The organism is Nocardia sp. NPDC052316 (assembly GCF_044547795.1).
Taxonomy (GTDB): Bacteria; Actinomycetota; Actinomycetes; order Mycobacteriales; family Mycobacteriaceae; genus Nocardia.
Map to the genome: position 1 here is coordinate 230,253 of NZ_JBIUBB010000002.1, position 461,373 is coordinate 691,625.

Genomic DNA, 461,373 nt, shown 5'->3' on the forward strand with positions numbered 1-461,373 from the left:
CGGAGGCGATGCTGCCCGCGCTGCCGTTGATCAGATAACCCTCGACATCGGCGGGTACGTCGGTGAGCCGGGCGCCGTAATCGTGGTACATCACGCCCGCGAAGACGCCGGTCTTACTGCCGCGCAACGACATCGGATCGATCCCTGCCCGCTCGAACAGCTCCCAGGAGGTTTCCAGCAGTAGCCGTTGCTGCGGGTCCATCGCGAGCGCCTCGCGCGGCGAGATCCCGAACAGGTCGGGGTCGAACTCCGCCGCGTCGTACAGGAACGCGCCCTCGCGCGGTGCCGCCGGATCCCAGCCGCGGTCCGACGGCATCGTCGAGACCGCGTCACCGTCGGCGGACACGAACCGCCAGTACGCTTCCGGCGTACTGCCTCCGCCGGGGAACCGGCAGCTCATCGCGACGATCGCCACCGGGTCGTCGGCGTGCTGCCCGGTGGGTGCGGTGTCCGGCGCTGCGTCCGCGCGCCCGTACAGCTCCTGTTCGATGTGCTCGGCGAGCGCGGTCGGGCTCGGATGGTCGAAGACGACGGTGGCGGGCAGGCGTAGTCCGGTCGCGTTGTTGAGGCGGTTGCGCAGTTCGACCGCGGCGAGCGAGTCGAAGCCGAGGTCGCGGAACGCGCGCGCCGACGGCACCGCCTCCGGGGTGCCGTGCCCGAGCACCGCTGCGGCACGGGCCCGGACGAGCTCGAGCAGCGCACCGGCCCGCCGGTCGGCGGGGAGATCGGCCAACGGGTGGGCGTCGTCGTCCGGCCGCGCCGCGGCGCGCCGCACCGGCACGCGGACCAGATCCCGCAGCAGCGGCGGGATCGCGCCGCCAGCGGCGATGAGCGTCGCGGCCTCTACCCGAACCGGAACCAGCGCTGCGTCTTCGTGTTCGCCACTCCACGCCGCGTCGAAGAGCGCGAGTGCGGACTCCGTCCGCATCGCACCGATACCGAGCCCGGCCAGGCGGCGCAGATCGGTGTCGGTCAGCCCGGAGGTCAGTGCGCTGCGCTCGTCCCACAACCCCCATGCCAGTGACACGGCAGGCACGCCGCGCTGCCTGCGGTAACGGGCGAGTGCGTCGAGGAACGCGTTCGCCGCCGCGTATCCGGCCTGCCCGGCGGAGCCGAGAACACCTGCGGCCGAGGAGAACAGGACGAAGCGGCGCACGTCGTGCCGCTCGGTCAACTCGTGCAGGTGCACCGCGGCGTCGACCTTCGGGCGCAGCACCGTGTCGAGCTGCTCGGTGGTGAGCGACTCGATGAGGCCGTCCGCGAGCGCTCCCGCCGTGTGCACTACCGCGGTCACCGGGTGCGTGGTCTGCAGCTGTTCGAACAGCCGGGTGAGCTCGTGCCGGTCGGCGACGTCGCACGCGACGATCTCCGCCAGCGCACCGGCGGACCGCAGCTCGGCGAGCAGTTCGGTAGCACCGTCCGCACGCGGACCCTGCCTGCTGACGAGCACCAGGCGGCGCACACCGTGTTTGTCGATCAACTGTCGTGCCACCAGCCTGCCGAGCGTGCCGGTGCCGCCGGTGATCAGGACGGTGCCGTCGGGATCGATGGGCGCGGCGGCCGCGGTGGCCTCGCTCGCGGGAACCAACCGGGGAAAGCGGGGACGGCCGTCGCGCACGGCGATCTGGGGCTCGCCGCCGGCGACCGCGAGGGGCAGCCGCTGATACGAGGTGTCGGCGTCGTCCAGGTCGGCGAGGACGAATCGGCCGGGATGCTCGGTCTGCGCCGACGCCACCATGCCCCAGACGGTGGCGAACCGGGTGGCCGCGGGATCGTCCGGCAGCACCCGCACCGCGTGCCGGGTGACCAGCACGAGCTGTGAATCATCGAACAACGGTTCGGCGAGCCAGTGCCGCAGCAGTTCCGACACCCGCAGCGCTTCGTCGCGTGCTGTCGCGGCCGACGGCTCGGTGTGTTCGTCGGGTCGCAGGTCGAGGCGGGCGAAGACCAGGCTCGGTAGCTCTGCGTCGTCCTCGTCGAAGGCCGCGGCGAGCGCGGTGAGTTCGGCCGCGTTCGATACCTCGACGTGCGAGACGATATCCGCGGGTACCACCGAGGCAGGCGCGAACACGCTCCACTCGACGCGCAGCAGCGTGTCGGTGCGTCCCGCGCCGAGTCTGGTGAGCCCGGCGAGGTCCACCGGTCGCAGCACCAGTGCCTCGGCCTCGGCGATCAGCACGCCAGCGGCGTCGGTGATCGACAACCTGGCCTCGGTGCGCGACACCGTCTGCAGGTGCACGAATGCCGCTGTGGCACCGGTCGTGTGCACGCTGAAGTTGCGCCACTCGAACGGCAGCACCGACGGGGCGCCCTCGCGCAGCGGGGTCGCCAGCAGCACGGTCTGCGTTGCCGCGTCGAGCAGCGCCGGGTGCAGGGTGAACCGTTCAGCGGCCGAATGTTGTTCTTCGGGCAACGCTATCTCGGCGAATACGTCACGGCCGGAACGCCATACGGTGCGCAGGCCCTGGAATGCCGGACCGTAGGAGTAGCCGTGCCCGGCGAAGCGTTCGTACACGGTGTCGATCGGCACGGGTTCGGCGCCTGGGGCGGGCCGGGCGGTGGACGTCGCTGCGGCCGGGCGGCCCGAGCGGGTCAGTGTGCCGCCTGCGTGCAGGGTCCACGTGTCCCCTTCGAGCACGTCCTCGGGCCTGGCATGCACGCTGACCGTGTGGCGGCCGTCGCCGGTAGACGAGACCCGCACGCGCAGTTGGCTTCCGCCGTGCTCGGGCACCACCAGTGGCGTGGTGAGGGTGAGCTCCTCGACGAGGTCACAGCCGACCTCGTCGCCCGCCCGCACCACCAGCTCGAGCACCGCCGTACCCGGCAGCAGCAGCACACCCGCGACGGCGTGGTCGGCGAGCCACGGGTGGGTGTCGAGCGAGATCCGGCCGGTGAGCAGAACTTCCCGCCCATCCGGGTGGTCGACGCGTGCCGAAAGCAGCGGGTGGTCCAGCGGCGTCTGCCCGGCGGCCACGAGATTCGCCGCGCCGGTCGCCTGCCCTTCCATCCAGTAGCGGGTGCGCTGGAACGGGTAGGTGGGCAGCGGGATCGACCGTGCGCCGCGCAGCTGTGCGGCCCAGTCGACGTCGATGCCGTTGGTCCACGCCGCCGCCGCGGCGGTGAGCAACCGGGGGAGGCCACCGTCGGCACGGCGCAGCGTGCCGATCGCGGTGACCGCGGGCCCGGATTCCGCGAGGGCTGGAACCAGCACGGGGTGCGGGCTCGGCTCGATGAAGACCGTACGGTTCTCGGTGAGCAGGGTCTCGACCGTGGGGTGGAACAGCACCGGTTGCCGCAGGTTACGGAACCAGTAGTCGGCGGTGAGTTCGGTGCCGTCGAGCGGGGTTCCGGTGACGGTGGAGTAGAAGGTGATGTTGCCGGCACGTGGACGCACCGGTCCCAGCGCCACTTCGAGCTCGGCGCGGATGGCCTCGACGCCGGGCGTGTGGGACGCGTAGTCCACCGGGATGCGGCGCAGCCGGACCTCGCGCTGTTCGAGGGTCGACAGGAGCTGCTCCAGTTGCTGTCGCGGTCCGGCGACCACGGTGGCTTGCGGCCCGTTGCGGGCCGCGATGCCGACCTCGGGATGGTCGGCGAGGACATCCTCGACCGCCGCGGCGGACAGGGCGATGGAGGCCATGCCGCCGTCTCCGGCGAGGCGCTCGCCGATGATCCTGCTGCGCAGGGCGACGATGCGGGCGGCGTCGTCGAGGGACAGAATGCCTGCGACGGTGGCTGCGGCGATCTCGCCTTGGGAGTGGCCGATGACGGCGGCCGGTTCGACACCCAGCGCGCGCCAGGTATCAGTGAGGGCGACCATCATCGCCCACAGCGCGGGTTGGACGACGTCGACGCGGTCGAGCGCGTCGGTGCCGGCGCGCAGCACGTCGATGAGGGACCAGTCGACGAATGGTGCGAGTGCTCGTTCGCAACGGGCGATGGATTCGGCGAATTCTGCTGTGGTGTCGAGTAGTTCGGCGCCCATGCCTGCCCACTGCGAACCCTGTCCCGGGAAGACGAACACGACCTTGCCCGCGGCATCGGCGGCGCCTTCGACAACGTTGTCGGCCGGTGTTCCGTCGGCGAGTGCGGTCAGCCCGGCGAGCAGCTGTTCGTGGTCATCGCCCACGATCACCGCGCGCCGGTCGAGCACGGCTCGGGTGGTGGCCAGCGACCACCCGATATCGACCGGGTCCCGGTCGGCGACGGCCAGCAAGCGCCGTGCCTGATCACGCAGTGCCGCAGGCGTTTTCGCGGAAAGCGCCCAGGGCATCGCGACGGGCTCGGGGCGTGCGGTCGCTGGCTCGTCCGCGACGGGCGGCTCTTCGAGGACGACATGCGCGTTGGTGCCGCTGACGCCGAAGGAAGAGACCGCCGCGCGGCGGGGGCGCCCCTGGTCCGGCCACTGCTGATCCTCGGTCAGCAGCCGGACCTGCCCGGCAGCCCAGTCGATCTCGGGGGCGGGCTCGCCGACGTGCAGTGTGCGCGGCAGCACGTCGTGGCGCATGGCCATGATCATTTTGATGATGCCCGCGGCACCGGCGGCAGCCTGGGTGTGGCCGATATTGGATTTGACCGAGCCGAGCCACAGCGGTTGCGTGCGGTCGCGCCCGTAGGCCGCCTGCAACGCCTCCGCCTCGATGGGATCGCCCAGCCGTGTTCCGGTGCCATGGGCTTCCACGACATCCACGTCGGCGGGCCGCAGCCCGGCGTTGGCGAGGGCCTGGCGGATGACGCGTTGCTGGGCTGGACCGTTCGGCGCGGTGAGCCCATTGGAGGCCCCGTCCTGGTTCACCGCGGACCCGCGTACGACGGCGAGTACCGGCAGACCGCGGCGGCGGGCCTCGGACAGCCGAGCAACCAGCAGCATGCCGACGCCCTCCGCGGCGCCGAATCCGTCGGCATCGCCTGCGAAGGCTTTGCACCGGCCATCCGGTGAAAGCCCCTGCTGGCGGCTGAATTCGGTGAACATGTGCGGCGTGGACATGATCGCGATACCGCCGGCCAGTGCGGTGGCGCATTCACCGCGCCGCACCGCCTCGGCGGCGAGGTGCAACGCCACCAGCGACGACGAGCACGCCGTATCGATGGTGACGGCCGGGCCTTCCAGCCCGAAGGTGTAGGAGATGCGGCCCGAGGCGACGCTGGGGGTTGCCCCGGTCAGCAGATAACCCGCCAGCTCCTGCGGTGGCTCGGCGACCCGGGTCTGATAGTCGTGATAACTCATGCCGACGAAGACGCCGGTATCGCTGCCGTGCAACGACATCGGGTCGATGCCCGCGCGTTCGAAGGCTTCCCAGGTGGTCTCCAGCAGCACCCGTTGCTGTGGATCCATCGCGAGCGCCTCGCGCGGCGAGATCCCGAACAGCGCCGCATCGAAATCGGCCGCGTCGTAGAGGAATCCACCGCGTCCCGTGACCGAGGTGCCCGGCCCGCCCGGCACCTCGGACAGCAGCCGCCCGAGGTCCCAGCCGCGGTCGGTGGGCAGATCGCCGATCGCGTCGCCGCCGTCGGCGACCAGTCGCCACAGATCCTCCGGCGAGTCGATCCCGCCCGGATAGCGGCACGCCGCCGCGACGATCACCACCGGGTCGTCGTCGCCTGCTGCCGCGAGCGTGGGGCGTGCCTCGGTTTCGTCCGCACCGACGAGTACGGACTCGAGATAGCGCGCGACCGCGCCTGCCGTCGGGTAGTCGAACACCAGGCCCGACGGCAGCCGCACATCGGCCTCCGCGCCGAGCCGGTTGCGCAGCTCTACGCCGGTGAGCGAGTCGAATCCCAGTTCCTGGAACGGTTTCTCGACCTCGACGTCGAGCGGGTCGGCATGCCCGAGCACGGCGGCGATCTGTGCGCGGACCACCTCGAGCACCGCCGCCGACCGCTGCTTCGGCGGCAGTGCGCGGACCCGCGCGGCCAGCCCGGAGCCGGTCTCGTCGTCCCGGCCGCCCGCACCCGCGTCCAGTTGCGCGCGGACCTCGGGCAACTCTTCGATCAGTGGCCGCCTGCGTGCCTCGGTGTAGGCGAGGAAGAAGCGGTCCCAACGGACATCGGCCACCATGACGGTCGCCGGGTCCGATGCCGTGCCGCGCAGGAGCAGCGCCAGCGCGCGGTCGGGCGCCAGGGGCGGCACACCGTGGCGGCGCAGCCGATCCTCGACGTCACCGACCGCGGCCATGCCGTCACCTGCCCACGGGCCCCACGCGTAGGAGGTGCCGGGCAGGCCGAGGCCACGGCGATGTTCGGCGAGTGCGTCGAGATAGGCGTTGCCCGGCGCGTAGCCGCCCTGCCCCGGAATGCCGAGCACGCCGGAGATCGACGAGAACAGGACGAATTCGTCCAGCTCCCGACCCGAGGTGAGCTCGTGCAGATGCCGCGCGCCCTCGGCCTTCACCCGCAGCACTCGGTCGAGCTGGTCGACGGTCAGGGCATCGACCACCGCGTCGTCGAGCAGCCCGGCGGCGTGGATCACCGAGGTCACCGGGAACCGCGCCAGCAGCTGTGCCACCGCTTCCCGGTCGCCCACGTCACACGCCACGATGCTGACTTCGGCACCGAGGGAACGTAATTCGGCCGACAGCGCGTCCACGCCCGGTGCCTGGGCCCCGCGGCGCCCGGCGAGCACGAGATGGCGCGCGCCCTCGGCGGCGAATCGCCGAGCGACCTGTGCGCCGAGCGCACCCGTGCCGCCGGTGATGAGCACCGTGCCCCGTGCCACGGGCGCTGCCGCGGCGGGTGCGGCCGCGGCATGCGCCAAACGTCGTGCGAAGACACCGGATTCGCGGATGGCGACCTGATCTTCGGTGCGCTGGGTCAGCACCGCGAGCAGCCGCTCGATCGCCCGATCGTCGGGCGCGGCGGTGACGTCGACGAGCCCGCCCCAGCGTTCTGGCTGCTCCAGCGCGACGACGCGACCGAGCCCCCACACCTGGCTCTGCGTGGGGTGACGCAGGTCGTCGGTCCGGTGCACCGCGACCGCACCCGATGTCAGGATCCACAGCGGCGCTTCGACTCCGGCGTCGGCGAGCGCGTGAACCAGCGTCAGCGTCGCCGCGGTGCCCGTCGGAACGGCGGCGCTGCCCGGGGTCGGCGCCTCGTCGAGCGCCAGCAGGGACAGCACCCCGTCGACCTGATGCGGAATGTGCTCACGCAGTGCGGTGCGATCGGTGGTGCCCGGCCGCAACTCGACCACCTGCGCGCCGCCCGCACGCAGCGCCGCACGCACCGCCGGCGCCCAGGCGGGTTCGTGCGCGGCGGGTGGGGCGATGACCAGCCACGTACCGGTCGGCCCTGCACCGGTGATCGTGGCCGGTGTCCAGCGGACCGAGTACCGCAGGGCGTCGAGATCCTTGTTCGCTCGGCGTGATTCGCGCCAGCGCGCCAACGCCGGTGTCGCCTGTGCGAGCCAGTCCGGCCGGTGCTCGGCCAGACCGAGCATCGTCGCGACCGTGTCGGTGTCGTCGGACTCGACCGCCGTCCAGAACCCGGTCTCGTCGGACTCGGTGGCCACGGGAAGCACGGCGCTGTCGAGCCAGTAGCGGCTGCGCTGGAAAGGATAGGTGGGCAAAGGGATTCGGCGGTCCCCAGCAAATTGCGAGTGCCAGTCGACGGGGCCACCGTGTACCCAGACCCGGGCGGCTGCGGCGAGCAGATCGGCGCGCGAGCCCTGGTCGCGGCGGAGTGTCCCGATCGTGCTGACCGCAGTGTCGACCGCGTCCGCGGTGTCCTGGATGGCCGCGGTCAGGACGGGGTGTGGGCTTGGTTCGATGAAGGTGGTGTGGGTGGGCAGCAGGGACTGGACCACGGGGTGGAACAGGACGGTCTGGCGGAGGTTGCGGAACCAGTAGTCGGCGGTGAGTTCGGTGCCGTCGAGCCGGGTGTTGGTGACGGTGGAGTAGAACGTGATTCGGCTCTGTCGCGGCGCGACCTGCGCGAGCGCCGTGTCCAGCGCGGCGCGGATGCCGTCGACATGGGCGGTGTGTGAGGCATAGTCGACGGGGATGCGGCGCACCCGGATCCCGTTGTGCTCGAGGGTGGCGAGGAGCTCAGCCAGCGGCTGCTGCGCTCCGGCGACCACGGTGGATTGCGGCCCGTTGTGGGCGGCGATGTCCAGGCCGGGATGGTCGGCGAGCAGATGCTCGACGTCCTCGGCGGGTAAGGCGATGGCGGCCATGCCACCCTGTCCGGCGAGGTACTCGGCGATGATGCGGCTGCGTAGGGCGACGATGCGGGCGGCGTCGTCGAGGGTGAGGATCCCCGCGACGGTGGCGGCGGCGATCTCGCCTTGGGAGTGGCCGATGACGGCCGACGGCTCGACGCCGAGGGCGCGCCAGGTGTCGGTGAGTGCGACCATGACGGCCCACAGCGCGGGTTGGACGACGTCGACGCGTTCGAGTGCGGTGGCGTCGGCGCGCAATACCTCGGTGAGCGACCAGTCGACGAATGGTGTGAGTGCTTGTTCACAGCGGGCGATGGATTCGGCGAATTCCGGTGTGCTGTCCAGTAGTTCGGCACCCATGCCTGCCCACTGCGAACCCTGGCCTGGGAAGACGAACACGATGTCACCCGCGGCCGCCGCCGTGCCGCGGGCGAGCCCGGGATGCGGTCGTCCCGCGCTCAGCGCGGCGAGCGCCTCGGCGCGTTCGGTGGTGTGTGCGCCGAATACGGCGGCACGCGATCCGAAGACAGGACGGGCGGTCGCGAGCGTGGCACCGACCGCGATCGGATCGGCTGTTCCCTGCTCCTGCAGGTGTTCGCCGAGCCGCCGTGCCTGGGCGCGCAGCGCGGCGTCGTCGATGGCCGAAAGCAGCCATGGCCCGTCGAACTCGCCGTCGGTGGTGCCGTCCGCTGGATCGGCCACGGTGACCTCGGCGTCGGCCGGTGACTCTTCCAGCACCACATGGGCATTGGTGCCGCTGATGCCGAAGGACGAGACACCGGCGCGTCGTGGCCTGCCGAGTCCGGGCCACGGCTGCTGCTCGGTCAGCAGCCGGACCGCGCCCGCGGACCAGTCGACGTGGGTGGTCGGCTCGTCGATGTGCAGGGTGCGCGGCAGGACGCCGTGCCGCATGGCCATGACCATCTTGATCACGCCCGCGACACCGGCCGCGGCCTGGCTGTGGCCGATATTGGACTTGATCGATCCGAGCCACAGCGGCTGCTCTCGGTCCGCGCCGTAGGTGGCGAGCAGCGCTTGGGCCTCGATCGGATCGCCCAGTCGTGTTCCGGTGCCGTGCGCCTCGACCGCGTCCACGTCCGCGGGGCGAAGTCCGGCGCCGGCCAGTGCCTGCCGGATAACCCGTTGCTGCGACGGGCCGTTGGGCGCGGTGAGGCCGTTGGAGGCGCCGTCCTGATTGATCGCCGAGCCGCGCACTATCGCGAGCACCGGATGGTTGTTGCGCTCGGCGTCGGAGCGGCGTTCCACGAGCAGCAGACCGACGCCCTCGGCCCAGCCGGTGCCGTCGGCGCTGTCCGAGAACGCCTTACAGCGACCGTCCGGCGACAACCCGCCCTGCCTGCTGAACTCGACGAAGATGCCGGGCGAGCTCATGACGGCAACGCCGCCGGCCAGTGCCATCGAGCATTCACCGCGCCGCACCGCCGCCGCGGCGAGGTGCAGGGCGACCAGCGACGACGAGCATGCCGTGTCGACGGTGACGGCAGGCCCTTCCAGTCCCAGCGCGTAGGCCACCCGGCCCGAGGCCACGCTGCCGGTGGTCCCGGTCAGTCGGTGGCCGTCGGTGCCGTCGGACGGTTCGTGCAAGCGCGGACCGTAGTCCTGCGCCATCGCACCGACGAACACACCGGTGTCGCTGCCGCGCAGCGTCTGCGGGTTGATGCCGGTGCGTTCGAGTGCCTCCCAAGCGGTTTCCAGCAGCAGCCGCTGCTGCGGGTCCATGGCGAGGGCCTCACGTGGTGAGATGCCGAAGAACGCCGCGTCGAAGTCGGCTGCGTCGTAGAGGAAACCGCCTCGGGAGGTCACCGAGGCGCCCGCGCCGTCGAGATCCCAGCCGCGGTCCGCGGGGAAGGCGCCGATCACGTCCCGCTCGGTGGCGACAAGCCGCCACAGGTCCTCCGGCGAGGAGACGCCGCCCGGGTAGCGGCAGGCCATGCCGACGATGACCACCGGATCGTCGTCGCCTGCCTCCGCCCTGGCGGGCGCGACCGGGTCGGCGGCGGCCGTGCCCCGCACCCGTTGCTCCAGATGGACGGCCAGAGCCAGCGGTGTCGGATAGTCGAAAACCGCCGTTGGCGCCAGGCCGACCCCGGTCGCCCTGGCCAGGTCGGCGCACAGCGTCGCGCCGACGATCGAGGTCAACCCCTGCGACCGGAACGGCGCGGTGTCCTCGACCGCGCCGGGAGTGCCGAGACCCAACGCCACCGCAGTGTGCCTGCGCACCATGTCCAGCAGCACAGCGCGCAGGTTCTCGGTGCCCGCTTCGCGCAGGCGCAGCGCCAACGCCGACATGTCCTGTGCCACCGCGGCATCGACGGTGTCGAACCAGTGGCGGGTGCGCTGGAAGGGGTAGGTGGGCAACGGGATCCGGCCGGTGCCGCCGAGCACCGTGGTCCAGTCGATCCCGACCCCGGCGGACCAGGCCGCGGCGGCCGAGGTCAGTAGCCGAGCGCGGGTGCCCTCGTCGCGTCGCAGGGTGCCGATCGCCGCGACCGGCACCGCGGCCGCCTCGGCCGTTTCCTGAACGCGCACGGTGAGCACCGGATGCGGGCTGGGCTCGATGAACGCCGTGTGCCGCCGTAGCAACGCCGTCACGACCGGCTCGAACAGGACCGGCTCGCGCAGGTTGCGGCACCAGTACGCCGCCGTCAACGCGGAGCCGTCGAGCAATCCGCCGGTGACGGTGGAGTGGAAGGCGATGTCCCCGGTGCGCGGCGTGATCGGCCCGAGGGCATCGAGCAGTTCGTCGGTGACGGCGTCGACGTGAGCCGAGTGCGAGGCGTAGTCGACAGGCACTCGTCGCACCCGGACGGCGAGGCTCTCCAGCTGCTCGAGCAGTCGTTCGAGCGGTTCGGACGGGCCGCTGATCACGACCGAACGCGGCCCGTTGAGCGCGGCGAGACCTACCTCGGGGTGATCGCCGAGGACCGAGCGTAGCTCGTCTGCCGACAGTGCGACCGTCGCCATGCCACCCCGGCCGGCGAGGTGCGTGGCGATGATCCTGCTGCGCAACGCGACCACTCGCGCTCCGTCGGAAAGGGAGAGGATGCCCGCCACGCAGGCAGCGGCGATCTCGCCCTGCGAGTGGCCGACGACGGCGGCCGGGCGCACGCCCAGCGATCGCCACGTGTCCGACAGCGCGATCATCACCGCCCACAGCGCGGGCTGCACCACGTCGACCCGGTCCAGCGACGCGGCGGGTCCGATACCGCGCAGCACGTCGGTGAGTGACCAGTCCACGAACGGCGCGAGAGCGTTCGCGCACCGGTCGATCGATTCGGCGAACACCGGTGCGGCGTCGAGCAGTTCGGCCGCCATGCCGACCCACTGCGAACCTTGGCCCGGAAAGACGAATACCGGGTCGCCGGTACCGGTGGCCCGCCCGACCGACACCGAGGCAGCGGGCTCGCCCGCCGCCAGCGCGGCGAGCCCGTCGAGCGCGGCGCCGACGGCATCGCGATGGGGCGCGAGCACCACGGCGCGGTGCTCGAACCGGGAGCGGGTGGTGACCAGCGACCGGCCCGCGTCGAGCAGGTCCGAACTGTTCTCGAGCACGGCGGCGAGCCGGGTCGCCTGCGCCCGCAAGGCCGCCGCACTGGCGGCGGACAGTACCAGCGGCACCGGCGCCTGCGTGGCGGCCGAGTCATCGGTCCGTCGCACCGGCACCGGCGGTGGCGCCGACACCGCGACGTGGCAGTTGGTGCCACCGATACCGAACGAGCTCACCCCGAATACCGCCGAGGCGTCCGGCATCGGCTCGGTGGCCGTCTGGACCCGCAGATTCAGCTCGTCGAGCGGGATCGCCGGGTTGGGTGTGCGGAAATCCGCGGTGGGGACGAGTGTTCCGGCGCGCACGCACAGCGCGGCCTTGATGAAACCGGCGATTCCCGCCGCGGCCTCGAGGTGGCCGATATTCGACTTGATCGAGCCGACCCGCAGCGGGTTTCCCGCCTCGCGAGCTGCCCCGATCACCGCACCGAGCGCGGCGGCCTCGACCGGATCGCCTGCCGCGGTGCCTGTTCCGTGCAGCTCGAGGTGGGCCACCGTGGCTGGGTCGATACCCGCGTATCGGTAGGCGGCCCGGATCGCCGCGGCCTGCCCCTCGACGGTAGGCGTCGAAAGGTGATCGCCGCCACCGTCGTTGGTCACGGCGCTGCCGCGGATGACGCAGTAGATGTCGTCGCCGTCGGCCAGCGCCGCGGCCAGCGGCTTCAGCACGACGGCGCCGCCGCCCTCGCCCTGGGCGAAACCGTTGGCGCGCGCGTCGAATACATGGCACCGCCCGTCCGGGGACAGCGCCCCGATCCGGTGCGCGGCGATGGCGTGGTGCGGGGTGAGCCGCAGGTTGACACCGCCGGCGATGGCGAAGGAGCACTCGTCACGGCGCAGGCTCTCGGCGGCGAGGTGGACGGCGACCAGCGACGAGGCCTGTCCGGCATCGACGATGAGACTGGGTCCCTTCGCCTGCAAGAAGTACGACACGCGATTGGCCACGATGGAGCGCTGGGATCCGGTGAAGGTGAACGGGGTGATCGTGTCGGCGCCTCGGCCGCGCACGAGGGTGGTGTAGTCGTCCCCGGCGACGCCGATGAACACACCGGCACGGGTGCCCGACACGGATCGATCCGGAATTCCCGCGTCCTCCAGCGCTTCCCAGCTCAGCTCCAGCATCAGCCGCTGCTGCGGGTCCATCATCGCGGCCTCCGGGGGCGACAACCGGAAAAACTCGGCATCGAACCCCGCCACGTCGTCGAGGAAGGCGCCGCGCCGGATGATGTCTGCCTCGGCATCGGACACGCCCGCCAGTGCGTCGGATGCCCACCGCCCGTCCGGAACCGGTGCCTCGACGACGGTTCCGGACCGCAGCAGCGACCACAAGGCGTCCGGGCTCGCCGCGCCGGGAAACCGGCAAGCGATTCCGACCACAGCGATGTCACCGTCGATGGGCAGCGGCATCTACTTCCCCCTTCGTGGGTTCGTGTCGACTCCGAGATCGATCGTGTCGTCTCCCGGTCGGCGGCACGGCGGCGTAATTCGAATGAAGAATTACGCCGCCGGGGCGAAAGCGGAGATTCGACGCGGTGTTTCGCGTCGAAACGTCGAGCACCGATCGACCGGTACTGGCGGACCGGTGAGAGTTGTCTCTTTCTAATAATTTCTACTGAATACGGACCCGTCGGTAAAGTGGACCTTCGTACACGCAAATTGGGCTGTGTACAAAAGTTCAATTACATTGTCCCAAGGTCCAATTCGTGGGAATTCCGACGTGCGCCTCGTCACCCGAGCACGCGAGACCGCAGCGCCGCACCGAACTCGCCGTAGGGGTAGCCGCTCGGGCACGGATCGCTGGCCTCGGTCAACCGCGCGATCTCGTCGTCATCGAGGGTGAGGTCGCGGGCCGCCAGGTTGCTCGCCACCTGTTCGGCGTTGCGGGCGCCGAGCACCACGCAGCTGACGCCGGGCCGGGCGGCGACCCAGGCCAGTGCGACGACGGCGGGCGTGACGTTCCTGGTGACGGCGATATCGTGCAGGATCTTCAGCACTTCCCAGGTGCGGTCGCGCGCGACGTGGGTGCTGTAGAGGGCCGCGACGTAGTTGTCGTGCATCATCCCGCGGTCGAGGTGCTCGCCGAAGCGGGAGCCCGCGGGGCGGTCGTGCGCGGAGTACTTGCCGGTGAGCAACCCGCCGGAGAGCGGGGACCAGGCCAGCAGCCCGAGGCCGTTGGCCAGGCCTGCGGCGATGATCTCCCATTCGACCTCGCGGCACAGCAGGCTGTACTGCGCCTGGTACACCACCGGCCCGATCAGGTTGAGCGCCTTGGCCAGGTCGACGGCCTTCTGCAGTTGCCACCCGGTGAAGTTGGACACCCCAATGTACTGGATCTTGCCTCGGCGCACCGCGTTGTCCAGGAAGGTCAGCGTCTCCTCCAGCGGAGTCAGTGGATCCCACGCGTGCACCTGGTAGAGCGGTATGGAGTCGACACCGAGCTTGGTGAGCGAGGTGTCCAGCGCCCGTGTCAGGTTGTGCCTGGTGTTGCCCCATTCGTTCATCGCGGCGCTGGTGGTGTACCCGCCGCCCTTGGTCGCGATCAGGACGCGCTCGCGGATCTGCGCGGGTTGCTTGCCGAACCAGCGGCCGACGATCTCCTCGGCGCGCCCGCCGGTGTAGCCGTCCGCGGTGTCCACCAGCAACCCGCCGGAGTCCACGAAAACATCCAGCGCGCGGCCCGCTTCGGCCTCGTCGGTGGAGTCGCCGAATGTCGCGGTGCCGAGCGCGAACACCGACGTGCCGACGCCACTGGCACCGAGTAGTACGTGCTTCATCTATTGCCACCTCGCTGGCCTGTGGTCACGAGCAAACGTTTTCATCCTCGCCCAAATGTGCGGCACAGTTGAATTGAACTTTCGTACAGCAACCGTCCGAAATGCACAAAGGTTCAATTCACACCCGGGTTTCGTTGCGGTACTAACGAATTGATGTGCAGCGCACCTTCCACGGGATCCGAGGATGAGAATGTCCGATAAAGTGCCGGAAGTCGACTACGACCACCATTCGGCCGAGTACGCCCGTGATCCATGGGCGGCCAACATTGCCTTGAATCGCCGAACGCCGGTGGCCTACAGCAGGAACCACGGTGGTTTCTGGCTGGTGACCGGCTACCAGCAGGTGTCGCAGGTCGCGCACCAACCGCAGTTGTTCTCCTCGGCGCACGAGCTGCCCAACACGCCGGGCAGGCCGCAGGGGACCGTCGTGCCCGCTTCCTCGTTCCGCGGGTTGCCGCTCGAGCTCGACCCACCCGAATTCCTGGAGTGGCGTAAGGCGTTGGCCACCTTCTTCTCGCCGCAGGCGGCGCGACGGTTGCGCCCCCGCATCGAGCAGTTCGCCACGTGGTGTGTGGATCAGCACATCGAAAGCGGCGAGATCGATCTCGTAATGGATCTGGCGAACCCGGTGCCCGCACTGATCACGCTCGATCTCGTCGGGTTGCCGATGGACGACTGGCGGTTGTACGCCGACGTCGTGCACGCGCTGGTCTATACGCTGCCTGGCACACCGGAATTCGCGCGGGTCGAGGCGGGCTTCGCGCAGCTCATCGAGACCGTGCGGGAGCTGATTCCGCAGCGGCGCGCCGCGCCGGGTGACGACCTGCTCAGCTTTCTGACCCAGCTCGAGATCGACGGCGTCAAGATCTCCGACGAGGACATCGTCGCGGTGTGCAACGCGGTCATCCCCGGCGGGGTCGACACCACGACGGCGCTGCTCGCCTCGACCCTGGACTATCTGGAGCACAACCGGACAGCGCGGCAGCGGCTGATCGACGCACCCGAGCTGATCCCGGCGACCTGCGACGAGTTCCTGCGGTACTACACCCCCGTCATGGGTGTCGGCCGCACCGCGACGGCGGACACCGAGATCGGCGGCTGCCCGGTCGGCAAGGGCGAGCGGGTCCTGTTGTCCTGGGCCGCCGCGAATCTGGATGCACAGGTCTTCCCGAACCCCGACGTCATCGACCTGGATCGGGACGCCCGCAAGCAGGCCGCGTTCGGCATCGGCATCCACCGGTGCATCGGACGGCACATCGCCCGAATGGATTTCGAGGTCGTCATCGGCGAGGTGCTGCGGCGGATGCCCGACTACCGAATCACCGCGGCCGAGAAGTACCCGACCGTCGGGCAGATCAACGGGTTCGTGCGCATGCCCGCGCGTTTCACCCCTGGCCCCCGGATCGGCGCGGAAGTCGCAGGCGCCGGCGCATTACCGACCCTGTCGCACTGACCCGAGACGAGGAGAACCATGAATCAGCAGCAGCGAACGCTGCGCCTCGGCGCCTGTATCGATGGCCCCGGCGGCCACATCGCGGCCTGGCGGCACCCGCAGACCCCCGCCGACGCGCAACTCGACTTCGCATTCCATCGGCGCAACGCCCAAGCGCTCGAACGAGCCGTGTTCGATGCCATTTTCGTCGCGGATGTCGTCGCGCTGTGGGGTACGGATGTGCAGCACCTGAGCAGGACCGCCCGCAACGAACACTTCGAGCCGCTCGCCCTGCTCTCGGCCTACGCCGCGACCACCGACCACATCGGCCTCGTCGCGACCGCGACCACCACTTACAACGAACCCTACGATCTGGCACGGAAATTCGCGTCCCTCGATCACCTCAGCGGTGGCCGGGCGGGCTGGAACGTGGTGACCTCCGCCGCGCCGTGGGAATCGCGCAACTTCGGCTTCCCCGAACACATGGAGCACGATCTGCGCTACGCGCGTGCGGACGAGTTCATCGCGGTGACGAACCGGCTGTGGACCTCGGGCCTCGAGCCGATCGAGCACAGCGGACAGTTCTTCAGCGTCCCCGGCCCGCTCAACGTGTCGACCTCGCCACAGGGACGGCCGGTGATCTTCCAGGCGGGTGCGTCTCCGGTCGGCCGCGCGTTCGCCGCCCGGCACGGCGAGGTGATCTTCACCCGGCATACCCGGCTGTCCGACGCCCAGGAATTCTACGCGGACTTGAAGGCACGCGCCGCCGGAAACGGCCGCAGCCCCAACACGATCCAGATCTGGCCCGGATTGCAGCCGATCGTCGCGAGCACCGAGGCCGAGGCCAAGGATCGACTGCGGCAGCTGCAAGAATTGATGCCCGACATCGTCGCGCTGCGCGCGCTGCAGGCGCAACTCGGTGAGGTGGACCTGACCGAGTACCCGCTGGACGGCCCGGTACCGGAGCTGCCCGTCACGAACAACTCGCGCAGCACCGCCCAGCGCTGGATCGACCTCGCCCGCAGAGAGAACCTGACCCTGCGCCAGCTGTCGGTGCGCACCGCAGGCGACATCGTCGCGGGGACCCCCGAACAACTCGCCGACCATATGGAGACCATGTTCACCCAGGGCGCGGCGGACGGATTCCTTGTCGACTTTCCTTCGTTGCCGAGTTCCCTGGACGACTTCGTCGAGCACGTCGTGCCGGAGCTGCGCAGGCGGAAGCTGCTGCGCACGTCCTATGTCGATGGCACGTTGCGTGACAATCTCGGCCTGACCGAGTCGGCGCTGGCAGGTGCGCGATGACCCTCGTACTCTTCGCGCAGTTGACTACCGCGGGCAGCGGCGGCGGCAATGGTCGCGCGACCTTCGCCCACGTCTGTGAATGGGCGCGCGCCGCGCAGCGCGCGGGAATCGACGCGCTGCTGTTCGATGACGGCCAAGACGTCCAGCCTGCGGGGCAAGGGGCCTTCGAGGCAGGCACGCTCGCCGCCGCACTGGCCGCCGCCACGGACGGCATCGGCCTGGTGCCGTCGATCTCGACCGACCAGCTCGCGCCGTATCACGTGGCCCGCTTACTCGCGACGATCGACTACCTCAGCGGCGGTCGCGCGGGCTGGGAAATGGCCGCGCCCGCCGCGGGGCTGGCCAGGGCCGAGGAATTCGCCGAGGTCGTCTGCGGCCTGTGGGACAGCTTCGCCGATGACGCGTTCCTGCGCGACCGCGAATCCGGCGTCTACTTCCGGCCGGAGCGGTTGCGCCCGCTCGACCACAAGGGCGCGCACTTCGACGTGGCCGGGCCGCTCAACATAGCCCGCCCGCCGCAGGGACATCCGGTGCTGGTACGCCGGGCCGACAGTCCCGAGGCCGCCGCACTCGCGGGGCGGGTGTCCGACATCGCCGTCGTGCCGGTCGATCGGGCCGACGACGTGCGCGAGATCGCGGACACGGTAACCGAGTCGGCGCAAGCGGCCGGTCGACGGCGCGGCGACGTGCTGATCCTGCTGGAGCGCTCGACGGCCACACCCGTTGAGCACCTGATCCGGTTGGCCGGATCAGGTGTCGTCAACGGCTTCAGCTTGGTTGCCTCGCAGCATGATTCGGCGGAAAAGGCGTATACCGACATGCTGGAGATCGCCGCCGCCGTTCGCCGTCGCTCACCAGGCGCCTCGGACACGACACTGCGGGCACGGCTCGGCTTGCGTCGTCCCCTCGGTAAATGGAGCGCGGCGTGACGACCGCTAGACCACCTCAGACAGGAGCGAATCACCCATGAGCGCATATCCGAATCTCCGCGGCAAGGTCGCCGTGGTCACCGGCGGAGCCTCCGGGATCGGCAAGGGCATCGCCGAGCAACTCATCACCGAGGGCATGCAGGTGATCATCGCCGACATCGAGCGCGATGCGCTGGCGCGGACCGCAGCCGAGATCGGTGCGGTCGGCATCCATACCGACGTCAGCGAGGTGGACAGCGTGCGGGCGCTCGCCAAGGCGGCCACCGACCGGTTCGGCACCGTGCACGTCGTCTGCAACAACGCGGGCGTAGGGCCGATCGGCCGGATCGCCGATCTCACGATCGAGGACTGGCAGTGGATGCTCGGGGTCAATCTCTTCGGCGTCATCCACGGCGTGCAGACCTTTCTACCGATCTTGCGGGCCAACGAGGACGGCGGCCACATCGTGAACACCGCCTCGATATTCGGGTTGTTCGCCCAGCCGCCGTTGGCGGCCTACGCCGTCAGCAAGTACGGGGTCGTCGCGCTTACCGAGGCACTGGCCGGCGAACTCGAGCAGGACGGATCGAAGGTCGGCACGACCGTATTGTGTTCGGCCACCGTGCAAACCAATGTGGCCACGAGCACCCGCAACCGGCCGCAGCGCTATGCGAGCGGGGGACTGAGTGACTTCGAGATGACCGAGGAGGAGTACCGGGCACAGCGTTGGCTGGCTCCCGAGGAGGTCGGCGCGATCGTGGTCGGTGCGGTCAAGCGCGGTGACCTCTACGCCGTCACCCACTCCGAGTGGTACGCCCCGATCGAGCAACGGCACAAGGAGATCGCCGCGGCCTTCGAGCGGGCCGCCGCGTTCGGCCCCGAGGTCGACTCGGCGACATAGCAAACAGCAAGAGGGGCGCGGCTTCGATGAAGCCGCGCCCCTCTTGCTGTTCCGGTGATCGTCAGCCGCGCGTGGCGGTGATGAACAGATAACCGTTCTCCGGTGTGGCCGCCGCGCGGCGCATGAAACCGGTGAACTCGTCGAGCTCCTGCTCTGTCGCGTGCACCAAGAATTCAGCACGCTTCTTTTCTACGGCGTCGGCGAGCACGATTCCCGTGCGATTGACCTTGTCGGTGATATCGGTGATCTCGACATCGATGAAACCGTTCGCGGCCAACTGCTCGCGATATTCCTCGGCGGTGCCGAGGGAGTGGATCTTATAGGTGGTGCGAATATGGTCGAGGACGACCTTCCCCTCCGGGCTGACGGGCCCGCGCTCCACGACATCGGCGATCGCCAGCCGGGCGCCGGGGCGCAAGACGCGGGCGGCCTCGGCCAGCACGCGACCGCGGTCCGGCATGTGCAGCATCGACTCCAGCGCCCATGCGGCGTCGAAGGAGCCGTCGGGGAACGGCATATCCATCGCGTCGGCCAACCGGAACTCGGCGCGGTCGGCGAGGCCGAGCTCGGCGACGCGAGCCTGCCCCTGTTCGGCCTGCACCCGGCTGATCGTGATGCCGACGACGGAGACGTCGCGTGCGTTGGCCAGGCGCAGCGTCGGATTGCCGTTGCCACAACCGATATCGAGCACGCGTTGACCGGGCTGGGCGTTCAGGCCCGCGATCATCAGATCGGTGAGCCGATCGGTTGCCACCTCGATGGGGCTGTCCTCGTCGGAATCGTTGTCCCAGTAGCCATAATGGAGATTGGCACCCCATAGCTCGTCGAGCTTGCCTTCCAGACTGAACTTGTCGGTTCCGTCGTAGAAGCTGGCCACATCGTCGGTGCTGACTGTCATCGGTGACTTCCCGTTCGGTTGCGGATTTTCAGAGGTCTTCTCGAAGTGCCAGGGCGGCATTGGGGCAGAGCCGGACGACCCTGCGCACGGTCTCGACGCGCGCGGGATCGGGCTCCGGCTCGGTGACGACAACACGGCCGTCGTCGCCGGAGTCGAAGATGTCGGGGGCCGCGCGCAGGCAGTGCCCCGCGCCGATACAGCGGTCCTGATCCGCGATGATGCGCATGCGGCGTTACCAGGTGACCGGGAACTCGTCCAGGCCGAAGATCGCGGCGTCATATTTGAACGAGAGGTCCTCGACCTGCGCGTTCAGCCGCAACGTGCTGACCCTCCGGAACAGTGTCTCGTAGGCGGTCTCCAGCCAGGCGCGGGCCAAATTCTGGCCGATGCACTGATGAACGCCGTACCCGAACGCCAGGTGATTGCCGGAGCCGCGGTGGATGTCGAACTCGCCGGCCCGGTCGAAGGCCCGTTCGTCGTGGTTGGCCGAGGCGCACAGCGCGAAGACCGCGTCGCCCGCCCTGATCACCTGATCGCCGACCGCGATATCCCCGACGGCGATGCGGCCGAAGGTCGGCCCGTCCGCGACCGAGTGGTACCGCAGCAGTTCGTCCACCGCGTTCGGCCACAGCGCGGGGTCGGCGCGCAGCTCGGCGAGCTGCGCGGGGTGCCGCAGCAGGGTGAGGGTGCCGAGCATGATCATGTTCGACGTCGTCTCGTGCGCCGCGATCAGCAGCTGCAAGACCATGCCGACGGCGGCGTTATGGGTGATCTCGCCGGTCGCGACCCGCTGGACGACCAGCCTGCCGATGAGATTGTCGCCCGGTTCCCGCTCGGCTCGGGTGATGGCGGCGTCGACGTAGGCGCGCAGCTCCGCGACCGGGGCCAGCATGTCCTCGGACGCCTCGATCTTGCGAGTCCGCACCCGAGACTGGAAGAACCGGTGGTCGTCGTAGGGAACGCCGAGGAGCTGGCAGATGCCGAGCGAGGCGACCGGCAACGCGAACGCCTCGGCCAGGTCGGCAGGGGGACCGATGGCGAGCATGGCGTCCAGCAGCTCGTCGATCATCGCTTGCACGCCCGGCCGAAGCGCCTTGATGCGCTTGAAGCTGAACTCGGGGATCAGCATTCGCCGGTAGACATCGTGCTCGGGCGAGTCCATGTTGAAGAACTCGCCCTCGAACAATTGATAGCGCTCGGCATCCGGATCCGAGGTCAGCTCGGGAAATCCGGGCCGGGTGATGTCGGTACTGATGTGTGGACTGGCCAGTACCTGCTGCACCTCGGCGTACCGCGTCACCACCCACGCAGGCTGCCCGTTGGGCAGTCGCACGCGGGCGAGTGGCCCCGCTTCGCGCAGCTCGGCGTATTCCGTTGCCGGAGCGAACGGACATTGCCGTCGCATCGGGAAGCTGCGTACCGCAGTCTGATTCTCACCGAGCGTCGTCACTGCGCTGTCTCTGGTAACTCTGCAACCGCTGTCGACATATTCGCAGTCTCGCGCACATCGATCTCGCGTTTGAAGTGAACCTTCGTACATTAAACCTTTGTGCGATGCACGAAGGTTCACTTTACGCCCGGCCCGCGGCGCGTTTAGAAATAGTTTGTTGCTGCCCAGGATTGACGGGAGAATTGGCGTGACCGAGACGAGTAGCCAGACGCGATCGGCCGTGGTCGACCAGCGATATGTCACGCAGTTCCGGGAAGACGGTTTCACGCACGTCCCGAATGTGCTGACCCCGGAGGAAGTAGCACAGTACCGGGCGGCGGCGCTGGCGGAGATCGAGCGCAGTGGCGTGGTGGCCGGCATGGGCATGAAGGTCGGTGTGACGGCGGTGCGGATCACCAAAGACGCGTTCCGCAACAACGACGTGCTGCGCGGCCTTGCCCGTCATCCGCGGGTCGGCGCGATCGCCGAGCAGCTGTCCGGTATCTCGTTGCGGGTATGGGGCGGTGAGACGTTGGTCAAGTCACCAGGGGACGCGGCGCCCACCACGTGGCACGATGATTTGACGCTCGCGCCGTTGGATGGCCGGTTGCTACTGAACGCGTGGATCGCCTTGGTCGACGTCCCGGTCGAGCGCGGCTGCATGACGTTCATCCCCGGCTCGCATCGGCGACCGGAACCGTTTCGCGCCCCGTTGACCGCTGCGCAGGAGAACCCCGAATCTTATTTGTTCGATACCTATCCCGGACTCACCTGGGATCGACGGGTCACCGTCCCGCTGCGCGCCGGCGACGCCACCTTCCACCAGTGGCGGACCGGACATACCGCGGGCGGCAACACTTCCGACGCCGACCGCGTCGCATTCATCACCACCTACACCGATGCGGAGGCGACCTACCGGCCGCATCCCGGCCACCAGTGGGCCGATCTGGAGGCAGGCCAGTTGCCGCCCGACGAGATCTATCCGCGGGTTGCGGACTTCGCGTGAGCACAACGATTTTCGAGGGAGAATAGTGCAGCACGCGGTCGTGACCGGGGCGACGAACGGGATCGGCGAGGCGATCGCGCGTCGCCTCGCCGGCCCCGGCCGGACGCTAACGCTGGTGGGGCGCAGCGATTCTCGGCTCCGGGCGGCTCGAGACCGGATCCAGGCGGCCGTCCCCGGCGTCGAACTCGTTGTGGAGCGAGCCGATCTGGCGGAGCTCGGCCAGGTGCGCGAGCTGGCGGACCGACTCTCGGCCGGGCCGCCACCGGACGTGATCGTCAGCAACGCCGCAGTGGTGACCTCGGTGGACCGAATGACCTCCGACGGTCTGCCGAGGATGCTGACCATCAATTATCTGGCGCCGTATCTGCTGCTGCGTACCTTGACCTCGGTGGTGGAGCGCGCCAGGGTGATCGTCATCGCGTCCGACCCGGTACTGCTCGCGCACGAGCCGGTCGACCTGGACGACATCCTCTGCGCCGACACCGGGCGTCTCGGCGAGCACACCGGCCTGTGGCCTTATTACGTGTACGCGCGCAGCAAGAACATGAACACGATGTTCGCTTATGCGCTGGCGCGGCGCCTCGCCGGGACCGACGTCACGGTGAACGTCTGCCACCCCGGCACGATCGCCGGTACCGGCCTCGGCGGGGAAGCGCCCGGGCTCGGCCCGATCATCGTCCAGGCGCACGCCGATGGGATTCTGCCCCAGCCAGGCCCGCAACCCGGTGTCGGGGAGTGGGAGCACGGCCGGTCCGACCCCGCGGCGCTACCCGGCCCGGACGTCGGCGCGCGGATCCCGGTATGGCTGGCCACCTCGCCCGAGGTGGCTGGCGTGTCCGGCCGTTTCTACGTGGACCGCGCTCCCGTCGAGACCGCGTCGCACACTACCGATCCCGAACGCTGCGACCGGCTGTGGCGGGAGAGCGCGGCACTGGTCGGTCTCGCGCCGTGAAACCCGCTGTCGATCAACTGGATCGGCCCCACAGTCCCGCACGGATCTCGGTCGGGGGGAGCCAGTGTCGGCCGGGGTCGAACGGTTCGAAGTCGGCGGTGATATGCCGGATGAGTCGAGGCAGCGCCGGATGCCTGTTACGCCGGTGCCACAGCATGGAGTGCGGGTAGCCGGGGGTCGGCTCCACAACTGGGATTCGGCGGATATCGGGGTGCCAAGGCACGCGCAATCGTTCGCCGGAGAACATGTAAAGGTCCGATGATTCGGCGATCTCGTCGAGCATGTGGTCCAAGCCGAAGTTCGGTCCGCCGGTGTCGATCGTGAGCCCGAAGTCCGCGGTGAGATCGTCGTAGTACTGCGCCCATTCGCTGCCCGGCTCGTTGCCGGGCATTCGGGCGGTCGAATCGACGAGATCGACGAGCCTGACCTGGCGCCGCTCGGCGAGGCGGTGCCCGGGGCCGACCAGGATGTGCAGGGGTTCGAGATAGGCCGGTATGTGGTCGATGTCGGGGTCGAGCGCGCCGACCACCCGCGCGAAGGCGACGTCGATCGTGCCGTTGACCAGGGCGGAGCGCCCGCTGCGCAACCCGGGGGAGGTCACGATGTCGATCTCCACGTCGTGGTGTGTCTCGTGGAACGTCCGGACCAGTTCGGTGGCCGCGAGCCGGGTTCCGAGCACGTCCACCCGCAGCGGTCGGCTGCGTCCCCGTAGCGAGGCGGTGGCCTGGTCGGCCAGCGCGATGAGGGACCTGGCGTGAGGCAGGAAAGCGGCGCCGTCCTCGGTCAGGCCGCTGCCGTGCCGTGAGCGGTGGAACAGTGTCGTACCCAGCGCGGCTTCCAGTTTCGCGATTCGTTTGGAGACCGCTTGCTGTGTCAATCCCAGTTGGTCCGCGGCCTCGCCGAAGTGCTGGTGGTCTGCGATGACGACGAAGGCTCGGACCGCGCCGAGGTCCAGTTCCAACCCTGCTCCTTTCACAACAGCCTGGTGTCGGCCTGCCTAGTCGGTTGTTGGACTTGGGCCGTCCAATCGGGTCAAATGGATAGAACCTGGACGACAGTACAAGAAGGGCCGGGTGTGGCCGAAACCTGGCCCCGCCTGGTCATTCCGAGGAGGCGCGAATTCTACATTCAGCTGGAATGGATCGCCACTGCGGCCGGGAGCCGGTGGCTTGCTGAGCGCCGTGAGCCAGACTCGGGACGCTCGTGTGTGCGAGAGGCGTTGTTGGATAACGACTTCGGAGTCATATAGCTCGTATCGGGTCGTGGAGATCAATGATCTTGTGGCGCAACGTATTCAGATCGTGAGGGTAGTGGAGGTGGGGGTTATCGAGCATGAAGCCCGTTGCGGCAGAACCGTTGTCGGCGATCCGAACTTCCGGTTGGAAGAAACTTCGCGGCTCGATTAGTATCGCCGGGAGGTAGGATGAATCTGGTTGGATCGACAGCGAGCGAGGGAGTCCACGAGTCGGGAGTTGAGAGCGGCTAATTGTAGATTTTCTGCGGGCACTGTGATTTTTTTGCTGCCTTCGAGCACGTTGTAGAGCCATTGTGGGGCCAGCTGTCACCGCAGGAGAAATGATAGTAGCGCGTTTCTCTTGGATAACGCGGAAGTCGGGGCGGGTCGATGAACCCGTGGCAGCCAGGGGAGAATTTTGATGTCTGAAGAGCTCGAGCAGGGAACGTTGGTCGAAGATTGTTCGATCGAGGTCGCTCCTCCGACATGGCACGATGAGACTGCGCGTGCGGCATTGCTGTCATCTCGGGAGATCCAAGTATTCCGGCTGCTCGGCAGTGGTAGATCCAACCGAGCCATCGCCGGTCAGTTACAGATCACCGAACGTACGGTGAAGGCGCATGTCGCGCGCATCATGGCAAAGGTCGGTGTCGAATCGAGACTGCAGGCCGGCCTGGTCTCATACGCCTATCAGCTCGCGCAGCAGGGGCGCGAGACATGCCACGCCGTGGGGCGGCGATGCGGGTGCAGCTATACGTCGAATATGCCGGGCCACCTCGGATCAGCTGTCTGCTGAACGCGATTCGCCGCGGCGCGGTGGTATCCCGACGACCGGGCAACCATCGCGCCGCGGCGTCATTTCATGCCGACTGTTCGCGGATCGCGGTAGTCGCGTCGGCGATCAGGGCGGCAATACAGTTCGCGTTGCGGAAATTTCGCACATTGACGCTGGATTGCGGTATGTCGCAACCGAACTCGGCGCGGATGAAGCTGATCAACTCCATCGTGTTCACCGAATTGAGGATGCCCCAGTCGAGTAGCGGAGTTGTGGCGTCCAGATCGCTGGCCGGATCGTTATCGAGAAACCGTTCGTGAATGAACGCCAGCAGTCGATCGGTCAGTTCGGCCTGTGTCATGGTGTTGTACTCCTTGTGCATTCGGTTCGGATCGGTGCTTGTGCTCGGGTGCCGCTGCGAGCAGCGCGGCGCGGTCGGTCTTTCCGGTCCGAGTTCGCGGCAGCGACGGCACGATGCACACCTCGTCCGGGACCATGTAGCGCGGCAGAGTTGCGGCACTGTGCCGCTTGATCTCCAGCACGCTGAGCCGGTGCTCCGGACGCGGCACCAGGAACGCGATGAGGCGGGCGTCGATGCCCGCGCCGCGCACCGCTGCAACGGCTTCGGCTACCGCAGGGTGCGCGGTGAGCGCGGTTTCCACCTCGCCGAGCTCGACCCGATGACCGCGGACCTTGAGCAGCTGGTCGCGGCGGCCGAGATAGTCGAAGGATCCATCGTCGAGTACCCGCACGATGTCCCCGGTGCGATAGACGCCGTGCTGTGGCTCTTGTCCCCAGTAGCCGAGCATCACCGTCGGGCCCTCGACGATCAGCTCACCGTCCTCGCCGGATTCGGCCACCGTGCCATCGGGCCGCTCGGCCCAGACCTTGTCGCCGCAGGTGGCCTGGCCGATCGGCACCGGCCGGTCGCGCAGCAGATCGGCGTCGGTCACCTCGTGACCGGTACACACATTGGTTTCGGTCGGCCCGTACAGGTTCAGCAGCCGCGCCCCCGTCCAGGACCGTAGGTCGCGTACCTGGCCGATGGGGAACGGCTCGCCCGCGAAGAGCACTGCGCGTAACGACGGCGGGGCGGGGGCATCGAGCATTCCGCCATCGCGCATCATCAGCGTGAGCACGGAGGGCACCGAGTACCAGACGGTGATCTGCCGGTCGTGCAGGAACTCGGCGAGTTGTACCGGGGCATAGGCGAGTTCGGCGGGGATCAGATGCACCGAGGCGCCGACCGCGAACGCCGCATAGAGATCGAGCACGGACAGGTCGAAGGTCAGCGGTGCATGGTTGGCGAACCTGTCGTCGGGTCCGGCCGCCAGCGTGGTGACGGCCCAGTCCACAAAGGCGCGGGCATTGCCGTGGCTGATGCACACGCCCTTCGGCGCACCCGTCGAGCCGGATGTGTAGAGGATGTAGGCCAGATCGGACGGCGCGGTGTCGACAGCTCCATCGACCGCGCCGTCCGGTACGGGCAGCTGGGCCGACAGATCGAGCCATGCCGTGCCCGCGGGGAGATTCGGGACGGGTGGGAACGCGCTGCAGACCACCGCTACGCCGCAGTCGCCTGCGAGCGCCGTCACCCGGCTCTGCGGGGTTGCGCCATCGGCGGGCACATAGGCCGCGCCGAGGCGCAGGGCCGCGAGCATCGCGGCAATGGTAATGGGGGACTTGTCCTCCCAGACAATCACCCGGTCGCCACGGCCGACGCCGAGCTGGGCCAGCGCACCGGCCAGCCCGGCCGCGGTCCGGTCGAGTTCCGCGTAGCTCATCGCAGCGAGCGGTCCGGCGACGGCCAGCCGATCCGGATACCGGGCAACCGTGTCGAGGAATCCATCGAGCAGGTTCACAGGCCCATCTCCCGTGCGATGATGTCGCGCTGAATCTCGGTGGTTCCGGAGAACAATCGTGCGGGCACCGAGTCACGCAGGTATCGCTCGACGCCACCGGCGACGAGGTAACCCTGCGCGCCGAAGATCTGAATCGCGTCGAGACTGTTGGCCACCGCTGCCTCGGATACCGCGACCTTGGACAGCGCGGCGGCGGCGGTTTGCTCGCCGGCACCCTGATCGATCAGCCAGCATGCCCGATACATCAGCAGCCGGGCGCTCTCCAGTCGCTGCTTCATCGTCGCGATGCGATGGGACACGGCCTGGAATCTGGCGATCGGTCTGCCGAACTGCCGCCGTCGGCGGGCGTGCGCGACGCAGCGCTCGAGCTGATCGTCCATCATGCCGATGTATGTGGCGAACAGGCAGGCGCGTTCCCAGGTCATGGCGTGGGCGAAGATCGCCGAACCCTGCCCTTCACCGCCGAGCAGGTAATCCTCGGACACCCGGCAGTCCTGGAATCCCACCCGCCCTGCCTGACAGCCTGCCAGCCCCATCTTGGCGAGCGGATCGCCGAGGTGGATGCCAGTGTGGCCGGCGGGTACCGCGAAGGCCGAGATTCCGAGGAAGCCGCCGTCCGGAGCCGTGGTCGCGTAGGTCACGAGCACGTCGGCGGCGGGTCCGTTGCTGACGAACGATTTCTCCCCGTTTATCACGTACGCGTCGTGGTCGCGGTGCGCGGTCACGGCAAGCCTGCTGGTATCCGAACCTGCCTCGTCTTCGGTGATGGCGTTGGCCGCCACGAGTTCTCCGGCGGCCAGGCCCGGCAGTAGCTCGCGGCGCAGGCGCTCGGCCCCGAAATCTCGAATGGCCACGGCGCCAGCGAGCAGATGGGCCGACACCCCGAAGACGAGTCCGGTGTCCGGACACCCACGACCGAAGGCGGCCAGGGTCAGCGCGGTGTCGAACGCGCCGAGACCGCCACCGCCGTACTCGGCCGGGATGCACAACCCGGTGAGCCCTAGGGCCGCAGCCGTTTTCCACTTGTCCGCAGCGGACGCGGCATCGTCTGCCAGTCGATCGCGAGTCTCATCCAGGACCGCCTCGTATCGCTCCAGCTGTGCGGCAGTCAGCGCAAAATCCATCTGTGTCCTCGTAACGAATTATCGGAACCGGCGTCCGGAATGGGTTTCTGAAGAACGGCAACAAAGCAGGACCCCTCGCAATCTTGCGCAATGGAGATCTTGTATTCAATTGTCCTTTCGGACATGAACCTTTGGTCTAGTGCGTTGGTTCACTTTAAGCCGATGTGCAGAAAGTCTAGAAATAGCGGGAGTGGTCCATGAGCGTCGCCTACCATGCGAGCTCTGAACGGAAGCGGGTGTGTTCATCGTGGGTAATATATTTCTCGCCGGAGTCGGTTGTGTGCTGCCGCCCGAGGTGCAGGCCGCCGAAGCGCTGGCGGCCGGGGTCTGGACGAAGCGCGACGCCATCGATACCGAACAACTCGCGGTCACCGTTGCGCAGGACGATCAGTACTCGCCCGACCTCGCGGTGGAAGCCGCACGTCTGGCGCTCGGGCGAGCCGGGCGCTCCTCGGCGAACATCGCTCTCGCGCTGCACTGCATGATGCTCACTCCCGGCGGCAGGCTCTGGCATGGTGCGCCTTACGTCCATCGACGGCTCGGCGCGCCGACGGGCCGGTGCCTGGCCAGTGATCTCGACGCCGGATGCGATGGCATGCTCGTCGGCTTGGAACTTGCGTGCGCCTACCTCGACGCCCGCGCTGAGGACGACCTCGCACTTATCACCGCAGGCGATTGCTGGCGTGCGCACGAGGTCGATCGATGGCGCACGTCGAACAATCCATTCGGTGACGGCGCGGCCGCCGCGGTGGTCTCGCGGGCAGGCGGGTTCGCGCGTATCGCGGGTATCGCGTCGTTCAGCGATCCTGAGTTGGAGCCCATCGGGCGGGGTATGAACCCATTCTCGCCCGAGCGTGAGCAACTCACCGGGCCGGTATATCTGCGCACGCGGCACGAAGAGATCGTCGACGGCGAACGCATTTGGAAGTCGGTCGCCGACGACGTACGCGGGGTAGTCTCCTCGGCCACCGGCGAGGCTGGTATCAGCTTGTCCGACATAGATTATGTCGTCTGCCCGTTTCTGGGGAAACAGTTGACGACGATGCAATTTCTCGAGCCACTGTCCCTCGATCTGAGTATTACCCCGTGGGAATTCTCGCGCCGCGTAGGGCATATCGGTCCGGCGGATCCGATGGCAGGCTTGGACTACCTCGTCAACACCGAGCGGGTGAGCTGGCGCTACATCCTCCTGTTGGCGCACGGGCTCGGCGGAACAACCACGGCGGTAGTCCTCGAATCCACCGGGTCCGGCCAGTGAGCGCACGCCGCGGCCATCGCTCCGGCGAGCGGTCCCTCGGCCGGGTACGGACCACATGCCCGGCATCTGAGTGGCCACGTCTTCGGATCGCCGAGGTGTTGCTCGGCGATCAATGGCGGGCAGCGCGGGCGAGTCGCTCTCGTTAGCCGGAGTGGTCGGCTGCGGCCAAGGGCCGCAGCATCTTTCGGGCAACCCACATTTCTCGCGCGTAGCTCATTCGGCGACGGCACCTGTATTCCCCACTCGTCATCTGGGGTTTCACCGAGCCGATGCCGCGGCTTAATCTCCGCCCATCGGGAATTCATCCGTCCCTTTGGAGGAGCCGATATGTCCCGTATCTTCCGTCGCTCGTATCGAGGGGTTCGGTGTGTGCCGGACTCGGCGGTCCGGCGGCGACCGGTCGACTCGATCCAGGTGCCCGGCCGCGAGCCGGTCGGCGTCCTGTGTGCGGGCGCGTCGGGTATCGGGACAGGCGAAGTCCGCGTCGGGGACTGCAGACAACCTCGTGCCGCGCGCAATGCGGTGGCCGGCGGTTGTGCGAGAGACAAGGGAAGTCCATGAGCAGAGTACGCAATATTCTGGCATCTATTACCGCGGTGACGGTCTGCGGTTTTTCGACGCTGGCCCTGAATCCGGCGACGGCGAGCGGCCAGGATGACTCGCCCTACTACTGGGAAGTTCCGGTGCCGACCCAGGCGCAGAAGGACATCATCGAGGAGGCCGGTATCGAAATGGTTCCGGCGGGTCCGGGGCAGGTGACCATCGCCGCGGACGAGGCGACGGCCAAGGCACTGCGGGAACGCGGACTTCAACCGAGAAAGGGTGCGCCGGTATACAAGTCGTTACCGCAGGAGCGAAAAGCTCCTGACCCCACGTATTACGGCGGTTATCACACCGCGGCGGACCTGCTCAAACATGCCTCGGATGTGGCGGCGAAATACCCGGGCATCGCCCAGGTACACAACATCGGCAAGAGCTGGAAGGCCGAGCGCGGCACCGGCGGCCACACCATGAACGTCATCTGCCTGACCGGCATCGCGAAGAAGGCCACCGACCAGGAGAAGGCGGCGGCCGCCAAAGCGACGGTCGCACCGAACGGCTGCGCGTTGTCGCCCACCGCCGCCACCAAGCCGCGCTTCCTGCTGACCGCGCAGATCCACGCCCGCGAGCTGGCGACCGGCGAACTGGCCTGGAAGTGGATCGACTTCCTCGCCAACGGCTACGGCACCGACAGCACGGCGACCTCGATCCTGGACAACACCGAGATCTGGGTGGTTCCGGTGACCAACCCGGACGGGGTCGACGTGACGGCCAGCGGTGGGAACCGGCCGAAGATGCAGCGTAAGAACGTCAACAACACCCAGACGCCCTCGTCCTGCTCGGTCGTCGACGGGTCGGGCAACGGTCCGGGCGTGGATCTGAACCGCAACTTCACCATCCGCTGGGGCGGCGATTCGCGCAACCCATGCTCGCAGACGTTCCAGGGTCCGCGCGCCGCCTCCGAACCGGAAACTCAAGCGGTGCAGCGGCTTTACGCGAGCCTGTTCACCAATCAGCGCCCCGCGGGCAGCCGGGATGTTCCGGATACCGCCAAGGGAATCGTGATCGATCTGCACGCGTACGGTAATTACGGCATCATTCCGAGCGGTGCGACCACGAAGAACGCCGGCCAGTTGCGCGCGTTGGCCAAGAAGATCGTTCCCGGATTCATCGTCGGCACCTCCGAAGAAACCGTCGGATACTCGACCACCGGAACGACCGACGATCAGGCGCACGGCGCATTGGGACTGGCCGCCCTCACCATCGAGATCGGCCCGAACAATTCGTCGTCCTGCGGCGGCTTCATGCCCCGCTACTCCTGCGTGAACGACACCTTCTGGCCGCAGATCAAGCGGGCGTTCACCACCGCGGCGCAATCCGCGGGCGCACCGTACAAGCAAACACAGCCGAGCCCCGCTGACAACCAAATACAGCAGAGTCCCGCAGGTAACTGATTGCATTCCGCGCGCCGACCTGGTCCCTGGTGGCCGGGTCGGCACTCGGCTGTTCGGGCTCGATACAACCCACGAGCCGCGCAACCGATCGCGAACCGGCGGACCTGGCCGACCGCGCGGTGACATTGGTAACTGGACCGATTTTTCCTACCGGAATACTGATAGCTTGTGCTGGCCATGCTTGCGCCATGCGTGCGATCTCGGTCCGGTGGTCGTCGTTGCCGGTCATTTCGTCGCCGATGTAAGGGCGGTATCGTGATGGCCAACAGCCGCTTGTCATCTCGGCCCCGGTGGCAATACCGGGTTGATTACAACTGGGTGGTCGATTTTCTCGAATACCATTCCGTACTCGGCCGGATCAAAATCGTGATCGGCGCGGGCGGCATGCTGATGCTTGTGAACGCCATGCTGATGGTTATCTCGCCTTCCGGTGTGCGCGGCGGGGCAGGCACCGTGGTGACCACGGCTTCCGCGGTTATCGGCGGTTTGTGGGCGGTGCGCTGGTGGGCGTTGCCGTGGCCGCGGGAGTCCGAATCACTGGTTTGGATCGGCGTCATCGATGGCGTCATCACCGTCGACAGCATGTTCGTGCAGGATCGGGTGCTCGGTGCTTTGGGGATCATCATGCTGGTCGCGACCGGAAGCTACGTGGCGGTCTTCCACAGTCCGCGAGTCCTGGCCTTGAGCGTCGGCTGGTCGTTGCTATCGATCGCGGTGTTGTCGGCCACGATGGTGTTCGGCACTGGACGGTGGCGCGGCGATATCGCGCTGGGTGTCGCCGTCGTAGTGGCCAATCTCGCCGTGATGGGGGTCGTGCTTCCGACGGTGCAACTGTCCCATTGGCTGCTGCGGATGGACGCGCTGTCCGACCCACTCACCAGACTGCTGAACCGGCGTGGCCTGGACTCGCACTGGTCGCAGGGCTACGGATCCGCCGGGCGCGCAACGGGTTACGCGATAGCGCTGGATCTGGACCGATTCAAATCGGTGAACGATAGGTTCGGCCACCCGTTCGGCGACGAGGTGTTGCGGCGGACAGCGGATCGGCTGCGCTCGGCGGCCGACTCCGACGCCCTCATCGCGCGCACCGGCGGCGAGGAGTTCGTGGTCGTCGGCCGGGTGCGCGACGCGCCCGCCGCCGTGGTCGCCGAGCGGCTGCGCGCTGCGATCGCGACGATGCCCGGACTGCCGATCACGATCACCGCCAGCGTCGGCGTCGCGGTCTTTGCGGCGGCGCGGCCCGATGGGCTACCGGCCCCATATCGTGTGCTGCGCGCCGCGGACGCGGCGATGTATCGCGCAAAGCGCCTGGGCGGCAACACTGTTGTCCGCACCGAGGTGAGCTGCCAGGGGTACGACACCGCGCCGGAGCCCGACCCGAGCTGCTTCGCGGGGGCAGGCGCCGAGGTTTCCAGGCTCACTCGACCGCGACACGAGCAGCACCGCCGATCCTGAACCTCGTACGGTCTACCCACGAGGAATGGATAACAGCGATGACAGCAGCGTCCGACGACGTCAGGCCCGCCTCCGCGGTCGACAACGGTCGTGCCGGACCACCCGGCTCCGCCGAGGTGGCGCAACTGAACGACCTGCTCGATCATGTCCGAGCCAACGCCTTGCGCCTGCAAGCCGAGTTCGGTGTCCCGCCGAGCGTGCTGCGCATTCGCGCGGGGGAGGTCACGGTCGAGGCCGAGTGGCCGCAAGCTTCCGCTCCTGACCTGGGAGTCGCTGCGCACCAGCATGTTTCGATCTCCACCGAGGGTGAAGAAGTGGTGGATTCGCGTCATCTCGTGCGCGCTCCCTCCGTCGGCGTGTTCTACCGGGCTCCCAAACCTGGTGCCGCACCGTTCGTTTCGGTAGGCGACCACGTCGAGCCGAACACGCAGGTGGCGATCGTCGAGGTCATGAAGCTGATGATCCCGGTGCACGCCGGCGTCGCCGGACGGGTGGCCGAGGTACTGGGCCCGGAGGGTGGCCCGGTCGAGTTCGACGAGCCGTTGTTCGCCATCGAACCGGATGTGGCCACCGCCTGAGCACTTCGTTCAGGCGGTGGCCACGGGGAGCTCAGGCAGGCACGATGGCGACGACGCGAGTCCAGCCCGCGCCTGCCCCGCCCACCGGTATCGGGAAGCACGCGATGGTGAACCCGGTGGCGGTGGGCAGCTCCGCGAGCTGTGCCAGCTTCTCCAGTTGCAGATATTCGCGTTCCCGCCCATAGACATGGGCGGGCCAGAGCGCGCGGGGATCGCGGCTCCGGCGGTACTCGTCGATCATTTGCCGCATCGGCCGGTCCAGGCCCCAGGCATCGATGCCGATCACCCGAATGCCTTGCTCCACAAGGAATTGCGTACCTTCACCGCTGAGGCCCGGATAGTGGTCCAGATAGGCCGCCGTACCCCAGAAGCGGTCGGCGCCGGTCCACAACAGCACGATCTCGCCGGGCGAGAGTTCGTGGTCGATGCGGTCGAGCGCGGCCGCCAGATCCGCCGGGGTGATCGCCTCGCCCGCGGGCACGGCGCGCAGGTCCAGGCGAACGCCGGGACCGTAGCACCACTCGAGCGGCACCTGATCGATGCTGCGGGCCGGCCTGCCCTCGCAGAGCGGACCGTAGTGCAGCGGTGCGTCCATGTGGGTTCCGGTGTGCGTGGTCAGCGTGACGGTCTCGTTGGAGATCGCCATTCCGTCCGGAAAGTCCTCGGGCGCAAGCCCGAGGACGGTCGCACCGCTGCGATGATCGAGCAGATCGATCTTCACCGGCGTCGCCTCGCTCGGCGCGTCCCGGAGCACCACGCTCAGATCGATCAGGTGAGTCATGCTGCGGTCCCGGCCGATTCCACGGTGATCCGCTCCGCCTCGGCCTTGACCGCGGCCAGATCGGCGACGCTGTTGCGCTCGACCGCGGCCTGCAGCATCTCGTCGGCCTCGGCGTAGGTGTACTTCCCGGCGACCAAGCCGTCCACGGGTTCGCGCGCCACGAAGTCGTGGGTCAGCACCAATTGGGTGCGGTCGGCGTCCAGCGGCAGCGCCCGCCACTCACCGCCCATGTGCCCCATCAGCGGCGCCTTCTCCAGCTGCTGGTAGGCGATGACGTGCCGGTCGGCGTCCAGGTCGCGGCGGGAGACCCACGACTGGTTCGCCCCGCTCACCTCGACGACGAGCCGGGCGATCTGGTGCGTGGGCGACTCCTCGAGGATGGTGACCTGCTGGGTCGGCGGGAAGATCTCGGCGTACCCCTCGACATCGGCCAGGACGCCCCAGACGACGTCGACCGGCGCCCCGACGGTGACTGTGTGCTCGGTGTGGTGCATGGTGGCTCCGTTCGTCGGTGTGCGGCGGGCGAGGAGATCCTCGTGATTGGCGTAGGCGGCGTCGTAGGTGATCTTCGAGCGCCACTGGGAGATGAACCCGTGGACGTGCGGCAGTTCGGAGAAGGTGCGCAGGTCCGCGATGGTCCGGCAGGAGAATTGGGCGATGGCGTCGGCGGTGACGCCCTGGGCGCCGTCGTCGACGGGCAGCCGGATGTGCGGGCCGTGGCCGAATTGTTCGATCAGGTCCGAACTTTCGGCGAGCGCGCGTAGTTCGGTGAAGAACTGTTCGCGGTCCTGTTCGCTGACCGAGTTCGCGAAACGGTAGATGATTGTGTGGATTATCAAGCGAGCCTCCGCTGGTCGAGTGCTGTCACGCTCGATCGTGCGCGGGCCGGCTCGAGGTTCACTCGTACGTGAGTGGAAACGGCGCGGCGGACACCGGCTTGTCGGCCGACCACCACAACCCCTCACGCGCTGCGTACGGAGCGCTCCGTACGCAGCGCCGCGGTGGTCGGCCGGCCGAGGTGCCATCGGTCCTGCCGCACCGAACGCCGACGGTAGTCCCGCCGTTACGCACCAACAGGTGCCTAACGGCTTGGCAGGCTGGGAATCATGACGACGCCTGCCGATCCCCGGTACTCCTCGTCCCACAACGCGGTCGCGGACCGTTGCCCGCCTTGGTTGGTGGCCCATCTGTTCGGCAACTCCTGGCTCACGGTCACGGCGTACACGCTGCGCGACGGGCCGATGCGCACGGGCCAGCTGCGCCGCAGCATCGGCGGCATCAGTCAGAAGATGCTCACGCAGACGCTGCGGCGGATGGAAGACATGGCGCTGGTCGAACGCCGCCGTTATCCGGAGGCCCCGCCGCGCGTCGAATACCAACTCACCGAGGCGGGGAAAGAACTGCTGCTTCCCATTTTCGCGTTGGGTGCGTGGGCGCACCGCCACGGTGATGCGGCGCGCTCCGCGATGGCGGAACATCCCGCCGGGCGGTAAACGCCCGGCGGGATCGCTGCTAGTAAGCCACCCGGTCCTCGGTGAGCAGTTCCTGCTGGATCGACTGGAGCTCCGCGGTAGGCCGCACACCCAATTCCGCGTCGAGTACCTGCCACAGATCGCGATACGCCGCCAACGCTTCCGCTCGGCGGCCGCACTTGTGCAGCACCTTTATCAATTGGGCGTGCAGATTTTCGTTGAGCGGATTCTCCGCCACCAGTAACCGAAGCTGCGGAATAAGTCCTCGGTAATTACCCGTGCGCTGCTTTATTTCGATATCGAGTTCGAGCGCCGTGAGTCGGACTTCTTTCAGATAGGTGACGTAGGCGTCGAGTACCTGGCCCTTCGGAATACCGACCAAGAACGGCCCGCGCCACAATTTGCGAGTGATATCCAAATGGTCGATCACCGATTCCACATCGCCCTGTGCATATGCTTTCGTGGCTTTGTCGACGTGCGCGATGTACGCGCGCACGTCGACCGACTCGTCGGCCACCTCGATGGCGTACCCGGACGGCCTGGTGACCAGGGTGTCCTTGCCACCCGACAGTGCCGCGAACATCTTGCGGGCGTGGTACACGTAGGTTTGCAGGGTGGTGAGCGCGCTGCGTGGCATGTCTTCGCCCCAGAGTTCCTCGATCAAGGAATCCACGCTCACCGTCTCGCCGTTCTGGATCAATAACAAGCCGAGTAGTTGGCTTATTTTCGATTGTGTCAACAGGATCGGCCCTTCGTCGGCGACGATTTCGAACTGGCCGAGCAGCTTGAACCTCATTTTCCATTCCCCCCCGGGGTGTCGGACATGCGTCAAGACGGTCAACGTCGCGCTGGTCGTAGCTGACCGTTGAATGTGTTCGATCCAAGAGTACGCCGCGCCCCGGCCGCGACGACTCCAATGACACCGAGTCGACGAGGATTTATCGCTCGTTTCAACCCGAATCGTGTCGCTCGAATGCTATCGCGGCTATTCTCGACGCCCCAAGCCCTGACTTCTGTGGTCGGCACCTATCGGTGCTCAACGATAGCCCGAGTTTCACATTTCGGTTCGGTTACATAATACCTATCGTCCGAAAGGCGCATGTCCTATTTATCTGATTCGGCAACGCAAACCGTGCCGTAATGCGGCGATCTGGTCGCGTATCATGCGTTGCGACACGGCTGCGTGCGCCAGTCCGATCGAGGCGTGGAAAGTGCCGAGGTAATGCACGATCTCGGTCTTCGTGCCTGCCTGAATCAAGCGGTGCGCGAAGGAAATTCCCTCATCGCGCAGCGGGTCGTACTCGCAGACTCCGACGAACGTGGGCGGCAACCCCGAAAGGTCAACGGCCCGGGCCGGCGCCGCGTACTCCGACGGCGGACCGTCGCCGAGGTAGTGCCGCCAGCACAGGGTCAGTGCGGTGCGGTCGAGCATCGGGGTGTCCACGAAGGACCGCGCGGAGACGGTGGCGAGCCGGTCGTCGAGCTGGGGAAACAGCAGGTACAGGAACGCGATTCGGGGACCGTGCCGGTCTCGCGCGAGCAGCGCGACCCCCGCGGCCAGCCCGCCGCCCGCACTGAAACCGCCGACCCCGATCCGGTGCGGTTCCACCCCCAGTTCCGCTGCCTGCTCCGCGGTCCATGCCAGGGCGGCGTAACAGTCGTGCAGGCCCGCCGGGAACGGATGCTCCGGCGCGAGCCGGTACTCGGGGGACACCACGACCGCGCCGACCTGATCGGCGATCCGGGACGCGAAGGTCTGCGCGGTATCCAGATCGCCGGTCACGAAGCCACCCCAGTGCGGAAATATCAGGGCGGGCAGGGGTTCCGGCCGGTCGACCGGACGATAGATCCGCACGGTCACCGGGCCTGCGCCGGGCGGGCCCGGTATCGGCCGGTCCACGATCGCCACCCGCGACCCGGCCTCGTAGCCGGGCTGGCGAGCCATCACCGCGCGCAGTGCGGCGCGGGCGGCCACCGGATCCGAGTAGTCGAGCGGTTTCAGCTGCGGCACCGACGGTGCCAGCTCAGGGTCGAAATCGTAAGTCACCGGCCCACTCCCGTCATCCGTCGCCAGCACAACAGGCGTCGCCCGGTCCGGCCGGACGCCGCGGGCGCCACCGCGTGCAGAGTCAGCCGATCATCGGCCAGCTCGGCGTCGCGGTGCTGCACGGTCCCGACCAGGTAGTCGTGCGAGCTGACCAGCACCCGGTGGCTCACTTGCCTGCCGGACAGCTCCCAGGTGCCCGCGTACCCCATGAAGCCTGCGCCGGTCCCCGGCGAGCGCATCATGGACACCGACATATGACCGTCGGGTGCGTAGAAGAGCAGGCCGCGCGGGTCGGCGCCGAGCGGCCCCTCGTGCACGCCGCCGTCGTCGCCGATACTGCGATAGGCCTCCAGCCACCAGGTGCCGATGAGGTCGTCCGCGCGCATCCCGCTCACCCGCCGACCGAGGACGACGTCATCAGGATTTCATCGACCAGCGCGGTGGTGTGCGTGGCCGACCGGAAGCGCTCGTGGTCGAGCACCTCGGCGAGGAACGGTGCGGTGGTGCGCAGCTGTGGGCCCGACATCCGGAATTCGTCCAGCGCGCAACGCATTCGGGCGATCGCGCTGTCTCGGTGTGGTGCCCACACGATCAACTTGGCGAGCAGGGAGTCGTAGCTGGCCGGCACCACATACCCCGGGTAGACATGGGTATCGACCCGCACGAAAGGCCCACCGGGCGGCACGAATTCGGTGATGGCGCCGGGCGCGGGGGCGAAGCCGTGCGCGGGATCCTCGGCGTTGATCCGGCATTCGATGGCGCAGCCGGTGGGTACCACATCGGCCTGGGACAGGCCGAGCACGCCACCCGAGGCGATGTCGAGCTGGGCGGCGACCAGATCGATGCCGGTCACCATCTCGGTGACCGGATGCTCCACCTGAATCCGGCAGTTCACCTCCATGAAGTAGTAGTTGCCGTCGGGTGCGAGCAGGAATTCGAAGGTGCCCGCGCCGACATAGCCCGCGGCCAGCGCCCCGTCCACCGCCGCGCGGCCCATCCGCTCTGCCAACCCGGTCGGCAGCTCGGGCGCCGGGCTCTCCTCGATGAGCTTCTGGTGTCTGCGCTGCACGGTGCAGTCGCGCTCGCCGAGGTACACGCCGTTGCCGTAGCTGTCGCAGAGCACCTGTACCTCCACGTGCCGGGTCTGCGGCAGGTACCGCTCGACGTAGACGCGGCCGTCCCCGAACAAGGCCTGGGCGACCGCCTGCGTGCGATGGAAGGCCTCGTCGAAGTGCTCGCCGTGTTCCACCACGGTCATTCCGCGTCCGCCACCCCCGGCGGACGCCTTGATGATCACGGGAAACCCGATGCGCGTGGCCAACTGCCGGGCCGACGCGTGATCCAGCGGCTCGATACTGCCCGGCAGCAATGGAATTCCCACGTCCGTCATCAGTGCCCGTGCGGACGACTTGTCGCCGAGCTTGTCCATCACCGACGCGGGCGGGCCGATCAGGGTGATGCCGAGCGACTCGCAGGCCTCGGCGAAATCGGCCGACTCGGACAGGAATCCGTAGCCGGGATGGATCGCGTCGGCGCCGGTCTGCTCGGCCGCCTGCAGCACGGCGGCGGCGTTGAGATAGCTGCGGCCCGGGGGAGCGGGACCGATCTGGACCGCCTCGTCGGCGAGCCGGACCACCGATGATTCCCGGTCCGCGGTCGAATGCACCGCGACCGTGGCGATGCCGAGCTCGCGGCAGGCCCTGGCGACCCGCACCGCGATCTCCCCGCGATTGGCGATCAGTACCTTGCTGAACATTTTCCTACCTCCGCCTGGCCCAGTCTTCGATGTCGGCCAGCTCGGTCTCCACCGCGACCGAGGCGCCGAAGCCGCGGAAGCGGGCCCGTCGAGCCAGCCGCAGCTGTGTCGGTGCCAGTCCGTCCAATTCGTGCAGCGCGGCGAGCAATGCGGACCGGAGTGTCGCGGCGGCCCGGAGTGGGTCCGCGCCGACACCGCCGTCCGGCTCCGGCAACACTCCGTCGACCACGCCGAGCCGCAGCAGTTCCCTGGCGTTGAGGCGCAATGCCTGTGCCGCCGCGGTCACGGCCGTGTCGTCCTTCCACACGATGGCCGCGCAACCCTCGGGACTGATCACCGAGTACACGGCGTCGGAGAACATCAGCACGCGGTTCGCGACCGCCAGTGCCAACGCGCCGCCGCTGCCGCCCTCGCCGATGATGACGGCCACCACCGGCACCGACAGGGTGGCCATCAGCCGCAGGTTCTCCGCGATGGCCACCGCTTGGCCGCGCTCCTCGGCGTCCGCGCCGGGGTACGCACCGGGTGTATCGATGAGCGTCACGATCGGCACGCCGAGTTTGTCGGCCATGCGCATCAGCCGTGCCGCCTTGCGATAGCCGGCGGGCGAGGCCATGCCGAAGTTCCGCTCGGCCAATTCCGTTGGCGTGTGACCTTTCTGGGTGGCCAGCACCATGACCGGCAACCCGTCCAGGCGTGCCGTTGCGCCGATCAAGGCCGGGCACTCGCCGGAGATCCGGTCGCCGTGCAGCTCACGGAAATCTTCGAAGGCGTACCCGAGATAGTCCAGCCCGGTAGGTCGATCGAGTGAGCGTGCCTTGCGTACCTGGTCCCACGGGTAGGCGTGCGGCAGCTGATCCGGGTCGGTCACTATCGCGGACGAGGGATCGGCGGGCCGGGCAGTGCGTTGGGGTCTATCACCGGAGCCGTTCAGCCGCAACAGGTTTCCCAACTCGGCGCGCAACTGTGCCCTGGGCACGATCATGTCGATGAAGCCACGCTCGAGCAGGAACTCGGCGGTCTGGAAGTCCGCAGGGAGCTGTTGGCGGATGGTCTGCTCGATCACCCGCCGTCCGGCGAAGCCGAGGCGGGCACCTGGTTCGGCGATGATGACGTCCCCGAGGGTCGCGAACGAAGCCGCTACGCCGCCGAATGTCGGATCCGCGATCAACGAGACGCACAGCCCGCCCGCCCGGTCGAGGTCGCTCAGGGCCGCACTCGTCTTGGCCATCTGCATCAGTGACAGTGCGCCCTCCTGCATCCGCGCGCCGCCCGAGGAGGTGACCAGCAGCAGCGGAACGCGTTCGGCCAGCGCGGTCTCGATCGCCAGGGTGATCAACTCGCCGACGGCGGTGCCGAGGCTGCCGCCGAGAAACCGGAAGTCCATCACCGCCGCGATCACCGGTTGGTCGTCGATGGTCAGGCGCGCGCAGAGCACGGCCTCCGCCATGCCGGTCTGCGCCTGGGCGCGAGACAGCCGCTGCCAGTAGGGCATCGTGTCGACGAAGCCGAGCGGATCGGTATTGGTCATCTCGAACGGCAGCACCGTGAATCGGCCCTCGTCGGCCAGCTGCGTCAGCCGTGCACGGGCGGTGACCGGGAGATGCGCGGCACACTCCGGGCACACGTGCAGATTGCGGCGCAACCGCCTGCCGTAGATCGGTGTCTTGCAGGCGCGGCACAGCACCCACTCGACGTCGGGCGCCGGATCGCGCTCGGCGACCGGCGGGTTCATGACGGTTTCGGTCATCGTGATTCCTCACGGTCGTCGATCACCTGATGGGAGAAGGCGATTGCGGCCGACTCGACCTGCAACGCCTGATGCCCGGCCACCGAGTTGATGTCGCGCCAGAAGCGCTGCACGGGGTGGCCCGTGGCCTGGCCGCTGGTGCCGACCGCGCGCAGCAGCCGGTTGGCGACCCCGACGAGCATGTCGGTCGCCACCGCGACGTCGCGCCAGTTCCGCATGGTCTCGTACGGCGTGATCGGTGGGGCGTCGGCGGTCGCCGCGGCGCGGCCGAGCAGCAGTTCGGCCGCCTCGATCTCGGTGCCCGCGCGGGCCAGCGTGACGTCGTGGGAGGTGCGGTTGAACGTCGGCATGCCGGGCAGGGCCTGCCTCGGCTGGTTCGCTGCGGCGCGGATCTTCGGGGTGACGTGGTCGAGCCAGCCCCGCAGCGCACCCTTCGCCGCGCCGAGCACGGGGTCGGCGAACATCATGGTGGTGGCCTGCATCGGGACCGAATGACACGGCGCGGCAGAGTCTTTCGCACGCCCGGCGAACAGGTCGGCGCGCGCGATGGTGCGCGCCTCGGGGACGAAGACGTCCTCGACGATCACCATATTGCTGCCGGTCGCCGCCATCCCCATGTTGCGCCAGGTGTCCACCGTCCGCATCGCGGCGCGGGGCACCGCGAGCACCCTTGGCTCCGGCTCGCCGTCGCCCGGCACCAGCGCCGTGAGCATGCCCCAATCGGCGTAGTCGATCGCGCTCACGAACGGCCAGGTGCCCGACAGTCGATAGCCGCCGGGGACGGGCTCGGCGGTGCCCGAGGGCGACAATGCCGCCACCAGGAGGGCATCCGGTCCGTCGGCCCAGATCTCCCGGTAACCCGCGGTGGGCAGGTGCGCCGCCATCCGCGAGGTGTGCGCGGCCAGCGAGGCGCACCACGCGGTCGCGGTGCAGCCGGTGCCCAGCGTGGCGACCGCCTGGCCGAGCTCGGCGAAGGTGCCCATCGTGCCGCCACACTCGGCGGGCACGAAGTGGCGCGGAAAGCCCGCGACGACAAAGGATTTCACCACATCGGGAGCCAAGCGCCGATTCGCCTCCGCGGTCGTGGCTTCGGCGGCCGCCACGGCCGCGACGTCGTGCGCCGCCGACAGCAACAAGGTCGAGCTGTTCTCGGACTCTGACATGAATTCTCCTCGGCTCAGGGGCAGTTCGGTGGGGTAGTCCCGTTTCGGCCGACCGCCCCGAGGGCGACCGGTACCACGGAGACCACGGTCGCAGCGGCGAGTCGAGATCCGCTCGATCCGCGCTGGGGCACTCGGCACCAGCCGGATTCGACCGGAATCCGAGCGGGCCACGCGACGCTGAGCGTCATGAATCCGGCGATCACCGCGGCCGACGACGAGTTGCGTGCGTTTCTCGACCATGCGGAACTTCCAGCGATGCTGATGACCGTTGCCCACCTCACCGGCGATCTGTCCGTGCTGCGCGAGGACCTGCGCGCACCGGGCTGGCTGTTCGCGCCGCAGGGCGGCCTGACCGACGCCAAGCAGGCGCAGGCCAGACAGCTCGCCTTCGCGGCGTTACGGCGGCTGCGCGACGAGGGCCTACCCGCGGCGCCGCCCGACTCGGCGCTGCTGCGGGCGATCACCACCTGGGCCATGGGTTCGGACACCTCGGACCTCATCGGACTGCTCACCGAGGAGATCGCGTTACCCGAGCACGACCCGAAGGCGCCGCGCTGGGCCGCGGGCGCGGGTACGGGCCCGTTCAGCGTGGCGATCGTCGGCGCGGGTTTCAGCGGATTGCTCGCGGCGTACCGGCTCGCCCAGGCCGGCGTCGATTGCGTGATCTACGAGAAGAATTCGGAGGTCGGCGGCACCTGGTTCGAGAACTCCTACCCCGGCTGCCGCACCGACGTGGCCAGCCACCTGTACAACTATTCCTTCGCGCCCAAACCCGATTGGCCCGAACACTTCTGCACGCGCGACGTGGTGCTCGACTACCTGCGCACCTTCGCCCGGGAACACGGCCTCACCGAACGCATCCGGTTCGCTACCGAGGTTCGCGAGATGGCCTGGGACGACCGGGAAATGGTCTGGCAGCTGACCACCCGAGGCCCCGACGGCGACGATTCCGTCCGGCACAACGCGGTGATCTGCGCCGTCGGGCAGCTGAACCGCCCGCGCCTGCCGGACATCCCGGGCCGCGACGAATTCACCGGCGCCGCCTTCCATTCGGCGGACTGGGACCACTCGGTGGACCTCACCGGCGCGCGGGTCGCCGTGATCGGCACCGGGGCGAGCGCCTATCAGCTCGTGCCCGCCCTCGCCGGTACACCCGCGGAAATTACTGTGTTCCAGCGCAACCCGCCGTGGCTGCGGCCGACCCCGCACTATCACGACACGCTGTCCGAAGGCGCGCAGTGGCTCTTCGCGCAGGTGCCGTACTACCTGCAGTGGTACCGCTTCTGGCTGTTCGCGCCGGGGCTGCGGGGGATCCTGGAGGGCTGGATCGTCGACGAAGACTATCCGCCGAATGAGCGCGCGGTGTCCGCGCGCAACGAGGAGTTGCGGGCGTCGTTGTGGCAGGCGATGCGGGCTCAGCTCGACGATGCGCCCGAGCTCGTGGACAAGGTGATCCCTAGGTATCCGGTCGGCGCCAAAAGAGTGCTGCGCGACAACGGCCGCTGGCTGGCGACGTTGAAGCGCCCCGATGTCCGGCTCGTCTGCGACCCGATCGAGCGGATCACCCCCACCGGCGTGGTCGCGAACGGAACCGAGTTCGAAGCCGACGTCATCATCTACGCCACCGGTTTCCGCGCCTCGGAGTTCCTGCTGCCGATGCGGGTCGCCGGCCAGAGCGGGGTCGACCTGCACGAGATGTGGAACGGCCAGGCGCGGGCCTATCTCGGCATCACCGTGCCGCAGTTCCCGAACCTGTTCTGCCTGTACGGACCGAACACCAACCTGGTCGGTCAGGGCGGCAGCATCGTGTACTTCTCCGAATGCGGCACGACCTACATCCTCGACGCGATCCGGCTGCTCCTGGCGAACGGGAAACGCGCGCTGACGGTACGCAAGGACGTGCACGACGCCTACAACGCGCGGGTCGACAACGGCAATCGCCATCGCGCCTGGCAGCGGACGACGGTGGGCGGCTGGTACAACGAGAACGGCCGCTCGGCGGTGAACTGGCCGTTCACCGCCCGCGAGTACTGGGCCCGCACCAAACGGGTGAATCCGGCGGATTACGATCTCCTGTGATCGAAACCCGCCGGAACACCAGCGCCTTCTAGTCGGGCAGGCGGATCGAGAACGAATGCCGGAACACGTCATTGGGGTCCCACGTGCACTTGGCTCGCTGCAGCCGGTCGTAGTTGTCACCGAACATGAAGGTCGGCCAGGCGACACCGGACTGGTTGAACCGGTCATCGAAGATGTCCGGATCCGGCGAGTTGATCTGGCAGCCCTCGTAGCGATCACCGGGCACCGGATATCCGCCCGTCGACGCGAACGTCTGACCGTAGATATCCCGAACCCAGTTGATGTGCATGTCGTCGTCGCCCGGTTCGGTCCAGTAGGCCTGGAACCACGCGAAGAAGGCGGAGTCCCGTTGGAACACCGGCGTTTCCTTCGGATCGAACGAGTTGACCTTGCCGCCGGCGATCGCGCCGAGCTGCAGCACCGCCGCGCCGGGTGGCGGGGCCTGGTAGTCGGAGCGGGTCATGTTCCGGTAGATCGCCGCGATCTGCTCGTCGGTGAAGTTCTCCCGGAAGTAGGCTGCCTTGACCGTGCTGCGCAACGTCGCGTTGGTCATCACCGTCGGGTTGCTGGTGTCGACCGTCTCGGTGGACGCCCACCACCCCAGCCTGCGGCGGGGGAACGGGCCCGTGATGCCGGTCCCCGCGGTGACGGTGGCGAGGTAGTCGTCGAGCAGCTTCTCCGCGCCGGGCACGGTCGCGTCGACCTGGGTGAGCATCCCGATGCCGCCGCCGGACACATGCCCGACGAAGATCATGCCCGCCAGCTCCCGGCCGGGGGAGTCGGGATGCTTGTTGTCCACATGCCATTGCCCGTGGTTACGGATCAGGTTCGCGAACTTCTCCTCGTCCAGGACCGCCCACGGAATGAACTGCGTGTGGATGAGAACTTCCGTCGGTGGCTGCGGCAGTTGCATCTCCGGATCGTCGCCGAAGGCCTCGCGCGAACGGAACCAGAACCGGGTGATCACGCCGAAGCTGCCGCCGCCGCCCCCCGAACACGCCCACCAGAGATCGTTCAGCGCGCCCGTGTCGTCGCGGCACGCGACAACCGCCCTGGCACAGCCTTCGGCGTCGACCACGACGATCTCGACCGCCTCGATCAGATCACTGACATTGCCGTGCAAGCGCGACAGCAGCCCGTGGCCGCCGCCGGTCGCGTGACCGGCGATGCCGGTCGACGGACATACGCCGCCCGGCAGCGTGACACCCCAACCGCGGAACAGCGTTTCATAGATTTCCATGAGCAGTGCGCCGCTCTCGATCGCGAACGCGCAGCGGTCCCGGTCGTAATAGATGGCGTTCATCTGTGACATGTCGAGAATGATCTCGGCCTCGGCGTGGTAAACGAGATCGCCATACGAATGGCCGCCGCCACGAATGGATATTCGTTTGCCGGAGTCGACCGCCTCCTGGACTGCTCGCACCAGCTGTTCGGTGTTACCGACCAGCCAGACCGATTCCGGTGCGGCGACGAATCGCCTGTTCCATCCGACGACCATTTGTGGATAGCGTTTGCTGTCGGGCGTGATGATCACCGGCCCGAATTCTGTTGCGGTCGACATGATTTCCTGCACAGCACCCTCCCGTAATGCTCGCATAAAACATCCGGCGTCCGGCCGATCGGTCGCGGACGCCAAGGCACAGAAAAGAAATCCATCCCCTTGCGGTGAGGTTATCGCCGGGCCGGGCGGGCCGACAATCGCTCGAAGGTACGGGTTCGGCTACTCGACCGGCTAGTACTGCCGGCCGCGCGTGCGTGTGAGGATGAGAGGGCGAACAGGTTCGAACGTCGGCAAGGGAGGGCCATGCAATCGAACAGCACGACCGTGGTGGGGGAAGACGCGCTGGCGCGGCAGAAGCGGCTGGTCAGCGATTTCATCCGGCTGTTCTACAACGAGAAGAACTTCGACCACGCCGCCGAACTGCTCAGACCGGATTTCGTCAACCATCATCCTGGCGTGGGAGTGGGCAGGCAGCGCACCGTGGACACCTTCCGAAAGGAGGTCGGTGATCCGTTTCCGGAGTTCACATTGACGATCCGCCGGATGGTGGCCGAGGACGACCATGTGTGGACGCACGGCCTGGTGCAGCTCGAACCGGACGGCCCCGTCGCGATCGTGGTCGACATCTGGCGCATCGAGGACGGACTGCTCGCCGAGAAGTGGGACGTGCATCAGGGTGTGCCGGAGGGCTCGAGCGTCGCGGAGATGCTGTCGGACTGGCCGTCATGATCTAGGCAACGCCGCGGTCGGAAAGCCGAGGGATCGGGCGATGGCCGCGGCCTCGCCGCGCGAGCCCGCGTTGAGCTTCTTCAAGATCCGCGCCACATGGAACTTCACCGTGTGTTCGCTGATGTGCAGGTCGCCGGCGATCGCGCGGTTGCGGTGACCGAGCACGAGGTGGCGCAGCACGTCGACTTCGCGCGGATTCAACGTGCTGCGCAGGTCGGAGCGCGGTATCTCGCGGACCAGCAGCGGCAGCCGGATGGAGACGGTGGCACCCCAGCCGGGCACCGCGTCGAGTTCGAGCGACCCGCCGAGCACGGTGACGCGATCGGTGACCCGGTGCGGGGTGAACGACTCGACGGTGAGCGTGCCAGGCCCGTCATCGCGGATCGTCATCAGCAGTTCGGTGTCGGCCAGGTCCCAGCACACCCGGATCCGGCTGATCCCGTCCTGCGCGAGCATGGACAGCACGCAGCCGCGCGCGACCGTCCTGGCGATCTCGGTGACGTGCGAGGGAATGTGGCGCTGGCCGCCGTCGAACGCCGAGTATTCGAGGGTGACGCCGCCGTAGTGCGAGAGCATCCCGAGCATGTCCGACAGCCGGGTGTAGGCGCGGTCGGCCCGTTCCTCGCCGAGGATGTCGGCGACCCGGTCGACGTCGTCGACCGAGCGGTGCCGGATGATCGCGGAGACCGCGATGTCGACGGCGGTTCTGCGGGCCGTCGCGTCGTCGAGATCCCGGGCCCGCAGGGCGGCCAGCAGCGTGGACAAGGTGGCGGCGTGCTCGTCGGCGAGGTCGGCGATCGCGCGGACCCGATCGCCGCCCGCGAGTAGCCCCGAGGACTCGACGGGGGCGACGGTCTGGATCAGGTCGCGGATGCGTGCCGTGGTCAGGTCCCAGAGCTGCTGCACCGTTTCGGTGGTCGCCGCGGGCGGCTCGGCGTCACCGTCGGTGACGACCGCGAGCAACGCGCCCGCGGAGTTGGGCGGAGACGCCGCAAAGGCGAGCACGTCGCGGGGCGCACCGGCCAGCACCGCGCGCCCGAACCTCGGCGTGCCGACGTCGACTTCCCGTGCCAGCGCCGACATTTCGGTCGTGCTGACGCACTCGGTGAGCTCGGCGTCGCCCGTCGCCCACAGCGGCGATTTCGGGCAGTCGCCGGTGAGCATGATCAGCGCGCGATGGTCGATCAGCTCCAGGAGAATGGTCGACAGCGTGGCCAGAATTCCGCTCAGTGGCGCACGCATCAATTCGTTCGCCGACGCCAAGGCCCTTGCCGAATTTCCCCAAGCCCCGCCTGCCATAGGCCCGAGAATACGTCGCTCGGCCACGGGTGTCGCCGGTATCACCGAGCCGCGACCGAGCTGTGCTCGACCGGGACTCGAGTCGGGCCGCTCAGCATTACTTCCGACATCAACCCTGGAGAGAGGTCGTGTTGAGCAAGATGACCATGATCACCGAGCCCGTTGGTTCCGTGCGATGACCCCCCGCGTGGTGATTACCGGAATAGGGGTACGCGCCCCTGGCGGCAACGGCGTCAAGGAATTCTGGAACCTGCTGACCGAAGGTCGTACGGCTACCCGGCGAATTTCGTTCTTCGACCCGTCGCCCTACCGCTCCCAGGTCGCCGCCGAGGCGGATTTCGACCCGGTGTGGGAAGGCTTGAGCCAGCGCGAGATCCGCCGGATGGACCGGGCCACCCAGTTCGCGACGGTCTGTGCGCGGGACGCGGTGGCGGCCAGCGGGCTGGACTTCGAGTCGATCGACCCGCATCGGGTCGGCGTCACCCTCGGCAGCGCGGTCGCCGCGGCGACCAGCCTGGAACGCGAGTATCTCGTGCTGTCCGACTCCGGCCGGAACTGGCTGGTCGACTACGAGTGGCTGTCCCCGCACATGTTCGACTACCTGGCGCCCAGCGTGATGCCGGCGGAGGTGGCCTGGACGGTCGGGGCCGAGGGTCCGGTGTCGTTGGTCTCCAACGGGTGCACCTCCGGACTGGACTCGGTGGGCCACGCCTGCCAGGTGATCCGCGAGGGCAGCGCCGACGTCATGCTCGCCGGTGCCACCGACACCCCGATCACGCCGATCGTCGTGGCGTGCTTCGACGCGATCAAGGCGACGACGACCAACAACGACGACCCCGAGCACGCGTCGCGTCCATTCGACCGCTCCCGCAATGGATTCGTGCTCGCGGAGGGCGCGGCGATGTTCGTGCTGGAGCGGTACGAGCACGCCCGGCGGCGCGGCGCGCACATCTATGCCGAGATCAGTGGGTACGCCAGCCGGTGCAACGCCTACCACATGACCGGCCTGAAGACCGACGGCCGCGAGATGGTCGAGGCCATTCGTGCCGCCTTGGCCGAGGCGCGGATCGACGGCACCACCATCGATTACATCAACGCGCACGGCTCGGGCACCAAGCAGAACGACCGGCACGAGACGGCGGCCGTCAAGCGCGCGCTGGGCGAGCACGCCTACCGGACGCCGGTCAGCTCGATCAAGTCGATGGTCGGGCATTCGCTGGGTGCGATCGGTTCGGTGGAGATCGCCGCGTCCGCGCTGGCGCTCGAGTACGGGGTGGTGCCGCCGACGGCGAACCTGCACGAGGCCGACCCCGAGTGCGACCTCGACTACGTGCCGCGCGTCGCGCGCGAACTCGACGTGCGGACCGTGCTCACGGTGGGCAGCGGGTTCGGCGGATTCCAGAGCGCGATGGTACTGCGCCGCCCGGACGGAACGAGCCGATGACCGCCGGCCACCCCGTGGTGACGGGGATCGGCGTGGTCGCGGCGAACGGCCTTGGGCTCGAACAGTTCTGGGACGCGACATTGCGCGGCGTCAGCGGGATCGATCGGCTGTCCCGGTTCGATGTGACGCGCTATCCGGTGCAACTGGCCGGCGAGATCACCGGTTTCGACGCCGCGGACCACCTGCCCGACCGGTTGCTGCCGCAGACCGACATCTCGACCCGGCTGGCGCTCGTCGCGGCCGACTGGGCGCTCGCGGACGCCGAGCTGAAGTCCGGCGAACTGGTCGACTACGACATGGGCGTGGTCACCGCGAACGCCTGCGGCGGTTTCGAATTCACCCACCGGGAGTTCCAGAAACTGTGGTCGCAGGGTCCGCAGACGGTGAGCGTCTACGAGTCGTTCGCGTGGTTCTATGCGGTCAATACCGGGCAGATCTCGATCCGCAACGGTATGCGCGGCGCGAGCAGTGCCCTGGTCGCGGAGCAGGCGGGCGGACTCGACGCCATCGGTCACGCACGGCGGACCATCCGGCGCGGGACGCCGTTCGTGGTGACCGGCGGCGTCGACTCGGCGCTCGATCCCTGGGGCTGGGTTTCCCAGATCGCAGGCGGGCGCCTCAGCGACGCCACCGATCCGGACCACGCGTACCGGCCGTTCGATTGCGCGGCACAGGGTTTCGTGCCGGGGGAGGGCGGAGCCATCCTGCTGCTGGAGGATCCCGATGCGGCCATGGCTCGTGGCGCGAACCACGTGTACGGCGAGATCGCCGGGTACGCATCGACTTTCGATCCGCCGCCGGGTTCGCCGCGGCCGCCGGGTCTGCAGCGCGCTGCCGAGCTGGCGCTCGCCGACGCGGGTGTCACGCCCGCCGAGGTGGACGTCGTCTTCGCCGACGCGGTAGCCCTGCCCGATGCCGACCGGGCCGAGGCAACGGCCATCGCCAACATCTTCGGCCCGCGCGCGGTGCCGGTAACCGCGCCGAAAACCCTGACCGGGCGGCTGTATTCGGGCGGTGGACCGCTCGATATCGCCGCGGCGCTGCTCGCCATCCGGGACGGCGTGCTCCCGCCGACGTGGGGCACGCACGACGTGCCCGACGACTACCTGCTCGATCTGGTGCGGCAGGTGCCGCGGCCGGCTCGGGTCTCGACCGCCCTAGTACTCGCCCGCGGCCAGTGGGGTTTCAACTCGGCCGTGGTCGTACGGCAGGCGAGCGGCTGGCCCGCCCGTCCCGCCGTGTCCGAACACCATTCACCTTCAGAGGAGACATCATGCGCAAGATAATGACCATTGCGGACCTGCGACGCATCCTGATCGCCAGTGCGGGCGAGCCGGACCGGGCCGTGTCCGACACCGATTTCGCGGACACTCTTTTCGAAGACCTCGGCTACGAATCGCTGGCGCTGATGGAGTCCGCGGCCCGGATCGAGCGGGAGTTCGGCGTCGGTGTGCCCGACGATCGGCTCATCGACCTGCGCACGCCGGGTGAGTTCGTCGCACTCGTCAACGAGGCCGCCTCGGACGCGGCGTAGGCGGCCGTCTTCATGCCTGTCACGACCGACACGACCGCGCTCTTCCGCGAGGTGATGGCTCGCTACCCGAGCGGCGTCACGATCGTCACCACGACCGACGGGCCCCGGCCGGTCGGCTTCACGGCCAGTTCGTTCTGTTCGGTCTCCGCACAGCCGCCGCTGGTGCTCGTCTGCCTGGCGCGGAATGCGAACTGCTACCCCGTTTTCGCGCGTGCCGACCGGTTCGCGGTGAGCATCCTGGCTACCAGCCAGGGTGCGCTCGCGAGCCGGTTCGCCGGCAAGAACGGCGACAAGTTCGGGGCGGGCGGTTTCCTGCCGACCGCGCGCGGCGGGCTGGTGGTTGCCGACTGTGTCGCCGCGCTGGAGTGCACCGTCCACGACCGGCGCTCCGCCGGGGATCATCTGATCATGGTCGGTGCGGTGGAACAGCTTTCCGCGCCGAGCGAGCTACCGCCGGCCGTCTACTGCGACCGCAGGTTCGCCGACTTGGTGTAGCACGAGCAGCTCCGGGACGGCGACGACTCGCTGCGCCGGATGACCCTGTACGACGGGCGCCCGGCCTGGGTCGTCACCAAGCACGAGACCGCCCCGTCGACCGACTGACCCTGCGCCCGGCTCGACAATCCACGGCGTCAACGGCCTCGTCGAAGTGCTCGACCCCACCGCCGTTGACGAGCCCGCGGTTCGCGAGGCAGTCGATCTCTGCCCGTCCGGTGCTCTAACGTTGACGGGGTAGACCGCATTCGGCGGAAGTGCCGACCATCGGTCTGGGGGCTTGCGCGGACGGCACCCGCTGGCAATATTGAAAAGTATGATTTTCGAATATTTTGGGCGTTTAGCCAGGGTGGGAACCCGATGATCCGTACCGCGATCCGGTGGTTCCTTGTCGTCGGAATCGCGTCGTGTCTACTGTCTGTCGCGACGCCCGTTGCCCAGGGAGAGCCGGGGGAATTGGTTGCGACGCAGCCTTTTCCGGCCGCGTGGGGCGATGGTCACATCGTCACCTATCGCACCGAAGGTTCCGATGGTCGCCCGGCGCTGGCGCGTGGACTGCTGATGTTGCCGCAGGGACCCGCCCCCGTGGGTGGCTGGCCGGTTATCTCCTTCGATCACGGGGCGGGGGGCCTCGGTCCGACCTGTGGCGCCTCGGTCTCGGCCACCGTGCCGGTGGATGTGCGGTACTTCCGCAGGCTCAATTCCCTTGGCTACGCGGTTGTTTCCACCGACTACCTGGGGATGAGTCCGGTGGCCGAGCAGGTGCACCCATACCTGCACGCGCGCACCGAGGCGACCGCCACCATTGATATCGTCCGTGCCGCACGGCAATTCACCGATACCGTCGCGAAAAGCTGGGCGGTGTTCGGGGTGTCGCAGGGCGGTCACGCGGCGCTGGCCACCGCCCGCCGGGCGTCGACGTACGCGCCCGAGCTCGACTTCCGCGGCACCGCGGCATTGGCGCCGGGGTCGCAGCTCGAGTACCTGTTTCCGCTCGCCGGACCCTACATTCCGCGGTCGCCACTGCTGGACAATTCGATAGCGGGCGCGTCGGTGCTGCTCATTGCCTTTCTGGCCGGAATGTGGGCCACCGACCCAAGTTTCGACCTGACCCCCTACCTGACACCCGTCGGTGCCCGGGTGCTGACCGAGATGAGAACTGCCTGCCAGGACCGGTGGCCCGCGATCATCGGCGGGCACGGGCTCGGTGAGTTGCTGGCGCGTCCGCTGTTCGAGGAGCCCGCCCGGCGCGCGATCGGCGACTACGTCGCGATACCGGCCGACGGATACCGGCAGCCGATCTTCCTCGGGCACGGAACCCGCGACGTCGCGGTACCGCCCATGCTGACACAGGCATTGGCGAACGAATTCGCCATAGCCGGAACAGAATACGAGTACCGCACCTTCGACACCGATCATGCGGGGATCATGGGCCCCGGATTCGACGCCGGGGTGGAGTTCATGCAGCGGATACTTCCGACCGGACGGTAGTCCTCGGCAGGGGCCATGCCGACTGCGGCCTCGCGGTTGCCAGCGGTCTCGTGCTGTGGTCGCCGGTCCCAGGGCAGCGGTGCGGACCAGGGCAGCGGTGCGGACCAGCGCGGCACGGTGCCGCCGCCGGGTCCCTTGTCGATGCCGAAGGTGCCGCTCGGTGTAGCGCGCTGCGCCGGTTGACCCTCGTCGAGGGTCGCCCAGCGCAGTGCCGACGGCGTAGTCGGCTCGTCCGTGCCGGATCAGTGGGCGGGGCGGGCGATGATGACGGGGCAGTCGGCGCCGTGCAGCACCGCCTGGCTGACCGATCCGAGGGTCATGCCCGCGAAGCCACCGCGGCCGTGGCTGCCGACGACGAGCAGTTGGGCTTCCTCGGCCGCCTCGAGCAGCCGCTTGGCGGGCCTGGCCTCGGCGACCAACCGCAGGACCGCTACGTCGGGGTACTTCTCGGCATAGCCCGCCAGGCTTTCGGCGAGCAGTTCCTCGGCTTCTTGCTGCATGTCGTGGCGGGGAATGTAGCGGTTGAACTCGGACCAGGTGAGGACGGCGGTCAGCGTCACCCGACGGCGCGCGGCCTCGTCGAAGGCGAGGTCGAGGGCGAGCGCACTGCTGGGCGAGCCGTCCACGCCGACCACCACGGGACCGCGGGCGGGCGGTGCGGGTTCATCGGGGATGACGGCGACCGGGCAGTGCGCGTGCCGCGCCACCGAGGTACTCACCGAGCCGAGCAGCCCGCGACGGAACGCGCCGAGGCCGCGGCTGCCGACGACAACCAGCCGCGCATCCTTGGAACGGTCGCACAGCACCGGAATCGGCGGGGCCTCGGCCACCACGGTAGTGATGTCGATGGACCGAAGGGGATCGGCTGCGGCCCTTGCGGTTTCCGTCGCGGCGGCGACCGCGGCGGCCCCCGCCGTTCGGTAAGTGTCGTAGTCGAACTGATCGAAGGCGAGCCCGGGTCCGAAGTCCATCGGCGCACCGATGGCGTAGACGATATGCAAGGGCGCGCCGTGCGTGGCCGCGTCGAGCGCGGCCCAGCGCACCGCCTCGGTAGCGGCGGTCGAGCCGTCGGTGCCGACCAGGATCGGGGGATTGATGCTGTTGGTAGACATCTGAATTCGCGCCTCTCTGCCTGCGGATCCGTCGTTTTCGATACCCGTAGGTTAGGAATGCGGCACGTCCCGGCACTGCTGGCGTTGGTCCCGAATCGAGAGGTCTTAGGGCAGCGGTACCCACCGGTGCGGCGCGCCGGACACCATTTCCGTCGAATGCACGCACGTTTGCGCGCACATCTGCAAGCGCAATACGGCACTCGGAGTGTCAGACTCGAAGCGTGAACGCAGATCGAGCCCAGGTACGTGAGGAGCAGGCGGACCTCCGTGCCGTCACGAACGTCGCGGATGTGCCCACGGTGCTACGGCGGATGCTGGGGCTGCGACTCCAGCAGCTGCGCAAAGAACTGGGCCTGACCCAGCTGGAGGTCGCGCGCGCGGTGTTCGCCTCGGCACCGAAGATCAGCCGTATCGAGTCCGGCATGGTCGGACTCGATCATCGCGAATTGACCGCGCTGCTGCGGCATTACGGCCTCACCGACCCCGAGGAGCACGACCGATACCTGTCGCTGGTGCGGCTCGGCAATCAGCCTGGCTGGTGGCACCGCGACAGCGATTCGCTGCCCAAAGGATTCGAGCTGCTGAACCTGGAGGCGGCCGCGCGCACGATCCGCTGCTACGAGCCTGCGGTGGTCCCTGAGCTGCTGCAAACCGCCGACTACGCCAGGGCGGCGATCCGACTGCGCTACCCGGATCTGCGGGAGCGCGAGATCGATCGACTGCTCGCTGTGCGACTTCGGCGGCAGCGGATTCTCGACCGGGCCGACCCGCCGTACCTATGGATCCTGGTCGAGGAGAGCGCGTTACGTCGGCGGATCGGCGGCGCCGAGGTCTGGCGCGATCAGCTCGCGCGGCTCGAGCAGCTGATCAGCGCGGACAACATCTGTGTGCAGATCGTCGGCGACGAGGTCTTCGGTCAGGCGGTCGCGGGCAGCGCGTTCGTGTACATGCGTTTCATCGAACGGCAGTTGCCCGACGTGGTGTGTGTCTCGCAACCGACGAGCACCTTGTACCTGGAGAGCCCGGCGGACATCGCCCGCTATCTGGATATCGCCGAGGTGCTCGCAATCCAGGCCGCACGACAGAGCGAGACGATGGAACGTCTACGGGCATTGCGGTCGCGGCCGAATGGGCGAGCGAGCAGTGGGGAGCAGGCATGAGCTCTATTCCGCCTCTGGAAGATCACACCTCCCAGCCTTCGGCGCCACGGCCGGCGGGTCCGCCTTGGCCGGAGTTGGCAGCCGCTGTCGTGCTCGCGGCACCGGTGGGTCTGCTGACTGATTGGCCGACCGCGGTGGAGGTTCTGCTCACCATTTTTGCGGGCATGCTCAGTGTCCGTCAGGTATCCGGCCGCCGTTGAGGCACAATGCTGAGACAGTGCTGGCACGGTTCCTGCCGGGTCTCCGGCAATTCGATGGCTACCAGCGGGCGTGGCTCAGGTCCGACCTGGTCGCCGGTATCACCGTGGCCGCGTATCTTGTTCCGCAGGTGATGGCGTACGCGACGGTCGCGGGGCTGCCGCCGGTGGCGGGGCTGTGGGCGGTGCTCGGGCCGCTGGCCGTGTACACGTTGCTGGCTACCTCGCGGCAGCTGTCGGTGGGGCCGGAGTCGACGACCGCGTTGCTCACCGCGACCGCGCTCGCTCCGCTGGCCCTCGGCGACCCCGATCGGTATGCGGCGCTCGCGGCGGTGCTCGCGCTGCTGGTCGGCGCGGTGTGCCTGCTCGCCGCGGTCGCCCGGTTGGGGGTGCTGGCGGATCTGCTGTCCAGGCCGGTGCTGATCGGGTATCTGGCGGGCACCGCGGGGATGATGATCGCCAGTCAGCTCGGGCGGGTCAGCGGGGTGCCGGTGAGCGGGGAATCGATTGTCGCGCAGTTGCATTCGTTCGTGACCCAGCTGGACCAGTGGCACTGGCCCACCAGTGTGCTCGCGACCGCGGTGCTGAGCGGGCTGTTGGTGCTGGCCTGGCGTGCGCCTCGGGTGCCTGGCCCGCTGCTCGCGGTGCTGCTCGCCACCGGGGTGGTGGCGTTGTTCTCGTTGCAGCGCTATGGCATTCGGGTCGTCGGGACGATTCCCGCGGGTATCCCGGTACCGGGGCTGTCCGCGGTCCCGGTGGCCGATGTGGCGGCGCTGCTGCTGCCCGCGATCGGTATCGCGGTCGTCGGCTTCTCCGACAATGCGCTTACCGCACGGGCTTTCGCCGCACGCAACGGCTATCGCGTCGAGGCGAACACCGAATTGGCGGCGCTCGGTGCGACCAATGTGGCGGCCGGGGTGCTGCACGGCTTCCCGGTGAGCTGCAGCGGCAGCCGCACCACGATCGCGGACGCGATGGGCGCGCGCACCCAGCTGTACTCCGTTGTCGCGCTGGGCAGTGTGCTCGCGGTGCTGCTCGGTGCGCGCGATGTGCTGGCGGCGTTTCCGTCGGCGGCGTTGGGGGCGTTGGTCATTTACGCGGCGTTGCGGTTGATCGATCTGGCCGAGTTCCGGCGGATCGCCCGATTCCGGCGCAGCGAGCTGATTCTTGCGCTCGGTACGGTCGCCGCCGTGCTGGCGCTCGGCGTGCTCTACGGGGTGCTGGTGGCGATCGCGCTGTCGACGTTCGACCTGCTGCGCCGCATCGCCCGCGCGCACGATGCGGTCCTCGGCTTCGTACCGGGGTTGGCAGGCATGCATGACATCGACGACTATCCCGGCGCGAAACCCGTTCCGGGACTGGTGATCTACCGCTACGACGCCCCCCTGTGCTTCGCCAACGCCGAAGACCTCCACCGCGGAGCACTCGCGGCGGTCGAGTGGTGGAGCGAGCACGGCGGCGAGCCGGTGCGCTGGTTCGTCCTCAACGTCGAGGCCAACGTCGAGGTCGACCTCACCGCCCTCGACGCCGTCGAACAGCTCAGGGCCGACCTGGCCGCGCGCGACATCGTCTTCGCGATGGCCAGGGTGAAACGGGATCTGCGCGACGACCTGGACGCCTTCGGATTGACCGCCGCGATCGGCGAACACCACCTCTATCCCACATTGCCGACGGCGGTGGCCGCCTACGAGGCCGATCAGGAGAAGAGGCCGCCCGCAAGGTGACCAGGCCGCACTTGTGCTGGTTCAGCCCGTCGGGCCCTTGACAACTCGCTTCGGTAAGCGAAAACTTACGGTTCGTAGAGACTTACCAAGCAGGAGACGAATGGAGTGCGCTCGCCGATCGCATGCGACGCACGATTGTGGAGCGCCTGGCCGAGAAGCCGCAGGCGGTCGGTGAGCTCGCGCGGGACTTGCCGATCAGCCGCCCTGCGGTGTCCCAGCATTTGAAGGTGCTCAAAGACGCGGGGCTGGTGCTGGATCGGGCCGTCGGGACGCGCCGGATCTACCAGTTGAATCCGGACGGGATAGGCGCGCTGCGTGCGCAACTCGACCGGTTCTGGGGTCGAGCCCTCGCGACGTATCAACAGATAGTCGACGAAGATCAGGAGAAGTCATGACCCAGACCGAGGCCGAGCCGGTGCAGTTGCAGATCGTCGTCAACGCACCATTGGCGCGTGCGTTCGCGCTGTTCACCGAGCGCTTCGACGCGATAAAGCCGCGCGAGCACAATCTGCTTGCGGTCCCGATCGTCGAGACGGTGTTCGAGCCGCGAGTCGGCGGGCACATCTATGACCGGGGCGAGGACGGCAGCGTGTGCCGGTGGGCGCGGGTGCTGGCCTACGAGCCGCCGAACCGGGTGGTGTTCAGCTGGGATATCAACGGGCGCTGGGAGATCGAGACCGACCCGGACAAGACCAGTGAGGTGGAGGTCCGGTTCATCGCCGAGGACGCGGAGCGCACGCGGGTTGAGCTCGAACACCGGCATATCGAACGCCACGGTGACGGGTGGGCGGCGGTGCGCGCCGGCATCGGCGGCGAAGGTGGCTGGCCGCACTACTTGCAGCGCTACGCCGAGGCTGTCGACGGGGCTCGCGGCTGACCCGGCTACGCCGCGTACGACCACTCTCGGGCCTGCGTTCGGTGCGGGCAGTTGCCGGTACGGGCGGGCCGCGGCTGGGCGGTTGCCGCGGCCCGCTCGATCAGCGTGCCGGTCGGCGGTCCATGCCGGGCAGGGTCCTTGGTCCCGTGGCGACCGGACCAAGGTCTCCGAAAGCGGGATGGATGTTCAGCCACGTCGCGTGGTGAACACGTCGGTCAGCGGGCGCCGCGGGGTCGGGGGCGGTTCGTGGTCATCCGGGGCCGTGCCGACGCGGATGACGACCTGCGGCAGGCCGCCATGGGCGGTGAGGGAGGCCAGCAGTCGGCGTCCGGCGGGTACTTCGGTGACGTGGGTGAGGGCGCAGGTGTTCAGCCCGGCGGCCGTGCACTCGAGCAGCACCACCGACAGCGCTTCCCCCGTGTGCAGCCACTGCACGGCGGAGTCGCCGGTCGAGCTGAGCACGACGAGTTGCGCACGGTCGGTGAGTTCGGCGCGGCGCATCGAATGCGGCACCGGCGGAAACGCCCGGCCGACGCCCACCCTGGCGAACTCGGCCTCGGAGACCATGGACGTCGGTGGGATGCCCTCCGGCATCTCGCGATGCCCGGTCCACCACTGCAATTCGGCCTGGTACTGCATGTCGTAGCGGCGCAACGCGGCCGACTGCGCCGAGGCGGTGGACAGCCGGGCTCGCGCGCTCTCGTCGAGCACGTCGAGCTCGATCTTGTGCGGCGACAACAGCTTTCGCAAGGAGTGCACGATGTCGTCCCAGCGTTGCGGCGCGAGCATCGGCAGCCGATCGGTGTAGCGGCGCTCGATCGCCTCGGTGCGGGCGCGGATCCCGTCGGGCGGGTCGGGCCATGGCCGGAACTCGATGGTCGCCAGGTGCTGCGGCTGCGCGGGGTCGGGCAAGCGCACGGTGTCGGTGTGCCAGTGGTAGGCGGCGAAGGCGCTGCGCAGGTGGTGCAGCCCGGCGCCGCAGCTGATCAGCTGCTGGCGCCGACGCGGATCGGTGGCCAGGAGTTGGCGGTCGGTGTCGGTGTAGAGGCGCAGTCGGGCTCCGTCGAACACCCAGCGCCACGGCTGCGTGTTGTGCACCGACGGCGCGCGGCAAGCGAGCCGCAGTGCTGCCAGCATCGTCGGGCGATCCGGCACCTCGGGGTCGTTATCGGTCATACCACGAGTTTCGTCGGGGTCCCTGTGCCGCCGATATGGCCTTTGCGCAGCTGATTCGGGGACCTCTGGCCCCAGTTCCGGCGAGCGCTGCCCGGGTGCGGTCGGCAGGGTCATTGTGAGGCAATCGGACCCTAGGGTCTCGGGACCTTCGGCCCTGCCCGCCCGTCGCACGCGGTGGTGACATGGGAGCCGCCGGAAGCCGGTCGAGCCGAGGGCATTCCGCCGCATTCCTCGAAGTGAAGGGTAGGGAACACTGTTGCCGCGCGATCTGACACAACGCGAGATCCTGACCGACCTCGAACCGATGGCCGAGGACTGTGTGCACCGGCACCTGTCGATGACCAAGGACTGGCAGCCGCACGACTACGTGCCCTGGGACGAGGGACGCAATTTCGCGGAGTTGGGCGGGATCGATTGGGAGGCAGGGCAATCACGGCTCAGCGAGGTCGCCAAAGCCGCGATGGTGACGAACCTGCTCACCGAGGACAACCTGCCCTCCTATCACCGCGAGATCGCCGAGAACTTCTCCCGCGACGGTGCCTGGGGCACCTGGGTCGGCCGCTGGACCGCGGAGGAGATGCGGCACAGCACCGTGATCCGCGACTACCTGGTGGTGACCCGCGGCGTCGACCCGGTCGCGCTCGAGCAGGCCCGAATGATCCATATGACGCACGGCTTCGCCTCCGGCGCCACCGCCGCCGACGTGGCCAGCGGCGCGGGCTTCCTGCATTCGGTGGCGTACGTGAGCTTTCAGGAACTCGCCACCCGCGTCACCCACCGCAACACCAGCCGGGTCTGTAACGACCCGGTCGCCGACCGGATGCTGCAGCGCATCGCCGCCGACGAGAACCTGCACATGATCTTCTACCGCACCATCTGCGGCGCGGCCCTCGACCTGGTCCCGGATCAGGCGATCGAGGCCATCGACGCGATCGTCCGGAACTTCCAGATGCCCGGCGCGGGCATGCCGAACTTCCGGCGCAACGGCGTCCTGATGGCCAAGCACGGCGTCTACGACCTGCGCCAGCACCTCGAGGACGTGCTCTCGCCGGTGCTCCGGCAATGGAACATCTTCGGCCGCACCGATTTCACCGCCCGCGGCGAGCAGGTCCGCGAGCGCCTCGCCGCCTACCTCGACGACCTGGCGACGGTGAAGATCCCGAAGTTCGAAGAGCAGCGCGACCGTTCGCTGGCCCGCGAGCGCGCGCGAGCCTGAGGCGGCGCTCGGCCTGGGGCGCCCGCCGTGATCGTTGAGCAGAACTACACCCCGCGTTGCCGAGTTGTCGCTTGTTGGCCCGGGGTGGGCTCGATGAAGATCATGGTGCGCCAATCGGCGTCCGTGATGTAGGTCACGAGTTGGGTGCGGTTAATTCCGCGGCGAGCCGCTGTCTGTATGGGTGAGCGCGCAGGACATCGCCGCGGTAACCAGTTGCTAGGAAGGTAAGACGTTGGAGAAGATCACCACGCCTGGGGGAGTCGAGCTGGCCTTCGATCGTATCGTCGGCGGTGACGCCGGAACGGTCATTCTGATCGGCGGGGCTTTCAGCTACCGCGCATTCCCCAAAATGGTTGAGCTGGCCGAGAAATTGGCCGAGCGCTATGGATTGACGGTGGTGAATTACGATCGGCGCGGACGGGGCGACAGCACCGATTCGCCCGGCGTGTACGACGTGGTGAACGAGATCGAGGATCTGGCCGCGCTGATCGAGGCGGTCGGCGGCGACGCCGCGGTGTTCGGTTGGTCCTCGGGCGCCGGTTTGGCGCTGTCGGCGGCGGCCTCGGGGCGGGTGCCCGGCATCACGAAGGTGGTCGCCTTCGAGCCACCGTTCGTGACCAACCGCGAAAACTTTGTGCCACCAGCGGATCTCGCGGACCGACTGCACGCGATGATCGCCGCTGACCGGCGGGCCGAGGTGGTGCGGTACTACATGACCAAGGGGATGGGCATGCCCGCCTTCATCGCCGCGATGATGCGCCTCACCCCGTTCTGGAAGCACCTGCTCGCCACCGCCCCGGCCACCGCGCACGACTGGGCGATCATGGGCCGCTTCATGCGCGGCGAGGCGCTGCGCCCGGCCGACTGGGCTGGCGTCGACGTGCCCACGTTGGTTATTTCCGGCGGCAAGAGCGAGGCCTTGTTGCGCACCGCCGCCCGCGCCATCACTGAAGTGCTGCCGAATGCGCGGCACGTGGAGATAGCCAAGCTGAGCCACAACCCGAATATCGAACTCCTGGTCCCCGTTTCGGGTGAATTCCTCGTCGGCGCGAGCCGATTCGTGGCCTGACTCAGCGGCCTGTTTCCCACCACACCTTTTCCGACGGAGCTTTGTCATGCCCGAAAACACCGGACTTTTCTTTCCACGCGACGGCGTCGCCTTATCGTTTGCCGCCCTGACCGCAGTGGCCTTGGCTGCCGTGCTCGTCACCGGCTGCGACAGCGCCGAGGCCACCGACCGCGCCGTCACCTCGGCGGTCCGCCCCGTGACCGACCGGGCGTCCGCCGACGGTAAAGGCCAGTACGCCGCGGTCAACGGCGGTCGGCTCTATTACGAAACCCACGGCACCGGCCAGCCGTTGCTCCTGTTGCACGGTGGTCTCGGCACCGGTGAATCCACTTTCGGCGCAATGATTCCCGAGCTGGCCAAGACCCGCCGGGTCGTCGCGGTGGACATGCAGGCGCACGGCCACACCCCCGACTTCGCACGACCGTTGTCGTACGAAGCGCTGGCCGACGATGTCGCGGCCCTGATCAATCATCTGCAACTCGGCAAAGCCGACCTGCTCGGCTACTCGCTCGGCGGCGGCGTCGCCCTTCAGGTTGCTGTCCGCACCCCGGATCTGGTCGACCGGTTGGTCATCGCGTCGGCCCCTTTCCGTTCCGACGGCTGGGTACCCGAGACCCGCGCGGGCATGGCCGCCATGAATCCGGATGCGCTGCGCGAAACTCCGTTGTTCCAGCTCTACAGTGGGATCGCGCCGGACCCGGCGGGTTGGCACGCTCTGGTCACCAAGACCAGGGACCTGCTCACCAAGGACTACGACTGGACGCCTCAGCTGGCGCGGGTCCGAGCATCCGCGCTCGTCCTGACCGCCGAGACCGATGCCTTGTACCGCGACCACGCCGCCGACATGGTCGCCCGGCTCAATACCGGTAAGGCCGCTTCTCGACTGGAAATCGTGCCGGGCACAACACATTACGACATCATGTACCGCGCGGATCTGTTGCTGCCGTTGATCGGCACCTTCCTCGACACCGCCCGATAACCGTCCACCGGCGAGCCGCGACTGATACCTCGGTCGCGGCTCTGCTTGTTGCATCGTCGGCGCGCCAGGCCGATCACCCCAGCACGGCCGCCTCGGCGATGGTCTCGAGGAAGGGGTGCACCAGTGGGTTCTTACCCGCGGCCGGCCACATCAGGCCGTAGTCGATCGTCGCCGCGTCGTGGAAGGGCACGAAGACCACGCCCGGCCGGGAGTGGAATCGGGCCGCGCGCAGCGAGACGGTGCTGACGCCGACCCCCTGGCTGACGTGCACGAGAACCTCGGGCCAGAAGTTCGTCGCCGGTCCCTGCCGGATCGGACGCCCCAGCGGCGTGTGGCGCGGGAAGTACCGGTCCATCCAGTAGCTCGGGATGAGTTCGTCGGCGAGGGTGACCAGGGTGGCGTTGGCGAGATCCTCCATCGATACCGATTTCCGCGTCGCGAACGGATGATCCTCGGGCACCATCAGCGCACGCGGTTCGGCGAACACGACCGGCCCGGTCTTGATGTCGGGTTCGGCGATCGGGAACTCGGTGAGCTGGAGATCCACTGCGCCCGAACGCATCCGGCCGAGCGGGTCGGTGAGCTGGATCTCCTCGATGTCGACCACCGTGTCCGGGTAGCGGATGCGGAACATCTCCGCCGCCCGCACGATCAGGTTCCCGCACCAGGGCGCGGAGAACCCGACCGTGATGGCCCGTTGGGCGCTGTTGCCCTTGCTGGCCGCGGTGACGCTTGCCGAAATCTGGTCGTAGGCCGGGCGCAGTTCGTCGCGCAGTTGCTTGCCGAGTGGGGTGAGAGTGACGGTGCGGCTGTTGCGTTCGAACAGCGGTGCGCCGATGCGCCGTTCCAGCTTGCGAATCGTCTGACTGATCCGGCTGGTCGTCACGTGCAGACGTTCTGCGGTCCTACCGAAGTGTAATTCGTCGGCGAGCGTGAGGAAGGCCTCCAGCTCGAGGCGTTCCAGCATGCGTCTTCCCTCGTATCGTTGAGCGAGGCTCAACGTAGCATGCTCGATTCGGCTCTTGCACTATGTGCTGCGCCATGATCGACCAGGAACTGTGCACCGGCACCGGGCCGGGAATGACCAGCCGATCGGCGGTAAACCGCAAGCTGCCGGCAGTGCGTTCCGGAGCTTTGGGGGGAGGTGGCGGATCGAGGGCGTGCGTAGCGTAAATCGGCGTGGATATGGCCTTTTCGGGAACGCGGGTTCGTAAGATTTGGCTGCTCGCGGGCGTTGCCTGGTTGGTGCTCGGCGGGTGTGCGGGCTCGGCGGAGGACGGGTTTGTCGCGGATATTCGGGCCGATAGCAATCGGGACGGTGTTGTCGACGGACACGATGTCGGTCGGATCGACAAGGGCGAGTGGACCGCCGAATTCGGAGCTGTTCTGTTGCCGAATATCGGTGATGTGGCGCGGCGGTGTCCGTCGAGCGGGAGCGGAGTTTCCGACGATGAACTCGCGGGCTGTCACGACGCGGCCGATGATGTGGCGCGTGCGCCCGATTGTCTGGCGCCGATGGTGACCATGCCGTTCGGTCGGGCGGCGGAGGGGGCGACCGGGCGGGTGGCGGCGGTGGGTGCCGGGGCCGAGAAGATCCGGATTTTCGTGCACCGTGCGCAGGCGTGGGTGCTGCTGGGGGCGGGCGCGTCGCTGACCGAATCCGAACTGCGGCATGGCGCGACCCTGGGGATCGATGCGCGGGACGTCGTGCGTGATCGGGCGGTGTGGGACGGGTCCGTCACCGTTCGCTTCACCGTCCAGCGCGGTGATCGAACGGTGACCGATGAGGTCGCCCTTCGTGTTGCGCCGGTTGTCCTTCATCACCACAACCAGAGCGTCGAGACACTGCTGGTGTCGGAGAGCGGTGACGACGAAAGCCACGCCCGGTTCGTCGAGGATTTGGCTGCGGCGGCGCGTGCCAGTGGGCTGAACGCGCCGCCGGTCCGGATGAATACCACCGATACCTGGGGCCAGGACTTCCTGGAGTTCGGCTATGCGTCGATGCCCAGTCGGGGCGGTAAGAGTATCTCGATCCGCATCGCGATCCGATCTCCGCAACCCGAACGCGAAGGTGGCCGTGCGGTTTTCGACCTGCGCGGCCCCGGCGTGGGAGCGATTCAACTCGGTGGAGTCGGTAGCGACCATGTGGACGGGTTCGGAAATGTCGAGACGATACCGCCGCACACGCACGCGGGCCGCGAGTTTCCGGCAGGTCGAGTGATCCTCGGCACCGGCAACGTGGACAACCCGGCCGCGACAAGCGTGGTCTTGCAGAAGTTCTTCACCGCACAGCAGATTCAGCCGCCGGTGGTTCTGGACGCCGCATGGCTGATCGTCGGGCACGTCGATGAATTCGTCCAGTTCCTGCCGACGGCGTCCGGTCGCGGGTGGCGGCCCGCGGTTACCGATCCTCGGCGCGGTCTGCAGATCCTGCGTGACCAGCAACGAGCCGGGCATGGCGGCGCGCAGGCTTTGTCGCGCCCCGGTGTCTCCGATCGGACCATCGACGACATGCTGGCGGACCAGAAATTCGTCGCCGACAACGAACGCGCGGCGCAGAAGATCGAAGCGAACGTGGCGCGGTTGCATCAGGAGGCCGGGCTGAAACCCGAGGAGTTCGTGCGAATCCCAGGGCTCTACAAAGGCGGCGACATACCGGAAGCACCGGACGCACTCACGAGCTTCTACCCTGGCGCGGTCAACGGTGTCCTGATGAACTCGTCGAACTACATTGCCGCCCGGCAGTGGGGCCCGATCATCGACGGACGGGACGTATTCGAAGCCGCGGTGACCGAGGCGTACCGGTCCGCCGGAATCTCGGTGCACTACGTCGACGAGTGGGAGGCGTTGCACGAGGGCGGTGGCGAAATCCACTGCGGGACGAACGTCATGCGTCAGCTAGGCAGTCCGTCGGCTAGGTGAAAACTACCGACGCGAACATTGCGCCGCCCCCGTGACGATGGGTGCATGGCAAGACGACAGTACCTACCCATCCCGACCGGTCACCCGTCATGAGCCCGCAGGCCCCAGCCGACCGGCCGGAAAGAACAGCTTGTCGGGGGATACGCCCGAATAAGCACTGCCACTTAACGTTAGAGCCCGGTGATCAGCCGCACGGACTGCCCTCCGTTGTCGCTGTCGGGTGGCACGGCCGATCACCGCACAGGTCCGCCGGTCTCGGTTATCGCTCGCCAGGCACCAATCCCTCGACCCTGGCCCGAGACCGGCGGACCGATTCCCGCCCCGCCACCGCGACCAGCGCATGGCCGCACCACCTCTGGAGATGTATTGCGCACCGCAGAACGGGAACTCGTATCCTTCCGCACCTCGGCGATACTGCCGATCGTGTTCTTCCTCCCGCCGCTGGTCAGCTTCGCGGTCGCGCCGGGAGCCGTCTGGGCCGAGTATCCGGGCATCCTGTTCCATCTCGCGATTCTCGTGCTGATCGCGCGGATGGACGCCCCCGAATGGGCCAGGGCAGCGGGTTACGGCTGGATCGTGACCGATGTGGTCACCGGCGTGCTGGTGATCAACGAGGTACCCGAGGACATCACCTGGCCGGTCCGCCTGGGCGGGCACATTCTCGCGGGCGTGTGGATGATCGCGGCGTCGCTGCGCGCCGAGTCGACGGCTGTCCGGGTCGTCGGGGTGCTCGTCGGCGGTTGGCTCGCCCTCTACAGCTTCGGCAGTCACTACCTGCCCCGGCCGTTCCTGTACCCCGCCAGCATTCTCACGGTGGTCTGGCTCGGGCTGCTCGCCGCGTACTACCGGCCCGTCCGGCGGGCCGACCCTACCGCTGGGTGAAGTGGGCCAGCGTGTTGATGACGCGTTCCGCGATATCGGCAGGCCACGGAAATGAGGGTGCGGCGGCGTGCTGGTGGGCGAGCCCGTGCAGGCCGAGCCAGAGCGCTACCGCATCCGCGGCGGGGTCGTCACTGGCGGCGTCGCCCGCGGCGACGCAGTCCGCGAGGCCATCGGCGAGCAGTTGCATGCTCGTCTGGCCGAGGGTGGCCACGTCGGCTGCGGTCACCGAGGACTCGTCCAGATCGGGCACCCACAGTCCGCCGAACATGGTGCGGTAGCGCCCCGGGCGGGCGCGCGCGAACTCCAGATAGCCATGACAGACGGCCAGTAATCGCGCGCGAGGCGTGTCGTCCGCGGCATCCCTGGCGGTGCGCAGCCGCTCGTCCAGTTCGGCGAAGGCGTTCTGCACCACGGCCAGCATGATGGCCGGCTGATCGGGGAAGTGGCGGTAGATCGACGGGGCCGCGATCCCGGCGCGGCGCGCGACCGAACGCAGGGTGATGGCGTTTTCCTCACCGGTTTCGTCGAGCAGTGCGACCGCGGCCGTCACGATCTCGTCGCGCAGTCGAGCGCCCTCGCCGCGGGGGTTGCGCGTGCGGGCCGGGGTCGCGACCTGGTTCTTTCCCATACCGTCAGCTTACATCACAAAACTTACAGCTGTTATCTCTTGCGCAAACTATGGTTACAACCGTAGCCTTACACTCGTTAGCTCAACCGATCCGGAACGGACCACCTCATGGAAAACAGCACCGCCACCACTACCGTCACCGCGGTCGTCCTGCCGGGCAGGGTCGAGCCCGACGGCTTGCAGGTCACCCGGCGCGGACTCGCCGCACCCGCCGCCGGTCAGGTCGTGCTCGGCATGGAGGCGACGGGCGTCTCGTTCGCCGAGCAGCAGATGCGCCGCGGCAAGTACTTCGACCAGCCGCCGTTCCCCTTCGTGCCCGGCTACGACGTGGTCGGCACCGTCACCGCGACCGGTCCAGGCGTGGACACCGCGCTGATCGGGCGTCGGTTCGCCGTGGTCACCAAGGTCGGCGCCTGGGCCAGCGCCCTGCTGGTCGATGCCGCGGATCTGGTGCCGGTGCCCGACGGCGTGACCCCGGCCGCCGCCGAGACCGTGGTGGTCAACGGTCTCACGGCCTGGCAGCTGCTGCATCGGTCGGCCGAAGTGCGTTCCGGCGCAACGATTGTCGTGCTCGGCGCGAACGGCGGCGTCGGCTCCACGCTCGTACAACTGGCCCGCCATGCCGGAATGACGGTGATCGGCACGGCCGCGCCACGCCACCACGCGGCGCTGCTCGAGCAGGGCGTGCACCCGGTCGACTACCGCGACCCCGAAATGTACCGCCGGATAAGGGAACTCGCGCCCGACGGGGTGGAGGCGGTGTTCGACCATGTCGGCGGCGCTGGGGTGGTCGAGTCGTGGCGGCTGTTGCGCCGCGGCGGAACGCTGGTCTCCTACGGCACCGCGTCGACGAAAGACGTGGACGGCAATTCGCAGCTGCCGGTGCTGAAGTTGTTCCCGCGGTTGCTGATGTGGAACCTGCTGCCCAACGGTAAGAGCGCGCGCTTCTACAACCTGTGGGCGGGCCAGCGGCGGCGCGACGCCTTCCGTAGCCGGCTGCGCGAAGACCTCACCCAGGTGCTGCGGCTGCTCGCCGACGGCGTGCTCACCCCGCAGATCGCCGCGGAATTCCCACTCTCCGAGGCGAGTTCGGCCTTGGCGTTGGCGGAGTCACGCACCGTCGCGGGGAAGGTGGTCATCGTGCCGGACGCACGCCACTCCTGATTCCGCCCGCTCCCTTTCCCACTTCGTGCGTACCCGCACCGACACCTCGAAGGCTCCAGCCATGACCACCTATGTCGCCACCTCGATCCCCACCGTCCCCGCCGTCACCCGCAGCGGTGACGTCGACAACCGCGCCACCTACATCAGTTTCGGACTCGCCTACCTTGTCGGCCACGGTGCCGCCGCGCTCTCCCGAGGTGACAGCCCAGTGGTCGCCCTGCCCGGGTGGTTGCCGATGACGCTGCTCGGTCTCGGTTTCCTGATCGGCACCGTCTGCGCCACCCGCGCCGCCCTGCACGCCCAGCGCGGCGCCGACAAGGCCGAGGTGCTCGGTGGAAAACTCCTCGGCCTGTCCTGGGCCGTGGGTTTCGGGGCGCTGATCCTGGCCATCACCGGCCTCTCGTCCACGCTGGCCGTGCCCGAACTGCAAACCTTCCTGTGGCCCGCCGGCTCCGGACTCGTCGTCGGCCTGCTCTACCTCGGCGAGGGCGCCGCGCGCCGCAACGTGCTGCACTACGGCCTGGGCGGCTGGCTCGCGCTGATCTCCACCGCCGCACTGTTTTTCAGCGTCCCCGGCTTCTTCGGGATTCTCGCTGTCGCCGGTGGCGGCGGCTACGCGGTGGCCACCGTCCTCGAGTTCCGCCGACGCGGCCGCCGCTGACCACCACACGCCAACCCCCGGCACCTGGCCGGGGGTTGCCCATGCGGTCATCCGATCAGGCCGGCGCCGACCCCTCGCTGAGCCGAGCCAAGTCGGCGACCAGCCGCTCGGTCAGCGGCATCGCCACCGAGTGTTGCCGCGCGATACGCAGCAGCGCCCCGCCGATCGCGTCGAGCTCGAGCGGCCGTCCCGCCTCTGCGTCGCGTTGCATCGATGATTTGGCCTCCGGCGGAAAAGCGTCGTAGAACCGCAGGGCCGCATCGACATCGGCGGGCACGCCCGCCGCGTTGCTGAGCGCCGCGACTTCCGCGACCAGGTCGACCAGCTCCGCGCGGTGCACGGTCCGCATCTCGCCGACGGGACACTTGTGATGGGTGGTCATCAGGGCGAATGGTGCGAGGAAGAACAGCTTCCCCCAGAGCATGGCGGCTTCGTCCGCGCGGGTCGCCGCCCGCACGCCCGCGCCGTCGAGCACCGTGACCAGCTCGTCGAGCCGCTCGGCGGGCGTGGCGGCGCTCGCCAGATCGATCTCGACGAACGGGCTGCCGTGCTCGACGATCCCCGGCGCGACCCGCGTCGACGCGACCCGGATCACGCCGGGCACCACCAACTCCGGGCGATACCGCGCACGCAGCGCCGCCGGATGCTCGATCCCGTTGAGCAGCGGTACCACCAGGCCGTCCCCGAGCGCGGCGGGCGACACCCGGTCCAGAGCCGCGCCGAGGACGTTCTGCTTGACCGTCACCAGGCACACGTCGACCGGCTCGCGTAACTCGGTGTCCGCCTCGGCCCGCACGGTGAAGTCACCGAACATCCCACTGCGCACCTGTATTCCGTGTTCCCGGACGGCACGCACGGTTTCTTCGCCGCCGAGGAACGTCACCCGATGCCCGGCCCTGGCCAGCAACGCACCTACCAGCCCGCCGACACCGCCCGGGCCGAGTACTGCCACACGCCACGGTCGCCCTGTATTCATCGCGTCCTTTCGTTGGTAGCGGGGAACCAGATGTCCTCGGCGGCCAGATCCGCGATCCGGTACTTGCCGAGCGCGCTGATCAGGAGCCGCAGCTCCAGCTCGAACGCGACCAACAGGTTCGTCAGTCCATGATCGGCATTCTCGTCGGCGGCCACCAGCGCCGCCCGGCCGAGTCCGACGGCGGAGGCGCCGAGGGCCAGGCATTTCACGACTCTGGTTCCCTCCCAGCATCTTCCGGACACCAGCAGACTGTTCCCCTGCCGGTCGCGGCCGGCGACCCGGCGCAGACACTCGGCCAAGGGCAGGCCGACGTGCTCGAGAAAACCGTGCGGCGCCCAGCCGGTGCCCGCCTCCGCGCCGTCGACGGTCACCGCATCGGCGCCCGCCGCCCAGGCGACCTCGGCCGCGTCGCCCACATCCCGGGCAGGCGGCAGCTTCACCCAGATGCGGCAGCGCGGATAGTTGTTGCGCATCAACCGAATCTGTTGCCGCAGGATCTCCGGGGTGAAGGTGCCGGGGGTGGCCGAGCGCAGCAACGGCGCCGCCGCGCCGTCGTAGATATCCAGCATGTCGTACTGCGCCGACAGGTGCGCGGCCCGATCCGGGGGGAGCAGGGTCATGCCGCCGAGTCCGGGCTTGGCGCCTTGACCCACCTTCAACTCGAAAGCCAGGCGCCCGCTGGTCAGTAGCTGCTCACTCGCCGGATCGCTGTACACCAGGTTCCATACCTCGGCGTCGGCGTCCTCGGTGCTCTGCTGGACGATCACCCCACCGGTGTCCTCGGCGGCCATCTTGGTGTACTCGGTGAGCCGACGCAGCAGCGAGCTCTGCTCCTCGTCCGCCATCCGCCCGTAGCCCGACACGGGCACGATGTTCTCGCCGATCACCATCGGCACGCCGGCGGCACCGGCTTGCCCGGCCACCGCGACACCGAGGTCGCCGTCGGCCACGGCGGTGGACCCGAACGCCGAAACATACACCGGCAGTGTCGATCGCAGGCCGCCGATGGTGGTGGAAAGATCGACGTCACCGGCCAGCGGTTCCCTGCCCAGATCGAACATCATCTCCGCGCGCAGCGGCACGAAGACGGGCGGCACCAGCCGCGCGTGGTCGATCGCGTCCATGAAGTCCGGTGCGGCTGTCGGTTGACCCTGCCCGAACAGGGTGGAGCCGTACCGCACGTTGTCGGGGAACACCGAACCCGCCGCCGTCCGCGCTCGCGCGCGCACCTCGCGCTCGGGGAATCCGGGAGCCGACAGCACACTCATGGCCGCGGCTCCCCCGGAATCTTGGGGTAGGCGCTGGCCTGCCAGACCGCGTCCAAGCCGCCGAGGAACCGGGTGAACCGCTCGACGCCGAGGCCGAAACCCGCACTGGGCGAGAGGCCGTCGCGGGCCAGGGTGAGGTACCACTCGTATTTGGCCGGATTCTCACCGGTTTCCCGCATGCGGGTCAGCAGCGTGCGGTAGTCCGACTCGCGGGCGCTGCCGCTCATCATCTCGCCGAAGCCGCCGGGGAAGATCAGGTCGAAGTTGCGCAGCGTGCCCGGTTCGTCGGGGTTCTCGCTGTCGTAGAAGCCGCGCGAACCCTTGGGGTAGTCGGTGATGAAGAACGGGCGGGTGGCGGCCGCGGAGATGATTTCCTCACCCTGCCAGTCGATCTCGGTGTGCTCGCGCTGGTCGTGCCCGAGCTCACGCAGCTGCGCCACCGTCGCCGAGTGCCGCTTACGGTCGTAGGGGCCGGCGAGCACCTGCTTCAGCTGTTCGAGGTCGCGGTCCAGGATCTCCAGTTCGCGCTGGGCATTGCTCAGGACGTGCTCCACCGCGTATTTCGTCAGCCGCTCGGCCACGTCCATCGCGTCTTCGCGCGAGCCGTTCGCGATCTCCACATCGAGCTGATGGAACTCCGCGAGGTGCCGATGCGTCACCGCGGTCTCCAACGGTTCGAGTCGCACATTGGCGGCCACATGGAAGATCTTGTCGAACGCGAGCAGCGAGGCCTGCTTGTAGAGGATGCCGCTGGTCATCAGTTTGTAGCGGTGGCCGTAGTAGTCGATGTCGACCTGTTTCGCGCCGCGCGCCCCAGGGTCGGTCACCGGACCGATGATGGGCGGCAGCAGCTCGGTGAAGCCCTCTGCGGTCAGAAATTCGCGCGCGGCGGACAGGAATCGTGCCTGCACCGTCAATGCCGCGACGGTTCGTTTCGACGTGAGATGCGCACGCGGTAGTGGGGGCGCGGATCCGGTCGGTTCAGTCACTTCAGGCAAAGTTCGATCCGTTCAATAGTCGTGCGAGGGCGGTCGAATTCCGGGGCGCGGATATTCGCCGTCGGAGATATCTGGACGAGCCGATCGTGCCGCCCGATATTCGTCGATCCCTCGAATGCAATTGGTCTACTATCGACTAACGTATCTATCCACGTTAACTGTTCTCGCGTGATCGACGCGAATACGCGGTAACTGGTGGGAAACTATTGCTTGACGGCCTTCGTCGAACCCCCCTAACCTGTCGAACTGTGCTGCTAACGCACTGGTAGCGGCCCTATTCTCCCTCGTTGCGGCGAGGTCGTCCACCCCCCGAATGGGGGGTATTACGGTTGTGAAGATCGTTTAGCAGCTCTGTTCGATACCCCCGATAGGGGTTGCCGAACAATGGTGTTAACAGCGCGGTGCAGGCAGCTTATACCCCTTTGACAGCGGCGGGAAGTCGATGTAACTTTGCCTTAACAGGGCAGGGGGAGTTGGACGGGGTGCGACTTTCCATTGATGCTGAGAATCTTCTACTGTCTCCGTCGCGATAACTGGAAGTGGATCCCGAGAAAATGAACTACGACCGTACGAACTTCGCCCCGCTCTCGCATTCCCGAGTCGAGCCCGGAGAGCTGAGGTTCCACTGGTGCGCGCCGCTGGACAGTGGCCAGCAGAAGGCCACGGAGAAGTATCGAGTCGGCGAGCTCGACTTCGACGGGATGGTCGACTTCTGCCAGGAGGCCGACACGCTCGGCGTCGACTCGCTGCTGATGGGGATCGCCGACTACATGCCCGACCCGCTGCCGATGATCGGCGCGCTGGTCCGGGAGACCGAGAACGTCACCTTCATCCTGGCCTACCGGCCCGGCCTGTTGTCGCCGACCTTGTTCACCCAGGTCGTCAACACGATCTCCTGGATGTCGGACGGGCGCATCGCGTTGAACCTGGTGGCAGGCATCTCGCCGGCGGAGCAGGCGGGCTACGGCGATTTCGTCGCCCACGACGGCCGGTACGCCCGCACCCAGGAATTCCTCGATATCTGCCACCGGTTCTGGGGTGGCGAGAAGCCGCTGTCCTACGAGGGCGACCACTACGTCATCAAAGAGGCCGCGCTCGGCTTGGGCTACAAGGGCGGCGGGCGGCCCGAGATCTACTTGAGCGGCGCGTCGGAGATCGCACAGGAGACCGCCGCCATGTACGGCGACTGCTGGTTGCGCTACGGCGACACGCCGGAGGGCATGGGTGCCGCGGCGCGGCCGGTCCTCGACAAGGGCACCAGGGTCGGTACCCGAATGCACGTGCTGGCCAGGGAAACTCGCGCGCAGGCGCTCGCCGATCTCGCCGCCATGCAGGAGAACCCCGACGAAAAGCATCGCGAGTGGGTCGCGCAGGTGGTCGCGGCGTCCGACTCCGAAGCCGTGAAAACCTCCTTCCGGCTGGCCGAAAAGGCCGCCGACGACTGGCTCTCGCCGATGATCTACTCCGGCTTCGTGCCCTACCGCGGCGGGCCCGCGCTGTGCGTTGTCGGCAGCTACCAGGAGGTGGCCGACTACCTCTACCAGTACAAGGCGGCCGGGATCAGCGAGTTCATCTTCTCCGGTTGGCCGACCCGCGACGAGATGCGCATCTTCTACACCCATGTCCTGCCGCTCATCCGTGAACGCGAGAGACGGCTGGGATGAGGCAACGGGCGGTGGCTCGGCGCCGGGGGAAAGCAGTAGGCGGAGCCGACGGGGTGGGTGAGCCCAGCAAGAAGCCGACAGGCGGAGCCGAGGGGCTGAACCGGCTCAGCGTGCTGTTCGCCACCGGCGTTCTGCTCGGACTGGTTGCTGAACAAGTGGTGCTGTTCGCGGTGCCACTGTTGATCTTTCACGACACCAAGCAGGTCTCCACCCTCGGCTTCGCGTTCGCGCTGGAGTGGCTGCCCGCCCTCATCGCCTACCCGTTCGCAGGCATGCTCGCCGACCGGGACGGCGGCGCCAGACTGTTCACCCGCGTCGCGACGATGCGCGCGCTGATCCTGGTCGCCGTCGTGCTGGTCTGCGTTCTTCGGCCCGGTTGGCTGGTGCCCGCCTTGATGACCGGTGGCGCGTGCCTCTCGGTGTGTGTCGCGCCCATCCGGATGTCGATCGAAAGGATGGTGCCGCAGCTGGCCCGCGACTCCCAGATCGCCACCGTGCAGTCCCTGGTGCAGAACATGGAGTTGCTCGCCATGGCGCTCGGGCCCGCGCTCGCGATCGTCGGCGCCGCCTTGCTCGGCAAACTGCCGCTCCTGCTGGTCGCCGCCGCCGCGTTCGGCATCAGCGCGTTGACCTGGCTGCCACTGCCGCGGCCGAAGGTGCGGGCCGCCGTCGGCTGGGTGGCCCGGGAAGTGCTCGCGGAGTTGGCCATCGGATGGCAACTCATGGTGCGGATCCGCCCCGTTCTGCTGCTCGGCATCCTCAACTTCACCATCAACCTGGTGGTCGGCGTGCTGATCGTCTCGAACGCAGCCCTGGTCACCGACGTTTTCAAAGCACCCGACTCGGCCTACGGTCTGCTCAACGCGGCCGTCGGCGTCACCGGGCTGCTGAACCTCTTGCTGATGCCCGCGCTGCTCCGGCGCGTCGGTGTCGGGCCCATCGGGGTGACGGGATTCTGGCTGATGTGCGCCGCGTTCCTGATAGCCGCTCTCGCACCGTCGTATTGGGTCTACGCCCCCGCCTTTGTCGCGATGCTCGTCGGCGACGCGCTCTACAACATCTACAACCGCACCCAGCGGGTGAAGGTGATCCCGATCGAGCATCTCGGCAAGGTGATGGGGCCGTTCTATCTGCTCAACCTGTTGTCCTATCCGATCGCGGGCCTGCTGATCGGTGGTCTGGGCGCCACCATCGGCCCGCAACGGCTCGCGCTGTGGCTCGGCATCATGCTCTGCCTGTTCGGCGCGGTTTTCCTGCCGTTGACGATGGCCAGTTTCCGAAAAGCCTTGCTGGCCCGCGAGAACGCTAACGTTGAGGTCGTGACATGAACGTTCGTTTCCGGTGCGTGCTGAGCACCGTGGAGTCCGATTCCCATCTCTGGAATCTGGTGTACCTGCAGAAGTTGCTCGAGGAGAACGGCGCCTCGGTGCACAACCTCGGGCCGTGTACGCCGGTCGAGAGCGTGGCCGACGCCATCCGCGCGGACCGGCCCGACCTGCTGGTCGTGTCCAGCGTCAACGGCCACGGTTTCCACGGCGCGCGGGTGCTGCTGTCCGGCCTGCGCGAACGCGGGCTCGAGGTGCCGTGTGCCATCGGCGGCAAACTGACCACCGCGGTCTCCGACGACGACCGGGTCCGCCGCGAACTGCTCGACCTCGGCTACACCGACGTGTTCCTCGGCGACGACGCCATCGCGCGCTTCCGCGGTTTCCTGCGTTTCGGTCTCGCCCAAGGGTTTTCGGCTTGGCGCGCGGACCCGGCGCTGATCACGCCGTGGGACAGCGAGAACTCCGCGACCCGAGAGGTGTCCTGATGCATATCGTCATCGTCAACCGGTGGCCACGTTTCTTCGACGGGACTCGCTGGGACAACGAGCTCACCCGCTACGAGGAGTTCATCGACCACGACGCCAACCAGGTGAGCTACGTGGTGGACGGTCCCGGTGCCGAGGGCGTGCTCGCCGACCCGGCGAAGATCGCCTGCCAGGTGCGGGTCGGCGACGTCAACGACGTCGCGGCCCTCGGCGCGGCCGTCCTGGAGATCACCGAGCGGGTCGGACCGGTGGACGAGCTGATCGCCCTGTCGGAGTTCACCCTGGAGATCGCCGCCAAGGTCCGCGAGGATCTCGGCATTCCCGGACCGACCCGCGCGGAGGTCGCCGTCTACCGCGACAAGGTACGGATGAAGCAGGTGCTGGACGAGGCGGGAATCCGGGTGCCGCGCTTCGATTCCTGCGTGCGCGCCGAGCAGGTGCGCGCGTTCGCGGCGTCCTGCGGCTATCCGCTGATCCTCAAGCCGGTCGCCGCGGCCGCAAGCATCGGGGTGCGCCGGGTGGACAACGCCGCGGAACTCGACGCCGCGCTGGCCACTATCGACCTCGGCGACTACGAGATCGAGGAGTTCATCGCGGGGGAGATCTACCACGTGGACGGTTTCGTCGATGACGATTCCCGCATCACGTTCCAGGCGACCTCGCGCTACATCAACGACTGTCTGTCCTTCACCCACGGCGCTCCGCTCGGCTCGGTGCTGATGAGTCCGTCGCCGCGCCGGACGCTCATCGAGGACTTCTCGCAACAGGTCGTCACCGCACTCGGCCTGCGCCGCTTGCCATTTCACCTCGAGGTGTTCATCACCCCGGCCGGTGATCCGGTATTCCTGGAGATCGGCGGCCGAGTGGGTGGTGCCGAGGTGCCGCACCTGATCTACCGGGTCTTCGGCGTCAACCTGTACGAGATGTTCCTGCGGGTGCTCTCCGGCGGCCAGGTGCCGCCCGTGCCCGACCTCATCGACTCCTCCGGGGGTTGGCTGATCATGCCCAAGTCCGCCGCGCAGGCCGAGCGGGTGCTTCGGGTCTCCTCCATGCGTGACCAGGTGCCGATCGTCTGGCGCGAGCTGCTGCCCGAACCCGGGCATGTGCTGGCGCCGGGCGGCGCGTACGACGCGCTGCATCGTGGGCGCTTCATTCTGCTGCACGAGGATGAGCACGTCGTCGAGGCCGGCATCCGAAAGATCATCGAGAACTTCGACTTCGAGGCGGAACCGCTGTGAACACTGCCCATGATGCCAACGACGACCGGACGCGCTACGAGCAGCTGATCGGCTTCCTCACCGAGGAGGAGCGACTAGGGGTGGCCGCCGTCGGCGACAAGTTGGTCGAAGCCGCGGGCGGCCGCCGCAAGCTCGCCGACTACAAGGTCATGGTGGCCTACGGCGGCGGCAAGGACAGCACCTACGTCGTCGCGTTCGTGCGTGCCGTGCAGTTGCGTCTGCAACTCGCGCACGGCAGTACCTTCCTGATGCGGGTCGCGAACATGCGCCATGCCGGTGTGGTCGGCGCGGTGATGGAGAACATCGACCGGGTGTACGCGGCGCTGGGCCTGCTGGATGACGAGCGGGCCGAGCTGCTCACCATCGACCACACCGAAATTCGTCGCTTCCGGGTCGATCTGCCGCTGCCGGAGAAGCTGGTGGCCATCAACCGGCTCGACGTGCTGATGAACGGGCACCGCTCGGCCGGCGACGGCCGCCCCACCTTCTGCAACAGCTGCAATCTTGCGGTCGCTGACTTCTACGGCCGCGCCGCGTGGTGGCGCGGCGGGGTCGACGCGATCATGACCGGCGACTCCCGCCGGGAGCAGGCCCTCTACGCCGCGTGGATCCTGCGGCTGGCCAAGGGGATCGGGATCGACGTGCAGCGCAAGGGCATGACGTTCCGGGATCTGCTCGCCGCGCTGCGTGGCGTCGGCGACGCGTACTTCCGCGAATTGTTCGGCGACGACCGGCACGAGCCCGCCGAACGCGAGGTCGCGGTGGGGGACCGGTCGGTGCAGCCCACCTTCGTCTCCATCTACGACCTGGTGAGCTACCGGGTGCACGACCACTGGGATCTGATCGTCGATTTCCTCGGCTTCCGCTTCGACGACCTGGCCTTCAGCTTCACCGAATCCGACTGCGCCAATCCGACACTGATGGCACATTTGCGCGGACTGCGCGTTGAATACGTGGAGGGGCGCACCTACGCGGCGGGCATCACCGAGTACCTCGAGTTCGCCGAGACGATGATGCGCAAGAAGGAGATGCCGGACCGGCTCATCGATCTCGCCCTGGCCCGCTACGACTCGCCGGAGAAGATCGCCGAACGGCGCGCGGTGGCGAGTGCCTACGCCGAGAACGCCTTCGGGTTGAACGAGGACGCGTTGGTCGCGATGGTGTTCTCGCCGTTCACCGACAAGGGCGCGCGGCTGCCGCAGTTCATCGAACGCTGCCACCCCGAGTGGCGCGACGAGATCCCGGCCTTGCACGCCGCGCTGCTCGCCGAGGAGGGCAGCGACCATGCCGCCGCCTGGCTGGCGGAGGTGTCGGGGCTGTCCATCACGCACCTGCGCACCCTCTATCGCAGCTCACTGGTCGACTTCGCGGCCGGGGACACCGTGATGGCCAGGGTGCGGGCCGGTGATCCGCACAAATCTCAGGTGCACACCGTCGACGCGCAGTCGGGACTGCCCACGCTCGAACTGATCTCGGGTCGGTGACGTGGCAGGATTTTTCGACAGTTTTGTGGCGGACCGGGCCGCGGCGGGGCAGCTGGTCGTCCAGCCGCGGATGGGTTTCGGCAGCCTCGCGGCGATGCGGTCCGGTCTCGCCAGGGTCGCGCACCTGGATTTTCCGGTGATCGGCACGATCACGCTCGACAGCTACACCCGCGTCGGCGATTACCGGACGCCGCTGGAACGCCTCGCCGTCGGGGAGGAGTTGAACGGGTACCCGCTGGTCTCGCACTCCGTGGCGGACACGAAGCAGGTGCTCGACGGCTTGTACGGGCCGACGTTTCCGGTGCAGGCGCGCCACGGCACCGCCCTGCCGTTGCGCGTCTTCCAGCGATTGGTCGAGGTCGGGCTGGATGCGACCGAGGGCGGCCCGGTCTCGTACTGCCTGCCCTACAGCCGGTTGCCGCTGCGCGACGCGGTCGCGGCGTGGTCGGAGAGCACGCGGTTTCTCGCGGGGGAGACCGAGTTCGGCCACATCGAAAGTTTCGGCGGGTGCATGCTCGGTCAGCTGTGCCCGCCGTCGCTGCTGGTGGCGCTGGCGGTGCTGGAAGGCTGCTTCTTCCGCCAGCACGGCCTGCGCTACATGTCGCTCAGTTACGCGCAAGGTACGCTCGCCGAGCAGGATCGCGGCGCGCTGCGTGCCTTACGGACCCTGGCCGCCGCGTACCTCGGCGACGTGACCTGGCACGTCGTGTTCTACACGTACATGGGACTTTTCCCGAGGACAGCCGACGGCGCGACGCGGCTCATCCGCGACAGCGCGCGCCTGGCCATGGCCACCGGCTGCGAACGGATGATCGTGAAAACGGTATCGGAGGCGTGGCAGATTCCCTCCGTCGCGGAAAACGTTGCGGCACTGCGCATCGCGGCGGAGGAGGCCGCCGGGCCACTCGATCCGGCGTCCCCGGCCGAGGCGCAGTACTTCACGGAGGTCAACGACGAGGCGCGGATCCTGATCGACTCGGTGCTCGACCTCGACGCCGACGTGGGCAAGGCGTTGCTGAAGGCCTTCGCCACCGGCCTGCTCGACGTCCCGTTCTGCCTGCACACCGACAATCTCGGCGCCACCACCTGCGTCATCGACGAACAGGGCGCGCTGCGCTGGGGGTCGCTGGGCCGGCTGCCCTTGCCCGCCACCGCCGGTCGCGACGATCTCGCCCGGCTCGGCTCCGACCAGCTCTACGGGATGCTCGACCACGTCGCGAACAGCTATGACAGCAGGCTGGTCCCGTGACTACCCCGAGGGGATCTTCGATGTCCGAAGCTGATTCGCCCACCGTCGTGCTGGTGGACGCGTTCTCCACCGGAGCGCTGCTGGCCCGCCAGGCGCGCAGGCACTACCGGCTGATCCACGTCCGGTCCCGCGCCAACCTGTCCGCGACGTTCGCCGCGAGCCTGCCCGCCGAGTTGTTCGACGAAGACCTCTCCTACGCCGACCAGGCCGACGACGTGCTGCGCCGACTCGCCGAACTGGCACCGGTCGCGGTGATCGCGGCCAGCGAGTTCGGCGTGGAGGTGGCCGACGAGATCGCGGCGAAACTCGGGCTGCGCGGCAACGATCCGGCGCTGTCGTATGTCCGGCGCGACAAGTTCCAAATGGTGGAGGCCGTGGCCGCCGCCGGCCTGCGCACCGCACGGCAGCGGCGCGGCACCGATGTGGCGACGCTGCTGGACTGGCGGCGCAAGGCCGGCCTCGGACGCACCGTGGTGAAACCCCTCGACAGCGCGGGCTCCGACGACGTGTTCATCAGCGACTCCGAGGCCGAGATCCGCGCCGCGGTCCATGCCATCATCGGCAAGACCAACCTGATGCTGCGCACCAACGCCGCTGTGCTGGCACAGGAATACCTCGTCGGCGACGAGTACATCGTCAACTCGGTCAGCCGCGACGGCAGACACTGGTTCACCGACGCCTGGATCAGCCACAAGGTCACCGTCCGCGACAACCGCAGAATCTACGACTACGAAGACCTCCTGTCCCCGACGGACCCGCGCTGCACCGAGATCCTCGACTACGTCTCGGGCGCCCTCGACGCACTGGGCATCGCGAACGGCCCAGCCCACACCGAACTCATCTACACCGCCGCAGGCCCGGTGCTGCTGGAAACCGGCGCCCGCATCTCCGGCCTGGCCAACCCCGCCGCCCTCGACCGCTGCACCGGTGTGAACCAGGTCGGCCTCACCATGGACTGCTACCTCGGCGAGGGCCGGGCCCTCGCCGCCCAACCCCCGGTCTACACCCGCCACGAACACGCTCGCTGCGTGAATCTCATTGCCCACCGCGAACTCCCGCTACCCGCCCAACTCCTGCGAGCCGAACTCGAACAACTCCCCGCCATCGAAAGCATCCGCTTCCGCATCGCCGACCAAGCCACGACCCGACCCACCGTCGACCTCAACTCTTCCCCGGGCGTCGTCTTCCTCGTACACCAGGACCCCGCCGAAATAGACCGCTCCTACTTGAAACTCCGCCAACTCGAACACGACCTGTTGTAGTCGCGGGTCGGCTCGCAGCGCCGGATTCCGAAGCGGCTCAGGTGATTACGTGCGGGCCGCCAAGGGGAGACGGGAGCGGCACTTCGCTGGAGTGGGGACCGATCAAGAGTTGTTTGATGATCTTGCCGGTCTCGCCGCGGGGGAGCGAGGGGAGGAAGGTGACGTCGCGGGGGACGGAGAAGCGGCTGAGGCGGTGGCGGATGTAGGAGCGGATCATGTCCGAATCCAGGCCGGAGTCTTCGCGTTTCACGACGAAGGCGGCGAGGCGCTGGCCGAATTCCTGGTCCGGGACGCCGACTACGGCGACCTCGCTGACCTGGGGGAGATGGGCGAGGGCCTCCTCGACGGGGCGGGGGAAGACGTTCTCGCCGCCGGAGATGATCATTTCGTCGTCGCGGCCCGCGATGAACAGGCGTCCGGCGACGTCGAGATATCCGAGGTCGCCGGTGTCGAGCATGCCGTCGGACTCGGCCGGGGGCGCCGAACTGACGTAACCGTCGAACAGCATGTGGTTGCCGACGTAGATGTTTCCGGTGACACCGATCGGTACCGGGCGCCGATCCGGGCCGAGCACCGCGACTCTGGTGCCCAGCGGCGGCTTGCCCGCGGTGGTCGGCGCGGTCCGCAGGTCGTCGGGGGTGGCGATGGTGGCCCAGGATACTTCGGTGGAACCGTAGACGTTATAAAGGATTTCACCGTAGACGTCCATGAAGCGCAGCACCGTCGCGCCGGCCAGCGGGGCGCCGCAGCTGACGACCGCGCGCAGGCTCGACGTGTCGTAGCGGGCCCGCACGGCGGTGGGCAGATCGAGGATGCGGTTCACCATGGTCGGCACCACGATCATGCTGGCGACCCGGTGTTCGGCGACGAGCCGCAGGCACTCCTCGGCGTCGAAACGTTCCGGCAGTACCACGGTCGCGCGCAGTGGCGTACTGATCTGCAGTCCGGCCAGCCCCCAGGTGTGGAACAGCGGCGCGGGGATGAGCATCGGCTGTTCCATGGGCAGCGGAATCCGCGACAGCAGCGCGGCGATGGTGGCGAAGCCCTTGGGTTCGGGGCGGCGCGCGCCCTTCGGCGTGCCGCTGGTGCCCGAGGTCAGCACGATCAACCGTCCCGGCCGGGTCGGGCGGTGAAAGTCCCGCTCGCCCTGCGCGATCAGATCGTCGATGGTCTTGCGGTGCGGCACCGGCGGGTGGCCGTCGGTGTTGAAGCGCGCCAGATCGGTGTGCAGGTAGCAGACCAGCTGCTCGAGGTCGCCGTCGACGAACAGCGCGGCGATCCGGTGCCGCTGCACGATGTCCTCGATCTGCCTGCCGGACAGCCCGACGTTCAACAGCGCCACGTCGACGCCGAGTTTGCCTGCGGCGACCATGCATTCGACCATGCCTGCGTGGTTGCGCGAGAGCAGACCGACGGTGTCGCCGAAGCCGAGGTCCAGCCGCGCCATCGCACCGGCCAGCGCGCTGGTGCGCGCGTGCATCTCGGCGAAGGTGCGGGTGCCGGAACCGTCGATCACGGCGATGCGATCCGGATCGTAGGCCGCGGCCGCCGCGTAGCCACCGGCCAGGTTGAAGCCCCACTTCGCCAGGGAGCGAGCCTGTTTCACGCCGATCGCGAGATTGGTGGTGCGCCCGACACCGACGGTGACCATCTGCTTGGCCACGCTGACCTGCCTGCGCAGCGGGGCGTTCTCGGCATTGACGATCGTCGAGGTCCGCGCGCCACGGATGACATCGACCGCCCGCCGCAGCCCGCTTTTCACCCACGCCACCACGGCGGCGTTGGACTGCTCGGCGATGTGCGGATGCCACCGGCCCGGCGCGAACACGGTGACGACGACCTTCGTACGCTCCTCCTCGCCGCGTAGCTTGACCGACACGAAGCTGCCGGTCCCCGGGCACTGCAACTCGAAGCTCTCGTACCAGCGCCACACGGTCAGCCGCAGCTGGTGCGTGCGGATACCGGACTCCGCGGTGCCGATGCGCACCTGTGCGATCCGGCTGTCCGGTCCGGTCTCCACGAGCTCGCAGGCGCCGATGCCCGCGAACAGCCGCGGGTAGGTCTGCGGTTCGAGCAGCAGATCCCACAGCGCCTTACGGGCGACCGCGAAGTCGGCGCTCACATCGATGACGTCGGTTACCAACTCACGCACTTCTCGTCGGCCGGTTCGAACAACTCGGGGCCGGCGGGTGCCCCTCGATTCGCCGGTCACCCGTGCGGCCGATGCGTCAGCGAACCGGCAACCTGCAATCGACCCCAGTATGAGACGCGACGGCGATGTTGCCCACCATTTACCGCTACATTGTGCGCCGCACCCATCGGGGGCCGACCTGGATGTGAACTCGCCCAATTCGCCACGGTCCCCGGCCGGTGCGTCGGTCTATCCGGATCATCGCGCGCACGTGGTGACCGGCCGCAGGTTCAGCCGGTGCGCGATGAGCTGGATGGCGGCCCGGATGGCGATGGTGTGGTCTGGGTGATCGAGGTCGTGATACAGCTTCAATTGCGCCGGCGGAAGGGTGATCTGAGCATCGGCAGCGTGCGCGAGCCAGTGCCTGCGCGCGGTGCCGCCGGTGGTGGCCAGCGCGATCACCGGGATGCCGAGCTCACGGGCGATGGCCGCTTCTTCGGCGGTGCCGTTGCCGCCGCCGAAGAGCAGAGCGAGCCGGGCGCGGCGCAGCATGATGTAGCGGGCATGGGTCGGGGTGGTGTCGAGGTGGCTGATATCGCCGAGCGGCCGGTAAACCGGGCCCAGCCGAGTAGACGTGGTGCGGACGAAGAGCGTGGTTCGATCGGAGGAGTAGGTCCGGTTGTCGCGCAACGACTCTGCCATGGCGTAGCTGACGTCGGCGCCGACGTGGGACCCACCGGCGAGCAGATTGATCGGCAGCGTGGCGAGGGCTTTGCCGAGGTCGGTTGCCACAGCTTCGGCTGCGGCACCCTGGTCGGTATATCGGCCGCCGAGGAAGACCGGCGGTGCGTTCTTGACCTGGTAAGCCTTGTCCAGCCGAGCGGCGAGCTCGGTCAAGATGCCGCGGCGGCGGCGTTTGAAGAGTTCGTCGGAGAAGCCACGATCGTGCTCGCGCACGTACTTGCAGCGTTGGGTCACCGACTTGCCTTCGAATTCCGCGACCGTGGCCAGGATCGCTTCGGCGATGCGCCGGTTGATCGGGTCCTTGATCGCGGCGATCTCGGTACGTAGTTGCGCGACAACCCATTCGGCGAGATCCGCGCGGAAGGCGGGGTCCTCGTGCACCCGCGAGCCTGCCAGCTCGACCAGCACGTCCGGCCTGATCAGCATGGCTTCCGCGGAGAGACGGCGCGCGTTCACGCCATAGCTTTGCAGGGCGAGGTGCAGCGGCGAATCGGTCATGCTGGCCATGATGGTGCGCGCACGGCCCCGCGTGAACTGATCCCCCAACTTCGACACCATCTTTTCCGCGCCCCGGTTCGTAAGGTCGACACCGGCGGAAGTTCCAGAACGGACGGTTCCAATTGGGCCGGTAACCACGTTCAGCAGAAAGGAAGTGGTACGCAATGGCCAGCCACCGCAAGGAGATCGAGCCGTACAGCCGACAGTTCGCCGTGCTCTCGGCGGCCGCCGTCGCCGTGGCCTGGTATCTGGTGTTGCGGTCGAAGCGAATTCGTCGGTAAGCGGGGTCAGTAAGCGAGTTGAGCGGTGAGCCAGCTGCGGAAGGCGGGGTAGTCGGCTTGCGTGGTGATCCAAGCGAAATGGCCTTCGGGGTCGAGACTCATTCGAGCGTCGTCCCCCAAGGAGATTCGCCTGCGGGTGAAGTCGACGAAAGGTAGTTGTAGCGCGGTGGCCAGAGCGAGCGGGTCGTGCTGCATGCTGCTGGGGTGGAAGGTGTTGAACCAGCGATCCAGATGCGTATGTAGCAGACGAGCCCATTCGGGTGCGTGCGCCGCCGCGAGCAGCCGATAGGTGTCGGAGCCGGAGTTGATGGCGATCTCCTCGGTAAAAGTGATATCGGAGAGCACAAGCAGCAGATCGGCGGCGGTGGCGACCACCGAACGGGCGGCGGCCGGGTCAAGCCGGAAGTTGTGCTCGGCTCTGGTGGGGTCGCGGTAATTGATCGCACCACCCATTTGCGTGATCACCAGCCGATCGACGAGGTCGGGCGCTTCCCGTAGGACGGTGCTGAGGTTGGTGAGCGGGCCCATGCCCACCCAGCGCACCTGCCGGTCGGTGCCGGCACACACCTTGCGTACCGCGTCGAGCACATCCGTCGACTGGGCGGGGACGTCGTCGGGAACGAGCCCGTCGACCACGTAGTAGAGCGTGTTACCCAGATCGGCGCCTGCGACGACCGGCACGTCGTACCTGCCGTGCAGGTCGAGCAGGTGGCGGGCGAATCGCGCGCGCCCACCGTTGTTCTCGTCGGTGGTGAGCACCAGCGCCAGTTCGGGCAGGGTGCGCGCGGCACAGGTGAGCGCGACGGCATCATCGGGGTCGCCGCCGATATCGGTGTCGATGATGATCGGCGTGTGCTGCACCCGAGGCGGGGGCGGGCCACCGGCGCGGAGCTTCGCAGCGAGCGGGCCGTAGCCGAGGTCGGCGTAGCGGTCGGCGAAACCGAGCAGGGCCGACCACATCGACTCCAGGGATTCTCGGGTTTCGTCGGGGTCGGTGTCACCCATGGCTGGCTCCTGTCGACGGATCGGTGCGGCGGTGCACGAAGGCCTCTTTCGCTTCGAGCGAGCCGAGTTGCTGGTAGTCGCGCCAAACCTGGGTTGCGTCGGAGTCGTCGAGTCCGCGGTGTTCGATGGCGGTGCGCAGGTTCCCGACGAGGTTCTTGTCGGTCCGGCGGACGAAGGAATCGCACAGCTGCGCGAACGCCGGGTCGGTGTCGCTGTCACGTGTCACCCATGATCGCACTTGGCGCAGGAAAGTCTCCGACTTAGTTGCCAGTTCGTTGTGCCAGTCGCCGCCCGCGCGACGCAGCGCGGCGATGTCGCTCGCATAGTGGCTGACGGCGAATTGGTTGATCTCCATCACCGCCAACCGCACATTCGCATCGACATAGTCCCGGGCGACGTCGAGCGGGTTGATCTGATCCAAGGGCGGCGACTCCAGTTCCTGGGCCGGAATGTGGTCGGGGCCGAACCGGACCGCCTTGGAGTAGGGGCCGCGCAGAATGTGCTCGATGGCCAGCACCGCGTCCTTCTCGGCCAAGATCGCGGCGGGATCGTCGGCGGGATCGGCGCTGCCGCCGTCGACGGATTGGTGCAGGGCATACCCGGTTTTACTGCCCGGGTGCGGGTCGTTCGGCGACTCACCGCAGATCAGGTAGCGGCCGCGGAAGGTGATATCGGGGTAAGTGGCCGACAGCAGTTCTTGCACTGTGCCTTTGAAACTGCTGTCGACCAAGATGACGGTCGAGCCGGGGGTGCCGACGGGTAATTCGCGCAATTCGAGGTAGCGCGTCAGTCGGGCTTTGGCGCCGGGGATATCGGCGGGGTCGACATCGTCTCGGGCGCTGCGGAACTCCTCGATGGCCTCGAAGGTCTTGCCCGCGTTGCGCTCGAGGTCCTGCACGGCCGAGTCCGCGAGACACCGCGATACCGTCACTTCGGTGCAGTTGGTCTCGAAGAATTCGCGATCCAACTCGTAGGCCGCCAAGGCGATGGGGTGACCGTCTCGGCCGAGATAGGCGACGACGGCGTCCGGTGTCGCGGCGAGATCCTTCTTGCAATCTTCGAGGATGTCGATCGTGTGGCGGACGACGAATGGCGCTTGGTAGTCGAAGACCACTTCGTAGGCCTTTTCTACGGCGGCCCGGCCCTCGGGAGTGTCGACCTGGTGCCGGGCACAGACCGCGTCGACGGCCGCGGTACGTCGCTGTTCCGGTTCGATCACCTCAGGGCCGGCAGGAATGTCGTATTGTGCTGGGGCGCTGTCGGATTCGAGAGCTTTCGGGTCGATGTCGGGACCGCGAGGTTGATTGGTGACAATCCGTTCGGCGGGGTCCGGCCCGGCCGGTTCGGCGTCCACGTCGGCCGCGTTCTGCTCTTCGGCGAGTGTCATGCGGTGGTTGTCGGTGGTGCGCGGTTGCTCGGGAGCTGGTGTCCGAGTGTGCTGTTCGGCTTCGACGTGCCGCATGTGTTCGGCGTCGGGACCGCGGTGCTCGGCCGTGCCGAGGTCGCTGTGCTCGGGTGTTGTCGTGGCGCCGGGGTCGTCGGCGGGGTGGTCGCGCGCGTCGATGCTCATCGGATGTCCTGAGGTCCAGGGCTGTCGGCGGCGTCCAACAGCGCGAGCGGCCATGCGGTGGACAGGTGCAGATGCGGAGTGGCCGCGCGGAGGCGCTGCGCGGCGGTCGCGGCGTGGCTGAGGCGAGCGATGGTGGCGGCCAGCAAGGTGGGCTCGGGTCCGGTGACGATGCGGCGATCGGCCCAGGTGTCGGGGTGGCTGTGCAATGCGCGGAGTTGCTCGTGCGGTGTGCTGCCGGTCAGGACCAGTCCGCGGTCGACCCAGTCTGCGGTGGCCGGGTGCGGGTGGTCCGCCGGTAGTAGCGGGTCGTTCAGCGCGCGTTCTACGTCTGCCCATCGGTATGGCCCTGCCTGCCAGCATGTTTCGGCTGGAGCGCAGCGGCCGTCGGCGCCGTAGACGGTGGCGAGGGCTTTGCTGGTTAGGTGGTGGCTCAGGTCTTCGGGCGGGAAATACTCGCGCAGGCCGGTGTATCGCAGGTCGATACCGGAGCGGACACGGAATCCGACGGCCTCGGTGAGCAGCGCCCGTGGGTGGGCGTGACCCAGCGCGGCCAGCCATTCGGTGTCGGGGGTCGGCGGCGGGCGTCCGACGAGATGCGCGAGCAGCATGAGCTCTATCCACAGGGTCAGGGGCGGGTCATCGGCGATGCGGTGGGCTCGGTGCAGATCCCGCAGTAACAGTGGTTGCCCGGCCGGGGTGGGGGATAGTGCGAGTGTTGGTGCCTGGCACCGAGCCTCACGATGCTGACCGAGCGGCACCGCGATGCGCACCGGCCGGTCCATGCCGTCGCCGAAGACCACCCCGTGCCCGGCGGGCAGCGAGACGACGTGGCGCGACTGGGCCGGGGCCAGGTTCATGGTGGCGCCGACGAGGTCGCGGTCCTCGGTGGCGGGCAGGCGGTGCAGGATCTTGAGCGCGGTGTTCTTGACGACGTCCGGGGTGATCTTGGTGGGGATCTGTTCGGCGACGATGATGCCCTCGCCGTAGGCGCGTATCTCGGCCAGCAGTGCGGCGAACAACTCGACCGCGTGCGCGGCGGGCGTGCCGGGTTCGGCCCGGCGGAGCAGCCGATGGGCTTCCTCGACCACCGTGACGTGGCGAAGTCGAGAGCCGTTGGCCGCGCGATGAACTCGCAGATGTTCGAAGAGGCGGATGAGCACCGCGCCGATGAAGAAGGCTTTGTCGGCATCGTTGCCGATGTCCTCGATCTCCAGGACGACGTTGCGCCGCAACAGATCCGCGATATCGAGGCGGTAGCCGCCCTCGAAAAACCGGCCAGGGGTGCCGAGCCGCAGCGCGCTGAGCCGGACGTCGATGAAACCACGGACGTTGTCGGTGATCTCGCGGCCGTAGCCGATGCCGTCCACCACCGTCAGTGCGGCCGTCTGTAACTCGGTGAGGGTCGGATATTTCGGGGTGACCCCCGGCCGACCAGCGGCGCTGAGGACGGTGTCCCAGCCGAGGTCGGTGTAGCAGCGCGCCAACGCGTGCGAGAGCACCTGGGGGAAGGGTTCGACCGCGTCGAAAGCGGCCAGGAACAGCGCGCGCACCAGGTCGATGTGGGTCTGCAGTGGAAAGCCCGACTCGGGTTCGAGCGGGTTGAGCCCGACGGGGACGGCGTCGGGGTCGCCGGGGCGAACGACGTTGACCGGGGCGCGGATGCGGCCCGCCATCCCGGCGTACTCGGCTTTGGCCGGTTCGATGACCAGCCACGGCACCCCCGCCGTGTGCAGACCTTCCAGCAGATGCCGCACGGTTTGCGACTTGCCCGACCCGGTGGCGCCGGCCACGAAGCTGTGCCGATTCAACGTGTCGAGGCCGACCCGGAACCGGCCCACCGGTTGATCGGCGTCGTCGAGGATCGCGCCGAGGTCGACCTCGCCGTCGCGTTCGGGGGTGAGGTCGAAGCGGACGCGTTCCACGGCTCGAATCCCCGGCAGTTCGCGGCGCGGCGGGCGCGCCAGCGCGGCCAGCAGTTCGCCGCAGGCGAGGAACGGGGATCCGAACCCGGCCGGGTCGGTGGGAACGGCGGTGGCCCAGGTGTCGGCCAGGCTCGCGATGCGTGAGTGCGGCTGGAGTACGTACGGCAGGGCATCGAGATCTGCCGCACTGCACAACAGTCCGGCCGCCCGGCGGGTGCTGAGCTCATCGGCGCCCCCGACGAGAACATGCACGGCCCACATGCCCGCCGCGCGGGCGCGGGCCAACTCGCGGTATCGGAACTCGCCGCGCTGCAACGCGATTCGATCGGGCTCGGAGTTCTCGCGGGCGCGCAGGCGCGGCAGCCGCACCTCGAGGTCGGCCAGCTCGGCGTCCACGGCAGCGCAGCTGAGCGGCTGCGCGACGGTGAGCCAGACGAACTCGCCCGGCAGATGCGCGACGTAGTCCTCGAAACACCCACGCCCCTGGCCGGCTCGGGTCTGCGTACCCGCCTCCTGGACGGACAGCGAATCCGGCCGCCCACCACAGCGCAGCCACGTCGGCACGCGCGCCCACTCCCGCAGCACCGAATGTGCCACGCGGGCAGTGCTTCCCGGCGGATACATCACCGCAACGTCGCCATCCCCGGCGAGCACGGGCGGAAACCGCGGATTGCCGCCGACGAGGAAACGCAGCCGATGCTCGCCGGCCCGGCGGTCCCACGCGACCGCGAGCCCGGCATCCGGTGCGGCGGCGAGCAGTTCGCCGTGGGCGGCGGTGAGCGCGGCGAACAGCGCGGCCTCGGCACCGGCCTGCGCGCCGTCGTCCTCGGACATCGAGGGAATCGGCGTGGTCAGTAGCTGATGGAAACCGAATCCGGGTAACGGGGTCATGGCGGGCCGCCGTTGCGCTGGAGCGGCTCGGCCGCGACCCGATTCAGCAGCGCGATTCCAGGATTGCAATCCCCGGCCACCACCCGCCGGGTACCCGAGCCCGTCTCCACCAGGATGAAAGCGGTCGCCGGTAAGGACTGGAAGGTGGTCGGTTCGATCGAGTACTCGTAGGCGCGGGCGTAGGTGCGGCCGGTCGAGGTGGAGTCCGACCCCGACCAGCTCGTCGTGCTGGACCAGGTCGCCGCCCGCGACACCGAATCCGAGACGCTCACCGACGTGCCGGAGTAGCCCTCGGTCGTGGTGGCGGTCAGTGAGTCACCGCTGGTGTCGGACACGCCCGCGGTGAAGCTGCGACCGATCTGATCGGAGAGCTGCGACAGTACGAATCGGTGCCCGCGCCCGACGTAGTCCGCCGCAGCGGCCGCCTCCGCCGCGTTGCCCATCCGCATCAGGATCGAGGCGCTGTCGGAACCGCCGAGCAACTGGGTGAGGTCGCCGCGCAGATGTTCGACGAGCACCACCAGGCGCACGCCCGCGCGCCGCGCATGCCGGGCCAGCGCTTCAACCCCGGCCAAGCCGAGGTGATCGGCCCCGGCGACGACCACCACGCTGCCGGGACCGGTGTGTTCACCGCAGCGCAGACCGTGCAGTACCCGGTGGAACACCACCCGGTCCAGCAGATCCTTCCGTCGCGCGTTGGCGTCCTCCGTCGCGATGATCCGCAGCCCCGTCGCGGGCCACACCGGCATACCGGTCGCGGGGTCCGGTGTGCCCTCGTCCAACAGGCTCAACAGGCCGCCGAGGAAACGCAGTTCTTCCCGCGCGGACTCCGCCGAACCGACCACGTCGAGCAGTCGGTTGACTCGGCGGATCTCTTCACCGGATAACGTCGCCTCGTGCTCGGAGATGCTGCGCAACAATCGAATTCCCGCGGCTATCCGGCCGAAGGTCACCGGGCGCACCAGGTTCGCGGCCACCAATTCGACTAGTTCCGCGGCCAATCCGCGCGACTGGGCCGAGCGTGCGTCCGAATCCCGCAGGGTCGTCACGGCTTCGGCGACGACCTCGCCGACCTCCGCCGGTGCCAGTCCCGTGAGCAGATCGACGCCACCGCCCGGCAGCACGGCGACCGACACGGGATGAGCACACGCCCGGCCCAGCGCCGCCAACTCGACCGCGACCCGCTGCTCGGTGAAGTCGAGCACCAGCATCCGCGCGCCGGTGGCCAGCAGCGACGCACCGAGGGTGCCGAGCAGGCTCGCCCAGCCGTCGGCGGTCCCGCCGAACACGTCCACCCGCGCCGATTCCCGGCCGAGCCGCAGCGGATGCCACAGCACCGTCGAGGAAACGCGAGACCGCTCGCGGCGATCGTGCTCGGCCACCCGCGCGACCCATTCTTTGTGCGCCGCTTCATATCTCGCGATCTCGGCAGAACGCCAGGACTGGTATGCCCGCCGCGCCGCCGAATGCCGCACCATCGTCTGCGCGCACCAGCCCGCCGACGCGAGCACGCCTGCGGGCAGCACGACCGGCCACAGCGCGAACCCCCACGCCGCCGCCAGCACCGTCGCCCAGGCCGATGCCGCCGCGCCGACCCCGAAGCGGACCGGCAATCGCCGGGTCTGCTCGTGTAACCGCCGCAACTTCGCCGGGGGCGGCTGCTCGGCCCAGCGCGGCGCGCACTCGCGCACGGGGCTGGGCGCCGGTGGCGCGGGGACGGTGAATTCCCAGCCCCAGCGCTCGCACGGCACCGAAAGGCGCACCGCGAGATCGCGATTGTCGATTGCCGGTAACCGATCCACGACAACCCCCAACCTAAGGCGTGGCGTAAACCGAATCGTCGCCACAGAATACCGGCCGGTGCGCCGACAAGTATGCCTATGCGGTTGAATTAGTGTGGGGCAGCGCCGGTTTCATCGGTAGGGTGCTTGCGATAGGCGGTACTTCACATCACGGATCGGTAGCGTTCGTTCGCGCGTAGATCGGTGACAGCCCCCGATGCCATTGCCCGACCGGTGCACACGCAGCTGTATTTACACCTAATCCGCGTTGTCTCAGCACAATCGACGCGGCGAGAATCACGCCTCGGCGACCTTGACGATCACCTCCAGCAGGTCGTTCAACGTCTGCCGATCGGTCGTCGGTGACATGAGCGCGGCGCGCAAATAGGGACGGCCACCCAGCGCGAAAGACGAGAGATAGAACCGACCGTCCTGGATCAGCCGCGCCCGCAATTCGAGCTGCCGGTCGCCCCAGGGCTCATATCGGAAGCAGAGAATATTGCTCTGCGGCTGATACGGCGCGGTGAAATCGGCACGCTCCTGAATGAGCTCCCACAAATCGGTGGCGAGGCCGTATTGCCGCTCGATATAAGAGCGCAGGGAGGCTTCACCGCGATAGGCCAGGGTCAGCAGGATCTTGAGACCGAGCGGCGCCTTGGAGGTTTCGAAGGTGTACTGCCCGGGGTCGACGTCTTCGGCCTCGGGTCGATACAGATAACTCGCGTCCTGCTTGAACATTGTGTCGAGATAACGCTTTTCGCGGAACAACACCCCGGTGCACAGCGCCGAGGTCCGCAGCATCTTGTGCCCGTCCCACACCGTGGAGTCGGCCCGCTCGATGCCTGCCAGCAGGCCGCGGTGGCGCGGCGAGATCAGCGCGGCGGCGCCGTGCGCGCCGTCCACGTGGAACCACAGGCCGTTGGCCTCGCAGAACTGCGCCACCTCGGCGATCGGGTCGTACAGGCCCGTTCCGGTGGCGCAGCCGTTGGCCACCACCGCGACCGGACGCTTACCCTGCGCGCGCACCTCGGCGAGCGCGGGCTCGAGCTCCGCCGGATCGATCCGGCCCAGTGCGTCGGTGCGCAGCGGGTACACGCCGCGTTCGCCGAGCCCCATGACGGCGGCGGCCTTGCGCACGGAGTAGTGACTGGTCGCCGGGGCGAAAATGACGAGATCGCCGGGGTTTCCGTCCCGCCACGCGGTGGCGTCGGCGTGCGAACGGGCGGCGAGCAGCGCGGTCAGGTTGCCGAGCGTGCCGCCGTTTGTCATCGCCCCGAGCCCGGTCGCCCCCCAGCCGACGTGGTCCAGCATCCACCGGCACACCGCCCGGTCCACCGCCGCGGCCGCCGGGGCGAGCTCGTACACCAGCGGAATGTTGTTGGTCATCGCCTGGAGCAGGTCGGCGACCACGCCGGGGGTGTCCGACGGCGCGATCTGATGGGCCATGTATCCCGGGTGGTGGTGGCCTGCCGAGATATCGCTGTAGGTGGTGACGAACGACAGCAACTCCGGCAGCGTCATCCCACCTTCCTCGACCCACCGGCGCAGCTCCAGCCGCTTGGCGACCGTATCGATGTCGGCCGAGGAAACGACCTCGCCCGCTCCGGTCCTTGCCGTCTCGATATGGGCGGCAAGGGTTTCGAGGACCGCCGTCCCGACTTCTCGCACATCGTCGACCAAATCGACATGAGACATGATGGATCCTCTCTGGACTAACTCGGGAAGCTCGCCTGGCCCACGTCGGCGAGCGCGCGTCGATCAGCGCGCGGCCGTCCCCACCGGGTCGTGGTCGCCGTCGATGTCGCGCATCATGATTCGGTCGATATCGACCTCGGGCACCTGGAAGTCGTTGATCAGGAACTCCTCCATCAGCAGCACGCTGAGCAGGTGTACGTACGCGTCACCGAACGGGTACGGCACCCGCGGCGCCTCCGACGCGCGCACCTGCTCGACGAGCCGGTCCACCGCCTCGGGCACCAGGAACCCGACCCGGCGAATCGCGCTGGGGGACAGGATGTCCGACACCCAGTCGGTGCCGTCGGGCAGCAGCGCCTCGGCACCGGGCAGCCGCATCCCGAACTTCGGCCGGTTGACGATCCCGTGCGGCAGCCGGTCGGCATAGGCCTCCCGCAGAATGTGTTTCGCGCGGGCGCCGTTCAACTTCCACTCGATGGGCAATGACGCCGCGTACTCGACGACGTTGGAGTCCATGAAGGGATACCGGCCTTCGACGCCGAAACCGGTTCCGGCGCGGTCGCCAAGGCAGGTCATGCCGTAGCCGATCAGGAAGGTGTGCATGTCCACCAGCATCGATCGGTCGATGGCCGGTCGTTGATCGAAGTCGGGGAAGTCGGCGCGGAGCCTGCCGAGCAGCACGGCGTGGTCGTCGAAGACGTCACCCGACGCGTCGATGAGCTGGTCGACGGGCTCGGTCTCGAAGCGCCGCAGATGCGCACCGAGGGTGAAATCGCGGTCCGATCGATCCGCGTAGAACCGAAGGATCGCGGCGGCGTTGGTGGCGTCGCTGTAGCGCATGTCGTTGAGCGCCAGCTCCAGCTCCTCGGCCGCGCCGGCGAATGATCCACCGCGCAGACAACGTTCGAGAATCATCGCCTCTTTGGCCACGTCGTATCCGGCGAAGAGCTCGTCCGAGCCTTCGCCGCCGAGGATGACGCGCACCCCGGCCAGCCCCACCTGCTCGGCCATCACGCCGTAGGCCACCGGCGCGGTGAAATGCAGCGGCTGCTCACACTGCCGGACCACATGCGGGAACCGCTCGCGGACCTGTGCCCGCGTCACCGGTATCCGAGTGTGCTTGCTGCCCAGCCGATCCACCATCGCCTGCTGGTACGGCGACTCGTCCACCGGGCTGTCCGCGGCGTCGATGGAGAATGTGGTGAGCGGCTCGTCGATCAGCTCGTTCATGACCGAGGAGACGACCGCGGAGTCGATGCCGCCGCTGATGTAGGTGCCCAACGGGTAGTCCGTGCGCAGGCGCAGCCGGATCGACTCCTGAATGACCTCGCGAAGCCCGACCTTGGCCTCTTCGAAGGACTTCGGGGCCGGGATCGCGTTCTGCTGCGCGATGCCGTGGTAATACTTCGTGAGCTCGGGGCGGCCGTCGCGGACGGTCAGTATGTGCCCGGGCGGGATCGCGTCGATGCCGGTGAAGCAGGTCTCGCCGGGGACCGGGCTCCAGTACCGCATGGCGCGGCGCACCTTGTCCGCGGCGAGTTCACGGGGTACTTCGGGGAACGCGAACAGCCCTTTGACCTCGGAGGCGAAGTAGCAGGTGCCGTTGCGCTCGGTGTAGAACATGGGGCGCTCGCCGAAGCGGTCGCGGCCGAGGATGAGCTGCCGTTCCCATTTGTCGTAGAAGACGAAGCCGAACTGCCCGTTGAGGCGCAGCAATGCGTCCTTTCCCCAATAGGCGAGGGAGTGCAGCAGCACCTCGGTGTCGGAGTTCGTCTTGAAACGCACTCCGTAGCTTTCCAATTCGCTGCGCAGCTCGATGTAGTTGAACACCTCGCCGTTGAAGCCCGCGATGTAGCGATTGTCCGGGGTCACCATGGGCTGCTGGCCGAGCCTCGGGTCGATGACCGAGAGGCGGACCGTGCCGAGAGTGAAGGACGAACTGTCGTACAGGCCCACTTCGTCCGGGCCGCGATGGGCGATCGCCCGAATGCCCCGCCGTACCAGATCCAGTCGCTGGTCTCTGCGTAATCCGCTGTCAATGAATCCGACCACACCACACACGGGTCTATCTCCTGTTTTCTCGAGAATTACGGGGCATCGCCGACTACACCGAATCCAGATACCGGGCGCGCTCCCCATCGGTCACTTCGCGCTGCGCCGCCGCCGCCTCGCTGCGCGCCACCCGGCACAGGTTCTCCACCGTCGCCGCGCCGAGCGCGCGCCTGGCGAACTCGCTCTCGCCGAACAGGTTCGCGGCCGCCCAGATGTTCACCGGCAGGGGTGGATACTCATCCGAGACATAGGAATTCGCCGCGGGCGGTGGCGGTTTCAGGTCTTCGGTGACGCCGGCCAGGCCCGCGGTGAGCTGGGCTGCGGCGAGCAGGTAGGGGTTGGCATCGGCCGCGGCGATGCGCGTCTCCACCCGGGTGCCGCCCGCGTCGCGGACCAGGACGCGCACCGCCGCGCACCTGTTGTCCACACCCCAGGAGAGGTTCGTCGGCGCGAACGAGTGGTCGGCGACGCGCTTGTAGCCATTGGGCGTCGGGACGGACACGAGCTGTAGCTCGGCGGCGTACTTCAGGAGCCCGGCCACGTAGTTGTGACCGATGCCGCTCAGCGTGCCCGCGTCCCAGAACGCATTGTCTTTCCCCTTGCGCCACATGCTCTGATGGATGTGCAGGCCGCTGCCGGAGAGGTCGCCGAACGGCTTGGCCATGAAGCTCGCCCGGAATCCGTGCCGGGGTGCCAGTTGCTTCACGGCATAGCGGAAGAAGAGCAGCCCGTCGGCCGCGGTGAGCGGGTCAGACGGGGTGAGGTTGATCTCGACCTGACCCGGCGCGTACTCGGCCCCGCACGCCTCGACCTCGACATCGGCGCTGAGCAGAGTCTGGCAGACGTCGTCGAGAAACGGCTCCAGGTAATGATTGTCGTGCAGACTGTAGACCGGGTTCCGGTCGCCGTGGGGGCGCAGCGTCTGCGCGTCGAGTGCGTAGAACTCGCTCTCCATGGCGATGTAGGGCGAGAGTCCGGACTGCTCGAGCTCGGCGACGGCCCGGCGCAGTACCTCGCGCGGCGCTACCGTGGCCGGTTTGCCCGCCGCGTCGACGACGTCACAGAAGACCAGGGCGGTCCGCTGCTTCCACGGCACGAGTCGCAGCGTCGCCGCATCGGGGCGCAGGAATATATCGGGGTAGCCATTGGACCAGCTGTAATCGTCGGTCTGGATGACCTCCATCTGGTAATCCCAGGCCAATACCGCCGAGGACAAACCGACCCCACCCGAAAGGCCACTGGTCAGAAATGTTTCGACCGGGATTCTCTTCCCCCGGATAGCGCCTGTCATATCCGGCGTGGCGAGCTCGACCATCGTGATCGAATGCTCTTTCAGGAATTGCTCTACCGCTTCCATATCGATCCTCTCACCCCCCGGCGGCGCGACCCCCCTGGCCACTTCAAAAAGTGTGGACTCAGGTGACCTCGGCGATTCGGATCGGCCCGGCCCGCGACCTCGTCCCGTCCCCGGCGGACCCGCCAGGCAGGCGGCGGGTAGCGCCCCGCCGCGCCGACCGACCCCGAACCGGCTTGGCGCGCAACGTATCCCCACCGCGCAGCGTCGACATCTCGTGCGGCTCCCTCGGGTGCGCGACCCGTTCCAGCATCAGGTTTCGACCGGCATCGTCGCGCATCGGCTCAGTCTGGCAGAGCCGTCCGCCATCCGGCATGCCCCGGATGGGGGGTTGAAATCCGGGCGGCAACCCCTGATCTTGGAGAAAACGAGATAGCATCCAGATCTCCCTGAAAGTCACCCATTTCGTGTGGGAAATATGGGAAGCGAACACCGTGACTGAAGTTTCACCCCGTGTCGGCACCGTCGCCGACCCGATGCGCGCGCCCGGGCCCACCGGCTTGGCCGCGTTCCGGGCCATGGCGCAAATCCGCAACGATCCCTGCCTGGCCTTCCAGAGCCTCATCGAGCAGTACGGCGATGTCGTCCGAATAGACATCTCGGGTGGGCATTTCTTTATCGTCAACGATCCCGAGCTCGTCGAAACCGTCTTCGTGGGACGCCAGAGCAACTACGTCAAAACCCTCAATGCCAAAGTGGCGGCGATGGCGTTGGGCAATGGGCTGCTGACCAATGAGGGCGACGCCTGGACCAGGCAGCGCCGGATCATGCAACCGCTGTTCGCCCGCCGTCAGCTGGATCGCTTCGCCGAGTACATGATCACCGCGGCGGACCGCTCGTTGCGGCGCTGGGAAACCCGGCCCGACGGGGATCAGCTGGACGTCTCCGTCGCCATGAACGCCTTGACGCTCGACGTGACCGCACCCGCGCTCTTCGGTAGCGATCTGTCCGAGGACGCCGCGCACGTGCACGAGGCGCTCGTCGAGATCCTGCGCTGCGTCGGCAAAGCCATGACCTCGCTGCTCACCTGGTTGCCTGCCCGGCTGCCAGGCGTCACGCCCGATATGGCGCTGCGGCTGCAGGCCCCACGCTGGCGCAAGCTGGACGCCGCGGTCGCTGTGCTCGATGACGTTGTCGCGCGGCTCATCCGGGAACGACAGGCGAACCCGCAGGACGACCGGCACGACCTGCTCGGCCTGCTGCTCGACGCGCGCGACGAGAAGGGCGCGGCGGCCATGAGCCCGCGCCAGGTCCGCGACGAGCTGGTCACCTTCTTGCTGGTCGGCCACGACACCACCGCCTACTCGCTGGCCTGGACCTTGATGCTGCTGTCCAACAATCCCGAGGCGCGCGAACGGCTCATCGCCGAGGTCGACACCGTGCTCGGCGACCGCCGCCCCACCCCGGCCGACCTCGACGAGTTGCCGTGGACCTCCGCCGTCATCGAAGAGGCGATGCGCCTGTATCCGCCGTCCTGGCTGATCGAACGGCAGGCCGCCGCCGACGACGTGCTCGGCGGCTACGCCATCCCCGCCGGGGCGACGGTGTACGTGGCGTCCTACCTGTTGCACCACGACCCGAAATCCTGGCCCAATCCGGAAGGTTTCGACCCGCGCCGTTTCCTGCCGGAGAACAAACAGTTCGTTTATCCGGCAACCGGTGCGGGGAGCCCGAAACCCCGTTCGCGCTATGCCTATCTGCCATTCGGTGCGGGCCACCGCCAATGCATCGGGCTGGGTTTCGCGCGCATTCAAGCCAAACTCATCCTCGCCATGCTCACCCAGAACTACACCTTCGACCTCGCGGCAGGTGCGCGGGTCGCGCCCGAGCACACGCTGACCCTGCGGCCGCGCGACGGATTACCCATGGTCTTGCGGCGTAGAACCCGCACCGAGTCGGTGTAGGCCGATCATCGCGCTTGCCCCCTCGCAGGCGCGAACCGGTAGTGCGCTACCTCAGCTATTGAGGTAGCGCACTACTCATGTGCGCGCCCGCCGAACGGAGGATGCTGAAAGCTGCCGAGAAATCTTGCCGGTGGTGAGCGTGTTTCGGCAGGCAAGGAGTGCGCCATGGACATTCGGCGAACCATAATTCTGGTCGTGGCGGCGTTCGCGTCGGCGGCGGCCTGCAGTACCTCCATACCCGACCGAGAGCCGGCAAATACGACGGCACAGCGGACGTCGGAGACGGCGACGGTCCCCGGAGCACCGGGACGACCCGAAAAGACCAATGCCGGAAATGTTCCCGGCGCGCCCATCCGCATTCCGGCATTCACCGAGCTGCAAGGACTTCCGCTCGTCACGGTCCGTGATCTGGCGCAGACGAGGATCGCCAGGGAATGTGATGACTGTGTGCGCATCGCTACCGCCGTGGACAGCACCGCCACTCAGTTCAGCGTGTGTCAGTACGTCTCCTTCCGTGGCGGGAAGGCGGACCCGACGCCGAACGACGAGTCGCCGAACGGGTCGGTGCTGCTCACTCCGGGCTCGACCCTGACGCTCGTCACCGGTCCGAGCGCCCCGCAGCAACTTCCTTGCGGCACCGAGGGGTATCTGCCCAAGACGTCGGTGACCGACGATCCCGACCCGACCACCGGGCCCACGCCGAGCACCGCGCGCCCGACCAGCAAGCCCCGTGTCACACCCACCGGCTGAGCAGCCACCGGCCCCGGCGGGGTCGGCGTTCGACGGATTCACTCAGGTCGCGAAGTCCATCGGACAGTTCGTCGCGCCGACGACGCTGCTGACGGCTCTGCTGTTCTTCTTCGGCTGGAACCACGTCTACCGGTTCTTCCACTACTTCGGCGTCGACTCCACCACACTGGAACCGAGCATCCGCGAGTACCTGATGCGCACGGTCGACGCACTGTTCGTGCCGCTGATCGTGGTCGGTCTGCTCTGCATGGCCGTGCTGTGGGGCTATACGGCCCTGCCGAACTCGGTGCGCGAACGCAGGCCCGCGTGGTGGCTCAACGCCGTGATCACGGTGCTCGCCGTGGCGGTGCTGCTGAACGGGGCGTCCCGGGTGTTCGTCGTGACTCCGTTGAACGACGGGCTCTGTGTCGCACCTGTCTCGATCATCGTCGGAGTGTTGGTGCTGTGGTCGCTGATAGTGCTGCGCCGCAACAGGTTACGTGCTCAGTTGCCGGAGACCGCGCCGCCGCGATCGCAGGCGGCCGCGGTGACGGAGTGGGCCATCCTGTTCGCCGTGATCGGTATCAGCTTGTTCTGGATCGCCGCCGACTACTCCATCGCGGTCGCCCAGACGCGAGCCAGCGAGTGGGCCGCCCAACTACCGAGCAGCGCCCAGGTCGTCATCTACAGCGAAAAGGACCTGCACCTTTCCCGATCGGACGTCCACACGACCCGCTGCGACACCGATCCGGCCGCAGGCTCCGCCTACCGGTTCCGCTACGACGGCCTGGTCCCGCTGACCCGCATCGGCGGCCACTACGTCCTGGTTCCCCGAACCTGGACGCCCGGCAACGGCGCCGCGATCGTCCTACCCGCATCGCCCCCCGGCGCGATCCGCTTCGAGTTCCGCCTCGCCGGTGACTCCCCGTCCCCAACCTGCTGAGGCCGTCGGCCCGCCTCGGTGCGGGCCGGTCAGCCCCGCAGCCCGCGGAATGCGTGTCTGATCTCGGAGACCAGCAGATCCGGCTGTTCCATGCCGGGGAAGTGGCCGCCGCGATCCAGTTCGTGCCAGCTGTGCAGGTCGGGGTAGCGGCGTTCGGCCCAGCGGCGCGCGGTCGGCCACGGGTCGGCGGGGAACAGCGAGCAGGCGGTGGGGGTGGTCACCGGCTGCGCGTTCTCCGCCGCCGCGGTGCGCGGCACCCAGCGCAGCGCCTCCCAGTACCAGCGGGCGGTCGCCGCGCCGGTGCCGGTCAGCCAGTAGAGCGCGATGTTGTCGAGCTGCCGCGAAAGGGATACGCCGCCACCGGCTTCGGGGCGGGTATCGGCGTAGGCGGTGAACTTCTCGCCGAGCCACGCGGCCAGTCCGGCGGGGGAGTCGAGGAGCGAGTAGCCGAGGGTCTGTGGTCGGGTGCCCATCAGCATCCCGAAACCGTAGCCGTCGGACATGTGTCGGTCGCGCCGGTCGAGCATGCGCTGTTCGGCCGGGCTCGCCGTGCGCCGGTCCTGCGGCAGCGGCGCGGCCACCGGCGTCGTCAGGTGCAGACCGACGATGCGGTCGGCGGCGATCCGCGCCAGCTCGGTACTGACGAAAGCACCCCAGTCACCGCCGTGTGCCCCGAAGCGTCGATAGCCGAGCACGGTCATCAACTCGGCCCAGGCTTGCGCGGTGCGGCCGGGGTGCCAGCCCGGCTCGCGCGGCCGGTCGCTGAATCCGAAGCCGGGCAGCGCGGGCACCACCAGGTGGAAGGCCTCGCGTGCGGAACCGCCGTGCGCGACCGGGTCGCTGAGCGGGCCGAGCACCTGCTCGAATTCGAGCATCGAGCCGGGCCAGCCGTGGGTCAGCACCAGCGGCAACGCGGCAGGCTCCGGGGAGCGCACATGCCAGAACGCGATGCCGAGACCGTCGAGAACCACCCGATAGAGCGGAATCGCGTTCCACCGGGCCTCTGCGGCGCGCCAGTCGTGCGCGCGCCAGGCGTCGAGCAGCGTCATCAACCGCGCCAGTTCGAACCCCTGCGCCGCGTCCGGCACGGTCTCGCGTTCGGGCAGTCGGACCCGGTCCAATCGGGTACGCAGGTCTGCTAATTCGTGCGCATCGATGTGCACGGTGTAGCGCTCGACGTGCGGCACTATGGTCTCGCCCGGCAGATATCGGTCACAGCACCAACCGTAGGAGCGGACCGTCGCCGACCCAACGCGCCAGATTGCCGGATACCGGTCGAGAATTGCGATCCGCCGGGGTGCGCCGCGTGGCCGCACGAAACCGATTCGGCGAGATCTCCAGCCAACTAGGAGTTCAATGGGACCATGCGTACCGGCGGCGAGCCCGACCACGACTACCTCGAGGCAGTCGAGCGGGTGGTCGGCGCGGGCACGCCGCTGGGTACCGGTGGCTTCCGGTTCTGGTTCGCCGACCGCCGCTGGGAATGGTCCGACGAGTTGGCCCGCATGCACGGCTACCGCCCGGGGGAGGTGGAGCCGACAACCGAATTACTGCTGGCCCATAAACACCCCGACGACCGCGATCGAGTGGAAGCCGCGCTGGTGACCTCCGTCGAAGACGACACGCCCTTTTCGAGCACTCATCGCATCATCGACACCGACGGGGCGGTGCGCCAGGTGATCGTGGTTTCGGAGCCGATGCACGATGCGGCCGGAAAGACCATCGGCACGGTCGGCTTCTATGTGGATGTCACCGAGACGCTGATCGGGCGTCCTGGGGGGCTGGACACGGTTCGGCCGGAGGCCACGCCCGACGGAGCCGAGCACGAGGCGAACAACCGCGCCGGCTTCGACGTCATGCTGCCCGAACTGCTCAGTGCCCGAGCGGCGATCGAGCAGGCCAAAGGCGTGCTGATGGTGGTCTATCGGATCAACGCCGAACAGGCGTTCCGAGTACTGCGCTGGCGTTCCCAGGAGACCAACACCAAGCTGCGGGTCCTCGCCGAACAACTGATTTCCGGACTGAACCGGGTCCCGGCCGCCGAGGCATCCATGCGCTCCCGCATCGACCACCTGCTATTGACGGCCCACAAGAAGCGGCACTCCGCATCCACCTGATTCGGCTGCGACGGTAGCCGAGGGATCGCTACCGGGGCCGCAGCGTCGGCTCGCCCGCGTTCCCGGTGGGTGCGGACATGACCTTGTCCTCGGCGGCGTCCGCGAATTCCCGTCCCGAAGTTGTTGTACGTCAACGGTAGTGCCGTCTCGCGGGGCACGACCGGTGACGGCATCGACGCGGTAGTGGGGGCAAACGCCGGGTGTGCCCGGGAACCGACCGGGTATGTGCGGTAGGGGGGGAACCGGAGTTCAGAACGTGCGACGCGTGCCGCCCCTCGTTCTCGCCCTGCGGCGGCGGCCGCTGTCGGCATCGACCACGGAAGGAAGAGGATTATGACAACTCCCACTCCGCTACCGGAGGACCGGGCGGGCGCACCGCTTCGAGCGGTGGTGACCGGCTCCGACTCCGGCATCGGCGCGGCGATCGCGGTCGCACTGGCCGGCGGCGGCGTCGATGTCGGGATCACTTATCACGAAGACGCGCAGGGCGCCGAACGCACCGCGGCGGAGGTGCGCGAGCGTGGCGCCACCGCGGCGGTCCGGCGGCTCGACCTGGGCGATCTGCCGACCGCGGCCGCGGTGATCGATGAATTGGCCGACGAGTTGGGTGGCATCGATGTGCTGGTGAACTGCGCGGGTACCGGCACCGCGCAACGGGCCATGGAGATGGATTTCGATACCTGGCGCCACGTGCTCTCGGTCGATCTGGACGGTGCGTTTCTCTGTGCGCAGCGCGCCGCCCGCCGCATGATCGAGGCGGGCCGGGGCGGCCGGATCATCAACATCACCAGCGTGCACGAGCACGCACCCCGGGTCGGTGCGGCGCCGTATTGCGCCGCCAAGGCTGGCCTCGGCGCGCTGACCAAGGTGCTCGCACTGGAACTCGCCGAACACGACATAACCGTCAATTCGGTTGCTCCCGGCGAGATCTCGACGCCGATGACCGGCCAGGACGATGTCGACCCGCGCACCGAATCGCGGCCGGGCATCCCACTGAGCCGTCCCGGTCACGCGAAGGAGGTAGCGGCCGTAGTGGCCTTCCTCGCGACGCCCGCGGCCGGATATGTCACCGGCGCTTCGTATGTGGTCGACGGCGGACTGCTGCTGATGGGTCCCCAGGCTGGCACCATCCTGACCGACGAGAAGTGGCGGTCGCCGTAAAAAGCGAACCGGCACAGCGACCGGGCTGCCGAATCGGATCGGTGCGTCATCCGCAGTGGTCAGCAGGTAGGCCGGACCCCGCCGGCGAGCCGTAAGGTGCTGCCTACCAAGATCTTTCGACAGAAAATTCGCCCTAGCGATGTTTCAGCAATGCGCGGCCGGGCACCCGGCAGATGAGCCAACCCTGAGGCTCGAACGTCGATCGGAAAGGAGAAACGCAATGGCAGACTCCAACAACCCGGGACAGTTCGGCAACCGGGCGGATACCGAGCAGCAGGCCAGCAAGGGCGGCCAGGCCAGTACCGGTAGCTTTGGCGACAAGAACAGCGCCGATCCGTCGGCCGCCGGTAGGAAGGGTGCCGAGGCTCAGCCCACCGAGGCCAAGGCCAAGGGCGGCCAGCACAGCGGTGCGAACCGCTGACAGGCCCCTGGCTCGATACGCCGACAGCCCCCGCTGAGCAGGTGCTCAGCGGGGGCTGGCTGCTGTTTGATCAGGCGGGTCGGCGTTCGGCGGCCGCCTCGATCGACGGGTAAGCGGGGAACAACAGGAACGCGCCGGTGACGTCGAGCGCCCGCTGCACGGCGGGATGGTGAAAGACCAGCCGCAGGTCGAGGCCGCGCGGCGCGGCACGATGCTTGATCTCGACCAGTTCGCACGCGACGCTCAGCGAGAGGAACTCGACCTCGCGTAAATCGAGGATCACCGCTCCCTCGTCCAAGGAGCCGAGCGCTCTGGCAATTTTTTGGCGCAGGCCGGGTATGTGGGACGCGTCCAGATCTCCCTGTGCGGTGACCACAGCGGTATCGGAACTACTGGCGCGGCGGCGACTCACCTCACCGATGGGCAGCGGCAGCTCGTTGGCTACTGCGACGGGTTTCGGCTCGGCCATGGTATTTGTCATCACTAACCCCTTGCGTCCGAGGCTTGCACTAACCACTCGTCCTGGCTGCGGGCGTACGCGGTGGGCAGGTGATGAATGAACACACCGCCGCGTGGCGGGCGACCCGCACATGGGACGCTACGGCTGGCTGTTCAACCTCTACCGGTTTACCACGACGGCTCGGTGCTGTCTACCGCCCGAGACGTTCCGAATCGTCGGCTGACGCCCGGCCGCCGCCCGGAAGGGGGCGAAGCCGGGTGTATTCCTCGGGTTGCGGCGTCCGGTCAGAACGCCGGGGTGACCGCGGGGGCGACCTTCGGCGGGTCCAGTTCGTAGATGGCATAGGCGGCGCGCAGTACCGGTTGGGCGACGTTGCGCACCCGGATACCGCCCGGTGTGGTCCCGCGTTCGGAGCCCGCGTGCGCGTGGCCGTGCAGTGCCAGGTCGGCGCCGTTGTTGTCGATCGCTTCGCCGAGCAGGTAGGAACCGAGGAACGGGTAGATCTCCCTCGGTTCGCCGTGCAGCGTATCGCTGACGGGGGAGTAGTGGGTGAGCGCGACGGTGACGTCGGTGGACAGCCCGGCCAGCGCGTCGGCCAGCGAATCGGCGAGTGCGACGGTGTGACAGGAGAAGTCGCGCATCTGGCGCTCGCCGAAGATGCTCGCGCACTTGCCCGCGAAGCCGCCGCCGAACCCTTTGGTCCCGGCGACGCCGAGCGTCCGGCCGGAAATGGTATAGGTGGCGGCGGTACCTTCGAGCACGGTGACGCCGTGGTCGACAAGCAGCTTGGTGATGTCGTCCTCGGCTTCGCTGTGATAGTCGTGGTTACCGAGCACGGCGACCACCGGCACGCCGAGATCGGCGAACTCGGCGGCCACCACCTTCGCCTCCTCCACCGTCCCGTGGCGCGTCAAATCGCCTGCGAGGAGCAGGATGTCGGCGTGCTCGGGCAGCTCGCGCAGCGTAGGCCGCCACAGCCCGTGTGAGTCGACGCCGAGATGTACATCGCCTACGGCGGCTATTCGCATGCGGCTCAACCCCTTCCGGTGTCCGTCGAACCGAGCGCCTCGCTGTCGGCCGGCGCGCCGGGACGGGTGACGTGCACGTCGTTGTGGATCCGCGCTTGCGGAAGCTGTTCGCGCACTATCGTTTCCAGCTGTTGTTTGCGTTCCTCGGTACTGACCTCGCCGCCGAGGACCACCACGTCGCCGCGGATGGTCACCCCGATGCCGAGCTCCGCGGTGCGCGGATCCTCGGCCAGGGCTCGGCGCAGATGCGCGACAAGGTATTGCGGCTGCTCCATCTATTTCACCTTTCCGGTGTCGGTGATACCGAGATCGTCGAGCAGCCCGAGAAACGCCCGCGCGTAAGGCGACTCTGCGGTCTGGCGCCGCGCTTCGGCCCAGTCGACCTGTTCTCGTAGGTCGCGCGCGATGTGCAGCAGCGGAGCGAAGTCGAGGCGGTGTGCGTCGAAGACGAGCAGCTTGTCCACCATGAGATCGGTGCCGCTGACCACCGGCGCGGAGGTCGGTCCGATGCGCATGGGCGTTGCGCGGTCGAGCAATTCGTCGGTGACGTCCCGGTAATTGGGTCGGTAGATCACGTCGATCAGGACGTCGCCGTCGTAGACCTTGCGCAGCCAGTCCTCGGGGGGATCGCAGACCCGCAACCCGGCCTCGGCCAGTGTGCGTACCGCTTTCGCGCAGTCCTCGGGTTTGACGAAGATATCGACATCGTGCTGCGAGGCGGGCCCGCCGCGTGCGTACACCGCGCAACCGCCTGCCACCGCGAACTTGATGTCCGCCTCGGCCAGCGCGTTGACGGCACGGGTCAACGAATGCAGCAATTGATCGATCGTGGCGACCATGATCGGGCAATACCCGGTTACCAGTCGACTATTCGGCGGAATCGAGCGCGCGTGCTTCGCCGGACAACAGGCCAGGCAGCAGCGTCGCACCCGCTGTCGCCGCGACGGCCGACCCGGTCGCGATCGTCCAGCCGAACGGCCCCAACGGCGTGCAGCCGAAGTAGGTGCACAGTCCAGGTGTCATGACCACCGCGCCGAGGACGCCCGCGCTCGCGGCGGTGGTCAGCCACACCAGGGGACTGCGGTACCCGGAGACCAGGGTCTGCCCCAGCTGGGTGCCGATGAGCGCGACCAATCCGATGGTCGCGGCCCGGCGTTCGGTACCGGTGTAGCGGCCCAGCGTCCAGGCGACGGAGGCGCCGGTGGCCGTTGCGATGCCACGGGTGGCGATGGTCCTGGTCAGGTCGTTGCCGAGCTCGGCGCGCGGAATCTCGCTGAGCTGCGCGGACCGCTCGCGGACCGCCGCGGCGCTGTCGGCCGGATCGATGCCGCGGTCGTCGGGCGAGAGCGCCAAGGCCAGCGCCGGGAACATGTCGGTGAGCATGTTCACCAGGAGGAACTGGCGGGTGCCGAGGGGGCCTCGGCCGCCGACCGCGGTGCCGAACAGGGTGAACGCGACCTCGCCCGCGTTACCGCCGACCAGCACGCCGACGGCATCGGTGATCCGCCGCCACATGCCGCGACCCTCGACCAGCGCGTGCAGGATCGCGATCGGGTCCGGGTCCGTCAGCACCAGGTCGGCGGCGTTGCGCGCGGCGGTGGATCCCTGTGCGGCCAAACCGATTCCGATGTCGGCGCTGCGAATCGCGGCGGCATCGTTGCCGCCGTCGCCGGTCATCCCGACGACGTGACCGTTGCGGCGCAACGCGGTGACGATGCGCACCTTCTGCTCCGGATTCACCCGAGCGAACACCGTGCTGCGCTCGATCAACTCGGCTTGCTCGCGGTCGTCGCAGCGGTCCAGGTCGGCGCCGGTGACCACGGTGTCGACGGCGATGCCAAGCTGGCGCGCCGCCGCGGCGGCGGTCACCGGATGGTCGCCGGTGATCATCCGGACACCGATGTTGTTGTCCTGCAAGGCGGTGATCAGCGGCAGCGTCTGCGGGCGCGGGGTGTCGGCGATGCCGAGGAAGCCGAGCAGCGTGAGCTCGCCGACCGCGCCCGCCACGTCGTCGGGCTCGGTGGCGAGATCGCGGCGGGCCACGGCCAGCACGCGCAGGCCCTGTTCGGCCAGATCGCGCACGGTCGCCTCGGCGCGCTCCCGCAAGTGTTCGGACAGGGCGATGGTGTCGCCGTTGCGCACCTTGGTGCAGCGCGGCAGCACGACCTCGGGCGCGCCCTTGACGACCAACCGCAGCCTGCGCTCGGTGTTGCCCAGCGCGGCGGCATACCCGCGATTCGAATCGAAGGGGATCGCTTCGATCGGGTGCCAGCGCCCGTCGTCGAGGATCTCCGCCGCTTCGAGTACCGCGCGATCGGTCGCGTGGGTCACCGGACCCTCGTTCGGGTCGGGGCAGGCGCGCGCGGCCGCGCGCAGCAGCCTGCGCGCCTCCTCGGCTTCGGCGCCGGGCTCCCATTGCTGGTGCAGGTCGGCGAGTTTGGTCAACCGCAGCCGCCCCTCGGTCAGGGTGCCGGTCTTGTCGAAACACAGCGTGTCGACCCGGCCGAGCGCCTCCACCGTGCGGCTCGCCCGCACCAGCACGCCGTAGCGGGACAACCGCCGCGTTGCCGCGAGTTGCGCCACCGTGGCGACCAGCGGCAGCCCCTCCGGTACCGCCGCGACCGCGACGGCGACACCGTCGGCGATGGCCGCGCGCAACTCCCGGCCGCGCAGGCCGCCCAAGACGCTCACGATCGCACCGCCGGTGAGCGTCAGCGGCAACGCCCGATCGGTGAGTTGGCGCAATTGTGCTTGCACGCCGCCCTTTTCGGGCGGCACCGCACCGGCGGTGGCCCGCCCGACCTGGGTGTCGGCGCCGACGGCGACCACGACGGCCCGCCCGCGGCCGTTCACGACGGTGCTGCCCTCGTAGATCATGCAGGCCCGGTCGCTGGGTCCGGCCCCTGGTGTGGCCCCCAGCTGCTTCTCCACCGTGACCGATTCACCGGTCAGCCCGGATTCGTCCAGCTCGAGATCGTCGACGTCGAGCAGCCGCGCGTCGGCGGGCACCACCTCACCGGGGCGGACGGCGATGACGTCGCCGACCGCGAGCAGGGTGGCGGGCAGCGTAGTTTCGCCCGGGTCGGGCTTGTCCACGTCGGCCCGGTCGATGACCTGCGCGGTGAGGCTTTCTCGATCGAGCAGCGTGTGCAGGGCCGATTCGGCGCGCTGGCGCTGCCTGGCCGAGACGACCGCGTTCACGGTGAGGACCGAGGAGAGCAGGATCGCGTCGGACGGCGAGCCGAGGATGGCGGTCGCGGCGGCGCCGACGCCGAGGATCGGGGTCAACGGGTCAGCCAATTCGGTGCGCAGGTGGCGCAGGAACGAGGTGGTGCGCGTCAAACCGCCGAACCAGGAGTCTTGCTCGGCCGGGGACGACGCGGCACGCTCCGCCGAGGCGGGCGGCTGCGGTAGTCGAGCGAGCACCTCCTCGGGTTGCAGTGCGTGCCAAGGCAGCAGCACCGACGGTGACGGCAGTGCCGGTGCGCGCATCATGCGGAACCCGGCCAGTGATCCGTTCAGCAGGCCCGCGAAATGGGCCGCCGCCATCGGGGACACCTGGGCCCGCCGGGACGGCGACACCGCGAGCAGCAATCCGCCGAGGGCGGCTGCCGAGAGCGCGAGGGACCGGCCCTGGGCGCTGACGTGGCGCGCCGGTTCGATCGCCCCCAGTATTCGTTCGACCTGACTCAGCTCGCGACACAACGCATCCGCGGTCCACGGCGCCCGCTTGCGGCTGTGCCCGGTATCGAGCAGTCCGATGGCCACATCGGACCAGGCGAGTGCTTTGTAGGCGTGGGCGCTCACCGTGGCGACCACGTGACCGTCGCGCTGCAAGTCGTGCACGATTTTGCTCAACGAGGTCGAGGCGGAGACGAATTGGTCTACCCGGGAACGCAACTCCGCGGCGTCGGCGCTCGCGGCGAGGGTGACGCGCAGGCCCGCCTTGCGCGCCGTGGTCAGCAGCGAGTGTGCTCGCGGGTCGAGTTCACGGCCGATCAGGACGCTGCCGACCGTGCGGTCGCCCGCACGCAATTCCCGCAGGGCCGGGCGGATCGTGGCGCCCCGATCCGGATTTCCGCTGTCGGCGTGCACCAATCGCAGCTCGTGCTTGCGCGCTCCTCCGTTCCGTTCGGGCGCGGTGGGCTCGGACGAGGAGTGCGGGGGCGACCAGAGCAGCCGCTGGGCGGCACTCCAGACGTCGGCGGTGGACCAATCGGCGTCCGCGGACTCGGCATCGAGCACCACCCGACGCGAGGTGAGCAATGCTTCACCGTCCACGACGAGCGCGGTGAGGCGGTCGAGTCGTCGCCACGCGGTGGGGTCGAGCGTCAGCACGCCCGCACGGGCCAGCAGCGTGGTGAGGGTCGCGGCGTAGGCCTCGCGGCAGGCGCGCGCGGCCTTCGGCGCACCGAGGGCGAGCGCGTTGACGGCATCGCCGGCATTGCCGAGGGTGGCAATGGCAGTGGCGCCCACCACCATTGCCGATCCCGTCTCGTCGGCGACCCGCTCGAGCGGGCCGGGCGGCAGCTCGGCGGGGCGGGTGTAGGGCGGCAGTGGCTCCGCGACGCCAGGGTTGTCGTGGTGCAGCAGCTGCGGCTCCCACCCGCGCCAGCTGACCCGGCGCGCGACCGCCTCGGTCAGCAGCATGGATCGTTGCGCCGCGTCGAGCAGCAGTGTCGGGATCCCGTCCGGCGCGCTCTCGCCGAGGGCGGTGCCGAGGGCCGAGACGAGTGTCAGCACGAGATCGGTGCGTGCTCGCCCCAGCCGCTGCTCGAGTTGGTCGCGCACCCGCGGCTGTGTCTCGGCGATCGAGGCGAGTGCTCGCGCCGCGCGCAACGGCGGACGCAATGGTGGCGCGACCCCGGCCAGCGAGATCGCGACGGCACACAGATCGCCTGCCACCTGAATTGCCGCCGCTACCACCGGTTCTCGGTCGCCGGGATAGTCGACCGCGCTGTCCCAGTCCTGCTCGTCGACCTCGGTGTCGTGCTCGATCCGGTCCACCGTGGCGAGCAGTTCCGGCAGATCCGCCGCGCCGCGGGTCAGGGTGGCGACCACTCGTCCGGTCACCGCGTTCACCTGCCACCAGCGCACGCCGCCGAGGCTTTCCAGCCGCCGCTCCAGTGCACGGGCGACGGTGGCGCTGCTGCCGCCCGCCAAGCCGCGGACCTCGATGGTCGCGCGCCTACCGTGCACGGCGACACGTCGCCGGGTGCGTTTCAGATGCGGGTCGACCAGCGCTGCCACATCGTCGCGCAATTGGCCAGGGTCGGGCACATCGAGGAGTTGCCCGGCCTCTGCCGCTTTGCCTGCCACCGTCTCGATGGCTTGTAACGGCGCGGTGGCGAGCTGGGTTGCCGCGCCGATGGCCAGCAGCCCGCCCCGGCGCACCGCGCCGGTCACCGCGGCCGCGGGCGCCTCGATCCACCAGGCAGGTCGTAGATGACGTGTCGATAGGCCCATAACGGGCAGCTACCCGGCAGGTTGCCCGGTAAACAAGACCGCAGTTGTGCTCGCGGAGAACAGGGTTGGGCGGATGCCGGAGCGCGCCCGTGCGGAACAGTTTCTCCGGCGGCATACGGGGTAACGTCCGGGCATGACCTCATCGACCGACGGCCGGGCTACTCGGCTTGGTTTGCCGGACACCATCTCGGTCGCGCTGTTCGATCTCGACGGGGTCCTCACCGATACCGCGTCGGTGCACCGGCGGGCGTGGACGACAGTGTTCGACGAGTACCTCAGGCACCGCTGCGGACCGGACTTCGTGCCGTTCACCGAAGACGACTATCTGCGCTACGTCGACGGGCGCCCACGCGCCGACGGCGTCCGCGAGTTCCTGCGGTCCCGAGATATCACCCTGCCGGAGGGTGCTCCGGCGGACGAGCCGGGAAATACGACGGTGCACGCGCTCGGCAATCGTAAGAACAGCGTGCTGCTCTCGCTGATCGAGCGCGAAGGTGTCAAGGTTTACCCGAGTTCGGTCGACTACGTGACCGCCGTCCGGGCGGCCGGACTGAAGGTGGCCGTGGTGACCGCGTCCGCCAATGCCGTTGCGGTGCTGGAGGTCACGGGCATCGCCCGCAGCGTCGACGAGCGGGTCGACGGCAACGATGTCACCAGGCTCGGACTCCGGGGTAAGCCTGCCCCCGACGGATTCCTCGAGGCCGCAGCCCGGCTGCACGTAAAGCCCGAGCAGGCAGCGGTTTTCGAGGACGCGGTCGCGGGAGTGGCGGCGGGCCACGCGGGCGGCTTCGGGTTCGTCGTCGGGGTGGACCGCGTCGGTGACGGCAGGCACGGGCCGGAGTTGACGGCGGCGGGCGCCGACGTCGTCGTCCAGGATCTGGCGGAGCTGAAGGAGTAGGCGGATGGCTGCGGACTGTCGCGGTTTCGAGGTGGATCCATGGCAATTGCGCTGGTGCGGGCTGGATGTGGACGCACTGCGCCGGACCGAGTCGATCTTCGCGTTGTCGAACGGTCACCTGGGTCTGCGCGGCACGTTGGAGGAGGGGGAGCCGGTCGGCGAGCCGGGCACCTACCTCAACGGCTTCTACGAGAAGCGCCGATTGCCTTACGCCGAAGTAGGTTACGGATACCCGCAGCAGGGGCAGACCGTGGTGAACGTGACCGACGGGAAGATCATCCGGCTGCTCGTCGGCGACGAGCCGATGGACATGCGCTACGGCCACGCCGACGCGCACGAGCGGGTGCTGGACTTCCGCTCCGGAACACTGCGCCGCAGCACCGTATGGACCTCGCCCACCGGCCAATCCGTGCGGATCAGGTCGGAGCGCCTCGTCTCGTTCACCGAGCGTGCGCTGGCCGCCATCCGCTATGAGGTCGAACCGCTCGACGAGGATCTCGATCTGGTGATCCAATCGGATCTGCTCGCCAATGAGCCGGTCGTGGCGCGCCACGGTGATCCCCGGTTCGCGGCGGCGCTGGATCGCCCGCTGGTGGCCGACTTCGCGGCCGCACGGGATTTCCATGCGGTGCTCGCGCACCACACCAGGGAATCCGGACTGCGCATGGCCGCGGGGATGGATCACGAGCTGGCCGTGCGGGCCACGCCACGGTGTTCGGTGCACACCGAGGACGACCTGGCCCGGCTGACGATCGCGGTCGACGTCGCACGGGGCGAGACGGTGTGCGTGACCAAGTACTTCGCCTACGGCTGGTCCAGCCAGCGGTCGACCCCCGCGCTGCGCGCCCAGGTGGAAGCGGCGCTCGCGGCGGGATTGGAGACCGGCTGGGACGACCTGCTGGCCCGCCAACGCGCCTACCTCGATGATTTCTGGGCCAGCGCGGATATCGAGATCGACGGCGATCCCGAGATGCAGCAGGCCGTGCGCTTCGCGCTGTTCCATGTGTTGCAGGCCGGGGCACGCGGCGAGACCCGTGCGATACCGGCGAAAGGGTTGACCGGCCCCGGCTACGACGGCCATTCCTTTTGGGACACCGAAACTTTCGTGCTGCCCGTGCTCACCCATACGGTGCCCGCCGCGGCGGGCGACGCGCTGCGCTGGCGGCATTCGACGCTCGCGCTGGCGCGGCAGCGAGCCCGCGAACTCGGCCAGACGGGGGCGATGTTCCCGTGGCGATCGATCAATGGTGAAGAGGGCTCCGGCTATTGGCCGACCGGCACCGCGGCGGTGCACGTCAACGCCGACATCGCCGACGCGACCATCCGCTATCTGGCCGCGACCGGCGACGAGCAGTTCGAAGGGGACTGCGGGGTAGAGCTTTTGGTGGAGACCGCCAAGTTGTGGGCGGTGCTCGGGCATCGGGATTCGGCCGGGACCTATCGGATCGACGGTGTCACCGGGCCCGACGAATACTCCGCGCTGGCCGACAACAACATCTATACGAATCTGATGGCCCAGCGGAACCTGCGCGGCGCGGTGGCCGCGTGCGAGCGCAGGCCCGAGGTGGCGCAGCGGCTCGGGGTCACCGCGGGCGAGCTCGATCGCTGGCGCGACTGCGCCGAGCGGGTGGCGATGCCGTACAACGACGAGCTCGAGGTGCACGAGCAGTCGGAGAATTTCACCAGCTACATGCGCTGGAATTTCGCGGATACCCCCGCCGAGCGTTACCCGCTGCTGCTGCACTATCCGTACTTCGATCTGAACCGTAAGCAGGTGGTCAAGCAGGCCGACCTGACGCTGGCGATGTACCTGTGCCCCGACGAGTTCACTCCCGAGCAGAAGCTGCGGAACTTCGACTATTACGAGGCGCTGACGGTCCGTGACTCCTCGCTCTCCGCCTGCGTCCAGGCCATCATGGCGGCGGAGGTCGGTCACCTGTCGCTGGCCTTCGACTATTTCGTCGAATCCGCGCTGACCGATCTGCACGATCTGCATCACAATGTGGCGACCGGATTGCATATCGCCTCGCTCGCGGGCACCTGGAGTTGTTGCGTCGCCGGTTTCGGCGGCATGCGTGAATGCGATGGCGAATTACGTTTCGCCCCGCGCCTTCCCGACAACCTGGACCGGCTCGCCTTCCGAATCCTGTGGCGCGGCAGCCGAGTATCGGTGGTCATCACCCGCGACACGGCGACCTACTCTCGATTGTCCGGTGACCCCTTCACCTTTCGCCACCATGGTGTACAGCACACGCTGGACGGGACACCGCTGGAGTTGGGCATACCGGACCTCCCGAATGTGTCGAAGCCCGAACCGCCGGCCGGACGTGCCCCGTACCGCCGGGATTAGCGGATCTGTCGGTGTGAATTGCCGGGCCGATCGCACCCTCGGCCGCCGTGCGGCTCGGCTCGGCAATGGGACCCCGACGTAGCCGTCGCCCGGCTGCTGTCAGAGCTCGTGTTCGGGGCTGTGGTCAGGGCCACCAGCATGGCAACGGAGCCGGTGGTGAGAATTGCGGATCTTCGCATCGGAGTAAGTCTTTCGCGTCGGGTCATCCGTTGGCGGCGGGGTGCAGGGCTTCGACGATCGCTCGAGCGGATCGGGCGACGAGCGGGTCGTCGGCGGGCGCGTGTTCCTCGGTGTTGATCGACAGTACGGTGATCACGATCGGCGAGTCGCTGGCGGGCGGCCAGGTCACCGCGGCGTCGTTGGTGAGCCCGTAGTCGCCGCCGCCGGTCTTGTCTCCGGTCTTCCAGTCCTGCGGCAGTCCGGCGCGGATCCGGTTCAAGCCGGTGGTGCTGCGCAGGAGCCATTCGATGAGCTGTGCGCGCTCCGGCGCGGGTAGCGCGTCGCCGGACACCAGCGCGCGGTAGTCGGCGGCGAGCGCGGCGGCCGTGGTGGAGTTGTGCTCGGGGTTGGTGTCCCCGCTGTTGCTCAGTGGTTCCCAGTCGTCGAGGCTGGTGACCGTATCGCCGAGCGTGCGAACGAATTTCGTGATGGCAGTAGGGCCGCCGAGCAGTTTCAGCAGCTCGTTGGTCGCGGTGTTGTCGCTCTTCTCGATGGCGGCGGCGGCCAGCTCGCGCACCGTCATGCCGCTGTCGACGCGCGTCTCGGTCACCGGCGAGTACTTCACCAGATCGTCGGCGGTGAAGTGGATGACCGTGTCGAAATAGCCGTCGGCCAGTGGATGGTCGCGCAGCAACGCGGCCACCGCCAGCGTCTTGAAGGTCGAGCCGATCGGAAACCGTTCGTTCTCCCGGTAACCCAGAAAGACACCGGTCTTCGTGTCGACGGCGAAGGCACCGACTCGGGCGTGGTGCGCGGACTCGAGATCACGCACCTGAGCGGTCGCCCGCGCGGCCGTGGCGGCGTCGGGCACCCGGGTTGGCTCGGTCGCGGATTCCGGCAACGAGCACGCGCCGACCAGTGCGACTGCCGTGATCGCGACTGTCAGCACACCGATTCTGGACCTGGCTGTCATGAGTGTTCTCCTTGGAAAATGGCTCTTCGATGGGGCGAGACGGAGCATGGCACTCACTCATTCATGCCGTCCAAGGCTGCACGACGCTGATTAATGCCGAACTGGCATACTGGCTCGTCGTGGATATGGTCGAAGCCTGCCGAGCGTTCGTGGTGGTCGGCGAGTACGGCAGTTTCACCGACGGTGCCGCCGTGGCGCGTATCCCGCAGTCGGTGGCCAGCAGGCGCGTCGCGGCCTTGGAGCGCCGTTTCGGGGCGCGACTGTTCAACCGGTCCACTCGCGCGGTCACCTTGACCTCGTTCGGCCGCGAGGTGCTGCCCTCGGCCAAACGACTGGTCGAACTCGCCGACACCTTGGATCACCACGCCGAACGGGCCAAACTGCGGCCGTTTCGGATGGCGGTGCCCACGATTTGCAGTCCACTGCAGCTGGCTCGGCTGATCGCCGCTGGGCGGCGCACCGGGCTGAATCTGGACCTGCACGCGGCCGATCCGGGAGAGCGCGCGGAGTTGCTCCGCACGATGGAGGTGCGGGCGGCCTTGGTGGCGATTCCGCCCGGGGAGGGCGGTTGGCGGGTGCCGCTGGGACTGGCCGGTGACGCCGCGCGGAAAAGCCGGGCACTGTATGTGGAGTCGCTGCGGCCGAGCCGCGCCGACCGGGACGCACCCCGACGCCGCATCTGGGTGCAGCCGGAAGACGATGTACCGCACATTCGTGACCCGCTCACGCGGCTCGGTGCCGCGGTGGGCTTGCAGCCCGCGCAGGTGCTGGTGGCGAACTCGTTCGCAGCCGCGGCGGCGGACGCGCTCGCAGGCACGGATCTGCTGCTCTGCTCAGCGAGTCAGGCCGGTGAACTCAGCTTGCCTTGGCTGCCGATCGGTGAACTCGCCGAGCTGGCTCGAGGCTACCGGCTCGTCACCGGTTTGAGCGAGGACACGCAGCGAACACAGTTGCTGCCTGCCGCCGAGATCGGCCACTGCCTCGGCCAACCGGATACCGATGGCTGAGGGTGCTGAGCCAACAGACAGGATGTGAGGGTGGGAGTGGCTGAGATTGTGCTGGCGGCGCGCGAGGACTTGGACAGCGCGGGGCTGCGCGGTTCCTTTTTGGTACGCGACCTCGACACCGGCGACGAACTCGGCATCGACCCCGACACCGAGTACCCGTCCGCATCCCTGGTCAAGGTGCCGCTCGCGGTCGCCACGCTCGAACGGGTTGCCCGCGGCGAACTCGATCCGACGACGCCGATCGTGGTGCAGCCGGGCCGCGTGACGGCGCCCGGCCCGGTCGGGATTACCAAATTCCGGCATCCCGCCACCATCGCGCTGGCGGATCTGCTCTATCTCACCCTGTCGATCAGCGACAATGCCGCCGCCGACGCGCTGTTCGGGCTCACACCACCGGCGGCCGTGTCCGCCGAGATGGCTCGGCTCGGCATCGAGGGCATCTCCGTCCGTCACCTGCTGGACGAGCTCACCCGCACACCGACCGAGATGTTCGAACCAGACCACGCCCACCTGGCCCATACCCTCGCGATCACCGCGACCACGGCCGGTCGCGGGCACCCGGTCCCGCAGCTCGACATCAGCCGAGCCAACACCGGCTCGGCACGCGCCTTCGTCGCACTGCTGCAGAAGATCTGGCGGCCGAGCAGCATCCGTCCCGAGGCCGCGGCGCAGGTCCGCCGACTGATGGGGGAGAACATGCTGCGCAACCGGCTGGCCCCCGACTTCGGCTGCGACGCGTCCCGATGGTCGTCGAAGACCGGCACCTTGCTCAACCTCCGCCACGAAATCGGCGTCGTCGAGCACGCCGACGGCCAAGCCTTCGCCGTCGCCGCCCTCACCGAATCCACCGTGCCCGCGACCGCCCAACCCGCCGCGGAGGCGGTGATGGCCGGCGTGGCCCGGCGGCTGCGCGACGAACTTCGACGGAGGTAGCACCCCCGGACCGCCGACGAGAAGTGGGACGGGCGTAAGAGTTTCGTGCGATGCTCGGAGCATGACATGGTCGGTTCTCGGTGGTTTCGTACTTGCGGTGGCACTCGCGGCGATGGTGCCCGGTCCCACTACCGCGCTGGTCATTCGGCGCAGCGCGCTGGGTGGCGCGCGGGCGGCGGTGCCGATCATCGGCGGCATGCAGGTCGGGTTGTACGCGTGGATCGCGGCCTCGGCGTTCGGGCTCTCCGCGCTGGTGGCCGCCAGTGACGTGGCGTATGTGGTTATTCGGATCATCGGTGCGGCCGTGCTGATCTACCTCGGTGTGCAGGCGTGGCGGGCGGCGCGCAATCCGTCCGGCGAGGCGCTGGTCGATGAGGACGCAGTCGGGGCGAAGCCGTGGCGGGCCGCGGGCATCGGCATGCTGACGAACCTGACCAACCCGAAGGTCGCGGTGTTCGCCTTCGCGTTCTATCCGCAATTCGTTGCGCCGGAGGCGAATATCCTCGCCACCACGCTGCTGCTCGGGCTGCTCCACCTCGTCATCGACGCCACCTGGTTCATCACGGTCGCCGTCTTCGTCGGCCGCGCACGCGCGTTCTTCGCCGAGACCCGAGTGCGCCAGTGGCTGGAGCGCATCACCGGTACCGTGCTGGTGGCGCTCGGCGTCCGCCTCGCCGTCAGCGAGGTCTAGCGGCGAACTGCCGCACCGCCGCTCGGGATCCGCACCGACTCCAACGCCCCGTATCGGGTGCGGGTCCCAAGCGGCGGTGCGGGTATGTGGGGGTGGGGGCTCCGCATAGAGTGATGCGGTGGCTGTTGTTGTGGGCGTCGTCGTGTTGGGGATTTTCGGCGGGCTGCATTGGTATGTGTGGCGGCGGCTGGTGCGGGATACGACGGTGCGTGGATCCGTGGGGCGGCGGGTGGGGACGGGGGTGCTGATCGCGGGGCCGGTGTTGCTGGTCGGTGCGTTCGTGGCCGAGTCGGCGGGGATTCCGTTTCTGCTCATTCAGATCATTGCCTGGCCTGGGTACCTGTGGGGTGCGCTGTTCATCTATCTCGTGTTGTGGCTGCTGGCGGGGGAACTGGTGCGGCCGTTGGTCCGCCGGTGGAGCGCCCGGTCGGACAGTTCCGCGAGCAGAACGCCGGAGGACGTGCTGATCGCCGCGACCGGGGGAGCGGATGCCGCGCCTCGCGATGAGCCGGAGGTGCCGGTTTCGCGGCGGCTGTTCGTTTCTCGCGCGGTGGGTGGTGCGGCGGCGCTGGCTGCGGTGAGTACCGTCGGCTACGGCACGCACAGCGTGTTGTCCGGTCCGCAGGTGAAACGCCTGACGATCCCGCTCGCGAATCTGCCGCGCGCCGCGCACGGCTTCCGGATAGCCGTGGTCAGCGACATCCATCTCGGCCCGATTCTCGGTCGGGGATTCGCGGAACGGGTGGTCGAGACGATCAACGGCACCCAGCCGGATCTCATTGCCATCGTGGGTGATCTGGTCGACGGCAGTGTCGAACATCTGCGCTCGGCGGTGGAGCCACTGGCCCGGCTACGCGCACGGCACGGCGCGTATTTCGTCACCGGGAACCACGAATACTTCTCCGGCGCGGAGCAGTGGATGGACCACGTGCAGGAACTCGGGCTGCGTCTCCTGGCGAACAGTCGCACGGAGTTGCCGTTTTTCGACCTCGCCGGTGTCAACGACATTCAGGGCAAACGCATCGGGCAGGGGCCGGATTTCGGTGCGGCACTTGGCAATCGCGACCTCACGCGCACCGCGGTGCTGCTCGCGCATCAGCCGGTGCAGATCCACGACGCCGTCGAGTTCGGCGTGGATCTGCAACTGTCCGGCCACACCCACGGCGGGCAGGTCTGGCCGGGCAATTTCCTTGCGGAACTGGCCAATCCGACCGTCGCCGGGCTGGAGCGCTACGGCGACACGCAGCTTTACGTCACGCGTGGGGCGGGTGCGTGGGGCCCACCGGTCCGGGTGGGCGCACCCTCCGACATCACCGTGGTGGAGCTTGCCTCGAAACAGGCCTGACCGTCCGTCAGGAGTCGAGCAGATACTGGGCGACGATGTAACCGGAGTTACCGGAAACGCCCGCACCGGGCCAGGTTCCCGCGCCGAGCACATACAGATTGGGCACGAAGGTGCGATGACCCGGCGCCGCCGCGATGGGCCGCAGGGCGAAGCTCTGCGCGAGATCCTGGGCACCGCCGTAGGGGTCGCCGGGACCGCTGTTGGGGTTGAACGCGGCCAGCGTGGCGGGGGTGATCATCGACCGGGCGACGATCGTTGCGGTCAGTCCAGGGACATGGCGTTCGACAACCTCGAGCACCCGGTCGGCGTAGCGGTTCACCACTTCGGCATTCCAGGTGCCGTCGGTGGTTATCAGCCCCGCCGCGTCACCGCGCGGACGGGTGGGGACATCGGTCACCTGGATGCGCAGCACGCTGGTGCCCTCGGGCGCGCGCGTCGCATCATGCGCGGTCGGCGAGTCGATGGTCATCGTCGGCCACGCGGGGAGCAGCCCGGCCCGGGCCTGGGCGACGTGCAACGACAGCCCGTCGAGTGAATCGGTGAGGAACGGCTGCCCGATCCGCTCGAAACGCTTGTCCGCCCAGGGAATCGGCGCGGAGGTGGCGAGGTGCAGCTGGAAAAGCCCGGTGCCGTAGCGGTAACGCCGGGCCTGCGCCAGAATGTGCTCGGGCACTTGCGTTTCCGCGAGCAGCCACTCGTAGAGCTGGTCCGGGTTCACCGAGGCGACGACGCTGTTCCTGGCCCGGTACGCGCTGCCGTCGGAAAGTTGAACCCCCACCGCGCGCCCGTCGGCCACCCGGATCCGGGTGACGGTGGCGCCGGTCTGGATGACACCGCCGTGCTCGGTGACGATGCCTGCCAGCGCCTCGGCCAGTTTGCCGATGCCACCCTGGGGGATCGGCATGCCGCCGCCGGTGAAGCCGAGCGGGAAGATGGTGGTCCAGAACGCGCCGCCCGCGTCGTCGGGCCCGTGGCTCACGTGCGCCGGCCACGAGCCGAAAAGGCTGCGCATGGCCGGAGATTCGATCTCCGACACGGCCGAGCGCGCACTGTCCAGCGCGAGTTCGGCCACCTCGGACCAGCCTTTGCCGTCGCGCACCAGCTGGGCGAGCGTGGCACGGGCCGCGTCGGAGGTCAGATCCTGACCCATCAGACCGAACGCCGCACCCGTCGACGGTCCCAGGGCCGAGATGATCTCGGCGACCGCGGAACTGTCGCCCGGATGCAGCCGGTCGGCCTCCTCGGCCAGCGCCACGGGGTCGCGCGGGAAGACCGCGGTGGTGCCGTCCTCCAGCGAAACCCCGGTCGGAAACTCGGGTTGCAGGATCTCCAGACCTTGCTTCCGCAGATCCGGGCCGAGGTCGCGCCACGCCGGGCCGCTCGTGAACAGGGGCACCGCGGACGAGAACGGATCGTAGATCACCCCCGGCGCCAATTCGGCGCTGCGGACGAACCCGCCGACCCGATCGTTGCGGTCGATGACGAGGACCTCGTGTCCGGCTCGGCTCAGATAGGCCGCCGCGACCAGCGCGTTGTGGCCGCCGCCGACGAAGATGTGGTCGAAATTCTGCATGCCGTCAGTCGACCAGCCCGCCGTGGCGGCGTCGATAGCTCTTGTCGCTGAACGGACCGGGACCGGCGGGTGGCTTGGTGGCCGTCACGATCTCGAACGGTCCGGGCAGCACCTCGACGTCCCGGAAACCGATCTCGCCGAGCATGCCGCGGTAGTCGGCCACCTCCCGCAGCATGCTGGTGCAGCTGTCGACGCCGATCAGGAAGTAGGACCAGAAGAATTGGCGGGCGAGCCGCTCGGCATCGCGGAACTCCTCGCAGATGAGCACCCGCCCGCCCGGCGGCAGCGCCTGATACGCCTTGGCCAAGAGTGCCCGCGCCTGCGGTCGCTGCCAGTCGTGCAGCACCCGGACGAAGGACAGGATGTCGTACCCGGTGGGCAGCGGTTCGGCCAGGAAGTCGCCGCCGACGAACCCGAGCCGGTCGCCGCTGCCCGACTCCGCCCGCGTTCGGTCCACCAGGGAGCGCACCGCAGGCAGGTTGTAGACATCTGCCCGCAGTGTGGGGTTGTCCCGCAGCAGACGCGCGGCCAACGTGCCGTCACCGCCGCCGACATCAAGCAAACGCGTCTCGCCGCTCCACAACTCGGCGTGTCTTCGAAATGTCTCCGCGATGGGGCCGATCCCGGCCGCCATGCTGTGTTCGAAGCCGGCGACCTGTTCGGCGCTGTCGAGCGGCCAGGTGAATGCGGTCGGCGGCATGCTGAGCTCGCCGCGGAGCACGTCGGGCAGTTTGCCGTAGAGCGTGCGCCACGGGTAGCTGTCCCGGTCCCGCTCGAGCGAGTCCGGGCCGAGCACCTCGGCGACCGCGTCGTGTACCCCCTCGATCGCGTGATACTCGGTGTCCCGCAACACATCCGACGATACTCTCGTGACGAGGCCGAGGCACTCGAGACAGTCGAGCAGCTTGTACAGGCGCACCGGCACCAGTTCGAATCGGTCAGCCAGATCGCCCAAGCGAGCAGGCCCGGCATCCAGCGCTGCCAGGACGCCCATTTCCCACGCGGTCCGCACGGCGTCAATAGCTTTGTCGCCGTTGAACAGCAGGCTCATCAGCGCACGGGGCGAGAAGGCGAGCTCGCTCATCCGCGCAAGGCCTTCCGTTCGGCGACGAGCGCATCCATGAAGGCGTCCACCTCGTCGACGGTGTTGTAGATATGCGGCGCTACCCGCAGCCCCTCGCGCCAGCTGCACACCATGCCGCGTTCGGCCAGCCGCTTCTTCACCATCTCGTCGCCGGGAAAGCACAGGCAGACAACCCCACCGCGCTGATCGGGCGCGGACGGCGTGCGTACCGGGATCCCCGCATCCACCGCCCGCGCCATGATGCGATCGGTACAGCGCAGCGAATGCGCGCGGATCGCGGGCACGCCCACCGCCGCGAGCAGGTCGAGGCCGACCCGAGACATCATGGCGGTCAACGGAATCGGTGTGCCGCCGGCGAGCCGCCGCGCATCCGGGGCCCAGTCCTCCGCTGGCCGGAAAGTGAGCGGATCGCGACCGGCGAACCACCCGGTGGCCGCGGGCCGCAGTGTCGGCAGCAGGTCGTCCCGCGCGTAAAGAAATGCCGTATGCGCCCCGCAAAGCCATTTGCCCGCACCACCGAGCACGAAGTCGACCTCCAGCGCCCGCAGGTTCAGCGGAACCACTCCCACTGTCTGAAATGCGTCCGCGATGACGAGCGCGCCCATCCGATGTGCCTGCGCGACAATGCGTTCGAGATCGAGGACCGCCCCCGTGGTGTAACTGCCGTGCGCGACACAAACGAGCAGAGTCCGCTCGTCTATCGCCGAAAGCACCGCATCGGTGTCGAAATCGGCCATCACCCGTTCGGCGCCGTACTTCGCGAAGCCCTGCCACAGGAACGGCACGGTGGGGAATTCCCGGTCGGTGGTGACCACTCTGTTGCGCTCGCCGCGGAAGTCGAAACAGGTGGCGAGCCTGCCGAGCAGCGTGGTCAGGTTCGTGTCGGTCACCACCGTTCCCGCTGGGGCACCGAGGAATTCGGCCAGCACACGAAGGTAACCGTCCAGTTCGTCCAGCCAGCCACCCCATGCGTCGTCGCGCCAGGTGCGCATGGTCGCCCAGTAGCGACCGAGCACCTGCTCGACGCCGCGCGGTAGCGCACCGGTCGAGTTGCTGTTCAAATAGACGCAGGTCTCGAGCACCGGGAATTCCGCACGCAGCGAGTCGATCCGCAGCTCCTTGTTCATCGGGCCGTCGACCTCCGCGCCGCACCCGGCGCGTAACCGCCCTCGCGCCGCCAGCTCTCGGTCAGCTCGCCCCTGACCTGCCACAGCGCCCGGAACAGCGGTTTGGTCATCCGGCCCGTCAGCACCCTGGTCGGCACGCCGTCCAGGGCATTCACCCCTTGGCCGACGCCGATCGTCCGGCGCACCAGCATGAAGTGGGCGACGAGCCACAGCTGGAAACGCTCATCGAAGTCGACCAGCATCTCGCAGAGGCGTTTGAGATCGGACTGCGCCCCCGCGCCATACGCCTTGGCGAGTTCGACGCCGCGGCGACCGAGCAGCCGATCCAGCGCCGCGGCAACATATTCGGCCGCGGTGAGCACCGCGTTGTAGCCGGGCGACTCCTGCCCGCTGCCCTTGCCGAGGCTGCGCCGGATCACCTGATAGGTATCCGGCGTCATGGTTTCCAGAACCCGCAGTTCCCGCGCGAGGCAGTCGGCGATGCGGTTCGCCCGATCCAGCAGCGCGGCCGCCGCCCACAGCGCGTCGCGGTCCAGCTCCTCGACGACCCCGGCGAGCTCATGCGACAGGAGCTTGAGCCAGACCTCCTGCGCCTGGTGCACGATCTGGAACATGAGCTCGTCGGAGTCGGTGAGCTCGTCGACCGTCGTCTGCAACGACAACAGCTCGGGCGTGCGGAGATAGACCTCGTAGTCGGTGGTGCCGTCGCCGACCCAGGTCTTCAAGACCGTGTTGAAGATCGGTTTGGCCAGCGCTTCGCGCAGCTGGTCCGCCGCGGTGCCTTCCTGCATCGTGGACAAGGCGTTGCCTCCTGGCGACTCGTCGCCGTTGATTGTTCGCAACGGTTGTCACCCCAACGCCGGTATCCGGCGACCGCCAACCGAAATGGTCGGAGGCCACGGTGGCACACCGGCGTCGGCGCAGGCATCGTTTCGGTCCGGCCAGCGGATCAGGCGAGGCCGAGCAGCTCGGGTTTGCTCGCCCGGGTGCGCAGGCTCGCGGCCGGGTCGTCGACCAGGCGCCGGTTGCGCAGGTCGAGCAGCGCGCTGACACTGCTGATCTCGGCGACGAGCGTCCCGTCCGGCTTGCGCAGGACATGCTCGACCCGGTGCGTCTTACCCGTGCCCCAGACGAAGGCGCACGACACGTCGACCTCGTCGTCGCCGCGCAGTTCGTGGTGGTAGCGCAGGGTGGTTTCGAGGTTGATCGGGCCGAGGCCGTCGGCGAGCAGCTTGTCGGGGGAGAGCCCGGCCGCCTGCGCACAGGCGAAGCGGGATTGGTCCGCGTACTGCAGGTAGACGGTGTGGGCGACATGATGCTGGGTGTCGAGTTCGTAGCTGCGGACGGCGAATCGGATGGTGAACGGCTCGGTGGTCATGGGTGCCTCCTCGGCATCGTGCTGGATGGGGACTGGTGACCGCGCGGTCACGCGGCGTACATGGCGGCGATGAGCTCGGCCTGCTCGGCATGCACGACCGAGCGTTTGACCTTGCCGGTCGAGGTCAGCTCCCCGCTGCGGTCGGTCCACGGCCTCGGCAGCACCCGCCAGGCCTTGACCTGTTGGAACGCGGCGAGCCGGGCATTGGCCGCCGCGACCGCCGAGCGCACCTCCGCGAGCACCACCGGATGCGCGGCCAGTTCGGCCGGGCCGCCGGCGAGGCCACGCGCCGCCGCCCACGCCGTCACCACGTCGCCGGCCAGGGTGAGCACGGCGACCAGGTGCGGTCGCCGATCGCCGAAGACCAGGGCCTGCCCGATCAGCGGGTGTTCCTTGAGCAGGTTCTCCACCGCGGCGGGCGCTATGTTCTTGCCGTTGGTGGTGATGATGATTTCCTTTTTCCGGCCGACCAGCGATAGGAAGCCGTCGGCGTCCAGCACGCCGAGGTCGCCGGTGCGCAACCAGCCGTCGCTGTCCACCAATTCGGCTGTCTGCGTGGGTAAGCCGAAGTAGCCGGGGGTGCGCGCCGCGCCGCGGACCTGGATCTCGCCGTCAGGAGCGAGGCGCAGTTCGATCCCCGGCAACGCGCGCCCGACCGTGCCCAGTTTGAAGGCGACCGGGTTGTTGCCGGTGACCGCGCCGGTCATCTCCGTCATGCCGTAGACATCGAGGATGAGCAGTCCCAGCCCCGCGAAGAAACGCGAAACCTCCAGCGGCAAGGGCGCACCGGCGCTCATCGTGTACAGCACCCGGTCGAGCCCGAGCTGTGCGCGCAAGCCCGCGAGCACCGCCGCGTCGGCCGCCGCGAACTTCTCGGCCGTCGCCGTGGTCGGCGACCGTCCGTACTGCCGACTCGCCACGTAGGCGCGCCCGGCCCGCATCGCGTCGGCGATAGCCGCGGTGTCGGTCTCCCGCGCGAGCCGCGCCTGGACGACAGCCATCATCTGTTCCCAATCCCGGGGCACGCCACGGAAAATGTGTGGGCGGGCCGCCCGCAACACGGCGGGCAACTGGGCCAGGTCGGCGCAGAAATGGGTGTGCGACCCGCGCACCACCGGCATGTACAGGTTGAACATCCGGGTGGACACGGCCGTGAACGGAATATGGGACACCTCGGTGCTGCGCGCCGCGGACGCGGCCGCCGACGAGACGGCCTCCTGGTAGAGCGCCATCCGATGGGTGATGATCACGCCTTTCGGATTACCGGTGGTCCCCGAGGTGTAGAGCAGGGTGAGGGTGCTGTCGGGAGTCAGTGCCTGCCAACGCTCATCGATCGGTGCCGTAGCCAGCCGCTGCCGCCCGATGCGCAAAAGCTCAGGCCAGCTGAGGAATTGATCGCCGGGTGGACAAGCCGCCGCGTCCACCACGATCACCTTGCGCAGCCCAGGCAGGTCGGCCAGCACCGGCAGCCAGCGGTCGAGCTGTTCCTGGCCGTCGAGGACGGCGAACTTCGCGCCGCAATCCCTTGCGACATAAGCGATCTGGCCGGCGCCGAGACCGTCGTGGACGGTGCTTGGGACGCCGCCCGCATGCACCGCGCCGAGGTCGGCGAGGACGTGCTCGGTGCGATTTCCCATCGCCAGGACCGCCACGTCGCCGGGTGCCATCCCCAACTCGGCAAACCCCGCGGCAACCTCCAGTACCCGCTGCCGCGTCTGGCCCCACGTCATGGTCGAACCGTGCTGGGTGAACGCGGGCAACTCGGCATGGTGGCGTGCCGTGTCGGCGAGGGCGTCGCAGATCGTCCTGCCCGCGATCGTTCGCTCGAACTCCGCCCGTTGCGCCGCCGCCTGCGCGCCGCCGACCACCGGACTACTCAACAACTTCATGAGTGAGAACCCTGCGCAGCCCCCGAGCGGGATACCAAGAGTCTCGCGACACTGGTGTTGGCAACACCTGGCAACCGTTTGCCCGATGATGGATCATGGGCCGGTGCCTGTGACCGCCCCTTCCGCCCGCCGTACCGAGCTCGCGGCCTTCCTGCGTAGCCGCAGGGACCGCGTCACGCCCGCCGATGTCGGCATGCCGCCCGGATTGCGGCGCCGGACACCGGGTTTGCGGCGGGAAGAGGTCGCCCTGCTCTCCGGGATCGGTGTCACCTGGTACACCTGGCTGGAACAGGGCAGGCCGATCAATGTCAGCGGCCGGGTGCTCGACGCGATCGCCGACACCCTCCAGCTGAGCGATCCCGAGCGTGAACACCTGTACCACCTGGCCGACGTGCCGATCGCCGCGGTCGCGACCAGCGCCGCCCGGATCACCCCCACCGTGCAGGCGATTCTCGACAGCATGTCCGGGTTCCCGGCCGCCGCGCTGAACAGTCGCTGGGATCTGCTCGGCTGGAACACCCCGTGTGCGGCGTTGTGGCCGCGGCTGACCGCGCCGGACAGCTCACGCAACGTCCTGTGGGAGCTGTTCACCACCCCGGAGTGCTGCCGGCGCTTCGTGAACCGGGACACCGGATTGCCGCACATGGTGGCCTCGTTCCGGGCCGCGTTCGGCCAGCACCTCGACGACCCGTCGTGGACCGAACTGATCCGCAGGCTCGCGGCGGCCAGTCCCGAGTTCGCGCGGCTGTGGGCCACCCACGATGTGGCGACACCGCCCAGCGCGGTCATGACCTACCGGCACGCCGCGATCGGCGACCTCTCGTTCTCGCTGACCCGCCTCGACCTCACGGCAACACCCGAGACCCTTATCACCGTGTGGACCCCGGCCGACGCGGAGAGCAAGCAGCGGATGGACTGGCTGCTCGCGCACCCGGACGCCCCCTCGGTGGACCACACCCACTGAGGGGGCCGAAGGCGCACCCTCTCTCGGGATCCGCACTGGTTGCGGGCCCCCGGAGTGGGTGCGGATCCCGAACGTGAGTGCGGATCCCGGAAAGGGTGCGGGACCCGGGAGAGGGTGCGTCTTTCGGGGGAACCTGGGTGGTATCCGAGTGGCGTGCGCACTGTGGGCGTCGGTAGCGGTTAGGGTGGACGTGCCCATGCGGACGTGGCGGCGTCCCTGGGTGAACGGGGAAGTGGCCCGCCCGGCCGGAGCTTCGAGTTCCAGCCGGGCGGGCCACACACCGGATACCGCGCGTGGCCCGCGTCAACAGAGATCATCTGGGTATTGGACGAAGATGGCCCTCGCACTCAAACGGGCGGTGAGCACACCGCTGCTGTACTTCTTCATTCTCGGCGACATTCTCGGCGCCGGTGTTTACGTGCTGGTCGGTGCGGTGGCCGGCAAAACGGGCGGTGCGATCTGGCTGCCGTTGCTCACCGCGCTGTTGCTCGCGACCCTCACCGCCGGTTCCTACGCCGAGCTCGTCACCAAATTTCCGCGTGCGGGCGGTTCGGCCCACTACGTGACCACCGCTTTCGGGCCTGCCGCCGGATCGCTCGTCGGGTTCTGCATGCTCGCCGCCGGGCTGGTTTCGGTGGGCGCGCTGGCCAGGGCGTTCGCCGGGGACTATCTGCAAGCGCTGGTCTCGCTGCCGTCGATGGCGGTCGTGGTGGTGTTCCTGGCGGCGCTTGCCGCACTCAATATTCGCGGGATCAAGGAATCGCTGCGCGCCAACGTGGCGGCGACGCTGGTCGAGCTCGGTGGGCTCGTGCTGATCATCGGTCTCGGGGCCTGGATCATCGTGCGGGGCGACGCCGACCTGGATCGGCTCACCCAGGTCGGCACCGCCGAGCACGGCGCGTTCGGGGCGGTGCTGGCGGGCACGGTGCTCGCGTACTACTCGTTCGTCGGCTTCGAGACATCGGTGAATCTGGCCGAGGAGGTTGAGCAGCCGCGAAAGTCCTATCCCACAGCGCTATTCGCGGCGCTGCTCACCGCAGGCGTCGTATACGTGCTGATCGGGATCGTCGCGAGCGCGAGTGTGCCGACGGAGCAGCTGAGCCAGTCCAGCGGACCGCTGCTCGAGGTCGTCCGCGCGGCAGGCGCGATACCGGACTGGGTGTTCAGCCTGATCGCGCTGGTCGCGGTCGCCAACGGCGCGCTGTTGACAGGCATCATGTCGTCCCGGTTGGCCTATGGCATGGCGCGTGACGGGTTGCTGCCGCCGGTGCTGAGCCGGATTCTGGCGGGCCGCCGCACCCCATGGGTCGCGATTCTGGCGACCTCCGCGGTGTCGCTGCTCCTCGCACTGACCGGTGAAGTCGATTCGCTGGCAGCGACATTGGTGCTGCTGCTCCTGATCGTCTTCTCCTCGGTGAACGCGGCGGTGCTGGTGCTACGGAAGACCGAGGGCGAGGCGGACCATTTCCGGATCCCGACCGCGGTCCCGTGGCTGGCGCTGGCGTCGTGTCTGTTCCTGTTCACCCGGATCGAGGGTGAGGTCTGGGTGCGCGGTCTGATCCTGGTCGGCATCGGCGTGCTGCTCGCCGCCGTCAACGCGGCCCGTGCGCGCCGGGGCGATCTGGTGCTGCAAGGTCAGGACCGGTAGGTCACGGCGCCGAACTCGATAGGGCAGTGCCCGATCCGAGTTCGGCGCCGTCACCGGATAACGGACGGGGGATTTAGTGGTTCAACTCGCCCGACGACTGCGCTTGCGGTGGCTGGTATCGCAGAGTGGGTAGTTCTTCGAACGTTTGCAGAGGCACAGCGCCACCTGGAAGCGATCGCAGTCGATCCGGGTGCCGTCGGCGGTGACGATCTCCACCGGCCCTTCGATAAGCGCCGGTCCGTCCTCGGTAAAAGTTATTCTCCGCCGGTCACTTCCGGGTCCTGTCGGCACGGATCACCACCAATTCCTCGTCCTGTTGCCCCGGTCGGATCAGTCCTTCGTCGACGAGATGATCGCTACATTGTCGCATCACAGGCCCGAACGGGATCGTCGTGCGCGCGACCGCCGCGGCTTTCAATCCGCCGTGCCGCAGCTGCGTAATGGTCAGATCCGGGTCGGCGACCATCGAGTGCACAATAAGCGCAGTGCCGTTGGGGGCCAAGAGTTTCGGGGCCGCCGCACAGAGCCGGTCCAGGAACGACCGGCCGTCCTGCCCGGCATTCCAGGCTCGCGCACGGCCCCGCGGGGGCGGTCCCTGACGAACCGGCACATACGGGGGATTGGCGAGCAGAACATCGAATCGGCGATGTCGGAGCATCGCTTCGAAGTCCCCGCGCAGTACCTCGACGTCGATGCCGCGCAGCCGGCAATTGAGCCAGGTGGACATGCTCGCCCTGCGCGAGATGTCGACCGCGGTGACCGAGGCGGCCCCCGCCAGGCCCGCGTGTACGGCCAGCGCGCCGGTTCCGCTGCAGATATCGACCACCCGCCCGCCGGGGGGGAGCGCGGCATCGGCCAGCGCGGCGGCCAGCAACCACGTATCTGTCTGCGGTCGGTAAACACCCGGGGTGCGTATCAACATCACCTTCGGGCAATGCCCGCCCGCGACGAGATCAATCACGATCAGCTAGCGGTTCGCGCAGCGAAGTACGATCCGCGCGCCAGCATCCCAGCACATGGTCGGCGAACCGGTCCTCCAGCATGTTGGTCACCTGAATCCCCAGCACCACGGACTCGCGTAACTCGGGCTCGCGGTCGAGCAGATCGGTGATCACCTCGCGCATCACCTGCTCGTGTACCGCGTCGGCTTCGACGTGTTCGTTGTAGAACAGCGTGCAGGCCGGGTCGGAATCCCAGCGGCCCAGCGCCTGCGCCATCCGGCGCGAGCCGGGCGGGGAGGTGATCTCCACGGTCGCGAAGTGCCCTACGAGCGCGCCACGCCAGGCGCGATGCAGGCCGAACAGCGACATCATGTCGACCAGCGCGAGCATCGGCGCCGGCACGATATCGAGGTAGTGCAGATAGTCCGGGTTCAACCCGGCACCGGCCAGCAGGTCGGCGTAGAGCTTGGCGTGCACGCGCTCGCCGCGCCCGCCGCCGTACTCGTCGAACTCGACCGCGACCAGCGACGCCTTGGCCTGACCACGCAGCCGCGGAATCACCCACGCGTACGGATCGGCCTCCTTGTGGTGGTAGATCGAGCGGTGCACGAAGTACTCGCGCAACTGCCACGGCTCGCCCTCGTCCCGCAGGAACGCGCTGACGCCCGACTCCTCGACCGGAGTCACCAGTAACTGCTCGAGCTCGGCGTCCAGATCGATCCCGCCGGGCACGTCCGCTCGCAAGGCGCGCAGATAGCGCTGCTCCATGGTCGCGCGCAGGGCGAGCAGCCCAGGATCCCACTCCCAGCCGTCGTCGACCCCCTGATAGCCGTAGTAGTGCAGTTCGTAGCAGGTGTGCAGGGCGAGCTGGAAGTCCTCGCCGTACGGGTCGACCTCGGGCAACGTCGGCACCGCACTGCCGGGAGCGCCGGCGAGCACATCGATGATCCCGGCGGACAGCTCGCCGCGCGGCGCAGGTAAAGCACCGACCTCGGTGTGGTGAGAGGTAGTCATGATCTCGAGGTACCCCCGATCCAGCACTCGACGCGCAACTTCGCACACTCCGGGGCATCGGGCTCGTCACACACCACCCCGCGGCGACAGCGGAACAAGCGGGCCGCCGCCGGCCCCCCAGCTCGTTTGTGGCGACCGGCCATGGGCATACCGCCAGTGCTGGTGAGCTCCGAGTGGGTACGTGATACGGACTGCCGCCGGGGGCGGAGGCGGACGATAATGACTGTATCGCAGGCGAAATTGCTCTGTTGCGCGGATTGAGGTGCTGTGATGGCGGACAGGGGTCCCCCCGAGAATGTCGCCGAGCAACTATCGGCCGCTGACGCCCACGCGTCCGGCTTGTTGCGGTCCAGGCAGGCCGTGTACAGCGCGCTCGCGCGGCTCAGCTCGTCGGCCGCCGCCGAGATCGTCGCGTCGACCGCCCGCAACACGGAGGCCGGCTGAGCCATGTCGCAACCTGGTGCAGATGGATACCGAGACCAGTTGGCCGCGGCGTACCGGGCCAGCCAGCTGACCATCAATGAACTGTGGCTGCGGTACTTCGCGCTCGGCGGCATCATCGGCCGGATGGAGATGGAGGCTTACCTGAGTGGATTGATGGAGGTTCCGGCACTGCAGCACGACATGCTCGCACTCGCGATCAACGAGCGGCTCGACGAAATCGCCCCCGTCCGAGCCCCTTACCGGCCCGTGGACCTATCCGAGGACGCCGACCGGGAAACCTCAGGGCCTGCGGCGAACCCCCTCACCTCGCAGCAACCACAGTCCGAGCCCGACAGCGAGAATCCGTGATCCGTGCGGCCTGGTGCGGCGACGGCGGAAGCCTCGTCGATCCCGCCGCGGTGGCCGAGCTCAGCAGGTGGTCATCGCGTCCCGGACCATGGTGAGGTGATGCTGAATGGTCGGTGCGGCGTCGCGAGCCAGCCGCGTTACCCGCTCGTCGGTGCCCAGCTCCATCTGGCGAGCTCCGGCCTGCAGCGACTGGACGTGGAAGCGCTCCTGCATGCGCAACCAGGACAGGTCGAAGTCGCGCCCGAACCGCATCCCGGTATCCCACATCTGCTGGGACTGTTCGGCATTCGGCGTCAAGGGCAGTGGCACGCCGTTGGGTAGCGCGACCGCAGCGCCCATGGCGTCGAGACGGATGTGGTCGGCGACCAGCATGGCGCCGATCGCGCGCACGGCCGGACACTCACCTTCTTGCCGCGCGAGTGCCCGCTCGCGCCCGAGGTATGCGACGCCGGCGCCGCGTCACCGAGGGGCGGGAGCGGGGCGAATTCCCAGCGCACGTGCTCGACTATCCCCTCGAGCGAGCCGGGTGAATACGCCGATGTGGTTTGCACGCTCGGCGGCAGGGTAGGCGGTGGACGACTCGCATACCGCGTTTCCCGAGGAGGACCGATGCCACGCTCGCTTGCCCTTCAAACGGAAACGGAACTCGGTGGCGCGCTGAGCGTTCTGACGCTGCAACGCCGTGATCACCAACGGTTGGACCTGCTCCTGGACCGGTCGCGGGACCGGCTCGACCAGTTGTCGCGACGCGCACCGGCACCGCTGGCGGCCGGATGTCGTGGCGCGAGCCGAACACTGGCCACCGTGGCCGGTGCCGTCGAACACATGCCGCCGCTGCGCCGCGGCGAACATCCGAGCACGCGAACCTGATTCACCGACGGACCTCGAAGGAGTCCAGATGAGTTACATCGATAAGGCCAAGGAACAGCTGACAGATCTGGTTGGCAAGGTTATCGACTCCGGCAGTAGCAGCGGCGGCGCGCAGACGGTCACCATCAACCGTCCGCGGGCCGAGGTCGAACAGTTCTGGCGTGACCCGGACAAGTTGTCGCGGGTACTCGGTGACCTTGCCGAGGTCCGTGCGACGGGACCGTTGAGCTACGAATGGATTCTGCACCGCCCGGACGAGGAGTCGGTCACCTGGGATACCACGGTGGAGACGGAGGAGAACGGCCTGCGTTTCGTGCGCAGCACCGGTAACGGTGACCCGTCCGAGGGCGCGGAGATCCGGGTGACGTTCCGGGACGCCCCGCGCGACCTCGGGACCGAGGTAACCCTGCGGGTGAAGTCGCCGCTGCCCGACTTGCTTACCGGCGCAGCAACATTCAAGGCGCTGTACCGGGCTCGTGCACTGATGCAGACCGGTGAGCTGCCCACCCTCGCACACAATCCGAGCGCGCGTGCGGCCGCGCACTGACCTGGGAGACGACAAATGCGTGCACTGTGTTGGAACGGCGTCAACGAACTGGCGGTGGAGACCGTCGACGATCCGTCATTACTCAATCCGCACGACGTCATCGTGCGGGTAGGGCTGACCACGACCTGTGGCTCGGACCTGCATTTCATCGACGGCTATCTGCCCGGCATGCGCGAAGGCGACGTGTTCGGGCACGAATTCATGGGTGAGATAGTCGAGGTGGGCAGCGCGGTCACCGCGCGCAAAGTCGGTGACCGCGTGGTGGTTCCGTCGTTCATCGGCTGCGGGTCGTGCTGGTTCTGCGAGCACGAACTGTGGTCGTCGTGCGACACCACGAACCCGAATGCCGAACTGCAACAGCCGATCCTCGGGTATCCGACCGGCGGAATCTACGGCTACACCCACCCGTTCGGCGGCTATCAGGGTTCGCACGCGCAGTACGTGCGCGTGCCGTTCGGCGACGTCAACTGCTTCACCATCCCCGAAGGCATCACCGACGAGCAGGCCCTGTTCCTCTCCGACGCCGTGCCGACCGGCCTGATGGGCGCGGACTTCTGCGATATCGCACCCGGTGACACCGTCGCGGTGTGGGGCAGCGGCGGGGTCGGCCTGATGGCCGGGCACACCGCGCGTCTGCTCGGCGCAGGACAGGTCATCGTCATCGACCGCTACCCCGAGCGATTGGCGCTGGCGCGCAAGCAGTTCGGCGCCGAGACCATCGACTACACCGCGGTCGACAGCGTGCCGGCGGCGGTGCGCGAAATGACCGGCGGCCGCGGCCCGGACGCCTGCATCGAGGCGGTCGGGATGGAAGCGCACGGCACGGGACTACAGCAGATCTACGACCGCGCGAAGCAGTTGCTGCGGCTGGAGACCGACCGCGCGACGCCGCTGCGCGAGGCGATCATCGCCTGCCGCAAGGGCGGCATCGTCTCGGTGCTCGGCGTCTACGGCGTGACCGACAAGTTCCCGATGGGTGTGGTGACCAACAAGGGGCTGACGATCCGGTCGTCGCAGCAGCACGGCCAGCGCTACGTGCCACGGATGTTCGACTACATCCAGCAGGGTGATCTCGATCCGTCCTACCTGATCACCCACGACATGCCGCTGGAGGACGCGGTACGCGGGTACGACATCTTCAAGAACAAGCGGGAAGGCTGCATCCGGGCGGTATTCCGCCCATGACCGAGAATCAGCGCCGCTTGGGCGGTTACGCGGCGACGATGACGCTCTACGCGTTCATCGTCGCCGCGGTCGCACTGTTGGGCAGGGTGACCGATCGGCAACTTCCGCGCGCCATGACGGCGCGGGACCTGATCACCACCGCCGCTGCCGCACATAAACTGTCTCGCACGGTGACCAAGGCCGCCGTCACCAGACCCCTGCGGGCCCCGTTCACCGAGGAGACCGAGGACACCGGTGGTCCCGGTGAGGTAATGGAGCAGCCGAAGGACGACGCGGGCATCCAGCACAGTTTCGGCGAATTGCTGAGCTGCCCTTTCTGTTTCGACGTCTGGGCCGTCACCGCCTTCACCATCGGCCACGTCTTCGCGCCGCGGGCAACCCGCCTGCTGGCCGACGGCATGGCCACCCTGGCCGGCGCCGACTTCCTGCACCTCGCCTACGCCAAAGCCCAACAGTTGGCCGAAGGTTAGACGTACCCGCGGCCCGGCGAGGCCGGCCGATCGTCCGCGGCCGCGAATTGATTGCTCATGTATACCCCTTTCGCGAGCCGTACACCCTGTTCGCGCGGGATGAGCGCACGTGCGGATTTCTACTGTGCGGCGGCGACGGAAATCTGTCGGTAGGGCGCGAAAACCGTGTTTAGGCAAGGGATTCAGCGGTAGACGCGTCGAGAAGGGGATTACTTTCACGGCTGGAGGCCCGACATGTTTCGACATACCGACCATTTACAGTTCGACGTCAAACCGGAGAAGCCGGACCCGGTGTACGCGCGTAAACTGCAGGAGCTCATCGGCGGCGCCTTCGGTGAGATGACCGTGACGATGCAGTATTTGTTCCAGGGCTGGAACTGCCGGATGCCCGGCAAGTACAAGGACATGATCATGGATGTGGCGACCGAGGAGATCGGTCACGTGGAGATGATCGCGACCATGGTGGCCCGACTGCTCGAGGGCGCGCCCGCGACCCATGCCACGCAGGCGGCGATGGGCGATCCGGTGGTCGCCGCGGTGCTCGGCGGGATGGACCCGCAGCAGGCGATCGTGTCCGGTGGTGGGCCGGTGCTCGCCGACAGCAACGGTGTGCCGTGGAACGGCCGCTACATCGTGGCCAGCGGCAATCTGCTCGCCGATTTCCGCGCGAACGTCACCGCCGAGTCCCAGGGTCGCATCCAGACCGCACGGCTGTACCACATGACCGACGACCCGGGTGTGAAGGACATGTTGAAGTTCAACCTGGCCCGCGACACCTACCACCAGAATTTGTGGCTGTCGGCGATCGCGCAGCTCAAGGCGGACGGTATCGAGGACACGATCACCCCGAACGCGCTGTTCGACGAGGAACACTCCGAACACGCGACCAGCCTGTGGCATCTGTCCGACGGCGTTGCGGCCGATCAGGGCATATGGGCACACGGCACCGCACCGGACGGGGTGCACAAGAACGGCTTCATTCCCGACCCGGTTCCGTTGGGGGACAAGGCTGCTCCGCCGCCGCCGGACCCGCAGCTCTACGTCACCTACGACGGCTCGCAGGGCAAGCCGCGCTCGACCGAGATGGGCACCCAGGCGGGTCTGCTCGGCAAGATCAAAGACACGTTGGATCCCGACAAGCCCTGATAGCGGCGCATCGACGCGGCGACCGGCTGCGGTATCACATCGTGGCCGGCCGTCGGCTATTCGTCGCCGCCCCGCTTGCCGACGAGTTCACCGCTGCGCGTGAGGTATTCGGCGACCTCGGCGAGCTTGGTGTTGGTGTGCTGGCTGGCCCGCACCAGCAGGGCGAACGCTTGGACGCTTGTGAGCTTGTAGCGCTCCATCAGAATGCCCTTGGCTTGGCCGATCAGGTCGCGGGTGCCCATGGCCTGGCTCAGGTGCGCTCGCTCCTGAGCGTCGGCCATCGCTACCGCCGCGTGTGTCGCGAACAGCAGCCCCACCTGCTCCGATTCGTCGGTGAAGGCCTCGGCGTGGCGGGAGTACAGGTTGAGCGCGCCGAGATCGTCGCCGGTGACGTAGAGCTGGAACGACAGCATGCTGCCGATCCCGAGCTCCCGCGCGCGGGCGGCGAAGCGCGGCCAGCGCCGCTCCTCGGCAGTGTTCGGCAACCACACGGTGTGCTTTTCGTACAGCACGTCCAGGCAAGGACCCTCCTGGAAGTCGATCTGTACTTGGTCCACCTGATCGACCACCTCGGCGGATGCCGCAGGCGTGCTCATGGTTTCGCGACCTCGCACCACCGACAACCCCGCGTATTCGGCGCCGGGGACCGTTACTACCGCCGCATCGACGATGCCCTGCAGGGTCTCCTCGACGCTGCCTTGTTCCTGAAGGAAGCGCGCCAGATCGCCCAAGTGCAGGGCGAGTTTGTCCAGTCCCTCGACGCCGACGGCGCTGTCCGTCACCGATGCGTGCGGCGCCGACCCGATCCAGCCATCCTGCGCGTCAGCCGTCACCTCTACAACCGTCCCGTCGGGAGAAGCATTTGTCCTGAGCTTGTCATGACGAGTTCCTGTTCGCGTGGCATATCGTACGCGCTCGGCACACTCGGCTCACGGACATGGTGTGCGGGTCGCCCGCACGTGCGAACGACCCGCATCCGTCCGAATTACTGGCTGTATTCGGCGCCTCTGGCCCACACGCGATGTTCAGGAAGCAGCGCGGCGATCGCGTCGAATGCCGCGGCAACGGTCTTGGTCGCCGCGACACCGGCGGAACTGTCCGAGATACCGGCGGCACGGAGGGCACCCGCTCCGTCGGGGGTGTAGGCGATCCCCTTGAGATGGCGATGCGCCTCCTGCAGAAGCAGGGTGAGGCGCAGGTCGTCCACGGTGCTCGCGATGACGAGCGCGTCGAGCTCGATGGAGCGGACGGTGTCGAGGGTGCGCGAGACCGTCACTTGCGTTCCACCCCTTTCGAGTTCGCCGCCGTGCGGTGCGATCACCAGCGGAGTCATCGACTGCGCGGAGATAGTGGCGACGGTGGCGGCCAGGTCCTTCAGGTCGGCCGTCTCGTCGGCGACGATGCCGATGATCCGGCCGTCGGTCGGCCACTTACCGCCGAGCTGGGAGAGCGCGGGCGACACCGTCACCTTGACCTTCTTGTTCGCCTTGCCCGCGGGAAGCGGCAGGCCGAGCCCTTCGGCGACGGTCTGGGCGAGCCGCTCGTCGATCTGCCGCAGCACCGTCACGGCGCGCAATTTGATCGCCTTCTCGTAGCACTTGCCCAACTCGAAGGTGTACGCCTTGGCGACGTGCGCCTGCTCGACCGGCGACAGGCTGGCGTAGAAGAGCCGAGCCGAGCTGAAGTGGTCATCGAAACTCTTCGGCGCCGCGCGCACCTTCTTGCCCGCGACCGCCTCCGGGTACTCGATCAGGGCCGCATCCTTGTTTCCGGCCAGGAAGGGGCAACCGCCGTCGAGGCTGTTCGGGCGGTACGGCGCGACGCCGGAATGTACGGCGCTCTGGTGCATTCCGTCGCGGAACATGTCGTTTGTCCCGACGTGCGGACGGTTGATCGGCAGCTGCGCGAAGTTGGGGCCACCCAGGCGCGAGATCTGGGTATCGAGGTAGGAGAACAAACGGCCCTGCAACAGCGGGTCGTCGGTGTGGTCGATGCCGCGCACCAGATGGCCGGGGTGGAAGGCCACCTGCTCGGTCTGTGCGAAGTAGTTCGTCGGGTTGGCGTTGAGCGTCATCGTGCCGATGACCTGTACCGGAGCCAGCTCTTCCGGAACGAGCTTGGTGGGGTCGAGCAGATCGATGCCTTCGAAGGTCTGGTCTTCGGTGTCGGGGAACACCTGCACGCCGAGATCCCACTGCGGGAAGGCGCCTGCCTCGATGGCGTCGGCCAGATCGCGGCGGTGCATGTCCGGATCGACACCCGCGGCGATCTGCGCCTCTTCCCAGAGCAGCGAGTGCACACCGAGTTTCGGCTTCCAGTGGAACTTCACCAGGACGGTCTTGCCGCGCGCGTTGATCAGCCGGAAGGTGTGGACCCCGAAGCCCTCCATCATGCGATAGGAGCGCGGGATGCCACGGTCGGACATGTTCCACAGGGTGTGCGCGGTGGCCTCGGTGTGCAGCGTGACAAAGTCCCAGAAGGTGTCGTGCGCGCTCTGGGCCTGGGGGATCTCCCGGTCCGGATGCGGCTTTCCCGCGTGGATGATGTCGGGGAATTTGACGCCGTCCTGGATGAAGAACACCGGGATGTTGTTGCCGACGAGGTCGAACACGCCCTCGTCGGTGTAGAACTTGGTGGCGAAGCCGCGGGTGTCGCGCACCGTGTCGGCCGAACCGCGCGAGCCGAGCACCGTGGAGAACCGCACGAAAACCGGCGTCTCCTTACCCTTCTCGAACAGCGACGCACAGCAGATCTTCTCCGCCGCTCCGTTGGCCGCGAACACCCCGTGCGCAGCCGCGCCGCGGGCGTGCACGACCCGCTCGGGGATGCGTTCGTGGTCGAAGTGGGTGATCTTCTCGCGCAGGTGGTGGTCTTGCAGCAGTACCGGCCCGCGCGGCCCGGCCTTGAGCGAGTGGTCGGTATCGGTCAGCCGTGCGCCCTGCGCCGTGGTGAGGTAGGCGCCCTGCTGTGCCATCGCCTCGACGGGTGCCGTGACCGGCGCACCGGTCGGCGTACTCAGTCGCGGCGCCGCCTGGTCCGGCTTCGGCGGCAGCGGCTCGTGCGGCTGGGTCGGCTCGGTCACCGAGGCGGCGGCGACGGCGGGCGCTCCGGGCACGACGGGCGGCGTTTTCGACTTCGAGCGACGGCTGGATCCGGGCATTCGACGCACCTCCTAGGGCGAGCGGGCACAAAGGTCTCTCGCGAGCGGCTTGCCCAGCTGGCCTCGATGCAAACAGCCCTGGTCGGTCGGTCTCTGATCCGCCGCTCAGTTCGCGGGCAGAATCGTCGCGGCCGGTGCGGCGGCGACGGCCGGCGCGGCGGTGACCGCTTCGGCGGTGGTCGCGGGGTAGTAGTCGGCCGTTTTGGTGCCTGCGATGAAGTCGTCGGACCAGCCGCGCGCGAGCACCTGCAGGACCGAGGTGTTGGCCACGTCGGGGGTGCCGCACAGGAGGTTGCCCATCGAATCCGAGCTGGTGCCCTCGGCGTCGGTGTGCAGACCGTTACCGAGCCGGATGCCGAGGAACGGGCGGTTCAGGCGTTGCTGCACGGCGTCGGTGCCGTTGCCGAGGTTGTTGCACAGCGACGGTTGCGCGGCGATCGTGAGGATCGGCAGATCGGTGGGGTCGAGGTCGGCCAACGCGCGGTCGGTGTTGTCGCCGAGGAACGACTTCACCGGGTCGAGCAGCACCAGTCCGCGCAGCCGGTGCCACGTGTCCGGGTAGGCGACGTGCAGCCGGTGCGCGACGAACTCGACCGCTTCCGCGCCCGCGGAGTGCCCGACGAAGACGAAGTCGCGCGGCAGTTGCGGGGGCGGCCTGCCCGCGTCGGCGGCCGCGGCCGCGAGACTGCGCGACAGTGCGCCGTCCGGGTGTGCCGCGGTGCCGAACAGGTTCGCGACATTGTCGAGGAAGCGGGTGTTGTCGCCGAGATTCTGCAGCGTGCACCCGGCGAGATCGATGAAGGGCAGCGCGGGGGCGAAGACGAGATAGCCGCCCGCGGCAAAGGTGGTGGCCAGTTGCGCGACATTGCTGTGCGTGCGGGCGAAGCCGTGTTGGATCCAGACCATGCCCTTCGGCACGCCGGTCGGTAGATACCAGTCGACGCCCTGATGCAGAGTGGTTGCGGCGCAGGGAATGTCGACAACACCGGGCAGCCTGGACAGCTCGGCGGCGGCGGCCGGTGCGGCGGTGGCGCTGAGACAGGTGACGATGGCGGCAGCGGCGGCGAGGGCCGGACCTCGGAAATTCATGGCGACTCCAACGGCAATGCCCAGGGTGTTTCCCTTGATGGAATGGCGTTTCTTAGCCGTTGGTGTTCATTAGCACCTACATCGGGACGGCTGTCAAGCGGCGGAATGGCTTTGGGTGGAGGGGGATCGATGCTGCACGATGCTGGTGCCCGCCTTTTCCTGTTTCTCTGAGAGAAACTATGTTTCGAACTGTTGACCGGATGAGCAGCGCCTGGTTACTGTGAATCGGTGCTCGACTCTGGCCGCGGTCCCGGTGCTCGGCCCACCCGAGCCGCGCGGGTGCGATCCGCGCTGTACGTGCCCGGCAACCGGCCGGAACTGTTCGGCAAAGCATTGGCCGGTCCTGCGGACGTGATCCTGCTCGATCTGGAAGACGCGGTACCGCCGGCCGACAAGAACGCGGCGCGCGCGGCGGTGTCCGCCTGGTTGCGCGAGGTAGCCGTTGCCGGGCAACAGATCTGGGTCCGGGTCAACGCCGGTGCTGTCGGGCAAGCTGATCTGGCGGCGGTAGCACTGCCCGCGGTGTCGGCGGTCTGCCTGGCGAAAACCGAGACGGTGGACCAGGTCCGGGCCGCCGCCGAGGTGCTGGGGGAGTACGAGCCGCGGCGTGACGCCATCAAAATCTGTCCGCTGCTGGAGAGCGCGGCCGCCGTACTCGACGCCCGCGCGATCGCCGCGGGCCCACGGGTGGCCCGCCTCCAGCTCGGCGAGGCGGACCTGCGGGCCGAGCTGGGTATCGAACCGAGCGCCGACGACCGCGAACTGCTGGCCGTGCGCGCTCAGGTGGTACTAGCCAGTGCGGCGGCGGGTATCGCGGCACCGCTGGGACCGGTCAGCACCGATTTCCGGGACCCGCAGCGGTTACGCGAATCCACGTGGGCGTTGGCGCGCATGGGTTTCCGTGGCCGCGCCTGTATCCATCCGGCGCAGCTCCCGGTGGTCAACGAGGTATTCACGCCAGCGGAGGACGAGTTGGACCGTGCGCGAGCGCTGGTGGACCGCTTCGAATCCGCGGCGGGCGGGGTGCTGCTCGACGAGGCAGGCAGAATGGTGGATCTGGCCGTGATCCGCCAGGCTCGCCGCCTACTGGAAGGCTGAAGTACATCCCGATGGGTTCCCTGTGATCGTTTCGGCGCTCTTCCTGCTGCTCGCAACTGGGCATCTCGTCCTCGCGCTGTTCGGTGTATCGCGGATCCGCGCCGGTGCTGCTCGGATGTTCCTGCTGCCCACGGTGTTGTGTACGGCGCTGTGCTACGACAACGCCGTGCTCGCCTTGGGGAGCACGATAGGTGAGGGGCGCCCACTCGAGCTGCTGAGCGTGCCGCGCTTCGTACTGCACGCGATCCTGACCCCGTTGCTGGTGCTGTGGGCCCGCGCCGCGATGGATAGCGCGGACATCCCGGTGGTGCGACGGCCCGGCGTTCGACGCGCGGCGGTTGGCCTGACCGTAGCGCTCATAGCGGTCGGGAGTCTGCACGTCCTTCAGCTCGACTTGCGGCCCCGGTGGTGGGCGGGCGCGCTGCGCTATACGGGCGCTACCGGCTCCGCTGCGACGGCACTGCCCGCGATCATCGCAGGCTTGGCCGTGCTCGCGGCAGGCATAGGCCTGTGGCGCCGACATCGCTACCGCCTGCTCTTCGCGACGTCGGCGGTCATGACGCTGGTCGCCGGAGCCGCGCCCGTCATACCAGTACTCGGCAACGCGGGCGAGCTCGTCCTCTCGGCGGGTCTGCTCGGCACCGCGGCCTGGCTCCGGCGGCGCGACGAGGACCGCTCAATGGTCCCGCAGTAGCGATCCCGCGCCCTCGATCCGGTCCCGGATACTGTTGTCGCGCAGCGCCATCCACCAGGTCGCGGCGTTGATGGCGATCACCGGTTTGCTCAACCAGCGTTCGGCCTCGTCGGCCAGGCGCACCATGGACAGATTGGTGCCGCACTGGACGAGGGCGTCGATATCGTCGCTGTCCACCTCGCGCAGCGCGGCCCGCAGGTCGCTCTCCGACACATGGGCGATGGATACCGCGGTGGGGCAGCGCAATCCCTTGATCGCGGCCACCTCGAAACCCAGCTCGCCGAAGAACCGGACGACATTCGCGTCACCGATCGGCTGGTAGGGCGTCACCACGCCGATCCGCTTCGCGCCGTTCAGCGTCAGCGCGCGCCTGCACGCCTCCGCGCCGGTGGCGACCTGCAGCCCGGTCGCGTCCTCGATCTGCCGCACGAACTTCTGGTTGCCCGCCACACCGCCCCAGAACGTCTCGGCCGACATGCCCATCACCATGTAATCCGGCTCGCAGGTCAGCACCCGCGCGCAGGTCGCGTCCATCTCGGCGCGGATCTGTTCGAGCAGCCGGTCCATGCCCGCGTCGTCACCCATATTCTGGTCCCGGATGTGGATGCGACCGAAATGCGCGGTCACCCCCGGCACCCCCATGCGCGCGAAATCCGGCTCCACCACGGTATTCGTCGACGGAGCGAGCACCCCGAACTTGCGCCGCCAGCCCAAAACGTCAGGCATAGAACATCTCCCAATCGCTACGATGTGTCGTGCTCATTCGGCGAACAGATCGCGCCGCCGGAACGGGGCGGTGGCGAAGCGGCCGAGCACCTTCGGTGTGGTGAGCCAGCGGACGTGCGCGCCGTTGCGCGGGTGCGCGACAGCGCGTTCGGCCAGCCACGGCGCCACAATCTCGACCCGGTCGGCGAGAATGTTGAAGATCCTGCGGGCCTTGGCCAATTCGTCTGGATCGGCGTAGCCGTGGGTCAGCAGGTCGGTGACGACCATACCCGGGCTCAGCAGACCCACGGAGACACCGGTGGGCACCTCCTTGGCCAGTGCCTCGGTCAGATAGGTGAGTGCTCGCTTGCTCGCACCGTAGACCGACAGTCCGGGTACCGCGCGGCCGTCGCTGCCGAGACCCTCCATATTCCACACGTGCCCGCCGCCCGCCTCCGCCATGCCCGCGATCGCGACGGCGGAGCCGTTGAGCGCGCCGATCAGGTTGGTGTCGAACACCTTCCGGACATCTTGGGCGGGCAGCTCCCACATCGGCGTCCGGGTGTGCGTGATACCCGCGTTGTTGATCCAGACATCGACGCGGCCGAAGCGGGCGACGGCGGCATCCCAGAGACCTTGCAGCTGAGCGCGATCGGTGACGTCGGCGGCCACCAGCAGCGCTGCATCGGACAGTTCGGTCCGGAGCTTGTCGATCCGCTCGGTATCGGTGCCGCACAACGCGACTCGCTGTCCCCGGTCGAGCAGCGCCCTGGCCAGACCGAGCCCGAGGCCGCGGGTGCCGCCGGTGACCACGACGGTGCGGCTCGCGGGCGCGCTCATGACCGCTCCAGCACGCCGTGCAGCACCGCGCTGAGGCTGTTGTGTTCGAACAGTTCGTAGACCACGGCGAGCTCGGTGCCCGCGCCCATCCCCGGTTCGGCGTCCATCATGAATTCGCGGCCGTTGAGCTTGCCGCCGTCGGACAGGTGCAGCACCGGATAGTTGGCCCGGCCGTAGGCGGTCGCGTTGCCCCAGGCGCCGGGCCCCTCGTGGAACGAGCGGACGCCGTCGCGGCGCACCGTCGCCTCGAAGGTGCGGTCGAGCGCGCCGCTCCAGGTGACGCGGTGCTCGGCGGTGAGCAAGCTCAGTGGCGTCACGTCGAGGACGATCCGCACCGTGCCGCGCGGCTGCTGGTCGGCGCCCCACAGTTCGCAGTCACCGGCGTAGCGGCAGTCATCCTTCGTCGGCAGGACAAAAGGTGTAGCCCCACAACGGGTCTCGTGCTCAATGAGGTCGTCTCTGCGTGCGGTGTCGCGGGTGTAGACGCCATTGAACACACCGATCATCGCCGGCCCCTGGTACAGCACCGAGGAGTACACCTGCGTATCACCGAGGGTCTGGTTCCACGTGTTCAACCCCACCTGCCAGCCGGGGCCGTAATAGTGCGCGTCGACGAAGCCGCCGTACGGCCTGCCCGCACCGTAGAAGTCGGGTCCGGTGTAGAGCCGGTCGTTGTCGGAGTCGACCACCCCGAAGGCGAACGGCGCGCCGAGGGCGAACCGCCCGGCCATGTCGCCGCCGCCGGTGAGCCCGCCGTCCATGTAATAAGTCGTTGTCCCGTCGGCGAAGACCGAGGAGCGGCGGATGTCCTCGAAACCGCGCCAGACCCCGTCGGCGGCGAACAGCGATGGCCTGCCGACCCATTCACCGGCAATGCGCTGCTGCCACCGGCTCGGCGCCGCGGCGGTCATCCGAGCAACTCCGCTCGCACCCGCTCGGCCTGCTCGTCACCCAGCAAGCCGGCCACCTGCGCCCACACCGGATCCACCTCGGGGCTGAACAAATTCGCGCGGTTGGTGCGGTCCCGGGCGGCGGTATCGCCGGTGACCGCCGGAACTCCCTTGTCCACCAGGGTGAGCCAGTGCTGCAGATAGCCGTCGACGGTGCCGTCCAGTGCGCGGAAGGCGGATTCAGTGGCGCGGCACACGACCATCCACGGCGACATCATCGCCCGTTGCCGCGGTCCGATCGCCGCAGCCGATACCCCGTCGAGCTGCCACGCCGCCTCCAGCAGCGGGGTGAGCGGCAGGTACGCGGCATCGAGGTAGGCCAGCTGCACCGCGAGGTCGGTACGGGGAATGAGATCGAGGTGCATGGCGTGATAGTGCGCCGACCGCACCGAGTCCAGGGTGAAGTGCGGAACGGCCGAATCCGCCGGGGTGAAGGCGAAGATCATGTGGCTGTCCAGGCCGATGGCGGGGACAACCAGATCGACGGTGACGACCTTGTCGATCGGGCCGCCGCGCAATACCCGCAGCCTGCCGACCGGGTCGGGCGACATCGTGCTGGTCAGCGCGAGATCGTCGGCGGTGGTGAGATCGAGCGCGGCGCTCAGCGTCCGCAGGGTGCGTTCGCTGAGTTCGGTGGGCAGGCTCATCGCGGTGTTCCTCCGTTGCGGGCCTTGTGCACCCAGGCCTGGTCGAGTTCGGGATTGTCGCGCCGCGCGGGCGAGGCGATGACGGTGGCGGTGCGGCGTGGCCCGTCGCCGGTGATGATGTCGTCGGCACCGAGCCACCAGCCGTCCTTGATCAGCTGGGCCCGCCTGCGCCGGTAGGCGATCTGCAGCGCGTCGCTGCGCACATGCAGTTCGTCGGCGAGATCGAACGGCAGCAGCTCCGGGCGCTGCGACTCGACCACCGGCTTGTCCTGCAGCAGAATGTCTTTGATTCTTCGGCGGGTGTCGGCGTCGGCCCAGCGGCCGGTGAAGAAGTTCCGGTAGCCGAGGATCTTGATCAACGTACGGTCCTGCGACAGCGGGATGTTGAAGTCGTAGAGCAGCAGATCCCCGATGGGCAGCCGTATGTGCAGCTTCACCAGGTTGGGCAGGTACCAGCCGTTGGTCACCGTCACGAACTCCGGGCGCGGCTTGTTCCTGGACAGCATGCCCCAGAGCCCGCTCGGTGGCGGGGGACTGAGCTGGATGTCGGCCTCCGCGGACCAGTCGTCCTTGCGGACAGTGAAATTCGGGATCTCCGGCTTGTCCGGATTGCCGAACCTGGTGCCGTGGACGAACGGCGTGTGCGAGGCGTCGACGACGTTTTCGAAGGTGCGCTCGTAGTTCGCCGCGACCTCCATCTCGAACTGCACCATCCGGAAGGCCGGGTCGTCGTGCACCGGGATCTCGGGGATCGGCGGGCGCTCGTGCTCGGGCAGATCGCCGAGGAAGGCCCAGACCATGCCGTACCGCTCCTGCGTCGGGTAGGCGTCGACCCTGGCCTTCTTCGGAATGAGCCGATCCGCCGCGTTCGCCGGTATCCGGACGCAGGCGCCCTCGGCGTCGTACTGCCAGCCGTGGTACGGACAGGCGATACAGTCGCCGGTGACGGTGCCCATCGAGAGCGCACCACCGCGGTGCACGCACAGATCCGACAGGCACACCGCCGTACCCGCGGTGGTGCGATACAGCACGAAGTCCTGGCCGAGGCAGGTCACCTTTTTCGGGGTTCGGCCGACCTGGTCGGCGAATTCCAGGGCGTACCAGAAGTTTTTCAACATTGTTCGCGCTCCGCTAGGTGGGGCCGCAGCACCTCCGCCGCGACGTAGTCGGCGAGTTCGGTTCGGGCCGTTGCCGAATCGTGCAGGTGTGCGTGCAGGAAACTGGACGTGAGGCGGGCGAACGGTGCCAGCGCGTCCACGTCACCCGGCCCGTCGAGGAAGGCCCGTGCCGCGGTCGGGTCGGCGTCGGCGATCCCGAAGTGGTTGGCCTCCGGGATGATTGCGAGCAGATGGTCGCCCGGCGGCAGCGCCTCGTCGAATGTCCTGGCGACCGGGTCGGGCCGGTGGTCGCCGTCCTCGCCGTACCGGTCGGCGCTGCCGTTGATGACACCGTCGTTGGTGCCGACACCGAGCAGCACCGGGCAATTGACCTGAGCGGGCAGCACGGTGCCCGCGGGCCAGCCGAGCATGGTCGCCACCATCGTGTGCGCGCCCCACGCGAAAACCGCACCGACCGAGGGGAAGAAGCGCGCCGACTGGAGCACCACGGTCCCGCCCGCGGAATGCCCGCCGAGCGCGATGCAGTCCAGATCCAGTGCCCCGCGCAACGGGCCGTCGCTGTTCAACTCGGTGAGCGCGTCGAGGATCGCGCCGATGGTCGGGCAGGTCGGGCGGGTGCCGTAGGCGTCGGGCCTGGCCGCGTCCAGATCGACTCCGACCGTCAATCCGCGCAGGCCGCCGAACAATTCGGCGACCCGATCGAAAGTCACCACCACGAAACCGGTCTCGGCGATGGCGGTGGCGAACCGGCGATAGGCGTCCTGCCCGACATTGACCCCGGACAGGAAGACCACCACCGGATACGGTGCGGCCGCCGGATCGGCGGCGAAGACGCCGGTGAGGCGCTCGTGGTCGGAGCCGGTGGCGATCGCGGGGTAATAGACCTTCAGATGCGCGGTATCGAACGGCGCGTCACCCGCGGTGCGCGCCGACCACCAGAGCGAACGAACAGTGCTCATGACCGTGCCTCGCCGACACTCGACGGTGCTGCGCCGCTCGGCCGTGGCAGCACGCGGTCGCCGCCCCAGAGGCCACGCACCAGGCGCTGGGTGAGTTCGGCGCCGAACATGCGCTCGCCCATCACATTCGCGGGATCGCGTTCGGCGATATTGCGGCGGACCGCCAGGTCACGCGCCGCCAGGGCCGCCTGCTCGTCGGCGGGCACCGGCGCGGCGGCGTCGACCCAGCCGAGCCACTGCTCGACCCGCGCGCCGAGCAGCGCGGCGACGGTCTCCCGATTGGCCCGATGCGGCGGGAAGGAGTAGCAGTACGCGGTGGGCGACAGGCTGCCGCGGATGAACCCCGTGCGGCTGGTGAACCAGGTGAAATCGGGGTGCTCTTCCTTGAACGCCAACCACGGTGCGTCGTTCTCGGCGTAGTAGCTGTCGAAGTAGTCGCCGTCGCCGACCAGATCGCCGCGCGGCACCGCGTCGACATAGAACCAGCCCTCCGGCCACAGCAGCAGCGCGATGCCCAAATGCGGCACCCGCACCTGCGGTCCGAGCCACACGGTGAGGTGCAGGTTGACGAAACCCGTTGCCGGGTCGCCGATCCAGGAATGCACCAGCCAGTCGATCTCGGGTCCGGTGTAGGCGGCCAGGCTGCCGGACGGGCCGGTGGCCGGGTCGCCGTAGCTGTCCAGCTCGTCGGTCGACGGATCCCTGGTGAGGTCGAAGCGTGCGGCGATCCGAGATTTCAGCCCGCTCAACAGGTCTCGCCATTCCTGAAAGGTCTCGGTGACGTCCGTTCTGGCCGTCTCGTCGACCAACTGCTCGACGTGTCGGACTGTTTCACTCATCGTCGCTCCGGGTTCTGTCGTCACTGTGCTTCTGTCGTCATGGCGTAGAGCGGGTGCCGCGGCCGCCCGTCCAACAGGTCGGTGCCCCTGGACACGGCGCGGTTCACGGCCTGCGCGGGACGCACGGTCGCGCACACGCTCGGCGCGCCGGGCGGGGCCTCGGTCACGATGGGGTGGCTGATCACGCCGGTGAACGGCCCGCTCCACGCGGTCCACAGGGTGAAATCGGGGCTCAGCGCGTAGATCCCGCCGACGAGTCCGCCGCGCTCGTCGCTGCCCGCGGCGACGATGTTCATCCTGTTCTCCGCGGCGCGCTCGGCCAGGCCGAGGGGCAATTCCCATGGTTCGGTAGGGGAATACGGCACGGCGACGACGTCCACGTCCTGAATCGCGGCCAGCCGGAAGCTCTCCGGGAACAGCGCGTCGTCACCGACCACGAGTGCCATTCGGCCCCAGGGCAACTGGAATACGGCCAGCGCGCTGCCCTGCCTGGTCAGCCACGGATGACGGTTGGTCGGGTGCAGCTGCGGCTGGCAGCCGACCACCCCGTCGGCGTCGACCAGCACGCCGTGGTGCGCGCCGCCGGTACGCACGCTGAGCACCGCGTGTGCGGTGCTACCGCGCAGCGCCCGTACGACGTCCGGGACCGGCACCGCCGCGAGTTCGGGCAGCACGATGAGGTCGACGCCGTCGGCCGCGAGCTCGGCGACCAGCCTCGTGTCGGCGATCGCGAGCGCGGCCGACAGCGTCGGCGACCCGGCCGGTGCGCGCCGGCCTAGTGGTGCGCTCGTCAGCGGGGCATAGAGCTCGGGCCTGCGCGCGGCCAGGATGTCGGTGCCGTCGGGCCTGCGTTTGTCGTCGGCCAGCGGCACGTCGATATCGGCGACCACGATCGCCTCGCCGGTGACCGGCGCCATCGCCACCGCCCTGCCGTCCGGGCCGACGATCTGGCTTTCGCCCGCCCCGTGCAGGCGATCCGGTGGCACGCCGAGCCGGGCGGCGATCTGCGGTAGCTGCGCGGCGGGCAGCAGCGGCCCGACCTTGTTCGCGGCGATTACCCACACCTTGTTCTCGGCGGCCCGCACCGGTATGTGCAGGCTCGCCTCGTCGATCGCGAACGAGTTGAGACTGTTGAGCAACAGCTGCGCGCCGCGCAGCGCCAGCGATCGGGTGACCTCGTTGATGACGCCCTCCATGCAGGCGTACATGCCGATGCGGCCCAAAGGCGTGGCTATCACCGGTGATTCGGCCGTGCCCGGGTCGAGATAGTCGTTCTCGGCGCCCATCAGGATCTGCTTGTCGGACTCGCCGAGCAGCGCACCGTCCGGCCCGAACAGCAGACCGGTGCCGGTGGTGCGGCCGTCGGCCCGCGCCACCGTCACGCCGATCTTCACGTAGCAGCGGTGCCGTCGCGCCCGCTCGGCGACGGCGGTGAGGAAGGTGTCGCCGAGCGTGCAGGCCATTCGGCGCGCATGCGTCCGATCGTCGTACCAAGATAGATGGTTACAGAATTCCGGCAGCACAACGAGTTCGGCCGCCGCGTCGGCGGCCTGGTCGATCAGGCGAAGACAGGCGTCGAGGTTGACCGCGACGTCGGTGCCCGCAGCGAGTTGTGCGGCTGCGACTCGGGTCATGGACTCGACCCTTTCGTTCATTGCGTTTCGTAGGACGAAACGCGGTTTCCAACTTGTTCCGATTCTGTACCCCGGCAAAGGATCTGTCCAGGGGTGGCGAGACATTCGCCTTGACACTGCCCGACGTCGCGGGCACGATATGGCAATCGTGAAACTGCGTTTCCCTCAGTGGAACGCGAGTGGAGGTTGCGGATGACGAGGCATCGCCCATCCCTCGGTAATGCGGACAGCGGGCGCCCGTCACCGTCGCCGATCGACCACGCCCACCACCCGCGATACGGCGCGCGCCGGACCGTGCGTCTCGGTGCGGCAGTGCTCTGCGCGGTCGCGGCGGGGCCGGTGGCGGGCGGTCAGTTGGTGCTGCTCGGCAAGCCCTTCGGTGGACTGCTCGGAGTGCCAGGGGCGGTGGTCGGTTATCTGGTGCTCGCCGCCGGGGTGCTCGGACTACTCGCCGCGGCGCTTTGCCTGTGGCGGTTGCCGCTGTCTCTCGGAATGACAAGCGCGAGTGGGAGTCTCGCTGGCATCGCGGCAGTCGTGGCGGGTCTTGTCGACACCGTCGCGGTGTTCACGATCGCGGTGCTCGTCGCTGGTGCGGCGACGGGCCCGCTGCTTCTCGCCGCCCGTGCCCTCGCGGCCGAGTTCGGTCGCGGAAGCTTCGTCCTTCTCCATGGGGCGGCGGCAGGGGGAGTAGCCGTCGCCGCATGGCTGAGTGGCCTCTACTACGAGAAGCCCAATACGGGCGTGCTCATCGCGGGCGCGCTGACCGCAGTCCTCGGCGTGGCCGCCGGACTGGCCGGGCTTCGCGACGCGGGTGCTGTCCGAGTGGGAGAGAACTCTGCTCCTGCTAGGCCGGTCGTATTCGGATATGTCGCAATAGGACTCGTGGTGGGGGGCACTGTGCTGCCCGCGCTGCATCTATTGCTGTTCCGGTGGAATGAATTCGGTGCCGAGCAACTCGGCTGGCTCGTGGTCGCGGCCGCACCAGCGGTGGTGGTCGTCGCGTTGCCCGGCCGTCGACCCGCTGCCGTGCCGGTGCTGCTGATCCTGGCGGCGGGCGGGGCATTGCTCGTGGTGACAGCGCCGGGGCCGGTGCCGTTGACCATCGGGCTTGCGGTGACGCTGGCAGCCGCGGCCCGCGCGATGACCGCGCTAGATGAGCTGGTCCGGGAGACCACGCCGCACGCCGTGGGTTTGTGCGCACTTGTGGTAGCGACCGCGGGATTGGCGGGACTGGGTCTGGTCGATCTGCTCGCCCGGCTCATCGGCATGGGGTCGGCGCTGACCGTCCTCGGTATGGGCGTCCTCATCGCGGCGTGGCTGTCCGGCCGACCCGACCGACGCCTGCTGCCCGGCACGCGCGAATCGTCCAGCGAAAGAGGTGCGCCATGAGAAGTTTCGGTACGACGGCTCGGGTAGCGGTGACACTCGCGCTCAGTGGCTGGCTACTCGGTGCTCCGGCGATGGCGTTCGCCGATGAATCGGCGGCGATCCGGGTCGACGCCACCACGGAGCTGACCGATGGCCAGCGAATCACCGTGAGTGGCAGCGGCTTTCGCGCCGGTCTCGCCGCCGTCGCGGTGGGCATGTGCAAGACGGGCTTCAGCAACGGACTGAAGGACTGCGACTTGTCCGGCGGCGCGACGTTCGTCAATATCGGCGCGGACGGCGCCTTCGGCCCGCTGACGCTGACCGCGCATCCCCGATTCCACGAGATCGACTGCACCCTGCAGCAATGTGTGATCGCGGCCGCGCCCCTGCCCGGTACCGAACCGCCGGCCGTCGTAGCGGCGAACTCGGCTGCGGTGCCGGTAACTTTCGCGGGCGCGCGACAACCGGCCGCCCCGGCATCCGTGCCCGCCGCGGCCGCGCGCTCCGACACCGATATCGAAGGTCCGTCCACCGTGCTGTGGACGGCCACCGCCGGCCTGCTCGTGCTCGTCGCCGGTTTCGCCCTCGCCGATCGGCGGCGACTGTGAAATCCCTCAGGAGGAAAATGTGAAGCTCATCGGTACCCGGCCCAGGACGCATGGGATGCTCGCCGGACCACGCCTCGTGGCGCTGGCCGCGCTCACCACGGCCGGGCTGCTCGGCGGCGCGCCGACCGCGCTGGCCGCCCCGACGCTCCAGGTGAGCCAATCCACGGGACTCGCGGTGGGTCAGACCGTCACGGTGACCCTGAACGGCCTGCCCGCCAATATGGCGGCGGTCGCGGTCGGCCAATGCAAACCGCGGATCGCGGGGCCGGGGGACTGCAATCTCACCGGTTCGATGATGGGCGCCGCCGACGGGCAGGGCAGTTGGCAACCCACCGGGGACAAACGGGCCATCACGCTCGTCGGAGCGGTCGGTGGCACCGACTGCACCGCGGCACCGGGTGCCTGCACGATCAGTGTCACCAGCCTGACCAACGCTACGGAGATCATCGCCTCGGTACCGTTGACCTTCGGGCCGCCCGCGGAGACTCCGAAACCCTCTGCTGCCGCGAGCGATACCGCCGAGAGCGACGACTCCGACAGCAACACCCCCATCATGGCGGGCATCGGTATCGCCGCGGCGGTGCTCATCGCGGCCGCCGTGGTGCTCGTCGCGCGTCGTCGTCGTAGCTGACCGCAGCGGGTGGTCCGGGGCATGCGCAAGTCGTCCCGGGCCATCCGCTGCGATCATTCGGGCCGGTGCGGCTCCGCGGACGCGCCCGGATAAGCACCGGCGGGTAGACCGGTTCCGCCCGCGCGGAAGGGGCCGGGTGCGTGCGTGACGGTCGGCTGGACGTACTCGCACAGACCTTCCTGCGCGTATTCCCGGCCGAAGCCGCTGTTCTTGGTCCCGCCGAACGGGGCGCGCAGCGACATGCCGGTGCGGTTGTGGGTGTTGATGAAGGTGAAGCCCGCTTCGATGCGCGCGGCGACGGCGAAGGCCCGGTCCTCGTCGGCCGACCAGACCGATGCGGCCAGCCCGAGCTCGGAATCGTTGGCGCGCGCGAGGACCTCGGCCTCGTCGCGGTAGGTGAGGATCGGTACCGCCGGGCCGAACTGCTCCGTGCGGACCAGATCCGCGTCGTCGGGCACCCGGAGCGCGAGTACCGGATCGAGGAAGTACCCCTCGCCGGTCGGCGCGCAGGCGAGCGGGACGATCAGCGCACCGAGGTCCCTGGCGTCGGTGACCAGCCCACGCACCCGTTCGGCGGCGGCCCGGGTAACGACCGGTCCCATGGTGACGGTTTCGTCGAGCGGATCTCCAACCAGCAGGATGCGTTGTGCCGCGGCGATATACGATTCGACGAACTCGGCGAGCCGGGTCTCGGGCACGTACAGCCGCTTCGCCGCCATACACACCTGCCCGGCCGTGGCGAACGAGGCGAGGACGAGACGCTCGAAATCCGCCGGGGTCAAGGCGAAGTCGTCGAGGAATATCGCCGGATCGTTGCCGCCGAGTTCGAGCAGCACCGGCGTGATCGCCGCGCCCGCCGCCGCCGCGATCGCGCGCCCGGCGTGCGCACCGCCGGTGAACGCGACCTTACGCACCAGCGGGTGGGCGATCAGCGCGTGCACCGTGTCCGGGCCACCGTGGATCACCGTGGTGGCGGGCAGCAATTCGGCGGCGGCGGTAATGGCCAGCGGTGCCAGCGGTGACGGTTTGAGCACGACCGCGTTGCCCGCGGCGAGGGCCGGACCGAGCTTGAGCATGGACAGAATGATCGGCGCGTTCCACGGCGTGACCGCGGCGACCACGCCGAATGCCCGCGGCGACACCACGACTCGACCTTGCGCGTCATCGACGGTTCGGGCCCCGAGCACATCGGCCGCGTGTGCTCGCACCCACCGCAGATAGGTGGCGGCGAAACCGATTTCACCCCGGCAATCGGTGACGGGTTTACCGGTCTCGCGCGCCAGCAAGGTCGCCAGTTCGGCCGTGCGGGCATCGAGGGCGTCGGCGGCGCGGCCGAGCGCGGCCAGGCGAGCTTCCAGCGGTTGTCGCGACCATTCACGAAAATGCGAGTGCGCCTCGCGTACCACGGCATCGACCGCGTCCGGCTGGGTCGCGGTCACCGCTCCCACGATCTCGCCCGGCCGCGCCGGGTTCTCGCGTTCGATCCTCACGGCCGGATCTCCAACGAGTCGAGCAGACACGCCCGACGCAGATAGGTGCGGGCCGCCACCGGATCGGCGGCCAGTTCACGCAGCTGCTCGCGGTGGCTCGCCGCGTCGCCGCGCAGCCGGTTCCAGTTGTCATGGCTGGTGCGTTGCACGTGGTCCACGGCGACTCGATGCCGGTGCGCGGCAACCTCGTCGAGCCGTGCCTCGGGTCCGCCCTCGACGACATCGGCCAGCGCGGACGCGAGTTGGACGGCGTCGTGGATGCCGCTGTTCATGCCGAGCCCGCCGAGCGGATTGTTGACATGGGCAGCGTCGCCGATCAGCAGGACCCGGCCGTGCCGGAACCTGCCGGCGACCCGCTGATGTACCCGATAGAGCGTGGCGTGCGCGATCTGCCACGGTCTGCCGAGATCCGCGACCGCGGTCAAACGCTCTGGCAGCCTGCGTAATTCGAGGTCGTCGTCGCTGTCGGCGGGTGTCGGCAGCAGCACCCGCCAATGCTCCGGCGTGCGCAGCAGCACCAGCCATTCCGCGGGATCGAAGACGTAGTTGATCGGCGCGATACCGGGCAGCGCCTGCGCCAGATCCTCCTCGACCGACGCGACCAGGAAGCGTTCCGGATAGGTGCTGCCACCGAATTCGACACCGAGCCCGTGCCGGACGGCGGAGTGCGCGCCATCGGCACCGATCACCCAGTTCGCGCGCACCGGGCCCTTGGCCGTCCGCAGCACCACGGCATCATCAGTGCTCAGCAAGCCGTCGACGCGGTAGCCGAACCGCACGTCGGCGGCGCCGAGGGCATCGAGCAGCAGGGGAGTGAGTTTGCTCTGCTCGCATTGCACCCGGAACGGGAAGGGGGTGTCCGCTGCCAGCACGGTGAGATCGAGCGTGGCGATCTCACCGCCGCCGCGTTCGCGGTATTGGAAGGTCGAGGCGACGATGCCCCGGTGCAGCAGCGGATCCAGGACACCGAGGTCGCGCAGCATCTCCAGGGTCGGCGGATGAAATGTGGACGCGCGCGACTCGGTGGCCAGCTCCGTGCCCTGCTCCAGCACGGTCACCCCGATCCCGCGGCGGGCCAGGGTCAGTGCGGCCGTGAGCCCGACCGGCCCGGCACCGACCACGACGACCGTCGGCGTGCTCATGACGTGTGCAGGGCGAAGCGCCCTTCGACGCCGACGACGCGCGCGCCGGTGAAGAAGCGCAGCGTCTCCGCCGTGCCCTCCTCGCCCAGGCCGGACAGTCCCCACGCGGGCCGCGGCGTCATCAGGTGCAGGCTCATGATCGAGGAGCCGTTCACCTTCACCTCGCCCGCCCGGATCTGCCGCGCGACGCCGAGCGCCTGGTGCTCGTCGACGCCGCAGACGTAGCCCTCCAGGCCGTAGGGCACGGCGTTGGCCAGCGCTACCGCCTCCTCGGTCCGGCGGTAGGTGGCGACACCGGCCACCGGGCCGAACACCTCGTCGCTCAGGTCGCCGTCGAGCAGCGTTGGGGCGAAGTAGTTTCCGTCCTCCGGAACGGCGCCGAAGCTCCGTGTGCCGCGTGCGTCGAGCGAAGACCGCAGCTGCTGAACGTGTTTCGAGTGCACCAGCGGGCCGAGCTCGGTCCGCGGATCCATCGGCGGCCCGACCCGCAGCGCCGCGAGGCGTTTACCGATGCCGTCGAGCAGCTCGTCGGCCCGGTCGGCAGGCAGGATCAATCTGCCGAGCGCCCGGCACCATTGGCCGTTCAAGGTGGTCAGCAGCTCGGCGGCCATCCGCGTCGCGGCATCGGGATCGGCATCGGGCAACACCACGAGCGGATTGTTGCCGCCGAGCTCCAGCTGGCATGGGCGCAACATCGCGGCCGACGCCGTGGCGACCGAACGTCCGCCGGCCAGCCCGCCGGTGAACGAGATCGCCTTGATCCGGGACGCGGCGACCAGCTGCGCACCGACTTTCGCACCGCCCTGCACCAGCTGGAACATGCCCGCTGGCACGTGCTCGGCGATCACCTCGGCCAGCACCACCGAGCTGTAGGGCGCGAGTTCGCTGACCTTCAGGATCACCGGACAGCCCGCGGCGAGCGAGTTGGCCACCTTGTGTGCGGCCATGGGGGCAGGCGCGTTCCACGGGACCAGGCACAGCGCCGGTCCCAGCGGCAGGCGGAGCACCTCGACGCCGTCGCGCTCTTGGCGCAATACGCCGGACCGGATCTGCTCGGCCGCGAGCCGGAACGAACCCGACACGATCGGTCCGAGCAGGGTGGTCTGGGCCAGCGGGACACCGGTCGCGCGGGCATCCAGTTCGGCGATCCAGGCCAGCCGTGTTTCCAGGGCATCGGCGATCGCGTCCAGCACGGCGGGTTCGACACGGCCGGAGGCGGTTTCGGCGCGGCCCGCGGCGGTTTCGGCGACCGCGAGCGCTCGCTCGACCCGGTCGGTGGCGGTGGCGACGGCCCTGGCCACCGGCGCCGCGGTGGCCGGATCCTCCAGCGCGACACCGAGATCCACCGACGGCGTGCCCCACTCGCCGTCGATCAGGTCGGCGATGGCGGGTAGTTCGGTACTCACCGGCCCGCCTCGGCCGGTGCGGTGGCGAACAACTCGTTCGCCTTGGCGTCGGTGACGATGCGGGCCACCTCGAGCATGCCGCGCTCGGCCGGGAAGGTCATCACCAGGCCCATCGCCAGATCGCGCAGCGCGCGCCCCGCTACCCCGCTCATCGCGGCGGCGGAGGTGCCGCCCGCCTTGAAAGCGCCGAGTGCCACCTGGAAACAGGCCTCGGTCACCGCGCCCTTGCCGAGGCGCCACTGGGTGAACACCTCCTGCTTGGGCTTGAACGGCGGCTCCGCGGTCTCCACCGTCAACTGATAGCGCAGCCAGAGATACGCGGTCTGCAACTGCTTGGTCATCTCGCCGATGAGCACCTGGTGCACCGGCGAGGACGCGATCGGCTCGCCGGTGTCGGCGAAGGTCTTCGCGGTCGCGGTGGCCAGCATCTCGTCGTAGACGTTCTGCGCGCAGCCGGTGTAGACCGCCGCGATGGCGAGTTGGTTGCCGACGAAACTGCCTCTGCTCATGCTGAGCATCTTTGTGAACGCGCCGGGCACGGCCAAGGCCTCGTCCTGCGGAATGAACACCTCGTCGAGCCGGATCCCGTTGTTGGCGGTCGCGCGCATGCCGAGGCCGTCCCAGGGGGCGCGCACGTGCACGCCGGGCGCGTCGCGGGGGACGAAGAAGGTCGCCAGCCCCTCGGCGGTGTCGTAGCCCTCGATCTTGGCCGAGGTGAGGTAATAGTCGGCCACGCCGGTCGCGCAGCCGAATGACTTCTCGCCCTGCAGGATCCAGCCGTCGTCCACCTTGCGGGCGGTGGTGGCGATGGTGATGTTCGCGGCGGCGGTCTTGATCGCCTCGGAGGCGAAGTTGGCCAGCCAGCAGCCGTCGGCCATCCGGGTGAGCAGCTTCTCGGCGAAGGCTCGCACCACGGGGATCTCGTCGTCGGCGAACAGTCCGGCGTCGATCGCCTCCAGTGGGAGCAGACCGCGGGATGCGCTGGTGTTGTGGAAGAAGTAGGCCAGCGCGGTGGACGGGCAGGCGGTGCCCATGGCGTAGGTGGCCGCGGCCAGATCGCGCAGCGTGCCGCCGAGTCCGCCGAACTTCTCCGGTACCACCAGCCCGAGCAATCCGGCGTCGCGGAGCAGGTCGACGTGGGTGGGGGGAAAGGCGCCGAGCCGGTCGGCCTCCTCGGCGGCGGCACGCAGCGCGGGTAGCACAGCGTCGACCCGTTGTGCGCGTTCGCGTTCGGCGTCGGTCATATCTTCGACGAGTCGTGCACCGATCATCGGACCATCCTCTAGCGGTCTGTATTGCCGTTTCGATAGTCGAAACATTGTTACGCACACGGTAACGCCGAGTATCGGCGGCACGCAAGCCGTGATGGGGATGGTGTTTCCCATCGGGAAATCCACCGCCTACACTCGAGGCGTGTCCGAAACCGAATCCGACAACCAGAGCCGGTCGATCGCGGCGGTCGAACGCGCCATGGATGTGCTGTTGCTGTTCGGCCGCAGCGGCAGGTCCGACCTCGGCGTCACCGAGATCGCCACCGAGCTCGGCATCACCAAGGCCGCGGTGCACCGCATCCTCACCGCGCTGCGCAATCGCGACCTGATCGCCCTCGAGCCGACCACGCGTCGCTACGCGCTCGGCCACGCCGCCATCGCGCTCGGCCGGGCTTACCTGGCGCGCACCGATCTTCGAGTGATGGCCGCGCCGGAACTGCGCAGGCTGGCGTCGGTGACCGGGGAGACCGCGACGCTGTCGATCCGGCGCGGCGACACCCGAATGTACGTGGATCAGGTGGTGCCGGACCAGGAACTGCGCATGGAGGTCGCGCTCGGGGTGCCGTACCCGCTCTACGCGGGCAGCTCCTCCAAGGTGATCCTGGCGATGCTGCGCAAGGAGGAGATCGACGAGTATCTGAGCAGGCACGAGCTCACCGCGTTCACCGATGCGACGATCACCTCGGTCCGGAAACTGCGCACCGAGCTGAACGCCACGAAGAAGCGCGGCTACGCGATCTCGATGGGGGAGCGCCAGATCGGGGCCGCGTCGCTGGCCGCGCCGATCCTCGACCACGACGGCGGCGTGGTGGCCGCGATCAGCGTGTGCGGGCCGCTCTCGCGGTTCCAGCCACGGATGGACGAGTACGTGCCGATGCTGCTGAAGGCGGCGGGCGCGGTATCCGCTCAGCTCGGCTACACGCCGTAACCATCGCTCACAGCGCGGCACCGGGCTTGAACACGCCCAGTGCCGCCGCGGCGAGCACGCTGCCCCAGATCAGCCACACGTACGGCAGGCAACCGTCGACGCTGCGCCGCAAGGTGCGCTCGACGGACTCGCTGGAGCCGGTGCTCATCAGTGCGCCGAAGGCGGGACCGAAGGGGCGCAACGTCATTCGAATGCCGAGCCCGGCCGCGATGGCGAGGGTGTAGAGCAGGATCTTGCCGCCGAGCCAGCGTGGATTGGTGGTGACACCGAACGGCTCGTGCACCAGCAGGGCATAGAGGCCTGCCCCGGTCATCGCGGTGATGACCGCGAACCGCAGGCCGAGATCGGCTCGGCGCACCGCGGCGAGTTGCCCGTGCGTGCGGTGCGCGAGCGCGGTGAGCGTCAACCACACGGCGGCGAAGATCCACACCGCCGCGACGAACCACCAAGGGAACAAATCGATTCCGAACGCGCTGGCACCGTGTGGCTCCAGCGCCATCAAGGTGATGCCGCTGGGCAGGAACAACACCAGACAGATCTTCGGCGCGAGATCTAGTCCGCTCATGATGGCCAGCGCGGTCGCGCGCGCGGGTGGGGTGAGCGCTGGATTGATGACGAACCGGCTGGAATAGAAGACGCCGAGATCGCCGCCGAGCCAGCATACGAACAGCACCAGGTGCAGCATGATCCACCAGCCGTGCAGGTGTGGGCCCATGGGAATCCTTTGTCCGCTAAGCGAGTTCCGCGCCGGCGGCGGTCTCGGGGGTGTGGTGCCTGCCGCCTGCCGCCGAGCGCAAGACCGCCAGCGCCTCTGTGCGGCTCAGCACGTCGGCGTACTTGATGTCCAGGTCGAGCAGATTGGCTTCGTGCAGGGCGGTAGTGCGGTCGCCGCAGGCCTCGGCGACGACGAGCGGGCGGAAGCCGTGCTGGAGCGCGTCGGTCGCGGAGGCGCGCACACACCCGCTGGTGGTGAGGCCGACGATGACCAGGGTGTCGATGCGGCGGGCGGTCAGCAGCGCGGCCAGCGGGGTGGCGTGGAACGCGCTCGCGTACTGCTTGGTGATCACCGAGTCGCCCGGGACCGGTGCGGGATCGGCGAGAAAGTCGCCGAGTGGGTTGCCCGCCTCGAATACCCGCAGTACCGGCACCTTTCGGCGGAACAGCCCGCCGTCGGGGCCGCCGGGCTCGTAGCGCACCCGAGTGAAGATCACCGGCAGGCCGGATTCCCTTGCCTGGCCCACGATTTCGGCGGCCACGCGCACCGCGTCGGCCACCGGCGCGTAGAGCGGCGAGTCCTCGGTGACGTAGGCGGCGCAGACATCGATCACCAGCACGGCGGGGGAGTCGCCCGCCCCTAGCCGCGCGCTGTAGCCGGAGCGGCGGTACTCCCCGGATCGCTCGGTCACCGGGCGGTTCTCAGATGATGCCATCGGCGGTGAGCTGTTCGATCGTGTCCGGGTCGAGGCCGAGCAGTCCGCCGTAGACGTCCTGGTTGTGCTCGCCGAGCGCGGGCCCGGGATGGCGTACCGCGCCGGGCGTCTCGCTCAACTTCGGGAAGACATTCTGCATCGGCAGCTCACCGAACTCCGGATGGGCCAGTCGCACAATGGCTTCGCGGGCGGCGAAGTGCGGGTCGGCGAACATGTCGCGCGCGGTGAAGATGCGGCCCGCGGGCACGCCCGCCGCGTGTAACCGGTCGAGCAGGTCGCCGGTCTCGATGGTCGCGGTCCAGCCGGCGATCAGTTCGTCCAGCTCGGCCATCCGCGCGCCGCGGGCCGTATGGGTGGCATACCGTTCGTCGGTGGCCAGTTCGGGACGGCCCATGACCTTCACCAGCCGGGCGAAAACGGTGTCCTGGTTGGCGGCGACGAGGATCATTTCCCCGCCCGCGGTGGGATAGACGTTGCTGGGAGCGACATTCGGCAGCACCGCGCCGGTGCGCTCGCGTTGATATCCGGTCACCGCCCACTCCGGCAGCAGGGACTCCATCATCGCCAGCACCGCCTCGTAGATGGCCGAGTCGACCATTTGGCCGCGCCCGGTCCGCGTGCGGTGATGCACCGCGGCGAGGGTGCCGATGGTGGCGAATACGGCGGCGAGTGAGTCACCGAGGGAGATGCCGGTTCTGGCCGGGGCGTGCTCGGGATCGCCGGTGACGTAACGAATGCCGCCCATGGCCTCGCCGATGGAGCCGTATCCGGCCCGAGGGGAGTACGGTCCGGTCTGGCCGTAGCCCGTTACCCTGGTCATGATCAGCTCCGGATGGTCCGCCCGGAGTCGGTCGAACCCGAGGTTCCAGCGCTCCATGGTGCCGGGCCGGAAGTTCTCGATGACGATGTCCGCACGGTCGATGAGCCGACGCGCGAGCCGTTGACCGGCCTCGTCGCGAAGGTTGCAGGTCACCGACTTCTTGTTCCGGGCGACCACCGGCCACCACAGCGATTTACCCTGCGACTGTTCCCGGCCCCACTGCCGCATCGGGTCGCCGGTGCCGGGTGCCTCGAGCTTGATCACCTCGGCGCCGAGATCGCCGAGCAGTTGACCGCAGAACGGTCCGGCCAGCAACTGCCCCATCTCGACTACCCGCAGATCGGCAAGCGGCCCTGTCGGTTTCGTCGCCTCGACTGCCATGTGGCGGGTCTCCATCCTGTTGCACCCCGAAGGTTCAAAGTGGATACAATGTATCCCTCAGTGGAACAAGGCCGCAAGGTGAGTTGGAGGATCTGTGAACGTCACGCTGGTCGAGGTCGCCCCGAGGGACGGCTTGCAGAACGAGCCGGAGATCCTCGCCGTCGCCGACAAGGTCGCGCTGGTGCGGCGCAGCGTCGATGCGGGATTGCGGCGGATCGAGGCGGTGAGCTTCGTGAATCCCCGGCGGGTGCCGCAGATGGCGGATGCCGAGGCGGTCATGGCCGAGGTGCCTCGGCTCGACGGAGTGTCCTATGCCGGACTGGTATTCAACGAGCGCGGTCTGGACCGCGCGCTGGCGGCGGGCGTCGATGAGATCAATGTTGTTGTCGTCGCTACGGATTCGTTCAGTCAGCGCAATCAGGGGTGTTCGACCATGGCAGGGGTCGAGCGGTGGGCGGAGCTGGCGGCCAGGGCGCGCGCGGCCGGGCTGCTGCGCACGGTGACCATCGCCGCCGCGTTCGGCTGCCCGTTCGACGGGGAGGTACCGGAGTCGACTGTGCTGGAGCTGGTCCGCCGCGTCGCGGAGGCGGATCCGGACGAGATCGCGCTGGCCGACACCATTGGGGTCGGGACGCCGGATCGGGTGCGCGCACTGGTGACCGGTGCGGCGGCGATCGCGCCGACGGCCACCCTGCGTTGTCATTTCCACAACACCCGCAACACCGGCTACGCCAACGCCGTCGCGGCGTTGGATGCGGGTGTCCGGGTGCTCGATGCCAGCACCGGCGGCATCGGCGGGTGCCCGTTCGCGCCAGCCGCGACCGGCAATATCGCCACCGAGGACCTGCTGTACACCTTGGCTCGGATGGGCATCGAGACCGGCGTGCGGATCGAGCCGGTCATCGAAACCGGCTCGTGGCTCGGCGAATTGCTCGGTAAGCCGGTGCCCGCCTTGCTCGGCCGGGCCGGGCTGTTCCCGGCGCCGTCACGTCCGCAGCAGTGACATCAGCTCGTCCAGGTCTCGGTGTTCGGCGAGGCCGAACACCACCCTGCTGATCCGGTCCGCGCGATCTGCCGAAAGCGTGCGCTCGGTATTCAGCCGGAACTTGGTGGCGAGCTCCGCCTCGGACAGGGGATTGCCCGGCCCGCCCCGATTGCTCTCGACCCGCTCGGTGCGGACGCGGCCGTCGGTCAGCCACGCGGTGAGCACGGCCGGAAATTGGTGCGGGAATATGGCATCGCAGCGTGCGTCCGCGACACAGGTGACGCGGGCGGCGAGGGCGAGTCGCTGCGGGTCGGCGGCCGCGGCGTCGGTGAAATCTTCGTGGAAGACACCGAGACCACCACCGCCGAGTAGTGCGGCCGCGACGGTGTAGGGGCCGGAGAAGGCGGCGTGGTAGCCGGACTGCGGGCGGGTCTTCTCCGCGGGCGGCTCACCGATGGTGCGCAGCACAGCCGTTGGTGCGCCGAGTTCGAGGCGGACGATGTCGGCGGCGGTGATGCCCTCGGCCCGCAGCCGCAGCGCCGCATCGATCCCGGCGTGGGTGAAGTGATTGCAGGGGTAGGGCTTGAACACCACCTTCGGCAGCTCCCAGTGCTCGCCGAGGCCGTCGAGGATCGCGGCCGGATCACATTGGTCGCCGCAGAACGCCTGGAGTAGCCCGAATCTGCCCTCGAAGACGGTCGGCGGGCCGGTCAGTCCGGCGCGGGCGAGCCCGGCCGCGGTGACGGCGGCGTGCGCGGCCCAGCCGCAGTGCACCCGCTTCACGGTGCCGCCGGTTCGGTTGGCTTCCAGCAGCCCCGACCCCATGCTCGCCGCGATGGCGATCGCATGCGCGATGGTGTCGGCGTCGGACCCGGCGAGCATGGCCGCGGCCGCCGCGCCACCGAGCGCGCCGCAGATGGCGGTCGCGTGCAGGCCACGCTCGAAGAAGATCGAATTACCGAGCGCCGCATCGTAGCCCGCCATACCGACGCGCACCGCGAGCTCGATCCCGACCGCGACGGCGTCGAGTAGTGCGCCGCCGCCGGCGTTCCCGGCTTCGGCGGCGGCGAGGGCGGCCGGGACCACCGTCGCCGAGGGATGCAAGACCGACGGTAGGTGGGTGTCGTCGAAATCCAGTGCGTGCGCGAGGGTTCCGTTGAGTAGCGCCGCACTCGCGGCAGGCCGTCGACCGGGGAGCCCGAGCGCCGTAGCGTGCGGCGTGCCGCCCCATTCCTCGACAACGGTCCGCACCGCATGGACGGCCGGTGTGTCCAGTGCGGCGAAGCTGTTCCCGAGCGCGTCGAGCACGCGCTGGGCGGCGTTCGCGCGCAACGCGGGACCGACGCCGTGGTCGCGGGCGGACGCGGCGAAGGCGGCCAGCCGGCCCACGATGGTTGACTCGTTCATCGGCTGACCGCCGCGAGCGGACGGATGGGGGAGCCGGTGCCGCCCACGATGCGTAAGGGCGCGAGCAGGAACGTGAATTCACCGAGCCCGCTCGTCGCGAGCTCCTCCAGTGCCAGGTGTTCCATGATGTAGATGCCGGATTCGACCAGCAGCACCCGGTGCACGGGTAGCACGCTGTGCCCGGCGCCGGGCGGAATGCACTCGTAGGCAGTGGTATCCGAGCCGGTCGCCACGACCGCGCGCGCGGCGAGCCACTGTGCCCCGGTGACCCCGACCCCTGGAACGCCGGTCTCCTTGCCCAGGTAGGCGTCGGGTTCGTCGAACAGTCGCGACCATCCGGTGCGGATCAGCACGACGTCACCGGCCGCCACTTCGATCCCCGCCTGCCTGGCCGCGTTCTCGAGGTCGGTCACTGTTATCTCGTAACCACCAGGGAGAGTAGCGGTTTCGTGTGCGGCGGCGATGTCGAGCAGCACGCCGCGGCACAGCAATCCTGGTAGGTGCTCGGCGCCGTGTGTGGTGAATCGGCCGCCGCGCTGGGCCTCGTGTGCGTCGACGCCGCCGTGCAGCGCGCCGTGCTGGCTGACGTGGCTGAGCGCGTCGATGTGGGTGCCGACATGCCCGCCGGTCACGATGATCTCGTTGGCGGCCGAGCCGCCGTCCGGGCGCACCAGGTCACCGTGTCTGCGCGCCAGCGTCATCCGGAAGCCGGGGTGGTTCGGTGAGCACGGCATGCCGGTGAAGAACGGCTGGCCGAGTTCGATCAGGCGGACGCCGCCGCGCACCGCCGCGAGCAGCGGATCAATGGCGGTCGGCCGGTGGGTGGCCGGTGGGTGCGTCATCGGATCACCCCGGCGGCACGGAGCTCGGCCCGTTCGTTCGCGTCGACGCCGTAGCGCGCCAGCACCTCGTCGGTGTGTGCGCCCAAAGGTGGACCGGTCCACCGTATCTCGCCGGGCGTCTCGGAAAGTCGGAACAGGATGTTCTGCATGCGTACGGTGCCGAGCTCCGCGTCCGGTAGCGCGGTGATCGAGCCGAGCGCTCGATACTGGGGATCCTCGAGCACATCGGCGGCCGTGTAGATCGGGGCCACCGCGGCCTCGGCCTTCTCGAAGGCGCGCACCACCTCTTCGGTACTGTGCCGCCCGATCCAGCCGCCCACCGCCGCGTCGAGTTCGTCCGCGTGCCTTGCTCTTTCGGTGCCGGAGGCGAACCACGGCTGATCGATGAGGTCGGGGCGGCCGACCAACCACAGCACCCGCTCGGCGACCGACTGCGCGCTGGTGGAGACCGCGACCCAGCCGCCGTCGGCGGTGCGATAGGTGTTGCGCGGCGCGTTGTTCGAGGACCGATTGCCCATGCGTGGCGGCAACTCACCCAGCTGGTCGTAGGCGATGATCTGCGGTCCGAGCAGCGTGAGGATCGGTTCGATGATGGCCAGGTCGACCTCTTGGCCGGTGCCGTCGCGGTCTCTGGCGCGCAGCGCCGTCATGATCGCGAAGGCCGTTGTCAGCGCGGCGATTCCGTCGGCGAGACCGAACGGGGGCAGGGTGGGCGGCCCGTCCGCCTCGCCGGTCACGGCGGCGAAGCCGCTCATCGCCTCGGCCAGGGTGCCGAAGCCGGGGCGCCGCGCGTACGGCCCGATCTGGCCGAATCCGGTGACCCTGGCCAGCACCAGCCGTGGGTTCAGCGCGCGCAGTTCGGGGTAGCCGAGTCCCCAGCGTTCGAGGGTGCCCGGGCGGAAATTCTCGATCACCACGTCCGCCTCGGCCACCATCCGCCGGAAGATCTCTTGGCCCTGCGGCGCACCGAGATACAGCGTGACGGACTTCTTGCCGCGGCCGAGCATCTTCCACCACAGGCCGACGCCGTCGCGCTGGGCACCGTGGCTGCGCACCGGATCGCCCTTCGGGTGCTCGACTTTGATGACGTCGGCGCCGAAATCGGCGAGCAGTGTGCCTGCCAGGGGACCGGCGAACAGCGTCGCCACGTCGAGCACTCTGATTCCGGCCAGCGGTTGCGTCATCGCCAACTCCTTAGTGCCGCGACGCGTTTCGCTCAGCGAAACACTGATGCGCCGATCGCGGCATTGACTACCAGCGCATGCTACTGCGATGATCGCCAAAATGGTAACTGCGTTTCGCATAGAGAAACTGGAGGGCTGCCGTGCCCGCGACCGAACTGCTGATCCGCAACGCCGGGGTGGTCCGTCCCGGCGACCCCGCGTCGGACGATCCCGCCCGCGCTGACATCGCCGTCTCCGACGGCCGGATCGTGGCGATCGGGCAGGACCTGTCGGCCGACGACCAGACGCGCATCGTCGACGCGGGCGGGCTGCTCGCCTTCCCCGGCGTGGTCGACGCGCATCAGCACTGGGGCATCTACCGCGATCTCGCCGACGACACCGCGAGCGAGAGCCGCGCGTGCGCACAGGGCGGGGTCACCACCTCGCTGACCTACATGCGCACCGGCCGCTACTACCTCAACCGCGGTGGACCATATCGGGAATTCCTGCCCGAGGTTCTCGACCGGATGGCCGGGCGATCCCACGTGGACTACGGCCTGCACCTGGCGCCGATGACCGCCGAGCACATCGAGGAAATCCCTGACCTGGTCGAGGAATTCGGCGTCACGTCGTTCAAGATCTTCATGTTCTACGGCGGCCACGGCCTGCACGGCCGATCCTCGGATCAGTCCTCGTTCCTGATGATCCCGCCGGACGAACGCTACGACCTCGCCCATTTCGAGTTCGTGATGCGCGGCATCGAGCGGGCCCGTGCGCAATCGGGCCAGCCGCTGTCGCTGTCGCTGCACTGCGAAACCGCCGAGATCATGGCCGCCTACACCGCGCTGGTCGAGCGGGACGGCACCCAAACCGGCCTGCGCGCCTACAGTGCCTCGCGCCCCGCGCATTCCGAAGGTCTGGCGATCACCATGGCGTCCTATCTCGCGCACGAGACGGGCCTGGCCGATATCAACCTGCTGCACCTGTCCTCCGCGAAGGCCGTCGCGGCCGCACTGACGATGGCGCAGGCCTTCCCGCACGTGAACTTCCGCCGTGAGGTCACCATCGGTCACCTGCTCGCCGACGTCGATACCGCGCACGGCATCGGCGGCAAGGTCAACCCGCCGTTGCGCGAGCGCGCCGACGTCGAAGCGCTGTGGCAACACCTCCTGGCGGGCGAAATAGACTGGGTGGTCAGCGATCACGCGTGCTGCCGCGACGAAGCGAAATTCGGGGCCGACCGCGACGACGTCTTCCTCGCCAAATCCGGTTTCGGCGGCGCCGAATACCTCCTGCCCGGTTTGATCGGCGAAGGCCGGAAGCGCGGCCTCTCCCTACACCGCATCGCCGAACTGACCGCCACCAACCCCGCCCGCCGCTACGGCCTCACCCGCAAGGGAACACTCGCCGAAGGCTACGACGCGGACATCGTCCTAATAGACCCCGCCGCCCGCTGGACCGTCCGCGCCGCAGACTCCGAATCCGCCCAGGAATACACCCCGTTCGAAGGCTTCGACATGACCGCCAAGGTCACCGACGTCTTCCTCCGCGGCACCCAGATCGTCCGCAACGGCAAGGTCCACAACACCCCCCACGGCCACTACCTCCACCGCACCACCCCCTGACCCCCACCTCTCTCGGGATCCGCACCATGTCTCGGGATCCGCACCCATTAGGGGTTCGCCCAACGAGTGTGGCTCCCGAGAAGAGGGTGCACCTATCCGCTGGGGGCTACTGGTAAGTGGGGGTGGGCCATTGGCCGATAGAGCGGGAGCGGACGGGCTCGACGGGGCGGGGGGAGAGGCTGTGCGGGACGTCGGGGCCCCAGTTGGTGGGGTCGCCGGTGATCTCGATCTTGGCGTTGTCGGTGTACCAGTCGACCAGGTCGGCGTCGGAGCGGACGATCCAGGTGCAGCCTTGCTCGGCGTCGGCGGTGAAGTCGCCGTGGCGGATGAGGGCGGGGCGCCAGAAATAGGTTCCTGGCCACATCTTTCCGAAGTTGTAGTCGAATCCGCCTGCCAGGCAGTAGGCCTCTTCGCTGCACGGGTGATGGGCCAGGGGGGCCTCGCGCCAGCCGGGCTTGGCCTTGATGAGACGGGTGTAGAAGCCGGTTTCCGCGTCGCGGTGTAGAAGCTTGATGTAGAGGCCAGGGACGGGTGTGCCGCCCAGATCGAAACGCATGGGACTGCCGTCTTTGACATCGATCCACGGCATCGCGGCGGTGTCGAGCACGACAAGTCGCTGGTCGGCGCGCACGAAGTCGCGGTCGGTGTCGGCCGGCTCGAATCCCCAGTCGCCGCCTTCGCGGAACAGCAGGATCTCGGTGCCCGCGGCGACGGAGAGTTGCGGCGTCCGAACGCCTTTGGGCGCCGACCAGAAGCCCTCGGCGCCGAGCTCGGTCTCGCCGATGGTGACCCGGCCGGACAGGACGAACCATTCGGTGTCGGCGCTGTGCACGCCGGCGGGGCGGGACCAGTCGCTGAGGAAACGGACCTTCAGTGAGGCCGAACCGTCCTCCTCGTCGTAGCTGAGGTTGCGCTGCTCGGCGCTGCCGGTGGCGTGCTGGAACTCGGCGATGTGCGGGATCAGATCGCGGTCGTCGATGAGTTCGACATGTGGACGCATGGGTCCTCCTGGGACGAGCGGTAATTCCGATACGGAATGTACTGCTTATCAATAAGCAAAACAAGATGTATCGTTTATTGCGTGAGCAAGCCAGGACGCCCCGCAGGCCCCGCCGCGGACACCGAAGAGATCGTGCTGACCGCCGCCTTGGATCTGCTGCTGACCGAGGGCGGGACCGCATTGACGCCGCAGCGGCTGCACACCGTCACCGGCGTGGCCCGCACCACCATCTACCGGCACTGGCCGACCCCGAGGGACGTCCTCGCCGCCCTCATCTCCGTCGCCCCGCACCCGGCGGCGCGGCCGACCGGCGACCCGGTGGCAGACCTGCACGCGGAAGTGGACCTGCTCTGTGATCGACTGCGCGACAAGCCCGTTGCGGCCTTCCTGCGCGCGCTGGTCACCGCCTCGTCCACCGATCCGGAGTGCGCGCCTTTGCGCCGGCGCTATGTGCTCGACCTGTTCGCCCCCGTGCATCGGTCGATCCGCGCGCTCGGCCTCGATGCCGAGTCCGACATCGAGGAGGCGGCCACGGCGATCGTCTCGCCGCTGCTCGTGGACGCGCTGCTGCTGGACCGAGCCGTCGATCGGCAGCGAGCCCACCGCGCCGTCGACGATGCGCTGACCCGGATCGCCGACCCGATTCGCTGACAAACCCACCGCACGCCAAGGAAATACGCAGATGACCAATGCCGTCGGCTACCGCGCCGTCTTCGGGGTGATCGTGCCGAGCACGAACACCGTTGTCGAACACGACTATTGGCGGGCCGGGCTACCCGGCATCGCCTACCGCGCCGGATCGATGTACATCCCGAACCCGGTGATGGGCAGCGACGCGGACTTCCAGGCGCTGCTCGGCCAGATCCGCGCCTCCATCGATACCGCGGTACGCGATGTGCTGACCGCCGAACCCGATCGAATGGTCATGGGCATGTCCGCCGAGACGTTCTGGGGCGGCGTCGCGGGCAACGCGGCCTTCGAGCAGCGCCTGCGCGAGCGCACCGGATTGCCGGTGACCACCGGCGCGAGCTCCTGCCGGGCCGCCCTGCGCGCACTGGGCTGCCGTCGGATCGCGGTCTTCTCGCCGTACCAGCCGATCGCCGACATCGAGGTCGGCCGGTTCTTCACCGAGGCAGGCTTCGACGTCGCCGCGATCACCGGCCTGCGCTGTCCCACCGCACCGGACATCGCCCGCGTCGACGCCGACCGAATACGCGCGACCGTCGCGTCGATCGACGGGCCCGACGTCGAGGTCATCGTTCAGGTCGGCACCAACCTGTCCTTCGTCGCCCAGGCCGAGCAGCTCGAACACGAACTCGGCAAGCCGGTCGTCGCCATCAACGCCGCCACCCTGTGGCACGCGCTGCGCGAGCACGGCCTCGACGATCGTGTCGAGGGCGCCGGACAGCTACTGCGCGAACACTGAGACCAGTGGGTGCCATGTCCGGGTCGCCGGGTCGTAGGCGATGTGCCCCGAGGCGGCGAAGCTTTCCAGCCACCCGAGCATCGGCCAGCGCCCCCAACGGCGGTGAAAGACCGTGGCATTGCTGAGAATATCGGCGAGGTGCTCGATCGGCGGATCCGAGACGGGATGGTGCTGGTGGTAAGCGTCGGCACCGCCGGCCCAGCGCAGCCGGGCACCGATGGCGGCGGCCTTGTATGCGAAGTCGGTGTCTTCGCCCCCGTAACCCCGGTAACGCGTGCAGAAGCCGCCGATGCGACGCCAGGTATCGGCGGTGAGTGCGAACGACAGCGACCAGAACAGGTCGAAATCGCTGTTGTCGAAATAGGTGCCCGCGGGCGGGTCCGGTCGCGCGGGGTGTGGGTCACGGTGCTGGGGCAGGGTGGGCAGGTGGTATCCGCCCGGCGGCGCAGGCGGCAGATAGGTCACCGGTCCGCACAGCAGCAATGGCTCGGCGGTCGCCAGGCTCCGGTACCGATCGATCATGGCCGGATCGGGAATGCAGTCCACGTCGAGAAACACCAGGAGTTCGGCGCCACGGGCGATGGCGGTCCGTGCGCCGAGATTGCGGGCGGCGGCCAATGGCAAACGCGCGTCGCGCACGTCCATCCAGACGCCGTGCGCGTGGTGCTGCTCGGCGAGCGCCATGGTCTCCTGGTCGCCCATGGCCACCACCACGTGCTCCTCCGGCGGCCGTGAGCTCATGGCCAGTCCGCGAATCTGATTGCGCAGGTGCGCGTTTCGGCGCGCCGCCACGGTGATGACGGCGGTCCTCACGCGGCGGTCCTGGTGCCGGTGGCGATCCGGTTGATCACAGCGGCGGCGCGGGCCGCGGCACTGTGGGTGTCCCACCGCCGCCACCGGCCGGTGTCCAGCCGCCGGGCCGCTTCGATCAAACCTGGCCACTCCTCGACCGCCGGGCAGGTCTCGGCGGTTACCGCCATCCCCGCCGCCGCGAGAGCGGTTGCGGTGTCGTGCTGTTCATCGAACGGCCGATCCGCCGGGATCAGAATCGCGGCTTTGCCAGCGGCGGCGATATCGGCGACGGTGCCCTGTCCGGCATGCGAGATGACGACATCCGCGGCACACAGCCGTGGCCAGAGATCATCGACCCAATCGTCGATACCTGCCGTCCGCCAACGGTATTGCGGATGGCGATCGGCGCATTCGCGAATCATCGCCGGAGTGAAGGAGCTCCCGCCCGCACCGGCGAGCACCAGCACGGTCGGCCGACCGGCCCCGCCATGCCGAGGCAGCGGTGTCCGTCCCGCGAATCTGCTTATGCCGCCGACGTAGTGGGTCTTGTGCGCATAGGGGCGCAGCCAGCGCGGCTCGTACACCGCACGCGGCCACGCGGCAAGCAGACCATCGGCGATCCGGTGCACCAGTTCGTGCGGGGCATCGGTGCGGGTGCCGGGCAGCGCCATGGTGAGCACGGGGACGCCGTGCAGCCTGGCCAGCAACGCGACCTCCACCGACACGTCCACCACGAGCGCGTCGGGCTGCTCGGCGGCGATCCACCGCGCGATCTCGGCCATCCGATCACGCAGTCCCGCATCGGCTTTGGGCACCCAGTGCAACGCGCCGAAGGCGGTGGGATCGGTGACGACGGGTGCCGCGTTGTCGGCGGGGAGCGCGACGACGCGAGCGAACGCGGTGTCGTCCTCGATCGGCAGGGAGGTCAAAGCGGTGACGGGACTGTCGAGTTCGGCGCAGATGCTCAGCGCGCGGATGAGGTGCCCGGCGCCGTGATGGTGAATGTAGTAGCCGATCATGCCGCGCCCCGGTGCGTTGCGGTGGACGCGGTGGCGATGAGCTGGTGGTAGCGCTCCAGGTACGCCGCCACCATCGCGTCCAGACCGCAGGAGGTCGCGGCCCGGCTCCGTGCGTGCGCGCGGGAGAGCGTGGCGGCCTGCGCCGCGCCCTCGGCCAACGCGCCGACGTCACCGGGCGTGACCAGCCTGCCGCAGTCCGGCTCCACGATCTCCGGGATGCCGCCGCGCGCGAACGCCGCGACCGGGGTGCCGCAGGCGAGTGCCTCGGCGACGACCAGCCCGTACGGCTCGTCCCACAGCGGGGTGACCAGCGCGGCCGCGCAGGACCCGACGAGCCGCGCGAGCGCCGCCTGATCCAGATGGCCGTGGTAGACCGTCTCCCGGCCGAGCCGGGGTTCGATGCTCTCGCGGAAGTACTGTGCGTCGCTGACCGGCCCCGCGAGGTGCAGCCGCCGTCCGGTGCGGCGCGCGGCCGCGATGGCCAGATGCGCACCCTTCTCCGGGGTGAGCCGCCCGAACCACACCAGGTCGGCACCGCCCGGCCCGGTCGGCCATGCGGACAGGTCGATGCCGTTGGGCACCACGTCGACTCCGCGCACCACGTGCGCCCAGGACTGGGCGGTATACCTGCTGACCGCGACGAACGCGGAACCGATGCCTTTGCTGACATCGAGGGCCGACTCCAGCCATGGCGTCGGGGGCGTGTGCAGGGTGGTGAGCATCGGCACGCCGAGAATCGGTGCCATCGCCACGGGCAGGTAGTGCAGGCTGTGATTGTGCACCACGTCGAACGAGGTCGGTGCGGTCGCGCTGAGATCGGTCATCACCGTCAGGTACGCGTGGTGATCGGCGAGGAACTGCCGCGGTGGCATCGAGGAATCGGTGCTCGCCGTGGCGCTCGGGCTGAAGGCGCGCACCCGTAATGTCGCCTCCGCCGCGTCCTGATCGCTGCCGTCGGCGGCGAACAGCGTCACGCGGTGACCGCGGGATTGCAGCGCACGCGCCAGATGCCACACGTGTGCCTCCAGCCCGCCGGCGAACGGTTGCCGGATCGGATGCCGATTCGAGGCCAGCAAGGCGATGGAGAGTTGTTCGGTGCTCATCGCGCCAGCACCCGTTCATAGATACCGCGGTGTGCCGCAGCGAGTTCGGTGCGCTCGGCCCGCCGCGTCGGCCAATCGGCCCGCGGCGCCCGATCGTGGTAGACCGCGCGGACCGCGCGATCCAGCGACTCGGCATCGAAGTGCGTCTCGTCGAAACCGAAGACCGCGCACGGCCGCTGCTGGTGGTAGAAGCCACAGCTCGGCGCGATGACGGCGGTGCCGAGGTCGTAACAGGCTTCCAGCCAGCCGGAGTGGGTGCCGAACCGATACGGCAGCAACGAGGCCGACAGCGAGGAAAGGTACTGCCACAGTTGTGCATCGGTGAAGTACTCGTGCACTCGAACGTCGACACCGGGCCGGCGGCCGAAGTCGACCAAGGCCGCGCCGGTGTCCGGGTCGTACCAGTGGTTGCCCGGCTCGAACAGTTCGTCGTGCACATCGATCCGCAGCACCGCGCCGGGCAGACTGCGGATCGTCTCGGCGAGGACCTCCAGCACCGGCAGGGGATCCATGTTGGCGCGCAAGCTTTTCGCGTGCACACCGAGCACGAACTGTTCGACGGAGCGGGGTGTCTCGATCAGTTTGCGCTGCACGACATGTGGATGGCTCAGGACTTGCGGTGTTCGGCCCCAATGCCTTTCGAGCTCCGCCGCCGCACCCGGTGTCAACGTGATCACTTCGTCGGCGGCGGGGACCAGGACGGCCAACTGTTCTCGATGCCCGCGAGGGTCGGGTTGGTGCGGATTTCGCAGATCGTGCGCCGTGTAGATCAGCGGCTTGCCGTGCTCGCGTAGCTCGCCGACGATGTCCGCCAGCACCTCGGGCTCGACCGCGTCGAAGCCGAAATGGATATGGAAGACGTCGAATTGGTGCTGGTGGCGGCGGATCCATTGCGGGTCGAGCATGACCGGCGGCCACCACCCACCCGGCACGGTGCGCCCGTCAGCGGGCCGAGGGTCGGGCAGCCGCACCACCCGGTCGGCCTGATCGACGGGGGACAGGTGCCGGACGTAGACGTGGGATGCGGGCACCGAGGCGATGCGCAGTGTGCGACGCGGCGCGGCGAGCGATGCGTTACCGGTGACGGTCCGGGTCATCTCGGCTGCCGTCCGGATGTCGCGGGGCCGTCTCCCTGGTGGCGAATCAGCCGACTACCTCGCTCGATCTGCATGCCGAACCCACCTTTCACTGATCATGAACCGCGTCCTCCGGACCTACCCTGGCCGTCGGACCCCAAACCCGGCCCGATCCACAGCCGCGTATCGTGCGTTGTCGGCCGTTGCGGGCATCCTGTTTTCGCGGACGTCGGCGCCATCGCCTCGGCGGGAATCGAGACCAGAGTCGAGGGCAGCAGCTCCGGTGGCGGCTTCCGCCATGGCGTCGACAGCGGCTCCCTGTTCACCGGCATCGGCACCTTGTGCGCGACCGCGGTGCGGCTGACGGGGGCGGACGGTGCTGCGGTGGCGGTGCTGAGCTCGCCCTCGCAGGCAAGAGAACTCCGCTATGCCCCCGCTCAGCAGATAGATGAATTGCAGCGTCGAGCCGGCCGTCGAACTCAGCGAACTCGAAGAGCGTGCGGCGGCCGAGGTTGAGTTCTCGCGCACCGAGGTGTACATCGCCGCGGGCATGGTTGCGGTGCAGCTGGCGGTGCCTTCCGACGAAGGACTGGATCGGTTGCGCGCCTGCGCTTATGCGCAGCGGCGTTCCCGCACGGCCGTGGCCGCCGATATCGTCGCGCGACGCCTGCCCCTGCGGGGCAACCGCAACCGGATCGAAGGTGCGCAGCGACGGACGCTGCGGTGGTCCTACTCGATGACCGCAGCGGCACCGATGCGGCTGCCCGCCTTGATCTCTTGCACTCCTTTTATCGCAGTGCTACAAAAAATCTGTGTCTGGGAATGTAGGTTATCTAGTCGATGTTATAAAGAACGAGTTAGATCTACCCCAGGTGGGGCAAGACGAAAGGGCGTGCGAAACAAGCTCGTAGGGGGTGTGCAGCGATGGCCGACCATGATCTGATAACCGACGACCTCGCGACGGGCCTGACGGAGCTGACCCGGACGCTGGTCGCGGCGCGCGATATCGAGCAGGCGTGGGATCAGGTCGCCACCATCGCCGCCCGGATGGTGCCCGAGCAACCGATGGCCGGTGTCACGTTGAGAATGGGTGAACACGTCCAACTGGTAGCCGCCACCGATGCGCCCGTGGCGCGGATCGAGGAAGCTCAGCAACGAAGCGGGCGTGGTCCTGGCCTGGAAGCCCTGGATACCGCTGCGCCGGTGTCGGTTCCCGATATCGGCGCCGAGCGGCGCTGGGCAGAGTGTCGTGCGGAAATGCTGGCCGAGGGCATCCGGTCCCTGCACTGTGAGCCGTTGATCGCAGACGGCCCCCCGATCGTCGCGCTGAATTTCTACTCCGCGATCCCGCACGCGTTCGATCGGCGGGCCCGTCAATTGATCACGATCATCGCCGCGGTCGTCTCGGCGGCGACCGCCGCCGCGCGGCAAGCGGAGTTGAGTGAGCAGCTGCGTGCGGCGCTGGCCTCGCGGTCGGTGATCGACCAGGCGTTGGGCATCATCATGGGTCGCGAGCGCTGCACCCGCTCGGCCGCCGTGACGGTCCTGCGCGATGTCTCGCAGCGGCGCAATACCAAACTGGCGGTCGTCGCCGCCGACGTCATTCGCAGCTGTACCGGCGCCGATCCCGAGGACCTGCATTTCAACGAATCCGGACGGCCGCCCGTGCCGCCGGGTCAACGGACGGGTGCACAGCGTCTCCGGTGAAAACCGTGTGCCATGCCCCGACGCTACCGCAGTAAACGTCGGGGCGCCGGCCCCTCCGCCGACGTCTGATATTGCTTGCAGTGCGGCGAAATCGACGGTAACCCTACAGCTTTCATGAGGTACTCACGGTGCGTCGTGCTGGGTGTCCTCGTTGTCGGCCGCCCCGTCGGGGCCCGGCCGCAGCAATGCCTGCATGTCTTCACCTCCTTACCCTCGTCGGAGTGTGGCTCAGGCAGTCGGCTCGCCGCCCGCCCGCGGTAGCCCGGCGGACATGGATTCGCCGCGCGCACGGCCGTTTTCCTCGCGAACAGGCCGGAAACCGGCGTGCCGCTGATTCAGCAGAGCCATCACCTCCGCCTCGGTGACCTCGGGCAACTCGCGGTACCACGGCCGGATCGACCAGGACATAGCCGGCGTTTCCAGGCAGACGATGTCGTCGGCGACACCGCGCAGCGCACGCAGCACGCGCGGAGAACCGAGCGGCGCGGCCACCACGACCCGTCGCGCACCGCGGGCCCGCGCGATCGCGACCCCGGCCCGGGCGGGGGCCGCAGAGGTCACCCCGTCGGTGACGACGACCGCGGTGGCGCCGTCGAGAGCGATCGCGCCGCATTCGCCGCGGTAGCGAGTGACGGTGTGCCGCAACCGTTCGCGCGCCTCGCGTTGCACCGCGAGCTGTTCGGGATACGAAACGAGCGCGCGGGCGATGATCTCCTCATCCAGCACGCGCGCGTCGTGCTCGCCGAGGGCGCCGAACACCAGCCACGGCTGGTACGGGACCGTCAGTTCGCAGACGATCGCGATATCCCACCGTGCCCGCAACGCGCCGGCCACCTCGTGGGCGACCACGACGCCGCCGTTGCCGACGCCGAGCAGTACCACATCGTGGCCGCGTAAATGCCGCAGTTGCTGCGCGAGTCGGCGGCCTGCCGCACGACGATCGAGAAAAGACATAGTGCTCCCAAGTCCGGCGTTACAGGGGGTAAGCCACTCTTCGGGACTCGGAAACAGCACCGAACTCTACGCCGCGCAACCGGGTGGACAAACATGTTTCACAACATTTGCCGGGAAACGGCGAAAATCGGGTCGGCTGGCACGCATTCACGCGGCGGCAGCACGTTCGGGCAGGTGAAAGGCGGCTGCCGCGAGCGTGTCCGGTATGTCCTCTCGGTCCGAGCCCGGTGGGCTGACGGGTTGCCGGTATGCACGCCAGGCCTATCGATCTCGACGGCCCCGGTTCGGCAGCAACCACGACGTCGGAGTTCTGCGCCCAAAGCTTCAGGCGCACAAAAATATCCAGGCCGGCCCCGGAAAGGGACCGGCCTGGACTCGACTACAGATCAGGCGAGATCGAAGCGATCGTTGTCGACCACCTTGACCCACGCCGCGACGAAGTCGTTCACGAACTTCGCCTCCGCGTCCTGCTGGGCGTACACCTCGGCGACCGCGCGCAACACCGAATGTGACCCGAAGACAAGATCATTGGCGGTGGCGGTCCACTTCGTCTGACCGGAGGACCGGTCGACACCCACGTAGACGTTCTCCGCCGAGTCGGCGGCCTTCCATTCGGTGTTCTGGTCGAGCAGGTTGACGAAGAAGTCGGTCGTCAGCACGCCCGGCCGCTCGGTGAACACGCCGTGCTCGGTGCCGCCGTAGTTGGCGCCGAGCGCACGCAGGCCACCGATCAGCACCGTCAGTTCCGGCGCGGTCACGTCGAGCATGTACGCGCGATCGAGCAGCAGCCGCTCCAGCGGCGCCTTCTCGCCTGCCCGCACATAGTTGCGGAAACCGTCGGCGCGCGGTTCGAGCACCGCGAACGACTCCACATCGGTGCTCTCCTGCGAGGCGTCCGTGCGGCCCGGCGCGAACGGCACCGTGACGTCGTGGCCCGCGTCCTTGGCGGCCTTCTCGACCGCCGCGGATCCGGCGAGCACGATCAGGTCGGCCAGCGAGACCTTCTTGCCGCCGGTCGCCGAACCGTTGAAGTCCTGCTGGATCTGCTCGAGCACCGGCAGCACCTTGGCCAGCTCGGCGGGCTCGTTGACCTCCCAGTTCTTCTGCGGCTCCAGCCGAATCCGGGCACCGTTGGCGCCGCCGCGCTTGTCGGTGCTGCGGAAGCTGGCCGCCGAGGCCCACGCGGTCTTCACCAGCTGCGCGACCGAGAGCCCGGACTCGAGGACCTTGCTCTTCAGCGCCGCGATGTCCTGCTCGTCGATGAGCTCGTGATCGACGTCGGGTACCGGATCCTGCCAGATCTGCGGTTCGGGCACCCACGGTCCGAGGTAGCGGCTGACCGGTCCCATGTCGCGGTGCAGCAGTTTGTACCATGCCTTGGCGAAGGCCTCGGCCAGCTCCTCGGGGTGCTCCAGCCAGCGGCTGGTGATCTCCCGGTAGATCGGATCCTCGCGCAGGGCCAGGTCCGAGGTCAGCATGGTCGGCTTGCGGGCGGGACCGTCGAACGGATCCGGGATGGTCGCCTCGGCGTCCTTCGCCGTCCACTGCCACGCGCCTGCGGGGCTCTTGGTCAGCTCCCACTCGTGGCCGTAGAGGTTCTGCAGGAAGCCGTTGCTCCACCTGGTCGGGGTCGAGGTCCAGACGACCTCCAGCCCGCTGGTGATGGCGTCCCCGGCCTTGCCGCTGCCGTGGGCGCTCTTCCAGCCGAGGCCCTGCTGCTCGAGCGGGGCGGCCTCGGGCTCGGGGCCGACCAGGTCGGCGTTGCCCGCGCCGTGCGTCTTGCCGAAGCTGTGCCCGCCGACGATCAGCGCGGCGGTCTCCTCGTCGTTCATTGCCATGCGGCCGAACGTCTCTCGGATGTCGCGCGCCGAGGCCACCGGATCCGGCTGACCGTTGGGGCCCTCCGGGTTCACGTAGATCAGGCCCATCTGCACGGCGCCGAGCGGGCCGGACAGCTCACGGTCGCCGCTGTAGCGCTCGTCGCCGAGCCAGGTGTCCTCCGGTCCCCAGAACACCTCTTCGGGCTCCCAGATGTCGGGGCGGCCGAAGCCGAAGCCGAAGGTCTGGAACCCCATCGACTCCAGGGCCACATTGCCCGCGAACACCAGCAGGTCGGCCCAGGAGATCTTGTTGCCGTACTTCTGCTTGACCGGCCACAGCAGGCGGCGCGCCTTGTCCAGGTTCGCGTTGTCGGGCCAGCTGTTCAGCGGCGCGAAGCGCTGCGCGCCCTGCCCGCCGCCGCCGCGGCCGTCGGCGATGCGGTAGGTGCCCGCCGCGTGCCAGCTCATCCGGATGAACAGGCCGCCGTAGTGGCCGTAGTCGGCGGGCCACCAGTCCTGCGAATTGGTCAGCACCGCGGCGACGTCGGCCTTCAGCGCGTCGACGTCGAGCTTCTTGAATTCTGTGGGGTAGTCGAAGTCCGCACCCAGCGGGTTGGACTTGGAGGAGTGGGCGTGCAGCACCGAAACATCGATCTGCTCCGGCCACCAGTCCTTGTTGGTGTGCGGACGACCCTCCTTGACGGTCGGCGACGGAATCGCCGGGTTCTCACTCTCGCTCGCGCTTCGAGTTTCGGTGTCCGGAGTGGGCGGACGGCTTTCGGATGACACAGAATTCCTTCCTGATCGAGTTATCTGGGCTGTGGTCAGGGGCGGGGTAAGGCGGTCGGTGACGCCGAGCAATCGGGGCACAGACCCCAGTAGATGACCTCGGCCTCGTCGATCGAGTAGCCGTGGTCGTCGGAGGCGGTCAAGCACGGTGCCTCGCCGACGGCGCAGTCGACATCGGCGATGGCCCCGCAGTTGCGGCACACCACGTGGTGGTGGTTGTCGCCGACCCGCGTCTCGTACCGCGACACCGAGCGCGACGGCTGGATGCAGCGGAGCAGACCTGCGGCGGTGAGCGTGTGCAACGAGTCGTACACCGCCTGGTGCGACACCGTCGCCAGCTGCGCGCGCACCGCGCGAATGATCGAGTCGGTGTCGGCGTGCGGATGGTCGTGCACCGCGGTCAGCACCGCGACGCGGGGAGCTGTCACGCGCAGCGAGACTTCCCGCAACATCTGCTGGAACTCTGTGGCCGTCGTCACGTCGGAGAGTCTTGTCCCTTTTCTGGAATGAGTCAAGCATTTGTTTCGCGATCGAGGATCGACCGGATTGGGGCGGCCGATACCGGGTACGCGCCGAATGTCAGTCGTTCGTCGGATCGGTCGGAGGTTATTGCTGTGTCGGAGCAGGGAAGCGGGCCCCGCGAGGGTGTCGAAGGTGTCGTCGAGGACGTGAAGGGCAAGGCCAAGGAGGCGGCCGGCGTCGTCACCGGCGACGAGAACCTGAAGGGCGAGGGCCGAGCCCAACAGGACAAGGCCGAGTCCGAACGGGAAGCCGCGGCCAAGGAGGCGGCTGCCGAGAAGGCGCGCGCCGAAGCCAACGTCGACGAGGCCAGGCAAGCGAGCCATCAGCACGACGGTCAATAGCGGGTACGCGCACACGCGGCTGGCAGACAGGCGGATTCGCCTGTCTACCAGCCGTTTTCGGGTCTTCGGGGGGCTGGGTCGGCAATGCGCCGCGGGCGGACGGAAGCACACTGTTTGCCCGGTCGCTCGGCGGGCATCTTCCCGAGCATGGAAACTCCAGCGACGGTCGGTGTCGAAGAGGAATTCTTGCTGGCCGATCCGGACACCGGCGCCCCCGTCCCGAAGAACATCGAAGTGGCCCGCACCGCCGAGGACGTCGGGGTGCAGTTGCAGCTCGAACTGACCAGTTGTCAGGTAGAGACCAGCACGGGGGTGCACTCGGACACCGCGGCGCTGCTGAAGGAACTCGGCCAACTGCGCCGTGACGTCGCGGCCTGCGCCGAGCGCAACGGTGCCCGCCTGCTCGCCGTCGCGGTGCCACCCACCGTGCCCGAGCAGTATCCGATCACCGAAACACCCCGCTATCAGCGCATCGCGCGCGAATTCGGGATGATCGCCCGTGAGCAGGGGCTGTCCGGTTGCCATGTGCACGTGGCGGTCCCGGACCGCGAGATCGCGGTGCAGGTCAGCAACCACCTGCGGCCCTGGTTGCCGGTGTATCTGGCAATGACCGCGAATTCGTCCATCTACCGCGGCTCGGAGACCGGGTATGCCAGCTGGCGCAGCATCCTGTGGCGGCGGTGGCCGAGCGCTGGCCCGCCGCCGTACTTCGACTCGCTGGACGACTACGAGAGCATGGTCGAGATGATGCTGTCCAGCGGCAGCATCATGGACCGGAAAATGGTCTACTGGGACGTCCGTCCGTCGGAATCCTTTCCGACCGTTGAGGTTCGGGTGAGTGACGTCCCCGCCACGGTTGCCGAAACCGCGTTGCTGGCCACCCTGGTCCGGGCCACCGTGCTGACCGCACTTGCCGCCATCGAGGAGGGCCGCACCGCACCTGACGTACCCGCGGAGGTGCTCCGCGCCGCCTACTGGAACGCCGCGCGCTCCGGCCTCGACGGGGAGGGTCTCGACCCGCGCACCCGCCGCGTCGCGCCCGTCCGCACGTTGATCGCCGGACTGGTCGAACACACCCGATCTGCCCTCGACGAGCTCGGCGCGTACCCGTTCGTGACCGACACCCTCGCCGAGTTGTCGCAGCGCGGCAACGGCGCCCGCCGCCAGCTGCGCGCCCTGCGCACCCGTGGTGAAATCACCGACGTCACAGCCGAACTCGCGACCGCGACACTGGAAGGTTGTCAGTGACCGTGGCGGCGGGCGCGCCGGGCCGCAGACTCAGGGTGTTTGGGCCGGGCGACGCCGGTTACCACCCAGTAGAGACGGATGCTTCCGGCTCACTGCACGGATCGGAATCGACCCGGCGATCCGGGTGCTCCAGCGCCTCCGATCGCCACGTAGACGGGAGAATTCATGACCAACCAGGACGTTATCGCGCAGCTCAAGCAGGACATCACCACGGCCGAAGACGCTGACGACAAGGCCACCGCAGACCGGCTGCGTGGGGAATTGGCGGAGGCGCAGCGGGCGGCTGGTGGGGGCGAGGCCGACCGATCATGATGGTGTCGATTACCGAGGTCTAGTCATGGCTTTCGATCTGACCCCCACCGCGGCCCAGCACGACCTGGCCAAGCGGGCACACGAGTTCGCGCAGGACTGCATCAGGCCGGTGGCGCAGCACTACGACCAGGCCCAGGAGTTCCCGTGGCCGGTCCTCGAAGAGGCCGCCGAGCGGGGGTTCTACAGCCCGCTGTTCTATCGCGATCTCATCGGCGACCCCACCGGCCTTTCGCTGCCGATGTTCATGGAGGAGCTGTTCTGGGGCTGCGCGGGTATCGGGTTGGCGATCGTGATGCCCGCGCTGGCCCTGTCGGCCATCGGCCAGGCCGCCACACCGGAGCAGATGTTGCAGTGGGCGCCTGAATGTTTCGGTACGCCAGGGGATTTGAAGCTTGCCGCGCTCGCCATCTCCGAGCCCGAGGGCGGCAGCGATGTGCGCAACCTGCGCACCAGGGCCGTCCGCGACGGGGACGACTGGATCATCGACGGCCACAAGATGTGGATCGGCAACGGCGGCATCGCCGACGTGCACGTGGTGAACGCCGTGGTGGACGAGGAACTGGGGCATCGCGGGCAAGCGCTGTTCGTAGTTCCGGGCGGCACACCGGGTTTGCAGCTGGTTCGCAAGTTGGACAAACTGGGTTGCCGCGCCTCGCACACCGCGGAATTGAAGTTCGACAACGTGCGCGTGCCCGCCGACAACTTGCTAGGTGGCATGGAGAAGCTCGAACACGTGCTCGCCAAGCGGCGCGAGGCGGCCCGCGACGGCGGCCGATCGGGTTCGGTGACGCTCGGTACTTTCGAGCAGACCCGCCCGATGGTGGCCGCGCAGGCGCTCGGCATTGCCAGGGCCGCTTTGGAATACATGACAACCTATGCGAATCGGCGCGAAGCATTCGGCGCGCCGATCATCGACAATCAAGGCGTCTCGTTCCCCATCGCCGACCTGGCCACCCAGATCGACGCCGCGCGGCTGCTGACCTGGCGGGCGTCCTGGATGGCGGCCAACGGGGTGCCCTTCGAGCGCGGTGAAGGCTCGATGGCGAAGCTCGCCGCCAGCGAGGTCGCCGTCAGAACCACCGAACGCGCCATCCAAACCATGGGCGGCTGGGGGTACATCACCGACCACCCGGTGGAGAAGTGGTACCGAGATGCCAAGCTGTACACCATCTTCGAAGGCACCAGCGAGATCCAGCGCATCGTCATCTCGCACGCGCTCGGCGCGGTCGACGGCAGACCGCCGCTGCACGTCGACCTGGAGCCCTCGGGTGGGCCGCTGAACAAGATGTTCGGCCGCGGCACCGAGGTGCGCGGCAGGGCGGCGGCCTCGGCGCTGAGCATGCGCGACCACGTCCCGGGGCCCATCCTCAAGGCCGCGCTGAAGATCCTGCGCCCGCCCCGCTGACTAGGTAAACACCGTTTGATATCCGCGGAAGCGGGAATCGCGAAGACACATCCCGCCCGACTACCGGAGGTCCTTGCTCATGGCAGTGTCGCGCACCCGCCCGAACGAACCCGCCCTCATCGACAATGTCCCCGGCGTGCTCTTGACGCTGCTGTTGCTGATCGTGCTCGGCGCCCTCGTCCTCAACTACACCCTCACCGCCGCCATCCCGTACTGAGTCGCTCAGTCCAGGCAGAATTCGTTGCCCTCGGGGTCGGTCATCACGATGTGGCCCGCCTCGAGCGGCGGTTCGGGGTCGTGGCGCTGAACCCGCTTCGCGCCCAGCGCGACCAGCCGATCGCATGCCGCCTCCAGCGCCGCCATTCGCTGCGCACCCTGCAACCCGGGTGCCGCGCGGACATCGAGATGGACGCGGTTCTTGGCTACCTTGTCCTCCGGCACCTGCTGGAAGAACACTCGCGGGCCCTGCCCGTCCGGATCCTCGATGGCCGATCGGGTATTGCGCTGCTCCGGCGGCACCCCGACCCGCGCGAGGAACTCGTCCCAGGCCGCCAGCGGGTCGGCATCGGCGGGCAGCTCCACCCCGGGTGGCCCGGGGTGGACGTAACCGAGCGCGTCGCGCCAGAAGGTCGACAGTGCCCGCGGGTCGTGCGCGTCGAAGGTGATCTGGATCTGGCGGCTCATCGGGTCGCTCCGTTCAGGGTCGGTTCTGGTTCCAAGCGAAGGTGTCTGCCTCCACGCGACTATCCTGACACCCCTAGCGGACAGAATCGGTCCGCTATTGCGGACAGGCTGGGGGAGTGCGGATGGCAGGCGATGCCGAGCGGGGGACGACCGAGCGGGTGCTGACGTTGCTCGGCCTGCTGCAACAGCGACCGGTGTGGACCGGTCCCGAACTCGCCGCGCGACTCGGCGTCACAGCGCGCACGGTCCGGCGCGATGTCGAACGGCTGCGTGCGCTCGGCTATCCGGTGCACGCCGACCAGGGTGTCGGCGGTGGTTACCAACTCGGTCCTGGACAGGACCTGCCGCCACTGCTGCTCGACGACGAGGAAGCGATAGCCACCGCGGTGTCACTGCTCGTCGGCGCGGGTGGCGCGGTCACCGGCGCGGGCGATGCCACGCTGCGGGCGTTGACCAAACTTGATCGGGTGCTGCCCACTCGGCTGCGACACGAAGTGCGTGCGCTGGCCGCAGCCGTGGAGTCGTTCGACATCGGTTATCCGCGAGTCGATTCCGAGGCCCTGATGACGTTGGCCCGCGCCTGCCGGGACGAGGTCGAGGCCGGCTTCGACTATCCGTCCGGGGGCCGGACGCGACGGCGGCGAGTCGAGCCCTATCGGCTGGTCGCCTCGGACCGGCGCTGGTATCTGCTCGCCTACGACCTCGACCGCGCCGACTGGCGCACCTTCCGCGTCGACCGGATGACCGACGTGGCCGCCCGCACCTGGCGGTTCCGTCCGCGCGCCGTCCCGGATGCGGCGACCTACGTGCAGGAGGGCGTGGCGAGCCGGGTGTACGCACACCAGGCCCGCTTTCTGGTGCACGCGGCGGCCGACACTGTGCGAGCGCAGGTTCCGGCGTCGGCGGCCGTAGTGCATCCACGCGGCGACGAACACTGCGAGCTGATCAGCGGCGCCGCCAGCCTCGACTTCGTGCTCATGCACGTGCTCCTGCTCGGACACGACTTCGAGGTACTCGACCCGCCGGAGCTGGCGGCGCGCTGCCACACCTTCGCGCGGCGACTACGCGCGGCCGGTACCGAGCCAGGCCCGGTGTCGAAGGGCTCGGTGTCGAAGGGTTCAGCGACGCCGCCGCCAGTTCCACGAACGCGCCCCGGTGCCGACGCCGGCTAGGTGCAGTGCGACGAGCAGCAGTCCGAGGGTGGTGAGGGTGCCTGCGGTGATCTCGTCACCGAGGGTGGCATCGGTCAGATCGAACAGCAATGCGAGCCCGAACGCGACAGCGGCGGCAATGGCCATCATGGTGAACCTCCTGTAATGCCAAGGAATTACCCACTGTTCGTCCGCGCAACCATTGCTGTTCCGGAATTCTCGAAGAACTTCTTAACGACATTAAGAACGACCCTGCGGACAATTCACGGTTCGGGAATTTGTTTTACCGTGGTCCGGATCGCCCAGCCGAGAGACCGTGTGCAGGAGTCAGTGATGCGTTCGTCCAAGCGCTATGTGGTCACCACGCTGGTGACCGTCGGCGTTGCCGTGGGTTCGTCCGGCGTCACCGCCGTGGCGCACGCCGAACCAGACACGTGCGCAGCAACATTCAACCTGTTCATCCCCGGCACCTGGGAGACCGACGAGGATGCCGACCCGGCGCGGCCCGTCGGCATGCTCGCGCCGATCGCGGAGGCCATCCAACGCCAGCAGGGCCCGAGGTCCGAAATCTATTTCACGCCATACATGGCCCGCGCCTTCGACAACGGATACACCTACGCCGACAGCAAGAACACCGCGCTGGAGAACGCGACCGCCGCGCTGCGGGACTACGGAAGCCGCTGCCCCACAGCGCGATTCACCATCAATGGCTACAGTCAGGGTGCCGACGCCGCAGGCGACCTGGCCGCCGCCATCGGCAACGATCGCGGCCCGGTGCCCGCCGATCGCGTGCTGGCCGTCGGCCTGCTCGCCGACCCCGGCGCCGGCACGCCGGGCGAGACGATCGTCGGGCCGGGTACCGCGGGCACCGGCATCGCCGACCCTCGGCCGCAGGGCATGGGCAAACTCTCCGGCCGGGTCACCTCGATCTGCGACCCGAAGGACCTGTACTGCTCGATCCAGAAGAGCGCCAACCCACTGCTCGGCGCGCTCGGCTCGATCCTGAGCAAGGCACTCAGCGGTGGTGCGCCGCCGCCGGACGCGAATTTCCCGATCGGCGCCGCGCTGACCTCGGACTTCTCCAAGGCGGACCTGCCAGGACTCGCGGGTACCGTGGCCGGTCTGACCGCAAACCTCGCTGCCCCCGCCGGGGTCGATCTGGCCCAGGTCCGCGGCAGTGCGGAGAAGTTGCTGGACACCCTCAATCCGCTTGTGGACCTGATCGATTCCGGCGCGGCCAACCCGGCGGCCACGGCTCAACTGGTCGCCGCGCCGACCGGTACCCCCGAGCGCGCCGCGGGGGAGGTGTTGACTCAGCTCGACCAATCGGACCTGCCGGGCGCCGTCGCGGCCATGACCACGATCGCCGACACCGCGACCGAACTGCTGGACAACGGCGTCGGCACGCTGCGGCCGAATTCCCCCAAGGCCCGCTCGCTGCGCGCCGCGGCCAAGTCGGTCCGGCGCGAGGTCGCGCCGCTGGCCGCCGCCTCGCCCGAAACCCTCGGCGCCGCAACAAGAGTCCTCGCGCTGCTCAAACCAACCGTGCTGGTCGACCAGGCGCTCGACGTCGCCGCCGACGTCACCACGTTCGACTTTCCCCGCATTCTCGACAACCTCATGCTGCTGCCGCAGAAGATCGTCGCGATGGACGCCGAGGGCGCGAACCAGGTCGCCGCTGAGCTGAACGACCAACTGCAACCCTTGGTGAAACTCGTGGGGACCGTTGACCTGAAGTGGATCTCGCAGGTGCTGTCGGTGATCCCGGACGCACAGGGCTTCACCGAGATCGCGGCGCAGGTCACCTCGATCCTGTCCACCTTCGACATCACCCGGCTGGTGCAGATCATCGGCCGGATCCAGGACGTCGCCTGGTCGGTGCTGACCAAACTGGTGCCGCCGCCGGGGCAGGCGCCCGACCTGGCCGGCGCGGGTGTCGCACTGTCCGGCCTGCTGCCGATCGGGGCCGACTTGGCCGCGGCCACAGTCGATCTGCTGACCGGCAAGGCGCAGCAGGCGCCGCCGGTGGTGCTGGGCAGGCGGGCCGACACCCCGGCCCGGACCATCGCGGAGCCGGGTCCCGACCTCGACGACCTGACCGGCCCGCTCACCCGGATCACGAGCTTTCACGACATCAATCTGGTCAACCTCATCGTCGACGGGCTCAGTGCCGCAAACTTTGTCGCGTCCGGGGCGCACGTCAACTACGGATCCCTGGTTGTCGACGGCGCCGGTCGCAACGCGGTGCAGTGGCTCGGCGACTGGATGAACCAGCGGATCGGCCACGTCAAATAACACCCGAAAGTGGCTGCCGGACTGCGGGTTACCCCGCCGCGCCGACTACCCCACGACCTGACCCGGCTGCCTGCTCTCGAACGCGCCCGGCGTGAATCGCGGTGCGCCGACCGATGTTCGGCGTTCCGCGGTGCGATCGGTCGCGTGCAACAGAGACTTCGCGGGCGCCCAGAAGCGCAGCAGGGTCTGTTCGTCGGGGACGTCGGCGCCACGGGCGGTCGGTTCGCCTGCCGGTTCGCCGCTGTTGTCGGTGAGCCGCTGGGCCGCGAGCACCAACTCGGCGACCATGCGAATGTTCTCCTGGTCGTCCTCGATGACGCTGGACTCGATCAGCTCGTCTACGGCGGTGGGCAGCGGCAGCACGTAGCGGGCGACGATCTCGGCCGCGTCGTGGATCTCCATCCGGCGGCGGTGCAGCCGCTCCTGAGGCGAAACGTTCCAGTTGTCCGCCCACTTCAGCTGGAAGACGACCTGCGGCGCGGCGGCCGTCAGGTCCCGCCACAGCGGGTACACCCGGCGCGCGGCGCGCGATTCCCGATCCAATCGCAGCAGTTGCACGACGGCCTGCACCGAGGACGGCAAGAACACCATGATCAGCGCGCTGAAGAAGAACAGCCCCGGCTCGCCGGTCGCGAATCCCTCGGCCACCATGTTGTACGCGTTGTCGGTGAACGCGCTGCCCGCTCCGGCGGCGTCCAAGGCCACCGAGACCGCGATCAAGCATGCGGGCAGCGAGCTGGCGATACCGAAAATGACCAGGGCCGCGACGGTGATCCGTTCCCGCAGCGTGGTCGTCTGCCACATCGTGCCCCTGGTCTTCAGCACGTAGTAGTAGGTCGAAACGATAACGGGCAGAGCGGAATACAGTCCGATGTAGACGCCGTAGCGCCAACCGCCGTACTCCGCGATGGAGGACATCCCGCTGGCTCGGGCGGGTGCGCTCAGCAGCAGGAATGCCAGGCCGATCGCCACGGACGTGCCGATGACGACCTTGAACTGGATCCGGTACCGTACCGGCCCGTTCTCGTGCAGCAGCGCCATGCCGAGTCCGCAGGCCCAGGCCGTGACGGTCAGCCAGTGCCAGGTATCGAACACGGTGGGCAGGCCGCCGGGGACGATCCGGGAGATCGGGCGCGCGAAGAGCGGCTCACGCAGGATGGCCGCTACCGCGTCGAAGCCGAGCAGGATGTTGATCATGCGGCCGAACACCGAGGTGTGCAGGGTCAGCGAGAGCCGGATCAGGGCGATGACCACGATGAACAACGTCGCTGAGACGGTGACCCCCGCGGGTAGGCTGTCGTGCGGCCACATGCGTCACAACTCCTTCAACATCGGGTCGCGGCGTGGTCCGACGGTCCTGGCACGGAAGCCGATCAGGGTCGCCAACAGTTCGGCTTCGTACTCCTCGATGGAGGCGTAGCTGGATACTCCGCGCGCTGCGCGGACCGTGGTGAGGTCGATGTCGTGATTCAGCGCCACCCCGCTCGTCAGTGTCGACCATTCCACCGCGGAGATCGACGTGTCCTGTCCGTGGTCGAGCAACATATGGCTGACCTCATGCAAAGTTACGTGCAGTTCTACCGCCGGGTCGGCGGATTGCCGAAGAAAGATCACGTCGTAGTCCTTGCACGCCAACCACAGTCCGCAGAGCCCGACCGGCGCGGTCGTCGGCAGGAGTAAGCGCACGATCCGCCGCCCGCGCATGCGCTCGACACAGGCGATGAACTCTTCGATGGTCCAGTCCGCGGGCAGTTCGAGCCGGTCGACCACGGCTTGCAGGCGGGCGCGGGTGGAGATCTTGCCCCTCGGTTTCCAGGTGAGGGCGGCGACTTTGCGCCGGATCAGTTTCAACATCGCACCTGCCTCCTCGTCCGAGCGAGGCGGTGCGCGTCGGTGATGTCCGGCTCGTCGGCATAACCGCTGGTACGAGCTGTTACGTCCGCGTCGAGGCCGGTGGAATCGAGAACGTATCCAATCACGACTTCCTCCCCCCGAGCACCTGTGGAGATCTGATCTTGCTCACCACGCGGACAGCGGCCTCATTGCCGCCGGCGCGGTGTCGTTCGCCGAAGTCATCCAGTTCAACGGTTCGTTGAAGCCATCGGTTCAACGGGGGCACGACGTTATCCATTGTTCCGAATTGTCTTCAGGGGCCGGCATGTCGACACGCGTCGACTCGTCGTCATCGGCTTGCCGGGCTCGCCTATACCCTACCTGGCGCTGCGGCCCTGGGTAGGGGGTGTTTTTGGGACACGAATCGCAAACTACGCATGTGACCTGCATGGATACCGGCGGACGGCAATGCAAGATCGAACATAGGGGGAGGCGGGAATTCGGTTCCCCGCGGCTGCGCTCGCCCGCGCGCAGCAGTTTCGGCGACGGCGCCAACGCCCGGATGATCACAAGGGCGAACAGTACCCGTTCGCACGTCGAAAGATCCTGCTGTCGAACATGTTTCGGCGGACCCCGCGCCACATCGATGGCAGCGGAGCCTGGCCAGGGCTTATCCAACGCATGGGAGCCGCGGTGCGTGCGTCCGCGGCCGGCTTCTTCGCAGGCTTACGTCTCCGGGGTGTCGTCTCGCTCGGATTCGTGCCCCGGGTGTCCGGGGTCGGCGGTATTTTGCAGCGCCTGGAGCAGCCGATCGATCGCGGTCTTCGGGAAGACCAGCTGATACCCCTCGGTGTGGCTGCGTGCGCGCTTCAGTTCGATGCCGAGCCGGTCGAGCTCGGTGACGAGATCGACGACCGACCGATGTTTGCGGGCCAGATTCTGGAGTGCGCTGACGCCGCTCTCGACGTCGTCGTCCACCACTGGTGCGGCGGGCTGCTCCTCGGCGGGCGGTACGAGCGTGCCGCCGTGATACAGCGCCGCGGTCGCACTCCCGGCCGGCAAACCCAGGGCTTCGAGTGCTCTGTTGTACTTCGCCTCCGTGGTCGCGCTTATCGTGTCGACTTGCCCGCTTTCGATCCGGGACTGAACATTCCGCGTAGGACCTCCCAGGTCATGGATGAGCTGGTGTGTTACCAGGTCATCAGGAAGATTTCGCTGCCGGAACGCTTTCAGCTGCCGTCCGAACCGCTGTCCAGCCGACTCGACTTTATTACGCTTCACGGTCTCGCTGGCGCCCAATTCGTCGCCCATGGGAAGCATCGTACCACTTGTTTGCGCAGAGCTGGTCATCATGCACACCTGGCGCGGCGTAGCTCGGTCTCGGTGTGCCGCAATAGTAAGACCGTGCCCTTACGGCACGTGTCGGCCCCGAATAGCGTCCACGACGATGCGCATCGGGGCCGCTGCGACGCACATCGATGCACACGGATGTATTGACATGAGTGGTTGTGGTCGTTAAATTCTGTCCATGAGTGCGGATCTGGGCACTTGACGTGAGGTGGGCACCGATCATGTGGACGTTCAGCGCGACGAGAACTACTCCCGATGACCTGATGCCTGCCTGCGCCGACCAGTCCTACCGGCTCATCGACCACGACGCGTCGCATGCTCGGCGTCTGTTCAGCTCGAGCCGACCATCGCACGATCGTGGATCGCGTGCTCACTCTGTTGTATTGAGTTCGGCCAACGATGTCGGTGCCGCTGCTTGCCGCAGCCGACGGGATATGGCCGATACCGGGTTCGGTAACGGCCGGGAATGCGCAACCGCCCGGCCGGCGACCGAAAGTCATTCGAATGGCGACCATCTCGTTGCAACAGTCATGTTCTTCGAGGGGGGAACATGACCGCCGGTGATCAATCAAGCCTGTCCGATATCGCCTCGCACACGGGATCGATGCCGCCAGTGCGTGCATCGCCACTGCCCAGCGGGTGGTCGATATAAATCCTGATCGGCTCGCGGGCAACAAATGGCGTTGCCCGCGATGTCGATAGTTGTGTGGTTACAAAACGAAGGTAATGCGATGGAATCTGTGCACAGCTCCTCGATCGAGGCCGAGTCGACCGCGCACGAGGGCATAGCCGTCGTGGGAATCGGTTGCCGGTTTCCAGGACAAATTTCCGATGTGAGCGACTTCTGGCAACTGCTGCTCGACGAGCGGGATGCGGTCCGAGAGGTCCCCGAGGACCGGTGGTCCGGCGCTGCCTTCTACGACCGCGATGCGGCCAGGCCCGGTCATCTGCGCACGCGATCGGGCGGATACCTCGACGACGTCAGTTCGTTCGACGCGCAATTCTTCGGCATCACACCACACGAGGCCGCGCGGATCGACCCGCAGCAGCGCCTCTTCCTCGAAACGACCTGGGAAGCCTTGCAGGACGCGGGCATCGTCCCGGAAAACCTGGCGGGCACCAAGACCGCTGTCTACGCGGGCGTCTCCGGCCACGATTACGGCATCATCCAGCTCAACCCGGAGAACCGCTACCTCATCGGCGGCCACACGATGACCGGTGTCACCAACTGCATCGTGGCCAACCGCGTCTCCTACCTGCTCGACCTGCGCGGGCCGAGCATGACGGTGGATACCGCGTGCTCGTCCTCGCTCATCGCAATCCACCTGGCCTGCCGCAGCATTCGCTGCGGTGAGGCGACGATGGCGATCGTCGGCGGCGTCAGCACGCTGCTCATCCCCGAGGCGACCATCGGATTCAGCCAGGGCACCTTCCTCTCGCCGGAGGGCCGGTCCAAGTCGTTCAGCGAGAACGCCGACGGCTACGTGCGCAGTGAGGGCTCGGGCACCATCGTGCTCAAGCCGCTGTCCGCGGCCATCGCCGACGGCGACCGGATCTACTCGGTGATCCGCGGCAGCGCGACGAACCAGGACGGCCGCACCAACGGCATCTCCGTGCCGAGCGAAGAAGCGCAGGCGCAGATGATCGAGGACGCCTGCCGCGACGCCGGTGTCGCGCCAGCCGACATCAGCTACGTCGAGGCGCACGGCACGGGCACCTCGGTCGGCGACCCGATCGAGGCCCGCGCGCTCGGTAAAGCCTTGGCGCCGGGGCGTAATGGGCACGGCCCCTGCATCGTCGGCGCGGTGAAGTCGAACCTCGGCCACCTCGAGTCGGCGGCTGGCATCGCGGGCGTCATCAAGGCGTGCCTGGTGCTCGCCAACGGCGAGATTCCGGCGAACCTGCACGCGGCGGTACCGAACACCTCGATCCCGTTCGAGGAGCTGGGTCTGCAACTGGCCCAGTCCCGGCAGGCGTGGCCGAACGGGCGCCCGCGGCTGGCCGGTGTGAACTCCTTCGGGTTCGGCGGATCCAATGCCCACGTGATCCTGGAGGGCCCGCCGGAAGGCGTGGCGAACGAGCAGCCGGATGCGGCAGCTGCGAACGCGGACACGATGACCGAGCGTTCGGCGACCGACGTGGCCGAGCCGGTGCTGTTCGCGCTGAGCGCCAAGACCAAGGACGCGCTGCGCGCCTACGCCGACAGTTACGCCGACTTCCTGGCCGAGCCCACCACGAAGCTGTCCGCCATCGCGGCGACGCAGGCGAAGACGCGGGCGCACTACGACCATCGGCTCGCCATGGTGTGTTCGTCCACCGACGAGCTACGCGACGCGCTGCGTGAGGTGGCGCGGGGCGCGTCGCCCGAGGTGCTGCGCACCGGCGTGAAGGCGCCCACCACAACGAATATCGCCTTCGTGTTCTCCGGCCAGGGCCCGCAGTGGTGGGGCATGGCGCGCGAACTGCTCGCCACCAACGCGGTGTTCCGCCAGACCGTCGAGCGGGTCGACGCCGAGCTGAGCAAGTACGCCGACTGGACCGTCACCGAGGAGCTCGGTCGCGACGAGGCCGACAGCCGGATCGGGGAGACGTTCATCGCCCAGCCCGCCGTCTTCGCGGTGCAGCTCGGGCTGGCCGCCGTGTGGCAGAGTTGGGGCATCGTCCCCGCGGCCGTGGTCGGGCACAGCATCGGTGAAGTCGCCGCGGCGTGTGTGTCCGGAGCGTTGTCGTTCGAGGACGCGGTGCGCGTCATCTTCCACCGCAGCCGGGTACAGCAGCAGGCCTCCGGCAAGGGCAAGATGCTCGCGGTCGGCCTGACGCACAGCGAGGTGGAGGAGCGGGTCGCCGGGTATCGCGGGCGGGTCGCCATCGCGGCGCTCAACGGCCCGCAGTCGGTGGCGCTGGCCGGTGATCCGGACGCGCTCGAGGAGATCGAGCGCGAGCTGAGCGCCGAGAAGATCTTCTGCCGCATGCTGCAGGTCAGCGTGGCCTTCCACAGCCACCACATGGATCCGCTGCAGGACGAACTGATCTCGTCGCTGGAAGGTCTCACCTCCGGCCCGGCGACCATCCCGATGTACTCCACGGTCTCCGCGGACATCGTGCCGACCGGTGGACTCGACGCCGAGTACTGGTGGCACAACGTGCGCGAGCCGGTGCGGTTCGCGCCCACCATCGATCGCCTGATCGAGGATGAGCACCTGGCATTCGTGGAGCTCGGCCCGCACCCGATCCACGCGACCGCCATCTCGGAGCTGCTCGCGCAGCGCAACGTCGAGGGCGTCGCCGTCGCCTCGCTGCATCGCAAGCAAAGCGATCGCGTCACCCTGCTGTCCTCGCTGGCCGCGTTGTATGCCGCCGGGTTCGACCCGGCGTGGGGCGCCCTGTTCGACGGAGCCGGCGAGCGCGTACCGGTGCCGTTCTACCCGTGGCAGCGTGAAACCTATTGGGTGGAGACGCCTTCGGCGCGCGAGCGGCGCTTCCCGTCGCTGTCCCATCCGTTGGTCGGTGACCAGGGCCGCGTCGCGGACGAGCCGGACAAGCACGTGTGGGAACTGGTGCTCGACCCGGCCGTGTACCCCTGGCTCGACGACCACCGGGTGCAGGGCCCCATCGTCTTCCCCGGCGCCGCCTACCTGGACATGGTCCTCGGCTGCGCGGAAGACGCGTTCGGGCCCGGCCTGTACTCGCTCGAGGACGTCGAGTTCCGCCGCGCGCTATTCGTCTTCGACGACCGCCCGGCCCCCGTCGTCCAGGTGGTGCTGACCCAGTCGATGCACTACTCGGTGTACAGCCGCCAGGACGGCGACAAGGACTGGACCCTGCATTCGGTCGGCACGCTGCGCCGCGGCGCCCCCGCCACCGAACTGCCGGTGCCGTTCGCCGAGCTCGAGGCGGAGTGCCCGCTCGAGATCGAGCCCGCGAAGGTCTTCGCCAAGCTGCGCAACAACGGCCTGATGCTGGGCCCGACGTTCAAGGCGATCACCAAACTCGGCTACGCCGAGCTCAAGTCGCTCGGCCGGATCGATACCCCCGCGGCCCTCGAGGACGAGGCGCCCCGGCACGCGATTCATCCGGCGGTGCTCGACTCGTGCTTCCAGTCGCTGTCCATCTCGATGGGCAACGACCCGAACAACGAGGACAAGACGCTCTACCTGCCGGTCGAGGTGAAGCGGCTCAGCTTCTACGCCAAGGCCAGCGGTCGGGTGTACTGCTACGGGCGCGCGCAGGTCAGCGAAGACCCCGCGTACTGCCACGGTGATCTGTGGATCGTCAACGAAGACGGAACGCTCGTAGCGGAACTCGAAGGTTTCCGCGGCAAGTCCATCACCACGACCACCGAGGACAGCGACGCGCTGCTGCAGTGGCTCTACGAGTTCCGCTGGCATCAGGCGCCGGTGCGCACCAAGACCCGCCTGCCCGGCGCGCTGCCCTCGGTCGAGGCCCTCGACACCGCCGTCGAGCCCCTGGTCGACGAGCTGCGGTACTGGTCGGTCAACCGCGAATACCACGCGGGCACCGAGGCGGTGATGGACCGGCTCTGCATCGGGTACGTGACCGAGGCGTTCTACCAGCTCGGCATGGACCTCACCGCGGGCAGGCGTTTCACCCTCACCGAGCTCGCGACCGAGATGGGCGTGCACGACAAGCACCACCGCTACCTCGCGCGCCTGCTGGAACTGCTGTCCCAGCACGGCATCACCGAGAAAGACGGTGACGCATGGCGGCTGCTTGTCGTGCCCGAGCGGTTCGACACCGCGGCCGAGCTCGCCAGGCTGAAGGAACAGCACTCCGAATGCGAGCCCGAACTCGCCGTGCTCGGCCGCTGCGGCACCGACGTGGCCGCGGTGCTGCGCGACGACGTGAACCCCATCGAGCTGATCTTCCCCGAGGACGAGTTCCAGTCGGTCGCCGACCTGTACGGTCCGTCGTTCTCGTTCGGCAAGGCCAACCGCATCGTCAGCAAGGTCGTCGCCGAGTGCGTCGCCGCGCTGCCGAGCGACCGGCCGATCCGGGTGCTCGAGATCGGCGCGGGTACGGGTGGCACCACCCCCTACGTCCTGTCCGAGCTGCCGCCGGAGCGTGCGGAGTACGTGTACTCCGACATCACGCAGCTGTTCCTCGGCAAGGCGCGGCATCGCTTCAGCGACTACGACTTCATCGACTACCGGGTCCTCGACATCGAGCACGACATCGAGGGCCAGGGCTTCGACCCGCACTACTACGACATCGTGGTGGCCTCGAATGTCGTGCACGCTACCGCGAGCCTGACCGCCACTTTGGAGAACGTGCAGCGCCTGCTGACCTCGCAGGGTCTGCTGCTGGTCGTCGAGGCGACGGTGCCGCCGCACTGGGTCGACCTGACCTTCGGCATGACCGAGGGCTGGTGGAAGTTCAGCGACCACGACGTGCGGCCCGACTACCCGCTGATGCGCGAAGCGAAGTGGCGGGAGTTCCTGCCGAGCATCGGATTCGAGGGTGTGCAGATCTTCTCCGATATGGCGACACCGGAGGAGACCGGCAACGCGGTGATCCTGGCGCGCACCCAGGCCATCGACCTCGCGCCGCACCAGCCGCGCATCGATCCGGCGCCCTGGGTCGTGCTCGCGGACGCCGACGGCGTCGGCGAACGCTACACCGCGCTGCTCGGCGAGGCAGGCGCGTCCGGCGTAATCGTCACGCGCGGTGCCGAATTCGAGCAGGTCGACGCGCGTACCTTCCGCGCCGACCCCACCAGCAGCGCGGATCTGCAGCGCGTGTTGGAGCAGGTGCGGGCCGACGCGGGCGATGTGGCCGGCGTGCTGCACCTGTGGAACCTGGACTTCGCGGGGACCGAGCTGACCACCGAGCTGCTGTCCGCGGTGGAGAGCGACGGCGCCTACAGCGTGATCGCGGCGGCCCAGGCCGTCGAGGAGCTGGACTGGGTGCAGGCCCCACGGCTGTGGGTGGCCACCTCGGGCGCCCACGTGCTGGATCGAGCGGAACGTGTTGCGCTGAGCCAGGTTCCGAGCTGGGGCATCCTGCGCGTGACGCTGAGCGAGCACAGCAGTCTGCGTGCGAAGATCTTCGACTTCGACCCGGCCGCGTCGGCCGAGCAGCGGGCCACCCAGCTCTTCGATGAGCTGCTGCACGTGGACGCGGCGGACGAGGAGATCGCCTTCCGCGGCGAGACCCGGTTCATCGACCGCCTCGAGCATGTCTCGCTCGCCGAGTTCGAGGCCTCGGTCGCGACTCCGGCGAAGGTATCGGACGAGACCCCGTTCGCGTTGGCGGTGCCCGCCGAGCCGGGAGTCGAGCAGCTGCGCTACGAAAGGCAGGAGCTGCCTGCCCTTTCCAGCGGCGAGATCGCTATCCGGCCACTGGCCACCGGTCTGAACTTCCGCGACATCATGCTGACCCTCGGCCTGCTCTCGGCGGGTGCGACCTACGGCGGGTTCTACGACAACAACCTGGGCGTGGAGTGCGCAGGCCTCGTCACCGAGGTCGGACCCGACGTGACCGGAATCGCGGTGGGCGACCGCGTGGTCGCCTTCGCCCGCGGCTGCTTCGGCAACCTGGTGGTCGCCGATGCCCGGCGGGTGTACCCGGCACCGGCGAGCCTGTCGGATGTCGAGGCCGCGACGCTGCCGATGGCGTATCTCACCGCGTGGTACGCGCTGGTGGAAGTGGGCAGGCTGCGCGCGAGCGACCGGGTGCTGGTGCACGCGGCCGCGGGCGGCGTCGGCCTGGCCGCGGTGCACATCGCGCAGTCGTTCGGCGCGACGGTCGTCGCCACCGCTGGCAGCGAGGAGAAGCGGGATTACCTGCGCTCGTTGGGCATCGAGGACGTGTTCGACTCCCGGTCGCTCGACTTCGCCCAGGAGATCCGGCAGCGCTACGACGGTGTCGACATCGTGCTGAATTCGCTGCAGGGCGAGACGATTCCGAAGAGTCTCGAGCTGCTTCGCCCCCGCGGCCGCTTCCTCGAGATCGGCAAGAAGGACATCTACGACAACTACAAGCTGGGTCTGAAGCCGTTCGGCAACAACCTGAGCTACTCGGCGATCGACATCGACCGGCTGCTCGGCGAGGATCCGGCGCTGTGCCGCGAGGCGATGACCAAGGTCATCGAGGCGGTGAACGCGGGCACCCTGCCCGCGCTGCCGCACACCGATTTCGACGCGACCGAGGTGGCCGCGGCCTTCCGGTACATGGTCACCGCCAAGCAGATCGGCAAGATCGTCGTCGAGTACCGGCCGGACACCGAACTGCTGGTGCACCCGACCTCCGACGGCGCGGAGACCTTCGACGCCGACGGCACGTACCTGATCACCGGTGGTTACAGCGGTTTCGGTCTGCGCACCGCCGAGTGGCTGGTCGAGAAGGGCGTCCGCACGGTAGTGCTGGTCGGCCGCCGCGGCCAGATCGACGAGGAGAACGCGGCGCCGATCGAGGCGATGCGGGCCCAGGGCGTCAACGTGGTGCTCGAGCGGGCCGACGTGTCCATCGAGGCCGAGGTCGAGGGCCTGCTCGAGCGGATCGCCGCGCTGCCGCCGCTGCGTGGGATCTACCACGCCGCAATGGTTCTCGCGGACGGACCGCTGGCGGGCATGACCGAGGAGCAGTTCCTGCGCACCGTGCAGCCCAAGGTCGACGGCGCGTGGCACCTGCACAACCACACCCGCCACCTCGCGCTCGACGCGTTCGTCATGTACTCGTCGATGAGCTGGAACGTCGGCACCCCCGGCCAGGCGAACTACGCGGCGGCCAACGGGTTCCTGGAAGCCCTTGCCACGCACCGCCGTGAGCTCGGACTGCCCGCCCTGACCGTGAACTGGGGCGCCCTCGCCGAGGTCGGGTTCGTCGCACGCAACAAGCTCGACACCCTGGCCCGGCTCGGCTGGACGCCGATCCTGCCGGACCACGCGCTCGACTTCGTCGGTCGGTGCCTGGCCCAAGGTGTCACGCGTACCAGCGTTTTCGGGGTCAACTGGGCGAAGATGAACCAGGTCATGCCGATCATCCGCAGCTCGCCACGGCTGGCTCATCTCGCGCTGGCCGACACCGTCGGCACCGCGAGCGCGGGCGGCACCGAGGGCCTGCGCGCCGAACTGCTCGAACTGGAAGAGGACGCGCGCCAGCCCAGGCTGGTCGAGGCCTTGTCCCAGCAGATCTCGCGGATCTTCGACATGCCGATCGACCGTCTCGCGCACGACGTCGCGCTGACCGACCTCGGCATGGACTCGCTGATGGCGGGTCAGATCCGCAACGCGCTGGCCAAGCACCTCGACATCGACTTCCCGACCATGGGGCTGATGCGCGGACCGACGCTCATCGAGCTGTCGAACGAGGTCCTCGCCCAGGTCTTCGGCGAGGCGACCGGTGTGCTGCCCGCAGTGGCGGAGAACGCGGGCCCGCAACGCTGGATCCACACGGTGAAGGGCCGGTCGAGCACCGCGTCGCTGCGCGTGTTCGCCCTGCCGTTCGTCGGTGGTGGGGCCTCGGTCTTCACGCCGTGGCCGAACTTCCTGCCCGACACCGTCGAGGTGGTGGGCATCCAGTACCCGGGCCGCGAGGATCGGGTCAACGAGGTCCCGATCGACTCGATGCCCGAGTTCATCGAGGAACTGGCCGACGCCATGTTGCCGCACCTGGACCGCACCTTCGCGATCTACGGGCACAGCATGGGCAGCCTGCTGGCCTACGAGCTCACCAAGTACCTCGAGCAGAACTACGCCGAGGTGCCGCTCAAACTGATCATCGGCGGCTGGCCCTCACCCGCCCTGGTCGAGAGCTACGTGCGGAACCTGAAGCACATCCGCGACGGCTTCGACATGGACCGGGAATCCGACAGCCGGGTGCTGCAGGTGTTGCGCGACAACGAGCTGCTCACCATCCCGGTCGAGGACGAGGCCTCGGTGAAGCCGATGATGCCCGCGGTGCGGGCGGACCTGAAGATGCTCGGCGACTACCGCTTCGAACACGGTGTCGCGTTGCGGGCGCCGATCACGGTGCTGCGCGGTGCGGAGGACCACCTGTTCGAGGCCGACCAGCTGCAAGGCTGGGAGAAGTTGACCAGCGGCAGGTTCGAACTGAAGACCGTGCCCGGCGGCCACCTGTTCATCCAGAACCCGAGTTCCCAGGTGATGCGGACGATCGCCGACGAGCTGTCCGCCGACGACGCCTTCCCGTCCTTCACCAGCCTTTTCGAAGAGCGCTGACCAGCTCGAACGGAGTAGAACGATGAAACCGATCGAACGATACGACGTGGTGGTGTGCGGCGGCGGCCTGGCGGGGTTGACCCTGTCGCGCCAGCTCAAGCGGACCATGCCCGACCTGACGGTGCTTGTACTGGAGCGGACCGCGGGCGACATCCCGGACGGGGCCTACAAAGTCGGTGAGGCGACCGTCGAGGGCGGCGCGCACTACTTCACCGAAAAGCTCGGCCTCACCGGATATTTCAACAAGCAGCACCTGCACAAGCTCGGCCTGCGCCTGTTCTTCGGTGACCAGCACGGGCCGTTCGAGAACCGGCCCGAGATCGGGGCGCGACGGTTCCCGCGGGTGCCGTCCTATCAGGTCGACCGCGGCATCTTCGAGCGGGATCTGCGGCGTGGCGCCAAGGATCTCGGCATCGATCTGATCGAGCAGGCCAAGGTGACCGAGATCGACCTGGCCGACGGCGAGGACGATCATGTGGTCACCTACGAGGTGGCCGGCGAGGGGGAGCGTTCGGTGCGTACGCGCTTCGTCGCCGACGCCTCGGGTCGCGGAAAGCTGTTGCAGCGCAAGCTCGGCCTGAGTGCGCCGAGCCCGCACAAGATCAACGCGGCCTGGTGGCGCCTGCGCGGCGAATACGACGTCGAGGTGATGGCGGACGCGAAGAACCCGAGCTGGTATCCGAAAACCCAAGAGCGCCGGTGGTTCTCCACCAATCACCTGATGGGCACCGGGTACTGGGTCTGGATGATCCCGCTGGCCTCCGGCAACACCAGCATCGGCATCGTGACCGACGAGCGCATCCATCCGTTCAAGACGTACTCGACGGAGACGAAAGCCAAGCAGTGGATCGCCGAGCACGAGCCGACACTGGCGAAGTTCACCGAGAACGCCGAGCTGCTCGACTTCCTGGTGCTGCGCAACGCGAGTTACGCCTCGACGCAGGTCTTTTCGCACAATCGCTGGGCCTGCGTCGGTGAGGCGGCGGTCTTCCTGGACGCGTTCTACAGTCCGGGCTCGGATTACATCGCCTACACCAACACCATCACGACCAGGATGATCGAGCTCGACCGCAAGCGGGCGCTGACGGCCGACGTCGCGCAGACCTACAACCGGCTGCTGCTCGAGGATCTGTGGCCGAACTACCTGCAGATGTACAACGACAACTACCAGATCTTCGGGCACGCGCCCGCGATGTTCACCAAGGTCATGTGGGATACGTCGTTCTACTGGGCGCTGCCTTCGCAGATGTTGTTCCGTGACCTGCTCACGAACACCGACGCGGCGGCGGAGTTCCACCCCATCGCGCAACGGTTCCTCGGCATCCAGACGCGCATGCAGGCGAATCTGCGGGCCTTCGCCGCACAGGCCCCGCAGCCGGACAAGTACCTGTTCGTCGAGTACAGCAAGGTACCGATCTGCGCCCAGCTGCACCTGGATCTGCTCACCGACAAGACGCCCGAACAGACCTTCCGCGATATGCGCGGCAATGTCGACCGGCTGGAGGCGTGGGCGGACTCGTTCGAGCAGGAGATCGCCGCGAAGGTGGATCTGCCCGCACCGCAGGCCGAGCCCGCGTTGCAGGCATCCGTCCAGTAAGCGTTCGTCCAACGACACCGCGGAGGCGGGAATTTGACGCAATTCGAGGAGCGGGCCGCGACTGTCACCGGTGGCAGTCGCGGGAGAACCACTTTGCCGCCATGGCGGCAAGCGGTTCGCCGGCCGTGTCGAAACCATGGGAGGGCGCGTAGCGTGCGAGTTGCTCATTTCGCGAACACGAGGTCACTGTGTCGCTGACCCACCGCATCCGGTCCTACGGAATCCTCACGCGGGGCCTGCTCGAAGGGGCAGGCTCGCACCGCACACTGGCACTCGAGCTCGAGCGTCGCAGCGGGCAGCCGGGTCAGGCGGCGCGCCCCTTCCTGCTCTACGGCGACCAGCAGTTCGATTACGCGCAGGCCAATCGTCTCGTCAACCGGATCGCCCACGCGTACCGGGCCAACGGCCTGCGCAAGGGCGACGTGCTCGCGCTGCTGATGGAGAACCGACCCGAGTTCGTCTGGCACTACCTGGCGGCCGGAAAGCTCGGCGTGGTGGTGGCTTTCGTCAATACACGGGCCCGGGGCGACGGGCTCGTGCACGCCCTCTCGGTGTGCGGGGCGAGCCACGTGATCGTCGGTTCGGAGTGCCTGCCCGCGTTTCTGGCGGTGCGCGACCGGCTGGCCGACGAGCTGCTCGACCGCTGCCGGGTGGACGAGGACGTGCAGGTACCCGTCTCCGACGCAACGGGTCTGGCCCGATTCGAGCCGAGCGCGTCATCCGACGATCCGGCGGAGACGACCCAGCTCACCCTGGCCGACACCGGCGCGTACATCTTCACCAGCGGCACGACCGGACTGCCCAAGGCCGCGGTGATGAGCTACGCCCGGTTGACGACCGTCGGGCGCGTCACCGGCGCGCTGGCCTGGCGGCTCGAACCCGGGGACGTCGTCTACAACTGCCTGCCGATGTTCCACACCAACGCGCTGGTGATCGGTCTGTCGAGTGTGCTGACGCACGGAGCGACGCTGGCGCTCGGCCGCCGGTTCTCGGCGGGGACGTTCTGGCACGACATCCACCGCTTCGAAGCGACGGGCTTCAACTACATCGGCGAGATGTGCCGCTACCTGGTCAACACCCCACCCGACGACCGCGACCGCGGCCATCGGGTGCGGGTGATGGTCGGGCAAGGGTTGCAGTCCGATGTCTGGGCCGCGATGCAGGAGCGGTTCGAGATCCCGCGGATCGTCGAGATGTACGCCTCGACCGAGGGCAATATCGCGACCATCAATCTGGCGGGCACGGTCGGCTCGGTCGGCAAGCTGCGCCTCGGCGGCAAGCTGGCGAAGTGGGACTTCGAGCGCGACGACTTCGTTCGCGACAACGGGCGGCTGGTCGAGTGCGGACCAGGTGACACCGGGGTGCTGCTCGGTCCCATTCGCAAGCGCACGCCGTTCGGCGGCTATCGGGACGAAAAGGCCACCCGCGCAAAGGTGGTCACGAACGCCTTCCGCGAAGGCGACGCGCTGTTCAACACCGGTGACGTGTTCCGGATCGACGCCGAGAAGAATCTGTTCTTCGTCGATCGGTTGGGTGACACCTTCCGCTACAAGGGCGAGAACGTGTCGACCACCGAGGTGCAGGAGCAACTCGTCCGGTTCCCCGATATCGCCGCCGCCAGCGTGTACGGCGTGCCGATACCGGGCCGCGAAGGGCGGGCGGGCATGGCGGCGATCGTGCTCGCCGACGGCGCGCGCTTCGACGGCGTGGCGCTCGCCGCGTACCTCGATGCGGCGTTGCCCCCTTACGCACAGCCGATTTTCCTTCGCGTGTGCGCCTCGCTGGAGACGACAGCGACCATGAAGCTGGCCAAGATCGCCTTGCAGCGTGCGGGTTTCGCGCCGCGCGAAGGGGAGACCATCTACGTGCGTGACGCGGGGGACCGCGCCTACACCGAGCTCACGCAGGAACGCTACGAAGCACTTGTCAGGGGGCATCAGGGGAATCGAACCCAGAAAAGAACCGAGGTGCCATGACCGTAGAAGGAACTTTCGACGCGGACGCCCCCGCCGCCGAGCCGATCGTCGTCCAGACATCGGGGACCGGCCCCCCGGTTGTGCTGGTGCACGGCGGCATGCCCGCTCCGATGACCTGGGCCGCGCAGCAGGAACTCGAGGCCGCCTGGTCGCTGATCGTGCCGAACCGGCGCGGCTTCATGCCGAGCCCCGCCGCGCCGTCGCAGGACTTCCTCGCCGACGCAGACGATTTGGTGGAGCTCATCACCGACGTGCCCGGCGGCGTGCACCTCGTCGGCTTCTCCTACGGCGGTCTCGGCGCGTACCTCGCGGCCGAGCGCCTGCCGCACCTGGTGCGCTCGCTGACCCTGATCGAGGCGCCGTTGTGGAACGCGGCCCCGGAGGACGAGGCCGTGCGTGCGCTGGCCGACCTGGCCGACCGCTTCGCCGCGAGCCCGGACGACGTCGCGGCCGAGGACGAGTTCCTCGCGCTGGCCGGGGTGAACCAGGAAATGCTGGCCGGGGTGGGCGAAGACGTGCGCCAGGCGATCGAACTGGGGCGCAGGCTGCGTTCCCCCTGGGAGGTCAAGCCCCGGTTCGAAACGATCACCGACGCGGGAATTCCCACGCTGGTGTGCTCGGGCGAGCACAATCCCGCGCTGGAGCGGCTGTGCGATGCCCTCGCCACACACCTTGGCGCACAACGGATCCGGCTGCCCGGAGCCGAACATGCCGTGCAACACGCGCCCGGATTCAACACGATATTGGCAACATTTCTGACAGCCGCGGAACAGAGCCGTGGCCATGGAGCAGGAGGCACCGATGAGCGATGAGGCGACGATCCACGGACACGACAAGGTCCTGGAACGCACCATCGAGCTGTTTCGCAGCTTTACCCCGCCCGGCGTCACCCTCCAGCTGCCACCGCCGTCGGCGCAGGAAATGGACATGCAGTTCGAGGAGTACGTGCCGGGGCAGTCGCTGACCGCGACGGTGCTGGCGCCCCCGGCCTACGCGAACGCGGTGGGAATCCTGCAGGGCGGCTTCATCTCCGCGATGTTCGACAACCTCATCGGCCCGCTCAGCTACCTGACCGCACGGGGTCCGACGACGTCGCTGGAGCTCGTCACCCACTTCATGCGCACGGTGGTCACCGGCGAACGGCTGAAACTGACTGCCACGGTGCGGAAACCGGGGCGATCGGTCATTTACCTCGCCGCGGAGGCGCATAACAAAGACGACAAGTTGGTGGCGACGGCGGTGTCCACCGTGCAAGTGCTAGCGATGCCGAACCCGTAGCCGAGTGCCCACCTTCGCCTGGCGAAGGTGGGCACATCTTTCCCCTCAGCGAGGTTTTACGATGCCCTCTCTACTCGAAGTCACGACGCAATTCTTTCTGCAGGTCGCGGTAATTCTCGTGGCCTGCCGCCTGATCTGGCCGCTGTTCCGGCGGCTGGGTCAGGTCCAGGTGGTGGCGATCATGGCCGCCGGCTTCGTCTTGGGGCCATCGGTTTTGGGCGCGGTCTGGCCGGCCGCACAGGAATGGTTGTTTCCCACGACACTGACCGTGGGCGCGGAAAAGATAGTTCATCCGAACCTCACCGCGATCTACGTCGTCGGCCAGCTCGGCCTCGTGCTGTACATGTTTCTGGTCGGTGCCTCGTTCAAGCTCGATATCCTCCGGTCGCATCTGCGCAAGGCCGGCGCAACCTCGGCCGCCGGTATCGGCGTTCCGCTGCTGCTCGGCGGCGTGCTCGGTGCCTGGATGGTGAGCCAGGGCGACTACTTCACGAGCAAGGTCGGCACCTGGCAAGGCGGGTTGTTCGTCGCGGCGGCGGTGGCCATCACCGCGTTTCCGATGCTGGCCTGGATCATCTACGACTCGGGTCTGCTGAACACCAGGCTCGGCACGATGTCGCTGTCGTGTGCGGCGGTCGACGACGCCTGCGCCTGGGTGCTGCTGGCCACGGTGATCGCCACCACCAAGGACAGCATGTCCGGGGCGGCGCTCGCCTTGGGCGGCGGCCTGGTCTATCTGATCTTTATGACCGTCGTCGCGCGCCGCTTGTTGGCGCGGCTGAACACCTGGGTGCCGCGCTCGGGCGATCGTGAGCACAGCGGTGGGCTCGCCGTCGGCCCGCTCACCGTCATCCTGCTGGTCGTGCTGCTGGCGAGCTGGTTCACCGATTACGTCGGTATCTACTCGGTCTTCGGCGCTTTCGTGGCAGGCACGGTGATGCCGCGCGGCCAGTTGCTCGACACGATCCGTGAGCGTTTCGAACCCTTGGTCGCGTACCTGCTGCTGCCCGCCTTCTTCATCTACTCGGGGCTCAACACCGAGCTCAGCCTGATCTTCGAGCCGAAGGTGCTGTTGGTCGCGGGCATCGTGATGATCGTGTCCTTCGCGGGCAAGTTCGGTGCGATCGGCCTGGTGGCGCGCTGGCAGGGGATGGGCTGGCGGGAGGCGGGCGCCATGGGCGCGCTCGCCAACGCGCGCGGGTTGATGGAGCTGATTCTGCTCAACATCGGTCTGGGCGCGGGCCTGATCACCGGCCAGCTCTACACCATTCTCGCCCTGATGACGATGGTCACGACCTTCGTGGCCACGCCGGTGATGCGCATGTTCGAACGCAGCGGCTGGAAGGAAGGCGTCGTCTTCGGGCCCACCGGCGAAGAACGACGACCATCGGACGAATCTCCGACGCCGGAGAAAGTTGTCGACGTTCCCCGCGCACACGTGGCTGATGGTCCGCCATGACGCTCGGGTTCAGATCGGATCAGGAAAACCAGCTGCACAACGGCCGTCGGCGCCGGGTCGGGATACGTACGCCTGCGGTGGTCCAGGAGCGGACCCTGCTGGTCGCCTCCGACTTTCCGTTCGCCCGAACGGATTTCGAGGACGCGGTCGCGGTCAACGACGGGTTCGCACTGGCGGGCACCTGCGCTTGGCGCGAGGTGGTCGACCGGACCGCGCGCTGGCGCCCCGACGTGGTGCTGCTCGATGCCTCGGTGTCGCGCCTGGCCGGGCTCGCCCCGACGGTGACCCGGCTGCGGGAACTGCCGCACTCGCCGATGATCACGCTGCTGGTGGAGCACGGCGCCGCCAAGGCCGACGTCGACCTGGTGGACGCGGTGGTGGCGATGGAGCACGGCGCGGACGAGGTGCTCAAGGTGCTGGAGGTGTTGATCTCGGGGACGGTGCTGGCGATGGCGCCGCAGCAGAGCCGGGTGCACGCCGGGGTCACGATGGATTACGAAGTGCGGCAGCGGCTCTCCACGCTCACCAAGCGGGAGCGCGAGATTCTGCGGCTGGTCGTCGACGGCCTGTCCAACCGGGAGGTCGGCTCCCGGTTGTTCATCAGTCCGGAAACGGTGAAGGAGTATGTCAGCCGCATCCTCGCCAAGCTCGAGGTGACCAGCCGGATCGAGGCGGCGGTGGCGGCCGTCCGTGCGGAGTTCGACAATGGCGACTGGTAGCCGATCGGTGCGATCGCTACTGGCTCGGCTGCGCGAACGAGCGGATGGTGTCGGCCACCGCGGCCAGCGCCATCAGCCGCACCAGGTCGACGTCGGCAGCGACGGAACCCGTTGCGGCAGTGATGAATCCGTCACCGTCGAAGCGGCCGTGCGGCGGGGTGAGGGCGCGCGACAATCCGTCGTGCGCGCCTTGCGCGACGATGTGACAGCCGATCTTGTCCAGCCGCGCATTGGTGAGGACCACGCCGATCGTCGTGTGCATCCGCGCCGCGGGATCGACCAGGCCGCCGAGCTGGGTGACCGAGTCCATGGCGATCTCGGCGAGGCCGTCGTCGATGTCGCCGAACGCGTTGACCACGCACAGCGCGCCGACGACGAGGTCGTTCCAGCGTCGTTCGGTGTAGGCGAGGCCGCCGGGCTTGCGGTCGCCCGGTCCGCGCCAGTGCGCGGTGTACGCGCCGGCCCCCGCGCCGACCCGACCGGCGAGCACCTGCTCGCCGGCGGTGGCGCGGGCCGCGGTGTATCCGTGCTCGGCCGTCGGCCGGGCCTTCGGGTCGCCCGCGCTCAGATCGAACAGGGCGAGCGCGGGCACGATCGGCACCTTGCCGCCGGGCGTGGGTATGCCGCGCCCGATTTCCTCGAGGTAGCGCATGACACCGTCGGCGGAGGCGAGACCGAAGGCCGAACCGCCGGTCAGCACGACCGCGTCGATACACGGCACGGTTTTGTCCGGGGCGAGCACATCCAATTCCCGGCTGGCCGGCGCACCGCCGCGCACCTCGCAGGACGCGACCGTGCCTTCCGGGAGAATGACGACAGTGCAGCCGGTTTCACCGAGCGGGTCGGTCCAGTGGCCGACCTTGATTTCTGGAATGCCTATCGTCATACCCACCTCGGCTCAGGAATTCTCGTTCGCGATCACGACGAAGAAGTCGTCGGTAGTCGTGGGGAAGCCCATTTTGTGCACGTCGGTCGGCAATGGCTGATAGTCGAACAATTGCCGCTCGTTGTATGCAAACAACTCCGCCCCGTTCCTTCCGGCAGAATATATCGTGACACTCTTCGTCCACGCCACTTGGCTCGGATCGGTCACTGGTCGAAGTGCGACATTTTTGCAGCGGTCCGCGTCGTCGGTGTCGCGATAGGGCGGTCGAATGGCCGAATGGCGGTTGGCGAGCCAACTTTCGTCCGAGTAGTCGGGGGCATCGGCGTCGGCGCCCGCGAAAACGGACACCCACGGACCCCACGAGGGCAGATTTTCCGTCGGGGCGGCCACGCCCTCCGCTCGGCTTTGCAGGTGTTTACCGAATTCATCGTCGGCCGCTGCGCCGGTTTCGGTCAGCACGTGCGGACGGTCGGCGGCCAACGACGTGGCATCCACGGTATCGCGGCCGTCGAAGGTGACCACGAACGCATTATGCGAGTCGGCTATCACCATGTGAAATCCGGGCATCCGTCGGGCGTCGCCCAAAGCGGGCAGCAGTTGTGCCTCGATAAGTTGTGCGGCGTCCCGAGCCGAATCGGCGGCCGCGCAATCCAGCGGCAGCCCGCTCGCCGCGACGAATTCGTCCCCGGAGGCCGTGTCGGCGAAAATTCGGCAATAGACGCCGGTGTCGCGGTGGAACGCGAGCCACGATCCGCCGTCGATATCGAGACCGCCGACGACCTCGGCAGGCACCGGGGTATCCGCGTCGCGGATCGTGAATACGCGATCGCGCAGACCCGGGTTCGCGAACCAATGCGGTCCGTAGGAAAAGCGCTGTGCCAGGCCGAGTCGGCGGGCCGCTTCGTAACCATGTGGACGATATATCGACTGGTCGCGGGACTCGATGGCGGCGAATCTGGCGTTTCGGCTGTCGAGGAGGAACAGGCAGGTGCTCATGGTATTTCCGTCTCACGTCTCGTTATGTCAGGGTCAACGAAATGTTGTCGATCAGCCTGGTGCTGCCGACGTGCGCCGCGACCAATAGCCGGGCGGGGCCCGAGGTGGGCGCGGGTCCGAGCTCGATATCTCGCAATTCGAGATACTCGACCTCGACTCGGTCCTCGGCGTCGAGGATCGCCCGGGCAGCGGCGAGCGCAGCCTCGGCTCCCGATTCACCCGCTCGCGCGCCCGCCCGCAACGCCACGGGCAGTGCGGCGGCGGCGCGCCGCTCGTCCGGATCGAGATACCGATTGCGTGAGGACAGTGCCAGCCCGTCCGCCTCGCGCACGGTCGGGACGCCGACGATCCGGATGCCGAAGTTCAGGTCCCGGACCATCTGCTGGATCAATATCAGCTGCTGGTAATCCTTTTCGCCGAAGAACGCGACGGTCGGCCCCGCGATCTGCAAGAGCTTCGCCACCACGGTCAACATCCCGCCGAACAGCGCGGGCCGGGTGGCGCCGCAGAGTTCGGCGCCGAGCGGTCCCGGCAGCACGGTCGTCCGGCGGCCGTCCGGATACATGTCCGCGGGGGAGGGTGCGAAGACCAACGGCACGCCGGCTTCGCGGAGCAGTGCGAGATCGGCCTCCAGCGTTCGCGGGTACCGGTCGAGATCCTCGTTCGCCCCGAATTGTAATGGGTTGACAAAGATGGAAACAATGACCTCGGATTTGCTTTCCCGCGCTTGTTCTACCAAAGCGAGATGGCCGTCGTGCAGTGCTCCCATTGTGGGCACGAGAGCGACATCTCGGCCGCTCCCGCGGAGCTCGCGAGATACCTCGGACATGGTTATCGGATCATGATGAACAGTCAATGCGCCATCTGCATAATTGCTGACGCGCGGTCGCTCCAACGATTCTCCCCTCCTGATTGTTTCGAACGCCCTCGGTCGGTGCGACGGAGGTATGGGTGAACCACTTCGACCGTACCCGAACCGGGCCGACAACGCAGCTGTATAACGCACTCGGATTGGTTTGTTGATGAATCATCATTTGGTCTTCCGGACAACTCGAAAACTGTTGCAGGCCATGCTCGTACCGTGCTAGTGTTTGCAAACGGAACAAAAAACTATCGGCGGCCCAGGGGAGGGCCAGGCGGCCCGGCTGTCTCCTCGCGGGAATTAGGCGGGTACTCATGGTCACTCCAGTCAACACTAATGTCGGTACATCGGTGGACAAGAATGTCGCCGACCTCGATCCGGCCGAAATCGAATTTCTGCAATGGCGAGCGCTGAGTGCGGGCGACGGTGCGGAGTTCTACGACAGCGTCCTGGCCGACGATGCGGTACTGGCGGTGCCGTCCCCGCATGCGTCGCTCTCGCGGCAGATCGCGCTGAACGCGGTCGCCGGAGCGCCCGCGATCGAGACGTACCAGATACTCGAATTCCACGAGCGCCCATTAGGCCCCGATGCGCACATAGTTTTCTATGAGATGTACCAGAAACGTGTGGGCCTCGACGGCATATATGCCGCCATTTCTACAGTGTATATCAAGCGCGACAACCGCTGGTTGATGCAGTATCACCAACAAACTCCGCTGCGTCGAGAATCGGGCAAAGGGATCCAGTGATGAGCCAGAAATTCGATGTTCTGATACTGGGCTCGGCGCTTTCCGGTAGCACATTGTCACTGTGTCTGCAGGCGTCCGGATTGAGTACCTGCATGGTCGATCCCAAACCGCACCCCAAGTTCGCCATCGGTGAATCGACCATTCCGAACACCTCGAAGCTCTACAAACTGATGAGCATCAAATACGGTGTGCCCGAATTGGCCGTGCTCTCCTCGTTCGACAACCTCATCGGGTCGGTCGGCACCTGCGGAATGAAGGACAACTTCGGCTTCGTCTATCACGAGCCGGGCACCATTGCGCACAAAGTGCATCAGTTCCCGCTGTCGGAGATCGTGGAAACCGAATCGCATCTCTTCCGGCAGGATGTCGACCACTGGCTCGCGCTGCGCGCCCGCGATTACGGCGCCGTGCTGCTGGAAGGCGTCGGCACCCGCACACTCGAGATCACCGACGCGGGCGTGTATTTCGAAGGCGACGACGGCACCCGGATCACCGCCGAGTACGTCGTCGACGCGGGCGGGCGCAATTCGCCCCTGGCCGCGCAACTGGGACTGCGCACCACCGAGGGGCTGCGCGCGTGGTCGAAGTCCATCTTCACGCACATGAGCGGCGTGCTCCCGTTCGACGACATCACCGAGGTCCACGGCCCGCGGCAGTGGCACACCGGTACGCTGCACCACGTTTTCGACGGCGGCTGGATGTGGGTGATCCCGTTCGACAACACCGAGAAATCAGCCAATCCGCTGTGCAGCGTCGGCATCGTCTGGCGCATCGATGACGGCGACGAGAAGCCGCACCCGAACCCGGAGCAGGCCTTCGCCGAGTTCCTCGAAACCTATCCGGAGATCGGCAAACAGTTCGCGCACGCACGCAACGAACGCGAATGGGTGAGCGCGGGCCGGCTGCAGTACTCGTCGAAACAAACGGTCGGCGACCGGTGGTGCCTCACCTCCAACGCCGCGGGATTCATCGATCCGCTGTTCTCCCGTGGCATGCAGAACACCGCGGTCGTGGTGGACCGGCTGGCCGAGCGGCTCATCGAACAATTCGAGGGCGGCTTCACGCCGCGCACGTTCGACGACATCGAGCAGATGCAGGCCAGTCTGGTCGAGGAGAACGATTTCATCGTCGGCAATGCCTTCCGTTCCTTCACCGACTACCGACTCTGGAACGCGTGGTTCCGGGTGTGGCAGGTGAATCAGGTGACGGGCACGATGCGCACCGAGAGCAGACTGCGCCAGGTCGCCGACCAAGCCGCGGCCCGCGCCGCCGGACAGGGTTCGCTGCCCAAGACCGCCTCGGCGCCCGGCGCCGGGCTGGACGGCTTCATCGACGCGTTCTACCAGAAGTCCGATCAGATCATGGAGTCCTACTGGCGCAAGGACATCAGCCTCGAGGCGGCGGTCTCGGCGTTCGACACGCTGTTCGCCGATGTCGACTTCGTGCCGCCGTCGTTCGGCCTGACGGATATGTCGCAGCCGTACTTCGACATCGACATGGACAAGGTGGCCAGCGCGATCGAGTGGGCCCGCACCGCCCGGCCGGGCATTCGCGAGCTCTATCTCGGCGGCCTGCCCGCCGCGGAGAGTTAGGTGGATATGAAGGGGGTAGCCATCTCGTCCTACAGCGACCGGGTAGCGGCCGCCGTCTCCGGTTCCCTGCACGGGCTGCTCAGATTCGACCGGTCCATGGTGACGTCGCTGGACGGCCTCGAACCCGACGACGCCGAGCAGCCGATCGTCGTCATGCAGCGCGCCTACCTGTATCTGCTCGGTGGCGTCCGGCCGCCGGTGGAGGTGGTCGACGCGCTGCGCCGGATCGACGCCACCACGCTGTCCGCCCTGGAAGCCGCCCATCTCGACGCCATCCGGCACCTGCTGCACGGTGCGTACGGAGCGGCGGGGGACACCCTGCTCGACATTTCCCGGCAGTTCCCGACCGACGAATTGGCCTTGGCCGCAGGGCATCAGGTCGACTTCCTGACCGGTGCGACGGAGACGCTGCTGACGCGCCTGTCCACCAGTCCGCTGTTGACCGAGGGCGCGACCGAGACCTACCCGTACCTGTTGGCGATGCTCGCCTTCGCCTACGGCGAGAACCACGAGTTCGCCAAGGCGTACGAGGCGGGCAGCCGGGCGCTGTCGCTGGCCCCGCAGGACAACCCGTGGGCGGTGCACGCCTGTGCGCACGCGCTGTTCGAGAGTCGTGACCACGGCGCCGTCGCGGAGCTACTGTCCGCCACCCGCGGTCGATGGAACTCCGAAAGTTGCCTGCTGCGTACGCATCTGAGCTGGCACCACGCGTTGAACTCGATGGCCGAGTCGGATCACGACGCGCTGACGGGCCTCACCGGCGAGGTCACCGCGGTGCTGGCCACCGAGTGCTCGGCCATGCAATTCTGCGACGCAGTCTCGCTGCTGTGGCGATTGCGGCTGGCCGGCATGGTCGGTCCGGACGATTTCGCCGCGGTAGCGGACAAAGCACTGGATATCCGCGGTGCCTCGAATTCGGCGTTCGTCGATCTGCACGTGCTGCTGGCGATCATCGGCGCCGATCGACACGAGCTGGCCATGCGGCTGGCACAAGAAATAGGTGCGGACGCCACGGATATGGCGGCGCACCTGACCGGAACCCGCCGCACCGCGGTCGGCGTGGCCGAGAGTTTCCTCTATTACTGCCAATCGAACCCGGAACAAGCAGTGCGGCGCCTGATTTCGGTGCTGCCCGCCGTGGTGGGTATGGGCGGCAGCATGGTGCAACGCGATCTCGCGCTGGAACTCCTGGTCACCTGCACGCACGGCCGAGGATTGGATGTGACCGTCCCGGCCGGAGTCGGCATCGATAGACGTCCGCTGGTGACGTATCTCCGCTCGTGAAGGGAATGATCGACATGGATACCGATTCGTATCCCCTCTGCACCGACCTCATCACCGGCCCGGCTGCCTGGAAGAGCAGCGACTTCACCGATCCCGCCCAGTGGACGACGCCGCTGACCTCCGACGATATCGGCGAACTGTTCGAGGCGCTGCAACACGCCAGGCGGACCGGTAAAGAGCTCGGTAGCATTACCCGCGAGGACTTTCCGCTCGACGGCCTGGCCCAGAAGTTGAAAGCCGTGTCGCACGAGCTCACTTCGCAGAGCGGGCTGGCCGTGCTGAGCGGTTTTCCCATCAGCTCCGACATTCCGCGCTCCGATATCGAGCTCATGTATTGGGGCCTGTGCGCCCATCTCGGGCCCGCGGTGACGCAGAACGCGCGCGGCGAAATCATGGTGCCGGTGAAGAACTATGGCAACGGCGGACTGTTGAACGCGGCCACCCGCGGTTATCAGACCAACGAGGCGCTGCCGTTCCACACCGATAGCTCCGACATCGTCGGCCTGCTGTGCCTGCAATCCGCGGGCGAGGGTGGATTGAGCAGCATCACCAGTTCGATGACCATTCACAATGAGCTGCTGCGCAATCACCGGGAACTGCTCGGCCTGTACTACGCCGGTTTCTATTACGACCGGCGCGATGAGCAGCTCGACGGCGAGGTGCCGTACTACCGCAATGCCGTCTACGCCTGGCACGAGGGTAGGCTCACCTGTCGCTATTATGTCCGGCACTTCATCGAGTCCGCGCACGAGCGCTTCGATCTGGAGCTGTCGCCGGTGGAACGATTGGCGCTCAAGACTTTCGAGGAGATCGCCGACCGGCCGGAGAACAAGATCACCATGCGGATCAACCCCGGCGATATCCAGTTCTTGAACAACAATGTCGTGGTGCACGCCCGTACCGCATTCGTCGATGCCGACGAGATCAATCGCGAACTACTGCGGGTCTGGCTGAACCCGTTCGACGCGCCGACCCCGCCGCCGGGGCACGCGGCGTTCCGAGAAGGTATGCCGCAGAAGCAGATTAGCTGACCGACGACGACACGCGTGGCATGCCTTGCTCGTTCAGCTTCCGAAAGAGGTCCGTAGTGCTAAATTCTAGTCTCGCCACTGAATTCCAGTTTCGCAATATTGCTGTTCGCACCGTGGGGAGCGTAATTTGAGGCGCGTACGTCCGATTGCTGTTGTTGCGCTGGCCCTCGTGGTCGCGCTGTCGAGTGCCTGCGGGACCGGCGGTGAGGTCGGTCCTGACGGAACCGACGCGAGCCAGGCGACCCAGTCCGCGACGCCACCGGACGATCAGCTGAACCTGAACGGCACGGTGAACGTCCGATTCGCCCTGGAGCCCGCGAGCCTGAACGCCTTCACCACGGCCGGTGTCGCGCTCGACCAGGTGCTGATCGACAACGTCTACCAGGGCTTGGTCTCGGTCGACACCAGCGCCAAGGATCAGCTCGTTCCGTCGCTGGCGACCTCGTGGGAGCAGTCGGCCGACGGACTGACCTACACCTTCCGCCTGGTGCAGAACGCGAAGTTCCACGACGGCTCGCCGTTGACCTCGGCGGACGTCGTGTGGTCGCTGCAGCAGGTGATCGCGCCCGGCTCGAAGTCGTTGCGCGCGCAGGACTTCAAGTCGGTGGCCGACGTCTCCGCGCCCGATCCGGCGACCGTGACGATCCGGCTGAAGCAGCGCGACACCACCCTGCTGTGGAACCTGGCCCATCGCGGCGGCATCGTCTACAAGAGCGGTACCGACTTCGCCACCCTCGACGGTGCCGAGAACGGTTCCGGCCCGTTCCGGGTGACCCAGTGGAACCGCGGCTCCACCCTCACGCTGTCGAGGTGGGACGACTACCGCGGTCCAGCGCCGAAGGTGGCGAAGGTGGTGTTCCACTACATCATCGAGCCGAACACCGCGAACAACGCGGAACTGACCGGGCAGATCGATATCCTGACCGCGTCCGATCCCACCCTGCTGCAAGCCTTCCGCGGCCAGGAGGACAAGTTCAGCGTGCTGCGCGGTACCAGCACCGACGAATACACCCTCGCGTTCAACGAGGACAATCCGGTGCTGGCGAATCCCGATGTGCGCCATGCTATTCGGCAGGCGCTGGACAAGGAAGCCATCATCAAGACCTTCGGTGCGGGCATCCGCATCGGCGGCCCGGTCCCGCCGCAGGATCCCTGGTACGAGGATCTGACCTCACTCGACGAGTACAATCCGGAGAACGCGCGCAAGCTGCTCGCCGCCGCCGGGCACGGCAACGGTCTGCAACTGACCGTGGAGTATCCGAACCACTACATTCCCGCGCTCAGCGACATCCTCGTGTCCAACCTCAAGGATGTCGGCATCACGCTGAACGTCCGGGTGGTGGAGTTCCAGACCTGGCTGTCGAAGGTGTACAAGAACCACGATTACGAGCTGAGCGTGGTGATCCACGCCGAAGCCCGCGACATCGGCAACTACGCCAGGCCCGACTACTACTTCGGCTACGACAACAAGCAGGTGCAGCAGCTGTACCGCGACGCACTGACCGCGGAGACCGAGGACGCGCGTAATGAACTGCTGCGCAAGATGACTCGGCAGATCGTCGAGGACGCGCCGTGTGACTGGCTGTTTCTCGTCGAGCTGAATACGGTGGTGCGCAAGGGCGTCTACGGTGTCCCGCAGCACGAGACCAACAACCGGTTCCCGCTGAGCAAGCTCGCGGTCGCCAAGTGACGGAGGTGTTTTGCTCTGGTATCTGATCCGGCGAGCCGGGCTGCTGCTGCTGTCGCTCGCGGTGGCAAGCGTGCTCATCTTCGCGATGCTGCGCTTGCTGCCCGGCGACGTCGCGGCCACCGTCGCGGGCATTCAGGCGACGCCGGAGCAGATCGCCGCCTTGCGCGCCGATCTCGGCCTGAATCGGTCGCTGCCCGAGCAGTATCTGTCCTGGATCGGCGGTGTCTTCCACGGTGACTTCGGGCACTCCCAGCTCAACGGCACCTCGGTGGGGGCCGAGCTGGGCGAGAAGCTCGCCGTCACCGCCCCGCTGATCATCGGATCGCTGGTGCTCGCCTTGGGACTCGCGGTACCGCTCGGCACCTGGGCCGCGGTCCGGCATCGCACCAAGACCGGTGAGGTGGCGAACGCGCTGTCCCAGCTCGGCACCGCGGTGCCGGGTCTGTGGCTGGCGATGCTGCTGATCCTGGTCTTCGCGGTTGAGCTGCAAGTGCTGCCTGCCCAAGGGTTTCCGGTCGATCGGTGGGCGCAGCCCGGCGACGCGGTGCGCAGTCTGATCCTGCCGTGTGTGACCCTCGGCCTGTCGGAAGGCGCGGTGCTGTTCCGCTTCGCGCGCTCGGCCATCCTGGGGGTGCTGTACTCGGAGTATCTGCGTACCGCGCGCGCCAAGGGCATGACCCGGACGCAGGCGTTGGTGCGGCACGGTTTCCGCAATGCCGCGCCCTCGGTGGTGTCGATCCTCGGGTTGCAGTTCGCGGTTCTGATCGTCGGCGCCGTGGTGATCGAGCGGGTGTTCACGCTGCCGGGTGTGGGCAGCATGCTGCTGTCCGACGTGGCGAACCGGGATCTGGTGAAGGTGCAGGGCGAGGTGCTGTTGATCGTCAGCGCGGTGCTGGTACTCGGCTTCGTCGTCGATATCGTGCACCGGCTCATCGACCCCCGGCTGGAGGCCAGGCTGTGATCCACGCCGTCAACCGGCCCAAATGGGCGCGCAGGCGCCGTGCCCTGCAGGTGATGGGCGCCGCGCTGATCCGAAGGCCCAGTGGGGTTTTCGGTCTGATCATGGTGGGCACGCTGGTGGTCGCCAGCCTGGTCTCGCTGTGGTGGACCCCCTACGATCCGCAAGCGACCAACCCCGGCCGGGCCTGGTTGCTGCCGCTGAGCAACGGCCATCTCCTCGGCACCGACCGGGTCGGGCACGACGTCTTCAGCCAGGTACTCGCCGGCGCGTGGCAGACGCTCGCGGTGGCGCTGGTGGTCGCGGCGATCGCAGGCGTGCTCGGGCTGATCCTGGCGCTGGCCACCCAGCTGACCCCGCACCTGGTCGGCTCGGTGGTGGTGCAGCTGATCGACATCATGATCGCGTTCCCGGCGCTGCTGCTGGCCATGGTGCTCGCGGCGGTCTACGGCGGCTCGATGATGACGGTGGCGGTGGCCATCGGCATCAGCTCGGGCGTCGCGGTGGCCAGGGTCGCGCGGGCCGAGGTAGCCCGGGTGCTGACCAGTGATTTCGTGCTCGCCGCGCGGGCGGCCGGCGCATCGACCGCTCGAATCGTGCGCAAACACCTGCTGCCCGCCATCGCGCCGACCCTGATCGTGCAGCTGTCCTGGGTGATGGCCTTGGCGGTGCTCGCCGAGGCGGCGCTGACCTACCTCGGTTACGGCAGTTCGCCGTCGGCGCCGTCCTGGGGCGGCATCCTGCGCGCGCAGCAGGACTACATCAAGGTGCGGCCGCTGCTGGTGGTGTGGCCTGGCTTGGCGGTGGCGCTCACCGTGCTCGGCTTCAATCTGCTCGGTGACGCCCTGCGCAGCGTCACCGATCCGCGGCTGCGCAAGGGGGTGCCGGTGCGATGACGCTACTGAAGGTGACCGACCTGACGGTCGAGATCGGCGAGCAGGTCCTGCTCGACCAGGTCGACCTGGCCATGGACGCCGGTGCGCGCCTCGGTCTGATCGGCGTCTCCGGATCCGGGAAATCCCTGCTCGCCCTGGCGATCATGGGCCTGCTGCCGGAGGAGGCGCGGGTCCGCGGCAGTATCACCCTCGACGGTGTCGAACTGATCGGCCGCAGCGATCGGCAGCTGTCGAAGGTCCGCGGCAGCCGGATGGCCATGGTGTTCCAGGAACCACTGTCGGCGTTGAATCCACTGATGCGAGTGGGCAGGCAGATCGCCGAACCGCTGCGGCTGCACCAGGGGATGAGCCGGCGACAGGCTCAGGCCGCGGCGACCGAACTGGCGGCTCGGGTGGGCCTGCCGGATCCGGCGCATACCGTGCGCGCCTTTCCCCATCAGCTCTCCGGCGGGCAGCGGCAGCGGGTCGGCATCGCGATGGCGCTCGCCGCCAGGCCCGCGCTGTTGATCGCCGACGAGCCGACCACCGCGCTGGATGTCACGGTGCAGGCCGAAATCCTGGCGCTGCTGCAGGATCTGGTGTCCGAGGAGGGGTCGGCGCTGCTGTTCGTCACGCACGATCTCGCGGTGCTCGCGCAGATGACCCAGCGCGTGGTGGTACTGGGCCAGGGGCGCGTCCTCGAGGACGGCGATCTGGGGGAGATCCTGCGCGGGTCGACCCATCCCTATCTGCAGACGCTGTTGGAGCTGGCGCGGGCCTCCTCGTTTCGCAGGGGCTCCGCCGCTACCCGGCTCGGCGTCGACAGCGGCTCGGCGGAGGTGGTCTCGTGATCCTGCTGGAGGCCGAGGGCTTGAGCCGGTCGTTCCGGTTGCCGCGCACCAGCCTGCTGCACCGCGCACCGCAGCGGCACGCGGTGCGCGAGGTCGACCTGACGCTCGCGGAGGGCAGCCATCTCGGCATCGTCGGCGAATCCGGTTCCGGCAAGTCGACTTTGCTGCGCCTGCTCCTCGCCCTGGACCGACCCGACGCGGGCGTGGTCCGGTATCAGGGCAAGCCGGTGACCGGGCGCGATCTGGCCTGGTTCCGCAGGGAAGTCCAAGTGGTGCTCCAGGATCCGCTGAGCTCGCTGGATCCGCGGATGATCGTCGGCGACTCGATCGCCGAACCCCTGGAATGCCTGCGGATACCGGGAAATCACGACTACCGGGTGGCCGAGCTGCTGGTCGCGGTCGGGCTGGAACCCGATGCGACGGCGCGCTACCCGCACGAATTCTCCGGCGGACAGCGCCAGCGCATCGCGATCGCCCGCGCGCTCGCGCCGAATCCGAAGGTGCTCGTCGGCGACGAACCGTTCTCGGCGCTGGACGCGCCGACCCGCGCCCAGATCATCGAGCTGCTGCGCGATCTGGTGCAGCGATTCGGGCTGTCGCTGATCCTGGTGTCCCATGACGTGGGCGTCGTGCAGCAGTTGTGCGATCAGCTGCTGGTGATGAAGGACGGGGCCATCGTCGAGCGCGGTACCGCCGAGACGGTGCTGGAGCAGCCCAAGCACCCCTACACGCAGGCCCTGCTCGCCGCGGTCCCCATGTTGCCGTTCTGAGTCGAAAACGGCTCTGCGGCAGCGTGATCAGTTGTCCAACGCGGTGACGACGAGGCGTGCGCCGCGCGCGGGAACGTTGGTGATGTTGCGGACGCGGCCGCCCTCGGGAGCGCCGGGCAGCGCGAGCTGGTAGCGCGTCAGCACCGCCCGCAGCACCACGGCACCCTCCATCAGCGAGAAGCCCGCGCCGATGCAGCGGCGGACACCACCGCCGAACGGCAGCCAGGTATTCGGCGCGACCGTGCCTTCGATGAAGCGCTCGGGCCGGAAACGTTCCGGTGCAGGATGATTGGCCGGATTCTGGTGGGCGAGCACGATCGACGTCGACACCCTGGTGCCGCGCGGCAGCGCCACGCCGCCGATCGTCATGTCCTTGGTGAGCTGGCGCTGCACCCGACCGATCACCATCCGGTGGCGCAGCGCCTCTTTCACCACCGCCTCCAGATATTTGTCGTCCCCGTCGCGGGCCGCCTGCCTGGCCCTATCCTGAATCTCGGGGGCCGCGGCCAATTCGTGCAGCGCCCACGACAGCGCCGACGCGGTGGTCTCATGGCCGGCCAGCAGCAGCGTGACCAGCTGGTCGCGCAGCTCCGCGTCGCTGAGCGGTGCCGTACCGGGATCGTCGCCGGAGCCGACGGCCAGCAGCCTGGACAACACATCGGCGTGCTGGTCGATCTCGGGATGGGCCCGGCGGCGGGCGATCTCGGCGTAGAGCAGCTCATCGACCGCGGTGAGTGCGTCGCTCATCCGCCGCCACGGCCCGAAGCGCCGCAGCAACGGCCACTTCCAGCCGAGCAGCACCACCGGGCTCATGTCGGTGATCCGGCGCAGCTGCGGGGTCAGTTCGGCCCGGCGCTGCTCGTCGGCGACGCCGAAGACCACCTGGGTGATCACATCGAGCGTCAAATCCTCCATCCGACCGAGGATGTGTTCGGTGGAGCCCGCGGTCCACCGCTCCACCTGGGTCTTGGTGATGTCCTCGACCAGGGCGCGGTAGCCGTTGAGTGCCGCGCCGGCGAAGGCGGGCATCAGCAGCCTGCGGGCGCGGGCGTGTTCGCTGTCGTCGGTGAGCAGCACCGAGTGCTCACCCATGATCATCGACAGTTCCCGATACGCTTCTCCCGCATGCAGATCGGCCGGACCGGCGGTGAAGATCTCCTTGATGTGATCGGGCCGGGAGAAGACCACGATGCGCTCCGGATACGGCGGCAGCAGCCGCACCGTGAAGACGTCGCCGAAGCGGCGCGCCTGGGCACCGAGGAACTGGGCGTGCCGCTTGGTGTGCAGCACGGTCTGTAGTAGCCGCGGTAACCGTGGGGCCGGTGGGTACGCGCCGGTCATGAGGTGGTCCTTTCCGCCGGGTCGTGCTGGAGCCGCCGCGCCGCCGTCGCGCGCCGCGCGAGGCCCTCGATGACGAGGAAGGCGACCGCACTGAGTGCGGCGGCGGCGATCGGCAGCGCGAAGGGACTGAACAGGGACAGCGTCACGCCACCGGCGATGCTGCCGAGGGTGACGCCCAAATAGGTCGACGAGGAGTTGAGCGCCAGCACCTGGGTCGCCGAATCCGGTGCGGCGTCGAGCAGCATCGTCTGCATGGCGGGTGCGTTCCAGTAGAGCGCCAGCGACCACACGAGGGTCAGCGCCACCAGCACCGGCATCGGGATGGGGGCGAACATCGTCAGGATCGAGAAGACGACCATGGTGCCGAGGAACAGGCCGAACCCGATGCGCAGCGCGGCCGACGCGCCCTTCTTGTCCACGAAGATGCCGCCGACCACCGAGCCGATCAGGCCCGCGATGCCGGCCACCGCGAACAGCAGACCACGTTGGCGCAGTGAGGTATTCGAGAAGTCGGCCGCGAACGGCCCGAAATAGGTGAACATCATCAGCGCGCCGCCGAGCAGGATGGTGTTGCCGAGCAGCACGGTGAGTACCGGCCTGCTGGACAAGGCCGTGAGATGTGTTCGAGCCGAGACCATTTCGCCCGGCGCGCGCAGATACTTGCGGACACCGAACAGCAGCGCCATCGACAGCACGCTCAATCCGGCGAAGACCACGAAGTTGCCGCGCCAGCCGAAAACGCTGGCGACCAGCGTGCCGAAGGGCACCCCGAGCGCGAGTGCGCCGACGATGCCGGAGGACACGATGCCGATGTAGGCGCTGCGCTTCTCCGGCGGCGCCAGCGTCGGCGCGAGGGCGAACATGGCGGGCAGGCAGGCGGCGGCGGCACTGGCGGCCAGCACCCGGAGCACCATCAGCACCCAGAACGTATCGACTATGGCGGACAGCAGATTCGCGAGGGTGAAGACGATCGAGGCGATGACGAAGACGCTGAGCCTGGTGCGGCGGGCCGACGCGAACGCGATCAGCGGCGCGCCGATCACCAGCACCAGCGAGTAGGCCGAAACCAGCTGTCCCGCCGTGGATTCCGAGACGCCGAGGTCGGCGGCCAGTTCGGGGAGCACGCCCGCGATCATGTAATCGTCGGTGTAGAAGACGAATACGGCGAAGGTGATCGCTATCAACCAGAACGGCATCGGGCCTCCAGTGGGACGAGTGGTCATGGAATGAGGTAGTCCACGGCGATCTGCTGCGGGTCGATGCGCAGCGACTGCTGCCTCATTGTCGATCGATCGAAGGTTCCGGTGGCGTAGATCGCCGCCCAGTCCCGGTGATACAGCGGATCGCCGTCCCATGGCCGCCACGCGGTGTGCGGCGTCAGCGTGACGCGGCCCTTGTCGATCCAGGGCCGCAAAACCTCGGCCCGGTCATCGGTCTCGACATCGCTGGTGAGCCGGCCGGTGCCGTCGGCGAGCCAGCGCAGCAGCGCGTCGCCGTCGACCGGGGACGAGCGCGCCGGGTTGATCAGATGTCCGTCGAGGCGCAGCCTGCGCAGCAGCGCGTCGTCGACGAAGTTCACCACCTCCGGTATGCCGGGCAGCGCGATGACCATCAGATGCGCGAATCTGTTCGGTAGATGTTCGAGCGGGGTGGCCGCCACGCTGCCGAACGGATGCGCGGTCCGGCAGCGCGGCCGGACAACGGTCACCCTGGCGCCGAGCCCGGCCAGCGTCTCGGCGATGGTGCGGCCGAACGCGCCGTAGCCGACCACGAGGGCGTTGCGCCGGTGAAAAGGCTTGGGCGCGTCGTCGATCGGGTCCTTGGCGCTGTGCAGGACGTGCTGGGTGATGACGTACTCCGCCAGCGACGGCGCGTACGCCCTGGCGCTTCTGGTCACCAGGTTGTTGCGCGCGAGCGTGGGGATGTGCGGGTAGTTCGGCCCGGACGACACCAGGTGCACCCAGGAACCCCGGGTCATGGCGGAGGTTTCGGCGAGCTCGTCGGCGGTGAGGTCGTGCGCCGCGAGGGCGAGCATCCGGTGCCCGAGCGGGGTGCCCGGCGCCACCGGCTCGACCCGCACCGGGTGGGCCCGCAACGCACCGGCCACGGTGACCGGATCGGTCGAGGTCCCCATGCAGTAGAGCGTCGACGGGTCGACGGTGACGGCGCGCATCAGCTGGTCAACGCCAGCGGAGCCCGGATATGTCCGTGTAGGACAATGGAATCCCGCCAGCGGCAGCCCGGTAGCAGTCTGGCGTTCGGGTAGGCGGACAGGAAGCTGCCGACCGCCACCTGCCCCTGGACCTTCGCCAGCGAGGCCCCGAGGCACCGGTGCACGCCGGTGGAGAAGCTCATGCTCGTCCTGGTGGCGACATTGGCCACGTCGAGCCTGCCCGGGTTCGGGTAGGCGCGGGTGTCGTAGTTGACCGCGCCGACCCAGATCAGCGCCCCGGTGCCGGGAGTGACGACGCGATCGCCGATCTTGGTCTCCACCCGCGCGGTGCGGTGGGTCAGCTGGATGGGGGAGTCGTAGCGCAGCAGCTCCTCGAACCACGGGTCGGTGAGCCGGCCGTCGGCGAGCACGTCGGCGCCGAGGCCGTGTTCCAGCACGGTGACGATGGAGTTCGCAATGAAGCTGACGGTGGTTTCGAAGCCGGCCGCGAAGACGAAGCCAACCAGGGTGAGCATCTCCCCGAAGGTGAGTTCGTCCGCGAGATGCATGCGCACGCAGTCCTTCAGGAAGCCGTCCTGGAGCTGATCGGGATTTTTCGTGCAGTCCGCGACGAAGGCGGTGAACTTGCGCGCCTCGGTCATGCCGCGCCGGTACTCCGGAAAGGTGATGCCGACGTCGAGCAGTTTGGCCCCGTGCCCGCCGAGCGAGTCGAGCATGTCGTCGCCGAGATCGGGGATGCCGAGGAAGTCGGAGATGACGCGGATGGGGATCTTGCGGGCGAAATCGGCGACCAGGTCGATGTGGTCGCGGCCGTCGAGTTCGGCGAGCACCGTCTCGGTGTGCTCGGTGATGACGTCGATCGAGCCGGTCACCGCCCGATGGGTGAACATCGGGAAGACCAGTTTCCGCAACCGGGTGTGCTCGGGCGGATCCATGAAGACCAGGGCGGGGGCGTCGAGGGCGATCGGCACCGAACGCCGGGTCAGCCACCGGTAGAACCCGGCGGTCGGCGGCAGCGCGACGGGCTGGTCGGCGGACCAGTCGTTGCTCCGCAGGATTTCTTCGCTCTCCTCGTAACCGGTCACCACCAGTCCGGCGGCGCTGTCGTGCACGCCCGCGTCCGCGCCGATCTTGGTCAGGATCGCCCGGTAAGGGTCACCCTTCTCCGGTGGCCGGAGAAAGAGCCTGCCGACGTCGTTCTCGTCACCGAGCATCGAGTCGGGCAGCAGCCGCAGCGGACCGTGTAGCAGGAACCAGCGAATCGGATCAGTGACCACCGAGCTCACGGAGGACAACGTCGACACCCCCTTGGCGTTTCATTGCGGCGTAGAAGTTTTCGCGTTCGAAGCGGAACAGCGCGGCCTGCTTGTGCGGTAGATCCACCTCACCGAGTTCGTGACCGTCCACGATCTTGCACACATTCCGGTCCAGCGTGCGGACGAGTTGGTTGGAGGCGGTCGGGTCCGAGATCACGCCGGTGCAGTCCGGATAGGTCTCGAAGACACCGGCGATCAGCGCGACCCAGAACGGCAGGGCGTAGCCGAAATAGTCGGGTTCGCCGATGCAGCCGTGCATGCCCATGTCGCGGTCCGGCGTGTCGTAGTAGTCGGCGACCACGTCGAGCGCGACGCGATACAGCTCGACGTAGCCGCCGCGCTGCCCGTTCTGTCCGACGAGGAAGGGCCGAGTCTTGTTGTCGGAGAACTGGAACTCGATCTCGGCCTGCCAGCCTTCGCGGTCCCAGTCCTTGTGCATCGCGAACTGCACGTGTGGCTGCGCCATCCAGTGCACCACCTGATCGATCTCCGCGGCGGTGGCGGGGGAGACCGGCGTGAGCTCCCACGGCGGCGGGAGCTTCGGCACCCGCCACTGCTGAAAGGCGAAGTCGGTCAGCGGTTTCCCGTAGCGCCGGGACCGATCGATGGGCTGTCGCTTACTCGCCACTCATTGCACCTCGTTCGCGACCGCCAGCAGTTCGAGTGCGGCAAGCACGGCTTCGGTGCGGCCGGTGAGCCGGGCCCGGCCGCCGAGGGTGATCCGATCGAAGGTCGCCTCGACGGCGAGGTGTTCGATGCGATCGGCCCCGGCGACCGGGCGGCCGACGTGCCACAGCCACCCGCCCGAGATTTCGGGATCCACCTTCGGCTCGGACCAGTCGAGCCCGGCCTGGATCCGCAGGTTGAGCAGCTCCAGATCGACGCCGGTGATCACCCTGGATTGGAACGGGACCTCGCCGCCGGACGCGCGCGCACACACCTCGCTGACCACGACGTCGTCGAAAGTGTCACCGCTGGACAGATACTCCACATGGGCGGTGAAGGTCCCGTCGAGGCCGAGGGCCGTGCACGTCCGCACGGCGAGCTCGGCCAGCCGCACCTCCGTTGCCGGGGCGACGCGCGCGGAGCCCGAGGGACCGCCCTTGGTGAGGTCGAGCAGCGAACGGATGTAGAGGCCCGAAAAAAGATGTGTCACAGTGCCGTTCGCGATGAGCACCTCGGAGTGGAACTGCGGGCCTTCGAGCAGCCGTTCGACCGTGCCGTCGCCGAGGGCGGCGGTGTCGACGGTGTCGAACCGTTCGATCCGGATCCCGCGCAGGTTCGCCTCCGCGGCAGGTTTGACGATGACCAGCTCGTCGTCGTCGAATCCGGTGCAGCCGCCTGCCTTTTCGACGTTGCCGCCCGTCACGATCAGTGTCTCCGGGACCGGGATGCCCGCGGCCTCCAACGTCCGGCGCATGACTCCCTTGTGCCGGTAGTTCTCCAGGGAGTCGACGGGAATCGGGGAGCTCAGGCCGAACTCAGCGCACAGCTGCGCGGCCAGACCGAGCAGGTACTCGTCGTTGGTGACGATGGCGGTGGTCCCGGCGGGGATCAGCGACCGCCACTGGTCGATCTCGGCGATGCGCTCCTCGCCGAGCCCTGCCAGCGCCACATCCGCATCGCGGACGAGGGGCACCTCCCCGGTCCGGAGTATCCGCAGGTCGGCGCCGGCCGCCGTGACGGCGGAAACGAATTCGGTCAATCCGACACTGCCGAGCGACTGCTTCGCCTGCAACAACACCACCGTTGCGCGATCACCTGATGACAACACGCCTCCAAGCCTCGAGGTGCTGGTCGACGCGCTGGCAGCCGGTGACGACGGAGTCCGGATCGCGCGCCAGCGATATACGGATCAGATCGGTGCCGAGGTGCGGCTGCGCCCAATAGAACAACTCGCCGGGCAGCACGTGCACGCCGACCTCGCCCAGCTCAGCGTACAACGCCTTGGCCGCGACGCCCTCGGGAAGCCGGAAGGTATCGACCGAGATCCGGGAGTCCGGGTAGGCCGGGGTCAGCTTGATGTTGTTGCGCGCCAGGGTCCGATTGCTCTGGATGCCGTCGCGCAGTAGGTCGTAGCCGCCGTGCACGCCGTCGTCGGCGAACAGTTCGATCACGCGCAGGATGAACGGCGACGCCGAAAGCATGTGATCGGAGTACATCCGGGCCAGGGGGAGCGGATTGCCGACGTTCCAGTTCAGGAAGCCTGCCTTCAATTCCTGTAGGGGCCAGAGCTTTCCGGTGTCCTCGATGATCACCCAGTCGAGGTCGTAGCGCGCGAGCACGGCGTACATGTCGTACTGCGCCCGCAGATCCTGCGCCCGGAAACAGGAGTCGATGACGAGCACGGTGTCGCGCTCGGCGCAGGCCGCGGCGATTCGGTGCAGCCGGTCCGCGTCGATCACGGTGCCGGTCGGGTTGTTCGGCGAGACGGTGAACAGCACCCCGTGGGCCGGCGGCAGGTTCTCCAGTGGCCCGGTGGCCAACTCGGATTCGGCGACCGATCGAATGTTCAACCCGTGGCCGGCCAGCAGGTCGTGCAGATTGTCGAACGTCGGCTCGACCATCACCACCTGCCGGTCGGCGAGGCGGATCGCCTTGCCGATCATGTCGATGGCGGTCGAGGAGGAGTAGCAGCTGCGGAAGTCGACGTCGTCGGCGAGCGCGCCGTGCTGGCCGATCGAGGACAGGAACGCGTTGCGCGAACTCTTCTCCACCACGTCGACCGGCAGCTTGCGGGTTTGCGCGAAGATCTCCGCGAAGCCGGCGACGATCTCGGTTTGACTGGGCGACAGCGACATTCGCGGGTGTCCATCGGAGAGGTTGACACCGTCGACGAGCGCCCTGACTTCCAGGTCGGTGATGTTATCGGGCATGCAGACGACCATCCTGTTGCGTCGTGGTCCGCCGGGCGGCAGCGGCGAGGGTCATGATTTCGAAGATCACCGCGACACCGAGGTGCGCGGTGATATCGGCGGTGTCGTACGGCGGCGAGATCTCGACCAGCGACACGGTGCGGATATTCGGCAGCTCGAGTTCGCGCAGCAGCCGCAGCGCGAAGGCCGAGGAGGGTCCGCCCACCTCCGGCGTTCCGGTACCCGGCGCGCACGAGGGATCGACGAAGTCGATATCGAAGGTCAGCGCGACCGGATTGGCACCGACCTTGTCGCGGACGATCCGGCCGAGTTCCCGGCAGCCGAGCTCGATCGCGTCGTCGCTGTGGATCACGGTGAAGCCGAGCCCGTCGTCGGCCAGGTCTTCGCGGGGCACGCTGCCGCGCATGCCGATCTGGATGCTGGTCGTCGGATCGATCAAACCCTCTTCGGCCGCCCTGCGGTATACGGTGCCGTGAAAGTGCTTGACCCCGAAGTAGTCGTCGAGCACGTCCCGGTGCGCGTCCAGCTGCACGAGCGAGAGCGGCCCGTGTTTCTTTGCGGCCGCGCGCAATTCGGCGATCGCCAGGCTGTGGTCGCCGCCGACGAGGATCGGCAGCGCGCCGATACCGTGCACGGCGTCGACGCTCTTCTCGATCAGCTCGAGCGTGTGCAGGTGGTAGCCGGGCACGATGTGCACGTCGCCGCCGTCGACGACACTGAGCAGATCGGTGATGACCAGCCCGCGTTCCCGGCTGCCGAGCCGGGCGAGCGTGCTCGCCGAGCGAACGGCCTCGGGGCCGAAGCGCGCGCCGCTGCGATAGCCGGTGGCGCCGTCGATCGGCACGCCGAGAATGACGGCGTCGACACCGTCCTGCTCGGTCAGCTCCCGCACCGGTCGGTAGGGGAGCCGGAAGAAGGTCCGCGGTCCCGAACTCAGCCGGCAGACCGCCTGGCTGTCGGTGTAATCAGTCATGCTTGGTTTCCTTGGACCGCAACAGCATTGCGGTCACGATCCCGGTTTCGTCGAGGCCGGGGGTGTCGACATCCGCCACGACCACCTCGAGACCCTCGCTGGCGTACAGGTCCGTCCAGTACTGCTTGGGTGCCAGGCGCTGGTCGGTGAACGGGTGCAGCAGGAAATAGTGGTTGTAATAGTTGGTGCGGTGCGGGTCCTTCATCTTCTCCGCATCGTCCCAGCAGTAATCGATGTCGATGACCAGGAGTTCGAGGCCGGGGTTGTTGTCGAACAGCGTCCGGAGGAACTTGCGCACCCCCGCTTCGCCGTCCTGCCCCAGGATTTCGTGGATGACGAAGCTGATGATGCCGAAGTCGTAGTGCGATTCGGTCTGCTCGAGATGGCCGATCGCGTCCGCGTTGACGATGTCGATCCGGTCGGCGTGCGCGGACCCGGCCACGAACTCTGTCGCGGCCGCAGCGCCCTCGGGGCTCGGCTCGATGCCGGTGAGCCGCATCTGCGGGTACTTGTCGGCCAGGGTGGTCAGGAAGATGCCGCTGCCACACCCGAGATCGATGCCGCTGCGATAGCTCTTGCCGCGCTGGTCGAGTACCCGGTACATGAGCGGAATGGCGTCGTGCACACTGATCGCGCAGCTGCCGACGCCGACCATGCGGCCGTCGCGCGGTACCGCGGCGGGCGAGGTGAAGCCCTGCCCGATCTCCAGGAAGGTGCGGCCGTAGCCGCCGATCATCATCTGGTACCAGCCGCGCGCTTCCCAGATCCGCACGAGCTTGTCGGTGGCCCGGTCGTTGTCGGTGTAGCCCGCCGTGCGCAGGAACAGTTCGATGGCCTCGACGCGCTCGGGTGTGGTGATGACCGACTCCAGCGCCTTGCGGGCCGAAATTCCATTGACCACAATTTGTTCCAGGATGCCGTGCTCGATCAAGTTGTACAGCACTGCCGACTGCACGTATCCGCTGAACGGCTCCAGCGCTTCGATCAGGCGGTTCCGGGTAAGCATGGTGTTCATACCTCTCTTTCGGGACTTTCTCCGCCTGTCAGCCAGCGGCGAGCCGATCCGGATCGCCGACGAAAGCAAGCTCGTATTTGTTCTGCCGATAGCCGTACGCCCCCGAGGAAAGGTTCGTGAACAACGTCCAGTCGGACAGCTGTGGCGCGGCGGGGATCAGGCCGTGCTGGGTGGTTCTGCCTGGTTTGGGGCAGATGAGATCGAGTCCGGCGATCTGCGCGAGCAGGGCCGACGCGCCCTCGATGCGCTCGGTGAAATTACCGATGCCCTGCAGCAGCATGGTGCGGTCGGCGGCCCAGAAGCCGTAGCGTTCGTCGAAGGCCGCCGACTCGAGCGCGGCGGTGAAATCACGCTGGGTGCTCGCGGCGAAACGGCGCAGCTTCGCCAGGATCACGCCGGGTTCTTTGACGGAGGTCTGGCCGCCGTCGAGCACCCGCTCCGCCAGCGTGTGATACATCTCGGCCTTGGCCGCCATCCGCCCGAGCGCCTGGATCCAGGCGGGGTGGGTCATGCCGGTCTTGGCGCGCAACGTATTGCACTGTGCCACCGAACCATCGATGAACACATGGGAGTTGGGCACGAAGGCGTGGTCCAGCTCGATGATCGCGTCTTGTTCGTCGAGCGCGTCGATGGATTCGTCCGCAAGCTCGTGTGCGGCACGGAAACCGGCCCTGGAGTGCACTGTCACGCCGTCGCTTTCCGGTGCGATCGCGACGCACAGTGCCGTGTAGTCCTCGGCCTGGGTGAGCATGCGGTAGGGGTAGATCAGCAGCACGTCGGCGTACAGCGCCAGGGTGGCCAGCTGTTTGAAGCCGCTCAGGTAGATGCCGTCGGCGTCGCGGGCCACCACCTTGAGCAGCCGGTCCTCGGCGATCCGCCCGCGCTCGGAGATGTCGGAGATCGCATGCGTGAGAATCGAATTCTCGGCCCGGCACTGCCGGTGGAACTCGCGTAGCTGCTCGGCGCCGTCGCCGAAGTGGTCCGCGTTGGCGGCCCAGGCGGACACGATGCCTGCCAGGAAGTCGGGGCTGCGCCCGAGCAGACCGCCGCTGTGCGTCGCGAACCGGCGCAACTGCCCGGTGTACTCCAGAAACTGTTCGCGGGTTTCCGGCGGCGTCCAAATGCAGTCCCAGAATAATTTCAATTCGGGATTGGTGCGCAGGCCGTCCAGGGTTTTAGCGAATGGAGTGCTCATCCGGTCCGCGAAAGCGACCGAATGATTATCGGCCGAGCGGCTGATCTGCTGAGTTTCCAATGGACGTCCTTGCCTTAGATCTAATGCACAGCCCCACCGTTCACAAGGCGGACAACCCGTGGCCTGCCCCCGCACTTCAAGATAGTCGACCGGTCGTTGTGTAACCATTTGATGCACCTGTGACGCTTCTCACATCGTACCATTTCATGACTTCTCATCAAATGTGCAACGCCGCGTTCTTATCGGCATTGATCAGGCAATATGTAAACCCCCCGATCGGGGGGTTTCGAATTCGCCGAAAGCCCCCTTTTCGGGGGGTTGCGGATTCTGTGCAGTTGACGAGAATGAAGCCTGGCCGGGTACGAAACAGCCTGTGCCGCAATGGTCTCGCATCTCTGCGTCCGGTGGTGGAAGTATGCTGGAAACAGCGTTGCGAGGGGGTGGTGCCGGTGCTAGATTCGGGGCAAGCGGGGGCTGAGCTCTCCCTGTGTCGGGTATTGGGTGAAAGCTCTTTACGAATTCGAACAATTCAGGCCATGGCCCCGATGTCCGAAGGGCGGTATTGGTGGAGAAGAATCGGGTCGGGTCCGGTGCCTTCGATCGAACGGCGATCGAGGAATGGGTGGCAGCGAAGATCGGCCAGATCATCGGAGCCGATCCGCGGGCGATCGACCGAACCACCACTTTCGCCGCCTACGGCTTGACCTCGTCGGACGCGGTCGGCCTCTCCGGTGAACTGGAGGAATGGCTCGGGTGCAAACTCCCCGAGACCCTGCTGTACGAACAACCGACGCTGGAAACATTGAGCGCGGCATTGATCGGCGCGACCACCGAATCCGGCAGTGTCGCGGCGACCGGCGAATCGGACATACCGGGCGACGGGGAGCCCGCTGCCGCGGATGGCACGGTGTGTATCGCCGGCATGGCCTGCCGATTCCCTGGTGGCGCGAACTCACCACAGTTGTTCTGGCGCAACCTGGTCGACGGTATCGACACCGCCACCGACGTGCCGCCGCAGCGCTGGGATGCGCAGCGCTACTACGACCCCGATCCGTACGCTCCCGGCACGGCTTACACGACGCGCGGCGCCTTCGTGGACGACCTGGCCGGCTTCGACGCCCGGTTCTTCGGCATCTCGCCCCGCGAGGCCCTGCGGATGGACCCGCAACAGCGGATGCTGCTGGAGACCGTGTGGGCGGCGTTCGAGGACGCGGCCATCCCCGTCGACCAGCTCCGGGGTACGCGCACCGGCGTGTTCGTCGGCATGATGGCGGACAGTCGCTACGGCAATGTGCTGATCGACCACGGCGGTCGGGCCGAACTCGACGACCCGTATCTCGGCCTGGGCAGCGCGTCCAGCGTGATGGCCGGTCGACTGTCCTACCTGCTCGATCTGCACGGGCCGAGTTTGGTTGTCGACACGGCATGCTCGTCGTCACTGGTCGCATTGCACTTGGCGGTCAACAGCATTCGCAACGGCGAGTGCGATCGCGCGGTGGTCGCGGGCGTCAGCGCCACCGTGCACGCCGACACTTTCCTCCAGGCCTGCAAGATGCGGATGCTCGCCGCCGACGGCCGCTGCAAAACCTTCGACGCCGCGGCCGATGGGTTCCTGCTCGGCGAGGGGTGTGGCGCCGTCGTCGTCGAACGGCTCGCCGATGCCCGCGCCCGCGGCCATCAGGTGCTCGCGGTGGTGCGCGGATCGGCGGTCAACCAGGACGGCATGAGCAACGGACTGACCGCGCCCAATCGCGCGGCGCAGGTCGCGGTCGTCCGTGCCGCGCAGCGGAGCGCCGGAATCAGCGCCGACAGCATCGACTACGTCGAGGCACACGGCTCAGGGACCCAGCTCGGCGACGCGATCGAGATCGGCGCGCTCACCGAGGTTTTCGGTTCCGCCCGGCCGGACGACCGGCCACTGTATGTGGGCGCGGTGAAGACCAATATCGGTCATCTGACCGGCGCGGCCGGGATCGCCGGCTTGATCAAAACGGTGCTGGCGCTAAACCGGCGCACCATTCCGCGGAATCTGCATCTGCGGCAGCCGAATCCGGCGATCGACTGGGCCGCGAGCCCGGTTCGCCTGCCGCACGAGAACATTCGCTGGCCACACGGGGACACGCGCACGCCGACCGCCGGGATCAGTTCGTTCGGCTGGTCGGGCACCAATGCCCACGTGGTCGTTGCCGCCCCGCCGGTCGCCACCGTCGAGCAGGAACGCGCCGACGAGCAGCGCTGGCACATCCTGCCGCTGTCCGGGCGCTCGCCCGAGACACTGACCGCCACCGCACACGCGATAGCGGAGCACCTGCGCAGCAACCCGAGGCTCGCGCCGGCGGCCGTGGCCACCACCCTGCAGACCGGCCGCAGCCCCATGCCGTGCCGCACGGCCGTCGCCTTCCGCATGCTGCTCGACGCCGCCGAGGCCCTCGACGAGGTCGGCCGCCGGGTGCCGGTGCAGACGGCACCGTCCGGCAGGCGGACGACCGTACGATTCGTCTTGCCGGGCACCGGGGATCAGTTCCCCGGCATGGGACGTGATCTCTACCGAGGGGAACCGGTATTCCGGGACGCGATCGACCACTGTGCCGAGGTGGCGGCCGAATCGCTGGGCATGGACCTGCGTACCGCGTTGTACCCGGCGTCGGCACCGGCGGCGGCGGACCCGTTCGCCGCGCTACGGCGGGACGCCGGCGCAGGCCCCGGCGAGCTGGTGACCCGTATCGACCTGGCGCACGCGGCCATCTTCGCGTTGAACTACGCGGCAGCGCGCCTGTGGCACAGCTACGGCATCGAACCGAGCGGCCTGCTCGGCTACAGCCTCGGCGAGTACTCCGCCGCCTGCCTCGCGGGCGTTTTCGACGTCGAGACCGCGCTGCCACTGGTGGTGCGGCGCGCCCAGCTCGTCGCGGCCGCCGCACCCGGTGCCATGCTCACCGTGGCGACCTCGCAAGACCGCATCGCCGAGTACCTCGGCCCCGACCTGTCCTGCGCCGCGGTCAACAGCCCCACCACCGTGGTGGTCGCAGGCACCGAAGCCGCCGTCGCCGAGCTCGAACAACGCCTGGAAGCCGCCGAGATCGCCGCGCGCCGGGTGCCGACCACCCGGGCCATGCATTCGCACCTGTTGAATCCCGTGCGCGAGCGGCTGATCGAGCTGTTCGACGGCGTCGAGCTGCGCGCCCCGCGCATCCCGTTCGTGTCCAACCTGACCGGCGGCTGGATCAGCGACGACCAGGCACGCGACCCGCGGTACTGGGCCGAGCACATGTGCGCGACGGTCTCGTTCGCCGACGGCGTGGACACCCTGGCGGGCTCGGGCCCGTGCGTGCTTGTCGACCTCGGCGCCGGTCACCTCGCCAGCCTGGCCAGTCAAACGCTGATGCAGACCGGTGGCGCCGCGGCGCTGCCCACGCTGCGGGGCTCGTCGGTGCGCGACCCGGACCAGATGATCGTCGCCCGCACGCTCGGCAGGCTGTGGGCCGCCGGAGTGGATGTGGACTGGACCCGCGCCGGATCGAACGGTACGACGCTCTCGCTGCCGACGTATTCGTTTCAGCACGAACAGTTTTGGCCCGCGACGCCGCACAATGCTGTCCCGGCACCGGCTGTCCCGGCGACTGATGCGGCGGCCACGGAGGTCTTCGAACCCCAGTGGGTTGCCGTGCCCCCGACGGGTGCCGCGGACCGGTACGGGCCCTATCTGGTCTTCACCGACCCCGAAACCTGCAGCGCCGAGCTGGCCGGGTATCTGGCGAAGGCGTTGGACGGTGCCGACTGGGTAACCGTCACGCCAGGAACCGGATTCGCGGCGACCGCCGCCGACGAATACCGCGTCCGGCCCGACGAGCGGGCGGACTACGCCGAACTGGTCACGGCACTCGAAGAACGAAACCTGTTGCCGCGCACCGTAGTGCACCTGTGGTCGTTGAACGGAAAGAGCGGCGACCCAGCACACGCCGCCGTCTTGAGCGCGCATCGCCGACTCGGATACGACAGCCTGCTCGCACTCGCCGGACAACTGGGACGCCGCTGCCTCGACGGCTGCCGCGTGCTGGTGGTCACCGACCACGCCCAGTCGGTCGATCCCGACGACGACCTGCATCCCGGAAAGACCACGGTGGCAGGCCCGGCGTCGACGACGAGCCAGGAATATCCGGGCCTGGCGGTACGCACATTCGATGTGGTCACCCCCGTCGACGATGCGGACGGCTCGTGGGACGAGCTCACCGCCGCCGTGCTCACCGAGATGCATTGGCCGGGAAACGATCCCGTGATCGCCCGGCGCGGCAGACGCCGCTTGGTGAAACGCTTCAGGCCACTCACCCTCGACGCACCCGCGCCTTATGTGCGCGACGGCGGTGTCTATGTGATCACCGGCGGGACGGGAAGCATCGGCCTGCGAGCGGCGGCGCACCTGGCCGCCGCGGCAGCAGGGATCAAACTCGTGCTGCTGGCCAGAACGCCGCTGCCGGACCTGGACAACGCGGAATCCGTTGCGCGGGCCGACCAGAAGTCGCGCTCCCGGGCGACCGCGGTTCGCGCGCTGTCCGACGCCGGTGCCGAGGTACAAGTATTGACCTGCGACATCGGTGACCGTGCCGCCACTGCCGCGGCAATCACCGAGGCCCGCAACCGGTTCGGCGCGATCGACGGCGTGATCCACGCCGCTGGCGTGCTGTCGCCCGACGCGTTCACCACCATCGAGGACACCTCGCCGGAGGTGAGCAGCGCCCACTTCCGCGCCAAGGTCGACGGCACGCTGGCGCTGGCCGACGCACTGCGCGGCGAGCGCCCCGACTTCGTGGTTCTGCTGTCCTCGATGTCGGCGGTCCTCGGCGGCATCGGTTTCACCGCGTACGCCGCCGCCAACGCGTTCCAGGATCAGTTCGTCGCGCTGCGCGGCCTGCCCGGTGGCTCCGCGTGGCGTTCGGCGTGCTGGGACACCTGGCAGGACACGGTCCATTCCGGCGAAAACCATGGTGTCGCAGACTCACTCGACAAATACGCGTTCGCCGCCGCAGACGCGCTCGCCGTGTTGGACCGGCTCATTACGGGCGGCCCGCGCCGCGCGGTCGTCTCCGCCGGGCAGTTGCCCGAGCGCATCGCGGCCTGGGTCGGCGGCAACGACCCGATCGCCGAGTCGGCGACGACACGGGAACCGGGCTCGGTGGAGCCGATCACGACACCGCCCGGCCGCACCATCGAGGAATACCAGGCCCGCCTCGCGGAGCTCTGGCAGGAGGCACTCGGCGTCGAGCAGGTCGGCCTGCACGAGAACTTCTTCGAGTCCGGCGGCAACTCGCTGGTCGGTCTGCAACTGATCAACGCGATCAAGAAACAGTTCCGCGCGGTCATCCCGACCGTGGCGTTGTTCGAGGCGCCGACGATCGCCGACATGGCCGAATACCTACACACGGCGACCGCGCCCGAAAGGAAGTCACGGACATGAAACTCGTCGGAGTCGTCGGGGCCGGTGTGATGGGTTCGGGCCTCGCGCAAGCCCTTGCGGCGCATGGATACTCCGTGGTGCTGGTCGACCGCGCCCAGGCCCAGCTGGACCGGGCGGCGGACGAGGTGGTCCGGTACGCCCGCACCGGGCGCCTGTTCGGCCACGACACCGAGAAGTACGGTGACCTGACCCAGCGGGTGAGCTACACGACCGAGATCGGCGACCTCGGCGCCGCGGAGTTCGTCATCGAGAACATCACCGAGAACTGGGCGCTCAAGGCCGAGATCTATCCGCGACTGGACGAGATCTGCCCGCCCGAAACGGTTTTCGCGGCCAACACGTCGTGCATTCCGATCACCAAGATCGCCGGGGCCACCAACCGCCCCGATCGGGTGCTCGGCATGCACTTCATGAACCCGGTGCCGATGAAGTCCACCGTCGAGGTGATCCGCGGGTGGCACACCTCCGAGGCCACCATCGCCACCGCGATGGAGCTGCTCGACGGCATGGCGAAGCGGGGCATCGTCGTGAACGACATGCCGGGCTTCGTCTCCAATCGGGTGCTGATGCTCATGGTCAACGAGGCGATCTTCTTGCTCCAGGACGGTGTGGCGGGGGCGGCCGAGGTCGACGAGATCTTCCGGTCCTGCTTCGGGCACGCGTCGGGTCCGCTGGAGACCGCGGACCTCATCGGGCTCGACACCATCCTGTACAGCATCGAGGGTCTGCAGGAGTTCTACGGAGACAGCAAGTATCGGCCGTGCCCGCTGCTCCGCAAGATGGTCGACGCCGGACTGCACGGCCGGAAAACCGGTCAGGGCTTCTTCTCGTACTCGTGAGAGAGGCGCCGAACCTTTGCCCCCGTTACCGACAGGACGCAGTTATGTTCTCCGATGCCCGTTCCGAAATCCGTGAATTCGTCGCCAAGCGATTCCCCGACGGCCGGCTCGAAGACGATCACGACATCTTCGAAAGCGGCTTCGTCAACTCGCTTTTCGCGATGGAACTGGTCATGTTCATCGAGCAGCACCTCGGCGACCGCATCCCCAACGACGAGCTGATGCTGGACAACTTCCGCACGGTGAACGTGATGACCGACCTGGTCGGCAGGCTCGACGGCCGAAACGGCGGTGGCGCGGCCACCGAGGTGGCGTGATGTCGGTGCAGGCGCAGGCCGGCGTCGGCGCGTGGTCGCGGGCGGAGCTCGCCGCGTTCGTGGACAAGGTGGTCGCACCGCGGGCCGCCGAGTTCGATCAGACGGCCAGGATCGACCCGAGCGTCATCGCCGAGTTCGCCGCGCGGGGTCTGTGGGGAGCGGTGCTGTCGGCGGCCGACGGCGGCACCGGTGCCGGCATGACCACCCTCGCCGAAGTGCACGAGGAGGTAGGCCGCGGCTGTTCGTCCATGCGCAGCCTGCTGACCGTGCACTCGATGGCGCTGTACGCACTGGATCGGTGGGGGGCCGAGGCCGCGAAGGACAGGTGGAAGGCCGACCTGGTCGCCGGTAACGCACTGGGCGCGTTCTGCCTCACCGAGCCGGAAGCGGGCAGCGACTTCGCCGCGCTGCAGGCCTCGGCCCGGCGCACCGACGACGGGTGGGTGCTCGACGGCCACAAGCTCTGGGTCACCGGCGGCCAGCTCGCCGACGTGCTGCTGGTCTTCGCGCGCACCGCGGTGGGTCCGGCCGCCTTCCTGATACCGGCGGCCAACCCCGGTATCAGCCGAATCCCGGTGCGCGACATCACCGGAACCCGCGGCAGCCAGGTCGCCGAGATCGTCTTCGACAACTGCGAAGTCGGCGCCGATGCGCTCATCGGGCCCGAGGGCATGGGCTTGGCCATCGCGACCGGCGTGCTCGATATCGGGCGGTTCAGTGTCGCCGCGGGCTGCGTCGGCATCCTGCAGGCGTGCCTGAACGCCTGCGTGAGTTACGCCAATACCCGCCACCAGGGCGGCGCGCTGCTGCGCGAACACCAACTCGTGCAGCAGATGATCGCCACCATCGCCACCAACACCCGGGCGGCCCGGCTGCTGGTCTGGCAGGCCGCGCGGCTGAAGGACACCGGCAGCCCCGACACCATCATGGCGACCTGCATCGCCAAACAGTTCGCGGCCACCGCGGCGGCGGCCGCGGCCAACGACGCGGTCCAACTGCACGGTGCGCGTGGCTGTACCGACGAATATCCGGTCGGCCGCTACCTGCGCGATGCCAAGGTCATGGAGATCATCGAGGGCAGCACGCAGATGCAACACATACTCATCGCCGCCGACGCGTGCCGAAATCAGGCGCGCGTCATCCCCATCGACTGAGGCACGACCGGAACTGCGCAGAGGCTAGGGAAATTCGATGAACTCCGACGTCGGTAAGCGTCCCCGTCAGATCAAGTGCGTGGTCTGGGATCTCGACCACACCCTGTGGGACGGTGTCCTGCTGGAGAACGCCACGGTCGCCGATCTCAAGCCGGGGATCCGGGAAACCATTGCCACGCTGGACGAACGCGGGATCCTGCATTCGGTCGCCAGCCGCAACGATCCGGAGATCGCGCTGGCCAAGCTCGCCGAGCTGGGGATCGCCGAGTATTTCCTGTACCCGCAGATCGGGTGGGACAACAAGTCCGCCTCGGTCGCGGCGATCGCCGAGCGGCTCAATATCGGAATCGACACGCTCGCCTTCGTCGACGATCAAGAGCTCGAGCGCGATGAGGTCCGGTTCGCCCATCCCGAGGTGCTCTGCATCGATGCCGTGGACGCCGTGTCGCTGGTGGACCGGCCGGAGTTCCAGCCGAAGCAGGTGAGCGCCGACTCGCGGATGCGCCGCCACATGTACCGTGCGAGCATCGAACGCACCACGGCGGAGGAGCGGTTCTCCGGCACCAATGAGCAGTTCCTCGCCACGCTCGGTATGCGTTTCGCGATCAGTCCGGCCCGCGCCACCGACATCGGCCGGGCCGAGGAGCTCGTCGTCCGGACCAATCAGCTGAACTCGACCGGAATCATGTACTCGGCGGAAGAACTTGCCGCCCTTGCCGAATCCGACGACCACCTGCTGTTGATGGCCGAGCTGGAAGACAAGTACGGCACCTACGGGCAGATCGGTCTCGCGCTGGTGGCGCGCGGCGCGGCGCAGTGGCGGCTGAAGCTGCTGCTCATGTCGTGCCGGGTGATCTCCCGTGGCGTCGGGACGGTGCTGCTCAACCATGTGGTGCGCCTGGCCCAGGCCGAGGGGGCGCGGCTGGTCGCGGAGTATGTGCCGACCGATCGGAACCGAATCATGTACATCACTTACCGATTCGCCAATTTCGAGGAGATCGGCGAGGAGGACGGCGTCACGTTGCTGGGTGCTTCGACGGCACCGCCGCCGCCCCCGCCGGATTATCTGACGGTCGAGACGGCAGGCACGGCGGCCCGACTATGAACGCTCCCACCATCGATACCCGCAAATGGATGCCGTACCCGCCGATCGGCGGCGCGGCGACGACCCTGTACTGCCTGCCGCACGCCGGGGCGGGGGCCTCCACCTATCTGCCGTGGCGCAAACAGCTGCACCCGGACATCGACGTGGTGCCGCTGCAGCCGCCAGGGCGCGAAATGCGCATGCGGGACGAGCCTTTCGAGCACCTGACCCCGCTGCTGGACGACCTGCTCGCGGCGATGGATGGTGCGTGGCGGGCACCGTTCGTGTTGTTCGGGCACAGCCTGGGCGCGCTTATCGCCTATGAACTGGCGCGTCGGCTCTGTGCCGGCGCGGGGCCGCGTCCGGCGCGGCTCATCGTATCGGGACGCCGTGGGCCGCAGCATCCTTCGCGCCTGCCGTGGATCCGTTTCGCCTCGGACGAGATGCTGCTGGACATCGTGCGGATGCTCGGCGGCACCCCGGCGGAGGTGCTCGCCGACGAACAGCTGCGGCAGTCGGTCCTCACGCTGACGCGGGCGGATCTGGGGGTCGACCAGACGTATGTGTATCGGCCGGACCCGCCGCTCGATATCCCGATCACCGTGCTGAGCGGCAGCGCCGATCCGCACGTGAACGCGACCGAGCTCGAACAGTGGCACGAGTGCGGCTCGGCCGGGGTCGATATCCGGATGGTGCCGGGCGGGCACTTCTTCCCGATATCGCACCGCGACGCCACACTGCGCCACGTCCGGGACTGCGTGGTGGGGTCGCCATGATCGGCGGCACCGCGCTGCGGCGGGCGATCGCGTCCGACGAGGTCGAACTGTGGTGGGTGCGGCTGACGGGGGAGTATGCAGCCGAGGATCGCCGGGTGTTGTCCGCCGCGGAGTTCGTGCGCAGCACCCGGTTCGACACCGCCGAGTTCACGGCCGACTTCATTCGTACCAGGGCCGCGTTGCGGCGGGTGCTTTCGGCCTATACGGGCCGTCTCCCCGAGGACGTGGTCTTCACTACCGGGCGCCACGGCAAGCCGGAGTTGGCCGACAGTGCAACGGCATTCAATCTCACGCACACCCACGGGCTCGCTGTCGTCGCCGTTGCCGGGTCGGGCTCGATCGGCGTCGATGTCGAGTCGGTCGACACCGATTTCGACCTGGACGGCCTGGCGCCGCGGGTGCTCACCGCGCGCGAAGCCGCCAGGGTAGGCACCGATCGACGGCGATTTCTGCACCACTGGGTTGCTAAAGAGAGCTACCTGAAGTGGCTGGGTAGCGGCCTGACCGTGTCGCCCGACGCGGTCGAGTTGCGCGCCGATGCCCGCGGACGCGCGGTGATCGCGGCGGTCGACGGAGACCTGCCGACGGCCTACGTCCAGCATTTCGGCCTGAACTCGTGGCATGCCGGCGCCTTCGTCGGCGACCGCCCGCACCCTCGTTTCACGCTGCGCCCGGCCGAATCTATCTGTGTCGCAGCGAATCTCCGTCGCCGTACCTCAGGAGTGCAAGCATGACCATCAATTCCCCGGTCGAACCGGCCACCCTCGTCGAGCTGCTGACCATGCGGGCCGCCGCCACGCCGGACGAGGTGCGTTTCCATCATCTCGGCGACGGTGACGAGGTCACCGCGACACTGACATTGCCGGAGCTCGACCGCGGCGCCCGTGCCGTCGCCGCGCATCTGGCGGGGATCACGCAGCCGGGGGAGCGGGCGCTGCTGCTCTACGCCCCTGGCCTGGAATTCGTTGTCGCGTACTACGGATGCCTCTACGCGGGTGTCATCGCGGTGCCGGTGGCGCCGCCGCAGCCGAACAAGCTGGCGGACAGCCTGGCGCGACTGGCCTCCATCACCGCCAATTCCGGTGCGCGACTGCTGCTCACCGGCGCTGAGATCGAGCCGCTGCTCACCCCGGTGCTGGCCGGGGCCGACGGCTTCGCGGGACTGCGCACAGTGGTCACCGATCGCATCGATCTCGCCGCGGCGGACGGGTACCGCGATCCGGGCGTCACCGCGGACAGCGTTGCGCACCTGCAGTATTCGTCCGGATCGACCGGCGAACCGAAGGGGGTCGTGCTCACGCACCGCAACGTCCTGGCCAACCTGCGGCTGGTCACCGACGAGATCGGCGCCGGTGTCGGGGTGGCCTGGTTGCCGACCTTCCACGACATGGGCCTGCTCAGCATGGTCACCTATCCGGTGTACAGCGGCTCGACCGTTATCAGCATGTCGCCCTTGGCATTTGTGCAGCGGCCCGCTCGTTGGATAGCGGCGATGTCCCGGTTCGGGGCCACCCACACCGTCGCCCCCAACTTCTCCTTCGGGCTCGCCGTGCGGCGGGTGCCCGCCGAGCGGGTCGCCGACTACGACCTGTCACCGCTGCGGGTGGCGCTGTGCGGTGCCGAACCGGTGCGCGCGGACACCATGGCCACGTTCGCGGACCACTTCCGCGCGGCGGGCTTCGACGCGCACAGCCTGTTCCCGTGCTACGGCCTGGCCGAGGCGACGCTGTTGGTGACCGGCGGCCCGGCCGGTAGCGGTCTCACCACCGTCGAGGTGGACCCGACCGCGCTCGCCAAGGGGCGGGTGGAGCCGGTGTCCAGCGGTGGCCGCCGACTGGTCGCCAGTGGGCGGCTCAACGACGCCTACGAACTCGTCCTCGCCGATACCGAGACGCTGACGCCGCTGCCGGAAGGACAGGTCGGGGAGATCTGCCTGCGCGGCGACAGCATCGGCAAGGGGTACTGGGATGCGCCGGAGGCGGTGGCCGCCACCTTCGCCGCCACCGTCACCGGTCGCACCGGGCACTTCCTGCGCACGGGTGATCTCGGCTTCGTGTACGAGGGTCAGCTCTACGTCACCGGCCGCAGCAAGGACCTCATCATCGTGGACGGGTACAACCACTACCCGTCCGATATCGAAGCCTCGGCGATGTATTCGCACCCGGCGCTGCGGCCCGATCGGTGCGTGGCGTTCCAGGTGCTCGACAGCGACGAACCTGCCCTGGTTGTGGTCGCGGAGGTGAATCGGGGCGAGAATCCCGACGCCACCGCCAAGGCCGAGATCGTCACCGCCGTGCGCCGTGCGGTCGGTGAGCATCACGGATTGCGGCTCAACGATGTGGTGCTGGTGACGACCGGCTCGGTGCCGCTGACCTCGAGCGGCAAGATCCGCCGCTACGCCGTCCGCGAGCAGTACCGAGACGGCGCGCTGACCGTGCTGCCCTGACCCGTTCACGGCTGCCATGCGTAGCGGCGGGTTCCCCGGTCGCGGTTGTTTCACCTGTGCCGGACAGGGAACGCAGTACCGATGAAGGACGAGTTGGAACGCGAAAGTAAATGGGACGTCGACCCAGCCTGCACGCTGCCGATCCTCGATGATCTCGTCCCCGAGGGTCGGGTCGAGAAAACAACGGTCGAGCTGACGAGCACGTACCTCGACACCGCGGACCACGACCTGCTCGCCCAGAACGTCACCTTGCGCCGCCGCACGGGTGCCGACGAGTCCGGCTGGCAGCTGAAGGTTCCGCAGGCCGACGGTCGGGTCGAACTGGTCGCGCCGCTGTCGGACGAGCTGCCGCAGGAACTCCGCGAGCTGGTCACCGGCGTCGCACTGGGTAAAGAATTAGCCCCCGTCACCACGATTCATACCGTGCGCACACGGCGCCGCGTCGTCGGCGCGGACGGCGAACTAATCGTCGAGGTCGATGACGACACAGTGCGCGCGAAACCCGCCGAGCAGAACGCCGACTCCCGCGAATGGCGCGAGATCGAGATCGAACTGGGACCGCAAACCGACACCACCCCAACAGTTCTGGTGGATCGACTCGTCGCGGCCGGTGCGCGGCCGTCGACGTACCCGTCCAAGCTGTCTCGCGTGCTGCCCGCGCGGTCCCGCCCGGATGTCACCACCGACGCCGAACGCGCGATCCACGACTACCTGACCGCCCAGATCGACACGATCTTCGCCGGTGACATCGCACTGCGCCGCGGCGAGAACCCGATCCACGACACCAGGGTCGCGTCCCGACGCCTGCGGAGCACGCTGCGGGTGTTCGGCAAGCTGCTCGACCGCTCGGCGATCGCCGACATCGAGGATGAGCTGAAGTGGTTCGCAGGCCTGCTCGGCGAGGTGCGCGACTGCCAGGTGCAACGCCGCCACCTCGCCGACAAGATCAGCGAACTCCCCCTCGAGCTCGTGCTCGGCCCGGTGGCCACGCGCATCGACACCACGCTGCTCAGCAAGCAGCTCACCAGCCGCAAGGAACTGGCCGCGGCCATGAACTCCCCGCGCTACCTGAAACTCCTTGCGACGCTGCGCGAATGGAAGTCCGCTCCGCCGCTCGGGCCGCGGATCAAGGGGCGAAAGCTGGTCGCCCGCGCCGAGCGCGCCGCCCGCAAAGCCGATCGGCGCCTCGCCACCGCCCTCCAGGATCAACGCGACGAATCCCTGCACCGCGCCCGCAAGGCCGCCAAACGTGCCCGCTACGCCGCCGAACTCCACGAACCGGTCCGCGATCGCGCCGAGGCGAAGTCGAACATCAAGCACTACAAGCAAATCCAGCGCGTGCTCGGCGACCACAACGACAGCGTCGTCTCCGCCGCCTTCCTCTGGCGCACCGCGACCGCGGCGGGCACCGCGGCCGACGAGAACGGCTTCACCTTCGGCCTGCTGTACGCCAACGAGAAGCACGCGGCGGCCGACGCGCGAGAAAAGATCGCCGAAATAGCCGCAGCGCGGTAGTGGTGCCTCACGACTCGCGGCGAGCGGACGTGGGTATATCGAGGATGCCGAGGAAGGCGCTGGCGGCTGGACCGCGGGTGGCGGCGTTCCAGACGACGTATTCGACTCGGGTCGGCGCGTCGATGACTTCGATCGTGACGACGCCGGCGAGGCGGGGCGCGTAGTCCGCGGGCAGCATGGCGATAGCCAGGCCGGGAGCCACCAATCGGGCGATGTAGTCGGCCGTGGTCACCTCGAAGGCGACGTCGCGGGTGAGCCCGGCCGCGGCGAAGGCTTGGTCGGATTGGCTGCGGCCCGCGGTGCCCGCCGGCAGGTCCACGAAGACTTCGTCGGCGAGTCTGCGCAGGTCGGAGGTGGATTCGGTGGCGAGTGGGTGGTCTGGGGCGACGACGGCAACCAGGCGGTCGCGAGCCAGTTCGTGTACGGCGACGCCGTGCGGGCGCGCGGTGGTCGGCAGTCCGAGGAAGGCGACGTCGAGCGCGCCGTGCTCGACCTGATCGATCAGGTCGTCGCTGGCACCGACGCGGAGACTGATGCGCACGTGCGGGTAGCGCTCACGGAACTCCCGCAGAGCCTCGGGAATATCGACCGCGGTGACGGTGGGGATCAGACCGACGGCGAGCCTGCCGCGGATCTCGCCGACGGCCGCGGCCACCTCGGCGGCCGCGCGGTCGGCGGCGTCCAGGCATTGGCGGGCGGCGGGCAGGAACGCCGCCCCGGCCGGTGTCAGCCGCACCCGGCGGCTGGTGCGTTCGAACAGTCGTGCACCGAGTTCCCTTTCGAGCCGGGCGATTTGGTGGCTGAGCGCCGCAGGAGGTTCTGAGATGAGGCGGATGCTCGGCATCGCGGTAGCACTGGCCTGCGTCGGGGCGCTCGCCCCAACGCATCAGGCGGCCGCCCGAGAACCGTTGTTTCCCACCACGATCGACTTACCGGCGGGATTCCGCCCAGAGGGCATCGCGATCGGAACGTGGCCGGTGGCCTACCTCGGATCGATGGCAGACGGTGCCATCTACCGCGCCGACCTGGTGACCGGCCGGGGCGCCGTACTGAGTCCGGGACCGGGCACGCAGGCCCTCGGTCTCCGACTCGACGACCGCGGCAGGCTGTTCGTCGCGGGCGGCACCGCGGGTGACGCCCGCATCGTGGACGCCGCGACCGGTGTGGTGCTGGCGACTTACCGCTTCGGCACGCCGCCGGACACGTTCGTCAACGACGTGGTGCTGACGCCCGCGGGCGCTTGGTTCACCGACTCGCGCGCGCCGGTGCTGTACCACCTGCCGATCGGCCAGGACGGCGCCTTGCCGTCGCCCGATGCGGTGGTGCGCGTCCCGCTGAGCGGCGACATCGCCTATGTCCCAGGAGAGTTCAATGCCAACGGCATCGCGCGGAGCCCGGACGGCACGGCCTTGGTCATCGTGCAGTCGGTGACCGGCCACCTCTTCCGGGTCGACCCGTCGACCGGTGTCACTCGGCGCGTGGATCTCGGCGCCGAGTCGGTACCGCACGGTGACGGCCTGCTCCTGCGCGGCAACAGTCTGCTGGTCGTACAGAACAGGCAGAACGCGATCGCAGTCATCGAGCTCGACCCGGCTGCGGCCAGCGGCACGGTCCAGCGGCGACTGACGGACCCACGCTTCGACGTGCCCTCCACCGTCGCCGCGTTCGGCGACCGCCTCTATCTGCCGAACGCCCGCTTCGACACACCACCGGAGCCGACCACGCCGTACACCGCCGTCGCGGTCGGCCATCCCTAGCGGTCGCGCTACCCGGTCGTCTTCAGCTGACCGGAGTACGCGTCGACCTGCACCTCGTAGTCGTCGTCGGTGGCGCCGGCCTGCTGGACGTCGAACTCGTACTGTGCCGAGTTGTCCTTGCCCTCGATCTTCCACTTCTCGATCGCGCCGGGGCGGGCCTTCGATGCGGTGGCCATCGCGTCGGTCAGCGGCACCGCCCTGTCGTAGTCGACCGCCTTGCGGGTCCGTTCGGTGCCGCGTTCGTCCGCGTCCAGGTTCTCCTTGTGCTCGGAGATGACCGCGCCGGAATCGGCGGCCAGCTGAACGGTGTACTTCTCCGTGTCGGACAGCAGTTCCACCTTGTACACGTAGGTGTTCCGGGTGTTGACGCCCTCGCGTTCCAGTTCGAGCTTCGACAGTGTGCCGTCGAAGTTCTTCTTGGCGGCGTTGAGGGCGTCGGTGGGGCTCACCGGGAACGAGTGGTGCGCCAAGTCGACCTCGGCCGAGTCCGGCGCGCCGGTCGCCGCCGACGTGCCGATCACCGACACCGCGGTGGTGGGGTCGGCGGAGTCCTGGTCCGAGTCGTTTCCGCACGACGCCGTTGCTATCGCCGCAGCAACCACCATCGGCGTGATCAGTACCGCTTTCATCGCTATTCCTCTCTGTCGAACAAGCCAACTTCGGAATGCGCGCAGCAATCGTCGGCGACGCCGCGACAGGGCCGGTATGCCCCGGGTATGCGGGCGCTAAACAATCGCCCCGAACGCGGCAGGCCCCGCCTGCCGGACGAGCGGTGCGCCGGGCGGTTATCCGACAAGCGTTGATATTCATATCATCGTTCGACCGATGATGGGTCGACCGTTTCGGCGTTATTCTGACCTCGATTGATCACGCCCGGTGCCATGGGCGGGCGGCTTGTTCAGTGCGCCGCCATATTTATCGCGAGTTCAGCAAGGAGCGTGCCGATGTCGACCGGTGTAGCTCCGGAGGACTCGCAAGACGCACGGCAGAAAATCGCTGCCGCCTTCACCGGTAATCCCGAACGGGCGCGCGAAATATTGGCTGAGCGGGTCGCGGCCGAGTCGCCGAACATGGTGCTGGCCAGCACCTATGTGCCGCCCGATGGGGCCATCGCGGCGTATCTGCTGCATCGGCTGCTCAGTCGAGGCGATAACACCGGTGTCGCCTGGCATTCGGTGTTCGTGAATTCCGGTGTCGAGGCGCTCGGCACCGTCGTGAAATATTTGCGCAATAGGCACAATCGCGCGGTGAGCTCGGGCTCGTGCCGCATTCTGGTATTGGATCCGACCGGCACGGCGCGTTACGCGTTCGGGCACGCGGTCCCCGGTCTGTCCGAGATCGTCGCCGACGGCATGGCGATCGTCGGCACCGTCGATGAGTTTCTGCACCGGATCGACCAGGGCTGGTCAGCATACGTAGTGGTCGTCGACGGTCTCGCGGAGGAGAGGCTGGTACCGGTGCGTAGCGCGATCGAGGTCGCGCGTGCGCGCGCAGCCGTGGTGGCGTGGGGCCTGCTCGGCGACGTGACCGCCCTGGGAACCCTGCGCGGCTCGGTGGCCGCAGCCGACCTGGTGTTCCTGGGTGAGGTGGCGGTCGACAACGAGATGCCCTGCGGCACCGTCTCGTTCACCCGTGAGATGTTCGCGCTCTGGAACAACACGATGGACAGCATCGCGCACGTGTCGACCTTCGGCGGGAACGGCCTGGCCATGCACCTGCTGTGCGAGACGTTGACGCGCTGGCGGCCGACCGATCGCCACGAACGCGCGGCGATACAGCGCATGCGGCACAACAGATTCACCCGCAGCGCGCGCCTGCGCATGCACAGCAACACCTGGCAGACCCGGTCGATCGATCTGGCGGCCATCAACATGACCTTCGACCGCGCCGAGGGCGTCACGTATCGGCACGGCACGCGCACCTACATCGATCTCGCCTCCGGCACCGGCCCCGCGTTCCGCGGGCACAACGCGCAGTCGCCCGCGGTGATTCGAACGGCGGGCACGGAAGGTGACGAAACATCAAGACTGGAAGCCGTATTGGCGCGGCTGACCGGCTTGCCGATCATGCTGCCCGCGGTGAGTGGGCAGAGCGCGGTCGACAACGCGATTCTGGCCGCGCTGTGCTGCCAGCCCGGCCGCGCGACCGTACTCACCTGTCGCGGCAACTATTCCGGCAAAGGCCCGATGTCGCTGGCCACGAGCCGGACGAGTTCGTTCTTCCGGGACCGCGATGAGCACGCCTTCAGCCCGTACCCGGTCGAGGTGATCGAGGTCGATATCGCGGACCTCGACGGGCTGCGGCAGGCGCTGCGGCGCGACGACATCGCCTTGGTCTGGCTGGAACTCGTGCAAGGCTACGACTGTGTCGAGATACCGAGCGCGGTGCTCGACGAGATCGAACACCGGCGGGCGGCGGCGGGATTCCTGGTCGGTGTCGACGAGGTCTTCACCGGCTTCTGGCGCTGCGACCTCGACAACTTCCTGACCTGCACCGGTCGCGGCTTCCGGCCGGATCTGGTCGCGCTGTCCAAGGCGCTCAGTGACGCGCTCGTTCCGGTCGGCGCGGCGCTGACCTCGGCCGAGGTGTTCGCGCGGATCTCGCGCACGGCACCGGATCTGGCGTACTGGCTGCGCACGCACTACCGCAACGACATGGCGGCCGGGCTGGCCTGCGCCGCGCTCGAGGCGGCCGAGCACGACCGGCACGGGGCGGCCGACATCGCGGCGGCGATGGACGCCATGCTGGGCCGGGCGGCGCGATCACCGCTGTTCGCGGGCTACCGGCGGGTCGGCTTGCTCGGCAGGTTGGTGCTGTCCCCACGCGCGATCGGCGCGCGGCCGCGCCCGTCGGTGCAGAACTACGCCGAGGCGGTCATCGCCCGACTGATCGGAAAGCGCTGCGGCGCAATTACTTTGCAATTGCGTTTCGCGCCGAGTACGGCGGGTGACGGTGCGCCGGAACTGATCGCCGCCATGGCCGAGGTCGGTGCGTTTCTCGAGCGACTGCCGCGGTGGACGGTGGACCGCACCGCCCTGGGTTCACTACTCGGCACGGCGGGTCGCGAAATTGCGGCCGCGGTACTGCGTGCGCGCGAGACCTACGGCGATCGAAAGGATCGGATGCTGGAGTGAGAATTGCATCATCGGGGCTTCGATAAATCGGCAATGTGCACATCGAGAATCGTTGAATTGCACAGCGATGGTCCGGATGAAACAACGCGGTAATCCAACAATAACGTGCTACCCTGGTGAACATTCGCTGGGACCGATGGGAGCGTGAAATGTCTTGTCACGCAATGGAACCAATCCAGCGCAAGGGCGTGCACAGCAACTTCCCGGCACGATCACCGAATCCGGTACCGCACCGCTGTCCGGTGCGGTGAGCGAATGCCGTGGCTCGGGCATGACGGCGCACAGACCGGTGACAATTCGCCTGGTGGTCTGTGCGGACAGTGCCCTGATGCGGTCGGGTCTGTGCGTCCAATTCGATCGTGAGCCCGATATCGATGTCGTCGACGACGTGGCCGGTGGGCACAGTCTGCTCGGCGCCATCAAAGCGCATGCGCCCGATGTCGTATTGCTGGTCGGCGCGGTCGAAGGCAAGCATCGCCTCGCGGAAATCGTCGCGGCCTCGAAGGTGATCATGGTGATGACCGAGGAGGACGTGGCGCGCGCCGTCAAACTGGTTCGGGCTGGGGTGCGCGCGCTACTGTCGTCGGGCTGCTCGCCGTTCGAATTGCTCTGTGCCATCCGGGTAGTCGCGGTGGGAAATCGTCTGGTGGTTCCGCCCCAGATCATCGGTGGCCTCGATCATGTGGTGGCCTCCAGCGTCGCCCGTAACCTCGACATCCAGGTGGCCGGCAGCCTGACCCGGCGCGAGGCCGAGGTCCTCGGCCTGCTCGCGCACGGCCGCTCCAACGCCGAGATCGCCCGCCAGCTGTCGGTCTCGGCAACCACCGTGCGCAGCCACGTGCATCACGTGCTGCAGAAACTCGCGGTGGCGACACGCGGACAGGCCGTCGCGGTGGCCTACGAAACCGGATTGATCGCGCTGCTCGACGACAGCGCGAGCAACGGCCGTGGCCCAGCCCCGCGGCAGGTCGACGGGCGGTCCCGCAACGGTCAGTGGCCCATCCCGAGTCCGCCGTCCACCGGGATCACCGCGCCGGTGATGTAGCCGGCGTCGTCGCCGGCGAGAAAGGCCACCACCCGCGCGATCTCGTCGGCACCGGCGATGCGCCCGAGCGGGATCTTTCTGGTGACCTCGGTTCGCCACCGCGGGGTCAGCGCGGCGGTCATATCGGTGTCCACGAAGCCGGGAGCGACCACATTGACGGTGATGTTGCGGGCGCCGAGTTCGCGCACGAGCGAGCGGGCCAGACCGATCAGGCCCGCCTTGGACGCGGCGTAGTTCGTTTGTCCGGCCGAACCGAGCAGCGCCGTCACCGAGGACACCAGGATGATCCGGCCGCGCCGCTGCCGGATCATGGTGCGGGCGGCCCGATTGATCACCCGGAACGTGCCGACCAGATTGGTGTCGACCACGGCCGCGAACTCGTCCTCGGTCATCGCCGCCAGCAGCACATCCCTGGTGATGCCCGCGTTCGCGACGAGTACATCGACCGGCCCGAGTTGCTGCTCTATGGTGCTGAACGCCGTGTCGACCTGCCGTGTATCGGTGACATCACAAGGCACACCGAGCAATCCGTCGGGTGACGCACCCGAACGCACGGTCACGGCGACCGGTTTGCCGGTGCGCGCGAGCTCGCGGGCGATGGCGAGCCCGATGCCGCGGTTGCCGCCGGTGACGAAGGCGGAGTGGTTCATCAGCGCACCTCCCTGGCGGCTCAATCGCCGCGTTCGCGAATGATCGCGGCGAGGTCGAGCTCGTGCACGGCACGCAGTCCCGGTAGCAGCGACACGGTCGCGACGGCCAGGACCACGAGCGCGGCAAGGCCGAGCGTGCTCGGCCGGACGACCAGGTCCAGCTGGAACTGGTCGTTGGCGTAGGTGGACAGGAAGCTGTGGCCGCCGAGTACCCCGAGCGCCAGACCCGGCGCGATGCCGAGCAGCGTCATCAGCAGGTTCTCGCCCGTGATCAGCCGTGCCAGCATTCCCGGTGGCATGCCGCCCGCCCGCAGCACGCCGACCTCGCGGCGTCGCTCCACGATATTGATCGACATCGTGGTGAAGATGATGGCGAAGGCCAGCACGCCGCCCAAGCCGAGCATCCCCCCGATGAACACGAAGAAGAATCCGGCGTACCGATCGATCAGCCGGTTCAGCGCGTCCAGATCCTCGTAGGCCGCGATGCCCGCGCGGCCGGACAACTCGCGCCGGATCTGATCGGGATCCGCGCCCGGCGCCAGCCGCAGCAGCGCCGAAGCGACCGGGACCGGCGCCCCGGCCAGCGCGTCGAGCTGTTCGATGGACAGGTAGGCGAAGGCGCCGATCGGCTCGTCGAGCACGCCGGCGATCGGTACCCGAACATCCTGCATGCCGGGCACTTTCACCGCGACGGTGTCACCCGGCCCGACGCGCAGTAGGTGCCGGACGCCCTTACCGATCAGGATGCCGTCGTCGGACCGGGCGGCCGGAGAGCCGGGCACGGGGCGAAGGCCGTGCATGGTGGTGTCGCGCGGCAACGCGATGAGCGCGGTCGAGTAGGTGGCACCGTCGGCGGCGAGGGTGACCGGCAGCCGCACCATCGGTTCGGCGGCCACCACCCCCTCGGCGCTGGTCAACTCGGCCAGCTCGCGCTGATCGACCGGGCCGGTGAAATCGACTCGCGCATCGGCGGTTTGCACCTGACGGAACGACACGTCCAATGCCGTGGCCATGGTGTCGAGCATGGTCCATGAGGTCAGGACGACGAGCAGTGACAAGGCGGTGCCCAGCACCGTGCTCCAGGTTCGCCGCGGACTGCGACCGACGTTGCGCAGCACCAGCAGCCAGCGTGCGGGCAACCCGCGCATGGCCGGAAATACGCGCTCCGGCAGGCTGATTCGGCCCGGCGCCGACGGTGCCGATCCGCGCATCGCGGTGGCGGGTGGCGTACGGAAGGCGAGCACGGCGGGTGCCAATGCGCCGAGCGCGCCCGCCGCGATGCCGAAGACCAGCCCACCGAGAACAGTGCTCGGCAGAACGTCGACGACCGCCGCCGACTCCGGCAGGCCGATCGCCCGAAGATAGAGTCGGCTCAGTGCGCCGGATCCGGCCAGCCCCAGCATGATTCCGCCGAGCGACCCGGCCGACCCCGCCACGATGCCGAACTGCAGGTAGTGCCACAGGATCGTCCGCCGGTCCACCCCGCCTGCCAGCAGCACACCGATCACCGGACGCTCGGCCTGGACCCGCCGGTTCAACAGGACATAGGCCACCAGTCCCGCGACGCTGAGGAACAGCAGCGGAAACAGATAGGCGAGTTCGCCGAAGGCGTCGATGTCCATGCGCAGCAGCCAGTTCGACGGTTGCTCGGCCCGGCTCAGCACCTCGGTCGCGCCGAGGCTGTTCGCCATGCTCCGTATCCGGTCGAGAGCGGCCGGGTCGGGTGTTCCGGCGAAGCGGATGAGGACTTGTTCGGTCCAGCCCACGACGGCCAGCGGCTCGGTCGCGAAGAGCACCCCGAAGTTGTCCGGCAACGGGAACATCTCCTGGCGGCTGCGCGCAGGCCAGAGGTACTCCGCCGACGACACCACACCCGCGACCGATACCTCGCGCCAGCCATCCGGCCCGAGCATCGACAGCGTTGCGCCGGTGGATAATCCGAAGTGCCCGGCCATGTGGTGTTCGACCACGACTTCGTTCGCCGCCGGATATCGGCCGGACAAGATGGTCGGCGCGTTGACGGCGGGCGGCCGGTCCGCAGGCAAGCCGATGATTCGGCCGCGTAACTTGTCCGCGCCGACCCGCAGCGGCAGCTCGGCCTGCCTGCGCACGACGACGTCCGCGACGCCGGGCAGCGTGCGTGCGCCCGCGGCGATGGCCGCCGAGTCGCCGCCGGTGATCCACGCGTGGGCGAATCGCTGCGCCTCGAACGTCCCGTCGTAGGAGGCCGTCAGGTTCCGGTACGCGCCATAGGATGCGGTGAACAGCGCCACCCCCAGCACGACGATGGTCACCTGCGCGGCGAACTGCGACCACTGGGTACGAATGTCGCGCAACAACTTGCGGCGCAGCGTCGGATGCCGATTCACCAGCAGACCTCGCTCGCGGCCGTCGGCGCGTCCTGACGTACGGACGCCACGATATGACCGGAGCGCATCCGCAGTACCCGGTCGGCGATGGCGGCGATGGCCTGGTTGTGCGTGACGAGCACGACGGCGTGCCGGTCGCGGTGGCACAGCCCTTGCAGGAGGGTGAGCACGCTGCGCCCGGTATCCAGATCCAGTGCGCCCGTTGGTTCGTCGCACAGCAGCAGCCGCGGCCGATTCACCAGCGCCCGTGCGATCGCCACCCGCTGCTGCTGGCCACCCGAGAGCTGGGCCGGGAAGCGGTCCGCGCACTCGGCCAGTCCGACCTGCGTGAGCACCTCGCCGACTCGGCGCCGGACCGAACCGCCGGTCAATTCGGCCAGTACGGAGATGTTTTCGTAGGCGGTGAGGGTCGGCACGAGATTGAAGAACTGGTAGACGAAGCCGAGCGATTCGCGGCGCAGCGCCGACATCCCCTTCGCGTCGAGGCGGGCCAGCGACCGCCCGTCGATGCTGATCTGTCCCGTGGTCGGCGCTTCGATGCCGCCCAGCACGTTCAGGAGGGTGGTCTTGCCCGACCCCGAAGGTCCGAGCACCACCAACAGTTCACCGGCGGCGAGGGTCAGGTCGAACTCCGCCAGTGCGTGCACGGCGGTGTCGCCGCCGCCGAAGGTCTTCGACACGCCCCGCAGCACAGCGAGTGTCGGCGCGACCGGAATCGTCGTCGCGCGGTGCTCGCGGCCGGAGTGGAACATCGCTCAGCCGGGCCGTTTGGTCGCGTACACCCGGACCTGCCCGAGTCGGCCCGCCGCCCCCTGGTGCGCCAGCGCCTCGAAGAAGGCCAGCCCGTCGTCGAAGAGCTGGTCGCCGAGCACCTCTCGACCCTGCGGCTCGAAGAGCCGATAGGACTCGGCCCACCGCCGATTGATCGCAACGAACATCTCGGTGCTGTCGTGGATTTCGATGTCGGCGAAGCCGGCGTGCGCCAGCAGCCGCCGATACCCGGACGGTGTCTGCGGGAACAGGCGGCCGTAGACGGACAAGGCGCGCAACGTCTGCGCATCCCGCGGGAACGGACCGGTCAACACCTCGTCGGTGAAGACAAGGCGGCCACCGGGTTTGAGCACTCGCGCGCATTCGGCGACGACCCGATGCCGGTCGGGCACGATCACGAGGCTGTCCACGCTCACCACCGCGTCGAATGTCGCGGCGGGATAGGGCAGTTCGCGGGCGTCGCCGTGCTCGAATCGGATCGGCGGATCGAGGGCGGCCGCGCCGCGCCGGGCGATCGCGATGGCCGGCGCGGAGTAGTCGAGGCCGGTCATCGCGCAGCCGGTGGTCGCGGCCAGATAGCGGGCGATGCCGCCGGTGCCGCAGCACAGATCGAGGCCGGCCCGTCCCGGCGTCAGCGCGGTGGCACGGGCCAACTCACGCAGCTGGGTTCCGGTGGTCCAGCTCAGCTGGCCGAGGTAACCGCCCCAGTCCTGCCAGAGGTAGGCCATCATGGCCTGACCGGCCGGGGTGAGCGTGATCTGACGATGGGTGAGGTCGTAGATTTCCCTGGTCTGCTCGATCACGGTGCGCACGGGAGGGTCTCCTACTCGTTCGTTATCCGGACGTCAGCGAGGCGCCGCCGTCGACCACGATGGTCTGGCCGCGGATCCAGGTCGCGTCGTCGGTGCAGAGGAACGCGACCACCTTGGCGAGATCCTCGGGCCGCCCGATCCGCCGCATCGGCGCGGTCTCGGCCACTTGGTGCAGCCACTCCGGCGCGCCCGCCAGTGCGCGCACCGACTCGGTCCCGATGAGCCCACCGCAGACGGTGTTGACGTTGACCCCCGGCGCGAGCTCGACGGCCAGGTACCGGCCCATCGATTCGATCGCCGCCTTACATACCCCGAGACCGCCGTAGCTGGGTAGGTAGCGACGGCCGCCCATGCTAGACAGCAGCACGATCGCGCCGCGGCCGTCCGGCATCAACTCGTAGGCCGCCCGGCAGCCGAACAACGCCGCGCTGATGTTCGTGTCGAGGGTGTAGCGCCAGTGCGGGGTCTCCAGCGCGAACAACGGTTTCATGATGGCCGACGCGGCATTGTTGACGTAGAAGTCCAACCCACCCCACTGCTCGGCCACCTCGCCGAAAAGCCGCTTCAGCTGGTCGCTTTCGCCGACGTCGACGCGCAGCGCGAGTGCCCGCCTGCCTTTGCGCTCGATCTCGGTGACCACCTCGCGTGCGGCCGAGCGCCGACGCCAGTAGGTCAGGATCACGTCCGAGCCGCGGTCGGCGAACTCCAGCGCGATGGCCCGGCCGATGCCCCGGGAACCGCCGGTGACCAGGACGGTGCGTCCGGCCAGATCCGCTGTCATGCACCTCACCTCTCTCCTTCTCGTACTGCGCCGAGCACCAACGCCGCGACCTCGGGCCCGTCCACGTTGCGGCTGAGCGTGACCGCATACCGCGCGCCGAGTGCGCACGGCCGGTCCGCGACGACGTCGACCGCGCGGGCGGCGTTGTCGACCCGGCCGAGGTTGAGCGTCGGCGGGATGACCCCGTCGCGCACGCTCAGACAGGCGAAGGTCACCTCGGCGACATCGGTGGCCGGACCCATGTGGCCGGTGGCCGCCTTGGTACCGGTGAGCCGCACGCGCCGGTGGCGTGCCAGGGTTGCCGCGATGCCGAGCAGTTCGGAGCGGTCGCCGTCGGCGGTGGCGTCGCCGTGTCCGTACACGTAGCCGACCCGGTCGGGATCGATACCCGCGTCGGTGACAGCGCGTGTGATCGCGCCGCGGACCCCGCTGCCGCCGGGATCGGGGGACAGCGGCCTGCCTTGATCGGTGGCCGCCCCGAAACCGACGATCTCGGCCAGCACGTGCGCGTCGTTGGCCTCGGCCAGGTCGAGTTCGGCGAGGACGAGCGCGGCGGCCCCCTCGGCGCAGATGTATCCGTCACGGAACCGGTCGTAGGGCCGGACCGAACGCTCACCGTTCGCGCAGGCAGAGGTCAAGCCGAATTCGCGCAGCGCCAAGCGGGCGAATTCGTCGGCGCCCGCGTCGGTTCCGCCGCAGACCGCGACGTCGACGCGCCCGTCGCGGACGGCGCGAAAGGCCCGGCCGACCGCGCACAGACCCATGGCAGAGCCGTCGACCAACGTGCTGTTCGCGCCGCAGATCTCGTGCCGGATGGTGATCTGGCACAGCGCCGCGTTGGGCAGCCCGGACAGCAGGAAGTCGGGTTTCGCCCGGCGCAGCGCCGCATGGCCGAGTTGTGCGTAATCGAGGGTGCCGTCGGTTCTGCGCGCGGTGGCCAGCACCGGGGTGAACCGCTCGAGATAGTTCTGCTCGTCCTCGTTTTCGTTGGAGCCGATGTAGATCCCCCGCCGAGGTGCCGCCGCGGCGCGGAAGACGGGGCCCGCGTCGGCGACCGCCAGGTCGGCCGCGAACACGCCGAGCCGGGACGCTCTGGTCAGCCGCTTGAGATGTTTGCGATCGGCAGGGCCGACGGGATGCGCTGCATCGTCGACAGCGCCGAAATAGCCGAGGTCCGCGGCACCGTCGCTGTCTCGCCGCCGTAATCCGGTCTCGGCGGCCAGAATTCGCTGCCACTGCGCGCGATAGTCGGCACCGAGGCAGGACAGTATCCCCGCACCCACGACGGCGACCCGGCGCTTCATGCGCCGCTCACCTTCGAGCCGTTCAACCGCAGCACTCGATAATGCCGACGGGCGCTGTCGGGATCCTCGAACTCCGCGAGCGGGTAGCTGCGGCAGCGAAAGGTCGCGGTGGCGATCTTGCGCCCGTGGGCCTGCGCGGTACCGCGGAAATCGAGTTCCCTCGCCGGGACGCCGAATCCACCGCCGTCGAGGTAGTCCACTTCGACGGTGAGCCGATCGCCCGGCACGGCGAAGTCGATGAACTTGCTGTGCTGCACCGCGCTCAGCACGACGGTCGTGCGGAAGCCGCTGCCGGTGATCACCAGCCAGCGCGCCAACTGGGTCATCGCCTCCAGTACCAGCACGCCGGGCAGGATCGGTTGCTGGGGAAAGTGATCGGCGAAGTAGTCCTCGCTCATCGCCGCGTTCTTCACACCGACCGCGCGGCGTCCGTCGTCCAATTCGGTGATCGCGTCGACCATGAGGAACCGCACGGCTACTCCTATCCCACTCCGCCGACCAGGATGGCCTGCCCATTGAGGTACGCACTGTCTCGTGCGCCGAGAAAGACCGCGACATCGGCGACATCGTCGGGCGCGATCGGCCGTGGCATCGCCGCGCGGCGGGCGAGATAGCCCGCGACGGCGCGGATATCGACCTCGAAGCCACCGAAGTACTCCCGGCTGACGCCGCTGTCGGCCAGCGTCGGGCAGATGGCGTTGACGAAGATGCCGCGCCTGCCCACCTCCTGCGCGACGCTGCGGGTGAAGCCGATCACCGCCGCCTTGGCGGTCGCGTAGGCGACTTCGTCGGCGCCACCGGTCAATCCGAGGGCCGAAGAGACATTGATGACCCGGCCGCTGCGGCGCGGCAGCATCCGGCGCACCGCCTGCCTGGTGCAGTAGAAGACGGTGTCGAGGTTGACCCGGAGCATCCGGTGCCAGTCGGTGTCGGTGTGAAAGACCAGCGGTGAGCGTAGCGCCGCGCCCGCGTTGTTGATCAGCACATCGACGCGGCCGTACGCCACGTCGGCATGCTCGAACAACCGGCCGACCTCGGCGGGCTCGGTCAGGTCGGCGGCGAACGCGGTAACCGGCACGGCGGCAACGGCTTCGACCGCCTTCACCGTCGCGCGCAGTCCGGTCTCGTCGAGGTCGGTCAGCACGAGCGTCGCGCCTTCCTCGGCGTATCGGGTGGCGATGGCCGTCCCGAAGACGCCCGCCGCCCCGGTCACCATGGCCACGGAAGCACCGAGTCGGTTCATCTGCGCACCCCTTCACATCCGGCGAGCAGCACATAGGCGACGGCATAGTCGCCGTCGTGGCTCAACGACAGTGCGGCACCGGTGATGCCCAGCCGCCACGCGCGGGTCATCAGGCGGTTGTGCAGCAGCAACCGCGGCGCGCCTGCCGCCCGGCAGACCTCGATATCGCGCAGCCGCCTGGTCGCCGGCGGCAGGCCGAGCCCGACGTGCAGCGCCTTCAGCGTGGCTTCCTTGGCACTGAACCGCGCGGCGAAATGTGGTGCCGGATCCCGGAATGCGGCGCAGTAGGCGATCTCCGCGGGCCGGAACACGCGCTCAGCGAAGGTGTTTCCCGTGGCGAGCAGCGCGCGCACCTTAGCGACCGCGGCGATATCGACACCCACCGTAATCGCTGCCGCGCCCGAGATCGCCGGGAGCAGAACGGATGCCGGGCGGGGCGAGGCGGTGGTCATGGCTGTTGCTCCATGTCGGGTGCGGCGCCGGACCTACCCGCGGCGACGGTCGACCCGTACAGGCGCTCCACGGCCTGCCGATAGGCCAGGTTGAGCCCGATGACAGCCCGCTTCTTCGCCGCGGACTGTGGGCCGGGCAGCGGATCGGCGCCGAGGTAGCGACGCAACCGTTGTCGGGTCACCGCACGGGAATAGGTGGTGGTGTAGAGGTATTCGAGCCCGTCCACGAGTTGTCCCACGGTCATCGCGACCGGCGCGACGGACGCACGCAGGTGTGAGGGCCCGCCGGGGCCCGGGTCGATCATTCGCCCTTCGCGCAGATGCTCTTGGTACAGCGGCACTCCCGGACCGCTGCCGAGCGGGTTGAAGTGGCAGATCTCTATCTCGTTCTCGACGATGAACTCCATGGTCCGTTCGAACACGTCCGGGGTGTCACCCGCGAAGCCGAACACGAACGAGCCGATCACCCCGATCCCCGCATCGTGCAGCCGCGCGATGAGCGCCCGGTAGTCGGTCGGCCTGCTCCAACTCTTGTCCGAGGAGATCAGATTCTCCGGCCGTACCGACTCCAGGCCGATGAACACGAGCATGCACCCCGCGCGCCCGGCCGCCTGCGCCAAGGACTCGCGCTGTGCGATGGTGATCGTCGCCTGACTGCCCCACAGCACCCGTAGCGGTGCGAGCTCGGTGAACAGCGTGCGGGCATAGCGCGGGTTCCCGACGATATTGATATCGGAGAACTGCACGAAATCGCCGCTGCGCGCCTCGATCTGGGCGAGTACCCGGTCGATCGGGCGGGTGCGGAACACCTCGTGATGGAACCGGGTCTCTATGCAGAAATTGCAGGAGAACGGACACCCCCTGGTGGCCTCGACCGGGAAGACGTAATCGTGTGGCGGCAGGTGCTCGGGACCGTACTGCGGCAGCGTCGCCAGATCGACCGGGCCGCCGAGGTAGCCGGGCCGCAGCCGGCCCCGGGCCGCATCCGCGAGCACCTGCGGCCACACCTGCTCGACCTCGCCGCGGATGATCGCGGCGGCACCGATCCGCTCGGCCTCGGGGGCGTAGCTGGGGAAATAGCCATCGATGACGACCGGCGTGCCCAGTTGGGCGAAACCGTGCGCCAACTCGCCGGTCCGGCGTTCCCCGAAGAACTTCGAGGTGACGGCCACCAGGTCGACATCGGCGAAGTCGGTGAAATCGGTGATGGGCGTGGCGTTCTCGTCGAGCACCGTGACCCGGTGCTCGGCCGCGGTCATGGCCGCGCGGTAGGCGAGGTTGACCGGGACCGGATTGAGCATGCGGTTGCCGTAGATCACGCTCTTGTCCCGGACGTCGGGGTTCACGAACAACACGTGCATATGCGCCGATCCCATCCTCAGACTGGTGCCATCGCGTCGTCGTCGGCGCGGCGCACCACCAGGCTGCCGTTCTGTCCGCCGAGGCCGAACGAGTTGGTCAGTGCCACTTGCACCGGCAGCCGCCGCGCCGCGCCGGGCACATAGTCGAGGTCGCACTCGGCGTCGCGGTGGCGATAGTTCACCGTGGGCGGCACGGTGGCGGTGCGCACGCTCAACACGGTGCTGATGAACTCCACGGCACCGCAGGCGGCGATGAGGTGCCCGGTCATCGATTTGTTCGCGGTGACCGTGAGTCGGGTGGCGGCGCTGCCGAAGACCTGTTTGATGGCGGTGGTCTCCACCCGGTCGTTGAGGACGGTCGCGGTGCCGTGGGCATTGACCAGCCCGACCTGTTCCGGGCGCACGTGCGCGTCGGCCAGGGCCGCGCGCATCGCCAGCGCGGCGCCAGCACCCGCGGGATGCGGTTCGGTGAAACGGTGCGCGTCGAGGGATCTGCCGAATCCGGCGACCTCGGCGTACCACGGCGCCGACCGGCGCCGGGCGTGTGCCTCGGTCTCCAGCACGACCATGCCCGCGCCCTCGCCGACCACGAAACCGGTCCGGGTGGCGTCGAAGGGTCGCCCGGTCCGGCCGGGCAGGTTGTCGGTGGACGGTGCGCCGAGCGCGACGAGCCCGGCCATGCCGAGCGGGTTGATCATGGAATCCATTGCGCCGCAGAGCACTACATCGAGGCCGTCGCGCCGCAGCAGCCGGAACGCGGTACCGATGGCGTGCGCGCCCGCCGCGCAGGCCGAGGTGATCACCGTGGTCGGCCCGGTGCAGCCGAGGTACTCGGCCAGCAGCCCGATCACCAGGTCCTGGGGATCACGGATCAGCGAGACCGGATCGATCGTCGACCGACCGGCCAGGGGAGTGGGCAGCCGGAACCGGCCGTCGTGGTCGAGATGCCCGGCGATGTCGGCCATTCGGACGAGGCCGAGCCCCGCGCCGAGCACCAGGCCGACCCGGTCGGCCGCGGTTGCCGTCAGCGGACCGCCGCCCTGGGTCAGGCCGCTGTCGGCCAGCGCCATGGCGCAGGCCGCGAGAGCGAAGCCGGCCTGCCGGTCGGCACGGAGCTCGGTGGGGAAGGGGCCGTCCCAATAGTCGTCGACCGCGAAATCGGTTACCTCGGCGGCGATTCGAGTCGGCAGCGCGGCGGCATCGAACAGCGTGATCGGTGCCTCACCCGAGGTGCCCGCGACCAGACTCTCCCAGAATCGGCGGTGGCCGAGCCCGATCGGGGTCACCGCGCCGAGCCCGGTCACCACCACCCGGTTCACCGGATCACCGGCTCGGTCGGTACCGCCCGGATCCGGTCGAGCGGCCAGCCGGAGTAGTACCGGAACCGGTTCTCCTCCGCGGCAACCTCGGCCGGGTCGTGGATGTCCTGCAACACGTAGTTCAGTCGTGCGATCCGCGCCACCAGCGCGCCCTCGTCGTACGCGGTGCAGCTCAGTTGCGCCCAGCGCTTGCTCAGGCCGAGCACGCGGGCCTCGACCCGCATCGCGCGCCCCGGCGCGAGCTCGCCGACGATCTCCGCCCGATCGATGAGGCACAGAAAGGCCGACACGGTGAAGTCGGTGCTGAAATGGACCAGCCAGCCCGCGACCTGGGCCATCGACTCGATGAGCAGCGAACCGCTGAGCAGCCTGCGGCCCGCGTAGCCGTCGCCTAGATGGTCCTCGGTGAGCGACACATGCTTGACCGCGATCATGGACTCGCCCTTGGTTGCCTCGAGCACGCGGTCGTAGAGCAGGAATCGCATCAGGCCCCCTTCGCCTCGAACGCGCCGAAGACAACACACTCGCTCTGCCCGCGGAACCCCGCGCCCAGGCACGCGACGGCGTCCCCGGCACTGATCCGTCGCGGTCCACCGCTCACCAGGTCGATGCCGGAATCCGGTTCGGGATGACGAAGATTGGCGATCGCGGGCAGATACCGGTCGACCAGACTGTGCACCGCGAAGACGCTCTGCAGCGGCAGCGCGGCGGCCAGCAGGTGGCCGGTGGCGCCCTTGGTGGACGTCACGGGGGTAGCGCCGGCGTGCCTGCCGAGTACCGCGCCGATCGCGGCCGCCTCCACCGCATCGCCGGAAAGCAGTCCTGGCGCGTCGGCGTACACACCGGCGAGCCGGTCCGGCGTCAACGCGGCATCGTCGAGCGCGGCGGCGAACGACTGCTCGACGGCCGCGCGGGGTGGGTGTGGTTCGCCGCCGGGCGGAACACCCACGGCGGCACCGTGACCGAGCACCTCGGCGAGAATGTGCGCACCCCGGTCCCTGGCGTGCGGGAGGGTCTCCAGCACCAGCACGGCGGCGCCCTCGCCGGGCACGGTACCGGTGCGGTCCCGATCGAACGGCCTGCACGACCCGGCGGCCGGATCGGTGGTGTCGGCAACGATGCCGAGGTAGAGAAAGCGTTGCAGCGCCGAAAGATTCAAACGGGGACTGACCCCGCCCGCGAGCATCACCTGTGCGTCGCCTTCTTGCAGCATCCGCAGCGCCGCGCCGATGGCCTGCCCGCCCGCCTCGCCGAACGGGCTGAACGAGGCATTCGGCCCGTGCAGCCCGTACTGCATGGCGATCTGGCAGAGCGTGGCGTTGTTGAGCATCACGATCGAGACCATGGGCGAGATGGCGCGCCATCCGGTGCGGCAGAACCGTTCGATATCGAAGCCGATCGGATCGTGCAGGGAGCGGCGGGCGGCGAGCTCCAAGTCGGCGATGTCGTAGTCGATCATGGTGACCCCGAGCGTGATTCCGGTCGCGTCGGCGTCCAGGTTGCCCCGATGGATCTTCGCCGACATCATGGCCTGCCCGGCCGCGGCGAAGGCCATGTGCGTGTGCAGCCGCATGGCGCGTGCGGCCTTGCGATCGCTGATCCAGTCGCGCGGATCGATACCGTGCACCCGGCCCGCGGCGAGCGGCCGATCGGCGCCGAGGTCGATGTCCTCGGCGAGACCGTGCAAGGCGCCGACGCCGGACGCGCCGCGCAGCAGCGCGGTCCACTGGGCACGCGGCTCGTTGCCGAGCGCCGACACCGCGCCGACACCGGTGACTACCACGCGTTCACCCATGACCGGCGCCGTCCGCCCGGCCGGGCCAGCGGCGCAGCACGATGCTCGCGTTCTGTCCGCCGAACCCGAACGAGTTGCTCATCGCGAGGCGAACGTGCTGCGCGCGACTGGTATTCGGCACATAGTCCAGATCGCAGTCCGGGTCCGGGAATTCGTAGTTGATGGTCGGCGGCACCAGGCCGGTGCGCAGCACGTGCAGGCAGGTGACGCATTCGATGGCGCCCGCCGCGGCGATCGAGTGACCGATCATCGACTTCTGCGAGCTGATCGGGATCGAGCTCGCCCGGTCGCCGAAAACCTTGTGCACGGACCGGGTTTCGGCGCGATCGTTGATCAACGTCGAGGTGCCGTGCGCACTGATGTAGTCGATGTCCTCGGCCCGGAGCCCGCCGTCGATGAGGGCGCCCGACATCGCCAGTACGGCGCCCTCACCGTGCGGCGGGCTGTCGGTGATGCGGTAGGCATCGCAGGATGCGCCGTACCCCGCCACCTCGGCCAGCGGTTCGGCGCCGCGCCGCAGCGCGTGCTCGAGCTCCTCGAGCATCACGAAGGCGGCGCCCTCGCCCATCACGAAGCCACATCGCCTGCGGTCGAACGGCCGGCTCGCCGCGGCAGGCCGGTCGTTGAACCGGGTGGCCAGCGCGGTGAGCAGATCGAACGACGAGATACCGAGGAAGGTGAGCAGCGAGTCGCAGCCACCCGCCAGTACCGCGTCGGCGTCGCCCTCTCGGATCCACAGTGTGGCCTCGCCGATTGCCTGGGTGCCCGAGGCGCAGGTCGCCGACACCGTCATGGTCGGCCCGGCCGCGCCGCAGACATTTGCCAGCGCGGCGGCCGCGGCGTTCTTGCGCATACTGTGGCGTTGTGCGGCGAGCAGTCCGATGAACCGTCGTCCGGGACCCGTTGTGCCGGAGGTGGATTCCCTGCTGCGCAGCAAGCCGTCCAGTGCGTCGATGTCATACATCTGACCGGACGTCCCGACACACACCCCGAGCCGTTCGGGGGGCGTATCGGTGAGTCCGGCACGGTGTTTCGCGGCGGTCCCCGCGGCGAGCCCGAGCTGTACCGCGCGCGGCGCCGTTCTCGCCAGCTCCGCTGCGTCCGCCAGATAGCCGGCCGACTCCGCCGCGGCGAGAAATCCGTCGGCGACCTCGGCCCCGACCTGGGAGCCGAGGCCGGAGGCGTCGAATCGGGCGATGGTGCCGATGCCGGAGCGACCGTCGACGAAGCCGCGGAAGGTCGTCTCGGCATCCCAGCCGAGCGGCGTCACCATCTCCGCCGCCGTGATGACCACCCGTCGCGTGTGCGCCTCGCCGAGCATCGGTCACTCCGCGACAGCGCTGGCCGGTGCGGGTGCGCTCGCCTGGGTGGTCGCGGCTTCGGCCTCCGCTGCTTGCGCGCGGCTCTGCTCGACCAGTCGCGCGACCTCATCGAGTTCCCGGATCTCCTCGAACCACCGCTGATTCAGCTCGTCGCCGGGTATCGCGGTGAGTTCGGTTCCGCAACTGTCGCATTCGGCGTGAAACTCGCCGTCCGCATTGCGCACGAAGCTCCGGTTGCCGCCACAGATCTGGCACTTTTCCGGGATGGTATCGAGCAGCCGCCGGCACAGCCCGCTCCAGGTCCGCACCGTCCACAGGGCGGCTACGTCCTCGACCCGCATCCCTGGCTCGACCTTGCTCAGGTCGACGCCGAGCAGCCGTTCCCGGACCAGATAGGCGCCCAGCGGCGTCAGCCTGCGCAGGGTGTCGACGGCTGCGCCCGCGCCGAACACGTCCTCGGCCTGTTCGTTGAGGTCGTCGCGGGGCACGGAGATGGGCAGGAACTGTTCGAGCCGGAACGTGATGTCGAGGAAGTCGATCGACTCCGCGCCGAGCTCCGGGATCAGCAATTTGTCCGACGTCACGTCGTCCGGTTCGACGGCGAGCGCCAGCGCGACCGCGCTGCGGACGATATCGGAGAGTTCCTCCGAACTCAGCATGGATCCCACGGCGTTCCTCCTCGGATCGATGTACCTGGTGGGTTTGTCTCTGCGATAACGGGTTCAGTCCTTGGCGGTGAGCCGGGTATAGCGGGCGAGCACGCCGTCGAGGCGGCGATAGAGCTCGTCGACCTCGTCGGTGGTGATGGTGAGCGGCGGGACGATGCCGATGGTGCCGCCGAGCCCCTCCGCGCCCTGACTGCCGATGATCAGCCCGCTCAGCGCGAGGCGGTCCTCGATCACCTGCCATTGCTGTTGCGGGATAGGCTCTTTGGTCGCCCGGTCCTTGACGAGCTCGATGCCCATCAGTAGTCCCGCGCCGCGGATGTCGCCGACGATCGCGTGCTCGCGCAGGTTCTCGAACTTGTCGAACAGGTATTTGCCGGTCTGGCGCACCTGATCGACGATGCCGTCGCGCTCCATGATGTCGAGGGTGGCCAGCGCCGACGCGCAACACAGCGGGTTGCCGTTCGTCGTGCTCCCAGTGGCGATGAAACCATCTACCGCCGAAAGGAATTCGCGGTACACGGCGTCGTGCACGACGACCGCGCCGAACGGTAGGTAGCCGCTGTTGATGCCTTTGGACAGCGCCATGAAATCCGGTCGCACACCGAAGTAGTCGGCGCCGAACCATTCGCCGAGCCTGCCGAAACCGGTGATCACCTCGTCGTAGCCGAGCAGGATGTCGTTGCTGTCGCAGATCTGGCGCAGCCGCTCGTGATACTCGCGGGTCGGCACGATGGCACCGCCGACGCCGAGCGCGGGTTCGACGAGCACGCCTGCGATGTTCGCGGCACCCAGCCGCTCGACCATCGTCTCGACGGCGTCGGCGCACGCGAGCGAGCACGTTCCGGCGCAACCGGATTCGCAGCGATAGGCGTACGGCGACGGCGCGTGGTGGAACCCCGGCGTCAGCGGCTCGAACTGTTGCCGGAACCGGCGGAACGCGGAACCGGTGGCGCTCAGCGCGCCATAGGTGACGCCGTGGTAGGCCCGATCCAATGCGATGACGCCGAGTTTGCCGGTGTCCGCGCCGAAGCGCAGTCGTTGGTACTGGCGCATCATCTTGATGATGGTCTCGTTGGCCTCGGAACCGGTGGTTGCGTAGAAGACGGTGTTCATACCCTCCGGGGTCACCCCGGCCAGTCGGCGGGCGTACTCGTCGGCGGCCTGATGGGTGGCGCGCTCGATGGGGAAGTACAGCAGCTTGCCCGCCTGCGCGCGGATGGCCTCGATGATCTCCGGATGCGCGCCGCCGAGGCTCAAATTGCACAGTCCGCCGAATGCGTTGAGGTACCTGTTGCCTGCGGTGTCCACCACCCAGACGCCCTCGGCCGAGGCGATACTGATGCCGCGCCGGTGAAAGCCGCGCATATTGGTGAATCCGTGCCAGAAAATCGAATCCGGCTCCGACGCAATCTGATTCGACATGGCACTCCTCGCGCCGCTACTTCGGAAGCTGACCGGGATGGCGGAGGTTCGGAGAGAACCGGTCCCGTCTGAAACGACGATATCCTTGGGTACGGGGCTGTTTCCTCGGCCGAATGGTCACTCCTGTCTCAACGCTTGATGGAGTTCGCCGCGGCGCTCCGCTGAGCATCGAGAGGCCCGGCCGGGGCGGCGGACAGGGTCGCGAGGTCCCATCCGGCGCGGCGGCAGCGCAGTCCCGCCGCGGTGGCCTCGGCGGCGATGGTCCGCATATCCACGGCCAACCACTGCTGGGTGCTGACCGACTCACGGACGGTCTGTCCGTCCCGCAGTACCCGGCACGTCGTCGTCAACTCGATCCGCCCTTGGCCGTCGACCGGATGTGAGGAGAGCCAGATCTCGTGGGATCGCACACCGAATCTCGCGACGCCGACCCGAATCGGCCGGACCGCCCGGGTCGCGGGAAAGGGCGCGGCATCCACCACCGCGCAGCAGTCGGCGGCGAGGCGGTCTGCGAGCAAACGCCACAGCCGTCGCCGCTCGTCCGGCGTGAAGTACCCGAGCACGCCGCACGCGACCACGCCGCCGAGCCGGTCGGGCAGGGTCGTGTCCGCGAGAGTCGTCGCTTCGATGGTCACCCGCCGCGCGAGCGCCGGATTCGTCAGGACCCGGCTGGCCAGCGCGGCGCGCATGGCCGGCGAGGGTTCGATCGCGACGATCGGGACGTCGGTGAGCGCGGCGCCGACGATCTCGACGACGAGCCCGGTGCCCGCCCCGATATCCACGATCGGCGAGTTCGTCTGTGTCGCAGCGGCCAATGCCGCTGTCAACGCGCTGGTTCGCGGCTTCCAATAGGGCTGTGCGGCGATATCGTAGAACTCGGCTGCGGTGCCGTAGCCGTCGGGCATGGCGGCTCACCGCCCGCCGACGGTTGCCGAACCTACCCGCAGGCGGTGTTCGAGGATTTGTTGCATATTGCGCAGCTCCAGTACGTCGCAGGCGTGGAAGAGCGGCCAGAACGACCCGGGCCAGACGCGGCCACGCCGGGGTGACAGGTGCGGATACGGATTCCTGGCGTAGTACGGATGGCGCCAGATCGTCCACGACACCAGCGCTCCGCTGCGGTTCTGCACCCGGCGAGCGGACAGGACCCGGCCGCAGAACACCATCCACAGATCGTCGCCCTGATCGAACGCCGACTCGTAGTCGACGGTCCCGACCTCGGCATTGCCGTGGATGCGCAGGTGGATCTTGGTGGCCGGGTCCGTCGCGTCCTCGCCGACGTACCGGCCGTCCGTGCCCTCGGGCCGGAAACCGCGCATGCTGTAGGTGAACTCCTCGACGCTGCGGATATCGAGCAGATAGTCGTAGAGCACCTCGGGCGGACAGTCGACGTGCTGATGCACGGTGTACACGTCGTCCTCGGCGCGACCGCGCAACTGTTTCGTCAGCGCGAGCAACTGCGCGGTGGCGTCGGTGCGCGGGACGGTCTCGCACCGGAAGAGCCCGGGGATATCGTCCAGCTGCGTCGTTGTCATGGGTTGCTCCCTCGGCTCGGTGCGGTTCAGATCGGGATGTTGTGCCAGCGGTCGAGTTCACGGCAGATCACCGGCGTCGGGAAGTAGCGCAGTCCCAGGTCGCGGCAGTGCCGGGCGATCGGCGATCGGAGCATCATGAACTCGCCGAACACCCTGGCCCGCTGTTGTTCGGCATCGACCCGTGGCATGCGACGCCGGGCGAATCGGGTGAGGGCGATGTCGATGTGCGCGGTGTCGACGCGCACCAGTTCGTCATCGAGCACCGCCGCCGACTCCATCGCGAGCGACGCGCCGATCCCCGTGGTCGGCACCAGTCCGGCGGCGGCGTCGCCGAGCAACACGATTCGGCCCCTGATCCACTGGGGGACAGTGACTTCCACCAGGTCAAGCCAGTCGACCCGGTCGGCGTCGGGCAGGGTGCGCAGAATCCAGCCTTCGTCGGTGCGGCGCGGGTCGCTCGGTGGCCACTGCCCGGTGCCCGCCGAGGGGCTCGCGCTGTCGAACGAGCCGGCGACCGCCGCGAAGCAGGCGACCCGATCCTGGGTCGGGTACGCGGACATGATCCGCCGCAGCCCCCACATTTCGTGCAGCTCGCCCGGCGGAGTGACACCGCGCTGCGCCCACCACCACCAGAGCCGCCAGCCGAACCGGCGTTCGGCGGTGTCGAGCTCGGCTTGCTCCCTGGTGCGCGAGCGGAGCCCGTCCGCGCCGACGACCAGGTCGAAGTCGCGTTCTCTGCCGTCGTCGAACCTGACCCGTACGGTGGACCCGATCTGACGCATCCGCTGCACCTCGGTCTCCAGATCGACCGGGGTGCCGCCGTTCGCCGACTCCAGAATGGCCAGCAGCTCCGCGCGCAAGGTCACGCGCGGCAACCCGTTGCGCGCGGCGAGGCGGTCCAGATCGAAGGTGCGCAGGACCTCGCCGTGGCCGTCGTGCACGACATACCGCCACAGCGGCACGCTGGTGTCGATGAAGGAGTGCCACAGGCCGAGTCCGTGCAGCACCCGGCTGCCGGTCGGCCACAGCGTGATCGCCGTTGCGGCGCGGCCGTAGCCGCTGATGGTGTCGATCACGGTGGGGCGCAGCCCGCGTTGGCGCAGCCGGGCCGCGAGGGTGAGCCCGGCGATCCCGCCGCCGACGATCAGGATTCGCACCGGGTGGCTCCCCGCGGCACCGAAAGCAGTGCTGCGGCAGCACGTTCGCCGGAGCGGCAGCAGGCCTCCAGTGAGGTGCCGAGTAGATAGTCACCCGCCAGTGCGATACGGGGGAGTGCGGCGGCTGCCGCGGTGAGTGTGTCGAGGAAGTCGCTGTAGTGCGGTAGGTAGCCACAGTAGGCCTGCGGCCAATGGCGTACGGCTGCGGCTGTTCGCTGCTGTCGCACGGTACCCAGGTGGGTGCGCAGCTGTTGTTCGGCGTCGGTGACGAGGTCGAGGACCGTTGCTTCGGTGGGATCGGTCGATCGGCCGTATCTGCCCGAGAAGGTGTACCGGACAATGTTTCTCGTCTCTTTGCCGTAACTCCCGGCGTTGCTGCACGGCTGGCCGTCCAGTGCGATGGCGCGGACATCGGCGGCGAAGACGTTGTGCACGTATCGCACCACCGCGACGGTGGCCGGGTAGTACCGCACCGAGCGCAGTAGGTCGGCGAGCGCCGCCGACAGCGGGTCGAGTAGCGGCGCTGCGGCGTAGGCGGGCGTGCCGACGACGACGGCGTCGTACCGCGCCTGCCCCGGCCGACCGGCCGCGTCGACGAGGTCGAGCACAACGCCGTCATCGGCCTGCGTGATGCGGGTAACCGTTGTGCGATACTGGATTTCGACGAACTCGGTGATACGGGTGAGCAAGGTGGACAGCCCGACCGTCGGCTGCTCGAACTTGTCGAGCAGCATCCCCATATTGGTGGGAAAGGTGCCGTAATAAGCCTCGTCCGGCTCCGCGCCGTTCATCCGGACCGTGATCGGCCGCAGGAAGTGGGCGGTGGTGCGCTTGCCGAAATGCGCGGACAGCGGCCGATCGTCGTGCCGGCCGAGCTTCCTGGTCAGCTCGGAGCCGAGGAACCGGGCCGAGTCCGCGGAGCGCACCTTGCGGGCCAGGCTGTCGAGGGTGCTCAGATCTCGCCAATCGCACATCCGCAGAATGCCGTGCAGCGTCTCGGCCCGGTGGTCGCTGTCCAGGCTGACGAGTCGGCCGGCGACGAGCCGAGACGTATTGATGCCGAAGGGCTCGTAACCGGTGCCGCCGAGCGAGTCGAGCATGGCCCGGAATCGGGAGTAGCCGCGCCCGATGTTCTTGCCGCCGAGCAGCACCTCGCCGCCGTCCAGCTCGGCGAAGCCGAGTCGGCCACCGATCCGATCCGCGCGTTCCAGTATCTCGACGGTGCGGCCCGCGCGGTGCAACGCAAGGGCGGCGGCGATACCGGACACCCCGGCCCCGACCACCGCGACTCGTTCCGGTGTCCTCACCCGGCGCCCCCGTCAGCCCGAATCGGATTGGTCGAGCACCTCGAAGGTGATGTCGCCGAGCTGCGCTCCCGCCTGTTCGAACGTGACGCGCACCCGATGCCGCCGACTCGGGCCTCGGTCCCCTGAGCCGACGATCGTGGCACGGCAACCGGTGCTCAGATCCGGCTCACAGAAATTGCCGAAGTCGACCTCGCAGCCGACGATCAGGCACCGGCGCGGGTCGGTGCCCCGGTGCTCGGACAGCGTCGCCATACTCGCCTGTCTGGCCGCCTCGAGCAGCAACATGCCGGGAACGTGATCCATCGGATGGTCGAAGAACACCGGATGGGTCTGGTCGACGACGAGCAGGAACGCCATGGCGTCGGCCTCGGTCGCGATGCCGTTGGCCAGCAAGACATTTCGGGGCCGTCCTCGGCCGACGCGCTCCGGTGCGAGCATCGCTGAGGGGTCGACCCGGCGCGCCGGTTCCGGGCCGCGGGCCAGGGTCTGCCGCCGCGCCCGCTCACGAATGTATTCGTAATAGTGCAGCGGCAACGGCAGCCACCGCCCACCGGCCCGCCCGCACTCGTGGCCGTCGACGATGATGCTCACCGGATGCTGCGCGAGTCGCTCGGAGGTGCGCGCATTGACGATGGTCAGCACGCGTGCGGGCGCGGGTCCGGCGCGTAACCGCTCCGGCGCGAAGACGTCGATCCGCATGTCGCGGAAGACCAGGAACTGGTTGTCCGGCACATGGACGAATCGGTGCGCCACATACTCGGTCACCTGCCGGGTGATCTCCATGATCGCGATCGTGTCCAGATACTCGGGGTTGCCGCCGTCGTTGAACAGCATGTGACTGCGGGGAAGCATGGCCGCGACGGCCCATTCGCGTTTGCCGATGACCGCACCGTCGGTGAGGAACACCTCGTTCACAGCCGCGCGATGCACCAACGCGCGTGGCACCGTCTGCTCGAAGCTCAACGCCGCCAAGGCGGCCCGGGTGCCGTCCGGCGCGCGGCCGGTGGTCACTGCTGTTTCGTTCACGGTTTCCTCTCGTCGAGGCGCTGTCCGTGCCGCGGCCGGTGTCGCACACCGGGCTTCGCGTTTCGAGCTACCGCGAGCGTATCGACGTGACCAGCCCGGATCATCGTGCGTTCGATGAAGCGAGCTCAACGTCTGACCGATTACCGGTGCCGCCGTGGTCGATACGCTCGTGCTGTGCTCGATACCCGGTCCGCAGGCTGTGCGGTCGTCTTTCCCGGCCAGGGCGCGCAGCGGCCCGCCATGGGCGAACGGTGGCGCGACACCGCGCAGTGGCGGATCGTCGCTGACGTCTCCGAATGGACCGGCTACGACATCGCCGAGCTCGTCTTGCGAACGGGCGAACAGCATTTGCGGAGCACGGATGCGGCGCAGTTGTCGATCTTCACGATGTCGTTGATGGCGATGGACTATCTGGTCGAGCACCGCATGATCGGCCCGGTGCGCGCGTGTGCCGGGCACAGTCTCGGTGAGTACACGGCGTTGGTGGCGGCGGGGGCAATCTCGGCGCGCGCCGGTGCGCGGTTGGTCGCAGCCCGTGGCGCGGCGATGCGGACGGCCACCGGGCAGCAGCCGGGGACGATGGCGGCGATTCTCGGCGCGAGCGGTGCGATCGTCGAACAGTTCGCCGCCGCGGCACGTGCCGAGGGCATGCGGGTTTGGGTCGCCAACGTGAACGGCCCGCGGCAGGTGGTGGTGTCCGGCACGGTCGATGGGGTCGAGGCGGTGGCGCGGGCGGCGCGGGAGTCCCGGCTGAAGGTGGTGCGGATCGCCGTCGACGGCGCATTTCACACCCCGCTCATGGCGGCTGCGGCACCGCGACTGCGTGCGGCCTTGGCCGACATCGAGTTCCGTGCGACCGACACGGCGGTGGTCGCCAATGTGGATGCCGGACTGTATACCGCCGCGCGGTGGCGCGACCTGGCCGAGCGGCAGCTCACCGCGCCGGTGCGCTGGACCGAGGTCATCCGGACCCTCACCCGACTAGGGTGTGCGCGGCTGGTGGAGGTCGGGCCGAGCAGAGTGCTCGCGAAATCCATCGGCCGGGGTGAGTCGGCGCCGACCGTACGGTACTTCGGTTATCCGGGAGAGCTCGGGCCCTGAGCTCACGGCCGCGGATTCCAGCGCGTTATCTCCGAGATCACCAGGTTCTCCGGCATCGCGCGCAGCAGGGCGTTGCGCACCGCTGTGCCGAATCCGCTGCGGCGCAGCATCACCGGGATGAGCCACCGCGACCGGTTCTGCACCGCGTCGACCCGGGTACGGCGTCGTTGCACATAGTGCCGCAATGCGTCAGGTGCCTGCGCCGCATCCGCCTTCGAGAGTTCCTCGGCGAGTACCAGCGCCGACTCCATCGCCATCGATGCCCCGACTCCCGCTGTCGGCAGAAAGGCGGCGGCCGCGTCGCCGAGCAACACCACCCGGCCGAACTGCCAGTGCGGCATCCGCAGATCGTCGAGGTCGAAAGAACCGACCTCGTCGATGTCGGCGAGTGCGTCGATCATCCAATTCATCGGGCCCGCAACGCCGTCGAGGCGATGGCGGAGCTGCTTCGGGGTCGCCGGGGCGCCCGCGGCGGGTAGCGCTGCCGCGCAGCCGACCGGCCCGGTGGTGGGGTTGTAGCCGAAATATCGGGCCTTGCCCCAGAACTCGTGTGACTCGTCGGGGGCGACACCGGCGCCCGATGTCCACCAGGTCCACAGTCGCAACCCGGTGCGGTGCATGGGCACCTCGCCCGCCACGAGTCCGCGCACGCCCGAGTCGATGCCGTCGGCCCCGACCACCACGTCGTATTCGTCGGTCGCACCGTCATCGAGGGTCACCACGACGCAGCGGTCGTCCTGCTCGACGGCGGCCACGGTGCGTGCCATGTGCACCTCGGTGCCCCCGGCGTAGGAGCCGAGCAACTCGATCAGCTCGGACCGTTTGAGCGCGCGCGGGACACCGGCACCGAGGCGGCCACGGAAGTCGAACGTTCGCAGTGCGCGGCCGCCGTCGACGTGCGTCGAGTACGTGTTGATCGGCACGGTGCGCTCATCGAACGCTCGACCCAATGCGAGATGGTCCAAGACCAGTCGGCCCATCGGCCACAGCGTGATCACATACCCGACGTCGCCGTACCGGGCGACCCGTTCCACGACCGTCGGTTCGATGCCGTTGCGCCGCAACGCCGCCGCCAGGGTGAGGCCTGCGATACCGCCGCCGACGATCAGCACCCGCGGCGCGCCCACGGTGACTTCCCGGGCGAACCGTCGCTGCTCCTACCGGAATCCGCTCTGTTCACTGACGAAACCTTCCGCAGGCACTGAACGCGAGTCTATTTCCGTCGACGCGAGCCGATCATCGGCCGAACGTTGATACTGCGCGATGCGGGTGCGGTTCGTTGAGTACGGCTCAGCTATCGATGCGTGTCAGTGGTCCCGCGTGTGCGTGGTGGGCAACAACAACTTGTTCAGCAGGTAGGCCGCGGCTGCGATCAGCAGCGCGGCGTCCAGGTAGTGGCAGGCCATCGCACCCAGATAGGTCGGTCCGCCCCAAGCGTTGACGGTGAAGTTCGGGTCGAGGCCGGCGAGGATCTGCACACCGATCCGGAACGGGCAGTAGACCAGCACGACCAGCGCCGGGACGGCGAGCACGGTGCGCAGCAGGGCGCTCGGGTGACGCGGGATCGCACGCAGGGTGTGCGCGAGCCGTCGCGCCGCGGTGGTGCCGAGGGGAGCGGGCAACAGCAGGATCGCGGACTCGGCGCCGCGCCGGCGCAGGATGACGGTGCAGACGACGGCGGCCAGCACGAGCAGTACGAGGTGCGGCAACCACGCCGACGTGCCCTCGACGGGTGTCGCGAGCTGTGGGGAACGGTTGAGGTAGATCGTGCCGCCGAACACGATGCCTGCCGCCAGGGAGGTGCCTGCGATCGCGACCAGTGGACGCGAGAACTGCGTTCGGAGGTCGCCGGTGTGGGCGGCGCGCTCGGTGTCGTGTGTGTTCATGCCCCAACCCTGCCCCGCTGACCTGCGTCTTGTCGTCAGCCGCCGGCCGTGAACTCGCTACCCACCGTGGATGGACGCCGTGCGCCCGCTGCGACTTGCGGATGACCCGAACCGGCGACCTCGGAGCGATGTTTCCGCAGCGTCCGCCGGATACCGTCAGCGCTATGGCGATTACTTCCCTGCCGCACCCGGACACGCGACCGGCGCCGTGGCACCAGCGACTCACCGCGCGCCTGCACCGCAGCGATCCCGGGCCCGACGGGGTCGACCTCGGCATCGCGGTCGTTTGCTTCGCCGCGTTCACGGTGCCCGTACTGGTCGGCGCGACCACTGGGCACGGGTCGCCGCCGGCCATTGCGGCGCTCGGTGCCGCGGTGGTCGCGCCACTGATCGTCCGTCGCCGGTGGCCGCTGGCGGTGCTCGTCGCGGTGACGGTCGTGCTGTGTCTGGCCGCGGTGCTGGGTGTGCGATTCACACCGTGGGTGAGCAATGCCGGTCCCGCGTTCGGTGTCGCGGTGCTCACGCTGGCCGATCGGTGGTCGCGGCGCGAGTCGTTGCTCGCCACCGTTGCGGCACTCGTCGCGATCTATATCACCGCGATGGTCGCCGCGCCGCTGCACCCCGATCAGGATCAGAACTTCGTCGAGCTGTTCATCGCGATCCCTGCCTGGCTGGCCGGCGACATGCTGCGGACCCGCCGCGACTATCGAAACAGCCTTGCGGCGCAACAGCTTCGGCAGGCCGAGGAGGCGGAGCGGCGGATTCGGGCGGAGGAGCGGTTACGCGTGTCGCGCGATGTGCACGACCTGATCTCGCACACCTTGAGCATGGTCGCCGTCCGCTCCGGGGTGGCGCGCCTGCTGATCGACGAGCAACCCGGCGAGGCGCGGGAGGCGCTGAGCACCATCGAGACGGCCAGTCGCTCGGCGCTGCGGGAGCTGCGGAGCGTGCTGGCGCAGATCCGAGAGCCGGGACCGCGGGACGAGCCGGGGGAACCCGGGCTCGCCGAGATCACGACGCTCGTCGAAGGGCTGCGCCACAACGGCCTGACCGTGGAGTACGACGTCGTCGGCGCGCCCGTGCGTTATCCAGCCTTGTTGGAGACAACCGTCTACCGCATCGTGCAGGAGGCCCTGACCAACGTCGTCAAACACGCGCAGACCGATCGCGCACGGATCGAGATCCGGCATGCGCCGCGCGAGCTGACCGTGTCCATCGCCGATGATGGACAGGTGACACACTCAGCCGGGCAGCCCGCAATCAGCGAAGGCAGTGGTCTCGGGCTGGTCGGGATGCGGGAGCGGGTCTCGCTGTTCGGCGGCCGCCTCGACGCCGGGCCGCGACCCGAGGGCGGGTTCGCCGTCATCGCGCGCTTCCCCCTCGATACGGACGACCATGTCTGACGACGAATCCGGCATCCGGGTGCTGATCGCCGACGACGAAGCCCTGGTCCGGGCGGGGTTCCGGGTGCTGGTCGACTCCGCCGCGGATCTCACCGTCGTCGGCGAGGCGAGCAACGGCGGCGAGGCGGTGCGGCTCACCCGCCTGCTGCGACCGGACGTCGTCCTGATGGACATCCGAATGCCGATCATGGATGGCCTCGAGGCGATGCGACATATCGCCGCGGGGGACACCCAGGGTCCACACGTGTTGATCGTCACCACCTTCGATCAGGACGAGCACGTCTTCCAGGCGCTGCGCAGCGGCGCGAGCGGCTTCCTCCTCAAAGACTCACCGCCCGAAGAACTTCTGCACGCGATCCGGGTGGTCGCCAAGGGTGACGCCTTGCTGACGCCGAGTGTGACCCGCCGGATGATCAGCACGTTCGCCCGCCAACCCGTAGCACCGGCTGCGCCGCCGGAGGCCGTGACCGCGCTGACCGACCGCGAACGCCAGGTTTTCGAACACGTCGCGGCGGGGCTTTCCAACGCCGAAATCGCGAGCACCCTCCATCTCAGCGTCGCCACCGTCAAAACGCATGTCGGGCGCCTGCTCACCAAGCTGGCCGTGCGCGATCGTGCCCAACTGGTCGTGCTCGCCTACGAGACCGGAATCGTGGTGCCGGGCAACCGCTGACCGGGGGATGCCCACCGTTCGCTGTTGTGTCCGCACGCGGACGCGGGTAGTTTTGCAGGAGGTTCAGACACGAGCCGATGGTGGCGCACCCCTCGATCGGCTCGCGGCAACGCGGCCGAGCCCGGCACGGGCTACCGCCGAATCACGCTGAACGGCAGGTCCGTTCGGCGCTGACCCGGAGCGTTGCGCATGACGAATCAGCTAAGCCCTCGCCAGCCTCGAATGTCTCGACGGCTGCTTTCGCATCCCCACCCACCGGCGAGCATCAGCGCATACTCGCAGGGACAGCTCCGAATCCGTGCCAACACCACACCGCGGGGCATCCAGGTGCTCACCATCGCCGGCGAGCTCGACCTGGCCACCGCCCCGCTGCTGGAACTGGCTCTGCAGGACAGCCGACACGCGCCTGCCGTGGTCGCGGACATGAGCACAGTCGGTTTCCTCGGCTTCGCCGGTGTCGACGTGCTCATCCGCGCGGCCCAACGTGCCGAAAGCCGCCTACGCCGGTTCGCCGTCGTGGCATCCACCCGCTCCACCCAACGCGCCCTGAGTCTGACCGACGCGTACGTCCGTGTACCTTGTTATCCCCGTTTGGATCTCGCGATGCGCGCCGTCGCGGAGTAGCGACACGGCGGCCACCACCTGCTTGCGGCGTCGGCACCATTGCGAGCGAGTGGTGGCCGCACGGTGTGTCCGGTGCGGCCACTCCGCGGCGGGTGTGTTGCGATGGTCGGCATGACCTCGGGTGCAGTGGAATCGTCATCGGCGGATGGTGCGCGGGAGTGCGACGGGTTGGCCACGGAATGGTCGCGGGGGATGGGGCTGCGGGTGCCGTTGGTGAACGCGCCGATGGGGGGAGTGGCGGGCGGGCGATTCGCGGCGGCGGTGACGGCGGCAGGCGGGTTGGGGATGATCGGCATGGGCAGCGCCGGGTCGGCGCAAGCGCTGCAGCGCGAGCTGCGCGAGCTGGGCGACGTGCGCGGTTCGTTCGGGATCGGAGTGGTCGATTGGGTCGTCGCTGCGGAACCGGAGTTGCTCGAGTCCGCCGTGGCGGCCGCGCCCGCCTTGATCTCGGTGAGTTTCGGTCAGGACCTGTCCTGGGTGCAGCGGGTACGAGAAGCCGGAATCCGTACGGCCACACAGGTATACACCGTGGACGACGCGCGCCGGGCCGAGGACGCCGGCATCGACGTCGTGGTGGCGCGTGGCGCCGAGGGCGGTGGTCACGGAGCGCCGGAGCTGGCGACCCTGCCGCTGCTGGACGCGGTGGTCGGCGCGGTATCGGTGCCGGTCCTGGCCGCGGGCGGTATCGGCTCGCCTGCGAGTCTCGCGGGCGTGCTCGCCGCCGGGGCCGACGGAGCGTGGGTGGGTACTTGTCTGGCCGCGTGTTCGGAGTCGTTGCTGGCCGATGGCGCGCGCCGGGCGATGATCGCCGCCGACGGCACCGACACGATGCTGACGCGGGTCTTCGACGTCGGCATGCAATGGCCTTGGCCGACAAGGTTTCCCGCCCGCGTGCTGCGCAACGAGTTCGCGAACCGGTGGACCGGCCGGGAAGAGCGCCTGTCCGACGACGAACAAGCCAAGCAGGCCCTCGCCGCCGCGATGGCCGCGGACGACCCACGGATCGCTCCGGTCGATGCCGGGCAGGCCGTGGGGATGGTCGCCCGGGTCGAACCGGTAGGCGCGGCGATCGAGCATCTCTGCGCCGGTGCCGCACGATTGCTCGAAGGACGCACGCGGCGGCGGTGATCGGTCGCGCGAGTTAGTGTCCTCGATACCGGCTCTCGACGTGTTAACAAATGTAAATCGCCGGAGAACCCACGGTTTCCGAATGATCACCGTACCGGCGGCAAAACACCCATACCGTGCGGTATTTCCGCTGGATTCCGGATTTTCACGCAGGTCGGGCTGTTACGGGAAGTAGCGCGCGCCCGGCCGCCGATGACCACGACATTGCCGCCGCCTCACAGCGCACAATGCGTCGCGGCGGGGTGTGAGGAAACTGTTTGGACGCACGTCCCCGCGTCCTTACAGTCGGAGCACCAGCCCGATTTTCACAGCTCGAAGGGGGCGTCGTGGCACAATCACGGACCGACCGACCATCCGCCGACGCCGGCGACGCACTCCTGCGATTGGGCAAGTATTTTCACCGCGGCGAGATCTCGGCGGATCAGCGCACCCTGCACAAACCGGGTGGCCGCAGCGCCGACGAGTTCTATCGGGACCGCTGGTCACACGACAAAGTGGTGCGTTCTACGCACGGCGTGAACTGCACGGGATCGTGCTCCTGGAAGATTTACGTCAAAGACGGTGTGATCACCTGGGAATCCCAGCAAACCGACTATCCCTCGGTCGGCGCGGACAAACCCGAGTATGAGCCGAGAGGTTGCCCACGCGGCGCCTCGTTCTCCTGGTACACCTACTCGCCTGCCCGCGTGCGCTATCCGTACGTGCGCGGTGTGCTGCTGGAGATGTACCGCGAGGCCAAGTCCCGGCTCAAGGACCCGGTCCTCGCGTGGGGCGAGATCGTCGAGGACGCCGCGAAAGCCAAGCGGTACAAGTCCGCTCGCGGCAAGGGCGGCTTCGTGCGGGCCGAGTGGTGGGAAGCCGCCGAAATCGCGGCCGCGGCGCACGTCTACACGATCAAGCAGTACGGCCCGGACCGGGTGGCCGGCTTCTCGCCGATTCCGGCCATGTCGATGGTCAGTCACGCGGTCGGCGCGCGGTTCATCTCGCTGCTCGGCGGCTCGATGCTGTCGTTCTACGACTGGTATGCCGACCTTCCGGTGGCCTCACCGCAGGTGTTCGGCGATCAGACCGACGTCCCGGAGTCGGCGGACTGGTTCGACGCCGGCTACCTCATCATGTGGGGCTCGAATGTGCCGGTGACCAGAACGCCGGACGCGCACTACATGACCGAGGCGCGGTACCGCGGGCAGAAGGTCGTGGTGGTCTCGCCCGACTACGCCGACAACACCAAGTTCGCCGACGAATGGGTGGCGGCGCGGCCGGGAACCGATGCGGCCCTAGCCATGTCGATGGGGCACGTGATGCTCAAGGAGTTCTTCGTCGACAAGACGACCGCCCGCTTCACCGACTACGTCAAGCGCTACACCGATCTGCCGTTCCTGATCACCCTCGACGAGCGCGACGGCGCGCACGTGCCCGGGAAGTTCCTCACCGCAGCAGATTTGGCGGCGGCCGGTGCGGTTGCGCAGGGGGCAACCGAGCCGCGCAGCCCCGGGGCGGAGGGCGACGAGTTCCGCACGGTGCTGCTGGACGCGGCCGGGAATCCGGTGGTGCCCAACGGGTCCCTGGGCGACCGGTTCGGCGCCTCGGGCACGGGACGGTGGAATCTCGACCTGGCGGACATCGATCCGCTGCTGACGCTGCACGGCCGTACCGACGATGCTGCGGCCGTGCGGTTTCCCCGCTTCGACACCGATGTGCCCGGTGTGCTCACCCGCGGCGTGCCGACGACGGTTGTTGCGGGCAAACGGGTTACCACGGTGTTCGACCTGTTGCTTGCGCAATACGGCGTCGGGCGCGACGGCCTGCCGGGCAACTGGCCGACCGGCTACGACGATGCGTCCGAGCCGTACACCCCGGCCTGGCAGGAGGCCATCACCGGCGTTCCCGCCGCGCAGGCGACACGGATCGCGCGCGAATTCGCGGACAACGCGGACCGTTCCGGCGGCCGCTCGATGATCCTGATGGGGGCGGGCACCAACCACTGGTTCCACTCCGACCAGATCTATCGCGCGTTCTTCACGCTGACCCTGCTCACCGGCTGTCAGGGCGTCAACGGCGGCGGCTGGGCGCACTACGTCGGCCAGGAGAAGTGCCGTCCGGTGACCGGCTGGTCCACCCTGGCCTTCGCCGCGGACTGGCAGCGCCCGCCGCGGCAGATGCAGGGCACGGTCTTCTGGTATCTCACCAACGACCAGTGGCGCTATGACCCGTTCACCGCGGAGACCTTCGCCTCGCCGTTGCACGAGGGCCGGTTCGCGGGCCGCACCGCCGCCGACAATATCGCGCTGGCCAGCAGGCTCGGCTGGATGCCGAGCTACCCGACCTTCGACCGCAATCCGCTGGACCTGGCCGACGAGGCCGAGCAGGCAGGCAAATCGGCCCCGGAGCACATCGTGGCCGAGCTGAAGTCCGGCGACCTGCGCTTCGCCTGCGAGGACCCGGACGCGCCGGAGAACTTCCCGCGGTGTCTGACGGTGTGGCGGGCCAATCTGCTCGGCTCCTCCGGCAAGGGCAACGAGTACTTTCACAAGCACCTGCTCGGCGCGGACTCCAATCTGCAAACCACCGACGTCACCGGTGTCCGCCCGCAAGAGCTGGTCTGGCGCGAACAGGCGCCGACCGGAAAACTGGATCTGCTGCTGTCGCTGGACTTCCGGATGACCAGCACCACGCTGTTCTCCGATATCGTGCTGCCCGCCGCGACCTGGTACGAGAAGCACGACCTGTCCTCCACCGACATGCACCCGTTCGTGCACGCCTTCTCCCCGGCGATCTCGCCGCCGTGGGAGGCCAAGACCGATTTCGACGCGTTCCACCGGATCGCGCGCGGCTTCTCCTGGATGGCGGAGAAGCATCTGGGTGTCCGCAAGGACATCGTCGCGGTGCCGCTGCAGCACGACTCGCCCGACGCCATGGCGCAGGCGGGCGGCCGCGTCCTGGACTGGAAAGCCGGTGAGTGCGAGCCGATTCCGGGCAAGACGATGCCGAAACTTGTCCTGGTGGAACGCGACTACCCGAAGATCGCCGAGAAGATGGCGGCCCTCGGCCCGCTGATCGACACCCTCGGCCTGACCACCAAGGGCGTCACCACCTACCCCGACGAGGAGGTGAAGTACCTCGCGGCGACCAACGGCACCGTGGTTTCCGGTGTGGCGCAGGGGCGTCCGTCGCTGGCCAAGGACACCCACGCCGCCGAGGCGATCCTCGCCCTGTCCGGCACCACCAACGGCAGGCTCGCGGTGCAGGGTTTCGAGGCGTTGGAGCGGCGCACCGGCACCGAACTGGCCGACCTGGCCGCCGAACACGAGGGCAAGCGAATCACCTTCGCCGACACCCAGGCTCGGCCCGTCCCGGTGATCACCTCGCCGGAATGGTCCGGCAGCGAGACCGGCGGGCGGCGGTACTCACCGTTCACCATCAATACCGAACGATTGAAGCCCTGGCACACCCTCACCGGACGCCAGCACTTCTACCTGGACCACGACTGGATGCTCGAACTCGGCGAGCAGCTGCCGATCTTCCGGCCGCCACTGGACATGACCGCGTTGTTCAGCGAACCCGATGTCGGCGCGGTGACCGAAAAGGGCGTGACGGTCCGGTATCTGACCCCGCACTCGAAGTGGTCGATCCACTCGGCGTACCAGGACAACCTGCACATGCTGACGTTGTCCCGTGGCGGCCAGTCGATCTGGATGTCGGAGCGGGACGCCGCGAAAATCGGTGTCGCCGACAACGATTGGATCGAGGCGGTGAACCGCAACGGTGTCGTCGTCGCGCGGGCGATCGTGTCGCACCGGATGCCGGAGGGCACCGTGTTCATGTATCACGCACAAGATCGAGCGGTGGACGTGCCGCGCATCGAGGATCGGCCGGAGGTCAACGACGCCCGCGGCAAACGCGGCGGCATCCACAACGCGCTGACCCGCATCATGATCAAACCCTCGCACCTCATCGGCGGCTACGCGCAGCAGTCCTTCGCGCTGAACTACCACGGCCCCACCGGAAACCAGCGCGACGAAGTAACGACTATTCGCCGCCGCTCGCAGGAAGTGGAGTACTGACATGCGCGTCATGGCCCAGCTCGCCATGGTGATGAACCTGGACAAATGCATCGGCTGTCACACCTGCAGCGTCACCTGCAAGCAGGCGTGGACCAACCGCGGCGGCACCGAGTACATGTGGTTCAACAGCGTGGAAACCCGTCCTGGACAAGGGTATCCGCGCCAATATCAGGACCAGGAGAAGTGGAAGGGCGGCTGGCAGCTCAACCGCCGCGGCAAGCTCACCCTGAAATCCGGCTCGCGGATGAAGCGGCTGCTCAACATCTTCGCCAACCCCGATCTGCCAACGGTGGCGGACTACTACGAGCCGTGGAGCTACGACTACGACAACCTGCTGTCGTCCCCGGCGATGGACACCACCCCGGTCGCACGCCCGAAATCGCTGATCACCGGCGAGGACACGAAGATCACCTGGGGTGCCAACTGGGACGACGACCTCGGCTCAGGCCCGGAACAGGTCGGTAAGGACCCGTTGCTGTCGCGGCTGTCCGATCAGGTGAAGCTGGAGTTCGAGCAGACCTTCATGTTCTACCTGCCGCGGATCTGCGAGCACTGCCTCAACCCGTCGTGTGCGGCCTCGTGCCCGTCCGGCGCGATCTACAAGCGCGCCGAGGACGGCATCGTGCTCGTCGACCAGGACAAGTGCCGCGGCTGGCGCCAGTGCGTCACCGGGTGCCCGTACAAGAAGATCTACTTCAACCACAAGACGGGCAAGGCGGAGAAGTGCACCTTCTGCTACCCGCGGGTGGAGGTGGGCATCCCCACGGTCTGCTCGGAGACCTGCGTCGGACGGCTGCGCTACATCGGTGTGATGCTCTACGACGCCGACAAGGTGCTGGAAGCGGCCTCGGTCACCGACGACAAGGATCTGTACCCGTCGCAGCTGGGCGTGTTCCTCAACCCGCACGACCCACGGGTGATCGCGGAGGCGGAGCGCGCCGGTATCTCGCCGGAATGGATTCAGGCGGCGCAGGATTCACCGATCTACAAGCTGATCGTCGACTACCAGATCGCCCTGCCGCTGCATCCGGAGTACCGCACTATGCCGATGGTCTGGTACGTGCCGCCGCTGTCGCCGGTGGTGGACGTGCTGTCGGAGACCGGCCACGATGGCGAGGACGCACGGAACCTGTTCGGCGCGATCGACGCGCTGCGGATCCCGGTGGAGTATCTGGCGGAGCTGTTCACGGCGGGTGACGTCGGCCCGGTGCGCGCCGCGTTGCAGCGGTTGGCGGGGATGCGCGCGTTCATGCGGTCGGTGAACCTCGGTGAAGAACCGGATCCGGCGATCGCCCCCTCGGTGCGGCTGGAGCCGGAGGAGATCGAAGCCATGTATCGCCTGCTCGCGATCGCGAAATACGAACACCGGTATGTGATTCCGTCGGGTGCCGGGTCGGAAGCGCATCAGCTCGATGCGTTGGCGACCGGGTGCAGCCTGGACAACGACGGTGGGCCGGGTATGACGGCATTCGACACCATGGTGGAAAAGTTCCATCTGACCGACACCAATGGTGCTGCGCCGGAAGAGAAGTCGAACCGGGTCAACCTGCTCAACTGGGATGGCAAGAGCACTAACGGCTTGTTGCCCTCGGCTGCCGACGGTAAGGCTCAGGGCAACGGTGTCGCCGCTAATGATGCCAAGGGGGCGGCCGTGAACGGCACAAACGGCTCGGCACCGGACGGTGTGGCAGTCAACGGAAGCAATGGTGTCGTACCCGGCGGCGTGCCGCCCGTAGTCACCACTACCGGGGCACCCCAATGAGCGCGGGCGTCCCGAATTCGAGCGAGGGTCCGTCATGTCGCTGCTGAAGGTGCGCCGCAGGCCCGAGCCCGCGGTGCCGATGGCCGAACGCGACCGGCGCGTGGTGTGGCGGATCGCCGCGCTGCTGCTCGACTACCCGAGCGAGCAACTCCTCGCGATGACCGACGATCTCGTCGCTGCCGCAACGCAATTGCCGCAGCCGGTGCGCGAGCATCTGCTCGAATTCCTCACCCACCTGCGCGCGAGCACGCCGTTGGACCTGGCGACACGCTACGTCGAGACCTTCGACATGCGCCGCCGCTCCAGCATGCACCTGACCTTCTACGCCTACGGCGACACCCGCAAACGGGGAATGGCGCTGCTGCGGTTCAAGCACGCCTACCGGCACGCGGGCGTCGAGCTCGGCGACGAGGAACTGCCCGATCACCTGCCGGTGCTGCTGGAGTTCGCCGCGACGGTCGACCCGATCGGCGGCGAACGGTTGCTCGGCGAGCACGTACCGGTCATCGAACTGCTCCGGCTCTCGTTGTCCGACAGCAGGTCTCCCTACGCTGCCGTGCTGGCGGCCGTGGTCGCCACGCTGCCCCCGCCGACGACGGCGGACCGGCGGCGCATCGCCGAGCTGGCCGCGCAGGGACCCCCGGAGGAAGAGGTGGGACTGGAGCCGTTCGCCATGGATCCCACCGTGTTCGCGCAAGGAGAAGGCCGCCGATGACCAGCACCCTGTGGTTGACCCTGCCGTACGTGGCGTTCACCTCGTTCGTCCTCGGCCATCTGTGGCGGTACCGGAACGACCAATTCGGTTGGACCACCCGGTCTTCCCAGGTCTACGAGAGCCGCCTGCTGCGCCTGGGCAGTCCGCTGTTCCACTTCGGCATGCTCGGAGTGATCGGCGGCCACGTGATGGGCGTCTTGATACCGGCGTCGTGGACCGCCGCGGTCGGCATCTCCGAGCATGCCTACCACCTGGTCGCGGTGTCGGCGGGTTCGGTGGCGGGCGCGGCGGTGCTGGCCGGCGTCGGCATCCTGCTCTATCGCCGCTTCACCGTGCCCGCGGTCCGCAAGGCCACCACCGCCAACGACAAGCTGATGTACGCGCTGCTGGCCGCCGCTCTGATCACCGGCCTGCTCAATACCTGGGGCAGCAACCTGCTGTGGGGCACCTACAACTACCGCGAAACCGTATCGCCTTGGTTCCGTAGTCTTTTCACGCTGAATCCGGAACCGGGCCTGATGGTCGGCACGCCGTGGACCTTCCAGGCGCACGGCTTGGTCGTGCTCACCCTGATCGGCATCTGGCCGTACACCCGCCTGGTCCACATGTTCAGCGCCCCCCTCGGCTACCTGACCCGCCCCTACATCGTCTACCGCCGCAAGGAATCCAACGCCCCCGACACCCGCCGCTACGCCCGCGCCTGGGACGCACCCGTCACCCCGGAACGCTGGCGCTGATTCGCGCGAAGGGCGGTCGCCCGCCGTGCCGCCCAGGGTGGCCGCCGATCGCGACTACGGAGTGTGCTTGGGTGAACCCGTGCGGAAACGGACCTGGCTCGGCATAGGCAGCGGTCTTGTCTCGGTGATTCTCTGGGGTGAGTGGGAGAACTGGCGCGCGTCGCGCAGGGTGGTCGGGTCCGTTGCCGGTGACTCGGAAGCTGTGGTTGTGCTCGGGTATCGCGACACCGGGGCGCGCGCCAACCTCATGAATCGGTGGCGGGTCCGGGCGGGGCTGCGATCCGTCGATCCGGCCCGCCGGACTCGGCTGGTGCTGTGTGGCGGGGCCTGCGCAGGCCCGCATACCGAGGCGGCGCTGATGGCTCGCTACGCTACCGAAGTCTGCGGGTATCGCGGAGAGCTCGTGCTGGAGGAGTCGAGCCGAAGCACCTGGGAGAACATCGCTTTCGCGATTCCGTTCCTCGAGGACGTCGACCGGATCAAGATCGTCTCGTTGCCGTTCCACGCCGAGAAGGCCAGACGCTATCTGCTGAAGCAGCGTCCGGACCTGGCCGACCGTCTGGTGCGCGGCGACGAGTATCGGTTCGGCGACCTGCTTCCCTTCACGCCGCTACTCGCTGTCTACGGGCGATTGAAGGACGCCCGCGACGTCCCGTGACGCACGGCTGAAACAACCAGTGCGCCAACGGGACGCGGTCAGCGCTGGCCGGCCCCGGAGAGTTCGAAGGCCTCGGCTTTCGGTTCCCGGGTCGCGCGCCAGTAGCTCGTTCCGGTGCCCGGCCAGGACTGCCGGTTGCGGCCGGTGTGATCGAGGAACCAGCTGTGGCAACCGCCGGACACCCACACGGACCTGTCGAGTTTGCCGTGCAGCCAGGTGTTGAACTCGCGCTGCACCTCGTCGCGCACCTCGAGCCGCGTCGAGCCCCGGTCCTCCATCATGCGCAGGCATTTCACGATGTAGCGCACCTGGGATTCGATCAGGAACAAGATGGACTGGGCGCCGCCACCGGAATTGGGGCCCATGATCAGGAAGAAGTTCGGGAAACCCGCCACCGTCATGCCGTAGTAGGCCTGCATACCGTCGCGCCAGGCCTCCTGAATGGTGAGCCCGTCCCGGCCGACGATGTGCTCGTCGGCGCAGCGGTTGCCGGTGGCGAAGCCGGTGCCGAGAATGACCACGTCGGCCTCGTGCAGTTCGCCGTCGGCGGTACGGATCCCGGCTTCGGTGAATTCCTCGATGCCCTCGGTCACCAGGCTGACGTCCGGGCGCTGCAATGCCGGATAGAAGTCACTGGAGAACAGGATGCGTTTGCAGCCGAAGGTGTAGGACGGGGTGAGCTTCGCGCGCAACTCCGGGTCGGGTACCTGCTTCTTCAGCTGGTGCAACGACATCCATTTGAGCAGTGTGTTCAGGCGGGGGTGGAAGTAGCCGGCCACCGGCGCCTCGTGCAACCAGAAGGCGGCATTGCGGTAGATCTTCATCGCACCGGGGAAGGCCTTGAACAGGCGCTGCTCCAGGCCGGTGACGGGGCGGTCCAGTTTCGGCAGCACCCAGTGCGGGGTGCGCTGGAAGACCTCGACATGCGCTGCGGTATCGGCGATCTGGGGCACCAACTGGACGCCGCTGGACCCGGTACCGATCACCGCTACCCGTTTGCCGGTGAGGTCGACCGAATGGTCCCACTGGGCGGAGTGGAACACCGGGCCGCGGAAGGTGTCGCGGCCCTTGAACTCCGGAATATTCGGGACGTGCAGTGCGCCGTGCGCGGCGACCACGGCGCGCGGCCGGTACTCGTCGCCGTCGGCGGTGCGCACCATCCAGCGGTCGCTCGTGGCGTCGAATTCGTAAGACACCACTTCGGATTGGAACCGGATATACGGTTCGAGCTCGTAATCCTTGACGACCCGCCGGATGTAATCGAGTATCTCCGGTTGCGGAGCGTACATGCGGGTCCAGTCGGTATTGGGCGCGAAGGAGTACGAATACATCATCGACATGATGTCGCAACCGCAACCGGGGTAAGTGTTTTCCCGCCACACGCCACCGACACCGTCGGCCTTCTCCAGGATGACGAAATTCCGCTCGCCCGCCTCCAACAGCTTGATCGCCATTCCCACACCGGCCAACCCGGCACCCACGATGAGAACGTTCGGCTGCTGGCTCACCTGATCGATCGACGCCATGGTTTCCCTTCAACTGCACCTAGACGGGAAGATTAGCGTTTCACGATCATCCAGGTACACCCCCCGAGTAGGTGGACTTTCCGGGGATGGCCGAACGCGTCAGGTCGCACAAGCCGACACCCTTTTCATAACCCGTATGCCGCCTACATCGACGGTGCGGGTTATGAAAAGGGTGTGCGCTGCGCGAGTCTAGGCGGGGTGGTTGGATACCGAGACGACAGAGTCGTGTACGCGGACCTGGTAGACCGGCAGGCGGACCGAGTCGTCGTCGAGACAATGCCCGTCGATCAGCGAGTACGCCTGCTTCAGTAGCGGTGAGATGACGACAGGGGTGCCGTCGCGGTCACCGACGAGACCGCGGGAGATCACGGCCGCGCGGCCGATCGGGTCGATATTGCCGACGGCGGCGAGGGTGCCGTCCGACAGGCGGAACAGGGCTGCTTGGGCGGCAGATTCGCCGCTGCCGAGCAGCACTGCCACGCCGCGGCCAGGAATCAACCGGTCGATGCCGCATGCTCGGGTCCACTCGGCGCTGAGAGTCGCAGCGCGGCTTGGGGTTTCGACGGCGGTCATCGGGTGCTGCTCGCCGCTGCCTCGGCCTCCAGAACGAAGGTCTCCGCCTCGACCACCACGTCGGCTTCGGTGCGGTCGCTGGGGCGGCGCAGGAAGACCGCCCAGACCACCACGGCGCAGGCGACATAGAAGCCCATGAAGACGCAGAACGCGGTGGTGGCCGACTGGGTGGACGCGTAGGAGGAGCGCAGCATCAGGTTGATGCCGACACCGCCGAGCGCACCGATCGCGCCTACGAAACCGATGAGCGCGCCGGAGGTGTTGCGCGCCCACGCGGCCTGTCCATCCCGAGAAAGATTGAGGCTCTTGGACTTCGCGTCGAACACCGACGGGATGATCTTGGTGACGGACCCGTTGCCGATGCCGGACAGAATGAACAGCGCGATGAAGCCTGCGATGAGTGTCGCCATCGCCGCGCCGCTCGGCACGCCGCCGTTGCGATCACCCAGCGTGCTCGCCACCACGACGGCCACCGCGGCCACCATCATCGCGCCGAAGACATACATGGTGACCTTGCTGCCGCCGATCCGGTCGGCCCACTTGCCGCCGTACGGGCGGGCCAGCGACCCGAGCAACGGGCCGATGAACGCGATCTGCGCGGCGTGCAGCGCCGCCTGCGCGGCAGTATCGCCGCCGGCCTTGAAGCTGATCTGCAGCACCTGACCGAAGGCGAAGCTGTAGCCGATGAACGAGCCGAACGTGCCGATGTAGAGGAACGCGATCGCCCAGGACTGCGGCACCTTCAGCGCCGCGACCATGTCCGCCAGGTCGGCCTTCTGGTTGCGCAAGTTGTCCATGTAGAAGGCGGCGCCGAGCGCGGCAAGGCCGACCAGAACCAGATAGATCGCGCAGATCAGCGACGCGTAGCCGTTGCCGAGGGTGGCGATGATCAGCAAGCCGAGCAGCTGGATCGCCGGAACGCCGATATTGCCGCCGCCCGCGTTGAGCCCGAGCGCCCAGCCCTTGAGCCGCTGCGGGTAGAACGCATTGATATTGGTCATCGATGAGGCGAAGTTGCCACCGCCGAAGCCGGCGAAAGCGGCCACCACCAGAAACGTCGTATACGAGGTTCCCGGCTGATTGATGAAATACAGGGTGAGCAGTGTCGGGATCAGCAGCAGGAACGCGCTGAAGATCGTCCAGTTACGGCCGCCGAACTTCGCGGTGGCCACGGTGTACGGAATGCGCAGGATCGCGCCGACCAGCGTCGGCACCGCGACCAGAAAGAACTTGCCCGCCGGGTCGATGCCGTAGGTCTCGGTCGGCATGAACAGCACCATCACCGACCAGATCGACCACACCGAGAAGCCGACATGCTCGGCGAATACAGACCAGATCAGGTTCCGCTTGGCGATGTCCTTACCGCCGGCTTCCCAGGCCACGACATCTTCGGCATCCCAGTTCTCGATGTCATGGTTACGCGTCAGCGTGCTCAACTCAGGCCTCCCACAATCGGTTGTCTCCGACGGTAGGCAGCGGGTATTGCCGACATGATTCGTGGAATGACCGGGAGATCAACGGTTGCTCACGGAGCGCTGGATGGTCGCGTGATGCGGGCTGTTTTCCGCGGTGGGTGGCCGGTCAGTCGGCGCGCGGCCTGAGCACGTCCTCGAAGAGGGTGTCCACCAGATCCCGGGGGACAGGTGACCCCCTAAGCGCGCGGAAAACGAGGGGTCCGACGAGCGCGTCGAGCGCGGCGTCGAAGTCGAGCTTCGGCGCGATCGCACCGTTTTCGATTGCGCGCGTGAGCATCTCGCGCTCCTGTGCCCGGCGTGGGCCGAAATAGCGCTCGTGGAAGCGCTCGGCGGTGCCGGGATTGTGCTGCGCCTCGGCGATCAGTGCGAGCAGGACCTTGCCTGCCGGGTCCTGGGTGAGGAACCGCGTGAAATCGTGCACATAGCTGCGGATCGTCTCCGCAGTGGGTCGCTCGGTCGGGACGGGCAGCTTCCCGGCACTGTCCTCGATGAGCGTGTCGAGCAGGATCTCCACCTTCGAGGGCCACCAGCGGTAGATCGTCTGCTTGGCGACCCCGGCCCGGCGCGCGATCGCCTCCACGGTCAGCGCGCCGAATCCGTGCTCGACCAGCAGATCGTCCGCAGCATGCAGCACCGCCAGCCGCGCGGCCTCGTCGCGTCGGGGGCCGGAGTGTGCCCGGCGGGGCTGAGAGTTCGCGGCTGGCATGCGAGACACCATACCCAGCGGCGGCGCTGCGGCATTGTCTAGACGCACCGTCGCGTCTAGACTAATTTTCCTCTCACGAAGGAGTGCCTGTGTCCGCTACACCGAACCGTCAAGCCCTCGTCATCGGCGCCTCCCGCGGGCTGGGGCTCGTCCTCGCGGACGAACTCGTCCGACGCGGCTGGCGAGTCATCGCCACCGCCCGGCAGCGCGGCGGTGAGTTGCCAGCGAAGGCCGATGCGTCTGATGGGCTGCTGACGGTCGAGCTGTTGGAAATGACCAGCCAGGAACAGCTGGCCGCGCTGCGCGCGCGACTGACCGACACCCGGCTCGATCTGCTCTTCGTCAACGCCGCCATCGATCGAGGCGACCTTCCGATCCACGAGGTGCCGACCGACATGTTCACCGAGGTGATGATCACCAACGCGCTGAGCCCGCTGCGTGTCGTCGAGACCCTGCGCGACCTCGTCGTCCCAGGTGGAACCGTCGCGGTCATGTCCTCCGAGCAGGGCAGCATCTCGCAGAACACCGAAGACGGCTACGAGCTCTACAAGGCGAGCAAGGCCGCCCTCAACCAGCTCATGCGCAGCTACGCCACCCGTCACGCCGATGACGAACACACCAAGCTGCTGATCGACCCTGGTCACAACCGAACCCGACTCGGTGGACCCGACGCACCGCTCGCGCCAACGGAAAGCATCCCTGCGGTAGTCGACGTCCTCGAAGCCCAGGCCGGCGCTCTCGGCCTGCAGTTTCTGGATCGCCACGGCAAAACCGTTCCCTGGTAACGCCGACGGCACCACTCCCGCGTCGACCTGTCGCAGCCTCGAGCTAAGTTAGCTGTCACGCGCAGGGTGGGCACGGCACAGGACATGGGGGATTGCGATGTTTCGACGGTTGGCACTGCTCGCAGTACTGCTGATGACGGCGGTCGCCTGTCAGGAGAACGGAGCGAACCCGCCCGAGGCCCCGGCCGCGACCGGGCCGGAAGCGGAGATGCTGACGCGGTTGCGCACCACCGACATCTGCGCGCTGCTACCGCGCGCGGAACTGGCGAAGCTCGGCCCCGTCACGGCGGTCGGCACTGCTGAGTTGTACGGGTGCAGAGCCAAATTCGGCTCCGATCCTGAAACCGGTACCGAAGTGGATTGGCTGGTGCGCGCGGTCGATGAAACCGGGATGGATCAGGCGGCCACCGTCGCCATCGACGGTATGACCGTGAACCTGCTCGGGGACAACGATGTCCGTTCGCCGGAGGAGGTCGCGCGTGCGTCGACCCGCACCTGCACCGCCTACGCGCAACTGCCGACCGGCGGCTCCCTGTCCTTGACGGTCACGATCCCACCGGGGACCGAACGGTGTCCCGCCGCGCAATCCCTCGTCACCGTTGCGTTGGCCGAGTGGAAACGGCATCCGCGCGTGGGTGATTCGCCGGGCACGGTGCGAACGACGGTCACCGGCAAGGATCCGTGCGAGGTACTGGCGAAGCTGCCGGACGCCGTCCGCGGCGATACCGAATGGGTCGATCGCTGCTGGTTCAGGCTCGACGGTGACGCGATCTATGTCGGCTACGGCCACTCCACCGACCGCGAGTTCATGAACTACCAGCGCGTGGAAGTCGCTGGGCAGCAAGCGTACTGGACCTCCAACCAAGCCAACGGCAGTTATCGGATTCGCGTCGGCCAGACCTTCGACCCGGTCGCCGACAACTCCGACTACGCGAGTGTGCCCGCCGTGACGATCAACGGACGCGACCGGGCCGTGCTCGAAAAGGTCACCGCCGCAGTCCTCGACGTGCTCCCCGCAGTGAAATGACCAGTGCTCGAGCGATATCGAGCAAACGGCGTGGCCTAGTCGACTCGCCGATCGGACAGAACTGCGTCGGATCATGCCCGAGGACCTGACCGTCACTCGGGAGCTGGTGATACCCGCCTCCGAGTTACACGAGCGGTTCTCGCGATCGTCCGGTCCCGGCGGGCAGCACGTCAACACCACCGACAGTCGGGTAGAGCTGTCGTTCGACCTCGCCAACTCACCTTCGATACCGGAGTGGCTGCGCACCCGAATGCTCGACCGCCTGGCCACCCGCCTGGTCGACGGCGTGCTCACGATCGCCGCATCCGAACACCGCGCACAGTTGCAGAACCGCGCGGCCGCCCGCGAACGCCTGGCCGCGCTACTCCGTGACGCCGCTGCCGCCCCACCACCGGTTCGCCGCGCCACCAAACCCTCACGCGGAGCGAAGGAACGCCGAATCGCCGCGAAGAAGCGGCGTGGCGCCACCAAACGCAACCGTCGCGCGGGCCCCGACGACTAGCCGACGGGCAGTCGGACTATCGGCGACACAAGTGGCCGCTAGGCTCGACTCAGCCCCTGGCGGAACCACTCCGGCATTTCTTGATCCGATCGCGGAAACCACTTGTTCTCGGTGCCGAAGTGCTCGGCCGTCGGTGGTATCGAGAAGGCCGGTTGCTGATCTCGGTTGTATTGAACGGTGAAGCGGCTGGGTGGATCCAGAATGTATTCGAACTCGATCCATGAGCCGAGTCCCTGAACGTACATCCCCTTCCGCAGTTGCTGGAACTTTCGCCAGACCTCGGGCGGGAACGACCAGGATCGGATCGTGCCGTCGGGCATGCGCACTCCCGTATCCGATTCCGCATGCGGCCCGATCATTCTGGCGCGCACGACAAGCCGAGTCCAGCCGGTCGGCAGGGTGGGGAGCACCTCGCTCGTGATCTCGGTGAGCTTGTCGTGCTGTTCGATCGGGTCGAGCGGCGGCCAGTTCGGCATCCGGTCAATCCTCCTGTGGGAACGGCTAATCGGCGGTGATCTGGGCGAGGATTGTTTCGTTGTCTTCGGCATAGAGTTCGCCGCCGACCCTCCAGCTCTCGGCGGTCATGAGGCCGACCAGCTCGTTCCAGCGGTCGGGGGCGATCTTGCCTGCCATTCGGATGAGTCCGTAGTGGGACAGGGTCTTCAATTGCGCCCAGTCGGTGGCGAGGGTGAGTTCGCCGAATTCGACACGGCGGACCTCCCACCCGGCCCGGCGGAAGGCGGCGGCGACCTCGCCGAGATGTGGGCCGATCTCGTCCTCGTACTGGTTGCCGGGCTCGGCGTGGATGCCGAAGTAGACGTTGGGAACACGATCCAGGATCGCGGCGAGCCAGGCGGGGGTGTGCTCGGAATCTCTGGGGAACCAAGCCATTTCGCGGAGGAAGTGCTCGGGCCCGGCGCCGAGCGGCGGTTCGTTGTCGTAGTCGTAGTCGACCCGGAACTCTCCTGCCGCATCGATCTCGTATCTCACCGAGAACCAGGTCCCGACACCCGGGCGATTCATGCCGGTCTTCAACGTCCAGCACAAGTCCCCGAGGTCTTTCGGGTGACTGCACGCTTTCGGCTTTCCGTCCCGGTCGAAGACGGAGAACCCGGCTTCGGAACCTCCGTTCCCCACCGAGCACCAGGTGAAGGTTCCACGCGCACCCTCGGGCATGCCGACGCGCAATGCCCTTTCGATTCGCTCCAGAAGTTCGCGCTGGTCTTCGCTGGTGAGAGTCACTCTTGCCCCTGGCATCGGCTGTCTGATCTTGCTGTGCCACCCGACCCTAACGGTGACCTCCACCGACGGGAAAGCCGTGGAAATCTCGGTCGACCTGGCCCGGTGTAGCCGTCACATATCGCATCACTGAGATCGAGATGATCTGCGGGCCTCGATCTTCCAGTGCGTCGCGACCGTTGCGGACTGCGGGATCGGCAGCGGATCAGTCCGGTGTCAGCTGGCCGCCGCCAGCACTCGCCACACCTTCCTGGAACGCGACCGGGCCGCCGGAGCCGCGCACTCGATGCGCCGGCGCGCTTCGTGCGCACTGATCCGCAGCAGATCGGTCAATAGCTCCACGGTGTCCCGATACCCGGTGTCTCCGGCGAGCCCCCGACGCTCGGCTTCGGCGACGGCCGCGCGCATAGCGGCATCCAGTCGCCGCCGGCGACGTTCGGTCTCGACGAGGGTACGCAGCAAGTCGGCATCGGCCAGTTCCGCCCACCCCGCTGTTCGGGCATCCGGCGCCATCGCGATCGAATGTGTGTTCACGCGAGCGAGACTACACCAGAATAGAACATATGTTCGACAATTCGAGCTTGCTTGGCATGCCGAGTTGCGTCCCTGTGGTGGCTGACCAACATATCTGTCACCTGACCACGCTATCTGTCACCACTACCGCCTTGGTTCAGGCGGGAACGTCGGCAGCGGTGCCGATGATGGCGGGGCCGCAGCTGAGGGGAAGGAGTTCGGCGGCGCGGGCAGCGGCGGCCTGCGGTGTGCTGAAGAACTCGCTCTCCCCGCCGTGCCGGCTAACGCGATACCGGCCGTCGCTCAAGGGTTCGATCGCGGCCCCGACACGCACGAAGGGATAATCCGTGCACCGGCTGAACCACAGGGTGTAATGGCTCGTCACGGCGTAGAGGTGGCGCAGCCGGGGTTCCGCGGAGGCGGCGTCTAACAGCGCGCGCAGAACGGCGTGCGTGGTCGGCTCGCGCCAGCCGTCCGGCTTGAGCTCCCGCAGCCTGCCGCTCCATGCCTCGCGATGCAACTGCCAGTTGGCCTCTGCCACAAGGTGCGCCACCCCGGTCGCTCGAGCCTCGGCGACTAGCGGCAGCTCGATGAAGGGTGCGGCGGCCTTCATTCCGCGCGGGTCCGCTCCGGCAAACCAGGCCGCCGCGGCCTTGGCTACCTCGGCCAGATCCGAGGTCCTGCCCCAGGCATGTGCGACGCCGGACTCATGGTTTTCGACGGAGAAGAGCCGTCTGATTTTGAACGCTGTGACCGTGAAATTGGCGCGACCCGGCAGCGCGGCCTCGATTTGTGCGTGGTACAACCTCCCATCCTGAGCAGCGGCTTCGACAGCGCCAATCACCAAACCGCGCTGAGCGGCGACTCGCTCCAACGCGCTCGCAACGCCGCCGGCTGCGATGACGTCCGGATAGAATTCGGCGGGAAGCAACTCGACTGCGTTCGGTACATACTTCACACCTGCCATTGTGAGCCGCTCACGCAGCCGTAGCTATTCCCATTGCCGGTGGCGACCCGAAGCGCTGGGGCTCACACTGATGACGCCTGCCCTTCGGGCAATGACCGTGCTCTTGCGGGACAACGCCCCGAACCGGCCGTAGTCGCCCTCATCGTTCATGTTTGCCATGAAATCACTACTGGTGCATCGCCGCTCGGCGATCAGTCCTTAGCGCCGGATCGGGCGGATCAACCCCCAGAAGTCCGGCCCTGCCTGCGGGGCAGTCGATTCGGAGTCGGTCACGAGTGACGGTCGCGCCACGCTCGAAGGTACCTTGCGCCTGGCACGCCTAAAGTGGCTGTCAGAAAGAGTCGGATTGGCCGCCGTTAGTGGGCGCGGTCCGCACGTTCGACCCGGACTCCGCCACGATCAACTTTCTCGACCCGCGCAGCTGACTGTGGATCGTTGCGATTAAAGGAACTGAAGACCTGAGCAAGCCAGCCTTCTAACCCGAAGCGGTCAACTTCACACCCCAACCATGGCTATCCGAACCCGCCGGTAATGATGACCCCGGACGCTAGACGAGGCAACTCAGCGTTGGTCGGTCTCGTCTGTAGAACGCGCGGGTCGCGGCATTTCATCACCTCACCCAGCATTGAGGGATCGATCGCTTTTCATCGAAGCCTCGACTTCGAAGCTCGTCTGATAGAGGACTACAACGGGCCGGGACAGGCGCGCATGGTCTTCACCCGGGATCTGAGTCGGCGTCTGTTGTAGCAAGCGACTCCCGGTCAGCCCCTGCGTCCCACGCGCGCCCATCGGCAGCTGCGGACGGTCTGTGCGCGCCTGTTTCGCATCCGAATGGCAGAGGGTATCAACCGATGCTCACCGGTGTGTTCTGTCCGGTGCGAATGCGCCATTCGTTCTCGCGCTGCTCCAGGTCAAGATGACCACCCCGTGCATCGGGTCCTGCGCCGGATCGTCGTTACCTCGAGTCCGTTGCCGCGCAACGACTTGCACGAAACTCTGTGCCAGCTCGATGGTCTGCTCGAGCTGATACAGCACGCTCACGTTGTGCAGGGGCCCGTTCGCACCGAACACGAAGCGTTGCTTGGCCAGCAAGTCGTCGCGGTTCGTGGACACACTGCCGCTGAAGTTCACGAACGTGCTGTCTTCCCAGAACAGTGCGTTCATGCCCTCGGCGTCGTTGGCGTTGAACGTGCCCTCATACCGCCGCAGAACCTGGACTGCCGCCTCGATCGTCATTACTACTCCTAGTCCGGTTCGTCGTAAGACAACCGAGGTTAGAACCTCGAGTATGGTTCAGGTAAAGCTGAGCGACCCGGATCACGGCCTGCGATCTCGGCAACCGCGGCGACCGCGCCCGTAGCGCCGTACCGGATGAGCCGCCAACGCTGGCGTAGCCGGCGGCACGTTGTCGCGCATCCTGTTCCAGGCTGTGCCGATGCAGGCGGGCATCGCGCTCATCGGTGTCTGCGGACATGCGCCTGGTCGCGCAGTCGGTGATGTTGGCCGGCTTCCAACTCGGCGCCTGTTTGCCGACGGAATGAATCCTATTGCAGGTCAAAGCCTTCGCGTAGACGCGTTGCTCGCTCGTGCTAGTCGATCGGCCGGTCGAGCCATTGGCCGTCTGTCATAACGGTGCGTCCGGTGAACTCGTGGAATCCGTTCCATGCTTGTATGCGTTGTGGGGCGAGCTGGATGTAGACGAAACCTGGCATGGTGCGCGGGTCGTGTGACACCTGGGCGTATCCGTCGGCGGCGGTGGGGTCGATCGCATGGACGGGTATGAGCGACGCGGTGGCATCGATCATGATCACGTCCGCGGTGTCTCCGATGGCGGCTCTGACTCGTGGAGTTGCGCGGAGGTTGGCGGCGGTGCGACTGCGCTCGAACGTGGCTGTGGTGAGGGTTTTCGTGTTCCAGGTGTAGGAAACCGGGATCAGGTGCGGGCCGTAGCCGTCGCCTGCGGTGGCCAGCCACATTTGATGGTTGGTCCCGATTCGTTCGAGCGCGTCCGCGCGCCGCTGGTCGAGGCTGCGCGGGGTGGGGAGCTGCATGGGTTCGGGGGTTGTGTTGTCGACTGTCATTGGTTGCCCTTGTTGAGAAGGTTGGCGAGGACGCTCCATCCCCCGGATTCGTAAGTGTTCACTAACGGTTAGTTTCTACTTACCGAGTTGGCATGTCAAGGCCGGGTCGACCTATGAACAGGCGATCGGTATTCGCATGTCCATGCGTTCGGGAGATCGACTGGCGTCCATTCGAACGGCGTGCCTGGACGGGCGTCACGGAAGGAACCCGGCGGCCTACTGCCGTGGGAACGGTCGGTGGGTCAAACTTCGGTGCACCATTTCGGTGAGGGTGACGATGTCGAAGACGGGGATGTTGAGGCGATCTTGGATGGCGTGGCTGTAGGGGGCCAGGTCGGTGCATTCGATGATGAGTGCGCCCATGGTGGGATTGGCTGAGGCGAGTTGCGAGATCTCGGTGAGTACCTCGTTTCCGAGGCGTTCGGCGTCGAGGGTCGTGCGGCGTCCCTCCAAGATGACCTCACGGAACTCTGGCTGGGCGGCCATTCCGGCGACGCAGATCGGCACGGATGCACCGCCGATCGCGGCGAGATGGCGTTGGGTGAGCGATTCTTTCCTGGCGACGAGCAGGCCGACTTCGCGGTTCGCGGCGAGCATGCGGTGCACCATCGGTAATTGGATGAGGCTCGAGCTGTAGAGCGGGATTCCCACGGCGTCGGCGAGCTGCTGCTGGAAGATGACGAGGAAACCGCATCCGCTGGTAATCGCCGCCACGCCACGGGATTCGAGTTCTTTGGCCGCGATGATGAACGGCTCCAGCAGGGTCGGGTCGGCCTCGGTCACCATCCGCTGCGGTGTCGCGCCCTGCACCACCTGGTAGCGGACCGGGAAGTCGAAGGTCGTCGGATTGCGGATATGCCCGGGGATCTTGGTGAATGCGGTGTCCAGGCAGAGGACACCAATCGTGTTCGGTTGGTCGTTCACGGTTATCGCCTTGTCGATTCGGTGCTGCCGAACCGATCCGGCCGCAGCGGGACCGGGTCGGTGATCGGTTGTTCGCCGGCCAGGAGCTGGCTGATCAGCTCGCCGCCGGCGGGCGCGAGGCCCATCCCGATATGGCCGTAACCGACCGCGACCAGCAGGTTGCGCAGCCCGGTGCGCCCGATCAGCGGCAGCCCGTCCGGCGTGCACGGGCGCAATCCGCTCCAGGTCTCCCTGGTCCGCGTCTCCGCCAACTCCGGCAGGTATTCGTGGACGGTCCGCACCATTCCCCGCACGCGCCGGGCGGAGATGTCGTTGTTCATCCCGGTCAACTCGAGCGTGCCGCCGATGCGCAGCCGATCACCCAGCGGAACCATCGCCACGCGGCCCTCGCTCAGCAACACCGGCCTGCTGGGAGCCTCCGGCGGCATATCCATGGTGACGCTGTAGCCCTTGATCGGTTGCAGCATCAAACCGACCCCCGCCAGCCGAGCGCACGCGGTCGACCACGCACCCGCCGCGACGACCACGTCACGGGGGTGAAGGTGCCCGCGATTCGTATGCAGCCCAACGACTTTGCGTGCTCGCACCTCGAACCCGAGCACGTCGGTGCGCTCACAGATCTCGACGCCCATCTCGCGCAGCAGCCGACCGAACTCGACCACGAACTCCGGTACGCGCAGATAAGCCCCCTCGGGGTTGTACAGCGCCCCATGGATAGCGAACCGGGTCTTCGGCTCGAGCTCGTCGAGTTCTCCCGATCCGAGGACCCGCAGCGGCACTCCGCTCGCGACGGTCCGTGCCACCGAGCGACTGGCGGCCGCGAACCCTGCTGCGGTCCGGTAGGCCAGCACAATGCCCGGCGACTCGAAAGTTGCCGCAATGCTGGGTGATTCACACAGCCCGAGCAGTATGTCGAGGCTGCGTTTCTTCATCCCGACCAACGCCCGAAATCCGGCCGCCGCCGCCGTCGCCGAGCAGGCCCGCCCGAAATGCCCGAGCCAGCGCAGCAATTCGCCATCAAGCCGCGGCTTGACATAGAACGGGGCGTCCGGACTCAACATGGCGAGCGTGCGCAGCGAGCGCATGCCGGGCTCGGCCAGCGGCGCGGCACCGTGGGTGCCGACGAAACCGGTGTTCCCGGAGGAACACGACTGCGGCCCACCGAGCGCCCCGCGCTCCAGCACGGTCACCGAAGCCCCGCCGCGGCGCAGGTGATAAGCGCAGAACAAACCGGCGACCCCGCCGCCGACAACCACCACATCCGGGTCGCTGCGCACGGGAGCCGCCCCTTCACGCGTCACGAACCCGACCTACACGGTGACGACGAAGAAGTTGGTCGGTAGGTTCACCACGACCCGCTCGTAGATCTCCGCCATGACCGCCGCACCGGGCTCGCTGAAGGTGCCCGGCGGCGGCTCGGCGAAGCGGATCACCGACCGCCCGGCGTCGAAAAGCTGTGCGCCGTGGCCGAAGTCGCCCACCAGCGCGGTGCCGGGCTCGACCAGGCGGGTGCGGACGATGAACATGCCGTTCTGCTCGAGATCGTCCATCAGCCGTCCGGCGCCCATCGCACGGTAGTAGTCGACCGGGTTGATGATCATGCCGTCGGCGGTGCCACCCATCTGCTCGACCTCGTTGCAGGCGCGCAGGATCGTCGAGGCGAACGGTCCGGGGGAGGTCATCCGTTCGATCCCGGGGATGTTGAGCAGGCCGCCCTCGCCGCTGATGATCGTGTGGTTCTCGGCGGTGCAGAGCCGGACGATCAACCGGTAGTTGATGAAGGATTCGAACGTCTCGGGGTCCTCCCACAGCCGCGGCGGCACCTGCACCCAGGCCGTGGTGGTGAGCAGCTCCGGGATCGGCGACTTGTGGAACCGGCTGGCCAGTTCGCGGCGCACGTCGGCGCCTTCGATCGGGGTGTCTTGTGCGCCCGGCGCACTCTCGTGCCAGTAGAACTCGCGCGGATCACGCGACAGGTCAACGGCTTTGAGCATGTTGCGCGCCGGGTAGCGCGGCTTGCGGCGCGAGCTGGTCAACGAATCGGTGATGGTCACGTCGTACTCGACGGCGGCGTCGAGGCCGTCCTTCGCGCAGGCCTCGACGAACATCCGGCCCGGCGAAAGCTCCTTCTTGCGGTCCGCGACAACCTGCGCCAGCGTCTCTTTGACGCCTTCGGTCTTCAGCATGTGTGGGTTCCTTCCGTGTCATCGGCAACGGTGCCGAGAGCAGTGCTGGTCACTCCGGTTACGCGGGTGCGGTGGCCTGCCAGGGCAGATGGGCCGCGGACGGTCCGAGCACGCTCGCGCCACCGTCGACCAACTGGACCGTGCCGGTGAGGTAGGAGGCCCGCTCACTCACCACAAAGGCGGCCACGGCGGCCATCTCCTCCGGCCGGGCGATCCGTCCGACGGCCGTGTGCCTGCCCATCGCGTCGAACTGTGCTTCGCTCGGGTCTTCGGTAGAGCGTTGCGCCACAACACGTTCCAGCAGGGGAGTGCGGGTGGCGCTGGGTGCGAGCACATTGACCGTGACGCCGTCGCGGCCCACCTCGGCGGCCAGCGATTGGGCGAAGCGGACCAGGGCCGTGCGGGTTACCCCGGACATGGCCAGGCCGCTGATGGGGACACTCGCTGTCTCCGAGGCCACGAAAAGCATTCGGCCCCAGCGCGCATCCCGCAGATGCGGCAACGCGCGCAGCGCTACATCGACCGCCGGGATCAGCACCGTATCGACGGCCGCCCGATAGTCCGCCGTCGCGAAGGCCGCCGCGTGGCCGGTCGGCGGCGTGCCACCACTGACGACGACGATGTGCAGTCCGCCGAATTCGGCGGCGACCTCGTCGATCCAACGCCGGGTCGCCGCGCTGTCGGTGATGTCCACGCTGGTGGCGTGCACCCGAGCACGCGCCACCTCTTCGACGGCATGCTCGGCCATCGCCAGCCGCCCGGCGTCACGCGCGCCGATCGCGACGTGGGCACCCTCGGCGGCCAGTTCCCGAGCGATGGCCAGGCCGATCCCGCTGGATCCGCCTGTCACCAACGCGACCTTGTTCTCCAGTCCCAGATCCACTCGGCTAGCCCTTTCCCGTCGAGTCCACGACGCCGAACTCGTAGCCGTACCGGCGCGAGAGCGGCCACGACAGAGCCGCGACCGTTCTCCTGGCCGACTTGGACAACCCGCGTTGCCAGGAGTCGTCGGTCGGACGCACCACGGTCTCGCCGACCTTGAAACGATCCGGGTTCCCGGTAACCGTGTGATTGGTATGCAATTCGACCGTTCGATCGGTGACCGGGTTGGCAGCAGGATCGGTCGCGCAGAACCGCAACAGGCGGTCGATCGTGCCCGCCGGATCGGCGATGAAGTCTTCGTACCGCAGGAACATGGACCGTTGCGGATAGCGCCGGGTGATTGCGTGTGTGGCGAGGTTGAAGCCGGTCCAGTAACCGGTGCTCTTGCCCGGCGCCATGGCGTACACGTACTCCTTCGGCCTGCTCCAGGATTGGGCTACCGCACGCGGGTCACGGACAAGATGGACGTAATACGGGGTGATGCCGTCGAGGTGCGCCAGCAACGCCGCTTCGCCGGGAATCTTCGTGGTATCCACGATCACCCGTGCGTCGCTGCGCTCGGCGATGGCCCGGTAGACCTGGGTCATCAGCGTCGCGTGCGCACGAATCTGCTCGTTGTACAACCCACGTCCGAGCACCCGCCAGGTGTGCCGGGTGCGGACGCTGCCGAGTTGCCGCCGGATCACCGCGTCGGCGTGCTCGACCAGGGTGGTTCCGGCCGGCTGCCCGATCGGCAGGATCGTCGACCAGAACGGGCAGTCGACCAGTTTGCGCCCGCAGCCACACTCCTCGTTCACACCGCGACCCGCCGCGTTCTTCCACAGGAAGTGCAGCTCGCCGACGTGGAAGAAGCCCGGAATCTCATTGAGGATATTGCCGATGATGGTGCTGCCGTTGCGGCACCAGCCGGTGATGCACAGGACCTTCAACGGTGGTGTGTTCGTCATGAGTCGACCGCCTTCTCCGTGGTCACCGCTTGTCGGATCGTCATGGCCAGCGCCGAAGCCGCCAGCGCGCAGCCAGCGGCGACCACGAAGACGGCGGGATAGCCGAATCCCGTTGCGATCGCGCCGGTCACCGGCCCCCAGACGAACAACCCGAGATCCCAGAACGAGGTGTAGGCCCCGAGCGCCGCCCCTTGTTTGGCGCTGTCGGTGTTGTTCATGACCATCAAGGCCAGCGATGGATGCAGCAGCGAGAATCCGACGCCCATCACCACGGCCCCGAGCACCGCCACCGGCAGATTCGGCGCCCACGCGATGATCAGCAACCCGGCCGCTTCGCCGAGCCCGCACCACGCGGCGACCCGCCGCGGCCCGTACTTGTCCGGCAGGTGCCCGATGAACAAGCGGGTGCCCGCGTACACCGCGCTGAAGGTGCTCAAAACGACAACGCCCGAGTCGATTCCGCGCACTTGCAGCCCGTGGATGACGAACGCGGCCAAGCCGACATAGCCCGCGGCCCCCAAGGCGAGACCGAGGCCGGGCAACACGGCGGGCCGCAGCAGCAGCCCGCGCCCGCTGGTCGGCGTGGTGTGCGGTTGCGGCGCGACAATGCTGATCAGGACGAGACCGATCAGCGGTGCGACGGCGCAGAAACTCCACACGGCGGTGATGCCGAAGTGCCGGATGGCCGCGCCGAGCGCGGTGCCCAGCGAGATACCACCCCACATGGCGACGCCGTAGAGCCCGATCACCTGCCCGCGACGGTGGTGCGGTGCGAGCGTGACGGTCCAGACCGCACCCGCGGTGAACAGCGCGGCCTCGCCGACACCGAGCAGCAGGCGCACCATGATCAGTCCGGCCAGGCCGAGCGGCAGGAAGTAGAGCAGGCCACCCGCCGCGATGGCGAGCGCGCCGAACTGCATGACGTTGCGGTGTCCGTACCGATCGGCCAGTCCGCCGAAGATCGGGCGGGTGAGCAGCGCGGTGAGCGCGGTGGACGTGACGGCGAGACCCACCGCGAGATCGCCTGCGCCGAACTCGTCCCGCACGTGCGCGGGCAGCACCGGGATCGCCGCGGCCAGGCCGAGGTAGCCACAGAACAGCCCGCCGAACACTCCGGCAAGCGCCAGCCGGGGGAACGCCCCGGTGTCCGACGAAGCCGTCATCGCCGACCGGCCCAGGTGGAACTGGAACCTTCTTCGTTGTCGAGGGTTTCGATGGCCGCGAGTGCGTCCGCGACCTTGCGCACCGCGGCGACGAGGTGGTCACAGTCCGCCTGCGACAGCGTGGAGGACAGCGGAATATCTACTGCCCGTTGCAGATACCTGGTCGCGTTCGGCAGTAGCTCCTTGATGGCCGCGGTCGCCATCCCGGTGAACATGAACCGCCAGTTCCAGAAGGCACGGATATTGCGATCGGAGTCCGAACCGAGGTTGCGCGCCTCGATGCCCTCGTGACACAACGCTTGCGCGAACCACTGCGCGCGGCCGTCGGGCACCTGGAAGATGAACGCCTCGCCGAGATAGGCGCCGGGTGCCACCGGGCGCCGGATCCGAACCCCGGCGACATCGGCCAGTGCCGAGGCGACGTAGTCGTAGTTGCGCCGGAACGCGGCCAAGCGCACCGGCAGCCTGCCGAGCTCGGCCCGCAGTAACGCGGCCCGGATCTCGTCCATCCGGAAGCTGAGCAGCGGTAGGTCCAGATCGGTGGCGATCGGCGGCTCGCCGTCGGGGAAGTGCCGCCGCAGCCGACCCTCGTAGGCGCCGGAAAGCACGGTGGCACGGGCGAACAGGGCGCTGTCGTCGGTGACCAGGAAACCGCCCTCGCCGCTGTTGAGCGACTTGTCCGACTGGGTGCTGAACGCACCGGCCAGGCCGAAGGTGCCGAGTTTGCGGCCGTCGAGTTCCGCGCCGAGGGCAGGGACCGCGTCCTCGAAGACCGGCACGTTCATCTCGTCGGCGAAACGGAGCAGCGCGCCCATGTCGCCGGCGAAGCCGCGCATGTGCACCACCATGATCCCCTTGACCTGGGGGGTCCATCGGCTGCGCAGGTCGGCCACGTCCAGGTGCAGGTTCTCGTCGACGTCGACGAGGAATGGGGTGCAGCCGGCCAACATGATGGCGCTCGGGGTCGCGGCGAAAGTAAAACCGGGACAGGCGATCAGGCTGCCCGGTGCGATACCCGCGGCCATGATGGCCAAGGCCAGCGCGGTCGTTCCGCTCGAGGTCGCCAAGGCGTGGCGGCAGTCGAAGTAGCGGCACAGCTCCGCCTCGAATTTGCCGCATTCGGTTTCGTGCGGCGGGCGATAGTCGTAGCGGAAGTAGAGGTGACTGCGGATAGCGCGTAGCGCGGCTTCCTCGTCGTCGGGGTGGACGCAGACCGCGCCTCGGTCGTAGGTCGGCCACGGGGTTCGGCGAATGGGAACTCCGCCGTCCAAGGCTAGTCGCGAATCGGCGGTTATTCGGGTTCCCGGCAACTGCCGGGCTGCTGCTGAATGGTCGACTTCGTTGTCCGCCATCGTAATTCCCTGCCCAACTCTGAAACATCGGCGAGCCGCCACCTCATCGTCGGTCGAGCTCTCGAAGCTCGTAGGACGATTCCGGAAACGCTACACCGAAGTTTCAATCTGGATACCCGAAATTGATTGTTCAGCAATGACATTGGTTGCTGTGACTTCACTGGGGAGCGTTTTGTCCAGGCAGGTGAAATTGGGCGTGGGGGATATGGCGCTGATGCGCCAGGGGGCAAAACGGTCGCAGCCGAACAAGTTTCAGCGCTGAAACTCGCTCGGCCGCGGTGCCGTAGTTCGGCCTGGCTACCCGGTTGTCCGCTGGGTGCGCCTGCGCAGCAGGTGGTGCCTGAGGGCGACGGCGCTGCCCGCGACGACGACCAGCGCGGCGAGCAGCGGGTGGATGTCCTTCGAAAGGCTCTGCGCCGGTTCCGGCCGGAGGGTCCAGATAGCCAGGGGGACAGCGTAAGCCACGGCGAGGGCGGCGGCCCACCGGCGCAGCGGGCGCAGCCGGGCATCGCGCAGGGTGCCGATGAGCACGACGGTGACCGCGACGATGGCCACCATCGCGAACTGACCGACGATGAGCACGGGCACGGCCCATGCCGCGATGAGGACGGGCCGCGCGGCGGGATAGGTTTCCTGGTCGGATCGAGGTGTGCTGGTGAACATGGTCCGCTCCTTGATGAATGGTCCGGCAAACGGTCGGTCGCGGCTAGGGCCGAACGCCGAGGGTCGCCAGCAGCACGTGCATGTCGGAGTTCACCCAGTATTCGGCGATCCGATCCCGTGCGAGGCGCAGAATGTCGGTCCCGGTGAACCGGACCGCGGTGCCCGAAGGTGCGGTCGCGCCAGGGAATCCGGCGTGATAGGTGCCGACGGCGATCCAGCGGATCGCCAGGTGGTCACGCTCGACGATCGGACCGACCTCGACGCTGAACACGAGTTCGGTGAAGGGCGCTCTGGTCTGCGCGATCCACTCCGCCAGGCCGTCCGGTCCGTGGACCACGCTGCCGTCACCGCCGCCCAGCAGTGCGGCGTGCAGGCGGAAGTCCGGGGCGACGACCTGCTCGGCCACGGCGTAGTCGCCGTTCCACAGCGACATCCATCCCGCCAGCAGGTCGCGGTGGGTCGGCGGATCATCGATGGTCGTCGTGCGGGTGTTCTGTTCCACGGCAAAGCCTTTCGTAGTGTGCTGTCCCGGCGAGGGCGGTACGGATCAGTCCTGGTCCGGGATCCAGTGCCCATGGATGCCCGCGGGGACCCGCTGCGGGAGGTCGACGGCGGCGACCGGCGGCGCGGTGAGGTCGGCGGCGTCGAGCACCAGCAGTTGCGACGCGTCGGCGGCGAGATCGCTGACGATGGTGAGCAGGTAGCCGTCGTCCTCCTGGGTGGCTCCCTCGGCAGGTACGAAGACCGCCTCGCCGGGCATGCGGTCGGGTCCATGCGCGAACAACTGGCGCTGTCCGGTCAGGGTGTCGAATTTGACGGTGTGGTAGCCGGTGAGCCCGGCGCCGGGGAAGGCGACGGCGTAGCTGTAGCGGTTGGGTGATCCGGCGTGGTCGTCGTTGATGGCGGGGAACTCGATCACCAGATCGTCGAGCGCCTCCTCGGTGACCTTGCGGGTGACCGGGTCGAGGATCCAGCGATGGAAGGTCGTCCCGACAGTGGGGGTGGCGGGGTAGCCGGCCGCACCGACCCACCACTTCCACGAGGTTTCCCAGGCCGAGCGGTCGAAGCGCGGGCATTCCAGGATGATTCGCCCGCGACCGTCGACGTAGGAGTTGGCGACGTGCAGGATCGCGCTCGCGCTCTCGACGTCGAACCAGACGACCTCGCCGGGGGTATGCCGCGGCAGCACGCCGAGGCGCAGCGGGACCTCGTCGTGCCAGCGGTACGGGATGCCGGACTGTTCGGCGTGATCGAAGACGACGGGGGAGCCGAGGAAGACGGCGTGCTCGCGAGTGATCGCGAAATCGTGCATCAGGGCCGGGCCCGCACCGGCGATCGGCGTGGACCGGATGATGTCGCCGCCGGCATCGGCCACGTAATAGATCAGATAGGGCGGGAAGGGGCTGTAGGAGAAGAAATGTAGTTCCCCGGTGCTCGGGTCCACCTTCGGATGGGCGGTCATCGAGGTGGTCAGCTTGCCGCCGAAGTCGTGCACGCCGATCGTCTCCAGCTCGCCGGTCACCTCCCAGGGCAGGTTCGCCTCCTGCAACGCGAGGTAGCGGCCGCCGTGGCAGATGATGCTGGTCGCGGCGGCGCTGACGTCGAGTTCGGTGCCGGTGAACGGGACACCGTCCAGGTACGGCGTCTTCACCCAGCGGTTGCGGTACCACTCGGCCCGGCCACCGGTCAGCCGGATACCGTGCAGCATGCCCGCCCCGCGGAACCAATGCGTCGGCGTGACACCGGGTTTGGGATTGTGGCCGTTGCGGAAGTAGCGCCCGTTCAACTCCGGCGGCAGGCTGCCGTGCACGGTCAGTTCGAACGAGGTGTGCTCCTCGGCGGTCGGCGCGTAGTGGCCGGTGAGGTAGGGCAGCGGTCGCGTTTGCATGGTTGTCAGTTTTGCGGCGGGGCAGGTTTCCTCGCGTCGGTGATTCCTGCCTATACGTAGGTAGGCGATACCTAGGTCTGCGTTTGGCACGGGCGGTTGATTCGCGGAAGGATCAGGCCGTGAGTTACCTCGTCGGGCGATCCGAAGAAACCGCGCGGTTGCTCGCGCTGCTGCACGAGGCGCGTGAGTCCCGTGGCGGGGCGTTGCTGCTGCTCGGGGAGCCGGGGATCGGCAAGAGCGCGCTCCTGGACCACCTGGCACAGGCCTCCTCGGGCTTCCTGATCATGCGCGCGTCCGGGGCCGAGTTCGAGACGGAGCTGCCGTACTCGGCACTGCACCAGCTGTGCGCTCCGGTGCTGGAACACCTCGACGCGCTGCCCGCGCCGCACCGCACCGCGCTGCGGATCGCGTTCGGCCTGGACACCGGCGCCCCGGACCCGTTCCTGGCCGGCGCGGCGGCGCTCGGTCTGTTGCTCGAGCACGATCGGCCGCTGCTGTGCCTGATCGATGACGCGCAGTGGCTGGACCATGCGTCGGCCCGCGCGTTGGCGTTCGTGGCCCGCCGGATCGGCGCCGAACGCGTCGCGATGGTGTTCGCCGCCCGCGAAGACGTGGGCGGGCTGGCGCAGCTACCCCAGGTCGACGTCGAGCGATTGAGCGAATCCGAGGCGCGCGCGTTGCTGGTGCGCGAGGTACCCGCCTCGCTGGACGAGCGGGTGCGCGACCGCATCCTGGCCGAAGCGCGCGGCAACCCGCTCGCCCTGCTGGAACTGCCGAGGACCGCGGGGTTGGCGGGCATGGCAGGGGGCTTCGATCTGCCCGCGCCGCGCGCCGCCGAACGCAGCTTCCGTGCCCGCCTCGCGACGCTGTCGCCCGAGGTGCGGTTACTGCTGACCGTGGCCGCCGCGGAGCCGGTCGGCGATCCCGGCTTGCTGTGGTCCGCGGCGAAGCTGCTCGGCGTGGAAGGGGCCGCCGCCGAGGATGTCTCGCTGGTCGAGTTCGGCACCCGCGTTCGGTTCATTCACCCGCTGGCCCGCTCGGCGGTGTATCAAGCCGCGACCGCCGCGGAGCGACGGCGTGCCCACGCTGCGCTCGCCGAGGTGAGCGACCCGGTCGCCGACCCCGACCGGGTGGCCTGGCATCGGGCGCTGGCCAGCGCGGGACCGGATGAGGAGGTGGCGGTCGCGCTGACGCGATCGGCGAATCGGGCGCAGGCGCGTGGCGGGGTCGCCGCCGCGGCGGCGTTCCTGGAACGGGCCGCCGCCTTGACCCTCGACCCCGGCCTGCGGACCGAGCGGGTGCTCGCCGCGGTCGAAGCCAAGCTGTCGGTGGGGGATTTCGGCGTTGCCGCGGAGTTGCTCTCAACCCTGGACTCCGACGATCCGCGCGTCGACCTGCTGCGCGGGCGAATCTCCTTCGCCCGCTTCCGCGGCGGCGACGAGCCGACCGACCATCTGCTCCGCGCCGCCACCCGGCTGGCGGATCGCGACCCGGTCCGTTCGCGCGAGTGCTACGTGGACGCGGTCGAGATGAGCCTGCTGACCGGCGGGTTCGACGCCGTGATCGAGGCCGCGCGCACCGCACCGCCGCACCCGCACCCGCCTGCCCGCGCCGACCTCATCCTCGACGGCATGATCGCGCTGACCGTCGAGGGGCATCAGGCGGCCGTGAAGCTGCTGCGCCCCGTCGTGGCCGACAGCGCCGACGCGGCGTGGGCGCGGTGGCCGACCCTCGGTTTCCTGCTCGCCCTCGAACTGTGGGACATCGACGCGATGCGTGGCATCGGCACCCGGGTCACCGCGTCCGGCCGCGAGGTCGGCTCCTTCCACATGCTGCCGATCGGGCTGGCCATGCTCGCCACGGTCGCCGCGCACGCCGGCGACTTCGGCGCCGCGACGGCGATGATCTCCGAGGAGGAGGCGATCGCGGAGGCCACCGGCGCCGCCCCGCTCGTCTATCCGCGAATTCACCTGGCCGCCTTGCGTGGTCGGCGCGCGGAGGCCGAGCAGCTGTTCGCCGGTGTCGGCCCGCACATGACGCTCAGCGTGCAGTACGCCACCGCCGTCCTCAACAACGGCCTCGCCGACTACCCCGCGGCGATGCGGGCCGCCGAACGCGCGGTCGCCACCGGCGATCTGGGGCTGGCGGGCATGGCCCTGCCCGAACTGGTCGAGGCGGCGATGCGCTGCCACGAACCGGACGTCGCTCGCGCCGCGCTCGCCACACTCACCGAACGCGCGGTCGCACAACCATTCGGGCTCGGAATCCAAACCTACGCACGAGCTTTGATGGACGACGACGAGGAAGCCTACCGTGGGGCCGTATCGCTACTGGATTCCAGCACCTTCGCCATCGCGGCGGGCCGCGCCCATCTCGTCTACGGCGAGTGGCTGCGCCGCCAGGGTCGCCGCCGCGACGCCAGAACCGAGCTGCGGCACGCCCACGAGGTCCTGTCGGCCCTCGGCGCCGAGGCCTTCGCGGCCCGCGCGGCCGCCGAACTCCGTGCCACCGGCGAGCACACCCGCAGCCGATCCGCCGATGTCTCCGCCGCGCTCACCGTGCAGGAGGTACACATCGCCCGCTTGGTCGCCGACGGCGCAACCTCCAAAGAAGTAGCGGCCAAACTGTTCCTGAGCCCGCGCACCGTAGACGCCCACCTACGCAACATCTTTCGCAAGTTGGGCATCTCCTCCCGCCGCCAACTCCGAGATCTCCCAGAGCTCCGTTAGCCTCCGGTCCACCACGACATCGGTGGCGGACGGACCTCCACTTGTGATCCGCGCCACCAACCGGCCTCGATTGCCGTCGGCTATGGTCGACTCGCTCTCCTCGACCACTACCCTGCGGCGGATCCCATGCTGATCGAGCTTGTACTTGCGGCGGTTGCCGTGCTGGAGGCCATCGGACTGGTGGTGCTGCTCGTGCTGCTGGTCGGCAGCCGCCGCCGGTCCGCGGAGCTGCAGCGGCGGCTCGACGACCTGCAGCGCAGGTTCGATGCCAGGCAACTGCTGCGCAATGGTGGGCGGGAGGCGGTGAAAACCGTATGGGATACCGCGAACCTGTTGCGCAAGAAAGGGTTCCGTGGCGCGGTCCTCACCTCGATCGAGAACCTGGCCGGCTGGGCGCAGGTCGAACGACCGGACCTGGCGGGCCTGGCACCCGACGGGCACGTGGTGATCATGTTCTCCGACATCGAAGGCTCCACCGCCCTCAACGAACGCCTCGGCGACCAAGCCTGGGTCAAACTCCTCGATCGGCACGACCGCCTGACCCGCCAGTGCGTCGCCGAACACGGCGGGCACATCGTGAAGAGCCAGGGCGACGGCTTCATGATCGCCTTCGCCGAGCCCGAGCAGGCCGTCTGCTGCGCCCTGGACATGCAGTCCGCCCTCGGCAACGCAGGCAAATCCGTTGGCCGCGAACGCGTTCGCGTGCGGATCGGCATCCACATGGGTAAATCCGTCCGCCGCGGCGACGACCTCTTCGGCCGCAACGTAGCCATGGCCGCCCGAGTCGCCGACCAAGCCGACGGCGGCGAAATCCTCATCAGCACCCCGGTCCGCGACGCCGTCGCCGACCACCCCGACATCACCGTCACCGCGGAACGCCGGGTGGAACTCAAGGGCCTGCACGGCACCCACCACCTCTACACCGTCGAACGCACCCGCACCGAGACGACCGAGCGCCGCCCGTAACAGATCGCCCGGCGTTTGATAGACATCATCTGAACAGCTACGGGGAGGAGCGGCGCCGCCGATGGAGGATCGCGAGGAAGCGCAGCCGTCGCGCGCGGTGAGCGGGTGGACGGTGGGGCTGGTCTGTGTGGCGATTGTGGCGAGTGGGGTCATCGTCGGTGGGCTGCTGCATGAGCGGGAGCCGGAGTTGACGACCAAGCCGGTGCCCACCGCTACCGCCGCCACGTCCCGACCGCCGGTCGGCGGCTCCTACGTCACTCCGCCTGTGGCGTTCCCGGTGGAGATTCCGGGTTGTGCCGTGGTGGAGCCGCCCAGCCAGGACGGTTTGACGGCGTGGGCCAGCTACGGCACGTTCGGTTACGACAATCCGGCGTATCCGTGGTTCTCCGGTCCGAAGGCCGTCGCGATGTCGCGGGCGCTGCGCGATGCGTTGCCCGGTGATGTCACGGTCGCCTTCGCGTCCGACGACCAGTCGCTGCTGTTTCAGCCCATCCTCGACGATCCCGAGGACTCCGCTGGGCCGCAAGAGGCCGGCGGCTGGACCACCGCTAGCGGCACGCTGCGCCGCGGCGCGGCCGAGGGGCAACTGATGGTGACGGTTCGGCAATCCACGGCACCGGTGCCGCCCTGTGTGGCAGGCGATCTCGATGAGCGGCGTCGGCTCGCCGACGGTACGACGGTCGATGTGCAGGACACCTGGTACGAGATCGATAAGGTGCGCACGCTGTCGCGCACTGCCCACGCGTACTTGCCGGACGGCACCTCGGTCACCGCCGCCGCCACCGACACCGATCAGCGTGCCGACGGCACCGGTCACTCCGGCACGGTGCCGGTGACGGTGGACGAACTCGCGGCGCTGGCCACCACCCCTGGCCTGCGCGTCACGACCCCGGTGCCGCCGGGTACCCCTGATGTACCGGAAAGCTGTTCCGGCGTATCGGAAACCGGCGGGCCGATCGACGAGGGCGTCGCTCGCCGGTTGGATGCGGTGCTGGCGCGCATACCGCTCGACGGTCTCACCCTCGACCGGCCGCTGGGACAGTTGCGACCGGCGGGCCCCGGCGCGAGTGGGGTGTGCCAAGCCGTTCGGATCAGCACGCCGGGGCGGGAGTCGCGGCTGAGCGTCGCGATCGCCACGGCACAGCCCCTCCCGGCGGACCCGCCGCCCAACCGTGACGGTGACCGCGTCACGGCGCGGCGGCTGCCGGACGGGACGGTGGTCGAGACCCGGGAGTCACGGTTCAGTGTGCAGTCGCAACAGCCGGCCGCACAGCCGGTAGCGCAAACCATGCGCACGGTCACCGTCACCCGACCCTCGGGCACCCGGGTCCAAGTGTCGTCCACCGCCGACGATCCGATCGAACCGTTCCCGTTCGCGCAGCTCGAAGCGATCGCCACGACGCCCGAGCTGGAGGTGCGCTGATGGCGCCGATTCCAGGCTTGCGCAACCTGCTGCTGGCCGCTGCCGCCGCGGTGATCACCAGTGCCGGAGCGGTTTACGTCCTGATGCAACCCGCCGACGGCACCCGCAAGATCACCGGAACCGTGGCCGCGGCGCCCGGCCTCGCCTGGTCGGTCGATGCCGCCACCACCGCCGACGGCGCGTCCGCCGAATTCCGGGATCCGGTCGCGGGCACCGAATACGACATGGGCGGTGCGGGTTTCGTCGACGCGGGCGACACCCTCGTCGCCGTGGTCGGCTCCTCGGACGGGGATATGAGCCTGCGAAATCCGACGATGGTCGGTATCGACGCCGACACCGGCGCGGTGCGCTGGCGTACCCCCGCCGCCCACCTCGGCGGTTGTGCGCCGGCACCGCTCGGTAACCACCTCGTCTGCTTCACCGGGCCGTCCGAGCCGCCCGCTCTGGTCGGCTACGACATCGGCAGCGGCAAGGTCACCCGCACGTCCCTCGAGTGGTCGGTCTTCGCCCTCGCGGCCGACGGGAATCGCCTCTATCTCGCCGAAGGTGATGTCGAGTCCGACGACGTGCGTGTGCATTCCGGCACCCTCGCCGACCCCGACGCCCACTGGACCCGCGCCTTCACCATGGGCACCTCCTGGGAGTCGTTGCCCGCCGACGCGCTGGACGTGACGCATGGGCAGGGCCTGTTCGCCCTGGGCGCGGGGCTCGCCGGTTTCGACCTCGGCACCGGCGCACCCACCTGGACGGCGGAGCTGACCGGCTGTTCCCGCACGGTCCGAACGAATCCGGCGCTGGTGCTGCGAATCCGCACCGACTGCACCGGCTACCGGATCACCGGCTCCGACCTCATCGACCGCACCGGTCGGGTGCTGGCGACCACCGATCACGAAGCCGCGCACAGCCTCTCGCTGGACCTGCCGGCCGACGACACCGTCCCCGTGCTGCTCGGCGACGGTGCCTACGATCGCCGCACCGGACAGCTGAGGTGGACGAGCCCCGATCTGGTCACCCAGCCGCGTACGCTCCAGAGCGAGTACGGGAACGCCACTTCCGGCGCCGCGATCGCCGTGCTCGGCGATATCGCACTGCTCCGAGACGACGCCGCAGGCACCACGACCGGTCTGGATATGCGCACCGGGAACCGACTGTGGCAGATCGCGACCGAGCGTTCGGGCACACCGAACGCATGGGACGGCGCTGTCGTCGTCTTCGCCGACTCGAACGGACTGTGGGCGATCGACCCGAAGTCCGGCACCACGGTGTGGGACATCCCGTTCGACGCGGTGACCGACGTCCCCGACGCTCTGAGCGACGGCGGCCGAGTGACCGCCCGCGGCAACGGTCGCTACGGCTACGCTTCCGCGCGTACTCTGCTCGGGTTGCGTCCGCTCGGGTCATAGACCGACGTCTGTTACCCGTGACAGTTCGTTACAGGGAGGTAGTCTTGGCCCTGTCAGAGCTCGGTCCCCGTGCAGCGTGGTTAAGGACCCCCATGCCCTCGAATTTCGCTCTCAAGACAATGAACACGGCCCATCGCGCACTCCTGAAGGTCAGCTGCGGCAAGCTGGGCAACGACTTCAGCGGTATGCCGTCGGTCGAACTGGTGACCATCGGACGCAAATCCGGTCGCCCGCACGCGGTGATGCTGACCGCGCCGATCGTCGACGGCGACACCTACGTCGTCGTCGCCTCCCGCGGCGGCGACCCGCAACATCCGGCCTGGCTGCACAATCTGCGGGACAACCCGGATGTCCAGGTGTCGGTGCGCAGCGGGCCCCGGCAGCCGATGACCGCGCGGATAGCGAACGCCGAAGAGCGGGCCGCCCTGTGGCCCCGCGTGATCGCGGCGCAGAAGGTCTACGCCGGTTATCAGAAGAAGACGACGCGCGAGATCCCCCTGGTCCTGCTGACGCCGAAGCCCGTGTCGGCCAACTGACCGGCGCGGTTCCGCGGCATTTCGGTCGATTCGCTTCCGCGGCAAGGGAAACGGCATGAGCGAAGCGGGTTCGTACATCATTCGCGGCGGTATCCAGGGGCGAGAACGGTTGCGCGTCTTGGCCGGCGTGCTGGCGCCGCGCACCCGGGCCATGCTCGAGCGGTTGCCGGTCCGGGCGGGCGACCGCTGCTGGGACGTCGGTTCCGGCGGCGGCGATGTGACACTCATGATCGCGGACATGGTCGGCCGGAACGGGCGAGTGCTCGGCACCGACCTCGATCCCGCCAAGGTGGCGTTGGCCGAAGCCGAAGCGACGGCGTACCCGCAGGTGGAATACCGAGTCGCCGACATCACGCGGGAGCCGCCTGCGGAAACCTTCGACGTCGCGCACGCCCGTTTCCTGCTCTCGCACCTGACCGACCCCGCGGCGGCCGTCGCCGCCATCACCCGGACACTTCGGCCGGGCGGCACGATGGCCGTCTCGGACGTCGACTTCAGCGCGCCCCTGTGCTGTCCGGACGTACCGGCTTTCCGCGCCTACCACGACTTGTACATTCGCACCGGTCGGCACCGGGGCGCCGATCCGCTGATCGGCCCCCGGCTGCCCGCGCTGCTGCACGACGCGGGCCTCATCGACATCCACATCGAGGTGCACCAACCCGCGGAACCGGACCCCGCAACCAAACTCGTCCACGTCCTCACCCTCGAGAACATCGCCGACGCCGCACTCGCCGCCGGACTGACCAGCACCGCCGAGCTCGACGCCATCCTCGCAGAACTCCGTGCGGCAGTAGAGGATTCGGCGATGATGCTGGCCGCTCCCCGGATGGTGCAGACCTGGGGCAGCAAGCCGCGATGATCGCGCCGCCTCGATCGCATGCAGCATCGAGGGCGCGTGCGGAACAGTGGAAACTGCTGGGCGAACCGTCCGCGCGTTCCGTAGCCCGTAGCGAGACCTCATCGGCGGGTGTCGTGTGGATTGTGTGGACAAGTGGTGTAGCCCGACGGTGGGGTGCGCGACTCGAGTGAGACTTACGGGGTGAACGGGACGTGGGAGTTGTGGGGTGGGGTGGTGCTCGGCGCGATCGCCGCGCTACCGGTGGCGGGTGCGGTGGCGTGGTGGCTGGCCCGGCGGCGCGGGTGGCGAACGGCGCTGTGCGAGGTCGGGATGGTGGCGGGTACCGCGCCGTGGTTGTGGATGATCCTCACGCCCAAGGGATCTGGGCGTTCGCTGAATGTGGTGCCGCTGCGTGATCTGGCCGATCAGTTGACCGACGGAAGGGTGATCGAGCAGTTCGGCGGGAACCTGCTGGTCTTCGCGGCGCTCGGGTTCCTGCTGCCGGTGCGCTTCGCCTGGTTCACTCGCTCGTACCGCGTGCTGCTGGTGGGTGCCTGCGCGTCGGTCGCCGTGGAGACAGTGCAGTTCGCGCTCGCCATCGGCCGTCACTCGTCCGTCGATGACGTGCTGTTGAACGCGGCCGGTGCCTACCTCGCGGCCCAGCTCTCCCGACCCTGGTGGCTGTCGCGCGTTGGTCGGGCGTAGCGGTCAAGGTCCTTTGGGATCGACCATCGTGGCCATCGCCGCCGCGCGCCGCGACGGCGAAAGATCGCACCTGATCAGCGCCGCGGCTCTGCGGAACTCGGCCGAATGCGCTTGCGCGGCTTGCGTTGCCGTGTCAGCGACAAACGTCGAGTCGATGCTGGCGACATGGTCGGCGATGCGCCGGGTCTCCGGCAGGCCAAGGCCCGCGGCGATCGTCAGGGCGGTCTTCCAGTGCTTGCGTGCGACCGAGAAGTGCGCGGAGCAATAACTGACCGTGGCGATGGCGTCGTAGGCGAGCATTTCCTCATAGGGCGAGCCGGAGGCATAGGCGATGTGCAGTGCGCGTTCGTAGTGGGCGAGCGCTTCCCGGTAGTGGCCTTGCCTGCGATGGATATCGCCGATTCCCAGATACGCACAGCACTTGAGGATCAGATCATTGCTGCGCTCCGCGCGCGCCAGCGCCACCCGGAAACTTTCCAGCGCTGTTTCGTACTGCTTCAGTTGGCAATAGGTATTGCCGATGCGGATCGAGAAATAGTTGTGGAAAAGGGTATTCGGTGACATCGGCGTCAACGTCTTACGCGCGTCTTCCAGGTGTGCGAGCGCGTCGTCGTATTTGTCGACCCGCATGTCGGCGTCGCTTATCCGCATGAGGGCACTGGCGCGCAGGTACGGATCGCCGGTTTGGTCGGCGATATCGACGGCTTGCCGGAGATAGTCGACGGCGTCCGCGCAATGCCCCATCCGCTCGTGGACCTGCCCGAGCCCTTGCAGCGCATAACCTTCCATGTATCTGTTACCGCTGGACCGCGACAAGGTGAGCGCTTGGTAATACCCCATCAGCGCGTCTCGATACCGCGCCAGCCGGAAGTAGACCAGTCCGCTGTGATGCATGGCCCGTGCCGCGTTCGCGTGGTCGCGCATACCGTGCGCCAGCCCGACGGCGTCGTTCAGCACCACCAGCGCCTGCTGGCAATGCCGCATCCGCCAGAGCGTGTAGCCCAGATTGACCAGCAGGCGGCACTCTTCGGCGTGCTGACCGCTGCTGCGCGCCACCTCGACCGCGTCGAAGTGCAAGGTGATCGCGTCGTCGGAGCAGCGCAGCCCCGTCACGTACGGCCACCAGAGGATCTCGGAGAACAGCCTGGTGTAGCCGGACCAGCGGGCCTTGGTCGCCTCACGCGCGATCGCCAGCAAGTTGAGCCGTTCGCTGTGCAACCAGGTCACGCACTCGTGGTGACTGACGAGCGCGGGCGTGGGTGTCACCGGTCTGGGCAGATCAGCGACGCGGAAGGTGCGGTCGGGCAGGATTCTGGTGCCGACGGCCCACGCGGCGTACCGGTAGTAGTCGAACAGCCGGGTCAACGCCGCGTCGCAGTCGATCTCGGACGGTTCGCTCAGTGTCGCGGCGTAGTCGCGCACCAAGCTGTGGAACCGATAGCGCTCGGAGACAACCTGTTCGAGGAGATGAACATCGACGAGCGCCTCGAGGATCTGTTCGGCGGCGTCGATCCCGATATCGGCGAGGGCGGCGGTGGCATAGGTGTCGAAGTCACGGCCGGGGTGCAGTCCGAGCAGCCGGAACACGCGCTGCTGATCGATCGACAGGTCGTGGAAACTGGCGGTGAGGGCGGCCGCTACGCTGCGGGATCCCGCGGACAGGTGTTCCAGCCGGCTGGGATGTCGAAGCCGCTCGGCCAACCGGTCGATCGGCCAAACCGGACGCGCACGCAGCCGTCCGGCCGCGATGCGAATGGCCAGCGGCAGATAGCCACACAACCGGACGGTTTCCTGTACCGCCTCGGGCTCCGCCGTGACGCGCTCGTCGTGCACGATGGTGGTGAAGAGCGCGGTGGCGTCCTCGCGCGAAAACACATCCAGTGACAACGTTCTGGAGACTTCCAGGTCGACGAGCCTGCGCCGGCTGGTGATCAGCACCAGGCAGCTCGCGGTGCCGGGCAGCAGCGGCCGCACCTGATCGACGTCGGCGACGTTGTCCAGCACCAGCAGCGCCGACCGGGCGGCGATCCTGGTCCGCCACATGGCGGCGCGGGCATCCAGATCCGGCGGTATCGACTCACTCGGCACGCCCACCGCGCGCAACAGCCGGTCCAGCGCCACCATCGGTTCGACGGGCGCGCTCTCGGCGGCGTGCCCGTGCAGGTCGATGTAGAGCTGGGCGTCGGGAAAACGACTGCTGAGCCGGTGCGCCGCGTGGATCGCCAGCGTCGTCTTGCCCACGCCGGCCATGCCGTCGATGGCCTCGATCAACACGGTCGGGCGGGCCGCTTCCGGCGGTATGTCGGCGAGAAGGCGGTCCATTTCGTCGGTGCGGCCGGTGAAGTCCGCGATATCGCCGGGCAACTGATTCCGGCTTGGCAACACGTCGGGCTGGAACTCGGTCTTGTCGCCGCCGGACTCGCCCGCTGCCGAGGCGCTCTCCGCCGCCGTGGTGGCGGCGGGCCGCGCCGCCTCCTGCTCACGACCCACCGAATCGACTGTGCTGTACAGCGATTCGTGCCGACCGGTCGGTGTCGAGACCCCACCGAGCGGCGGCTCGATCTCGTCGCGCAGGATCCTGCGGTGCAGCTCGCGCAGTTCGCGTCCCGGTTCGATCCCGATCTCGTCGGCGAGATGACGCTGCGCGTCCTGGAAGACGAGCAGCGCCTCGGCCTGCCTGCCGCAGTGGTAGAGCCCGAGCATGAGCAGCGTGCGGAACCGTTCCTGCAGGGGATAGGAGGTGACCAGCGGGGCGAGCTCGGCGACCGCTTCGGCGTGCTGGCCGCGGGCGAGTTTGATCGCGGCGCGGTGTTCCAGCGCGGTCAGGTAGCGCTCCTGCAACCTGCGGCGTTCGGCCTCGATGATGGGCCCGGCCAGCCCGCTGAACGGTTCACCGCGCCATAGCGCCAGCGCGGCATCGGTGTGTGTGGCGGCCGCGGCGAGATCGCTGTCGCGCCGGCATCGCTCGGCGGTAGCGAGCAGCCGGTCGAACGCGACGTGGTCCGAGAGCGAGGGGTCACCGTGCAGCACGTACCCCGTCTCCGCCCACACCAGCGCGGGCTCGGTCGCCTTACGGCACGGGGCCAGCGCGCGGCGCAGCCTACTGACGTAGGTCTGCACGCCGTTGCGCGCGTCACCCGGGGGGTGTTCGCCCCACACCCCGTCGATGATCGCGTTCACCGTTACCGGCCGGTTCATCTCCAGCATCAGTGCCGCAAGCACCGCTTGCTGTTTCGCCGGGCCCAACTCGATTTCACAGTCGTCGCGCCTTGCCGTGAACGAACCGAGCACCCCGTATCTGATCTGCGTGTGCGCCATGGACAAGCCCTCCTGAACCATGTGCTACCAGCGCTGAGCATAGGTGGCGCCGGACTCCTCCGAGGGAGGAACACTGGATAGTTACCACTTTGACCAGTCATTTATGCGCTAGTACAGCGCGAGTTACGCAGCTCGAGACATCCTGATCGAGTGTGCGGCAGCATGATTCGGGGGATACGAGTTCATCGGCAGCCGACGAGCTGTCCGGTCAGCAACAGCTCATCTAGTTTTGAGCAAGCGGCCGATTCCGAGCTTCGTCACGTGCCGCACCGGTGGAGTCGCCGATTCGCCCTGCTGTCGCAGGCTGCGGACAGGGTTGTCGCGCACGGTGATTCGGGGTGGGTGCCGCACCGGTGGTCAAGCAAGTGGCCCGGTGTGGATACGTCGACGGGGGCGGCGGCAGTCGACCGGGGGCACCGAGTGTCCCCACCTTTGCCAGCGCAGCGAGAGGGGCGCGCGGCGGTGCTGTCCGGCGATGCGCGTGCTGAGAGCCCGCATCGCCGAAAACGAACTCGTTCGGCCAGCAGTGGTTCGGTACCGCCCGGCGAAGGTGATAAGCGAGGGAGTTTGTCATGCAATCCGGTAATAAATCACTGCTGCGCAGTCTGACATCTATCCAGAAAGAACTCTGGTTAGCGCACGAACTTTCCGATATTCCCAACAATTGCCTGATATATATCGACATTCAGGCCGAGCTGGAACTCGGCCATTTCGTCACCGCGCTGCGGCAGGTGTTCGCGGAGTCGGAGGCGCTGACGGTCAATTTCGTCGGTGGTGCCGACGGGCCGATGCAGATCGACCGGGACACCCGCGATTGGATGCCGGCCTACCTCGATCTCACCGAACAGCCCGAGCCGATATCGGCCGCCTTCGACTACATGTCCCGCGAGCTCGAGTTGGCCTTCGATCTGGAGCTGGACGCATTGCTGCGCGTCGCGCTGCTCAAAGTTGATGCGGGACAATACTTTCTGTCGATGTGCTTCCACCACATCATCATGGACGGTGTCGGTGTCGCCACCTGGGCGCAGCGGGTGCTGGATGTGTACGGCGCCCTGATCGCCGGAAAGCCCATCGCGCCCGCCGATTTCGTGCCCGTAGACGAGATCATCGAGAGTGATCGGGCCTACCGCCGCCACCAGCAGGCGATCGATCGTGAGTACTGGCGCGGGCAGATCCCGCCAGGGATCGAGCCGCTGCGACTGCCCGGTAACGCCGCACCAGACGTGAAGCCCGGGCGGATCGGGTGCACGCACGGCTTTTCGGGCGTGCAGCTCGGCAGGCTGATCGACTCCGCGCGGGCGATCGGCGTGAAGCTGCCCTATCTGTTGATGTCCGTCGCGGCGGCCGCCGTCCAGCGCTACGCGCTGCGCGACGAATTCTGTGTACAGATGCCGGTTTCCAACCAGAACGCCATTGCCCGGCGCACGCCGTGCCAACTGTCGGATACCGTTCCGCTGCTGGTGGATTCGGGCCGAGACGTCTCGCTGGGGCAACTGTCCCGACGGCTTCAGGACAGCATCGCGGGCGCGCGAGACCATCTCAGGTACGGCATGTCGGAGATCCGGCGCGACTTGAAAATGCCGCCCGCACAGGGCAACCCGTTCGGCCCGGTCATCAACGTCATGTCGTTCTTCGGTGCCTTGCGGATGACCGGTGGGACGGCTGATCTCCAGGTCTACTCCGCCGGGAACAGCGGGGATCTGTCGATTGTGCTGCACTACGAAAAGCAGTCGGCCCGCGGCGGATACCTGCGGATCGAAGGCGACGCGCAGCTCTACACCGAAGACAATCTGCGCGGCTACCTCGATTCGATCGCGCGCTACCTGACGCAGGCGATCACCGACCCGGCGGCACCGATCGGGGCGGTGGATATCCTCGGCGACGACCGTTCGCTGGTGGTCGAGGCCTGGAACGACACCGCGGTGCCGGTGGATCCGGCGGCAACACTGCTCGGGCTGTTCGCCGATCAGGTGCGCCGAGCCCCGGACGCGGTGGCCGTGGTGTCCGGCGAGGTGCGGCTGTCGTACCGGGAACTCGATGCGCGGGCGGACCGCGTCGCGCAGACCTTGCTCGCCCGCGGTGTGCGGCCGGACAGCGTGGTGGCGGTGGCATTGCCGAGATCGGCCGAGCTGATCGTCGCGATTCTGGCGGTGTCGAAGGCCGGGGGTGCCTACCTGCCGATCGACCCGGGTTATCCGGCCGAACGGTTGGCGTTCGTGCTCACCGATGCGGCACCGATCGCCGTCATCACCGACCGCGCTACCTCGAAAAGGCTGCCACCACACAGGGTTCCGCTTATTCTGCTCGAAGAGGCCGAGGCGGCGCGCCGTGATGTGGTGCGGCCCACCGCGCCGCTGCCCGGCAATCTCGCCTATCTCATCTACACCTCCGGCTCGACCGGCACGCCGAAGGGCGTGGCCGTCACCCATCGCAATGTGGCCTCGCTGTTCCTGAGTACCGCGCCGTGGTGCGAATTCCGGGCAGACGACGTGTGGGCTTGGTGCCATTCCCAAGCCTTCGACTTTTCGGTGTGGGAGATCTGGGGTGCGCTGCTGCACGGTGGCCGGGTTGTCGTCGTGCCGTGGGACGTGGTGCGCACGCCCGCGCAGCTGTGGGACCTGGTGGTCGCCGAGGGCGTGACGATCCTCAATCAGACCCCCTCCGCTTTCCACGCACTGGCCGAAGCCAGATCGGTGAGCGGCAGCGTCGACTCGGCGCTGCGCCTGGTGATCTTCGGTGGGGAAGCGCTGCACCACACCCATGTACAACCGTGGTACTCGGTCGGCGGGACCGGCCCAGCACTGGTGAACATGTACGGGATCACCGAAACGACGGTGCACGTCACGAAGCTGGCGCTACGCGCCGAGCACGGCACGCGGGGCGAGAGCCCGATCGGCACGCCGCTGGGGAACATGCGGGTGTTCGTGCTCGACCCCTGGCTGGCGCCGGTTCCGGTGGGGGTGGCCGGCGAACTGTATGTCGCCGGTGCGCAATTGGCGCGGGGTTATCGCGGCCGGCCGGGGTTGACCGCAACGCGGTTCGTCGCCGATCCGTTCGATCGCACCGGTGGCCGGTTGTACCGTACCGGCGACGTGGTGCGCTGGACTCCGGCCGGAGTGCTGGAGTTCGTGGGCCGCGCCGACGATCAGGTCAAGATTCGTGGCTTCCGGGTGGAGCCGGGCGAGGTCGAATCGGTGCTGGCGCGACATCCCGCGGTGTCGCAGGCCGTGGTGCTGGCCCGCGACACCGGGACCGGTGACGACAAGCAGCTGATCGGTTACGTGGTCGCCGATCGGAGCACCTCGGGCAACGGCGGCCTCGACGTCGACGCGCTCGATGGGGCACAGGTGCGCCGGTTCGCCGCGGAGCGGCTGCCGGAGTTCCTGGTGCCGACCGTGGTGATGGTGATCGACCGTGTGCCGCTGACCCCGAACGGCAAGCTCGATCGGGCCGCGCTGCCCGCTCCGGAATTTGCCTCCTCGCGGGCCTATCGGGCGCCGGGCAGTGAGCGCGAACGGGTGCTCGCGCGGCTGTTCGGCGAGGTGCTGGGGGTCGACCGGGTCGGCGCGGACGACAGCTTCTTCGAACTGGGCGGTCATTCGTTGTCCGCAACCCGGCTGATCAGCCGGATCCGGGCGGTGCTCGGGGTCGAGGTGCCGATCCGGACGGTGTTCGACGCGCCGACGGTGGCGCAGCTGGTGACCAGGCTCGACGCCGGGGTCACCATGCGCCCGATGCTGCTCGCCCGGCCGCGGCCCGCGGTGATTCCGCTGTCCTTCGCGCAGCGGCGGCTGTGGTTCATCCATCGGTTGGAGGGGCCGTCGGCCACCTACAACATGCCGCTGGCCGCCCGGGTGACGGGCGCGTTCGATGCGGCGGCGTTCACGGCGGCGGTGCGCGACGTGGTCGCCCGGCACGAGAGTCTGCGCACGGTCTTCGTCGAAACCGACGGCGTCCCAGCCCAACTCGTGCTGGACGCGGACCGCGTCGAGATATCGGTGACCATCGCCGACGTGGCGCCGAACGCGGTCGACGCGGCGGTCGCCGAGGCGGCGCGCTATCCGTTCGAACTGTCCACCGAGATCCCCCTGCGCGCCGGTGCGTTCCGCTACGGGGACGACGAGTGGATGGTGCTGGTGCTGATCCACCACATCGCCAGCGACGGCTGGTCGGCGGCGTTGCTGCTGGACGATGTGTCCATGGCCTACGCGGCGCGCCGGGCCGGGCGGGCACCGGAGTGGGCGCCGCTGCCCGTGCAGTACGTCGATTACACGCTGTGGCAGCGGGAACTGCTCGGTTCCCCGGAGGATCCCGACAGTGTGCTGTCGCGGCAGTTCGGTTACTGGCGCGCCGAACTCGACGGTCTGCCGGAGCAGCTGCGATTGCCGACCGATCGGCCGCGGCCTCGGGTGGCCAGCTACCGCGGCGACGTGGTGTTGTTCGACGTCGAACCCGATGTGCGCGCCGCGGTGGAGCGATTGGCGGCCCGCGAGGGCGCGACGGTGTCCATGGTGTGGCAGTCGGCGCTGGCGGTGCTGCTGGCGAAACTCGGTGCAGGCGAGGATATCCCGATCGGCTCGCCGATCGCGGGCCGTACCGATGACGCGCTGGCCGATCTGGTCGGCTTCTTCGTCAACACCTGGGTGTTGCGCGCGACGGTCGATCCCGCCGCATCATTCACCGAGATCCTCGATGGTGTCCGCGCCAAAGCCCTGGCCGCCTACGACAATCAGGACGCGCCGTTCGAGTTGCTGGTGGAGCTGCTGAATCCGACTCGCTCGTCGGCGTACCACCCGCTCTTCCAGGTGCTGCTGACGTTGCAGAACAACACGCTGCCCACCCTCCGGCTGCCGGGAGCGCGGGTAACGCCGCACATGCCTGCCACCGACACCTCGCGCTTCGACCTGACCTTCAACATCGGCGACGCCCCGGCTGGTGCGCGCGAGAACGGCAACGCGCCCGGGTGGGACGGGTACATCGAATACGCCACCGATCTGTTCGATCGGTCCACGGTCGAGGCCATGGCGGCCCGGCTGGTGCGGATTCTGCGACAGGTGGTGTCGCATCCGGACACCGCGGTGGGGGCGGTCGATGTCCTGGATGACGACGAACGCGACCTGGTCGTGTATCGATGGAACGACACCGCTGCCCCGATCGACCGGGACGCCACCGTGGTCACCGCGTTCGAGGCGCAGGTCGCGCGCACGCCGGAGGCGGTGGCCGTGGTCTGCGGTGACGACGAGATCTCGTATCGGGAACTCGACACGCGGGCAACAGAATTGGCGTGCGTCCTGTCGTCGCGCGGGGTAGGCCCCGACACCATTGCCGCCGTGGCATTGCCCCGGTCGGTGGAGCTGATCGTGGCGTTGCTCGCGGTATCGAAGGCCGGTGGCGGGTACCTGCCGATCGATCCGACCTACCCCTCCGACCGGCTGGCGTTCATCCTGACCGACGCGGCCCCGGTGGTCGTCGTGACCGATTCCGCGACCGTCGATCTCCTGCCCGACACGGCGGCACCGCGCCTCTACCTGGACACGATCGACGTGGTCGAGGGCGCTACCCTGGACCGGGCCGTCGCGGCGGCGCCGCAGAACTTGGCCTACCTGATCTACACCTCGGGCTCCACCGGCGTCCCGAAAGGTGTTGCCATCACGCACCGTAACGTGGTGGCCTTCGCGACCAAGCACAGTTGGCACGAGGGTGCGCACGCGAGCGTGCTGGTGCATTCGTCGGTCGCGTTCGATGCCTCCACCTATGAGATCTGGGTGCCGCTGCTCGGCGGCGGCCGAATCGTGGTCGCACCGCCGGGCCGCACCGATATCGCGGTGCTGGGACGGCACTTGGCGGCGCACCAGGTGAGCGCGGTATTCCTCACCACGCGCTTGTTCGAGTTGTTCGTCGACCACTGCCCCGACGCGCTGGCCGGGCTTCGCGAGGTATGGGTCGGCGGCGAGGAGATGCCGCCGGAGGTCTTCGCGCGTGCGCTGCGACTGTGCCCGCAGACCCGCGTCGTGCACGTGTACGGGCCTACCGAGACAACGACATTCGCGATCCGTCGACCGTTCCGGGCCGGGGAGCATTTCGCTGACGTCTCGGTGCCGATCGGGCGTCCCTTGGCCAATGTTCGGGCCTTCGTGCTGGATTCGTGGCTGGCACCCGTTCCGGCAGGGGTGGCGGGTGAGTTGTATGTGGCCGGTGCGCAGTTGGGTCGGGGATACCACGGCCGGGCGGACCTGACCGCGGCACGGTTCGTCGCCGACCCCTTCGATCCGAACGGCGGCAGGCTGTATCGCACGGGGGATCTGGTGCGCCGGGATTCCGGCGGGCAGCTGGAGTTCCTGGGTCGCATCGATGATCAGGTCAAGATCCGCGGCTTCCGGGTGGAGCCCGGCGAGGTCGAATCGGTACTGGCCCAACATCCTTCGGTGGCGCAGGCGCTGGTGGTGGTACGCGACGGCGACACCGGTGACAAGCAGCTGATCGGCTATGTGGTCGCCGACCGCACCGATCTCGTCGGTGCGCAGGTGCGCGACTTCGCCGCGGAACGGCTGCCGGAGTTCATGGTGCCGACGGTGGTGATGGTGATCGACGCGGTGCCGTTGACCGCGAACGGAAAACTGGACCGTGCGGCGCTGCCCGCGCCGGAGTCGGTTTCCTCGGTGCGGTATCGAGCGCCGGGCACTGCGCGCGAGCGGGTGCTGGCCGAGCTGTTCGGCGCGGTTCTCGGACGCGACCGGGTCGGCGTGGACGACAGCTTCTTCGAGCTGGGTGGCCACTCGCTGCTGGCGACCCGCCTGGCCAGCCGGATCCGCGTGGAGCTCGGCGTCGAGGTACCGATCCGGACGGTGTTCGACGCTCCGACGGTGGCGCAGTTGGCGACCCGGCTCGACGCGGGCGTGCAGGTGCGCCCCGCCCTGCTGGCCCGGCCGCGGCCGGACGTGGTTCCGCTGTCGTTCGCCCAGCGGCGACTGTGGTTCATCCATCGGCTGGAAGGACCGTCGGCCACCTACAACATGGCGCTGGCGGTCGGGTTGCACGGCGTGGATGTGGCGGCGTTGACCGCCGCGATCGGCGATGTGGTCGCCCGGCACGAGAGCCTGCGGACGGTCTTCGTCGACGCCGATGGTGTGCCTTCCCAACGGGTCCTGGACGTGGGCAGCGTCGAGGTGCCGGTCACGGTGACGGACATGCGGGCCGCCGATCCCGCCGAGACGGACGCGGCGGTGACGTCGGCGGTGCGCTACGGCTTCGATCTGTCGTCGGAGATTCCGTTGCGCGCCACAGTGTTCCGCCGGACCGACGATGCGGCCGTGCTGGTGTTGCTGATCCATCACATCGCCGGTGACGGCTGGTCGTTGACGCCGCTGCTGCGCGACCTGTCCGAGGCCTACGCCGCGCGACGGGACAAGCGGGCACCGCGGTGGCGGCCGTTGCCGGTGCAGTACGCGGACTACACGTTGTGGCAGCGTGAACTGCTCGGCTCGTCGACCGATCCGGACAGCGTGTTGTCGCAGCAGTTCGAGTATTGGCGCCGCGAACTCGAGGGGCTGCCCGAGCAACTGCGGCTGCCGACCGATCGGCCGCGACCGCGGGTGGCCAGTTACCGCGGCGACATGGTGCACTTCCGCATCGATCCGGAGATCCGTAGCGCGGTAGAGCGGTTGGCGGCCCGCGAGGGCGCGACGGTGTCGATGGTGCTGCAATCGGCGCTGGCTGTCTTGCTGTTCAAACTCGGTGCCGGAGAGGATATTCCGATCGGCGCGCCGATTGCGGGCCGGACCGACGAGGCCCTGGCCGAGCTGGTCGGGTTCTTCGTCAATACCTGGGTGCTGCGGGCCGCCGTCGTCCCGGACGCGTCGTTCACCGAGATCTTGGGTGTGGTCCGCGAAAAAGCGTTGGCGGGCTACGAGAATCAGGATGTTCCGTTCGAACTGTTGGTGGAGTTGCTGAACCCCACTCGCTCGGCCGCGCATCATCCGTTGTTCCAGGTGACATTGGCCTTCCAGAACAACACGCTGCCCGCGCTCGAACTGTCGGGGGTGCGGATCGAGCCTTATCCCGCGTCCACCGCGACCGCGCGATTCGATCTGTTCTTCAACATCGCCGAGGCCCCCGCCGGTGACCCGTGGAGCGGGTTCGTCGAGTACGCGACCGAACTGTTCGACCGGTCCACCGTCGAGGCGATGGCGGCCCGGCTGGTCCGCCTGCTGCGGCAGATCGGCTCGGATCCCGAAGTCCCGGTGGGTTCCATCGATGTCCTCGGCACCGACGAGCGCGAGCTGGTGCTGCGCCGGTGGAACGACACCGCGGCCGAGGTACCGGCCGCCACCACCCTGACCGAGCTGGTCGCGGCGCAGGTCGCCGCGACCCCGGATGCGATCGCGGTCGTCTGCGCGGACGCGAAGCTGACCTACCACGATCTGGACCGGCGCGCCGATCGGCTGGCGCGGGCGTTGATCTCGCGCGGCGTCGGCCCCGACGGTGTGGTCGCGGTGGCGTTGCCTCGCTCCGCGAACCTGATCGTGACCTTGCTCGGTGTGCTGAAAGCCGGTGGCGGGTACCTGCCGATCGATCCCGAGTATCCCTCGGATCGGCTGGCGTTCATCCTCGCCGACGCCGCGCCGGTCGTCGTCGTGACCGACTCGGCCACCGCGCACGCGCTTCCACCGACCGCGACGCCACACCTCTACCTCGACTCGATGGACGCGCTCGACGGTGCTCGAGCCGGTCTGGATCGGGCGGTCGCGGTGCGCGCGCACGATCTGGCGTGCGTGATCTACACGTCCGGATCCACCGGCGTTCCGAAAGGTGTTGGTATCACGCACCATAACGTCGTCAACCTGGTCAACCAGGCGTGGACGGCGGGCGTCGAGGATCGGGTGCTGGTGCACTCGTCGATCGCGTTCGACGCCTCGACCTATGAGATCTGGCCCGCCCTGTGCGGTGGTGCGACGTTGGTCGTCGCCGGCGAGCAGCGCTCGGACCCGGCGGAGATCACCCGGCTGGTGGAGACCTGGTCGGTGACGAAGATGTTCGCCACGCCACCGTTGCTGTCGGCGCTGGTCGATCACGTGGAAGCATTGCCGGACAACCCGTTCCAGAGCCTGCGGCAGGTCAACACCGGCGCAGATACGCTCACCTCCGGGTTGGTGCGGGCGCTGCGTGGCACGTGCCGGGACCTTCGGGTCGACAATCTGTACGGTCCGACGGAGGCCACCGTCGACGTGACCGCGTATCGGGTGCCCGAGGACGAACCGAGTGCGGTGGTCCCGATCGGGGTGCCGGTGCCGAATTCGCGAGTGTTCGTGCTGGATTCGTGGCTGGTGCCCGTGCCGGTGGGTGTCTCGGGGGAGCTGTACGTGGCGGGCGCCCAACTGGCGCGCGGCTATCACGGTCGGGCCGGACTGACCGCGGCCCGGTTCGTGGCCGACCCGTTCGATCGGACCGGCGGCGGCAGGCTGTATCGCACCGGCGACGTGGTGCGCTGGACCTCGGCGGGAGTGCTGGAGTTCGCGGGCCGGGTCGACGATCAGGTCAAGATCCGTGGCTTCCGGGTCGAACCCGGTGAGGTGGAAAGCGTACTGGCGCAACATCCTTCGGTGGCGCAGGCGGTGGTCGTGGCACACGACTCCGATGCGGGCAAGCAGTTGGTCGGGTACGTGGTCGCCGACCATTCCGGGGCCACCGTCGGCGAAGGCGAACTGGTGGGGCAGTGGCGTCGGGTCTACGACGACCTGTACGCCGGCGCCGAGCACGCACCCGACATCGGTCCCGTCGAAGGTGCCGAGGCCGGGTTCGTTACCGGTTTCGGCGGCTGGAACAGCAGCTACACCGGGGCCGCGATTCCGGTGGAACAGATGCGCGAATGGCGCGCGACCACCGTCGAGCGCATTCGGGGGCTGCGGCCGCGTCGGGTGCTGGAGATCGGGGTGGGGTCGGGCCTGCTGATGTCGCAGCTGGCTCCCGACTGCGCCGAATACTGGGCGACGGACTTCTCGTCCGCGACGATCAGCACGCTGCAACGACAGCTGGGTGAACTCAACGAGGACTGGGTCGACCGCGTCTCGCTGAGCGTGCGCGGCGCCGACGAGACCGAAGGGTTGCCGGAGCACTACTTCGACACCGTGGTGTTGAACTCGGTGATCCAGTATTTCCCCAGCCAGAGCTATCTGCGCCGGGTGCTCGAGCGGGTGCTGCGAGTGCTGGCTCCGGGTGGCGCGGTGTTCCTCGGTGACGTCCGGAATCTGGCGCTGCTCGAGGAGTTCACCACCGCAGCGCAGATCGCGCGCAACGGCGGCGCCGACCCGGTGGCGGTCGCCGACCGGGTGCGCCGCGACATCTCCGCCGAACAAGAACTGCTGCTCGCGCCGGAGTACTTCCTCGCGCTGGGCGAGGTCCTCGATATCGGCGCCGTCGACATCGAACTCAAACGCGGATACTCGATGAACGAGTTGACGCGCTACCGGTACGACGTGGTGCTGCATCCGGCCGCGGCGAACCCGCTTTCGGTCGCCGAGGTGCCGAGAGTCGCCTTCCACGACCATGATCGGTTGCGGGCACTGCTGCGCGACCAGCATCCGGACGGCATCCGGATCACCGGCATCCCGCATGCGGGGCTGGTCGGTGAGGTCGAAGCGACACACCGGATCAAGACGGGCCACTCGGGTGTCGCCACCGACGCGCTCGGTGTCGGCTTCGAAGGGATAGTCGACACGATCACCGAGCGTGCGGGTGTCGTGCCGGAGGACCTGCATCGGCTCGGCCGGGAACTCGGGTACGCGACCGCGGTCACCTGGTCCGCTCGCCCGGACCGGATGGACGCGGTCTTCGTCGACGCCGCCACGCTCGGCGACCGGCCACTGGCCGAGGTGTACACCGCCGCCGAGCCGGTAGGGGAGCCGGCCGGGTACGCCAACAACCCGCAGGCGGGTCTGCTGGCCGCCGACGTGCGCCGGTGGGCGAGTGACCGGTTGCCGGAGTTCATGGTGCCCGCGACGGTGATGGTGATCGGGTCGGTGCCGTTGACCGCGAGCGGGAAACTCGATCGCCGGGCACTGCCGGATCCGGAGTTCGCCTCGTCGGCGGAGTACCGCGCGCCGGACAGCGAGCGTGAACAGGTACTGGCCGAGTTGTTCGCCGAGATCCTCGGACTCGACCGGGTCGGTGTGGACGACAACTTCTTCGCACTGGGTGGGCACTCGCTGCTGGCGACCCGCCTGGCCAGTCGCGTTCGCGCGGTCACCGGCGTGGAGCTGCCGATCCGGACGATCTTCGACGCGCCGACGGTGGCGCAGTTGGTGACTCGCCTCGATGCCGAGGTGCGAGTGCGCCCGCCGCTGCTGCCCCGGCCACGGCCGGACGTGGTTCCGCTGTCGTTCGCGCAGCGCAGACTGTGGTTCATCCACCGGCTGGAGGGGCCGTCGGCTACCTACAACATGCCGTTGCCGGTCCGGCTGAGCGGCGTATTCGACGCGTCGGCTTTCGCGGCCGCGCTCGGTGACGTGGTGGCCAGGCACGAAAGTCTGCGGACGGTCTTCGTCGAGACCGACGGCGTGCCGACCCAGCGGGTGCTCGCGACCGACAGCGTCGAGGTGACGGTCCCGGTCGAGGTGGAGACCGTGGATCCGGCGGAGCTGGACGCGGCGGTGAACGCCGCGGTGCGGTACGCCTTCGATCTGTCGTCGGAGATTCCCCTGCGCGCCACGGTGTTCCGGTCCGGGGGCACGGAGTGTGTCCTGGTGCTGCTGGTCCATCACATCGCGGGTGACGGCTGGTCGGCGGCGCCGTTGCTGCGGGACCTGGCCACCGCGTACGCCGCGCGCCTCGAACATCGGGCGCCGCGCTGGGCGCCGCTGCCGGTGCAGTACGTGGACTACACGCTGTGGCAACGAGAATTCCTCGGATCGGCCGACGATCCGGACAGTGTGCTGTCCCAGCAGTACGAGTACTGGCGTCGTGAGCTCGACGGCTTGCCCGAGCAGCTGCGGTTGCCGACCGACCGGCCGCGACCACGGGTGGCCAGCTACCGCGGCGACATGGTGGTCTTCGGTATCGATCCGCAGATCCGTACCGCGGTGGAGCGGCTGGCGGCCCGCGAGGGCGCGACGGTGTCGATGGTGCTGCAATCGGCGCTGGCCGTGCTGCTGTTCAAACTCGGTGCCGGAGAGGATATTCCGCTCGGCTCGCCGATCGCAGGCCGGACCGACGAGGCGTTGGCCGACCTGGTCGGCTTCTTCGTCAACACCTGGGTGCTGCGGGCAAGTGTCGCCGCGGCAACGTCTTTCGCCGAGGTGGTGGCGCAGGTGCGGTCGAAAGCGTTGGCCGCGTACGAGAATCAGGACGTTCCGTTCGAGTTGCTGGTCGAGTTGCTGAATCCGGCCCGCTCGGCGGCGCACCACCCGTTGTTCCAGGTGTCGTTGGCCTTCCAGAACAACGCGCTGCCCACTCTGCGGCTGCCCGGGGTCGGCTTCGAGCCCTATCCCGCGTCCATCGCGGCCTCGCGGTTCGACCTGTTCTTCAATGTCGCCGACGCGCCCGCCGGTGACCCGTGGAGCGGGTTCGTCGAGTACTCGACCGACCTGTTCGACCGGTCCACCGTCGAGTCGATGGTGGCCCGGTTCGTGCGCATACTGGACCGGATCGTGACGGACCCGGGTAACCCGGTGGGGGCGATCGACGTCCTCGACGCCGACGAACGGGAGTCGGTGCTGCGGCGGTGGAACGACACCGATGTCGCGGTCCAGGACACCACCATGGTCGGGCTGTTCGAGGCCCAGGCCGCCCGGACACCGGCGGCCACCGCCGTGCTCGCCGGCGCCACCGAGATCTCGTATCGGGAACTCGATACCCGAGCCGACGGGTTGGCGCGCGCACTGGTCGCGCGCGGCGTACGCCCGGACACGCTGGTCGCGGTGGCCCTGCCGCGGTCGGCGGAGTTGATCGTGGCGCTGCTGGGCGTGTTGAAGGCCGGTGGCGGATACCTGCCGATCGATCCCGGCTATCCGCCGGATCGGTTGTCGTTCATCCTCTCCGACGCCGCGCCGGTCGTCGTCGTGACCGAATCCGCTACCGCCCGGTTCCTGCCAGACACCGCGGCCCCGCACCACTATCTGGACGCACCGGGCAACAATGGTGGCGCACTTGGGGTTTCGGTCGGGATAGATCTGCGGCCACAGCATTTGGCGTACGTGACCTACACCTCCGGTTCCACAGGAGTTCCGAAAGGTGTGGGGATCACCCATCGCAACCTGGTGAACCTGGTCGCCCGAGCCTGGTCGGTCGCGCCGGAGGATCGCGTCTTGACGCATTCGTCGATCGCTTTCGACGCCACGACCTATGAGATCTGGCCTGCCTTGGCCGCCGGTGCCGCGCTGGTCGTGGCGGAATCCCCGCGATCGGATCTGGTGGAGCTCACCGGGCTGATCGAGAACCGTTCGGTGACAAAGATGTTCGCGACGCCCCCGCTGTTGTCGGCCTTGGTCGATCACGTGGAGCACGTGCCGGGCACACCGCTGCGCAGTATGCGGCGGGTGATCGCAGGCGGTGCCGAGCTCACCGCGGCCGTCGTGCGCAAGCTGCACGCGAAACACGCTGACGTACAGGTGATGAACGGCTACGGGCCTACCGAAACGACCGCGTGCGTCACCGACTTCGACGTGCTCGGCGACCTCGACGGCGCGGTGCCGATCGGGCGCCCGTCGGTGAATGTGCGGGTCTTCGTGCTGGATTCGTGGTTGGCGCCGGTGCCGGTGGGTGTCGCGGGGGAGCTGTACGTGGCGGGCACGCAGCTGGCGCGCGGCTACCACGGACGCGCGGGACTCACCGCGACTCGATTCGTCGCCGACCCCTTCGATCCGGCCGGTGGCGGCCGCCTGTATCGCACCGGTGACGTGGTGCGCTGGAACAACTCCGGGCAGTTGGAGTTCGTCGGCCGGGCCGACGATCAGGTCAAGGTCCGCGGCTTCCGGGTGGAACCCGGCGAGGTGGAATCCGCGCTGGAGCAACACCCCGCGGTGTCCCGCGCGGTGGTGGTCGTACGCGACAGCAGCACCGGTGGACAGCAGCTGGTCGGCTATGTGGTCGCGGACCGCTCCGGGCCGGTTGCCGGTGAAGAAGAACTGGTCGGGCAGTGGCGCCGGGTCTACGACGACCTGTACGGCGCAGCGGATAAGAAGGCCGGCAGATCAGGTAATGGCGCCGGAAACGGGAACGGAGACCGGGCTCCGGCGGGATTCGGGATGGACTTCGGCGGCTGGAACAGCAGCTACACCGGCACGTCGATTCCGATCGAGCAGATGCGCGAATGGCGCGAAGCGACGGTGCAGCGCATCCGTGGACTGGCGCCGCGGCGAGTGCTCGAGATCGGTGTCGGCTCCGGCTTGCTGTTGTCCCAGTTGGCACCCGACTGCGATGAATACTGGGCGTCGGACTTCTCCGCCGCGACCATCGACACCCTGCGCCACCAGTTGGACGACCTGGACGCGCCGTGGACCGACCGGGTCTCGCTGAGTGTCCGGTCCGCCGAAGACATCGCGGGATTGCCGACAGAGTACTTCGACACGGTGGTCGTGAACTCGGTGGTGCAGTACTTCCCTGGCGAACGGTATCTGCGCCGGGTCCTCGAACAGGTACTCGGCCTGCTGGCTCCCGGCGGCGCGATATTCGTCGGTGACGTCCGGAATCTGGGGCTGCTGGAGGAGTTCACCACGGCGGTGCAGATCGCCCGCAACGACGGTGACGATCCGGCGGCGATCCGGGAACGCGTGCGCCGCACGGTGTTCGCCGAGCAAGAACTGTTGGTCGCGCCCGAATACTTCCATGCGCTGTGCCGGGTCACCGACTTCGAGACGGTCGATATCGAACTCAAACGCGGCTACTCGGTCAACGAGTTGACTCGCTACCGATACGACGTTGTCCTGCGCAAGACACCCACGGCAGCGCTGTCCGTAGCCGAGGTGCCGAAAGTCGAGTTCCGCGAACATGATTGGTTGCGCACCCTGCTGGGATCTCGACACCCGGACGGCGTCCGGGTCACCGGGATCCCACACGCCGGGCTGACGGGCCAGATCGACGCCGCGAACCGAATTCGACGCGGTGAGACCGTTCCGGCCGCCCCGCGCACCGATCCGCGGGCCGCGGGGTTCGAGGGAATACTCGTCGACCCCGCCGGTCGAAGGGATGCCGGATTGCTGCCCGAAGACTTGCACGTGCTGGGTGAACAACTGGGTTACGCCACCGCGGTCACCTGGTCGGCGCAGCAGGATCGGATGGAGGCGGTATTCGTCGACACCGCGACGGCGCGAAGCCGGCCGTTGACCGATGTCTATGTGCCGTCGGCGGCGGTCGATGATCCGACGCCGTACGCCAGCAACCCACAGGACACGCTGCTGCCCGCCGCCGTGCGGGAGCTGGCGGCCGAGCTGTTGCCGGAGTTCATGGTGCCGTCGGTGGTGATGGTGCTCGACGACGTGCCGTTGACCACGAACGGAAAGCTCGATCGCGCGGCACTCCCGGACCCGGAATTCGCCGCCGCGGCGGAGTATCGAGCGCCGAGCAGCGAGCGGGAGCGGGTGCTCGCCGAGTTGTTCGCCGAGATCCTCGGACTCGACCGGGTCGGCGTGGACGACAGTTTCTTCGCGCTGGGCGGGCATTCGTTGCTGGCGACCCGCCTGGCCAGCCGGATTCGGGCGGTGCTCGGCGTCGAGGTCCCGATCCGGGTGATCTTCGACGCCGCGACCGTCGCCGAGCTCGCGAACCGATGGCCGGAGTTGGCGCCATCGCGCAGACCGGCGCTGCGCAGGATGAATCGAGAGGTGGGTCTGTGATGATTCCGTTGTCGTTCGCACAGCGCCGGTTGTGGTTCATCCACCGGTTGGAGGGGCCGTCGGCCACCTACAACATGCCGTTGACGTTTCGATTGCGCGGTGGGTTCGACGCGCCCGCCTTCGCGGCCGCGATCGGTGACGTGGTCGCCAGGCACGAGAGCTTGCGCACGATCTTCGTCGAGGCCGACGGCGTGCCCGGCCAGCAGGTCCTCGACGAAGACGCGGTCGAGGTGCCGGTGCTCATCGCCGACGTCGATACCGCCGCCTTGGACACGGCGGTCACCGAGGCCGCGCGGTACGAGTTCGACCTGGCGTCCGAGATTCCCATCCGCGCCAACGTTTTCCGCTGCGGTGCCGACGAATGCGTCGTGGTGTTGCTGATCCACCACATCGCCGGTGACGGCTGGTCGATGACGCCGTTGTTGCGGGACCTGTCGACGGCGTACGCGGCTCGGCGGCAGGGGCGGGCCCCCGGCTGGGAGTCGTTGCCGGTCCAATACGTGGACTACACACTGTGGCAGCAGGAACTGCTCGGCTCGCCGGACGATCCGGACAGTGTGCTGTCCCAGCAGTTCGCGTATTGGCGGCGGGAGCTCGACGGTCTGCCCGAGCAGCTGCGGCTGCCGACGGACCGGCCACGACCTCGGGTGGCCAGTTACCGCGGAGACATGCTGGTGTTCGGCATCGACGCGAAGGCCAGGGCGGAGCTGGAGGAGCTGGCGAGTCGCTCCGGCGCGACGGTGTCCATGGTCTTGCAGTCGGCGCTGGCCGTGTTGCTGTTCAAACTCGGTGCCGGCGAGGATATTCCGATCGGATCACCGATCGCGGGCCGCACCGATGACGCGCTGAACGAACTGGTGGGGTTCTTCGTCAACACCTGGGTGTTGCGGACGGCTGTGCGGCCGTCGGCCTCGTTCGCCGAAATTCTGGGCCAGGTCAGGGCAAAAGCGTTGGCGGCCTACGAGAATCAGGATCTGCCGTTCGAGCTGCTGGTCGAGCTGCTGAATCCGGCCCGGTCGGCGGCCCACCATCCCTTGTTCCAGGTGCTGCTGAGTTTCCAGAACAACACCGCGGCCACCCTCGAACTGTCCGGCGTCGGGTTCGAGCCGTATGCCCTGCCCGCGCTGACCTCCCGATTCGACCTGACCTTCAATGTCGGCGACGCGAGCACCGGTAGCAACGGCGCCGCCGGGTGGGACGTGCACGTCGAATACGCCACCGACCTGTTCGATCGGTCCACGATCGAGGCGATGGCGGCGCGGTTGGTACGGATCCTGCGGCAGGTGGTGGCCGACCCGCATGGGCCGGTGGGGTCGGTCGAGGTGCTCGACACCGAGGAACGCGAGCTGGTGCTGCGCCGGTGGAACGACACCGCCGTGCCCGTGGACCCGACGGCCACGCTGGCCGGATTGTTCGGGGCACAGGTCGCTCGGACGCCGGACGCGACCGCGGTGGTCTGCGGTACGGCAGAGCTGAGCTATCGGGAACTCGACAGCCGTGCGGAACGCCTTGCCCGCCTGCTGGTTTCGCGCGGAGTTGGTCCGGACACCCTTGTCGCGGTGGCCTTGCCGCGGTCGGTGGAGTTGATCGTGGCGTTGCTGGGTGTGGTGAAAGCCGGTGGTGGCTATCTGCCGATCGATCCGGGATACCCCTCCGATCGGCTGGCGTTCGTCCTAACCGATGCCGAGCCGGTTGTCGTCGTGACCGACCGTGCGACCTCGGAGGCGTTGCCGCACAGCGTGACACCGCACCTGTACATCGATGCACCGACGGTCGAGGACCGCGGCGGCCGGGATCCGATCCCGGCACGGCCACAGAATTTGGCGTATGTGATCTACACCTCCGGCTCCACCGGTGTGCCGAAAGGCGTTGGCATCACCCACCGTAACGTGGTGAACCTGGTCGCCCAGGCGTGGTCGGCGGGTATCGAGGATCGGGTGCTGGTGCACTCGTCGATCGCGTTCGACGCCTCGACCTACGAGATCTGGCCCGCGCTCTGCGGCGGGGCGGCCTTGGTGGTGGCCGGTGAGCGACGTTCGGATCTGGCGGAGATCACCCGGCTGATCGAGACCAGGTCGGTGACGAAGATGTTCGCTACGCCACCCTTGCTCGCGGCGTTGGTCGAGCACGCCGAGTACCTGTCCGACAACCCTTTCCAGAGTCTGACGCAGGTGAACACCGGCGCCGACACGCTCCCGTCCGGGCTGGTGCACGCGATGCGGGACAGCTGGGGAGACATCCGGATCGACAACCTTTACGGCCCCACCGAGGCGACGGTCGACGTGACGTCCCACCAGGTCCCCGCCGACGTGGCGGGTGCGGTGGTGCCGATCGGCGTGCCGGTGGCCAATACCCGAGTGTTCGTGCTTGATTCCTGGTTGGCGCCGGTGCCGGTGGGCGTCGCGGGGGAGTTGTATGTCTCCAGCGCCCAACTGGCGCGCGGCTATCACGGCCGGGCCGGGCTGACCGCTACACGGTTCGTCGCCGATCCGTTCGATCCCTCGGGCGGTCGGCTGTATCGCACCGGTGATGTGGTGCGCTGGAACAACTCCGGACAGCTGGAGTTCGCGGGCCGGGCCGACGATCAGGTCAAGATCCGCGGCTTCCGGGTGGAGCCCGGCGAGGTGGAAACTGTACTGGCGCAACACCCTTCGGTGTCGAACGCGGTGGTGGTTGCGCGCGACACCGGCACCGGTGACAAGCAGCTCATCGGGTACGTGGTCGCGGAACGGGCCGGTTCGGTCGCCGGCAACGGTCGCGGGCGGGCGAATGGCCGCCCCTGTGGTGCCGAACGCGTGGCCACGAATCGCCTCGACGGTGCGGAGGTGCGCCGGTTCGCCGCCGAGCGGCTGCCGGACTTCATGGTGCCGTCGGTGGTGATGGTGATCGACAGTGTGCCGTTGACCGCTAACGGCAAATTGGATCGGGCGGCGTTGCCGGTCCCGGAGCTGCGCTCCTCGGTGCGGTATCGGGCACCGGGCAGTATCCAGGAACAGATGCTGAGCGAGCTGTTCGCCGAAGTTCTCGGCCACGAGCGGGTCGGGCTGGACGACAGCTTCTTCGCGCTCGGCGGGCACTCGCTGCTGGCGACCAGGCTGGCCAGCCGGATCCGGGTGGTGCTCGGCGTCGAGGTCCCGATCAGGACGATATTCGACGCTCCGACGGTGGCGCAGTTGGCCATTCGGCTCGGCGAGCGCACGCGGCTGCGACCGGTGCTGACGACGCGGCCGCGCCCGGCCGTGCTGCCGTTGTCGTTCGCGCAGCGGCGGTTGTGGTTCATCCATCGGCTGGAAGGGCCGTCGGCCAACTACAACATCCCGGTGGCCGCGCGGTTCCACGGGGTGGATGTGGCGGCGTTGGCCGCCGCGATCGGCGATGTCGTCGCGCGACACGAGAGTCTGCGCACGATCTTCGTCGAGACCGATGGCGTGCCGTCCCAGCGGGTAATCGACGCCGACGGCCTCGAGGTGCCGGTCACGGTGACCGAGCCGGCACCGGGCGCGGTGGACGCCGCGGTGAGCGCGGCGGCCCGCTACGGGTTCGATCTGTCCACGCAGCTCCCGATCCGGCTCACCGTGGTGCGCTCCGGCGCCGACGAGTGCGTCGTCGTGGTGCTGATCCACCACATCGCCGCCGACGGCTGGTCCGCGGCGCCGCTGCTGCGCGACCTGTCGACGGCGTACGCGGCGCGACGGCAGGGTCTGCGGCCGCAGTGGCAGCCGTTGCCGGTCCAGTACGCGGACTACACGTTGTGGCAGCAGGAACTGCTGGGGTCGCCGACCGATCCGGATAGTGTGCTGTCCCAGCAGTTCGCGTACTGGCGGGCCGAACTCGACGGCCTGCCGGAGGAACTGCCCTTGCCGACCGATCGGCCGCGGCCGCGCGTGCCGAGCTACCGCGGCGACGTGGTGACCTTCGACATCGATCCGGAGATCCGTACCGCGGTGGAGGATCTGGCGCGCGCAGCAGGCGCGACGGTGTCGATGGTGCTGCAGTCGGCGCTGGCCGTGCTGCTGTTCAAACACGGTGCCGGGCAAGATATTCCGATCGGGACGCCGATCGCGGGCCGGACCGACGACGCGCTGGCCGAGCTGGTCGGGTTCTTCGTCAACACCTTGGTATTGCGCGCGCCAGTGCCCGCGGGTGCGTCGTTCACCGAGATCCTCGGCGAGGTCAGGGCGAAAGCCTTGGCCGCGTACGAGAACCAGGACGCGCCGTTCGAGTTGCTGGTGGAGTTGCTGAAACCGGCTCGCTCGGCGGCCCATCATCCGTTGTTCCAGGTGTCGTTGGCCTTCCAGAACAACGCATTGCCTACGCTCGAACTGCCGGAGGTGCGGATCGAACCGTACGCCGCGTTCACCGCGACCGCGCGGTTCGACCTTTCGTTCAACATCGCTGACGCGCCCGTCGGCGAGCGGTGGACCGGGCTCGTCGAGTACGCCACCGATCTGTTCGACCGGTCCACCGTGGCAGCGATGGCGACGCGGTGGGTGCGGCTGCTGCGGCAGCTGGTCGCGGACCCGGCGGCCGCGGTGGGGTCGATCGACGTGCTCGGCACCGACGAACGCGAACTGGTCTTGCGACGGTGGAACGACACCGCTGCCGAGGTCGCGGGCGAAACCATCGTCGGGCTGTTCCAGGCACAGGTCGACGCCGCCCCGGACGCACCGGCCGTCGTCAGCGGGCAGACCGAGCTGTCGTATCGAGAGCTCGACAGGCGAACCGATCGGCTTGCGCGCGTACTGGTGTCGCGAGGGATGCGGCCGGACAGCATCGTCGCGGTCGCGCTACCGCGGTCGGCGGAGTTGATCGTGGCACTGCTGGGTGTGTTGAAGGCCGGTGGTGGCTATCTGCCGCTCGACACGGCGTACCCGCCGGAGCGGTTGGCGTTCGTGCTCACCGATGCCGCGCCGTTCGCTGTGGTAACCGATTCCGCGACCGCCGAGCTGCTGCCCGCGACCGCGACGCCGCACCTCTACCTCGACCGGCTGGACCCCGCGGTGTCCGGACCGCTTCCGGCTCGGGTCGATCCGCGGACCTTGGCGTACATGACCTACACGTCCGGTTCGACCGGCCTGCCCAAAGGTGTTGCCGTCACCCACCGCAACGTGCTGAACCTGGTCACCCAGGTGCGTGCGGTGGGTGCCGGGCAGCGGGCGCTGACCCACCACTCGCTCGCGTTCGACGCCTCAGCCTATGAGATCTGGCCCGCGCTGGTCGGCGGCGGGGCGTTGGTCGTGGCCGAGGAGCCGCGATCGGACCTCGCGGAGCTCACTCGGCTGGTCGCGGAGCAGTCGGTGACGACGATGATCGCGACGCCGCCCTTGCTGTCTGCCTTGGTCGACTATGTCGAGTCCATGCCCGAGCACCCCTTGCGAACGCTGCGGCGGGTCATCGTCGGCGGCGCGGAGTTGCCCACGAGCGTGGTGCGGAAGTTGCACGCGCGCAACGCCGAGGTCGAGGTCGTCAACAGTTACGGGCCGACAGAGACGACGGTCCTGGTGACCGAGTGCCCGGCGGGGAGCGAGGTCGGCAGTGTCGTCCCGATCGGTCGCCCGTTGGGCAATGTGCGGGTGTTCGTGCTGGATTCGTGGCTGGCGCCGGTGCCGGTGGGCGTCACCGGTGAGTTGTATGTGGCCGGTGCGCATGTGGCGCGTGGCTACCACGGTCGGGCCGGGCTGACCGCGGCACGGTTTGTGGCGGACCCGTTCGATCCGGCTGGTGGGCGGCTGTATCGCACCGGTGATGTGGTGCGCTGGAACAACTCCGGGCAGCTGGAGTTCGCGGGCCGGGCCGACGAGCAGGTCAAGATCCGCGGCTTCCGGGTCGAGCCGGGCGAGGTCGAAACCGTGCTGGCCGACCATCCTTCGGTGTCGCGAGCCGTGGTCGTCGCACGGGATGTCGGCGGTGGCAAGCAACTGGTCGGCTACGTCGTCGCCGATCGATCCGAGCCCGGCGCGGCCGAACTCGACGGCGGTGCCGTGCGCGACTTCGCCGCCGCGCGCCTGCCGGAGTTCATGGTGCCCGTGGTGGTGCTGGTGATCGACGCCGTGTCGTTGACCAGGAACGGGAAGCTCGATCGGGCCGCGCTGCCGGATCCGGAGTTCACCGCGTCCACGCGGTATCGGGCGCCGCGCAGCACCGAGGAAGAAGTCCTGGCCGGGGTGTTCGCCGAGGTGCTCGGCGTCGAGCGGGTAGGCGTGGACGACAGCTTCTTCGAGCTGGGCGGTGACAGTATCCGCTCGATCCAGGTGGTGTCACGCGCGCGGGAAGCGGGCGTGGAGGTCAGCCCGCGTGAGGTGTTCGAGCATCAGACCGCGGCAGCGTTGGCCGCGATAGCCCGCCGTCGCGGGGCCGCCGGTCCGGTGTTGCGCGAGCTCGCCGGGGGCGGCGTGGGGTGGCTGCCGTTGTTGCCCGCCGCGCGGTTCGTGCGTGAGCTGGGTGCGGGGTTCGATCGGTTCACCCAGTCGATGCTGCTCGACCTGCCGACGGGCATCGACCGGGCAGGGCTGCTCGAGACGTTGTCGGCGGTGCTCGATCGCCACGATGTGTTTCGGTCGCGCTTGGTCGATGACGAGCGCGGTGCGGGCCTCGAGGTCGCGCCGGTCGGCTCGGTGGACGCAGCCCAGTTGCTGCATCGCGTCGAGCTGGCTGTCCCCGAACAAGGTTCGGCGGAGCGGGCCGAGGTGATCACCGAGCAGGTCGGTGCGGCCGTGCACCGGCTCGCGCCGACGGCCGGGGTGATGGTGCAGTTCGTGTGGTTCGATGCGGGACCCGCGCGGGGCGGCCTGCTGTCGATCGTGGCGCATCATCTGGTGATCGACGGTGTGTCATGGCGGATCTTGTTGCCGGACTTGGCCACCGCGTGGCAGGCGGTGTCGGCGGGCGAGACACCCGCCTTGCCGAGTACGGGGACCTCGGTGCGGCGCTGGGCGCACGGCTTGGTCGAGCAGGCTACACAGCTTGCTGCGCAGATGCCTTGGTGGCGTTCGGTCCTGGATGGACCGGACCCGGTACTGGGTGCCCGGCCCGTGGATCCGGCAGTCGACGTGATGGCGACCGTGCGGCAGGTCGATGTCGAGCTTTCGGTGGCGGTGACCGAGGAACTGTTGACGACGCTGCCCGCGGTGTTCCACGGCGGGGTAGAGGACGGGCTGTTGTCCGCGTTGGCGGCGACGATCACGCAGTGGCGAAATACCGACGACCGCAGCGACGCCGAGCGTTCGGTGCTGATCCGGTTGGAAGGCCATGGCCGCGAGGAAGACACGGTTCCCGGTGCCGACCTGTCCAGTACGGTCGGCTGGTTCACGAGTGTGTATCCGGTGCGACTGTCCGTGGCCGAGTCGCCTTGGGCGGAGCTCTGCGCAGGCGGCCCTGCCGCAGGTTCCTTGCTGAAGGCGATCAAGGAACAACTGCGTGCGACACCCGACAAGGGCATCGGGTACGGCTTGCTGCGTTACCTCAATCCCGACACTTCCACTGTGTTGCAACAGTATTCGACCGGTCAGATCGGCTTCAACTACCTCGGTCGGTTCAATGCCGCGGACCTGCTGCCACAACGACTGCGCGGGGCGGGCTGGACACCGGCGGCGGACAGTGCGGCGGCCGGTGCGGCTCCTGACCCGGCGATGGCCGCGATGGCGGCGCTGGATGTCACCACGATGGTCGTCGATACCAGCGACGGCCCGGTACTGCGAGCCGTGTTCGCGGCACCCGAGGGCGTGCTCGCCGAGAACGAGACCGCGCAGCTCGCCGAACTGTGGCGCGGTGCGCTGACCGGGTTGGCCGAGCATGCCGGGAGGCCGGGCGCGGGCGGTTTGACGCCGTCGGACTTGTCGCTGGTCCGGTTGGGGCAGCCCGAGATCGAGGCCTTGGAGGCGCGGTACCGCGACCTGGCGGACGTGTGGCCGTTGACGCCGATGCAGTCGGGCCTGCTGTTCCATCAGGCACTGGCCGGCTCAGGGTTCGACGCCTATCACATGCGGGTGGTGTTCGGCCTGGCCGGACAGGTGGATCCGGAGCGGATGCGTGCGGCAGGCCAAGGATTGCTGGATCGGTATCCGAACCTGCGGGTGGCCTATGCCCCTGGCCCGCATGGTAAGCCAGTGCAGGTCGTCGTGTCCGACGTCGAATTGCCATGGCGGGTGGTTGATCTGCGTGATCGTGCCGAGGCCGAGCGCGATGCGGCGTTGGACCGCCTGCTCGTCGACGACGACCAGGCGCATTTCGACATGTCCGTGCCGCCGCTGCTGCGCTTGACACTGGTGCTGATGACCGACCGGCGTGCGGAGTTGGTCATGACCGCGCATCACGTCCTGATGGACGGCTGGTCGCTGCCGCTGATGATTCGAGATCTGTTGCGGCTCTACGGCTCCGACGGCTCGGACGCCGGCCTTCCGCAGCCCGCCGCGTACAAGGAGTTCTTGAAGTGGCTGGGGGAGCGCGATGTCGAAGCCGGCGTGCGGGCGTGGCGTCAGGAGCTCGATGGCGTCCATGAACCCTCCCTGCTCGCGAGCAGTGTGCGCGGGACCGATGCGGCGGCGGACGGTGTCGAGCGGGTCGGGGTGGCGCTGACCGCGGATATCGGTGCCGCATTGAACAGGCGGGCAGCCGAACTCGGCGTCACCGTGAACACCGTCGTCCAGGCGGCGTGGGGCATCTTGCTCGCCGCGGCGACCGGACATCAGGACGTCATCGTCGGCGCCACCGTCTCGGGCCGCCCCGCGGAGATCCCGGGCGTCGACTCGATGGTCGGGTTGTTCATCAATACCGTGCCGGTGCGGGTACGGTTCGGCCCGCGCGACACGCTCGCCGGACTGTTGACGGAGTTGCAGGGCCGCCAGACCGCCCTGCTGGACTATCACCATGTCGGCTTGAGCGATATCCACCAGGCCGTCGGGTTGCCTGTCCTGTTCGACACGCTCATCGCGTTCGAGTCCTACCCGGTCGACCACACCGGCATCGAGGAAGCGACCGACACCAGCGGGATCACGATCACCGACCTGCGCCCGAACTCGGTGACGCATTACCCGTTGACCGTCATCGCCGGCGCCGCGCCCACCTTGACGCTGTATCTCGACTATCGCTGCGACTCGTTCGATCGCTCTGCGGTGGAGGGGATGGCGGAGCGGTTGGTGCGGATCTTGCGGCAGGTGGTCGCGGACCCGCACACACCGGTGGCCGCGATCGATCTCCTGGGCGCGGACGAACGTGAGCTGGTGTTGCACCGGTGGAACGACACCGCGATCGACATCCCGGACACCACCGTGGTCGGTCTGTTCGAGGCGCAGGCCGCGCGGGTCCCGGAAGCCGTCGCCGTGGTCGGCGCGGGCAGCGAAGTGTCGTATCGCGAGCTCGACGGTCGAGCGGATCGCCTCGCGCGAGTGTTGAGTGCGCGCGGCGTCGGGCCGGATTGCCTTGTCGCGGTGGCACTGCCGCGCTCGGTGGATTTGATCGTGGCATTGCTGGCGGTGTTGAAGGCCGGTGGCGCGTATCTGCCCATCGATCCGGCCTATCCATCGGATCGACTGGCGTTCATTCTCTCCGATGCCGCGCCGGTCGTCGTGTTGACCGATCGCGCAACGGCGAGCGTCGTGCCCGAAACCGGAGCCCCGTTGCTCTACCTCGACGCACTCGAAGTGGTGGACGGAAACGGCCGAGCCGAGGTCCGGCCGCAGCATCTGGCGTACGTGATCTACACGTCGGGCTCAACCGGCGTCCCCAAAGGTGTTGGGATCACGCACCGTAACGTGGTCAACCACGTTTCGCAGGGCTGGCTGACCGGCCCGGACGAACGTGTGCTCGTCCACTCGTCGATGGCCTTCGACGCTTCGACGTACGAAATGTGGGTGGCCCTGTGCTCGGGTGCCGGACTGGTCTTGACGAGCGAGCTGCGTTCGGACCCGGCCGAGATGCTGGACCTGATCGGAACGCGGTCAGTGACAAGGATATTCGCGACCCCGGCCCTACTGGCGGTGCTGCTCGACCACGCGGAGACGCTGTCCACCAACGCGTTCGGGCGCCTGACCCAGGTGATCGCCGGTGGCGCCGAACTGCCCGCGGCGCTGGTGCGCCGGGTGCGGCGGATCGCCGACCGGGTGGCGGTGGTCAACGGCTACGGCCCGACCGAGACCACGGTGTTCGCGACGGTGCACGCCGCTGACGAGGTGTCGGCAGGCTCGGCGCCGATCGGCGGGCCCCTGGCCAATATGCGGGCGTATGTCCTGGATTCGTTGTTGCGGCCGGTGCCGGTCGGGTTCGCGGGCGAGCTGTACGTCGCAGGCGCCCAGCTGGCGCGGGGATATCAGGGGCGAGCGGGGTTGACCTCGGCCCGCTTCGTCGCCGACCCGTTCGATGCGTCCGGTGGCCGGTTGTATCGCACCGGTGACGTGGTCCGGTGGACCGCGGCGGGGGCGCTGGAGTTCGTCGGCCGGGTCGACGATCAGGTCAAGATCCGTGGCTTCCGCGTCGAGCCGGGCGAGGTCGAATCGGTGCTGGCGCAACACCCTTCGGTGTCGCAAGCGGTGGTGATCGCCCGCGACACCGAGACCGGCGGCAAGCAGCTGATCGGGTACGTGGTCGCCGACCGCGCCGGTTCGGACGCGGGCGACCGGGCGGTGCTCGACGGCGGAACGGTGCGCGACTTCGTGGCCGAACGGCTGCCCGATTTCATGGTGCCGACGGTGGTCATGGTGCTCGACTCGTTGCCATTGACCGCGAACGGCAAGTTGGATCGGCAGGCGCTGCCCGATCCGGAGGTGAGTTCGTCGCGGGCGTACCGAGCGCCGGTGTCGGCGGAAGAGCAGATCCTGACCACCGTGTTCGCCGAGGTGTTGGGCCTCGAGCGGGTTGGGCTGGACGACAGCTTCTTCGAATTGGGCGGCGACAGTATCCGCTCGATCCAGGTGGTGTCACGGGCACGGGAGTTGGGCGTGGACGTCAGCCCGCGCGAGGTCTTCGAGCATCAGACGGCGGGCGCGTTGGCGGCGGTCGCCGCGGGCCGCGAGATCGCAGGCCCGGTGCTGGCGGAGCTGCCCGGTGGCGGAGTGGGCTGGCTGCCGTTGCTGCCGGTCGCTCGGTTCGTCCGGGGACTCGGCGCGGGATTCGACAGCTCGACGCAGTCGATGGTGCTGGACCTGCCGGTCGGCATCGATCGAGCGGGCCTGGTGGCGACAGTGTCGGCGGTGGTCGATCGCCATGACGTGCTGCGGTCCCGGCTGGTCGACGACGAGCGCGGGCCGGGGCTCGAGGTCGCGCCGCCGGGCTCGGTGGCGGTGGACGGACTGGTGACCCGAGTGCCGGTGGCCGGGGTCGAGGAGATGTCGGACGCGGTGGTGCACGAGATGGGGGCCGCCGTCGGTCGGCTGGCGCCTGCCGCAGGGGTGATGGTGCAGTTCGTGTGGTTCGACGCCGGCCCCGATCGCGCGGGCTGGCTGGCGGTCGTGGCGCACCACCTGGCGGTCGACGGTGTGTCCTGGCGGATTCTGCTGCCGGACTTCGCCGCCGCGTGGCAGGAAGTGTCCGCCGGGGCGACGCCGGTGCTGCCGAAGACCGGAACCTCGATGCGGCGCTGGGCGCACGGCTTGGTCGAGCAGGCCGCCAGGCCGGAGCGGGTCGCCGAATTGTCGTGGTGGCGTTCGGTTCTCGACGGACCCGATCCGCTGCTCGGCCGTAGGCCACTGGATCCGGCGGTCGATGTCATGGCCAGTGTCGGCCACGCCCAGGTCCGTATTCCGGTGCCGACGACCGAGGTGCTGCTGACCACGCTGCCCGCGGCCTTCCACGGCGGCGTCGAGGACGGATTGCTGGCGGCCTTGGCGGTAGCCGTGCATCGCTGGCGCGAGCGCAAGGGCGTGCGTGCCGACTCGGTGTTGATCCGGTTGGAGGGACACGGCCGCCAGGAGAACATCGTTCCCGGCGCGGATCTGTCGACGACCGTCGGCTGGTTCACCAGTATGTTCCCGGTGCGGTTGACCGCGTCTGCGGCGGAGTGGGACGAGCTGCGCACGGGCGGCCCCGCCGCGGGCGCGTTGGTCAAAGCGGTGAAGGAGCAGTTGCGCGCGGTGCCGGACAAGGGCATGGGCTACGGCATGCTCCGGTACCTGAATCCCGAGACCGCCCAAATGCTGCAACAGTATTCGGCCGGGCAGATCGGCTTCAACTACCTCGGCCGGTTCACCTCGACGGATCTGCTGCCGCACCGACTGCGCGGTGCGGGCTGGACTCCCTCGGTCGACGCCGGACAGTTGATCTCGCCGGTGGATCCGGCGCTGGAATCGATGCCCGCGATGGCGGTGCTCGACGTCAACACGATAGTGCTCGACACCGGCGAGGGTCCGGTGCTGCAAGCGATCTTCGCCGCGCCGTCGGAAGTGCTGGCAGCGAACGAGATACAGGAGCTCGCGGACCTGTGGCGAGACGCCGCAGAGGGACTGGCGGCGCACGTGTCGGCCGGTGGGGGCGGCTTGTCGCCCTCGGATGTCTTGGCACCGGGCCTGGAGCAAGCCGATATCGACGTGTTGGAACAGCGGTATCCGGATCTGGTGGATGTGTGGCCGTTGACGTCGATGCAGTCGGGCCTGCTGTTCCATCAGGTGTTGGCGGGTTCGGGGTTCGACGCGTACCACATGCAGATCGTGTTCGGGTTGGTCGGCCGGGTCGACGCACAGCGGATGCGTTCGGCCGGTCAGCGGTTGTTGGACCGGTACGCGAACCTGCGGGTGGCGTTTGTCGCCGATCGTCGGGGCGACGCGGTGCAGGTCGTCGTGGACGGGGTGGAGTTGCCTTGGCGTCTGGTGGATTTGGGCGACTCGGCCGGGGATGCGGCGTTGGAGCGGTTGCTGGCCGAAGACCGGGACGCGCATTTCGATGTGGCGGTGCCGCCGTTGCTGCGGTTGATGCTGGTGCGGCGGGCTGCGGATCGGTCGGAGCTGGTACTGACGGCTCATCACGTACTGGTGGACGGGTGGTCGTTGCCGCTGCTGGTGCTGGATCTGTTCCGCCTGTATGCCGGGACCGCTGAGCTGCCGCCCGCGTCCGAGTACAAAGAGTTCCTGAAGTGGCTGGGGGAGCAGGACTTCGACGAGGGCGTGCGGGCCTGGCACCGCGAACTCGACGGCGTGCACGAACCCACCCTGCTCGCCGATAGTGTGGGCGGCGCCGAGCACACCGACGGTGTCGAGTTGCCCGAGGTGGCGCGGGTCGAGGTGCCGCTGTCGCCGGAGACCGCCTCGGCCTTGACCCGGCGGTCGACGGAGCTCGGAACCACCCTCAGCACGGTCGTGCAGGGCGGCTGGGGACTCGTGCTCGCCGCCGCGACGGGAACTTCCGACGTGGTCGCGGGCGCCACCGTGTCGGGTCGCCCCCCGGTGATCGCCGGGGTGAACTCGATGGTCGGGTTGTTCATCAACACCGTGCCGGTCCGGGTGCGGTTCGACCCGCGCGGCACCCTGGCCGACCTGCTGACGGACTTGCAGGCCCGCCAGACCGCCCTGCTGGACTATCACCATGTCGGCTTGAGCGATATCCACCAGGCCGTCGGGTTGCCTGTCCTGTTCGACACGCTCATCGCGTTCGAGTCCTATCCGGTCGACCACACCGGCATCGGCGAGGTCACCGACACCAGCGGCCTCGCCATCAGCGACTCGCGCCCGAACGCACCGACGCACTACCCGCTGACCGTTATCGCGAACACCGCGCCGACGCTGACGCTGCACTTGGAGTATCGCCCCGATTCGTTCGATCAGGCCGCGGTCGAGGCGATGGCGGCGCGGTTGGTGCGGATTCTCCAGCAAGTGGTGTCGGACCCGGATGTACCGGTGCGCTCCATCGACCTGCTGGGCGCCGAAGAACGCGAACTGGTGTTGCGTCGGTGGAACGACACCACCGCCTCGTTCGAGCCGGGCCGAACGTTGTTGGGGTTGTTCGAGACTCAGGTATCCCGGACGCCCGCGGCGGTCGCCCTCATCGGCACCGACACCGAAGTGTCGTATCGAGAGCTCGACAGCCGGGCCGATCGCCTTGCCGAAGTATTGATTTCGCGCGGAGTCGGGCCGGATCGCATTGTGGCCGTAGCGGTACCTCGGTCGGTGGAGCTGATCGTATCGATGCTGGCGGTGTTGAAGGCCGGTGGTGCGTATCTGCCGATCGATCCGGCCTACCCGTCGGATCGGCTGGCGTTCATACTCGCCGATGCCGCACCGGTCGTCGTGCTGACCGATCGCGCGACCGCGAGCATGCTGCCGGACACGACAACACAGCTGCTCTACCTCGACGACCTCGAAACACTCGCCGTAATGGGCCGACACGGTCGAGTAGGCATCGGACCGCAGAATCTGGCGTACGTGATCTACACGTCCGGATCGACCGGTGTCCCCAAGGGCGTGGCGATCACGCACGACAACGTGGCGAATCTGGTGTGCCAGAACTGGTCCACCGGCCCCGGCGACCGCGTGCTGATGCATACGTCGGTCTCGTTCGACGTCTCCACCTACGAGATCTGGTCGACGCTGTGCGGTGGCCACGCACTCGTGCTGACGGCTGAGCTGCGTTCGGATCCCGCCGAGATGGTCGAGCTGATCGAGGCCCGCGCGGTGACGCGGATCTTCTCGACGCCGGGGCTGTTGCCGGTGCTGCTCGATCGCGTCGAGGCCATGCCCGGCAATCCTTTCCGCACCTTGGCGCAGGCCGTCGTCGGCGGCGCCGAGGTGTCCGCGGCGCTGGCTCGCCGATTGGGGGCGGTCGCTCCCGGCGTCGAGGTCGTCAACGGCTACGGACCGACCGAGGCCACCGTCTTCGCGACGGTGTGCGTTGCCGATACCGCCGCAGCGGGGAACGGCTCGGTGCCGATCGGGCACCCGTTGACCAATGTGCGCGCCTTCGTGCTGGATTCGTGGCTGGCACCGGTTCCGGTAGGTGTCGCCGGTGAGCTGTATGTGGCCGGAACCCAAACGGCGCGCGGGTATTACGGCCGCCCGGGGATGACGGCGGCCCGTTTCGTGGCCGATCCGTTCGACCCGGCCGGCGGCGGTCGGCTGTACCGCACCGGCGACGTGGTGCGCTGGAACCGTCGCGGGCAGTTGGAGTTCCTCGGTCGAGTCGACGATCAGGTCAAGATCCGCGGCTTCCGTATCGAACCCGGCGAGGTCGAAAGCGTACTGGCCCAGCATCCTTCGGTATCACGCGCGGTCGTGGTGGCGCACGACACCGAGACCGGCGGTAAACAGCTGGTCGGCTATGTGGTGCCCGACCGAACGAGCTCGGCCGCGCTCGACGCGCGGCAGGTGCGCCGATTCGCCGCGGACCTGCTGCCCGAATACATGGTGCCCGCGGCGGTGCTGGTGATCGACTCGGTGCCGCTGACCGTGAGCGGAAAACTGGATCGCAAGGCGCTGCCGACACCGGAGTTCACCGCGTCGGCGCAGTACCGCGCGCCCCGCGGCGACGACGAACGGGTGCTGGCCGAGTTGTTCGGCGAGGTACTCGGTCGCGACCGGGTGGGTATCGATGACAACTTCTTCGAGTTGGGCGGCCATTCGCTGCTGGCTACCCGGCTGGCGAGCCGGATCAGGGTGGTGCTCGGGATCGAGGTGCCGATCCGGGCGGTCTTCGAGGCTCCGACGTTGGCGCAGTTGGCGACTCGGCTCGATGCCGACGCGCAACTGCGCCCGGCGCTGCTGGCCCGCTCGCGGCCGGACGTGATCCCGACGTCGTACGCGCAGCGGCGGCTGTGGTTCATCCATCGTCTGGAAGGGCCGTCGGCGACCTACAACATCCCGATGGCGGTGCGGATGCGCGGGCTGCGGGTGCCGGTGCTGCGCGCGGCGATCGGTGATGTGATCGCACGGCACGAGAGTCTGCGCACCGTCTTCGTCGAGGCCGACGGCATGCCTGCGCAGCGGGTGCTCGACGCGGACTCGGTCGATGTCCCCGTGGTGGTGACCGACACGGACCCGGCCGAATTGGATTCGGCGGTGGCCGCGGCCGTGCGCTACGGGTTCGACCTGTCCAGCCAGATCCCGATCCGGGTCACCGTGGTGCGCCCCGGCGCGGACGACTGCGTGGTGGTGCTGCTGATCCATCACATCGCCGGTGACGGCTGGTCGATGGCGCCGCTGCTGCGGGATCTGTCGGTGGCCTACGCGGCCCGGCTGGCGGATCGGGCGCCGCGGTGGGCGCCGCTGCCGGTGCAGTACGTCGATTACACGCTGTGGCAGCGGGAACTGCTCGGCGCGCCGGAAGATCCCGACAGCCTGCTGTCGCGGCAGTTCGAGTACTGGCGTGCGGAACTGGAAGGCCTGCCGGAGCAGCTGCGACTGCCGACCGATCGCCCGCGCCCACGGGTCGCCAGCTACCGCGGCGACATGATGCTGTTCGACATCGACGTGCCGACCCGGCTCGGGGTGGAGCGGCTCGCGGCGCGCGAGGGTGCCACGGTGTCGATGGTGTTGCAGTCGGCGCTGGCCGTGCTGTTGTTCAAACTCGGTGCCGGAGAGGATATTCCGCTCGGCTCGCCGATCGCGGGCCGCACCGATGAGGCGCTGTCGGACCTGGTCGGCTTCTTCGTCAATACCTGGGTGCTGCGGACAAAGCTGGCGCCGGGGGCGGCGTTCACCGAGGTCCTCGGTCAGGTCAGGGCGAAAGCGTTGGCCGCCTACGAGAATCAGGACGCGCCGTTCGAGCTGCTGGTCGAGTTGCTCAACCCGACCCGTTCGGCGGCTCATCACGCGCTGTTCCAGGTGACGCTGGCGTTCCAGAACAACAGCCTGGCCAACTTGGAGCTGCCCGGCGTCGGCTTCGAGCCCTATAACGCGTCGCTGGCCGCCTCGCGATTCGACCTGTTCTTCAATATCGCCGACACCCCGGCGGGCCTGCCGTGGAACGGGCTCATCGAATACGCGACGGAGCTGTTCGATCGGTCAACGGTCGAGGCGATCGCCGCGCGCTTCGTGCGCGTACTGCGGTCGGCCGTGGCCGATCCGGGCAGGTCGGTGCGGTCGATCGAGGTGCTCGACGCCGATGAGCGCGACGTGGTGTTGCGGCGATGGAACGACACCCGGGTCGAGCTCGACCCAGGCCGCACCGTGATCGATGTGTTCGAGGCGCAGGTAGCGCGGACTCCGGAGGCGTTGGCGGTGGTCTGCGCGGACACCGAGGTGTCGTACCGAGAACTCGACCGGCGCGCCGAATCCCTTGCCCAGGTGCTGGTTTCGCGCGGCGTGGGCGCCGACAGCGTTGTCGCGGTCGCGGTGCCGCGGTCGGTGGAGCTGATCGTGTCATTGCTGGCGGTGTGGAAAGCCGGCGGTGCGTACTTGCCGATCGATCCGGCTTACCCGTCGGACCGGCTGGCGTTCATCCTCGCCGATGCCGAGCCGGTGGTAGTCGTCACCGAGCAGGGCACCGCCGACGCCCTGCCCGATGACTCCACGCCGCGCCTGTATCTGGACCGAACCCTGGACGAAGCGGCTCGGGGCGACCTCGATCGGGTGGTGGTGCGGCCGCAGAACCTGGCGTACGTGATCTACACCTCCGGCTCGACCGGTATTCCCAAAGGCGTTGGCGTCACGCACCGTAACGTCGTGAATCACATCGCACAGGACTGGTTGACCGGCCCGGCCGAGCGCGTGCTCGTCCATTCCTCGATGGCTTTCGACGCCTCGACCTACGAGATGTGGGCGGCGTTGTGCGCCGGTGGTGGACTGGTATTGGCGACGGAATTGCGCTCGGACCCCGGCGAAATGCTCGAGCTGGTCGCCACCCGGTCGGTGACGAGGATGTTCGCGACACCGGCGCTGCTGTCCGTGCTGGTCGAGCGGGCCGAAGCACTGCCCGGCAATGCCTTCGAAGGCTTGACCCAGGTGATCGCGGGCGGCGCCGAACTCTCCTCGGCCTTGGCGCGCAGAGTGCGAAACGTGGCCGCCGATGTCGAGGTGGTCAACGGTTACGGACCGACCGAGACCACGGTGTTCGCCACAACGTGCACCGCCGACGTCGACGCGGAAGGGTCCGTGCCGATCGGGCGACCGCTGGTCAATATGCGGGCATATGTCCTGGATTCGGGCTTGCTGCCGGTGCCGGTGGGCGTCGCCGGTGAGTTGTATGTGGCGGGTGCGCAGTTGGCGCGTGGCTATCGGGGCCGAGCGGGATTGACCTCGACGCGCTTCGTCGCCGATCCGTTCGATCCGACCGGTGGCCGGTTGTATCGCACCGGTGATGTGGTGCGGTGGACTTCGTCGGGCGCGCTGGAGTTCGTCGGCCGGGTCGACGATCAGGTCAAGATCCGCGGCTTCCGCGTCGAGCCCGGCGAAGTCGAAACCGTACTGGCGCAGCATCCTTCGGTGTCGCGCGCGGCGGTTGTCGCCCGCGAGTCCGACACCGGTGGCACCCAGCTGATCGGCTATGTCGTGCCGGACCGGTCCGGACCGGCGGTCGGCGAGGACGAGTTGGTCGGCCAGTGGCGCCGGGTGTACGACGACCTGTACTCCGCGCCCGAGGAGGTCGACAGCGGCACCGAGGCAGACATCGACTCCGTTCCGTTCGGTTCGGATTTCGGTGGCTGGAACAGCAGCTACACCGGGTCCGCTATTCCGCTGGAACAGATGCGGGAATGGCGGTCGACCACCGTCGAGCGGATTCTCGGCCTGCGGCCGAGGCGGGTGCTCGAGATCGGCGTCGGATCGGGCTTGCTGCTGTCGCAGGTGGCCCCGGAGTGCGCCGAGTACTGGGCGACGGACTTCTCCGCCCCGACCATCACCACGCTGCGGCAGCGGCTGAACGAGCTGCACGAGGACTGGGTCGACCGCGTCGTACTGAGCGTGCGCGGCGCCGACGACACCACCGGACTGCCCGAAAACCATTTCGACACCGTGGTGTTGAACTCGGTGGTCCAGTACTTCCCCGGCGAAGGCTATCTGCGTCGGGTGCTCGAGCAGGTCTCGGCGCTGCTGGCGCCCGGTGGTGCGGTGTTCCTCGGTGACATCCGGAACCTGAGCCTGCTGGAGGAGTTCACGACCGCCGTACAGCTCGCGCGCAACGGCGCGGCGGACCCGGCGGCGGTGCGTGATCGGGTGCGTCGGGATATGGCCGCCGAGCAGGAGTTGTTGTTGGCGCCGGAGTACTTCGCGGGAGTCTGCCGCGAGGTGAGCGGTTTCGACGCCGTCGACATCCAGCTCAAGCGCGGGTTCTCGGTCAACGAGCTGACCCGGTATCGCTACGACATTGTGCTGCACAAGAATCCGGCGGATCGGCTGTCGGTCGCGGAAGTCCCTCTCGTCGAATTCACCGGCCTCGACGAGTTGCGTTCCGTGCTCCAGGCCCGCCCCGGTGCTGCCGTTCGGGTTACCGGAATTCCGCACGCGGGGCTGCTCGCCGAAATCGAGGCCGCAGAGCGGATTCGGGCGGGCGTGTCCGATACCGACACGCGCGGAGTCGGTTTCGAAGGAGTGCTCGACGCGGAGGCCGAACGGGTGGGTGTGTTGCCGGAGGATCTGCACATCCTCGGTCAGGACTGCGGATGCACCACCGCCGTCACCTGGTCCGCGATCGCGGGCCGGATGGAGGCGGTCTTCGTCGAAGCCGCCGCCGAGCACCGCCCGCTCACCGATGTCTACCGCACCGCGGATCCGGCGATGGACCTGGCGAAGTACGCCAACAGCCCGCAGGCGAGCGTGCTGTCCGCCGAGGTGCGCCGGTGGGCCGGCGAGCGGCTGCCGGAGTTCATGGTGCCCGCCACGGTCATGGTGCTCGACAGCCTGCCCCTGACGGCGAACGGCAAGCTCGACCGCGGCGCGCTGCCGGACCCGGAACTGTTGTCCGCAGGCGAATATCGCGCACCGCGCAACGAGCGGGAGCGGATGCTGACGGAGTTGTTCGCCGAGATCCTCGGCCTCGACCGGGTGGGTATCGATGACGACTTCTTCGCACTGGGTGGCCATTCGCTGCTGGCCACCCGGCTCACCAGCCGGCTGCGGGCCGTGCTCGGGGTCGACGTCCCCGTCCGGGTGATCTTCGACGCACCTACCGTCGACCGGTTGGCCGCTCGGCTCGACGAAGGTGGTGCGGTCGGCACCGATTTCGATCCGGTGCTGACGCTGAAGAGTTCGGGCTCGCGCGAACCGCTGTGGTGCCTGCATCCCGGCGGTGGCCTCGGCTGGTTCTACCAGCAGCTCGGGCGACACCTGCCCGACCGGCCGGTGTACGCCATTCAATCCCGTGGCCTGGACGGTGGGCCGACCGCGGGCTCCATGGCGGAGATGGTCGCGGACTACATCGATCGGATGCAGACACTCCAGCGCGAGGGGCCCTACTATCTGCTCGGCTGGTCCTACGGCGGCGTGGTAGCGCAGGCGATGGCGGCGGAATTGGCCCGTCGGGGAATGGAAGTCGGCTTCCTCGCGGTGATGGACAGCCAGCCGCCGCAGGGGTCGGCCGCCGATGCCGACGTGACCGACGAGGAGGCCATGGCAGGCGTCCAGGCCTGGGCCGACGACCGATTCGGCGACCAGCTCGACGCCCCGGTCATCCAGGAATTGGTGCAGCGGCTGACGACGGTGCTCATCAACAACTGCAAACTGTGGGAGGGCTACACCTCGCCGTTCTACGACGGCGACCTGACGATCTTCGGCGCCACCCTCGATATGGACGGCAACCGCACCGTCGATGCCAAGACCGAGCTGGAAGCGGCCTGGCGCTCCTACATCGGCGGCGACATCGAAGTCATCGAGATGGACTGCGCGCACGGCGACTTCGACCGCCCCGAGATGATGAGCGTGGTGGGCCGGATACTGAACACCCTCCTGTAGTAGCCCGGATCAGCGGGGCAGCAACGTGATTCGGGCGTTGTGCACGGGGCTCAAACCGGTGTGATAGCGGCGCGGCGGCTCGATCGGGCCGGGCGCCGGTGCGATGCGCCGGTTTTCGAGGACGACGCGGAAGAGGATGCGCGCCTCGGCGAGGGCGAACTGGGCGCCGAGGCAGCGGTGCGGGCCCGCGCCGAAGGTGAGCCAGGTGTGGCCACTCGGCCGCTCGTCGAGGAAGCGTTCGGGACGGAACGCCATCGGATCCTGGTAGTGCCTCGGTGATTCGTGGATGAGCAGGATCGGGACGATGACGATGGCGCCCTTGGGGATGTGCACTCCGTTGATCACGGTGTCGCGCAACGCCCGCCGGCCGGTGAACGGCGAGACCGGGCGCAGCCGCATCGTTTCGGCGACCACGGCGTCGAGATAGGCGTCGAGGCGGGCAGTGTCGTCCGCCGCGATGGCCGCGTCCAGTTCGGCCATGGCCGCGGGGTGGCCGGCCAGCATGGCGGCGATCCAGCCGAGGGTGATCGCGGTGGTCTCGTAGGCGCCGAGCAGAATGCCGCGCATGTTGCGGGCCAACGCGGCGTCGTCGTGCTGGTCCAGTTCGGTGCCGACGTAGCGGGACAGCACATCTCTCCGGGAGCTCGCGTCGCCGGGCGTGGCGCGCCGTGCCGCGATCTCCTCGATGATGACGGCGTCGACCTCGGCCTGGCGGCGCCGCAGCGGCGGGTAGGGCAGCGTGTAACCGCCGACCAGCGGCGTGATCAGCGTGACCGCGAGGAACCCGCGACTCTCGATCTCACCGAACCACGCACGCACCGCCCGCTTCAGCCGGTCTCGGCGAACCGGCGCGACATCACCGAAGACGACGCCGAGCAGCACTCCGATAGCCAGATCGTAACCGGCGGTCAGGAACTCGAACTCCTCGCCGACCGGCCACTTGGGCAGCTCGCGTTCGACCACCTCGACCATGAGTTCTTCGTAGGACCGCAGGGCCTTGCTCTGGAACGGCGGGGCGAACAGTTTGCGTTCGCGGCGGTGCTCGTCGCCGTCGAGGAAGATCAGGGTCTGCTTGCCGAACATCTGGTCGTGGCTGGAGAACCGGCTCAGCACCTGGCCGATCGAGAAGTCGTCGTGGTTGGTGAACAGGTCGCGCACGTCGTCCATGTCGTAGGTGACCAGCATGGTCGGAAAGCCCGGCGGCGAGATGACGAATCGTTCGCCGAGCTCGAGCAGCGGGGATCCGTGGGTGCCTGGACGCATCAGTGTGCCGATCTGCCCGAGGTGGCGATTGCGGAGGCGGGGCAGATCGCGCAGCGATACGGAGGTCTGTGGCACTGGGCCATCCTGACCGGTGGTTCGGCTGCGCGCAAACCCGAAATCGGTGCGGCGGCAACGGTGCCCGTGACGTTGCTGCCCCTATTTTTCGGGGCTCCGACCAGCGCCTTGTTGATCTTGTGGAAGTCGGCGACCGGCGTACCGGCAGCTATATTGTGGCACTGACAGTCACCACGCACCGTGTGCCACTCCTCGTAGATCAGGGGACCAGGACCGGCCGGATTCAGGCTCCACCGTTAGAGAAAGCAGCTCGTGCACAACACTTTCGTCGACACCCTGTTCGCCCAGGTCGAGAAGCGGCCGACCGATGTGGTGTACCGGTTCCTGGACAGCGGTGACGTCGACGGTGTCGTCCGCGAGATCTCGTACGCGGACCTGGGTACCCGTGCTCGGGCGATCGCGGCCGCATTGCAGGAGGAGCTACCGCAGCGGGCGCTGCTGCTGTACCCGGCCGGTCCCGAGTTTGCCGAAGCGTTCTTCGGTTGCCTGGCCGCGGGTGTGGTCGCGGTGCCCGCGCCGCTGCCGGAGTGGGAGAACCGTTCGCTGCGGCGGCTGCGCCGGATGGTCGCGCACGCCGAGGTGCAGGTGGTGCTCGCGCCGCGGCGCGTGGTGGCGGAGGCGGCGGCGCTGTGTGCGGAGATTCCGGAGCTGGCGGGTGTGCGGTGGCTGGCCACCGACGTCATCGCCGATGGTCAGGCGGCACAATGGCGCGAGCCGGAACTGGGCACGGAGTCGGTCGCGTTCATCCAGTACACCTCCGGCTCGACCAGCGCGCCGCGCGGCGTCCTGCTCACCCACCAGAACCTGCTGCACAACCAGCGTGCGCTCGTCGCGGGGCTCGGCCACGATCGGGTGCTGGCGGACGGGTGGGACGGCGCGCTTTTCGCCAGCTGGTTGCCGATGTACCACGACATGGGGCTCATCGCGCCGCTGCTGCACACGGTGTATCTCGGCGCGAACTCGGTGCTGATGTCACCGCTGCATTTCCTGCAGCGGCCCGAGCGGTGGCTGCACGCGATCGGTACCTATCGCGCGCACACCAGCGGCGGCCCGAATTTCGCTTATGAACTGTGCGTGCGTCGGATTGCGCCGGAGCAGCTCGAGCGGCTCGATCTGAGTAGCTGGCGGGTAGCTTTCAACGGCTCCGAACCGGTGCGCCCCGCGACGGTGCGCCGGTTCACCGAGACCTTCGGCCGGGCCGGATTCCGCGCCGAATCCCATCAGCCGGTCTACGGTTTGGCCGAGGCCACGCTGATCGTGACCGCGCCGTCCATCACCGCGCCGCCGACGTTCCATGAGGTGTCGGGCGACCGCGCACGGGGTGCCGAATTGGTCGGCGTCGGTCCCGCGGCGGCGGGTATGTCGGTCGCGATCGTCGATCCCGAGCACGGTGTGGAGCGCGCCGACGGTGTCGAAGGCGAGATCTGGGTCGCCGGAGACAGCGTCGCGGCCGGGTATTTCCGGGACGAGCAGGCCACCGCCGAGGTGTTCGGCGCGACGCTGTCCGGGGACGATCGGCGCTACCTGCGCACGGGCGACCTCGGATTATGGTGCGGCGGTGAACTGTTCGTCACCGGTCGGCGCAAAGACCTGTTGATCATCGACGGGCGCAATCACTATCCGCAGGACCTCGAATCGACCGTCGAGGCCGCGCACGACGCGGTACGCGCGGGTTGTGTCGCGGCGTTCTCGGTAGATCTCGGGCTCGACGGTGAGCAGCCGGTCGTGGTGGCTGAGGTGCGCGGCGAGGACCCCGGCGACCTGACCGAACTCGAGGGTGCGGTGCGCGGTGCGGTGGCGACCGAGCACGGGCTCAATCTCGCTGCGGTGCTGCTGATTCGGCCGGGCACCATCTTCAAGACGAGCAGCGGGAAGATTCAGCGTTCGGCGTGCCGGGCGGCGTATCTGTCCGGTGAGCTGCTCACGCTGCTGGCGGGTGCGGTGCGCGCGCCGGAGGACGAACTGGACGACTACGACCCGGACGCGGTGACCGAGGAGCCCGCGGCCGTGGCCGAGGACCAGCCGTCCGCCGAGTCGCTGCGCGCCTGGCTGGTGACGGCGATCGCGCGGCACGCGGCGCTGGATCCCGAACGCATCGACATTCACCGGCCGCTGGTCGAGTTCGGTTTGGGCTCGGCCGATTTGGTGGAGCTGGTGGTCGATCTGTCCGATTTCGTCGGACGCTTCCTGGATACGAATCTGTTCTTCGATCATCCGACCATCGACGGGGTGGCCACGGTGCTTGCCGCCGTCGCGGCGGGTGAACCCAGCGCGTCCGAAGCCAGTGTGTCCGAGCCCGCGGCTGCCGACACTGTCGACGACACGGCAGACGAGCCCGACGACGCGGACGACGACGCGATCGCGATCCTGTCGATGTCGTGCCGATTCCCCGGCGGCGCGGATTCCCCGGAGGCGCTGTGGCGGCTGCTGGACGGTAAGGGTGACGCGATCACCGATATGCCCGCTGGTCGCTGGGACATCGACGGACTGTACGACCCGGACACCTCAGCGCCCGGCAAGGCGTACACCTTCCGCGGCGGTTACGTCGACGGCATCGATCGCTTCGACGCCGCCTTCTTCGGTATCGGCCCGCGCGAGGCCACCGTGATGGATCCGCAGCAGCGGATGATGTTGCAGCTCAGCTGGGAGGCGATCGAACGGTCCGGGCGCGATCCGCGCAGCTTGCACGGCAGCGCCACCGGTGTCTACCTCGGCGTCTACAGCACGGGCTATCTGGCCGACCCCGCCCCGGAACAGCTGAACGGCCAAGTGGGCACCGGGCTTTCGCCGAGCGTCGCGTCCGGCCGGATCTCCTACACCCTCGGGCTGCACGGCCCGGCGGTCACGCTGGACACCGCGTGTTCCTCGTCGATCGTGGCGACGCACCTGGCTATGCAGGCGCTGCGCGCGGGCGAGTGCGATCTCGCGCTGGCCGGCGGCGCCACGCTGCTGATGTCGCCGACCGCGCACATCGAGCTGTGCCGGTTGGGGGTGCTGTCGCCGACCGGTCGCAGCGCGCCCTTCTCCGCGGCCGCGGACGGAACGGTGTGGGCCGAGGGCGCCGGTCTGTTGCTGCTGAAGCGGCTCGGTGACGCGCGCCGCGACGGGGACCGGGTGCTCGCGGTCATTCGTGGCTCCGCCGTCAATCAGGACGGCCGCAGCCAAGGGTTGAGCGCCCCCAACGGCGCTGCGCAGGAACAGGTGCTGCGCTCGGCGCTGCGGGTGTCGGGTCTGGCGCCGCACGAGATCGACTACGTGGAGGCGCACGGGACCGGTACCGCGCTCGGCGATCCGATCGAGGCGCGGGCACTGGCCCGGGTGTTCGGGCCGGGTCGTGATCCGCAGCGGCCGCTCGGCCTCGGATCGCTGAAATCCAATGTGGGACATACGCAGGCGGCGGCAGGCGTCGGCAGCATCATCAAACTGGTGCTCGCGCTACAGCATGAGCGCATTCCCGCGACGCTGAACGCGAGTGTGCCGTCACCGCAGGTCGATTGGGTGAACAGCGGGTTGGCTGTGCAGGCCGAGCCGATGCCGTGGCACCGAGGTGACCGGCCGCGTCGCGCCGGGGTGAGCGCTTTCGGGCTCAGCGGTACGAACGCGCATCTGATCCTGGAGGAAGCTCCCGTCGAGCCCGCGCCGGTCGCGGCGCCGGACCGTGGTGGCGTTGTGCTGCTGCCGATCTCGGCGCGCAGTCAGGTGTCGTTGCAGGGCCAGGCGGAGCGGCTGCTGGACCTGGTCGTCGCCGATCCGCGATTGGAACCAGGGCCGGTCGCGCGCGCACTCGCGTTGCAGCGTACCCAGTTCGAGCGGCGTGCGGTGGCGGTGGCCACCGATCGGGACGAGATGATCGGCGCGCTGCGCGATCTGGTCGACGGACGGTCGTCGGCGAATGCCGTCCTCGGTGCCGGGGCGGTCCTCACCAACGCGAAGACGGCGTTCGTTTTCCCGGGGCAGGGCGCGCAGTGGGTCGGCATGGCCAGGGACATGCTGGTCGACTCCGCGGCGTTCCGGGCCGAATTCGAGCAGTGCGACAAGGCGTTCGGCGCGTACACCGGGTGGTCACTGGTCGACAAATTGACCACCATGACCGCAGCGGACCTCATCGACTTCCCGGTGGTGCAGCCGTTGCTGTTCGCGACCATGGCCGCGCTGGCGGCGAGCTGGCGCGCGGTGGGGGTGACGCCGGACGCGGTGGTCGGCCACAGCCAGGGCGAGATCGCCGCCGCCTACTGCGCCGGTGTCCTCGAATTGAGCGATGCCGCACGGATTGTCCTGACGCGTAGTCGTTTGATGCAGGCCATCGCCGAACCGGGCGCGATGGCGATGATCGGCCTACCGGAGGCCGAAGTCGCGCCGCGACTTGCGGCCTTCGACGGCCGGGTATCGATCGCGGCGGTGAATGTGCGGCGGTCGACCATCGTGGCGGGGGAGCAGGCCGCGGTCGAGGAACTGCTGGCCGAGTTCGACCGGGCGGGAACCTACACGCGACTCGGTGCCTCCGGCCCGGGCTTCGCCGGGCATTGCCGGTTGATCGAGTCCATCCGCGATCCGTTCGCCGCGGAGCTTGCCGGTCTGACCGCGGATGCGCCTGCGACGCAGTGGTATTCGACCGTGTCGGGCGAGCCCGTGCCGGCCGCGTCGATCGGACCCGACTACTGGTATCGCAACGCGCGGGAGACCGTGCGCTTCGCGGCGACGATCGAGCGCATGATCGCGGACGGGTACCGGTATTTCGTGGAGCTGGGTGTGCACCCGTCGCTCGCCGCGGCCGTGCAGACGGTGTCGGAGGAGATCTCCCGCGAGGTGGTGTCCGTCGGCTCGCTGGTGCGCGACCAGGATGGGCCCGCCTGCCTGGCCAGGGCGCAAGCCGCACTGTATGTCGCGGGCCACGAACTCGATTGGACCAGGCTGGTGCCCGAGCACGGCCGGGTCGAGCTGCCCACCTACGCCTTCGAGGAGCGACGGTTCTGGACCGAGGGCGCCAACCGGGACACCACGTCGCTCGGGCTCGCCGACGCCGCGCACCCGGTGCTCGGTGCCGTTGTGCCGCAGCCCGAGTCGGGCGGCGTCAGCCTGACCGGCCGGCTGTCGCGGCAGCAACAGCCGTGGGTGACCGATCACGCGGGGCCGAACGCGGTGTTGCTGCCCGGTGCGGCGCTGGTCGAACTCGCCGTCCGCGCGGGCGACGAGGCGGACGCTCCGGTGCTGCGTGAGCTGGTACTGCGGGCGCCGCTGCTGGTGCCCGAGCGCGGCGCCGTGCAGATCCAGGCGGTGGTCGGCGGTGCCGATGCCGAGGAGCGCCGTACGGTGCGCATCTACGCCCGCGACGACAACGATGCGGACGCGCAGTGGTTGCTGCACGCCGATGGCGTGCTCGGCGCGGACTTCGAACCGGCTCCGCCCCAAGCGGATTCGTCGGCGTGGCCACCTGCAAACACGGTGCGAGTCGACGTCGACGCCGTGTATGCCGAGCTGTTCGCGCGCGGCCACCAGTACGGTCCGCTCTTCCGGGCGATGCGGGCGGCATGGCGGCGCGACGACGAGATCTTCGTCGAGGTCGAGCTGGCCGAAGCCGCGCACGGCGATGCCGCGAAGTTCGGCATCCACCCCGCCCTGCTGGACGCCGCGTTGCACGCCACCGCTCTGTTCGCGGCCGACGGCGCGCACGCCATGCTGCCGTTCGTGTGGACCGATGTGGCGCTGTGGGCAACGGGCGCCACCGCGTTGCGCGTGCGGCTCGCCCGCTCGGGACCCGATACCGTCAGCATGGCCGCGACCGATCGGACCGGGCGGCCGGTGGTTTCGGTGGGTTCGGTGCTGTTGCGTCCCGTCGCGGCCGCGCAATGGGACGCCGCGTCGGTCGCTCCCGCGTTCCGTCGCATGTTCCGGATGGAGTGGTCGGAGCGCGCGTTGCCCGTGCCGGACCGGACGCTCACCATGGGCGACTGGGATTCGGTCGGATCGGCGGCCGTCGACGTGCTCAGTGTGCCGGTGCCCGAAGGGGATTCGCCGCGCCAGGTGCACGACATTGCCCAGCAGACGTTGGCAACACTCCAGACAATCTTGGGCGACAGCCGATTCGAGCAGACAACGCTGGTCGTGCGCACACGCGGTGCGGTGGCCCTGCCCGGCGCGGCAGACCCGGATCCGGCCGGCGCGGTGGTGTGGGGGCTGGTGCGTTCGGCGCAGTCGGAGAATCCCGGCCGGATCGTGCTGATCGATACGACCGACCCCGACGTGGACATCGCCGCCCTACTCGCCACCGGCGAACAGCAATTGGCGGTGCGCGACGGCGTGGCGTTCGTACCGCGGTTGGCGCGGCTGCCCGAGCACGCGGCCCGAGCAGCCCACCGGGCGTCACTCGGGGACGGTGCCGTGCTCATCACCGGTGCCCCAGGGCGACTCGGTTCGGCGCTGGCCCGGCACGTGGCCGACACGTACGGCGTGCGGGACCTGGTGCTCGTCAGCCGTCGTGGCATCGATGGGCCCGGCGGCGCCGAGTTGCGCGCCGACCTGGAGAGTCGCGGAGTGCGTGCGCGATTCGCGCGCTGCGATATCGCCGACCGCGCGGCGCTGGCCCAGCTGCTCGACGGCATTCCGCTGGCCGGGGTGATCCACGCGGCCTGCGTCCTCGACGACAGCACCTTCGCCGCATTGACACCGGAGCAGCTCGACGCCGCACTGCGCCCGAAGGTCGATGCGGCACACCATCTGCACGAGCTGACGGCGGATCGAGAGCTGTCGTTGTTCGTGCTGTTCTCCGCGGCGGGCGGACTGTTCGGCACGCCGGGGCAGGCGAACTACGCCGCCGCCAACGCCTACCTCGACGCGCTGGCGCTGCGCCGCCGTGCGCTCGGGCTGCCCGCGCAGTCGCTGGCCTGGGGCGCGTGGGAGGTCGACATGCACGACCACATGTCGCAGGCCGACATCCGGCGGATCACCAGGGCGGGCATCCGCGCGTTCTCGGTGCCGGAGGGGATGGCGTGCTTCGACGCCGCACTGCGCCTGGACGACCCGATTCTGGTGCCGCTGCTGCTCGACACCGACGTGCTACGCCGCGGACCGGCCATCCCGCCCCTGCTGCGCGGTCTCGTCCGACGCGCACCGCGGCGCGCCGTGGCCGACCACGCGAGCGTGGACGTCGCGGCGGGAACCCGCTTCGCCGAACAACTTCGGGCCACCTCCCGGGCCGAGGCCGTCACCGTGGCGATGGCCGCGCTGGCGGAGTGGACGGGCCAGGTGCTCGGTCACTCGGGCAGCGAGACGGTCGCGGCCGAAGAGACCTTCCAGAGCCTGGGGCTCGACTCGCTGATGGCGGTCGAACTGCGCAACAAGGTGCGCGAGCACACCGGCGTCACGGTGCCGCTCGGCGCGATGCTCGCCGAGCAGAGTCTCACCGAGCTCGCCGAGTATCTGGTCGCAGAAGTGCTGCGGCAGTCCGACTCCGACGGCGCCGGCGCCGCTGCCGCCGAGGTACCCGACGTCGAAACGCTCCCGGTGACCAGGGACATGATGCGGCTGCTGCGGACCGAACAGCTGGGTATCCCGAGCGCCGCGCAGACCGGCGGTGTCGCCGTGCGGATGCCGACGCGGGTCACCCGGGCACAGCTGGAGCAGGCGCTGGCCCGCTTGGCCCGCCGACATGCCGCGCTGCGCACCACGATCGTGCCGAGCGAGGAGCACGGACGGCAGCTGGAGATCCGCCGCGAGCCCGGCGCCCTGGCCGGTTGGCGCGACGTCGACCATCTGGATGACGCGGTGGTGCAGGAGCATTTCCGTGCGCTGATGGCGCGGCCGTTCGACCTGACCGTCGGTCCGCTCTGGCGTTTCGAGCTGCTCAACGCCGAATCCGGCGCTCCGGTCCTGCTTTTCGGCGCGCACCACAGCATGAGCGATGTGCAGTCGATGCTGCTCGTCGCAGGTGAACTCGCCGCGGAGCTGTCCGGCGCGCAACTCGACGACACGGTGACCAACCGGGACATGCATCAGCTGCTCGCCGCCCAGCCGAGCAAGCGCGCGGGCGACGACGGCGCGGTCACCCGCTGGCGCGCGGCCTTCGCGGGCGCGCGCAGGCTCGAATTGACCATGGCGCAGCCACGACCGGCTCAGCGCAGCTACGGTGCCGGATCGGTCGCGCTGGACCTGCCGGCGGGCCTGCACGATCGGGTCGCGGACCGAGCCCGCGAGCTGGGCATCACGCCCGCGGCGGTCTTCCTCGGCGCGCTGACCGTGCTGCTGGCCCGGCGCAGGCAGGTCGACCGGTTCGCCCTCGCGGTTCCGGTGGATACTCGCATGCACGCCGACGCCACCGACGCCGTCGGGTACTTCGGTGTGCCGGTGCCGTTCCCCGCGGCGGTCTCGGCGGGTGACCTGGTCACCGATGTGCTGCGCCGAACCGGTGAGCAACTGCGGACGCTGCTCGCGCCCGGCGCGGGCTTCGCCGATGTGCTCGCCGCGCTCGCCACCGAGGGCCTGTATCGGGAGAACGCGCCGCTGATCGAGGTGTACTTCAACTACCTGCGGGCGAACTCCGCGGTCGCGCCGGTCGAGGTGGTTCCGGTCAGCACCGGCTACTCCGATCTCGACCTGATGGTCGCGGTGCTGCCGGACACCGGCCAGGTGTGGTTCACCTACAACAGCGACATCATCGACGCGCGCACCTGCACCGACTTCGGGACGGAGTACCTGGCCACCGTCGCGGCCGCGGTCGCCGATCCCGGCGCGCCCGCCCGGCCGGAAAGCATTGCGCAGCAAACGGAGTCAGGCGTACGCGCGGCGCTGGCCGCGACCTTCACGCTGGGCAGACTGCCCGAGTTGATAACGGCGGCGTCGTCGGACAGCACCGCGATCACCGTCGCGGAAGCGCCTTATCACCAGGTGCTGTCCTGCCTGCGCGACCCGTCGGGCGTGTTCGCGCAGCCCTCCACGGCGCTCGGCATCGTGCTGCTGCGGGCCGCGGATCTGGAACGCTTCGGGGCGGTGTCCGACGACGTGCTCGCCGAGCTCGCCACCGAGTATCCGGCAGCCGTGCGCGCGCTGGCCGAACGCACCCGCAGGCCGCTCATCGTCGGCATCCTGCCGTCGGCGCGCCCGGCGCAGCGATTGCTCGACTGGGAGCGGCTCGTGGCCGAGCGCCTCGGTGACGTCCCCGGCGTCGCGGTGCTGGGGTCGAGCGCGTGGACGCGGCACCATCCGGTGGACCAGCCGTTCGACGACCGGACCGAGATCCTCGCGCATTTGCCTTTCACGCCCGAGTTCCAGGCGGCGGTGGCGCTCACCCTCGTCGCGACCGTCGGCGCGGTGACCGAGCCCGCGCCGAAGGTGATCGCGGTGGACGGCGACGACACGCTGTGGAGCGGGACGGCGGGCGAGATCGGCGCCGCTGCGGTGGCTTTCGACGCACCGCGCCGTACGCTGGCCCGGCGGCTCGCCCAGTGGCGCGCGGCAGGAACGCTGCTGGTGTTGGTCAGCAACAACGACGACGACGTCGTCCAGGCCATCCTGGACCGGCCCGATAGTCCGTTGCGGCCCGCGGATTTCGCGGCCGTCTCGACCGGCTGGGACGGCAAGCCCGAGCGGCTGGCCGACGTCGCGCGCACGCTGAGGCTCGGCCTGGACAGCTTCTGCTACCTCGACGACAACCCGGTCGAGGTAGCGCGGATGCGTGCGCAGCTGCCCGAGGTGCTCTCGGTCACCTGCCCGCCCGCCGACGAAGTGGCCGATTTCCTCATACGGCTGTGGCCGATGGTGCCGATCGCGGCGACGGCGGAGGATCGGACGCGCGCCGACTTCTATCGGCAGGAGCAGCAGCGCGACAGTGCCCGCGCCACAGCCGAATTCGCGGAGTTCCTCGCGGAGCTGAACCTCGCGGTCGAGGTCGAGCCGCTGACCGACGCCACGCTGGAGCGCGCACGTCAGCTGGTGCGGCGGACCACACAGTTCACCCTGGCCGCCGTCACCGTCGACGATCTCGACCGCTGGCGCGCCGAGGGCGAGGTGTGGACGGCGACGGCGCGGGATCGCTTCGGCGAGTACGGCCTGATCTCGGTGCTCGCATTGCGGGCGGACGCGGACTGCCTGGTGCTCAGCGGGTGGCAGCTCAGCTGCCGTGCCCTCGGCCGCGGCGTCGAGGAACGACTGCTCGGCTGGGCGGCGGACCGGGCCGACGCGCTCGGCTGCCCGACCGTCCGGATCTCGGTCGAGCGCACCGAGCGCAACGAACCGGCCCGGCGTTTGGTCGGGCGGCTCGGTGGTGGCACCGATGAACAGCGACCGGACGTTTCGACTACACCGGATCGCCTGCGCGAGTTCCGGTCCTGGGCGACGACCGACGACGCGGAGGTGACCCGATGACCGGCCAGGATGAACGGACTTCGGTGCGCAACTCGGCCGTCGACCGCCGTCTGCGCGGCGAATCGCTCGAACGGGGCACCGCCGCAATGGATGTCGCCGCCCTGCTGGCGCGCACCGGCACCGCCCCGGCGGCGGAGGCACCGCGCCCGCCTGTGACGACGAGCGCGCGGCAGTGGGACGCCGAGACGCTTGCGGCGGCGATCACCGCCGTAGCGAACCGGTACACGGAGACGCCGATCGACGCCGACACCGACTTTTTCGACGCGGGCGGCACCTCGCTCGCCGCGGTGGAACTCGTTGCCGCACTGGCACGAGAGCTCGATATCCACCCGGATCTCGACACCGTGTTCTTCGACGCGCGTCCGCGCAGGCTGGCCAACCGCTGGCTGGCCGACCACCCCGAACTCGCCGCTGCGCGCACGCAGGAGCAGCCGGACACCGACGACCTCGCCCAGCTCTTCGCCGACCTGGCGGGGGCCGACCGGTTACCGCTGGTCGCGGCGCCGGCGCGGGTCGCACCGCGGCGCATCCTGCTGACCGGGGTCACCGGCTTTCTGGGCAGTCACCTGCTGCTGGATCTGCTGCGGCACAGCGAAGCACACGTGGTGTGCCTGATCCGTGCCGACGACGATGCCGCCGCCGCAGAGCGGTTGGCGCATGCGCTGCGACGCTTCGCGCTGCCGTGGTCGCGGGAGGTGCTGCGGCGGGTGACGCCGCTGGCGGGTGATCTGCGCAGGCCCCGGCTCGGCCTGGCCGACGAACAGTGGGAAACCCTTGCCGCGGAAGTCGATTCGATCGTCAACGCCGCCGCCGCGGTGGACTTCCTGCGCGGCTATCCGTCACTGCGCCGGACCAACGTGCTCGGCCCGCTGACTCTCGCCGAGCTGGCCTGCACCGATCGGCCCAAGCCGCTGCACCACATCTCCTCCCTGGCGGTGTTCAACGGTGCCGACGCGGCCACGCTGAGCGAGGACGAGCCGACGGCCAATGTCGCCGCGCTGCCCATCGGCTACGACCGGTCCAAGTGGGCCGCCGAGGCCGTGCTGCGCCGGGCCGGCGAACACGGGCTGGTGGTGACGATCCTGCGGCCCGGCGGCATCGGCAGCCATCCGGAGACGGGCGCGCACAACCCGCGTGACCTCAACTCCGGAATCACCGCCGCCCTCATGCGTTTTCGGACCGTGCCCGGCTTCCGATACCTCAACGCGGCCCCGGTCGATTGGGTGAGCCGGGTGGCCGCGGCGATCGTCGGCACGCCGAGCGCGTGGGGCCACACCTACCATCTCACCGGCCCACCCACCTCGCTCGAACAGGTGGTCGCCGAAACCACGCTGGGCGGCTTGGGTATTCGCGTGCAGCACTGGGAGCAGTGGTGCACGGACGTGGTACGGGCGATCGAGGACGGCCCGGTGCCGGAACTGGCCTCGCTGGCGCAGGTGCTGCAAAGCCCCGTGGCGCGCACGCAACTCGCGGCCATGGTGACCGCGCCGCCCGCCTCGGCCACCCGCACCGCCGCCTTCGTGGCGGCCAACGGCCTGCCCGCGCCGGTCGTCCCCGGCCCGGCGGCGCGCGCGAAGATGCTCGCCGCCATGACGGGCCTCGGACCGCAGCCGGGCGAGGATCCTTACCTGCGGTTCCGCGAAACACTCACCGGGGCGGTCGGTCCGGTCGGTGCCGCCGCCGACCTGCCCTGCGACCTGCGGTTGACGCTGTCCGTGGCGAGCAGCGCCCAGGCGTTCGGCGCGCGAACGCTGGACGTGAGTGGCGAGATGACCTGCGCTGAGCTGCACGAGAGGCCGCTCACGGTGGCGGGCACCGCGACGGTTCGGCCACACGACGGCACGCCGCTGCGGCACGAGGTGCGGCATCCGATCATGCATTACCAACTGACGCTGCGTGATTCGTCGGGTGGCACCTGGTGGCTGGCAGGGTACAAGTTCGCCGCGGCGCGCCGCCGCCTGGTCCGCCAGCTCGGCACCCAGGTGATCGAGATCGGCCGCACGGGGGAGCCCGCGTCGTACTCCGGCGAGGTGGCGGTGCCGATGCACAGCTATCTGCCCGACCAGATCGACGGCATCGAGATCGATCCGCGCCTGTCCGAACGGCAGCGGCGGCTGGCGAAACTGTTGTGGCTCAGCTGGTTCGGTGGCCAGCTCGGGAAGAGTCTGCTCGAGCCGGTGCTCCGCGTCGGTATCGATCTACTGGATCTGCGGCGCGCCATGCGTAAGGAGCACCGATGATTCGATCAGCCGAACTCGCTCGTGGCGAGGCGATCTCGTTCCGCACCGACGACGGGGTCGACCTCGAACTGCGCCGCGTCGGCCCCGACGACGGGCCCGCGGTGCTGCTGGTGCACGGGCACGGGGTGTCGTCGGAGATGTTCGCGCTGCCCGAGATCCGCAATGTCACCGACGTCCTGGCCGACGCGGGCTACCAGTCGTGGCTGCTGGACTGGCGCGGCAGCAGCCGCCTGCCGCACAACGCCTCCGGACGGCCCTACACCTTCGACGATGTCGCGCTCTACGACCTGCCGGCGGCGGTCGCGCGGATCCGCGCGGAGATCGGCGATCGCCCGCTGTTCGTCGTCGCGCACTGCATCGGCGCGCTGGCCTTGTCGCTGAGCATGACCGGTGGCCTGCTGCCCGGCCTTGCGGGCGTGGTCGCGCAGGGGGTGTTCCTGACCCCGAAGGTCAGCACCGCCGCGCGGGTGCGGGTGCTACTCGGCAGCGAGCTGCTCGGCACCCGCGTCAGCCATATCGAGTCCGACTTCCGCAAGGTCGGGCTGTGGAACCGGCGCACCCTGCTCTATGCCGCGCTGTCGCGCAAGGGTGAGTGCCCCGACCCGACCTGCCGGATGGTGCACCACGGATGGGGGATGGGCGCGAAGCTCTTCGAGCACGACCATCTGGACGCGCGCACCCACGACCGAATCGCCGACCTGTTCGGGCCGATACCGTTGTCGGTGCTGCCGCATCTGCGGCAGATGGAGTTGGCGCACGCGGTGGTCCGCTGGAACGTCGACGACGAGCGCTACGCCGCGCTCCCGGAGAACGCGCTCGATCGCGCCGATCGGATCGACTGCCCGGTGCTGTTGCTGGCGGGCAGCCGCAACGAAGCGTGGCTCGACTCCAACAAGCTGTGCTACGAGCTACTTTCGGCGCGCAATCCCGGAGTCGACGTCCGCTACACCGAGATTCCGTCCTACGGCCACCTCGATACCTTCATCGGTCGTGGCGCGGCGCTCGACGTGTTCGGGCACATCGTCGATTTCCTCGACGCGACGTCAGCTCGGCTGGCGTAGTGGCAGGCCCGCGGCTTGATAGATGGCATCGATGACGGTCATGGTCGCGACGGCATCGCCGGGTCCGGTGGCGACGGGCTCGCCGCGCAGTACCGCGGCGGCGAAGGCGTCGAGTTGATAATCGTAGGAGGGACGACGCCCGAATCGCCGCAGCCGCCTGCCGTCCACCGAGCGGACCGACAGCACGTGCCCGAGCTGCGGCAGGATCGGGTTGAGCAGCCGCATCCGGCCTTGCTCGCCGACGACGGTGGCACTGGCGCTCAGCACGTCCGCCGACCACATCGAGCAGCGGATGCGGCCGGTGTGGCCGGACGGGAAGCGCAGCTCGGCGGTCATCGCGCGATCGATCCGCGGTCCACGCAGCTTCGCTTGCGCGGCAACCACTTCCGGGTTCTCGCCGCCGAGCACGCGGGCCAGGTGCACGGGGTAGCAGCCCGCGTCCATCAGGGCGCCGCCCGCCAGGCGGTAGTCGTAGCGGATGTCCGAGGACTTCGACAGCGGGAAGGAGAATGCGGCTTCCACGCGCAGCAGCTTGCCCAATTCGCCGGAGGCGATGATCTTTTCGGCACCGGTGATCAGCGGGTGGTAGCGGTTGTGGAAGGCCTCCATCACCACGACGCCGGATTCGGCTGCCAGCGCCTCGATCTCGCGCGCCTCCGCCGCATTGGCGGTAAACGGCTTCTCGCACAGCACATGTTTCCCGGCCGCTATCGCGGCGCGGGTCCAGCGGCCGTGCAGCCCGTTGGGCAGCGGGATGTAGACCGCGTCGAGATCCGGCGCGTCGACGAGCGCCTGATAACTGTCGTAGACCTGTGCGATGCCGTGCTTGCGGGCGAACTCCTCGGCCCGCGACCGATCCCGCGCGGCGATCGCCGACACCACCACCTCGGGGTTCCGCCCGGCCGGTGCGATCAGGGCGGCGGGCGCGATGGCGGCCGCGCCGAGGATCCCGATGCGGAGTCCGGGGCGCGTGTGGTCGGTCATGCGCAGACATTAACATCGGCGCCGCACCGCAGCCGGGCTGCGCCGACTCCCGCCGATCCCGACCATGCACGCCCAGATCACGAACGAAAGTCGAGAGTATGCGTATCGCGTTGTTGACCGCGGGCACCAGGGGCGACCACCAGCCGTATCTCGCCCTGGCCGACGAATTCCGTTCGCGCGGACATCAGGTCGAGATCACCGCCACCGAGAACTACGCGGAGGTGGTGCGGCGCTCGGGCTTCGAGCCGCACGTCATCCCGTTCAACTCCGCGGAACTGCTGGAGTCACCCGCCGCCAAACGCGGCCTGTCCTCCGGTAATCCGCTGCCGTTCCTGCAGATCATGCGCGACACCGTCAAGATCATGGCGGGCGAGCGCGGCGAGCGGATGCACGAGGTGCTCTGCGGCGCATGCGAATCGGCCGAGGTGATCGTGTCGTGCGCCTCCACGCTGCCGTGGGCGATGGAGCGCGCCGAGAAGACGGGGCAGCGGGTGATCGGCGGGTTGCCGTATCCGCTGGAACGCACCGCGGAGTTTCCGTCGTCGTTCACGGTCAAGCGCATGGTGGCCTCGCGGCGGGTGCGGCTGGCCAGCTACACGGCCTTCGAACTCGCCTACGGGCTGGCATATCGCAAGATGGATCGACGGGTACGGGAACTGATGGGGTTGCCGGGCAAGCCGCAGAATCCGTTCCGCCGCATCCGGGCGGACGGTATTCCGTTGGTGCACATGGTGAGTCCGGTGCTGTTGCCGAAACCGAGTGACTGGCCCGACCGCGCGACCGTGGTCGGTGCGCCGATCCTGCCCGCGCATATGCGTGCGGCCTGGGGCGAGGCGGCGGTCGATCCGGTGCTCACCGAGTGGCTCGACGAGGGCGAGCCGCCCGTCTACTTCTGCATGACCGGCATGCCGATCCTCGATCCCGTCGGCAGCTGCGACCTGATCGACGCCGTGTGCCGCAGGCTGGGGGTTCGTGCCCTGGTGACGGTGAAGGGCGACGGCTTCCCCCGTGGCATCGGTTACGACCGCAGGCTGCTCGTGCTCGACTCGTTCGACTATGACCGCGTCCTGCCGCGCTGCCGCGCCGTCGTCCACCACGGCGGCAGCGGCAACACCCACGATGTGCTGCGCGCCGGGCTGCCCGCGGTGGTGATCGGCGTGCACAGCGACCAGTTCTTCTACGGCTGGCGGATCGCGGCGCTCGGCATCGGTGCGGACTTCCCGTATCCGTCGCTGACCGAGGACCGCCTGCACGACGCGCTGGTTCGGACGTTGACGCCCGAGGCTGCCGAGCGCGCCGCGGAACTCGGCCGGGTAGTGGCGGCCGAGAACGGCATTCGCGCCGCGGCGGACGCGGTGGAAGAACTCGCCGTCACGACGTCGGCCTGACCCGTGGGCGATGCGCTGCACGTCGCGATCTGCACCGACTTCCACCCGGCCACGCTCGGCGGCGTGCAGACCGCCATGCGGTCGCTGTGCGACGGTCTGCGCGGACTCGGGCACCGGGTGACCGTATTCTGCGCTCCCGCACCGGGATCGGTGCCGCCCGAGGCCGACACCGTTGTGCTCGAGGCCGTGCCGTTCGCGATGTCGAACGGGCTGCCGCTGGTGCTGCCGACCCGCGCCAACCGGCGCGCGATCGATGCCGCGTTCGCCGAGCGCGGCCCGATCGATGTGGTGCACGCGCTGACCACCTACGGCTGCGGCATCCTCGGCGCCCGCGCCGCACGCAGGCACGGCATCCCGATCGTGCAGACCATGCAGAGCCGCGACGACACTGTCATCGAAAAATATTCTCCCGCACCGTATCCGGCCGCATTGACGATGCGCTGGCTACATGGAGCCTTCGTGCGCTCGCGCAAGCCACCGGTTCATCCCGGAGACGGCCGCATCGCGCGGCTCGCGTGGCGTCCGCTGATCGCGCAAGCCCAGGCGGCCGATCGGGTGACCGTGCCGACCCATCACTTCGCCCGCCGCCTGGCCGCTCGCGGCGTCGACCGGCCGATTCACGTGGTGTCCAACGGGATCGATGACGCTCTGCTCGACCGCGTCCGCGCCGCGAGCGCGCCGCCGCCGACCCAGGACGCACCGCTGCGTGCCCTGTGGTGTGGCCGCCTGTCCATGGAGAAACGCCCGCTCGAAGCGATCGAGGTGGCCCGCCGAGTCGGCGAATGCACCCTCGACATCTATGGGAGCGGCCCACTCGCCGACCGCGCCCGCACCGCGATCACCGCGGCGAACCTCGGTGACCGCGTGCACCTGCACGGCGAAGTCGATCAGGCCGACTGCCTCACCGCCATGCGCACCCACGACGTGCTGCTCCTGACCTCCGACTGCGACACCCAGGGCATGGTGCTGCTGGAGGCGGTGGCAATGGGCCTGCCGATCGTCTACTGCGACCCCGAACTCTCCGAAACCATCCCCGCCGCGGGCGGAGTCCGCGCCCCCGACCCCTCGGTATCCGCAATCGCCACCGTCCTGCAATCCCTCGCCCGAGACCGCACCCAACTGGAAACCATGCGCAAGGCACTCACGCCGCACGCCGACGAACCCCGCCAATCCCGCCACCTGACCGACATCCTCGCGGTCTACACCGAAGCCCTCGGCACACCCGACCGGAGCTGACCGGCGTTCTGACGTCAACCGAGCCTGCGGGCCACCTCGCCGAGCCCGTCGGCGACGGCTTTGCGCTGCGCGGGGGTCAGGACGTCGATCAGTAGTTCGCGGACCAGCGCGACGTGGCCGGGGGCGGCGGCTTCGAGTTTGCGTCGGCCGGCCGGGGTGAGGGTTGCCACGATGCCGCGGGGGTCGTCGGGGGAGGGGACGCGGCGGACGAAGCCCGCCTTCGCGAGCTGGTCGATCTGGTAGGTGAGGCCGCTCTTGGAGGTGAACAGGGCCGCGGAGAGCTCGGTCATCCGTAGCTCGTTGCCGGGGGCCTGGGCCAGTCGGACGAGTACCTCGTACTGGGTGTGTGACAGGTGCGCGTCGTCCTTGAGCTGCTGTTCGATCCGCCGGTTCAGCAGCGCCGTTGCGGCGAGGAACGCCGTCCAGGCCCGCATTTCTTCGTCGTCGAGCCAGCGCGGCTCCGTCATCGCCCACCTCTCATGGTTGTTCAAATTCGAACAATAATTTACCATCGGGCTAGAAGTTCAAATTTGAACTACATGGAAGGATGGCGAGACGATGCGGATGCCGGTGCTCTACCTGTCGCACGGTGCGCCGCCGCTGGCCGACGACCCGATCTGGCCGGGCCAGCTGGCCGCGTGGTCGGCCGAGCTGCCGAAACCCGAAGCGGTGCTGATGATCTCGGCACACTGGGAGGACGCGCCGTTGACCATCGGCGCCACCGGCACGGTTCCGCTGATCTACGACTTCGGCGGCTTCCCGCGCCACTACTACGAGGTGACCTACCCGGCCCCAGGCGCGCCCGAACTGGCCGATGACGTGCGCAAACTACTGCGCGGACCCGGCCTGTCGGTGCACGACGCACCGGACCGAGGGCTCGACCACGGTGCCTACGTCCCCCTGGTCGAGATGTATCCGGCGGCGGACGTGCCGGTGCTGCAGATGTCGATGCCGACGCTGGACCCCGCGGGTCTGCTGGCGATCGGCCGCAAGCTCGCCCCGCTGCGCGATCAGGGCGTGCTGATCGTCGGCAGCGGCTTCTTCACCCACAACCTGCGCGCACTGAGCCAGGACGGTTCGGTGCATCCGGTGATGACGGAGTTCGACGAATGGGGCAGGCGCGCGCTGGCCGCCGGCGAACTCGACGAATTGCTCGACTTCGAACGTAAAGCTCCCGCAGCGCAGTTGGCGCATCCACGGACCGAACACTTTGCTCCGCTGTTCGTTTCGCTCGGCGCGGCGTCCGCCGATCTGGGCACCCAGCGCAGCGTCATCGACGGCTTCTGGCGCGGCCTGGCCAAACGTTCACTCCAATTCGGCTGAACCCCCTGTACCCCCACTGAAAGGCACCTCGAATGAGTTCCACCGCAACAGCTTCGCCGTCGACCTCGACCGCTGACCTCGACGGGGCGTCGGGTTACGGCGCGACTCCGCACGCCTACGACGCCGGACTGCTCCTGCTGCGCATCGCGGTCGGGCTGACCATGGCCGCGCACGGCGCGCAGAAGCTGTTTGGCATGTTCGGCGGTGGCGGACTGGACGGAACCGGAAAGTTCTTCACCGGTAAGGGGTATCCGGCCGGTGAAACCATGGCCTTGGTCGCGGGCGTGACCGAAACCTTCGGCGGTCTGGCCCTGGTGGTCGGGCTGCTCACGCCGCTCGCGGGCGCGGCCATCGTCGGCACCATGCTCAATGCCCTTGCGGTGAAGGGAACGGGCGCCTTCTTCGCCCCCAAGGGCATCGAGTACGAGCTGATCCTGGCCGCGGCCGCCGCCGCACTGACCCTCACCGGTCCCGGCCGCTACGCCGTGGACCGCTTCCTGCCCGTGGTGCGCACGCACCGCTTGGTCTACGGCCTTGCCGCCATCGTCCTCGCGCTGCTGGCCGCCGGTGCCGTGCTGCTGGTGCGCAACTGATTCACGGTTTACCGGGGATGATCGGCGGGACGTAGTCGAACGTCATCCCGAGCAACCACACGAGCAGCAGCACCACCGGTAGGTGGAACATGAACTGCAAGAATGTGAATCCGACGAGATCACGCGCCCGCAACTTCAACACCGCCAGCAAGGGCAGCATGAAGAACGGGTTGATGAGGGTGGGCAGCGCCTCGGCGACGTTGTAGATCTGCACCGTCCAGCCGAGGTTCATCTGCACGTCGGTCGCCGACTGCATCACGTACGGGGCTTCGACCAGCCATTTTCCGCCGCCGGACGGGACGAAGAAGCCGAGCGCGATGGTGTAGACGGCGATCACGATGGCGAAGCTGCCGCCGCCGCCGATGCTGGTGAAGAACTCCGCGAGGTGCTCGGAGACGGTGTGCCCACCCCGGCCCTTCGCCTTGGTGAGGACGGCGGCCATCGCCGCGTACAGCGGGAACTGGACCAGAATGCCCGCCGTCGCAGGCACGGCGAGGGAGACGGCCTGCAAGAAGTTGCGCGGCGTGCCGTGCAATACCAAGCCGAGCATCAGGAAGACCAGCAGATAACCGTTCAGGCTGCTGACCACCGTGAGCGCCGGCTTGGAAAAGAACTGGGAGACCAGCCATCCCAACGTGAGCGCGCCCAACAGGATCGGCAGGATGCGGCTGTACTCGAGCCATTCACCGGGCCTGCTGCGCGGTGTCGCCTCCGCGGGCTGGTCGTCGAGATCGACCTCCAGTTCCTCGGCGGTCTTGATGGCCGCACCCTTCGGCGCCGAGACGTGCGCGATCACCACGGTCATCGCCATGATGATCACGCACATCAGCATGGACTGCCAGGTGAAGATCGTGGTGCCGAGGTCGAGCACGCCGGTGATCTTCAACAGGGCAGGCGGCAACGACGCCGCGGTAGCCTGGAGTTGGGCGGCCGAGGACGACAGGCCGAGTGCCCACACGGCACCCAACCCCATGAACGCCGCGGCGCCGAGGGCGCGATAGTCGACGCGCAGGTCGGTCCGGCGGGCGATGGCGCGGGCGAGCAGGCCGCCGAACACCAAACTGAGCCCCCAGTTCAGCAGGGATACCGACATGGCCAGGAACGCCACGAAACCCACTGCGCTGCTTGCGGTCTGCGGCACCGTGGCGAGCCGCTCGATCAGCCGGGCCACCGGTGGGGAGGTGGCGACGACGTAGCCGGTGAGCACCACCATGGCCATCTGCAGGGTGAAGGCGGTGAGGTCCCAGAAGCCGTCACCGAAGGCGTTCACCACCGTCTTCGGTGACGAGCCGTTGGCCAGTGCGGCGACGGCGACCACGACAACGCCTAACAGTGCGAAGACATAGGCGTCCGGGAACCACTTCTCCGTCCACTTGGCGAGCGATTGCGCGACTCGCGCTAGGCCCTTTTCGGAGCTGGCTTCTTCTTCGATCGTGGACGTCATTCGGGTGTTCCTCTACTTTCCACACGCCGCCTCGCACGGATGTGACGCACCGCACACAGGCTCGGTTGGACAGTATTGATGGCACCCTCTGCACAGACAAGGGGGAATTGCGCAGGCATCGTCTGCAAATCTGCAGAAACCGCCACTGGACTGGCTTTTCAGATCTGGACAGCTATCTCGTCGCCCAATTCATAGCCGCCGGTCAGTCGCAGCCGGTCGCCGCTCCAAAAACGGCCGGGGTCATACCAATTCGGGCTGCGATCCGCGGGCAGCAGCCCCATTGCCTGGTACGTCGTCGCCACGATCTCCGCGCAGTACGCGTTCTCCAGCTCGCGGGCCACCGCCTGACGCCGCTTGCGGCGCGGAATGCGCACACGGCCGCGCAACCAGCGTCCGGCGAGACCGGCGGTGGACGGAAACGGCGTGCCGTCGAGCCGGGCGACGGTGCGCAGCACACTGTCTTCCATCTCGCGGGTGGCCGGCTGGTTCAACTGGCGCAGCCACGCCTGCTGGCCATAGCGATTCGCCCACACCAGCACCGCGTCGCGCAGATTGTGCAGCTGGACGCCGCGGTGCTCGTTGCCCGACCACATGTCCGGCAGCGACCGGCCGAGCTCGGCATGCCAGATCAGCGCGGGGAGATCGTCGAGCACCACCGACATGCCGACATGATTGACCGGACTGTTCGTCGTCATCCGGATCGCCCGGTCCGCCGCGGAATGGCCGCGGAACAACCAGATGTCGCCGGTTCTGGTGAGCTCTAGCGCGCGATCGAGAGTGATGGCCGTACCCGTCATGGCCGTAGCCTATGTGGCATGAGGTGGTGGAAGGCAGTGGGATTGGCGGGTGCGGCCGGTGTGGTGGCCACCGGCGTGGTGGTGGTGCGCGCCGAGCGGCGGCGCCGCGCCTACACCCCGGAGCAGGTGCGCGAGCAGTTGCATGTGCGATTCGCGCAGGCGACGGCGGCGCAGGAAGTCGAGACCGCCGCTGCGGTACCCGAGGCGGCCGCCGGTATCCGGGGTCGGCTGCGTCGCTTGTTTCGGCGCTGATCCACGTATCAGGCCGCGGCGGGCGGCATTCGGCAGTCCGAACCGGATGTCGTCGGGACCGCCGGGTCGCAAGCCTGCGGCGACGTGTCGTGGCTGCGGACCCGTCGGCCCGTCGGGTCCAGAGTTGTCACCCAGATGTGTCGTCGATCCGTTCCCGCGTTCACCTGGTGGTGGTCTCGCCGGACGATCGTGTGCCGGCGGACAGCTGTTTGCGGAGGCCCGCTGTCGGTGGCCGCCGCTTCGTAGACGACAGTTAGTGCCCAAGGAACACCACTGCTAGCAGGATGCGTAGGCGCCCGTGGTCACAGGAACTTCTACCGGCCCGGCGCCGGGATTCGCTGCCGCGTCGAGTGCGCGGGTCTCGTCACCGCTGCCGTCGGTGCGTGGCAGCGAGTACGCGGTGCTGATGCGCCGGGTGCGCCAGGCGGGACTGCTCGACCGGCGGGTGCGGTACTACGCCTGGAAGAGTGCGATCACCGCGGGTGCGTTCGTCGCCGGGTGGGCGGCGTTGTTCCTCCTCGGCGACTCGTGGTGGCAGCTGGCCGTCGCGGTGTTCCTCGCGGCGGTGTTCGCCCAGCTCGCCTTCCTCGGCCACGATGCCGGGCACCGGCAGATCTTCGCCGGACGTCGGGGCAACTATCTATTCGGCCTGATCGCAGGCAATCTCGCCACCGGGGTGAGCATCGGCTGGTGGACCAGCAATCACAACCGCCACCACGCCCACCCCAACACCGAGGGGGCCGACCCCGACGTGATGGGGATCCTGGCGCACTCCGGTGACCGCGCCAGCACCGGTACGGGCCTGCGGCGCCTGATCTTCCGATACCAGGCCTGGCTCTTCTTTCCGTTGCTCCTGCTGGAGGCAGGCAGCCTGCACTATTCGAGCGTCCGAGCGGTGTTCCGCTGGGCGATCCCGCATCGCGGGTGGGAGGGCGTGCTGCTCGCGGCGCACGCCGCCGGATTCCTCGCGGCGGCGTTCCTGGTGCTCTCGCCGGGCAAAGCGGTGGCGTTCATTCTGGTGCAGCAAGGCCTGTTCGGTTTCTACATGGGCTGCACGTTTGCACCCAACCACAAAGGCATGGCAGTGCTGAGCGAGAACGATGCCACCGACTTCCTGCGCCGACAGGTGTTGACCTCGCGCAATGTTCGCGGCAGCGCCCTCGTAGATACCGCACTCGGCGGGCTGAACTATCAGATCGAGCACCACCTCTTCCCGTCCATGCCCCGGCCCAACCTGCGCCGCGCCCAGCCGATGGTCATCGAGTTCTGCGCGGAACTCGGTGTGCCGTACTGCCAGACGAGCCTGCTCGACTCCTACGCGCAGGCGCTGACGCATCTGCATACGGCAGGCCGATTCGCGGGCGGGCAACGTAGTCTTTGAACCGCTGGCGTCAGACGGACTTTCTGGGGACACTGTTCCCAGGTAAGGGGACGTTCCCGACGACATGACCACCTGAAGAAAGACAGTCATCGGCGCTCGAGCGGACACAGAGCGCCATCGCCGACCGGGCGCCAACCCGGCAGTGAACACGGAGTACACGATGGTTTCGCGATGGAAGCACACCGCCGCATGCGCGGCAGCGATGGTCACGGCCGCACTACCGGTCGGCGTCGCCTCGACCGCGCACGCCGCCCCGCAGGACTGCCCTGACCTGTATGTCGTGGCGATTCCCGGTACCTGGGAGACCTCGAATACCGAGCCGGGCAAGGGGATCCTCGCCGCGGCCGCCGACAACCTGCCCGGCAATGTCGTCACCGATTATGTCGCGTACCCGGCGACCGCGTTCCCGTGGGAGGGCGACGTCTACGGACGCTCCAAGCAGGAAGCCGTCAAGGGTGCGCGTGGCCTGCTCGGCGCGATGGCACAGCGTTGTGACAACACGCGATTCGCGCTGCTCGGCTACAGCCAGGGTGCGGACGCCGCCGGTGACGTCGCCGCGGAGATCGGCACCGGGCTCGGTGTCGTGCCGCCCAACCGCGTCGAACTCGTCGGTCTCGTCTCCGATCCGCGCCGTTCGCCCACCGACACCCTGATCGGCCCGCCCGTCGCGGGTGCGGGCGCCGGTGGTCCGCGACTCGGCGGTTTCGGCTGGCTCAGCCCGCAGACCTACACCTTCTGTGCCCCAGGCGATTTGTACTGCGCGACCCCCGATGGCGACTTCGCCGCACGCTTCGCCGGCTTCTTCGCGCAGATCTCGAACCCCAACCCCGCCATGTTCGACATCTACCAGCAGCAGGCGAACGAACTCATCGCCGACGCGCTCGCCGCGGGCGGCCTCGGGCTGCTGGCCGATCAGCTCAACAACTCGGCCTACGAAGAGCGCAAGCGGCAGGTCGACGACTTCCTGAAGTCCGGAATCCATCAGAGCTACCCCGGTTACGCCATCGGCGGGGGAGCCACACCGCTGACCTGGCTGCGGCAGCGGTTGATCGACGCCACCCGCCGGTGAGCCGGGACCGGTCCGGTGTCGTCACCGGACCGGTGATCCGAATTACTTCGTGGGCAACTGGTTGCGGTCACAAACGACGGCGCACAGTGCGGCCACCTCGTCGGGATCGGTCTCGAACCGATCGAAGCCTTGGGGCACACCGACTCCCGCGAACGACACCGCACCGTGCGCGGCTCCGGGCACCGGCCTGCGCACGGCGGCGTGCAGGTCGGCGACGCCGGTAGCGTCGATCACCTGGGTGGCATTGGCCGCGCGCACGCCACCGCACGCCATCACCTCGATCGCCCCGAAACCCTGCCGCACCAGGTCTTTGATCAACGGTGCGCCGTCCAGCACGGCGCGCCGGCGTCCCGAGGTCAGCACGCGGGTGAAGCCGAAGGCGATCGCCTGGTCCAACGCCCGTTGCGACGACGCGCTGACATCGATCGCGCGATGCAGCGTGACGTCCACACCCTCGGCCGCGTCGACGAAGGCCGCACAGGCGGGGTCGAGCGCGCCCGAGGAATCCAGCGCGCCGACCACGATCCCGGCGGCCCCTGCCGCACGAGCCGCCGCGATATCACCGACCATCACCGCGATTTCCTCCGGTGCGTAGTGAAACCCGCCCGGGCGCGGCCGAATCAGCACATGCACCGGAATATCGACGGCCGCCGCGTGCTCGATCAGCGCGACACTCGGCGTCAGACCGCCGTCGGAGAGCCCTGCACACAACTCGACCCGATCCGCTCCTGCCCGCGCGGCGACTCGCACGCCGGCGATGGACTCGACACTGATCTCTATCCGCACCCGAGAAGTATCCACTCCCATCGCAACGGGCGTGGTGCCTGCCGTGGTCGGAAAATACGAAGGCGGGCGCGGTGGTGCGCGACTAGTGTCGCGACCATGTTGCCTTGGTCTGCTGAGCTCGCCGGACGCCTCGATGAACACGTCTTCGACAGTGTGTTGCTGCGCGACAATCCGTTGCGGGATCCGCATGAACGTCCGTTGTGGGTATATGTGCCACCGGGTTACGAGGAGGCGGGGGATCGACGGTATCCGTCGGTTTATGTGATCCAGGGCTATACCGGTCATATCTCGATGTGGCGGAATCGGATGGCGTTTCGCCGACCGTTCACCGAAACCGCCGACGAGGTGTTCGCGACGGGGGAGGCGCCGCCTGCCATCGTTGTGTACGTCGACGCGTGGACCGCCTACGGGGGTAGCCAATTCGTGGACTCGGCGGGCACGGGGCGGTACCACTCGTATCTGTGCGACGAGATTGTCCCGTGGGTCGACGCGCACTATCGCACGGTCGCCGACAGCGCGCACCGAGGCATCATGGGGAAGAGCAGCGGTGGATTCGGCGCGATGATCACGCCGATGTTGCGGCCGGATCTATTCGGCGCCTTGGCAACTCACGCCGGTGACGCCCTCTACGAGTACTGCTACCTGCCGGGCTTCGCCGACGCGGTGCGTCAACTGCGCGGGTACGACGGCGATATTCACCGGTGGTGGGCGGAGTTTCAGCAGCGGGTGTCCTTCACCAAGCCCGAAGATCAGGATCTGCTGTTGCTGTACGGAGTTACGGCTTGTTTCACGCCGGGCCCGGACGGACGACCCGAGCTGCCCTTCGATTCGCGCACCGGTGTGCTGAAACCCGATGTGTGGGAACGCTGGCTGGCCTGGGATCCGGTCCGGATGGTGCCGCGGTACGCCGAGGCCATGCGGTCGATGCGGGCGATCTGGATCGACGGCGGTACGCAGGACGAGTGGTACCTGGATATCGGCGCCGAGGCTTTCCGGCAGGCACTGCTCGACAACGGAGTGCCGTCGGACATCATCGCTTTCGAACTGTTCGACGCCAAACACGGCGGCATCGATTACCGGTATCCGATGTCACTGGCGTGGCTGGCCAAGCAGTTGGATACGCCTGTCGCCGTGAGCGACTGAGGTTATTCGAGCGCGTCGTGGCGGTCGGCGACCACCACGGCGTTGCCGCCCATTTGCTTCGCCCGATACATGGCCGCGTCGGAGTTGCGGAACACGATGCGATGCATCGCGGCGGGCTGCCGCCCGTAGGTTCGGACGGGCTCGAATTCCGCGGCTCCGACACTGGCGGTGATGGGGCTCGGCAGGCCGGGCATCGACTCGACCGCCTGCCGCAGGCGCTCGGCGACGGCACCGATGGATTCGCCGTGCAGATGACCGACCACCATGAACTCTTCACCGCCGGTGCGCACGACGATGGCGTCGGGTCGGGCCGCCGCCCGCAAACAGTCGGCCGTCCGTACAAGCACCTCGTCACCGAACGAATGACCGAAGGTGTCGTTGACGGACTTGAACCGATCGAGGTCCAGCGTCACCACATAGACGCCGCCGCGGCTGCGCGGTCCGAAGAAACGGGGCAGGTGCGATTCGAGACCGCGCCGGTTCAACAGTCTGGTGAGCGGATCCGAGAGCGCGTCCACCCGCAGCAGCCAGCTACAGAAGTGCACGACCGGTAGCACCACGACGGTCACCGCGAGCACGACGAGCACGACTACCAGGCCGAGCGCGACGTCGCCCTTCCCGTGTCCCGGGCCGGCCGGCACACCGAGGACCATCATCGCCGCCAGCACGACGATCGAGACCACGGACCAGCCGACATGCAGAGCCAGCACCCGCGGACCGTGGAAGATCGTGATGTATCCGCCCGTGGTCACCAGCAGCACGCACCCCATCGCGCCGAGCAGGCGATCCTGGAGCATCACGTTGTTGGCGGTGATGGCGAGATCCACCCCGGCGACCCACAGCAGCGACTCCACCTCGCTCGGCCACGGCAACAACCACCAGCGCAGTGTCCACACCCCGGCGAGCGCGACCACGACGATGGCCTGAACATCCCCGACGAGCCCGGTCTGGCCCGCCTGCGAAACCAGCGCGAGCACCGTGATCGACCCCAGGACGATGCCGCCGGATCCGAGCATGGTTTTCAACGGCCCGAGCGCGGAGTGGGCTTCGAGCGTGTCGATCAGCCAGCGATAATCGACCCGGTATCGCCACCAGGCGCGCACCATCGCTCGACTGTTGGTCACCGATCCACCGCCTCACGCTGGCAAAGCTCCGGTAACTGAAAGTTCGCCAACCAAAGTATCAAAGAAAACTCGGTGCCTACGGAAACGGCAGATCCGGTCGGTCGTCCCACGGGCCGCTGGCGAGCGGCGCGAACCACCGCGGAATCACGTCCCAGACGAACGAGCTGATGCACTCGGCGGTGGGACCGGACAGGATCTCACCGACGAAGTAGATGCCGTGCCTGCCCTGAATGTCCGCTATCCGGTCGAACCAGCCCGTCCGGACCGCGGCCGCACTGGGGTACGCCGGCCACTCGGCGATGGTCTCGGCGACCAGCTGTGGGTCGGGGAACAGGAACAGGCTCTCCTTGGCGAGGGACCAGGCTTGCGCGTCCGAGATCGAGGTGTCGGAGTTGCTGAAGCAAACCCAGTACGGGCCGGGGTGCTGCTTGTTGGCCGCGGTGATGCGGTGCCTGGCCTGTTCGGGATCGGTGTCGGTGTAGCTGCCGTACGGATCGATCACCCAGAAGCCCAGTGGCTCAGGGGAATCCGGTCGCCGCGGAAAGGCGAGAATCTCCTGCGGCACCTTGATGAGGTAGCTGCGCGTCCAGGTCCGCGGACAGTTCTGCTCGGCGAACAGTTCGTGAATCTCCCCAGCCGGGAAGATATCTCGAATTCGGGAGGGTCGCGCGGTCACCACCACATGCGAGTAGATCGCGCTGCGCGGTTCACCGTCCACCGTGTGGGTGACCCGAACGCCTCGCTGCGCAACGGGTTCGATTCCGGTCACGCGACTGTTCACCGTGACCGCGAGCCGATGGTCATCGAGCACCTGTCGCAGGAAACTGGTGAACCCCTGCGGGAAGCTCACGCTGACCGGTCGGCGTGAACCCATCTGTGCGAGCAAGGACGGCGGCATCCGCGCCAGCAGTGCCTGCCTCTGCGCCGGATACAGCGACAGGATCAGCTTCGCCAGCTGCGAGACGTGTCCGCAGATATGGGCATTGATGTTGATGATGGTTTCGGCGGGCTGGCGCGGTCGACGCATATTGGCGTAGAGCACCAGGCCCTGCAAGATCTCGCCGACCAGCGGTGCGTGGCGCGCGCGGTAGGTCTCCCAGGTCTCGCCGGGAATCCGATCGAACGCCAAACCGCCGGGCCCCGGCGCGGTCCGGTTCCGGATCGCCCGCTCGAGGATGTTCCAGGCCTCGATCAGCTGGTCGACCGTCTGCTCCGGGTTGAGGGTCTGCAGCAGCGGGCGGAAATGCGGCGGCACCGCCAGTTGTGGCTTGCCGGACTCGGACCTGCCGACGAAGTACAGCGCTTCGGGCTGCGTCCGGACCGGATGCCTGCGCATCAGCTCGTGGATGGCGGTGCCCGCCAGGTCCGCGCCGAAAGCCTGCTGGGCGATGAGATGCGCTTGAAAATCATAGATTTGGCCGTCGACCTCGACGGTCTGCGCGTAACCGCCGAGCTGCGAGTCCGCCTCGAGAATGTCGATATTCTCGAACCCGAGTTCGCGCAGCTTCGCCGCCGTCAGAATCCCACTCTGACCCGCACCGACAATGCAGATGGGTGCCGCGAGATCCATGGGAACTCCTACGGGTCGGCGAACGCGAGGCGCGCGTGCCCCGAGTATGCGACACCGAGGGACCGGGTTGGACGACTTGCCGAACAGTTCCGCTCGGTCGGAAAGGCCGGGTATGCCGGTGTCAGGCTCGGGTCGACTTGGCTACGGCGTCGATCAAACGCTCGATGTCGTGTTCGTTGTTGTATCCATGCGGTGAGATGCGCAGGCCGCCCGCACGCGCGGACACGGCGATGCCTTCGGCCTGTAATTGCTTGGCCAGCAACGGTATCGGCAGGCCATCGAGGTGGACGGCGACGATGCCGGACCGTCCTTCGGGGGACCGGTCCGACAGCACGGTTGCGCCGATCGCGGCGAGACCCGAGCAGGCGAGTTCGCACAGGCGGTCGACATGCGACCAGATCGCGGGGATCCCGGCCGCGTGCAGTAGATCGATCGAGGCGCCGAGGGCGGCGATGCCGGTGACATTCGGCATGCCGCCTTCCAAACGCCGTGCCGTGTCGTCGAATACCAGCTCGAGGTTGTCCCACTCCTCGCGGTGCGCCACCGAATTCCAGCCGGGCTCCAGCGGCCGCAGCAACTCGAGTCGCGAACCCCGCACGTACAGCACGCCGCACCCTTCGGGGCCGAGCAGCCACTTGTGCCCGTCGGCCATGGCGAAATCGACGCCCCAACGCGCCAATTCGGCGGGGATCACGCCGAGCCCCTGGATCACATCCACGCACAGCAACGCGCCGACCTCGCGGCACGCCCGGCCCAGCTCCGCGAGATCGACCCGCCAACCCCGGCCGAACTGGACCCAACTGGTGACGACCAGCTTCGGTGGCTGCCCGGCTCGAATCCGATCGACGAACGCCGCCGTGGTGAGCTTTCCGCCGGTCCCCTCGGGCCGCACCCGATCCACCCGAACGCCCCGATCGGCCAGCGCCAGCCACGGGTAGAGCGTGGACGGAAATTCCAGATCCGGTACGACCACGCGGTCGCCGGGGGACCAGTCCAGACCGTTGGCGACCATACCGAGTCCGGTGGTGGTGTTCTTGACGAACGCGACATCGGTCGACGGCACGCCCATCAACCGTGCGGCCGACGCACGCACCCGCTCGATCTCGGCACTGTGCGCCGGATAGGTGAACTCGCCGTCCAGAGAAACCTCGGTCGCGCGCCGATGCATCGCGTCGACCGCAGGCTGCGGCAGCGGACTGATTCCGGCGTGGTTGAGGTAGGACCAGCGGCGCGCGGCCGGGAAGTGTTCGCGAGCAAGGGGAGTGGCGGCGCTGGTCGCGGTCATCGCGGTACCTCCGAATCAAGTGGACGACGTGTCCAGTTCTACTGCATGAAGAGTACGGTGTAACCGGGCAATGCGTCCACTTGTTGCGGTAGTGAAGATTTGCCCGGTTCGGACGAGGTGGTGCGGTGCCGGTGGAAGATCCTTTGGTTGGCGAACGTTATGGTCGATCGTGATCGAAACGACGAGCGTGCCGCCGGTGGGACTGATTGCATGCTGATCGGTTTGATCGCCGCGTTGCTTGCCTGCGTGGGGTATGGGTTGGGGTCGGTCCTGCAGGCGTATGCCGCACGCCGGTCGGCAGCGGCGGCGCTGGAGCGCGGGGTGGGGGGACAGGTCACCGAGACCGGCGCGCCCACCGTCGCCGCCACGGTGGCGGCGGCGTTGTCGGTGTGGTTCATCGTCGGCAGCGTGCTCGACGTGGTTGGTTTCGCGGGCAACGCGGTGTCCGCGCGCCTGATCCCGCTGTTCCTCTCCCAGACCATCATGAGCGCGAACCTGATCGTCACCGCGGTGCTCGGCATCTTCATCCTCGGCATCCGCCTGCACCTGCGCGACTGGCTGGCGATCGGCACGGTGATCCTCGCGCTGGCCGCACTCGGCGCCGCCGCGGGCCACGAAGGCGGCGGCAGCGACAACCCGGTGCTGCACTGGGGCGTCCTGATCGGCTCGGTGGCGCTGTTCGCCGGCAGTCAACTGGTGGTCCGCCGCCTCGGCTCCAGGGGCGCGGTAGCCGCGGGCTTGTCTGCCGGAATGCTGTTCGGCGCCTTGGCGATCGCGGTGCGCATCGTGCACGGCATCGACCCGCTGGACATCGCGACCCTGCTCGCCGACCCCGCCGCCTGGACCATCGCGATCGCCGGCATCAGCGGCTTCTACCTGCACACCGTCGCGCTGCAACTCGGTTCGGTGAACGGTGCCACCGCCGCGCTGGTGGTCGGCGAGACCGTCATCCCCGGCATCGTCGGCGTACTCCTCCTCGGCGACAGCGCGCGCCCCGGCCTCGAATGGCTCGTCGGTGCAGGCTTCGTCCTCGCCATCGGCGGAGCCGTCGCGGTCGCCGTGTTCGGCAACGTTTCCCAACTGGAAACCGCGGACGCGTGAATCACCGCTCGGGTGTTGCGGGCCGGTCGGAGCGGAATGCCGCGTCGAACGCGGCGCTCGGTGGCGTGATGGCGTTGAGCCCGCGGACGTAGGCGAGGGCTTCGGGGGCGCCCGCGAGACGGTCCATGCCCGCGTCTTCCCATTCGATGGAGATCGGCCCGGTGTAGCCGATGGCGTTGAGGGCGCGGAAGCAGTCCTCCCACGGCACATCGCCGCGGCCGGTGGAGACGAAGTCCCAGCCGCGGCGCAGGTCGGCCCACGGTAGATGGGAGGAGAGGCGGCCGCGGCGGCCGTCGCCGCAGCGGACCTTGGTGTCCTTGCAGTCCACGTGGTAGATGCGGTCGGCGAAGTCCAGGATGAAGGCGACCGGATCGAGGTCCTGCCAGATGAAATGCGAAGGGTCCCAGTTCAAGCCGAAGGCGGGGCGGTGCTCGATGGCGGCCAGGGTGCGCACGGTGGTCCAGTAGTCGTAGGCGATCTCGCTGGGATGTACCTCGTGCGCGAAACGGACTCCTTCGGCGTCGAACACGTCGAGGATCGGATGCCAGCGCTGCGCGAAGTCTTGGTAGCCGCGCTCGATGGTCTCCGGTGGCACGGGCGGGAACATCGCGACGGTGTGCCAGATACTCGAGCCGGTGAACCCGACGACCGTGCGCACGCCGAGCTGCGCGGCCGCCCGTGCCGTATCGGCCATCTCGGCGGCGGCGCGGCGGCGTACGCCCTCCGGCTCGCCGTCGCCCCAAATGCGCTGGGGCACAATGGCCCGGTGCCGTTCATCGATCGGGTGGTCGCAGACGGCCTGACCGACAAGGTGATTGGACAGGGCGAAAACCTGTAGTCCATGTCGTTCGAGAATCTTGCGCTTGCGTGCCGAGTAGTCGGGATCGGCGAGTGCCTTGTCCACCTCGAAATGATCGCCCGAGCAGGCGATTTCGAGCCCGTCGTAGCCCCATTCCGCCGCGAGCCGGCACACCTGCTCGAACGGCAGGTCGGCCCACTGCCCGGTGAACAGCGTGATCGGTCTCATTGTTGTCCTCCTCCGATGACGGTCCAGCGCCCGTCGTCCGCCGCGCTCGCCTCGACCGCGGCGAGTACCCGCTGCACCGCGAGCCCGTCGGCGAACCCCGGGCTCGGGACTTTGCCCGCCGCGATCGCGATCACCAGATCGGCCACCTCGTTGGTGAAGGTGTGGTCGTAACCGAGCCCGTGCCCGGGCGGCCACCAGGCCCCGGTGTAGGGGTGCTGCGGCTCGGTGACCAGGATGCGGCGGAACCCGGCGGTCGCCGGTTCCTCGGTGTGGTCGTGGAACCACAGCTCGTTCATCGACTCCAGGTCGAATGCCAGGCTGCCGTGGGTACCGTTGAGCTCGAGGCGCAGCGAGTTCTTGCGCCCGGCGGCCACCCTGGTCGCCTCGAACGAGGCCAGGCCGCCACCGGACAACCGCCCGAGGAAGAGCGCGGCGTCGTCCACTGTGACCGGACCGCGGCCGTCCCCGTCCGGCAGCGGGCGTTCGGTGACGAAGGTGTCCAGCAACGCCGACACCCCCGTCAGCGTCTCCCCGGTGACGAACTGGGTGGCGTCGATGATGTGCGCGCCGATATCGCCGAGCGCCCCCGACCCGGCGCGCCGCCGATCGAGCCGCCAGGTCAGCGGTGCGCCGGGATCGGCGAGCCAATCCTGCAGATACAGCGCGCGCACATGCCGGACGGTGCCGATCCGGCCCTGCGCCACCAGGTTTCGGGCCAGCGCCAGCGCGGGCACCCGTCGATAACTGAACCCGACCATCGACCGAACCCCACGGGTGGCGGCCTGTTCGGCTGCGGCGGCCATCGACTCCGCCTCGGCGACGGTATTGGCCATCGGCTTCTCGCACAGCACGTGCTTGCCTGCTCGCAGTGCGGCGATGGCGATCTCGGCATGGCTGTCGCCGGGCGTGCAGATATCGATGAGATCGACATCGTCGCGGTCGAGCAACTGTTTCCAGTCACCCACCGCACCGGCCCAGCCGAGCCGGGCGGCGGCGGCGGAGGCCCGATCGGCGTCGCGCCCCGCGAGCACGACGGGCACCGGCCGCCACGGTAGGTCGAAGAACGCGTCCACACTTCGCCAGGCATGCGAATGGGCGCGCCCCATGAAGGCGTGGCCGACCATCCCGATGCCGAGGGTGCGGCGGTCTGTCGAGGTCATCTGGCTCCGATCGGTCAGTAGCCGTTCGCTAGGTACTGTTCGGCGTTGTCCTTGGTGACCACCGCGGAGAACGTCGTGATCTTCGCGGGCACATCGTGTTCGGCGAGATCGCCGAGCGCCCGGCGCTGCCCGAGCAGCCGGGCCAGCGCCACCGCCGAGGACGCCATGGCCGGGCTGTAGAGCACGGTGGCCTGCAGCGGTGAGTTGCCCGCCTGGATCTCGCGCATGGCCTGGGCTGAGCCACCGCCGCCGACCATGACGAACTCACCGGACCGATTCGCCTGTTTGATCGCGCCGAGCACGCCGATGCCCTGGTCGTCGTCGTGGTTCCACATCGCGTCGATCTTCTTCGTCGCCTGCAACATCTGACTGGCGACCTGCTGGCCGCCCGCCGCGGTGAAATCGGTGGATTGCCGTGCCGCGACGCGGAATCCGGCGGCGGCGATAGCGTCCTGGAACCCTCGGCTGCGTTCCTGGGTGAGCTGGAGATTGTCGATGCCCGCGATCTCCACGATCACCGGATCGGTGATGCCCGCGTCCTTCATCTTGCCGACGATGAAGGTGCCTGCGTTGACGCCCATTCCGTAGTTGTCGCCGCCGATCCAGGTGCGGTAGGCCAGCGCCGAGGCGAAGACCCGATCCAGGTTGATCACCGGAATCCCGGCGGCCATCGCGTTTTTCGCGACCTCGGTGAGCGCGTTGCCGTCGAACGGCAGCACCACGAGTACATCGACCTTCTGGTTGATCATCGACTGCACCTGCTCGATCTGGCGACTGACGTCGTTGGTGCCCTCGGTGACGTTCAGCGTGAGGTCGGCGAACTTCTCGGCCTGCGCTCGCGCGTTGCGGGTGACCGCCGCGGTCCAGCCGTGATCGGCGGCGGGCGCGGAAAACCCCACGCGCACTTGCTTTCCCGCAGCGGAGTTGTCGCCGGTGCCGCCGGCCACCTGCGTGCTGGCGGTGGTGTCGTTCGAGGTGCACGCGGCGGCGAGGACGCCTGCGCCCGCGGCGAGGCCGGAGAGCAGGATGCCGCGGCGGGGGAGCGAGAGTGTGGAGCCCATGATGTTCCTTGGTGAGAGTTCAGGTGAGGGTGGGGACCGCGCGGGCGCGACCGAAGCGCTGGAACAGCAGGACGGCCACGATGATGGCCCCCTTGCCGATCGCCTGGATGGGTTGTTCGAGGTTGTTGAGGATGAACAGGTCCTCGATCACGGTGAAGACGAGGACGCCGAGGATCGAGCCGGTGATGGTGCCGAAGCCGCCGCTGAGCAGCGTCCCGCCGATGACCACCGCGGCGATCGCGTCCAGCTCGTAGAGCTGGCCGTTGGTGCTGGTGCCGGTGGTGGTCTGCGCGGTGAGCATGACGGCGGCGATGCCGCAGCACAGGCCCGACGCCGCGTAGAGGAGCAGGGTGTGCCTGCGCACGTCGATCCCCGCCAGCCGGGCCGCCTCCGGATTGCCGCCCACCGCCGCACTGCGTCGGCCGAAGGTGGTGCGCTCCAGCACGATCCAGCCGATCGCGACCACTAGGACGAAGAGATAGACCAGCAGCGGAATGCCGAGCACCCGGTTCTGTGCGAGGGCGAGCAGGTCGGTGGTGACGAGCTGGGATTGCCGCCCCGAGATCTGCTCGGCCAGCCCGCGCGCGGCCACCATCATGGCCAGCGTGACGATGAACGGCACCAACCGGCCGTAGGCGATGAGCGCCCCGTTCAGTACTCCGCAGCCGAGGCCGACGAGGAGCGCGCAGAGCACCATCCCGGCCACCCCGTAGGACTGGGTGGCGGTGGTGGTGCACCAGACCGAGGCCAACGCGATGATCGCGCCGACCGACAGGTCGATGCCACCGCCGATGATCACGAACGTCATGCCGACGGTCACCACGCCGATGACCGAAGCCAGGGTCAGGATGGTGATCATGTTGCCGGTGCTGAGGAAGTCCTCGCCCTTGGTCAACGCCCCGACGAGCAGTAGCGCGATCAGCGCGACGATCAGCGTCAGGTGTTTGCGTAGTTCACCGCGTCCGGCCTTGCGGCGGCTGCCGGGCGGCGGAACACCTTCCGCCGCAGGAGGTTTCGCCTCGGTGTGCACCGTGGGTGTGCTGTGGATGCGTTCGGTCACAGCGCACTCCCTTCCATGATCATGGCGATGATGTCGGGCTCGGTGAGCTCGGCCGCGGCCGCCGCGTGGATGATCTCGCCGTCGCGCAGCACGAGCACCCGGTCGGCCAGCCCGAGCAGCTCGGGCAGGTCGCTGGACACCAGCAGCACCGCGACACCCCGTTCGGCCAGCCCGCGGACCTGCGCGTACACTTCGGCGCGGGCACCGACATCGACGCCGCGGGTCGGCTCGTCGAGCAGCAGCACCCGGCAGTCCTCCAGCAGCCAGCGGGCCAGCACCGTCTTCTGCTGATTGCCACCGGAGAGCCCGCGCACGGGGTAGTTCGGGTCGGCGGGGCGGACGCCGACCCTGGCGAGCACGCCGCCGGTCTCCGCGCGTTCCCTGCGGCGGTCGAACCAGCCGAACCGGGAATAGCGCGGCAGTGCCGCCGCGGAGATGTTGCGCCCCACCGATTCCAGCAGGAACAAGCCCTGCGATTTCCGCTCCTCGGGCGCCAGCCCCATCCCGGCGGCCACCGCGGCGGTCGTGCTGCCCGGACGGACCCGGCGACCGTCGACCTCGACCAGCCCCGCCGACGCGGGCCGTGCGCCGTAGATCGTTTCCAGCACTTCCGAGCGGCCCGAGCCGACCAAGCCTGCGAGACCGACGATCTCGCCGGCGCGCACCGCGAACGAGATATCCCGGAAGCGTCCGGTCAGGCCGAGTCCGCTCACCCGGAGCACCTCGGCGGCGTCCGCCGGGTGCGACGGCTGTTGTGCGAGTAGTTCTTCGGCGCCGTTGCCGCCGGTCATCAGCGCGACGACCTGGTCGGTGCCGGTGGTGCGGGCGGGTAGTCCGGTGGCGACGGTGCGACCGTCCTTCAGCACGGTGATCCGGTCGCCGATGGTGCGGATTTCGTCGAGCCGATGCGAGATGTACACGACCGCAACGCCATCCGCGCGCAACTGATCGATGATGCGGAAGAGATTGGCCACCTCGTCGTTGCCGAGCGCGGCGGAGGGTTCGTCCATCACGATCAGGCGTGCGTTGTAGGACAGCGCCCGCGCCATGCTGACCACCTGCTTGGCCGCCGCGGGCAGTGTGGCGACCAGCGTGTCCGGCCGGAGCTCCCCGTGCCCGAGGCGCTCGAGCAGGGCGGTCGCGGCGCGGGCGGTCGAGGCGCGGCGGGTGAATCCGGCGCGGGCCTGTTCGTGCCCGAGGAAGATGTTCTCGGCGATGTCGAGGCCGTCGCACAGGTCCAGTTCCTGGTAGATCGTGGCGATGCCGAGCCGGGTGGCGGCGGCGGGGCCGGACAGCCGCACCGGTGTGCCGAGCCAGTGCAGTTCGCCCGCGTCCGGATGATGCGCTCCGGCAAGCACTTTGATCAGCGTGGACTTGCCCGCGCCGTTCTGCCCGAGCAGGCAGTGCACCTCACCGGCGCGGACGTCGAGATCGACGTGATCGAGGGCGCGCACGCCGGGGAAGTCCTTGACGATGCCCCGCATGGTCAGCACGGTGTTCATGGCCGGGTTCCTTGCCGTGTCGTCAGGCGACGCTGAAGATGTGATCGCTGATCAGCCGCGCGGCGCCGATCACCCCGCCGAGCTCGGCGAGCTCGGAGAGCACGATCGGCAGATTGCCGGTGGCCAGCGGCGACGACCTGCGGTAGACCACGCTGCGGATCTCCGCGAGCAGCGGATGCCCGAACCCGGTGAGCCCGCCCGCGATCACCACCAGGCCCGGGTTGAAGAAGCTGACCAACCCGGCCAGCGCGGTCCCGAGATGGGTGCCCGCGTCTCGAATCATGGCCACCGCCAACGGGTCTCCGGCCGCGGCGGCGTCGGCCAGGTCTGTCGCGGTGAGTGCGCCCGCGGTGGCGAGGCGGTCGGTCAGGAACGGTGACCGCGCGGCGCGGGCGGTGGCCTCTCTGGCCAATGCGGCGCCACCGGCGTACGCCTCGAGGCAGCCGCTGTTTCCGCAGGCGCAGACCGGTCCGTCGTCGGTGATCCGCAGGTGGCCGATGTCGCCGGCGCTGCCGGAGACCCCGCGGTAGATGCCGCCGTCGACGACGATGCCGCAGCCGATTCCGGTGCCCGCCTTGACGAGCAGGAAATCCGCCACCGAATGTGCGGAGCCTGCCTGCATTTCACCGAGCGCCAAGATGTTCACATCGTTGTCGACCAGCACCGGGCAGCCGAGCTCCTGGGCGACGGCCTCGCGCACCGGAAAGCGGTGCCAGCCCGGCATTATCGGCGGTGCGACCGGCATGCCCTCGCGGAAGCTCACCGGGCCAGGCACGCCGACGCCTGCCCCGTGCAGCCGCCCGGACATGCTCGGGTCGGCGCGTAGTTTGCCGAGCAGATCCAGGGCGCGCTCCAGCACCGCGGCCGGTCCCTGCCGGATATCGCACGGCTCGGACAGCTGCCCGAGCACGCGTAGTTCCCCGTCGGTCACCGCGACGTCGATGGATGTCGCACCGATATCGATGGCCGCGAAACGCAGACCCGACGCCAGCGTGGCGATCGCCGACCGCCGGCCGCCGCTCGACGCCGCCAACCCGCCGGCCTCGACCAATCCGAGCGCGGCGAGCCGATCGAGCTCCACCGCGAGCTTGGACCGGGACAGCTCCATCGGCTGACCCAACTCCGACCGCGACTGCGGCCCCCGATCCCGCAGCAGCCGCAAAATCCGGGCCTGGTGGGCATTTTCAGGTCGTGCCGCGATCCGCATCAGATGCTTCTTTCTCTGCAACTGAGCGAATTCAACCGCACTTCGACGCGTTCTGTGGGTGCTTTCGACAGATCGAGACGAAGTTTGTTCTCTGACAGGACAAAGCGGGTTGTCGGGTCGAATCGCGCTGGATCGCGCGAAGATCAGCTCATGGTGGCGGCGCTGCTCTCGAGCACGAACTCCACGTTCTCCAGCCCGTCGCCGGTGATCCGGAACAGCGTCGGCCGGAGCTCGGCGCACTCCGGCTCGGCAGTGGAGATGTCGCGCCGCAACCGCTCGGCCATCGGGGAATCCGCAGGCGTCACGAGCAATTCATCGGCGCAGCGCACGGCTACGACGAGGTCTTGCCAGCCGGTCGCGTCGGCAACCCAGGTGTGGAACCTGGGCAACAGAATCGCGGAACCACCCTGAAAGCTGTCCTGCCGGAACACGCGAGCAATCGGACCGTCTTCGGTGTCCCAGCCCTCGAGGCTCAGTCCGTCGGCCAGGGCGATGGCCGCGTTGGTGAACTGCGTGACGACATCCTCGCGGTCGGCGAAGTCGTGATTCAGCAGGGGCACCTGCGCGATGGTGCCGCGCGGGGTCTTCGCCATGCGCGCCAAGGTGGCGTAGACGTGCTCACCGAGCTCGAGGTACTCCATCGCGTCCCGGACGATATCGCTGCCGGGCAGTGAACGGCTGCGCAGCACGGGCAGGACAACCCCGTCCGCGGTGCTCTCCTCGATCAACGCCGTCGCTGCCGGATCCGCGGCGCGACGCTCGATCTCGGCTTGCAGGGCGACGCGCGCCGCGGCGAACGCCGCATCCCAGCCGTCCGCCGCGGGACGTTCGAACAGGTAGGACAGATCGACCGCGCCGAAGGTCTGCTCGATGAACACGGCGTCCGCCGCCGACGGCTGCCACTCCGCGACCACCGCCGTCACCTGCTCGGCCCCAATGCCGTGCTCTGCGACCAACTCCTGCCATGCACGCCGCACCGCGTGCTCGTCCTGCGTGTGCACCATGGCGAGGAAACCGTCGTCGGGGTCGGCACCCACCATGAACACGACGACGCTTTCCGTGGGGTCGACAACTGTCATCAAGCACTCCCGATCCGATCCGATCCGCCAGGTGGCAGCGCCCACTTCAACACAGGCGACGGACCGCCCCTGATTTCAGGGGCGAACCGCGAAGGGGAAGATGGTTCGATGACCGGAGCAACGGATCGCAAGGGAAAGGTGGGCCGACCACCGCGTCTCTCGCAGGACGCCATCGTCGTCGCCGCCGATCGACTGCTGCGGACCGAAGGCGCCGACGGTCTGTCGATGCGACGGTTGGCGAAGGAACTGGGCAGCACGCCGATGGCCTTGTATCACCATGTGCGGGACAAGGACGCGCTCCTGCTGCTGCTGTTGGAGTCGCATGCCCGCCACATTCCGCGGCGAGAATTCTCCGACGACCCGCGTGCGCGGCTCCTCGAAGTCGCCTGTGCCCTGTACGAGGGCCTTGCCGAGCGTCCGTGGATCATCGAGGTATTGACCGCCGACCCGCTGTTCGTGCCCTCGGCGATGGGGATGGTCGAGCTGATGGTGGCCGCGGCTGTCGAGTGCGGCTGCGGCACCGAGGAGGCCGTCGACGTGTACCGCACCATCTGGTACTACATCGTCGGTGACCTCATCATCCGGGTGAACCGGGAGCGCAGGAAGGCGCGGCTGGAGTCGGTCACCGACCCGACCATGGATCGGCTCGACGCCGAAGAGCTGCCGACACTCGCCGCGATCGCCGATCAGTGGGGTGAGCTGACCTATCGCGATACCCATCGGAAAGGGCTGGCGGCCATAGTGAACGGGCTCCTACCGCCGCGCTAGCCGGAGCCCGGCCGCACAGCCGTCACCACACCACGACCGAGCGCAGTACGTCGCCGTGCCGCATGGCGGTGAACGCCTTCTCCACCTCGTCAAGCGAGATACGTTCGGTGACAAAGCGTTCCAAGGGGAGCCGACCCTGGCGGTGCAGATCGATCAACATCGGGAAGTCGCGTTCGGGCAGACAGTCGCCGTACCAGGACGATGTCAACGCCCCGCCGCGCGAGAACAGATCGATCAGCGGAATATCGAGGGTCAGCTCCGGGGTCGGCACGCCGACCAGGACGACGGTGCCCGCCAGGTCGCGGCCGTAGAAGGCCTGCTTCCAGGTTTCCGGGCGGCCGACGGCGTCGATCACGACATCGGCGCCGAAGCCGTCGGTGAGTTCCTGGATCCGTTCGACCACGTCCTCGGCGCTCGCGTCGATCAGGTGGGTGGCGCCGAACTGCTCGGCCCAGGCGAGCTTTCGGGGGTCGCGGTCGACGGCGATGATGGTCGCCGCCCCGGCGAGACCAGCGCCTGCGATCGCGGCATCGCCGACACCACCGCAGCCGATCACCGCGACGGTGTCCCCGCGCGAGACATTGCCGGTGTGCATTGCCGCGCCGATGCCCGCCATCACGCCGCAGCCGAGCAGACCGGCGACCGCGGGGTCGGCGGCGGGATCGACCTTGGTGCACTGTCTTTCGTGGACCAGGGTTTTGTCGGCGAACGCGCCGATGCCCAACGCGGCGGTGAGCTCGGTGCCGTCGGTGAGCGTCATGCTCTTGCCCGCATTGCTGGTGTCGAAGCAGTACCAGGGTCGCCCGCGCCGGCACGCGCGGCATTCGCCGCAGATCGCCCGCCAGTTCAGGATGACGAAATCGCCTACGGTCACGTGGGTGACCGCGTCGCCGACGGTTTCGACCAGGCCCGCGGCCTCGTGGCCGAGCAGGAACGGGAACTCGTCGTTGATGCCGCCCTCGCGGTAATGCAGGTCGGTGTGGCAGACGCCGCAGGCCTGCACCCGCACCACCACGTCGTGCGGGCCGGGATCAGGGATCACCACGTCGACCAGCTCGACCGGGGCGCTGGTGCGGCGGGCGATGACACCGCGAACGGTTTCGGACACAAATCCTCCTACGGGGTGGCGATGGCCGCGGGCCGCCGCTCGATCTGCTTGCGGTACCTGGTGAACAGGCGTGCGTTGTCGATGGCGAAGACGGCGACCGGTACGCCGTCGCGTTCGTAGAGTGCGGTGCACGACGGTGTGGACGGGTCGCCGTCGACGAACCGCAGCACGTCGTCCGGTCGGCGGTAGCCCGCGAATTGGATCATCCGGCCGTACTGGCGTGACCAGAAATAGGTGGACGGCACGGGATGCGGTGGCGCGCCGGTCAGCACGGCCGCGACGATCCTGGCCTGAGCGGTGGCGTTGGACCAGTGCTCGCAACGATGGAGTGCGCCGAGCTCCTCGTGGTAGGCGCGGGCGCAGTCGCCGATGGCGTAGACGTCGGGAACCGTTGTGCGGCACTGGGAATCGGTGACGAATCCGTTGGCGATGTGGAGCGGCGAATCCTGCGCCCATTCGGTGTTGGGGACCGCGCCGATACCGATGATCACGGCATCGGCGGGGAGTAGCGTGCCGTCGGTCAGCCGGACCGCGCCGACACGGTGGTCGCCCACGAACTCGGCAACGGCGACGCCGGTGCGCAACCGGACACCGTTGGCGGCGTGCAGATTCGCGCACAGTGCCCCGAGGCGTGGGCCGAAGACACCGGCGAGTGGGTCGGCGGCGAGCTCGACGACGGTCGCCTGCACGCCGAGAGTGACCGCGGTCGAGGCGATCTCGGCACCGATCAGGCCCGCGCCGACGATCACGACGGTGTGTGCGGTGTGCAGGGCGGCGCGGATCGCGCGGGCGTCGTCGACGGTGCGCAGGGTGTGGATGCCGGTCAGTGCTCGTGTGCCGGGTAGTGATCGAGCGCGGGCCCCGGTGGCGAGCACCAGTGATTGCCCGGCGACCACCGTGCCATCGTCCAACGTGACGCCGGGACCGGTTGGGGCCGAGGTGATTCCGACTGCGCGGCGTCCGAGCAGCCAGCGGGTCCTGGAATCCTCGGTGCCGTCAGCGAGGGCGATATCGACCTCGCCGTGCAGGAATTCCTTCGACAGCGGTGGGCGGTCGTAGGGCGGATGTGGCTCGTCGCCGATGACGGTGACGTCGCCGTCGTGGCCATGCGCGCGTAGCTCTCGCACCAGCGAGTACCCGGCCAGTGAGGCGCCGACGACGACCACGCTCGCGCGCAAGGCCGACCGCAACGTACTCATGACGGCTCTGTCGAGACCACGACCGCGCCGTCGAGCACCCGCACCGCATAGGTGCGGACCGCGACCTTGGCCGGTGGCCCCGAGACCCGCCCGGTGCGTAGATCGAAACACGATTCGTGCAACGGACATTCGACCGTGCAGTGCTCCACCCAGCCGTCGGCGAGCGACGCGTCCTGATGGGTGCAGGTGTCGTCGATCGCGAACAACCCTTCCTCGGTATGGAATACCGCGATCGGCGTGCCGTGGTCCGGTCGCACGGTGGCGACCGCACCGACCGGTAGGTCCGCAAGACGCGCGACGAACAGCTCCGTCCTGGCGGGCGCCGGCTGTTTCGCAAGGGATTCCATAAACCCTCCAAGAGTTGCTTAGAACGCAACTGATATCGCAATACGCAACAGTGTGCGCCGGTCGGTCGCACCCGTCAACCCCCGAATCGCCCTGTGAACAACAGGTTTCCACCTGTTGACAGCGCGCCGCCGCAGGCGGACTATTTGTTGCGTAATAAGAATTCGTTGCGCAACAAGCAACATCGGAGGCATCCTGTGGCTAACCCGAAAGTTGTCATCATCGGAGCCGGGATAGTCGGGACATCGCTCGCCGATGAAATGACCGCCCGCGGTTGGTCCGATATCACCGTGCTCGACCGGGGGCCACTTTTCCGCACCGGCGGATCCACCTCGCACGCACCGGGTTTGGTGTTCCAGACCAACCCGTCCAAGACGATGACCGAGTTCGCGAGGTACACCACCGAAAAGTTCGGCGCACTCGGCGATTCGGACGGGCGAGTCTTCGACCCGGTCGGTGGGCTCGAGGTGGCGACGACCCCGCAGCGCTGGCGCGACCTGCACCGCAAGGCGGGCTGGGCGCAGTCGTGGGGCATCGAGGGGCGCCTGCTGGATGCGTCCGAATGCGCGGCCATGTACCCACTGCTCGATATCGACCAGGTTATCGGCGGATTCCACACTCCGGCAGACGGTTTGGCGAACGCGCTGAACGCCGCGGCAGCCCAAGCACGGTCGGCGATCGGCCGTGGTGCGCGTTTCCTGCCGAACCAGGAGGTGCTCGGCATCGCGGACCGCGGTGGCCGAGTGGTCGGCGTGCGGACGGCCGACGGTGTGCTCGCCGCGGATATCGTCGTCTGTGCGGCGGGATTCTGGGGTGCGGAGCTGGCGCGAAAGGTCGGCCTGGTCGTGCCGCTGGTGCCGATGGCCCACCAATACGCCAAAACCGGGCCGCTGGTCGCGCTGGCCGATCGCAGCCGCGCGGCGAGCCTGCCGATCCTGCGTCATCAAGATCAAGATTTGTATTTCCGCGAACACGGCGACCGCATGGGCATCGGCTATTACGGCCACGCCCCCATGCCGGTGGACATGTCCACGTTGGAATCGGCCACCGCCGCCGAGGCGATGCCCTCGATGCTGCCCTTCACCGAGGCCGATTTCGCGCCCGCCTGGCGGGAATCGGTGACATTGCTCCCCACGCTCGGTGATTCGAAACCGGAAGAAGGTTTCAACGGGATATTTTCCTTTACCCCCGACGGCTTTTCGATTATCGGCGAGCACCGTGACCTCGCGGGGTTCTGGGTCGCCGAGGCCGTATGGGTCACCCACTCGGCCGGCGTGGCCAAGGCGACCGCGGAATGGATCATCGACGGCGCCTCGGGCACCGACGTGCACGAGTGCGATCTCTATCGTTTCGAGGACGTGGCGCGCAGCGATCAATTCATCATGCGGACGAGCTCGCAGGCGTTCGTCGAGGTCTACGACATCATCCATCCGCACCAGTACCGGACGGCGCTGCGTGGACTGCGGACCAGCCCGTTCTACGGTCGCCAGCAGGAATTGGGCGCGTTCTTCTTCGAGGGTGGCGGCTGGGAGCGCCCCGCCTGGTACGAGGCGAATGCCGCACTGGCGCACCGTCTTCGCGCCGACGGCCTGCCGTTCCCGGACCGCGACGAGTGGTCGAGCAAGTTCTGGTCGCCGATCGCCGTCGCCGAGGCGCACTGGACCAGGGAGCGGGTCGCGCTGTTCGACATGACGCCGCTGACCCGATACGAGGTCGCCGGCCCCGGTGCGCTGGAACTGCTCCAGCGGCTCACCACGAACAACCTGGACAAGAGCGTCGGCTCGGTGACCTATGCGCTGCTGCTCGACGAGACGGGCGGTATCCGCAGCGATCTCACCGTCGCCCGGCTCGCGTCGCACCGGTTCCAGGTGGGCGCCAACGGTCCGCTGGACTTCGACTGGTTCAGCAGGCATCTGCCCGCCGACGGGTCGGTGCTGTTGCGCGACATCACCGGCGGCACCTGCTGTATCGGCGCGTGGGGCCCGAACGCCCGAGATCTGGTGCAGCCCTTGTGCTCCGGCGATCTGTCGCACGAGGCCTTCAAGTACTTCCGGGCGTTGCACACCTATCTCGGCGCCATCCCGGTCACCATGTTGCGCGTGTCCTACGTCGGCGAGCTCGGCTGGGAGATCTACGCGAGCGCCGAGTACGGCAACGCGCTGTGGGACCTGCTGTGGGCGTCGGGCGGTGCGCACGACGTCATCGCGGCAGGCCGGATCGCCTTCAACAGCCTGCGGGTCGAGAAGGGCTACCGCAGTTGGGGAACCGACATGACCGCCGAGCACCTGCCCGCCGCCGCGGGTCTCGACTTCGCGGTGCGGATGAGCAAGCCCGACTTCATCGGCAAGAGCGCTCTGGCACAGGCCGCGCCACCGGCAAAGCTCCTGCGCAGCATTGTCTTCGAGAGTTCCTCGGCGATCGTCCTCGGCAAGGAGCCGGTTTACCTGGACGGCTTGTGCGTGGGATACGTGACCAGCGCGGGCTACTCGGCCACGCTCGGCCGCTGCATCGCCTACGCGTGGCTACCCGCGACGGTCGCGGTCGGCGACACCGTCGAGGTCGACTACCTCGGCTCCCGCTATCCGGCGACGGTGCACACCGAGCCGGTGGTGGATCCCGAGATGGCCAGGATCAAGAGGTGACGGCATGACCACGCCCACAACGGGTTACGACGTGATCGTGATCGGCGTCGGCGGCATGGGCAGCGCCGCCGCCTATCACCTCGCGGCCCGCGGTCAGCGCGTGCTCGGGCTGGAGAAGTTCACGCCCGCGCACGACCGAGGCTCCAGCCACGGCGGCTCCCGCATCATCCGGCAGTCCTATTTCGAAGACCCCGCCTACGTTCCGCTGCTGCTGCGTGCCTACGAACTGTGGGAGCGGCTGGCCACCGACGCCGATCGCGAAGTCGTCCGACGCACCGGCGGCCTGTATCTGGGCCCACCGGACAGTTTGACGGTCGCGGGCAGCCTGCGAGCGAGCCGCGAATGGTCGCTGCCGCACGAGGTTCTGGACTCCGTCGAGATCAGGCGGCTATTCCCGCTTTTCACGCCCGCACCCGACGACATCGCGGTATACGAGTCCAACGGCGGATTCGCGCGACCCGAACTGACCGTGCGAGCGCACATCGATCTGGCCTTGCGGGCCGGCGCGACCCTGTCGTTCGGCGAGGAGGTACTGCGCTGGGCGGAGACCGATTCCGGCGTGACGGTGACCACGACCAGGGCTACTTACCATGCGGATCAGCTCGTCGTCTGCCCCGGCGCGTGGGCGCCACAGTTGCTGGCGGACTTCGGCATTCCGATCACCATCGAACGTCAGGTGCTCTACTGGTTCGATCCGGTCGGCGGGACCGCGGCGTTCGAAGACCAGCCGATCTATATCGCCGAGGACGCGTCCGGCACGCAGATCTACGGCTTCCCGGCCATCGATGGACCGGCGGGTGGGGTCAAGACCGCGTTCTTCCGCAAGGGCATCGTCTGCACGCCGGACACCATCGACCGGGTAGTGCACCCCCACGAGGTCGACGAGATGCGCGACCGCGTCGCCGCCCTGGTGCCTGCCGTGTCCGGTCCGTGCGTGCACACGGCGACCTGCATGTACTCCAACACCCCCGACCAGCACTTCGTGATCGCCCGCCATCCGGGCGGCACCCGGGTCACCATCGCCTGCGGTTTCTCCGGTCACGGTTTCAAGTTCGTCCCGGTGGTCGGCGAGATCCTGGCCGATCTGGTCATCGACGCGAAGACCGCGCACCCCATCACACTTTTCGACCCGCAAAGGTTGGTGACCAGTGGAAACAACCTCGCATGACAAACCTGGCGCGGCGACGGACGCGCCACCGGCGCTGATCCCGACCCTGGGCGGCAAGTGGTACGTCGACGACGGTGTCTTCGCGGCCGAGCAGGAGCGGCTCTTCGAACGAATGTGGTTCTGCGCCATCCGAACCGGCGATATCGAGCGGGCCGGACAGTTCAAGCGGGTGCAGGTCGGCCGCGAGAGCGTGCTGATCGTGCGCGGCCGCGACGACACGCTGCGCGCGTTCCTCAACATCTGCCGCCACCGCGGCGCGATGCTGTGCACCGAGGACAGCGGACAGGTGCGGCGCAACCTGCAGTGCCCGTACCACGCGTGGACCTACGCCCTCGACGGCACCTTGATCGCCGCGCCGAACATGGGTGCCCTGAAGGACGCCACCGGCGCGGACATCGATCGGGTCGCCTACGGGCTCGTCCCGGTCGCGCTGCGCGAATGGCTCGGCTACGCCTGGGTCTGCCTGGCCGACGAGCCCCCGTCGTTCGAGCACGACGTGATGGGCGCGGTCACCGAGCGCCTCGGCGACCCGGCCGCGATCGACGCGTACCAGATCGACACCCTCGAGGTGGGTCGCCGAGTGGTCTACGACGTCGCGGCGAACTGGAAGCTCATCGTGGAGAACTTCATGGAGTGCTACCACTGCGCCACCATCCACCCGGAACTCACCGAGGTGCTGCCCGAATTCGCCAAGGGTCTGGCCGCACAGGTGTTCGTCGGCCACGGTGCCGAATTCGGACCCGATATCGCCGGATTCACCGTCGACGGCTCGCCGGGTTTCGACCGGCTGCCCGGGGTTACTCCCGAACAGGACCGTCGCTACTTCGCGATAACCATCAGGCCGACGGTTTTTGTCAATCTGGTCCCGGATCACATCATTTTCCACCGGATGTTCCCCGTGTCGGCGGACCGCACTATCGTCGAGTGTGATTGGTTGTATACCAAAGATGTGGTGGCCTCGGGACGAGATGTGTCCCGTTCTGTCGAATTGTTCCACCGGGTCAACGAGCAAGACTTCGCGGCATGCGCGCGAACACAACCGACCATGTCCTCCCGCGCCTACCGTAAGGGCGGGGTGCTCGTGCCCGCCGAGCATCACATCGCGGAGTTCCACGAATGGTTGTCCTGTCGGATCGGTGACGTGAGGTGAATGTGATGAATGGCGACCCTGATCTACTCATCGGCGGTCGATGGACGCACGCCGCGGACGGCGGGCTGCGCCAGATCACCGACCCGGCCAACGGCGCGGTCGTGGCCACGGTGGACGAGGCGACACCGCGGGACGCGCGCGACGCCGTCGCCGCCGCCCGCGCGGCCTTCGACGCGGGGAGTTGGGCCGCCACACCGCTGATCGACCGGGTGGCATTGCTGTTGCGGATCGCCGACCTGCTTGCCCGCGACAAGGAGCGGTTGGCCAGGCTGGAGACGGCGGACACCGGCAAGACGCTGGTGGAGAGCCGGATCGACATCGACGACGTGATCTCGGTGTTCCGCTACTACGCCGGCTTGGTCGGGGTGCAGTCGGACCGGCAGGTCGACGTGGGTGATCCGGCGGTGATCAGCCGGGTGGTGCGCGAGCCGATCGGGGTGTGCGTGCTGATCGCGCCGTGGAACTATCCGCTGCTTCAGATGTCGTGGAAGGTCGCGCCCGCGCTGGCCGCTGGCTGCACGATGGTGCTCAAGCCGAGCGAGGTCACGCCGCTGAGCACGATCGAGTTCGCGCGACTCGCCGAGGAGGCGGGTGTTCCCGCCGGGGTGTTGAACCTGGTGCAGGGGAGCGGCGCGGTACTCGGTACGGCGTTGACCGACAACCCGGAGGTCGATTTCATCTCATTCACCGGCGGGCTCGCCACCGGCCGGACGATCAGCCGGGTAGCCGCCGAGCACGTCACCAAGGTGGCGGTGGAGCTCGGCGGCAAGAACCCGCACATCGTCTTCGCCGACGCCGAGTGGAACAGCGCCGTCGACCACGTGCTGACCGGGGTGTTCCTGCATTCCGGGCAGGTCTGCTCGGCGGGCACCCGGTTGATCATCGAGGAGTCCATCGCCGACGACTTCGTCGCGGAGCTGGCGACCAGGGCCGAGCGGATCCGGGTCGGGCCCGGCCTCGACCCGGCGAGCGAGACCGGCCCGCTGGTCTCCGAGGAACACCGCGAGAAGGTGGAAGCCTATGTCGCGCTGGGTATCTCGGAGGGCGCGAAGCTGGTGACCGGCGGCGCGAGGCCCGACGATCCGGCCCTGCGCGACGGCAGCTTCTACCTGCCGACCATCTTCGACCGGTGCGACCGGTCGATGCGCCTGGTGCAGGAGGAGACCTTCGGGCCGATCCTGACGGTCGAGCGATTCAGTACCGAGGCCGAGGCGATCCGGCTCGGCAACGACACCGAATACGGTCTCGCGGCGGGGGTCCGCACCTCGGATGCGGCGCGCGGCGAGCGGGTGGTGCGCGCGCTGCGCCACGGCACGGTGTGGCTCAACGACTTCGGCTACTACACCGCGGGCGCGGAATGGGGTGGATTCAAGAGATCCGGCAACGGCCGCGAGCTCGGCCCGACCGGATTGGCCGAATACCAAGAGATCAAACACATTTGGCACAACACGGCGCCAAAGCCCGCGGAGTGGTTCAAGGGCGTCTGAAAAGAGTAACGATGGTAGTCACAGAGCGCGGGATGCCCGACGGTACCGGCATGGCGGATTTCGGCTACAAGGAATCCCTCGACCGCAGCATCGGGAAATTCGCCAGCTTCGCGGCCGGGGTCAGCTATATCTCCATCCTCACCGGCACATTCCAGCTGTTCTATTTCGGCTTCGGCAGCGCCGGACCGGCGTATCTGTGGTCCTGGCCGCTCGTTTTCCTCGGGCAGTTGGCCGTCGCGCTGTGCTTCATGGAACTCGCGGCGCGCTATCCGGTCGCCGGGTCGGTATACAACTGGTCCAAGTCGCTGGGCAGCAGAATCGTCGGGTGGTCCTCGGGCTGGCTGATGCTGACCGCCTCGATCGTGACGCTGGCCGCCGTCGTGCTCGCGCTGCAGCTGAACTTGCCGCGACTGTGGAGCGGCTTCCAGATCATCGGCGACGGGACCGGCGAGTACGACTACGCCACCAACGCGGTGCTGCTCGGCACCATCATGATCGTATTCACCACCACGATCAACGCGCTCGGCGTGCGGCTGATGGCGCGGATCAACAGCGCGGGCGTGTTCATCGAGCTCATCGCGGCGGTGCTGATCGCTATCATCTTGGCGGCCAACGCGACTCGCGGCCCGCAGGTGTTCTTCTCCACCCACGGTTACGGCGCGGGGGAGGCCGGCGGCTACCTCGGCGCGTTCCTGGTGGCCTCGCTGGCCTCCGGCTATGTGATGTACGGCTTCGACACCGCGAGTTCGCTGGGCGAGGAGACGGTTGAGCCGCGGCGCACCGCGCCGAAGGCCATCCTGCGCGCCGTGCTCGCCTCGTTCGTCATCGGCGGTGCGATCCTGGCCTTCGCCGTGATGGCGGCCCCGGATCTCGACGATCCGCAGATCGGCAGCTCCAGCGGCGGCCTGCAATACATTGTCGAACAGGTGATGTGGGGTCCGCTCGGCACGATCTTCCTGTGCTGCATCGTGATCGCGGTGACGGTCTGTTCGCTCGCCGTGCACACCGCCGCCATCCGGTTGACCTTCGCGATGGCCAGGGACAACGCGCTGCCGTTCGGCGAGAAGCTCGCCCGGGTGCACCCCAAGACACAGACGCCGGTGATTCCGGCCATCCTGATCGGCGTCCTCGCCGCGCTCATCCTGGTGATCAATGTCGGCCAGCCCAAGATCTTCACCGTGCTGACTTCGATCGCAATCATCATGATCTACCTGGCCTACCTGATGGTGACCGGGCCGATGCTGAAGCAGCGGCTGCAAGGGCAGTGGCCGCCGAAGGAACTGGCCGAAGGCGGCTACTTCACGATGGGACGGTGGGGCATGCTCGTCAATATCGTCGCGGTGGTGTGGGGCGTCGGCATGGCGCTCAACCTGGCCTGGCCGCGCCCCGGGGTGTACGGCAGCCCCTGGTACAACACCTGGGGCGCGTTCGTCTACATCGGGCTCATCCTCGGCTCCGGCCTGCTGTGGTACGCGGTGAAGGGGCGCCATCGAATCGGCACGCTCGCCGCGCACGCGGCGGAGGTGCGAGCCGATGGCTGACACCGTGTTCGACTACGTGATCGCGGGCGGCGGGACCGCCGGATGCGTGCTCGCCGCCCGGCTCAGCGAGGATCCGGACGTGTCGGTGTGCCTGCTCGAGGCGGGCCCGTCCGACGTCGACGATCGCGCGATTCTCGAGCTCACCCGCTGGATGCACCTGCTGGATTCCGGCTACGACTGGGACTACCTGATCGAGCCGCAGGAACGCGGGAACAGCTATCTGCGCCATGCCCGCGCGAAGGTGCTCGGCGGATGTTCCTCGCACAACTCCTGTATCGCCTTCTGGCCGCCCGCGGAGAATCTGGACGAGTGGGCCGCCCTCGGCGCGAAGGGGTGGAGCGCGGCCGAGGTGCTGCCCTACGTCACGCGGCTGGAGAACAACGACGCGCCCGGCGAGCAGCACGGACGCACCGGACCTGTTCGGCTGCGCGATGTTCCGCCCGTCGACCCGTGCGGCCTCGCGGTGCTCGAAGCGGCCGCCGCGGTCGGTTTGCCGACGGTGCAATTCAACCGGGGTACCACCGTGCGCAACGGGGCGGGCTGGTTCCAGATCAACGCGGCCGAAGACGGCACGCGCATGTCGACATCGCACGCATACCTGCATCCGGTGCTGAACTCGCGGCGGAATCTGGTGGTGCGCACCGACTGCCGGGTCAGCGAGATCCTCTTCGACGAGGCCCGCGGCGCGACCGGCGTGCGCTACCAACGCCCCGATCTCACCGGCTACGACACCGTCTCGGCTCGGCGCGAGGTGGTCGTCACCGCGGGTGCCATCGATACGCCGAAGTTGTTGATGCTGTCCGGGATCGGGCCCGCCGACCATCTGCGCGAGATCGGTATCCCGGTGCTGGTCGACGCGCCCGGTGTCGGCGCGAATCTCGACGACCACGTGGAAGGGCTGGTGTTCTGGGATGCCGCCGAGCCGATGGTGCGGACCTCGACGCAGTGGTGGGAGATCGGCCTTTTCGCGACCACCGACGAGTCACTGCGCCTGCCGGACGTGATGATGCACTACGGCAGCGTGCCGTTCGATATGAACACCCTGCGCCACGGCTACCCGACCACCGACAACGGTTTCTGCCTGACCCCCAACGTGACTCAGGGACGCTCGCGCGGCACCGTCCGGCTACGCACCCGCGACTTCCGGGATCGGCCGAGGGTCGACCCGCGATACTTCACCGATCCGGACGGTCACGACGAACGCGTCATGCTCGCCGGAGTTCGATTGGCCCGCCGGATCGCCGAGCAATCACCGCTGCGCGAGTGGGTCGCCGCAGAACTGGCCCCGGGACCGGATGCGCGCACCGACGACGAACTGCTGAGCTATATCCACGCCACGCACAACACGGTGTACCACCCGGCCGCCACTGCGCGGATGGGTGCGCCCGAGGACCCGCTGGCGGTGCTCGATCCGGAGCTGCGGGTGAAGGGGGTGTCGCGGCTGCGGGTGGTCGACGCGTCGGCGATGCCGAAACTGCCCGCGGTGAATCCCAACATCACGGTCATGGCCATGGCGGAGAAGTGCGCGGACCTGATCAGGGGATCAGCCTAGAATGACGGCGTCATGGCGAAACAGGATGGTGAGGACACAGGTAGGGCAGCCGCGGTGCAGTCGGTCGACCGCGCGCTGCTGGTGATGGAGATCATCGCCAAGCTGGGGCAGGCCGGCGTCACGGAGATCGCCGCCGAACTGGGTGTGCACAAATCTACCGTCTCCCGGCTGGTCGCCGTGCTGGAATCCCGCGGTTACGTCGAGCAGCTCTCCGACCGCGGCAAGTACCGGCTGGGTTTCTCCATCGTCCGGCTGGCCGGATCCACCAGTGCGCAGGTCGATCTCGTCGGGCAGAGCCAGGGCGCGTGCAACGCGCTGGCGGCTGAAACGGGGGAGACCACGAATATCGCTGTGCTGGACGGGAATCGGATCATCAATATCGTCGAGGCGGCGGGCACCGGGTCGATCGCGCTGCGGTCCTGGGTCGGGCAGAGCTGCCCGGCGCACGCCACGTCGAGCGGCAAGGTGCTGCTGTCCGGACTCGCGCCGGCGGCGCTGCGGAAGCAGGTCGGGCCGAAGCTGGAGGGCTATACCGCGAACACGCTGACCAAGGTCGCCGATCTGGCCGCCCAACTCGTGGCGGTGCGCGAGAACGGGTGGGCAAGTGTGCGTGAGGAATTGGAGATCGGGCTGAACGCCGTCGCCGCTCCCGTCTTCGACAGCAACGGCGCGATCGTCGCGGCGCTCAGCGTTTCGGGGCCGTCGTATCGGCTCGGGCCGGACCGCTTCGCGCCGATGGCGGAGCTGGCGATCGCGAGCGCCGCGGACATCAGCCGCAGGCTCGGCTACTTCGGCTGACCGGCCGGGCTGGAACTGCCGGGGCTCGCCATTGACAACGCGCGCGACCGCCGACAATACTGAGTGCCGTATTGCGCAGTTGTTGCGCTATATGCAACAACTGAATATTCGCCGCACACGCAGCGGGAGATCTCCATCCCGTGGATGGAGAGCCGAAGGAGCAACACCTCCCGGGAAACTCTCAGGCCCAGTACCGCTGCGCATCAGGCAACTCTGAAAAGTAGTGCATCGAGGCACTCGCCGACGGGGCAAACGCGGAACGCGTGAATCTCTCAGGCCCTAGGACAGAGCGGGAGGAGCCACACCCACGCGCGCGCACGCGTCGACGAAAGGCTCCCCATGGCAGATCCCGCCGCCGATCTCCGCACCCCACTCGATGTCTCCCTGCGCGAATTCGACCCGGTGGTCGCCGCGATGATCGATCGGGAGACCGATCGCCAGCAGCGCGGACTGGAGATGATCGCGTCGGAGAACTACGCGCCGCTCGCGGTGATGCAGGCCCAGGGCACCGTGTTGACCAACAAGTACGCCGAGGGCTATCCGGGTCGCCGCTACTACGGCGGCTGCGAGCACATCGACGAGATCGAGTCGCTGGCCCGCACGCGGCTGTGCGCGCTGTTCGGCGCCGAATACGCGAACGTGCAACCACACTCGGGTGCGCAGGCGAACGCCGCGGTGATGCACGCGCTGCTGCGACCCGGTGACAGCATTCTCGGCTTGGCGCTCGATCACGGTGGCCACCTCACGCACGGCATGAAGATCAACTTTTCCGGACGGCTGTACGACGTTGCGGCATACCATGTTCGGGCCGAGGATCAGTTGGTCGACATGGCCGAGGTGGCGCGCCTGGCCGAAGAGCATCAGCCGAAGCTGATCATCGCGGGTTGGTCGGCCTATCCGCGGCAGCTGGACTTCGCCGAATTCCGGCGCATCGCCGACCAGGTCGGCGCCTACCTGATGGTCGATATGGCGCACTTCGCCGGTCTCGTCGCGGCCGGGTTGCATCCCTCGCCGGTGCCGCACGCGCACGTCGTCACCTCGACCACGCACAAGACGCTGGGCGGCCCGCGCGGTGGATTCGTCCTCGCCACACCGGAATTGGGTAAGAAGCTGGATTCGGCGGTGTTCCCCGGCCAGCAGGGCGGGCCGCTCGAGCATGTGATCGCGGCCAAGGCGGTCGCCTTCAAGATGGCGGCCGAGCCCGCGTTCCGCGAACGGCAGGAACGGACCCTCGCCGGCGCGCGGCTGCTCGCCGAGCGGCTGCTGGCCGAGGACTGCCGGGCGGCCGGTATCGGTGTGGTCAGCGGCGGCACCGATGTGCACCTTGTGCTCGTCGATCTGCGCGATGCCGCGCTGGACGGTAAGCAGGGCGAGGATCTGTTGCAGCGGCTGGGCATCACGGTGAACCGCAACGCCATTCCCTTCGATCCGCGACCGCCGATGATCAGCTCCGGGCTACGGATCGGCACACCGGCGCTGGCCGCGCGCGGCTTCGATCTGGCGGCGTTTACCGAGGTCGCCGACGTCATCGCGACGGCGCTGTGTACCGGCGAGGCCTCGGCGGCGCTCACCAAGCGGGTGGACGCCTTGGTGCAGCAGTTCCCGCTCTACGTCGGAATGCGGAATCCGGCGTGACGATCAGCGTTTTCGACCTGTTCCGGGTCGGCGTGGGCCCGTCGAGCTCGCACACGGTCGGGCCGATGCGCGCCGCGGCCGCATTCGTAGAGCGTTTGAAAGACCGCAGTGTGCTGCACGAGACGGCCGCGCTGCGGGTGGAGCTGTACGGGTCGCTCGGGGCGACGGGGCGTGGTCACGGCAGTGTCGAGGCGATTGTGGCCGGACTGTCCGGTGCGCAACCGGAGAGCGTCGACCCGGACGCCATGCGCGCCACCGTCGCCACGGCCCGCGCTACCGGGCGGCTGTATCTGGGCGGTGTGCACTCGATCGCGTTCGCCGTGGACGAGGACGTCGAGTTGCTCGGGCTGACCCGGTTGGCCTTTCATACCAATGGCATGTTGTTCGCCGCGCGCGACGCGGCCGGGCGGGTGCTGCTCGAACGCCGGTATTACTCGGTCGGCGGCGGTTTCGTCCTCGACGAGGACGAGATCGACGGGCGTGCCGTCGAGGCGCCGGTCACGGTGGCCTACCCGTTCGGCTCGGCGGACGAGCTGCTCGCCATCACCGACGCCACCGGACTGTCGATCAGCGCCGTGGTGCTCGCCAACGAAATGTCTTCGCGCAGTGCGGATCAGGTGCGTGCGGAGCTGCTCGACATCTGGGAGGTCATGCAACGCTGTGTGGCGCGCGGCATGTCGACGGGCGGCGTGCTGCCCGGCACGCTGCGGGTGCGCCGGCGTGCGGCGAACCTGTTCGAGCGGCTCGGCGCCGAAGCGGAGGACAACGACCCGCTGCGCGCGATGGAGTGGGTGACGTTGTACGCGATGGCGGTCAACGAGGAGAACGCCGCGGGCGGTCGGGTCGTCACCGCGCCGACCAACGGTGCCGCGGGCATCATTCCCGCTGTGCTGCACTACATTCAGCGTTTCGTCACAGCAGACGCGGACAGTGTGGTCGAGTTCCTGCTCACCGCGGGTGCGATCGGGCAGCTGATGAAGGAGAACGCTTCGATATCCGGTGCCGAGGTGGGCTGCCAGGGTGAGGTCGGTTCGGCCTGCGCGATGGCCGCCGCCGGACTGGCCGCCGTCCTCGGCGGCACGCCCCGGCAGATCGAGAACGCCGCGGAGATCGGCATGGAACACAACCTCGGCCTCACCTGCGACCCCATCGGCGGACTGGTACAGATCCCGTGCATCGAACGCAACGGGATCGCGGCGGTCAAGGCAATCACCGCGGCTCGCATGGCGATCCGCGGTGACGGGATGCATCATGTCTCGCTGGACCAGGTCATCCAGACCATGCGGGCGACCGGGGCGGACATGCTCGACAAGTACAAGGAGACCTCGCGTGGCGGCTTGGCGGTAGCCGTGGTGGAGTGCTGACCGGCTAGCGTGCCGGGAAGCGGACGACTCGGTCGTCGCCGGCCCGGACGGTGCCGCGGCCGTCGGTGTTGGAGGTGGTGAGCCACAGCGCGCCGTCCGGTGCCACCACCGGGGTGCGCAGTCGGCCGTACTTGCTGCGCAGCTGCGCTACCGGCCGGTCCAGCGTGCCGTCGGCGCGCTGCGGGATGGTCCACAGTCGCTGGCCGCGCAGTGCGGCGACGTACAGCGTGTTCGCGGTGATCGCGAGGCCGGAGGGGGAGGCTTCGCTGGTCGACCAGGTGACGAGCGGGTTGGTGTAGCGGCCGTTCTGGGTGTCGCCCTTGCCCTCAACGACGGGCCAGCCGTAGTTGCGCTTCGGCTCGATCAGGTTGACCTCGTCGTAGGTGTCCTGCCCGAACTCGGTCGCGTAGAGCCGCCCGGTGGCGTCCCACGCCAGACCCTGCACGTTGCGGTGGCCGAGGGAGTAGACCGGCGAATTCGGGGTGGGGTTGCCCGGGGCCGGTTTGCCGTCGGGGTCCAGTCGGAGGATCTTGCCGTTGGGGCTGGCCGGGTCCTGCGACCTGTTCCGTTGTCCGGCGTCGCCGGTTCCGACATAGAGCATGCCGTCGGGGCCGAAGGCGATGCGGCCGCCATTGTGAATGTTGGCCTTCGCGATTCCGGTGAAGATCGCTTGCGGTTGTCCGTCCAGGCGGAAGCGCACGATTCGGTTATCGCCACTGGCGGTGAAATAGGCGTAGACGTAACCGTTTTCGGCGTACTTCGGCGAGACGGCGAGGCCGAGCAGTCCGCCCTCGCCGCGCGCGACCACGCCGGGCACCCGGTACACCTGCGTGGGTGTGGTGCCGGGTGCGATGCGCTTGATCACGCCGGTATCGCGCTCGGCTACCAGGGCGGCACCGTCCGGGAGGAAGGTCAGACCCCAAGGCGCGTCGATGTCCCGCGCCACCTCTTGCGGGGCATTGAGGTCCGGGGGTCCTGCCGTGGTGACCGGCGCCGCGAGGGAACTCGGCAGCGCGACGAAAAAAGTTGCCATTACCGCGATCACAGCGGTGCCGGCGAAATGTGCCGTACTTCGAAGTGTTGAAGTCATAGCTAAGTAGAGCCATATCTCGGCGGTCATCTCGACTGGAGAACGACTGGGGAAGATAACGGGTGTACGGCGTCTTACGCTCATGAAGTCCGAATCTTTCTCGAGCGACAATCGGAGGCATTCGCATGCACGCCAGCGGCCGGAACACCATTCTCGCGGTAGTCAAGAAGGCTTGGCACCGACCCGATTTCGCCTTCTTCGATACCGCCCTCGAAATCACCGCCTACGCGGGCCGTAGCTGATATCTGTCCGCGCGGTTACGGCAGGCCGAATGCCAGCAGCACATTGCCCGGCATGCCGGTGGTGATCTGGCGTCCGTAACCGGAGTTGGTGAACAACATGCCGTTCGCGACGACGGCGCCGTGACCGTTGATGGCGCCGCCGAGGCCAGGCACGCCGTTGACCGTCTTGAACGGTTTCGCGGTGTTGTATTGCCAGAGGATCGCGCCGGTGTCGGCCGCGAAGACGCGCATCTTGCCGTCCATGCTGCCCTCGTAGACCAGGCCCGGGGTGGTGGTCACGGCGTTCGGCATCGCGAGCTGGCACAGCGGAGACATCGGTACCGGGGGCACATTGATCAGGCAGCCCTCGGTGGGATTCGGGGTGGCCCAAATCATTTCGCCGGTCGCCGGGTTCAGTGCGTACAGCGTGCCGGGCTGGGCCTGGTAGGTGGCGACGTACAAGCGGTTGCCGTCATAGCTGGCGCCCCACTGGATACCTTGCAGCGACTCCGAGCCAGGGGCGGGCAGAATCGGTTTCGGCGTGGACAGCCGGGTCTGCCAGATGATCTCACCGGTGGTGGCGTCGAGTAGGTGGTAGACGCCGCTCTTCTGGCCGGCGCCGACGACCAGGCGGTCATTGATCTCGAACAGGTTCGGGTGCGAGCCGAAGTCGAAGTCGTGTCCGGGATCGGGGCAGTTTCCGCCGGGCGGCGGTATCACGCAGCGGCCGTTCCATGGCGGGTCTCCCGGAGTCATGCGTCGAACCCACCGGGCTGTTCCGGTGTCGAGGTCCAGCGCGCCGATGGCCTCCGCCCCTTCGGGGTAGCCGCTATAGGGGTTGCCCGAGGTGTAGTAGAGGGTGCGCGACTGCACGTCGAGAGTCTGCGAGGACCAGACCGGCGCACCGCTGGGGGCGAAGTTCGGTTTGCCGCCGGTCGGCTGTGGCTGCGGGATCGTGTAGTACTGCCACTGCACGTCGCCGGTCGCGGCGTCGAGAGCGACGACGCTGCCGCGGAAGGTGCAGCAGGGATAGTGATCGCTGGTGGCCTGGCCCAACTCCTGGCTGGACACGCCGACGTAGATGTGGCCGTCGAACACCAGGGGCGATCCGGTGATGATCGCGAACGGATGGGGGTCCAACTGGCGGACCCAGCGCTGCTGGCCGGTCGCCGCGTCGAGGGCCCACATCCTGGCCGAGTTGTCGCCGAAGTAGACCAGGCCGTCCGCGACGGCGGGCCCGTTGCGCAGCCCGAAGGTCGGCAGGTTGCCCCCGAGCGGCGTTTCGGCCTGGAACGACCACCGGGTCGCACCGGTGTTGGCGTCCAACGCGTAGAACGTTCCGTTGCGGCCGCCGACGTAGACGGTGCCGTCGACGACCGCAGGCTGACTGGACGCGGCGATGGTGTCGGGGAATGCGAAGGCCCACTTCAGCTGCAGCGAGCCAACGGTGGCCGGGGTAATCGCGGTCTCGTGAGGGTTGTGCCGAGAACCCTGGAGGTCGTATTGCCACATCGACCAGTCACCCGCGGCGGCGGTGGACTGCCCGAAGCTGGTGCCCGTCACCAGCAGGACAGCGGCGACCACCAGGATGGGCAGGCGCAGCGACGAACCGCGTCGGAGCCCGGAACCGAGGGCTGCTGCGTGTGTTTTCTTGTGCATGAGTTGGCTCCTCGCCCGGACTCAGGAGTTTGCTAAGCCATACGAATTGCCGGAGCGTCAAGGATGTTACCCACGGCGCTATGTCGTTTCGGGCGACTGGCGTGCGCGTTCGGCTATCGGTTCGGTTACGGCACCGAAAGCAATCATGCAGAGACTGCCGAAACCCCTCTACCCCTTATGGGGTGAATTTCCCCAGTTGCTGTTGAGCCGTTTCGCCTGCGCTCAGGCGTGTTACGCTCGCACACCAGAGTGTTCGGCTCGCTGTATTCACGCATCCTTTTGACTAGCGGAGGCATTCGTATGCAGGCCATCGTCGAGAATCGCGCTACCCAAAAGGTCGAGACGGCCGAGAAGGTGTGGTGCCGTCCCGATTTCGTTTTCTTCGATACCGCTTTGGAAATTACCGCCTACGCCGGCCGCGACTGACGCGGCGGTGACGCGAAGGGCAAAGGTGCACCGGGATGTCCACGGCCTGTGACACGGAGACTCGCTGGAGCGAGACCGAGTTCCGGCAGTCGCTGCACGCGCTCGAGGCTTTGTATTGGGATCGGCATCCGTTCCACGAACGGCTGCACCACGGGCGGCTGGACAAGGACGAGCTGCGGTTGTGGGTGGCGAATCGCTGGTATTACCAGCGATGCCTGCCGCAGAAGGATGCCGCGATCATCGCCAACTGTCCGGTGCCCGAGGTGCGGCGGGAATGGTTGCCGCGGATCGTCTATCACGACGGGGCCGACGGCCGCCCGGGTGGCGCGGAGAAATGGCTGCACCTGGCCGAGGCGGTCGGACTGGAGCGCGCCGAGGTGGTCTCGGAGCGACTCGTCTTGCCCGGGGTGCGGTTCGCGGTGGACGCCTACCTCGACTTCGCGCGGCGCCGCCCGTGGTTGGACGCGGTGGCGTCCGGACTCACCGAGCTGTTCTCGCCCGGGTTGTTGAGCTACCGGCTCGGCCGGATGCGACAGCACTATCCGTGGATCGCGGAGGAGGGTTTCGCGTACTTCACCGCGCGCATCGACATGGTGGAGGCGGAGGGGCGTTCGCTGCTCGACCTGGTGGTCCGGCATGCCGAAACCCGTGCGCAGCAGCAGGCCTGCGTCGACGCGCTCGCCTTCAAATGCGATGTACTGAGCGCCGTGCTCGACGCACTCGACTATCACACGGGAGCCGGTGATGGCCGGGTCGTTCGATAGCAAGCTGCCGCGGCTGCGGCCGGGGGTCCGGCTCACCCGTGATTCGGTACGCGGTGAGCTGGCGCTGCTGCCCGAAGGGGTGGTGGTCCTCAACGACACCGCCGCTGCGGTGCTCGCGCTCTGCGACGGTACGCACAGCATCGATCGCATGGTGCAGCGGCTCGGCGCGGAGTACGACGGTGTCAGAGCCGAGGATATCGCCGAGCTGTTGGAGCGGCTCGCGCAGCGGCGAGTGGTGGCGCTGGATGACTGAGCCGACGATCGAGGCGCCGCTCGGCATGCTGATCGAGCTGACGCATCGGTGCCCGCTGCACTGCCCCTACTGCTCGAACCCTGTCGAACTCGCCTCGCGCGCCGCGGAATTGACCTTTGCGCAGTGGTGCCATGTGCTCACCCAGGCCCGTGAGCTCGGCGTCGTGCAGATGCATTTCTCCGGCGGGGAGCCGCTGTCCCGACGGGATCTGCCCGACCTGGTCGCGCACGCACGGGAACTCGGGGCCTACGTCAACCTGGTCACCAGCGGTGTCGGATTGTCCGCCGCGCGGGCGCGACAGCTCGCGCAGCGCGGGGTCGACCACGTTCAGCTCTCCATGCAGGACGCGGATCCGCAGTCCGCCGACCGGATCGCGGGGGCGCGCGTGCACGCGCTGAAACTCGATGCGGCCGAGGCGATCACGGGGGCGGGGTTGCCGCTCACCGTGAACGTTGTGCTGCACCGCGGGAATATCGATCGGGTCGAGCGGATCATCGACCTCGCCGTGGGTCTCGGCGCGGACCGCATCGAGTTGGCCAACACGCAGTACTACGGCTGGGGGCTTCGTAACCGAGCCGCTCTGTTACCCACCGCGATTCAGCTCGACCAGGCGCGACAGGCGATGCAGCGGGCTCGGGAGAAATACGCGGGCGGACCCGACCTGGTGTACGTAGTCGCGGACTACTTCGCGGACCGGCCGAAGCCGTGCATGGATGGTTGGGGGAGAAGGCAACTGACCGTCACGCCCGAGGGCAATGTACTGCCGTGCCCAGGCGCTTCGGTGATCTCCACATTGCCAGTGGAGAACGTACTCGAACGACCATTGGGCGAGATCTGGTATTCCTCGAAGGCGTTCAACGCTTTTCGCGGGACCGCCTGGATGCCCGAACCCTGCCGTTCCTGCCCCGAACGCTTCACCGATTTCGGCGGCTGCCGTTGCCAGGCGTTCCAGTTCACCGGCGACGCGGCGGCCACCGACCCGGTGTGCGGGCTGTCCCCGGACCGGCCGCTCGTCGACGCCGCACTGAGCGAGGCGGCGACGGCCTTCACCATGCGGGCGCAGGCGCCGTGAAGGTGATCCTGCTCGGTACCGCGGCCGGCGGCGGGTTCCCGCAGTGGGACTGTGCCTGCGAGCTCTGCGAAAGTGCCCGTAACGGGGAACTGCCGTCGCGCAGCCAAGAGTGCGTCGCCATCAGCGGCAACTCACGAGAGTGGTGGCTGCTCAACGCTTCTCCCGACATTCGCGCCCAACTGCTCGCGACGCCCGCCCTCCGCCCCGGACCGGGACCGCGCGAAACACCGGTGCGCGGCGTGCTCCTCACCGACGCCGAGGTGGACCACACGATGGGGCTTGCCATCCTGCGCGGGGCCGCCGACCTGACCGTCTACGCCAGTCCGGTAGTACTCGACGCACTCCTGCCGCTACGCAGCCTGCTCACCCGCTACCACCCATGGAAATGGCAGGACAGCACCGTGTCCGGCGTCGAACTCCTCGGCGGACTCCGCGTCACAGCGCACCCGATCAGCGCCAAGGCACCCAAGTACATCGCCACACCGTCCCCTTCCACCCACTGGGTGAGCGCCCTGCGCATCGAGGACCCGGTGACCGGCGGCGTCTTCGTGTACGCCCCATGCCTGGCGAATTGGCCGGAGCCCCTGGACGATCTGCTCGCCTCCGCCGACTGCGCACTACTGGACGGCACCTTCTTCAGCGCCCATGAACTCGGCTCGGCCGTCCACTCCCAGGACCCCGACGCCGGCCAATCCCGCATGGGCCACCTCCCCATAGCCGGCCGCACCGGCTCCCTGGCCGCCCTCACCCGCCACCCAGGACTGCGCCGGATCTACACCCACCTCAACAACACCAACCCCCTCCTGGAGCCCGCCTCCGCCGCCAGCGCACTGGTAGCGCAGGCCGGTGTCGAAGTCCTGCCCGACGGCGCCGAACTCACCGTGTGAAATGGTCACTCGGCACGCCACAGCCGACTAGAAATTCAAGCTACCAACAGCATCGGTAAGGTTGCCCGTCGCTCTCAACGCACGTACGCCACCAGTGTTGCGCCGCAGCGCCATCGACCGGGAGAACACCGCCATTCATCGCTGCGCGTCACCGCGACGATAAGTGCGGAGTGCTGTGCGAGACACCGCTGCTGCGAGCACAATCGAGCGATGTTCGGGTGGGTGCGCAACAAGACAACCGCACTGCTGGCGCGAATCGGCAGGAGCAACAGGGCGATCAGGCGCCGGGCGGAGCGCTTCGGTTTGCTCCCGGCGATCATGTCCGCGCTCGTAGCAGGGATTGTTATCGCCTACGTGGCCTACCAGGTGGTGAATCGGTACACCCCCACCAGCGACGCGAAGGCCGCGCCGCTCGATATCACCAAGGTGGCGCTGACCATCGTCGCCGGGGTCGGCGGTGTCGTCGCCCTGGTGATCGCCTACCGACGCCAGCGCGATGCCGAGCAGAGCCGGTTCGTAGAACGCTTCGGGGCCGCGGCCGCCCAACTCGGCGCGACCGACGTCGCCGTCCGGATCGCCGGGGTGTACGCGATGGCCGGTGCCGCGGACGAAACCGACGGCCTGCGCAGGCAGCAATGCATCGACGTGCTGTGCGGCTACCTTCGCCTGCCTTACACCCCGGATCTCGGAGGCAATCACCAAACCAAGAACATCCGCAAATACCCGGCGGCCGACGCGTCGAGTCCGGAGGACGAACAACACTTCGAGTACCGGCAAAACGATCGTGAGGTCCGCAAAACCATCGTCCGGGTGATCGGTGAGCACCTCCGACCCGAGGCCGAATACAGCTGGTCGGCAAGCCATTTCGACCTCCGGACCGCCCACCTGGAGAACGTCGATTTCAGCGGCGCCGTCTTCGCCGGTGCCGCCCGCTTCGATGAGGCGACCTTCAGCGGCGATACCTGGTTCCACACGGCGAAGTTCTACGCCGACAACGGATTCAACGCGGCGACGTTCACCGGCGATACCTGGTTCAACGGGGCGACACTCAGTGGCACCGCCATGTTCGACGGGGCCAGGTTCGGCGGCGACGCGGGGTTCATCGGGGCGAGCTTCGGCGGCACCGCCCGATTCGACACGGCCACATTCGGCGGTGACGCGCAGTTCAACACCGCGACCTTCGGTGGTGACGCCTGGTTTCACACCGCGACGTTCGGCGGCCATGCCTGGTTCAGCGGAGCGATGTTCGGCGGCGGCGCCAGATTCGACGGGTCGACGTTCCGTGGCGATACCGGATTCGGTGAGGCGACGTTCCGGGGCGGCGCGGGGTTCAACAGGGTGACCTTCAGCGGCGATACCGGGTTCCGTGAGGCGACGTTCGGCGCCAAAGCATCGTTCGACGACGCGACGTTCGGCGGCGAGACCTCGTTCAACACGGCGGTATTTCACGGGCCTGCCGTTTTCACACGCCTTGCTTTGGCGGCACGGACCAGTTTCGTGTCGGCCGACTTCGGCTCGGAGCGCATCGAGTTCACCAACCCCCAGCGGTGGGGTCCGCCACCGCCGGAGTTCGACTGGGGCCAAGACGGGGCCGGGAAGCCTGGGAATATCGAGCCGCACGACTGGCCGCCCGCCGTGAACGCACTGTAACTCCGGTCGAAGCGATCGACACTGTTTCGACGCGGGAGTGCGTCGGGGTGGGGAATCATGTTCCTACGGGTAAGGGGGCGCTGTTGGGTGCAGCCCGTTGAACGTGTATGTGCGCGTTGGTTTTCGAAGCATGGCAGGGAAGGTTGGTGGGGGCCGATGAGCGAGATTTCGCCTGCTCCGCATCCGCGGGAGCGGTCCACCCGAGCGCGGGTACTGCGGTGACCGCCCCGAATGCCGATCCGATCGCTGCGTTCAAGGAGATGCTGCGGGAATTGGTCGCCCGCACCGGAGCGGCTTCGGACGCCACCCGGCAGGCGCGCTTGGCCGAGGAAGCTCATATCAGCGCGGAGGCATTGCGGCAGGCGATCACCTCCGGGCAGGCCCTACCGACTCGGGAAACTACCAAGGCGATCGTGACGGCGTGCCTGCACCACACTCGACCAGAGTTGGCCGGGCAGCAGCTGCAGAACGAATTGGCCTGGTGGGAGGACCAGCGCAGCACCGCCGCACGACCAGTTCGACCCGTCCCGGTTATCCCGGCACCCCCGGATGAAGCGCGCGCCGGCTCCGGCGCGTCCGGCAATCGAGGGGCGTGGTCGGCCACCGGTAGAGAATGGATCCGTCGGCGTCCGCGCCTTACCCTCGCGATTGCGGTGCTGGCGTTGGTGGTGGCGGTGGTATTCGCGGTGGGCGTGGTGCGGATCATCCGGGCTGCGGACGATACCTGCGTCGAGGCGGGGCTGAGCTTGGTGGACGGGGAGTGCATCGGGGTGACCGATGGAGCGTTCACCGGCTTCGACCCGGTAACGGCGGATGTCGTCGAGCAAATCGCCACGCAGAACAAGCTGGTGAGCGGCGACTATCTCACCGTCGCGCTGCTCGGTCCGCTGTCGCAGCCGGTGCAAACCGGTCCGCCTGGCGGTCGCCCGAAGGAGGGTCAGCTGTCCAGCGACCAGATCCGGCAGATGCTCATCGGCGCCGCCGCCGCGCAGCATCGGGTCAACAGCGGCCGCTCCTTCGGCGATCCCCGGCCCGCGATCCGGCTGTTGCTGGCCAACAACGGCAGCTTCCAGAACCAGTGGCGGGCACCGGTCGACCGACTGATCTCGCTGGCAGACGCCGAGGACCCGCACCAACGGGTCGCCGCCGTCGTCGCGCTGGGCACCAGTGTGGCCGACACCCGGGACGCGGCGAAAGCATTGAGCGGCAAGCAGATTCCGATCATCGGCGCCATCACCACCGCCGATGAGTTGAACTACGACAACATCCCCGGCATGGTCCGTGTCACCCCGACCACCAGCACCTTCGTCGACCATCTCAGCGGATATCTCGACAGCCACCCGGAGTTGGGTCCGGCGATCGTGGTGTGGGATCAGAACGCCGAAACCCGCGGCGACCTTTACGCCGCCGCGCTGCAAAAGGTGTTCCGCGACAAACTCGGTCGCTGGATCGGGCAGATCCCCGACCAGGGTTTCACCGGGGTCACCATTCCCAGCGACACCTGGCCGCAGATGTTCGACGGGGTCACCCGCAACGTGTGCGCGTCCGGTGCCAACACCATCCTGTTCGCGGGGCGCGTCTCCGACATGGGCGAGTTCATCGACTCGCTGAAGGAGCGTGCCTGCCGGTCGCGGCCGTTGACGATCATGACCGGGGTCACCGCGTTGACCGCGATTCACCGCAATCCCGACCAGTTGCGCCAAGCCGGCGTGCAGGTGATCTACGCCGGTGTGGTCCATCTGGACTGGCCCGGTGGCCGCGGCACCCCGCCCGAGGGGTGGCAGCCCTACACCGAGGCCCTCGCGAATGCGGGATACCGCACCGACGGCACCGACGCCTACACCTGCCTGGTCCACGACGCCACGCTCACCGCGACCCGAGCCATCCGACTGGCCGCCACCCCCAACCGGATGCCCGGAACCAGCGACGTGCTCGGCCAATTGCGCAACATCAACGGTGACTACACCATCGACGGATGTTCCGGCAGTTACGAATTCACCACAACCAGCAACGGCGCACCGCTGGGCACACCCGTCCAGATCGTCACCCTACCCCGATAGTCAGCGCGCTTAGTACTCACCGCTTCGCAGCTGCTACTCGGCGAATGAAGCACTGCTGCGCCAGAATCCACGGATGAGTGAAATCGTTGTTCGCCCAGCCGAAAAGGACGAGCTGGCCGCCGTCGCGCTACTTCGGTGGCAGTGGGTCACGGAGAAGCGCGGCACGCCCGATATCACTCGTGAGGAGTTCACTGCGTGGTTCGTGGCTTGGGCCAAGGACAACGAACGTTCGCACCAGTGCTGGGTGGTCGTCGATGGTGATCTCGTCCTGGGTATGGCGTGGCTCGCGGTCACCCAGCGCGTTCCGACGCCGCACGCGCCCGAACGAGCGTCGGGTGATCTGCAATGTGTGTATGTGGTGCCGGAACATAGGGATACGGGCTTGGGCGGCAGACTGATCGATGCCGTCGTCGTCGAGGCCGGTCGCCTCGGACTGGAGCGAGTGACCGTGCACTCCAGCGATCGCGCAATCAACGCTTACCTGCGTCACGGGTTTGCCGTGTCCCCTCGACTGCTCCAAGTCGAGTAGTCGGCTAGCTGGTTCGGAGCTGCGCACTGGTTCTCGGGACCCGCACCGGATGCGGGCGGTCAGAGGGAGTGCGGATCCGGAGGGAGGGTGCGGATTCCGGTGCGGCGGGCGCGGGTGCGGGAGGCGCAGTCGCGGGTGAGGGTGAGGATGTGGTCGAGGAGGCCGGGGCTTACGCCGGCCATCCCGGTGGGGTGGCGGGCGGTGTCGGTGTAGGCGCCGCCGGCCATGCGGTTGTGCAGGGTGCGGAAGGTGACCAGGGCGTTCATGATTCGGATGGCGCCGTCCATGGCGTCGGCGAGTTTGGTGGGGGGTGGGCCGGTGGGGCGGTCGAATTCGCGGATCAGGCGGGTGATCAGGGAGGGGGTGTTTTCGGTGTGCTCGAACAGTCGACGCCAGTGGGGGAGAGCGTATTTGACCAGATCGTGCTGGAAGTAGCGGAGGTCGGCGTCGCTGTGGTCGGCGGACCAGACGAGGCGGTCGATCAGGTAGAGGGGGACGTGCACGGGTGCGGGACCGTAGTATTGGCGGTCGGCTATGACAACGTCCGCCATGAACGGGCGCAGTCGGGCGGCGTAGAAGTCGACCGGGTCGACGTTGCGGTAGACGTCGTTCATCAGATCGGGCAGGGTCGCCAACTGGTCCGCCGCGGCGTGGCAGGTTTCGCCGAAGGCGGCATCGCCGGGGTGAATTTCGGCCAAGCCGGCGATCGTCGGCGCTATTTCGTCGATGAGGATGGTGCCGACTCGGACGGCGTCGATGATGACGTTCTCCTCGCGGTCTCCGAGGAACATCCGCTGACGCTTGCCGCGCGGGTTCCAGACGCCGTAATGCAGCACGGTGTCTCGCGGGACCATGTCCACCGCGAGCCCCCATGCGAGTAACGCGTCCGTGCCCTCGGGCGCGGCCTCGAGTGGTTCGACGCCGTGGCGCTGCAGTGAGGAGAGCAGCATTCCGATATCGCGCATCGCGGCCAGGCGGTCGGCGACATGCGTCAGGTCGATTTCCCGGGCCCGCCACAACAGCTCTCGAAATGAAGTGACGAGTTGTGGCACGTCGGCGGCGGCATTGAGCTCGGGCAATCGTGCCAGCAATGCGTCGGCGGACAATGGGTCGCGGTGCGCAACTTGCCGGCACGACGCCTCGTCGAGGCGTATCTGGTCGACTCCGCTATCAACCGGTTCGCTGTGTTCGGACAGGCGTGACCGTTTCTTCAGGGCTGGCATCGGATCCTCTCTTGCCGCTGCGAGCCGTCACAACTCGCAGCTGGTCGCGCATTCGTGCCGTCACCCCGAACGGTCCGGAGCGACAGTGTGCGCAAGGCAAACAAACATCCCATGATCGTGAGAAGAGGAATTGGGCAAACACTTGGTAAATGTCAACTGATCGCGTCCGGTGCCCAAGTGGGGAATCCCCGGACGGGCGATGGCTGGTTTCGCCCGAACTGGACGTGTGACCATTAAGCCGGTTGTCGGCCACCGGATCGGGGAAGCCAATGCGAACAATGATGATGAGGACGATGGCCGCGGTGCGGGCGCGTGTCCGGCAATGCGCGGTCGGCGCCGCTGTAGCCGCGATCGGATGTTCGGTGCTCGTCCCGACCCCGGCGCAAGCCGCCCCGCCGGCGCTCAGTCAAATTCAAGCCGAGGGTGGTTATCTCGTCGACGCGCAGGGCCGTAAAGTGCTGCTGCACGGCGTCAACAACGTCGATAAGCAAGCGCCGTACGTAGAACCCGGCGACGGCTTCACCGTGACCGACCAGGACGCGGCACTACTCGCTCGGCATGGGTTCAACACCGTGCGCCTCGGTGTGAGCTTCGCGGGGCTAATGCCCACCCGCGGCGTCGTCGACACCGCCTACCTCGAACGTCTCGTCAAGGTGATCGATACCCTTGCGGCGCAAGGCATCTACACGCTGCTCGACAATCACCAGGACGGGTTGTCGAAGATCTGGGGCGGCAATGGATTTCCGGAATGGTCGCTCCGTGCGCGACCGGCCGCCTGGGAACCCAACCCCGGCTTCCCGCTCTACTACCTGATGCCCAGCATGAACCGTGGCTGGGATGAAGTGTGGGACAACAGCAATGGCGTCCTAGACCACCTCGGCACGGCGCTGGCGGCACTGGCCGAGAAGGTCAAGGGCCGCACCGGCGTACTCGGTATCGAGCTCATGAACGAACCATGGCCCGGATCGGCGTTCCACACCTGCTTCCCGAACGGCTGCCCCCGCTTCGACGCCAAATATCAAGCGGCCATGCAGAAACTGACCGACGCGGTGCGCGCCCGCAACGCAAGCATCCCGGTCTTCTGGGAACCGAACGTCACCTGGAACGAAACCATGCCGACCAACCTCGGCAAGAACCCACCGATCACCTCACCCGGCATCGTCTTCGCCCCGCACGACTACTGCATCCCCAGCCAACTGGCCATCTACCTCGGCCTGCCCGAAGAACTACGCGGCGTATGCCCGGTCCAACAGGACAAAACCTGGGGCAACATCGACTCCTTCACCAAACGAACCGGAATCCCCACACTGGTAACCGAATTCGGCGACGGCGACGCAACGGTACTGCGCAACACCCTCACCCGAGCCGACGAGCGCTTCATCGGCTGGCAATACTGGCACTACGCCTCCAGCTTCGGCCCCGCAGGCCCGAAACCCGACCCCTTCCTCGGCGACATCGGCCGCGACCTCGTCCGCACCTACCCCCGAGCCACCGCAGGCACCCCCGGCCCCCTCACCTTCGACCCCGCCACCGGCGACTTCGCCTACCGCTACACGCCCCAACCCCTCGCCGCCCCCACCGAAATCTACGTCTCCGACCTGCACTACCCGAACGGCTACGAGGTCCGCGCCGACGGCGGCACCGTCACCTCGCCCCCCGGAGCGCGAGTAGTCACCGTGCAAGGCAACGGCATCACACCGGTCACGGTGTACATCAACCGGCCCGGATCCGCCGGTGCCAAGGTACCGACCGGACCGGCCAGCGGCCGCTGAATCATCCGCACCGGTCAGCGCGGTGCGCGCGCATCGAGTGGCCAGATTCGGTCGATGAGGCCGCGTCCGATGATGAGCCGCACCGCCTGCCGGGGGATGGTGAGCACGGCGAAAGTGCTGAAGAAATCGGGGAGACGTAGATCGTTGTAAGAGATTGCGCGGAAGTATCTGTACATCAGAGCCGGAGTCGAATAGGCGAGCAGCGTGAGCACGACCCCCAGAGCGATGGCGAACGGTGGCATCGAGCGCGGGCTGAGCTTTGCGGCGACGATCGTCGTGGTTACCAGCGTCAGCACGACCGCCGCGGTGCCGAGGACATCGGCCATCCACTGCGAGATAAGTTTGGGCGAACTTGCCCGGGCGGGTAGGAGAGTCGCCCACACTATCAGTGCAACCAGCGAAATCAGCGCGCAGAACCGATAAGGCGTTGCGTCCCATGTGAGGTCCCATAATTCGCCGACCACGACGATGGCGAAAGCGGTCGCGATCAGCAGCGCGACGTCCCATATCGCATGGGGCTTGGTGGCGTGATCGAGCCAACGATTTCCTCGTCCGTTGAATTCCGAGGTGCCGGCCGGGATCGTGCGGTGAAGCGGTGCCACTTGCCATCGAGTCTGTCTGAGCAGCAAAAGGAGATGCGGCTTCCGGGCGATCAAAGCGTCGGCAAAGAATATTCGTCTTCCGTACACCGTGCGGCTTCGGCACACATAGGTTCCGCCCTCGAGACACCAGGTCATGGAGACGAAAACGATACCGAGAAAGAAGCAGTAGGCGGCGAGCTCCAGCATGATCGGCCATTCGGTTTCGATGCGCAAACCGAACGGCGCCGTCCAATCGTCTTGGCCGGGCCACACCCAACGCCACGGCCATTCCCATTGCCAGGGCAGATCCCAATTCCAGGGCCATTTCCACTCCCACGCAATGTCCTTGCCGCCGCCGGTGGTCGGCGGCAAGCTGAGGCCGAGGAAGGCGCGGAGTGGGTACCCGAGCCCGACCGCCGCTACGACGAGCCAGCCGACGATCGGCGGGGCGTGGCGGCGTGGATCGCGCGCGTCGAATCTGTTGCGTTCGACGCTGCGAATCCCTTCGTACAACACCGCTATCGCCAAAACCCCTGCGGCCAAGGGGATCACATGGTGAAAGAACGAGACGAACGGCAGGCCACACAAGATTATTGTCAGGACAACGCGTCCACCGATCGCCCCCAATGTCGCGTACGCTGCCGTCTGAACACCTGCTGCCTGCGTTGGGATCCTGCCGCGCTGCTCGGCGTTCGGCGATACCCGGTCCTCGTCCAGCCCGCGCAGATCGTTGAGCTGATACCGCCCCTGGTAGATCAGGATCTCCAAGATGAACCACAGCACGAGCGCTCGTGGCACGAAGTAGGGAACCTCGAGCACCGAAGGTTGCATCACGATCAAGGTCAGTGTCCCGATCGGAAAGAACAGTGCCTTGCTCAAATCCATCGGCCGGGGCAGCAGTAGGTAGGACAGCAACTTCCGCTCACCGGTCCGCGGTCGCACCAGCGGCAGCAACGGCGTTGCGCGGCGAGCCCTGGTGTCACGCACCAGCTTCAGGAAGTAGGAGCGCCCGTTGACGGTGCCGTTGCCCGCTTCCACCGCGAGCAAGATGATGACGGGTAGATAGACCACCACCATGGTGAATTGAAGATAGAAGGCATATTGTCGCGCCATGTAGCACAGCAGTCCGAGGAAGATGAACTCCAACGACAACATGGCGACGAGCTGCAGGATTCGCGGAATCCGGTACCCATGGCTGAGCGAGTTCAGTTCGGCGATCATTTCCCTGTACATGACCGGCCGCAACAGCGGATAGCCCGCCATATCCGGCTTGCCAGGCGGTAGCAACTTCGCCAATTCACGTTCCAGAGCGCGGGAGTAGAAGCTGCGCACGGTGGCCTGTGACGCGGTGACCTGCAACATGCACGCCAGCGCCAGCGGAATGAGCGGCACCGCGGCCGCCGCGGCATCGTGAATGTGGTTGGACGGTTCCTTGCCGCTGACGAAGGTGACGAAAGCCCCGAACAGGGCCAGCGTCGTCACCACACCACCGAATACGCCTACAAGTTGATTATTCAGCTCGCGCTCGTCGTCTCGGGCTGCGACATAGTCGGCGATCAGCGCATCGAAGTAGTTCTGTTCACGATCCACAATCCACGCCCATCGTCACCTGCCGTCGCAGTCGACTGTGCCCACGGCATGCAGTGCTACCTGCGTGTACCGCTCAGTCTGGCAAACCGCGTCGGGTGATCGGTATCCGTTGTTCGCACGACCGAGCAGTTCAGCGGTGGCTGGGGAGAGCGCTGGTAGGGCTCAGCGCTGCCGCCGGGCGGCCCGGAGCTCGCGCCACAGCGTTCGGTAGAAATCGAAATAGGTGCGTTCGACGTGGACGGCGCGTTGCTGGACCTCGTGGTGGCGGGTGGGGAGTTGGTTGAGGGGGACTGACATTGCGGCGTGGTGTTCGATGTGCAGGTTGTTGCCGTTGGTGAACCAGGTGGTGAGGCGGCTGCCGCGGATGGAGCGGGTGTTGCGGAGGACGTCGGTGGTGTCGGTGTCGCACAGGATGTGTTCGGGGAGTTCGACGAGGAAGTGTAGGGGGACGGCGAAGAATAAGGGCAGCAGCCAGATTCGGAGGACGAGGTCGTGGCTGCCGGTGGCGGCGAGGGCTGCGGCGGCGAGTAGTAGCGCGCCCAGGATCAGGTGTTCGGTGCTGCTTCGGCGGCGCATGGTGGCGCTGAGGTGGCCGGGTTCGGATCGTTGGCGTCCGGTCGCCGCGCGCAGCACATCGCGGACGACGGTGAACAGACGTGCGTAGTCGAACATGCCGCGCAGCAGTAGGGCGACGGTGAGCGGCTTGCGGGTGTCGAAACCGAAGAACTCGGTGTCGTTCGGTGTGCCGAGGTGGCGGTGGTGCTGCAGGTGGCGAACCCGGTAGTCGGTGTAGACGACCAGCAGTGGCAGACCTAGGGGCACGCCGACGAGGCGGTGCGGCCAGGCGGCGCGAAAAGCGCTGTGGTGCAACGCTTGATGTTGGAGTTCGACCGCGTGGGTGTACATGGCCGCCAGCAGGAGAACTCCGGCGATCAGTGCGAGCGGTTCCGGGCGCAGCGCGAGGGCCACGCCAATGGCGGTGAGTGCGCCGAGTAGGGCGAGTTTGATGAGGAACACGCGTTCGTCGGCGGCGCTGGTCCGGGCGCGGGCGAACAGCAGCCCGGCGGCAGGGTGGGTCATCTGATCTTCTCGACTCGGGTCAGCGGCCGCTGAGCAGGACGACGTGGGTGCCGGTGAGCGGGGTGCGGCGGGCATGACCGAGCAGTCCGGCAAGGGCGACCGCGCCGGAGGGGGTCGGCCGGGCGCCGTGCTCGGCGAGCAGGTCCCTGGCGGCCAGGAGTTCGTTGTCGTCGGCGCCGAAGATCGCGCCACCGGTCGTGGCGACCGCGGCCATTGCCTCGGGTCCTTGCAGCGCATGCCAATTGACCAGGGGCTGATTGTGATCGGTAGTGACCACCCCGTCCGGTGGCAGCATCCGGTATTCGCCGGGCCAGCTGGTCACGACGGGGTTGTTGGCGGCCGAGCCGACGCCATTGATCGGCACCGACCAGCCGACGGCTCGTAGCTGCCGATGCACCGCGATGATGGTGGTGCCGTTGCCGACCGGAATCCACAGTGCGGCAGGCGGTTCCGTCAGCGCGACACGCAGCGCGTGCACGACGACGCCGTGCCCGTCGAAGACCGCGTCCACGTACGGGCCGTCGACGTTGCCGTCGACCGAGCCGTCTTCCGCTGCGAGGGAGCGCGATTCGTCGACGGCATCCTCATAGCTGCCGTCGACGAGGTGCACGTCGGCACCGGCGTCGCGCATGAACGCGCCACCATCGCTCCACCCGGCCGGCAGCACGACGGTGCAGGCCAGCTCGGCCGCCGCACAGGCCATGGCCATGGCGCGGCCGTAGTTGCCGCAGGTGGCGACCACGACTCGCCGGTATCCGTCGGCCATGGCGCGGCTGACCACCGCGCGGGCGGCCGGCTCCTTGTGACTGCCTGAGGCATAACGGGTTTCGTCCTTGATGAGGATTCGGGTTCCCGGGACGAGTTCGCCCGCGTCGATGAGCGGCGTGGCGTACGCGTCGGTCGGTGTGGTGGTCAGGGGTGAGGCGGGCACTGGTGGCCTTTCAGCGGAGAAGTTGAGCGTCGGCGAGGCGTTGCAGGTCGTCCCGGGAGTCGATCTCGGCGGGCGGCAGGGCATCGGGGAGGTGGTCTTCGAGCAGGCGCAGGCGGGTGTCCAGCCAGCCGCGCACCGCCCAGGCGAGTTGCAGCAAACCGCTGAGGACAACGAGCATGGCGAGCCCGCGGCCGGGGCCGACCCCAATGAGCTGGCCGACCGTCCCGGCGAGCGGGCCGCCCGGTTCCAGCAGCGGGCGCACGTACCGTTGCGCGAGCGGGCCGACCAGCAGGTAGCCCAGCGGCATGGTCAGCATCATCACGGTGATGAAGATGGACAGGACCCGGCCCTGTAGTTCGAAACCGACCTTGGTCTGTACCACCGCGATCCAGTGCCCCTCGGCCAGCGATTCACCGAAGGTCAGCAGGAACATGCCTGCGATGACGAAGACCGGTGAACTACCCGAACCGACGACGGTCATGCCGAGGCTGCCGATGCCCATGAAGATGATCAGCCCGTTGGTCCGCCGGACGGTGCCGCCCCACAGACCCATCACGAGACTGCCCGCCAAACCACCGAGTCCGCCTGCGCCGAGGGCGATTCCGAGCACCGCGGGGGACTGCTCGAGCAACAGCATCGGGGTGATGACGGCGAAGCCGAGGGTGTAGAACGCGTGGTCGATGACGAAGAACCGCAGGGCGGCGCGCATGCCGGGGCGGCGAGTGATGTAGCGCCACCCGTTGACGATCTCGCTGCGGAACGTTTCTTCACGGCGATGGAACATCAAGTTCGGAAACCGGACCAGCAGCAGCGTGACGACGCCGACGGTGAATGTCAGCATGTCGAGCAGGATGACGCCCGCGATGCCGATCAACCCGATCAGCCCGGCCCCCAGCATCGGCGCGAACACCAGCCCGACACCGACACCGAGTTGGCTGATGCCGTTCGCGTGCCCGAGGTAGCGCTTGGGCACGAGTTGCGCGACGGCGGCGAGATATGCGGGGCGCTGGAAGGCGCCGGCGATCGAGGTGACCGTAACGGTCAGGTAGATCTGCCATAACTGTAGCCCGCCGGTAAACACCAGCACCGCAAGCACACTCATGGCCGCCGCGGCGGCGGCGTCACTGGCCAGCATCACCCTGCGGCGGTCCCAGCGATCGGCGACGGCGCCCGCGACCGGGCTGACCAGGATGCCGGGCAACAGGCCGACCGCGTTGACGACGGCGAAGTCGGTGATCGACCCGGTCTGCTGGAACACCCAGATACTGAGCACGAGGGCGCTGAGCCCGCTGCCGACCATGGAGACGAACTGCCCGAGGGCGACAAGCGCGAACCGGGACAGACTGGGTGGCGGCCCAGCCGGGGTAACCGGTTCTGGCACAGAGGTTTCGGGTCTCCGCTCGGCGAAACCGACCAGCGCCTCGGCCAGCGGCTCGGCGTGGCTCTTCACGAAAAAGTGCCCGGCCCTCGGCAGTACGGCCAGATCGAGCGGTCCGTCGCTGAAGTGCCGCCATTCGCGATGGCGTTCCACGTAGTGCTCGGTGACCCGATCCTTGGCACCGACGACCGCGAGCACGGGCGTCTGCAGCGGTGGCCGCGGGTCGGTGTAGGCGGCGGTGAAGTACTCCTCGGCGTCGCGGGCGTCGTGGCGTACGTTGCGCAGCACGAACGCCTGCTGCTGCGCGTCATCGATGTCGACGAAGCCGCCACGACCGCGCAGATAGGTCAAGTACTCACGGTCGGAGGTGAATCGGTCGGTCGGAACCAGCCGATAGAACCAGTCGAAGAACCGGCCGGGCAGCCGCGCGGTCGGAAACGCCGCGCCGAGTGCCACACCGGCCAGTTCGATGCCCGCCGCCTCGGCTTGCCGAGCCAACTCGATCGTTACCGCGACACCTAAACAGTGGCCGTACAAGAGAATCGGTCCGCTGATCGTGGGCAGCTCGGCCAGGATCAGCTCGGCGACCACTGCGGCAGGCCGCAATTCCTCGTCCGGACGTGCCCGGTCGTGTCCCGGCAGTTCCACCGCGTACAGCGCCCAGTTCGCGGGAAGTGCCTCGGCGAGCGGCTGATAGGCGACGGCACTCCCGCCGGAATAGGGCACGGCGACCACCGTGATCCCGTCGCGTCCGGCATCGTTGTCGGTGAGCCGGTGCAGCATTCGGCATTCGGTGCGCAGCCCCGGCTCGCGTTCGTCGAGGAACGCGGCGAGCCGCCGCACCGTGGGGTATCGGTAGAGCTCGACCAACGCCGGTGCCGGCTCGATCCGCCGGATCACCTTCAGCGCGGCGAACGAATCGCCGCCGAGGGCGAAGAAGGTGTCGTCGATGCCGAGGTCCGCGACGCCGAGCACCTCGCACCACACCGTCGCGATGTGTTGTTCGGTCGGCGTGCGCGGTGCCGGCCCCGCGCCGGGCCCGGCGTCGTCGGGTGGTGCGGGAAGCCGGCTGCGGTCGAGTTTCCCGTTCGGCGTCAGCGGGAGTGCGGCCAGCGTGAGCACTCGGGCAGGCACCATGTGCGTGGGCAATTCGGTGGCAAGCGCTTCGCGGATCGCGGCCTCGTCGGCGGCCGAGCCGTCCCGGGTGACGACGTAACCGATCAACCGGGCGAGCGCGGACGACGGCGTGTGCAAGGTGACCGCGCAGCCGACCACCTCGGGCACAGCACCCAGCGCAGCCTCGATCTCGCCTATCTCTATCCGGTAGCCGTTGACCTTGACCTGTCCGTCGAGCCGCCCGAGGAAATCGACCTGTCCGTCGAGCCGCCACCGGGCGGCGTCACCGGTGCGATACATCCGAGCGCCGGGTTCGGGTGCGAACGGATCGGGCACGAACCGATCGGCGGTGAGTGTCGGCCGATGGTGATAGCCGGGGGTGACACCGGCGCCGCCGAGATACAGCTCGCCCACGATCCCGGCGGGCACCGGTGCGCGATGCGCGTCGAGGACGTAGACGCGATTGTCGGGGAACGGCACGCCGATCGGCAGCGGTGCATTGCCGGGCAGATGATCGACCGATCCGGTGAACCAGACATTGTCGACGGTGACCTCGGTGACACCGTAGGCGTTGACCACCGCATTGTCCGGGCCGACGAGTCGACGTGCGAGCTCGTATTCGCGGACCCGCCATTCCTCGCCGCCGCCGATCAGCAACCGGACGAAGTCGAGCCGCTGTCCGAGCTGCTCGACATGGGCGAGCAGGGTGCGCAGCACCGCCGGAACGAGTTCGGTGCACTGCACGCCTTCGGCGCGCATCAGCGCGTACAGGTCGGCGGGGTCGAGCAGGGTCTCCCGCGGCACGATCACCAGTCGGCCGCCGGTGGTGAGCGCGCGCAGTGTCTCACCGACGAACATGTCGAACGAGAAGCTGGCGGCCTGCTGGTAGGTCCACTCCGGCCGCAGATCGTAGGCGTGGCGCCACATGCCGACCGCGTGCACCAGGTTGACGTGATTTACCACGACACCTTTGGGCTTGCCGGTGGAGCCGGAGGTGTAGATCAGGTAGGCGGGGTCTGTCGCACTGTTGCGCAACGGCAGATCGCTGCCGTCGTCCGGGGTGTCGCCGGTGAAGTACGCGGCGTCGATGACGAGTTGCGCGCCGCAGTCGGCGAGCATGTAGTCGAGCCGATCCCGCGGGTACGCCGGGTCCAGCGGCACATACGCCGCACCGGCTTTGAGCACCGCCCACACCGCGACGAAAAGATCGAAGCCGCGGTCGAGGCTGATCGCGACGAACTCGCGCGGGGCGACCCCCTCGGCGCACAGTCGGCGGGCGAGCCGGTTGGCCCGGTGGTTCAGCTCGGCGTAGCTGATGGTGTCGCCGCAGAAGGTCAGCGCCGGTGCGTCGGGAGTTGTTGCGGCACAACGCTCGAACAGCTCGTGGACGGCCGTGGCGGCGAGTCGGGGGCGGGCGCTGTCGTTCCATTCGTGCACGATCCGACGGCGTTCGGCGTCGGTGAGCAGCGGCAGGCGGCTCACCGGAGTGCGCGGCTCGGTGACGGCGGCGGCGAGCACGGTCAGCAGGTGACCGAGCAGGGCCTCCATCCGCGGGGCATCGAACAATTCGGTGGCGTAGTCGATGCTCAGCACCGGACCGTCGAGCGGGAAATCCAGGCCGATGGCGACGTCGACCATGGTGGCGGCGGGCGCGAGTTCACCGGCGTACCGGACGGTGTGATCGCCTGGCTCGGGGGTGTTGTGAACCGTCAGGGTTACCGGGCTGATCCGGTTCCTGTTCCCGGTACCCGGCCGGGCGATGGCGTCGATCAACTCCGGTAGGGCGAGGTCTCGATGGTCCAGATCGCGCAGGACCGCGTCGCGGACCCGGTCGAGCAGGTCGGCGAACGACGGTTCGCCGGAGACGTTTCCGCGTATCGGGAGAATGTTGAGCAGCGGACCGACCACTGCTTCCAGGCCGGGGGTGGTCCGGCAGGCGACCGGAGCGAGCACGGTGAGGTCGGTTCGGCACGTGTAGCGGGACAGCACGGTCTGCACACTTGCCAGCAGTGCCATGAACAGGCTTGCTCGCCGGCTCCGCGCGTAGGAATGCACGCGTGCGAGCAACGCCGGATCGACATCGACGTGGACGCGGGCCGCGGCGAACGATCGGGCCGCCGGGCGCGGACGGTCGGCGGGCAGCTCAAGATCGAGATCGGCGCCGTCGAAACGTTCGCGCCAGTAAGCGATCAACCGTGCATCGACTGCCGGGAGGGCAGCGAGGTCGGGTAGTGGTGCGGGCGTGGGCAAGCCGCCGCCTGCCCGATACAGCCGCGCGAGTTCGTTGCCGACGATGCCCGCCGACCAGCCGTCGAACGCCAAGTGGTGGACGACGAAAACCACCTCGTCCGCGGTGTCACCGCGGACCAGTGCCGCGTACGCGATCGGGCCGTGGTGCGGATCGATACCGGCGGTGGCGGATTCGAGCAGTGGAATCGTCGCGTCCGGATCGATGACCATGCTCGGCTCCGCACCGTCGTCGAGGAAACGAGATCTGAGCAGCGGATGACGACGGGCCAGCGCAGCGAGACTGTCCGCGAGAAGCGACGCGTCTACGTGGCCGTTCCACCGGTAGCGGATGCGCAAGGTATGCGCGGGCAGTCCGGCGCACACCTGTTCGGCCACCCAGAAATCGCGCTGGAGTGGACTCAGACGCAGCGGGACATTCTCCGGCACTGCATCGGTGCTTCGGTCGGCCTGGACGACGTGGTGGCGCATTCGAGCCGCGACCGCCGCGACAGTGGGCGCGGCATACAACTCGCTCAGCGTGAGGTCGACGCCGTAGCTGTGGCGCAGAGCCGCGCAGAGCCGCACGGCGGTGAGCGAGTCGCCGCCGAGTGCGAGAAAGTCGTTGTCCGGCCCCGTTATCGGAATTCCGAGCAGCGACTCCCATAGTGCGGCGATCTTCGCCTCGGCGGATGTGCCCGTCCACGCCAGAGCGCGTGCGCGTCCGTCTTCCCGGAGCGCGGCGTGATCGATCTTGCCTTGGGCAGTCAGCGGCAGGCGCACGTGCCGAACGAGTTCGGCGGGCACGAGGTACACGGGCAAGGTCTCCCGCAGTGCCGCGCGGATCCCCGGCAAATCGGTATCGGCTGCCGTCACGATATGGCCGAGCAGCACGGTCCGCTCGTCGCGCTGGACGACCGACACGACAGCATCATCCACGGCCGGGATGGCGCGCAGCGCGGCCTCGATATCGCCCGGCTCGACGCGGAATCCGCGAATCTTGACCTGATCATCGAGTCTGCCGAGGTATTCCAACTGATCGTCGTGCCATCGGACGCGATCGCCGGTCCGGTACTCCGTGCCGTCGGGCCCCGCCCGGAAACATTCGGCGCTGAGTTCGGGATGGTCGAGATAGCCGTCGGCGACCGTGCTGCCACCGATCACCAGTTCACCCACCGGAGCCGGGTTGCCGTCGGCGTCGACCACCCGGCAGGTCACCCCGGTCAGCGGCGTGCCGATCGGCACCGCGTCGCCCGCCCAGCGCGTGAGGTCCGCGACGGTCGCGACCACCGTGGTTTCCGTCGGCCCATAGGTATTGAGCAGCCGCACCGCATCGCCCACCACCGCCTGCCAGCGGCGCACCGCGTCGGGACGAGCCGCCTCCCCGCCGATGATGGCCAGCCGCAGCGTCGCGGGCAGCACGGCCTCGCCTCGATCGAGCGCGGCCACCAGCTCGTGCCAATAGGCCGTCGGCAGGTCGAGCACGGTCACGCCGCCCGCCGCGCAGCGGTCGAGGAACAGGTCAGGACGGCTGATCATGTCCGCATCGCGAAGCACCACCGCCGCACCGCAACTCAGCGGGAGAAAGAGCTCCTCGACGCTCGCATCGAAGCTCAGCGACGCGAATTGCAGCACCCGATCATCGGCACCGAGCCCATACCGTTCGATCGCGGCCGAACAGAATGCCGCCAGCGCCCGCCGGGAAACCACCACACCCTTCGGCCGCCCCGTCGTCCCCGACGTGAACATCACATACGCGGCGTCCGGCCGAGGTACCCCGCCCGGTAAGGCGACGACACCGTCCTCGGTGACCAGCGCCCGCGGCCGTGCCTGCTCGATCATCGCGTCCAGCCGCGCCGCCGGATACGCCGGATCGAGCGGCACATACGCCGCCCCCGAGCGCAGCACGGCGAGGATCGCGACGACCGCCGCCCGACCGCGCGGCAACCGGATCCCCACCAGATCGCCGACCCCAACTCCGTTCGCGCGCAAGCACTCCGCGAAGTCGTCGACCAGATCGGCGAGCTCGCCATAGGTCAGGCTGTCGGCACCGTCCACCAGCGCGACAGCACCCGGCCGACTTCGCACCTGGCCGGAAAAGGACCGCAACATCCCGTCCGTCACATCGCATCGGAATGCCCCACCGGCAGCACTCACCGGATCTCCTCGCCTCGGTCCAACTTCGCGGCAGATGCTATGGCGCAAACCACTATTCGGACGCGGCGACCGAAGTGCTCGATGATGTTCTGATGACGCAGGGAGGCAAAGAGATTCGGCGGATTCGGCCCGCGAGTGCCAGCGCGGGCGACGCTGCGTCCGTCGTCAACTGACCCACGACCTGCGGCAAAATATTCGCTCTCCGGAATCCCGAACAATCGTCGGGCGAGCCCCGACTGATCGATCCGCAGTGCAGTCACCGAACGGGGAAGCTGCGTCGATGATCCGCCGATGATGGGGTCGACTTCACGGCGCTTGTGAGAACTACGGCGAATCCGGGTGCTTCGTCGGCAAGTAATCCATCAGCGACACAGGGGTTTCGAGGTGGGTACGGTGGGTGGGGTGGGGCTCGGCGATGGGGCGCGCGGTGGGCGCGGTCGGATCGGGCATGGGACGCAGGGAGGGCAGGATGGGCGAGATCGAGGCTCAGGATCAGGTCGAGACGTTGGGGGCGGATTTCTTCGATGATCCGCACGTGTACTACCGGCGGTGGCGTGAGCGGGGGCCGGTGCTGCGGGTGCAGTTTCAGCGCGGCGTGACGCAGTGGCTGGTGATCGGGTATGCGGAGGCACGGGCTGTGCTCGCCGACCCGAGGATGCACAAGAACCTGGCCGAGGTCGTCGAGGTTTTCCGGCGCAAAGATCCTGGGGCGCTGATGGATTCGCCGGTGTTGCCGCTGGTGGCGCACATGCTGAACACCGATCCGCCGGACCATACCCGGCTGCGCAAGCTGGTCAACAAGGCGTTCACCGGCCGTCGGGTGGCGGCATTGCGGCCGCGGATCGAGGAGATCACCGCCGCGCTGCTCGATCGGATGGCCGAGCACGACGAGGTCGATCTGCTGGAGGCGTTCGCGGTGCCGCTGCCGGTCACCGTGATCTGCGAGCTGCTCGGGGTGCCGTTCAGTGATCGGGAGTCGTTCCAGTACTGGACGAAGGTGATGGTCGGGGCGGTCGGCGACCTGGAAGAGCGCAACCGCTGCTCGGGCGAGATGGCGCAGTATCTAGCCGCTCTGGTGCAGACGAAGCGCACCGACCCGGGAGACGACCTACTCTCGGGGCTGGTGCAGATCCGCGACGGCGGGGACCAGTTGACCGAGAACGAATTGATTTCGATGGCGTTCCTGCTGCTCATCGCGGGGCACGAAACCACGGTGAACCTCATCGGTAACGGCACGTATGCGTTGCTGCGCAACGAATCCCAATTTCGGGAACTGCGCGCGGACCCGTCCGGGGTGCCGGCCGCGGTGGAGGAGTTCCTCCGCTTCGACAGCCCGGTCGACTGGGCCACCGTGCGCTACACCTCCGAGCCCGTGCAGGTCGGCGACGTGGAAATCCCGGCAGGCGAACTCGTGTACGTCGCCCTCTCCGCCGCGAACCACGACCCGGCCCGATACCACGACCCCGACCGACTGGACGTCGCCGGCGACGCCGCGGGCCACCTCGCCTTCGGCCACGGCATCCACTTCTGCGTCGGCGCGCCCTTGGCCCGCGCCGAGGCCGAAATCGCCTTCACCGCACTGCTGCAACGATTCCCGGACCTGACCCTGGCCCCCGAGGCCACCACGCCCAGCTGGCAGCACAGCCTGCTCATCCGCGGCCTCACCGCGCTACCCGTCCGGTTGCGCACGGAGGCGACGGTTACGACGGGGGAGTGATGGCGAGGTAGACGCTGCTCCAGAGCTGTGCCGCATTGGATTCGGTAACATCGGCTTCGCTGGCGCCGAACGGGGCGACGCGGTAGTGGCCGTTGTCGAAGCGCCAGCTCCATAGTTCGGAGTTGGCCATCGACTCGGCGGCCTCGATCGCCTGCCACAGCGTGCGTTGGGCGCTGACCAGGCGGTCTCGGACGGGTTGAGGGAGGTCGGTGCGGTCGAGTTGGCGGTCGAGGCCGCTGGCGAGTGCGGCTTGAACCCAGGACCAGACCACGGTGCCGTGGTAGTCGTGGTTGGTGAAGCGGGATTGCAGGGCCGGGTCGGCGAAGACCGGATTGGCCACGACCAAGCCGGCTTCGGTGATCAAGCCGAGTGGGAACGGGCGGAACATGGCGCGCACCTGCTGGTCGAGGATCTCGGGTGGCGGTGCGCCGAACAGTAGGTCGAACGTGTCGTCGGAGTGCGTGATCGGTATCGGCGCGCCGGTGGCGTCCAAGGCGATGGCGGGGAAGACGATCGGGTTGTTGTCGAGCGAGGCCAGCGCGTCGTGTGCGGTGACACCGATCTTTCCGGCGTAGGAATCGACGGCGGCCCTGGCCTGTTCGGCGTCGCGGGTCACCGTGAACAGCCGCGGTGCTTCGGCCCGCCAGGTTTTCGCCGCCGCGGCGGCGAAGGACAGTTCGAGCCGATCGTCGGCGGTCAAGAAGGGGTCGAGTACCCCGTGCTCGAGCAGCCGGGCGGTCGCCTCGAGCGCGGCCGGGGCGAGGATGGCGTTGACGTCGTAGGGGTAGCGGCCGCCGCCGAGACCGATTCCGCTGTCGCGCCATTCGCCCGAATCGCGCCCGGGCTGCAGGGCGATCAGGTTGCCGTATCGAGGCTCGTCGGCGAAGGCCGCCGTGGTCGACGTGACGAGTCGCAGGTTGCGCACCAGCGCTTGACCGAGCGACATCGTCGAGTTGTCCAGTGGCGCACGCAGATAGTCGGTTGCATGGTCGGCGCCGGTCTGCTCGTCGAGCAGATGGGCGGCGGCGACCGGAGCGAGTAAATAGTTCTCGTCGACCATGTTGTAGTCGAATATCGGCGCACCACCGAGAGTTCCGTTCTTGCGCTTGTTCGTGAGCACCGCGTATTCCGACAGCGACTCCTCGTGCGCGACCTGCCCCTCCGGCCCGAGCCGAGCCAGTACGGAACGAATGCCCGCCTCGATCGCCTCCGGCGCCAGCACCGGCTTCAGCAGCATCATCGAGATCAGCGTGTCTCGGCCGAAATAGGTGTTGAAGCGCCACGAGCCGGCGAGGAACTTCTCCCGGTAGCTGAGGAAGGTGAGGGTGTTCTTCGCGCCGTCGAGCTTGCGCTCACGGCCGTTGAACAGTTCCGATCCGGACAGTGGCGTCAACGGCGTGTCGCCGGTCGTAGCGGTTACCCGCAGTGCGATCCGGCCGTCGGGGCCTGCGGTGATCGTCCCGTTCGGGGCCAGCGACCCGTCGAGCACCTCGAGGCCGAGCTGGTAGCCGGGCGCGCCGTCGAGACGGTCCCGCGCCCAGGTGACCGTATTCCCGGCGATGGTCGGCGCGACCACGAGCTCGGTGGGCACGATCGCGTACTGGTCGTAGTCGCGCAGGACGCGAACATTGGACAGAACGGCCTGCTTCGGTAGCAACGTGGGCGCGCTGATGGAGGCTTCGAACTCGATACCGTGCCGCGGGCGTCCCTGAGAATCGTTGGACGCCTTCGCCTTCGGCGGTGCGCCCAGCACCCAGTCCGCCGCGGCCGCGATGGGGCCGAACCAGACCCCGGTGCCGCTGTTGCCTGCCGGAAACGCCGCCACGATGCGTGGATTGCGGCCCGAGCGCAGCAGCAGATGCGCCGCGGTCTTGTCTTCGCGCAGGAAATAATTCTGGTTCAGGCCTTCGCGCACCTCGAAGCGGAACGCCGGGTCGCTGGGCGAGGATGCGCACCCGGTGGCGAGCAGGAGCAGCACCACCCACACCGCCGCGTACTCGAGCAACGACCCAGTCCGGCGCCCGGTCCGCAGTGTCTTGACGTGGTGCATGACAGAGCCCTTCCGTCCGTGCTCCGGGAGACCCGCTGTGGCGAACACGCCGAGCCCGCACAGCACTCGGCTGGGACTGTTTCAATGTATCGCCGATCAATGTTCCAGCTGGACGGAATCGACGTCTCCGGCCGTCCTGCCTTCGGTGACCGAGGCGCCCCGTGATGGAGTGACGGGTATGACGGATGAGAAGCAGACGCCGGGGGCGCTGTCGGGAATTGTGGTCGCGGATTTCGGCCGAATTCTCGCCGCGCCCTATCTGACCATGCTGTTGGCCGATCTGGGCGCGGAGGTCATCAAGGTGGAGCGGCCGGGCGCGGGAGACGACACGCGGGGGTGGGGGCCGCCGTTCGCGCAGGGGCAGGCCACCTATTTTCAGTCGGTGAACCGGAACAAGACGTCGGTCGCGCTCGATCTGCGCAGCGACGAGGGGCAGCGTTACGCGCGGGAGCTGGTGCGGCGGGCCGACATCGTGGTCGAGAACTTCCGTCCGGGCACGATGGCGAAGTTCGGCCTGTCCTACGCGGCCGTGCAGGAGTTGAATCCACGGGCCGTTTACTGTTCCCTGTCCGCGTTCGGTGGGGGCAAGGGTGCGGAACTGCCCGGGTACGACCTGCTGGTGCAGGCCGCGGGCGGGCTGATGAGCATCACGGGGGAAGGCGAGCCGACGAAGACCGGTGTGGCGCTGGTCGATGTGCTCGCGGGCCTGCATGCGACGGTGGGAGTGCTTGCGGCACTGCGGCATCGGGACGCTACCGGGGAAGGCCAGCTGGTCGAGGTGAATCTGCTGTCCAGCCTGTTGGCGGGCATGGTGAACCAGAGCACGGCGTATGCGCTGGCCGGTGTGGTGCCGGCCCCCATGGGCAACCGGCATCCGTCGATCGCGCCGTACGAGGTGTTTCCCACCGCCGACCGGCCGCTTGCCGTTGCGGTGGGCAGCGACGGACAATTCGGCACGTTGTGCCGGGCGATCGGCGCCGACCACCTGGCCGCCGACCCGCGCTTCACCGACAACACCGCACGCGTCGAGCATGTCGAGGTGCTGGCGGCGGCGCTCGGCGAGATCTTGGCGACTAGGTCCGCCGCGGACTGGGAAGCGCTGCTCACTCCGCTCGGTGTCCCGTGCGGGCCGGTCAACGATATGGCGGGGGCGTTCGCGCTCGCCGATCGGCTCGGGCTCGAACCGCGCATCCCCGCGGGTAACGCCGACCTGCCACCCTTGGTCGCCAATCCGATCACGTTGTCGCGCAATCCGGTTCGCTACACCGCCGCGCCCCCCGAGCTCGGATCGGGCACCGACCGCGTCCTGGCCTGGCTGGACGAGAACCGATCGCCGCAGCGATGATCAGTGCGCGCTGACCGCCACCGGAAGTCGAGCCGCCATGCGTCGCGCCAGCAGAATCACCACGTGCGCGCGCAGCATTCCGATCGTGCCCGCGCACTGGTCCGCTCGCGCCATGGCGGCATAGTCGTGCACGTTTTCCGGGTCGCTCAGCAGCTCGTCGAGTTCCATTCCGGCCCTGGCCTGTTCGCGGGTGAGCGCCCGATCGGGCAGCCAGCTGAGCCGCCAGGCCGCCCGTCCATGATCGGCGACGCGCGACGCACATTCCGGACTGATATCACTGGTGATAGACCACTCGGTGCAGTAGAGCGCCATGTCAAACTCCTTTGGGTCCGGGGCGTGAAAGCTCTCCCGAACGAAATTCGCAGCGATAATTCAGTGTTCGGCTTCGCGGCCGGTCCGGTCGGTATCACTGGTTGTAGATCTAGGTCCAAGGTAGAACGTGTCGGCGTGATAGACGACCCCTGCGTCACTTTCTAAAATCGAGTTCAGGTTGCATTAACTGGGAGATCACCGCCGATCACGGCCCGATCACGCGTTGATCATGGTGTATCACGCTCGATGTCGACGGACCCACGCTCGCCGACCAGTCATGCCCCCGCGTCGGTACCGCGCAAGGGTTCCCTTCCTGATCCGGGAAGGCTAGGGTCGACGCTGAGGTCGGGCCCCCGGACCGGCGGCGCGAGTTGGTCGAACCGCCCTTCGAACTGACCGAGCGCAGCGACCCGATGGTTGCCGGCATCTGCGTGAGTCACGGCGGATTGCCGTTGACCATCGAGCTCGCCGCCACCCAGCTCGGCACGCTCGGCCTCGCGTTACCGGTGTCATCGAGTAATGTCGGTGCTGACGGACTATTCCAATTAACCGGAATATCGCGGACAAAGCGGATTTCAAGGAAAGCCTGGAACCATTGTCGAGCGAGCGAAAATTGAACAGCCCGCTCCGGATCCGCGTCGCGAGAAGAATGCTGCGCGAGCATCATACGCCCGCTCACTCGTAAAAGCAGGATGTCGCAATCCCCTGTCATGCAAGGGATTGCGACTACTGCCCGTGCGCTGAGACAGGCGTCGTCAGCCGGGGAGTTTGCCGAGCAGCCAGCTGCCGACGCCTTCCGGGTTCTCGTCGAAGTAGTAGTCGTGGATCGCCTGGAGGAGATCGTCGGTGGTGACGAAGCCGTCACCGTCGGTGTCGAGCCTGCGGTGGTTTTCGCGGGCATCGTCGGCAGGCAGGTGCATGAGCGCCCCGGTCCAGCGGACGTACTCCTCGGCGTTCAGCTTGCCGTCGCCGTCCACGTCGGCGACCGTCATGATCGCCTCGAGGAACGGGCGGTAGCCCTGCTCGAATGATTCCTCGGTCACCAGCAGGCCTTCGGCGAAAGCCTCCTTGTACTCGGCGAGATCGACCGACCCGTCGATGTTCACATCGCCCGCCGAGGCCAGGCGCCCCCACAGTTGCAGGCTCAGTCGCAGCAACTCTTGTGCGGCAGGCGAATCCGGTTCGTGGCCGAACTCCGCGGCCAGCGCGCGCGCCGAGCTCTCGAAATCGCTGCGCTCGATCCGGCCGTCCCCGTCGAAATCGAACGTCTCGAACCGGCGTTCCAGCTTGCGTGCCAAGAACTCACTGATCTCCATGACCTGTCCCATCCATTCGCATCCGATCGTGACGTCATCGGCACGGTAGCCGGTCGGCCACCATCGGGATTCTCCGCCGGTCCCTGTCGCGCCACGCCACGAATCCCGATAAGTACCACAACACCGCCACTCCAGCAGGTTTCGCGGCAGCGGTCAGTCCGTCGGAAGGGCCACCGACGAGCGGTAATTCGGGCAGCGCTCCAGTTCGCCGTCGTGCGGGCAGGTGAGCAGCCAGTGCAGGTACCGCCGTGCGGTTTCGAGTTCGTGCATGCGGGCGTCGATGGCGGCCATGTGCGCGGTGACGGTGGCGCGCCAATCGCCGGTGGTGGCGCGGGCGGCGAGCAAGGTGGCGATCTCGTCGAGGCTGAGCAGGCCGGTGGTCTGCCATTGCTTGATCAAGGCGATGCGGTAGAGCTGGTCCTGGTCGTAGCACCGGCGGCCGCCGCGGCGGTGGGCGGTGAGCAGTCCGCGGCGCTCCCAGTAGTGCAGCGTGGACAGGGGAATGTCGAAGTGGTCTACGACGGTGGCGATGGGTGTCAGCTGCGGCATTCTGCTAGTTGACCTCAACCCGGGTTGAACAGGCAAGGTAAGCCTAACTTTGTTGACCAACTCGGAGGATGCGCCGTGTCGGACGATCCCTATTCCCTTACCGCGGCTGCTCGCGCGTTACGTGCGGGCGAGACGAGCAGCGCCGCGCTGATCCAGTCTGCGATCGCGCAGGCCGATCGGCACGACGACGAACTGGGTGTCTATCTTTCCCGGTTCGACGAGCAGGCCAGGCGGCAGGCCTGGCGTGCGGACGAAGAGCGGGCGCGTGGTGTCGATCGCGGCGTGCTGCACGGCATACCCGTCGCGGTGAAAGACACCATCGCGGTGGCCGATGGTGGCACGACCGCGCAGAGCGTGGTGCACGACCGCGAGTGGGCGGCGGGCCGGGATGCGCCGGTGGTCGCCAGGCTGCGGCAGGCCGGGGCGATCATCACCGGTAAGACGACGACGATGGAGTTCGGTTGTGGCGTACCGAATTCTACGGAGCCGTTTCCGCTGCCGCGTAATCCGTGGGACCCGAGCCGGTGGGCGGGTGGGTCCAGTTCCGGTACCGCCAGCGGGATCGCCGCGGGGATGTTCCTCGGCGGGCTCGGCTCGGACACGGCGGGCAGTATTCGGATGCCCGCCGCCTTCTGTGGGGTCACCGGGCTGATGCCGAGCTTCGGTCGGGTGCCGAAATCTGGTTGTGTGCCACTGGGTTACAGCTTGGATCGGGTCGGGCCGCTGGCGCGGACCGCGGCGGACTGCGCGGCCTTGCTGGCGGTCGTCGCCGGTTCGCATCCCAGCGATCCTGACTCTGCGGGCGTGCCCGATCTGTCGATCGATGAATTCCGGTCCTTGCCTGGTGATTTGACTGGATTGCGCGTCGGGGTGGTGCGCCGGGATCATTTCCCGGCGGATGCCGATCCCGAGCTGGCCGGTGTATTCGACCGCGCCGTCGACGTTCTCGTGGCGTGCGGTGCCGAGGTGACGGAGGTGATCCTGCCGTATTGGACGGAGGTCATCGTGGCGACGGTGGTGAGTGCTACCTGCGAAGGGCTCGCGTATCACCGCGCGGTGTTGTCCCAGCGATGGGACGACTACTTTGTGGCCTCTCGGGGTCTGCTGGCGAAAGGGGCGCTGGTGTCGGGGGCCGATTACGTTCAGGCGCAACGGGTCCGGCGGGTGGCCCAGTCGGCGATCGGTGAACTGTTCGACCGGGTCGATGTGGTGGTAGGTCCGACGGCGGCCGTCGGTGCGCCGCTGTTCGACGAATTGGTCGACGCGGCGGGCTTCCAGGATGACGCTCGGTTGTTCGGGAAATTGCATACCCCGTACTGGAACGGGGTGGGCAATCCGGTGCTGGCGGTGCCGATGGGCTTCGGCGCGGGGCACCTGCCGTTGTCGTTGCAGATCGCCGGTCCCGCGTTCGGTGAGGCGAAGATTCTGCGCGTCGGGGATGCGTTCCAGCAGCGGACCGCATGGCATCGGCAACTGCCGCCGACCTATCGGACGGTGGCGGCATGAGTGCGCCGTTGGACACCGTTCGGATGCTGCTCGGTGCGGCCGGACTACCGGCCAGTGCCGCCGAGATGGCCGGTCTCGCAGCAACTTACCCGGAGTATCGCGCTGCCATCGATGCGCTGTATGCCGTGCCTGCTGCGCGATACGCCGACCCCGCGTTGCGGTTTCACGCTCAGGCACGGACGGCGGAGTGGGACCGGTGAGCGCGAACGCGACGGCGGCACGTCAGTCGGGTGCTCGCCGGCGATGGGAGCCGCAACGGTGGGTCCTGGCGTTGGCCTGTATCGGATCGTTTTCGGTCATCATGGACGCCACGATCGTGTCGGTCACCCTGCCCGATCTGCGCGCCGACCTGGGATTCTCACCCGCCGCCCTGCCGTGGGCGGTGAACGCCTACACCCTGGCCTTCGCGGGATGCCTGCTGTTCGGTGGACGCTGCGCGGATGTGTTCGGGCGGCGGCGAATCATGCTCGTCGGGATGGGGATCTTCACGGTGGCGCGGGTAGCTGTCGGGCTCGCCGGGTCTCCTGCCTTCCTGTTGGCCGCGCGAGCGGTGCAGGGGGTGGGCGGCGCGCTGTTGATGCCGGTGACCTTGTCCATGCTGACCACCACATTCGTGGAACCGGCGGCCCGCGCACGCGCACTGGCGCTGTGGAGCGCGGTGGGTGCCGCGGGCGCGGCGAGTGGACCGGTGATCGGTGGGCTGCTCACTCAACTGGCAGGGTGGCGCTGGGTGTTCTTCGTCCTGGCTCCGCTGGGTGTGGTCGGGATGGTCGGCGCGATTCTCGTTCTGCCCCGGCAACGTTCGGGAGGTACCCGACCGCGATTGGACGTGATCGGCGCGCTGCTGGTCACCGCGGGCATCACCGGCGTGGTGCTGGCCATCATGCGCACGGCGGCGGCCGGCTGGACCGACCGCACGGTCCTCGGCTCGCTACTGGCTGGATTCGCCCTGCTCTGCCTTTTCGCCGTCCACCAAACGTACTGGGCCTCCGACCCGATCCTGCCACCCGCCATCTTCGGGCTCCGCGCCGTCCGTAGCGCGAACATCGTAATGTTCCTGCTCGGCGCGGGCTTTCTCGCCAGCCCGGTCCTGCTGTCCCTGTATCTCCAAGACGTGCAAGGCTATTCGCCGCTGCTGGCCGGTGTCGGTTACCTACCTGTTGGCGCGGCAATGGTCGCCGGGTCACGCTCGGCAGGCTGGCTCAGCGTCCGCCTCGGACCACGCGCCGCCACCGCCCTCTGCTGTGCGATCGGCGCCGCAGGCCTGGCCGCCACCGCCTCCTGCATCGCACTCGACGCCTCCTACTCGTGGGCAGTCCTGCTGTCCGGCACCATCCTCGGCTTCGGCACCGCCGCCGCCTTCACCCCCCTCACCATCGCCGCCACCGACAACGTGCCCCCGGACCGCAGTGGACTCGCCGCAGGCGTCCTCAACACCGTGCGCCAAACCAGCGGCGCAGTAGGACTGGCAGCCTTGAGCGCCATCGCCCTAGCCCTCGGCTACGCAGCAAGTTTCGCCGCCAGCGCCGCCTGCCTCGCTGCCGCCTCCCTGCTAGCAATCCTCACCATGCCCCGCAGCCGCGGCCTCTGACCGAACCGCATTGGTCGGCTGATCAGGAGGAACTGGTGCTGGCGTCGGCCGGGAGGCCAATTACACCATTTCCTCGTGATCGCCTGTCCAGCAAAGTATTCGACCGCCACCAGTCAGGGTTACGGATGAACCGGGGCGGTGGTGGTGGGGAGGTCGACTCGGCTGCCGATGTTTCCGCGGAGGGGGAGGAAGGTTCCTTGGCGGAGGGATTGTTCGATGTCTTCCAGGGAGTGGCCCTTGGTTTCGGGGACGAAGAAGAAGACGAAGACCAAGGACAGGAGGTTGAAGAGGGCGTACATGATGAAGGCGGGGCCGAGACCGAGGGTGTCGATGGTGGTCAGGGCGGTGAGGGTGAGGAAGAGGTTGGAGCCCCAGAGGGCTACGGCGTGCAGGCTGGTGGCGCGGTCGCGGATGCTGAGGGGGTAGAGCTCGGAGCCGAGTAGCCAGCCGACGGCTTGCAGGCCCGCGGCGTTGCAGGCCATGTAGGCGAGCATGAGGGCCAGGGTGAGGTAGCGGTTGGGGTGGGCGGTGAGGACGAAGAGGAGTCCGAAGCCGAAGAGGAACAGGGTGGCGCCGGGGATGAGGGTGAGCATGAGTTGGCGGCGGCCGACGACGTCGACCAGGCGCTCGCCGACGGCGGTGAAGATGAGGTAGACCGCCGCGATGCCGAGGCCGGACCAGACGACGAGTCCGGTGCTGAAACCCGCTGCGCTGCCGAGGATGGTGTGCGAGTAGTAGATCATCATCTCCAGCCCGGAGAGCTGGGTGAAGGCGGCGATGCCGAGCCCGGCGACGAGGGCGGGGCGGGCCCACCGCTGGGTCAGATTTGCCCAACCGCCGCGGGACGCCTTGTTCTCCTGCTGGGAGATCGCCCAGATCTTCAGGGTTTCGTCGACGGCGGCCGACCGGTTCGGGCGCATCCACCGCAGCACGACCCTGGCCTTGCCGACGGTGCCGTTCTCGATGAGCCAGCGCGGTGTCTCCGGTAGTTGCAGCATCGCGACGGCAAGGACGAGCGCCGGAATCACCGCGATACCGATCATCCAGCGCCAGTCGTCGCTGGCCTCGAAGGTGTCGCCCGCCACGACGCTGACCAGGTTGGCGAGGAAGATGCCGACGCCGATGGCGAGATTGAAGAAAGTGACCATCGCGCCGCGGCGATGCGGCGGGGCGAGTTCGGCGATGTAGGTGGGCACGATCTGCGAGCAGGCACCGACCGCGAGGCCGAGGAAGAACCGGCAGACCGTCATCATCCACGCGTCCACCGCCAGCGCACAGGCCACGACCCCCACCGCGAACACGCAGGCGATGATGAAGATGGTTTTCCGTCGCCCCAGCGACTTCGACAGGGACCCGCCGATTAGGGCGCCGACGACGGCACCGGCGAGAATGGCGGCGGTGAGGATCTCCTGCTGGGTGTGGTCGATACCCCATTGCGCGGACATTTTGGGCAGCGCGCCGGAGATGATTCCGGTGTCGTAGCCGTAGAGCATGCCGCCGAGGGCGGCGAACAGCGCCACGATCACGACGTTGCGATTGGCGTTCTGCTTTTCATCCCGCGTCGCTTTCTCCGGCGCGGAAATAACCATCTCGTAGCCATCGAGGTTGCGGCGGCGCAGGCGAGGAATGAAATTCCTGCGTCTGCTTATTGTCGAACGCTCACCTGGCATACGCCCCAGTCGACCGTGCGCGCCTCACCAGCGCAAACTTACCGGTCTTATTTGTGAACAGAATTACTTTCATGTTTGGCGTATTGCGTGGTTTCGGAGTATTGCGGCAGTTCTCGCACTTCGGCGAGAACTGCCGCAACGAAACTACGTGGCCGCCTCGACGGGCACCGGCCGGTCGGCCGCCACCTTCTCGGTCCGTCCTGCGGTGAGGACTACCACGAGGACTGCGGCGATCAGGCTGGTTGTCGCGATGATCGAGGCGACTCGTCCGGTGGCAGCACCGGTCGAGAGATCGATCCGCCCGAAGACGACGGTCGCCACCGCGGCGCCGATCGCCCCGCCGAGATTGTGGAACGTCCACGAGGCACCCACCGCGAAGCCGGATCGGCTCGGCGGCACCGTCGAAATGGCCAGCACGGTCGCGGGTCCCAGCACCAGTGCCCACCCCGCGCCGAACAGCACCAGCGCGACGAAGAGCACGGCCAGCAGCTCACCGAAGGCGGACCAGGCGATGCCCGCTCCCGCGAGGGTCAACAGCCCGAACCCCCACGGCAGCAACGAATGTGCGCCGAACCGATCCACGAACCGCCCCGCGACCGGCGATGCGAGCGCGAGCGTGCCGCTGACGAGCAACAGCACGAATCCCGCTTGGCGCACGTCGAAGTCGCGTCCCTGCGTGAGATACGTCGGAATCGCCAGCAGCGCAGCGGCATAGAACAGGCCGAGCGAGAAGTCCGAGACGATGGCGGCCACGAATCTCCGATTGCCGAACAGTGCCGGATCGATCAATGGATTCGCCGCCCGCCGCTCCGCGACGATCCCCACCGCGACCGAGACAACGAGGACGACCGCGGCGATGAGGACCCAGGGTGAAAGCCATCCCCGCAGGTCGCCGAGTACGAAGATGCCGACGGCCGACACTACGGCGAACGCGACGACGATCTGTCCGGCCCAGTCCGTGCCGCCGGTCGGGTCCGGCGGCACGTGGGGGACCGCGAACGCGATCGCGACCAAGGCCGCGAGGCCGAGGGGAATGTTGATCCAGAAGATCGACTGCCAGCCCAGATCGGGCACCAGCAGACCGCCGAGCACCGGGCCGATGGCCAACCCCAGACCGTTCACCGAGTACAGCCAGCCGATAGCTTTGCCTCGATCACCCGGTGGGAACAGCGATTCCACCAGCGTCGAGGTGCTCGTGTAGAGCACGGCACAGGCCGCACCCTGCACGAAGCGCGCGACGAGCAGGATCCCGATCGACGAGGCGGCGGCCGCCCCCGCCGACGCGACCACGAACAGGGTGAGCCCGAACAGCAACACCTTTCGGCGTCCGAGATGATCGGCAACCCGCCCCGCCGTGACCATGAACATCGACAGCGCCATCAGGAAAACACCGAGGGTCAGTTCGGTGTTCGACGTACCGGCCTGCAGATCGGCCCCGATGGCGGGCAGCGCGGTGGTGACGATGGTGAGGTCGATGCACCCGAGGAACGACGCCACCGCCAGCCCGCCGAACCCGATGACGCGCCGCTCGGCCGGGATCTCGAGGCTCACAGCTGCGCCTCCGCCGCGGAGTTCAGCGCCGACTTGCGCTTCTTGAATCGCAAAGGGAGCCAGGCGACGCGGTCCGGGTACTCGGGTTCGACGAACAGTTCCCGTGTGCGGCCCATCGCGGCGGAGATGCGCTGCGGGTAGATGACGAAGTCGAATCCCTCGTGCGCCCACAGCGGCATGATGATCGGGCATTCCTCCAAAAGGTATGCGCGGCAGGATATCCGGACCGCGTCCTGGTCGACGTCGGGTTCGCGCGCCAGCCGCCGTTCGATGAATCGTTCGATGGTGCTGTCGATGGCGTGCCGATAGGGTTCGTCGGTCTCGTAGGCGTGCTCGATGGCGTCGTAGAGGTCGCCGTAGCGGGGATGGGACAGCGCGAAGTCCCACCGCAGAATGTTTGTCGGGCAGTCGATCTGGTCCAGATAGCCCTGGTTGCGTGCGATCCATTGGTCACCGGCGATGCGCGCACGAGCATGCCGGTCGATATCGGTGCCGCCGCTGAGGTTGTGCCGTTGCAGGGTGTCCGCGACGGCGATCGCGCAGCGCCCGAAGTTCGAGCGATTGATCAAATCGATGGTCGCGGCGAGCTTTTCACCCTCGTGGTAGTCCGCGCCGACGCTGACCAGCAGGACGGTGGAGCGGCCGTCGGTGGTGATGCCGTCCGAGCGTAGGTCGTAGGCGGCCTTGTGCGACGCCGAGAGCAGCGTAGTCGTGGTCATCAGCTCCACACCTTCAGCGACTCGGCCGGATCGGTGACCCCGATGAACAGTCCGATGGTGATGCGGGGGCGGTCCTGGGACGGCGCGACCGCGTGCACGCGGCGCGGATCGATGAAGATCGCATCGCCGACGCGCGGCGTGATGACGAGCGCCGGATCGCCTACCGCGGCACGGTCGATGCCGTAGACGCGGTCGCCGGATCGGTCTCGATATTCGCTCTCGTCGGGATAGTCGTCCCAGATCTGCAATTCGCCGCCCCGATCCGGCACATCCAGATAGACATTCACCGACAGTTGCCGCGTGATCCGAATATCGAAGTCCGGCGGCAGGTTGCGGCCGACATTGTCAGTGTGCGGCTCCAAATCCACACCCACCAGTTGGTAGCGCGCGACGCCGGCGAAGAAAGCCTGCCCGTCGCGCCGCAACAAACTCGCCCCGGCGGGCCAGCTCTCGTCGAGCAGTAACCGCAGGTCGTCGGCGGGGTACGAATACGGCGAGGCGATGTCGCGCAGCCGATCGATATTGTCGCGTGCCTCCTCGAAATACCGCCCGCGCCCGGCGTCGGTGCTCGTCTCCGAGAACGCGTGCCCGATCCGCCGGAACTGCGGGTCGGTGGCCAACGGGCCGTGGTCCTGCCTGCCGACGAAGGCCTTGCGCAGGTGGTCGAGCGCGTCCGGCCGGACGAATCCGGCCAGTCGCACCGCGTGCACGTCGCCGTTCAACAGCGCGGTCAACGATTCATGGTCGAATCTTTGCCTGGTGGTGTCCAGCACGCGGTCTCCGAGAGTTGGCGTGGCCGTGGTCATGTCGTTCCCCTCTGGTTGTCGCTCGATGGACCGGGCACAGGCCCAGGCACGAGAAGGGGAGTGCGTTTCGGACATGAGTCGACCCCCGTCTCTCGAGAGGGCTCCAGCACACCGATGGAGCCCGCGCTTGCCCGGGCCGCATTACGCGGCTCGGCCTGGTCTTGACCCGGGGCACCCCGCCGCGGTTGGAGGGTTGCCGGCCAGCTAGCCGGGGACTTGACGCTGGCACTCTTGACCTGAGGTAAGCGTGCCGCCCGTCAGAACCGTTGTCACGCTTTAGAATCGCGCTGAGTTATGAACCGAGCTAAGGAGTTTCCGCCCGGAGTTACGGACCGTCACGCCTGGTCAGCCGCCGAGTAGGCCGAGGCCGCGTAGTTCGAGGGCGGCCAGTCGGCGGACGGTGGCTTCGTCGCCGCGGCGCCAGGCGTCGACCACGTCGGGGTCGATGCGGTCGAGTTTGCGCAGGGGCTGGTTGGCGAGGGCGCGCAGGGCGAGTAGGTCGCGTCCGCCGGGGGCGGCGCGCAGGCGGGCTGCTGTTGCGGCTCTGCGCATCCAGCGCACGCGTAGCGGCAGCCAGAGGAACAGCACCAGTCCGAGCGGGACGATCAAGAGTCCGAGGGCGAGGGCCATGGCGAGGTCGTTGACCAGGGCCTGCTGGTCGCTTCCGGCCTCGGCCATGGACCGGGCGGCCGCGGCCGCGCGCTCGAAGGGGGAGGTGAGATCGTCGCCGACCATCGGCACCCGGCCGACCTTCCGGCCGACGTCACCGAGGCTGTCGGCCATGCCGCCGCCCGCGCCTTCCAGCTTCTGGCCGGGCACCCCGAGCTGCTGCACCAGATCGTGCACCCAGAGTGCGGCCGTGACCGAGGCGTATACCCAGGCCACCACCAGCAGATCCGTGACCAATTGACGGGCGGCGACGGGGGCCCGATCGGCGTAAATCCTCACCTGTACGGAATTCCCCGGTGCGCCAATCGAAAACGGCACTTCCTACGCGCAATAACGCGGGCAATACTGTTCAGAGAGTGCCTTGGCGCGCGGACCGCCACAGGTCGACTTCGCCGTCATCGTCGAGCAGCGCGTCGATGTCGGCGAGCTCGTCGGCGCTGAATTCGAGATTGTCGAGGGCGGCGACGTTTTGCTCGAGCTGGTCGGTGGTGGACGCGCCGATCACCAGCGACGTCACCCGATCGTCGCGCAGCGCCCAGGCCAGCGCAAGCTGGGCCAGCGTCTGCCCGCGGCGATCGGCGACCGCGCCGAGTTTGCGCAGCCGATCGATCATCGCCGGGGTGAGCAACTCGTTCTGGAACGACTTGCCTTGGGCGGCACGCGATTCCGGTGGAATGCCATCGAGGTACTTCGAGGTGAGCAGCCCCTGCGCGAGCGCGGTGAACCCGATGACGCCGAACCCCTCCGCGCCGGCCGCGTCGAGCAGCCCCTCGGTCTCGATCCACCGGTTGAGCATCGAGTAGGACGGCTGATGGATGAGCAGGGGAGTGCCGAGCTCACGCAGCAGTGTGGCGATGGTGACCGAATCCTGCGCGGTATACGAGGAAATTCCTACGTACAGCGCCTTTCCCTGACGGACCGCGGTATCGAGCGCCGCCGCGGTCTCTTCCAGCGGAGTCGTCGGGTCGAATCGGTGCGAATAGAAGATGTCGACATAGTCGAGTCCGAGCCTGCTCAGCGACTGGTCGAGCGAGGCGAGCAGATACTTGCGTGACCCGCCGCCCTGCCCGTACGGACCCGGCCACATGTCCCAGCCCGCTTTGCTGGAGATGACGAGTTCGTCGCGGTAGGGAGCGAGTTCCTCGCGCAGAATGCGTCCAGCGTTGATCTCCGCCGCGCCGTAGGGCGGGCCGTAATTGTTCGCCAGGTCGAAATGCGTGATACCGAGATCGAAGGCGCGCAAGGCGATTTCACGCTGGGTGAGATAGGGGCGGTCATCCCCGAAGTTGTGCCAGAAGCCGAGCGAGAGCAGCGGCAAATCCAGGCCCGAGCGTCCGGACCGGCGATAGCGCATCGCGCCGTCGTACCTGGCGGGGTCGGGAACATATGCCATGGAGACCTCCTCATCAGCTGCACGGACGGTCCCATACTGCCCGACCGGTGCGCGGCGGCAGCCCGAGCCCGGGCGATCGGCGCGTCCATTCCCCAGTTATTCCTCAGTCGAGTTGCCGGACCAAATGTGGTTCCTTGATGAGGAATTCGACAGACCGAAGTGCGGCCCGCGCCGTCCGGGTCGAAATCGCGAACCACTCGAGGAGCTTTGCCATGCCCTTGTTACGACGCATGTTCGCAATCATGCTCGGCGCGTTGATCATCGTTGCGATGTCGGTCGCCACGGGATCGGCCGCCCCCACCGAAGAACGAGAAGTGTTCTCCCCGGACGGCACCATCGGCCGCGTTTCCGTGCCGGTCCGCCCGGAAGCCCCGGCCCCGCGCTCGGCGGTGCAGGCCGACGTGGTGACGATCCAGCAGACCGGGCCGTCCAGTCAGCGCTTCGATCTGGTGTTCGTCGGCGACGGATACACCTCCGCTCAGCTGGAGACCTACAAGCAGCACGCGATCAACCGGTGGAACGAGATCGCCCAGGTCGAACCGTTCAAGTCCTACAAGAACTCGTTCAACGTCTGGGCGGTGAACGTGGTCTCCCAGCAGTCCGGTGTGGACAACGATCCGCGCGGCACCTACCGGAACACCGCCCTGGACATGACCTTCTGGTGCGGCGGCACCGAGCGGCTGCTGTGTGTGAACGAGACCAAAGCCCTGCAGTACGCCCGGTTGGCGCCCGAGGTGGACCAGGTGGTCGCGCTGGCCAACACCACCAAGTACGGCGGGGCGGGCGGCAAGGTGGCGACGTCGTCCGGCGGCAACGCGCAGTCGGGGCAGATCGTGGTGCACGAGCTCGGGCACTCGGTGGCCGGGCTGGCCGACGAGTACGACTACCCGAACGACCGCTACACCGGCCGGGAGCCGCGCGAGGTGAACGCCTCGACCTACACCAGCGCGCAGATGCAGCAGAACAAGGCCAAGTGGTACCAGTACCTCGGCAAGCCCTCGCCGGACGGTGGCGTGGTCGGCACCTATGAGGGCGCGGTCTACCACAAGCGCGGGGTGTACCGGCCGACGCAGAACTCGCTGATGCGCTCGCTCGGTCGCGAATTCAACCTGATCGGGCTGGACGCGATGAAGGCCGCGATCGAGCGGAAGGCCCCGCCGACCCAGCACTGATTCATCACCGGATGCCCGGCCGCCCGGCCGGGCATCCGAGGTAATTCCCCTGAGCCAGCAGGTATTTCGAGTCTCGCACGGGAGCACCTCGTGATGAGTTGTGAAGGAGAACGCAATGGCATCCAGACAGCATCAGCACAGACGTGACCGGGGTGGGCCGCGCACCCGCGTGGTCGCGGCCCTCGGGTGGACCGTGCTGACCCTGCGACGGCTACCGCGGCTGGCCCTGTTGGTCGTGGCCGCGGCACTGCTCCTGTCCGGCGCGCCCGCGCTGGCCGATCCGACTAACGGCCCGGACGTCACCGGTGGTGAGGCACAGCCGACGTTCAACCCGAAGGCGCCGGTCCGGCAGGACCTGTGGGTGCGTGCCCCCGTGGACAGCGACCGGGACGGCAAGGACGACGAGGTGCACGTCCAGGTCGTCCGTCCGGCCGGCGCGACGGGCAAGCTGCCGGTGGTGTACCAGGCGAGCCCGTACTTCTCCGGCGGTAACGACGTCGCCAACCACAATGTGGACGTCGAGCTCTACGTGCCCGACGGCGCGGACGCACGACGGATGGCCCCGGCGCCGGGCGAGCTGCGCGCGCGGGTGGCCGAGGACCTGCGGGCCGCGGGCATCACCGTCGCCAACGGCCAGATCACCTGGCAGTACGAGGAGTTCTTCCTGGCCCGCGGCTACGCCGTGATGTACGGCGAGTCGCTCGGCACCGGCACCTCCACCGGCTGCCCGACCTCGGGCGCGCGCAACGAGACCATCGGCGCGCGGGCCCCGATCGACTGGCTCAACGGCCGGGCGAAGGCGCGCGACGCGCAAGGTAAAGCCGTGGTGGCCAATTGGGCCAGCGGCAAGGTCGGCATGATGGGTGTTTCCTACAACGGGACACTGCCCAACGCCGTCGCCGCCACCGGCGTGCCAGGACTGGAAGCCATCGTGCCCATCGCCGCGATCAGCAACTGGTACGACTACTACCGCGCGGCGGGCGCGGTGGTCGCTCCCGGCACCTACCAGGGCGAGGACGCCGACGTGCTGGCCAAGTACGTCTACACCAGGGCCGACCGGAAGATCTGCGCACCGGTGATCGACCAGCTCGAAAAGGACCAGGATCGGGTTACCGGTGATTACCTCGGCTTCTGGAACGAGCGCAACTACCTCAACGATGTCGGCAAGGTGCGGGCCGCGGTGCTGGCCGTGCACGGTCTCAACGACTTCAACGTCAAGACCAAGCATGTCGCGCAGTGGTACGACGCGCTGAAGAAAGCCGGTGTGCCGCACAAGATCTGGCTGCACCAGTCCGGCCACACCGACCCGATCAGCCTGCGCAGGGACGAGTGGTTGCGCACCGTGAACCGCTGGTTCAGCAAGTACCTGCTGGGCCGGGACAACGGGATCGACCGCGAGCCCAAGGCCACCATCCAGCGCGAGGACAAGTCCTGGGTGAACGAGCCGGAGTGGCCCGCACCGGCCACCTCGGCCGCGACTGCGGTGTTCCAACCGGGCGGCCGCAATACTGGCGGACTCGCGACCTCCGGGCCGGGGCGGGTCACCGAGTCGCTCGACGATGACGCGACCAAGCTCGCCGCTACCTTGGTCGCGGCACCGAGTTCGCCGAACCGTTTGGCGTACTTCTCCAAGCCCACCACGGCTCCGCTGCGGATCAGCGGCACGGTCGACGTCGCCCTGCGGCTGTCCTTCCAGCGTCCGGCGGCCAATGTCACTGCGCTGCTGGTGGATCGGTCCCCGGACGGCAGTTCGCGGATCGTCACGAGGGGTTGGGTCGACCCGCAGAATCGGGACTCGATCGACAAGACCAGCCCGATCACCCCGGGTAAGGAGTATGCGATCAACCTGTCCATGCAACCGCACGACTACGTGCTGGCGCGCGGACACAAGCTGGGCGTGGTGGTGTTGTCCAGTGACAACGAGTACACCCTGCGGCCCAAGCCGGGGCCCGGCTTCGGAATGAACCTTGCCGAGACCAAGGTCTCGTTCCCGGTGGTCGGCGGGCAGGCCGCCCTCAAGGCGGCGATCGGCTGACCCACCGCGATCCGGTCACGCCCGAAAACTATTGGGCGTGACCGGATCTCCGGTGTCTACCGCTTTGCCGCCACGGCGATCAACTCGCTGACCGCGCCAGGCGCGGAGACGCTGACCGCATGCGAGGCCGAGATCTCGACGGTGTGCGCGGACGCCCGCTCGGCCATGAACCGCTGAGCCTGCACCGGGATGTTCTTGTCCTCGGTGGTGAGCAGGGCGAACGCGGGGATGTTTCGCCAAGCCGCCGCGGCCGTCGGCTCCTGGAGCGCGGCGAGCGCGACAGGCCGCTGGGTCGCCGCCATCAGTTCGGCGACGTTCGCGGGCACGTCGGCGGCGAACTGGGCGGGGAACTCGTCCTGGCGGATGTACAGCTCGGTGCCCGAATTGCCGTCCGCGAGCGGGTAGTTCGCCGGGCGGGTGGTCGGGCCGAGGGTGGAGCCGGGGAATTTGTCGGTCAACTCCAGCGCGCTTTCGCCCTCGGCGGGAATGAAGGCGGCGATGTAGACGAGGGCCGTCACATTCACCTTGCCCGCGGCGGCGACGGTGATCACGCTGCCGCCGTAGGAGTGACCGACCAGGACGCACGGGCCGGCGATGTCGTCGAGGACCGAGCCGATGTAGGCGGCGTCGCTGTCAAGGCCGCGCAGCGGGTTGGCCGCTGCCACGACGGAATGTCCTTGTGCACGCAGCGTTTCGATGACGCCGTTCCAGCTGGACGAGTCGGCGAAGGCGCCGTGGACCAGCACGATGGTGGGCGAGGAGGTTGCTTCGGTACTCACGAATGTTCCTTAGGTCCGGAGGTATTGGTCACGCGGTGTGCAGGGCGGACCGCAGTACGGAAACCGCCTGCGCGACAGCTGCTTTGGCGGCGTTGGTGTCGTGCATGGAATTGACCATGACGAAGTCGTGGATGATGCCGCCGTAACGTGCCTGAACGACCGGCACACCCGCGGTGCGCAGCTTGCCCGCGAAGGCCTCGCCCTCGTCACGCAGCACGTCGTTCTCGGCGGTGATGACCAGCGCAGGCGGCAGTCCCGACAGCTGCTCGGTGCTCGCGCGCAGCGGCGACGCGGTGATCTGGGCGCGGTCCTCGGCGCTGGTGGTGTACTGGTCCCAGAACCACTGCATGCCTTCGCGAGTCAGGAAGTAGCCCTCGGCGAAGCGCTGGTAGGAACCGGTGTCGAAGTTGGCGTCGGTCACCGGGTAGAACAGCACCTGCTGCACGAAGGAGACGTCGCCGCGCTCCTTGGCCATCAGCGTGAGCGCGATGGCCATGTTGCCGCCGACCGAATCACCGGCGACGGCAATGCGGGTCGGGTCCAACGCCTTTTCGGCGCCCTGGGTGCTGACCCACTGGGCGACGCGGTAGGACTGCTCGTTGGCCACCGGGTAGCGGACGTCGGGTGAGCGGTCGTACTCGGGGAACACGACGGCCGCGCGCGTACCGACGGCGAGGTCGCGGACCAGGCGGTCGTGGGTGTGCGCGTCACCGAATACCCAACCGGCGCCGTGGGTGTAGAGGATGACGGGCAGCGGTTCGGTGACACCCTGCGGCCGGACGATCCTGGCCCGCACGGAACCGGTCGGCCCGCCGTCGACGGTGATCCACTCTTCATCGATCTCGGGCTGGTAAATCGGCGAGTCCTGCACCGAATCCACCGCCTTGCGGCCCTCTTCCGGCGGCAACTGGTAGAGGAACGGGGGCTGGGAGGTCGCGTCGACAAACTCTTGCGCGGCGGGCTCCAGGGAGATTCCGTGTGGGTTTCCGGTCATCGTTGTTCCTTTCGATAGGGAGTTGGGGTCCAGTCGGTCTCGGGAAGTCAGGCCAGCTCGGCGAGCGCGCCGGTGATGACGGCGGCGACCTCGGCGGGGTGGGTCTGCATGACCAGGTGCGGTGCGTCGATCTCGACCACCGAGCGCAGCCCCGCGCGCTGGTAGCCGAACCGCTCGACCTCGGGATTGATGGTGCGGTCGGCGCTGGACACGATGCCCCAGCCCGGCTTGGTCTGCCAGGCCGCCGCGGTCGCGGGCTCGCTGAAGGCGATCGCCGACAGGGGCCGCTGCGAGACCGCGAGCACCTGCGCGCGTGCCTTGTCGAGGCCCGCCGCGAACACCTCGGGGAACGCGGCGATGTCGACCGACACGTCGGTGCCCGGCTTGCCGTCGCGGATCGGGTACGGCGCGTAGACGAGGTTGGCGGCCAGGTCGGAGTCCGGGAAGCCGCCCTGCAATTGCCCGAGGCTCTCGCCGACTTCGAGGACATAGCCAGAGACGAACACCAGGCCGACGACATTGTCGGCGACCCCGGCGACCGTGATCACCGCACCGCCGTAGGAATGGCCGGCCAGCAGCACCGGCCCGTCGATCTGCTCTACGAAAGATTTGATGTAGGCCGCGTCCTCGGACAGGCTGCGGTTGAACACCGGCGGCGCCAGCACCCGGTGCCCCTCGGCGAGCAGCAGCTCGGTGACCGGCGCCCAGCTGGCGGCATCGGCGAAGGCGCCGTGCACGAGAACAATGGTTGTCGCGGAAGACATGGAGTTCCTTTCTCGATCGCTCGGATCGATGGCGTTGTGCCGCACTCAGTTTCCGCTGAGCAACCCGTCCGGCGCCCCTCCGCACCGGCCGCAAAAGCCCCCGATCAGGACACGGCGGCCGTCATCGGCTCGAACGCGGCGGTCGCGCCGGTGGAGCGAAAACGCTGCTGGTACTTGCGCGGTGAGATGCCGAGCCTGGCCACGAACGCGCGACGCAACGCCTCGCTGCTGCCGTAGCCCGCGCTCATCGCGGCCTCGGTGACGCTGTGCCCGGCGTGCAGCAGGTCCCTGGCAACCCCGAAGCGGATGAAGGCGACGTATTCGGCGGGGGAGCGTTCGAGCTCGGCGCGGAAGAGGCGGGTCAGGTGCCGGACGCTGACCATGGCATGCGCGGCCATGGTCTGCACGGTGTGCGGAAACGCCGGGTCCGCACAGATCAGGTCGACTACCTTGCGCACCAGCGGACTTCGCGGCACGGGTCCGCTCAGCGAGGCCGAGAACTGCGATTGCCCGCCTGCTCGCTGCATGTACACCACGAGCAACTGCGCGACCCGGCGGGCGACGTCGGCGCCGTAGTCCTCCTCGACCAGCGCCAGCGCGAGATCCACGCCCGCCGCGACGCCTGCGGAACTGTAGAGATTCCCGTCGCGCACGAAGATGGCGTCGGGGTCGACCGTGATGGCGGGGTATTTGCGGGCCAGGTCCGCGGCGAACTTCCAGTGCGTGGTCGCCCGCCTGCCGTCGAAGCGACCCAGTTCGGCGACGACGAAGGCACCGCTGCAGATCGAGGCCAGCCTGCGCGTGTTCCAGGACAGGTGCCGTGCGGCGGCGATCAATTCGGGGGTGACGAACCTCGCGGGCGGCAGTTCGCTGCCCGGGATCACCACGGTGTCGAAGTGGCCCGCGTCGGCGGCCGCGGCGCTGACCTCGATCCGCGCGCCGATCGAGGTCTGGACGTTCCGGCCGTCGGCGGAGAGCAGGACCACTTCGTAGCCCGGCACGGTTTGGTTGGCCTCCACGAAGACCTCTGCCGGGCCGACGAAGTCGAGCATCTTGACGCCGTCGAAGACCAGAATGCCGACCCGTCGGCGGGGCGGCGCAGCGAGGTTGGGGGCCATGTCAACCATTGTTGTGGAGCCACGCCTCCAGAACAAGGGATGTGGGCGATATCGCACAGCGGTTGGTACGGTGAGGCCATGGGACGGCCACGACAGTTCGAC

The 461,373-nt window shown here is 68.1% G+C and carries 352 protein-coding genes, 3 pseudogenes and 2 riboswitches (2 of these 357 running past the window's edge); of the genes and pseudogenes, 168 read left to right on the top strand and 187 right to left on the bottom strand.

What is annotated here, in order from left to right; all coding sequences use genetic code 11:
- On the bottom strand, positions 1-13,129 hold the 5' portion of the coding sequence (locus ACIHA7_RS08105; protein ID WP_397286931.1) for a type I polyketide synthase. It extends 4,763 nt beyond the left edge of the window; only the first 13,129 of its 17,892 coding nucleotides appear in the window; the start codon lies at positions 13,127-13,129; the stop codon falls past the left edge of the window.
- Between the two features lie 320 nt (positions 13,130-13,449).
- Entirely contained in the window at positions 13,450-14,496 is a 1,047-nt protein-coding gene (locus ACIHA7_RS08110; RefSeq protein WP_397286933.1) for an aldo/keto reductase, read from the bottom strand.
- A gap of 190 nt (positions 14,497-14,686) precedes the next feature.
- Between ACIHA7_RS08110 and ACIHA7_RS08115 the strand changes: the two genes are divergently transcribed.
- From ACIHA7_RS08115 to ACIHA7_RS08130, 4 genes are read left to right on the top strand one after another with little or no spacing between them, the layout of a single operon-like run.
- Positions 14,687-15,949: a cytochrome P450 gene (locus tag ACIHA7_RS08115; protein ID WP_397286935.1), complete on the top strand. Its 1,263-nt coding sequence runs from the start codon at positions 14,687-14,689 to the stop codon at positions 15,947-15,949.
- Between the two features lie 18 nt (positions 15,950-15,967).
- Positions 15,968-17,233 (top strand): LLM class flavin-dependent oxidoreductase, encoded by a 1,266-nt coding sequence (locus ACIHA7_RS08120; RefSeq protein ID WP_397286937.1) that lies wholly within the window; start codon positions 15,968-15,970, stop codon positions 17,231-17,233.
- Positions 17,230-18,162: an LLM class flavin-dependent oxidoreductase gene (locus ACIHA7_RS08125; protein ID WP_397286939.1), complete on the top strand. Its 933-nt coding sequence runs from the start codon at positions 17,230-17,232 to the stop codon at positions 18,160-18,162. Before ACIHA7_RS08120 ends, ACIHA7_RS08125 begins: the two co-directional genes overlap by 4 nt.
- A 37-nt stretch (positions 18,163-18,199) precedes the next feature.
- Entirely contained in the window at positions 18,200-19,042 is an 843-nt protein-coding gene (locus tag ACIHA7_RS08130) for an SDR family NAD(P)-dependent oxidoreductase (RefSeq protein ID WP_397286941.1), read from the top strand.
- A gap of 61 nt (positions 19,043-19,103) precedes the next feature.
- Here ACIHA7_RS08130 and ACIHA7_RS08135 read toward each other — a convergent pair whose 3' ends face one another.
- Genes ACIHA7_RS08135 through ACIHA7_RS08145 form a run of 3 tightly spaced genes read right to left on the bottom strand, consistent with a single transcriptional unit; the run spans position 19,104 to position 21,390 of the window.
- The gene (locus ACIHA7_RS08135) at positions 19,104-19,940 is read right to left on the bottom strand and encodes an SAM-dependent methyltransferase (protein WP_397286943.1); all 837 of its coding nucleotides are present in this window, start codon (positions 19,938-19,940) and stop codon (positions 19,104-19,106) included.
- 28 nt (positions 19,941-19,968) lie between these two features.
- A complete protein-coding gene (locus ACIHA7_RS08140) occupies positions 19,969-20,166 on the bottom strand; it encodes a ferredoxin (RefSeq protein WP_397286945.1) in 198 nt (65 codons plus the stop codon).
- A 6-nt stretch (positions 20,167-20,172) separates the two neighbouring features.
- On the bottom strand, positions 20,173-21,390 hold the full coding sequence (locus ACIHA7_RS08145; protein WP_397286947.1) for a cytochrome P450: 1,218 nt from the start codon (positions 21,388-21,390) through the stop codon (positions 20,173-20,175).
- Between the two features lie 187 nt (positions 21,391-21,577).
- Between ACIHA7_RS08145 and ACIHA7_RS08150 the strand changes: the two genes are divergently transcribed.
- Positions 21,578-22,375, top strand: a complete 798-nt coding sequence (locus tag ACIHA7_RS08150; protein WP_397286949.1) for a phytanoyl-CoA dioxygenase family protein — start codon at positions 21,578-21,580, stop codon at positions 22,373-22,375.
- 40 nt (positions 22,376-22,415) lie between these two features.
- Positions 22,416-23,327 (top strand): SDR family NAD(P)-dependent oxidoreductase, encoded by a 912-nt coding sequence (locus ACIHA7_RS08155; RefSeq protein ID WP_397286951.1) that lies wholly within the window; start codon positions 22,416-22,418, stop codon positions 23,325-23,327.
- A 13-nt stretch (positions 23,328-23,340) separates the two neighbouring features.
- Here the strand turns inward: ACIHA7_RS08155 and ACIHA7_RS08160 are convergent, their stop codons facing one another.
- On the bottom strand, positions 23,341-24,288 hold the full coding sequence (locus ACIHA7_RS08160; RefSeq protein ID WP_397286953.1) for a LysR family transcriptional regulator: 948 nt from the start codon (positions 24,286-24,288) through the stop codon (positions 23,341-23,343).
- A 301-nt stretch (positions 24,289-24,589) separates the two neighbouring features.
- On the opposite strand from ACIHA7_RS08160, the gene ACIHA7_RS08165 reads away from it, so the two are divergent.
- A complete protein-coding gene (locus ACIHA7_RS08165) occupies positions 24,590-24,733 on the top strand; it encodes a hypothetical protein (RefSeq protein WP_397286955.1) in 144 nt (47 codons plus the stop codon).
- A 249-nt stretch (positions 24,734-24,982) separates the two neighbouring features.
- Entirely contained in the window at positions 24,983-25,357 is a 375-nt protein-coding gene (locus ACIHA7_RS08170) for a response regulator transcription factor (RefSeq protein ID WP_397286957.1), read from the top strand.
- A gap of 64 nt (positions 25,358-25,421) precedes the next feature.
- On the opposite strand, the gene ACIHA7_RS08175 is transcribed toward ACIHA7_RS08170, so the two are convergent.
- The 3 genes from ACIHA7_RS08175 to ACIHA7_RS08185 are packed head-to-tail and all read right to left on the bottom strand — an operon-like array spanning position 25,422 to position 28,322.
- A complete protein-coding gene (locus tag ACIHA7_RS08175) occupies positions 25,422-25,697 on the bottom strand; it encodes an acyl carrier protein (RefSeq protein ID WP_397286959.1) in 276 nt (91 codons plus the stop codon).
- Positions 25,636-27,198, bottom strand: coding sequence for an amino acid adenylation domain-containing protein (locus ACIHA7_RS08180; protein WP_397286961.1), 1,563 nt, complete (start codon positions 27,196-27,198; stop codon positions 25,636-25,638). Before ACIHA7_RS08180 ends, ACIHA7_RS08175 begins: the two co-directional genes overlap by 62 nt.
- Positions 27,195-28,322, bottom strand: a complete 1,128-nt coding sequence (locus ACIHA7_RS08185) for an acyl-CoA dehydrogenase family protein (protein ID WP_397286963.1) — start codon at positions 28,320-28,322, stop codon at positions 27,195-27,197. Before ACIHA7_RS08185 ends, ACIHA7_RS08180 begins: the two co-directional genes overlap by 4 nt.
- A 238-nt stretch (positions 28,323-28,560) precedes the next feature.
- On the opposite strand from ACIHA7_RS08185, the gene ACIHA7_RS08190 reads away from it, so the two are divergent.
- The 4 genes from ACIHA7_RS08190 to ACIHA7_RS08205 all read left to right on the top strand — a co-directional run bounded on the left by ACIHA7_RS08190 (position 28,561) and on the right by ACIHA7_RS08205 (position 33,607).
- The gene (locus tag ACIHA7_RS08190) at positions 28,561-29,580 is read left to right on the top strand and encodes a ketoacyl-ACP synthase III family protein (RefSeq protein ID WP_397286965.1); all 1,020 of its coding nucleotides are present in this window, start codon (positions 28,561-28,563) and stop codon (positions 29,578-29,580) included.
- A gap of 557 nt (positions 29,581-30,137) precedes the next feature.
- A complete protein-coding gene (locus ACIHA7_RS08195; RefSeq protein WP_397286967.1) occupies positions 30,138-31,574 on the top strand; it encodes a M14 family zinc carboxypeptidase in 1,437 nt (478 codons plus the stop codon).
- Between the two features lie 318 nt (positions 31,575-31,892).
- Positions 31,893-33,029: a diguanylate cyclase domain-containing protein gene (locus ACIHA7_RS08200; RefSeq protein ID WP_397286969.1), complete on the top strand. Its 1,137-nt coding sequence runs from the start codon at positions 31,893-31,895 to the stop codon at positions 33,027-33,029.
- Positions 33,030-33,067: 38 nt separating this feature from the next.
- Positions 33,068-33,607, top strand: a complete 540-nt coding sequence (locus ACIHA7_RS08205) for an acetyl-CoA carboxylase biotin carboxyl carrier protein (RefSeq protein ID WP_397286972.1) — start codon at positions 33,068-33,070, stop codon at positions 33,605-33,607.
- A 31-nt stretch (positions 33,608-33,638) separates the two neighbouring features.
- On the opposite strand, the gene ACIHA7_RS08210 is transcribed toward ACIHA7_RS08205, so the two are convergent.
- Together ACIHA7_RS08210 and ACIHA7_RS08215 are read right to left on the bottom strand one after the other, a co-directional pair.
- Positions 33,639-34,388: a cyclase family protein gene (locus ACIHA7_RS08210; protein WP_397286974.1), complete on the bottom strand. Its 750-nt coding sequence runs from the start codon at positions 34,386-34,388 to the stop codon at positions 33,639-33,641.
- Positions 34,385-35,227, bottom strand: coding sequence for an aromatase/cyclase (locus ACIHA7_RS08215; protein WP_397286976.1), 843 nt, complete (start codon positions 35,225-35,227; stop codon positions 34,385-34,387). Before ACIHA7_RS08215 ends, ACIHA7_RS08210 begins: the two co-directional genes overlap by 4 nt.
- Positions 35,228-35,494: 267 nt before the next feature.
- Between ACIHA7_RS08215 and ACIHA7_RS08220 the strand changes: the two genes are divergently transcribed.
- Positions 35,495-35,881 carry a winged helix-turn-helix transcriptional regulator gene (locus ACIHA7_RS08220; protein ID WP_397286978.1) on the top strand — a complete coding sequence of 129 codons (387 nt, stop codon included), beginning with the start codon at positions 35,495-35,497 and terminating at the stop codon, positions 35,879-35,881.
- Between the two features lie 19 nt (positions 35,882-35,900).
- Here ACIHA7_RS08220 and ACIHA7_RS08225 read toward each other — a convergent pair whose 3' ends face one another.
- From ACIHA7_RS08225 to ACIHA7_RS08250, 6 genes are all read right to left on the bottom strand, one after another.
- The gene (locus ACIHA7_RS08225) at positions 35,901-36,656 is read right to left on the bottom strand and encodes a BTAD domain-containing putative transcriptional regulator (RefSeq protein WP_397286980.1); all 756 of its coding nucleotides are present in this window, start codon (positions 36,654-36,656) and stop codon (positions 35,901-35,903) included.
- A gap of 312 nt (positions 36,657-36,968) precedes the next feature.
- Entirely contained in the window at positions 36,969-37,907 is a 939-nt protein-coding gene (locus ACIHA7_RS08230) for an alpha/beta hydrolase (RefSeq protein ID WP_397286982.1), read from the bottom strand.
- Positions 37,904-38,293 (bottom strand): lipocalin-like domain-containing protein, encoded by a 390-nt coding sequence (locus ACIHA7_RS08235; RefSeq protein ID WP_397286984.1) that lies wholly within the window; start codon positions 38,291-38,293, stop codon positions 37,904-37,906. Before ACIHA7_RS08235 ends, ACIHA7_RS08230 begins: the two co-directional genes overlap by 4 nt.
- Positions 38,294-38,298: 5 nt before the next feature.
- On the bottom strand, positions 38,299-39,663 hold the full coding sequence (locus ACIHA7_RS08240) for an acetyl/propionyl/methylcrotonyl-CoA carboxylase subunit alpha (RefSeq protein ID WP_397286986.1): 1,365 nt from the start codon (positions 39,661-39,663) through the stop codon (positions 38,299-38,301).
- A gap of 4 nt (positions 39,664-39,667) precedes the next feature.
- Positions 39,668-41,413, bottom strand: coding sequence for an acetyl-CoA carboxylase, carboxyltransferase subunit beta (gene accD / locus ACIHA7_RS08245; RefSeq protein WP_397286988.1), 1,746 nt, complete (start codon positions 41,411-41,413; stop codon positions 39,668-39,670).
- A complete protein-coding gene (locus ACIHA7_RS08250; protein WP_397286990.1) occupies positions 41,410-42,576 on the bottom strand; it encodes an acyl-CoA dehydrogenase family protein in 1,167 nt (388 codons plus the stop codon). Before ACIHA7_RS08250 ends, accD begins: the two co-directional genes overlap by 4 nt.
- A gap of 186 nt (positions 42,577-42,762) precedes the next feature.
- Between ACIHA7_RS08250 and ACIHA7_RS08255 the strand changes: the two genes are divergently transcribed.
- Positions 42,763-44,655, top strand: coding sequence for an FAD-dependent oxidoreductase (locus ACIHA7_RS08255; RefSeq protein WP_397286992.1), 1,893 nt, complete (start codon positions 42,763-42,765; stop codon positions 44,653-44,655).
- A 28-nt stretch (positions 44,656-44,683) separates the two neighbouring features.
- Here ACIHA7_RS08255 and ACIHA7_RS08260 read toward each other — a convergent pair whose 3' ends face one another.
- A complete protein-coding gene (locus ACIHA7_RS08260; protein ID WP_397286994.1) occupies positions 44,684-46,216 on the bottom strand; it encodes an FAD-dependent oxidoreductase in 1,533 nt (510 codons plus the stop codon).
- A gap of 243 nt (positions 46,217-46,459) precedes the next feature.
- Here ACIHA7_RS08260 and ACIHA7_RS08265 point away from each other — a divergent pair, with 243 nt between their 5' ends.
- The gene (locus tag ACIHA7_RS08265; RefSeq protein WP_397286996.1) at positions 46,460-46,885 is read left to right on the top strand and encodes a nuclear transport factor 2 family protein; all 426 of its coding nucleotides are present in this window, start codon (positions 46,460-46,462) and stop codon (positions 46,883-46,885) included.
- Here ACIHA7_RS08265 and ACIHA7_RS08270 read toward each other — a convergent pair.
- Positions 46,880-48,184 (bottom strand): LuxR C-terminal-related transcriptional regulator, encoded by a 1,305-nt coding sequence (locus ACIHA7_RS08270; RefSeq protein ID WP_397286999.1) that lies wholly within the window; start codon positions 48,182-48,184, stop codon positions 46,880-46,882. The two genes, ACIHA7_RS08265 and ACIHA7_RS08270, sit on opposite strands and share 6 nt — an antisense overlap.
- A gap of 175 nt (positions 48,185-48,359) precedes the next feature.
- On the opposite strand from ACIHA7_RS08270, the gene ACIHA7_RS08275 reads away from it, so the two are divergent.
- The 5 genes from ACIHA7_RS08275 (at position 48,360) to ACIHA7_RS08295 (ending at position 53,148) form a co-directional block, all read left to right on the top strand.
- Positions 48,360-49,628 carry a beta-ketoacyl-[acyl-carrier-protein] synthase family protein gene (locus ACIHA7_RS08275; protein WP_397287001.1) on the top strand — a complete coding sequence of 423 codons (1,269 nt, stop codon included), beginning with the start codon at positions 48,360-48,362 and terminating at the stop codon, positions 49,626-49,628.
- A complete protein-coding gene (locus ACIHA7_RS08280; protein WP_397287003.1) occupies positions 49,625-50,914 on the top strand; it encodes a ketosynthase chain-length factor in 1,290 nt (429 codons plus the stop codon). The genes ACIHA7_RS08275 and ACIHA7_RS08280 overlap by 4 nt, the downstream gene beginning before the upstream one ends.
- On the top strand, positions 50,902-51,162 hold the full coding sequence (locus ACIHA7_RS08285) for an acyl carrier protein (RefSeq protein WP_397287006.1): 261 nt from the start codon (positions 50,902-50,904) through the stop codon (positions 51,160-51,162). The genes ACIHA7_RS08280 and ACIHA7_RS08285 overlap by 13 nt, the downstream gene beginning before the upstream one ends.
- Before the next feature lie 12 nt (positions 51,163-51,174).
- Complete coding sequence (locus tag ACIHA7_RS08290) at positions 51,175-51,657, top strand: flavin reductase family protein (protein WP_397287008.1); 483 nt, start codon at positions 51,175-51,177, stop codon at positions 51,655-51,657.
- Positions 51,658-52,113: 456 nt separating this feature from the next.
- The gene (locus ACIHA7_RS08295; RefSeq protein ID WP_397287010.1) at positions 52,114-53,148 is read left to right on the top strand and encodes a lipase family protein; all 1,035 of its coding nucleotides are present in this window, start codon (positions 52,114-52,116) and stop codon (positions 53,146-53,148) included.
- Positions 53,149-53,390: 242 nt separating this feature from the next.
- On the opposite strand, the gene ACIHA7_RS08300 is transcribed toward ACIHA7_RS08295, so the two are convergent.
- Positions 53,391-54,260 (bottom strand): universal stress protein, encoded by an 870-nt coding sequence (locus ACIHA7_RS08300; protein ID WP_397287012.1) that lies wholly within the window; start codon positions 54,258-54,260, stop codon positions 53,391-53,393.
- Between the two features lie 221 nt (positions 54,261-54,481).
- Between ACIHA7_RS08300 and ACIHA7_RS08305 the strand changes: the two genes are divergently transcribed.
- The 4 genes and pseudogenes from ACIHA7_RS08305 to ACIHA7_RS08320 all read left to right on the top strand — a co-directional run bounded on the left by ACIHA7_RS08305 (position 54,482) and on the right by ACIHA7_RS08320 (position 58,218).
- A complete protein-coding gene (locus tag ACIHA7_RS08305) occupies positions 54,482-55,420 on the top strand; it encodes a helix-turn-helix domain-containing protein (RefSeq protein ID WP_397287014.1) in 939 nt (312 codons plus the stop codon).
- Positions 55,421-55,637: 217 nt separating this feature from the next.
- Positions 55,638-57,341, top strand: coding sequence for a SulP family inorganic anion transporter (locus ACIHA7_RS08310; RefSeq protein ID WP_397287016.1), 1,704 nt, complete (start codon positions 55,638-55,640; stop codon positions 57,339-57,341).
- A gap of 74 nt (positions 57,342-57,415) precedes the next feature.
- Positions 57,416-57,736, top strand: a pseudogene (locus tag ACIHA7_RS08315) (ArsR/SmtB family transcription factor); the annotation flags it as partial.
- Positions 57,733-58,218 (top strand): SRPBCC family protein, encoded by a 486-nt coding sequence (locus tag ACIHA7_RS08320; protein ID WP_397287018.1) that lies wholly within the window; start codon positions 57,733-57,735, stop codon positions 58,216-58,218. The pseudogene ACIHA7_RS08315 and the gene ACIHA7_RS08320, both read left to right, overlap by 4 nt.
- Before the next feature lie 186 nt (positions 58,219-58,404).
- Here the strand turns inward: ACIHA7_RS08320 and ACIHA7_RS08325 are convergent, their stop codons facing one another.
- Positions 58,405-59,394, bottom strand: coding sequence for an Acg family FMN-binding oxidoreductase (locus ACIHA7_RS08325; RefSeq protein ID WP_397287020.1), 990 nt, complete (start codon positions 59,392-59,394; stop codon positions 58,405-58,407).
- Positions 59,395-59,650: 256 nt separating this feature from the next.
- Here ACIHA7_RS08325 and ACIHA7_RS08330 point away from each other — a divergent pair, with 256 nt between their 5' ends.
- The 3 genes from ACIHA7_RS08330 to ACIHA7_RS08340 all read left to right on the top strand — a co-directional run bounded on the left by ACIHA7_RS08330 (position 59,651) and on the right by ACIHA7_RS08340 (position 62,658).
- Positions 59,651-60,610, top strand: a complete 960-nt coding sequence (locus ACIHA7_RS08330) for an acyl-ACP desaturase (RefSeq protein WP_397287022.1) — start codon at positions 59,651-59,653, stop codon at positions 60,608-60,610.
- Between the two features lie 232 nt (positions 60,611-60,842).
- Positions 60,843-61,679 (top strand): alpha/beta fold hydrolase, encoded by an 837-nt coding sequence (locus tag ACIHA7_RS08335; RefSeq protein ID WP_397287024.1) that lies wholly within the window; start codon positions 60,843-60,845, stop codon positions 61,677-61,679.
- A gap of 46 nt (positions 61,680-61,725) precedes the next feature.
- On the top strand, positions 61,726-62,658 hold the full coding sequence (locus ACIHA7_RS08340; protein ID WP_397287026.1) for an alpha/beta fold hydrolase: 933 nt from the start codon (positions 61,726-61,728) through the stop codon (positions 62,656-62,658).
- A gap of 73 nt (positions 62,659-62,731) precedes the next feature.
- Here ACIHA7_RS08340 and ACIHA7_RS08345 read toward each other — a convergent pair whose 3' ends face one another.
- The gene (locus tag ACIHA7_RS08345) at positions 62,732-63,625 is read right to left on the bottom strand and encodes a LysR family transcriptional regulator (protein ID WP_397287028.1); all 894 of its coding nucleotides are present in this window, start codon (positions 63,623-63,625) and stop codon (positions 62,732-62,734) included.
- Positions 63,626-63,843: 218 nt separating this feature from the next.
- Between ACIHA7_RS08345 and ACIHA7_RS08350 the strand changes: the two genes are divergently transcribed.
- Both ACIHA7_RS08350 and ACIHA7_RS08355 read left to right on the top strand, forming a co-directional pair.
- Positions 63,844-65,580 carry a protein-arginine deiminase domain-containing protein gene (locus ACIHA7_RS08350; RefSeq protein ID WP_397288685.1) on the top strand — a complete coding sequence of 579 codons (1,737 nt, stop codon included), beginning with the start codon at positions 63,844-63,846 and terminating at the stop codon, positions 65,578-65,580.
- A gap of 366 nt (positions 65,581-65,946) precedes the next feature.
- Entirely contained in the window at positions 65,947-66,462 is a 516-nt protein-coding gene (locus tag ACIHA7_RS08355; protein WP_397287030.1) for a hypothetical protein, read from the top strand.
- Here ACIHA7_RS08355 and ACIHA7_RS08360 read toward each other — a convergent pair.
- A complete protein-coding gene (locus ACIHA7_RS08360) occupies positions 66,449-67,090 on the bottom strand; it encodes a TetR/AcrR family transcriptional regulator (RefSeq protein WP_397287032.1) in 642 nt (213 codons plus the stop codon). The two genes, ACIHA7_RS08355 and ACIHA7_RS08360, sit on opposite strands and share 14 nt — an antisense overlap.
- Positions 67,091-67,198: 108 nt before the next feature.
- Here ACIHA7_RS08360 and ACIHA7_RS08365 point away from each other — a divergent pair, with 108 nt between their 5' ends.
- Together ACIHA7_RS08365 and ACIHA7_RS08370 are read left to right on the top strand one after the other, a co-directional pair.
- Positions 67,199-68,254: a medium chain dehydrogenase/reductase family protein gene (locus ACIHA7_RS08365; protein WP_397287034.1), complete on the top strand. Its 1,056-nt coding sequence runs from the start codon at positions 67,199-67,201 to the stop codon at positions 68,252-68,254.
- A gap of 61 nt (positions 68,255-68,315) precedes the next feature.
- Positions 68,316-68,915, top strand: a complete 600-nt coding sequence (locus ACIHA7_RS08370) for an ABC transporter permease (protein WP_397287036.1) — start codon at positions 68,316-68,318, stop codon at positions 68,913-68,915.
- 55 nt (positions 68,916-68,970) lie between these two features.
- On the opposite strand, the gene ACIHA7_RS08375 is transcribed toward ACIHA7_RS08370, so the two are convergent.
- The 3 genes from ACIHA7_RS08375 to ACIHA7_RS08385 are packed head-to-tail and all read right to left on the bottom strand — an operon-like array spanning position 68,971 to position 72,148.
- Positions 68,971-69,867 carry a ketopantoate reductase family protein gene (locus ACIHA7_RS08375; protein WP_397287038.1) on the bottom strand — a complete coding sequence of 299 codons (897 nt, stop codon included), beginning with the start codon at positions 69,865-69,867 and terminating at the stop codon, positions 68,971-68,973.
- A 20-nt stretch (positions 69,868-69,887) separates the two neighbouring features.
- On the bottom strand, positions 69,888-71,159 hold the full coding sequence (locus tag ACIHA7_RS08380) for a glutamate synthase-related protein (RefSeq protein WP_397287040.1): 1,272 nt from the start codon (positions 71,157-71,159) through the stop codon (positions 69,888-69,890).
- Positions 71,156-72,148 (bottom strand): asparagine synthetase A, encoded by a 993-nt coding sequence (locus tag ACIHA7_RS08385; protein WP_397287042.1) that lies wholly within the window; start codon positions 72,146-72,148, stop codon positions 71,156-71,158. Before ACIHA7_RS08385 ends, ACIHA7_RS08380 begins: the two co-directional genes overlap by 4 nt.
- 563 nt (positions 72,149-72,711) lie before the next feature.
- Between ACIHA7_RS08385 and ACIHA7_RS08390 the strand changes: the two genes are divergently transcribed.
- Genes ACIHA7_RS08390 through ACIHA7_RS08420 form a run of 7 tightly spaced genes read left to right on the top strand, consistent with a single transcriptional unit; the run spans position 72,712 to position 80,867 of the window.
- Positions 72,712-73,821, top strand: coding sequence for an LLM class flavin-dependent oxidoreductase (locus ACIHA7_RS08390; protein ID WP_397287044.1), 1,110 nt, complete (start codon positions 72,712-72,714; stop codon positions 73,819-73,821).
- Positions 73,822-73,874: 53 nt separating this feature from the next.
- Positions 73,875-75,149 carry an MFS transporter gene (locus ACIHA7_RS08395; RefSeq protein WP_397287046.1) on the top strand — a complete coding sequence of 425 codons (1,275 nt, stop codon included), beginning with the start codon at positions 73,875-73,877 and terminating at the stop codon, positions 75,147-75,149.
- Complete coding sequence (locus ACIHA7_RS08400; RefSeq protein ID WP_397287048.1) at positions 75,146-75,634, top strand: cobalamin B12-binding domain-containing protein; 489 nt, start codon at positions 75,146-75,148, stop codon at positions 75,632-75,634. The genes ACIHA7_RS08395 and ACIHA7_RS08400 overlap by 4 nt, the downstream gene beginning before the upstream one ends.
- Positions 75,634-76,872, top strand: coding sequence for an acetyl-CoA carboxylase biotin carboxylase subunit family protein (locus tag ACIHA7_RS08405; RefSeq protein WP_397287050.1), 1,239 nt, complete (start codon positions 75,634-75,636; stop codon positions 76,870-76,872). Before ACIHA7_RS08400 ends, ACIHA7_RS08405 begins: the two co-directional genes overlap by 1 nt.
- Positions 76,869-78,356, top strand: a complete 1,488-nt coding sequence (locus tag ACIHA7_RS08410) for a hypothetical protein (RefSeq protein WP_397287052.1) — start codon at positions 76,869-76,871, stop codon at positions 78,354-78,356. Before ACIHA7_RS08405 ends, ACIHA7_RS08410 begins: the two co-directional genes overlap by 4 nt.
- A 1-nt stretch (position 78,357) precedes the next feature.
- Complete coding sequence (locus tag ACIHA7_RS08415) at positions 78,358-79,605, top strand: methylaspartate mutase (RefSeq protein ID WP_397287054.1); 1,248 nt, start codon at positions 78,358-78,360, stop codon at positions 79,603-79,605.
- Between the two features lie 20 nt (positions 79,606-79,625).
- On the top strand, positions 79,626-80,867 hold the full coding sequence (locus ACIHA7_RS08420; RefSeq protein ID WP_397287056.1) for a hypothetical protein: 1,242 nt from the start codon (positions 79,626-79,628) through the stop codon (positions 80,865-80,867).
- Between the two features lie 37 nt (positions 80,868-80,904).
- Here the strand turns inward: ACIHA7_RS08420 and ACIHA7_RS08425 are convergent, their stop codons facing one another.
- The 10 genes from ACIHA7_RS08425 to ACIHA7_RS08470 all read right to left on the bottom strand — a co-directional run bounded on the left by ACIHA7_RS08425 (position 80,905) and on the right by ACIHA7_RS08470 (position 97,071).
- Positions 80,905-83,010: an AMP-binding protein gene (locus ACIHA7_RS08425; protein WP_397288687.1), complete on the bottom strand. Its 2,106-nt coding sequence runs from the start codon at positions 83,008-83,010 to the stop codon at positions 80,905-80,907.
- A 246-nt stretch (positions 83,011-83,256) separates the two neighbouring features.
- Positions 83,257-84,240, bottom strand: a complete 984-nt coding sequence (locus tag ACIHA7_RS08430) for a hypothetical protein (protein ID WP_397287058.1) — start codon at positions 84,238-84,240, stop codon at positions 83,257-83,259.
- Positions 84,241-84,527: 287 nt separating this feature from the next.
- Positions 84,528-85,526, bottom strand: a complete 999-nt coding sequence (locus ACIHA7_RS08435; RefSeq protein WP_397287060.1) for a nucleoside hydrolase — start codon at positions 85,524-85,526, stop codon at positions 84,528-84,530.
- Positions 85,519-87,096, bottom strand: a complete 1,578-nt coding sequence (locus ACIHA7_RS08440) for a hypothetical protein (protein WP_397287062.1) — start codon at positions 87,094-87,096, stop codon at positions 85,519-85,521. The genes ACIHA7_RS08435 and ACIHA7_RS08440 overlap by 8 nt, the downstream gene beginning before the upstream one ends.
- Entirely contained in the window at positions 87,093-89,909 is a 2,817-nt protein-coding gene (locus ACIHA7_RS08445; protein WP_397287064.1) for an ATP-binding protein, read from the bottom strand. The genes ACIHA7_RS08440 and ACIHA7_RS08445 overlap by 4 nt, the downstream gene beginning before the upstream one ends.
- The gene (locus tag ACIHA7_RS08450; protein ID WP_397287066.1) at positions 89,906-91,711 is read right to left on the bottom strand and encodes a hypothetical protein; all 1,806 of its coding nucleotides are present in this window, start codon (positions 91,709-91,711) and stop codon (positions 89,906-89,908) included. The genes ACIHA7_RS08445 and ACIHA7_RS08450 overlap by 4 nt, the downstream gene beginning before the upstream one ends.
- 276 nt (positions 91,712-91,987) lie before the next feature.
- Positions 91,988-93,385 carry a pyridoxal phosphate-dependent decarboxylase family protein gene (locus ACIHA7_RS08455; protein ID WP_397287068.1) on the bottom strand — a complete coding sequence of 466 codons (1,398 nt, stop codon included), beginning with the start codon at positions 93,383-93,385 and terminating at the stop codon, positions 91,988-91,990.
- 63 nt (positions 93,386-93,448) lie between these two features.
- On the bottom strand, positions 93,449-95,437 hold the full coding sequence (gene asnB / locus ACIHA7_RS08460) for an asparagine synthase (glutamine-hydrolyzing) (protein ID WP_397287070.1): 1,989 nt from the start codon (positions 95,435-95,437) through the stop codon (positions 93,449-93,451).
- A 52-nt stretch (positions 95,438-95,489) separates the two neighbouring features.
- Positions 95,490-96,794 (bottom strand): glutamine synthetase family protein, encoded by a 1,305-nt coding sequence (locus ACIHA7_RS08465; RefSeq protein ID WP_397287072.1) that lies wholly within the window; start codon positions 96,792-96,794, stop codon positions 95,490-95,492.
- A 58-nt stretch (positions 96,795-96,852) separates the two neighbouring features.
- Positions 96,853-97,071 (bottom strand): hypothetical protein, encoded by a 219-nt coding sequence (locus ACIHA7_RS08470; protein ID WP_397287074.1) that lies wholly within the window; start codon positions 97,069-97,071, stop codon positions 96,853-96,855.
- 154 nt (positions 97,072-97,225) lie between these two features.
- Between ACIHA7_RS08470 and ACIHA7_RS08475 the strand changes: the two genes are divergently transcribed.
- From ACIHA7_RS08475 to ACIHA7_RS08485, 3 genes are all read left to right on the top strand, one after another.
- Positions 97,226-98,695 carry a cytochrome P450 gene (locus ACIHA7_RS08475; protein ID WP_397287076.1) on the top strand — a complete coding sequence of 490 codons (1,470 nt, stop codon included), beginning with the start codon at positions 97,226-97,228 and terminating at the stop codon, positions 98,693-98,695.
- 165 nt (positions 98,696-98,860) lie between these two features.
- Entirely contained in the window at positions 98,861-99,445 is a 585-nt protein-coding gene (locus tag ACIHA7_RS08480; protein ID WP_397287078.1) for a hypothetical protein, read from the top strand.
- A complete protein-coding gene (locus tag ACIHA7_RS08485) occupies positions 99,426-100,367 on the top strand; it encodes a hypothetical protein (protein WP_397287080.1) in 942 nt (313 codons plus the stop codon). The genes ACIHA7_RS08480 and ACIHA7_RS08485 overlap by 20 nt, the downstream gene beginning before the upstream one ends.
- 29 nt (positions 100,368-100,396) lie before the next feature.
- On the opposite strand, the gene ACIHA7_RS08490 is transcribed toward ACIHA7_RS08485, so the two are convergent.
- Entirely contained in the window at positions 100,397-101,554 is a 1,158-nt protein-coding gene (locus ACIHA7_RS08490) for an epoxide hydrolase family protein (protein ID WP_397287082.1), read from the bottom strand.
- Positions 101,555-101,731: 177 nt separating this feature from the next.
- On the opposite strand from ACIHA7_RS08490, the gene ACIHA7_RS08495 reads away from it, so the two are divergent.
- The 3 genes from ACIHA7_RS08495 (at position 101,732) to ACIHA7_RS08505 (ending at position 104,066) form a co-directional block, all read left to right on the top strand.
- Positions 101,732-102,484: a PAS and ANTAR domain-containing protein gene (locus tag ACIHA7_RS08495; protein WP_397287084.1), complete on the top strand. Its 753-nt coding sequence runs from the start codon at positions 101,732-101,734 to the stop codon at positions 102,482-102,484.
- 333 nt (positions 102,485-102,817) lie between these two features.
- Positions 102,818-103,645: an SDR family oxidoreductase gene (locus ACIHA7_RS08500; protein WP_397287086.1), complete on the top strand. Its 828-nt coding sequence runs from the start codon at positions 102,818-102,820 to the stop codon at positions 103,643-103,645.
- A gap of 220 nt (positions 103,646-103,865) precedes the next feature.
- The gene (locus tag ACIHA7_RS08505) at positions 103,866-104,066 is read left to right on the top strand and encodes a hypothetical protein (RefSeq protein WP_107657057.1); all 201 of its coding nucleotides are present in this window, start codon (positions 103,866-103,868) and stop codon (positions 104,064-104,066) included.
- Between the two features lie 70 nt (positions 104,067-104,136).
- Here ACIHA7_RS08505 and ACIHA7_RS08510 read toward each other — a convergent pair whose 3' ends face one another.
- The 5 genes from ACIHA7_RS08510 to ACIHA7_RS08530 all read right to left on the bottom strand — a co-directional run bounded on the left by ACIHA7_RS08510 (position 104,137) and on the right by ACIHA7_RS08530 (position 111,020).
- Complete coding sequence (locus ACIHA7_RS08510) at positions 104,137-104,547, bottom strand: STAS domain-containing protein (protein ID WP_397287088.1); 411 nt, start codon at positions 104,545-104,547, stop codon at positions 104,137-104,139.
- Between the two features lie 263 nt (positions 104,548-104,810).
- The gene (locus tag ACIHA7_RS08515; RefSeq protein WP_397287090.1) at positions 104,811-105,554 is read right to left on the bottom strand and encodes a metallophosphoesterase; all 744 of its coding nucleotides are present in this window, start codon (positions 105,552-105,554) and stop codon (positions 104,811-104,813) included.
- 5 nt (positions 105,555-105,559) lie between these two features.
- Complete coding sequence (locus ACIHA7_RS08520; RefSeq protein WP_397287092.1) at positions 105,560-105,829, bottom strand: BON domain-containing protein; 270 nt, start codon at positions 105,827-105,829, stop codon at positions 105,560-105,562.
- Positions 105,830-106,483 (bottom strand): nucleotidyltransferase family protein, encoded by a 654-nt coding sequence (locus tag ACIHA7_RS08525; protein ID WP_397287094.1) that lies wholly within the window; start codon positions 106,481-106,483, stop codon positions 105,830-105,832. It abuts the gene before it with no gap.
- Positions 106,422-111,020, bottom strand: coding sequence for an HAD-IC family P-type ATPase (locus ACIHA7_RS08530; protein WP_397287096.1), 4,599 nt, complete (start codon positions 111,018-111,020; stop codon positions 106,422-106,424). Before ACIHA7_RS08530 ends, ACIHA7_RS08525 begins: the two co-directional genes overlap by 62 nt.
- 133 nt (positions 111,021-111,153) lie before the next feature.
- Between ACIHA7_RS08530 and ACIHA7_RS08535 the strand changes: the two genes are divergently transcribed.
- Together ACIHA7_RS08535 and ACIHA7_RS08540 are read left to right on the top strand one after the other, a co-directional pair.
- The gene (locus ACIHA7_RS08535) at positions 111,154-111,918 is read left to right on the top strand and encodes an HAD family hydrolase (RefSeq protein ID WP_397287098.1); all 765 of its coding nucleotides are present in this window, start codon (positions 111,154-111,156) and stop codon (positions 111,916-111,918) included.
- Between the two features lie 4 nt (positions 111,919-111,922).
- On the top strand, positions 111,923-114,268 hold the full coding sequence (locus ACIHA7_RS08540) for a glycoside hydrolase family 65 protein (protein ID WP_397287100.1): 2,346 nt from the start codon (positions 111,923-111,925) through the stop codon (positions 114,266-114,268).
- A 202-nt stretch (positions 114,269-114,470) separates the two neighbouring features.
- On the opposite strand, the gene bla is transcribed toward ACIHA7_RS08540, so the two are convergent.
- Positions 114,471-115,400, bottom strand: a complete 930-nt coding sequence (gene bla / locus ACIHA7_RS08545) for a class A beta-lactamase (protein WP_397287102.1) — start codon at positions 115,398-115,400, stop codon at positions 114,471-114,473.
- Between the two features lie 125 nt (positions 115,401-115,525).
- Here bla and ACIHA7_RS08550 point away from each other — a divergent pair, with 125 nt between their 5' ends.
- The 4 genes from ACIHA7_RS08550 (at position 115,526) to ACIHA7_RS08565 (ending at position 119,376) form a co-directional block, all read left to right on the top strand.
- On the top strand, positions 115,526-116,407 hold the full coding sequence (locus tag ACIHA7_RS08550; RefSeq protein WP_397288689.1) for a LysR family transcriptional regulator: 882 nt from the start codon (positions 115,526-115,528) through the stop codon (positions 116,405-116,407).
- Between the two features lie 36 nt (positions 116,408-116,443).
- Positions 116,444-117,340, top strand: coding sequence for a serine hydrolase (locus ACIHA7_RS08555; protein ID WP_397287104.1), 897 nt, complete (start codon positions 116,444-116,446; stop codon positions 117,338-117,340).
- A gap of 61 nt (positions 117,341-117,401) precedes the next feature.
- Complete coding sequence (locus ACIHA7_RS08560) at positions 117,402-118,031, top strand: LysE family translocator (protein WP_397287106.1); 630 nt, start codon at positions 117,402-117,404, stop codon at positions 118,029-118,031.
- 118 nt (positions 118,032-118,149) lie between these two features.
- A complete protein-coding gene (locus ACIHA7_RS08565) occupies positions 118,150-119,376 on the top strand; it encodes a metallophosphoesterase (protein ID WP_397287108.1) in 1,227 nt (408 codons plus the stop codon).
- Positions 119,377-119,383: 7 nt separating this feature from the next.
- On the opposite strand, the gene ACIHA7_RS08570 is transcribed toward ACIHA7_RS08565, so the two are convergent.
- The 6 genes from ACIHA7_RS08570 to ACIHA7_RS08595 form a co-directional block, all read right to left on the bottom strand.
- Positions 119,384-120,949 carry a phytoene desaturase family protein gene (locus tag ACIHA7_RS08570; protein WP_397287110.1) on the bottom strand — a complete coding sequence of 522 codons (1,566 nt, stop codon included), beginning with the start codon at positions 120,947-120,949 and terminating at the stop codon, positions 119,384-119,386.
- A 4-nt stretch (positions 120,950-120,953) separates the two neighbouring features.
- Complete coding sequence (locus ACIHA7_RS08575; RefSeq protein WP_397287112.1) at positions 120,954-122,033, bottom strand: methyltransferase; 1,080 nt, start codon at positions 122,031-122,033, stop codon at positions 120,954-120,956.
- Positions 122,030-123,160, bottom strand: a complete 1,131-nt coding sequence (locus ACIHA7_RS08580) for an aminotransferase class V-fold PLP-dependent enzyme (protein ID WP_397287114.1) — start codon at positions 123,158-123,160, stop codon at positions 122,030-122,032. The genes ACIHA7_RS08575 and ACIHA7_RS08580 overlap by 4 nt, the downstream gene beginning before the upstream one ends.
- Positions 123,157-123,951, bottom strand: coding sequence for a tryptophan 2,3-dioxygenase family protein (locus tag ACIHA7_RS08585; protein ID WP_397288691.1), 795 nt, complete (start codon positions 123,949-123,951; stop codon positions 123,157-123,159). Before ACIHA7_RS08585 ends, ACIHA7_RS08580 begins: the two co-directional genes overlap by 4 nt.
- A 158-nt stretch (positions 123,952-124,109) precedes the next feature.
- Positions 124,110-124,538, bottom strand: a complete 429-nt coding sequence (locus tag ACIHA7_RS08590; protein WP_397287116.1) for an acyl-CoA thioesterase — start codon at positions 124,536-124,538, stop codon at positions 124,110-124,112.
- 47 nt (positions 124,539-124,585) lie between these two features.
- A complete protein-coding gene (locus ACIHA7_RS08595) occupies positions 124,586-126,427 on the bottom strand; it encodes an AMP-dependent synthetase/ligase (protein ID WP_397287118.1) in 1,842 nt (613 codons plus the stop codon).
- A 103-nt stretch (positions 126,428-126,530) separates the two neighbouring features.
- On the opposite strand from ACIHA7_RS08595, the gene ACIHA7_RS08600 reads away from it, so the two are divergent.
- Positions 126,531-127,391 (top strand): helix-turn-helix transcriptional regulator, encoded by an 861-nt coding sequence (locus tag ACIHA7_RS08600; protein WP_397287120.1) that lies wholly within the window; start codon positions 126,531-126,533, stop codon positions 127,389-127,391.
- A 334-nt stretch (positions 127,392-127,725) separates the two neighbouring features.
- Positions 127,726-129,039, top strand: a complete 1,314-nt coding sequence (locus tag ACIHA7_RS08605) for an APC family permease (protein ID WP_397287122.1) — start codon at positions 127,726-127,728, stop codon at positions 129,037-129,039.
- An 81-nt stretch (positions 129,040-129,120) separates the two neighbouring features.
- Here ACIHA7_RS08605 and ACIHA7_RS08610 read toward each other — a convergent pair whose 3' ends face one another.
- The 3 genes from ACIHA7_RS08610 to ACIHA7_RS08620 are packed head-to-tail and all read right to left on the bottom strand — an operon-like array spanning position 129,121 to position 130,994.
- A complete protein-coding gene (locus ACIHA7_RS08610) occupies positions 129,121-129,255 on the bottom strand; it encodes a CDGSH iron-sulfur domain-containing protein (RefSeq protein ID WP_397287124.1) in 135 nt (44 codons plus the stop codon).
- A 52-nt stretch (positions 129,256-129,307) separates the two neighbouring features.
- Complete coding sequence (locus ACIHA7_RS08615) at positions 129,308-129,961, bottom strand: HemK2/MTQ2 family protein methyltransferase (protein ID WP_397288694.1); 654 nt, start codon at positions 129,959-129,961, stop codon at positions 129,308-129,310.
- A 31-nt stretch (positions 129,962-129,992) separates the two neighbouring features.
- Positions 129,993-130,994 carry an iron-containing redox enzyme family protein gene (locus ACIHA7_RS08620; protein WP_397287126.1) on the bottom strand — a complete coding sequence of 334 codons (1,002 nt, stop codon included), beginning with the start codon at positions 130,992-130,994 and terminating at the stop codon, positions 129,993-129,995.
- 270 nt (positions 130,995-131,264) lie between these two features.
- On the opposite strand from ACIHA7_RS08620, the gene ACIHA7_RS08625 reads away from it, so the two are divergent.
- Positions 131,265-131,438: a hypothetical protein gene (locus ACIHA7_RS08625; RefSeq protein ID WP_397287128.1), complete on the top strand. Its 174-nt coding sequence runs from the start codon at positions 131,265-131,267 to the stop codon at positions 131,436-131,438.
- 3 nt (positions 131,439-131,441) lie between these two features.
- A complete protein-coding gene (locus ACIHA7_RS08630) occupies positions 131,442-131,786 on the top strand; it encodes a hypothetical protein (RefSeq protein WP_397287130.1) in 345 nt (114 codons plus the stop codon).
- 60 nt (positions 131,787-131,846) lie between these two features.
- Here ACIHA7_RS08630 and ACIHA7_RS08635 read toward each other — a convergent pair.
- Positions 131,847-132,194 (bottom strand): annotated as a pseudogene (locus ACIHA7_RS08635) (DUF4142 domain-containing protein); the annotation flags it as partial.
- Between the two features lie 201 nt (positions 132,195-132,395).
- Here ACIHA7_RS08635 and ACIHA7_RS08640 point away from each other — a divergent pair.
- The 5 genes from ACIHA7_RS08640 to ACIHA7_RS08660 all read left to right on the top strand — a co-directional run bounded on the left by ACIHA7_RS08640 (position 132,396) and on the right by ACIHA7_RS08660 (position 136,004).
- On the top strand, positions 132,396-132,656 hold the full coding sequence (locus ACIHA7_RS08640) for a hypothetical protein (protein ID WP_397287132.1): 261 nt from the start codon (positions 132,396-132,398) through the stop codon (positions 132,654-132,656).
- A gap of 28 nt (positions 132,657-132,684) precedes the next feature.
- Complete coding sequence (locus ACIHA7_RS08645) at positions 132,685-133,203, top strand: hypothetical protein (protein ID WP_397287134.1); 519 nt, start codon at positions 132,685-132,687, stop codon at positions 133,201-133,203.
- Positions 133,204-133,218: 15 nt separating this feature from the next.
- Positions 133,219-134,388, top strand: coding sequence for a zinc-dependent alcohol dehydrogenase (locus tag ACIHA7_RS08650; protein ID WP_397287136.1), 1,170 nt, complete (start codon positions 133,219-133,221; stop codon positions 134,386-134,388).
- On the top strand, positions 134,385-134,858 hold the full coding sequence (locus ACIHA7_RS08655; protein ID WP_397287138.1) for a DUF1360 domain-containing protein: 474 nt from the start codon (positions 134,385-134,387) through the stop codon (positions 134,856-134,858). Before ACIHA7_RS08650 ends, ACIHA7_RS08655 begins: the two co-directional genes overlap by 4 nt.
- 234 nt (positions 134,859-135,092) lie before the next feature.
- On the top strand, positions 135,093-136,004 hold the full coding sequence (locus ACIHA7_RS08660; RefSeq protein ID WP_397287140.1) for a manganese catalase family protein: 912 nt from the start codon (positions 135,093-135,095) through the stop codon (positions 136,002-136,004).
- Between the two features lie 56 nt (positions 136,005-136,060).
- Here the strand turns inward: ACIHA7_RS08660 and ACIHA7_RS08665 are convergent, their stop codons facing one another.
- From ACIHA7_RS08665 to ACIHA7_RS08675, 3 genes are all read right to left on the bottom strand, one after another.
- Positions 136,061-136,837 (bottom strand): GAF and ANTAR domain-containing protein, encoded by a 777-nt coding sequence (locus ACIHA7_RS08665; protein ID WP_397287142.1) that lies wholly within the window; start codon positions 136,835-136,837, stop codon positions 136,061-136,063.
- A 152-nt stretch (positions 136,838-136,989) separates the two neighbouring features.
- Entirely contained in the window at positions 136,990-139,164 is a 2,175-nt protein-coding gene (locus tag ACIHA7_RS08670; protein ID WP_397287144.1) for a catalase, read from the bottom strand.
- 105 nt (positions 139,165-139,269) lie between these two features.
- Positions 139,270-140,253, bottom strand: coding sequence for an alpha/beta hydrolase (locus tag ACIHA7_RS08675; protein WP_397287146.1), 984 nt, complete (start codon positions 140,251-140,253; stop codon positions 139,270-139,272).
- 228 nt (positions 140,254-140,481) lie between these two features.
- On the opposite strand from ACIHA7_RS08675, the gene ACIHA7_RS08680 reads away from it, so the two are divergent.
- Entirely contained in the window at positions 140,482-141,351 is an 870-nt protein-coding gene (locus tag ACIHA7_RS08680; protein WP_397287148.1) for an HpcH/HpaI aldolase/citrate lyase family protein, read from the top strand.
- Between the two features lie 22 nt (positions 141,352-141,373).
- Positions 141,374-142,045: a hypothetical protein gene (locus ACIHA7_RS08685; RefSeq protein ID WP_397287150.1), complete on the top strand. Its 672-nt coding sequence runs from the start codon at positions 141,374-141,376 to the stop codon at positions 142,043-142,045.
- Here the strand turns inward: ACIHA7_RS08685 and ACIHA7_RS08690 are convergent.
- Genes ACIHA7_RS08690 through ACIHA7_RS08725 form a run of 8 tightly spaced genes read right to left on the bottom strand, consistent with a single transcriptional unit; the run spans position 142,028 to position 149,737 of the window.
- Complete coding sequence (locus ACIHA7_RS08690; RefSeq protein WP_397287152.1) at positions 142,028-142,771, bottom strand: arylmalonate decarboxylase; 744 nt, start codon at positions 142,769-142,771, stop codon at positions 142,028-142,030. The two genes, ACIHA7_RS08685 and ACIHA7_RS08690, sit on opposite strands and share 18 nt — an antisense overlap.
- A 33-nt stretch (positions 142,772-142,804) precedes the next feature.
- Complete coding sequence (locus ACIHA7_RS08695; protein ID WP_397287154.1) at positions 142,805-143,590, bottom strand: SDR family oxidoreductase; 786 nt, start codon at positions 143,588-143,590, stop codon at positions 142,805-142,807.
- Positions 143,587-144,501, bottom strand: a complete 915-nt coding sequence (locus tag ACIHA7_RS08700; protein WP_397287156.1) for a hypothetical protein — start codon at positions 144,499-144,501, stop codon at positions 143,587-143,589. The genes ACIHA7_RS08695 and ACIHA7_RS08700 overlap by 4 nt, the downstream gene beginning before the upstream one ends.
- Entirely contained in the window at positions 144,498-145,187 is a 690-nt protein-coding gene (locus ACIHA7_RS08705; RefSeq protein ID WP_397287158.1) for a hypothetical protein, read from the bottom strand. Before ACIHA7_RS08705 ends, ACIHA7_RS08700 begins: the two co-directional genes overlap by 4 nt.
- Positions 145,184-146,305, bottom strand: a complete 1,122-nt coding sequence (locus ACIHA7_RS08710; RefSeq protein WP_397287160.1) for a Rieske 2Fe-2S domain-containing protein — start codon at positions 146,303-146,305, stop codon at positions 145,184-145,186. Before ACIHA7_RS08710 ends, ACIHA7_RS08705 begins: the two co-directional genes overlap by 4 nt.
- Positions 146,299-147,264: an alpha/beta hydrolase gene (locus tag ACIHA7_RS08715; RefSeq protein WP_397287162.1), complete on the bottom strand. Its 966-nt coding sequence runs from the start codon at positions 147,262-147,264 to the stop codon at positions 146,299-146,301. The genes ACIHA7_RS08710 and ACIHA7_RS08715 overlap by 7 nt, the downstream gene beginning before the upstream one ends.
- Positions 147,261-148,103 (bottom strand): oxidoreductase, encoded by an 843-nt coding sequence (locus tag ACIHA7_RS08720; protein ID WP_397287164.1) that lies wholly within the window; start codon positions 148,101-148,103, stop codon positions 147,261-147,263. The genes ACIHA7_RS08715 and ACIHA7_RS08720 overlap by 4 nt, the downstream gene beginning before the upstream one ends.
- Before the next feature lie 20 nt (positions 148,104-148,123).
- The gene (locus ACIHA7_RS08725) at positions 148,124-149,737 is read right to left on the bottom strand and encodes a nitrilase-related carbon-nitrogen hydrolase (RefSeq protein WP_397287166.1); all 1,614 of its coding nucleotides are present in this window, start codon (positions 149,735-149,737) and stop codon (positions 148,124-148,126) included.
- Positions 149,738-149,929: 192 nt separating this feature from the next.
- Between ACIHA7_RS08725 and ACIHA7_RS08730 the strand changes: the two genes are divergently transcribed.
- The 3 genes from ACIHA7_RS08730 to ACIHA7_RS08740 are packed head-to-tail and all read left to right on the top strand — an operon-like array spanning position 149,930 to position 152,344.
- Positions 149,930-151,126 (top strand): hypothetical protein, encoded by a 1,197-nt coding sequence (locus tag ACIHA7_RS08730; protein ID WP_397287168.1) that lies wholly within the window; start codon positions 149,930-149,932, stop codon positions 151,124-151,126.
- On the top strand, positions 151,123-151,713 hold the full coding sequence (locus tag ACIHA7_RS08735) for a GPS-CTERM domain-containing protein (RefSeq protein ID WP_397287170.1): 591 nt from the start codon (positions 151,123-151,125) through the stop codon (positions 151,711-151,713). Before ACIHA7_RS08730 ends, ACIHA7_RS08735 begins: the two co-directional genes overlap by 4 nt.
- 19 nt (positions 151,714-151,732) lie before the next feature.
- The gene (locus ACIHA7_RS08740) at positions 151,733-152,344 is read left to right on the top strand and encodes a neocarzinostatin apoprotein domain-containing protein (RefSeq protein ID WP_397287172.1); all 612 of its coding nucleotides are present in this window, start codon (positions 151,733-151,735) and stop codon (positions 152,342-152,344) included.
- 53 nt (positions 152,345-152,397) lie between these two features.
- Here ACIHA7_RS08740 and ACIHA7_RS08745 read toward each other — a convergent pair whose 3' ends face one another.
- Genes ACIHA7_RS08745 through ACIHA7_RS08760 form a run of 4 tightly spaced genes read right to left on the bottom strand, consistent with a single transcriptional unit; the run spans position 152,398 to position 157,653 of the window.
- Positions 152,398-153,834 (bottom strand): aldehyde dehydrogenase family protein, encoded by a 1,437-nt coding sequence (locus ACIHA7_RS08745; RefSeq protein ID WP_397287174.1) that lies wholly within the window; start codon positions 153,832-153,834, stop codon positions 152,398-152,400.
- Complete coding sequence (locus ACIHA7_RS08750; RefSeq protein ID WP_397287176.1) at positions 153,831-154,976, bottom strand: FAD-dependent oxidoreductase; 1,146 nt, start codon at positions 154,974-154,976, stop codon at positions 153,831-153,833. The genes ACIHA7_RS08745 and ACIHA7_RS08750 overlap by 4 nt, the downstream gene beginning before the upstream one ends.
- A complete protein-coding gene (locus tag ACIHA7_RS08755; protein ID WP_397287178.1) occupies positions 154,973-156,382 on the bottom strand; it encodes an aldehyde dehydrogenase family protein in 1,410 nt (469 codons plus the stop codon). Before ACIHA7_RS08755 ends, ACIHA7_RS08750 begins: the two co-directional genes overlap by 4 nt.
- Entirely contained in the window at positions 156,379-157,653 is a 1,275-nt protein-coding gene (locus ACIHA7_RS08760; RefSeq protein WP_397287180.1) for an acyl-CoA dehydrogenase family protein, read from the bottom strand. Before ACIHA7_RS08760 ends, ACIHA7_RS08755 begins: the two co-directional genes overlap by 4 nt.
- Before the next feature lie 142 nt (positions 157,654-157,795).
- Here ACIHA7_RS08760 and ACIHA7_RS08765 point away from each other — a divergent pair, with 142 nt between their 5' ends.
- Positions 157,796-158,581 carry an IclR family transcriptional regulator gene (locus ACIHA7_RS08765; protein ID WP_147128446.1) on the top strand — a complete coding sequence of 262 codons (786 nt, stop codon included), beginning with the start codon at positions 157,796-157,798 and terminating at the stop codon, positions 158,579-158,581.
- A 7-nt stretch (positions 158,582-158,588) separates the two neighbouring features.
- On the opposite strand, the gene ACIHA7_RS08770 is transcribed toward ACIHA7_RS08765, so the two are convergent.
- From ACIHA7_RS08770 to ACIHA7_RS08780, 3 genes are read right to left on the bottom strand one after another with little or no spacing between them, the layout of a single operon-like run.
- Complete coding sequence (locus tag ACIHA7_RS08770; protein ID WP_397287183.1) at positions 158,589-159,296, bottom strand: hypothetical protein; 708 nt, start codon at positions 159,294-159,296, stop codon at positions 158,589-158,591.
- Positions 159,297-159,312: 16 nt separating this feature from the next.
- Entirely contained in the window at positions 159,313-159,987 is a 675-nt protein-coding gene (locus ACIHA7_RS08775) for an isochorismatase family protein (RefSeq protein ID WP_397287185.1), read from the bottom strand.
- Between the two features lie 10 nt (positions 159,988-159,997).
- Positions 159,998-161,212 (bottom strand): CaiB/BaiF CoA transferase family protein, encoded by a 1,215-nt coding sequence (locus ACIHA7_RS08780; RefSeq protein ID WP_397287187.1) that lies wholly within the window; start codon positions 161,210-161,212, stop codon positions 159,998-160,000.
- Between the two features lie 94 nt (positions 161,213-161,306).
- Here ACIHA7_RS08780 and ACIHA7_RS08785 point away from each other — a divergent pair, with 94 nt between their 5' ends.
- Positions 161,307-162,215, top strand: coding sequence for a hydroxymethylglutaryl-CoA lyase (locus ACIHA7_RS08785; RefSeq protein WP_397287189.1), 909 nt, complete (start codon positions 161,307-161,309; stop codon positions 162,213-162,215).
- Here ACIHA7_RS08785 and ACIHA7_RS08790 read toward each other — a convergent pair.
- From ACIHA7_RS08790 to ACIHA7_RS08800, 3 genes are read right to left on the bottom strand one after another with little or no spacing between them, the layout of a single operon-like run.
- A complete protein-coding gene (locus tag ACIHA7_RS08790; RefSeq protein ID WP_397287191.1) occupies positions 162,198-163,604 on the bottom strand; it encodes an MmgE/PrpD family protein in 1,407 nt (468 codons plus the stop codon). The genes ACIHA7_RS08785 and ACIHA7_RS08790 overlap by 18 nt on opposite strands.
- Positions 163,601-164,446 (bottom strand): cyclase family protein, encoded by an 846-nt coding sequence (locus ACIHA7_RS08795; RefSeq protein ID WP_397287193.1) that lies wholly within the window; start codon positions 164,444-164,446, stop codon positions 163,601-163,603. Before ACIHA7_RS08795 ends, ACIHA7_RS08790 begins: the two co-directional genes overlap by 4 nt.
- Positions 164,443-165,630 (bottom strand): CaiB/BaiF CoA transferase family protein, encoded by a 1,188-nt coding sequence (locus ACIHA7_RS08800; RefSeq protein ID WP_397287195.1) that lies wholly within the window; start codon positions 165,628-165,630, stop codon positions 164,443-164,445. Before ACIHA7_RS08800 ends, ACIHA7_RS08795 begins: the two co-directional genes overlap by 4 nt.
- 140 nt (positions 165,631-165,770) lie before the next feature.
- On the opposite strand from ACIHA7_RS08800, the gene ACIHA7_RS08805 reads away from it, so the two are divergent.
- Entirely contained in the window at positions 165,771-167,234 is a 1,464-nt protein-coding gene (locus ACIHA7_RS08805) for a dihydroorotase family protein (protein WP_397287198.1), read from the top strand.
- A gap of 106 nt (positions 167,235-167,340) precedes the next feature.
- On the opposite strand, the gene ACIHA7_RS08810 is transcribed toward ACIHA7_RS08805, so the two are convergent.
- Entirely contained in the window at positions 167,341-168,234 is an 894-nt protein-coding gene (locus tag ACIHA7_RS08810) for a DUF4437 domain-containing protein (RefSeq protein WP_397287200.1), read from the bottom strand.
- A gap of 81 nt (positions 168,235-168,315) precedes the next feature.
- On the opposite strand from ACIHA7_RS08810, the gene ACIHA7_RS08815 reads away from it, so the two are divergent.
- Positions 168,316-168,885 (top strand): TetR-like C-terminal domain-containing protein, encoded by a 570-nt coding sequence (locus ACIHA7_RS08815; RefSeq protein ID WP_397287202.1) that lies wholly within the window; start codon positions 168,316-168,318, stop codon positions 168,883-168,885.
- Positions 168,886-168,916: 31 nt separating this feature from the next.
- The gene (locus ACIHA7_RS08820; RefSeq protein WP_397287204.1) at positions 168,917-169,660 is read left to right on the top strand and encodes an arylmalonate decarboxylase; all 744 of its coding nucleotides are present in this window, start codon (positions 168,917-168,919) and stop codon (positions 169,658-169,660) included.
- On the opposite strand, the gene ACIHA7_RS08825 is transcribed toward ACIHA7_RS08820, so the two are convergent.
- From ACIHA7_RS08825 to ACIHA7_RS08840, 4 genes are read right to left on the bottom strand one after another with little or no spacing between them, the layout of a single operon-like run.
- Positions 169,643-170,473: a glycosyltransferase family 2 protein gene (locus ACIHA7_RS08825; protein ID WP_397287206.1), complete on the bottom strand. Its 831-nt coding sequence runs from the start codon at positions 170,471-170,473 to the stop codon at positions 169,643-169,645. The two genes, ACIHA7_RS08820 and ACIHA7_RS08825, sit on opposite strands and share 18 nt — an antisense overlap.
- A complete protein-coding gene (locus ACIHA7_RS08830; protein WP_397287208.1) occupies positions 170,470-171,471 on the bottom strand; it encodes a glycosyltransferase in 1,002 nt (333 codons plus the stop codon). Before ACIHA7_RS08830 ends, ACIHA7_RS08825 begins: the two co-directional genes overlap by 4 nt.
- Positions 171,468-172,574, bottom strand: a complete 1,107-nt coding sequence (locus ACIHA7_RS08835) for a glycosyltransferase (RefSeq protein WP_397287210.1) — start codon at positions 172,572-172,574, stop codon at positions 171,468-171,470. The genes ACIHA7_RS08830 and ACIHA7_RS08835 overlap by 4 nt, the downstream gene beginning before the upstream one ends.
- Positions 172,571-173,671 (bottom strand): glycosyltransferase family 4 protein, encoded by a 1,101-nt coding sequence (locus ACIHA7_RS08840; protein WP_397287211.1) that lies wholly within the window; start codon positions 173,669-173,671, stop codon positions 172,571-172,573. Before ACIHA7_RS08840 ends, ACIHA7_RS08835 begins: the two co-directional genes overlap by 4 nt.
- A gap of 427 nt (positions 173,672-174,098) precedes the next feature.
- On the opposite strand from ACIHA7_RS08840, the gene ACIHA7_RS08845 reads away from it, so the two are divergent.
- Both ACIHA7_RS08845 and ACIHA7_RS08850 read left to right on the top strand, forming a co-directional pair.
- The gene (locus tag ACIHA7_RS08845) at positions 174,099-174,593 is read left to right on the top strand and encodes a hypothetical protein (protein WP_397287213.1); all 495 of its coding nucleotides are present in this window, start codon (positions 174,099-174,101) and stop codon (positions 174,591-174,593) included.
- A complete protein-coding gene (locus ACIHA7_RS08850) occupies positions 174,575-175,357 on the top strand; it encodes a GAF and ANTAR domain-containing protein (RefSeq protein ID WP_397287215.1) in 783 nt (260 codons plus the stop codon). The genes ACIHA7_RS08845 and ACIHA7_RS08850 overlap by 19 nt, the downstream gene beginning before the upstream one ends.
- A 228-nt stretch (positions 175,358-175,585) precedes the next feature.
- Here ACIHA7_RS08850 and ACIHA7_RS08855 read toward each other — a convergent pair whose 3' ends face one another.
- From ACIHA7_RS08855 to ACIHA7_RS08865, 3 genes are all read right to left on the bottom strand, one after another.
- Positions 175,586-176,311: a phosphoribosyltransferase gene (locus ACIHA7_RS08855; protein ID WP_397287217.1), complete on the bottom strand. Its 726-nt coding sequence runs from the start codon at positions 176,309-176,311 to the stop codon at positions 175,586-175,588.
- Positions 176,312-176,697: 386 nt separating this feature from the next.
- Positions 176,698-178,920, bottom strand: coding sequence for a catalase/peroxidase HPI (katG, locus tag ACIHA7_RS08860; RefSeq protein WP_397287219.1), 2,223 nt, complete (start codon positions 178,918-178,920; stop codon positions 176,698-176,700).
- A gap of 35 nt (positions 178,921-178,955) precedes the next feature.
- A complete protein-coding gene (locus ACIHA7_RS08865) occupies positions 178,956-179,372 on the bottom strand; it encodes a Fur family transcriptional regulator (RefSeq protein WP_397288696.1) in 417 nt (138 codons plus the stop codon).
- Between the two features lie 162 nt (positions 179,373-179,534).
- On the opposite strand from ACIHA7_RS08865, the gene ACIHA7_RS08870 reads away from it, so the two are divergent.
- The 5 genes from ACIHA7_RS08870 to ACIHA7_RS08890 all read left to right on the top strand — a co-directional run bounded on the left by ACIHA7_RS08870 (position 179,535) and on the right by ACIHA7_RS08890 (position 182,965).
- Positions 179,535-179,783 carry a CsbD family protein gene (locus ACIHA7_RS08870; RefSeq protein WP_397287221.1) on the top strand — a complete coding sequence of 83 codons (249 nt, stop codon included), beginning with the start codon at positions 179,535-179,537 and terminating at the stop codon, positions 179,781-179,783.
- 147 nt (positions 179,784-179,930) lie between these two features.
- On the top strand, positions 179,931-181,031 hold the full coding sequence (locus ACIHA7_RS08875) for a glutamate--cysteine ligase (protein ID WP_397287223.1): 1,101 nt from the start codon (positions 179,931-179,933) through the stop codon (positions 181,029-181,031).
- A 165-nt stretch (positions 181,032-181,196) separates the two neighbouring features.
- On the top strand, positions 181,197-181,343 hold the full coding sequence (locus ACIHA7_RS08880; protein ID WP_397287225.1) for a hypothetical protein: 147 nt from the start codon (positions 181,197-181,199) through the stop codon (positions 181,341-181,343).
- 25 nt (positions 181,344-181,368) lie between these two features.
- On the top strand, positions 181,369-182,748 hold the full coding sequence (locus ACIHA7_RS08885) for an acyl-CoA dehydrogenase family protein (protein WP_397287227.1): 1,380 nt from the start codon (positions 181,369-181,371) through the stop codon (positions 182,746-182,748).
- A 79-nt stretch (positions 182,749-182,827) separates the two neighbouring features.
- The gene (locus tag ACIHA7_RS08890) at positions 182,828-182,965 is read left to right on the top strand and encodes a hypothetical protein (RefSeq protein ID WP_167768709.1); all 138 of its coding nucleotides are present in this window, start codon (positions 182,828-182,830) and stop codon (positions 182,963-182,965) included.
- Positions 182,966-182,970: 5 nt separating this feature from the next.
- Here ACIHA7_RS08890 and ACIHA7_RS08895 read toward each other — a convergent pair whose 3' ends face one another.
- On the bottom strand, positions 182,971-183,432 hold the full coding sequence (locus tag ACIHA7_RS08895) for a VOC family protein (RefSeq protein WP_397287229.1): 462 nt from the start codon (positions 183,430-183,432) through the stop codon (positions 182,971-182,973).
- A gap of 122 nt (positions 183,433-183,554) precedes the next feature.
- On the opposite strand from ACIHA7_RS08895, the gene ACIHA7_RS08900 reads away from it, so the two are divergent.
- Positions 183,555-184,604, top strand: coding sequence for a helix-turn-helix transcriptional regulator (locus ACIHA7_RS08900; protein ID WP_397287231.1), 1,050 nt, complete (start codon positions 183,555-183,557; stop codon positions 184,602-184,604).
- On the opposite strand, the gene ACIHA7_RS08905 is transcribed toward ACIHA7_RS08900, so the two are convergent.
- Positions 184,551-184,733: a hypothetical protein gene (locus tag ACIHA7_RS08905; RefSeq protein WP_107656983.1), complete on the bottom strand. Its 183-nt coding sequence runs from the start codon at positions 184,731-184,733 to the stop codon at positions 184,551-184,553. The genes ACIHA7_RS08900 and ACIHA7_RS08905 overlap by 54 nt on opposite strands.
- 183 nt (positions 184,734-184,916) lie before the next feature.
- Here ACIHA7_RS08905 and ACIHA7_RS08910 point away from each other — a divergent pair, with 183 nt between their 5' ends.
- Positions 184,917-186,878, top strand: coding sequence for a cutinase family protein (locus ACIHA7_RS08910; RefSeq protein ID WP_397287234.1), 1,962 nt, complete (start codon positions 184,917-184,919; stop codon positions 186,876-186,878).
- Positions 186,879-186,923: 45 nt separating this feature from the next.
- Here the strand turns inward: ACIHA7_RS08910 and ACIHA7_RS08915 are convergent, their stop codons facing one another.
- The 3 genes from ACIHA7_RS08915 to ACIHA7_RS08925 form a co-directional block, all read right to left on the bottom strand.
- On the bottom strand, positions 186,924-188,189 hold the full coding sequence (locus tag ACIHA7_RS08915) for a DUF6545 domain-containing protein (protein WP_397287236.1): 1,266 nt from the start codon (positions 188,187-188,189) through the stop codon (positions 186,924-186,926).
- 3 nt (positions 188,190-188,192) lie between these two features.
- Entirely contained in the window at positions 188,193-188,732 is a 540-nt protein-coding gene (locus tag ACIHA7_RS08920; protein WP_135231323.1) for a hypothetical protein, read from the bottom strand.
- Positions 188,733-189,437: 705 nt separating this feature from the next.
- Entirely contained in the window at positions 189,438-190,061 is a 624-nt protein-coding gene (locus tag ACIHA7_RS08925; protein WP_397287238.1) for a hypothetical protein, read from the bottom strand.
- Positions 190,062-190,792: 731 nt separating this feature from the next.
- Here ACIHA7_RS08925 and ACIHA7_RS08930 point away from each other — a divergent pair.
- The 7 genes from ACIHA7_RS08930 (at position 190,793) to ACIHA7_RS08960 (ending at position 206,290) form a co-directional block, all read left to right on the top strand.
- Positions 190,793-199,261: an SDR family NAD(P)-dependent oxidoreductase gene (locus ACIHA7_RS08930; protein WP_397287240.1), complete on the top strand. Its 8,469-nt coding sequence runs from the start codon at positions 190,793-190,795 to the stop codon at positions 199,259-199,261.
- Between the two features lie 22 nt (positions 199,262-199,283).
- Positions 199,284-200,858 carry an NAD(P)/FAD-dependent oxidoreductase gene (locus ACIHA7_RS08935; protein ID WP_397287242.1) on the top strand — a complete coding sequence of 525 codons (1,575 nt, stop codon included), beginning with the start codon at positions 199,284-199,286 and terminating at the stop codon, positions 200,856-200,858.
- A 188-nt stretch (positions 200,859-201,046) separates the two neighbouring features.
- On the top strand, positions 201,047-202,834 hold the full coding sequence (locus ACIHA7_RS08940) for a long-chain-acyl-CoA synthetase (protein WP_397287244.1): 1,788 nt from the start codon (positions 201,047-201,049) through the stop codon (positions 202,832-202,834).
- Positions 202,831-203,646 (top strand): alpha/beta fold hydrolase, encoded by an 816-nt coding sequence (locus ACIHA7_RS08945; protein WP_397287246.1) that lies wholly within the window; start codon positions 202,831-202,833, stop codon positions 203,644-203,646. Before ACIHA7_RS08940 ends, ACIHA7_RS08945 begins: the two co-directional genes overlap by 4 nt.
- Entirely contained in the window at positions 203,636-204,112 is a 477-nt protein-coding gene (locus ACIHA7_RS08950; RefSeq protein ID WP_397287248.1) for a PaaI family thioesterase, read from the top strand. Before ACIHA7_RS08945 ends, ACIHA7_RS08950 begins: the two co-directional genes overlap by 11 nt.
- 4 nt (positions 204,113-204,116) lie before the next feature.
- The gene (locus ACIHA7_RS08955) at positions 204,117-205,571 is read left to right on the top strand and encodes a cation:proton antiporter (RefSeq protein WP_397287250.1); all 1,455 of its coding nucleotides are present in this window, start codon (positions 204,117-204,119) and stop codon (positions 205,569-205,571) included.
- Positions 205,568-206,290 carry a LuxR C-terminal-related transcriptional regulator gene (locus ACIHA7_RS08960; protein WP_397287252.1) on the top strand — a complete coding sequence of 241 codons (723 nt, stop codon included), beginning with the start codon at positions 205,568-205,570 and terminating at the stop codon, positions 206,288-206,290. The genes ACIHA7_RS08955 and ACIHA7_RS08960 overlap by 4 nt, the downstream gene beginning before the upstream one ends.
- 16 nt (positions 206,291-206,306) lie before the next feature.
- On the opposite strand, the gene ACIHA7_RS08965 is transcribed toward ACIHA7_RS08960, so the two are convergent.
- The 3 genes from ACIHA7_RS08965 to panC are packed head-to-tail and all read right to left on the bottom strand — an operon-like array spanning position 206,307 to position 209,001.
- Entirely contained in the window at positions 206,307-207,176 is an 870-nt protein-coding gene (locus ACIHA7_RS08965) for a P1 family peptidase (RefSeq protein ID WP_397287254.1), read from the bottom strand.
- A 12-nt stretch (positions 207,177-207,188) separates the two neighbouring features.
- Positions 207,189-208,172, bottom strand: coding sequence for a hypothetical protein (locus tag ACIHA7_RS08970; RefSeq protein ID WP_397287256.1), 984 nt, complete (start codon positions 208,170-208,172; stop codon positions 207,189-207,191).
- Between the two features lie 22 nt (positions 208,173-208,194).
- Entirely contained in the window at positions 208,195-209,001 is an 807-nt protein-coding gene (panC, locus tag ACIHA7_RS08975) for a pantoate--beta-alanine ligase (RefSeq protein WP_397287258.1), read from the bottom strand.
- Positions 209,002-209,384: 383 nt separating this feature from the next.
- Between panC and ACIHA7_RS08980 the strand changes: the two genes are divergently transcribed.
- The 9 genes from ACIHA7_RS08980 to ACIHA7_RS09020 all read left to right on the top strand — a co-directional run bounded on the left by ACIHA7_RS08980 (position 209,385) and on the right by ACIHA7_RS09020 (position 218,834).
- Entirely contained in the window at positions 209,385-209,783 is a 399-nt protein-coding gene (locus ACIHA7_RS08980; RefSeq protein WP_397287260.1) for a DUF4440 domain-containing protein, read from the top strand.
- A gap of 92 nt (positions 209,784-209,875) precedes the next feature.
- Complete coding sequence (locus tag ACIHA7_RS08985) at positions 209,876-211,375, top strand: NAD(P)/FAD-dependent oxidoreductase (RefSeq protein WP_397287262.1); 1,500 nt, start codon at positions 209,876-209,878, stop codon at positions 211,373-211,375.
- Positions 211,376-212,659 carry a hypothetical protein gene (locus tag ACIHA7_RS08990; protein ID WP_397287264.1) on the top strand — a complete coding sequence of 428 codons (1,284 nt, stop codon included), beginning with the start codon at positions 211,376-211,378 and terminating at the stop codon, positions 212,657-212,659.
- Positions 212,660-212,673: 14 nt separating this feature from the next.
- Positions 212,674-213,690, top strand: a complete 1,017-nt coding sequence (locus tag ACIHA7_RS08995; RefSeq protein WP_397287266.1) for a TauD/TfdA family dioxygenase — start codon at positions 212,674-212,676, stop codon at positions 213,688-213,690.
- Between the two features lie 127 nt (positions 213,691-213,817).
- Complete coding sequence (locus ACIHA7_RS09000) at positions 213,818-215,380, top strand: ABC transporter substrate-binding protein (protein ID WP_397287268.1); 1,563 nt, start codon at positions 213,818-213,820, stop codon at positions 215,378-215,380.
- 10 nt (positions 215,381-215,390) lie between these two features.
- Positions 215,391-216,341, top strand: a complete 951-nt coding sequence (locus ACIHA7_RS09005; RefSeq protein WP_397287270.1) for an ABC transporter permease — start codon at positions 215,391-215,393, stop codon at positions 216,339-216,341.
- Entirely contained in the window at positions 216,338-217,234 is an 897-nt protein-coding gene (locus tag ACIHA7_RS09010; RefSeq protein ID WP_397287272.1) for an ABC transporter permease, read from the top strand. Before ACIHA7_RS09005 ends, ACIHA7_RS09010 begins: the two co-directional genes overlap by 4 nt.
- On the top strand, positions 217,231-218,064 hold the full coding sequence (locus tag ACIHA7_RS09015; protein WP_397287274.1) for an ABC transporter ATP-binding protein: 834 nt from the start codon (positions 217,231-217,233) through the stop codon (positions 218,062-218,064). Before ACIHA7_RS09010 ends, ACIHA7_RS09015 begins: the two co-directional genes overlap by 4 nt.
- Positions 218,061-218,834 carry an ATP-binding cassette domain-containing protein gene (locus tag ACIHA7_RS09020; protein WP_397287276.1) on the top strand — a complete coding sequence of 258 codons (774 nt, stop codon included), beginning with the start codon at positions 218,061-218,063 and terminating at the stop codon, positions 218,832-218,834. Before ACIHA7_RS09015 ends, ACIHA7_RS09020 begins: the two co-directional genes overlap by 4 nt.
- Before the next feature lie 27 nt (positions 218,835-218,861).
- On the opposite strand, the gene ACIHA7_RS09025 is transcribed toward ACIHA7_RS09020, so the two are convergent.
- From ACIHA7_RS09025 to ACIHA7_RS09070, 10 genes are read right to left on the bottom strand one after another with little or no spacing between them, the layout of a single operon-like run.
- On the bottom strand, positions 218,862-220,175 hold the full coding sequence (locus ACIHA7_RS09025; RefSeq protein WP_397287278.1) for a cytochrome P450: 1,314 nt from the start codon (positions 220,173-220,175) through the stop codon (positions 218,862-218,864).
- Complete coding sequence (locus ACIHA7_RS09030) at positions 220,172-221,371, bottom strand: MFS transporter (protein ID WP_397287280.1); 1,200 nt, start codon at positions 221,369-221,371, stop codon at positions 220,172-220,174. The genes ACIHA7_RS09025 and ACIHA7_RS09030 overlap by 4 nt, the downstream gene beginning before the upstream one ends.
- Positions 221,372-221,394: 23 nt before the next feature.
- Entirely contained in the window at positions 221,395-222,309 is a 915-nt protein-coding gene (locus ACIHA7_RS09035) for an NAD(P)-dependent oxidoreductase (protein ID WP_397287282.1), read from the bottom strand.
- A gap of 38 nt (positions 222,310-222,347) precedes the next feature.
- A complete protein-coding gene (locus ACIHA7_RS09040) occupies positions 222,348-223,634 on the bottom strand; it encodes a cytochrome P450 (RefSeq protein ID WP_397287284.1) in 1,287 nt (428 codons plus the stop codon).
- Positions 223,615-224,292, bottom strand: a complete 678-nt coding sequence (locus ACIHA7_RS09045) for a GNAT family N-acetyltransferase (protein ID WP_397287286.1) — start codon at positions 224,290-224,292, stop codon at positions 223,615-223,617. The genes ACIHA7_RS09040 and ACIHA7_RS09045 overlap by 20 nt, the downstream gene beginning before the upstream one ends.
- Entirely contained in the window at positions 224,293-225,438 is a 1,146-nt protein-coding gene (locus ACIHA7_RS09050; protein ID WP_397287288.1) for an acetyl-CoA carboxylase biotin carboxylase subunit family protein, read from the bottom strand.
- The gene (locus ACIHA7_RS09055; protein ID WP_397287290.1) at positions 225,422-226,540 is read right to left on the bottom strand and encodes an aminotransferase class I/II-fold pyridoxal phosphate-dependent enzyme; all 1,119 of its coding nucleotides are present in this window, start codon (positions 226,538-226,540) and stop codon (positions 225,422-225,424) included. The genes ACIHA7_RS09050 and ACIHA7_RS09055 overlap by 17 nt, the downstream gene beginning before the upstream one ends.
- Positions 226,530-227,513 carry an arginase family protein gene (locus ACIHA7_RS09060; RefSeq protein ID WP_397287292.1) on the bottom strand — a complete coding sequence of 328 codons (984 nt, stop codon included), beginning with the start codon at positions 227,511-227,513 and terminating at the stop codon, positions 226,530-226,532. The genes ACIHA7_RS09055 and ACIHA7_RS09060 overlap by 11 nt, the downstream gene beginning before the upstream one ends.
- Positions 227,506-228,528, bottom strand: a complete 1,023-nt coding sequence (locus tag ACIHA7_RS09065; RefSeq protein WP_397287294.1) for a methyltransferase — start codon at positions 228,526-228,528, stop codon at positions 227,506-227,508. The genes ACIHA7_RS09060 and ACIHA7_RS09065 overlap by 8 nt, the downstream gene beginning before the upstream one ends.
- A gap of 28 nt (positions 228,529-228,556) precedes the next feature.
- Complete coding sequence (locus tag ACIHA7_RS09070; protein WP_397287296.1) at positions 228,557-229,891, bottom strand: 4-hydroxyphenylacetate 3-hydroxylase N-terminal domain-containing protein; 1,335 nt, start codon at positions 229,889-229,891, stop codon at positions 228,557-228,559.
- Positions 229,892-230,288: 397 nt separating this feature from the next.
- Between ACIHA7_RS09070 and ACIHA7_RS09075 the strand changes: the two genes are divergently transcribed.
- The 9 genes from ACIHA7_RS09075 to ACIHA7_RS09115 all read left to right on the top strand — a co-directional run bounded on the left by ACIHA7_RS09075 (position 230,289) and on the right by ACIHA7_RS09115 (position 243,306).
- Positions 230,289-235,175 carry an SDR family NAD(P)-dependent oxidoreductase gene (locus tag ACIHA7_RS09075; RefSeq protein WP_397287298.1) on the top strand — a complete coding sequence of 1,629 codons (4,887 nt, stop codon included), beginning with the start codon at positions 230,289-230,291 and terminating at the stop codon, positions 235,173-235,175.
- A complete protein-coding gene (locus ACIHA7_RS09080) occupies positions 235,172-236,014 on the top strand; it encodes a 3-hydroxyacyl-CoA dehydrogenase family protein (RefSeq protein ID WP_397287300.1) in 843 nt (280 codons plus the stop codon). The genes ACIHA7_RS09075 and ACIHA7_RS09080 overlap by 4 nt, the downstream gene beginning before the upstream one ends.
- A 44-nt stretch (positions 236,015-236,058) precedes the next feature.
- On the top strand, positions 236,059-236,331 hold the full coding sequence (locus ACIHA7_RS09085; protein ID WP_397287302.1) for an acyl carrier protein: 273 nt from the start codon (positions 236,059-236,061) through the stop codon (positions 236,329-236,331).
- Positions 236,331-237,485, top strand: a complete 1,155-nt coding sequence (locus ACIHA7_RS09090; protein WP_397287304.1) for an acyl-CoA dehydrogenase family protein — start codon at positions 236,331-236,333, stop codon at positions 237,483-237,485. The genes ACIHA7_RS09085 and ACIHA7_RS09090 overlap by 1 nt, the downstream gene beginning before the upstream one ends.
- 37 nt (positions 237,486-237,522) lie before the next feature.
- The gene (locus tag ACIHA7_RS09095) at positions 237,523-238,590 is read left to right on the top strand and encodes an HAD-IIIC family phosphatase (protein ID WP_397287306.1); all 1,068 of its coding nucleotides are present in this window, start codon (positions 237,523-237,525) and stop codon (positions 238,588-238,590) included.
- Positions 238,587-239,345 (top strand): thioesterase II family protein, encoded by a 759-nt coding sequence (locus ACIHA7_RS09100; RefSeq protein ID WP_397287308.1) that lies wholly within the window; start codon positions 238,587-238,589, stop codon positions 239,343-239,345. Before ACIHA7_RS09095 ends, ACIHA7_RS09100 begins: the two co-directional genes overlap by 4 nt.
- On the top strand, positions 239,342-240,079 hold the full coding sequence (locus tag ACIHA7_RS09105) for a 4'-phosphopantetheinyl transferase family protein (protein ID WP_397287310.1): 738 nt from the start codon (positions 239,342-239,344) through the stop codon (positions 240,077-240,079). Before ACIHA7_RS09100 ends, ACIHA7_RS09105 begins: the two co-directional genes overlap by 4 nt.
- Positions 240,076-241,791: a fatty acyl-AMP ligase gene (locus tag ACIHA7_RS09110; RefSeq protein ID WP_397287312.1), complete on the top strand. Its 1,716-nt coding sequence runs from the start codon at positions 240,076-240,078 to the stop codon at positions 241,789-241,791. The genes ACIHA7_RS09105 and ACIHA7_RS09110 overlap by 4 nt, the downstream gene beginning before the upstream one ends.
- Before the next feature lie 81 nt (positions 241,792-241,872).
- Positions 241,873-243,306: a CHAD domain-containing protein gene (locus tag ACIHA7_RS09115; RefSeq protein WP_397287314.1), complete on the top strand. Its 1,434-nt coding sequence runs from the start codon at positions 241,873-241,875 to the stop codon at positions 243,304-243,306.
- Positions 243,307-243,313: 7 nt separating this feature from the next.
- Here the strand turns inward: ACIHA7_RS09115 and ACIHA7_RS09120 are convergent, their stop codons facing one another.
- Positions 243,314-244,150: a LysR family transcriptional regulator gene (locus tag ACIHA7_RS09120; protein ID WP_397287316.1), complete on the bottom strand. Its 837-nt coding sequence runs from the start codon at positions 244,148-244,150 to the stop codon at positions 243,314-243,316.
- On the opposite strand from ACIHA7_RS09120, the gene ACIHA7_RS09125 reads away from it, so the two are divergent.
- Complete coding sequence (locus ACIHA7_RS09125) at positions 244,131-245,063, top strand: SMP-30/gluconolactonase/LRE family protein (protein ID WP_397287318.1); 933 nt, start codon at positions 244,131-244,133, stop codon at positions 245,061-245,063. The two genes, ACIHA7_RS09120 and ACIHA7_RS09125, sit on opposite strands and share 20 nt — an antisense overlap.
- Before the next feature lie 8 nt (positions 245,064-245,071).
- Here the strand turns inward: ACIHA7_RS09125 and ACIHA7_RS09130 are convergent, their stop codons facing one another.
- Complete coding sequence (locus tag ACIHA7_RS09130; protein ID WP_397287320.1) at positions 245,072-245,692, bottom strand: PepSY domain-containing protein; 621 nt, start codon at positions 245,690-245,692, stop codon at positions 245,072-245,074.
- A gap of 234 nt (positions 245,693-245,926) precedes the next feature.
- On the opposite strand from ACIHA7_RS09130, the gene ACIHA7_RS09135 reads away from it, so the two are divergent.
- Together ACIHA7_RS09135 and ACIHA7_RS09140 are read left to right on the top strand one after the other, a co-directional pair.
- A complete protein-coding gene (locus ACIHA7_RS09135) occupies positions 245,927-248,197 on the top strand; it encodes an aminotransferase class III-fold pyridoxal phosphate-dependent enzyme (protein ID WP_397287322.1) in 2,271 nt (756 codons plus the stop codon).
- 154 nt (positions 248,198-248,351) lie between these two features.
- On the top strand, positions 248,352-249,242 hold the full coding sequence (locus tag ACIHA7_RS09140) for a response regulator transcription factor (protein WP_397287324.1): 891 nt from the start codon (positions 248,352-248,354) through the stop codon (positions 249,240-249,242).
- Here ACIHA7_RS09140 and fabG read toward each other — a convergent pair.
- The 21 genes from fabG to ACIHA7_RS09245 form a co-directional block, all read right to left on the bottom strand.
- Positions 249,188-249,892, bottom strand: a complete 705-nt coding sequence (fabG, locus tag ACIHA7_RS09145) for a 3-oxoacyl-ACP reductase FabG (protein ID WP_397287326.1) — start codon at positions 249,890-249,892, stop codon at positions 249,188-249,190. The genes ACIHA7_RS09140 and fabG overlap by 55 nt on opposite strands.
- Before the next feature lie 20 nt (positions 249,893-249,912).
- Positions 249,913-252,261: an ABC transporter permease gene (locus ACIHA7_RS09150; protein WP_397287328.1), complete on the bottom strand. Its 2,349-nt coding sequence runs from the start codon at positions 252,259-252,261 to the stop codon at positions 249,913-249,915.
- The gene (locus ACIHA7_RS09155; RefSeq protein WP_397287330.1) at positions 252,258-253,013 is read right to left on the bottom strand and encodes an ABC transporter ATP-binding protein; all 756 of its coding nucleotides are present in this window, start codon (positions 253,011-253,013) and stop codon (positions 252,258-252,260) included. The genes ACIHA7_RS09150 and ACIHA7_RS09155 overlap by 4 nt, the downstream gene beginning before the upstream one ends.
- Before the next feature lie 3 nt (positions 253,014-253,016).
- On the bottom strand, positions 253,017-253,844 hold the full coding sequence (locus ACIHA7_RS09160; RefSeq protein WP_397287332.1) for a class I SAM-dependent methyltransferase: 828 nt from the start codon (positions 253,842-253,844) through the stop codon (positions 253,017-253,019).
- A 22-nt stretch (positions 253,845-253,866) separates the two neighbouring features.
- The gene (locus tag ACIHA7_RS09165; protein WP_397287334.1) at positions 253,867-254,625 is read right to left on the bottom strand and encodes an SDR family oxidoreductase; all 759 of its coding nucleotides are present in this window, start codon (positions 254,623-254,625) and stop codon (positions 253,867-253,869) included.
- Between the two features lie 5 nt (positions 254,626-254,630).
- Positions 254,631-255,929, bottom strand: coding sequence for a beta-ketoacyl-[acyl-carrier-protein] synthase family protein (locus ACIHA7_RS09170; protein WP_397287336.1), 1,299 nt, complete (start codon positions 255,927-255,929; stop codon positions 254,631-254,633).
- Complete coding sequence (locus tag ACIHA7_RS09175) at positions 255,926-256,402, bottom strand: 3-hydroxyacyl-ACP dehydratase FabZ family protein (RefSeq protein WP_397287338.1); 477 nt, start codon at positions 256,400-256,402, stop codon at positions 255,926-255,928. Before ACIHA7_RS09175 ends, ACIHA7_RS09170 begins: the two co-directional genes overlap by 4 nt.
- Positions 256,403-256,410: 8 nt before the next feature.
- Positions 256,411-257,172, bottom strand: a complete 762-nt coding sequence (locus ACIHA7_RS09180; RefSeq protein WP_397287340.1) for an SDR family NAD(P)-dependent oxidoreductase — start codon at positions 257,170-257,172, stop codon at positions 256,411-256,413.
- Positions 257,169-257,624 (bottom strand): holo-ACP synthase, encoded by a 456-nt coding sequence (acpS, locus tag ACIHA7_RS09185; RefSeq protein ID WP_397287342.1) that lies wholly within the window; start codon positions 257,622-257,624, stop codon positions 257,169-257,171. The genes ACIHA7_RS09180 and acpS overlap by 4 nt, the downstream gene beginning before the upstream one ends.
- A complete protein-coding gene (locus tag ACIHA7_RS09190) occupies positions 257,621-258,985 on the bottom strand; it encodes a B12-binding domain-containing radical SAM protein (RefSeq protein WP_397287344.1) in 1,365 nt (454 codons plus the stop codon). Before ACIHA7_RS09190 ends, acpS begins: the two co-directional genes overlap by 4 nt.
- A gap of 17 nt (positions 258,986-259,002) precedes the next feature.
- On the bottom strand, positions 259,003-260,304 hold the full coding sequence (locus tag ACIHA7_RS09195) for a beta-ketoacyl-[acyl-carrier-protein] synthase family protein (RefSeq protein WP_397287346.1): 1,302 nt from the start codon (positions 260,302-260,304) through the stop codon (positions 259,003-259,005).
- Positions 260,301-260,789: a hypothetical protein gene (locus tag ACIHA7_RS09200; protein ID WP_397287348.1), complete on the bottom strand. Its 489-nt coding sequence runs from the start codon at positions 260,787-260,789 to the stop codon at positions 260,301-260,303. The genes ACIHA7_RS09195 and ACIHA7_RS09200 overlap by 4 nt, the downstream gene beginning before the upstream one ends.
- Complete coding sequence (locus ACIHA7_RS09205; RefSeq protein ID WP_397287350.1) at positions 260,789-262,099, bottom strand: beta-ketoacyl-[acyl-carrier-protein] synthase family protein; 1,311 nt, start codon at positions 262,097-262,099, stop codon at positions 260,789-260,791. Before ACIHA7_RS09205 ends, ACIHA7_RS09200 begins: the two co-directional genes overlap by 1 nt.
- Positions 262,092-263,420 carry a beta-ketoacyl-[acyl-carrier-protein] synthase family protein gene (locus ACIHA7_RS09210; protein ID WP_397287352.1) on the bottom strand — a complete coding sequence of 443 codons (1,329 nt, stop codon included), beginning with the start codon at positions 263,418-263,420 and terminating at the stop codon, positions 262,092-262,094. The genes ACIHA7_RS09205 and ACIHA7_RS09210 overlap by 8 nt, the downstream gene beginning before the upstream one ends.
- Positions 263,421-263,423: 3 nt before the next feature.
- Positions 263,424-264,080 (bottom strand): acyl carrier protein, encoded by a 657-nt coding sequence (locus ACIHA7_RS09215; protein WP_397288698.1) that lies wholly within the window; start codon positions 264,078-264,080, stop codon positions 263,424-263,426.
- Between the two features lie 63 nt (positions 264,081-264,143).
- Positions 264,144-265,511: an aspartate aminotransferase family protein gene (locus ACIHA7_RS09220; protein ID WP_397287354.1), complete on the bottom strand. Its 1,368-nt coding sequence runs from the start codon at positions 265,509-265,511 to the stop codon at positions 264,144-264,146.
- Positions 265,512-265,639: 128 nt separating this feature from the next.
- Positions 265,640-266,416 carry a class I SAM-dependent methyltransferase gene (locus tag ACIHA7_RS09225; RefSeq protein ID WP_397287356.1) on the bottom strand — a complete coding sequence of 259 codons (777 nt, stop codon included), beginning with the start codon at positions 266,414-266,416 and terminating at the stop codon, positions 265,640-265,642.
- Between the two features lie 6 nt (positions 266,417-266,422).
- Complete coding sequence (locus tag ACIHA7_RS09230) at positions 266,423-267,046, bottom strand: SRPBCC family protein (RefSeq protein WP_397287358.1); 624 nt, start codon at positions 267,044-267,046, stop codon at positions 266,423-266,425.
- A 26-nt stretch (positions 267,047-267,072) separates the two neighbouring features.
- Positions 267,073-268,203, bottom strand: coding sequence for an FAD-dependent oxidoreductase (locus ACIHA7_RS09235; RefSeq protein WP_397287360.1), 1,131 nt, complete (start codon positions 268,201-268,203; stop codon positions 267,073-267,075).
- Positions 268,191-269,510 carry a protoporphyrinogen/coproporphyrinogen oxidase gene (locus ACIHA7_RS09240; RefSeq protein WP_397287362.1) on the bottom strand — a complete coding sequence of 440 codons (1,320 nt, stop codon included), beginning with the start codon at positions 269,508-269,510 and terminating at the stop codon, positions 268,191-268,193. Before ACIHA7_RS09240 ends, ACIHA7_RS09235 begins: the two co-directional genes overlap by 13 nt.
- Before the next feature lie 12 nt (positions 269,511-269,522).
- Positions 269,523-270,536 (bottom strand): AfsA-related hotdog domain-containing protein, encoded by a 1,014-nt coding sequence (locus ACIHA7_RS09245; RefSeq protein WP_397287364.1) that lies wholly within the window; start codon positions 270,534-270,536, stop codon positions 269,523-269,525.
- Positions 270,537-270,710: 174 nt separating this feature from the next.
- On the opposite strand from ACIHA7_RS09245, the gene ACIHA7_RS09250 reads away from it, so the two are divergent.
- Complete coding sequence (locus ACIHA7_RS09250) at positions 270,711-271,637, top strand: ACP S-malonyltransferase (RefSeq protein WP_397287366.1); 927 nt, start codon at positions 270,711-270,713, stop codon at positions 271,635-271,637.
- Positions 271,638-271,639: 2 nt separating this feature from the next.
- On the opposite strand, the gene ACIHA7_RS09255 is transcribed toward ACIHA7_RS09250, so the two are convergent.
- Positions 271,640-272,764: an FAD-dependent oxidoreductase gene (locus ACIHA7_RS09255; RefSeq protein ID WP_397287368.1), complete on the bottom strand. Its 1,125-nt coding sequence runs from the start codon at positions 272,762-272,764 to the stop codon at positions 271,640-271,642.
- Positions 272,765-272,944: 180 nt separating this feature from the next.
- Positions 272,945-273,523 (bottom strand): hypothetical protein, encoded by a 579-nt coding sequence (locus ACIHA7_RS09260; RefSeq protein ID WP_397287370.1) that lies wholly within the window; start codon positions 273,521-273,523, stop codon positions 272,945-272,947.
- Between the two features lie 164 nt (positions 273,524-273,687).
- On the opposite strand from ACIHA7_RS09260, the gene ACIHA7_RS09265 reads away from it, so the two are divergent.
- The 9 genes from ACIHA7_RS09265 to ACIHA7_RS09305 all read left to right on the top strand — a co-directional run bounded on the left by ACIHA7_RS09265 (position 273,688) and on the right by ACIHA7_RS09305 (position 285,287).
- On the top strand, positions 273,688-274,926 hold the full coding sequence (locus ACIHA7_RS09265; RefSeq protein WP_397287372.1) for a sensor histidine kinase: 1,239 nt from the start codon (positions 273,688-273,690) through the stop codon (positions 274,924-274,926).
- Complete coding sequence (locus tag ACIHA7_RS09270; protein WP_397287374.1) at positions 274,919-275,599, top strand: response regulator; 681 nt, start codon at positions 274,919-274,921, stop codon at positions 275,597-275,599. The genes ACIHA7_RS09265 and ACIHA7_RS09270 overlap by 8 nt, the downstream gene beginning before the upstream one ends.
- Positions 275,600-275,821: 222 nt before the next feature.
- A complete protein-coding gene (locus ACIHA7_RS09275) occupies positions 275,822-276,223 on the top strand; it encodes an STAS domain-containing protein (protein ID WP_397287376.1) in 402 nt (133 codons plus the stop codon).
- Between the two features lie 111 nt (positions 276,224-276,334).
- Positions 276,335-277,351: an NAD(P)H-dependent flavin oxidoreductase gene (locus ACIHA7_RS09280; RefSeq protein ID WP_397287378.1), complete on the top strand. Its 1,017-nt coding sequence runs from the start codon at positions 276,335-276,337 to the stop codon at positions 277,349-277,351.
- 326 nt (positions 277,352-277,677) lie between these two features.
- Positions 277,678-281,415: a nitrate reductase subunit alpha gene (locus ACIHA7_RS09285; protein ID WP_397287380.1), complete on the top strand. Its 3,738-nt coding sequence runs from the start codon at positions 277,678-277,680 to the stop codon at positions 281,413-281,415.
- 1 nt (position 281,416) lies between these two features.
- Complete coding sequence (gene narH / locus ACIHA7_RS09290) at positions 281,417-283,177, top strand: nitrate reductase subunit beta (RefSeq protein ID WP_397287382.1); 1,761 nt, start codon at positions 281,417-281,419, stop codon at positions 283,175-283,177.
- Positions 283,178-283,211: 34 nt separating this feature from the next.
- Entirely contained in the window at positions 283,212-283,892 is a 681-nt protein-coding gene (narJ, locus tag ACIHA7_RS09295; protein ID WP_397287384.1) for a nitrate reductase molybdenum cofactor assembly chaperone, read from the top strand.
- A complete protein-coding gene (gene narI, locus ACIHA7_RS09300; protein ID WP_397287386.1) occupies positions 283,889-284,629 on the top strand; it encodes a respiratory nitrate reductase subunit gamma in 741 nt (246 codons plus the stop codon). Before narJ ends, narI begins: the two co-directional genes overlap by 4 nt.
- A 79-nt stretch (positions 284,630-284,708) precedes the next feature.
- Complete coding sequence (locus tag ACIHA7_RS09305; RefSeq protein ID WP_397287388.1) at positions 284,709-285,287, top strand: YdcF family protein; 579 nt, start codon at positions 284,709-284,711, stop codon at positions 285,285-285,287.
- 38 nt (positions 285,288-285,325) lie between these two features.
- Here ACIHA7_RS09305 and ACIHA7_RS09310 read toward each other — a convergent pair whose 3' ends face one another.
- The 4 genes from ACIHA7_RS09310 to ACIHA7_RS09325 all read right to left on the bottom strand — a co-directional run bounded on the left by ACIHA7_RS09310 (position 285,326) and on the right by ACIHA7_RS09325 (position 289,567).
- Complete coding sequence (locus ACIHA7_RS09310) at positions 285,326-286,813, bottom strand: flavin-containing monooxygenase (RefSeq protein ID WP_397287390.1); 1,488 nt, start codon at positions 286,811-286,813, stop codon at positions 285,326-285,328.
- Positions 286,814-287,002: 189 nt separating this feature from the next.
- Entirely contained in the window at positions 287,003-287,386 is a 384-nt protein-coding gene (gene nirD, locus ACIHA7_RS09315) for a nitrite reductase small subunit NirD (RefSeq protein WP_397287392.1), read from the bottom strand.
- Complete coding sequence (locus tag ACIHA7_RS09320; protein ID WP_397287394.1) at positions 287,383-288,822, bottom strand: nitrate/nitrite transporter; 1,440 nt, start codon at positions 288,820-288,822, stop codon at positions 287,383-287,385. Before ACIHA7_RS09320 ends, nirD begins: the two co-directional genes overlap by 4 nt.
- Before the next feature lie 145 nt (positions 288,823-288,967).
- Positions 288,968-289,567 carry a TetR/AcrR family transcriptional regulator gene (locus ACIHA7_RS09325; protein WP_397287396.1) on the bottom strand — a complete coding sequence of 200 codons (600 nt, stop codon included), beginning with the start codon at positions 289,565-289,567 and terminating at the stop codon, positions 288,968-288,970.
- An 89-nt stretch (positions 289,568-289,656) separates the two neighbouring features.
- On the opposite strand from ACIHA7_RS09325, the gene ACIHA7_RS09330 reads away from it, so the two are divergent.
- The 3 genes from ACIHA7_RS09330 (at position 289,657) to arfB (ending at position 291,881) form a co-directional block, all read left to right on the top strand.
- Positions 289,657-290,352: an SDR family NAD(P)-dependent oxidoreductase gene (locus ACIHA7_RS09330; protein WP_397287398.1), complete on the top strand. Its 696-nt coding sequence runs from the start codon at positions 289,657-289,659 to the stop codon at positions 290,350-290,352.
- Positions 290,353-290,449: 97 nt separating this feature from the next.
- Positions 290,450-291,379 (top strand): hypothetical protein, encoded by a 930-nt coding sequence (locus ACIHA7_RS09335; protein ID WP_397287400.1) that lies wholly within the window; start codon positions 290,450-290,452, stop codon positions 291,377-291,379.
- Positions 291,380-291,452: 73 nt separating this feature from the next.
- Complete coding sequence (gene arfB / locus ACIHA7_RS09340; RefSeq protein WP_397287402.1) at positions 291,453-291,881, top strand: alternative ribosome rescue aminoacyl-tRNA hydrolase ArfB; 429 nt, start codon at positions 291,453-291,455, stop codon at positions 291,879-291,881.
- 38 nt (positions 291,882-291,919) lie between these two features.
- Here the strand turns inward: arfB and ACIHA7_RS09345 are convergent, their stop codons facing one another.
- From ACIHA7_RS09345 to ACIHA7_RS09420, 16 genes are all read right to left on the bottom strand, one after another.
- Positions 291,920-292,357 (bottom strand): hypothetical protein, encoded by a 438-nt coding sequence (locus ACIHA7_RS09345; RefSeq protein WP_397287404.1) that lies wholly within the window; start codon positions 292,355-292,357, stop codon positions 291,920-291,922.
- A 25-nt stretch (positions 292,358-292,382) separates the two neighbouring features.
- Positions 292,383-293,123, bottom strand: a complete 741-nt coding sequence (locus ACIHA7_RS09350) for a hypothetical protein (RefSeq protein WP_397287406.1) — start codon at positions 293,121-293,123, stop codon at positions 292,383-292,385.
- Positions 293,124-293,336: 213 nt separating this feature from the next.
- Positions 293,337-293,654, bottom strand: a complete 318-nt coding sequence (locus ACIHA7_RS09355; RefSeq protein ID WP_397287408.1) for a DUF222 domain-containing protein — start codon at positions 293,652-293,654, stop codon at positions 293,337-293,339.
- A gap of 136 nt (positions 293,655-293,790) precedes the next feature.
- Entirely contained in the window at positions 293,791-294,591 is an 801-nt protein-coding gene (locus ACIHA7_RS09360) for a DUF6193 family natural product biosynthesis protein (protein ID WP_397287410.1), read from the bottom strand.
- Positions 294,592-295,455: 864 nt separating this feature from the next.
- Positions 295,456-295,836: a DUF4440 domain-containing protein gene (locus ACIHA7_RS09365; protein ID WP_397287412.1), complete on the bottom strand. Its 381-nt coding sequence runs from the start codon at positions 295,834-295,836 to the stop codon at positions 295,456-295,458.
- A 353-nt stretch (positions 295,837-296,189) separates the two neighbouring features.
- Entirely contained in the window at positions 296,190-296,681 is a 492-nt protein-coding gene (locus tag ACIHA7_RS09370; RefSeq protein WP_397287414.1) for a pyridoxamine 5'-phosphate oxidase family protein, read from the bottom strand.
- 216 nt (positions 296,682-296,897) lie between these two features.
- Positions 296,898-297,605, bottom strand: a complete 708-nt coding sequence (locus ACIHA7_RS09375; RefSeq protein WP_397287416.1) for an aspartate/glutamate racemase family protein — start codon at positions 297,603-297,605, stop codon at positions 296,898-296,900.
- Between the two features lie 2 nt (positions 297,606-297,607).
- Positions 297,608-298,906 (bottom strand): NAD(P)/FAD-dependent oxidoreductase, encoded by a 1,299-nt coding sequence (locus tag ACIHA7_RS09380; protein ID WP_397287418.1) that lies wholly within the window; start codon positions 298,904-298,906, stop codon positions 297,608-297,610.
- A gap of 9 nt (positions 298,907-298,915) precedes the next feature.
- Positions 298,916-299,791 carry a family 3 encapsulin nanocompartment shell protein gene (locus ACIHA7_RS09385; protein WP_397287420.1) on the bottom strand — a complete coding sequence of 292 codons (876 nt, stop codon included), beginning with the start codon at positions 299,789-299,791 and terminating at the stop codon, positions 298,916-298,918.
- A gap of 58 nt (positions 299,792-299,849) precedes the next feature.
- Positions 299,850-300,674, bottom strand: coding sequence for an SDR family NAD(P)-dependent oxidoreductase (locus tag ACIHA7_RS09390; RefSeq protein ID WP_397287422.1), 825 nt, complete (start codon positions 300,672-300,674; stop codon positions 299,850-299,852).
- Positions 300,675-300,678: 4 nt separating this feature from the next.
- Positions 300,679-301,620, bottom strand: a complete 942-nt coding sequence (locus ACIHA7_RS09395; protein ID WP_397287424.1) for a sulfotransferase — start codon at positions 301,618-301,620, stop codon at positions 300,679-300,681.
- Entirely contained in the window at positions 301,617-302,783 is a 1,167-nt protein-coding gene (locus tag ACIHA7_RS09400) for an MFS transporter (protein ID WP_397287426.1), read from the bottom strand. Before ACIHA7_RS09400 ends, ACIHA7_RS09395 begins: the two co-directional genes overlap by 4 nt.
- Positions 302,780-304,135, bottom strand: a complete 1,356-nt coding sequence (locus tag ACIHA7_RS09405) for a DegT/DnrJ/EryC1/StrS family aminotransferase (protein ID WP_397287428.1) — start codon at positions 304,133-304,135, stop codon at positions 302,780-302,782. The genes ACIHA7_RS09400 and ACIHA7_RS09405 overlap by 4 nt, the downstream gene beginning before the upstream one ends.
- A 297-nt stretch (positions 304,136-304,432) precedes the next feature.
- On the bottom strand, positions 304,433-304,798 hold the full coding sequence (locus tag ACIHA7_RS09410) for a hypothetical protein (protein ID WP_397287430.1): 366 nt from the start codon (positions 304,796-304,798) through the stop codon (positions 304,433-304,435).
- A gap of 43 nt (positions 304,799-304,841) precedes the next feature.
- The gene (locus ACIHA7_RS09415; RefSeq protein ID WP_397287432.1) at positions 304,842-305,300 is read right to left on the bottom strand and encodes an ester cyclase; all 459 of its coding nucleotides are present in this window, start codon (positions 305,298-305,300) and stop codon (positions 304,842-304,844) included.
- A gap of 45 nt (positions 305,301-305,345) precedes the next feature.
- A complete protein-coding gene (locus ACIHA7_RS09420; protein WP_397287434.1) occupies positions 305,346-306,686 on the bottom strand; it encodes a carotenoid oxygenase family protein in 1,341 nt (446 codons plus the stop codon).
- Between the two features lie 119 nt (positions 306,687-306,805).
- Between ACIHA7_RS09420 and ACIHA7_RS09425 the strand changes: the two genes are divergently transcribed.
- The 7 genes from ACIHA7_RS09425 to ACIHA7_RS09455 all read left to right on the top strand — a co-directional run bounded on the left by ACIHA7_RS09425 (position 306,806) and on the right by ACIHA7_RS09455 (position 315,286).
- Positions 306,806-309,415, top strand: coding sequence for an AAA family ATPase (locus ACIHA7_RS09425; RefSeq protein WP_397287436.1), 2,610 nt, complete (start codon positions 306,806-306,808; stop codon positions 309,413-309,415).
- A 126-nt stretch (positions 309,416-309,541) separates the two neighbouring features.
- The gene (locus ACIHA7_RS09430; protein WP_397287438.1) at positions 309,542-310,381 is read left to right on the top strand and encodes an adenylate/guanylate cyclase domain-containing protein; all 840 of its coding nucleotides are present in this window, start codon (positions 309,542-309,544) and stop codon (positions 310,379-310,381) included.
- Between the two features lie 61 nt (positions 310,382-310,442).
- The gene (locus ACIHA7_RS09435) at positions 310,443-311,804 is read left to right on the top strand and encodes a hypothetical protein (protein WP_397287440.1); all 1,362 of its coding nucleotides are present in this window, start codon (positions 310,443-310,445) and stop codon (positions 311,802-311,804) included.
- Positions 311,804-313,207 (top strand): PQQ-binding-like beta-propeller repeat protein, encoded by a 1,404-nt coding sequence (locus ACIHA7_RS09440; RefSeq protein ID WP_397287442.1) that lies wholly within the window; start codon positions 311,804-311,806, stop codon positions 313,205-313,207. The genes ACIHA7_RS09435 and ACIHA7_RS09440 overlap by 1 nt, the downstream gene beginning before the upstream one ends.
- 92 nt (positions 313,208-313,299) lie before the next feature.
- The gene (locus ACIHA7_RS09445; protein WP_397287444.1) at positions 313,300-313,743 is read left to right on the top strand and encodes a nitroreductase/quinone reductase family protein; all 444 of its coding nucleotides are present in this window, start codon (positions 313,300-313,302) and stop codon (positions 313,741-313,743) included.
- Between the two features lie 55 nt (positions 313,744-313,798).
- Positions 313,799-314,602, top strand: a complete 804-nt coding sequence (locus ACIHA7_RS09450; protein ID WP_397287446.1) for a methyltransferase domain-containing protein — start codon at positions 313,799-313,801, stop codon at positions 314,600-314,602.
- A gap of 180 nt (positions 314,603-314,782) precedes the next feature.
- Complete coding sequence (locus tag ACIHA7_RS09455; protein WP_397287448.1) at positions 314,783-315,286, top strand: VanZ family protein; 504 nt, start codon at positions 314,783-314,785, stop codon at positions 315,284-315,286.
- Between the two features lie 3 nt (positions 315,287-315,289).
- Here ACIHA7_RS09455 and ACIHA7_RS09460 read toward each other — a convergent pair whose 3' ends face one another.
- On the bottom strand, positions 315,290-318,604 hold the full coding sequence (locus ACIHA7_RS09460) for an AfsR/SARP family transcriptional regulator (protein ID WP_397287450.1): 3,315 nt from the start codon (positions 318,602-318,604) through the stop codon (positions 315,290-315,292).
- Positions 318,605-319,176: 572 nt separating this feature from the next.
- Here ACIHA7_RS09460 and ACIHA7_RS09465 point away from each other — a divergent pair.
- Positions 319,177-334,428, top strand: a complete 15,252-nt coding sequence (locus tag ACIHA7_RS09465) for an amino acid adenylation domain-containing protein (RefSeq protein WP_397287452.1) — start codon at positions 319,177-319,179, stop codon at positions 334,426-334,428.
- A complete protein-coding gene (locus ACIHA7_RS09470) occupies positions 334,428-355,226 on the top strand; it encodes a non-ribosomal peptide synthase/polyketide synthase (RefSeq protein ID WP_397288700.1) in 20,799 nt (6,932 codons plus the stop codon). Before ACIHA7_RS09465 ends, ACIHA7_RS09470 begins: the two co-directional genes overlap by 1 nt.
- A 9-nt stretch (positions 355,227-355,235) precedes the next feature.
- On the opposite strand, the gene ACIHA7_RS09475 is transcribed toward ACIHA7_RS09470, so the two are convergent.
- Positions 355,236-356,564: a cytochrome P450 gene (locus tag ACIHA7_RS09475; protein ID WP_397287454.1), complete on the bottom strand. Its 1,329-nt coding sequence runs from the start codon at positions 356,562-356,564 to the stop codon at positions 355,236-355,238.
- Between the two features lie 252 nt (positions 356,565-356,816).
- Between ACIHA7_RS09475 and ACIHA7_RS09480 the strand changes: the two genes are divergently transcribed.
- From ACIHA7_RS09480 to ACIHA7_RS09490, 3 genes are read left to right on the top strand one after another with little or no spacing between them, the layout of a single operon-like run.
- A complete protein-coding gene (locus tag ACIHA7_RS09480; protein ID WP_397287456.1) occupies positions 356,817-366,920 on the top strand; it encodes an HAD-IIIC family phosphatase in 10,104 nt (3,367 codons plus the stop codon).
- On the top strand, positions 366,917-369,160 hold the full coding sequence (locus ACIHA7_RS09485; protein ID WP_397287458.1) for a thioester reductase domain-containing protein: 2,244 nt from the start codon (positions 366,917-366,919) through the stop codon (positions 369,158-369,160). The genes ACIHA7_RS09480 and ACIHA7_RS09485 overlap by 4 nt, the downstream gene beginning before the upstream one ends.
- Positions 369,157-370,221 (top strand): alpha/beta hydrolase, encoded by a 1,065-nt coding sequence (locus ACIHA7_RS09490; protein WP_397287460.1) that lies wholly within the window; start codon positions 369,157-369,159, stop codon positions 370,219-370,221. Before ACIHA7_RS09485 ends, ACIHA7_RS09490 begins: the two co-directional genes overlap by 4 nt.
- Here ACIHA7_RS09490 and ACIHA7_RS09495 read toward each other — a convergent pair.
- Complete coding sequence (locus ACIHA7_RS09495; protein WP_397287462.1) at positions 370,204-371,205, bottom strand: Gfo/Idh/MocA family protein; 1,002 nt, start codon at positions 371,203-371,205, stop codon at positions 370,204-370,206. The genes ACIHA7_RS09490 and ACIHA7_RS09495 overlap by 18 nt on opposite strands.
- A gap of 98 nt (positions 371,206-371,303) precedes the next feature.
- On the opposite strand from ACIHA7_RS09495, the gene ACIHA7_RS09500 reads away from it, so the two are divergent.
- Together ACIHA7_RS09500 and ACIHA7_RS09505 are read left to right on the top strand one after the other, a co-directional pair.
- The gene (locus ACIHA7_RS09500) at positions 371,304-372,593 is read left to right on the top strand and encodes a glycosyltransferase (protein ID WP_397287464.1); all 1,290 of its coding nucleotides are present in this window, start codon (positions 371,304-371,306) and stop codon (positions 372,591-372,593) included.
- Between the two features lie 3 nt (positions 372,594-372,596).
- Positions 372,597-373,829 carry a glycosyltransferase gene (locus ACIHA7_RS09505; protein ID WP_397287466.1) on the top strand — a complete coding sequence of 411 codons (1,233 nt, stop codon included), beginning with the start codon at positions 372,597-372,599 and terminating at the stop codon, positions 373,827-373,829.
- A 14-nt stretch (positions 373,830-373,843) separates the two neighbouring features.
- On the opposite strand, the gene ACIHA7_RS09510 is transcribed toward ACIHA7_RS09505, so the two are convergent.
- Positions 373,844-374,296, bottom strand: a complete 453-nt coding sequence (locus ACIHA7_RS09510; RefSeq protein WP_397287468.1) for a MarR family winged helix-turn-helix transcriptional regulator — start codon at positions 374,294-374,296, stop codon at positions 373,844-373,846.
- A 97-nt stretch (positions 374,297-374,393) separates the two neighbouring features.
- On the opposite strand from ACIHA7_RS09510, the gene ACIHA7_RS09515 reads away from it, so the two are divergent.
- Together ACIHA7_RS09515 and ACIHA7_RS09520 are read left to right on the top strand one after the other, a co-directional pair.
- Positions 374,394-375,152, top strand: a complete 759-nt coding sequence (locus ACIHA7_RS09515; protein WP_397288702.1) for a dioxygenase — start codon at positions 374,394-374,396, stop codon at positions 375,150-375,152.
- Positions 375,153-375,184: 32 nt separating this feature from the next.
- Positions 375,185-375,745 carry a DoxX family protein gene (locus ACIHA7_RS09520; protein WP_397287470.1) on the top strand — a complete coding sequence of 187 codons (561 nt, stop codon included), beginning with the start codon at positions 375,185-375,187 and terminating at the stop codon, positions 375,743-375,745.
- Position 375,746: 1 nt separating this feature from the next.
- On the opposite strand, the gene ACIHA7_RS09525 is transcribed toward ACIHA7_RS09520, so the two are convergent.
- Together ACIHA7_RS09525 and ACIHA7_RS09530 are read right to left on the bottom strand one after the other, a co-directional pair.
- Entirely contained in the window at positions 375,747-377,189 is a 1,443-nt protein-coding gene (locus ACIHA7_RS09525) for a short-chain fatty acid transporter (protein ID WP_397287472.1), read from the bottom strand.
- Between the two features lie 158 nt (positions 377,190-377,347).
- A complete protein-coding gene (locus ACIHA7_RS09530) occupies positions 377,348-377,986 on the bottom strand; it encodes a hypothetical protein (RefSeq protein WP_397287474.1) in 639 nt (212 codons plus the stop codon).
- Positions 377,987-378,004: 18 nt separating this feature from the next.
- Here ACIHA7_RS09530 and ACIHA7_RS09535 point away from each other — a divergent pair, with 18 nt between their 5' ends.
- The 3 genes from ACIHA7_RS09535 to ACIHA7_RS09545 all read left to right on the top strand — a co-directional run bounded on the left by ACIHA7_RS09535 (position 378,005) and on the right by ACIHA7_RS09545 (position 380,688).
- Positions 378,005-378,238, top strand: coding sequence for a hypothetical protein (locus ACIHA7_RS09535; protein WP_397287476.1), 234 nt, complete (start codon positions 378,005-378,007; stop codon positions 378,236-378,238).
- 298 nt (positions 378,239-378,536) lie between these two features.
- Positions 378,537-379,619, top strand: coding sequence for a fatty acid desaturase family protein (locus ACIHA7_RS09540; protein ID WP_397287478.1), 1,083 nt, complete (start codon positions 378,537-378,539; stop codon positions 379,617-379,619).
- Between the two features lie 160 nt (positions 379,620-379,779).
- Entirely contained in the window at positions 379,780-380,688 is a 909-nt protein-coding gene (locus ACIHA7_RS09545) for a cutinase family protein (protein WP_397287480.1), read from the top strand.
- Between the two features lie 42 nt (positions 380,689-380,730).
- Here ACIHA7_RS09545 and ACIHA7_RS09550 read toward each other — a convergent pair whose 3' ends face one another.
- Positions 380,731-381,474: a copper homeostasis protein CutC gene (locus tag ACIHA7_RS09550; protein WP_397287482.1), complete on the bottom strand. Its 744-nt coding sequence runs from the start codon at positions 381,472-381,474 to the stop codon at positions 380,731-380,733.
- Positions 381,475-381,570: 96 nt separating this feature from the next.
- Here ACIHA7_RS09550 and ACIHA7_RS09555 point away from each other — a divergent pair, with 96 nt between their 5' ends.
- Positions 381,571-382,617 carry an alpha/beta hydrolase gene (locus ACIHA7_RS09555; RefSeq protein WP_397287484.1) on the top strand — a complete coding sequence of 349 codons (1,047 nt, stop codon included), beginning with the start codon at positions 381,571-381,573 and terminating at the stop codon, positions 382,615-382,617.
- A 2-nt stretch (positions 382,618-382,619) separates the two neighbouring features.
- On the opposite strand, the gene ACIHA7_RS09560 is transcribed toward ACIHA7_RS09555, so the two are convergent.
- The 3 genes from ACIHA7_RS09560 to ACIHA7_RS09570 all read right to left on the bottom strand — a co-directional run bounded on the left by ACIHA7_RS09560 (position 382,620) and on the right by ACIHA7_RS09570 (position 386,596).
- On the bottom strand, positions 382,620-383,741 hold the full coding sequence (locus ACIHA7_RS09560) for a diguanylate cyclase (protein WP_397287486.1): 1,122 nt from the start codon (positions 383,739-383,741) through the stop codon (positions 382,620-382,622).
- Between the two features lie 76 nt (positions 383,742-383,817).
- Positions 383,818-385,311: an FAD-dependent oxidoreductase gene (locus ACIHA7_RS09565; protein ID WP_397287488.1), complete on the bottom strand. Its 1,494-nt coding sequence runs from the start codon at positions 385,309-385,311 to the stop codon at positions 383,818-383,820.
- Positions 385,312-385,432: 121 nt separating this feature from the next.
- A complete protein-coding gene (locus ACIHA7_RS09570; RefSeq protein WP_397287490.1) occupies positions 385,433-386,596 on the bottom strand; it encodes an aminotransferase class V-fold PLP-dependent enzyme in 1,164 nt (387 codons plus the stop codon).
- Positions 386,597-386,806: 210 nt separating this feature from the next.
- Here ACIHA7_RS09570 and ACIHA7_RS09575 point away from each other — a divergent pair, with 210 nt between their 5' ends.
- Complete coding sequence (locus ACIHA7_RS09575; protein ID WP_397287492.1) at positions 386,807-387,697, top strand: hypothetical protein; 891 nt, start codon at positions 386,807-386,809, stop codon at positions 387,695-387,697.
- Position 387,698: 1 nt separating this feature from the next.
- Here the strand turns inward: ACIHA7_RS09575 and ACIHA7_RS09580 are convergent, their stop codons facing one another.
- From ACIHA7_RS09580 to ACIHA7_RS09610, 7 genes are all read right to left on the bottom strand, one after another.
- Positions 387,699-388,724, bottom strand: coding sequence for a sugar phosphate isomerase/epimerase family protein (locus ACIHA7_RS09580; RefSeq protein ID WP_397287494.1), 1,026 nt, complete (start codon positions 388,722-388,724; stop codon positions 387,699-387,701).
- A complete protein-coding gene (locus tag ACIHA7_RS09585; RefSeq protein ID WP_397287496.1) occupies positions 388,721-389,884 on the bottom strand; it encodes a Gfo/Idh/MocA family protein in 1,164 nt (387 codons plus the stop codon). Before ACIHA7_RS09585 ends, ACIHA7_RS09580 begins: the two co-directional genes overlap by 4 nt.
- Before the next feature lie 14 nt (positions 389,885-389,898).
- A complete protein-coding gene (locus ACIHA7_RS09590; RefSeq protein WP_397287498.1) occupies positions 389,899-390,945 on the bottom strand; it encodes a substrate-binding domain-containing protein in 1,047 nt (348 codons plus the stop codon).
- Positions 390,946-390,964: 19 nt separating this feature from the next.
- Positions 390,965-392,005 carry an ABC transporter permease gene (locus tag ACIHA7_RS09595; RefSeq protein WP_397287500.1) on the bottom strand — a complete coding sequence of 347 codons (1,041 nt, stop codon included), beginning with the start codon at positions 392,003-392,005 and terminating at the stop codon, positions 390,965-390,967.
- The gene (locus tag ACIHA7_RS09600) at positions 392,002-393,507 is read right to left on the bottom strand and encodes a sugar ABC transporter ATP-binding protein (protein WP_397287502.1); all 1,506 of its coding nucleotides are present in this window, start codon (positions 393,505-393,507) and stop codon (positions 392,002-392,004) included. The genes ACIHA7_RS09595 and ACIHA7_RS09600 overlap by 4 nt, the downstream gene beginning before the upstream one ends.
- A gap of 22 nt (positions 393,508-393,529) precedes the next feature.
- Entirely contained in the window at positions 393,530-394,714 is a 1,185-nt protein-coding gene (locus tag ACIHA7_RS09605; protein WP_397287504.1) for an ROK family protein, read from the bottom strand.
- 143 nt (positions 394,715-394,857) lie between these two features.
- On the bottom strand, positions 394,858-395,793 hold the full coding sequence (locus tag ACIHA7_RS09610; RefSeq protein WP_397287506.1) for a hypothetical protein: 936 nt from the start codon (positions 395,791-395,793) through the stop codon (positions 394,858-394,860).
- A gap of 108 nt (positions 395,794-395,901) precedes the next feature.
- On the opposite strand from ACIHA7_RS09610, the gene ACIHA7_RS09615 reads away from it, so the two are divergent.
- Positions 395,902-396,561 carry a TetR/AcrR family transcriptional regulator gene (locus ACIHA7_RS09615; RefSeq protein WP_397287508.1) on the top strand — a complete coding sequence of 220 codons (660 nt, stop codon included), beginning with the start codon at positions 395,902-395,904 and terminating at the stop codon, positions 396,559-396,561.
- 22 nt (positions 396,562-396,583) lie between these two features.
- On the opposite strand, the gene ACIHA7_RS09620 is transcribed toward ACIHA7_RS09615, so the two are convergent.
- Genes ACIHA7_RS09620 through ACIHA7_RS09630 form a run of 3 tightly spaced genes read right to left on the bottom strand, consistent with a single transcriptional unit; the run spans position 396,584 to position 399,215 of the window.
- Positions 396,584-397,669 carry an S-(hydroxymethyl)mycothiol dehydrogenase gene (locus ACIHA7_RS09620; RefSeq protein WP_397287510.1) on the bottom strand — a complete coding sequence of 362 codons (1,086 nt, stop codon included), beginning with the start codon at positions 397,667-397,669 and terminating at the stop codon, positions 396,584-396,586.
- Between the two features lie 8 nt (positions 397,670-397,677).
- Positions 397,678-398,868, bottom strand: coding sequence for an NAD(P)/FAD-dependent oxidoreductase (locus ACIHA7_RS09625; protein WP_397287512.1), 1,191 nt, complete (start codon positions 398,866-398,868; stop codon positions 397,678-397,680).
- Positions 398,865-399,215, bottom strand: a complete 351-nt coding sequence (locus ACIHA7_RS09630; protein ID WP_397287514.1) for a bifunctional 3-phenylpropionate/cinnamic acid dioxygenase ferredoxin subunit — start codon at positions 399,213-399,215, stop codon at positions 398,865-398,867. The genes ACIHA7_RS09625 and ACIHA7_RS09630 overlap by 4 nt, the downstream gene beginning before the upstream one ends.
- A 195-nt stretch (positions 399,216-399,410) precedes the next feature.
- Here ACIHA7_RS09630 and ACIHA7_RS09635 point away from each other — a divergent pair, with 195 nt between their 5' ends.
- The 9 genes from ACIHA7_RS09635 to ACIHA7_RS09675 all read left to right on the top strand — a co-directional run bounded on the left by ACIHA7_RS09635 (position 399,411) and on the right by ACIHA7_RS09675 (position 412,550).
- Entirely contained in the window at positions 399,411-401,855 is a 2,445-nt protein-coding gene (locus ACIHA7_RS09635) for an FAD-dependent oxidoreductase (protein WP_397287516.1), read from the top strand.
- A gap of 4 nt (positions 401,856-401,859) precedes the next feature.
- Positions 401,860-403,023: an N-methyl-L-tryptophan oxidase gene (gene solA, locus ACIHA7_RS09640; RefSeq protein WP_397287518.1), complete on the top strand. Its 1,164-nt coding sequence runs from the start codon at positions 401,860-401,862 to the stop codon at positions 403,021-403,023.
- Positions 403,004-404,173 carry an aromatic ring-hydroxylating dioxygenase subunit alpha gene (locus ACIHA7_RS09645; protein WP_397287520.1) on the top strand — a complete coding sequence of 390 codons (1,170 nt, stop codon included), beginning with the start codon at positions 403,004-403,006 and terminating at the stop codon, positions 404,171-404,173. Before solA ends, ACIHA7_RS09645 begins: the two co-directional genes overlap by 20 nt.
- A gap of 5 nt (positions 404,174-404,178) precedes the next feature.
- Positions 404,179-405,660 (top strand): aldehyde dehydrogenase family protein, encoded by a 1,482-nt coding sequence (locus ACIHA7_RS09650; protein WP_397287522.1) that lies wholly within the window; start codon positions 404,179-404,181, stop codon positions 405,658-405,660.
- 11 nt (positions 405,661-405,671) lie between these two features.
- Positions 405,672-407,201, top strand: a complete 1,530-nt coding sequence (locus tag ACIHA7_RS09655; RefSeq protein WP_397287524.1) for an APC family permease — start codon at positions 405,672-405,674, stop codon at positions 407,199-407,201.
- Entirely contained in the window at positions 407,194-408,753 is a 1,560-nt protein-coding gene (locus ACIHA7_RS09660) for a GMC family oxidoreductase (RefSeq protein WP_397287526.1), read from the top strand. Before ACIHA7_RS09655 ends, ACIHA7_RS09660 begins: the two co-directional genes overlap by 8 nt.
- A gap of 12 nt (positions 408,754-408,765) precedes the next feature.
- Positions 408,766-409,551 carry an IclR family transcriptional regulator gene (locus tag ACIHA7_RS09665; protein WP_135231194.1) on the top strand — a complete coding sequence of 262 codons (786 nt, stop codon included), beginning with the start codon at positions 408,766-408,768 and terminating at the stop codon, positions 409,549-409,551.
- 203 nt (positions 409,552-409,754) lie between these two features.
- A riboswitch (glycine riboswitch) is annotated at positions 409,755-409,849 on the top strand.
- Between the two features lie 41 nt (positions 409,850-409,890).
- A complete protein-coding gene (glyA, locus tag ACIHA7_RS09670; RefSeq protein WP_397287529.1) occupies positions 409,891-411,186 on the top strand; it encodes a serine hydroxymethyltransferase in 1,296 nt (431 codons plus the stop codon).
- Positions 411,183-412,550 carry an L-serine ammonia-lyase gene (locus tag ACIHA7_RS09675; RefSeq protein ID WP_397287531.1) on the top strand — a complete coding sequence of 456 codons (1,368 nt, stop codon included), beginning with the start codon at positions 411,183-411,185 and terminating at the stop codon, positions 412,548-412,550. Before glyA ends, ACIHA7_RS09675 begins: the two co-directional genes overlap by 4 nt.
- A 4-nt stretch (positions 412,551-412,554) precedes the next feature.
- On the opposite strand, the gene ACIHA7_RS09680 is transcribed toward ACIHA7_RS09675, so the two are convergent.
- Positions 412,555-413,583: a PQQ-dependent sugar dehydrogenase gene (locus ACIHA7_RS09680; RefSeq protein WP_397287533.1), complete on the bottom strand. Its 1,029-nt coding sequence runs from the start codon at positions 413,581-413,583 to the stop codon at positions 412,555-412,557.
- A gap of 182 nt (positions 413,584-413,765) precedes the next feature.
- Here ACIHA7_RS09680 and pqqA point away from each other — a divergent pair, with 182 nt between their 5' ends.
- Positions 413,766-413,882, top strand: coding sequence for a pyrroloquinoline quinone precursor peptide PqqA (pqqA, locus tag ACIHA7_RS09685; RefSeq protein WP_397287535.1), 117 nt, complete (start codon positions 413,766-413,768; stop codon positions 413,880-413,882).
- A gap of 15 nt (positions 413,883-413,897) precedes the next feature.
- Here the strand turns inward: pqqA and ACIHA7_RS09690 are convergent, their stop codons facing one another.
- On the bottom strand, positions 413,898-415,520 hold the full coding sequence (locus ACIHA7_RS09690; RefSeq protein WP_397287537.1) for a PQQ-binding-like beta-propeller repeat protein: 1,623 nt from the start codon (positions 415,518-415,520) through the stop codon (positions 413,898-413,900).
- A 300-nt stretch (positions 415,521-415,820) separates the two neighbouring features.
- Here ACIHA7_RS09690 and ACIHA7_RS09695 point away from each other — a divergent pair, with 300 nt between their 5' ends.
- The 8 genes from ACIHA7_RS09695 (at position 415,821) to ACIHA7_RS09730 (ending at position 423,161) form a co-directional block, all read left to right on the top strand.
- A complete protein-coding gene (locus ACIHA7_RS09695; RefSeq protein ID WP_397287539.1) occupies positions 415,821-415,946 on the top strand; it encodes a hypothetical protein in 126 nt (41 codons plus the stop codon).
- Positions 415,947-415,981: 35 nt separating this feature from the next.
- Complete coding sequence (gene pqqC, locus ACIHA7_RS09700; RefSeq protein ID WP_397287540.1) at positions 415,982-416,710, top strand: pyrroloquinoline-quinone synthase PqqC; 729 nt, start codon at positions 415,982-415,984, stop codon at positions 416,708-416,710.
- The gene (gene pqqD, locus ACIHA7_RS09705) at positions 416,691-416,963 is read left to right on the top strand and encodes a pyrroloquinoline quinone biosynthesis peptide chaperone PqqD (protein ID WP_397287542.1); all 273 of its coding nucleotides are present in this window, start codon (positions 416,691-416,693) and stop codon (positions 416,961-416,963) included. Before pqqC ends, pqqD begins: the two co-directional genes overlap by 20 nt.
- Positions 416,956-418,035: a pyrroloquinoline quinone biosynthesis protein PqqE gene (pqqE, locus tag ACIHA7_RS09710; protein WP_397287544.1), complete on the top strand. Its 1,080-nt coding sequence runs from the start codon at positions 416,956-416,958 to the stop codon at positions 418,033-418,035. The genes pqqD and pqqE overlap by 8 nt, the downstream gene beginning before the upstream one ends.
- Positions 418,032-418,922 (top strand): pyrroloquinoline quinone biosynthesis protein PqqB, encoded by an 891-nt coding sequence (gene pqqB / locus ACIHA7_RS09715; RefSeq protein WP_397287546.1) that lies wholly within the window; start codon positions 418,032-418,034, stop codon positions 418,920-418,922. The genes pqqE and pqqB overlap by 4 nt, the downstream gene beginning before the upstream one ends.
- A 210-nt stretch (positions 418,923-419,132) precedes the next feature.
- Entirely contained in the window at positions 419,133-420,572 is a 1,440-nt protein-coding gene (locus tag ACIHA7_RS09720) for a pentapeptide repeat-containing protein (RefSeq protein WP_397287548.1), read from the top strand.
- Between the two features lie 218 nt (positions 420,573-420,790).
- Entirely contained in the window at positions 420,791-422,632 is a 1,842-nt protein-coding gene (locus ACIHA7_RS09725) for a hypothetical protein (RefSeq protein WP_397287550.1), read from the top strand.
- 73 nt (positions 422,633-422,705) lie between these two features.
- Complete coding sequence (locus ACIHA7_RS09730) at positions 422,706-423,161, top strand: GNAT family N-acetyltransferase (RefSeq protein ID WP_397287552.1); 456 nt, start codon at positions 422,706-422,708, stop codon at positions 423,159-423,161.
- A 59-nt stretch (positions 423,162-423,220) separates the two neighbouring features.
- Here ACIHA7_RS09730 and ACIHA7_RS09735 read toward each other — a convergent pair whose 3' ends face one another.
- Positions 423,221-424,267: a monodechloroaminopyrrolnitrin synthase PrnB family protein gene (locus ACIHA7_RS09735; RefSeq protein WP_397287554.1), complete on the bottom strand. Its 1,047-nt coding sequence runs from the start codon at positions 424,265-424,267 to the stop codon at positions 423,221-423,223.
- A 410-nt stretch (positions 424,268-424,677) separates the two neighbouring features.
- Here ACIHA7_RS09735 and ACIHA7_RS09740 point away from each other — a divergent pair, with 410 nt between their 5' ends.
- Positions 424,678-426,156, top strand: a complete 1,479-nt coding sequence (locus tag ACIHA7_RS09740) for a cellulase family glycosylhydrolase (RefSeq protein ID WP_397287556.1) — start codon at positions 424,678-424,680, stop codon at positions 426,154-426,156.
- A gap of 1,000 nt (positions 426,157-427,156) precedes the next feature.
- Here ACIHA7_RS09740 and ACIHA7_RS09745 read toward each other — a convergent pair.
- From ACIHA7_RS09745 to ACIHA7_RS09760, 4 genes and pseudogenes are all read right to left on the bottom strand, one after another.
- Positions 427,157-427,219 (bottom strand): annotated as a pseudogene (locus ACIHA7_RS09745) (hypothetical protein); the annotation flags it as partial.
- A gap of 1,270 nt (positions 427,220-428,489) precedes the next feature.
- Complete coding sequence (locus ACIHA7_RS09750; RefSeq protein WP_397287558.1) at positions 428,490-429,407, bottom strand: fatty acid desaturase family protein; 918 nt, start codon at positions 429,405-429,407, stop codon at positions 428,490-428,492.
- A gap of 19 nt (positions 429,408-429,426) precedes the next feature.
- Positions 429,427-430,338: a pyridoxal-phosphate dependent enzyme gene (locus ACIHA7_RS09755; protein ID WP_397287560.1), complete on the bottom strand. Its 912-nt coding sequence runs from the start codon at positions 430,336-430,338 to the stop codon at positions 429,427-429,429.
- Positions 430,339-430,348: 10 nt separating this feature from the next.
- Positions 430,349-437,215, bottom strand: a complete 6,867-nt coding sequence (locus tag ACIHA7_RS09760) for an amino acid adenylation domain-containing protein (RefSeq protein ID WP_397287562.1) — start codon at positions 437,213-437,215, stop codon at positions 430,349-430,351.
- 469 nt (positions 437,216-437,684) lie between these two features.
- Here ACIHA7_RS09760 and ACIHA7_RS09765 point away from each other — a divergent pair, with 469 nt between their 5' ends.
- Positions 437,685-438,932, top strand: coding sequence for a cytochrome P450 (locus tag ACIHA7_RS09765; protein WP_397287564.1), 1,248 nt, complete (start codon positions 437,685-437,687; stop codon positions 438,930-438,932).
- Here ACIHA7_RS09765 and ACIHA7_RS09770 read toward each other — a convergent pair.
- Entirely contained in the window at positions 438,916-440,982 is a 2,067-nt protein-coding gene (locus tag ACIHA7_RS09770) for a hypothetical protein (RefSeq protein ID WP_397287566.1), read from the bottom strand. The two genes, ACIHA7_RS09765 and ACIHA7_RS09770, sit on opposite strands and share 17 nt — an antisense overlap.
- Before the next feature lie 178 nt (positions 440,983-441,160).
- Here ACIHA7_RS09770 and ACIHA7_RS09775 point away from each other — a divergent pair, with 178 nt between their 5' ends.
- Entirely contained in the window at positions 441,161-442,327 is a 1,167-nt protein-coding gene (locus ACIHA7_RS09775; protein WP_397287568.1) for a CaiB/BaiF CoA transferase family protein, read from the top strand.
- Here the strand turns inward: ACIHA7_RS09775 and ACIHA7_RS09780 are convergent, their stop codons facing one another.
- The 4 genes from ACIHA7_RS09780 to ACIHA7_RS09795 form a co-directional block, all read right to left on the bottom strand.
- Entirely contained in the window at positions 442,328-442,639 is a 312-nt protein-coding gene (locus ACIHA7_RS09780) for a hypothetical protein (protein ID WP_397287570.1), read from the bottom strand.
- A 436-nt stretch (positions 442,640-443,075) separates the two neighbouring features.
- Positions 443,076-443,306 carry a hypothetical protein gene (locus tag ACIHA7_RS09785; RefSeq protein WP_397287572.1) on the bottom strand — a complete coding sequence of 77 codons (231 nt, stop codon included), beginning with the start codon at positions 443,304-443,306 and terminating at the stop codon, positions 443,076-443,078.
- An 88-nt stretch (positions 443,307-443,394) separates the two neighbouring features.
- Positions 443,395-443,955, bottom strand: coding sequence for an EF-hand domain-containing protein (locus tag ACIHA7_RS09790; RefSeq protein WP_397287574.1), 561 nt, complete (start codon positions 443,953-443,955; stop codon positions 443,395-443,397).
- Between the two features lie 153 nt (positions 443,956-444,108).
- Positions 444,109-444,504: a MerR family transcriptional regulator gene (locus tag ACIHA7_RS09795; protein WP_397287576.1), complete on the bottom strand. Its 396-nt coding sequence runs from the start codon at positions 444,502-444,504 to the stop codon at positions 444,109-444,111.
- Between the two features lie 75 nt (positions 444,505-444,579).
- On the opposite strand from ACIHA7_RS09795, the gene ACIHA7_RS09800 reads away from it, so the two are divergent.
- The 3 genes from ACIHA7_RS09800 to ACIHA7_RS09810 all read left to right on the top strand — a co-directional run bounded on the left by ACIHA7_RS09800 (position 444,580) and on the right by ACIHA7_RS09810 (position 447,601).
- Entirely contained in the window at positions 444,580-446,010 is a 1,431-nt protein-coding gene (locus ACIHA7_RS09800; protein WP_397287578.1) for an amidase, read from the top strand.
- Entirely contained in the window at positions 446,007-446,210 is a 204-nt protein-coding gene (locus tag ACIHA7_RS09805; protein WP_397287580.1) for a hypothetical protein, read from the top strand. Before ACIHA7_RS09800 ends, ACIHA7_RS09805 begins: the two co-directional genes overlap by 4 nt.
- 65 nt (positions 446,211-446,275) lie before the next feature.
- Positions 446,276-447,601 (top strand): DHA2 family efflux MFS transporter permease subunit, encoded by a 1,326-nt coding sequence (locus ACIHA7_RS09810; protein ID WP_397288705.1) that lies wholly within the window; start codon positions 446,276-446,278, stop codon positions 447,599-447,601.
- A gap of 119 nt (positions 447,602-447,720) precedes the next feature.
- Here the strand turns inward: ACIHA7_RS09810 and ACIHA7_RS09815 are convergent, their stop codons facing one another.
- The 6 genes from ACIHA7_RS09815 to mgrA all read right to left on the bottom strand — a co-directional run bounded on the left by ACIHA7_RS09815 (position 447,721) and on the right by mgrA (position 454,409).
- On the bottom strand, positions 447,721-449,190 hold the full coding sequence (locus ACIHA7_RS09815; RefSeq protein ID WP_397287582.1) for a sugar porter family MFS transporter: 1,470 nt from the start codon (positions 449,188-449,190) through the stop codon (positions 447,721-447,723).
- Between the two features lie 225 nt (positions 449,191-449,415).
- Positions 449,416-450,822, bottom strand: coding sequence for an MFS transporter (locus ACIHA7_RS09820; RefSeq protein WP_397287584.1), 1,407 nt, complete (start codon positions 450,820-450,822; stop codon positions 449,416-449,418).
- Positions 450,819-451,541 carry a tRNA-dependent cyclodipeptide synthase gene (locus tag ACIHA7_RS09825; protein ID WP_397287586.1) on the bottom strand — a complete coding sequence of 241 codons (723 nt, stop codon included), beginning with the start codon at positions 451,539-451,541 and terminating at the stop codon, positions 450,819-450,821. Before ACIHA7_RS09825 ends, ACIHA7_RS09820 begins: the two co-directional genes overlap by 4 nt.
- Positions 451,541-452,347, bottom strand: coding sequence for a 2OG-Fe(II) oxygenase (locus ACIHA7_RS09830; protein WP_397287588.1), 807 nt, complete (start codon positions 452,345-452,347; stop codon positions 451,541-451,543). Before ACIHA7_RS09830 ends, ACIHA7_RS09825 begins: the two co-directional genes overlap by 1 nt.
- A 118-nt stretch (positions 452,348-452,465) precedes the next feature.
- Positions 452,466-452,584, bottom strand: a riboswitch (SAM riboswitch).
- 108 nt (positions 452,585-452,692) lie between these two features.
- Entirely contained in the window at positions 452,693-453,295 is a 603-nt protein-coding gene (locus tag ACIHA7_RS09835; RefSeq protein ID WP_397287590.1) for a hypothetical protein, read from the bottom strand.
- 70 nt (positions 453,296-453,365) lie between these two features.
- Entirely contained in the window at positions 453,366-454,409 is a 1,044-nt protein-coding gene (gene mgrA / locus ACIHA7_RS09840) for an L-glyceraldehyde 3-phosphate reductase (protein WP_397287592.1), read from the bottom strand.
- Positions 454,410-454,621: 212 nt separating this feature from the next.
- Between mgrA and ACIHA7_RS09845 the strand changes: the two genes are divergently transcribed.
- Both ACIHA7_RS09845 and ACIHA7_RS09850 read left to right on the top strand, forming a co-directional pair.
- Complete coding sequence (locus ACIHA7_RS09845; protein ID WP_397287594.1) at positions 454,622-455,581, top strand: M64 family metallopeptidase; 960 nt, start codon at positions 454,622-454,624, stop codon at positions 455,579-455,581.
- 115 nt (positions 455,582-455,696) lie between these two features.
- Entirely contained in the window at positions 455,697-457,616 is a 1,920-nt protein-coding gene (locus ACIHA7_RS09850) for a Xaa-Pro dipeptidyl-peptidase (protein WP_397287596.1), read from the top strand.
- Positions 457,617-457,672: 56 nt separating this feature from the next.
- Here ACIHA7_RS09850 and ACIHA7_RS09855 read toward each other — a convergent pair whose 3' ends face one another.
- The 4 genes from ACIHA7_RS09855 to ACIHA7_RS09870 all read right to left on the bottom strand — a co-directional run bounded on the left by ACIHA7_RS09855 (position 457,673) and on the right by ACIHA7_RS09870 (position 461,271).
- Positions 457,673-458,395, bottom strand: coding sequence for an alpha/beta fold hydrolase (locus tag ACIHA7_RS09855; RefSeq protein WP_397287598.1), 723 nt, complete (start codon positions 458,393-458,395; stop codon positions 457,673-457,675).
- Positions 458,396-458,423: 28 nt separating this feature from the next.
- Positions 458,424-459,389, bottom strand: coding sequence for an alpha/beta hydrolase (locus ACIHA7_RS09860; protein WP_397287600.1), 966 nt, complete (start codon positions 459,387-459,389; stop codon positions 458,424-458,426).
- Positions 459,390-459,436: 47 nt separating this feature from the next.
- Positions 459,437-460,153, bottom strand: coding sequence for an alpha/beta fold hydrolase (locus ACIHA7_RS09865; RefSeq protein ID WP_397287602.1), 717 nt, complete (start codon positions 460,151-460,153; stop codon positions 459,437-459,439).
- Positions 460,154-460,257: 104 nt separating this feature from the next.
- A complete protein-coding gene (locus tag ACIHA7_RS09870) occupies positions 460,258-461,271 on the bottom strand; it encodes a GlxA family transcriptional regulator (RefSeq protein ID WP_397287604.1) in 1,014 nt (337 codons plus the stop codon).
- 78 nt (positions 461,272-461,349) lie between these two features.
- Here ACIHA7_RS09870 and ACIHA7_RS09875 point away from each other — a divergent pair, with 78 nt between their 5' ends.
- Positions 461,350-461,373 carry the 5' end (the start) of a TetR/AcrR family transcriptional regulator gene (locus ACIHA7_RS09875; protein WP_397287606.1) on the top strand. The gene runs 591 nt beyond the window's last position, so the window shows 24 of its 615 coding nt (coding positions 1-24); it begins with the start codon at positions 461,350-461,352; its stop codon lies beyond the right edge, outside the window.

What these genes read in the sequence shown, in the direction of transcription:
- ACIHA7_RS08110 (WP_397286933.1), bottom strand. Translation starts at nt 14,496, where the DNA reads ATGAAGCACGTACTACTCGGTGCCAGTGGCGTCGGCACGTCGGTGTTC.
- ACIHA7_RS08115 (WP_397286935.1), top strand. Translation starts at nt 14,687, where the DNA reads ATGTCCGATAAAGTGCCGGAAGTCGACTACGACCACCATTCGGCCGAG.
- ACIHA7_RS08120 (WP_397286937.1), top strand. Translation starts at nt 15,968, where the DNA reads ATGAATCAGCAGCAGCGAACGCTGCGCCTCGGCGCCTGTATCGATGGC.
- ACIHA7_RS08125 (WP_397286939.1), top strand. Translation starts at nt 17,230, where the DNA reads ATGACCCTCGTACTCTTCGCGCAGTTGACTACCGCGGGCAGCGGCGGC.
- ACIHA7_RS08130 (WP_397286941.1), top strand. Translation starts at nt 18,200, where the DNA reads ATGAGCGCATATCCGAATCTCCGCGGCAAGGTCGCCGTGGTCACCGGC.
- ACIHA7_RS08135 (WP_397286943.1), bottom strand. Translation starts at nt 19,940, where the DNA reads ATGACAGTCAGCACCGACGATGTGGCCAGCTTCTACGACGGAACCGAC.
- ACIHA7_RS08140 (WP_397286945.1), bottom strand. Translation starts at nt 20,166, where the DNA reads ATGCGCATCATCGCGGATCAGGACCGCTGTATCGGCGCGGGGCACTGC.
- ACIHA7_RS08170 (WP_397286957.1), top strand. Translation starts at nt 24,983, where the DNA reads ATGTCTGAAGAGCTCGAGCAGGGAACGTTGGTCGAAGATTGTTCGATC.
- ACIHA7_RS08175 (WP_397286959.1), bottom strand. Translation starts at nt 25,697, where the DNA reads ATGACACAGGCCGAACTGACCGATCGACTGCTGGCGTTCATTCACGAA.
- ACIHA7_RS08185 (WP_397286963.1), bottom strand. Translation starts at nt 28,322, where the DNA reads ATGGATTTTGCGCTGACTGCCGCACAGCTGGAGCGATACGAGGCGGTC.
- ACIHA7_RS08195 (WP_397286967.1), top strand. Translation starts at nt 30,138, where the DNA reads ATGAGCAGAGTACGCAATATTCTGGCATCTATTACCGCGGTGACGGTC.
- ACIHA7_RS08205 (WP_397286972.1), top strand. Translation starts at nt 33,068, where the DNA reads ATGACAGCAGCGTCCGACGACGTCAGGCCCGCCTCCGCGGTCGACAAC.
- ACIHA7_RS08210 (WP_397286974.1), bottom strand. Translation starts at nt 34,388, where the DNA reads ATGACTCACCTGATCGATCTGAGCGTGGTGCTCCGGGACGCGCCGAGC.
- ACIHA7_RS08220 (WP_397286978.1), top strand. Translation starts at nt 35,495, where the DNA reads ATGACGACGCCTGCCGATCCCCGGTACTCCTCGTCCCACAACGCGGTC.
- ACIHA7_RS08225 (WP_397286980.1), bottom strand. Translation starts at nt 36,656, where the DNA reads ATGAGGTTCAAGCTGCTCGGCCAGTTCGAAATCGTCGCCGACGAAGGG.
- ACIHA7_RS08235 (WP_397286984.1), bottom strand. Translation starts at nt 38,293, where the DNA reads ATGCGCGCGGACGACCTCATCGGCACCTGGTGGCTGGAGGCCTATCGC.
- ACIHA7_RS08240 (WP_397286986.1), bottom strand. Translation starts at nt 39,663, where the DNA reads ATGTTCAGCAAGGTACTGATCGCCAATCGCGGGGAGATCGCGGTGCGG.
- accD (WP_397286988.1), bottom strand. Translation starts at nt 41,413, where the DNA reads ATGACCGAAACCGTCATGAACCCGCCGGTCGCCGAGCGCGATCCGGCG.
- ACIHA7_RS08250 (WP_397286990.1), bottom strand. Translation starts at nt 42,576, where the DNA reads ATGTCAGAGTCCGAGAACAGCTCGACCTTGTTGCTGTCGGCGGCGCAC.
- ACIHA7_RS08255 (WP_397286992.1), top strand. Translation starts at nt 42,763, where the DNA reads ATGAATCCGGCGATCACCGCGGCCGACGACGAGTTGCGTGCGTTTCTC.
- ACIHA7_RS08260 (WP_397286994.1), bottom strand. Translation starts at nt 46,216, where the DNA reads ATGTCGACCGCAACAGAATTCGGGCCGGTGATCATCACGCCCGACAGC.
- ACIHA7_RS08265 (WP_397286996.1), top strand. Translation starts at nt 46,460, where the DNA reads ATGCAATCGAACAGCACGACCGTGGTGGGGGAAGACGCGCTGGCGCGG.
- ACIHA7_RS08270 (WP_397286999.1), bottom strand. Translation starts at nt 48,184, where the DNA reads ATGGCAGGCGGGGCTTGGGGAAATTCGGCAAGGGCCTTGGCGTCGGCG.
- ACIHA7_RS08275 (WP_397287001.1), top strand. Translation starts at nt 48,360, where the DNA reads ATGACCCCCCGCGTGGTGATTACCGGAATAGGGGTACGCGCCCCTGGC.
- ACIHA7_RS08280 (WP_397287003.1), top strand. Translation starts at nt 49,625, where the DNA reads ATGACCGCCGGCCACCCCGTGGTGACGGGGATCGGCGTGGTCGCGGCG.
- ACIHA7_RS08285 (WP_397287006.1), top strand. Translation starts at nt 50,902, where the DNA reads ATGCGCAAGATAATGACCATTGCGGACCTGCGACGCATCCTGATCGCC.
- ACIHA7_RS08290 (WP_397287008.1), top strand. Translation starts at nt 51,175, where the DNA reads ATGCCTGTCACGACCGACACGACCGCGCTCTTCCGCGAGGTGATGGCT.
- ACIHA7_RS08300 (WP_397287012.1), bottom strand. Translation starts at nt 54,260, where the DNA reads ATGTCTACCAACAGCATCAATCCCCCGATCCTGGTCGGCACCGACGGC.
- ACIHA7_RS08320 (WP_397287018.1), top strand. Translation starts at nt 57,733, where the DNA reads ATGACCCAGACCGAGGCCGAGCCGGTGCAGTTGCAGATCGTCGTCAAC.
- ACIHA7_RS08325 (WP_397287020.1), bottom strand. Translation starts at nt 59,394, where the DNA reads ATGACCGATAACGACCCCGAGGTGCCGGATCGCCCGACGATGCTGGCA.
- ACIHA7_RS08340 (WP_397287026.1), top strand. Translation starts at nt 61,726, where the DNA reads ATGCCCGAAAACACCGGACTTTTCTTTCCACGCGACGGCGTCGCCTTA.
- ACIHA7_RS08345 (WP_397287028.1), bottom strand. Translation starts at nt 63,625, where the DNA reads ATGCTGGAACGCCTCGAGCTGGAGGCCTTCCTCACGCTCGCCGACGAA.
- ACIHA7_RS08350 (WP_397288685.1), top strand. Translation starts at nt 63,844, where the DNA reads ATGGCCTTTTCGGGAACGCGGGTTCGTAAGATTTGGCTGCTCGCGGGC.
- ACIHA7_RS08360 (WP_397287032.1), bottom strand. Translation starts at nt 67,090, where the DNA reads ATGGGAAAGAACCAGGTCGCGACCCCGGCCCGCACGCGCAACCCCCGC.
- ACIHA7_RS08365 (WP_397287034.1), top strand. Translation starts at nt 67,199, where the DNA reads ATGGAAAACAGCACCGCCACCACTACCGTCACCGCGGTCGTCCTGCCG.
- ACIHA7_RS08370 (WP_397287036.1), top strand. Translation starts at nt 68,316, where the DNA reads ATGACCACCTATGTCGCCACCTCGATCCCCACCGTCCCCGCCGTCACC.
- ACIHA7_RS08380 (WP_397287040.1), bottom strand. Translation starts at nt 71,159, where the DNA reads ATGAGTGTGCTGTCGGCTCCCGGATTCCCCGAGCGCGAGGTGCGCGCG.
- ACIHA7_RS08390 (WP_397287044.1), top strand. Translation starts at nt 72,712, where the DNA reads ATGAACTACGACCGTACGAACTTCGCCCCGCTCTCGCATTCCCGAGTC.
- ACIHA7_RS08400 (WP_397287048.1), top strand. Translation starts at nt 75,146, where the DNA reads ATGAACGTTCGTTTCCGGTGCGTGCTGAGCACCGTGGAGTCCGATTCC.
- ACIHA7_RS08405 (WP_397287050.1), top strand. Translation starts at nt 75,634, where the DNA reads ATGCATATCGTCATCGTCAACCGGTGGCCACGTTTCTTCGACGGGACT.
- ACIHA7_RS08420 (WP_397287056.1), top strand. Translation starts at nt 79,626, where the DNA reads ATGTCCGAAGCTGATTCGCCCACCGTCGTGCTGGTGGACGCGTTCTCC.
- ACIHA7_RS08430 (WP_397287058.1), bottom strand. Translation starts at nt 84,240, where the DNA reads ATGACCGATTCGCCGCTGCACCTCGCCCTGCAAAGCTATGGCGTGAAC.
- ACIHA7_RS08435 (WP_397287060.1), bottom strand. Translation starts at nt 85,526, where the DNA reads ATGGGTGACACCGACCCCGACGAAACCCGAGAATCCCTGGAGTCGATG.
- ACIHA7_RS08440 (WP_397287062.1), bottom strand. Translation starts at nt 87,096, where the DNA reads ATGAGCATCGACGCGCGCGACCACCCCGCCGACGACCCCGGCGCCACG.
- ACIHA7_RS08445 (WP_397287064.1), bottom strand. Translation starts at nt 89,909, where the DNA reads ATGACCCCGTTACCCGGATTCGGTTTCCATCAGCTACTGACCACGCCG.
- ACIHA7_RS08455 (WP_397287068.1), bottom strand. Translation starts at nt 93,385, where the DNA reads ATGTCTCATGTCGATTTGGTCGACGATGTGCGAGAAGTCGGGACGGCG.
- ACIHA7_RS08465 (WP_397287072.1), bottom strand. Translation starts at nt 96,794, where the DNA reads ATGGAAGCGGTAGAGCAATTCCTGAAAGAGCATTCGATCACGATGGTC.
- ACIHA7_RS08470 (WP_397287074.1), bottom strand. Translation starts at nt 97,071, where the DNA reads ATGCGCGACGATGCCGGTCGAAACCTGATGCTGGAACGGGTCGCGCAC.
- ACIHA7_RS08480 (WP_397287078.1), top strand. Translation starts at nt 98,861, where the DNA reads ATGGACATTCGGCGAACCATAATTCTGGTCGTGGCGGCGTTCGCGTCG.
- ACIHA7_RS08495 (WP_397287084.1), top strand. Translation starts at nt 101,732, where the DNA reads ATGCGTACCGGCGGCGAGCCCGACCACGACTACCTCGAGGCAGTCGAG.
- ACIHA7_RS08500 (WP_397287086.1), top strand. Translation starts at nt 102,818, where the DNA reads ATGACAACTCCCACTCCGCTACCGGAGGACCGGGCGGGCGCACCGCTT.
- ACIHA7_RS08505 (WP_107657057.1), top strand. Translation starts at nt 103,866, where the DNA reads ATGGCAGACTCCAACAACCCGGGACAGTTCGGCAACCGGGCGGATACC.
- ACIHA7_RS08510 (WP_397287088.1), bottom strand. Translation starts at nt 104,547, where the DNA reads ATGACAAATACCATGGCCGAGCCGAAACCCGTCGCAGTAGCCAACGAG.
- ACIHA7_RS08515 (WP_397287090.1), bottom strand. Translation starts at nt 105,554, where the DNA reads ATGCGAATAGCCGCCGTAGGCGATGTACATCTCGGCGTCGACTCACAC.
- ACIHA7_RS08520 (WP_397287092.1), bottom strand. Translation starts at nt 105,829, where the DNA reads ATGGAGCAGCCGCAATACCTTGTCGCGCATCTGCGCCGAGCCCTGGCC.
- ACIHA7_RS08530 (WP_397287096.1), bottom strand. Translation starts at nt 111,020, where the DNA reads ATGGGCCTATCGACACGTCATCTACGACCTGCCTGGTGGATCGAGGCG.
- ACIHA7_RS08535 (WP_397287098.1), top strand. Translation starts at nt 111,154, where the DNA reads ATGACCTCATCGACCGACGGCCGGGCTACTCGGCTTGGTTTGCCGGAC.
- ACIHA7_RS08540 (WP_397287100.1), top strand. Translation starts at nt 111,923, where the DNA reads ATGGCTGCGGACTGTCGCGGTTTCGAGGTGGATCCATGGCAATTGCGC.
- bla (WP_397287102.1), bottom strand. Translation starts at nt 115,400, where the DNA reads ATGACAGCCAGGTCCAGAATCGGTGTGCTGACAGTCGCGATCACGGCA.
- ACIHA7_RS08550 (WP_397288689.1), top strand. Translation starts at nt 115,526, where the DNA reads ATGGTCGAAGCCTGCCGAGCGTTCGTGGTGGTCGGCGAGTACGGCAGT.
- ACIHA7_RS08560 (WP_397287106.1), top strand. Translation starts at nt 117,402, where the DNA reads ATGACATGGTCGGTTCTCGGTGGTTTCGTACTTGCGGTGGCACTCGCG.
- ACIHA7_RS08570 (WP_397287110.1), bottom strand. Translation starts at nt 120,949, where the DNA reads ATGCAGAATTTCGACCACATCTTCGTCGGCGGCGGCCACAACGCGCTG.
- ACIHA7_RS08575 (WP_397287112.1), bottom strand. Translation starts at nt 122,033, where the DNA reads ATGAGCGAGCTCGCCTTCTCGCCCCGTGCGCTGATGAGCCTGCTGTTC.
- ACIHA7_RS08580 (WP_397287114.1), bottom strand. Translation starts at nt 123,160, where the DNA reads ATGAACAAGGAGCTGCGGATCGACTCGCTGCGTGCGGAATTCCCGGTG.
- ACIHA7_RS08585 (WP_397288691.1), bottom strand. Translation starts at nt 123,951, where the DNA reads ATGCAGGAAGGCACCGCGGCGGACCAGCTGCGCGAAGCGCTGGCCAAA.
- ACIHA7_RS08590 (WP_397287116.1), bottom strand. Translation starts at nt 124,538, where the DNA reads ATGACCACCGAGCCGTTCACCATCCGATTCGCCGTCCGCAGCTACGAA.
- ACIHA7_RS08595 (WP_397287118.1), bottom strand. Translation starts at nt 126,427, where the DNA reads ATGAAGTTGTTGAGTAGTCCGGTGGTCGGCGGCGCGCAGGCGGCGGCG.
- ACIHA7_RS08605 (WP_397287122.1), top strand. Translation starts at nt 127,726, where the DNA reads ATGGCCCTCGCACTCAAACGGGCGGTGAGCACACCGCTGCTGTACTTC.
- ACIHA7_RS08615 (WP_397288694.1), bottom strand. Translation starts at nt 129,961, where the DNA reads ATGTTGATACGCACCCCGGGTGTTTACCGACCGCAGACAGATACGTGG.
- ACIHA7_RS08620 (WP_397287126.1), bottom strand. Translation starts at nt 130,994, where the DNA reads ATGACTACCTCTCACCACACCGAGGTCGGTGCTTTACCTGCGCCGCGC.
- ACIHA7_RS08625 (WP_397287128.1), top strand. Translation starts at nt 131,265, where the DNA reads ATGGCGGACAGGGGTCCCCCCGAGAATGTCGCCGAGCAACTATCGGCC.
- ACIHA7_RS08630 (WP_397287130.1), top strand. Translation starts at nt 131,442, where the DNA reads ATGTCGCAACCTGGTGCAGATGGATACCGAGACCAGTTGGCCGCGGCG.
- ACIHA7_RS08640 (WP_397287132.1), top strand. Translation starts at nt 132,396, where the DNA reads ATGCCACGCTCGCTTGCCCTTCAAACGGAAACGGAACTCGGTGGCGCG.
- ACIHA7_RS08645 (WP_397287134.1), top strand. Translation starts at nt 132,685, where the DNA reads ATGAGTTACATCGATAAGGCCAAGGAACAGCTGACAGATCTGGTTGGC.
- ACIHA7_RS08650 (WP_397287136.1), top strand. Translation starts at nt 133,219, where the DNA reads ATGCGTGCACTGTGTTGGAACGGCGTCAACGAACTGGCGGTGGAGACC.
- ACIHA7_RS08655 (WP_397287138.1), top strand. Translation starts at nt 134,385, where the DNA reads ATGACCGAGAATCAGCGCCGCTTGGGCGGTTACGCGGCGACGATGACG.
- ACIHA7_RS08660 (WP_397287140.1), top strand. Translation starts at nt 135,093, where the DNA reads ATGTTTCGACATACCGACCATTTACAGTTCGACGTCAAACCGGAGAAG.
- ACIHA7_RS08670 (WP_397287144.1), bottom strand. Translation starts at nt 139,164, where the DNA reads ATGCCCGGATCCAGCCGTCGCTCGAAGTCGAAAACGCCGCCCGTCGTG.
- ACIHA7_RS08675 (WP_397287146.1), bottom strand. Translation starts at nt 140,253, where the DNA reads ATGAATTTCCGAGGTCCGGCCCTCGCCGCCGCTGCCGCCATCGTCACC.
- ACIHA7_RS08690 (WP_397287152.1), bottom strand. Translation starts at nt 142,771, where the DNA reads ATGCCTGACGTTTTGGGCTGGCGGCGCAAGTTCGGGGTGCTCGCTCCG.
- ACIHA7_RS08695 (WP_397287154.1), bottom strand. Translation starts at nt 143,590, where the DNA reads ATGAGCGCGCCCGCGAGCCGCACCGTCGTGGTCACCGGCGGCACCCGC.
- ACIHA7_RS08700 (WP_397287156.1), bottom strand. Translation starts at nt 144,501, where the DNA reads ATGACCGCCGCGGCGCCGAGCCGGTGGCAGCAGCGCATTGCCGGTGAA.
- ACIHA7_RS08705 (WP_397287158.1), bottom strand. Translation starts at nt 145,187, where the DNA reads ATGAGCCTGCCCACCGAACTCAGCGAACGCACCCTGCGGACGCTGAGC.
- ACIHA7_RS08710 (WP_397287160.1), bottom strand. Translation starts at nt 146,305, where the DNA reads ATGTTGAAAAACTTCTGGTACGCCCTGGAATTCGCCGACCAGGTCGGC.
- ACIHA7_RS08715 (WP_397287162.1), bottom strand. Translation starts at nt 147,264, where the DNA reads ATGAGCACTGTTCGTTCGCTCTGGTGGTCGGCGCGCACCGCGGGTGAC.
- ACIHA7_RS08720 (WP_397287164.1), bottom strand. Translation starts at nt 148,103, where the DNA reads ATGAGTGAAACAGTCCGACACGTCGAGCAGTTGGTCGACGAGACGGCC.
- ACIHA7_RS08725 (WP_397287166.1), bottom strand. Translation starts at nt 149,737, where the DNA reads ATGACCCGAGTCGCAGCCGCACAACTCGCTGCGGGCACCGACGTCGCG.
- ACIHA7_RS08730 (WP_397287168.1), top strand. Translation starts at nt 149,930, where the DNA reads ATGACGAGGCATCGCCCATCCCTCGGTAATGCGGACAGCGGGCGCCCG.
- ACIHA7_RS08735 (WP_397287170.1), top strand. Translation starts at nt 151,123, where the DNA reads ATGAGAAGTTTCGGTACGACGGCTCGGGTAGCGGTGACACTCGCGCTC.
- ACIHA7_RS08750 (WP_397287176.1), bottom strand. Translation starts at nt 154,976, where the DNA reads ATGAGCACGCCGACGGTCGTCGTGGTCGGTGCCGGGCCGGTCGGGCTC.
- ACIHA7_RS08760 (WP_397287180.1), bottom strand. Translation starts at nt 157,653, where the DNA reads ATGATCGGTGCACGACTCGTCGAAGATATGACCGACGCCGAACGCGAA.
- ACIHA7_RS08770 (WP_397287183.1), bottom strand. Translation starts at nt 159,296, where the DNA reads ATGGGCCCACACCTGCACGGCTGGTGGATCATGCTGCACCTGGTGCTG.
- ACIHA7_RS08780 (WP_397287187.1), bottom strand. Translation starts at nt 161,212, where the DNA reads ATGGCAGTCGAGGCGACGAAACCGACAGGGCCGCTTGCCGATCTGCGG.
- ACIHA7_RS08790 (WP_397287191.1), bottom strand. Translation starts at nt 163,604, where the DNA reads ATGAACGAGTCAACCATCGTGGGCCGGCTGGCCGCCTTCGCCGCGTCC.
- ACIHA7_RS08795 (WP_397287193.1), bottom strand. Translation starts at nt 164,446, where the DNA reads ATGACGCACCCACCGGCCACCCACCGGCCGACCGCCATTGATCCGCTG.
- ACIHA7_RS08800 (WP_397287195.1), bottom strand. Translation starts at nt 165,630, where the DNA reads ATGACGCAACCGCTGGCCGGAATCAGAGTGCTCGACGTGGCGACGCTG.
- ACIHA7_RS08810 (WP_397287200.1), bottom strand. Translation starts at nt 168,234, where the DNA reads ATGCGTCCACATGTCGAACTCATCGACGACCGCGATCTGATCCCGCAC.
- ACIHA7_RS08820 (WP_397287204.1), top strand. Translation starts at nt 168,917, where the DNA reads ATGACCAATGCCGTCGGCTACCGCGCCGTCTTCGGGGTGATCGTGCCG.
- ACIHA7_RS08830 (WP_397287208.1), bottom strand. Translation starts at nt 171,471, where the DNA reads ATGATCGGCTACTACATTCACCATCACGGCGCCGGGCACCTCATCCGC.
- ACIHA7_RS08835 (WP_397287210.1), bottom strand. Translation starts at nt 172,574, where the DNA reads ATGAGCACCGAACAACTCTCCATCGCCTTGCTGGCCTCGAATCGGCAT.
- ACIHA7_RS08840 (WP_397287211.1), bottom strand. Translation starts at nt 173,671, where the DNA reads ATGACCCGGACCGTCACCGGTAACGCATCGCTCGCCGCGCCGCGTCGC.
- ACIHA7_RS08845 (WP_397287213.1), top strand. Translation starts at nt 174,099, where the DNA reads ATGAATTGCAGCGTCGAGCCGGCCGTCGAACTCAGCGAACTCGAAGAG.
- ACIHA7_RS08850 (WP_397287215.1), top strand. Translation starts at nt 174,575, where the DNA reads ATGGCCGACCATGATCTGATAACCGACGACCTCGCGACGGGCCTGACG.
- ACIHA7_RS08855 (WP_397287217.1), bottom strand. Translation starts at nt 176,311, where the DNA reads ATGTCTTTTCTCGATCGTCGTGCGGCAGGCCGCCGACTCGCGCAGCAA.
- ACIHA7_RS08865 (WP_397288696.1), bottom strand. Translation starts at nt 179,372, where the DNA reads ATGTTGCGGGAAGTCTCGCTGCGCGTGACAGCTCCCCGCGTCGCGGTG.
- ACIHA7_RS08875 (WP_397287223.1), top strand. Translation starts at nt 179,931, where the DNA reads ATGGAAACTCCAGCGACGGTCGGTGTCGAAGAGGAATTCTTGCTGGCC.
- ACIHA7_RS08880 (WP_397287225.1), top strand. Translation starts at nt 181,197, where the DNA reads ATGACCAACCAGGACGTTATCGCGCAGCTCAAGCAGGACATCACCACG.
- ACIHA7_RS08885 (WP_397287227.1), top strand. Translation starts at nt 181,369, where the DNA reads ATGGCTTTCGATCTGACCCCCACCGCGGCCCAGCACGACCTGGCCAAG.
- ACIHA7_RS08890 (WP_167768709.1), top strand. Translation starts at nt 182,828, where the DNA reads ATGGCAGTGTCGCGCACCCGCCCGAACGAACCCGCCCTCATCGACAAT.
- ACIHA7_RS08895 (WP_397287229.1), bottom strand. Translation starts at nt 183,432, where the DNA reads ATGAGCCGCCAGATCCAGATCACCTTCGACGCGCACGACCCGCGGGCA.
- ACIHA7_RS08900 (WP_397287231.1), top strand. Translation starts at nt 183,555, where the DNA reads ATGGCAGGCGATGCCGAGCGGGGGACGACCGAGCGGGTGCTGACGTTG.
- ACIHA7_RS08905 (WP_107656983.1), bottom strand. Translation starts at nt 184,733, where the DNA reads ATGATGGCCATTGCCGCCGCTGTCGCGTTCGGGCTCGCATTGCTGTTC.
- ACIHA7_RS08910 (WP_397287234.1), top strand. Translation starts at nt 184,917, where the DNA reads ATGCGTTCGTCCAAGCGCTATGTGGTCACCACGCTGGTGACCGTCGGC.
- ACIHA7_RS08915 (WP_397287236.1), bottom strand. Translation starts at nt 188,189, where the DNA reads ATGTGGCCGCACGACAGCCTACCCGCGGGGGTCACCGTCTCAGCGACG.
- ACIHA7_RS08920 (WP_135231323.1), bottom strand. Translation starts at nt 188,732, where the DNA reads ATGTTGAAACTGATCCGGCGCAAAGTCGCCGCCCTCACCTGGAAACCG.
- ACIHA7_RS08925 (WP_397287238.1), bottom strand. Translation starts at nt 190,061, where the DNA reads ATGACCAGCTCTGCGCAAACAAGTGGTACGATGCTTCCCATGGGCGAC.
- ACIHA7_RS08930 (WP_397287240.1), top strand. Translation starts at nt 190,793, where the DNA reads ATGGAATCTGTGCACAGCTCCTCGATCGAGGCCGAGTCGACCGCGCAC.
- ACIHA7_RS08935 (WP_397287242.1), top strand. Translation starts at nt 199,284, where the DNA reads ATGAAACCGATCGAACGATACGACGTGGTGGTGTGCGGCGGCGGCCTG.
- ACIHA7_RS08945 (WP_397287246.1), top strand. Translation starts at nt 202,831, where the DNA reads ATGACCGTAGAAGGAACTTTCGACGCGGACGCCCCCGCCGCCGAGCCG.
- ACIHA7_RS08950 (WP_397287248.1), top strand. Translation starts at nt 203,636, where the DNA reads ATGAGCGATGAGGCGACGATCCACGGACACGACAAGGTCCTGGAACGC.
- ACIHA7_RS08960 (WP_397287252.1), top strand. Translation starts at nt 205,568, where the DNA reads ATGACGCTCGGGTTCAGATCGGATCAGGAAAACCAGCTGCACAACGGC.
- ACIHA7_RS08965 (WP_397287254.1), bottom strand. Translation starts at nt 207,176, where the DNA reads ATGACGATAGGCATTCCAGAAATCAAGGTCGGCCACTGGACCGACCCG.
- ACIHA7_RS08970 (WP_397287256.1), bottom strand. Translation starts at nt 208,172, where the DNA reads ATGAGCACCTGCCTGTTCCTCCTCGACAGCCGAAACGCCAGATTCGCC.
- panC (WP_397287258.1), bottom strand. Translation starts at nt 209,001, where the DNA reads ATGTCCGAGGTATCTCGCGAGCTCCGCGGGAGCGGCCGAGATGTCGCT.
- ACIHA7_RS08985 (WP_397287262.1), top strand. Translation starts at nt 209,876, where the DNA reads ATGGTCGATCCCAAACCGCACCCCAAGTTCGCCATCGGTGAATCGACC.
- ACIHA7_RS08995 (WP_397287266.1), top strand. Translation starts at nt 212,674, where the DNA reads ATGGATACCGATTCGTATCCCCTCTGCACCGACCTCATCACCGGCCCG.
- ACIHA7_RS09015 (WP_397287274.1), top strand. Translation starts at nt 217,231, where the DNA reads ATGACGCTACTGAAGGTGACCGACCTGACGGTCGAGATCGGCGAGCAG.
- ACIHA7_RS09025 (WP_397287278.1), bottom strand. Translation starts at nt 220,175, where the DNA reads ATGACCGGCGCGTACCCACCGGCCCCACGGTTACCGCGGCTACTACAG.
- ACIHA7_RS09030 (WP_397287280.1), bottom strand. Translation starts at nt 221,371, where the DNA reads ATGCCGTTCTGGTTGATAGCGATCACCTTCGCCGTATTCGTCTTCTAC.
- ACIHA7_RS09035 (WP_397287282.1), bottom strand. Translation starts at nt 222,309, where the DNA reads ATGGGGACCTCGACCGATCCGGTCACCGTGGCCGGTGCGTTGCGGGCC.
- ACIHA7_RS09055 (WP_397287290.1), bottom strand. Translation starts at nt 226,540, where the DNA reads ATGCCCGATAACATCACCGACCTGGAAGTCAGGGCGCTCGTCGACGGT.
- ACIHA7_RS09060 (WP_397287292.1), bottom strand. Translation starts at nt 227,513, where the DNA reads ATGACTGATTACACCGACAGCCAGGCGGTCTGCCGGCTGAGTTCGGGA.
- ACIHA7_RS09065 (WP_397287294.1), bottom strand. Translation starts at nt 228,528, where the DNA reads ATGAACACCATGCTTACCCGGAACCGCCTGATCGAAGCGCTGGAGCCG.
- ACIHA7_RS09070 (WP_397287296.1), bottom strand. Translation starts at nt 229,891, where the DNA reads ATGGTTACACAACGACCGGTCGACTATCTTGAAGTGCGGGGGCAGGCC.
- ACIHA7_RS09080 (WP_397287300.1), top strand. Translation starts at nt 235,172, where the DNA reads ATGAAACTCGTCGGAGTCGTCGGGGCCGGTGTGATGGGTTCGGGCCTC.
- ACIHA7_RS09085 (WP_397287302.1), top strand. Translation starts at nt 236,059, where the DNA reads ATGTTCTCCGATGCCCGTTCCGAAATCCGTGAATTCGTCGCCAAGCGA.
- ACIHA7_RS09090 (WP_397287304.1), top strand. Translation starts at nt 236,331, where the DNA reads ATGTCGGTGCAGGCGCAGGCCGGCGTCGGCGCGTGGTCGCGGGCGGAG.
- ACIHA7_RS09095 (WP_397287306.1), top strand. Translation starts at nt 237,523, where the DNA reads ATGAACTCCGACGTCGGTAAGCGTCCCCGTCAGATCAAGTGCGTGGTC.
- ACIHA7_RS09100 (WP_397287308.1), top strand. Translation starts at nt 238,587, where the DNA reads ATGAACGCTCCCACCATCGATACCCGCAAATGGATGCCGTACCCGCCG.
- ACIHA7_RS09105 (WP_397287310.1), top strand. Translation starts at nt 239,342, where the DNA reads ATGATCGGCGGCACCGCGCTGCGGCGGGCGATCGCGTCCGACGAGGTC.
- ACIHA7_RS09110 (WP_397287312.1), top strand. Translation starts at nt 240,076, where the DNA reads ATGACCATCAATTCCCCGGTCGAACCGGCCACCCTCGTCGAGCTGCTG.
- ACIHA7_RS09115 (WP_397287314.1), top strand. Translation starts at nt 241,873, where the DNA reads ATGAAGGACGAGTTGGAACGCGAAAGTAAATGGGACGTCGACCCAGCC.
- ACIHA7_RS09125 (WP_397287318.1), top strand. Translation starts at nt 244,131, where the DNA reads ATGAGGCGGATGCTCGGCATCGCGGTAGCACTGGCCTGCGTCGGGGCG.
- ACIHA7_RS09120 (WP_397287316.1), bottom strand. Translation starts at nt 244,150, where the DNA reads ATGCCGAGCATCCGCCTCATCTCAGAACCTCCTGCGGCGCTCAGCCAC.
- ACIHA7_RS09130 (WP_397287320.1), bottom strand. Translation starts at nt 245,692, where the DNA reads ATGAAAGCGGTACTGATCACGCCGATGGTGGTTGCTGCGGCGATAGCA.
- fabG (WP_397287326.1), bottom strand. Translation starts at nt 249,892, where the DNA reads ATGAACCACTCCGCCTTCGTCACCGGCGGCAACCGCGGCATCGGGCTC.
- ACIHA7_RS09155 (WP_397287330.1), bottom strand. Translation starts at nt 253,013, where the DNA reads ATGTTCCACTCCGGCCGCGAGCACCGCGCGACGACGATTCCGGTCGCG.
- ACIHA7_RS09165 (WP_397287334.1), bottom strand. Translation starts at nt 254,625, where the DNA reads ATGACAGCGGATCTGGCCGGACGCACCGTCCTGGTCACCGGCGGTTCC.
- ACIHA7_RS09170 (WP_397287336.1), bottom strand. Translation starts at nt 255,929, where the DNA reads ATGAAGCGCCGGGTCGCCGTCGTGGGTGCGGGGATACTGTCCTGCCTC.
- ACIHA7_RS09180 (WP_397287340.1), bottom strand. Translation starts at nt 257,172, where the DNA reads ATGAACCGACTCGGTGCTTCCGTGGCCATGGTGACCGGGGCGGCGGGC.
- acpS (WP_397287342.1), bottom strand. Translation starts at nt 257,624, where the DNA reads ATGACCACCGCCTCGCCCCGCCCGGCATCCGTTCTGCTCCCGGCGATC.
- ACIHA7_RS09190 (WP_397287344.1), bottom strand. Translation starts at nt 258,985, where the DNA reads ATGCACGTGTTGTTCGTGAACCCCGACGTCCGGGACAAGAGCGTGATC.
- ACIHA7_RS09200 (WP_397287348.1), bottom strand. Translation starts at nt 260,789, where the DNA reads ATGCGATTCCTGCTCTACGACCGCGTGCTCGAGGCAACCAAGGGCGAG.
- ACIHA7_RS09205 (WP_397287350.1), bottom strand. Translation starts at nt 262,099, where the DNA reads ATGGGTGAACGCGTGGTAGTCACCGGTGTCGGCGCGGTGTCGGCGCTC.
- ACIHA7_RS09210 (WP_397287352.1), bottom strand. Translation starts at nt 263,420, where the DNA reads ATGCTCGGCGAGGCGCACACGCGACGGGTGGTCATCACGGCGGCGGAG.
- ACIHA7_RS09215 (WP_397288698.1), bottom strand. Translation starts at nt 264,080, where the DNA reads ATGCTGAGTTCGGAGGAACTCTCCGATATCGTCCGCAGCGCGGTCGCG.
- ACIHA7_RS09220 (WP_397287354.1), bottom strand. Translation starts at nt 265,511, where the DNA reads ATGTCGAATCAGATTGCGTCGGAGCCGGATTCGATTTTCTGGCACGGA.
- ACIHA7_RS09225 (WP_397287356.1), bottom strand. Translation starts at nt 266,416, where the DNA reads ATGCCCGACGGCTACGGCACCGCAGCCGAGTTCTACGATATCGCCGCA.
- ACIHA7_RS09230 (WP_397287358.1), bottom strand. Translation starts at nt 267,046, where the DNA reads ATGACAACGACGCAGCTGGACGATATCCCCGGGCTCTTCCGGTGCGAG.
- ACIHA7_RS09260 (WP_397287370.1), bottom strand. Translation starts at nt 273,523, where the DNA reads ATGAACACACACGACACCGAGCGCGCCGCCCACACCGGCGACCTCCGA.
- ACIHA7_RS09265 (WP_397287372.1), top strand. Translation starts at nt 273,688, where the DNA reads ATGGCGATTACTTCCCTGCCGCACCCGGACACGCGACCGGCGCCGTGG.
- ACIHA7_RS09270 (WP_397287374.1), top strand. Translation starts at nt 274,919, where the DNA reads ATGTCTGACGACGAATCCGGCATCCGGGTGCTGATCGCCGACGACGAA.
- ACIHA7_RS09275 (WP_397287376.1), top strand. Translation starts at nt 275,822, where the DNA reads ATGTCTCGACGGCTGCTTTCGCATCCCCACCCACCGGCGAGCATCAGC.
- ACIHA7_RS09280 (WP_397287378.1), top strand. Translation starts at nt 276,335, where the DNA reads ATGACCTCGGGTGCAGTGGAATCGTCATCGGCGGATGGTGCGCGGGAG.
- narH (WP_397287382.1), top strand. Translation starts at nt 281,417, where the DNA reads ATGCGCGTCATGGCCCAGCTCGCCATGGTGATGAACCTGGACAAATGC.
- narJ (WP_397287384.1), top strand. Translation starts at nt 283,212, where the DNA reads ATGTCGCTGCTGAAGGTGCGCCGCAGGCCCGAGCCCGCGGTGCCGATG.
- narI (WP_397287386.1), top strand. Translation starts at nt 283,889, where the DNA reads ATGACCAGCACCCTGTGGTTGACCCTGCCGTACGTGGCGTTCACCTCG.
- ACIHA7_RS09310 (WP_397287390.1), bottom strand. Translation starts at nt 286,813, where the DNA reads ATGGCGTCGATCGATCAGGTGAGCCAGCAGCCGAACGTTCTCATCGTG.
- nirD (WP_397287392.1), bottom strand. Translation starts at nt 287,386, where the DNA reads ATGACCGCCGTCGAAACCCCAAGCCGCGCTGCGACTCTCAGCGCCGAG.
- ACIHA7_RS09325 (WP_397287396.1), bottom strand. Translation starts at nt 289,567, where the DNA reads ATGCCAGCCGCGAACTCTCAGCCCCGCCGGGCACACTCCGGCCCCCGA.
- ACIHA7_RS09335 (WP_397287400.1), top strand. Translation starts at nt 290,450, where the DNA reads ATGTTTCGACGGTTGGCACTGCTCGCAGTACTGCTGATGACGGCGGTC.
- arfB (WP_397287402.1), top strand. Translation starts at nt 291,453, where the DNA reads ATGCCCGAGGACCTGACCGTCACTCGGGAGCTGGTGATACCCGCCTCC.
- ACIHA7_RS09345 (WP_397287404.1), bottom strand. Translation starts at nt 292,357, where the DNA reads ATGCCGAACTGGCCGCCGCTCGACCCGATCGAACAGCACGACAAGCTC.
- ACIHA7_RS09365 (WP_397287412.1), bottom strand. Translation starts at nt 295,836, where the DNA reads ATGACGATCGAGGCGGCAGTCCAGGTTCTGCGGCGGTATGAGGGCACG.
- ACIHA7_RS09370 (WP_397287414.1), bottom strand. Translation starts at nt 296,681, where the DNA reads ATGACAGTCGACAACACAACCCCCGAACCCATGCAGCTCCCCACCCCG.
- ACIHA7_RS09385 (WP_397287420.1), bottom strand. Translation starts at nt 299,791, where the DNA reads ATGCTGAAGACCGAAGGCGTCAAAGAGACGCTGGCGCAGGTTGTCGCG.
- ACIHA7_RS09395 (WP_397287424.1), bottom strand. Translation starts at nt 301,620, where the DNA reads ATGACGAACACACCACCGTTGAAGGTCCTGTGCATCACCGGCTGGTGC.
- ACIHA7_RS09400 (WP_397287426.1), bottom strand. Translation starts at nt 302,783, where the DNA reads ATGACGGCTTCGTCGGACACCGGGGCGTTCCCCCGGCTGGCGCTTGCC.
- ACIHA7_RS09405 (WP_397287428.1), bottom strand. Translation starts at nt 304,135, where the DNA reads ATGGCGGACAACGAAGTCGACCATTCAGCAGCAGCCCGGCAGTTGCCG.
- ACIHA7_RS09410 (WP_397287430.1), bottom strand. Translation starts at nt 304,798, where the DNA reads ATGTTCACCAGCACACCTCGATCCGACCAGGAAACCTATCCCGCCGCG.
- ACIHA7_RS09420 (WP_397287434.1), bottom strand. Translation starts at nt 306,686, where the DNA reads ATGCAAACGCGACCGCTGCCCTACCTCACCGGCCACTACGCGCCGACC.
- ACIHA7_RS09430 (WP_397287438.1), top strand. Translation starts at nt 309,542, where the DNA reads ATGCTGATCGAGCTTGTACTTGCGGCGGTTGCCGTGCTGGAGGCCATC.
- ACIHA7_RS09435 (WP_397287440.1), top strand. Translation starts at nt 310,443, where the DNA reads ATGGAGGATCGCGAGGAAGCGCAGCCGTCGCGCGCGGTGAGCGGGTGG.
- ACIHA7_RS09440 (WP_397287442.1), top strand. Translation starts at nt 311,804, where the DNA reads ATGGCGCCGATTCCAGGCTTGCGCAACCTGCTGCTGGCCGCTGCCGCC.
- ACIHA7_RS09445 (WP_397287444.1), top strand. Translation starts at nt 313,300, where the DNA reads ATGCCCTCGAATTTCGCTCTCAAGACAATGAACACGGCCCATCGCGCA.
- ACIHA7_RS09450 (WP_397287446.1), top strand. Translation starts at nt 313,799, where the DNA reads ATGAGCGAAGCGGGTTCGTACATCATTCGCGGCGGTATCCAGGGGCGA.
- ACIHA7_RS09460 (WP_397287450.1), bottom strand. Translation starts at nt 318,604, where the DNA reads ATGGCGCACACGCAGATCAGATACGGGGTGCTCGGTTCGTTCACGGCA.
- ACIHA7_RS09465 (WP_397287452.1), top strand. Translation starts at nt 319,177, where the DNA reads ATGCAATCCGGTAATAAATCACTGCTGCGCAGTCTGACATCTATCCAG.
- ACIHA7_RS09470 (WP_397288700.1), top strand. Translation starts at nt 334,428, where the DNA reads ATGATTCCGTTGTCGTTCGCACAGCGCCGGTTGTGGTTCATCCACCGG.
- ACIHA7_RS09485 (WP_397287458.1), top strand. Translation starts at nt 366,917, where the DNA reads ATGACCGGCCAGGATGAACGGACTTCGGTGCGCAACTCGGCCGTCGAC.
- ACIHA7_RS09490 (WP_397287460.1), top strand. Translation starts at nt 369,157, where the DNA reads ATGATTCGATCAGCCGAACTCGCTCGTGGCGAGGCGATCTCGTTCCGC.
- ACIHA7_RS09495 (WP_397287462.1), bottom strand. Translation starts at nt 371,205, where the DNA reads ATGACCGACCACACGCGCCCCGGACTCCGCATCGGGATCCTCGGCGCG.
- ACIHA7_RS09500 (WP_397287464.1), top strand. Translation starts at nt 371,304, where the DNA reads ATGCGTATCGCGTTGTTGACCGCGGGCACCAGGGGCGACCACCAGCCG.
- ACIHA7_RS09510 (WP_397287468.1), bottom strand. Translation starts at nt 374,296, where the DNA reads ATGACGGAGCCGCGCTGGCTCGACGACGAAGAAATGCGGGCCTGGACG.
- ACIHA7_RS09515 (WP_397288702.1), top strand. Translation starts at nt 374,394, where the DNA reads ATGCCGGTGCTCTACCTGTCGCACGGTGCGCCGCCGCTGGCCGACGAC.
- ACIHA7_RS09520 (WP_397287470.1), top strand. Translation starts at nt 375,185, where the DNA reads ATGAGTTCCACCGCAACAGCTTCGCCGTCGACCTCGACCGCTGACCTC.
- ACIHA7_RS09525 (WP_397287472.1), bottom strand. Translation starts at nt 377,189, where the DNA reads ATGACGTCCACGATCGAAGAAGAAGCCAGCTCCGAAAAGGGCCTAGCG.
- ACIHA7_RS09530 (WP_397287474.1), bottom strand. Translation starts at nt 377,986, where the DNA reads ATGACGGGTACGGCCATCACTCTCGATCGCGCGCTAGAGCTCACCAGA.
- ACIHA7_RS09535 (WP_397287476.1), top strand. Translation starts at nt 378,005, where the DNA reads ATGAGGTGGTGGAAGGCAGTGGGATTGGCGGGTGCGGCCGGTGTGGTG.
- ACIHA7_RS09545 (WP_397287480.1), top strand. Translation starts at nt 379,780, where the DNA reads ATGGTTTCGCGATGGAAGCACACCGCCGCATGCGCGGCAGCGATGGTC.
- ACIHA7_RS09555 (WP_397287484.1), top strand. Translation starts at nt 381,571, where the DNA reads ATGTTGCCTTGGTCTGCTGAGCTCGCCGGACGCCTCGATGAACACGTC.
- ACIHA7_RS09565 (WP_397287488.1), bottom strand. Translation starts at nt 385,311, where the DNA reads ATGGATCTCGCGGCACCCATCTGCATTGTCGGTGCGGGTCAGAGTGGG.
- ACIHA7_RS09570 (WP_397287490.1), bottom strand. Translation starts at nt 386,596, where the DNA reads ATGACCGCGACCAGCGCCGCCACTCCCCTTGCTCGCGAACACTTCCCG.
- ACIHA7_RS09575 (WP_397287492.1), top strand. Translation starts at nt 386,807, where the DNA reads ATGCTGATCGGTTTGATCGCCGCGTTGCTTGCCTGCGTGGGGTATGGG.
- ACIHA7_RS09580 (WP_397287494.1), bottom strand. Translation starts at nt 388,724, where the DNA reads ATGAGACCGATCACGCTGTTCACCGGGCAGTGGGCCGACCTGCCGTTC.
- ACIHA7_RS09585 (WP_397287496.1), bottom strand. Translation starts at nt 389,884, where the DNA reads ATGACCTCGACAGACCGCCGCACCCTCGGCATCGGGATGGTCGGCCAC.
- ACIHA7_RS09590 (WP_397287498.1), bottom strand. Translation starts at nt 390,945, where the DNA reads ATGGGCTCCACACTCTCGCTCCCCCGCCGCGGCATCCTGCTCTCCGGC.
- ACIHA7_RS09600 (WP_397287502.1), bottom strand. Translation starts at nt 393,507, where the DNA reads ATGAACACCGTGCTGACCATGCGGGGCATCGTCAAGGACTTCCCCGGC.
- ACIHA7_RS09605 (WP_397287504.1), bottom strand. Translation starts at nt 394,714, where the DNA reads ATGCGGATCGCGGCACGACCTGAAAATGCCCACCAGGCCCGGATTTTG.
- ACIHA7_RS09610 (WP_397287506.1), bottom strand. Translation starts at nt 395,793, where the DNA reads ATGACAGTTGTCGACCCCACGGAAAGCGTCGTCGTGTTCATGGTGGGT.
- ACIHA7_RS09615 (WP_397287508.1), top strand. Translation starts at nt 395,902, where the DNA reads ATGACCGGAGCAACGGATCGCAAGGGAAAGGTGGGCCGACCACCGCGT.
- ACIHA7_RS09625 (WP_397287512.1), bottom strand. Translation starts at nt 398,868, where the DNA reads ATGAGTACGTTGCGGTCGGCCTTGCGCGCGAGCGTGGTCGTCGTCGGC.
- ACIHA7_RS09630 (WP_397287514.1), bottom strand. Translation starts at nt 399,215, where the DNA reads ATGGAATCCCTTGCGAAACAGCCGGCGCCCGCCAGGACGGAGCTGTTC.
- solA (WP_397287518.1), top strand. Translation starts at nt 401,860, where the DNA reads ATGACCACGCCCACAACGGGTTACGACGTGATCGTGATCGGCGTCGGC.
- ACIHA7_RS09650 (WP_397287522.1), top strand. Translation starts at nt 404,179, where the DNA reads ATGAATGGCGACCCTGATCTACTCATCGGCGGTCGATGGACGCACGCC.
- ACIHA7_RS09655 (WP_397287524.1), top strand. Translation starts at nt 405,672, where the DNA reads ATGGTAGTCACAGAGCGCGGGATGCCCGACGGTACCGGCATGGCGGAT.
- ACIHA7_RS09660 (WP_397287526.1), top strand. Translation starts at nt 407,194, where the DNA reads ATGGCTGACACCGTGTTCGACTACGTGATCGCGGGCGGCGGGACCGCC.
- ACIHA7_RS09665 (WP_135231194.1), top strand. Translation starts at nt 408,766, where the DNA reads ATGGCGAAACAGGATGGTGAGGACACAGGTAGGGCAGCCGCGGTGCAG.
- glyA (WP_397287529.1), top strand. Translation starts at nt 409,891, where the DNA reads ATGGCAGATCCCGCCGCCGATCTCCGCACCCCACTCGATGTCTCCCTG.
- ACIHA7_RS09680 (WP_397287533.1), bottom strand. Translation starts at nt 413,583, where the DNA reads ATGGCAACTTTTTTCGTCGCGCTGCCGAGTTCCCTCGCGGCGCCGGTC.
- pqqA (WP_397287535.1), top strand. Translation starts at nt 413,766, where the DNA reads ATGCACGCCAGCGGCCGGAACACCATTCTCGCGGTAGTCAAGAAGGCT.
- ACIHA7_RS09690 (WP_397287537.1), bottom strand. Translation starts at nt 415,520, where the DNA reads ATGCACAAGAAAACACACGCAGCAGCCCTCGGTTCCGGGCTCCGACGC.
- ACIHA7_RS09695 (WP_397287539.1), top strand. Translation starts at nt 415,821, where the DNA reads ATGCAGGCCATCGTCGAGAATCGCGCTACCCAAAAGGTCGAGACGGCC.
- pqqC (WP_397287540.1), top strand. Translation starts at nt 415,982, where the DNA reads ATGTCCACGGCCTGTGACACGGAGACTCGCTGGAGCGAGACCGAGTTC.
- pqqD (WP_397287542.1), top strand. Translation starts at nt 416,691, where the DNA reads ATGGCCGGGTCGTTCGATAGCAAGCTGCCGCGGCTGCGGCCGGGGGTC.
- pqqE (WP_397287544.1), top strand. Translation starts at nt 416,956, where the DNA reads ATGACTGAGCCGACGATCGAGGCGCCGCTCGGCATGCTGATCGAGCTG.
- ACIHA7_RS09720 (WP_397287548.1), top strand. Translation starts at nt 419,133, where the DNA reads ATGTTCGGGTGGGTGCGCAACAAGACAACCGCACTGCTGGCGCGAATC.
- ACIHA7_RS09730 (WP_397287552.1), top strand. Translation starts at nt 422,706, where the DNA reads ATGAGTGAAATCGTTGTTCGCCCAGCCGAAAAGGACGAGCTGGCCGCC.
- ACIHA7_RS09740 (WP_397287556.1), top strand. Translation starts at nt 424,678, where the DNA reads ATGGCCGCGGTGCGGGCGCGTGTCCGGCAATGCGCGGTCGGCGCCGCT.
- ACIHA7_RS09750 (WP_397287558.1), bottom strand. Translation starts at nt 429,407, where the DNA reads ATGACCCACCCTGCCGCCGGGCTGCTGTTCGCCCGCGCCCGGACCAGC.
- ACIHA7_RS09765 (WP_397287564.1), top strand. Translation starts at nt 437,685, where the DNA reads ATGGGCGAGATCGAGGCTCAGGATCAGGTCGAGACGTTGGGGGCGGAT.
- ACIHA7_RS09770 (WP_397287566.1), bottom strand. Translation starts at nt 440,982, where the DNA reads ATGCACCACGTCAAGACACTGCGGACCGGGCGCCGGACTGGGTCGTTG.
- ACIHA7_RS09775 (WP_397287568.1), top strand. Translation starts at nt 441,161, where the DNA reads ATGACGGATGAGAAGCAGACGCCGGGGGCGCTGTCGGGAATTGTGGTC.
- ACIHA7_RS09780 (WP_397287570.1), bottom strand. Translation starts at nt 442,639, where the DNA reads ATGGCGCTCTACTGCACCGAGTGGTCTATCACCAGTGATATCAGTCCG.
- ACIHA7_RS09785 (WP_397287572.1), bottom strand. Translation starts at nt 443,306, where the DNA reads ATGATGCTCGCGCAGCATTCTTCTCGCGACGCGGATCCGGAGCGGGCT.
- ACIHA7_RS09790 (WP_397287574.1), bottom strand. Translation starts at nt 443,955, where the DNA reads ATGGAGATCAGTGAGTTCTTGGCACGCAAGCTGGAACGCCGGTTCGAG.
- ACIHA7_RS09795 (WP_397287576.1), bottom strand. Translation starts at nt 444,504, where the DNA reads ATGCCGCAGCTGACACCCATCGCCACCGTCGTAGACCACTTCGACATT.
- ACIHA7_RS09805 (WP_397287580.1), top strand. Translation starts at nt 446,007, where the DNA reads ATGAGTGCGCCGTTGGACACCGTTCGGATGCTGCTCGGTGCGGCCGGA.
- ACIHA7_RS09815 (WP_397287582.1), bottom strand. Translation starts at nt 449,190, where the DNA reads ATGGTTATTTCCGCGCCGGAGAAAGCGACGCGGGATGAAAAGCAGAAC.
- ACIHA7_RS09825 (WP_397287586.1), bottom strand. Translation starts at nt 451,541, where the DNA reads ATGACCACGACTACGCTGCTCTCGGCGTCGCACAAGGCCGCCTACGAC.
- ACIHA7_RS09830 (WP_397287588.1), bottom strand. Translation starts at nt 452,347, where the DNA reads ATGACCACGGCCACGCCAACTCTCGGAGACCGCGTGCTGGACACCACC.
- mgrA (WP_397287592.1), bottom strand. Translation starts at nt 454,409, where the DNA reads ATGGCATATGTTCCCGACCCCGCCAGGTACGACGGCGCGATGCGCTAT.
- ACIHA7_RS09845 (WP_397287594.1), top strand. Translation starts at nt 454,622, where the DNA reads ATGCCCTTGTTACGACGCATGTTCGCAATCATGCTCGGCGCGTTGATC.
- ACIHA7_RS09850 (WP_397287596.1), top strand. Translation starts at nt 455,697, where the DNA reads ATGGCATCCAGACAGCATCAGCACAGACGTGACCGGGGTGGGCCGCGC.
- ACIHA7_RS09860 (WP_397287600.1), bottom strand. Translation starts at nt 459,389, where the DNA reads ATGACCGGAAACCCACACGGAATCTCCCTGGAGCCCGCCGCGCAAGAG.
- ACIHA7_RS09865 (WP_397287602.1), bottom strand. Translation starts at nt 460,153, where the DNA reads ATGTCTTCCGCGACAACCATTGTTCTCGTGCACGGCGCCTTCGCCGAT.
- ACIHA7_RS09870 (WP_397287604.1), bottom strand. Translation starts at nt 461,271, where the DNA reads ATGGCCCCCAACCTCGCTGCGCCGCCCCGCCGACGGGTCGGCATTCTG.